Raw genomic sequence first — 323,365 nt, 5'->3', positions numbered from 1 at the left:
GAAATTTCTAATTGAGAACAGCCAGGCAGGCTGAAGGCCGTCCGGCTTCATTTATTGATATCCACCGATAATTTTGTGTTTGTTCCAGTGCTGACCCTCTCGTATGTGCTCTATATCTGAGATGACGTTTTTTTTCAGAGCGTCTTGGTCGTTCTTAAGCAAGGCCTCCTTCGCGACTTTGCGCAGGTTCTTCTGGGAAAAATGGGGCGAGGGGGGAATGCTTTCGGAAGTTTCCTGGGCTATGTCAGAGCCACGAGCTCCTGCAATAGAAGCTTCAGTTAGTGTCCCATGTGCACTATTGATGCTTGAGCCGCCGTTCGACGTTGTTCGCGTTGCGATTCTCGGGCTTGAGCTCGTGCTGCTAGCGGGCATAGCGGGATCAGGGGAGCGTTGAGGAGGCCGGATCTCTGGATCGTCGAACGTTCTATATCTCTTTAGGGGGTTGGGGGTTCGGGCTTTCAGAATCCAATTAGACGAAGCCGGTGCCTTCGGCACCTTCACCGTCGGCCCTTTCACCTTCGGCATCGCAATCAAACCGAGTCCCGCAGCGATCCATCCCAACGTTTCATTGGCCTGTTCATCCCGAACGAACATTCTCGCCGCCTCCGTCCCCGCGGCTGCCACCATCGAGCCCCAGGTCACGAAGTTCGCCACGGTATTGACCGTGGAGACCACCATCGTGGTTGTTGTGCCGACCGCCTCAGCCACGGCTGCTATAAGTGGCCCAGCGTTAGCCGTCAGAATGGAAAGCACGATACCAATGAATATCGAGGCCCCGAATAACCCTCCCTGGAATCCATAGTTATTAACGAGGCTTTGCGCGCGGTGCCCGCTCGGGTCGCTAAAAGCAATCGGGTTGCCCGCACAATACATATAGCAATTGAGGCCGCCGGCGCCGAAGGGGCTCATCGAGTCCGGGCTTTGAAAGCGCATCAGGCTCGGGTTATAGGCGCGGTAACCGTTACCCAACAAGTACCACCCCGTGCTCTCAACCGCTTCACCGTTAAAAGCCAGCAAGCTTTGCAGCCCATTGTTTTCGTCACGTTCGCCATAGGCTCCATAAACCACACTGCGCACATCGCTGCCCTGGTTCTCGCCGATCACCGACCGCTTGGCATCGGTCAGCAGCAACAGGGTCTGCCCGTCGTCGCTGGGGGTTTGTTGCCCCAGGGGTTGCCCCTCATGGTAGAGAAACTGAATGTGATGATCGTCGTGCAAGGTGTCGGTGACCCGTGTGCCCTGATAGAAGCGCAGGGTTTGGGTGTCGCCTTGTGGCTGGACGGCTTGCAAGTTGTCATGGGGGTCGTAGCGGTACGCCGTCACCGACTGCCCCGTCGGCGTCGTGACTTGTACCAGGCGCCCCTGGCTGTCATAGCGCAGCCGTAGACCGGTCTCGTCGTGCTCCAGGTTGCCGTCGGGGTCGTAGCTGAAGCGGCTTTCCAGCTGTTGGTAGTCAGGATGGCTATGGCTGGCGCCGACCAGTTGGCAAGGATCGTCTTCGGCAAAGGTGAAATGCGCGATGTCCAGGCGGCCATCGCTGAAAACCGTTCGCGTATAGATGATGTTGTCCAGCACATCGAATTCGAAATATTGGCTGACAATGGCATTGCCGTAACGGTCCTTGGGCAGGTCGGTGCCCGAGCACCGATAGCGCTCCAGGCGCCCGCGCAGGTCGTAGCTGTAGGTTTCCAGCAGGGCGCTGGCGCCGCCGACCCGCAAGTGCCGGGTTTTCACATTGCTGTCGGCCAGGTAAGTCAATTCGATGGAGCGTTCGGCTTCGATCGGTTGGTTTTGTGCATCCAGCAGCACCAGGGTGCGCAAGGTTTCGCGCCCCAATTCGTCGAATTCCAGGGTGGTGGTCAGGGTGTTGTTGGTCGCCTTGTCTTGACTGGTGGTGCGGTACACACGACCGATCACATCGTAGTCGAAGGCCGCGTGCAATTGACCTTGTTCAATACTGAGCAGGCGCCCGTTGCGGCGGTCGTAATCCATGAGTGTCTGATGGTTGCCGATGTCGGTGCGGCTCAGGCGTCGGCCTTTGAGCGAGGTCTTGTAGCGGGTGGTGTAGGTTTTGTTGTCGACGGCATCCTTCCAGCTTTCGGCGACCAAACGGCCGGCTTCATCATAGGAAAAATGATATTCGCCCTGGCTGTTCTTCGAGCTGTCGAGCCGGGCATCCAGCAGGTCGACTTCGAAAGTGGACTCATCGTCGGGGGCGGTGACAACGGTCGGTTTCTCGCTCAAGCCGTGTTTGTATTGATAGTCGATCTGGTTGCCGGCCGGGGTGATCCGATGCTTGGGTTGGAAATGGCCGGCTTCGTACACCAGTTGCTCGTCCCTTGGGCCTACCTTGAAACCTACCAGCCGATCCAGGCCATCGAACCGTTGCTCGCCGAGGCGGCGGGTGGGCAGGTGGGTATTGCCCGGTTCCACCTCGATCGAGGTGTGCAGTTCGGCCTGGCTGTGTTCGGCGTACGTGTAACGGACGGTGCTGAGGTCGGGCAGGGTGGTACTGAGCAAGCGTGCGAACGCATCGTAGCGATAGCGGGTGATCTGGCCGAGCGCGTCGATCGCTTGGGTGCAATTGCCCAGTCCGTCATATTTGAACGAGGTCTGGCTGATGCGCCGCCCATCCACCCCGATCTGTTCGACGCTGACGGTTTTTTCGAAACGATTGGTAATGGTCCGGGTGCGGGCAGTGCCGTCGATCCATTCTTCGGTGGTAAAGGCAATCGGATTGTTGAGGGTCCACTCCTTCACACCGTCGGGCCGGGTGACGCTGTCCTGCAGCCCCCACAAGTCGTAGGTGTAGGACGTCGTCAGGGGCAGGTCGGTGGCTTCCAGCCAGTCGATGTTCGTTTCCTCGATCAGAAAGCCCTTGGCGTTGTATTTCGCGGTGTAGATGTCCCGGTAGCTGCCGCCGGAATGGTCCACGTCTTGCATTTCTTCGCGTACCGCCCGGCTCATGCCGTCGAAGTGCGTGCGGACTTTGACGCCCTTGACGTCCTCCATTTGCTGGTAAGCCTGGGTGGTTATCGGGTCCTGTCCCGCATCGGCCGGACGGATCAGGCGGTAGCTGTAGCGACGTGTTGCCGGATAATCGGAATCGGGTGCCTGGATTTCTCTCTGTACCCTGTTCAACTCGTCATAAACATAACGGTGTTGTATGCCGTTTTCGGTGACCAGCAAAGGTTCGCCATTGAGCATCGAGCGTTCGTCGATCACCGTGCGCACGGCGTTGTCGACATCCGACGAAAACTGTTGCACGGTGCGCAAGGATTGGTTGCTGGGATTCTTCGTGTAGCTGTAATCGATGACCGAGGTCGGCCCGGAGTCATCGCCCAGGGTAATGGCTTGCCGCGCGCGCCGGCCGTGGGTCAACGGGGTTGCGGGGTCATTGATATAGTCAAAGACCGTGAGGGAAAGTTGTCGCTCCGTCTCGTCGATCAATTCATACAGGCGCTCTTCCACCACGCACAACCAGGGCTGTGGGATCGCACTGTCGCTGATGGCCGGCAATGTTTCATAGCGAAACCGGGCGCGCTTGACCGACGCGCCGGGCTCCAGGCCCGGGACGCGCTGGGGGTCGCTTGACGGCGTTACCGTCTTCTCCCGGACATGCCGCACGAAGCCGTACGGGTCTGCCGGGCAAAAGCCTTCGACACCGTCGTTGGGGTAGTAGGTAATCGTCTCGGTAAGGCCGGTGGGTTCGATGCGTAGTGTCTGGTTGCCATGGATGTCGTATTCGGTAATTTCCTTGTCCAGGCGCCAGAAACGCGGGTCATCGCTGAGGGCCCACAGCGTCGATGTTTGCCTGGGTAGTTGGCATTGCCGCGGCTGGTTGTCGAAGGACAGCTTGTCGTCATCATCGGCGTAGTAGCGCGTGCGCAGGGTTTTCTGGTGGTTGCCTTGGGCAACGACTTCCTCGGTCTGCAGGTGGAAGCGGTTGAAGGTGCGAGTGATGCTGCGCACGGTTTCACTTCCAATCGTCAGGCGTTCGGTGGAACTGTAGGTGTAACGATCGAGGACCCTGAACAGGTTGTCCAGTCCGCTATCATCCCAGTCGATCGAACTGCCGTAGCCCAGGAAGTTATGGCCGTCGGCACTGTAGCTGTACTTCACGGTAATGGGCGGGTCGCCGCTGCCAGGGTCGGTGATGTGATCGGTCACCCGGGGCAACTTGCGCGAGTTGTCCCCGCCCGGAAAACCGTGGCCCTCGTCGTTGTACCTGACGGTTTCATGAGCACCCAGGGGCGTCCACACTTCGCTGATGCAAGCCAGGTCTTTTTCGGTCCGGTATTCGAAGCGCCAGCCGGCGCCTTCGGTGGTCGGCAGCGTGATGCGGTCTACGCGGTCGTCCTTAAGGTTCATGACCACCCGCGCTGAAGGCGTCCCATTAACGATGCCCAGCGAGAACGTGACGGTATGCGCTGTCGTGTCGCGAGTGATTTGCAGCACCGCCCCCGTGTTATCCCGCATCGCACTGAGCATGGGCTTGCCGTTGACGGAAATGTACTCAAGGGTGACTTCATGTCCCTGTGGAGAATACAGTCTGATTGGCACGGCCACTTGCGGGCTGGCCCCCTTCAGTTCCAGTACTTCCACCAATCCCGACTTGTGCACAACCTTGAACTGTGCTGTGTCGGGCACGGTAAATAATTTGAAGTTTTCTATTTTCTGTTCTTTCATCCGCAAGCGATTGGCGAAGCCGGGGTAAGGGCCGGTCACCTTGAATGTTTCGCCTGAATGCAAGGAAATGATCTGGTTGCTGGGGGCATATTGCGTCAGGCCCATTTCCCAGCCCAGGCCAAAACCGGCGTTGACCGTGTTGAGGGGATTGAAGTTTAGCGTCAGGGGCACCACCGGGCCGCTGAGTTCGCAGGTTTTGACTTCGGGTAGAGATAAGGAAATGGTGTATTGACCCGTGCGCGCGTCGACTCCGGATTGAACGAAGCTGAGGAAGTTGAAGGCGTTGGAGTGGACGGCGGTGGTGGTGGCCATAATTAAGATTCCTTGAGTAATATTAGTATTCTCATGTGCCTGATTTGACCTCTATGCAGCTAAGGTGTCCACCGACCGTCCCGCCGCCGCTATGCCGGGTCTTCAATACACCGGGTTCAATGATCTGTCCCGCAGGTGCGTTGAACATTGTATCGAGAGACATCGGGTCAGTAGTGGTGGGGTTTTTTATCGTGCGAACTTCTATTTCCCAACCCGCACTCCATTTGCATGTTGAAGTCCACTTGTCATCCAAGAATGTGATGCGGAGCGCGGACGGTACGTTAATGAAACGAACGTTATAGGCTTGATCGTTTGTGCAGCCATGTTTTGAGACCACATATTCCCCATCCAACGCTGGAATGCTGCACTTGTGGATGCCATCACCTTCAATAACCTCAATTTGTCCTAAGGCATTGCTGGTATCCTTTGTGTTACTTATGTTTTCGTTTGCAGTGCCACTCGAGCTGATCAGGCTCAATAAAAGTATTGGTAGATAGTGTTTGAAGTTATTCATGTGTCACTCCTTCTTCCCTTTCTGCGTTGTGCGTCAATGACCGCTCTATAAAATCGTGCTTTCGTCGCGCATGGAAAGTACGGATTTCATAAGAAGCTAACAGAAAAAGCACCGTCGTAAACCTAACAGTTCTGATAGTTCCCAAGTCCTCGCTTCGAGCGTAAACCTGTAGGGGCACGCTCACTGCGACCGTTTTTTTGCGGCGCTGTCGGTGCTTAAAGAATGCTCAAGCATAAGGAACCCGGAACATGACGATTCGGACGCAGGCAAACCAAGCGCCGACCATTCCCACGCTGGGGCCGGACAACGCCATCGACCTGGACAGGCTTGGCACAGACGATCTGCAAACATTTGTCAAGTACGACGACATAGCCGACGGCGACAAGATCGTCATCAGTTGGTTCGGTTGTGGCGAGCACGGTGAAATCGTCGACAAGTTCAATGATGAAGCCGAGGTAGTCGACGACGCGCTGACTCCCGAGGGCATGCCGGTGATGATCGAGAACAGCGTCCTGCGTCAGCTTCTCAACGGCAGCGTTTTCTACTCGTATCGGGTGCGCAAACCCGGCGAAGCAACGGGCGACGAATCGTTGCGCTTGTTTTTCTTTGTCGGCAGGCGTCCCAGGGCCGCAGCAGCGTTGCCCGTGGTGCAGATCCGGGATTCCCATGACCTGCATGTGGACCTGGATACTGCAGAGGCGATCATTACACCCTGGGTGGTGCCTTATCAGGCGATGTCGGTGGGCGATACGGTCACCCTGCATTGCCGCAGGTTTTACCCGGACGGCAGCGAATACACCCCCGCCCTGGCCTATCCGACTGTTGTCGGGGAGGGTGAACCGGGCAAGCCGCTTGGCCTGTTTCTCAACCGCTCCGACCTGTTGCGGGTCGAAGACGGCTCGATGGAGTTGTACTACGGCATCCAATACGCCAGTGCCACGCAAGAAACTACGTTCTCCACCCGGCAAACCTTCCAACTCCTGGCGCCGAGCGCGGCGATGTTGCCGGCCTTGACGATCGTCGGCCATAGCGGTGGCACGATCAACCCCTTGCTTTTTTCCGATGGGCTGCCATTGCGCATCGAGGGTTATCCCGACATGAGCATCGGTGATGAAGTGCTCTGTCACGCTACTTCGTCGATCACCGGCATGGAACAGGTCGTGTTACGCGCCAATGTCGACGCTTCGACCTTGGACAAAGGGTTTTTCGAATTCATGTTGGATCCGGCATGGCTCAGCGCCAGCCAAGGGGCCAGCATCGATCTGCGGTATGAATACGCCTGGGCCGGTAAAGGCCTTTCGTCCACACCTTACCCAGCCAATGTACGTGCCCCTCTGAAGCTGCCGATGGTCATCGTCAAGAATGCCCGCCCCGACCCGGATGATCCCGTGTCAGGGGAAGGAGTATTGGATGTCCTGGGTTTGAGCGCCTCTGGTGTGACCATTGATATAGACCCGCAAGCCAACTATGGCGCCGATGATGAAGTCAAAGTGTATTGGGACGGTTATGGCACCAGCGGTAAATATACTGCGTTAGCACCCGTAACCCCGGGAAGCCGTACGTACAACGTCCCGCCAGAACATATTCCTGCGAATTTGGACAGGGCGGTCCCGGTGTATTACACCGTCTTGCAAGATGGCGATCCCGGACCGGTCAAGTCAGATGTTTTCGTTGTCCGTGTATTGCCGATCGACAAAACACATTACACGACCATTCAATCTGCCCAAGCTCAACTGACCAATGGAACCATTTATATCAGTCGAATTGAGTCCGGTGGTGAATTGTTCACTCTACCTCGCTGGCCGTATATGCGAGAAGGTCAAATTGTCAATGCCATCATTAATGGCAAAGGCAACGACGATTCGCCTCGGGCGGTACCCATTTTTGATAATTATCCTGTCGCCGAGAATGACGTCACGAACGGGTCAATAACAAAAACGGTCACGGCGTCCGATTTTCAGGTTTTCAAACTTGGAAGCATCAGCGTGCAAGTCATTATTACTTACGAACAGGGCGCGGAAACTTTCTATTTGCCCGCCAGCTTCACATTGGCGAGCTGAGAAGGCTTATTAAAGCTCATTATCGTTAGATAACTGAGGATACGAATCATGGCCGCGTCCCGGAAAACGTTTGCAGAATATTTGCAATGGGCCGCACTCAAACCAAGAACTAACGGTTGGAGTGCGCTGGTGGCTTATGACCGAAACAAATGTAACCAGTTACTGTTGCAGGAATACATCGAAAAATATGACCACCCTTCAATGATGCCTCCCGTCGATCTGGTTTATCGGACAGGCGAGAACACATGGAACTGGCTGCTGGGCTATATCATCGATGCGCCACGGTTGAGTTTCGATAACGACCCTGACGGGCAATCGGCCGAAGTCAATATGAGCATGGCCATTGTCGGGGGCAAGAAAATATCGCTGGCCGACACGGCTGGCCATGCTGAAGTCAAAACGATCAGTGTCTTTGACCCTTTGGATTTTCCGCGCCTGGAGGCCGAAGGAGTGCTGCTTAAGAATGTTCAGGGCAGCGTTGACCAAAATGGTGAAGTGTTGCTGGATCTAGGGGATCCGCTTTCTCAAGCCCATGCCTGGGAGCTGACAGGTGACCGGGAAGCGCGTGAGCGCCGGATGGCCGGGACATTGTTCAAGCGTCTGTTCCAGGAGGCCGATCCGGTCAGGCGAACGTTTTCCCTGGGGAAATTGGCATGGACCAGCCAAGGTTTCATGACGCCTCAGTCTTTCAGGCTGCGCACGCTTATGGAGAAGGGCGCGGATACGCGTGGGGTGGCTAACTATGGCAACGGCCTTATTGAAATGCGTGTTGCCATGGATGGCGAGGCGCCGGGTGGCTTGCCGGGTGAAGATTGGCTATACCCCTTGCCCAGCGACCGACCCGATCTGGATGCATTGATAGCATTCGGTTCACACTTTTTCATGCACAGCATCATTGGTAAGGGCACGGCCAGGGCATTCAACGCGCCCAACGCTCAATTTGACAGTAGGATCGATCACCGAGGTTTCATCGAATGGTTGGGCGTTAAGTCTGGTACCGAAGGGTATCTGGAAATTCCACCGTTCGAAGCTGGCATTGGCGACAGGAAAGTAACGTTCAGCCACTATAAATGCCCGATTTATATCAACCAGGATTATCGACTCACGATGACCCTTTATCGAGGGGCGGATGGATCGCTATCGTTGGGCGTGGGGATGGGAAGTGCCGATACAAAGCGCTGGATGATATGTACCGTAAATGGAGTTCCCTTCCACTGTCTAATGGGGCTTGGCTTCAGCGGCACTTATCGTTTTTCGCTGGATCGAGAGTCGCGCCGTCTGCAAGTAAGTTTGGAGTCGGCTCACGCGGCTGTAGAGTTTTATCCAAATGTGCTGCTGCCGTGGGACGTGGCAGCCTATATGCGTACAGCCGAGTTCAATATGGGGTTAGCGAGTCTCGTTGGCCTTGCAGTTAGGCAAATATTCAACGGGCTCGAGGCAATCGACGCGTTCATTCTCGATACGCTTCTTTTTAACGCCGAGAATGCCGTACAACTCAAGACCGCTGACCTGACGGGCGAAATGTTTCTTTTCGGTTCCATCGGCGCTCGCTTGGGTACGTTTGCCATCGATCCGGTAGAAGTTCTGTTGAGCCACGGTCAAGCCTATCGGTTCAAGACAATACCTGAAACACCGGGGGTCAAATGGAGCGTGGAGGGGCTTGAAGGTAATACGGCGGGCGTGGGGCAAATAAATGCAGATACCGGCGCCTATATCGCGCCTGCATTGGCGCAGATCAATGGGGCTTACCAACGAATCAAGATCGTTGCGACGGGCCCTGGTAATCGCCATGTCAGCAGGGCGTTGGTCACGGTAGTGGCCAGGGCTATGACACTCAATCCTCTGATCGAGATCTGTATCGCTTCCAAGGAAAATGAAGAAACAGAGACCCGTCAGCTTAGCGCTCATAGCCTGGACGGTGACTTGAGGTGGAGCGTCATCGGTGACGGCAGTATCGACCCGACAGCCAATGAATACGGGGAGAATATCTACCGCGCCCCGCTGAGAAAAGAGCCTGGGGCACCCACGTTCACCTTGGACGAAGTCGTTGTGGAAAACACAACGACTGGCCAAAAACAGAGTTCTTTTATGGTGGTCAAGCACTTCTCACAAGTGCTGTCGGTAACACTGGAATACCAGGGGCTTCCAGCAAATCAGGCAAAATTAATTGCCAAAAGGAACGGCTTGCCTATTACAGCGGGACTGACATGGTCCTGTATGCCTGAAGAGGCTGGATCAATTGATTCAGTTACTGGGGTCTTCACCGCAAGTGAAATAACCAATAGTCAATTTGTTTTGATAAAAGCCCGGCAGTATTCGGCTGACTTTGATATTGACGACGACGGATTTTCCCTCCAGCCGTTACCGCTCGTGCCGTTCCCTATTAAACCTGCCCCGGAAACGTTCAACGAAAACACAGGAAACGGTCGTACCCTTTACCCCCGCATACCATGTATCAACGCACTTGCCAGCTCACCCGTTGGGTACAGCGGCGATCCTGTCATTTAACGATACGAGGATAAATACCATGTCCGCACCAAAAAAAACGCTCGCCCAATATCTGCAATGGGCCGCGCTCAAGCCTCGTACGAGTGAATGGAGTGCGCTGGTGGCTTATGATAAAGGCAAATGCAACCAGTTACTGTTGCAGGAGTATATTGAAAAGCACGATAAACACTCGGTAATGCCCCCTATTAATGAAGCTTACTCGCCGGGAGAGACCGATTGGAGTTGGTTGATCGATTATGTCACCGATGCGCCACGCTTGAGTTTTGACAATAACCCGGACCCTAACTCCGCCGAAGTCAATATGAAGATGGCCATTATGGGGGGTAAAAATATTAAATTGGATGACGTGGCCGGGTTCGCTCAGGTCAATAGGATCAGCTCCTTCGACCCGTTGGACCATCCAGAGTTGAGCGCTGACCGGGTTCTGCTCAAGGATATTCAGGGTAGTGTCACTAGGGATGGGAAGGTGGTGCTGGACTTGGGCGATGCTGGTTCTCAGCGCTATATCTGGGAGGTGAAAGGCGATCGGATCGAGCATCAACGACGAATGGCCGGGGCTTTCTTCAAACGTAAGTTCAGAGAAGCTGATGAGGAACGGCGTACGTTTACCTTGGGTACCTTGGCGCGGACCACCCAAGAATTCATGAAACCCCAATCGTTCAAGCTGCGTACCATTATGGAGGAGGGGGCGGCTGCACGCGGGGCGGCAAACTTCGGCAATGGTGCCGTTGAAATGCGTATCAGGATGGATGATGAGTTAGAGGGCGGGATGCCCGGGGAGGATTGGTACTATCCTTTGCCCAGTGATCGGACCGACCTCGACACCTTGACAATATTTGGCAGTCGTTTCCTGATGCACGGAATTATTGGTAAAGGTACGGCTCGCGCGTTTAATGCGCCCAATGCTGAGTTTGAAGGTGAAACAAATACCAATGGCTTCACTTATCGAATAAAGGTTAAGGAGGGTACTCAAGGTGCGCTAGAAGTTCCGCGGTTTACCGCCACTGTAGGGGGGGGGAGACGCATTGATTATTACGGTTATCTGATTCCTATTTTTATCAATGCTGAAAATTTGTTGACGATGACATTTTACGACTCGACTATGGGTGAGCCCCATTTTGAAGTGGGTATGGGGAGTGAGCAAAATCTGACTCAGATGAAGTGTTATTTCAATAGCGCTGAAAGAGTCTTCAATATGGGGTTTGGATTTAGTGCCACCTATGCTTTTTCAATCGATCCAACTTCGCGTCGGCTTGTGGTTACCCTGCAAGACCGTGAAGGCTATCTGAAGGTGATTACCGAGGGGACCGAGGATTTTCCCGAAGATCTAAAAAATGATATGACCTCCGAGCGCTTCAAATGGGAGATACTTGGCCACGCCGCTGACGCGACATTGAAGGTGTTCAACGGGCTCGATGAAATCGATATTTTTCTCTTGCACACGCTTCTGTTCAACGCTGAAGACGCCGTACAACTCAAAACATTAGACCTGCCGGGTGAAATGATTCTATTCGGTTCTATCAATCCTCGTTTGACTACATTTGCCATCGACCCCGTTGAAATCATGCTGACTCACGGCCAGAACCACACATTCAAGACGGTGCCACCAATAACAGGGGTCAAGTGGAGGGTCGAGGACCTTGATGGTAACACTCCGGGCGCCGGGCAAATGAATGAAACCACGGGTGTTTATACTGCACCTTCGTTGGCCGATATCCAAGGCACTTACAAACGGGTCAAAGTCATTGCGACCGGACCCGGCAATGGTCCTCATATCAGCAGGGCTTTGGTCACGGTAGTGGCCAGGGCTATTACACTCAACCCTCTGATCGAGATTTGTAATGCTTCCAAGGAAAATGAAACAGAGACCCGTCAGCTTAGCGCTCATAGCATGGACGGTGTCTTGGGGTGGAGCGTCATCGGTGGCGGCAGTATCGACCCGACAGCCAATGAAAACGGGGAGAATATCTACCGCGCCCCGCTGAGAAAAGCGCCTGGGGCACCCACGTTCACCTTAGACGAAGTCGTTGTGGAAAACACCGCGACTGGCCAAAAACAGAGTTCTTTTATGGTGGTCAAGCACTTCTCACAAGTGCTGTCTGTAACACTGGAATACCAGGGGCTTCCAGCAAATCAGGCAAAATTAATTGCCAAAAGGAACGGCGTGCCTATCTCAGCGGGACTGACATGGTCCTGTATGCCTGAAGATGCTGGATCAATTGATTCAGTTACTGGGGTCTTCACCGCAAGTCAAACAACCAATAGTCAGTTTGTTTTGATAAAAGCCCGGCAGTATTCGGTTGACTTTGGTATTGACGACGACGGATTTTCTATCCAACCGTTACCGCTCGCTCCCTTGCCGCCGAAACCTCAAAAAGAAGACTCGCAAACGTCTGCTTTCGATGAGCTAAAAAACCTCTTGAGCGAGGCCTCTGAAAAACTGGAAGAACTCTGTCTGGACCCCACTACCCGGGAAAAGGCCAATGAGCTTTTGGATAACGTCACGTCAATCGTCGAGGACACTCAAAATGACCAGTAATTCTCTTGCCGATATCGTTGAAAAAATGAAAGCAGGCTCGATTACCCGTGGCTGGGGCGCAGTGTGTGCTTTCAATCGTGAGCGGCTTAATAGGGTGCTCCAGCAACAATGGTTGGAAAAGTACGATGGCGCCAGCTATTTGCCAGTATTTTCCGGCAGCATGGATCTTAATGATTCAGGAACCGAATATGGCGTGATGACGCAAGTCATGCTGGGTAAACCCTTACTATCGTTCGAGCCCGCACGGCTAGATACTTCCCGAGCAAAGTTGACATTAAGTATTTTGGGCGGGAACTTTAGTGTTCATGAAAAAAACCGTGGCTTGTTGTATGAATTCGATATTACCGAAGCTCACGGCTATACGCTGACCGTGGAACTGGACCTTTCCTTGGTGGTGGGTGTGGTCGACCGCCTGGGCAGGGTGACACTGGATTTATCCAAAGGGACTCGATTTTCCTGCAATCTCCCAGGGTCGGCGACGGGCCAAACCAAAATTGGCGCGTACTTCGATGAGCGTTTCAAGGCACTGCCGCCTGAACGGCAGGTTTATGTGCTGGGTATTCTCGACCTCAAAGGGCAAAGTGATTTGACCCCGACGGATTTTGTCGTACTGACCCAGCGGGCACCCGGGGCGGAGGTAGCGAGAGCGAAGAACGCGGCCGATGGCGCCGTGGTCGTCATGATAAAGCTCAGGGGGAGCGAATACGGCGGAGAAACTCCGTCTCCGGAGCGCTTTCCGTATCTGATTCCCGATGACGGTGACTATTCGGCAACCATGGTGCTGGCCGAAGAGTACGTCTCGAGATCCGACGATGACAAACTGGCGCTTATCCAGAGCCTGCTTTTTCCCGGCGAAAAAAACGTGTTCGTGGAGCATTCCCGTCATGTTCCCAAGGACTTGGTGATATTCGGCAGCCTGGATCCCTCCAGTACGTCATTGACCATCGAGCCCGGCGTTCACGTCATGAAGGCCGGTAGCGTGCCGTTTGAATACAAGGCTTACCTTAACGGCATCGCGACAAACGTTACGTGGAGCGTCAGGAGTCTTAATTCGAATACGTCGGCGGGTACGATCAATTCGACCTCCGGATTTTACCAGCCCGTCACCGGTGCCGAGTTAGGCCGGGATCTGGTGCGCAATATCGTTACGGCCTCCTACACAGATCCTCAGACGCAAATCGAGCACAAGGTTCAGGCCTTGTTGCTGGTCTCTACCCGATCGATGGCTATTTCCCCTGGGGTCGTGTCACGCATAGAGGGGCAGACAAGTACCGTGACCTTCGTCGCGACAGCGCTGAGGGGGGCGACACTGACCTGGAAACAACCCCTGTATGGAACGCTCTCCGTGTCGGGTCATACCGCCACTTATACTCCTCCATCGGCCGCCCAGTTGCTGGCGTTGCCCGAGTTCACCGTTGTCGACACCATCACCGTCGAGGATGACACCGGTGAGACGGTCGAGGCTTCGGTGGTGTTGACGCGGGTTGCGCCCACGCTGGATATAGAGCCGCGGTTTAGCGCGAGTGTGGAGCGCTTTGCGAGCGTGACGTTAAGGGAAAGGTCGGGTGCTCCGGACGCTCTTACGCGCACTTGGCAAGTGATTGGAGAGGGGACGGTCAGCAGCGATGGCATTTACACCGCTCCAGCGGCGCCTCGTCGACCCTACGATATCGTCAGGTGTGAAATATCTCATCCGGATTTTGGGCTTTTGTATGCGGGCTACAGCATCATAAAACTGGCCTCCCATATTGAGGAAGCGCGCTGGACAGGACTTAACAAATTTCAGTTGGTGGCAATGCGTTCCGAGAAGTTGTTCGCCAATGGTTTTCAACAATTGCAACTCCAGGCGATTATTCAAACAAACGGCGCACCGCTGAACCAGGAAGAAGAAGATTCATTGAGGATGTTCTACGTCCAATCGAACCAACAAGTACCCGAGGTGCCGGCTCTGCAAGAAGGTATCGAAGACGTTAGCGGGACGCAGGCACTGTGGGCGCAGACGAGGGATTCCAATCGCTTCAAACCGTACCCGGGCATGGCCTCTGGCGAAACACAAACGCAAAGCGGGGTTTCAGCGTCATCCGACAGAATTGACTTATTTATGGTGACTCGCTCCCCCCTGGCCACCCAATTTTATGCGGTGTTTGACGATGTATTAGGAAATCCCTGGCGCTCGGACATTTACCCGGGGACCGAAGACGGAATTATTTCACTTGTTCCCCAAGCCGTGCCAAGCCCCCAAAAAGATGATTATAAAATGGAACGCACACGTGTGGCTGGCGGCGGCGGAAATAACCCAGATCCGAACGATGACTACGATTTTGACAACTTTCTGGAGACGGTGGATTACTGGGCTTTAACCTATCGCCGTGATCAGCAGGTCGGTGTCGACTTCCTGACCGTGGAGGTGGAAGAGCCGTGGTCGATTGTGCAATGGGAAAGTGATGCGCCTAATGAAACCATGTTCAGTTATACCGGCTGGGCCTATAAAGATTCGACAAAACCAAGTAGTGGCAATGTCATGCAATACGATCCCGTATTGATCAAAAATCTTGGTACACGAATTAAATCCGAGATGCTGACTTCCTTGGCCCTAAATAAAATTCGAATTGGATTGTTTCGCGAATCACATAATGTTTCTCCTCCCCCCGATAAACCCAATATTCGACAGGATAAATATCCTGAGTTGCATCCTTTAAGGGGGGAAAAAATCAAGCTCGATTTGAGGGATGATGAGGGTAATTATCACAAGGTGGCTATTGGTTTTGTGGCCAATGATCGTAATCGATTGTTCGCGGATGTTCGCGGGGATTAGCAAGTTGCTCCAAGTAGTAAGATGCGCCTGCTAGCAAATTGAATCTGGTTGCCCGGGGTGCACTGGTGTTTTCAGTAAGTTTTTTACATGCAATGCGGCGGTCCGTCGCATTGCATGTATTAACCCTCCATTTTTATACGTTGGTGAGGCTGACCATGACTACGTCCACCGCTGTGCACTCCAATGCCTTTAACTTCATGAGCTTTATCCAGACAGGTGTAGACCCGCGAACCGGGTTGTATACCGTGTCGTTATCGTTACCGGATCTTTTCAGTAATGATTTGCGTGGCCCGTCCCTGCCATTAGCGCTCAATTACAACCCCCTGAATACAAATGACAGTGGCTTTGGCAAGGGCTGGAACCTTGCACTGAGTCAGTACACCCCAAGTAGTCAGATCGTCTCGGTGTATTCGGGGCAGACATTCAAGGTCACCGGCCCCTACGAAGGTGTTGCCAATCGAATGCGAATGAAGGAGCAAAAGATCGAGGAGTTTCAGTTCTACCAGTTGCCTGACGGCCAGTTCAAGATCGTTCATAAATCCGGGCTCGTCGAAGTGCTGGAGCTCAAGGGCGCCAGCCCGCAGGTGGCCGTGCCGGTGGCGATGTATTCTCCGCAAGGACACAAAATTACCTTGGAGTATGTGACTGTCGGTTCTGGCGCACCGATGCTCAGCGCCATAAGAGACAGCAATGGCCAATTGCTTAAAATCACCCGCAACCTCATCACCAACACCGTCACCCTGGGCTTCAATCCCGTCAATGGTGTGCCATTAGCCGAGGTGGTCCTGAGCATGAAGGAAGGGAATGTTGACAGAATTACCTTACCCACAACCGAGAATGCCGGTTGGCGCTTCAAATACCTTCCTGAAAAAGGCCTGGATTGCATCAGCGAGGTCTGGACACCTTTGGGCGCCCATGAAACGGTTCAATACAACGATGCGGGCCATGGCTTTCCCGGTGACGAACAACGCAAGTTGCCAAGAGTGACCGACCATATTACCGAGCCTGGCGCGGACCAGCGGCCTATCACAGTGAAATACACCTATAGCGCCAATGGCCATAATTTTCTCGGCTATCCGAACGCCGATTGGACGGATGACGGACTGGACAACCTCTATAAGGTCTTGAACCGTTATGAATATGAAACCACCGAACAGCTCATGGTCGGGAACGATGCAGTACGCAGCGTCACCCGCCGCTTCAATCGCTTCCATTTGCTGGTATCCGAAACCACCGTTCAGGGCATGCATCAACAGACGCAAGCAACCCGTTACTACGCAAACGACACCGATGGAATATCTTTCGATGCACAACCACGCCAATGCCAGTTGCCTAACGAGACGATCACCCGCTGGGAGCTGACGAACGACCCGCGTGAATGGCGTCAAGACGTGGAAACAAGCGAATACGACATTTACGGCAATCAGACCTTGAGCGTCCAAACCAGCGGCGTCACCGAGGCGACATCGTACTACCCGAGCGGCGGCGTCCCCGGCAAGTGCCCCGCGGACCCCTACGGGTTCGTCAAGCATGTCGAGCACACAACGGTCACGCCGACCACGGACTCGGAGCTGGTACCCGATGTGCAAACCGGGGCGCCGACACTGCGAACTCGGTACAGCTATGTCGAGCTGCGGCCGTTGGATCCGGATCCAGATGACGAGGAGGATGACAGCGAGTTTAGAAGGCCCTGGGCGGTCATATCCGAGGAAAGTTCGTATCACCTGCTGGGACAGACCGAAGTGTTGCTGGAAACCTCGAGCCTTGAACATTTCAATGCGACTGATGATCCGTTGAGGCATGGTTTGGAGAGACTGAAAACGCTGACGATGGTGGGGAGGGGCGATCAGTACGTCTCTACAACGGAATACGCGTACCGCATCAAAACGGACGAGGAGAAAGCCGAAAATAATAAAACCAACCAGGCCGGGGAAGTGTTGCTTGGCGAGCCCGTGCTCCTCACGACGGAAACCTTCACCGGCCATGACGGCCTGGTCAAAGTCGTCAGCGCCGAGCGGTCGCTGCTCAATGGCGAACCCCTTTTGACCCAGGACAAGGACATCAAGATTCGCAACACCTATGACGCCCTGATGCGGGTGTTGACGGAAACCGTGGCGCCCGACGATCCCGACTACGCCGCGACGCGTACCTATACCTACCGGCTCGTCCGTCCTACAGATGATGGGTCGATGGCCGGGCAGGCATTCCAGGAGGTTGAAAACGTCAAACAGATCAAGACCCGTACCTGGTTCGATGGTTTCAACCGGGCCATCAGGGAAGAACAGCAGGACGCCGATTTTTCCAATGGCGCCTACAGAGATATCTATCAGGCAACCTACAACGCCTTGGGCCAGCTGACTGAAGAACGAGAAATAGACTGGCTGGAACTTCAACCCCTTTCATTGACAACCACTTATACCTTTGACGATTGGGGGCAACAATCCAGCAGCACTGACCCTGCGGGCGTCAAGCAACACACCGTGGAAGATCCCATCGCCTTTACCACCACGGAGTGGACCGAAGGCATGGGCAAGACCGTCACGACCAACAACCGGCTTGAGAAACCGGTGAGCGTCCAGCGTTTCGATCTTGAGGAAAACTCCGTCAGCCTGCACACCTATCTCTATGACGGTCTGGGTCGCACCGTACAGGAGAAAAATGCAGCGAGATATGAGACGTCCTATACCTACGATGTGTTCGATCGCATGCTTGAAACCACATTACCGACAGGGCATAAGGTGGTTCGTGAATACGCAGGCCACAGCCGCAGCGATTTGCCGACATTGATCAAAGTGGGTGCAACAGAGTTGGGCACGCAGGCGTTCGACAGCCTGGAGCGCCTCACCCAGTCGACGACCGGAGGGCGAGTCACCCGGCATGAATACGACACCACCTACAGTAAGGCCAATCGCGTCATCCAGCCCAGCGGCGATGTGATTCATTATGAATATGCCTATGAACTGACGGATGAGCCGCTCACTCGCAACGCTGTGGCGGGTGAGCAAACCGTGAGCCGCCTGAAAGAAATGCCAAAGGCGATCCAGGCAACTTATGAATACGACCCTAAAGACGCGCGACTGACCCGCTCATCAGAGATCGATATTGAACTTGGGCGTACCTATGACGGCCAGGGAGAGTTGAAATCTGAAATGCGCACGGTGACGGATGGCGCTGGTCCCTATGAGATGACTTATGTACACAGTCGGCTCGGGCGGTTGATTCGTTACCAGGATGTAACGGGGCAGGTTCAGGTGTTTGACTACGATCGAACCAATGGCCGGCTGAACTATACCCAGTTGAGTGTTGTGGGCAACGAAAGTTACATCAGGAGTGACTTTACGTATAACGGCCAGGGTTTGATGGAACGTATCGAGACGGTGGATTACGGGAACACTACCGTCATCATCGACCTTGAATACGATGCACTGGGACGGGAAACGCTGCGCACGTTCAATCTCAACGGCAGCACGTCATGGTTGAAACAGGTCTGGAACGGCCTGGACCAGATAGAACGGCGCGAGTTGAGTGAAGGGGCGAGCCAGGGCGACACTTTGCTTCGCAAGGAGACCTATAGCTATGAACTTCGCGGGCGGCTCGAAGAATACCGCTGTGAAGGACCTCAGGCGCCAGTGGACCCTTTTGGCTACCCGATGACGCGGCAGCTGTTCTTCTTCGATGCGCTGGATAATCACGACCGAGTGCGCACCTTCTTCATCAAGGGCCAAACCACCGAAGACAATACGGCGATTTTCGTATACAACAACCCGGACCCGGCCCAACTGACGCGCGTCACCAACTCCCATGCCGACTACCCGGATATCGAACTTGAATACGATGCCAATGGCAACCTGATCAAGGACGAGGAAGGACGGACCTTGTCCTATGACCTGCTGTCCCGCTTGGTTGAGGTGAGTGGGCCTGGTTCCGACGGCAGTCGGTTCTATGGGTATGACGGTGGCGATCAATTGTCGGCCAGCGGCAGCGATGGCGACCGGGAGCAACAGTTTTACCGCAATGGCACCCCGGTTAATTCGGTTGGCGCCACGCAGAGCAGGACTTACGTATCGGCCGATGGGGTGATGCTTGCCGAGCACCAGGAAGGTGCGGGCCCAAAGTCTTTACTGTTGGCGGGTGATTACAGCGGCAGTGTGCTGAGGGAGGTTGACGGTGGTGAAGTGAGGGAAATCGCTTATGCCGCCTACGGCTACCGTGATGCGGAGCAGTCGGTTGCTTCACGCCCGGGCTACAACGGTGAAGTCAGGGATGAGACGGGGTGGTATTTGCTGGGTAATGGCTATCGGGCGTTCAATCCACGGTTGATGAGGTTTCATAGTCCGGACAGTTGGAGCCCGTTTGGGGAGGGGGGGGTGAATGCGTATGCGTATTGCCGGGATCCGGTTAATTTTACGGATCCTACGGGACATGGTGTTTTAAGTTCTCTAAGAAAGTTTTTTGGATTTAAATCAAAGTCTTCAGTTGCTAAGAGAGTAGATGTGGACTTTGGGGATCCTGGGTTGAAAAGTGCTATGCCGGATGCAAAGAGGGTAAAGTATAACCCCCTATATGAGGAAATCGGCGTACCTGAAAGGACACCTGCCCGCGTAAAACTGGTTACAGAGATCGACTCCGCTCCTCCGCCCAAACGTAGCGATATAACTCCTCTACAAGGGGGTGTCAAACAATCAAGGCAAGGGGCGATGCTTCCTTCTGCCCCATCAACGCGGCCATCTGATCGAGTGCGAATGCGATTAGAGCCAGTTCGGAATGCCGAACCCGAACAAGTTCAACTAACGCCCTCGTGGTCTCCTCGCACTCAGCGCCGAATAGACGAGTTAGAGTTGAAGCTTGATCGTGATTACAATCAACGCCATGACTATATGCAGGTAAGCTCCGAGCAACGACGGAATTGGCAAGCGGAATTATATCGCCTACGCCGGTCGTGAATTCATCTAGATAACCCACTCACCCGAGCAAACTCCACCAACCCACCGTCATGGCCAAGTCCCAACTTGTCCATGGCGGTGCGCTTTTGTCGGCTGATGGTTTTTTCACTGCGATTGAGCTGGGCCGCTATCTGTCTGCCCGACATCCCGCGCACGAACAACCTCACCACTTCCAACTCCCGCTCGGAAAGGCTCACCCGGCTGACGTCCGAGCCGGTGGCGGTCAAGGATTGCCCTTGTAGAAGATCGAGAAACGCCGGGCATGTATACCGCCGCCCTTGGGTGACCCCGAGAATGGCCTGTTTCAGCTCCGTCAAAGGACTGCGCTTATCGAACAAGCCGTTCACGCCGGCATTGAGCAAGGCCTGCAACACGGACGGATTGCGCAGCATGGTGATCACGATCAAGGGGCAGGCGCGGTAGTGGCGTTTTAAATAACCCATCAGGGCCAGGCCGTCCGGAAACTGCCCATCGGGCATCGAATAGTCGCTGATCACCAAGTCGCAGGGGGTGCGCTCCAAGTGCTGGAGCAGTTCATCGGCGTTGCGGGCCTTGGCAACCACTGAAAACCCAGCCCCCGCCAGGACCATTTCGATGCCCGTCAGCACGACGGGGTGATCGTCGGCAAGGATGATGCGTATGGGGTTATCCAGAGGGGGCCTGTGCGACACTCGCGTATCGTCACAGGCACTGAGGCCGATAATATCGCAGTGTGCAGGCGTGTGGTTCAGATTCATTGCTGCCTCTACAAGGTCCAAGCACATCCCGACCGTTGTAGAGATGCCATCGGAGCGCTTAGATCAAGCCGCGTTCGCGCGCGATTTTCCCCGCGAGATGCCGCGAACCGACGCCGAATTTTCGGCGGATGTTATTGAAGTGATAATTGACGTTGGCTTCGCTGCAATCAACGATCATGGAAATCTCCCAGGAAGATTTGCCGGCCTCGCTCCATTGCAGGAATTCCTTTTCACGTTTGGTGAGTCGAATCGCTTGGGGTTGGTTGCTCTCCGTAGAGGGGCAATGGTCTTGATATGGCGACGAGTGTCCAGAAATCGCGGTGCTGTGGTACATGACTGAAACTCCCATTCATCATCAGTGATGGCGTGGGGACGGCGGAATCTTCCTACTTCCTGATGGCATGGTTCGCACGACCCGTCTTCAGCCCCTTGAGCCAGGGCTGGAGGCACGGTTTCGTTTATAGCCCGATTCAAACCAGATGAAACCTGTCAGACATTACAGGTGGTGGACTCTAATGAGGATTGATCGAAAAGGATGTCAGCCAAAGCATTTGATATTGTGGGATTTATTCCCGTTCGGCGGCGGGTACCGCTTGTCCTGATGGGCGAAAACCAGGAGAACCCGCGTTGGGGTGGGCTATGACGCAAAGGTATCCTCCATTTAAATTTGCATTCCGCCAACCCCGGGTATATACACGCACCATGCTTCCTTCCCAATGTCTGTGCATCAACCTGCGTCGTGCCGCCCGTGGCGTCAGCAGGTACTACGACGGCGCCCTCGACGGCTTCGGGATCAACGTTGCCCAGTATTCTTTGCTCAATAACCTAGCGCGCCTGGACCAGCCGAGCATCTCATCCCTGGCCGAGGCCATGGGGTTGGACCGCAGCACCCTCGGGCGCAACCTGCGGGTGCTGGAAGGCGAGGGGCTGGTGAAGCTGGCTGAGGGCGACGACTTGCGTAACCGCATCGTCGTGCTCACCGAGGCGGGGCATGCCAGGTTGGCGGCGGCATTGCCGGCCTGGGAAGCGGCGCAACAGAAACTGATCGATAAGCTCGGTGCTGAAAAGCGCGCGACCTTGCTGGCCTTGCTGGATGAACTGGCGTGACGCCGGTTCTTCCGATGATAAGTGGGTATATACCCGCGACCGGAGAATAAGCATGACATCGATGTGGCGTACCTGTGGTTGGGTCCTGGTGGGCAGCGCGCTGATCCTGGCGTTGTCGCTGGGGGTGAGGCATGGCTTCGGGCTGTTCCTGGCGCCCATGAGTGCCGAATTCGGTTGGGGCCGTGAGGTGTTCGCCTTCGCCATTGCCTTGCAGAATCTGATCTGGGGCCTGGCGCAGCCTTTCACCGGCGCCTTGGCCGACCGCTTCGGTGCGGCGAAAGTGGTGCTCATCGGCGGAGTTCTTTATGCCGTCGGCTTGGTATTCATGGGCATGGCCGACTCGCCATGGTCGCTGTCGCTGAGTGCGGGGCTGTTGATTGGCATCGGCCTGTCGGGCACGTCGTTCTCGGTGATCCTGGGCGTGGTCGGACGGGCCGTGCCGCCGGAAAAACGCAGCATGGGCATGGGCATCGCCAGTGCTGCCGGTTCCTTTGGCCAGTTCGCCATGCTGCCGGGTACGCTGGGGCTGATCGGCTGGCTCGGTTGGTCGGCGGCGTTGTTGGCGTTGGGACTGCTGGTGGCGTTGATCGTGCCGTTGGTGAGCATGCTCAAGGACGCGCCGTTGCCGGTGGCCGGCCATGAACAAACCCTGGCCGAAGCCTTGCGCGAGGCGTGCAGCCATTCCGGGTTCTGGCTGCTGGCGGTGGGCTTTTTTGTCTGCGGTTTCCAGGTGGTGTTCATCGGCGTGCATCTGCCGGCGTACCTGGTGGACCAACACCTGCCCGCCAGCGTCGGCACCACTGTGTTGGCCCTGGTCGGTTTGTTCAATATTTTCGGCACCTATACCGCCGGCTGGCTGGGCGGGCGCATGTCCAAGCCACGCCTGTTGACCGGGTTGTACCTGATGCGGGCGGTGGTGATCGGTTTGTTCCTGTGGCTGCCGGTGACCACCACCACGGCGTACCTGTTCGGCATGGCGATGGGCTTTCTGTGGCTGTCGACGGTGCCGTTGACCAATGGCACGGTAGCGACGTTGTTTGGTGTACGAAATCTCTCGATGTTGGGTGGGATCGTGTTCCTGTTCCACCAGTTGGGCTCGTTCCTCGGTGGTTGGCTGGGCGGGGTGGTGTACGACCGCACCGGCAGCTACGACTTGATCTGGCAGGTGTCGATCCTGCTCAGCCTGTTGGCGGCGGCGTTGAACTGGCCGGTGCGTGAGCGGCCGGTAGCGCGCTTGCAAGTCCAGGTCGGTGCGGCATGAGTCGCGTCGGCCCGTGGTTGATCGCTGTCGGTGCCGGCCTGCTGCTGGCGTTTGCCTGGTGGGGTTGGCATCAGGGCGGCTTGGCGTTGATGCAACTGGGCATGGGCACGTGCTGAACAATGGACGGCATCGGACGCGGCGAGTAACGTCGTGGGTCTGACACGTTTTTAAGGATATACCGACATGTTGATGCGCTGGTTTGCTGTCCCCGCCCTGTTGCTGGCTGTGACCGGGCAAGTCTGGGCGGCCGACTGCCCGCCGTTGCTGGAGGGTTCGTTGCCCAAGCTGCGGGCCAAGGAAACCGTCGACTTATGCCAGCGCTTCGCCGGCAAGCCCCTGGTGGTGGTCAACACTGCCAGCTTCTGTGGGTTCGCCCCGCAATTCAAAGGCCTTGAGGCGCTCAACCAGCGCTACAAGGACCAAGGCTTGCAAGTGCTGGGCGTGCCGTCCAATGATTTCAAGCAGGAAGCCAAGGACGGGGCAGAAACCGCCAAGGTCTGCTACGTCAATTACGGCGTGACTTTCACCATGACCGAACCACAGCCGGTGCGGGGTGCCGACGCGATACCGCTGTTCAAGCACTTGGCTGAACAATCCGCCGCGCCGAAGTGGAATTTCTACAAGTACGTGGTGGACCGCCAGGGTAAAGTCGTTGGCAGTTTTTCCAGTCGGATCAAGCCTGACGATCCGGATTTCATCAAGGCTGTGGAGACGGCCATCGCCTCAAAACCCTGATTGCCCGTCACGAAAAAGCCCCGCTTCTTTGCAGAGAGCGGGGCTTTTTTTTGCTTCAGGTGGCGAGAGGTTCAGGTGCGCCGCGAAACATTAGAAGCGGTAGGTTGCACCCACGCCGAAACCGTTGGCGCTGTTTTCGTATTTGGCGCTGTAGGACTGGCCGAGGGCGTTGCTGCCGCTGACGTTGACTTTTTCTTCCTTGAGGTAGGAATAAGCGACGTCGATGGTCAGGTCTTCGGTCGGGCTCCAACCGGCGCCCAGGCTGAAGATGGTCCGGTCGCCGGTCGGGATGCGTGGCGAGCGATCGGTGTTGTTGGTCGGCGCCTGGTCGAAGGTCAGGCCGGTACGCAGTACCCACTGCTTGTTCAACTGGTAGGAGGTCCCGATGGCGTAGGCCCAGGTGTCGTGCCAGTTTTGTTCTTCGGTGATGGTGCCGAGGGCAGGGTTCAGTAAACCACCGCCAGTGCTGGTGCCTTCGTTTTCCACCGTGATTTCTTTCAGGCGGCTCCAGCGAGTCCAGGTGCTGCCGGCGTAGACGGTCCAGGCATCATTGATTTGCTGGGTGACCGAAAAGTCCACCGACTCAGGCGTGGTGATGTCCAGCGAAGCGTCGTAGCGACCATCGGTGAGCAGGGGGGGCGGTGTACCGGCGCCCGGGCTCACTTCAGTGTGGCCTTCAAGCTTGTACTTGACCTTGGAGTGATAGGTCAGGCCAACACGCGTGGTGTCCGTTGCCTGGACCAGTACGCCAATGTTGTAGCCGTAGCCGATATCGTCACCCTTGATCTCCACGCCGGCCTCAGGCAAGCCTGGCACGCCGAGCTGCGATTCCAGGGAGCCGGAAATACGGTTGATGGTCGGGCCGAAACCGATCGATACCTTGTCGTTGAAGGCATAGCTGACGGTTGGCTGGAACGTGACGACTTTGACTTCGCTCTTGCTGCCGAAACTCCGGCCCTGGAAACCATTTTCGTAGTCGGTGATCAAGCCGAACGGTGCGTAGACACCCAGGCCGAACGCCCATTGATCATCGATAGGCTTGACGTAGTAACCCATCGGAACGCCAGTGAGCGGAACCATGTCGCCCTTGTTGGTACCGGACTGGGTGCCGCTGGCATCGTCGATGTCGGTCGAGGCATCAATGGCGGCGAAACCACCGGTGACTTGCTGGCGCTTGAGGCGCGACATGCCGGCAGGGTTGCCGAACACGGTGCTGGCGTCATCGGCAGAGGAAGAACGACCTGCGAAACCAGTGCCCATGCCACTGATGCTTTGTTCGTTCAAGGCAAAGCCACTGGCGAAAAGTTGCGTGGATGCCAAGGTAACGGCAAGGCCAAGTGTGGTTTTGAGCATCATTTTTTTCATTGTTAGAACTCCTGGTGATCACCGGGGCGAAAATTACCAACATTTTCGTTCAAGCGCTATAGCCTGGATGGCTTGATTTAGAGCGGTTTTGTAGGACAATCCGACCAGATTCACGACCGTTGTAGGAACTTTCCAAATTTCCCGTCAGCAAGCGACCTGATTCAGCGGTGAAACACAGCTTCGCCAAGCGCAGGTGAAATCTCGCAGGCGCCCTTGGGGATGAAAGGTCTGGCGCCAGATGCGGGCCATGCCCAGCAGGTCATCGGCGTCGGGAAGCGTGGTGTTCTGTTCCTCCACCAACAGCCAGGCGATGGCGGTGGCGTAGCGCAGGTTGACGGTCAATTCCAGGTGCGGGCCGCTGAGAAAGGCGTGCTGGCTGGCCAGGCCGCGCACCAGGCTGGCCCGTTCCGGATCCCGCGCCAGGTAATGGTCCCAAAGTGCCTGGTGTCGGGGCTCTGTGATGCGATACAAGCCATGTCCGCGGCGATCATGCAGGGCTGAACCCAGGGCGGATTGGCTGGCGGCAATGCCCAGCAACAAGGATTCCGCGGTTGCGCTGTGACACTCCAGGTAGAGGAGCGTCGGGCGGATCACATATCGACACAGTTCGCTGGCAGCGATACCCATAAAATCCTCGTGATGTGAGGTGGGCGGAGCCTGAAGAGTGTGGGCTTGGCAGCAGTGGATCGGTCCAGGCCCCGCCAGAAGCGGATCATGCCGCTTGACTTGAAGTGTAGTGTCATATTCCCGCTGTAAAGGACTGTTTTTAAAACATCTTCGGCGAACGGTTATAACTGTTATATCCCTTGGTGCTTACGCCGTTTCGCTTTATCGAGAAATTTCAGGCAATAAAAAGCCCCGCTTTATGGGCGCAATGCTGTTCACTTATGGCAATCGACAAACCCGTGGCGAGGGAGCTTGCTCCCGCTGGGCCGCGAAGCGGCCCCAAAACTTGCCAACTGCGGCGTATCAGGCACACCGCACCCGCCGGTTTACGACTGCTTCGCAGCCGAGCGGGAGCAAGCTCCCTCGCCACAGGGTCATCATTTTTCTTAAGTGAACGGCATTACGCTTTATGGGCGGGGCCTTGGGGGTTTCAGCCTTGCTGGGTCTCAGGCAACCAGTGCCTGACGGGTACGCTCGATCACGGCCTGCAGCGGTTCGGCGCTGGAGTACTGGTCGGGGTACAGGCGTTCGCTGTGACGGGCGATGCCGTGTTCGTTGACCAGCGTGAAGCTGAAGCAGCCTTTGCGAGCGGCCATGATCAGGCAGTTCATTGGAGCAAAAGCGTTGGTTAGGGTGCGGATGGCATCCTGTGTCTGGATTTGAGTAGACATGTTATGGGTGTTCCTACAAATGACACGGTTAAGAACCGTGCAACGTTAAAACGTTCCAGTAACGTCGACCACCATTGGTCGAACGAAGAACCCGACTGGAACAAAGCAGCCAGTTTGAGCGCTATATAAAGTGCGCGCTTGGGCTGGCAGGTAGGTACTTAGGAGGGCAGGCAACACATCGAGGGCAAAGGTTCTGGGCCCGGGGTGAAGATCCTGATCAATTTTGCAGGTTGGTTCGGTCAGAGTAATGAGCCTGGCAACACCCTTCGCATTCGATCGAAGGCTGTGTTGGCGCAAGGTTTACCTGGAAACCATCGAGGGGGGCGGTCTCCTTTTTTCGGTGAGCGTCCTTTGGAGGATGGCTGACCGCGGAGATGTGTTCGACCCGGAATTGACTTTCAGCTTGGTACTAACGCCGCGGATACTAACGGATCGATCCCATGAAGGGAAGAGGGGTGGTTAAAAAATATTCAAATTAGCCCTGGCAGCAAGTCAGGCATGGCCTGTGGCGAGGGAGCTTGCTCCCGTTGGGCTGCGCAGCAGCCCCAAAAGAAAGGGCCGCTGCGCGCTGGAGCGCCAGCACGGCCCAGCGGGAGCAAGCTCCCTCGCCACGGGTTGGTTTTCAACCCGATCCAAGAACGAAGGCGTAGCACAGGATCCCAACGACTGCTGGTGTGGTCAGTTACCCACGCGTCGCCCATGGCCTCAGGTTATCCCCAGCTTCATACCGCCAGATGCGCCAAAAAATCGCAGCGTTATAACCCGTTCAGCTGTTACTTGTGCACACTCGCCGCACCACCTGTCACCTTACTGTCATGTCGAAACAATCCGGGGTGGGTGCCTGTATCCAAAATTTAAGTCAATGAAAAACATCGCTTTTTTTTACTGGTGAAAAAATCGTCAGTTTAAGCGCAGGCCCCGTTCCACAGGGCTTTGCGCGAGTTCAGGGTGGGTTGTCCACTGAGTTATCCACAGCTTCTGTGGATTGTCCCAAGCGCTTGCTCTAGCACGGGCGTGCCGGTTTTTTTTCGGCTTTACCCGTACGAAAAAAGGAGTAAAGTGGCGCGCCTTCCGATCTGTCCCACAGTGTTTTATGAAGTTTCGCTCAGTATCAAATCCTGTTACTTCAGCACCCTCTGGTGTTACCCCACCCAAGCGTATGTCGATGCGGGTGGCTGAGTGGCTGCTCGACAGCCCGCGGCTCGGGGACAGCCCCAGCGTCAAGCACTTGGCCGGTCGTTTGCTCAAGCAACCGGCCCGTGAAGGCGCGGTGGCTGCGCAAAGTCGCCTCGGGCAGTTGATGTGCCGTGAATGCGGCAACGCTCGGGATCGACGCATCGGCCACGACCTGCTGCGCCAGGCCGCCCGGGCCGGCGATGATCGTGCCCGCCGGGCCCTCGGTGAAATCGAAGGCTGAAATCGCAGACTGCGCTGGGCAACCCCCAGCCGCTTGGTTAACCTTCGGGCTTTATTTGATCGGCAGGAATTGTCATGGCTATGGATTTGACCAGCCTGTTGTTTGGCCTGGCAGGCGCCGCGGTGCCGTTGCTGGCACTGGCCTGGCACCTGCAACGCCAAGCCGCCACTGCCCAGACCGAATTGGCTCTGCTGGAAGAGCGCCTGGCCACGGCCCACATGGCCCACGATGGCCTCAACGCCCAGCTCGATGCCTGCCGCGACGAGATCAGCGACCTGAGCCAGGCCAACGCCGCCAAGCAAGCCGAGCTTGCCGCGGCCTGTCGCGAAGTCGATTTGCTGCAGGTCGAGCGCGACAATGCGCGGGATGCGGCCCACGCCTGGAACCTTGAACGCGCCAACAAGGAAGCCGAGCTGCGCCGGCTCGATGCCCAGGCGGCATCGTTGCAGGCCGAACTGCGCGAGCAACAGGACAGTCATCAGCAACGCCTGGATGACCTGCAAGGTTCGCGAGATGAGCTGCGGGCACAGTTCGCCGAACTTGCTGGAAAAATCTTCGATGAACGTGAGCAACGCTTCGCCGAAACCAGCCAGCAACGCCTGGGCCAGTTGCTCGATCCGCTGAAAGAGCGCATCCAGTCCTTCGAAAAACGCGTTGAAGAAAGTTATCAGGCCGAGGCCCGGGAGCGTTTCTCCCTAGGCAAGGAACTGGAGCGCCTGCAACAACTGAACCTGCGCCTGAGCGACGAGGCCACCAACCTCACCCGGGCGCTCAAGGGCCAGAAAACCCAGGGCAACTGGGGCGAACTGATCCTGGAGCGGGTGCTTGAACATGCCGGCCTGGAGAAGGGCCGCGAATACCAGACCCAGGTCAGCCTCAAGGGCCCGGACGGCGAGCGTTTCCAGCCGGACGTGTTGATTTACCTGCCGGGCGACAAGCAAGTGGTGGTCGATTCCAAGGTCAGCCTCACCGCCTACCAGCAGTACGTGGCGGCTGAAGATGACGCCATCGGCCAACTCGCCCTCAAACAACATGTGCTGTCGTTGCGAACTCACATCAAAGGCTTGGCCGGCAAGGACTACAAGCGCCTGGACGGTTTGCACAGCCTGGATTTCGTGTTGTTGTTCGTGCCGATCGAGGCGGCGTTCTCCGCCGCCTTGCAAGCCGAGCCGAACCTGTTCCAGGAAGCCTTCGACCGCAACATCGTGATCGTCAGCCCGACCACGCTGCTGGCGACACTACGGGTGATCGACAGCTTGTGGAAGCAGGAACGCCAGAGCCAGAACGCCCGGGAAATCGCCGAGCGGGCCGGGTGGCTGTATGACAAATTCGTTTTGTTTATCCAGGATCTGGACGAGATCGGCAGTCGCTTGCAGCAGTTGGACAAAGCCTACAGCGCAGCGCGCAACAAACTGACGGAAGGGCGCGGCAACCTGATCAGCCGCAGCGAACAGCTCAAGCTGCTCGGCGCCCGGGCCAGCAAGAGCTTGCCCAGCGAACTGCTCGAACGGGCGATGACCGATGCGGATGGGCTGCCGGAGTTGCCGGAAGAAGCCAGCGAGAGAACCCAGGGCTGAAGTGAACCCAAAGCTGAAGCCGCCCTCGGGCTGAATCAGATCTCAAGGCAAAAACAGCACCCTGTGGCGAGGGAGCTTGCTCCCGTTGGGCTGCGCAGCGGCCCTCTTTTTGTGAGTGCTGCGCACTCAAGCGGGAGCAAGCTCCCTCGCCACAGGAGCTATCATTTGCCGAAGTTACAACGGCAAATGCCGACTCAACAACGCCCGCAACGCCGCCGGCTTCACCGGCTTGGCCAGGTAATCCAGGCCCGCCGCATGCACCAGTGCCACCGTCTCGGGCCGACCATCGGCGCTGATCACCACGCCCGGCACCGGCTCTCCCATGCGCGTGCGCAACCAGGCCATCAGTTCGGTACCGGTCTCGCCGTCGTCCAGATGAAAGTCCACCAGCGCCAGTTGCGGTCGGCCGCCCTGGGCCAGCCAACGCTCGCATTCCTCGCGGTTGCGCGCCGTCCACACCTGGCAACCCCAGCGCGTCAGCAGGCTGTTCATGCCGATCAGGATGCTGTCTTCGTTATCGACGCACAGCACCTGCGCGCCGCTTGGCAAATGACCGTTGGGCTCGGTCACGGCGCTCGGTGCGACGGCTTGCGTCTGGGCCAAGGGAACGCTGACGCTGAATACGCTGCCACGCCCAGGCCAGGAGCGCACCTGCAGGCTATGGCCCAGCACGCGACAGAGCCCGTCGGCGATGGCCAGGCCCAGCCCCAGGCCTTTTTCGGCGCGAGTCTGGTGGCTGTCCAGGCGCTTGAACTCTTCGAATATGACCTGCAGCTTGTCCTCGGCGATGCCCGGCCCGCGATCCCAGACCTCCAGGCACAATTCGCCGTTGCGCCGGCGCACGCCCAGCAACACCGGGCCCTTGGCGTAGCGGAACGCATTGGTCAGGAAGTTCTGCAAAATACGTCGCAGCAGCTTGATATCGCTGTCCACGCGCAGGGATGAGCCGCGAACCCGGAACTTCAAGCCTTGTTCCTGGGCCAGCGCCGTGAACTCTGCACCGAGGGTATCGAACAGGTCGTTGAGGGCGAAGGGCTTGCGGTCGGGGTTGATCTTGCCGTTTTCCAGGCGGGAGATATCCAGCAGGTCGGTGATCAGGTCTTCCGCCGAGCGCAGCGAACTGTCCAGGTGGTGCACCAGTTGCCGGGCCTCGCTCGGCAACGCGTCGTGTTGATGGGACAGCGCGGCGGAGAACAAGCGCGCGGCGTTGAGCGGTTGCATCAGGTCATGGCTGACCGCGGCCAGGAACCGGGTCTTGGACTGATAAGCCGCTTCGGCGGTGCTCTTGGCGTCGGTCAGGGCCAGGTTCAGTTGGGACAATTCCCGCGTGCGTTCGGCCACCCGCTGCTCCAGCCCTTCGTTGGCTTCCGTCAACGCCTGGGCAGCTTCACGGAAGGCGGTGATGTCGGTGAAGCTCATGACGAAACCGCCACCGGGCATCGGGTTGCCGATCAGCTCGATGACCCGGCCGTTGGGGAACAGTCGCTCGGAGGTATGGGCGCGGCCCTGGCGCATCCAGTGCAGGCGCCTGGCGACGTGGACTTCCGCCTCGCCCGGCCCACAGAGGCCCCGTTCGGCGTTGTAGCGGATGATGTCGGCAATGGGCCGGCCGACACTGATCAAGCCATCCGGGTAGTTGAACAGTTCCAGGTAGCGACGATTCCACGCCACCAGCCTGAGGGACTGGTCGACCACGCTGATGCCCTGGCTGATGTTTTCGATGGCGCCTTGCAGCAGGGCGCGGTTGAACTGCAGCACTTCCGACGCTTCGTCCGCGATCCGGACCACGTCTTCAAGCTGCATTTCCCGACCTTCAATAGCGGCTTTTACCACGGCGCGCGTCGAAGAGGCGCCGAGTACACCGGCCAGCAGGCGTTCGGTGTGGGCGATCCATTCGCTGTCGGCGTTCTGGTTCGGGTTGAAGCCTTTGCCTTGGCGGTAGGCAAAGCGGATGAAACTCTGCCGCGCCCGTTCTTCGCCGACGAAACGCGCGGCCAGTTGCAACAGGTCTTCGATGTGCACCGCCAGCATCGAGCGGGGGTTGGGACGGGCGCTGATTTCCTGGCCGATGAAGCGTCCGGCCTGCCAGTGCTCCGAGACGCGTGTACGCGACAGCACGGACACCCAGGCAAACAGCGTGAAGTTGCCGGCCAGGGACAGGACCACCCCTTGGGTCAGTGGGGTAATCGGCAGGTTCAGCGGATTGCCGTGCAACCAGGCCAGGCCCGGGAAGGTGCTGAGCGACCAGCCGAGGCTGTGGGCGGCGATCGGCAACACCAAGGTGTAGAACCATAGGAAGATCCCCGTGGCGAGGCCGGCGAATACGCCGCGGCGGTTGGCCTGTTTCCAGTACAGCGCGCCGAGCATGGCTGGGGCCAGTTGGGTCACGGCGGCGAAAGCGATCTGGCCGATGGTCGCCAGGCTCGCCGTCGAACCCAGCAGACGGTAACTGACGTAGGCCAGCAACAGGATCACCACGATGCTCACCCGGCGCACCGAGAGCATCCACTGGCGGAACACCTCGAAAGGGCGTTCGGCGGCGTTGCGGCGCAGCAGCCACGGCAACAACATATCGTTGGAAACCATGGTCGACAGCGCCACGCTGGCGACGATCACCATGCCGGTGGCCGCCGAGGCGCCGCCGATGAACGCCAGCACGGCCAGGGCCGGATGGGCCTGGGCCAGCGGCAGGCTGATGACGAACGAGTCCGGCAGCACCGAGCTGGGCAGCATCATTTGCCCGGCGAGGGCGATGGGCACCACGAACAGCGCGGCCAGGGCCAGGTAGGCGGGGAACACCCATTTGGCCAGGCGCAGGTCCTGGGGCTCGATGTTTTCCACCACGGTCACGTGGAACTGCCGCGGCAAGCAGATGATCGCCATCATCGCCACCCCGGTCTGCACCACCATGGACGGCCAGTTGATGGTTTCTTTCCAGTATTGCTCCAGGCGTGGGGCGAGCATCGCCTGGTTGAACAGGTCGTCGAAACCGTCGTACAGGCCATACGTGACGAACGCACCGACCGCCAGGAAGGCAAACAATTTGACCAGGGATTCGAAGGCGATCGCCAACACCATGCCGCGGTGGTGTTCGGTGGCGTCCAGGTTGCGGGTACCGAACACGATGGTGAACAGTGCCAGGATCAGCGAGACGATCAGCGCGGTGTCCTGGGCGCGGGTGCCCATGGCATCGGCACCGGCGCCGATCAACAGGTTCACCCCGAGCACGATGCCCTTGAGCTGCAAGGCGATGTACGGCAGCACGCCGACCAGGCAGATCAACGCGACCACCACCGCCAGGGATTGGGATTTGCCGTAGCGGGCGGCGATGAAGTCGGCGATGGAGGTGATGTTCTCCTGCTTGCTGATCATCACCATTTTCTGCAGCACCCACGGCGCGAACACCAACAGCAGGATCGGCCCGAGGTAGATCGGCAGGAATGACCAGAGCTGTTCGGCGGCCTGGCCCACGGCGCCAAAGAACGTCCAACTGGTGCAATAGACCGCCAGCGACAGGCTGTAGACCCAGGCCCGCACCCGTGGCGGCAGCGGCGTGCTGCGCCGGTCGCCGTAGAAGGCGATGGCGAACATGATGGCCATATAGGCCAGGGCGACAACGGCGATCAGCCCGCTGGACAACGACATGGAAACTCCCCGACAAAGACACCGGGGCTTGAGCCCGGCAGGACAGTCTCGCATGCCCGCTCGGGTTCGTCAGTGTCGACCAAGGTCGAGGCGTGGTGGGGTGTCGCAGGTGGGGAGATTCTCGGGTTATGCAGGGGTTTTGCTGGCCTCATCGCGAGCAGGCTCGCTCCCACATTGGATCTGTGGTGGATACAAATCTTATGTCCACTGGAGAACCCATGTGGGAGCGAGCCTGCTCGCGAAAGCGCTGGGTCAGCTTGCATCGATGTTGAATGTGCCACCGCCTTCGCGAGCAAGCTCGCTCCCACAGGGTTTTGTGGTGAACGCAGATATTGCTGACACCGCAAACCCACTGTGGGAGCGGGCTTGCTCGCGAAGGCGGTGTACCTGTCACTGGGATGCTGGATGTACCGCCGCCATCGCGAGCAAGTTCGGCTCCCACAGGGTTTTGTGGTGAACGCAGATATGGCTGACACCACAAGTCCGCTGTGGGAGCTTGCTCGCGATGGCGGCCTTACTGCCCCAACGCAATATCCACCAGCCGATACAACTCCCCAACCTCCAGCGGCGCGTTAGCAAAGAGAATGCGGAACACCGTCGGCGCCACCACCCCATTGATCAGCCGCTCGACTGCGTCAGTCGGTGAAACCAGTCAGCGATGGCGTTCGGCCTTGAAGCCGGGCATGCGGGTGCCGCTGGCGGTAGGTTAGTCTTGGCACCTCAATCTTTTTACGGACGGATCCCTTGAAAATCATTCGCAGCAAGTCCTTCACCGGTGACCGTGCCTGGGCGGCGCTGGACATCGCCAACATGAACGGCATCACCACGCGCCTGCACTGGACCGACCAGCCGTACAAATGGCACATCAACGACGGTCAGGAAGTCTTTGTGGTGCTCGATGGGCAGGTGCGGATGTGCTATCGAGAAGAGGGTGTCGAAAAGGCGACCCTGCTGGACGTTGGGGACATTTTCTACGCCTCGGTGGGCACCGAACATGTCGCCAAGCCTTTGGGCGAAGCGAGAGTCCTGGTGATCGAAACCGAGGGCAGCGTCTGATGCTTATCTGTAAAACAGATTACATATAGAGAAATTACCCGTTATATAGATATTCGATCCCGCTCTAGCATGGCTCCACCTCATCCGAGGACAGGAGGTTCGCCATGACATGCTGTGCCGACAAAAACCGCTTGCGCCCGTTGAGCCATTTGCCCAGGCCATTGGAAGCCATTCGCCAATTCACACCTAACTGGTTCGCCGTGACCATGGGCACCGGTGTGCTGGCGCTGGCCCTGGCGCAATGGCCGGCGCAGATGCCGGGCCTGCGGGTCTTGGGCGAAGGGTTGTGGTTGTTCAACACGCTGTTGTTCGTGGTGTTCGCCCTCATGTACACGGCCCGTTGGGTGTTGTTCTTCGACGAAGCACGACGGATTTTCGGCCATTCGACGGTCTCGATGTTTTTCGGCACCATTCCCATGGGGCTGGCGACCCTCATCAATGGCTGCCTGGTCTTTGGGCTGCCGCGCTGGGGAGAGGGCGTGGTGGCGGTGGCCGAGGCGTTATGGTGGATAGACGTGGCCATGTCGCTGGCCTGTGGCGTGCTGATCCCTTTCCTGATGTTCACTCGCCAGGAACACCGGATCGACCAGATGACCGCCGTGTGGTTGTTGCCGGTGGTGGCCGCCGAAGTCGTGGCGGCCAGCGGCGGGCTGTTGGCGCCGCATCTGGCCGACGCTCATGCACAACTGGTCATGCTGGTGACCAGCTACGTGCTCTGGGCCTTTTCCCTGCCGGTGGCGTTCAGCATCCTGACGATTCTGCTGTTGCGCATGGCCCTGCACAAACTGCCTCACGGGAACATGGCCGCCTCGAGCTGGCTGGCCCTCGGCCCGATTGGCACCGGTGCCCTGGGCATGTTGCTGCTGGGCAACGATGCCCCGCTGATTTTTGCCGCCAATGGCCTGCCCGGCGTGGGCGACATCGCCGCCGGCTTGGGCCTGGTGGCCGGCATCACGCTGTGGGGCCTGGCGTTGTGGTGGATGTTGATGGCGCTGCTGATTACCGCGCGCTATTTGCGCGAAGGCATTCCCTTCAACCTAGGCTGGTGGGGCTTTACCTTTCCCCTGGGCGTGTACGCGCTGACGACGCTGAAGCTTTCCGAGCTGCTGGGCCTGGGTTTCTTCGGCGTGTTCGGTGCTGTGCTGGTGGCCTTGCTGGTGGTGATGTGGCTGATCGTTGGGCGGCGTACGGTGCTGGGCGCCTGGCACGGTGAGCTGTTTGTGTCGCCCTGCATTGCAGGGCTGGCGAAATAATCGCTAAAGACAGGTAATGTGTGGCCTGGATCGAAAAACGTTCATTCCAATAAGCGTCCACGCCACTCAGGAACATGGAAGATGAGTCACCCTTCGCAGTTCACCTTGCTTCGCACGCGGCGTTTTCTGCCGTTCTTCATCACGCAGTCCTTGGGCGCGTTCAACGACAACATTTTCAAGCAGTCGCTGATCCTCGCCATCCTCTACAAATTGACCATCGAGGGCGACCGCTCGATCTGGGTCAACCTCTGCGCGCTGCTGTTCATCCTGCCATTCTTTCTGTTCTCGGCATTAGCGGGGCAGTTCGGGGAAAAATTCGCCAAGGACGCGTTGATTCGCCTGATCAAGCTTGGCGAAATCGCCATCATGGCGGTGGGCGCGGTGGGTTTCCTGTTCGATCACTTGTGGCTGATGCTGCTGGCGCTGTTCGCCATGGGCACGCATTCGGCGCTGTTCGGTCCGGTGAAGTATTCGATCTTGCCGCAGGCCTTGCGTGAAGATGAGTTGGTCGGCGGCAACGGCTTGGTGGAGATGGGGACGTTCCTGGCGATCCTGGCCGGCACCATCGGCGCCGGGATCATGATGTCCTCGGCGCATTACGCCCCGGTGGTGGCTACCGCGATCATCGGCATCGCCGTGCTCGGTTACCTGGCCAGTCGCAGCATTCCGCGCGCGGCGGCGGCCTCGCCGCAAATGCGTCTGAACTGGAACATCTTCAGCCAATCCTGGGCTACCCTGAAATTGGGGTTGGGGCAAACCCCGGCGGTGTCCCGGTCGATTGTCGGCAACTCCTGGTTCTGGTTCGTCGGGGCGATTTACCTGACGCAGATTCCCGCTTATGCCAAGGAGTGGATGCACGGCGACGAGACCGTGGTGACCTTGATCCTCACGGTGTTCTCGGTGGGGATCGCGTTGGGTTCCATGCTGTGTGAAAAGCTTTCCGGGCGCAAAGTCGAGATCGGCCTGGTGCCGTTTGGTTCGTTCGGTTTGACCGTGTTTGGCCTGCTGTTGTGGTGGCATTCCGGTGGGATTCCCGCCAGCGTCGAGGGCCACGGTTGGCTTGAGGTGCTCGGTTTTGGCCATGCCTGGCTGGTATTGATCGACATCCTCGGATTGGGCGTCTTTGGCGGTTTCTACATCGTGCCGCTGTATGCGCTGATCCAGTCGCGCACCGTGGAGAACGAGCGGGCGCGGGTGATTGCCGCCAACAATATTCTCAACGCGTTGTTCATGGTGGTCTCGGCGATTGTCTCCATCGTGTTGCTGAGCCTGGCCAAGCTGTCGATCCCGCAGCTGTTCCTGGTGGTGTCGTTGCTCAACATCGGCGTCAACGCCTACATCTTCAAGATCGTCCCCGAGTTCAGCATGCGTTTCATGATCTGGCTGCTGAGCCATTCCATGTACCGCGTGGAGCATCGCAACCTGGAGGCGATACCGGATGAAGGCGCAGCGCTGCTGGTCTGCAATCACGTGTCCTTCGTCGATGCCTTGCTGATTGGCGGCGCGGTGCGTCGGCCGATTCGATTCGTGATGTACTACAAGATCTACAACCTGCCGGTGCTGAATTTCATCTTCCGCACCGCCGGCACCATCCCGATTGCCGGGCGCCAGGAAGATATCCATATCTATGAAAAAGCCTTCAAGCGAATTGCCCAATACTTGAAGGACGGCGAGCTGGTGTGCATTTTCCCTGAAGGAAAACTGACCGCTGACGGTGAGATCAATGAGTTCAAGAGTGGGCTGACGCGCATCCTCCAGGAAACCCCGGTGCCAGTGATTCCCCTGGCGCTGCAGGGGTTGTGGGGTAGTTTCTTCAGTCGCGACCCGGCCAAGGGGCTGTTTCGCCGGTTCTGGTCGCGGGTGACGTTGGTGGCGGGTTCGGCGGTGGAAGTCGAGTCGGCAACGCCTTCGAGTTTGCAGGCGTTGGTGGGGGATTTGCGTGGGGCTGTCAGGTAACTGCTGACTTTGAGGGCCCCTTCGCGAGCAAGCTCGCTCCCACATTGGACCGAATCGCCTAGGCTGCATGCGGTCAAAGTGTGGGAGCGAGCTTGCTCGCGATAGCGGCAGTGGCTAGGCGCTGACCTTGAGGCCGATCAATCCGGCGACAATCAACGCCACGCTGGCCAGGCGAACCAGCGCCATCGACTCACCAAACAAAATGATCCCGGCGATCACCGTGCCCACGGCACCGACCCCGGTCCAGATCGCATAGGCCGTCCCCAGCGGCAGTTCCTTCATCGCCAGGCCGAGCAGGCCGAGGCTGATCGCCATGGCGGCGATGGTCAGTGCAGTGGGGAGAGGGCGGCTGAAGCCGTCGGTGTACTTCAGGCCAACAGCCCAGCCGACTTCGAACAGGCCGGCAAAAAACAGAATGATCCAGGACATCACGCACCTCATCGATGGGTGGGGTCGTCCCCGGATAGTGAACTCTTTGGTGTTGCGGGGTCGTCCCCGCATTGGGCGCAAGAGTGCCCAATGCTGACTGTTTGGTCAAGTCACTCGGTCAGTCTGCCGCTTGACGGTCAAGTAGCTCGCGGTCCTGTTTTTCGCTCATGCGCCGGAAGTACGTCGAGAGCAGGGCTCCGGAAATATTGTGCCAGACGCTGAACAGCGCACTGGGCACCGCCGCCAGTGGCGAAAAGTGCGCGCTCGCCAGCGCCGCGCCGAGGCCGGAGTTCTGCATGCCGACTTCCAATGAGAGGGTTTTGCGCTGGGCCAACGGCAAGCCGAACAAACGCCCGGTGAAGTACCCCAGCAGATAACCGAAGCTGTTGTGCAGCATCACAATGGCCATGATCAGCAGGCCGGATTCGGCGATCTTCGCCTGACTGGCCGCGACCACCGCCGCCACAATGATCACGATGCTCACCACGGATATCAGCGGCAGCACGTCTATGGCATGACGAACCCGGGCACCCAACAGGCGTTGGGCGACGATGCCCAGCGCGATCGGCACCAGCACGATTTGCAGGATCGACCAGAACAGCGCCGAGAACGACACCGGCAACCAGGCCGAGGCCAGCAGCCAGATCAGCGCAGGGGTCAGCAGCGGAGCAAGCAGGGTGGTGATGGCGGAAATCGCCACGGCCAAGGCCAAATCACCGCGAGCCAGCCAGGTCATGACGTTGGACGATGTGCCGCTCGGGCAGCAACCCACCAGGATGACGCCGACGGCGATCTCCGGCGGCAGGCTGAACACTTGGCAAAGCAACCACGCCGTGCCGGGCATGATCACGAATTGGGCAACCACTCCCAGGGCTACGCGTCCCGGATGGCGGGCGACTTCGGCAAAGTCCTCCAACTTCAATGCCAGGCCCATGCCGAACATCACCAGGCCCAGTAGCGGCACGATGGCGACTTTCAGGCCAACGAACCATTGCGGTTGCAGGAAAGCCAGTACCGCGAAAAACAGTACCCAGTAAGCGAAGGTATTGCCGACGAAGCGACTCAATGCAGCCAATGCGCGCATGACCTGATCCTTATTATTAAGAACACCGAATACTAATGTGGGAGCGAGCCTGCTCGCGAAAGCGGATTATCAGTCAATATCTCTATGGCTGATACACCGCCTTCGCGAGCAGGCTCGCTCCCACAGTAGTTCCAAGTTGTCTTTTAGATCCCCTGCGGAATCTCTTCACCACCCAACGCTTCCACCAGCGCCGGCAAGAACTCGCCGAACGTCAGCATCATCAGCGTGAAGCTGGCGTCCAGTTGGCCGAGGGCTTCGTCGCCGCCGTCCTGCTCTGCCTGGTCCTGCAACAGGTCTTCGAACTTCAGGCGCTTGACCACCATCTTGTCGTCGAGCACGAAGGACAACTTGTCCTGCCAGGCCAGCGACAATTGTGTCACCACCTTGCCGGTGTTCAGGTGCAGCTGGATTTCGTCACTGGTCAGGTCCTGGCGCTTGCAACGCACGATACCGCCATCTTCGTGGGTGTCGCGCAGTTCGCATTCATCCAGCACGAAGAAATCGTCCGCGGCTTTCTGGGTCTTGACCCAGTCGGTCATGGTCGCGGTCGGGGCCATCTTGACCGTCAGCGGGCGTACCGGCAGCGAGCCGATGACTTCGCGTAGGGTCGACAGCAGGTCTTCGGCGCGTTTCGGGCTGGCCGAGTTCACCAGGATCAGGCCCTGTTTCGGCGCGATGGCGGCAAAGGTGGACGAGCGACGGATGAACGCACGGGGCAGGAACGCCTGGATGATTTCATCCTTGAGCTGGTCCCGTTCCTTTTTATAGACCTTGCGCATTTGCTCGGCTTCGATCTCTTCGACCTTTTCCTTCAGGGCATCGCGCACGACGCTGCCCGGCAAGATGCGTTCTTCCTTGCGCGCGGCGATCAGCAGGAAGTCCTGGCTGACGTGCACCAGCGGCGCGTCTTCGCCTTTGCCAAACGGCGCGACGAAACCGTAAGTGGTCAACTCCTGGCTTGCACATGGACGCGCCAGTTTGCTGGCCAGTGCAGTTTCCAACGCCTCGGCATCAAAAGGCAGATCTTGGGTCAGGCGATAGATAAGCAGGTTTTTGAACCACATGGGGTGAGTCTCTCCTTTATACAAAGGGGGGCATTATTCTCTTCGCGGCGCCATAGGCCAACCCTTCGCTAAGCCTTTGGAAGGCCTGAAAAAATTAATTTAAAAAGTGCTTGCCAGCTTAAAGAGTGCTCCGTAGAATGCGCGCCACACCGAAAGCGAAGGGTGATTAGCTCAGCTGGGAGAGCGTCTGCCTTACAAGCAGAATGTCGGCGGTTCGATCCCGTCATCACCCACCATTTCGCTCAACGTGTTACGCGCAGCGGTAGTTCAGTCGGTTAGAATACCGGCCTGTCACGCCGGGGGTCGCGGGTTCGAGTCCCGTCCGCTGCGCCATATTCGGTAACCTGGAACACTGAACGCCAGGTCACCACGGAAAGCCCGCTAACGCGGGCTTTTTGCTGTTTGCAGTTCCCGCGGTGTGTGTTGCTCATGTTTTTTTTGCTGAATTTGCTAATTAAATCAGCACGTTACAAAAAACTGTGAGAGAATGCGCCCCGCATCGAAAGTGAAGGGTGATTAGCTCAGCTGGGAGAGCGTCTGCCTTACAAGCAGAATGTCGGCGGTTCGATCCCGTCATCACCCACCAAACTTTCAATGTTACGCGCAGCGGTAGTTCAGTCGGTTAGAATACCGGCCTGTCACGCCGGGGGTCGCGGGTTCGAGTCCCGTCCGCTGCGCCATATTTGGTTACCTGGAATGCTGAACGCCAGGTGGCTACTAGAAACGACGCTTTTCCTTTACGAGGGAGAGCGTCGTTTTTTTTATTCTCTTTTTTTGTGTGTATCCGTTGCTGCAGTAACGGCGACTTAGGGTTCCGCCCTGGCGGCGGGGCACTTTGAAGAGCCCGGAAGCCGGCCCAGTCAAAAGTAACCAAAGCGCTCATGCCCACCACGGTTTCATAGTCGATGAAGGTGTTGGATGGGCTGACCTCATCGCGAGCAGGCTCGCTCCCACAATGGGTTCTGCGGTGTATATACGCTTTGTGGGCTGCTGAAGATCAGGTGCGGGAGCGAGCTTGCTCGCGATAGCGGAGCGGATATACACCCAACCCCCCGTCTACTGCTCAGCATTCCGCCGATGCCGATAATCGCTGACCGCCTCATACACCGCCTTACGCAACCGATTAATCCCCCCAATCGGCCGATGCGCCTCAATCCCAAACCAAGGATTGAACGACTGATTATCACAAGCCAGATTCAGCTTGGGCGTATCAAAATCCTGAGCCGGCACCTTAATGCGCGCCACGGTTTCGAACGGCGCATCACTTTCCTGCCATTCAATACTGGTGTCTTCGATCGGCATGTACTTGCTCGGATCCTGACGCTGGACCTGCAAGACAAAACACGCCGGCATCCGGTCTGTGGACAACTGCTGGTTCAGCGCGCTGCGCAAGAAATTCGGCAAATCCTGATTCTGCGGTGGCAGGGTATAGCTTGGACAGCTGTCCGGATCCGGCGCGACGCGAAACTTGGCGTTGGCCTCGCCAAACTTATAAGGCGATACCGAGAAATAAGTGGTCTGGGTCGGACTGGCCGGGGCCGGCGAGAGGGTCGCCAAAGCGATGAACAGATGCCGAATCTGCCAAGTGCGCGGGTCCAGGCTCGGAAAAAAAGCCATCGCCTTCTTCCCGTCAGCCTGAGCGGCCACATTCTGACGGTACTCGGCGACATCGCTGACAAAGAAGTTCGGATGATTGAACATCACGAAATCCTGCTCGCCGAATGATTGCCGGTCCGCCAGCAATTGCTTGCCGGGCACGTTCAGCAGTTTGATTGCCATCCCCCGGGCATCGCGCAGGCTGTCGAATTGCGGATAAGCGTTGCCGTTGGACAGGCGGATCGTGGCCTGCCAGGTCTTGCCCGGTTCGGCGAAAACCCCCTGGCGCAACGGGCTAGGCAGGCCGCTCTGCACCTGGACCTCGGCCATGACGCAGCCGTGCGCCTTGGCATGGGCATCACGCAGATAGCGTGTGCCTTCGCGGTGCTGATCGACGATGCGGATCGCAGTCTGGATGATGTCCTGGGTCATGGCGGCTTCGCCGGGTGCCACCTGTTCCTTGTCCGGGACAGGTCCCCTGTGTTGCCAGGCAAACCAGGCCGAGGACAGTGCCCAGCCGAGCAACCCGATGCCCAGCAGCCACAGGAGCGTCTTGCCCAAAAAGGCGCCGAGGCGCAGCCAGAGCGTGATCAACATGCCAACATCCTTTTACCGGTGGGGTTCATCATTACAGTTGCGACTCCAGTGGCCCGCCCAGCACTTTTAAATACTCCAGCAAGGCCCAGCGTTCCTGCGGTTGCAGCAGGCGGCCAATGACGCCGTTGCCGCGTTCGCCCGCGCGAAATTCATGGCCGCTGTTGTGATTGCCGGTAACCCGGGTATCGAAGTTAAAGCCGTTAGTGAAGGCTTCGGTGCGATAGCCCAAATGGCGTGGGTCGTATTCGAAGTTGCCTTTATAGAAGGTGGTCGCCCGCTCAGCCTGGGGGGACAACAGTTGATAGATCGTCGGCACCGAGCCGTTGTGCAGGAACGGTGGCGTGGCCCAGACACCCGCCAACGGCCGGGCCTTGTAGGCGCGCAATTCACGTACGCCGATGGGCAGGCCGAAACCGTCCAGGGCCGGGCGCTCGGCGGGGGTGACCCCGGCGTCACGGTAAGCACGGTTTTCGACGAAGGCAGTGACGTAGGCCAAGCCTTTGGCGACCGAGAGTTGGCTCAGGTCCAGCGGCTCCGTCGGGGTCGGGTGCAGTTGCACTTCCAGCTTCGCCAGTTCGGCCGGGTCCCATTGCAGGCTGGTCAGGTCGTAACGGTGATCAGCAATATTATTGGCAGTGCCCGGGTCGGTGCCGATCACTTTCACCGGCAGCATGTGCAACTGCTGTACCGGCCTGTCGGGCCCCTGGACCACTTTGGGCACATGGCAGCCGGCGCAGTTTTCGACGAACAGGGCCCGGCCCTTGGCGGCCAGCGGTTTATCGACCGCGCCCAGCAACGCTTCCGGCCACACGGGCGCCTTGAGCAGTTGCAAGGTCTCTTCGATCTTGTTCAAGTCGCGCACGCGCACGCTGGAGGGGTATCGCGCGTCGCCCTGCAGCGGTTTGCCCTGGGCGTCGAAGAAATTCAGTGTGGCGCCGACTCCCAGCGCTTCACCGACGTTTCGGGCCATCGGTTGCTGGGCCGATCCGTTCCACTGCACCCAGTCGAAGGTCCACATTTCCCACAACTGTGGATAGTCCACCGGCGCGTTGGCGACCCGGTAGTTTTCCGCCGAGATGGCGTCGCCGAAGCTGGCATTGGCAATGCGGCCGAAGGCGTCGGTACGGCCAGGGCCTTCTTCGGTGGGGTAGAGGCCGCGATGGGTATCGTTCCAGGCCACTCGCAGGAAGGTATCCAGGGAGTCCTTGAACGCCTTGCGCAGGTCCTCGTGGCGAGCATCGTAGTCCTTGCCCAGGACTTGGCGGGCGAAGCGTTCGAATTTCCAAGGGTTGTAGTACGTAGACGCCAGACTGGCGACTAATGCCTGTCCGAAACTGCCACCGCGTAGCGTAGGAACGCTGGAAGGCAGCACGTGCTGTGCCGAGCCGCCGTCGATCCGTATCGCCTGGCCCTTGAAGCGCAATTCGCCGGTGTGGCACGCAGCGCAGGTGATATCGAGGAATTGGTCGGCGCTGCCGGCGTTCTGGTGCCGGGTGAAACCCACCGGCAGATTGCCGGGATTCTCAGGCGTGGCTTTCTGGGCCGGATCGATCAGGAAGCCAAAGCGCGCCAGATACTCCGGCGATGCGAAGCGTTGTTGCGAAAACGGCAGTTCGAGGGCCGTGAACCAGTCGTAGCGCAGGCCTTTGACCTGGGTGCCCTGGGGCGTGAAGTAATAGGTCTGGCGTTCGGCGGCGCTCCATTGATCCAGGTAATGCACCTGTTGGATGGGCTCATAGAACGGCAGCCGGGGATTGGCGACGTAATAAAGCACCACGGCCACGACGACGATCAGCAGCGCGAGGAGCAGCAAGAGAATGCGAGAGAGGAGGCGCACGGTTACGTCCTTGTTTTTTTTGATATGCCCTTATGCCTCAGCGCTGCGCGGCGGGCAAGTGGCCAGTAGCCCCGTCCTGTGGGGGAGCGGCAAGGTGTCCCTGTACGTAACGGATGACAGATGCTTCATTTGCCTGGGATCAAAAAGCGTTTGCGGACCTGAACTTATCATCACTTTGCGGCTCACATGCCGGTAGCCATTGGTCGTGGCCGCCTGATAAGCTCGCGGCTTTACTCGATTGCCCTTTAGGCGCATGAACAAGGAAATAGCATGAAACAGCATCGGTTGGCGGCGGCGGTAGCCCTGGTTGGCCTGGTACTCGCGGGTTGCGACTCGCAGACCAGCGTAGAGCTGAAAACCCCGGCGCAGAAAGCTTCCTACGGTATCGGCCTGAACATGGGCAAAAGCCTGGCTCAGGAAGGTATGGATGACCTGGACTCCAAAGCAGTTGCCCAGGGCATCGAAGATGCCGTCGGCAAGAAAGAACAGAAGCTGAAAGACGAAGAACTGGTCGAAGCCTTTGCCGCGCTGCAAAAGCGTGCCGAAGAGCGCATGGCCAAGATGAGCGAAGAGTCGGCAGCCGCCGGCAAGAAATTCCTCGAAGAAAATGGCAAGAAAGCCGGTGTCACCACCACCGCTTCCGGCTTGCAGTACGAAGTGGTCAAGAAAGCCGATGGCGCGCAGCCTAAGCCGACCGACGTAGTGACCGTTCACTACACCGGCAAGCTGACCAATGGCACCGTGTTCGACAGCTCCGTCGAGCGTGGCAGCCCGATTGACCTGCCGGTCAGCGGCGTGATCCCAGGTTGGGTCGAAGGCCTGCAACTGATGCACGTCGGCGAGAAGTACAAGCTGTACATCCCGAGCGACCTGGCCTACGGCGCCCAGAGCCCGAGCCCGGCCATCCCGGCCAACTCGGTCCTGGTGTTCGACCTGGAGCTGCTGGCGATCAAGGATCCGGCAAAAGAAGACGCAGCCAAGTAATCGCGTCTGTTATAACGACAACGCCTCGCTTATGCGGGGCGTTGTTGCATCTGGGCGGCGGTAAGATGGCAAAAAAACGAACGCCCGGCGCACGCTATAGTCATAGGCATTACAGGCGCTGTGCTAGACGCAGTCGGCTGGTCAAGTCAATGAAATATTGGGTTTTTTTATGTGAGTAAAAAACGCCCGATCTAAGCCGGGCCCTTATGGAACGGGGGCTTCAGCGGTGAAATGCAGCTCTGTTCACAAGGTTATCCACAATTTGTGTGGATAACATTTCAGTGGGAGAAAAAATGAAGGCCCCGTGGAATTTTGCGCGATTTCTGCCCTTGGCAGGCCGCCTGCTGGCCCGCGGTCGATTGCCGACATTGCTCTTCGCCGTCGCCAGCAAAGGTGCCCGGGAGGGTGGGCGGCTGGGCAAGCTCAAGGAGGACCTGCGCCTGTTGCAGGCCTTGTGCCTGGCCTACTGGCGCGGCGAGTACCGCGCGGTCAGCGCCAAGTCGATGCTGTCGATAGTGGCGGGGCTCATGTACTTCCTCAGCCCCTTGGACGCCATTCCAGACCTCTTGCCCATGTTTGGCATGTTCGACGACATCGCGGTGCTGGCCTGGATCATGAAAACCCTCGACGTTGAGCTCGAGGCATTCCGCGCCTGGCGTTATCGACAGTCACCCGAGACGCTGGCCAAAGTCGAAAGGCTTCCCGACACCCCGGAACAACTCCAGCTCCAAGGTCAGAAAAAGCCCTGATCCCCTGAGAATGCATCACCCCGCGACCTTAGCCGGCATTTAGGATTACACTTCCAAGGAAAAAGGCTGACTTGCTAAGTGTTGTTGTCCTACGGGGTAGACATGGATATTCAAATAATCACACGTGACGGAGAACCCGAGTACGCGGTTTTGCCGTGGGATCAGTACCAAGCGTTGTTGAAAGCAGCAGGTGTCAATCAAGCTCCGCCGCGTGAAGCAACAGTCCGGCACGCGGCGGCACCCGACCAGGTTCTCCCTGGCCTGGATCAATTACGCAGTTTGCGCGAAGGGAAGGGCATCGCCATTGAGGCGTTGGCTCGCACGGTAGGTATCAGCCCGTCTTATCTGGCCTTGATCGAGAGCGGCGAGCGACAGCCCGATGCCGCGATTCGGCGCAGTCTGGCCTGGGAGTTGACGGTGCCGGGTTGGAGGGAAGAATCGTGAGTGTACGCATCAGTCGGCAGCATTGGGATGGGTTGTTGGGTGAATTGGACCAGGCGCGGCGCCAGCGCCATTTATTGACTTACCGCGCCTTGCTGGAGCGCTTGCAACTCCCCAGCCCGGCCATGCAGACCTTGACCGCGGCCCTTGAACATCTGGCGGCGCTGGACGCCCGGGCAGAACAGCCACTGCGCAGTTCCCTGGTGATCAGCCAGGGCGCGAGCCGGTTGCCGCGTACGGGGTTCTTCGAGTGCGTAGAACGCCTGGGCCGCTTTTCCGGGCCTTCCGATGGGGTGGCCGCCGCTTCCTGGCACGCTTCGGAAGTGGTCCGGGTGTTTGAATACGAATACCCCGAGTCGGCGGAGGCCTGAGTGCTCTGGCGACTCAAGGCGCGGCTCGGTTATTGGCTGGCGCGTCGGTTGTTTCACTGGCCCTGGTTCGTCCGCCAGCCGCGTGGCTGGGCCTGGCTCGAGGGCCAGTTCTCGCGCATGGCCAACCTGGGCGATGTCGGTGCGCAAAGTTTCTACGGGCACATCCTCACCTTTCGCGGCCAAGGGCTGGGCGCCCGTGAAGAAGGGATTCGCCTGCTGCGCCTGGCGGCACTGGCCGGTGATGGCAAGGCCGCCTACCAAGTCGGCGTGATCAGCCTGGCCGGTACCACCAACCAGGCGCCGGACCCGCTCGAAGCGGCACGCTGGTGGACCTTGGCGGCGAAAGCCGGGCATCCGTTGGCCGAGATCAAACTCAAGGCCCTCGAAGCCCGCGACCCTTAGCGTTATCCACAGGCTATTCGTGGTGCAGCGGGGCGAATTTAGCGAATCGCCCTACATCCTTTGTCCCGTTCCCCTGACTTAATTCCCCCGCCATCCCCGGCACAGTCTCGCGCTCCTTGAGTGCTGCGAGACATTGCCCATGTTCGACCGTTTTTTCCTGCCGGCCCTTGAGCGAGCCCTGTCCTGATGGAACAGGTGAACCGTATCGAGCAGGAACTCGACAGCTTCAAAGACACCTTGTCGGTCTACCGCGAGCAGCTTGAGCGCTGGTACAGCCGGGCGGCAGACCGGGCCAGCCACGCGGCCGACTTGCCCTCGCTGATGGGCATGGAGCGGCTGATCCGTTTCGGCGACAGCACCACTGTCGTCGGCGCCCGTGACGATGATTTTCTCTCCACGGTCGTCCAGTGCCCCCTGGGCGGCGTGATGACGATCGAGAGCAAGTTCGAGTCGGTGTACGACATCCCCTTGGGCCACATCGTGGTGGATGTGGTGGCGGTGGAGGGCGGCGAGGTTACGCCGGTCACTCTGGACGCCCGGGGCCTGGGGACCTTCAAGGGGGAGGCGGGCAAGTCCTATCGGGTTCACGTTCAGGGCGAGGTGTCCGCCAAGCAAATAGAGAACTTGTTTTCTTCCTACGATGGCTTGGCCGGTGATCTGACGGACTGGCTACGACACGAGTGGCAAGGGTTCAAGCCGCGATGGGCGCAGCAGTCCTTGGCGACGTCGGCGGCTGCGGTGGGGAACGGGTTGCTCGCCGGCAGTTGGGCGGCGATCGAGGGGGCGTGGGACAGCATCAGTCTGCTCTCGGACATCCTCAAGGACCCCGGTCAGTTTGTTGATCGGTTGGGTGAAAGCGCTGAGCAGTTGAAGAAGCTGGCGCAAGACACCCCGGCGGTGATGGCGAAGCTGCAACTGCTGGCCAGTGACGAAGCGGCGCTGTGCCTGTTGGTGCGCACTGCCAGTCTCTGGTTGGACATGTTGCCGCCCAGCGAAGTCGCCGGCGAAACGGCCGAAGCGCTCTCCACTGTGGTGGTGCAACTGGTGATCGACTTGCTGATCGGCGTGATCTTGACCTTTGCGGGGGCGGGGGCTGGGATCGCCTATCTATCGATGCGGTTGGCCAGGCATGGTGCAAGCCTGCTGAACGCCGTGCAGCGTTTCGTCAAGGCGATCTTCGCGGTGGTCAACGGCTTCATGACCTACGTGGACCGCTACAAAACCGTGGCGGCACGCGGCATCGCAGCGGGGATAAAAAAAGGCCGGATGCAACTGCGCTGGGATGCGCAGCGCAATACCACGCTGAAAAAACACGAACATCACGACGACGTCCCCGCCCAATCGAAAAACCCCAACGGCGACAGCGCCGATACCGCCGCCCAGACCCAGACCAGCGGCTGCCCGGTGTCAATGGTCACCGGCGAAGAACTACTGACCCTCGACGATGGCACCCTCGACGGCCGTTTGCCGTTCGTTTTCACCCGTTTATACCGCACCAGCGCCGCCGACCTGGACGTCGGCCTCGGGCGCGGCTGGAGCCATGCCCTGGCCCATCGCCTGGAGCTCGACGGCGAGCAGGTCACCTGGGTCGACCAGGAAAACCGTCGCACGCTTTTTCCATTGCCCACCACCCAGCGCCCGGCGATCCACAACAGCCTGGCCCGCGCAGCAATCTACCTGGGGGCCGAGCCGGACGAACTGATCGTCGCCCAACCGGGGGAAAACGCCCCGTTCCTGCACTTTCGCGACGGCCACCTGATCGCCCTCAGCGACCGCTACGACAACCGCCTGACCCTCCAGCGCAACATCCACGGCGACATTTGCCGCCTGGACAACGGTGCCGGGCGTTCCCTGCGCTTGCGCTACGAACAGCGCCACCTGATCGCCGTCGATTACCAGAGCTTCCACCCGGCCATCACCCTCGACGAGGCCTGGCGGACCGAGCAGACGCTGGTGTCCTACCGCTACGACGGACGTTTCCGACTGATCGAAGCGACCAATGCCGCCGGTGAAAGCGAACGCTACGACTACGACGACCAGCACGTCATCCTCCAGCGGCAACTGGCCGGCGGCGCGAGTTTTTATTGGGAGTGGCAAGGCGTCGGGCGGGCGTCCCGTTGCGTACGGCATTGGGCCTCGTTTGCGCAGATGGACAGCCGCTACACCTGGGGCGAGGACGGCAGCGTCACGGTCCGGCACCTGGATGGCAGCCAGGAAGTGTATGTCCACGACGACCGGGCGCGGCTGGTGCGCAAGGTCGAGCCCGACGGCGGCGAACACCTCAAGGCCTATGACGAACAGGGCCGGCTGATTGCCGAACAAGACCCGCTGGGGGCGGTCCGCGAATACCGCTACGACGACGTCGGACGGCTGCTGGCGTTGATTCCACCGGACGAGGCACCGACGTCCTACGAATACCGCAACGGTTTCCTGCACAGCCGTTCCCGTGGCAAGGCGGTGTGGACCTACCGCCGCAATGACCTTGGCGATGTGATCGCCAGCATCGACCCGGACGGCCAGCGTACGGAATATGCCTACGACGCCCACGGACAACTGCTGGCAAGGTACGACCCGGACGGCGGCGAACATCGCTTCACCTGGAGTCGCCTGGGCCAACTGACCGAAGAAATCCTGCCCGACGGCGGTCGGCGGTGTTTTTCCTACGATGCCCTGGGACGTTTGCTCAGCCGCCGGGACGAACACGGCGCCCTCACGCACTACCAATGGGACGCCGTCGGCCGACTGCTGCAAGTCACCCTGCCCACCGGCGCCATTCGGGCCTGGAGCTACAACGCCTACGGCAAGGTCATCGCCGAACGCGACGAGCAGGGCCGCACCACCCGCTACGAATACGCCGATGACCTGCACCTGGTCAGCCGTCGCCTGAACCCCGACGGTAGCGAGCTGAAGTACCGCTACGACTCGGCGCGGCTGTTGCTGACCGAGATCGAGAACGAATCCGGCGAACAATATCAGCTGGACTACACGCCCAACGGCTTGATCCGACAGCAAATCGGCTTCGACGGCCAACGCACCGCCTACGCCTACGACCTCAACGGCCACCTGCTGGAGAAAACCGAACACGGCGAGGACGGTTCGCAATGGGTCACCCGCTACCAGCGCGACGCGGCCGGACGGCTGCAACTCAAGACCTTGCCCGACGGCCAGGCCATCGAATACCGCTACGACGAACTGGGCCGGCTGGTCTACGTCGATGATGGCAGCGACCATCCGCTGGCCTTCGAATACGACGCTCAAGATCGGCTGATCACTGAGCACCAGGGCTGGGGCACCCTGCGTTATCGCTACGATGCCTGCGGACGCCTCAACCACCTGCGCCTGCCGGACGACAGCCAGCTCGACTACCACCACGCCCCGGGCGGCGCACTGACCGCCATCGACCTCAACGGCGCACGCCTGACCGAACACCGCTTTGACGGCAGCCGCGAACGGCAACGCCAGCAAGGCCAGTTGCTCAGTGACTACAGGTACGACGAACAGGGTCGCCTCAAGGCCCAGACCGCGTGGCAGAACCCACAGCAGCAACTGCTCTGGCGCGACTATACCTACAGCCCCAAGGGCAACCTGCAAACCCTTTCCGACCACCGAAACCGCCGCAGCTACCAGTACGATTCTCTAGATCGCCTGACCCGCATCGACTTTTCCCACAGCGAACCGCCGGAACACTTCAGCCACGACCCGGCCGGCAACCTGCTGATACAGGACCGCCCCGGCCCGACCACCCTCAAGGGCAACCGCCTGCTGAAGGAGGGCGACCGCCACTACGACTACGACGCCTTCGGCAACCTGATCCGCGAACGCCGCGGCGAGGCCCTGGTCAGCGCCTACCGCTACGACAGCCAACACCGCCTGATCGGCATCACCACGGCCGACGGCTGCGAAACCTCCTACCGCTACGACGCCTTCGGCCGACGCATCAGCAAGACCGTGGACGGCCTGACCACGGAGTTTTTCTGGCAAGGCGACCAGCTCGTCGCCGAAAACAGCCCGCGCCACCACCGCAGCTACGTCTACGAACCGGGCACCTTCCGTCCACTGGCGATGCTCAACGGCGAAGGCCCGGAAAACACCACGCCGTTCTACTACCACCTCGACCACCTGGGCACGCCCCAGGAACTGACCAACCCCGCCGGCCAGATCGTCTGGTCGGCGCGCTACAACGGCTACGGCAAAGTCACCGCACTCAGGCACGGCGACGGCGAGCAGCTTGAACAACCGCTGCGCTTCCAGGGCCAATACTTCGACCCCGAAAGCGGCCTGCACTACAACCGGCACCGCTACTACAATCCCGAGACTGGCCGCTATTTGACGCCTGACCCGAGCAAGTTGGTGGGTGGGCTCAATGGGTACCGGTACACCCTGAACCCGACGGGGTGGGTGGATCCGTTGGGGTTGGTGGATTGTCCGGGGAAGGGTGGGTGTAGGCCGGGGGTTGGGGATCAGGATCCGGCGGCGAAGGTTGGGGTGGATGAGGGGGAGCCGGCGCTGCCCAAGCCGACTGCCGCTGAGTTGGCCGAAAAAGAAGTCAGGCGTCTAGATCGGGAGCAAGGCATGCATATGGTGGGTAAGCATAGCCTTGCGGTTCCAGACCAGGTGTGGAAGCAGCGAGCCATTGATGGTACAGATCCCTTAACTGGTAGAACCCCTTCGCATAGGAAGGGGAATCCAAGTTCAAGGTTTAATAGTTGGGAGTTACAGCTAAAGGCCTATGAGTTAGCAATTGCAAAAAAAAATAGCGGGCATGAACTGCTGGTAGACAAAAGCGGAAGCAAATATCTACGGGCAGATCTACCGGGTGCGGGGAAAGGATACATTCCAAACTCCAAGGATCCAACCAATCCAAAACTGGTTGACATGAACCGTATAGAAATGAAATTTGATCGGGATACCGAAATTCCATTTACACTGTATCCAATAAAATAGGAAGTAATAAAGTGATCGATCCAAGCACCGGCCAGCCATATATACCCACGCCTGCATATTTTTTGGGTTGTTTTGATATATATGATCGAGAAGAAACGCTAGGGGAAGAGCTTGAAAAATATGACCCCAACAGCCCAGCGGACCGAGAGATATTAATCTTAAACTACTCGCTGTCTAAAAAATGGAAAATAACGTACAGGCAAAAATTTGCATTGTATAAAAGTTTAGAAGAAGCGTTGCAAGACAGTGATTATGATTTTCAGGCTTTACTAGAACACGATTGTCAGGAGTGCTCATCGCTACCCAACGGGTGGGACACAATGGACAATCCAAGAGTTTTTTTTGAAGATATATATAGACTGGCGAGTGAGCTGTGGGCGGATGATCTCCGTAAGGCGGAATCCGAGGATAGGTCTACTTGGTATTATGTATAGCTGAATTGACGAAAAGAGCTTTGGAGATTGGCGACACTTTCAATGATTTGTTTGAAGATATGGATACATATTTTGATCAAGAAATTCATGATCAGCGACACTTTATGGAAATATTGCTGAGCTGCCTCAAGCGCTATCAGTCATAGAATGCTCCAGAATCCTGAACTCATAGAGAAATTGCATTTGAGAAAGTCCAGAAGATACGGCTCGTATACACCTAATGGAAGTTCAACAGAAAGCCGTGCCGAAAACGTAAAGTCCCCCAAGCCGAGGCAGTGGTACGCTAACTGCAGCACCAAATTCAATAGTTTTCGAATACAGCATCAAGCCATAAATGAAGCACTGACCCGCGAAGCAAGAGGTCTTCCACGTTTTACCGGCGAAGACAAAAGAGGGAATCCAGTCGTGCGTATGTACATGCCAAAGGTTGGGCAAGGATACATACCAAACGTACATGACAGGGAAAACCCAATATTTCAAAGCGAAATTAATGTATTCGAAGTTAGGTTCGATTACGAAACGCTACGTCCGGTCACCGCTTATCCCGTAGGAGGTTTTGATGTTGATGCATCCGTTTCTTGATCGTCCCTATGATCCTCAGATCGGTCATTTTCTCGGCGGCTTCGAAATATATGATTGCGAAGAGACTCTGGGTGAGGAGTTATCGCAGTATGATCTCGAATGTGCCGAAGATCGGAAAAAGCTGATTTATAAGTACGTGGTTCATCGTTTTAGAAATCTAAGCTATCGTCACAAATTTTTATTTTTTTGTGTGCTCGCAATTGCACTCGACGATCCGGAGTATGATTTTGGTGAGGTGTTCGAACACGAAGTGGTTTCACATTCAGCCCTTCCGCCGGGATGGGATGAAATGGAGGATTGCAGAGTTTTCTTTGACGATGTCTATAAGTATTTAACAGAAGCGTGGGACGAGGATCTTCATAAGGCCAGCCAGGAAGATCCAGCAACCTGGTAGTTCCCGGAAGCGGAACGTCCCTTGCGACATTCCCACGCAGGAGCGTCGGAACGATCAACAAAATCCAATGGGGATTTTTTTGCTAACACGTTTCCCGGAAATATGAATAAAGAACTTCCTGAACTACATGATTTTTTTGGGGCCTATTTTCATCAGGATTGGTCAGCCGAGCATGAATCCGCTGAGCAAGTCCTTGAAGCCTTTCTAGCAGAGTCGGGCGTCGAGATACTGAAAACCGTTCAGCAAGAACTCGATGTCCTACTTGGCAAAAAGGAAAATGAATTGGAGTTGAGAGAGTATTTATTAAAAGAGTTAAGTTGCTATTACAGTTACTGGAATACATGGGAAGTCGGCAAGGTGTGGTTACGGCATATTGCTAGCAGGCTGAGCTCTAGAGTTGATAGTCTTTGCTGACCTATGGCTGATCAATACATCACCAAACCGCTTTCGTGGCGAGGGAGCTTGCTCCCGCTGGGCTGCGAAGCAGCCCTAAAAACAACCCACTCGGTCAGTCAGGCACACCGAGGCGTCGGTCAGAAGAGGGGGCTGCTGCGCAGCCCAGCGGGAGCAAGCTCCCTCGCCACAGGGGTAGCGCCAGGCGTTCGGGCCAATGCGGGACTCACTTACACCGACAACCCCAACTCCATCACAACCGCCCGCTCAGCCAACCCCTCCACCAAATACACACTCCCTCCCAAAATCTCCTTGGCATGGTGCTTGGCCTGCGAAGCCAGTTCCGCCAACTGGCTGGCATCCAACTCCCCACAAGCCTCGGCACGCAAGTGCACCACGCCAATCGACAATGACAACAACGCAAACTCCTGCCGAATCCCCTGCCGATTCAACGCCGTAAAGCATCCCGCCTCCAAATGCTCGGGGCGGTAGAAGCGCCGGCAGTGGGTTTGGAAGTCGCTGAGCAGCTGGTCGAGGCGCTTGCGCCAGTCGTCCGGGCCGAGGACCAGCAGGAAGTCGTCGCCGCCGATGTGGCCGACGAAGTCGCGGCTGGGGTCGATGCGTTCGTTCAGGCATTGGGCCAGGCACAGCAGGACTTCGTCGCCGCGGCCGTAGCCGTAGATGTCGTTGAAGGGTTTGAAACTGTCGATGTCCACGTAGCAGATCACCGATTCCTGCCGTTGTTGCAGCAGGCGCGTGAGGCATTGCTGGATCGGCACGTTGCCCGGCAGCAGGGTCAGTGGGTTGGCGTAGCGGGCCTGTTGGATTTTCAGTTCGGTGATGAGCTTGAGCACGTCGATCACCCGGCCCAGGCCCAGGTAGCCACCGTTGAGGGTGATGATGAAATCTTCTTCGATGCGTTGCCGGGCGCGGCTGGTGATCAGGCGGCTGACTTGTTGCAGCGACTGGTTCAACTCCACCGCCAGGAAGTCATCGCTCATCAGCCGACTGATGGGCTTGCGGGCGAACAGGTCGGTGGCAAAGGGCTTGAGCAAGGCGTCCGAGAGTGAATGGCGATGGACGATGCCACAGGGCTGGTTCTGATTGTCCAGCACCGCCAGGGAGTTGAGATTGGCCTGGCGCCGGAACGCTTCCAGCACGGAGGCTGTCGGCGTGTCGTGCGCCACCGCCGGCTGTTCGTTGAGCAGCGCACTGAGGTCGTTGACCTCATCATTCAGCGCCACCACGCCGCTGTCCTGCCGGGGCATCAGTGCCCTGGCATCGCGCGACGGTTGTTCCTGTGGCCGGGCCAGCAGATAGCCCTGGACCAGGTCGACGCCCATTTCGATCAGCACCGCCAGCTCTTCCGGCAGTTCGATGCCCTCGGCAATCACCTGGGCGCGGGAAGCCCGGGCGATTTTCAGGATCGAGCCGACGAACTCGCGCTTGAGGGCGTCCTGATGAATGCCGTCGATGAAGTGCCGGTCGATCTTCACATAGTCGGGGCGCAATTCGGACCACAGCCGCAGACTCGAATAACCGGCACCGAGGTCGTCCAAGGCAATCGAGAAACCCATCGCCCGGTAATGATGCAGGGCGGTTTGCAAGAGCTGGAAGTCATCGATGGGGGTCTGTTCGGTCAGTTCGATCACCACCTGGCTGGGGGCGATGCCGAAGTCTTGCAGCAATTGCAGCGTGCGTCCCGTCTGGTGCGCGGATTCCAGCAGGGATTCGGGCGAAACGTTGAGAAACAGCTTGCCCGGCAGCTTTTGCTCATTGAAGCGTTGGCAGGCGCTGCGGCGGCAGGCCAGTTCCAGCTCGCTAAGGCGTCCGGCTTGGCGCGCTACCGAAAGCAATGCGATAGGGGAGTGCAGCGGGCTGTTGGAAGGGCCGCGGGTCAAGGCTTCATAGCCCACGATGCGCCGTTCGGAAAGGCAGATGATCGGTTGGAACAGGCTGTGCAAACCGCTTTGAGCCAGGATCGAACTCAAGGCACTCAGCTGTTCTGTCGTGGTCATGGCAATCTCTGGCGATAAAAAAAGGACCGGGTGCGGGGCACCCAGTCCTGTATTTCACGACAGACTGATGTCAGTTTGATGACACTCCGACGAGCATCACCATTAAATGGCCATCATCTTAGTGCTTGGCGATCGCCGTGTTGAGTTTCAGGTAATCCAGCAGGATCCGCCCGGTCTCGCTCAGGTAGGCGTCGTCTTCCGGCTTGGTTTTCTCCGGCTCGGTGATCAGGTCTTCGTCCTCTTTCTTCAGCTCTTTGAGCGGTTCTTCGCCCTTGGCCTTGCGACGCAGGTTTTCCATGGCCAGTTGCTTGGCCTCGATGTCGGCATGCTGCGCCCGACGGTCGGCTTCGTTGAGGGTGACGGTTTTTTCCATCATCAATTTCTGCGCCAGGGCCAGCTTGTCGCGGATAAACACGAACTCCGCGTCCTGGGACGAACGTGCGTCATGGTCCGACTTGAGTTGGGCCAGGAACGGCTTGAACGGGTCCACGGCCGGTTTGATCGCCGGCCGGATGGTGTCCCATGGCATGGCTTCGGGCAGGGCGCTTTCACCGATTTCCTTGGTGTCGATGATCGACGGGTAATCGATGTCAGGCAGCACGCCCTGGTGCTGGGTGCTCTGGCCGGACACCCGGTAGAACTTCGCCAGGGTCAGCTTCAGTTCGCCGTGGTTGAGCGGCTGGATGGTCTGCACGGTGCCTTTGCCGAAGGTCTGGCCACCGATGATCAACGCACGGTGATAGTCCTGCATGGCGCCGGCGAAAATCTCCGAGGCCGACGCCGACAGGCGGTTGACCAGCAAGGCCATCGGCCCCTTGTAGAACGCGCCCGGATTTTCATCTTCCAGCACATCCACTCGGCCATCGGCGTTGCGCACGAGCACGGTCGGGCCCTTGTCGATGAACAGGCTGGTCAGTTCGGTGGCTTCCTGCAGGGAGCCGCCGCCGTTGTTGCGCAAGTCGATGACCACGCCGTCGACTTTTTCCTTTTGCAGTTCGGTCAGCAGTTTCTTGACGTCGCGGGTGGTGCTCTTGTAGTTCGGATCCCCGGCGCGGAAGGCCTTGAAGTCCAGGTAGAAAGCCGGGATCTCGATGATGCCGAGCTTGTAGTCCTTGCCGTCCTGCTTGAGGTTGAGGACCGATTTCTTCGCCGCCTGTTCTTCCAGCTTCACCGCTTCGCGGGTGATGGCCACGATCTTGCTGGTCTGGTCGTTCGGCGCATTGCTGGCCGGGATGACTTCCAGGCGCACCACCGAGCCTTTCGGGCCACGGATCAGCTTGACCACTTCGTCCAGGCGCCAGCCGACCACGTCGACCATTTCCTTGTTGCCTTGGGCGACGCCGATGATCTTGTCCGCCGGGCTGACCTGCTTGGTCTTGTCCGCCGGGCCTGCCGGAACAAGGCGCACGATTTTCACCTGGTCGTTGTCGCTCTGCAGCACCGCACCGATGCCTTCCAGGGACAGGCTCATGTTGATGTCGAAGTTTTCCGCGTTATCTGGCGACAGATAATTGGTGTGCGGGTCGTAGGACATGGCGAAGGTATTGATGTACGCCTGGAAAATATCCTCGGCGCGGGTCTGGTCCAGGCGCGCCAACTGGTTCTTGTAGCGCTTGGTCAGGGTTTCCTGGATCTGCTTGGAGTCCTTGCCGGCGATCTTCATGCGCAGCACTTCGTCCTTGACGCGCTTGCGCCACAGGTCATCGAGTTCGGCCGTGCTTTTGAGCCAAGGGGCGTCCTTGCGGTCGACCTGCAAGGTTTCCTTGGCATTGAAGTCGATTTTGTCGACGCCTTTGTTCAGTTCGGCCAGGGTGTAGTCCAGGCGCGCCTTCACGCGGTCCAGGTAACGCTTGTAGATGGTGAACCCGGCGTTCAGGTCGCCGCTCTTGAGGAAGTCGTCGAACTGGGTTTTCCACTTGTCGAATTCAGCGATGTCGCTGGCCAGGAAGTAACTGCGCGATGGATCGAGCAGCTTCAAGTAGCTGTCGTAGATGATGACCGAGCGCGCGTCATCGAGCGGTGGCTTGCTGTAGTGATGGCGCTTGAGCAATTCGACGACGTTAAGGCTGGCAATCACTTCGTCGCGATCGGGCTGAAGCTTGTCCCAGCTGTTGGCTGCGAACGTATCGTTCGACAACGGTAACAGGCCGAGGCCAATGACGAGCGCGAGGGCGGTGCTGGGGAACAGGTGCTTCATGCTGATTCGACGCAGGGACAATTGATAACGCATATTAGGCCGTCTTTGAAGTCGCCGGTTCCATGTGGCCCGGGCGCATAATGCAAGAAAGCCCGGCGTTGAAGCAGCGGGCCCAGTCGAGACTCACTATGGAGGCACCGTGAAAGCATTGCAAGGCGTTGAAGGCCAAGTGGTATGGGCTGATGAGCCAAGTCCGGCATGTGATGTCGGGCAAGTTCGCATCCGTGTGGCGGCCGCCGGCCTGAATCGGGCCGATTTGTTGCAAAAAGCCGGACTTTACCCGCCGCCACCCGGCGCCAGCCAAGTGTTGGGGTTGGAGTGTTCGGGGGTGATCAGCGAGGTGGGGCCGGGCTCGTCCTGGCAGGTGGGCGACCGCGTTTGCGCGTTGCTGGCCGGCGGCGGGATGGCCGAGGAGGTGGTGGTCGATGGCCGGCATGTGCTGCCGGTGCCGGAGGGCTTGTCACTGGCTGAAGCGGCCGCGCTGCCTGAGGTCTACAGCACCGCGTGGCTGAATCTGTTCCAGTTGGCAGCGCTCAAACCGGGCGAAAAAGTGCTGCTGCACGCCGGCGCCAGCGGCGTTGGTTCGGCCGCTATCCAGCTGTGCAAGGCCTTTGGCAACCCGTGCTGGGTCAGTGTCGGTTCGGCCGAACGGCTGGCCTATTGCGAGGCCCTGGGCGCCCAAGGCGGTGTAATCCGTACCGATGGCCTGGAGAGTCTGAACGACCTCGGTCCCTTCGATGTGATCCTCGATCCGGTGGGCGGCAGCTACGCCAAACTCAACGTGAAACTTTTGTCAGTTGACGGTCGCTGGGTGTTGATCGGCCTGATGGGCGGGCGCACGACCGAGCTTGATCTGGCCCAGGTGCTGGGCAAGCGTATCCAACTGCTCGGCTCGACCTTGCGCAGCCGCGACGAGCAGTTCAAGGCCGACCTGATCAGCGAACTGGGGCAACAGGTGTGGCCGCTGTTTGCCGACAAACGCCTGAGCCCGCAACTGGCCCGGACCTTTGCGATCAAGGATGCCGAGGCGGCGTTTGCCGAGCTGGCAACCAACAGGGTGTCCGGGAAATTGGTGCTGCTGATCGATGAAAGCCTGAGCTGATTCCCGAAGCTGGGTGCGAACTTGTGGGAGCAAAGCTTGCTCGCGAAAACGATGGATCAGTTTGCATTGATGCTGAATGTACGGCCGCCATCGCGGGCAAGCCTTGCTCCCACATGAGGCTTCGGGTGCTCATAGAGCCGGTGTTCACTCCAAATTCCTTGTGGGAGCTGAGCCAAGGCCTCCTATCGACGGTGGCTTGCAACGCTCACCCGCGATCACGGGCAAGCCGACCTTCGGTCGGCAGCCCGTATCCGATGCGCGCGTCCTGCTAGCGTTAACTAATGGGGATGGGGTAACCGCAGCTTTCATTTCACCCGTGAGGTGAAGAGGTTGATCATGGCCATCGCCGAATGGCGCATGCAGGGCGTCGAATTCATTGCCTGCAACTGCAATTGGGGCTGCCCCTGCCAATTCAATGCGCCACCGACCCACGGCCACTGCCAGGCGGTGGCGTCGATGCGAGTGGAACACGGGTATTTCAATCAGGTGGCGCTGGACGGCTTGTGCTGGGCCGCCACCTTCGCTTGGCCGGGCGCCATCCACGAGGGCAACGGCAGTTGTCAGGTGTTCATCGACGAACGTGCCGACGAGGCGCAACGCCAGGCCCTGCTGACCATTCTTTCTGGCTTGGAGAGCGACCCTGGGGCCAACGTGTTCCAGGTGTTCAGCAGCACCATGACTGAAGCGTTCGATCCGCTGTTCGTGCCCATCACCCTATCCATCGATGTCGACCAGCGCTTGGCGCACCTGGACATTCCAGGCGTGTTGCAGGCCAGCGGCGAGCCGATCCGCAGCCCGATCGACGGCTCACCGCATCGCGTCCGCCTGTCTCTGCCCGAGGGTTTCGAGTTCCATGAGGCCGAAGTCGCCAGCGGCAGCTATCAGACGCATTCAGCCCTCAAGCTGCAATCCCAGGGCAGTCATAGCCACCTCGCCCACGTGCACTTCACTGGTCACGGCATAGAGCCGTAGCGATGGCAGAACCTCAGGCGGCGGCCCCGGGCAAGCGGCTGACAGGCGAGCAGTGGCTCCTGCTGCTCTGTCTGCTCGGGCTGACCGCCCTGGCCTGGCTGACACTGCTGCGCATGGCCCGCGACATGAGTGCGCCGGGCGGCATGGCGGATGCAGCTATGGCTGGCATGATCATGCCCTGGAGCCCGGCCGATGCGCTGCTGATGTTCGCCATGTGGACGGTGATGATGATCGGCATGATGCTGCCCAGCGCCCTGCCCATGTTGCTGATCTACCAGCAGATGCTGCGCAAGCGCATGCCGACACCGCAGCGACACCTGGCCCTGCTGCTGTTCTGCAGTGCCTATGGCCTGGTCTGGGCCGGCTTCGCCCTCGGCGCCACGGCGTTGCAATGGGCGCTTGAGCAGCTCGCCTTGCTCAGCCCGGGAATGCGCACCACCAGTACCGCGCTGGGCGCCGGCCTGTTGCTGGTCGCTGGGGTTTATCAGTGGCTGCCAGGCAAGGCGGCCTGCCTTGAGCATTGTCGCGGGCCGCTGCATTTTCTTCTCGGCTACTGGCGCCCCGACGTGCTCGGCGGGTGGCGCATGGGCCTGGCCCATGGCGCTTACTGCCTGGGCTGCTGCTGGGCGCTGATGGGCCTGCTGTTCGTGGTCGGGGTGATGAACCTGCTTTGGGTGGCAGTGATCGGCGCCTTCATCTTGCTGGAAAAAAACTTGCCCCAGGGACGCAGGCTCAGTCGTCTCTGCGGTGTGTTGTTGATCGGCTGGAGTTTTTGGCTGCTGCTAGGTTGAACCTGTGGGCGAGCAAGCTCGCTGCCACAGGTCTTGTATTCGCAGGCATGGATCGCCCCCGTGGCGAGGGAGCTTGCTCCCGCTGGGTGGCGCAGCCGCCCCAATCGGGACGACGCAACTATCCAGGTAGACCGCGTCAGCCGGTTTACGACTGCTTCGCAGCCGAGCGGGAGCAAGCTCCCTCGCCACAGGGGCCGGAGTTTTTTCCCGTCCGGTGTTTATTTCCAGGTATGAATCGGCCAGCCGGCCGATTCGGCATGGGCCTTCAATACCGGGTCGGGGTTCACCACGTGCGGATGATCGACCTTGAGCAACAGCGGCAAGTCATTGCGCGAGTCGGAATAAAAACTCGCGCCTTCCAGGTTCTCTTCCTCGGCATCCAGCCAGTCCAGCAGCCGGGCGATCTTGCCTTCGCGGTAGGTCAGGGTGCCGACGGTCTGGCCGCTGTACACCCCATGGGCCACTTCCAGTTCGATGGCCAGGATTTCGTCGATGCCCAGGCGTTCGGCAATCGGCTTGACCAAGTGTGTGCCCGAGGCGGAAATCACCAGGATCCGGTCACCAGCCTTGCGGTGCTCAGCGATGGCCTTGGTGGCGTCGCTGAAGATGATCGGCTCGATGAAATCTTCCACCCATGGCGCCACCAGATGTTCGATCTCCTCGGGCGTGCGGCCGATCATCGGCTCCAGGCTGAAATCCATGTACGTTTCCATGCTCAACTTGCCGTGGCTGTAGGCGTCCATCAGCTCGTTGTTGCGCCGCATGAACGACTCGGGATCGACCCAGCCCAGGCGTCCCATCTGTTCGCTCCAGAGGGTGGCGCAGTCGCCGTGGATCAGGGTTTCGTCCAGATCAAAAATTGCCAGGGCCATCAGCGCGTTTCCTTTTCAAAATCAGTTTCAAAATCAACAAAGCCGTCAGGCTACCTCACACAGCGCCGACGGATCGATGGAAAGTGACAACCGTGCGCCATCGGGGTGCAGGTCGGCGGCCGAACGATTGAGCACATCCACCACCAATTCCACGCCACGGGCCTCGACCCGGTAGCGGATGACGTTGCCCAGCAGACTGTGACTGCGGATCAGCGCATCGGCCTCGCCATTGCGGCTCAGCTCGATGGCTTCCGGGCGGATGGCGATGCGGCCACTCACCGGCCGCTGCAGCAGTTTGCTCGCGCTGTCGGCGTCCAGCAGGTTGTAGTTGCCGATGAAGCCGGCGGCAAAGACATCGACTGGCGCCGTGTAAAGGGTTTCGGCATCGCCGCTTTGTACGATCTTTCCCTGGTTCATCAGGAAAATCCGGTCAGACATGGTCAGGGCTTCTTCCTGATCGTGTGTGACGAAGATCGTGGTCAGGCCCAACTCACGCTGGATCTGTCGGATCTGTTCGCGCAAGTGCTTGCGAATCCGCGCATCCAGGGCCGACAGCGGCTCGTCCAGCAGCAACAGGCGCGGCCGTGTGACCAGGGAGCGGGCCAGTGCGACGCGCTGGCATTGGCCGCCGGAGAGTTGATGGGGATAGCGTGCGGCAAAATCATGCAGCTCCACCAGGCGCAGGATCTCCAGTACGCGCTGGCGGCTATCCCCGGCATCGACCTTCTGCATGCGCAGGCCGAAGGCGACGTTCTGCTCCACGGTCATGTTGGGAAACAAGGCGTAGCTCTGGAAAACCATGCCGATGCCGCGTTTCTGTGGGCTCAGCGGGACGATGTCTTGTCCGTCGAGGATGATCTGGCCGGCATCCACCGCAGTCAGGCCGGCGATGCAGCGCAACAGCGTGGATTTGCCGCAACCGGAAGGGCCGAGGAGGGTGACGAATTCGCCCTTGCCGATCTCGCAGTTGATGTCGCTGAACACCGGCGTGCCGGCGTAGCTTTTTTGCAGGTGTTGGACGCTGACGTAGCTCATTGGCTTTTGTCCTTGCTCAAGATGTTGGCCGCCCAGGTCAGGACCAGTACGAAGAAGAAATAGGAAATCACCAGCGCACTGGTGAAGTGACCGCTGCTGTTGCGCATGTTGTTCAGGTACACCTGCAGGGTTTCATAGCGGGTGCCGACGAGAATGTTGGCAAACACGAACTCGCCGAACAGGAACGAAAAGGACAGCAGCAGCGCCACCATCAGGCCCTTGCGCAGGTTCGGCAGCACCACCAGGAACGCGGCCTGGAAGGTGCTGGCGCCGAGCAGTTGGGCAGCGTCCATCAAGTCGCGCAGGTTGATCGCTTGCAGGTTGTTGGTGATCGCCCGGTACATGAAGGGCAGGGCGACGGTGAAGTAGCAACCGATCAGGATCCACGGCGTACCGACCATCGCCAGCGGCCCGGAACCATAGAGTTGCAAAAGCCCCACCGACGACACCACCGGCGGCACCGCGAAGGGCAGCAGGATCAGGATGTTCATCAGCGCGTCGAGCTTGGGAAAGTGGTAATGCACCACGAACAGCAACGGCAGGATCAACACCACCGAGAGGACCAGCGCACCGACACAGACCAGCAGCGACTGACCGAAGGCGTGGAGAAAACGCGGATCGCTCCACAACTGCACATACCATTTGAAGGTGAAGCCGCTGGGCAGCACGGTGGCCGACCAACTGCTGGCGATGGAGTAGACGAGTGTGCCGGCCAGGGGCAGCAGCAGGATGGCGAACAGCAGGTACACCACCACCCGATGATAAAGCCCGACGGAGCCCGGTTCAGCGCGAGACATGGTAGCTCCTCTTGAGCAGCAACTGATGGACGACGGTCACCACGGTCATCAACGCCACCAGTATCACGGCCAGGGCACTGGCCATGTTCGGGTCGAGGGAAATGTCGCCGGAGACCATGGCGGCGATGCGGATCGGCAGCACGTTGAAGTTGCCGGTGGTCAGCGCGTAGACCGTGGCGTAGGCGCCGAGGGCGTTGGCCAGCAGGATCACGAAAGTGCCCAGCAGCGCCGGGGTCAGCACCGGCAAGCCGATGTGCCGCCAGAACTGCCAGCCGTTGGCGCCGAGCAACTCGGCGGACTCGCGCCAGTCTTCGCGCAGGGCGTCGAAGGCTGGATAGAGCAGCAGCACGCCCAGGGGAATCTGGAAGTAGGTGTAGAGAATGATCAGCCCGGTTTTCGAATACAGGTTGAAATCCTCGATGATCCCCGCCTGCTTGAGCATGAGCGTGATGCTGCCGTTGAACCCCAGCAAGATGATGAAAGCGAAGGCCAGGGGCACGCCGGCGAAGTTGCTGGTCATGTTGGCGAAGGCGTTGACGAAGTTGCGCAGCCGCGAATCCACCCGGCGCAGCGAATAGCTGCCGAGCACGGCAATGACGATGCCGAACACGCTGGACCAGAAGCTGATCTCCAGGCTGTGCTGGATTGCCTGCCGATAAAACTTCGAACTGAAGATTTTGCTGAAGTTGGCCAGGCCCCAGCCGAACTCCTCCGATTCCAGGCTGTTGACCAGCACCCAGAGCAGCGGGGCGATCTGGAACACGATGAAGAAAATCGCGAAGGGCACCAGGCACAACGCTGCCAGCCATTTGCCGCGCGTCATGGCGTTCACTTGAGTAGCTCCTGGCAATAGGGTTTGTCGTGGTCGACGCCGAGCAATTGGCAAATCGTGCCGCACAGTTCGGTCTGCTTGGGCGCGGCAGTGGGATCGAAACTGAAGCTGTCACCCAGGACGAACAGCGGTACTTCCCGTTCTTCAGCCAGCAGGCCGTTGTGGGAACGGTCATTGTTCATGCCGTGGTCGGCGGTCACCAGCACCTGGTAACCGGCGTCGAGCCAGCCTTGCAGGTAGACCGCCAGGTTGATATCGGCCGAGCGGGCGCTGTTGCGGTATTGCGGGGTGTCGAGGCCGTGCTTGTGGCCGGCGTCGTCGATGTTCATCGGGTGCACCAGCAGGAAGTTCGGCAAATAGCGCAGGCGCAGGTGTTCGGCGTCGGCGAACAGATGGGAATCGGGGTAGTGGTCATTCCAATAGAAATGCCCGTATTGGATCGGCAGGTCGGGGTTGTCGGTGTGCCGGTCGCGACCGGCGACGAAGGGGGACGCGTTGTAGAGTTCGCTGACCCAGTGATACGCCGCAGCCGCCGTGCTCAGGCCGGCCTGGGTGGCGTAGTGGAAAATGCTGCGCTGGTTCGACAGGCGCGAGACATTGTTGTGCACGATCCCGCTGTCGATGGGCACGACGCCGGTGAGGATGCATTCGTAGAGCGGGCGGGACAGGGCGGGCAACTCACATTCCAGTTTGTAGAGGGCCGCGCGTCCTGCGCCGACGTAAGCCTGCAAATGCCCCATGGCATGCCGGGCGACCTCATGGTTGAGACCGTCGAGCACCACCAGGATGACGTTGTGCTTCATGGGTACCGGGACTCCGGGCAGGTATCAATGAGGTCTCGGATTCACCTGGTTTCACTGTGGGAGCGAGCCTGCTCGCGATGGCGGCTGACCTTCAACAATGTTGACTGACATGCCGTTATCGCGAGCAGGCTCGCTCCCACAGTTGAATTTTCTCCAGATATCCGAATGGGGGGATTACCCCTTTATTGCATGTTGATGATCACTTCTTCCTGCCACTTCTGCGGCAGTGCCTTGGAAGTTTTCTCCCATGCATCCGCATCCTTGATCGGGGTCACGCCTTTGTACTGCTCGTTCGGCAGCAGTTTGGCCTGGACCTCTTCCGGCAGTTTCAGGTGCTCGGCGCGGATTGGACGGGCGTTGCCCTTGGCCAGGTTGATCTGGCCAGCGTCGCTGAAGATGTACTCACGGGCCAGCTTGGCGGCGTTCGGGTGCTTGGCATATTTGTTGATGATGGTGGTGTAGCCGGAGATCACCGAGCCGTCGGACGGAATCAGTACGACGTAGTCATCGGGGTTGGCCATCTTGGCCTTGTAGCTCAGGCCGTTGAAATCCCAGACCACGCCGACTTCGACTTCACCTTTTTCCATCGTGGCGATGGTCGGGTTGGCCATGGACAGGCGCCCTTGCTTGGCGATATCGGCAAACATCAACAGCGCCGGCTGGACGTTCTTCTCGTCGCCGCCGTTGGCCAGGGCCGCGGCCAGCACGCCGTTGGCGGCCTGGGCGGCGGTGCTCACGTCACCGATGGAGACTTTGTACTTGCCGGTCTTCAGGTCGGCCCATTTGGTCGGCACTTCGGAGCCGTGCAGCAGCTTCTTGTTGACGATGAAGGCGATGGTGCCGGTGTAGGCCAATGCCCAGTTACCGTCCTTGTCCTTGGCCCAGGCCGGTACTTGTTCCCAGGTGCTTGGCTTGTAGGGCTGGACCACGCCCTGCTTGACCGCGATCGGGCCGAAGGCCGCACCGACGTCGCCGATGTCGGCGCTGGCGTTGTCTTTTTCGGCGGCGAACTTGGCGATTTCCTGGGCCGAGCTCATGTCGGTGTCGATGTGTTTCAAGCCGTAGAGTTTGGCCAGGTCGTCCCAGGTGCCTTTCCAGTTTGCCCAGTCATCGGGCATGCCGACGCTGTTGACGGCGCCTTCCGCTTTCGCAGCGGCTTCCAACGTTTTCAGATCGGTGTCAGCGGCCATGGCGGCGGTGCACATGGCAATGGTCGAGCCTAACAGTGATGCCAGGAAAAGCTGTTTCATCCGAAGCTCCTATGGGCGTTTTCAACGCTGCGATTGCGGTTGTGTTGGTCTAGGTCAGCAATACCTGAGCCAATGTAGGCGAGCCCTGTGACATTTTGATGTCGGTGCCGCAGGCGGCCGGAAATGCCAGGCTCGTGGGGGTTGGCTGCGAATTAAGCGTAGACCATGGTTAAACGGCTGATCTGCAAGGACTTGGCCGTTAATTTGCACGCTGGCAAAACGACCGTTCGGCGGCTCTGTCATCTGCCAGTCATGTGCAGTGCCTAGGCTTGCTGGACTCAGAAGCGGATCGATGAGCCGTCGATCCTGCCCCGAAACAGTGCTGGTCTAGTCCAGATAGGTAACGTTGATGCGCATCGATGCAACCAAAGCGGTGACAGCCATTGGACAGGTGCTGCAAGAGCAACTCGACCACGGGTTGCTGGCGCCCGGCAGCAAGTTGCCGGCCGAGCGCAAGCTCAGTGAATTGTTCGGGACCACGCGGATCACCGTGCGCGAAGCGTTGTTGCAGCTCGAAGCCCAGGGGCAGATCTATCGGGAGGAGCGCCGGGGCTGGTTCGTCTCGCCGCCGCGCTTGGCCTACAACCTGATGCAGCGCAGCCATTTCCACGCCATGGTCGCGGCCCAGGGGCGTGTGCCTTCTACCCAAGTGATTTCTGCACGCCTGCAACCGGCTTCGGCGGCCGTGTGTGCCTGGTTGCAGTTGCCGGCGCTGTCCAGCGTGATCCAGATCTGTCGTGTGCGGCGTATCGATGAGCGGCTGGTGCTGTACGTCGAGCACTACCTGAACCCGCAGTATTTCCCGGACATCCTCGGGTTCGACCTCAACCAATCCATCACCGAGCTGTACGCTCGCCATTACGACCTGCACTACGGCCGGGTGAAGTTCGAAATCGTGCCCACCTCGTTACAGCCGGAAGCGGCGGCGGCGTTGAGGGTCTCGGTGGGCAGCCCCGGGCTGCGCATCGCACGGGTCAACTATGACCAGCACCAGCGGCTGATCGACTGCGACCTGGAGTTCTGGCGCCACGATGCGATCCATGTCGGCGTGGATGTGCCGGAGCAACCTGTGCCGGAATAATCGCCGGTGGCCGGCGCCAGGCTCAGAGCGATTCGTTGAGCTTGCTCAGGATCTTGATCACCACCGTGGCGAGGATCAGCAGCATGCCGATCCACATGGCGAAGACACCGACGTTCTTGTCACGGAAGTTGAAACCGATGGCCAGCAGGATCATGCCGGCGATGATGGGCACCAGCATGGCGTTGAGCGCAGACATCGAGGTCATGACGACGGCCTTGTCGAGGGGGATAAGGACAGTCTAGTTGGGGTTTGGTTGGGGTGGGCTGATGTGTGTCACAGCCTCCTCGAATCTTGAGGTGGACATCATTGTGGCGAGGGAGCTTGCTCCCGCTCCAGTGCGCAGCGCTGGCCGATCTGCATCCAGTTACAGATTAGGGGCGGCTGCGCCACCCAGCGGGAGCAAGCTCCCTCGCCACAGGGTTTAGCTGCAATTGCAACTATGGCAACTCGCGAGACGCGTAGAACGCGCTCAGCACCTTCACCAAATGCGCCAGGTCATGGCTGCCGCACAGTTCGCGGATCGAATGCATGGCGAAGGTCGGCAGGCCGATGTCCACGGTGCGCACGCCCAGCTGACTGGCGGTGATCGGGCCGATGGTCGAGCCGCAGCCCATGTCGCTGCGCACCACGAAGCTCTGCACCGGCACTTCTTCGGCCATGCACAAATGGCGGAAGAACCCGGCGGTTTCGCTGTTGGTGGCGTAGCGCTGGTTGCTGTTGACCTTGATCACCGGGCCGGCGTTGAGCTTGGGGCCGTGGTTGGCGTCATGTTTGTCGGCATAGTTGGGGTGCACACCGTGGGCGTTGTCCGCCGAAACCAGCAGGGATTTCTGAATGGTCCGTACGAACTCTTCACCTTCGGGCAGCAGGCGACGCAGGGTCTGTTCCAGCATCGGACCGTCGGCGCCACAGGCTGAACATGAGCCGACCTCCTCGTGATCGTTGCACACCAGCACGCAGGTTTCTTCAGTGTCGGCGTTCAGCAAGGCTTGCAGGCCGGCGTAGCATGACAGCAGGTTGTCCAGGCGCGCGCCGGCAATGAAATCACCATGCAGGCCAATGACCGCGGCGCTTTGGGTGTCGTAGAAGCTCAACTCGTAATCGAGCACCACGTCGGCATTCAGGCCGTGTTCTCGGGCCAGTTGATCGGTGAGCACGGCACGGAAGTCGACGCGCTCGTCACCGGCGAACTGAGCGAGGATCGGCGGCAGCTCGTTCTGCGGGTTGATGGCCCAGCCCTGGTTGGCTTCGCGATTGAGGTGGATGGCCAGGTTCGGAATCGTGGCGATCGGCGCCTTGAAATCGATCAGTTGGCTCTCGACCTTGCCATCGCGGCGGAAGGTCACGCGCCCGGCCAGGGACAGGTCACGGTCGAACCATGGCGCCAGCAGCGCGCCGCCGTAGACCTCCACCCCCAGTTGCCAGAACCCGTGGCGTTGCAGTTCCGGCTGCGGCTTGACCCGCAGGCAGGGGCTGTCGGTGTGGGCGCCGACCAGGCGGATGCCGTCGTGCAGCGGTGAGTGGCGGCCGAGCTTGAAGGCAATGATCGAAGAGTCGTTGCGCGTGACGTAATAACGACCGTTGGCCTCGGTGGCCCAAGTCTCGCGTTCGTCAAGACGCTGGTAACCGGCCGCCTCCAGGCGCTTGGCCAGGCTGGCGGTGGCATGAAACGGGGTAGGGGAGGCCTTGAGGAAGTCGATCAGGCCTTGGTTCAACTCTGCGCGCATAAGTCACTCCAGACAGCGATGGGCGGGAGTTTACCGTATTGGTGACGGATGGGGAGGGGTATGTATATGGCGAACTTGGGCTGTCGAACCTGTGGCGAGGGAGCTTGCTCCCGCTGGGCTGCGTCTGTAGGAGCTGTCGAGTGCAACGAGGCTGCGATCTTTCCCCAGCCACTTGAATCTCAAGCGAAAGATCAAAAGATCGCAGGCTTCGCCAGCTCCTACAGAGTCCAGCGGGAGCAAGCTCCCTCGCCACAGTGCCGGTGGTGTCCCTCAGAACGGTGCCGGGCACTCGAAGCGCAGGCGCTCGCCGCTTTGCGGGTGGGTGAAGCTCAACATGCTCGCGTGCAGGCACAGGCGCGGCCAGGCGGCGAGGGCCTGCGGGTGGGCGTAGAGCCCGTCGCCCAGCAGCGGGTGACCGATGGAGAGCATGTGCACGCGCAGTTGGTGCGAGCGTCCGGTGATGGGTGTCAGCTCGACCCGGCACCAGTCGCCGCAACGTTCCAGTACGCGCCAGAAGGTCAGGGCGTGTTTGCCCTGTTCATGGTCCACCACATGCCGGGGTTTGGTCGGCGGGTCGTAGCGCAGGGGCAGGTCGATGCTGCCGCTGTCCAGCTCCGGTTGGCCCCAGCACAGCGCGGTGTAGGCTTTTTCGGTTTCGCGGTCATGAAATTGCCGGGACAGTTCGCGATGGGTGTCCGGGTCACGGGCCAGCAGGATGATGCCAGAGGTTTCCCAGTCCAGTCGGTGCACGATTCGCGCTTCCGGATAGCCGTTTTCCTGCAGACGGGTGATCAGGCAGTCCTTGTTGTCGTCGGCCCGGCCGGGCACGGAAAGCAACAGGGTCGGCTTGTCGACCACCAGGACAGCGGCGTCCTGATGAATGATGCGGATGTTGGACAGGGGCATTAAAAACAGTCTCGCTACAAACGCCAACGGCGGCTCGGGCCCTTTTTCCTTCTCTCACAGGGGAAGGATTTGGGACCCGAGCCGCCGTGGCTCCCGCCGGTGCGATCAGCGATCCGGCAGGGTGATGTTGAGTTCCAGGATCGAGCAGCTGCCCTGGCTTTCCAGCGCCACATGCACGTCATCGCTACCGATGTTGACGTATTTGCGGATCACTTCCACCAGTTCCTTCTGCAAGGCTGGCAGGTAGTCAGGGGTACTGCGTTGGCCGCGTTCGTGCGCCACGATGATCTGTAGACGCTCTTTCGCGACCGAGGCGGTACTGGGCTTTTTGTTGGCACGAAAGAAGTCAAAAAGGTTCATTACCTACCTCCAAACAGGCGCTCGAAGAAACCTTTCTTCGTTACATCGAGGAAACGATGCTCCACGGTCTTGCCCAGCAGGCGGTCGACGGCATCGCTGTACGCCTGGCCGGCATCGCTCTGGTCGTCGAGAATCACCGGCACGCCGGAGTTGGAAGCCTTGAGTACCGCTTGGGATTCCGGAATGACACCCAGCAGGGTGACGGCGAGGATTTCCTTGACGTCTTCGACGCCCAGCATTTCGCCATCGCTGACTCGTTGCGGGTTGTAGCGGGTCAGCAGCAAGTGTTCCTTGATCGGCTCTTCGCCTTTCTCGGCGCGCCGGGACTTGCTCGCCAGCAGGCCCAGCATGCGGTCGGAGTCGCGGACCGACGACACTTCCGGGTTGGTCACGACAATCGCTTCGTCGGCGAAGTACATGGCCAGGTGGGCACCTTTCTCGATACCGGCCGGGGAGTCGCAGACCACGAACTCAAAGTCTTCCTTGAGCTGCATCAGCACTTTTTCCACGCCTTCCTGGGTCAGCGCGTCTTTGTCGCGGGTCTGGCTGGCAGCCAGCACGTAGAGGTTCTCAAGGCGCTTGTCCTTGATCAGGGCCTGCTGCAGGTTCGCTTCGCCGTTGACCACGTTGACGAAGTCGTAGACCACGCGACGCTCGCAACCCATGATCAGGTCCAGGTTACGCAGGCCGACGTCGAAGTCGACGATGACTGTCTTGTGGCCGCGCAGAGCGAGGCCGGTACCGATAGCGGCGCTGGTGGTGGTCTTACCCACACCACCCTTGCCGGATGTAACCACGAGAATCTTGGCCAAGGTGTTTCACCCCTAAGGAAAAAGGACTTTGTCAGCCCCTGAAAAACATCTCTGGAAAACCGCTGCAATTGGACAGGCTTGGCTGGAATCGGCTGTCGGGCGGGGTCTACCTCCGGTAAACACTGCCTGATCCTTTTTCCTACGTCGTTTAAGCCGTTTTCGCTCGTTTTAGAGATGCTTGGAAAATGCGGCAGTATCCGTTAAAGCCGAATGATGTTCAACACGTCGCCTGACAGGCTGATCTGGACGCCGGCCCCCCACAACGGGTCGCGGCGCAAATCCTCGGAAACCTTGTACTGCCCGGCGATGGAAACCAGCTCAGCGCTCAATTGCTGACAGAAGATCCTGGCTTTGGTATCACCCTTGACGCCGGCCAGTGCTCGACCGCGCATCGGGCCGTATACATGGATGTTGCCATCGGCCAGAAGTTCCGCCCCCGGGCTGACCGAGGAGACGATGACCAGATCGCCACCCTGGGCATAAATCTGTTGCCCGCCGCGCACGGGCGAGGTGATCACGCGTGTCGGCTTGACGCTGGGCTCCGGTGGTTTTTCCGGAATTTTCTTCGCTTCGACCGGATTCAGTTCCAGCACGCGTTCCCGGGCGCCGGACGGCGGCAGCACTGGGATGTCCACGGCGATGGCGGCGGCGATGTCTTCGATGCGGCTGGCGCGGATCGCCAGGGTGCGCAGGCCGTGCTGGCGGCAGACGCGCATCAGGCCTGGCAGGTCCACTGAGCCTTCGCCGGCGGGCAGCTTGTCCAGGGCCAGCACCAGGGGGGCATTGCTGAAGAAGTTCGGGGCCTGGGCGACTTTCGCCGCCAGTTGCCGGTCAAGGCTCTCCAGGTCGTTGCGGGCCAGTTCCAGCACCGTAATGGCGAGCATGCTGCCCTTCAGCTGGAACACGGGATCTTGGTCTAGCGGTTCGGTTTGGCTCATGGTCGGCGTACAACGGCTTGTCACTAAAAGTGCCGAGACTTATAACGAGATCGTCCGCCAGCCGCAACCCGGGTCGAACAATGTAGAATGCGCGGCCCATGTCTTAATGGAAGCTGTAATGGATCGCCCGCGTTTTCGAGCTGCATTTTTTCATCCGCGTTTCTGGCTGCTGTGGTGCGGCCTGGGGCTGTTGTGGCTGATCGTTCAATTGCCTTATCCGTTTTTGCTGCGGGTCGGTCGCGCATTGGGCGCACTGATGTATCGGGTGGCCGGCGACCGACGGCGCATCGCGCGGCGCAACCTGGAACTGTGCTTCCCGGAAAAATCCGCCGCCGAGCGCAAGCGTCTGCTCAAGGACAACTTTGCCTCCACCGGCATCGCCTTTTTCGAGATGGCCATGAGTTGGTGGTGGTCGCGTTCGCGTTTGGCGAAACTGGCCCATGTCGAAGGGCTGGAGCACCTCAAGCAGGCCCAGCGCGAGGGCAAGGGCGTGATCCTGATGGCGTTGCATTTCACCACGCTGGAAATCGGCGCGGCCTTGCTTGGCCAGCAGCACACCATCGATGGCATGTACCGCGAGCACAAGAACCCGCTGTTCGACTACATCCAGCGCCGGGGCCGCGAGCGGCACAACCTCGATTCCCTGGCGGTGGAACGTGACGACGTGCGTGGCATGCTCAAGCTGCTGCGGGCCGGGCGGGCGATCTGGTATGCGCCGGACCAGGACTACGGCGCCAAGCAAAGCGTGTTCGTGCCGCTGTTCGGCGTCCAGGCCGCGACGGTCACCGCCACCAGCAAGTTCGCCCGCCTGGGCAAGGCGCTGGTGGTGCCTTTCACCCAGGAGCGGCTGGCCGATGGCAGCGGTTATCGCCTGGTGATCCAGGCGCCGCTGACGGATTTTCCGGGCGAGACCGAGGAAGCCGATTGCATCCGCATCAACCAGTGGGTAGAGCGGTCGGTGAGCGATTGTCCCGAGCAGTACCTTTGGGCACACCGGCGCTTCAAGAGCCGTCCGCCGGGCGAGCCCAAGCTGTACGACAAACGCGGCTGAGTTTTTTTGATATCACCTTGAGCACGGAGCATTGCGATGACCCCAGCTGAACCGGTTACAGGTTTGATTCTTTCCGGCGGCGGGGCTCGAGCGGCGTATCAGGTAGGCGTACTGGCGGCCATCGCCGAATTGCTGCCGGATGGGGCGGATAACCCGTTTCCGGTGATTGTCGGCACCTCGGCCGGGGCGATCAACGCGGTCAGCCTGGCGAGCGGGGCGATGGACTTCAAGACGGCCATCGAGCGGCTGACCGCATTCTGGCAAGCGGTGCGCAGCCATCAAGTCATGCGCAGCGACTGGCGGGGCGTGCTGGCCCAATCGATGCGTTTCTTCTTCCACAGCCTGCTGGGCCTGGGGGCCAAGTTGCCAGTGGCGCTGATCGACAGTTCGCCGTTGCGCGAACTGCTCCAGGCCCAGTTCCACGCCTCGGGCATCGAGCAGGCCATCGCCGAGCAGCAGTTGCGGGCGGTGGCGGTGACGGCGTTCGGTTATGAATCCGGCCAGGCCGTTACGTTCTATCAGGGGCGCGGGACCATCGATGCCTGGTTGCGCCATCGGCGTATCGGTGTGCCGACGCAGTTGTCGGTGGAGCATTTACTGGCCAGTTCGGCGATTCCATTGTTGTTCGCGCCGGTCAGGATCGGCCCGCAATATTTCGGCGACGGCGCGGTGCGGCAATCGGCGCCCATCAGCCCAGCCCTGCACCTGGGGGCCAACCGTGTGCTGGTGATCGGTGTCAGCGGCAATCCCCGTGGCGCCGGCGGGCAAGATCCGCGCGAGCGCAGCTACACCGGCCTGCAACCGACCCTGGCGCAGATCGGCGGTCATATGCTCAACAGCACGTTCATCGACAGCCTGGAAAGCGACATCGAGTTGCTTGAGCGCCTGAACGGCTTCAGCCACTTGCTGCCCGATGACGTCCCGGCCCACGCCCTCGGCGCCGCACCGGTGGACGTGCTGGTGATTTCACCCAGCCAACCGATCGACGAAATCGCCGCCCGCCATCGCCAGGAGTTGCCCCGTGCGTTGCGCGTCTTCTTGCGCGGGCCGGGCGCGACCAAGACCAGTGGCGCAGGGGTGCTGAGCTACCTGTTGTTCGAGGCGGGGTATTGCAGCGAGCTGATCGAGCTGGGGCGCCAGGATGCGTTGGCGCAGCGTGAGGCGTTGAGTCGGTTTCTGGGGTTGGCTTAGAGCAGCTCCGCCGCGATCGCGAGCAGGCTCGCTCCTACAGAGGATCCGGGGTGGATGCTGAAACTGAACCCAATACACAAACCAGTGTGGGAGCGGGCTTGCTCGCGAAGGCGACTGAACATTCAACATTGATGTTGGCTGATAGTCCGCATTCGCGAGCAAGCCCGCTCCCACAAAAGCTGTGCGGTGACTTCTGGATCCCAATGAATCAGATCAGAAATGGTACTTCAGCAAAAAGCTGGTCGTGCTCTGGTTGGTCTTGAACCCGTCGCTGTCTTCGATCGCGTACTTGTTCTTCCAATAGTCGTATTCCACCCCGACGTATAGCTGCTTGGCGCCGAGCTTCAAGGCCTTGCCCAAGTCATATTTGACCTGCGGGACGATGTGCAGGTTGGCGTGGTAGGTGCCCTTGGAATTGGTGTCGTTGTCCACCACCCAGTCGATGAACCCGTCGAACAGGATATCGGATGAACCCACCGGAAGGGTGTAGGCCCAGACCGGAGTGATCTGCCAGACGTTGTCGCCGGCGCGTGGGCCTTCGGTCTGGCGGTTGTAGATGTTCAGCTGGAAGTAGTCGAAGCCGGGAATCGCCAGGTCGAAACCCGGGCCGATCAGGTACGACTCGTTGTCGCCTTCCCCGAACTCATAGGTCATGGCCAGCAGCACATCCTTGATCGGCCCCAGTTCCAGCTTCTGGTCGAAGATCTTGCCGAACGACAGGCGCGGGCTGAACTCACCGTAGTAGGTGTTCGGGCCGGACTGGCTGTCGTCCTGGCCGTTATAGAAAATCCGATCGAGGAAGAAGAAGTTGTCCCCGTATTTCCAGGCATCGGCGTGTTCGAAGGTCACGGTCTGCTGGATACGCGGGTTGATCTGGAAATCCTTGCCATACAGGTAGCTCAGGCTGTTGTTCTGCCACTGGAACAGGCCGTCGGCCATCGCCTGGCCGGCGGCCAGCAAGGATCCTGCGAGTATCAGGCTGGTGCACGTACGTTTCATTCGGTTTGCTCCCAAAGGTAAGTGGTACCGCTTTTTTTTCGAGTCAGCGCTCTGGTGTGGCGCCTTTTTTCCACGGATGAAAACATCCGTTCGGTCAGCTTTTTGAGCGTGGCGAATGCTGATAGCAAGCGCTGAGCCAAGTCCGGAAAAAACCGGAAATGGCTTGCCCTGCCGTTATGAAACAGTCGGAAAGTTGTGTTCAGGGGCGCGTTGATGTCCGCCAGTGCCGCAATAAGCTGGCAGTTCGGTCAGGATCGGAAGGGATTTTGTTGTCGGCCCGTTTCGAACGGCCGCGCAGGATACGGGCTTGTCTTGAAGGGCTCAAGTGCCCTGCAACGGCGCAGATGCGGCGAATTTGGGGCGTGATGGCGGGGCTGGATCATCGGGTGCTTTCCTCTTGTTTTTATTGTTGAGGCGCAGGCAGTCGCTGACGGGCGACCGGTCATTGCCTGTCAGCCTGTCAGCGGTAGGACATTTATTGAAAACAGTGGCTCAGTTGGTGTGCGCGCCCTGATTGATCCAGGCGCCGATCAGGTCGCGTTCCTGCTGGGTCATCTGGGTTATGTTGCCCAACGGCATGATCTGGGTGGTTACGGCCTGGGCCTGGATGCGCGCGGCTTCTTGCTGAATCTGCTGCGGCGTGTCGAACATCACCCCGCCCGGCGCGGCGCTGAACAACGGGCTGGTGGGCTTGGCCGAGTGGCAGACCGAGCAGCGTTCCTGGATCACGCTGTGGACCTTCTCGAACGAAGGGCCTTGGGCGCTGGCGGCCTGGGCCGGTTTTTCCGCTGGCGCTGCTGGGGCCGTTGCGGGCTTGGCGCCACCGCCCACGGCGGTTTCCGGCAGGGGCTGGTACTCGATGGCGGCCGGCGCCTTTGCCACTTCCGGTGCGCTGGAGATGGGTTTGGGCCCGGTGACGTAGGCCAGGCAAATCATCGCCAGGGCGCCGACCGGCAGCGTCCAGGCAAACCGGTTGCTGTCATGGCGCGTGTTGAAGTAATGCCGCACCAACACCGCCGCCACGGCGATACCGGCCAGGATCAGCCAGTTGTATTGGCTGCCGTAGGTGCTCGGGAAGTGGTTGCTGATCATGATGAACAGCACCGGCAGGGTGAAGTAGTTGTTGTGGCGCGAACGCAGCAAGCCCTTGGCCGGCAGCGCCGGGTCGGGGGTACGGTTCTCGGCGATGGCCGCGACCAGGGCCCGTTGTGCCGGCATGATGATGCGGAACACGTTGCCCACCATGATCGTGCCGATGACCGCCCCGACATGCAGGTAGGCCCCGCGACCGCTGAACACCTTGCTGAACCCGTAGGCCGCGGCGATCAGCAGCACGAACAGAATCAGGCCGAGCAGGGCGGGGCGCTTGCCCAGGGCCGAGTCGCAGAGAAAGGAATAGACGAACCAGCCGACGAGCAGCGAACCGATGCCCAGGGCCACGCCTTCAGCACCGCTCAGGCTGCTGCCGGGGGCCAGCAGGTAGACGGTCGGGTTCCAATAGAACACCACGCACAGCAGGGCGATGCCCGACATCCAGGTGAAGTAGGCTTCCCATTTGAACCAGTGCAGGTTGTCCGGCATGGACGGTGGCGCGAGTTTGTATTTTTCCAGGTGGTAGATGCCGCCACCATGGATGGCCCACAGGTCGCCGGCCAGGCCGCTCTTGGGGTTGACGCGATTGAGGTTGTTTTCCAGCCAGACGAAGTAGAACGACGCGCCGATCCAAGCCACGCCAGTGATCATGTGAACCCAGCGAATGCTCAGGTTCAGCCATTCCAGCATATGTGCTTCCACAGTCTTTACCTCTCGCCCGTCACGCTTGTTTTCGCGTGATCGGACCTTCTCTTATTGGTGGGGGGCGAGGATCAAACACTCATCCTCTTTGAAAAAATGCTCATCGCAGTTATTGCCTGTGCCACTGCGATCAACCACCAGGAAGTCATCCCGCTTTTCGATCGTCAGCACCGGGTGGTGCCAGACGCCGCGATGGTAATTAATGCCCTGCCTGCCGTTGGTGACGAAGGCGCGGACCAAGCCTGATACAGGTGCATCGCCAAGTGGCGCGACCACGATCAGAAAGGGGTTGCCGAGCAGCGGAATGAAGGCCTGGCTGCCCAGCGGATGGCGCTCCAGCATGCGCACGGTCAGCGGCATGTCCAGCGCGTCGGCGCGGAAGATGCTGATGATCGCCTTGTCGTCCGGCGTGGCGGTTTCCACCGTCGCCAGGCGATGGAAGCGCATGGTCGAACCGTTGTTGATCATGAAGTGATCGCTGCCGTCGGTTTCGATCACGTCACCGAATGGGGCGAAGGCTTCTTTGGTCAACGGTTCGATCTTGAGAGTGCGCATGCTGGTCTTCTTATCCAAAAATTCTGTGTTGTTTGTTCTGGCGCCTTCGCGAGCAAGCCCGCTCCCACATTTGGAATGCATTCCCCTGTGGGAGCGGGCTTGCTCGCGAAGGGCGCGCCGCTTACTTCGCTACCTTACCAAGCACCCGCAGGCGACTCACGCCACCGTCCGGGAACACGTTCAGGCGGATATGGGTGATCGGTCCCAGGGCCTTGATCTGCTCGGCGAAGGTGTGTTCGGCGTGCATTTCCAGCTTCTGGCTCGGCAGCAGTTCACGCCAGAACAGCGACTGGGTTTCGATCTGGCTGTCGGTGCCGCCCTTGACGAACGCGCCTTGGATCGAGCAGCTGTCGGGGTAGTTGCCCTTGAAGTGCAGGGTGTCGACGACGACCTGTTCAACGATGCCGGCATGGCCCAGGGCGACGATCACCCAGTCATTGCCCGGGGTGCGACGACGGGCGGTTTCCCAGCCATCGCCCATGTTCACGCCACGGCCCGGGTTGAGGATGTTGCTCATGCGCCCGAAGTGTTCGTCGGAGCAGGCCAGGGCGCGGCCACCGTTGAGGGCGGCAGCCAGGTCGATCTGTTCGTTGTCGCCCACGGCCGACCAGTCGCGGTACGGAATGCCGTAGACCCGCAGGCGAGCCACGCCGCCGTCTGGATAGATGTTGAAGCGCAGGTGGCTGAAGGCCTGGTCATTGCTGATTTCGTGGTAGTGGTGGCTGTTGCCTTGCAATTCGACGGCCGACAGTACTTCAGTCCACTGGGTGTTTTCGTCCGGTTCGCCTTCGCTCAGGAAGCAGGCTTCCAGGGAGGCCGACGGTGGGTAGTTGCCGGTGAAGAATGAGGTGTCGATGTCCACGCCCTTGATCGAGCCCGCCACGCCCAGGCGGATCACCGCGCTGTCGTAGCCTTCGAAGCGCTTGCGCCGCGATTCCCAGCCGTCCATCCACTTGCCATTGTCATCGAACACGCCCTCCTTCCACACGGCCGGGGTCGGCTGGAACAGGCGGTTGGCGTCGGCGAACCAGTCATCGGTGACCGAGATGATCTTGGTGCCCAGGCGGGCGTCGGCCAGGTTGACGAACTTCTCGAAAGGTACGGCGTAAGCTTTCATTCTTCTTGTCTGCCTTTAAATAGGTTGGCTGGGGATGCTTGCAGGGCCTCGGGTCGCAGGGCTGCTCGCTAAAGGGTTAGTAATCGGAACAACGCGATTTTGTTGATCTCTGCCAGCGCGCATTTGAATTCGGCGTCTGCCGAGTGATGGATGCGCGTTTCGAATGCCGCGAGGATCTGGTGCCGGTTGCTGCCTTTTACCGCCATGATGAAGGGAAACTTGAACTTGGCCTTGTAGGCGTCGTTCAGCTCGGTGAAGCGCTGGAACTCTTCGGCCGTGCATTGGTGAATACCGGCGCCGGCCTGTTCGTTCGTGCTGGCTTCGGTCAGTTGGCCCTGGACGGCGGCTTTACCGGCCAGGTCCGGGTGAGCGTTGATCAGCGCCAGTTGGCTGGCGTGATCGGCACTCAACAGGATGTCGCTCATGCGCTGGTGCAGGGTTTCGATTTCGTCGATCGAGGGATCCTGGCCCAGGTCGAAGGCCTTCTCGGCCACCCATGGCGAATGTTCGTAGATATCGGCAAAGGCTTTGACGAACGCTTCGCGACTCAAGGTGGAGGGCTTGAGGGTCTGGAAGGCGGTCATTTGGACGCTCCCTGATACGGATGGGTTTGCTGCCAGTGGCGAGCGATGTCGACACGACGGCTGAACCAGACGTGATCATGGCCTTTGACGTATTCGAGAAAGCGCTTGAGGGAGGCCAGTCGCGCAGGGCGGCCGATCAGCCGGCAATGCAGGCCGATGGAAAGCATCTTCGGCGCCTCGGCCCCTTCGGCGTACAACACGTCGAAAGCATCCTTGAGGTATTGGAAGAAATCATCGCCCTTGTTGAAACCCTGCACCTGGGTGAAGCGCATGTCGTTGGTGTCGAGGGTGTAGGGGATCACCAGGTGCGGCTTGCCGGTGGGGTTGTTCGGCTCCCAGTAGGGCAGGTCGTCGTCGTAGGTGTCGCTGTCGTAGAGGAAACCGCCTTCTTCCATCACCAGCCGACGGGTGTTCGGGCCGGTGCGGCCGGTGTACCAGCCCAGCGGACGTTCGCCAGCGATTTCGGTGAGGATGCGGATCGCTTCGAGCATGTGCTCGCGTTCCTGGGCCTCATCCATGTACTGGTAGTCGATCCAGCGATAGCCGTGGCTGCAGATCTCGTGGCCGGCGGCGACCATGGCGCGAATCACGTCTGGATGGCGCTGGGCGGCCATGGCTACGGCGAAAACGGTCAGCGGGATATCGAATTCCTTGAACAGCTTGAGGACACGCCAGACGCCGGCACGGCTGCCATACTCGTACAGCGACTCCATGCTCATGTTGCGCTCGCCCTGCAGCGGTTGCGCCGCGACCATCTCCGAAAGGAACGCTTCGGATTCCTTGTCGCCATGGAGGACGTTGCGCTCGCCGCCTTCTTCGTAATTGAGCACGAAGGACAGGGCGATGCGAGCATTGCCCGGCCAATGGGGATGGGGAGGGTTACTGCCGTAACCGATCAGGTCGCGTGGGTAGTCAGCGCTCACTGCAGTTTTCCTTCTTGTTCGAACCATGTAGGTGGCGCCCCGGTGATGAGTTTCAGGCTGGCGTCACGACGATGGAGTGATTGTATACAACTTTATGCGCGATTTGTAAGCCTGAATTTTTGCCTTTTTCACTGTGGCCCTGGCAGGGTCTACACTGCAAGAAACCTGCCCAGTCGGTCAATGAATCGTCGGGAGGGTCTTGTATTCATTGGTTTGACTTAAACCTGGAGTTGACGTGCCGTCGCGCAGTCGAAGGGCCAAATATCTGTTTTTTATTGTGTACAATTTTCTTTTAAAGTGTCTTAATTCGCTCATCGCCGTGGCGTTTCGTGCTCCGAAACGGTGCGGCCTGTCTTTCAACTGAATCAGGAGGCGTCGGGCCGGACTGCACTGCAGCGAGGCGCGCACAAGCAATGGGACGTTTGACTACTCACGTTTTGGATGCCGCACATGGCTGCCCGGGCAGCTCGATCAAGATCGAACTGTACCGCGTGGAAGATTCGCAACTACATCTGGTCGCCAGTGCACTGACCAACAGCGACGGCCGTTGCGATGCGCCCCTGTTGCAAGGAGATGACTACCGTTCGGGCGTTTATCAATTGCAATTCCACGCCGGTGATTACTACCGCGCCCGTGGCGTGCAAATGCCCGATCCAGCGTTCCTGAATGTGGTGGTGCTGCGCTTCGGTATTTCGGCCGAGCAGGACCATTACCACGTGCCCTTGTTGATTTCGCCCTACGCCTATTCAACGTATCGAGGCAGTTGATCCCCCAAGCAACTGCCTTGTCTTGGAAGCGACTGCGCATAAGCTTCTTTGGTTTTTAGCCCGCTCACACTGCGGGCTTTTTTTCGTCCATGAAAAATGGGGTGTCTGGGAGGGTGCCTTCGCGAGCAAGCCCGCTCCCACACTTGAAATGCATTCCAATTGTGGGAGCGGGCTTGCTCGCGAAGCTTTTGCCTTTCAGCGACTCAACAAAGAGGCCGCCCCCGCGCCACCAAACAACCCGGCACTGACCCGGTTGAACCAGCCCTGGCCTTTACCCGTACGCAGATACCGCGCCGCGCCGTGGGCACCGAGGCCATAAGCCAGCTTGCACAGCAGGTCGAGTACGGTCCAAGTGGCGATCATGATCAGCAGTTGCGGCAGGAATGGCTGTTCGGCGCTCAGGAATTGCGGCAGGAACGCAGCGAAGAACAGGATGTCTTTCGGGTTGCTTGCCCCCAGCACGAACGCGCGGCCGAAGAGGGTGCGAAAGCGCGGGACGGCGACAGCCTGGGGCACTTCGGCGCCTTGGGCCGGTTGGCGCGATTGCTGCCAGCTCTGCCAGGCCAGGTAGAACAGGTACAGGGCGCCGACGATCTTCAGGGCGCTGAACAACTGCTCCGAGGCCATCAACAATGCACCGAGCCCCAGCGCCGAAGCGCTCAGCAGGCAGATCGACGCGATCACGCCCCCCAGGAATGCCGGATAGGAGCGGCGCAGGCCGTAGTTCAGGCTATTGCCGATCATCAACAACGACAACGGGCCGGGGATGAGGATCACCACCAATGCGGCGCCACTGAACAACAGCCAGGTTTCCAGATTCATTACTTTGCTCCTGATGTACAAAAGCCTCACCCAAGGGGTGAGGCGAGTGAATACGGTTGCGCTTACAAGAAGATGAACTTGGCGATGAAGATCGCGCAAAGCACCCACAGGCTGACGGAAATTTCCTTGTGTTTACCGGTGCCGGCCTTGAGCACCACATAGGTGATGAAACCCAGGGCGATGCCGTCGGCGACCGAGAACGTCAGGGGCATCATGATGGCCGTGACGATGGCCGGAATGCTGTCGGTTGCTTCGTCCCATTCGATGTGGGCCATGCCGCCCATCATCAGCATGGCGACGTAGATCAAGGCCCCGGCCGTGGCGTAGGCCGGGATCATCCCGGCCAGCGGTGCGAAGAACATGGCGGCAATAAATAGCACACCGACGGTCACGGCGGTAAGCCCCGTGCGGCCACCTGCCGCCACACCAGCGGCGCTTTCCACGTAGCTGGTCACCGGCGGCACGCCGACCATGGCGCCAAATACGCTGGAGGCACTGTCGGCTTTCAAGGCGCGGGACAGGTTCTCGATCTTGCCATCGGCTTTCACCAGGCCGGCGCGCTGGGCAACGCCCATCAGGGTGCCGGCGGTGTCGAACATGTGCACGAAAAGGAAGGCCAGCACCACGCTGATCATGCTGATGTTGAACACGCCGGCCACGTCCATCGCCATCCAGGTCGGAGCCAGGCTCGGCGGCGTCGACATGACGCCGTTGTACTGCACCAACCCCAGGCCCCAACCGGCCAGGGTCACGGCGATGATGCTGATCAGGATCGCGCCGAACACACGGTGATAACTGAGCACGGCGATCATCAGGAAGCACACCGCGGCCAGCAACGGACCGGGTTCGCGCAACGAGCCGAGCTTGATCAGGGTGGCGGGGCTGTCGACGATGATCCCGGCGGTTTTCAGGCCGATCAGCCCGAGGAACAACCCGACCCCCGCGCCCATGGCGAAGCGCAGGCTCACCGGAATGCTGTTGAGCAGCCACTCGCGCACCCGTGACAAGGTCAGGAACATGAACAGCACACCGGAGATGAACACCGCGCCCAATGCGGTTTCCCAGTTGTAGCCCATGGTGCCGACCACGGTGTAGGTGAAGAAGGCGTTCAGACCCATGCCCGGTGCCAGGCCCACCGGCCAGTTGGCGTACAGGCCCATCAACAGACAGCCCAGGGCCGCGGCGATGCAGGTGGCGACGAAGGCGGCACCGTGATCGATGCCGGCGTCGGCCATGATGTTGGGGTTGACGAAGATGATGTAGGCCATGGTGATGAAGGTCGTCAGGCCAGCAATCAGCTCGGTCTTCACCGTGGTGCCATGCAAGCTGAGTTTGAAGAGGCGTTCAAGCCAGCCACTGCGTAGTGGCGGCGAGAGGTCCAGCGTCCGGGCTTCGGGTTTGCGGCTTTCCACAGCGAGTACTCCTCAAGAGTCTTATTGTTATTTCCAGCACCGCACACGCCCTGGGGGTGGTTGCGATGCGCTGAGGCAGGTAAGGCTGGCGAGGGTATGTTGACCTGTTGGTCAGGAACTCGCACGAAGCGAATTATGCTTTTGTATACAAATAATGCAAATAATGTTTTCTGTGTTGTCGACGAAATGTCTGGCGATAGGGATATATGGCCTATGCGGACGCTATCGCGAGCAGGCTCGCTCCCACAGGGTTCATGGGTGAACACAAATCTTGCATTCATCACAGCCCACTGTGGGAGCGAGCCTGCTCGCGATGGCGTCGGATCAGACGCCGTCAGTCACTGGATTTCCCCAGTGCCAGGTTCACCGCCAGCCACCCATCCACCGCCGCTTCCCCGGCGTCGGCAAACACCCGCTCCAGCAATTTCACCTGTTCACGCCGCAACGCCTGCTCGAACCGCCCGCCCTCGGCGGTCAGTTCCAGCAGCCGTTTGCGTTTGTCAGTCTCGGACGCGACGCTGTTCACCAAGTGCATTTCCATCAACTGCCGCAACGGCATGTTCAACGCCTGCTTGCTCACCCCAAGCAGGGCCAGCAATTCCTTTACGCTCAATGACGGATAGCGGGCGATGAAAAAGACGATGCGCTGGTGGACCCGGCTCAACCCCCGACGCTCGAGCATTTCATCGGCCTTGGCGGTGAACGCCTGGTAACCGAAGAAAAACGCTTCCATGGCCATTTGTTGGGAGGCAGGGTTTTTAAGGTCAAGCATATTGACGTATCCACAGAGGTCGGCGTAATTTCGGTCAACCAGTTTGACTCATTATTCCAGCGACCGGCTACAGGTGACCCATGGCTTTTTCCGAACGTGTCTCGCGCCTCAAAAGTTCTTTGATTCGAGAAATCCTCGCGGCGGCGCAGCGTCCTGAGGTGATGTCGTTCGCCGGCGGCCTGCCGGCCGAAGCCATGCTGCCGAAAGTGGAATGGGCGGCCATGCCATTGTCCATGGGCCAGTACGGCATGAGCGAAGGCGAACCGGCCCTGCGTGAGGCCCTGGCAGCCCAGGCGCGGGCGCTGGGCGTGGCCTGTGAGGCGAGCCAGGTGCTGGTGGTCAGCGGCTCCCAGCAAACCCTCGATTTGGCGGCCAAGCTGCACATCGACGTGGGCACCGAAGTGATGCTCGAAGCGCCGACCTATCTGGCAGCGTTGCAGATTTTCCAGCTGTTCGGCGCCGACTGCATCACCGTTCCTTTGGAGGCCGACGGCCCGGACCTGCAGCAGTTGCGGGCCCGGCTGGAGCAGCATCGCCCAGCGTTTATCTACCTGATCCCGACCTTCCAGAACCCTTCGGCGGTGCGCTACAGCGAGGCCAAGCGCGATGCGGTGGCGGCGCTGCTGGACGAGTTTGACGTCACCCTGATCGAGGACGAGCCCTACCGCGAGTTGACCTTCGATGGCGGCAGTGCCACGCCGATTGTCAGTCGCTTGAAGAAGGCCAGCTGGATCTACACCGGCACCGTGTCGAAAACCCTGTTGCCGGGGCTAAGGGTGGGCTACCTGATCGCCAGTCCGGATCTGTTCCCGCATCTGCTGCGGCTCAAGCAATCGGCGGACCTGCACACCAATCGTATCGGCCAGTGGCAGGCGCAGCAATGGATCGGCACCGAGCAGTACCGCAGCCATTTGAGTGAGTTGAGGGATTTCTATCGGGACCGTCGTGATCGGTTCCAGGCGGCGTTGCAAACGCATTTCGCTGATATCGCGGATTGGAACGTGCCCCAGGGCGGGTTGTTTTTCTGGCTGACCCTCAGGCAACCGCTGGACACCCGCACCTTGCTCGCCGCCGCCCTGGCGGCCGACGTGGCATTCATGCCGGGAGAGCCGTTCTTTCCTGAGCCGGACCAGCATCCGGGGCACTTGCGCTTGAACTTCAGCCACATCGACCCGGCGCGGCTGGATGAAGGGCTCAAGCGGCTGGCGGGGGTGGTGCGGGAGGCGTTGGCTGCAAAAGCAGCCTGATTTATGCGGTGGCTGGGCTGGCCCCATCGCGAGCAGGCTCGCTCCCACAGGGTTCGGAGTCGATCACAAAACCCAGTTAACCACAGCTCCATTGTGGGAGCGAGCCTGCTCGCGATGAGGCCCTTTAATTCACCACAAAACCATCAGGCCGCAGAAAACCGCTTATCCAGATAATCAATGATCACCTTGGACTCATACATCCAGGTGGTCTCGCCATTCTCTTCAATGCGCAGGCACGGCACTTTGATCCTGCCCCCTTGCTCCAGCAGCGTCTGACGATCCTGCTCGTTGTTTTTCGCATCGCGCAGGGCCACCGGTACGTTGAGGCGACGCAGGGTACGGCGAGTCTTCACGCAGAACGGGCAGGCATGGAATTGATACAGCGTCAGGCTGCGAGCGGCCTGGTCGACCTGCGCCTGGGCCTCGGCCGGGCGCTGTTTCTTGCCAGGGCGGGTGATGAAGTCGATGAAAATGATGAGCTGGCCCAAGCCAACTCGAAGCGCTTTGACGATCACGGTATTCAGCCTCGCGGCAGGGAAGAAGAGGGCGCGCAGCTTACCTGATTTTTCACGGGCGAAAAAAAACCGGCGATCAATGCCGGTTTTCTTCTTGCGACGCGTTACTTGATAAGGCTGAGGAATTCGCTGCGAGTGGCGGCGTTTTCACGGAACTCGCCGAGCATCACCGAAGTGATCATCGAGGAATTCTGCTTTTCCACACCGCGCATCATCATGCACATGTGCTTGGCCTCGATCACCACCGCCACGCCCAGGGCGCCGGTCACTTGCTGGACCGCGTCGGCGATCTGGCGGCTGAGGTTTTCCTGGATCTGCAGGCGACGGGCGTACATGTCGACGATACGCGCGACCTTCGACAGCCCCAGTACCTTGCCGCTCGGGATGTAGGCCACGTGGGCCTTGCCGATGAAAGGCAACAAGTGATGCTCGCACAACGAGTACAACTCGATGTCCTTGACCAGCACCATCTCGCTGTTATCGGAGCTGAACAAGGCACCGTTGGTGACTTCTTCCAGGGTCTGTTCATAACCGCGGCAGAGGTACTGCATGGCCTTGGCAGCGCGCTTGGGCGTGTCGAGCAGGCCCTCGCGGGAAACGTCCTCGCCCAGTTGGCCGAGAATCGCGGTGTAATTCTGTTCCAGAGACATGAAACTACCTGTGGGATTTTACGCAAAGGGCAAGGGTACGGTGGCGGACACGGCGCTGCAAGCTCGGCAAGCGAGGGCTATTCGTCGCGGCCTTCCATCATGGTGCGCTTGAGCATCACGTAGACCGCCCCGGCGCCGCCGTGTTTTGCCTGGCAGGAGGTGAAGCCCAGCACTTGCGGGTGCTGGCGCAGCCAGGTGTTGACGTGGCTCTTGATCATCGGCCGCTTGCCGTCCAGGCGCACGGCTTTGCCATGGGTGACGCGCACGCAGCGGATTTCGAACTTGGTGGCTTCGGCCAGGAACGCCCAAAGGGTTTCCCGGGCCTTTTCGACGGTCATGCCGTGCAGGTCGAGGCTGCCTTCGAAGGGAATCTGGCCGACCTTCAGCTTGCGCATCTGGCTTTCCTGGACACCGTCGCGGGCCCACATCAACTCGTCTTCCGGCCCGACGTCGATCACGAACTGATCGGACAAGCCGTCCACGGTGGTGGCGTCGGTGCGCACGGTGGCGGCTTGGCGCAGCTTGGCGATTTGCGCGCGATCGGCCTTGGGCTTGCCGGTCTCGGCACGGTCGTGTTTGATCGGTTTTACGCCCTGGATCGCACTCTTGAACAGGGAAAAGTCGTCGTCTTGCATGTCAGCCTCCGCGAAGCCGGCCAGTTTACCCAACTCTGGCGGGATCCGGCGCGACAAAACGTCGGGTGGCGAGTCAGTCGTGCTTTTTCATCAGGTGCGGAGCCATGGCCAGCTCCAGGGATTGGCGGGCGCGACGGCGGCAGCGGCGCCAGAGCCAGACGCCCAGCAACAGTACGAAAAGCCCGACTGCCAGGATGATCGTCGAACCCATTGGGGTGGCATTCAACTCGCCCAGTGCGGGAGGGCGGCCCAGCAGGCTGGCGGCACCGGCCATGGCCAGCAGTACACCGAGTGTTGCCAGCAGCGCAGCGATCGCCGCGCCGAAACGAAACCGCCAGTTGCTCGGGCCCTTGGGCCGCAAGCGACGTGCGTCAAAACCATCGGATAACTTCATTCCGACCTTCCTCAATGGGTATCGGCCCTTCGACCGGAAGATATTCGGGTTGTTCCTGAAGGTAAGGCAATTGCGGCAAATGAGAGGCTTTTGCGGATGAGCGGCGGGAGTGGCCGCTCATCAAGGCGCATCAGATGAAGTCGCGGGTCAGGGCCAGGGTGGCGAAGTTGTCGGCCATGATCGCCATTTCGGTCTGCTGCACGTGCTCGGCGCTGAGGACACCGCCCTTGTACGGCAAGTCGCGCGTGGCGCAGGCGTCTTCCACCAGGGTGCAGCGAAAGCCCAGGTTCTTGGCGGCGCGCACGGTGGTGCTGACACTGGAATGGCTCATGAACCCGCACACGATCAGGTCCAGGGGGCCGAAGTCTTCCAGGCGTTTTTTCAGCTCGGTGCCATGGAAGGCGCTGGGCAGCAGCTTTTCGACCACGGTTTCGTCGCCCTGGGGTTCGAGGCCGGGGATGAACTCCCCGCGTTCACCTTGTGGATCGAACAGCCCGCCATGGGTGCCCAGGTGGCGCACATGCACGATCGGGCGACCGGCTGCGCGGGCCGCGCCGAGCAATTGCTTGATGTTCGCGACGGCTGCATCCATGCCGCTCAGGGCCAGGGGCCCGGCGAGGTATTCTTTCTGGGCATCGATGATGATCAAGGTCGCTTGACTCAGGTTGGCCGCTGCATAACCACGGCCGCTGAGTTGAAACATCGTTTTTGGAACGGACATTCTGGGGCTCCTTCGAGTGGGGCTTTTGCGACATTCTCCTCTGGCTGAGCGGTTCTGTGAATCGCTTCCATCGCAAGGGCCGCCGTTGCTGGCCTACAGCCTTGTCAAGATGCTCGTCTCGTTCAATAGGCGATGCAAAAAACGGATGATTCCTACGGTTGGTCCGGCGCTTTTCGTTCGTCATCGGGGCGCGTTTGGGTGACGCCGCGTTTGACTGGTAGACTCGCCCGTCGATTTTTCTGGAGTTTGCCGCCGTGATCACTTCCCGTCTCCGTACCCTGCGCGACCATATCCGTTGGGCCGTCAGCCGTTTCCATGGAGAGGATCTGTTTTTCGGCCATGGCACCGATAATGCGTGGGACGAAGCCAGGCAACTGGTGTTGGGCGCGTTGCATCTGCCGTGGGAAATCGCCGACAGCTACCTGGACTGCCGTCTTGAAGACGAAGAACTGGTCCATGTGCAGCGTCTGCTGCGCCGACGCATTGCCGAGCGCATTCCGACGGCCTACCTGTTGGGTGAGGCCTGGTTCTGCGGGATGTCGTTCATTGTTGATGAGCGCGTGCTCATTCCGCGCTCGCCCATCGGTGAGCTGATCGAAAAGCGTTTCGAGCCTTGGTTGGGCCAAGCGCCGGCACGGATTCTCGATCTGTGCACCGGTTCCGGCTGCATCGGCATCGCCTGTGCCTATGAATTCCCGGAAGCCGAAGTGGTGCTGGCCGACCTGTCGTTCGAAGCGCTGGAAGTGGCCAACCAGAACATCGAGCGCCACGGTGTCGATGAGCGCGTGTTCACCGTCCAGGGTGATGGTTTTGAAGGGTTGCCAGGGCAACGTTTCGACCTGATCGTGTCGAACCCGCCCTACGTCGATGCGGAAGATTTCGCCGATATGCCCCAGGAATACCAGCACGAGCCGGAATTGGGCCTGGCCTGTGGCGATGACGGCCTGGACCTGGTTCGGCGGATGCTGGCCGAGGCGGCCGATCATCTGACCGAGAAGGGGCTGTTGATTGTCGAGGTGGGCAACAGCCAGGTGCACGTCGAGGCGCTGTACCCCGAAGTCGATTTCGCCTGGCTGGACTTCGAGCGCGGCGGGCATGGCGTGTTCATGCTCAGCGCCGAGCAGTGCCGCCAACACCAGGGGTTGTTTGCTTCGCGGGTTTGATCTCTGTGACCGCTTTTGTGGCGAGGGAGCTTGCTCCCGCTGGGCTGCGAAGCAGCCCCCGCTTTAATGGCTCAAAATGATATTTGCCAGATTTACGACTGCTGCGCAGCCGAGCGGGAGCAAGCTCCCTCGCCACGGGATTGTCCGCGTTGCGCCGCAACCCCACTGTGGGAGCGAGCTTGCTCGCGATGGCGTCGGGTCAGTGGCATTGAATTGACTGACCCACCGCTATCGCGAGCAAGCTCGCTCCCACAGGGGGGACATGCACGGTTGTGATCAGTGCCGCGTCGCAATCCAGATCAGCAACCCCGCCTGAAACATGGCGAAGGCCACCAGGCAGGTGATGGTGAAGCGCAAGCCGGTGTCTTCGCGCTTGAACTTGGTGACCTTCTCTTCCTGCTGCTTGAGTTTGACTTCCTGTTCCGCCAGGTTCTGCTCGGCTTGTTGCAGCATCTGCGCGGCTTCGAGGATGGTCACGAACTGCAGCTTCTCGGTGTTCCAGTCGCCGACCAGATCGCCAACCTGGGCCGACTTGATACTACCCTTGAGGTGCTGGGCGTCGGCGTAGGCCACCTCGAAACCCTGGGCCTTGAGGAAGCGATCGCGGCGCAGGCGCGTGTCTTCGTTCAGGGCGTCCTTGTTATCCAGGTCGGTGCCGTCTACCTGATAGGCCGACCAGCGTTTCTTGGCCCAGGTAATACCCTGGGCCGCGAGGAAACGGCCGATGCCACGGTTCAACGGCTCGACTTGCAGGTTGTCCGGGGAAAAAGTCAGGCGTTTCTCGACGTGATCGGCCCAGACGTCCAGATGATTCTGTTCCTTGCGCACCCGCTGGTTCGGCAGCTGGAGGGTCATGCGCAGCAAGCTGCGTTCCTTGCTGTGGCGCTCGACATAGCTGAACTCGACAAACCGCAACGGCCGAACACCGGTGGCGCGGTCGGTTTTGAGCGGCGCCAGCCGGAGCATTTTGTGATGCTCGGTATGTACGTCGGCCCACGGCAGCTCAGCCACGGACGAGGCGGGGGCTTCGGCAGCGGTGTCGGGGGAAGCTTGAGTTTCAGTCATAACGGCAAAATCCTGTCCAGGCCGGCGGGTCGGTAGCCATTGCGCTATCCGACACCGGGTTATCGGCCATTTTTGCCATTACTGAAATTAAATCGACTAAAACCGCCTAACGCGCGGCTAACGAGTCAATAAAACGCAGAATCCGCGCACCGAGTTCGGCCGCCAGGGGCAAGTTGGGGTCCTTATAGGAGGCCAGTTGCCGTTTCACGTCGTTGGGCACGATGCGCATCACGTGATTCATGCCCTCGATCAGCGCCAGTTCGGCGTCGGGCTTGGCGGCTTTCAACTGCCGGGCATCATCGACGCTGATCTGGATGTCGTTGCTGCCCTGGATGATCAAGGCCGGCATCTTCAACGCGGCGAAGGCCCGGGCCGGGTCCTGGCGGAACAACGAGATCAGGTAGGGTTGTACGCTGGGGCGGAAAATCACTCGCAGTTGCGTCGGCACGTTGTCGTCGAGTCGCCCGGCCTTGAGGCTGTCGAGCAGCTCATTGCTGCGCAACATCAGCGGCGGTGGCAGGCGGTTGCTCAATTGTTGGCGCAGTACCTGGTCGATTGGTCGGGCACTGCCGGACAGGGAAATGACCGCCGCCGCGTTGGCCTGGGGCGCGGCGAGGCTGGCGATCAACGCGCCTTCGCTGTGGCCCAGCAGGATCAACGGGCCCAGGCGTGGGTCGGCGGCGAGCTTGCGGCTCCAGGCCACGGTATCGGCGACATAGGCCTCGACGCTCAGGTTGCGCTCGTCCGGCGTCGCTGCGAGGCTGGCGGCCACGCCGCGTTTGTCATAGCGCACGCTGGCAATGTTGTGCCTGGCCAGGACCCAGGCCAGGCGCTTGAGGCTGTCGTTGCGCCCGCCCTCGGGGTTGTTACCGTCGCGGTCTGTAGGACCGGATCCGGAAATGATCAGGACAACCGGCACGGGCGTGTCGGACTTGGGCAGCAACAATGAGCCGAATAGTTCGCCATTGCCGGTGTCGAGGCTGATCGGGCGTTGCAGCACCGTGGCCTGGGCCAGGCAGGAAAACAGGCCGGTGAACAAGGTAAGGCTTAGGGCTAGCAGCTTTAACATCATCACGCCATTAGTTGCGAAGGTGCCGGTTGGACTGGTGGCCGCCGATAAGGTTCGAGGATGAACTACGCGGGGAGCCTGCGTATACTGGCGCCCACTACGAATCCAAGGTTGAGTCTCTCAGCGTTTTTCACGGAGCACCCTGCATGTCCGGCAATACCTACGGCAAGCTGTTCACTGTCACCACCGCGGGCGAAAGCCATGGCCCGGCGTTGGTCGCCATTGTCGACGGCTGCCCGCCGGGCCTGGAGATTTCCCTGGACGACCTGCAGCGTGACCTGGACCGCCGCAAGCCCGGCACCAGCCGCCACACCACCCAGCGCCAGGAAGCCGATGAAGTTGAGATCCTCTCCGGCGTGTTCGAAGGGCGCACCACCGGCTGCGCCATCGGCCTGTTGATTCGCAACACCGACCAGAAGTCCAAGGACTACTCGGCCATCAAGGACCTGTTCCGCCCGGCCCACGCCGACTACACCTACCACCACAAATACGGTGAGCGCGACTACCGTGGCGGCGGTCGCAGCTCGGCCCGGGAAACCGCCATGCGCGTGGCGGCCGGGGCGATTGCCAAGAAGTACCTGGCCAGCCAGGGCATCGTCATCCGTGGTTACATGAGTCAGTTGGGCCCCATCGAAATCCCGTTCAAGACCTGGGACTCGGTGGAGCAGAACGCCTTTTTCTGTCCCGATCCGGACAAGGTGCCAGAACTCGAGGCCTACATGGACCAACTGCGCCGGGACCAGGACTCGGTCGGCGCAAAGATCACCGTGGTCGCCGAAGGCGTGATGCCGGGCCTTGGCGAGCCGATCTTCGACCGCCTCGACGCCGAGCTGGCTCATGCGCTGATGAGTATCAACGCGGTGAAAGGCGTGGAAATCGGCGCCGGTTTTGCCTGCGTCGCCCAGCGTGGCACCGAGCACCGTGACGAACTGACGCCTGAGGGTTTCCTCAGCAATAATGCCGGTGGCATCCTCGGCGGCATTTCCTCGGGCCAGCCGATCGTGGCGCACCTGGCCTTGAAGCCGACGTCCAGCATCACCACGCCGGGGCGCTCCATCGATATCCATGGCAACCCGGTCGATGTGATCACCAAGGGCCGTCACGACCCCTGCGTCGGCATTCGTGCCACGCCCATCGCCGAGGCGATGATGGCCATCGTGCTGATGGATCACCTGCTGCGTCATCGCGGCCAGAACGCCGACGTGCGCGTCAGCACCCCGGTGCTGGGGCAGCTTTGATGGTCGGCCTGCCAGTCGCCGTGGCCTGACGACCGTGGCGGCACTGCCGTACTGGCGGCTTTCCAGCTTCTATCTGTTCTATTTCGCGCTGCTCGGTTCGACGGCGCCGTTCCTGGCGCTGTATTTCGATCACCTGGGGTTCAACGCGGCGCGCATCGGCGAGCTGGTGGCCATCCCCATGCTGATGCGTTGCGTGGCGCCGAACATCTGGGGTTGGCTGGGGGATTACACCGGCCGACGCCTGGCAATCGTGCGGTTTGGCGCGATCTGCACGCTGTTGGCCTTCTCGCTGATCTTCATCGACAAAAGCTACGCCTGGCTGGCGATGGTCATGGCGTTACACGCATTTTTCTGGCACGCGGTGTTGCCGCAGTTCGAAGTCATTACCTTGGCCCATCTGAGCGGGCAGGCCTCGCGCTACAGCCAGATCCGCCTGTGGGGCTCCATCGGTTTCATCATCACTGTGGTCGTGCTCGGCCGCTTGTTCGAATGGCTGAGCCTGGACATCTACCCGGTGGCCCTGGTGTTGATCATGGCCGGCATCGTCCTCGCCAGTTTCTGGGTGCCCAATGCCCAGCCATCGCAGGGGCCGCGAGTCGCGGGGGAGGGCTTCCTGCGGCAACTGCGCAACCCTGGCGTACTGGCGTTCTACACCTGCGTGGGCCTGATGCAGGTGAGTCACGGGCCGTATTACACCTTCCTGACGTTGCACCTCGAACGCCTGGGCTACAGCCGCGGTTTGATCGGCCTGCTCTGGGCGGTCGGCGTGGTGGCAGAGGTGTTGGTCTTCCTGCTGATGAGCCGGATCCTGGCGCGGTTTTCCGTGCGCCGGGTACTGCTGGCGAGTTTCCTGCTGGCGGCGTTGCGCTGGTTGTTGCTGGGTTCGCTGGCCGAATTTCTCTGGGTATTGTTGTTTGCCCAGGTGTTGCACGCGGCGACCTTCGGCAGCTTTCACGCCGCCGCCATCCATTTCGTGCAACGCAGCTTCGGCCCTCGCCAGCAAGGCCAGGGGCAGGCGTTGTATGCGGCGCTGGCCGGCACGGGCGGGGCCTTGGGCGCGTTGTATTCCGGCTACAGTTGGAATGCCCTGGGCGCCAGTTGGACGTTCAGCCTCGCCAGCCTCGCGGCCTTTGCGGCAGCCGTTATCATTGCGACACGTATGCAAGAGGACCGGCCATGAGCCTTCGAACCGTTAATTTGCTGGAGCCTTTGTCATGAGTAGCCTGTCCGTCTATCACGTTTCGAGCCCTGAGATTCCGAACAAGGTGTTGACCCACTTCGAGGACATTGTCGCGACGTTGGCTGAGCAAGGTGTTCGCTTTGATCGCTGGAACGTGGCGGCGAATATTCAGAGTGGGGCCAGTGAGGAAGAGATCATTGCGGCTTACCAGGTTCAGATCGATGGGGTGATGACCGAGCGGGGGTATGTTGCGGTCGATGTGGTTAGCGTTAGAAGCGATCACTCGGAACAGGCCGAGCCGCAGGCTGAGTGGCTTGATGAGTATCGCCATAGCCAGGACGAGGTACGGTTTTTCGTCAGTGGTCGAGGGTTGTTTAACCTGCACATTGGCGATTATGTCTTCGCTGTATTGTGTGAAAGGAACGATTTGATCACGGTGCCTGCTGGTATGCCGCATTGGTTTGATGGGGGGGAGCGGCCGTATTTCGTTTCGATTCGGTTGTCTGGTGATTTGCAGGGGTCGGTTGCTGAGCTTACTGGAAATGATATTGCTCGGCGGTTTCCTCGTTTGGAAGATTGACCGCGTTCTTAGGGTTGGTGTGTATATCCATTGCTGCGGTAACGGCGATGAGGCCGCCACATCCAGCATCACCGCAAACTGATCCACCGCCTTCGCGAGCAGGCTCGCTCCCACAATGGATCTGCGGTGAGCACAAGACTCATGAACACCCAAGATTCCCTGTGGGAGCGAGCCTGCTCGCGATGAGGCCGGCACATCCAACATCACCGCCAACTGACCCACCGCCTTCGCGAGCAAGCCCGCTCCCACAATGGGTCTGCGGTGAACACAAGACTCATGAACACCCAAGATCCCCTGTGGGAGCGAGCCTGCTCGCGATGAGGCCGGCACATCCAACATCACCGCCAACTGACCCACCGCCTTCGCGAGCAAGCCCGCTCCCACAATGGGTCTGCGGTGAACACAAGACTCATGAACACCCAAGATCCCCTGTGGGAGCGAGCCTGCTCGCGAAGAGGTCGGCACATCCAACATCACCGCCAACTGACCCACCGCCTTCGCGAGCAAGCTCGCTCCCACAATGGGTCTGCGGTGAACACAAGACTCTTGAACCCTAAGTGGCCGTTACCGCAGAAACGGATATACACACCGATCAATTGCCCTCAAAAGAAGGCGCAAAAAAACGACGCTTCTCATCTCTGAAAAAGCGCCGTTTCCAAGTAAACAGCAAAGCAAATTGACCAGCAGACTCAAGCGCTATGGTAAGTCGGCAGCGCAAACCGATGCTGGCTCTGCAGCAAGGTGATCTGTGGCAACTCGCTGGCCTGTTCAGCCAGGTCGCGACGGATCGCGCTGATCGCCCAGGACAACTGGTCCCCCGCATGCAACTGAGCATAGGAAATCGTGCGCTTGAACAGCTTGCCGTCGCTATTGCGCAAGGTCAGCAGAATGCCGCCATCCGGGCGGGGCTGAGTGGTCACTTCGTAGTTGGAAAACAGGGACGCAAACTTTTCTTGAATCATGTTCATAGTTGACTGCTCCATGGTGTGGCAAACCGTGGAGGGGTGGTTGCACTGTCTGTGCCAGCATCTCAGTTTTAAATAAATACTTTAAAAACAATAGATTACGTTTTTAGTGGGATTTTGCTTTCGTGCATCTTGCATGAATGGCCACCGTGCATCCTGCATTTTGCGTGGTCCGGCAATGATTTTTGGAACCAAATCGTTTTCCGGCGCTCACGCTTCGCCTGTCTCGGGCAGCGGATACAAAACATTGCAAAAACCGCGTGTACAGCCCCGCAAGTGCGAGCGTACTTTCGAGCCAAAATCACCGCCAGCCCGATAACAAGAACCGAGACCCACGAGGTCGAACGGGGAAGATCACCATGAGTCGTACACCCAACGACACCATTACCTGGGGCATGATGCTGCGCAAGTTGCCTGCCATCGCCAGGGCCGTCCCGCGCATCGTCAAAGGCATGAAGCTGGCCAATGTCCAGGACCTGACCCAGCCTTGTGGCCTGGGCTGGTGTTTCGAACAGGCCACGCAACGCAATCCCCAGGGCCCGGCACTGCTGTGTGGCGACACGGTGTTGAGTTATGCACAGGTCAACGCGCAAGCCAATCGCATCGCCCATTACCTGTTGGCCCAAGGCATCGGCAAGGGCGATTGCGTGGCGATCTTCATCGAGAATCGGCCGCAGCTGTTGATCAGTGTGCTGGCGATGGCCAAGGTTGGCGCGGTCAGCGCCATGCTCAACACCTCGCAAACCGGCGATGCGCTGGTGCACAGCCTGGCCCTGGTCAACCCGGTCGCGGTGGTGGTCGGGGACGAGCGGGTCGCGGCCTTCAACGACGTGCGATCGCGCACCGCGCTGTCGAGCGGCAGGACCTGGTGGGTAGCGGATCAGGACAGTGGCGATGTTCCGTCCGGCTTCGTCGACCTGATGGCTGATTGTGCGGATTACCCCGGCGATAACCCGGCGTGCAGCCAGCAGGTTTTTTGCAACGATCCATGTTTTTATCTCTACACCTCGGGCACTACCGGGCTGCCCAAGGCCGGAGTCTTTCGCCATGGTCGCTGGATGCGCACCTCCACCAGCTTCGGCCTGATCGCCTTGGACATGCAGCCCGACGATGTCGTCTATTGCACCTTGCCGCTGTACCACGCCACAGGCCTGTGCGTGTGTTGGGGCGCGGCGATCTGTGGCGCATCGGGGTTCGCGATTCGCCGCAAGTTCAGCGCCAGTCAGTTCTGGAGCGACGTACGCCGTTACCGGGCGACCACCCTGGGGTATGTCGGCGAGTTGTGCCGCTACCTGATCGACCAGCCTGTCGCAGCCGATGACCGCCACCACAGTGTGAATAAAATGATCGGCAACGGCCTGCGCCCCGGGGCCTGGTCGACCTTCAAGACGCGCTTCGGCGTCGACCACATCTGCGAGCTGTATGCGGCCAGCGACGGCAATATCGGGTTCACCAATATCCTGAATTTCGACAACACCGTCGGGTTTTCCCTGATGGGCTGGGAGCTGGTGCAGTACGACCAAGCCAGCGGCTTGCCGTTGCGCAACCTGCAAGGGCGCATGCAAAAAGTCCCCAGGGGCCAACCGGGCCTGCTGCTGGCGCGGATCGACGAGAAGGCACCACTGGACGGTTATACGGATCCCGCCAAGACCGAAAAAACCATCTGCCGGGATGTCTTCGTGCCGGGCGACCGTTACTTCAACACCGGGGACCTGCTGCGCAACATCGGCTTCGGGCATGGGCAGTTCGTCGATCGCCTCGGCGACACCTATCGCTGGAAAGGCGAAAACGTCTCCACCACGGAAGTCGAAAACGTTTTGCTGCAACACCCGCAGGTGGCCGAGGCGGTGGCTTACGGTGTGGAGATCAATGGCACCAATGGCCGCGCCGGCATGGCGGCGATCACCCCGTCCGAATCCCTGGCGACCCTGGATTTCAGCGAGCTGCTGCAATTTTTGCACTGCAAGTTGCCCGTATATGCCGTGCCGCTGTTCCTGCGCATCAAGGTGAAAATGGACACTACCGGCACCTTCAAGTACCAGAAGACGCGCCTCAAGACCGAAGGGTTCGATCCGTGTGGCACTGGCGATGAGCCGGTCTATGCCTGGCTGCCCGGCACCGACACGTACGTGCGGGTCGACCGGCAACTGGCGACCCGGATCCAGGGCGGCCAACTGCGTTATTGATTCTGGCTATGACGGGCACAGTGAAAAAAGGGATGACAGCGCCCAGGTCCCTCGGGAAACTAGCCGCTTTGCGAAGACCCGAGTGGAGTTCCCCATGTCCGATACAAGCCGCCAGATGACCCCGGAAGAGGCTGCCGAGTTTGCCGAGCAGGTGTTCAACGTCGCGCGCCAGGGCGACGCCGCCATGATGGCCGCGCTGTTGAGCAAGGGCCTGCCGCCCAACCTGCGCAACCACAAGGGTGACACCCTGTTGATGCTGGCCGCTTACCACGGGCATGTGGAAACGGTGAAAGTGCTGCTGGAGCACAAGGCCGATCCGGAAATCCGCAACGACAACGGCCAGAGCCCGATTGCCGGCGCGGCGTTCAAGGGCGACCTGGCCGTGGTCGCGGCGCTGGTGGACGGCGGCGCGCAGGTGGAAGGCGCTTCCTTCGATGGCCGTACCGCCTTGATGATGGCGGCGATGTTCAACCGGGTGGAAATCGTCGACTACCTGATCGGCAAAGGCGCCGACCCGAAAGCCAAGGACGCCAACGGCGTCTCGGCCCTCGATGCCGCGCGGACCATGGGCGCGGTGGACACCACGGCGCAGTTGGAAAAGTTGTTGGGTTGAACGACTAAACATAGACTCCGATAGCTTTTGTGGCGAGGGAGCTTGCTCCCGCTGGGCTGCGCAGCAGCCCCAAATCCAGCCACCGCAACCTGTCAGGTTTACCCTGCCCAGCGGATTTACGACTGCTTCGCAGCCGAGCGGGAGCAAGCTCCCTCGCCACAGGTTCCTGACTCGACCGGTGCGATGCGTTATCCTGCCCGCCCTCAAAACACCCTTCGCCACAGGATTCACCCCATGAAAGCCGCCCTCATCGAACTCATCGGTAAAATCAGCTCCGGCTGCCTCGGCGAGGCGGACATCGAGAAAATCGCTGATGAAGCGGCCCAGGCCTACGCAGACCCGACGGCTTTCCTGGCGGCCAATCCCGATATCAACTACGACGACACGTTCCCGATCCCGCTGGGGGAATGGGTGGTGGTGGGCAGCCTGCCGGACACCGTGCTGTTCCAGGCCGACACCTACGTGGACCTGTTCGAGCAGATCGTCGCCTCGTTCGGCCCCGGTGTGGCGTTCAACCTCAAGCCCAAGCAATTGGCGAAGACCGAAGCCCTGACCGCGCTCAACCGCATCCAGATCCAGATGGGCAGCCTGAACAAGGAAAACGGCGGCTACGTGCTGATGAACTTCAGCCAGTTGCTCGACGATGAATTGCAGATGGTGCTGGTGTACGGCAACGACGTGCCACGGGTGCTGGAGCTGTGTGCCGAAGTCGGTATCGCTGCCGCGCCGGCCCTGGAAGCCCTCAAGGTCGCGGTCCACGTCTGAAGCAATAAAACGGAACCCTTGCCGGAGGCCCGCTATCCTAAGGGTGCACACCACCATTTGGGAGCGACACCATGGGTTCCACCTTCAACGGCCTGGTCGGCCTGATTATCCTGGCGCTCGATATCTGGGCGATCATCAATGTCCTCAAGAGCGGCGCGGAAACCGGGATGAAAATCCTCTGGGTGCTGCTGATCCTGCTGCTGCCGGTCCTGGGCCTGATCATCTGGGCGATTGCCGGGCCGCGTGGCAACGTGCGGATTTGAATGCTCCATGAAAATGCCCGGGCGCCTTGAGCGACCGGGCATTTTTTGTGCCTGGGTAATCAGGCCGTGGCCAGGGACGCTTTTTGCGAGGCACTCAGGAAGCGCAGCAAGGCCAACAGCGGGAAGGCGCTGCCGACGATGACCACCCACAACCAGCCGCCGTGCTCGTACACCGCACTGGCAATCGATGAGCCGAAGGCACCGCCGACGAAGATGCTGGTCATGTACAACGCATTCAACCGGCTGCGGCTCTTGGCATCGAGGGCGTAAATGGTGCGCTGGCCCAGGACCATGTTCATTTGCACGCAGAAATCCAGGACCACGCCAGTCACCGCCAGGCCGATCACGCTGTAGAGCGGATGGATGAACGCCGGCAGGAAACTCACGCTGGCGAACAGCATCGCCAGCAGCGAGGCATTACGGGTATGGCCGGCATCGGCCAGGCGGCCGGCGATGGGCGCGGCGATGGCACCGATGGCGCCGACCAGGGCGAACAGGGCGATTTCAGTCTGGGACAGGCCGTGGTTGCGGGACAACTCCAGCGGCACGGCGGTCCAGAACAGGCTGAACGTGGCGAACATGCAGGCTTGGTAGAACGCCCGTTGCCGCAACAGCGGCTGTTGGCGCAGCAGGGTGCCGAGCGAACCCAGCAGTTGGCCATAGGAGGCGCTATGGTCGGGCTGGCGCTTGGGCACGGTCAGCGCCAAGACGATGCTGATCGCGGCCATCAACGCGGCGGCGATGATGAACATGGCGCGCCAGCCGAAGTGATCGGCCACGACGCTGGAGATGGGCCGCGCCAGCAGGATGCCCAGCAGCAGGCCGCCCATGATCCCACCGACAACCCGTCCCCGGGATTCTTCTGGCGTCAGGTGCGCGGCCAGCGGAATCAGGACTTGCACCGACACCGAACTGAAACCCACCAGCAGCGAGACCAGTAGGAACACGTTCGGCTGGTCAGTGAAGGCCGCCCCCAGCAGGCTGGCAATCGCCACCAGCGTGGTGAGGATCATCAGCCGGCGGTTCTCCAGCAAGTCCCCCAGCGGCACCAGGAAAAACAGGCCCAGGGCATAACCGATTTGGGTCAGCGAAACGATCAGGCTGGCCATGGTGCTGCTCAGGCCGACGTCAGGGGCGATCAGTTCGATGATGGGTTGGGCGTAGTAGATGTTGGCGACAATGGCGCCGCAGCAGAAGGCGAAGAGCAGGACCATGCCACGGGTCAGGGTGCTGCCGGGCGTGGTGGGGGGATGAGCACTCATGGCAATCTCGTCAGTGAACAGGAAAGATGGCGCGAGGCTAAAGCGTTACAGGGCTCTGGAACAGGGCTTGTGGTTGATAGCTGTCATGCCCGCGGTTAATGGTAGACACAGCACAGCAGATTAGACACAGCACAGCAGATCAGGCACAGCACAGCAGATCAGGCACAGCACAGCAGATCAGGCACAGCACAGCAGATCAGGAACAGCACAGCAGATCAGGAACAGCACAGCAGATAAGGGAGTGCCTTTGTGGCGAGGGAGCTTGCTCCCGCTGGGCTGCGTAGCGGCCCCCTTCTGGCGGTCGCCGCGCAACCGAGCGGGAGCAAGCTCCCTCGCCACAAAAGCTTGCATGCAATTCTGGTTGAACCAGTGTCTTACTGCCCGCTATAGATCTGGTCGAAAACCCCACCATCATTAAAGTGAGTCTTCTGCACCGTGCGCCAGTCACCAAAGGTTTTTTCCACCGACAGGAAGTCCACTTTCGGGAAACGGTCGGTGTATTTGGCCAGTACCGCCGGGTCCCGTGGGCGCAGGTAGTTGGCGGCGGCGATTTCCTGGCCTTCGGGCGACCACAGGTATTTGAGGTACGCTTCGGCGGCTTCGCGGGAGCCTTTTTTCTCGACCACTTTGTCGACCACGCTGACCGGTGGCTCAGCCTCGGCGGAAACGCTTGGGTAGACCACTTCGAACTGGTCGCGACCGAACTCGCGGGCGATCATTTCCGCTTCGTTTTCAAACGTCACCAGCACGTCGCCGATCTGATTGGTCATGAAGGTGGTTGTCGCGGCGCGACCACCGGTGTCCAATACCGGCGCCTGCTTGAACAGCTTGCCGACGAAGTCCTTGGCCTTGTTCTCGTCGCCGCCATTCTTCAGTACATAGCCCCAGGCCGACAGGTAGGTGTAGCGACCGTTGCCGGAGGTTTTCGGGTTGGGCACGATCACCTGCACGCCGTCCTTGAGCAGGTCGGGCCAGTCTTTCAAGGCTTTCGGGTTGCCTTTGCGCACGATGAACACCGTGGCGGAGGTGAACGGCGCGCTGTTGTTCGGCAGGCGGGTGACCCAGTCCTGGGGCACCAGTTTGCCGTTGTCGGCCAAGGCGTTGATGTCGGTGGCCATGTTCATGGTGATGACATCCGCCGGCAGCCCGTCGATCACCGAGCGCGCCTGCTTGCTGGAGCCGCCGAAGGACATCTGCACGGTGATGTTTTCGTTGTGCTCGGCCTGCCAGTGCTTCTGGAAGGCGGCGTTGTAGTCCTTGTAGAAATCGCGCATCACGTCGTAGGAAACGTTGAGCAGGGTCGGGGCGGCGTGGGCCAGGCCGCCGAAGGTCAGGCCGGCGGCGAGAAGGGAGGCGCCAAAGAAGTTCTTCACTGCGAATTCCTTTTTATTAACAGGGGTTCCGGGCAATTAGCCAGCAACACTAGCGGCAAGCCAATAGGCCATCAAGCATTAAAAAGTGCTTTGCTTATTCCAATTTCTTAAACAACGCATTGCCACAACGGGAGCAGAAAGCCGCGCCGTGTTCGTGGTTGTTTTTGCTGCACACCGGGCAATCGTGCTTGAGCTGGTCGCCGCGCATGGCCGTAGCCAGTTCAGCGGTGAAAATACCCGTCGGCACGGCGATGATCGAGTAACCGGTGATCATCACCAGGGATGACACCACTTGGCCCAGTGGCGTCTTGGGCACGATGTCGCCGAAGCCTACGGTGGTCAATGTCACGATAGCCCAATAGATGCCCTTGGGAATGCTGGTGAAACCGTGCTCGGGACCTTCGATGACATACATCAGCGTGCCGAAGACGGTCACCAGGGTCGAGACGCTGACCAGGAACACGATGATTTTCTGCTTGCTCCCGCGCAGCGCCGCCATCAGGTAGTTGGCTTGCTTGAGGTAAGGGCTGAGCTTGAGCACACGGAAAATCCGCAGCATGCGGATGATCCGAATGATCAGCAGGTACTGGGCATCGCTGTAGTACAGCGCCAGGATCCCCGGCACGATCGCCAGCAGATCCACCAATCCATAGAAACTGAAGGCATAGCGCAGCGGCTTGGGTGAGCAATACAGGCGCAGGCCGTACTCGACGATGAAGATGAAGGTGAAACCCCACTCGATACCGGCCAGCAGGGCGGCGTAGTTTTTGTGCACGCTGTCGATGCTGTCGAGCATCACGATCACCAGGCTGGCGAGGATGATCAACAGCAGGGTGCTGTCGAAGCGCCGGCCGGCCACGGTGTCGGTCTGGAAAATGATGACGTAGAGGCGTTCACGCCAATTGTTGCTGCTGTCCATACTCTTCGCCTGAACCCGGAATCAGCGAAGCCTAGGGCGATTGCCCCGCAGAGCGCAAGGCGCGCTGTCGAGGCTGGCCTGGTGCCACGCCCGGCCGCCGGCCTGGATCAGCCAGCAAGCAAGGATGAACGGTGCCGTCAGGGGCGGCAGGCCGAGGGCGGTAAACCCTGGGGTGAGCATGACCGCCAGGAGGATGCCCGTCAGCGGCAGCCACGGGCGACGCTGTGGGCTGAAGGCCAACGCCACCAACACAGGGTTGTAGCCGCCCAGCCCGGAAAGGGCGGTTGCGTTCCCCTGTTGCGACAAAGCGAAGGCCAGGCCGACGGCGGAAGCGAACAAGGCCCATGTCGCGGCGCGACGGTTGGCCAGCAACAAGCCCAGCGCAATCAGTGCACCGGCCGCAGGGTGGCCGAGAAACATGACTTGGCCCAGTCCGCTCAAATGCGCGGCCACCAGGTTGGGCATTGTCATTTCGATCGAGGTGGTTGGGGACGTCGGCGCGGTGACACTCATCAGCAGCCACGCCAGCCCTACAAACGGCGCGGTGTAGGCGGGCAGGCAACGAGGGCCGCGGGTGCGCTTGAGCCATTGCTGGGTCAGCATCGCACTGAGGCCGCCGGCGGCGATGATCAACGGCGGTAACAGCACCGACCAGGGCAACGCCTGGCTCAGCAGCAAGCCCAGCAGGATGCCGTTGTAGCTGAACAGTCCGGCTTGCCGATCGGCCTTGGCGTAACCACGTCGCTGGGCCGTCAGCAACCCGGCCACCCCGCCCAGCAGCGCGCCGCCGAACAAGGCCGGCGCCGTGAGCAGAATCGCCAGCAGGCACAGCAGGCCGCACAGCGGATGGCGCTGGAGGAAGATTTGGCTGAAGCCGTTGAGCAGGGCGGTGGCCCAGTCGGGGCAGTGGGGGTTGGAAGAATGGTTGGGCATGATGGGTCAGAGATAAGAGAACTGTGGCGAGGGAGCTTGCTCCCGCTGGGTCGCGTAGCGGCCCCTCTTTTTGCGGTTGCTACGCAACCGAGCGGGAGCAAGCTCCCTCGCCACAGAAAAACTCAGAGCAGCGTCTCAATGCGCAGCGAATTGGTCGACCCTGGCTGCCCGAACGGCACGCCCGCCGTAATCAGCAGGGTATCGCCACGCTGGGCCATGCCTTGGGCCTGGGCGATTTCCAGGGCGGTGGAACAGACTTCATCCACCTGTTTCAACCGGTCATTGACCACCGAGTGCACGCCCCAGGCCACCGTCAGGCGGCGGGCGGCCTGCAGGTTCGGCGTGAGGTTGAGGATTGGCACCGTCGGTCGTTCCCGCGCCGCGCGCAGGCTGGAACTGCCCGATTCGCTGTAGTTCACCAGCACCGCCACCGGCAGGATGCTGCTGATGCGCCGGATCGCGCAGCTGATGGCGTCCGACACCGTGGCCTCGGCCTTCGGCCGGCTGACGTCCAGTTGCGCCTGGTAGTCGGGGCCGTTTTCCACCTGGCGGATGATCTTGCTCATCATCTGCACGGCTTCGAGGGGGTAGTCGCCGGACGCGGTTTCCGCCGAGAGCATGACCGCATCGGCCCCCTCGGCCACGGCGTTGGCCACGTCAGTGACTTCGGCACGGGTGGGGGCCGGGGAGAAGCGCATCGACTCGAGCATCTGCGTCGCCACCACCACCGGTTTGCCGAGGGCACGGCAGGTGCCGATGATGTTTTTCTGGATCTGCGGCACGCTTTCGGCCGGGACTTCGACCCCCAGGTCGCCACGGGCGACCATGATCGCGTCGCTCAACTCGGCGATCTCGCGCAGTTGGCTCACCGCCGACGGCTTCTCGATCTTCGCCATCAGGAACGCCTTGTTGCCGATCAGCCCACGCGCCTCGCGAATGTCCTCGGGACGCTGCACGAACGACAGCGCCACCCAGTCCACGCCCAGCTCCAGGCCGAAACTCAAGTCGCGCCGGTCCTTGGCGGTCAACGGGCTCAGGTCGAGCACGGCCTGGGGCACGTTCACGCCCTTGCGGTCCGACAGCTCGCCGCCGTTGAGCACCTCGGTGTCGATGGCGTCGCTGTGCCTGGCGATCACGCGCAGGCGCAACTTGCCGTCGTCCAACAGCAGGTCCATGCCGGGCTCCAGGGCCGCGATGATTTCCGGGTGGGGCAGGTTGACCCGGCGTTGATCGCCCGGTGTCGGGTCCAGGTCCAAGCGCAGGGCCTGGCCTCGTTGCAGCAGGACCTTGCCATCGGCGAACCGGCCGACCCGCAGCTTCGGGCCTTGCAGGTCCATCAGGATGCCCAGGGGGTAGTTGAGTTGCTGCTCGACCTCACGAATCCACTGGTAGCGCTGGGCGTGGTCGGCGTGCTCGCCATGGCTGAAGTTCAGGCGGAAGATGTTCACCCCGGCCTGTACCAGCTCGCGGATGTCATCGATGCCGCGCGTCGCGGGGCCGAGGGTCGCGAGGATCTTGACCTTTTTATCAGGCGTCATGTTTGGGGTTCTCGAGGATCAGGATGGCGCGAAAGTCGTTGACGTTGGTGCGGGTCGGTTCGGTGACGATCAGCGCGTCAAGGGCGGCGAAGTAGCCGTAGCCATTGTTGTTGTCCAACTCGTCGCTGGCGCACAGGCCCAGCTCGGCGGCGCGGCGATAGCTGTCCGGGGTCATGAGGGCGCCGGCGTTGTCTTCGGAGCCGTCGATGCCGTCCGTGTCGCCGGCCAGCGCATAGATGCCGGGATGGCCCTTGAGGTTGTCGGTCAGGCTCAGCAGGAATTCGGCATTGCGTCCGCCACGGCCATCGCCGCGCACGGTGACGGTGGTTTCACCGCCGGAGAGAATCATGCACGGTGCTGCCAGCGGCTGGCCGTGCAGGGCGATTTGCCGGGCGATGCCGGCGTGGACTTTGGCCACCTCCCGGGATTCGCCTTCCAGGTCGCCGAGGATCAGTGGGCTGAAACCCGCCTGCCGGGCCTTCACCGCCGCGGCTTCCAATGACTGCTGGGGGCGGGCGATCAACTGGAAGTGGCTGCGGGCCAGGCTCGGGTCACCGGGCTTGACGGTTTCCGACGCCGGGCTGTGCAGCCAGGTGCGCACCGAGGCCGGCACCTCGATGTGGTAGCGCTGGAGAATCGCCAGGGCTTCGGCCGACGTGCTGGGGTCGGCCACGGTGGGGCCGGAAGCGATGACCGTGGCGAGATCGCCGGGTACATCGGAAATCGCGTAGGTGTACACCGTCGCCGGCCAGCAGGCCTTGCCCAGGCGCCCGCCCTTGATCGCCGAGAGGTGCTTGCGCACGCAATTCATCTCGCCGATGGTCGCGCCGGATTTGAGCAAGGCTTTGTTGATCGATTGCTTGTCGGCCAGGGTGATGCCTTCGGCCGGCAACGCGAGCAAGGCCGAACCGCCGCCGGACAACAGGAAGATCACCCGGTCGTCTTCGCTGAGATTGCTCACCAGCTCCAGCACCCGTTGGGCCACGGCCAGGCCAGCGGCGTCAGGCACCGGGTGGGCGGCTTCCACCACTTCGATTTTCTGACAAGGCGCGCCGTGACCGTAGCGGGTCACCACCAGGCCGGACACGTCGCCCTGCCAGCAGCGCTCGACCACTTGCGCCATGGCCGCCGCGGCCTTGCCGGCCCCGATGACGATCACCCGGCCGCTGCGGTCGCAGGGCAGGTAGTGTTCAAGGACTTGCTGCGGATGGGCCGCGTCGATGGCTGTGGCAAACAGCTCGCGCAGCAGTTGTTGCGGATCGACCGACATGGCGGGCTCCCGGTTTTCTTGTTATTTGAAGGGCAACGCAGACCCTGTGGGAGCGGGCTTGCTCGCGAAGGCGGTGTGTCAGTCAACACTTCATTGACAGGAAGATCGCCTTCGCGAGCAAGCCCGCTCCCACAAGGGGTGTGGTGTGTCAGTTATCGCGAATCGAGAAATTGGCCATATGCTCCAACCCCTTGATCAGCGCCGAGTGATCCCAGTTGCTGCCGCCGATGGCCGCGCAGGTGCTGAACACTTGTTGGGCGTTGGCGGTGTTGGGCAGGTTGATGTTCAGTTCCCTGGCGCCTTGCAGGGCCAGGTTCAGGTCCTTCTGGTGCAGGCTGATGCGGAAGCCCGGATCGAAGGTGCCCTTGATCATGCGTTCGCCGTGTACCTCGAGGATCTTCGACGAAGCGAAACCGCCCATCAGCGCTTCACGGACCTTGGCCGGGTCGGCACCGTTTTTCGAGGCGAACAACAAGGCCTCGGCCACGGCCTGGATGTTCAGGGCGACGATGATCTGGTTCGCCACTTTGGCGGTCTGGCCGTCACCGTTGCCGCCCACCAGGGTGATGTTCTTGCCCATGGCCTGGAACAGTGGCAGCGCGCGTTCGAAGGCGGCGCTGTCGCCACCGACCATGATGCTCAGGGTGGCGGCCTTGGCACCGACTTCACCACCGGAGACCGGGGCATCGAGGTACTGCGCGCCTTTTTCATTGATCTTCGCCGCGAACGCCTTGGTGGCGGTGGGGGAGATCGAACTCATGTCGATCACCACCTTGCCCGCGCCCACGCCCGCCGCGACGCCGTCGGCGCGGAACAGCACGTCGTCGACCTGCGGCGTGTCCGGAACCATGACGATGATGAACTCGGCTTCCTGGGCCACTTCCTTCGGGTTGGCCAAGGCCACTGCGCCGCCGGCCAGCAGGTCGGCCGGGGCCGGGTCGTGGTGCTGGGACAGGAACAGGCTGTGACCGGCCTTTTGCAGGTTCAGTGCCATGGGGTGGCCCATGATGCCGGTGCCGATGAATCCGATTTTAGCCATGGGAAAATCCTCTTGTTTTTATCGTTGCTTCAAACCGATGAAGAACTGCTTTTCTGTGGGAGCGGGCTTGCTCGCGAAGGCGGCGTGTCAGCTCTCGAAGATGCGGTCTGATACACCGCCTTCGCGAGCAAGCCCGCTCCCACATTAGGGAAGAGTTGGGTCAGATCGCGTTATGGGTTTTCAGCCAGCCCAGGCCCGCTTCGGTGGTGGTCAGCGGCTTGTATTCGCAGCCGATCCAACCCTGGTAGCCGATGCGGTCCAGATGTTCGAACAGGAAGCGGTAGTTGATTTCGCCCGTGCCCGGCTCGTTACGGCCCGGGTTGTCCGCCAGTTGCACATGGTTGATCTCGCCCAGGTGCGCCGACAGGGTCCGGGCCAGGTCACCTTCCATGATCTGCATGTGGTAGATGTCGTATTGCAGGAACAGGTTGGCGCTGCCCACCTGCTCGCGGATCGACAGGGCCTGGGCGGTGTTGTTCAAGTAGAAGCCGGGAATGTCGCGAGTGTTGATGGCTTCCATCACCAGCTTGATGCCTTTGGCCTGCAGCTTCTCGGCGGCGTATTTCAGGTTGGCGACAAAGGTTTTTTCCACCAGGGTTTCACTGCAGTTCTGCGGGCGAATCCCCGACAGGCAGTTGACCTGCGTGTTGCCCAATACTTGGGCGTAGGCGATTGCCAGGTCGACCCCGGCGCGGAACTCCTCGACCCGGTCCGGCAGGCAGGCAATGCCGCGCTCGCCCTTGGCCCAGTCGCCGGCCGGCAGGTTGAACAGCACCTGGGTCAGGCCGTTGGCGTCGAGCAAGGCCTTGAGTTCGGCGGAGCTGTAGTCATAGGGGAACAGGTATTCGACACCGCTGAAACCGGCCTTGGCGGCGGCTTCGAAACGGGCGAGGAAATCCTGCTCGGTGAACAGCATGGACAGGTTGGCGGCGAAACGCGGCATGGTGGTCTCCTGTAAATAGTTGGCGGCGCCCCTTGTGGGAGCGGGCTTGCTCGCGAAAGTGGTCTGTCAGCCGACATCTTTGTTGGATCTGAAACCGTCTTCGCGAGCAAGCCCGCTCCCACATTGGGATGTCAGTCGAGCAACGAAATGGCGGTCGGTGCATCGTTGCCCACCAGCGCCAGGTCTTCAAACTCATTGACGGCGTTGATCTCGGTGCCCATGGAGATGTTGGTCACCCGCTCCAGGATGATCTCGACGATCACCGGCACCTTGAACTCCTCGATCATCGCCTGGGCCTGGCGCAGCGCCGGTTGGATACCGGCCGGTTCGAACACCCGCAACGCCTTGCACCCCAGGCCTTCGGCCACGGCAACGTGGTCCACGCCATAACCGTTGAGTTCCGGGGCGTTCAGGTTGTCGAACGACAGCTGCACGCAGTAATCCATGTCGAAGCCGCGCTGGGCCTGGCGAATCAAGCCCAGGTAGGAGTTGTTCACCACAACGTGGATGTACGGCAATTTGAATTGTGCACCCACCGCCAGCTCTTCGATCATGAACTGGAAATCATAGTCGCCCGACAGCGCCACGACCTTGCGGCTCGGATCGGCCTTGACCACCCCCAGCGCCGCCGGAATGGTCCAGCCCAAGGGGCCGGCCTGGCCGCAGTTGATCCAATGGCGTGGCTTGTAGACGTGGAGGAACTGCGCGCCGGCGATCTGCGACAGGCCGATGGTGCTGACATAGCAGGTGTCCTTGCCGAACACCTGGTTCATTTCTTCGTACACCCGTTGTGGCTTGACCGGCACGTTGTCGAAGTGGGTCTTGCGTTGCAGGCTGGCCTTGCGTTGCTGGCAATCCTGCAACCAGGCGCTGCGGTTCTTCAGCTTGCCGGCGGCTTGCCACTCGCGGGCCACTTCAATGAACACCGTCAGGGCGGAGGCGGCATCGGAGACGATACCCAGGTCGGGCGTGAACACGCGGCCGATCTGGGTCGGCTCGATGTCCACGTGAATGAACGTGCGGCCTTCGGTGTAGACGTCCACCGAACCGGTGTGACGGTTGGCCCAGCGGTTGCCGACGCCCAGCACCACGTCCGACTTGAGCAAGGTGGCGTTGCCGTAGCGGTGGGAGGTTTGCAGACCGACCATACCGACCATCAACGGATGGTCATCCGGGATCGTGCCCCAGCCCATCAAGGTCGGAATGACCGGGATGCCAGTCAGCTCGGCGAACTCCACCAGCAGGTCGCTGGCATCAGCATTGATGATGCCGCCGCCAGCCACCAGCAAGGGGCGTTCAGCCTGATTGAGCATCGCCAGGGCTTTCTCGATCTGCACGCGGTTGGCCGCGGGTTTGGCCAGGGGCAGCGGTTGGTAGGCGTCGATGTCGAACTCGATCTCTGCCATCTGCACGTCGAACGGCAGGTCGATCAGCACCGGGCCCGGACGGCCGGAGCGCATCTCGAAGAACGCCTTCTGGAAGGCATACGGCACCTGGCCGGGCTCCAGCACGGTGGTCGCCCACTTGGTCACGGGTTTGACGATGCTGGTGATATCCACAGCCTGGAAGTCTTCCTTGTGCATACGGGCGCGGGGCGCTTGCCCGGTGATGCACAGAATCGGGATCGAGTCGGCCGATGCGCTGTAGAGCCCGGTCACCATGTCGGTGCCGGCCGGGCCCGAGGTGCCGATGCACACGCCGATGTTGCCGGCCTTGGTCCGGGTGTAGCCCTCGGCCATATGCGAGGCGCCTTCAACGTGGCGAGCGAGGACATGATCGATGCCACCCACCTTTTGCAGGGCGGAGTACAGCGGGTTGATCGCAGCACCCGGGATGCCGAAGGCGGTGTCCACGCCTTCACGGCGCATCACCAGAACGGCGGCTTCGATTGCTCTCATTTTGCTCATAGTTTTGTGCCTCTTACGTTTTGTAATTGTATACAAGTGGCTTTGCGCAGAGTGTATTCACGGCGAGCGATGCAGGTCAATCCATTTCCTCAAGCACCTGTTTCATTCGTCGGAACGCCTGGTTTTGCTGCGCCCTTTGGTCGTTAAGGGTTGTTTGTGAAAATTATTGTATACAAAAATAATCGTTGTTGTGTTCTATTTGTTAGGTTCGGTTTTGCTGAAAGTGAAGCCCGCAAGGCTTTCCCATAACAAAAGAAGGACAGCACCCATGAGCGTTCTAACCTTGAAAGTCGCCATCAACCTGGCCGGGCAAGTGCTTGCCGCAGGACGTGAAATCAGCGCCGCACCCTTGACCGTCGCGGTCCTGGACAGCGGCGGACACCTGGTCGCCTTGCAGCGCGAAGACGGCGCCAGCCTGCTTCGCCCGCAGATCGCCATCGGCAAGGCCTGGGGCGCCATCGCCCTGGGCAAAGGCTCGCGCCTGCTCGCCCAGGACGCCCAACAACGCCCGGCGTTCTTCGCCGCGTTGAATGGATTGGGCCAAGGCAACGTCGTACCGGCCCCGGGTGGGGTGTTGATCCGGGATCAGGAGGGGAAGGTGCTAGGAGCGATTGGGGTGAGTGGGGATGTTTCGGATGTGGATGAGCAGGTGGCGGTGAGGGCTGTGGAGGCGCTGCGGTTGAGGGCGGATGTGGGGGTGGTTGTTTGATTTTGCGGTGAGTTGACTGGCGCATTCGCGAGCAAGCCCGCTCCCACAGGTTTTCGGTGCTCGACACAACATGTATGAACACCGCAAATCCTTGTGGGAGCGGGCTTGCTCGCGAAAGCGATCGACCATACACATCCGGCAAAAAGACCAACCATGATGTTGCATCCCCGAAGCTAGTCTTTCAGAACTTCATCAGGAAAGGGGGGCGACGGAATGCCCGCACGCTCAGCTTCACACGCGCCTGCGTATCGGTCGCTATGCAGAAGAGAATCGCATCTATTTATTGACCGCCAATACGCTGGAGCGCGAACCGGTCTTTGAAAACTATGGCTTGGGAAGGGTCGTCATCCATCAATTCAGGGAGGTTCAGGAGCAAGGTATTGCGGACTCCCTGGCCTTTGTCGTCATGCCTGATCATGTCCATTGGCTGATTCGACTGCATCGAGGGTCTTTAGGGCAGTTGATGTGTCGGGTGAAATCCCTCAGCGCCAAAGAGATTAACGAGGCAGCAGGAAGGGTTGGCAGCCTTTGGCAGAAAGGATTTCATGACCGGGCACTGCGGCAGGAGGACGATTTGGTATTTATGGCTCGCTATGTCGTCGCCAACCCATTGCGGGCGGGCTTGGTGAAGCGGCTTGGCGACTATCCGCTGTGGGATGCCATTTGGCTTTGACTTGAAATCGAGTTGCCGCTTTCGCGAGCAAGCCCGCTCCCACAGGGGCCCGTATTGAGCACACAATATGTGTACATCACGAAGCTGTGGGAGCGGGCTCGCGAATGGGGGCGCTGCGGTATTTCAATCCACCTCACACCCCTTCAAAACCAACCGAATAATCGTCTGCGCCGCCGCTTCGTAATCCGCTTCATCCAGCTTGGCCTTGCCGGTCACGGCGCTGATTTGCCAGTCGAAATCGGCATAGGTCTGGGTGGCGGCCCAGATGCTGAACATCAGGTGGTTGGGGTCGATGGGGGCGATCTGGCCGCGGTCGATCCAGGTCTGGATGCAGTCGATGTTGTGCCGGGCCTGGGCGTTGAGTTGCTCCACCAGGTCGGGGCTCAGGTGCGGGGCGCCGTGCATGATTTCGCTGGCGAAGACTTTCGAGGCGAAGGGCAGTTCGCGGGAGATGCGGATCTTGGAGCGGATGTAGTGGCTCAGCACCTCACCGGGTACGCCGTCGGCATTGAACGGTGTCGAAGCCTGGAGAATCGGCTCGATGATGCTTTCCAGCACCTCGCGGTAGAGGTTCTCCTTGGATTTGAAGTAGTAGTAGACGTTCGGCTTGGGCAGGCCAGCCTTGGCCGCGATGTCGCTGGTCTTGGTCGCGGCGAAGCCCTTGTCGGCAAATTCTTCGCTGGCGGCACGCAGGATCAATTCTTTGTTGCGCTCGCGGATTGTGCTCATAAACCCAGGGGTTCCTTGCCTGTTCTGGCGGTGGCGCATGGTAGCACCGGCCTCGCGCGGCGCTCAAGAATGCCCCTGGTGGCCTGTGTGGCTAATTCGTGCACTCAACTTCGGCGCCAGTGCTTGCCAAGCTGCGTTACCATTCCTCGCCGTAGCGGGCTACGACTCGTCATGGCGCCTTGCCTGGCAAGCACTGGCACTCGAATTTGAGTACTCGAATTAACCGTACAGGCCCCAAGGCCCCGCGGCTCGCGGTATGCTGCGCAGCATTATTGTTCAAGGAGCCCCTCCATGGCTGGAAGCAGTTTGCTGGTACTGATCGACGATATCGCTACCGTACTCGACGATGTTGCGCTGATGACCAAGATGGCCGCCAAGAAAACCGCCGGCGTGCTCGGCGATGACCTGGCGCTCAACGCCCAGCAAGTGTCAGGTGTGCGCGCCGAGCGCGAGCTGCCGGTGGTGTGGGCGGTGGCCAAGGGATCGTTCATCAACAAATTGATCCTGGTGCCATCGGCGCTGGCGATCAGTGCCTTCGTCCCTTGGCTGGTGACGCCGTTGTTGATGGTGGGCGGCGCCTACCTGTGTTTCGAAGGGTTCGAGAAACTGGCCCACAAGTTCCTTCACAGCAAGGCCGAGGACCAGGCTGAACATGCGCAACTGGTCGAGGCGGTGGCGGATCCGGCGGTCGATCTGGTGGCCTTCGAAAAAGACAAGATCAAGGGTGCCGTGCGCACCGACTTCATCCTTTCGGCGGAAATCATTGCCATCACCCTCGGCACCGTCGCCGATGCGCCGCTGACTCAGCAGGTGATCGTGCTGTCGGGCATTGCGATTGTGATGACCGTCGGTGTGTACGGCCTGGTGGCGGGCATCGTCAAGCTCGATGACCTGGGGCTCTGGTTGACGCAGAAGCCAGGACAGGTCGCCAAAAGCATCGGCGGGGCCATCCTGCGCGCAGCGCCCTATATGATGAAAAGCTTGTCGGTGATCGGCACCGCAGCGATGTTCCTGGTGGGCGGGGGCATTCTTACCCACGGCGTGCCGGCGGTGCATCACTGGATCGAAGGCGTGACGGCCAGCGCCGGTGGCGCCGGGTTTATCGTGCCGATGTTGCTCAATGCGGTGGCGGGGATCGTGGCGGGGGCGGTGGTGTTGGCGGGTGTGCTGGTGGTGGGCAAGGTCTGGAAAGCGCTGAAAGGCTGAACCTGGCAACACAAAACAACTGTGGGAGCGGGCTTGCTCGCGAATGCGGTGTGTCAGTTGACGAACATGTCATCTGACACACCGCATTCGCGAGCAAGCCCGCTCCCACAGTGGGATTTGCGTCAGGCGTTGGGTTACTCGGCTATCTGCAATTTGCGCGACTCGGTGTACACGTAGCGCACCTTTTCATATTCGAACGGCGTGTTCAGTTGGCCGTAGCGGAAACTGGTCTGGTAGCGCTTGTCCACGCCGCGCAGGAGCAAGAGCTCCGGGTGGTTGGAGCTGACTTCCGAGACGTTCAGGAAGTTGATTGCCGATTCAGCGGTGTAGTCCACCAACAGTCCCGAGGTGTCGCGCAGGTTCGAGGGGCCGAAGATCGGCAACACGAAATACGCGCCGCCCGGCACGCCGTAGAAGCCCAAGGTCTGACCGAAATCTTCGCTCTGGCGCGGCAGGCCCATGGCGGTGGCCGGGTCCCACAGGCCGGCGATGCCGACGGTGGTGTTGAGCAACAGGCGCGCCGTGGTTTCCATCGAACGCTTGCCCTTGAATTGCAGCAGGCTGTTCATCAGGTTCGGCACGTCTCCCAGGTTATTGAAGAAATTGCTGACCCCGGTGCGCACGAAGCCGGGGGTGATGTAGCGATAACCATCGACCACGGGCAGGAAGACCCATTGGTCGAAGCGGTAGTTGAAGTGATAGACCCGACGGTTCCAGGATTCCAGCGGGTCATAGACGTTCAATGCGTTAAGGGTCGAACGCTCGAACTCGCGTTGGTCCAGCCCCGGGTTGAACTTGAGCTTGGTCAGCGGTTCCTTGAAACCGTCCGAATCCACCACCACAGGTGCATCGGCCTTGCTGTTGTCGGCCTGGACCATGCCCGCACTGATTAACGCAGCGATAAGCAGCAGATATTTAGCCACGGAAAAACTCCAGCATGGCGTCGCTGTTGACGCGGTAATTAAGGTTGCCGCAGTGGCCGCCCAGTGGATAAACCGTCAGGCGATCGCCAAAGGTCTTGCGCAGGAAGCCCAGGTCGCCCGGGCCGAGAATGACGTCGTCGGCGTTGTGCATGACCGAAATCTTCGGGCTGGCCTGCAAATAATCCTTCAGTGCGTACAGGCTGACCTGGTCGACCAGTTGCAGCAGGCTGCCGCCGTCGGTGCGCGCGCGCCACATCGGGATCACCTGCTCGGTGAGGTAGCAGTCGAAATCGCATTGCAGCGCGCGCTTGAGAAATGGCGTCAGGCTGGTGCTTTCGGTAATCGGGAACTTGGGTGGGATGATCAGGCCCCGGCGGTTGATCAGGTCCGAGGTGAAGGCGATGTCGGCCGCCGAAAAGCGGAACGAGGTGCCGATCAACATCGCCATTTGCTCGTTGCTCAGGTGTTGCTTGGACTGCTGGAAGTCATACAGCAACGCATCGTTGAGGTCGATGTAGCCTTTTTGCTGGAAGTAGCGGGTCAGCTTGTTCAACACCAGTTCATAAAAAGTCGTGGTGCTGTTGATGCCCTTGACCTCGGTCTGGACCAATTTGTCCAGGTTGGTGATCGAGGTGTAGAGGTTCACCGGCGGGTTCAGCAGCAGCACCTTCTTGAAATTGAAGCTGCGCCGGGTTTCGTCCAGGTGGGCGACGAAGGCCGCGTCCAGGGCGCCGAGGCTGTAGCCGGTGAGGTAGTACTCGGTGACGGGGACTTTCGGGTTCTGGGCGCGTACCGCCTGCATCACCCGGTACATGTCTTCGGCGTCTTCCTTCGTGATGCCCGGCGTGGCGAAGCGCGAAGCGGCACTCATGAAGTCGAAGCTGGTGGGCGAGGACAACTGCACCACGTGGTAGCCGGCCTTGTAGTAGAGGCGCTTGAGGTACTCGTTGAGGGTGCTGTCGTAGCGGGCACCGGTGCCGGCGATCAGGAAAATCAGCGGCGCGGGCTTGTCCTGGGTGGCCATGCGGTAGGTGAGGCTTTTTACCGGCCAGAAGTTGTCCGGCAGGATGAACTCGCGTTCCGGGCGCAGGGTCAGGCTGTGGTCCGCCTGATTAATGTCTTCGATCAGTGGCAGCTCCGGACGCAGGTCCGGCGGCGTGGTGGCGATGGTCGCCTCGAACGGGTTGGTCAAGGGGTAGCCATAGCTGGCGGCGTCAATATCTGCCGCCAGCGCGGACGCACTCAGGATAAGGCCGCCGAGGAGGGCAGCGAAGCGCAAGGAACGGAGCATGACTAGATCCCTTAGAGGAAGGTGCCGAATGAGGTTCGCAGCCTATGACCACCGAAGCGGAGCCAAGTGCCATGACAGGCACAAAACAGGCACGGACGGGGCGCGATAGTAGCGGGACGATACACGGTCACGCGCAGTGGCGGCTAGTTATCTGGTATTTACTGTATTTCGTCTGCAAACCTCACTGGGAGGGGCGCCAATTGCGCGAAATCATTAGCTGGCGTTCTGATGTCGTTTCTCGTTGCTTCGACGTCGCAGGCAGAGCAGGTTCCGGAGCGGCACAGGTTGATGATCGATCCTGTCAGTACTCCACTGGCGTTCAGACCGGTTTGAGGGCGAGCGTGATGGGGGCGCTGAGCATCATAACTATACGTTGACGCCGCCCGGCATCCGTCGGGCGCAGCACTTTCGGGGAAGTAACGATGAAGATGCGACGACTCTTGGGCGCAGGTGCCGCACTGGTACTGGCCATCAGTTCCACCTTGGCCAGCGCCGAAACCAAAACCCTGAGCATCGGTTACGTTGACGGCTGGTCCGACAGCGTCGCGACCACCCACGTGGCCGCCGAAGTGATCAAGCAGAAACTCGGTTATGACGTGAAGCTGCAAGCGGTCGCGACCGGGATCATGTGGCAAGGCGTGGCCACCGGCAAACTCGACGCGATGCTCTCGGCCTGGCTGCCGGTGACTCACGGCGACTATTGGACCAAGAACAAGGACAACGTGGTCGATTACGGCCCCAACTTCAAGGATGCCAAGATCGGCCTGATCGTGCCGGAGTACGTCAAGGCCAAGTCGCTCGAGGATCTCAAGACCGACGACTCGTTCAAGAAGCGCATCGTCGGCATCGACGCCGGTTCAGGCGTGATGATCAAGACCGAGCAGGCGATCAAGGATTACGACCTGACCGGTTATCAACTCAAGGCCAGTTCCGGCGCCGGCATGATCGCCGAGCTGACCCGTGCCGAGAAGAAAAACGAATCCATCGCCGTTACCGGTTGGGTGCCGCACTGGATGTTCGCCAAGTGGAAACTGCGTTTCCTGGAAGACCCGAAAGGCGTCTACGGCGCGGCTGAGACTGTAAACAGCATCGGCAGCAAGGAGCTGGGGACCAAGGCGCCAGAAGTGGCGGAATTCCTGAAGAAGTTCCAGTGGGCTTCGAAGGACGAGATCGGCGAGGTCATGCTGGCGATCCAGGAAGGCGCCAAGCCGGACGCTGCTGCCAAGGATTGGGTCGCCAAGCACCCGGACCGCGTGAAGGAGTGGACCGGCAAGTAATCGGCCTGGTTTGACTGTTCCGAAAACCGCATGGCTTTTGAGTCATGCGGTTTTTTTGTGCGTGCGATTCCTGACTCCTCCACAAAACCCTGTGGGAGCGGGCTTGCTCGCGAATGCGGTGTGTCAGTTGATCATGTGTTGACTGACACACCGCATTCGCGAGCAAGCCCGCTCCCACAAAGGGAACTGAGAAATGTGCGGAAAACCGGCAAAACCGTCATGTCGTTCTAATACTAAGGTCGTCTGGAACCTGGCCTGGAGCCGCATAGAGTAGAGCTGTTCCAAATAAATCTGTGCTGCGAGGATAAAAACAATGAACGACAGCATTTACCTCTCGATTCAAAACAGCCCGCGCTTCAAGGAGCTGGTGAAGAAACGAGAAAGGTTCGCCTGGATTCTCTCGGCGATCATGCTTGGGCTGTATTCCGGCTTCATTCTTCTGATCGCCTACGGGCCGCATATTCTCGGGGCCAAGATGAGCCCTGGGGCCACCATCACTTGGGGTATCCCCATCGGGGTCGGCCTGATTCTCTCGGCCTTCGTCCTGACCGGTATCTACGTACGGCGCGCCAACGGCGAGTTCGACGACCTGAACAATGCGATTCTCAAGGAGGCTCAGCAATGATCCGGCGTCTACTGGCTCTATTGAGCGTCGCAGCGTTCGCACCGGGCGCCTGGGCGGCTGATGCCCTGACCGGTGCCGTGCAGAAACAACCCCTCAACGTCGCCGCTATCCTGATGTTCGTGGCCTTTGTCGGCGCGACGCTATACATCACCTACTGGGCGTCCAAGAAAAACAATTCGGCGGCCGACTACTATGCGGCCGGCGGCAAGATCACCGGCTTCCAGAACGGCCTGGCAATCGCGGGCGACTACATGTCGGCGGCGTCCTTCCTGGGCATTTCCGCGCTGGTGTTCACCTCCGGCTACGATGGCCTGATCTACTCCATCGGCTTCCTGGTGGGCTGGCCGATCATTCTGTTCCTGATCGCCGAACGCCTGCGCAACCTGGGTAAATACACCTTTGCCGACGTGGCGTCCTATCGCCTCGGGCAAACCCAGATCCGCAGTCTGTCCGCCTGCGGCTCGCTGGTGGTGGTCGCGTTCTACCTGATCGCGCAAATGGTCGGTGCCGGCAAGCTGATTCAGCTGCTGTTCGGCCTGGACTACCACGTCGCGGTGATCCTGGTGGGTATCCTGATGTGCCTCTACGTGTTGTTCGGCGGCATGCTGGCCACCACCTGGGTGCAGATCATCAAGGCGGTGCTGTTGCTGTCGGGTGCTTCGTTCATGGCCCTGATGGTCATGAAACACGTCAACTTTGACTTCAACATGTTGTTTGCCGAAGCGGTCAAGGTTCACCCTAAAGGCGAGGCGATCATGAGCCCCGGCGGCCTGGTGAAGGATCCGATCTCGGCCTTCTCCCTCGGCCTGGCGCTGATGTTCGGCACCGCTGGCCTGCCACACATCCTGATGCGCTTCTTCACCGTGAGCGACGCCAAGGAAGCGCGCAAGAGCGTGCTGTATGCCACTGGCTTCATCGGCTACTTCTACATCCTGACCTTCATCATCGGCTTCGGCGCGATCCTGCTGGTCAGCACGAACCCGGCCTTCAAGGACGCGGCAGGTGCCTTGCTGGGCGGCAACAACATGGCGGCGGTGCATCTGTCCAACGCAGTTGGCGGCAGCATCTTCCTGGGCTTCATCTCGGCGGTGGCGTTCGCGACCATCCTGGCGGTAGTAGCAGGCCTGACCCTGGCCGGTGCCTCGGCGGTGTCCCATGACCTGTATGCCAGCGTGATCAAGAAAGGCAAGGCCAACGAGAAGGATGAGATTCGGGTTTCGAAAATCACCACCATCTGTCTGGCGGTGCTGGCGATCGGCCTGGGCATCCTGTTCGAGAAGCAGAACATCGCGTTCATGGTGGGCCTGGCGTTCTCCATCGCGGCGAGCTGCAACTTCCCGGTACTGCTGCTTTCGATGTACTGGAAGAAGCTGACTACCCGTGGCGCGATGATCGGCGGCTGGCTGGGCCTGGTCAGTGCCGTGGGCCTGATGGTCCTCGGCCCGACCATCTGGGTGCAGATCATGGGTCACGAGAAGGCGATCTTCCCGTACGAATACCCAGCGCTGTTCTCGATGGCCATTGCGTTCGTCGGTATCTGGTTCTTCTCCATCACCGACAAATCGGCTGAAGGCGTCAACGAGCGGGCGCTGTTCTTCCCGCAATTCGTGCGTTCGCAGACGGGTCTGGGGGCGAGTGGGGCGGTTAGCCACTGATGTAGCGATAAGTGCTTGAAGAAATACCCCGGTCGAGAGGCCGGGGTATTTTTTTGTGCCGGGTTCGTGGGTGGCAGGCCTGCCGCCATCGCGAGCAAGCTCGCTCCCACAGGGGATCTCCAGTGAGCACAAGTTTGGGGTTCACAACAGGCCAACTGTGGGAGCGAGCTTGCTCGCGATGGCGTCGGTTCTGCCAATGCAGTTTCTGGATCGGATAAAAGAGGCATAAACAAAACAGCCCCCGCTTATATAAGAAGCGGGGGCTGTTTCGGTGCAGTCAGGAACCTATCGCAAGGCAGGCCTTACTTGCGATCTTCCAGCTTGGTGATGTCACGCGACTCGTAGCCGGTGTACAGCTGGCGCGGGCGGCCGATCTTGTACGGGCTGGAGAGCATTTCCTTCCAGTGGGAGATCCAGCCGACGGTCCGCGCCAGGGCGAAGATCACGGTGAACATGCTGGTTGGAATGCCGATCGCCTTGAGGATGATCCCCGAGTAGAAGTCGACGTTCGGGTACAGCGAGCGCTCGATGAAGTACGGGTCGGTCAGGGCGATCTCTTCCAGGCGCATGGCCAGTTCGAGTTGCGGATCGTTCTTGATCCCCAGTTCCTTGAGCACTTCGTCGCAGGTCTGCTTCATCACGGTGGCGCGTGGGTCGCGGTTCTTGTAGACCCGGTGACCGAAGCCCATCAGCTTGAACGGATCGTTCTTGTCCTTGGCCTTGGCGATGAACTTGTCGATGTTCGAGACATCGCCGATTTCATCGAGCATGGTCAGTACCGCTTCGTTGGCACCGCCGTGGGCAGGGCCCCAGAGTGCGGCGATACCGGCGGCGATACAGGCGAACGGGTTGGCGCCCGAGGAGCCTGCCAGACGCACGGTGGACGTGGAGGCGTTCTGCTCGTGGTCGGCATGGAGGATGAAGATCCGGTCCATGGCCTTGGCGAGCACCGGGCTGATCGGTTTGATCTCGCACGGGGTGTTGAACATCATATGCAGGAAGTTCTCTGCATAGGTCAGGTCGTTGCGCGGGTACATCATGGGCTGGCCCATGGAGTACTTGTAGACCATGGCTGCCAGGGTCGGCATCTTCGCCACCAGGCGGATCGCGGAGATTTCGCGATGCTGGGGGTTATTGATGTCCAGGGAGTCGTGGTAGAAGGCGGAGAGGGCACCGACGACGCCGCACATGACGGCCATCGGGTGGGCATCGCGACGGAAACCGTTGAAGAAGGTCTTCAATTGTTCGTGAACCATGGTGTGGTTCTTCACCGTGCTGACGAACTGGGCCTTTTGCTCTGCGGTTGGCAGCTCGCCGTTGAGCAGTAGGTAGCAGGTTTCCAGGTAGTCCGATTTTTCAGCCAGTTGCTCGATCGGGTAGCCGCGGTGCAGCAGGATGCCGTTGTCGCCGTCGATGTAGGTGATTTTCGACTCGCACGAGGCGGTCGACATGAAACCTGGGTCAAAGGTGAAACGGCCCGTGGCCGTCAGGCCCCGTACGTCGATTACATCGGGACCAACGGTGCCGGTTAAAATGGGCAGCTCGACGGGGGCTGCGCCCTCGATGATCAACTGCGCTTTTTTGTCAGCCATGTGGCCTCCTATTAATGCTTGGAATCATCAGACAGACCCCCCACGCAGGGCCCGCACCACTATAGTGAGATAAATCCGAATGTCAATTTGCCTAAAGTCTTGCTCCAGAAGGCTTTAACCGGACTTTTTCCGCGAAATTGCCTGCCGTTTACGCCTTTTGCGCCATATGTGCAATGCGCTATTAGGGGAAGGTGAACGCGTTGTCATTAGTAGCCTAACTGTCTATACTCGGCCACCGACCGCCAGGGGCTTTTGGGCCTGCTTTCTTGGGGGTCGTCACTCCCTGGGTGGTGAGTACCTGACCAGTGCGCGCCCCAACAACTTTGCCCTGATTGTTAGGGGCTCTTCAGTGTGAAAAAAAAGCCGTGAAAAGCCAACGACCTGTAAACCTAGACCTAAGGACCATCAAACTCCCAGTCACTGCTTACACGTCCATTCTTCACCGTATTTCCGGTGTCATCCTCTTCGTCAGCCTGGCCATCATGCTTTATGCATTGGACAAGTCGCTCGATTCGGAAGAAGGCTTCGGTCAGGTGAAAGCGTGTCTGACCAGTCCGCTAGCCAAGCTAGTGATTTGGGGCATCCTGTCCGCCTTGCTGTATCACTTGGTTGCCGGTGTGCGCCACTTGATCATGGACATGGGCATCGGTGAGACGCTGGAAGGCGGCAAGCTGGGCTCGAAAATCATTATCGCCGTGTCTGCGGTGCTGATCGTTCTGGCAGGAGTCTGGATATGGTAACCAACGTCACGAACCTTTCGCGTTCGGGCCTCTACGACTGGATGGCCCAGCGTGTGTCTGCGGTCGTTCTCGCGGCTTACTTCATTTTCCTGATCGGATATGTCGTGGCAAACCCTGGCATTGGCTATGCCCAATGGCATGAACTGTTCGCAAACAACTGGATGCGTATCTTCAGTCTGCTGGCACTTGTCGCACTGGGCGCCCACGCCTGGGTCGGCATGTGGACCATCGCGACCGACTACCTGACGCAAATGGCGTTCGGCAAGTCGGCGACTGCCGTACGTTTCCTCTTCCAGGCGGTATGCGGCGTTGCGATGTTCGCTTACTTCGTCTGGGGTGTGCAGATTCTCTGGGGTATCTGATTCATGGCTAACATTCCAACGATTTCTTTCGACGCCATCATCATTGGTGGTGGCGGTGCCGGCATGCGCGCGGCGCTGCAACTGGCGCAGGGCGGTCACAAGACTGCCGTGATCACCAAGGTTTTCCCGACGCGCTCGCACACCGTTTCCGCCCAGGGTGGCATCACCTGCGCCATCGCTTCGGCCGACCCGAACGATGACTGGCGCTGGCACATGTACGATACCGTCAAGGGTTCCGACTACATCGGTGACCAGGACGCTATCGAATACATGTGTCAGGAAGGCCCGGCCGCGGTGTTCGAGCTGGACCACATGGGCATGCCGTTCTCCCGTACCGAGCAAGGTCGTATCTACCAGCGTCCGTTCGGCGGGCAGTCCAAGGACTACGGCAAGGGCGGCCAGGCTGCGCGTACTTGCGCGGCGTCCGACCGTACCGGTCACGCGCTGCTGCACACCCTGTACCAGGGCAACCTGAAGGCCGGTACCACGTTCCTGAACGAGTACTACGCGGTTGACCTGGTGAAGAACCAGGACGGCGCCTTCGTCGGTGTGATCGCGATCTGCATCGAAACCGGCGAAACCACCTACATCCGCGCCAAGGCCACCGTACTGGCGACCGGCGGTGCAGGCCGTATCTACGCATCCACCACCAATGCCCTGATCAACACCGGTGACGGCGTCGGCATGGCCCTGCGTGCTGGCGTGCCGGTACAAGACATCGAAATGTGGCAGTTCCACCCGACCGGCATCGCCGGCGCCGGTGTACTGGTGACCGAAGGTTGCCGTGGTGAAGGTGGTTACCTGATCAACAAGCACGGCGAGCGTTTCATGGAACGTTATGCGCCGAACGCCAAGGACCTTGCCGGTCGTGACGTCGTGGCTCGTTCGATGGTTAAAGAGATCATCGCCGGCAACGGCTGTGGCCCGAACGGCGACCACGTGATGCTCAAGCTCGATCACCTGGGCGAGGAAGTGCTGCACAGCCGCCTGCCAGGGATCTGCGAACTGTCCAAGACCTTCGCTCACGTCGATCCGGTCGTCGCGCCGGTTCCAGTGGTTCCAACCTGCCACTATATGATGGGCGGCGTTGCCACCAACATCCACGGCCAGGCGATCACCCAGAACGGCGAAGGCGTGGACGAAATCATCCCTGGCCTGTTCGCAGTGGGTGAAGTGGCTTGCGTATCGGTCCACGGTGCCAACCGCCTGGGCGGCAACTCGCTGCTCGACCTGGTGGTCTTCGGTCGTGCTGCCGGCCTGCACCTGGAGAAAGCGCTGTCCGACGGTATCGAGTATGACGATGCCACCGACGCCAACATCGAAGCCGCCCTGGCGCGTCTGTCCGCTCTGAACGAGCGTACCGAAGGCGAAGACGTGGCAACCCTGCGTCGCGAGCTGCAAAACTGCATGCAGAACTACTTCGGTGTGTTCCGTACCGGCGAATACATGCAGAAGGGTATCGCCCAGCTGGCGCAATTGCGTGAACGAATCGCCAACGTGAAGATCAACGATAAGTCGCAGGCGTTCAACACTGCCCGTATCGAAGCGCTGGAATTGCAGAACCTGCTGGAAGTGGCCGAAGCCACCGCCATCGCCGCAGAAGTGCGTAAAGAGTCCCGTGGCGCCCACGCCCGCGAAGACTTCGAAGACCGTGACGACGAAAACTGGCTGTGCCACACCTTGTACTTCCCGGGTGAAAAACGCGTCGCCAAGCGTGCCGTGAACTTCTCGCCGAAGACTGTTCCGACTTTCGAACCAAAAGTCCGGACTTATTAAGGGTGACCGCTATGTTGCAAGTCAGTGTTTATCGCTACAACCCTGATCAGGACGCTGCGCCGTTCATGCAGGACTTCCAGGTCGACACCGGTGGTAAAGACCTGATGGTGCTGGACGTGCTGGCCCTGATCAAAGAGCAGGACGAGGGTTTCTCCTATCGTCGCTCTTGCCGCGAGGGCGTTTGCGGCTCCGACGGCATGAACATCAACGGCAAGAACGGCCTGGCCTGCATCACGCCGTTGTCGGCCGTGGTCAAGGGCAACAAGCTGGTGGTGCGTCCGTTGCCAGGTTTGCCGGTTATCCGTGACCTGGTCGTCGATATGAGCATCTTCTACAAGCAATACGAGAAGGTGAAGCCATTCCTGCAGAACGACACGCCGGCTCCGGCCATCGAACGTCTGCAGTCTCCGGAAGAGCGTGAGAAGCTCGACGGTCTGTACGAGTGCATCCTGTGCGCTTGCTGCTCGACCTCGTGCCCATCGTTCTGGTGGAACCCGGACAAGTTCCTGGGCCCGGCCGCCCTGCTGCAAGCGTACCGCTTCCTGGCAGACAGCCGTGACACCAAGACGTCCGAGCGTCTGGCTTCGCTGGATGACCCGTTCAGCGTATTCCGCTGCCGCGGGATCATGAACTGCGTCAACGTCTGTCCGAAAGGCCTGAACCCGACTAAGGCCATCGGTCACATTCGTAACATGCTGCTGCAAAGCGGCGTGTGATTCAGCTGCTGTACCCGTAGGACCGTTGTACCCGTAAAGGCCAGGGCGCGGGCTTCAACCCGCGTCATGGCTATAACCAGAACAGCCGCTTACAAAGCGGCGGTTCTTATTTTGAAGAAATGAGACAAGCAGGGGCATCCGGGCTGGTACCCGGACTATCAGCGTGATCCTAAGTGGCTTGTTTTAGTCGCTGCACTCGGACTTCTGCAAGTTTGCTCGGTGTTTTCGCCGGTGGTGTTCCCCTAATCGAGGGTGACCAAGCATGCAAGAAAGCGTGATGCAGCGCATGTGGAACAGTGCCCACCTCTCCGGTGGTAACGCTGCCTATGTGGAAGAGCTCTACGAGCTCTACCTGCACGACCCTAACGCTGTGCCAGAAGAATGGCGCACCTACTTTCAGAAGTTGCCCGCTGACGGTAACTCTGCCACTGATGTTTCGCACTCGACGATTCGCGATCATTTCGTGCTGCTGGCAAAGAACCAGCGCCGCGCTCAACCGGTGTCTGCCGGCAGCGTGAGCTCCGAGCACGAGAAGAAGCAAGTTGAAGTGCTGCGACTGATCCAGGCCTACCGGATGCGTGGCCACCAGGCAGCCCAGCTTGACCCGCTGGGGCTGTGGCAGCGTCCTGCACCTGCAGACCTGTCGATCACTCACTACGGCTTGACCAATGCCGACCTTGATACGACCTTCCGTGCCGGCGACCTGTTCATCGGCAAAGAGGAAGCGAGCCTACGCGAAATTCACGAAGCGTTGCAGCAGACATATTGCCGCACCATCGGCGCTGAATTTACGCACATCACCGATTCCGAGCAGCGCCAGTGGTTCCAGCAGCGTCTGGAAAGCGTTCGTGGCCGTCCGACGTACTCCGCCGACATCAAGAGCCACTTGCTCGAGCGCGTCACCGCCGGTGAAGGCCTGGAAAAATACCTGGGTACCAAATACCCGGGCACCAAGCGTTTCGGCCTGGAAGGCGGCGAAAGCCTGATTCCGATGCTCGACGAGCTGATCCAGCGTTCCGGTTCCTACGGCACCAAGGAAGTCGTCATCGGCATGGCCCACCGTGGCCGCCTGAACGTTCTGGTCAACACCTTCGGCAAGAACCCGCGCGAGCTGTTCGACGAGTTCGAAGGCAAGAAGAAGGTCGAGCTGGGCTCCGGTGACGTGAAATACCACCAGGGCTTCTCGTCCAACGTGATGACCACCGGTGGCGAAGTCCACCTGGCCATGGCCTTCAACCCGTCCCACCTGGAAATCGTTTCCCCGGTGGTCGAGGGTTCGGTCCGTGCCCGCCAGGATCGTCGCAACGATCCGACCGGCGAGAAGGTGCTGCCGATCTCCATCCACGGTGACGCGGCATTCGCCGGTCAAGGCGTGGTCATGGAAACCTTCCAGATGTCGCAGACCCGCGGTTTCAAGACCGGCGGTACCGTGCACATCGTGATCAACAACCAGGTCGGTTTCACCATCAGCAACCCGCTGGACTCGCGCTCCACCGAGTACGCAACCGACGTCGCGAAAATGATCCAGGCGCCGATTCTCCATGTGAATGGCGATGACCCGGAAGCCGTGCTGTTCGTGACCCAGTTGGCCATCGACTACCGCATGCAATACAAGCGCGACGTGGTGATCGACCTGGTCTGCTACCGTCGTCGCGGTCACAACGAGGCCGACGAGCCAAGCGGCACCCAGCCGCTGATGTACCAGCAGATCGCCAAGCAGCGCACCACCCGTGAGCTGTATGCCGAGCGCCTGACCCAGAGCGGCGTGCTGGATGCCGGCCGCGTCCAGGAAAAAGTCGATGAATATCGCAACGCCCTGGATAACGGCCTACACGTGGTAAAAAGCCTGGTCAAGGAACCGAACAAGGAACTGTTCGTGGACTGGCGTCCGTACCTGGGCCACGCCTGGACCGCGCGTCACGACACGCGTTTCGACCTCAAGACCCTGCAGGAATTGTCCGCCAAGCTGCTGGAAATCCCGGAAGGCTTCGTGGTCCAGCGCCAGGTTGCGAAAATCTACGAAGACCGGCAGAAGATGCAAGCCGGTGGCCTGCCGATCAACTGGGGTTACGCCGAAACCATGGCGTACGCGACCCTGGCGTTCGAAGGTCACCCGATTCGCATCACCGGCCAGGACGTAGGCCGTGGCACTTTCTCGCACCGCCACGCGGCGCTGCACAACCAGAAAGACGCCAGCACCCACATCCCGCTGCAACACCTGTACAAAGGCCAGCCCCGTTTCGACCTGTACGATTCGCTGCTGTCCGAGGAAGCCGTCCTGGCGTTCGAATATGGCTATTCCACCACCGAGCCAAATGCCCTGGTGATCTGGGAAGCCCAGTTCGGCGACTTCGCCAACGGTGCCCAGGTGGTTGTCGACCAGTTCATCACCAGCGGCGAGCACAAGTGGGGCCGTCTCTGCGGTCTGACCATGCTGTTGCCACACGGTTATGAAGGGCAGGGGCCGGAGCACTCTTCGGCACGTCTGGAGCGTTACCTGCAGCTGTGCGCCGAGCACAACGTCCAGGTTTGCGTACCGACGACTCCAGCGCAGATCTACCACCTGCTGCGTCGCCAGGTCATCCGTCCGCTGCGCAAGCCGCTGATCGTGCTGACACCGAAGTCCCTGCTGCGTCACAAACTGGCGATTTCCACGCTCGAGGACCTGGCCGAAGGCTCGTTCCAGACGGTCATTTCGGAAATCGACACTCTGGACGCGGCGAAAGTGACTCGCCTGGTCCTGTGCAGCGGCAAGGTCTACTACGACCTGCTGGAAAAACGTCGTGCCGAAGGCCGCGAAGACATCGCCATCGTGCGTATCGAGCAGCTTTACCCGTTCCCGGAAGAAGACCTGATGGAGGCCATCGCGCCTTACACCAACCTCACCCATGTGGTGTGGTGTCAGGAAGAACCGATGAACCAAGGCGCGTGGTACAGCAGCCAGCATCACCTGCGTCGCAGCATCGGCAACCATAACAAGGCCCTGGGCCTGGAATATGCCGGCCGTGATGCTTCCGCTGCACCCGCGTGTGGTTATGCGTCGATGCACGCCGAGCAGCAGGAAAAACTGCTGCAAGATGCCTTCACTGTTTAACGCCTTCGCGCTGACTGAAACCGAATTTTAAGGACCCACAGATAATGGCTATCGAAATCAAAGCCCCGTCATTCCCGGAATCGGTTGCCGATGGCACCGTTGCCACCTGGCACAAAAAACCAGGCGAGGCCGTCAAGCGTGACGACCTGATCGTCGACATCGAGACCGACAAGGTCGTGCTGGAAGTATTGGCCGAAGCTGACGGCGTGCTGGGCGCAATCGTTGCCGAAGAGGGCGCTACCGTTCTGTCGAACCAGGTCCTGGGCTCGATCGAAGAGGGCGGCGCTGCTGCCGCCGCTCCAGCCGCCGCTGCTGCACCGGCTGCCGCTCAGGCCGCTGCGCCTGCTGCTTCGGGCGAAGACGATCCAGTCGCCGCGCCTGCTGCTCGCAAGTTGGCTGAAGAGAATGGCATCAACATCGCTTCCGTTGCCGGCACTGGCAAGGGCGGTCGTGTGACCAAGGAAGACGTGGTGGCAGCCGTTGCCGCCAAGAAAGCCGCGCCAGCCGCCGCGCCTGCCAAGCCTGCCGCACCTGCCGCCGCCGCTCCGGTGTTCGCTGCCGGTGATCGCGTTGAAAAACGCGTTCCGATGACCCGCGTTCGCGCCACCGTGGCCAAGCGTCTGGTTGAAGCCCAGTCGAACATGGCGATGCTGACCACTTTCAACGAAGTCGACATGACCGAAGTCATGGCGCTGCGTTCGAAGTACAAGGACCTGTTCGAGAAGTCCCACAACGGCGTACGCCTGGGCTTCATGTCGTTCTTCGTCAAGGCTGCCACCGAAGCGCTGAAACGCTTCCCGGCCGTCAACGCGTCGATCGACGGTTCCGACATCGTCTACCACGGCTACGCCGACATCGGTGTCGCGGTCTCCAGCGACCGTGGCCTGGTGGTTCCGGTACTGCGCAATGCCGAACTGATGAGCCTGGCCGAAATCGAAGGCGGCATCGCCACCTTCGGCAAGAAGGCCCGTGACGGCAAGCTGTCCATCGAAGAGATGACCGGCGGTACGTTCACCATCACCAACGGTGGTACATTCGGTTCGATGATGTCGACCCCGATCGTCAACCCGCCGCAAGCGGCTATCCTGGGCATGCACAACATCCTGCAGCGTCCGATGGCGATCAACGGTCAGGTCGTGATTCGTCCGATGATGTACCTGGCTCTGTCCTACGATCACCGCCTGATCGACGGCAAAGAAGCCGTGACGTTCCTGGTCACCATCAAGAACCTGCTTGAAGATCCGGCTCGTCTGCTGCTGGATATCTGATTTTCGCCGCGAGGGCCGGTCTGTCGACCGGCCTCTTGCTGAAACAACCGGTTTCGTCCCTCGACGGTCACCCCCAGTGATCGTCCGGTTTGATTCGAAAAGGAATGACTCATGACTCAGAAATTCGACGTGGTAGTGATTGGTGCGGGCCCTGGCGGCTACGTAGCGGCCATCAAGGCTGCGCAACTGGGCCTCTCCACTGCCTGCATCGAGAAATACACCGACAAGGAAGGCAAACAGGCCTTGGGCGGTACTTGCCTGAACGTCGGTTGCATTCCGTCCAAGGCGCTGCTGGACAGTTCCTGGAAATACAAGGAAGCGAAAGAAAGCTTCAACGTTCACGGTATCTCTACCGGTGAAGTGAAGATGGACGTCGCCGCGATGGTTGGCCGCAAGGCTGGCATCGTCAAGAACCTGACCAGCGGTGTCGCCACCCTGTTCAAGGCCAACGGCGTGACCTCCATCGAAGGCCACGGCAAGCTGCTGCTGGGCAAGAAAGTCGAAGTGACCAAGCCAGACGGCTCGGTTGAAGTGATCGAAGCCGAAAACGTCATCCTGGCACCCGGCTCGCGTCCAATCGACATTCCACCGGCTCCGGTCGACCAGAATGTGATCGTCGACTCCACCGGCGCCCTGGAATTCCAGACCGTGCCAAAACGCCTGGGCGTGATCGGCGCTGGCGTGATCGGCCTCGAGCTGGGTTCGGTATGGTCGCGCCTGGGCGCTGAAGTGACCGTGCTCGAAGCCCTCGACACCTTCCTGATGGCCGCTGACACCGCGGTATCCAAGGAAGCGCTGAAAACCCTGACCAAACAGGGCCTGGACATCAAGCTGGGCGCTCGCGTGACCGGTTCGAAGGTCAACGGCGAAGAAGTCGTGGTGACCTACACCGACGCCAAGGGCGAGCAGACCATCACCTTCGACAAGCTGATCGTTGCGGTCGGCCGTCGTCCGGTGACCACCGACCTGCTGGCTGCCGACAGCGGCGTGGAAATCGACGAGCGCGGCTTCATCGCGGTCGATGACCATTGCGCTACCGCCGTACCGGGCGTGTTCGCCATCGGTGACGTGGTTCGCGGCATGATGCTGGCCCACAAGGCATCCGAAGAAGGCATCATGGTCGTCGAGCGCATCAAGGGCCACAAAGCCCAGATGAACTACGACCTGATCCCATCGGTTATCTACACCCACCCGGAAATCGCATGGGTTGGCAAGACCGAGCAGGCCTTGAAAGCCGAAGGCGTTGAAGTTAACGTCGGCACCTTCCCGTTCGCCGCCAGTGGCCGTGCCATGGCAGCCAACGATACCGGTGGTTTCGTGAAAGTCATCGCCGACGCCAAGACGGATCGCGTATTGGGCGTTCACGTCATTGGCCCAAGCGCTGCCGAGCTGGTACAGCAAGGCGCGATCGGTATGGAATTCGGCACCAGCGCTGAGGATCTGGGCATGATGGTCTTCTCCCATCCGACCCTGTCCGAAGCCTTGCACGAAGCGGCCCTGGCCGTAAATGGCGGCGCCATCCACGTGGCCAACCGCAAGAAGCGTTAATAGACAATAAGAAACCACGGCGGTATGGCCCGTCGTGAGCCTTGCGAGCAAGACTCACCGCGGAATATCCGCTGGACGCAGCCTTGCGTAGCGACACTGGTTCACCGGAACGCTACGCAAGCAGCAGTCACAGGTGGTGCGGCACCACAACGGTGCAGCACCGAATGCGCAGTACCTAACGAAGACGGTAATAAGCATGAATCTTCACGAGTATCAGGGTAAGCAGCTGTTCGCTGAGTACGGCCTGCCAGTATCCACCGGCTACGCGGTAGACACCCCGGAAGCGGCAGCAGAAGCTTGCGACAAAATCGGCGGCAGCGAATGGGTTGTCAAAGCCCAGGTTCACGCCGGTGGTCGCGGTAAAGCGGGCGGCGTCAAGCTGGTTCGCAGCAAAGAAGACGCCAAAGCCTTCGCACAGCAGTGGCTGGGCAAGCGTCTGGTGACTTACCAGACTGACGCCAACGGCCAGCCAGTCACCAAGATCCTGGTTGAATCGTGCACTGATATCGCTAAAGAGCTGTACCTGGGCGCTGTCGTTGACCGTTCGAGCCGCCGCATCGTGTTCATGGCATCCACCGAAGGTGGCGTGGACATCGAGAAAATCGCTCACGATACCCCTGAGAAAATCCTCAAGGCCACCATCGATCCACTGGTTGGCGCACAGCCATTCCAGGGTCGCGAGCTGGCATTCCAGCTGGGTCTGGAAGGCAAGCAGGTCACTCAGTTCGCCAAGATCTTCGTAGGCCTGGCCAAGCTGTTCCAGGACCACGACCTGGCCCTGCTGGAAGTGAACCCGCTGGTGATCAAGGCCGACGGCGACCTGCACTGCCTCGATGCCAAGATCAACATCGACGCCAACGCCATGTACCGTCAGCCTAAGCTGAAGACTTTCCACGATCCGTCGCAAGACGATCCGCGCGAAGCGCACGCTGCCAAGTTCGAACTGAACTACGTAGCCCTGGAAGGCAACATCGGCTGCATGGTCAACGGTGCCGGCCTGGCCATGGGTACCATGGACATCGTCAACCTGCATGGCGGCAAGCCAGCCAACTTCCTCGACGTGGGCGGCGGTGCTACCAAGGAACGTGTTACCGAAGCGTTCAAGATCATCCTGTCCGACACCAACGTCGCTGCAGTACTGGTCAACATCTTCGGCGGCATCGTTCGCTGCGACATGATTGCCGAAGGCATCATCGGCGCCGTGAAAGAAGTCGGCGTGAAAATCCCGGTTGTTGTTCGCCTTGAAGGCAACAACGCTGAGCTGGGCGCTAAAGTACTGGCAGAAAGCGGTTTGAACATCATCGCTGCTACCAGCCTGACCGACGCTGCTCAACAAGTCGTTAAAGCTGCGGAGGGCAAATAATGAGCGTCCTGATCAACAAAGACACCAAGGTTATCTGCCAGGGCATTACCGGTTCGCAAGGTAGTTTCCACACCCAGCAAGCCCTGGAATACGGCACCAAGATGGTTGGCGGCGTAACTCCGGGCAAAGGCGGCACCGAGCACCTGGGCCTGCCCGTGTTCAACACCGTGAAAGACGCTGTAGCCGCCACTGGCGCCACCGCCAGCGTGATCTACGTTCCAGCACCTTTCTGCAAGGACTCCATCCTTGAAGCAGCGTTCGGCGGCATCAAGCTGATCGTCTGCATCACCGAAGGCATCCCGACCATCGACATGCTGGAAGCCAAGGTCAAGTGCGACGAGCTGGGTATCACCCTGATCGGCCCTAACTGCCCAGGCGTGATCACTCCGGGCGAATGCAAGATCGGCATCATGCCAGGTCACATTCACTTGCCAGGCAAGGTCGGTATCGTGTCCCGTTCCGGCACCCTGACCTACGAAGCCGTGAAGCAGACCACTGACGCCGGTTTCGGTCAGTCGACTTGCGTCGGCATCGGCGGTGACCCGATCCCAGGCTCGAACTTCATCGACATCCTGAAGCTGTTCCAGGAAGACCCGAAGACCGAAGCGATCGTCATGATCGGTGAGATCGGCGGTTCGGCTGAAGAAGAAGCGGCTGCCTACATCAAGGCCAACGTGACCAAGCCGGTTGTTTCCTACATTGCTGGTGTGACTGCTCCTCCGGGCAAGCGCATGGGCCATGCTGGCGCAATCATCTCTGGCGGCAAAGGCACTGCAGACGAGAAGTTCGCTGCGCTGCAAGACGCAGGCGTAAAAACCGTGCGTTCGCTGGCAGACATCGGCAAGGCCCTGGCCGAGCTGACTGGCTGGGAAATGAAGAAGTAAGCTTCGGCTGACCTTTTCGTTCCAGCAACAAAGGCCACCTCCGGGTGGCCTTTGTCGTTTCTGGCCGACTGTACAGCCGTTTTACTTGGGAAATGTAGGGAGGTCCTTGTGGCGAGGGAGCTTGCTCCCGCTCGGCTGCGAAGCAGTCGTAAACCAGGCTGCGCCGTCTTACCTGAATAGATCCGGTTTGCCTGTATTAGGGCTGCTGCGCAGCCCAGCGGGAGCAAGCTCCCTCGCCACAAAGGCATGAGCGCATTGCATTGTGGGAGCGAGCTTGCTCGCGATGACGGAATTACAGTCGTCAACCATTTAGATGCAAAAACGCGACACGGGAGCGTCGTGCATCGGATAGTTTGCCCCTTTACAGTGCGTTTTATCGCCAAATTCGTTAGGCTAGCAGCCATTTTTGCGATCGCTGCCCAAAAGGAAGCGCCGCGCTAAACGGGTCGGTCCCATACGGATCGGCAGCATTTCCCTCTACCCTCGGGGAAATCCCTCTCTAAATTCCGATTCAGTAGTGTGGTTTCCTTAATGAAAGTGTTGAAAGGCCAGGACATCCTGGCGCTTGGTTTCATGACATTTGCCCTGTTCGTCGGGGCTGGCAACATCATCTTCCCGCCTATCGTCGGTTTGCAGTCCGGGCCCCATGTCTGGATGGCGGCGCTGGGCTTCTTGATCACCGCGGTCGGGCTGCCGGTCATCACGGTCGTTGCGTTGGCCAAGGTCGGTGGCGCGATGGATGCCCTGAGCAGCCCCATCGGCAAAATCGCCGGTGGGTTGCTGGCGGCGGTGTGCTACCTGGCTGTCGGCCCGCTGTTCGCCACGCCACGTACCGCCACCGTTTCGTTCGAAGTCGGCTTGGCGCCTCTGACCGGTGAAAGCCCGCTGGCGCTGTTCCTCTACAGCGCGGTGTATTTCCTGCTGGTGTTTTTCATCTCGCTCTACCCGGGCCGCCTGCTGGACACCGTCGGACGTTTCCTTGCTCCCCTGAAGATCATCGCCCTGGCCGTGCTCGGCATCGCTGCGTTTGCCTTGCCGGCCGGCGATATCGGCGTGGCCACGCCTGAATACGTGGCGGCGCCGTTTTCCCAAGGCTTCATCAATGGCTACCTGACCATGGATACCCTGGGCGCCTTGGTGTTCGGCATTGTCATCGTCAATGCGATCCGCTCCCGGGGCGTCGAGTCACCGGCCCTGATCACCCGTTACGCGATCATCGCCGGGCTGATTGCCGGCGTGGGTCTGGCGCTGGTCTACGTCAGCCTGTTCCGCCTGGGTTCGGGCAGCCATGAAGTGGCCGCGGGCGCAACCAATGGCGCCGCCGTGCTGCACGCCTATGTGCAACACACCTTCGGCAGCCTGGGCAGCGGTTTCCTGGCGGTGCTGATTTCCCTGGCGTGCCTGGTGACCGCGGTCGGCCTGACCTGCGCCTGCGCCGAGTACTTCAGCCGCGTGTTGCCGCTGTCCTACAAGACCTTGGTGGTGATCCTGGCGGCCTTTTCGCTGTTGGTGTCCAACCTGGGCCTGACCAAGCTGATCGCGTTCTCGATTCCGGTCCTCACCGCGATCTACCCACCGTGCATCGCCCTGGTGGCCCTGAGCTTCTGCAAGGACTTCTGGCACGAGCAGGGGCGCATCGTTGGCCCGGTGATGCTGGTGTCGTTCCTGTTTGGCCTGATCGATGCGCTCAAGGGCGCGGGGCTGGCGGACTGGATGCCGACGCAACTGGCTCACTTGCCGCTGAGCGAGCAAGGCCTGGCCTGGCTGGTGCCTTCGGTGATGACCCTGGCGGTCGCGGTGGTGTGTGATCGCCTGCTGGGCAAGCGCAGCGAAGCGTTGGCGTAAGCGACAACAGGCAGATCCACCGGCAAGAACCGAAATGCCCCGTATCAATCGATACGGGGCATTTTTTTTGGGCGGCAGTGTCTTTTTCCGTGGGTAAACGTCGAAGCAGTGTCTTGAAAAACCTGCAGAACCCTGTGGGAGCGGGCTTGCTCGCGAATGCGGTGTACCAGCTACAAATATGCCGTTTGACACACCGCATTCGCGAGCAAGCCCGCTCCCACAGGGGTCCATTGCAAGTTGCCACAGCTTTGTTTTCGTCACAGGAAATCGAATGTCATTCATCCAAGCCAACCTGATCCATCTGCTTGCCGCCGCCTGGTTCATCATCTGCTGGGCGGGCTACACCCGTTATGCCTCCTGGAAGGCCCGCGACACGGCCTGCCTGGCCAGTGTCATGCACCTGTACCGCGAAGACTGGATGCGCCGCATGCTGTTGCGTGAGAACCGCATCGCCGATGCCAGCGTGATCGGCAACCTGGAGCGCAACGCCTCATTCTTCGCCTCCAGCACGCTGATCATCCTGGCGGGCATCCTGACGGTGCTTGGGGCCTCGGATCGGGCGGTGTCGTTGCTGGCGGACATCCCCTTGGTGCAACAGGCTTCCCAGGGCATGGCGGAGGTCAAGTTGCTGTGCCTGGCACTGGTGTTCGTGTATGCGTTCTTCACGTTCAGCTGGTGCATGCGCCAATACAACTTCGCGGCGGTGCTGATTGGTTCGGCACCGATGATCGGCGAGCGCCATGTCTCTGAGCAAGAGCGCAAAGCCTTCGCACTAAGGGCGGCGCGGGTGATTTCCATGGCGGCCAACCAGTTCAACTTCGGCCTGCGTGCCTATTACTTCGGCATGACCATGTTGGCGTGGTTTGTCAGCCCCTGGTTATTCATGTTGATGAGTGCTGGCGTGGTGTTCGTGTTGTATCAGCGTGAGTTTCACTCCGATGTGCTGGATGTGATGGTCTATACCCCCACCGAAGCACCAGCGCCCGAGGCCGGCAAGGAAGCGGCCTGACAGACGCCGCCTCCAAATCACAGGCAAAAGAAAACCCGCGCCAGGCGGGTTTTCTTTTACTGCTAAAACCGTATCAGTTGGTTTTAGGCGCTTCAGGAGCAGGAGCAGGAGCTTGTTCCTGCTGCGCGGCACTGTTCGATTCAGACTGAGCTTTGGCGGCTTCGGCGTTTTCTTTCGCCGCGTCGTTCACTTTATCCTGTGCTTTGTTCATGTCTTGCTGAGCTTGCTCAGCGTGTTGTTGGGCATCTTGAGCTTTGTCCTCGGATTTTTTATCGCAGGCAGCGAGGCCGAGGGAAGCGGCCAACATCAAGGCAATAGCAAAAGTCTTACGCATGGGGTGTTTCTCCTTATGGAAATAACTACTGGCCTTTTGAGCGCGCCCCTTCAGGTTAAGTTCCTCTTTTGCTACAGATATATAACTTTGGACGCTCGCGGAACTTTAGCGAACACGCCCGTTGCCGGGCCTCTGCACAAACGAGGGCATTGATGGACATGGCTGAAGATCCCATTTTTGAGCGTGCGACGCGCTTTTTATCGGCCCTGCGACATTGCCAGGTGCTGGGCTTGAAGTTGCACGGCGCCAATCGTGACGGGCTGACGCTCGTCCTGCCGTTCAGCCCGAAAATCGTCGGCAACCCTCTGACGGGCATCATCCACGGCGGCGCGCTGACCTCATTGATGGACACCGCGTGCGGCATGTCGACCCTATGCGTGCTGCCGCAATTCGAAGTTTGCCCCACCCTCGACCTGCGCATCGACTACATGCACGCCGCCGAGCCCCACAAGGACGTCTACGGCTTCGCTCAATGTTATCGGGTGACCCCGGACGTGATTTTCACCCGGGGGTTCGCCTATCAAGACGATCCCGAACAACCCATTGCCCATGTGGTGGGCACGTTCATGCGCCTGGGCCAGCATGCCAGGGGAATGGGCAAGGCCAGTCCGATAACCACCGTGGGCCAACCATGACCGATACCACCCAGGAACAACTGCGCCGCGCCTGCGAGCAGGGCGACTACGCGCTGCTGCTCGCCTCGATCCCCTATGCCCAACTGATCGGCGTCGAATGCACGCGCCAGGGCGACGACTTGGTGTTTCGCCTGCCGGCCAACAAAGACAACATTGGTAACCCTTTACTGCCGGCCATCCACGGCGGGGTCATCGCCGGCTTCATGGAGCTGGCAGCCGCCGTTCATCTGTTGATCGCCACCGGCACGCCAGGCATACCGAAAATCATCGACTTTTCCCTGGATTACCTGCGCACTGGACAGTTTCGCGACACCTACGCCAAATGCCAGGTCTGGCGCCAGGGCCGACGGGTCGCCAACGTCGCGATCACCGCCTGGCAAGACGTCGAGGCGCAACCCATCGCCACTGCCCGCGCCCATTTCAAGATCCAGGAACCCTCAAAACCCGATCGCCCTTGAAATCATCCGCGTCGCCCCCACCTTGAGGACATCCCGCCGCCAATCTCAGCGAGGCGGACACCACCATCCACTTGGAGTTTGATGACCATGAGCGTGGAAACTCAAAAGGAAACCCTGGGCTTCCAGACCGAGGTGAAGCAACTGCTGCACCTGATGATTCACTCGCTGTATTCGAATAAGGAAATTTTCCTTCGCGAGCTGATTTCGAACGCCTCTGACGCTGTCGACAAATTACGTTTCGAAGCCCTTTCCAAGCCTGAACTGCTGGAAGGCGGCGCCGAGCTGAAAATCCGTGTGAGCTTCGACAAGGACGCGAAAACCGTCACTCTCGAAGACAACGGCATCGGCATGAGCCGCGAAGAAGTGATCACGCACCTGGGCACCATCGCCAAGTCCGGCACCGCCGACTTCATGAAGAACCTGTCCGGCGACCAGAAGAAAGATTCCCACCTGATTGGTCAATTCGGCGTCGGGTTCTATTCGGCGTTCATCGTGGCCGACCAGGTCGAAGTGTTCAGCCGCCGTGCCGGCCTCGCTGCGAGCGAAGGCGTGCATTGGTCGTCCAAGGGCGAAGGCGAGTTTGAAGTCGCCACCGTCGACAAGGCTGATCGCGGTACCCGCATCGTGCTGCACCTCAAGTCCGGCGAAGACGAGTTCGCCGACGGTTGGCGCCTGCGCAACATCATCAAGAAGTACTCCGACCATATCGCGCTGCCCATCGAGCTGCCGAAGGAAGTCACCGCCGCCGAAGGCGAAGAAAAGCCTGAAGTGGAGTGGGAAACCGTCAACCGCGCCAGTGCCCTGTGGACCCGTCCACGCACCGAAGTGAAAGACGAGGAATACCAGGAGTTCTACAAGCACATCGCCCACGACTACGAGAACCCGCTGAGCTGGAGCCATAACAAGGTCGAAGGCAAGCTGGAGTACAACTCACTGCTGTACGTGCCGGCCCGTGCACCGTTCGACTTGTACCAGCGCGAAGCGCCACGGGGCTTGAAGCTGTACGTGCAGCGTGTGTTCGTGATGGACCAGGCCGAATCGTTCTTGCCGCTGTACCTGCGCTTCATCAAGGGCGTGGTGGATTCCAACGATTTGTCGCTGAACGTTTCGCGGGAAATCCTGCAGAAAGATCCGATCATCGACTCCATGAAGTCGGCACTGACCAAGCGCGTGCTGGACATGCTGGAAAAACTGGCGAAGAACGAGCCTGATCAGTACAAGAGCTTCTGGAAGAACTTCGGCCAAGTGATGAAGGAAGGTCCGGCCGAGGATTTCGCCAACAAAGAGAAAATCGCCGGCCTGCTGCGCTTTGCGTCGACCCAGGGTGACGATGGCGAGCAGATCGTTGGCCTGGCCGATTACCTGGCCCGCGCCAAGGAAGGCCAGGACAAGATCTACTACCTGACCGGTGAAACCTATGCGCAGGTCAAGAACAGCCCGCACCTGGAAGTCTTCCGCAAGAAAGGCATCGAAGTGCTGCTGCTGACCGACCGCATCGACGAGTGGCTGATGAGCTACCTCAACGAGTTCGACGGCAAGAGCTTCGTCGATGTGGCCCGTGGTGACCTGGACCTCGGCAACCTGGATTCGGAAGAAGACAAGAAAGCCGCCGAAGAAGTCGCCAAGAGCAAGGAAGGCCTGGTCGAGCGGATCAAGACCGCCCTGGGCGACGCTGTCAGCGAAGTGCGCGTCTCGCACCGCCTGACCGACTCCCCGGCGATCCTGGCCATCGGTGAGCAGGACCTGGGCCTGCAAATGCGCCAGATCCTCGAAGCCAGCGGCCAGAAAGTCCCGGACTCCAAGCCGATCTTCGAATTCAACCCGGCCCACCCGCTGGTGGAAAAACTCGACAACGAGCAGAGCGAAGAGCGTTTCGGCGATCTGTCGCACATCCTGTTCGACCAGGCGGCCCTGGCGGCCGGCGACAGCCTGAAGGACCCGGCGGCGTATGTGCGTCGCCTGAACAAGCTGTTGGTTGAACTGTCAGCTTAAACAAGTGCAGGAAAAACCCGCTTCGGCGGGTTTTTTCATTTCTGGTGTTCAGTCAAAGAGGAGTCCGTCATGAGTCAGGTTACGGTTCGTTCGCTGGTCTATCAGATCGATGGTCAAAGTTATGAAGGGCGCCTGGCCTTCGACATTAACCAGCAGGGCCCGCGCCCGGGTTTGCTGATGGCGCCGAACTGGATGGGTGTCGGGGCGGGTGCCGAGGACATTGCCAAGTCGGTGGCGGCCAACGGTTATGTGGTGCTGATCGCCGACTTGTATGGGCAAACGGTGCGCCCGACCAATGCCGATGAGGCGGGGGCGGCGATGATGCCCCTCAAGAACGACCGGGCATTGTTGCGCAAGCGCATGCAGGCTGCGTTCGAGCAGTTGCAAAGCCAAGGCGAAGCCGAGGTCGACACGACGAAGCTGGCCACGTTCGGCTTCTGCTTCGGCGGTTGCTGTTCACTGGAGTTGGCGCGCACCGGCGCACCGCTCAAGGCCGCGATTTCCTTCCACGGCACCCTGGATACACCGAACCCGGCCGATGCGCAGAACATCAAGGGCGCGGTGCTGGTGATGCATGGCGCTTGCGACCCGCTGGTGCCGAAAGAGCAGCTGCCGGCCTTTGAAGAGGAAATGAATGCCGCCGGGGTGGATTGGCAGTTGCTGAGCTACGGCGGTGCGGTGCACTCGTTCACTGATCCGCAGGCCAATGTGCCGGGCAAGATGATGTACGACGCCAAGGTTGCCGGGCGGGCGTTCCGCTCGATGCATAATTTGTTGGATGAAGTGTTCAAGGGCTGAGGTTGGGGCGGGTACTGAGCATTGTTGGTGTCAGGACTGGCCCCTTCGCGAGCAAGCCCGCTCCCACAGTGGATCTGCGATGCCCACAGTGCTGCGGGCGACTCGGTCCTTGTGGGAGCGGGCTTGCTCGCGAAGGGGCCCAGCCAGACAACCCTGAACTCAGGGCAGCTCGATCCGCTCGCTTTCCCCCGGCACCGTCGGCCAGTCCCCAGCCGCCCAGCGCCGGCGGGCTTCATCGATCCGGGCCGGGTCGCTGGAAACGAAATTCCAGTTCATCCGCCGCGGCCCGTCCAGGGGCGCGCCGCCGAACAGCACGGCATGGCAATCGCTGTCGGCAAACAGTGTCATTGCTTCCCCGGCTGGCAATATCACCAGGGAATGGGCTTCTACCGGCTCACCCTCCAATAACGCCTCGCCACTGAGCACATACAGGGCCCGTTCTTCATGCTCGGTGGGAATCAGCAAGGTCGTTGCGGTCTGCAGGTTCAACTCGGCGTACAGCGTTGGCGACAGCACCGGTACCGGTGATTCCAGGCAAAAGCCTCTCCCGGCGATCATGCGGATGCCGACCCCCAGGTTCTCACTGACCGGCAGGCTCTGCGCGGGGTGATGGCTGTAGTGCCCCGGGCCCTGTTCGTGGGACTTGGGCGAGGCCAGCCAGACTTGCAACCCGTGCATGACGAAAGGGCTGCCCAGCAATGACTCCGGGGTGCGCTCGACGTGGGCGATGGCGCTGCCGGCGGTCATCCAGCTGACATCGCCAGCGTCCACCACCTGGTCGGAGCCCAGGCTGTCCTTGTGCTGGAGTTTGCCTTCGAACAGGTAGGTGAGGGTGGACAGGCCAATGTGTGGATGCTGGCGGATGTTCATGCCTTTGCCGGCCGGGTAGGTGGTTGGCAGCATATGATCGAAAAACACGAAAGGCCCGACGCTGCGGCATTTGGCGGACGGCAGCGGGCGAAGGATCGGCTGGCCTTCGACGTCTTCGGCGCGGGGGCGAACGGTCAGGAGGGTGGTCATGTTGTCTTCCAGGTTGAACAACGGTTGGCCGAAGCATAACCCGCCGCCGGCAGACACTGCACATGCGCCTTGAACCCAGGCGGGACGGCGAGGGTCTACGCTGTTCATGGCTTCTGGAGACCGCCCGTGCCTTTGACCCGTTTGATCCTTGCCTGGCTGCTGGTCGTTTCGAGCGCCACCGCCATGGCCCGCGAATATGCCTACAGCGATGCGCACCTGCATTACGTCGATTTCTTCCAGGAAAGCGCCGGCATGCCCAAGCTGCTTCAGGCGATGGCGGACAATCGCATTGAGCATGTGATGATTTCCGGCGTGCCGGTGGCCAAGAAATGGCATGAGGACGAGCCCAAGCGTCCGCGTTATTACGCCGGTGATGACGCGGACGCCTATTGGTACAGCGCCACCGATGTGATCGTCGCCGCGGCAGTGAGCAAGCTGACCGACGAACAGCGCCAGCACTTCCATCCGTTCCTGTCGGGCTTCAATCCCAACGACAAGAACTCCGCCGCCCATATCCAGCGCATGCTCGATCTCTATCCGGGGTTGTGGCAGGGCATCGGTGAGGTCTTCACCCGCCATGACGACCTGACGGCGCTGACCTCGGGCGACACGCCACGGGCCAACAACGAAGCCATGACGCGGATCTATCACCTGGCGGCGGAAAACGACCTGCCAGTGATGCTGCATTCCAACATCACGTCCAAGCGTGAGAAAAATCCGCTGTACCTGGCGGAAATCGAGGAGCCGTTGCGCAATCACCCGCATACGCGCTTCATCTGGGCTCATGCAGGCACCAGCATGGAAATCCATCGTCACCAGACCTGCTTGGATTTTCTGCTGCCGACCCTGACCCGCCTGCTCGAGGCCTACCCCAATCTCTACGTCGACCTGTCCTGGAGCGTACTCACGCCGTACTTGCTGGATGAGGCGGGCAAGCCTCGGGTTGAGTGGGTAAAGCTGGTGGAGCGCTTTCCTGAGCGTTTCATGGTGGGGTCGGATGTGGTTGGGCGTTTCAACAAGTTGGGTGAGGAACTGCGCAGCTTCGATCCGTTCCTCGATGCCTTGCCGCAAGACGTGGCGAGGAGAGTGGCGCGGGATAACTTCCTGGCGGTGCTGCCCCGCTCAGTGGCCCGCTAAGCCCGCTTTTGTGGCGAGGGAGCTTGCTCCCGCTGGGCTACGCAGTAGCCCCAAAACCTGGCGACTGCTGCGCAGTCGAGCGGGAGCAAGCTCCCTCGCCACAGGGGCAACCCTATCCCCGGGCCATAGCTGGCATGGCCAACATCGCTTTGTCATCAGCCTGTCACTCCCGCGTCATACCCTCGCGCTCATCTCAATCAAGGAGCGCACTATGCACCTCACCCGTTCAAGCGCACTGGTCGCGCTGTTGTTGACCTGCGGCCTGGCCCAGGCGGAAGTTCGTGTCGAAGGCCCGGTGGAATATGGTGTCTTTGAAGGGCCCCAGGCTGAGTTGCAATCGGGCGAGCGGGTCCTGCGGCGCAGCAACGAGCAGATCCGCCAGACCGAGAGCGTACCGGCGAAGCTGGGCACCAAATTCGGCATGCGCTATCAGTTGGCTGGCAAGGTTGCTGACGACCAGCCGTTGACCCTGTTGTACTTCACTCCCGGTATCCGCACCCCCGATGGCGTGCGCCACGACAAGTTCGAGGTCATCCAGAAACTGGTACCTGGCGCACCCCAGGATGTCATGGCCTACGAATTCACCGAAAGCCACGAAGTGGTGCCGGGAGAGTGGCGATTCATGGTGTTCCAGGGTGATCGGCTGCTGACACAGCAGCGGTTTGTCGTGCGCTGAATTCCACCCACTGCAGATCTCATGTGGGAGCGGGCTTGCTCGCGAATGCGGAGTGTCAGCTAGCAATGTGCCGTCTGACCCGCCGCATTCGCGAGCAAGCCCGCTCCCACAAGGTATTCAGGCATATCCGTCAGGCAAAAAAAACGCCCCGAACCAGTCGGGGCGTTTTTTTGTGTGGCGTAGCAGCGGGGCTTACTTGCCCTGCCAGCGCTTCATCACCAGGGTGGCATTGGTGCCACCGAAGCCGAAGCTGTTGCTCATCACGGTATTGATGGTGGCGTTTTCGCGAGTCTTGGTCAGGATGGGCAGGTCGGCCACTTCCGGGTCCAGCTCGTCGATGTTGGCCGAACCGGCCATGAAGTTGCCTTCCATCATCAGCATGCAGTAGATCGCTTCGTGAACGCCGGCGGCGCCCAGGGAGTGACCCGACAGGCTCTTGGTGGAGCTGATGGCCGGGGCCTTGTCGCCGAACACTTCGCGCACACCCTTCATTTCCGCGACATCGCCGACCGGGGTCGAGGTGCCGTGGGTGTTCAGGTAGTCGATCGGTGCATCGACGGTGGACATGGCCATCTGCATGCAGCGCACCGCACCTTCGCCGCTTGGCGCGACCATGTCGTAGCCATCGGACGTGGCGCCGTAGCCGACGATTTCCGCGTAGATCTTCGCACCACGGGCCAGGGCGTGTTCCAGCTCCTCGACCACGACCATGCCGCCGCCGCCAGCGATGACGAAGCCGTCACGGTCGGCATCGTAGGCACGGGAAGCTTTTTCTGGCGTGTCGTTGCGCTTGCTGGACAGGGCACCCATGGCGTCGAACAGGAACGACTGGCTCCAATGTTCTTCTTCACCGCCGCCGGCGAACACGATGTCCTGCTTGCCCATCTGGATCTGTTCCATGGCGGTACCGATGCAATGGGCACTAGTGGCGCAGGCAGAAGCGATGGAGTAGTTCAGGCCCTTGATCTTGAACGGCGTGGCCAGGCAGGCCGAAACGGTGCTGCTCATGGTCCGCGTGACGCGGTATGGGCCGACACGCTTGACGCCTTTTTCGCGCAGGATGTCCAGCGCTTCCATCTGGTTCAAGGTGGAGGCACCGCCGGAGCCGGCGACCAGGCCGGTGCGCGGGTTGGAAACCTGCTCTTCGGTCAAGCCGGAGTCAGCGATGGCGTCCTTCATGGCCAGGTAGGCGTAGGCCGCCGCATGGCCGACGAAACGGTAGATCTTGCGATCGATCAGTTCTTCGAGGGGAAGGTCAATGGAGCCGGAAACCTGGCTACGCAGACCCATTTCGGCATATTCCGGGTTGAACCGGATGCCAGGGCGACTTGCACGCAGGTTAGCGGAGACGGTCTCTTTGTCATTGCCCAGGCACGAAACGATGCCCAGACCAGTGATAACGACGCGGCGCATGCGGATAACCCTTAGAAGTTGTCAGTGGAGGTGAAAACGCCGACCCGGAGGCCTTCGGCGGTGTAGATCTCGCGACCGTCCACGGCAACCGAACCATCGGCAATGGCCATGTTCAGCTTGCCCTTGAGGACGCGTTTGATATGAATGTTATAGGTGATTTTCTTGGCGGTCGGCAGGACCTGACCAAAGAACTTCACTTCGCCCGAACCCAGGGCGCGTCCGCGACCTGGCAGGCCTTGCCAGCCGAGGAAAAAACCGACCAGTTGCCACATGGCGTCCAGGCCCAGGCAGCCCGGCATCACCGGATCGCCTTCGAAGTGGCAGGCGAAGAACCACAGGTCCGGAGTGATATCCAGCTCGGCGACCAATTCACCTTTGCCGTACTTGCCACCCTCTTCGCTGATATGGGTGATGCGATCCACCATCAGCATGTTCGGGGCGGGCAGTTGCGCGTTACCTGGGCCGAACAGCTCACCGCGACTGCAGCGCAGCAGATCTTCCCGGGTAAAGGCGTTTTGTTTGGTCATGCGAGCTCCTCAATAGTCCCATGCGGCAGGGTGGGGCAAATCTTCCCGGCCGATCGAAGCGTTCATGCCTCGAATCGACAGCCTACTCATAGACTATTGCGTTGTAGTGAAAGTCACAGCACACGGGAAATGAATGTACACCTGTGCACTGAAATTTTTATTCAAGCCCCAATCGAGGCTCGTTCGGGTGCCTAAGACTGCCGCACTTTCGCCTTTCACGCCAGTCACAGATGGTCTGGCGAGCTGTTCTAATTCACCCAGCGCTGCAGAATCTGTTGCAGTTCGTTCCTTTTGAACGGCTTGGCCAGGTAATCGTTCATGCCCGCCGCGAGGCAGGCTTCGCGGTCGCCCTGCAAGGCGTTGGCCGTCAGGGCGATGATCGGCACCTGGTCGCAACCCGGCAACTGGCGGATCTGCCGCGTGGCTTCGTAGCCATCGATGATGGGCAACCGGCAATCCATGAGGATCGCTTCGAAAATCAGGCTTTCGGCGCTGCGTACGGCCTGGGCGCCATCGGTGGCGATGCTGACGGTGAAACCCAGGCTGCGCAGCATGGCTTCGACCACCGTCTGGTTGACCGGATTGTCTTCCACCAGCAACACGTTGCGGCCTTCGCCATCGCCGCTGCCGCTGCCGATAGGCAGGCGCGGCACCAGGGTCGCTGGTGTCTGGCGCGACAGGGCCAGCGGGATCTCGAGAGTGAACACCGAGCCTTGGCCTTCTTCGCTCTGGGCCCGCAGCGTCCCGCCCATGCGTTCGGCCAGGGTGCGGGCGATCGGCAGGCCCAGGCCTGTGCCGCCGTAGCGCCGGGAAATCGAATTGTCGGCCTGCTGGAAGGCATCGAACATGCGCTCCAGGCTCTCGGCGGGGATGCCGATGCCACTGTCGCGCACCGTGCAGGTGAACCACAGCAGTTCGTGGTCCAGGGCCTGCCACTGGCATTGCACGGTGACACGGCCTTGCTCGGTGAATTTCAGTGCGTTGCCGATCAGGTTCACCAGGATCTGCCGGATCCGCGTCGGATCGCCCTGGACCTGCAAGGCCTGCATGTCGTCCGGGACCAGCAGGTCCAGGCCCAGCTTGCGCTGCGCGGCGCTGTGCTGGAAAGACTGCGCGCAACTGCCCACCAGTTCGGCCAGGTTGAACGGGATGTGCTCCAGTTCCAGGGCCGAGCGCTCGATGCGCGAGAAGTCGAGGATGTCGTTGATCACTTTCAACAGGTGTTCGGTGGATTCCGAAGCCAGCGCCGTGTACTCGTGCTGCTCGTCGGTCATGCGGGTGGTTTCCAGCAGCTGCAACATGCCCAGTACGCCGTTCATGGGCGTGCGCAGTTCATGGCTCATCATCGCCAGGAACTCGGACTTGGCGCTGTTGGCTTTTTCCGCTTCTTCGCGGGTCTTGATCAGCTGTGCCATGGCCTGCTGCTGTTCGCGGCTGGCTTGTTCCAGGCCGTCGGCCAGGTTGTTGATGTGCCGCGACAAGGCCCCCAGTTCGGTGTCATCGACGATGGGCAGCGGGGTACTGTAGTCGCCTTGCTGGATAGCCTTGACCGCGTTGCCGATGTCGCGGATCGGCCGGGACAGGCTGGTCGCCAGCCGACGTGCCACCAGGAAGGTGAACAGCAGGGCGAACAACGCCAGGATCGCGGCCTTGAACAGGATTTCCTGTTGCCGCTGGCTGAAGGCGTCGCTGGACATGCCGACGATCACGCGGCCCAGGTAATCCTCGCCAGCCGCCTCCATGGCGCTGCTGTTGCCTTGCAGGAAATCATTGTTCAGGGCAATGCGCTGCAGGCGCACCGGGGCCTGGAAGACGTCGATCTGCTGGGCACGGCTGTGGACCTGCTCGGGTTGTTCGACATACACCAGGACCTTGTCGGCGCTGTCCTGGACTTCCAGGAAGCGCACGTGTGGGGTCGCCAGGGTTGCGGTGAGCAGGCTTTCGAGCACCTCTTTGTTGCCGGAAATCACGCCGTATTCCGTGGCGGGGGCCAGTTGGTTGGCGATCAGTTGCCCGGTGTGATTGAGCTCCTGGCGCAAGTCCTGGATCCGCACGAAGGTAAAGAAAGTGATCAGCAGCAAGGTCAGCAGCAACGCTGGGCCGAGGGCGATGAGCTGGGTGCGGGTGTTGATGTCCCAACGGCGACGCAAGGTCATGGGCGGTGTTCTCCTTCGGCCAACGTTGCCGCGACGGATTCGGCGTCAATCGGTTCGATCCCCAGCGAGCGGGAGACCTGCCGGTTGCCCAGGACTTTGAAGCGGTCCGGATACAGCGTGCGCGGCCAGGTCGTGGCGGGGCGGTCAAGCAGGTCGTCGAGAATCGCCAGCCAGTCTTGTTGGTCGCTGTAGGTGCTGGCCAGGCTGCCGGCCTTGACGAATGCGGCGCTGGGCCCGATCAGCGCGCGTTGCCGGGCATAGCTGCTGAGCAACAGGTTCTTCACGGTCTTGGGGTTGTACAAGTCGGGGTCATCCAGGCCCAGCAGCACATCGCTTTGGCCCAGCAGGTTTTGCAGGGGACGGCTGTCGCTGGTGTCGTCCCAACGTTCGCTGACGATGACCAGGCCCAGCGGTGCCGCGGCCTGTTGGAGATCCTTGAGCAGGAATTCACTGTGGGTGTCATACAGCACGCCGACCCGTCGCACTTGCGGCAGGATGGTGCGGATCAGCCGCAGTTGCCGCGCCATCGGTGGATCGCTCCACAGCAGGCTGAGGTGCGCGGGCGTCGCATCGCCCAGGCGGTCGCGGGCTTGCTGGCGGCTGATGCGCAGGACCAGGGTGGCCGGGCCCCGCGCGTCTTGCAGGCGCCACTCCAGGCTGGGCAAGTCAAGCAGGATCAGGCGCACAGTGTCCGGCAGCTTGTCCGGCGTCGGCAGGTTGGCCAGTGGTGTAAAGCGTACGCTGTCTTCGGGGCGCAGGGTTTTCAGGGCCTGGGTGAAAGACTGTACGCCGGGGCTGTCCTCGGCGCCGGTCAACAGGATTTCGGCGGCCCTGGCCTGGAGGGTTGCCAGCCAGCCGGCAAACACCAGGCACAGGGCCAGCGTCAGGCGGCCATGAAATGGCGTCTTGCGGGGGCGGCGCCGGGACATCTAGAACGATAGCTCCGCGCTGAAGTACACCACATGGCGGGAGTCGTAGCGGTTGTCGACGAAGGTCATGGGCTGGTTGTCCAGGCGCTGTTGCAGCACGCCCGCCAGTTCCAGGCTGGCCTTGCCCAGGGGAATGCGCCGGGCGAGGCGGGTGTCGACCCGTTCGAAGCGATAACCGTTGAGGTCGTCGGCGGCGTAGTAGAACAGCGCACTGTTCCAGCCCTGGCCCCAGTCCCGTAGCCAGCCGGCCGAACCGCTGTTGCGGGCGGTCAGTTGTTCGTCGAGGGGGTTGCTGGCCTGGGCGTCGACATAGGCATAGGTCAGGCGCAGACGGTCGGCGCTGGTCATGCGCCAGTCGAACTGGGTCTCGACCCCGGAGAACTGCGATTCATTGGCATTGCTGGCGATGTACTGATTGTTGCGCAGCGGTTCGCTGATCATGCCGGTGATTTCGTCATGGAACAGCTTCACGTCGACCGCCAGGCCCACGTCCACGAAATAACCGTTGTAGCCCAGTTCCCGAGAGCGCATGTGCTCTTGCTCCAGGTTGCCCGGGCCGCGGGTCCGGACGAAATAACGGGCACTGTTCTGGCCGAAGGCGGCAGGCTGCAGGTTGGTGACCTGGTAGCTCCAGTTGACGTTGTTCTCGAACATGTCCGGCGAGCGCACGGCTTCGGAGTACACCGCCCGCAGGCCGTGGCGCGGGGTGATCAGGTAGTTGACCGCGACCCGTGGGGTCAGCGAGCTGCCGGTCAGGCGGGTGTCCTCGAACATCGCGCCACCCTGCAATAGCCAATGCTCGGTAGCCCGCCATTCGAGCTGGCCGAACAGGCGCCAGGTGGTGTCGTCCAGGGTGCCGTTGAAGTACGTCTCCGAGTCGGCCCGGTCGTAGCGATAATTGGCGCCGGTGACCAGTCGCAGGCTGTCGGACAGGCTCAGGGTGTCCTGGATCTCCAGGTCGTAGCGCGATTCCCGGGCGCTCTGGTCGATATCGCCGCACAGGGTCCGCGAGGCGCCGTTGCGCCACTGATCGAGCACCTGGTTGGCCAACGCCTGTTCCTGTGGCGTGCCGGGTGGCGCGCCGATGCTGGTATAGCTGGGGATATTGCGCGCCAGCTTCTCGGCATAGTTGGGGTTGAGCTGCCACAGGTCGGTCAGTTGCGGGCTGAAAGACACCTCGGCGTCACAGGCGCGCCAGGTCTGTTGGCGATCCCAGTGCTGGATCGAGCCTTGTACATAAAGGCTGTGGTCGGGATCCAGGTCCAGGTTCCAACGCAGTGAGCCGGCATAGTCCTTGGCGATGACGTCGGAATTATCCCCAGCGGCGGTAATCCCGGCGAACACGGGACGGTAGGTATAAGGTCGCTGGTTGGTCCCGTCCTTGGCGTTCAATTGCCAGTCGATGCTCTGCCGTTCGTCCAGGGTCTGGCTGACGGACAGATTGAAGCGATTCAGGCGGCGGCTGTCGCGGTAGTCGGCACCGTTGCGGTCGCTGTCAAAGCCATCCTCCTCCTGGCCGGACAGCGACAACCGCAGGTCGCCGCCTTCCCAGCCGCTGCCCTGGCTGGCGTACCAGTCACTGATGCCACGCTGGCCCCGGGTGATTTTCAACCGGGTGCCATGGCTGTCGGCCGGGACGCGGGTGATGATGTTGACCACCGCCATCAGCGCGTTGGCGCCATAGCTGACGGTGTTGGGGCCGCGGAAGACTTCGATCCGCTCGATGTCTTCCATGGCCACCGGAATATCGCTCCAGTCCACGGTGGCCAGGCCGGCGCGGTACACCGAGCGGCCGTCGATCAGCACTTGCATGCGCCGCGCTTCGCTGGCGTTGGTGCCGTGGTAGTTCACGGCGGCCTGGTTGCCGGTGATGTTGCCGACCATCATGCCCGGTACCAGGCGCAGCAATTCGCTGATGTCCCGGGCGCCGCTGGCCTTGATCAGCTCGCTGTCGAGCACGGTCATGCTGCCTGGCACCGCCGCCGGCGATTGCTTCAGGCGCGTGGCCGTCAGTACCTGGGGCAGGGGCTGGCTGTCCACGAACAAGTCGTCGGCCAGCACTGGCGGGCTGATGATCAGCGCCAAGAGCAGGGACGAACCTGAACGGGAAGGGCCAACGGACACGGCACAGCCTATGAGAACGGACGGATGACGGGCATGTTAACTGAGCTGAACGACTTTTCCATTCACGTTGACAGCATTTTCCTGGGAATTGGTGGTCAGCTTCCTACAGCTGGCGGTAATTGTTGCCGGGGCTGGTCGCCATCCGGCCGCTCCGTATAATGCCCCGCATTGCCACTTGGTATGGATGAACGGATTGCATATGACTGAACAGCGCCCGATTGCGGTCCTGGGGGGCGGGAGTTTCGGTACCGCCGTGGCTAACCTGCTGGCCGAGAATGGCCACCCGGTGCGCCAGTGGATGCGTGACCCGGAACAGGCCGAGGCCATCCGGGTCAACCGCGAGAACCCACGTTACCTCAAGGGCATCAAGATCCGCCCGGAAGTGGTGCCGGTGACTGACTTGCAGGCCACCCTGGAGGGTAGCGACCTGTTCTTCGTCGCCTTGCCGTCCAGCGCCTTGCGTTCGGTGTTGGCACCCCATGCCGAGCGCCTGAGCGGCAAACTGTTGGTGAGCCTGACCAAGGGCATCGAAGCCCAGACCTTCAAGCTGATGAGCGAAATTCTCGAAGAAATCGCCCCCAAGGCGCGGATCGGTGTGATTTCCGGTCCGAACCTGGCGCGGGAAATCGCCGAGCACGCGCTGACGGCCACGGTGGTCGCCAGTGAGGATGAGCAATTGTGCCAACAGGTCCAGGCCGCACTCCATGGCCGCACCTTTCGGGTCTACGCCAGTGCTGACCGTTTTGGAGTGGAGTTGGGCGGTGCACTGAAGAACGTCTATGCCATCATCGCCGGCATGGCGGTGGCGCTGGACATGGGCGAGAACACCAAGAGCATGCTGATCACCCGCGCGCTGGCGGAAATGACCCGCTTCGCCGTCAGCCAAGGCGCCAACCCGATGACCTTCCTGGGATTGGCCGGAGTGGGCGATCTGATCGTCACCTGTTCCTCGCCCAAGAGTCGCAACTATCAGGTCGGCTTTGCCCTTGGCCAAGGCTTGAGCCTTGATGAGGCTGTGTCGCGCCTGGGTGAAGTGGCCGAAGGGGTCAATACCCTCAAGGTGCTCAAGGCCAAGTCCCAGGAGGCGGGGGTGTACATGCCGCTGGTCGCCGGGCTGCACGCGATCCTGTTCGAAGGGCGCACGCTGGAACAGGTGATCGAGCTGTTGATGCGTGGTGAACCGAAGACCGACGTTGATTTCATTTCCACCAGCGGTTTCAACTGAACCGCTATTGACGCAAGCAGGAGCGAGCCATGAACGATCCGCAAGGGCAACCCCAATACGAATCCATCCTGCTGCGTGTGCTGTGGATGGTGGTTTACCTGCTGGTCTGGCAGGTGGCGCAATTCATCCTCGGCGCCGTGGTGCTGGTGCAATTGATCTATCGGCTGATCTACGGCGCGCCCAGCGCGAGCCTGATGAATTTCGGTGACAGCCTGAGCCAGTTCCTGGCGCAGATCGGCCGTTTCGGCACCTTCCACAGCGACCAGAAGCCCTGGCCGTTCGCGGACTGGCCGACCCCACGCACGCCGGAAGGTGAAGCGCCTCACGCCGTGGCGCCGGCGCCGCATCCGGTCCGGGACGAGGAGCCGAAGCTATGAAACTGTGGGTATTGCGTCACGGAGAGGCAGAGCCCCATGGTGTGCGTCCCGATCCAGAGCGGGTCTTGACGGTGCATGGCCGCGAGGAAGTGTTGCTCAGTGCCGGCCGGTTGATGGGTGAGCCATTGCGAGCCATCTATGCCAGCCCTTATGTGCGTGCCCAACAGACCGCGCAACTGGTGCGCGAAGCACTGGGCTTTGAACCTGAACTGATCACCGTCGACTGGCTCACGCCGGAGACTCGGCCGGCCGATGTGTTGCGGCATCTGAAGGATCAGGACGACGTGCTGCTGGTCAGCCATAACCCGTTGGTGGGCAGCCTGCTGGGCCTCCTGCAGCACGGCCACCTGCAACAGCCCGAGCAAGTGCAAACGGCTGGGCTGGCCGAGCTGGAAGGCGATATGCCGCTGGCCGGGGCGATGAGCCTCAAGCGCCTGTAATACCTGATCCACCCCAGCGTCTGCATCGCGGGCAAGCCTTGCTCCCACCGTGCTGTGCAGGATTGAATGTAATAAAACCAAAAAGGAAGGGCAGCGATGAGTCTGTGGCGCACCACCCCCAACATCGAGCAACTGAACGCCGCCGGTAAAAACACCATCAGCGAAGTGCTGGATATCCGTTTCGAGTCGTTCGACGACGAGTCCCTGACCGCCAGCATGGTGGTCGATCAGCGTACCCACCAGCCGTTCGGCCTGTTGCATGGCGGTGCTTCGGTGGTCCTGGCCGAAACGGTCGGGTCCATGGCCGCCTACCTGTGTGTGGATGCCAGCAAGTTCTATTGCGTCGGCCTGGAGATCAATGCCAACCACCTGCGCGGCGTGCGCAGCGGACGGGTAACGGCCACGGCCCGGATGGTTCACCTGGGCCGTACCACCCAGGTCTGGGACATTCGCCTGGTCAATGACGAGGGCAAGCTCAATTGCGTGTCGCGCCTGACCATGGCCGTGGTGCCGCTGGGTGAGCAACCACCGGCGCGTTGAACCCCTTATGGCGGGTGAAACGCCCTTGTGGCGAGGGAGCTTGCTCCCGCTGGACTGCGCAGCAGGCCCAAGACCAGGCGCTGCGGTTTATCAGGCAGATGTTTTGGGGGCCGCTTCGCGGCCCAGCGGGAGCAAGCTCCCTCGCCACAGGTTTCATCGCTCATACAACCCCATAGCCCAAGCCCGACTGTCATCATTCCTGTCAGTTACGGTCATTGCCGCGCCGTCGGGTTCTGCGGACAATCTGCCGCAGTTCCCCAATGGATCGGCTGTCATGTCGCAACAGATTTTTTTCGCCCACGCCAATGGGTTTCCCTCGGCCACCTACGGCAAGTTGTTCGCCGCGCTGGCGCCGCAGTACCAGGTCGCGCATTTGGAATTGCACGGCCATGACCCGCGCTTTCCGGTCGACGACAACTGGCACAACCTGGTGGACGAACTGATCCATCACCTGGAACAGCAGCCGGCGCCAGTGTGGGGCGTCGGCCACTCCCTGGGCGGCGTGCTGCACCTGCACGCGGCGTTGCGCTGCCCTGAGCTGTACCGCGGCGTGGTCATGCTCGATTCGCCAGTGCTGACCCGTACCGACCAGTGGGTCATCCTGGCGGCCAAGCGCTTGGGGTTTATTGATCGCCTGACCCCGGCCGGCCGGACCCTGGGGCGGCGCGAGGAGTTTGCCGACCTGGCGTCGGCCCGGCAGTATTTTGCCGGCAAGACACTGTTTCGCGGTTTTGACCCGGATTGCTTCGACGCCTACCTGCAACACGGCCTGCAACAAGTCGGCGACCGGCTGCGGCTGCGCTTCGACCCGGCCACGGAAATCAGCATTTACCGCGGCGTGCCGCACACCAGCCCGGGTCGGCCCCGTAAGCTCAAGGTGCCATTGGCCGTGGTGCGCGGCCGGCAGAGTCGCGTGGTGATGCGCCATCACACCCGTTCGGTGGGACGCATGCTCCATGGCGAATCCCTGAGCATGCCCGGCGGTCACATGTTCCCCCTCGAACGTCCGCAAGACACGGCGAACCTGCTCAAGAACCTCTTCCAGCGTTGGGAAGGGCGCAGCGCATGAGCGTGGTCGAAGAGGTCCGCCTGAGCCTGCCTCACATCGAACTGGCGGCTCACTTGTCCGGTCCGGAAGACGGGCTGCCGGTGATTGCCCTGCACGGTTGGCTGGACAACGCCAACAGCTTCGTCCGCCTGGCGCCCAGGCTCGAAGGGCTGCGGGTGATCGCCCTGGACATGGCCGGCCACGGTCATTCCGGGCACCGGCCGCCGGGTGCCGGCTATGCCTTGTGGGACTACGCCCACGATGTGCTGCAAGTGGCCGAACAACTGGGCTTGAGGCGCTTCGCCCTGTTGGGGCATTCCATGGGCGCCATCGTGTCGCTGGTGCTGGCCGGTTCCCTGCCGGAACGGGTGACGCACCTGGGGTTGATCGACGGGGTGATTCCTCCGACCGCCAAAGGTGATAACGCGGCCGAACGCATGGGCATGGCCCTGCAAGCCCAGTTGGATTTGCAGCAAAAACGCAAGCCGGTCTACAAAACCCTCGACCGAGCCATCGAAGCGCGCATGAAGGGGCTGGTGGCGGTCAGCCGTGAGGCTGCCGAGTTGCTGGCCCAGCGCGGCCTGATGCCGGTGCCGGGGGGGTACACCTGGCGCACCGACAACCGCCTGACCCTGCCATCGCCCCTGCGCCTGACCGAAGAGCAGGCCATGGCGTTCGTTGCCCGGGTCGCTTGTCCGGCGCATCTGGTAGTGGCGGCCGACGGCATGCTTGGCCAACACCCGGAGCTGCTGGAGCGTCTACCCTTCAGTCATGAGCAGTTGCCCGGCGGCCATCATTTGCACCTGAACGACGAGGTCGGTGCCGGGCTTGTAGCAGACTGTTTCAATCGGTTCTTCACCGTTCCTTGACTTGCGCCGGGCAACTGTCGAGGCTGGGCGGGTTGAAAAGGAGACAACCATGACAGACCTCTGTTTGCCAGCTTCGCAGTGCATCGACGACGCCCGTTGCGTTCAAGCGTCCCAGGCCAAGCCGATCCGATGAAATTATCCGTTCACTCACTCGTCCTGCTGGCGCTGGCCTGCCTCAGCCCGGCGTCGTTCGCCGTCGATGTGCCGGGCAGTCGCGACTTGGAACGCGTGCCGCGCATGCCCGATGCCCAAATCGTCGATTACCGGCAAGGCAGCGATCTGGAACGCGTCTACCCCATGGGCTCGATCCGCAAGATCAGCGGCCAGTTGCGCTTTGACGGCCAGGTCGATGCCCGTGGGAATGTCACGTCGGTCACCTACGAACTGCCGCCGGAACATTCCGCCACCCAAGCCTTTACCGCGGCTCGCGAAGCGTTGCAGAAACAGGGCGCCGAGCTGTTGTTCTGGTGCCAGGCCCGCGATTGCGGCGAAAGCAGCCTGTGGGCCAACGACGTCTTCGGCAATGCCAAGCTCTATGGCGCCGACAACGGCCAGGCCTTCCTGCTGCTGCGCCTGGCGCCGCCGGCGGACAACACGCTGATCGCGCTTTATTCCATCACCCGCGGCAATCGCAAGGCCTACCTGCATGTCGAGCAGTTCGAGGCGAACGCAGCGCTGGGGGACTTGCTGCCGACATCGGCCACGCTGTTGCGCCAGCTCAAGGACACCGGTGTCCTGGACTTGCCGCGTCTTGCCGGTGAGCCGGACGACACCTGGTTGCGCCTGTTGTCCCGGGCGCTGAACCTGGACACGGGCCTGCGGGTCGGTATCGCCGGTCCCCGGGCCGAGGACTGGCGTGAGGCACTGGCGGGCCAGGGCGTCCGGGCGGCGCGCATGGAGGCCGCCAGCGGCGAAGCGACGGGATTGCGCCTGGAACTGCTGCGCTAAGCTGTGTCGGGGCAGCGGGTTTCACGCCGCTGTCTCGGTCCTGTTCATTTTTTCGAGACCCTACATGCTCAATAACGATCGGCTGTTGGTGCAGATCCTGCTCCTGGTGTTGTTCGGCGCAAGCCTCTGGGTCATGGCGCCGTTCTGGTCGGCGCTGTTCTGGGGCGCGGTGCTGGCGTTCGCCAGTTGGCCGTTGATGCGCCTGCTGACCCGCTGGGTCAATGGCCGCGAATCCCTGGCGGCGGCGTTGCTGACGGTGGGCTGGATGCTCTTGGTAGCGGTGCCGCTGGTGTGGCTGGGTTTCAACCTGGCCGACCATGTGCGCGATGCCACTGCGTTCATCAAGGACGCACAAGTCGATGGCTTGCCGGAAGCGCCCGACTGGCTGGCCGGCGTGCCGCTGGTGGGCGGGCGGCTGGTTGGCATCTGGAACAGCATCGACCAGCAGGGCGCGGCCATGATGGTGTCCATCAGGCCGTACCTGGGGCAGGTCGGCAACTGGCTGCTGGCACGTAGCGCGCAGATCGGCGGGGGGATCCTCGAACTGACCCTGAGCATCGTGTTCGTGTTCTTTTTCTATCGCGATGGCCCGCGTCTGGCGGTGTTTGTCCACGGCTTGCTGGAGCGCCTGATCGGCGACCGTGCCGGTTACTACATCGAACTGGTGGCCGGTACGGTGCAACGGGTGGTCAACGGCGTGATCGGCACCGCGGCGGCCCAGGCCGTGCTGGCGCTGATCGGCTTCCTGATCGCCGGGGTGCCAGGGGCGCTGGTGCTGGGGATCGTCACGTTCCTGCTGAGCCTGATTCCCATGGGCCCACCCCTGGTCTGGATCCCCGCCACGGCGTGGCTGGCGTGGAAGGGCGAATACGGGATGGCGGTGTTCCTCGGCATCTGGGGCACGTTCATCATCAGCGGCGTGGACAACGTGCTCAAACCCTACCTGATCAGCCGTGGCGGCAACCTGCCCTTGGTCATTGTGTTGCTGGGGGTGTTTGGCGGGTTGATCGCCTTCGGTTTCATCGGCCTGTTCATCGGCCCGACCCTGCTGGCGGTGGCGTACAGCCTGTTGACGGACTGGAGCAAAAGCCAGGCGCGGTAGGTTGAGTGTCGAGTACCTTGTGGCGAGGGAGCTTGCTCCCGCTGGGTTGCGAAGCGACCCCAAACCAATATCTCGGTCAGCCTGATACTCCGCAGTGCCTGGTTTCAGGGCTGCTGCGCAGCCCAGCGGGAGCAAGCTCCCTCGCCACAGGGTGATCGCCGACCCATCAGGCTCCACAAAGCCTCCAGATCAATGCTGGCCCATCAGGCTCCACAAGCCTCCAGATCAATGCTGGCCCAGGCTCCACAAAGCCTTCAGATCAACGCCGCCCCTGTGGGAGCGAGCTTGCTCGCGATAGCGGTATGTCAGTCAATGTCGATGTTGGCTGACGGGGCCTCATCGCGAGCAAGCTCGCTCCCACAGGGAAGATAAGCGGGCTTATGGGCGAGGCAAGCTGATCACCGCCGTCAAGCCACCTCCGGGCGTCTCCTCCAGGCTCAACTGCCCGCCCAGGCGTTCCGTGGCTTCCCGAGCGATGGTCATGCCCAGGCCAACACCGCCGGAGTTGCGATTGCGCGAACCTTCCAGGCGGAAAAAGGGTTCGAACACTGCCTCGCGCTTGTCCGCGGCAATACCGGGGCCGTGGTCGATGACTCGGATCAGCAGCAGATGTTTCTGGTCCTGCAAGGTAATCAAGGCATGGCCGGCGTAGCGCAGGGCATTGTCGATGAGGTTGTTGAGGCACGAGCGCAGTGCCATCGGTTGCACCTGCAGCGGCGCGCAGGTCCCGCTGACCTGCACATCCGAGCCCTGGTCCTGGGCGTTTTCGCTCAATGATTCGGCCAAGGCCTGCACGTCCATCCATTGCAGCGCTTCACTGGTGCGCTGTTCGTGCAAGTAGGTCAGGGTGGCATCGAGCATGCCGATCATGTCGTCCAGGTCCTGGCGCATCTGGCCTTGCAGCTTGACGTCATCGATCTGCTCCAGGCGCAGCTTGAGCCGCGAAAGCGGTGTGCGCAGGTCATGGGACACCGCGCCGAGCATGCGCGAGCGCTGCTGCACCTGCTCGCGGATCCGTTGCTGCATCAGATTGAACGTATGGGCCGCCTGCCGTGCCTCACGAGGGCCGTTTTCCTCCAGCGGCGGGCTGTCGAGGTTTTCGCTCAGGCGCTCGGCGGCATCGCTCAGGCGCTGGATGGGTCGGGTCAGAAGCTTGGCGCCGTACCAGGCCGCAATGATCAGGCACACGAATTGAAACGTCAGCGGCACCACCGGGCCGCCGAACCAGGGGCGTGGACGGCGGTTGGAGGGCGGACCGAAGCGCGGCGGACCGTCACCTTGCTGGTCCATTCCAGGCGGCCCGGGAGGTGGCGGTTGGTCGTAATGGAAAAACCAGGCAAAGGCCAGCAGATGCGCCAGGACAATCGCCAGCAGCAGCACGCCAAACAGGCGACCGAACAAGGAGTCCAGGCGCAATCGCATCAACCGATGTCCCTGGCGTCGAACAAATAACCCTCACCGCGTACGGTCTTGATCAGTTGCGGGGCCTTGGGGTCGTCGCCCAGCTTTTGGCGCAGGCGTGACACGAGCAAGTCGATGCTGCGGTCGAACGCTTCGATGGAGCGACCACGGGCCGCATCCAGCAGTTGCTCGCGGCTGAGCACCCGGCGCGGTCGTTCGATGAAGACCCACAACAGGCGGAACTCGGCATTGGACAGTGGCACCACCAACCCGTCGCCCGAGATCAGTTGGCGCAACACGCTATTGAGCCGCCAGTTGTCGAAACGAATATTGGCCCGTTGCTCGGTGCGGTCGTCGCGCACCCGGCGCAGGACGGTCTGGATGCGCGCCACCAGTTCCCTGGGCTCGAACGGCTTGGCCATGTAGTCATCGGCGCCCAGTTCCAGGCCGATGATGCGGTCGGTGGGCTCGCAACGGGCCGTGAGCATCAGGATCGGGATGTCCGATTCGGCGCGCAACCAGCGGCACAACTGCAAGCCGTCCTCTCCCGGCAGCATCAGGTCGAGCACGACCACGTCGAAGTGCTCAGCCTTCATCGCCTGGCGCATGGCCGCGCCATCGGTCACGCCGCTGGCCCGAATGCTGAAGCGGGCCAGGTAATCGATCAGCAGTTCGCGGATCGGCACGTCATCATCGACGATCAGCGCGCGGGTGCTCCAGCGCTTGTCATCTTGAGCGTCAGAATTTGCAACAGGGGTGTTCTGCATGGATGCATCATCTGCCAGGTTGGCTGCCAACCACAAAGAAGGCGGCGAGGTTGAGGCTTCAGCATAGGCGTCGTGCCGCGAGGCGTGAAGCGCCGAAAGAGCGGGTTGCGGCGGACGGTAGCGTGACGACGTGTTGTACGCATGTCATATATGTATCGGCTTCGACACAAAAGTCGGTATTGTCCGTATTGCCCGGGGAGGCGGTGAGATTTACCGATCATCGGGTCCCGCACGGGCGCTCGTTCCGCTACAATGCGCGCCGATTTCGACTTGCCTGAGAGCCCGCTCATGTCCGCCTGCCAGACGCCCATCATCGTCGCCCTGGATTTCCCCACCCGTGACGCCGCCCTGAAGCTGGCCGACCAGTTGGACCCCGCGCTTTGCCGGGTCAAAGTCGGCAAGGAACTGTTCACCAGTTGCGCGGCGGAAATTGTCGGGACCCTGCGTGACAAGGGTTTCGAAGTGTTCCTGGACCTGAAATTCCACGATATCCCCAACACCACCGCCATGGCCGTCAAGGCGGCGGCGGAGATGGGCGTGTGGATGGTCAACGTGCATTGCTCCGGTGGCCTGCGCATGATGGCGGCCTGCCGTGAAGTGCTGGATCAGCGCAACGGCCCGAAACCGTTGCTGATCGGCGTGACTGTGTTGACCAGCATGGAGCGCGAGGACCTGGCCGGGATCGGCCTGGACATCGAGCCCCAGGAGCAGGTGCTGCGCTTGGCGGCGCTGGCGCAGAAGGCCGGCCTGGACGGTCTGGTCTGTTCGGCTCTGGAAGCCGGCGCTTTGAAAGCAGCCCATCCGGCGCTGCAACTGGTGACCCCGGGGATTCGTCCGGCGGGCAGCGCCCAGGACGACCAACGTCGCATCCTGACCCCGCGCCAGGCGCTGGATGCCGGCTCCGACTACCTGGTGATCGGTCGCCCGATCAGCCAGGCCGCCGATCCGGCCAAGGCCTTGGCGGCGGTCGTGGCCGAACTGGCCTGAGCAAACACCGAGAGCCCTTGTGGGAGCGGGCTTGCTCGCGAATGCGGAGTGTCAGGCGCCCTTTAGGCCTGCTGACCCACCGCATTCGCGAGCAAGCCCGCTCCCACAGTTGTTTTGTATCAGACCTTGAGTACCAACTTCCCGAAGTTCTCCCCGCTGAACAACTTGGTCAGCGTCTCGGGAAAGGTCTCCAATCCTTCGACGATGTCTTCCTTGCTCTTGAGCTGCCCCTTGGCCATCCAGCCGGCCATTTCCTGCCCGGCGGCAGCGAACTGCGAGGCGTAGTCCATGACCACGAAACCTTCCATGCGTGCCCGGTTGACCAGCAGTGACAGGTAATTGGCGGGGCCTTTCACCGCTTCCTTGTTGTTGTACTGGCTGATGGCGCCGCAGATCACCACGCGGGCCTTGAGGTTCAGGCGGCTGAGCACGGCATCAAGGATGTCGCCCCCGACGTTATCGAAATACACGTCCACGCCTTTGGGGCACTCGCGCTTGAGGCCGGCATGGACGTCTTCGTTCTTGTAGTCGATGGCGCCGTCGAAGCCCAGTTCATCCACCAGGAATTTGCATTTGTCGGCGCCGCCGGCAATGCCCACCACGCGACAGCCCTTGAGCTTGGCAATCTGCCCGGCAATGCTGCCTACCGCACCGGCGGCCCCCGATAGCACCACGGTCTCGCCGGCCTTGGGCGCGCCGACATCCAGCAGGGCGAAGTAGGCGGTCATGCCGGTCATGCCCAAGGCGGACAGGTAGCGGGGCAGCGGTGCCAGTTTCGGATCGACTTTGTAGAAGCCTCTTGGCTCGCCGAGGAAATAATCCTGCACACCCAAGGCCCCGTTGACGTAGTCCCCGACCGCGAAACCTGGGTTGTTCGAGGCGATCACCTGGCCGACACCCAATGCCCGCATCACTTCACCGATGCCGACCGGCGGGATGTAGGATTTACCCTCGTTCATCCACCCGCGCATGGCCGGGTCCAGGGACAGGTATTCATTCTTCACCAGGATCTGGCTGGCTGCCGGTTCGCCCACCGGGACTTGCTGATAGGTGAACGTCTCGCGGGTCGCGGCGCCTACCGGGCGTTTGGCGAGCAGGAACTGGCGATTGGTCTGGGCGGTCATGGTTGGCACTCAAGATGAATGAAGTCTTGTTGATAGACCTTCGAAGCATTTGCCGCAAGCTTTGCCGATACAGCGAATGCAGTTCGATCCAACACAGTGATAGTTCGCCCAGTGGCCTTATCACTGGCGCCCATGAATGCTCAACCGTCAGTTGGATAGTGCTGCCGTGCTCTCGGGACCTGTGGCTAGACTGGCGTCATCTCCCGCATTCTTCGAGGAACTGACAATGAGCATGACGTTTTCCGGACAGGTCGCCGTGGTCACGGGCGCCGCCGCTGGCATTGGCCGCGCTACCGCTCAGGCGTTTGCGGCAGAGGGCCTGAAAGTCGTGGTGGCCGACCTGGACGTAGCGGGCGGCGAGGGCACCGTGCAGTCGATTCGTGATGCGGGCGGCGACGCGGTGTTCGTGCGCTGCAATGTCACGCTGGAAAATGAGGTGCGGCACCTGATGGATGAGGTGATCAGGACCTACGGTCGCCTTGACTATGCCTTCAACAACGCCGGGATCGAGATCGAGAAGGGCAAGTTGGCCGACGGTACCCTCGATGAGTTCGACGCGATCATGGGGGTCAATGTGAAGGGCGTCTGGTTGTGCATGAAGTATCAGTTGCCTTTGCTGCTGGCCCAGGGCGGCGGCGCTATCGTCAACACGGCCTCGGTGGCCGGCCTGGGCGCAGCGCCGAAAATGAGCATCTATGCCGCCTCCAAGCACGCCGTGATCGGCTTGACCAAATCGGCCGCCATCGAATACGCCAAGAAGAAGATCCGCGTGAACGCGGTCTGTCCGGCGGTGATCGACACCGACATGTTCCGTCGGGCCTATGAGGCAGACCCGAAAAAAGGCGAGTTCGCCAATGCCATGCACCCGGTGGGGCGTATCGGCAAGGTCGAGGAAATCGCCAGCGCCGTGCTGTACCTGTGCAGCGACGGCGCGGCGTTCACCACCGGCCACTCCCTGGCGGTGGACGGTGGGGTCACGGCGTTCTGAGGACGCTTCCCTTGGCTTGTAGGACGAAGCCCGCACTGGTTGCGGGCTTTTTCTTTGGGGGGGGAAACGGTCTATCAATGTGTTTCAAAGAGTGAGAATCAGCGGTTTTGGCGACTTTGTCGTACATCGCTCGGGGGTGGCCTGTGCTTAACTGTTTCCGGAAATAAAACAAACGCTTAGGAGCTTGGTTACTCATGGAGTTGAGAATCGACCGGCAGGCCTTGGTGCCTGTCGTGCAGCAAATCGTCGACGCGCTGACCGGATGGATCCGACAGGATGCGGTGCAACCAGGGACTCGCCTGCCGTCCGTGCGCCAACTGGCGCGGCAGAACCTGCTCAGCCAGTCCAGCGTCAATGAAGCCTGTGAGCGCCTGGTTGCCCAAGGCCTGCTGGCGTCCCGGCATGGTTCCAGCTTTTTTGTCGCACCATCCCCTGTGCCCGGGGTCGTGTCCACCGACCCGAGTCGCCAGCAGGACACGCTCGCTGGAGCCGGTGAAACCCCGCAATGGGCGTTGCAATTGGGGTGTGGCGGGTTGCCCGAGAGCTGGCGTGAAAGCGATGACCTGGGCTATGCGATCCGTCAGGTCACCCGCACCGATATGGCGGGGTTGTTCAACTACAGCACGCCGTTGGGGCTGCCCGCCTTGCGCGAGCAACTGTCCAGGCGCCTGAAGCACTTCAATATCGAGGCTGATAAAGACTCGATCCTGACCACCGCTGGGGCGACCCAGGGGCTGGACCTGATCGTGCGGACACTGTTGCAGCCAGGCGCTTGCGTGATAGTGGAGAGCCCAGGCTATTCAAACCTGTTTGACCTGCTCCGGTTGCACAAGATCGAAATGCTCGAACTGCCCAGGACCCCGCGCGGCCCGGACGTCGATGTGCTGCAAGACTTGTTGGCGAAACACCGGCCCAGTGCGCTGTTCGTCAACAGCGCCTGTCACAATCCGACCGGCACCAGCCTGGCCCCGGCCGTGGCCCAACGGTTGCTGCAATTGACGAAGCAACACGCCGTGCTGGTGATCGAAGACGATGCCTATGGTGACTTCCAGAACTCGGCGCGGACCCGGCTGGCGGCGCTGGATGCCGACGTGGTCTACGTGGGCAGTTTCTCGAAGACCCTGAGCAGTTCGTTACGCGTCGGTTTTGTGGTGGCCGCGCCGTCCATCATTGCGCGTCTGAGCGAGGTCAAGGGCATTACCAGCATGGGTGTGTCGCGGTTCTGTGAGTCGGTGCTCGCCAATCTCCTGGCCAACGGGGCCTATCGCAAGCTGGTCCAGCGCCAGCGGCAACGCCTGGGCGTCGATACGGCGGCGCTGTTGCAGGTATTGGAGGACGCCGACTGGGAGGTGTTTGGCAAACCCACCGGAGGGCTTTTCATCTGGGCGAAACCGCCAATCAGTGACTACGCTGGATTACAGCGTCTGGCCAGGCGCTTCGGTGTGCTGCTGTCTTCGCCTACGGCCTTCAGTCCTTCGGGCGCTGACAGCGACTGGCTACGGATCAACGTGGCCTATGCCCGTGATCCCCGGGCGCTGGTTTTTTTCCGGGCCGCAACGCTGGATCGACCTCAAGTGTCCTGAAAACGACGAAGCTGTAGCTTTTTGCCATTATTCCGACGCCAGCATCTTGTGTTGCAGGGCGTCTCGTTGCGAATCTGCAATCAACACACACTGGCAGAGGACTGGGCGCAATGATTTCGGCCGTGCAAGGACGTTTTGCCAACCTGGGTATGGCAAAAAAACTGGGTATCGGATTTGTCCTGGTGCTGCTGTTGACCGCTGTGGTCGCGGCCATCGGCGTCTGGTCCCTGCAGACCATCAGCCATCGTTTCGGTGGCCTGAAACAGATGTCGTCCCTCAACAGCGGGTTGCTCAAGGTCCGGCTGCTGGAGCAGGAGTACGCCTCGCGCTCCGACCCCAAGACGGCCGATGCCCTGCGCCAGGGGGTCGACGGGCTTGTGGCCCTGGCGAACGAGCTCAAGGCACAGTCGGCTGCCAATGTGCCGGTGATGAATGATGTCGAGCAGGCGCTGGGTGCGTACCGCAAGGCGTTCGACGAGTTTGTCGGGTTGAGCCAGAGCAAGGACCTGGCACTGGAAATGGCCAGTTGGTCGGTGTCCAGCGTGGCCAACAACCTTGATGTGTTGCAGGCCGGGCTGGCGGATGACGGTACCTATACCTTGAAAGACTCCGAAGGCAAGGAGGGTGCCGAATTCATCGAGCAGGCCAACCAGATCAGCGAAGTGTCGCGGTTGATGTTGCAGGCCATGAATGAAGCGCGGGTCCGCCTGGACCAGAGCCGCAAAGGCAATGTCGAGGGCGCCGGAGAAGGCAGCATTGAACAGGCCGAGCAGGCGATGAAACAGGCCGAAGCGCTCAAGACCACGGTCAAGGACCCGGGTTACCAGACCGTGCTGAACGAAGTGGCCGGGCACATCGCCGGCTTCAACCAGCAACTGGCCGAGTACACCGGGCTGCTGGCGAAGGAAAAAATCGTCTACCAGCAACTGCACGAGCGGGCCGACCAGGTGGTGGCGCGGGTCGACCAGGCCTTCAGTGCCGAAGACCAGGCCATGCAGGCAGAATTGAAGAAGAACTCGCTGCTGATCGTCGGTTCGTCGGCCTTGGCGTTGCTGGTGGGATTGATCGCGGCGTGGGTCATCACCCGGCTGATCGTGACGCCGCTGCGCAGCGTCATTCGCGTTGCCCAGCAGATTGCGGCGGGTGACTTGAGCGCCACGGTCGAAGTGACGCGCCGGGACGAGATTGGCCAGTTGATGCTGGCCATGCAACAGATGGGTGCAGGGCTGAGCAGTATCGTCAGCGGTTTGCAGGCCGGGATCGAGCAATTGGCCAATTCGGCGCAGTCACTGTCGGCGGTGACCGAGCAGACCAACCTGGAAGTCAGCAGCCAGAAAGAGGAAACCGAGCAGGTCGCCACGGCCATGAACCAGATGACCGCCACCGTGCACGATGTGGCGCGCAATGCCGAAGAAGCGGCGCAAGCGGCCCAGACGGCCGACGACAAGGTCGAAAGCGGCCAGCAGGTGGTGCGCCAGAGCATGGTGCGCATTGAACAACTGGCCGATTCGGCGACGTCGGCCAGTTCCAGCATCGAAAGCCTCAGCGCCGAGATCCAGAACATCGGCACGGTGCTGGAAGTCATCAAGAGCGTGGCCGAGCAAACCAACCTGCTGGCGCTCAATGCCGCTATCGAGGCGGCCCGCGCCGGGGAACAGGGCAGGGGCTTCGCGGTCGTGGCCGATGAAGTGCGGGCCCTGGCCAGGCGCACGCAACAGTCCACCGAGGAGATCGAACGGCTGGTGAGCGCCTTGCGTTCAGCGGCCCAGGCCTCCGTTCAGCAGATCCAGAGCAGCGGCGAGCTGGTGAAGATGGCGGTCAGCGACGCACTGCAGACCGAGAGCGCCTTGGGCAGCATTGCGGCGGCGGTGTCGTTGATCCAGCAGATGAACCAACAGATCGCCGCGGCGGCCGAGCAACAGAGCTCGGTGGCTGAAGAGATCAATCGCAGCGTGACCAGTATTCGCGCCAGCGCCGATCAATCCTCCCTGGCGATGCGCGGCAATGCCGCATCCAGCATCGAGCTGGCGCAGTTGGGAGTTGAGTTGAAGGGAATGGTGGGGCATTTCAGGTTGTAAGCCGGTGGCGGCTCGTCAGCGATACCTGTGGCGAGGGAGCTTGCTCCCGTTTGGGTGCGAAGCACCCACCGCTCAAGGACCGTTGCGCCCGAAATGTCGGGCCGGCCCAGCGGGAGCAAGCTCCCTCGCCACAAGGGAACTCGCTTCGGCCCTTAATCTCAGTCGTAGACCTTCTTCTTTTTCCACTCGTCGTTTATTTCGTCGTCCTTCAAGCCCTCAGTCAACTGGTTGACCTCGCCCTCGACCGGCTGGGTGCTGGCCAGGACCTGGGCATTGGCGCGGGCCAGGAGTTTCTCCAGGTAGGCCAGTTGTTCGGCGTAGACCTGGGGTTCCTGTTGCTTGCGCAAGTACTGCACGCCGCGCTCGAAGGCCAGGCGGGCTTGCCCGGGTTGTTCCTGCTGCAACGCCTGCTGGCCGAGATTGTTGAAGAACTCGATGTGCAGCAGCACCAGGATGTGCCGCACTTCGCGGATCCAGCGCTTGGCTTCGTTGGGCGGCAGGAAACCGTCCTGGGCGGCGCGGGTAATCTGGCCGTGCAACGCCTCGAGCAGAAAACGTACGTCCTTGGCCTTGGCTTCGGTCTGGATCGGTGCCGGCGGATTGTTCACCGGGATCGATTCACCTTGGGCGGCCAATGCGCTCAACTCGTCCAGGCGTGCCTTGACCGTGGAATTGGTTTTCTCCAGGTTCAGCAAGCGCTGGCAGACGTTCATCTCGAGGCGGGTCATCAACAGCTTCAGGGCAGGGGTCATCAACTGCCCGGGAAAGGTTTCGGTGAGCTCGCCACAGCGACGCATGCGGTCGTTGAGTTCTACCTTGGTGCGGGCCTTTTCCAGCTTGTTGTTTTCCACCACGTGGTTCATGTAGCCAATGGCGATCAACAGGGCGATCCCGGCTACGACGAGCAGGGTGATCATGAGTGGTGTCACCGGTAAGACCTCTTTATTAGGGTACGCATGTCATGAGTGTAGTGGCTTGGCTTTTAAGCGCATAGGCCCGAGCGACGCGATTAGACGGGCGTCGTGCTGTTTATAGGAAGCATAACCGGGTAGGAGCACATTGCCATCATTTGCCGGGCGCGACTATAGCGTCTCGGCGGGCGACAGAATATAGGCGTCAGAGACCGGACGAGGGAAATGCGCGGATCGCCCCCTCAAACCGGGCGAAGTCATTGATTTAAATAAATTTATATCTGGGGGTTGACGACCCTTCAATCCATCCATAGAATGCGCGCCACTTACAGCGTAAAGCACTCAGCCAAACGCTCTAAGCAGTGAATGTTGTACGTGTGTCCCCTTCGTCTAGTGGCCTAGGACACCGCCCTTTCACGGCGGTAACAGGGGTTCGAGTCCCCTAGGGGACGCCAATGCGGGAATAGCTCAGTTGGTAGAGCACGACCTTGCCAAGGTCGGGGTCGCGAGTTCGAGTCTCGTTTCCCGCTCCAATTTAAACAGCGTTGCTTTCGGGCAGGGCTGAGTGAAGCCAGAGCCGACATCTTCGGATGCGGATTTGGGCACTGAAATACACACCATGTGTTTCAGTTAGTGTGTCCCCTTCGTCTAGTGGCCTAGGACACCGCCCTTTCACGGCGGTAACAGGGGTTCGAGTCCCCTAGGGGACGCCATTTGCGGGAATAGCTCAGTTGGTAGAGCACGACCTTGCCAAGGTCGGGGTCGCGAGTTCGAGTCTCGTTTCCCGCTCCAAATTCAAAAAAACCGCCGCTCATATGAGCGGCGTTTTTTTATGCCCGTAAAAAGGCCGTCCAGCGCTCTTGTGCCTACAACGAGCGATTTTCGTTGGCTGAGGAGACGGGTGGCGTTTTACCTTAAAAATGAAGGTGAAACGAAATGACTTCATGCAAAACTTAAGGAAAAACCTTAAGGAAGATTAATAGCTCATTCCTAAAAAAAAGCACTTCTCCTAACCTTCCAGTACCCATTCTGGAGGTGCACTTATGCTGGTTTTTATTAAATCGATGGTCATTGGACTATGTATTGCAGCCCCGGTGGGACCCATTGGGTTGTTGTGCATACAAAGAAGCCTGATGCAGGGGTGGAGGGCTGGTTTCGCGACGGGATTGGGGGCGGCCACCGCCGATTCGATCTATGGATTCATCGGGGCCCTGGGGGTCACGGCCATCATCGCGACGCTCATCAGCTTTAAACCTTGGTTGTGCATCTTCGGCGGGCTATTCCTCGCCTATATCGGCTATCAGACAATACGGTCGAAAGGCGGCGCAACCGCCATGGCGGGTGAGCGGGCCGATATGTTCAAAGCCTACTCGACCACGCTGTTCCTGACCCTATCGAACCCCATGACCATCTTGTCGTTTATCGCGATATTTGCCGCATTGAGCGATGGCATGGCCAGCGGCCAAGGCGGCCAGCACGCCTTGTTGCCGATGGTGACCGGTATATTCCTGGGCTCGGCGGCCTGGTGGCTGGGGTTAAGCGGGTTCTCCTCCATTTTCAAGGCACGGATTGCCGAATCGAAGCTACGGCTGATCAACTACTTTTCAGGGGCGACTATCGCCGTTCTGGGGGCGTATCAGGTCGCCACGGGTGTCATGCTGGCGACGGCAACCTGATCGAAAATGATGCACAAAAAGAGGTCCTACTGCCTAATGCCTGTCAGTTAAGTGGATAGCACGGGCAAACACACAAACCGTGGCGAGGGAGCTTGCTCCCGCTGGGCCGGTCCGACGCCTCGGGCGTAGCAGCCCCAAAAACAGGGCCGCTTCGCGACCCAGCGGGAGCAAGCTCCCTCGCCACAGGGTTACTGCCTGGCTTTATTTCGCTTAACTGATCGGCATTGGTCCTACTGCCGCCTGGACTCAACATACGCCCTGAATCGACTTATGGCCTGGGTGACGTCTGAGGCGGTGGCATTGCTGAATGAAAGCCTGACTTGGTTAGCCGCCTCATTCGTCAGCGAAAATAAAGTGGTCGGGAAGACGATCACTTTGAACTGCTGGGCGCATTCGCGCATTTCAGCTTCGCCAAAGACGAAAGGCAGCTGCACGTTGATAAAGAAGCCGCCTGTCGGGTGATTCCAACTGACCGATCCTTGAACGCCGGCCTTGAGCGGAAATTCACGTTCAAGGCATTCAAGCATGTGGTTCCTTTTGTTCGTATAGGACAACACCCTGGGCCGGTTCAGCCCCTTCAGCGAGTAGTCGTTCTCGATCAGCACGCCGGCGACGACCGCTTGGCACAGGGCTGGAGTGTTAACGGTGATCAGGCTTTTGGCCTTGCACAACCTTGTGTTGAACGACATGACGCCTGGGCCCTGCGGAGCGACCACATAACCCATGCGCAAGCCCGGAAAAATCGATTTGGCAAAGGAACCGAGCAAGAACACCCGACTGCTGTCGATGGACTTCATGGATGCAATGGCAGCGCCTTCGTACCTGAAGTAGCGGTAGGCCGTGTCTTCAAGGATGAAAAAGTCCTTTTCCCTGGCCAAGGCAAGCATGGCTGTCCTGGCGTGATAGGAAAGGCTGTCGGCGGTCGGATTGCTGAAGTCTGGAACGGCATAAAGTGCTTTGATTTTTTCTCCTCTGGATTCAAGTGCTTCAACGATCTTGCGCAGGGCGATCGGGTCGAGAAAAGCCGCCATGGGGACTGGGACGATCTTTATGCCCAGCAGTTTTGCGATGCCGGTGATCCCGGAAAACACCGGGTCAGGCACCAACAACACCCCACCGCCTTCAAAGATGGACAGGAGCGTCAAGGTGCAGGCTTCCTGAAACCCCAGGCACACCACGATGCTTTCAGGATTGGAGACGGTTATCCCTTCATCCACCTGCAAATAGGTGGCGATCGTTTCATTGATGATCCCGGAGGTTTTTCCATATTGGCAAAGCAGCGTCGCCAGCGATTGCTCGGTGCCGGCGACATGATGTTTGTAGTGGGCCAGGCCCTTGTCGATGAGCGCCGGGTCGCACTGCTGATCATCGGGTCGACCGGAAGCCAGTGAAATGGCCTGGGGGTTTTCTTGGGCGATGGAATTTAGAAGGTGGATAACGTTCAGGATGGGGTCGTCGAATATCGTGTTTTCGAATGCGCCGGTCACTTTCTTTGCTCCATAAAAAAGCAACGAGCCATTGAAGGCTCGTTGCTCGTGATGACACCGCTACGCAGGATCTTTCTGATCGACCTTGCTTTCCATGGTTTCGAATGCCTGGAGCAGATCCTCCTTGAGATCGTCGAGATCCTCCAGGCCAAAGCACAATCGAACCAGGCCCTTCTCGATGCCCATGTCGGCTTTTTCCTGATCCGTCATCGAGGCATGGCTGCCACTGAAGGGCTGGGCGACCATTGACGTGACGCAGGCCATTCCAGTGCCCGTGCCAAACCATTTGAGCGCGCTGGTGAACGTTTTGTAAAAGGGCACCAGGTCCGGCCGAATATCAACAAACACAATGCCGCCATAACCGGTCAATTGCTTGCCATCGATGCGTGGGTAATAGACATGCTCGATAAAAGGCAACTCACGCAGATAATTGAGCATGCTTGCGGTCGTCTGGCTGTGTTTTTCCATGCGCAGGTTGAACGTCTGCATGCTCCTGCGCAGCAACCAGGCGCTATTGGGGGTCAGTATCGTGCCTGAATAAAAGCGGCCCTCAAGGAGGCGGTTATAGATCGTCTCATTGTTGACCAGCACCAGGCCGCCCATGACATCACTGTGTCCGGAGAAGTATTTGGTTGCGCTGTACAGGGAAATGTCGGCGCCAAAGTTCAACGGCTTCTGGAATATCGGCGTGGCCCAGGTATTGTCAACGACCACCAGGGCCTGCGGGTTGTTTTGCTTGACGGCCCTGCTGACCGCATGGATATCAATGTCTTTCAGGAACGGGTTGGTCGGTGTTTCGAATATCACCATGTCGACGTTCGCCGGCAAGGCCTTCAAACCCTCGGCCGTGGTGAGATCCAGAATCGTCAGGTGCGCGCCGATACGTGCCGCATAGCGCTGGAACAATTTATAAGAGCAGCCATAGATGTATTTGTTGATGACCAGTGAAGCCCCCGGTTTCAACAGTTCCAACACCATATAGATCGCGCTCATCCCGGTGCTGTAGGCCAAGGCATATTCGCTGCCCTCCAGGGACGCGACGACCTGTTCCAATTCAGTCACATTGGGGTTGGCTTTCCTTGAGTAGAAGAAGGCCGAGTCCGCGTTGAACGCGCTGCACTGATAAATAGGTGTTACCGAAGGGTGAGCGTCCCGGTCATCCACCTTGATATGAAGTATTTCAGTCGACACTTTCATGCTTGGCTGACCAGTTTGATGACCTGTTCATACATGTTCTGCTTGCCCTCGTAACCCACGGTCGGGGTGATGTCATTTTGCGAGATGCCGATCTCTTCAATCGACTCAGTCGGGAAGTGAGCCCGGTCGAAGACTTCATGAAGGTTCGAGTTCACGCCGTTGGGGAGCCAGACCTCAGGACCGGTTTCATCGATGCGTGCCTTGGCAATGATGAATCGATAGCTTTCATGGGCCCGCAAGGTCAGCGATTTCCACTCGCTGTTATGCCCGTCCGTATAGTTGCGTCGCAGGTAGACAGTCTGTTCGAAGCCCTCGGTATTCAGCACTTGGGCGTGCAGCGACACAATGTCTCCGTGCCATTCGAACTTGCGCTTCTCATAAGCGCTCAGCGCGTCCTCGCACAGCTCGACAGGGGCGTACGCCTGGTGCTCGCCGAGTAATTTGAAGTGCGCATCATGCCCGCATTGGGAGCAGCACCCGTTGCTGTCCAGTCCGATGATGTCCGCGTTCAAGCCATACCGGGTGACGAGCAGGGCGTTGCAGTGGTTGCAACTGGTATTGGTCCCTTCGACATCATTCACGTTCCCCAGGTAGACGTGCTCGACGCCCATGCTCCGAGCGACGTCCCGAGCCTTCAGCAGCCTGTCCACCGGTGTACGGATGCTGTTGCTCATTTTGTAGTCGGGGTGAAACCGGACGAAGTGCAGCGGTACGTTCGGACCCAGTTCATCCAATACCCACTGGCTGATTTTTCTGGCCGTTTCCTCGTCGTCGCTGATGTCGGTCACCATCAAGGTGCTGACCTCGACATATTTGCCGGCGTCATAGACTTTCTTGATACCCGCCAGGACGGGCTCTACCCAGCCCGTGGTGACCTTGCGGTAGTACTCCGGAGAGATGGATTTCAGCGAAATCGAGAAAATATCGATGACCGGCAACAACTCGTCGATGGCTTCTTCACTGATGAAAAACGCCGATTTATAAAGATTGATCAGGCCCGCTTCCTTGGCCAGCTTTGCTGTATCGAGGATGAATTCATGCCAGACAACCGGATCGTTATAGGTCCAGGAAATGACGCGTATACCGTGTTTGAGCGCGGTCTCCACCACCTGCTCGGGGGTGTAGTAGTAAACGTCCTTGTCGGTGACGTACTTGGCCTGTGACGTCTTCCAGTTGTGACAGTAACCACAGTTGAGCATGCAGCCGATATTGCCCAGGGACAGGATCCGCTCACCGGGGGCAAAGTGGAAAACGGCTTCGGTTTCGATTGTTTCTTCGGTGCTGTGGACGCCCTTGCCATAGTTCAATGTAACGAGCCTGCCCCCACGGTTTCCGCGCACCTTGCAGAACCCTACCTTGCCTTCCTGAATGACACAGTTGCGTGGGGAAAGATGACACTTCACGGCTCCCCCGGGGAGTATTTCTTCGAGTTTTGCCGGGCTGCTTTCCAAGGTCCAGTTTTTATTTTTTGTAGTGTCCATCTTTCACTCCTCATCACGGAAGTTGCCATCAATAGCATCGGTTTAAAAAGTCGAGGCGAAGCCATCCTGCCGCCCTAGAGGGCAGTCATGTTTCTTATTAGTAAGCGGATGAAGCGCTCATCAATCCATAGTTCTTAAGTGCAAAGCGCTTGGCATTCATGTTCATGAACGGTTGAATAAGCGGGCCAATTACCAGCAGGAATGCAATCGTACCTATACCGAACGGCCCGCCTAAAAGCCAACCGCTGGAAAAGATGCCGATTTCAATGATCATTTTGGCTTTGGTGAATGACCAGTTCCATTTGGATACCATGGTCAATACCACAAGATCCATGATCCTGATGCCAATACCGCTCATGATGATCAATGCGGATGAATAGGCACATAACATCAGCCCCGAGGCCAATAACGCGTACTCATTCATTCTGACGATCAAATACTCTCCGAGCCCCAGCCACGACCAGAGATCAATCAGCAGTCCGGTCAGCGTCGTGGTAATGAAGGGGCTTATTGGCGGGTATTTTTTGTTCCAGAGCATCCACCAGGTCAGGAAGAACAGCGACACGATAGCCGAACAAACACCCATGCCGAGCATAAGCATTTTATCGATCGAGATGATCAAGACGTCTAGAGGATCGGTACCCAGTTGACTGATGATGAAGCACTTGGCACCCAGCGAAAAGAAGCTGACGCCCATCAGGTACATCAGTATCTGGTCTTTCTTGAAGTGGCGGAGATTTAGGACTTGCGTGCCAATATGCTGAATCAACGGGTGAGGCTTTTTTCCACACTTTTTCTTTTCATCTTCCATGCGAACACCATCCCTGGAGAGAATATTTTATTATGAGTGCGTCACGCTAAAGAGCAGGGCTATTGATTACCCGGATTCTTTTTCAGGTTTTTCAGGCTGGAAATAGACTAGCGCCATGCTTTATTTTGGTGCATGCTTTTTTTAATGAAAAACGCAGGCTTTTCATTAAAATTTATACTTTTAACCGGGGAAAACGCACATGGATCGTATAGACGTCAAAATCCTGGGTAAGGTACAGGACTGTGGTCGCATCTCCATCACAGAGCTTTCCAAGCACGCGGGTCTTTCTATTCCTGCCACCAATGACAGGTTGCGCAAACTTGAAGACTCCGGGGTCATCAAGGGCTATTGCGCTCAGTTGGATCCTACCAAACTGGGCTACGGCATATCGGCCGTCGTCGGCATTACCACCCTCAAGCCGGCAAAAGCCAAATTGATCGCGACGCTCACCGACATACCCGAGGTCGTCGAGTGCCTGCACATCACGGGGAATGACTCCTATCTGATCCGGATCTACGCCAGGTCCATGGCTGAGATCGAGGACATCATCGCGAAAATCAACGCGTACGGAGAGACGCGGACCAGCATCGTGCTGTCCATTCCAATCGAGAGAAGAAAGCTCGCGCCATGAGTCTGAATATCAACCCTCAAGGCTGTGCACCAGGTTTTCAATCGCTTCCAGGGCCGCCTCATCCGCAGGCTCCGGTGCAGGACTCGCGCTGCGCATCTGGTACGCGAGACGGTACTCGCTGGGCGTGCAACTGGCGTATTGCTTGAAGGCGCGGGCAAAGTAGGACGGGTCCTTGAAGCCGGCCTCATAGCCGATGCTGGTGATGGGCATCTGGCTGTTGTCGAGCAGTTCCTTGGCGAAGCTCATGCGTTTGTTCAGTACGTAGTCGGTGAAGCCGAGCCCATTGGCTTCCTTGAACACCCGGCTGAAGCGAAACGTCGTCATGCCACAGCGCTTGGCCAGGTCGCGCTGATCGATGCTCTCACGAAAGTGCTGGTCGATGTACAGCATGATGTGGCTGAGGGCCTGGTGCTTCTGGTGCCCTGAAGTCAGGCGAATGCTGTCCGGCAGGGTCGGGGAGTGGTCGATCTGCGAGGTTCTTCCCCGGCCACCGGTATTGCGGCGCAGCTCACACAGCTGGGCCACGGCGGTGAGGTAGCGCTTTCGCTCGGCGACGGACAAGGGCAGCACCATGTATTCCCAGACGCTGGAGCGCATCGCCCACACCGCCAGTTCCTCGGAGTGCTGCACGGTGAACATGGTGATGGGGGTGCCGGGCACGGTCCGCTTGATCTCAAGCAAGCGTCGCAGGCCCGGCGTGTCCGGGCGGTCGAAATGGATGCAGATCATGTCGACCTGTTCCGCGCTGGGCAGCATGGCGTTTTTTGCCAGCGTGCAGTCGCAGGTGTCCCGGAACTGGGAGACGAGCTCCTGAGTGGACCGATCATGGGTCAGATCGAACCATAACAGCTTTGGCTTTCCAGTCGGATTGGGTGCCATAGGACGACTACTCACAGGTTCTTTCTGCCCTTTAGCTAGCAGTATTGTCACTGTGCTATCACTTCGCCGAATTATTTTTCATAAAAATCCTATTTCTTCCCGTCATCCTCTCGCGGGACGCCTGCCCAGGGCTGTCGCAGGGGCCAATTCCCCGCCCCGGCCTCTTTCCCAACCCGCGCAAAAAAATCCTAGCGATGTGCAAAATCCTCCTAACGGCAATGACCACCCGCTGACTAGGGTTGCATCAGGCAGTTCGCAATGTACTGCCTCTTGAGAAAACAACCCCAATGAGGTGTGCGAAATGACTCTTCAAACAATCAAGGCTTCGGTAGTGAAGTTCGCCAAAGATGAAGATGGCCTGACCATTGTGGAATACGCCGTGGCCGGTGGGTTGATCACCGTATTGGTGGCCGCCGCGTTTGTGCTTCTGGGCGGTGCGGTGAATACCAAGATCCGTGCACTGTGCCAGGCGGTCAACGGCAACGTTGCCTGCGCGTAAGCCAGTCATTGCCTGGGGACACGGTAACGCTCAAGGAATAACGCTTGCGACTCTTTTGCAGTGAGTACAACGCTTCAATCAAATGGACTTCACGCTGTCCCCTCCCATCAACTTCGTAGCCGTGACTTCTTATCAGCGTGAGGTATACGAAATGACTCTCCAGACAATCAGAACTTCGATCCGCAAGTTCGCCAAAGATGAAGACGGCCTGACCATCGTTGAATACGCGGTGGCGGGTGGCTTGATCACGGTGTTGGTCGCCGCGGCATTCGTCCTCCTGGGCGGCGTCGTGGATACCAAGATCCGGGCGCTGTGCCAAGCCGCCAATGGCAACGTCGCCTGCTAACGATAACCACCCCCTAGGGAGACGCATCATGTCCATGGAACTGCTGGTGTCGACGGTATTGCTGCTGGGATTGCTGGGTGTGGCGGTGGTGAGCGACCTGCGTCGCCATCGCATCCCCAACACGCTGGTCCTGGTGGGTATTGCCCTGGGATTGGCCGGCCAGGTCTATACCGGCGGGATCGGTGGCCTGGGCGACAGCCTGCTGGGCATGCTGATCTGTTTCGGGTTGTTCCTGCCCATGTACGCAGTGGGTGGCATGGCCGCCGGCGACGTCAAGCTGATGACCATGGTCGGCAGCTTCCTGCCTTTTCATTACGCACTGTGGGCGGCGCTGTTCAGCCTGATCGCCGGCGGTGTATGCGGTTTCCTGATCGTCCTGGCCCGCGGCCAACTGCTCCAGACCCTGGGACGCTACTGGTTGATGGTGCGAGCCCAGTCCTACCTGGCGCCGACGTCGGATGAAGTGGCCGGCAAACCCTTTCCTTATTCGATTGCGATCCTGATCGGTACTTTGAACAGCGTCTACTGGCAACTGGTTGCCGGCGGCTGGGGAGTCTAGTCATGCACGTCATCAACGATAGCGATGCCTACCCCAGCGAACGGGAAGCGGTGCAACGCCTGGCACCCCAGCCATGCACCATTCGCGACACCGGCCTGAGCGACAGTTTCCTCGGTGAGCTGGTGTGCAAGCACTTGCACGATGGCGGTGTGCTGGACATGTCGCGGCTGGTGGAGCGCCTGGCCCTGACCGGCGCGGTACTGGAAGAAGTCCTGGCGTTCCTGCGCAAGGACGGTCGCGTCGAAGTGTTGGGTCAGTTGGGCCAGACCGGCGGGCAGACGTTGCGTTATGGCCTGACCGAGCGCGGCCGCAGCTCCGCCCGTGATGCCCTGGCCCGCAGTGGCTACATCGGCGCTGCGCCGTTTCCGGTGAGCACCTATCGCTCGCTGATCAAGATCCAGACCATTCACCACGGCCGCATCACCGCCAAGGACATGAACCAGGCCTTGGCGGGGATGGTGCTGAGCCAGGGCATGCTCGACCAGTTGGGCGTCGCCCTGAATTCCGGGCGGGCGATCATGATCTACGGCCCGGCGGGCACCGGCAAAACCTACGTCAGCAGCCGGCTGATCCGGTTGTTCGCCGAAGCCATCTGGGTGCCCCACGCGATTGTCATCAACGAGTCGGTGATCGAAATCTACGACCCACAGGTGCACCAGCGCCTGGATGACAACAGCCAAACCAACAACCTGATGCTCAACGAAGGCATTGACCGCCGGCTGCTGTGCTGCAAACGCCCGATCGTCATCACCGGCGGCGAGTTGAGCATGGAGCAGTTGGACGTGCGCTACGACCCGTTCACCCGGCAATACCAGGCGGCGTTGCAGCTCAAGGCCAGCAACGGCCTGTTCATCATTGACGACATGGGTCGCCAGCGCATGGCCCCGGCCGAATTGCTCAATCGCTGGATCGTGCCCATGGAGGAGAAGCGCGACTTCATCAACCTGGGCGGCGGTCGGCATTGCGAGTTGCCGTTCGACCTGGTGCTGGTGTTTTCCACCAACCTCAATCCCCTCGAATTGGCCGACGAGGCCTTCCTGCGGCGCATTGGCTACAAGGTCCAGTTCGGCTACCTCAAGCCCGAGGAGTACGAACGCATCTGGCGCCAGGAATGCGAACGCCTGGGCATCCCCTATGACCCGTTGTTGGTGCGTTATGTCCTGCAGCGGTTGTATGGCGGCGAAGGCATGCCGCTGGTGCCTTGCCATCCCCGTGACCTGTTGAACATGGCGCTCGACCGCCAGCGTTACCTGGGCGGTTCCGGGCCCCTGTCGCCGCAAGAGCTGGATTGGGCCTGGCACAACTACTTCGTTCAGCTCGACTTCCTTTGATCTGGAGATACCGACATGAGCTCTCGTACGCTTCCGCTGATAGGCGTTTCCCTGGTAATGGGCCTTGGTGCCGCATGGATGGCTGACTCCTGGCTGAGCGCGCGACTCAACGCGACCCCCGATGATCACCTGCGAAGCGTGGTGGTCGCGACGGTGGAAATTCCCTTCGGGCAAATGGTCGAGGCCCAGCAGGTCACGACCGTGCGCATGCCCATGGACACGATCCCGGACGATGCCTTCGATGCCAGCGAACAGGCCGTGGGCAAGATCGCCACCTTTGACATCCTGCGCGGCGACATTGTGCGGGGCGCGCGCCTGAGCGAGCACCTGGGCGGCAGTACCCTGGCTTCGCTGATCGCACCGGACAAACGCGCCATTTCGGTACGCGTGGACGATGTGGTCGGCGTGGGCGGCTTCCTCTTGCCAGGTAACCGGGTCGATGTCTTGGCGACCAAGACCACCAACGCCGGCAGCAACAGCGCCACGTCCCGGACCATCCTGGAAAACCTGCGAGTGCTGGCGGTGGACCAGACGGCGGGCACCGACAAGACCCAGCCAGTGGTGGTGCGGGCCGTGACCCTGGAAATGTCCGCCACCGAAGCCGAAGCGCTGGTCACCGCGCAGACCGAAGGCAAGCTGCAACTGGCCTTGCGTAACCCGTTGAACCTGGAAAAAAAGGCCGTGGCCGTTGCGCCGCCAGCCCCTGCGCCGGTCATCGCCATGGCGGCCGCACCGGTGCCCAAACCAGTGGTGCAGCGCAGTGCCAAGCCGCAAGGCGGGGCTGTCACGCTGATCCGCGGGGTTGAAAGCAGCGTGATCAATGTCCGCTGAGTGATCCCTCCATGCCAGGCCTTTGCGGGCCGTGGCGATGCCGATCCTCAAATGTTGTAGGCGAGGGCTCGATGATGAATGCCAATATCCGGCGCCAGGGAGGGGCGGTGAGTGTACTGATGGTGATCGCGTTGGTGGCGATTTCCATGATGGCGGCCTTGGCCCTCGATGGCGGGCACATGCTGCTGAACAAGACGCGCCTGCAAAATGCGGTGGATGCCGCGGCCTTGGGCGGCGCCAAGACCCTGAGCCAGGTGAGTGGCGGCATCAACATGGCCAGCACCACCCGCGCGGCCGCCCTGGATACGCTGAACAGAAATGCCAGCGCCGTGGGCAACACCGAGCTGGCCACCGCGGTTGCCGGCAACCCGGGCACGTTCGCCGTGGTGGAACTGGCCAGCAGCGTCTATGGCCCGTTCTCCTACCCTGGGCCTAGCGATGCCAAATACGTGCGGGTGTCGGTGGCCAGCTATCAATTGGACGGTTTTTTCTGGAGCTTCGTGCAAACCATGGGCAGCGCCGGGCTCGGCAACAAGCGCGTGGCGGCGATTGCCACGGCGGGTCCCAGCCCCACCTCGCCGTGTGACCTGGCGCCGTTGATGGTCTGTGGCGAGCCCACTGAGTACAACCCGGCCGCCGGCAACTTCTGGGGGTATCAATTTGGCGATCTGGAAGTCTTGAAGACGGCGGCGGGGAACACCTCGCCCATCGGCCCGGGCAACTTCCAATTGCTGGATTTCGGCTCCGGCGGCAGTGCGGTCCGCGAGGACCTGGCCGGCGGGGGCTCGGTCTGCCGCAGCGTTGGCGACAACGTCCAGACGGCGCCGGGCAATAAAGCCGGCCCGACTTCCCAAGGCTTGAACACCCGTTTCGGTGTCTATAACGGCCCGGTCAGTTCTTCGGATTATCCACCGGACCTGGTCACGTCTTCAGGCAGCCCGGCGATCACCTACAACGATTCGGTCCCCCGGCCGGAATACAAAGGCCAGGCGATCACCTCGAGCAACGGCGATCTCTCGGCGGGCGGCGAGGCGATACAGGACTACAACGACTGGCGGGCCCAGGTCGCCGCCTGTGTGGCCGGGGGCGCCAGCGGCTGTGAAAGCAACGGGGTCTTCGAGCGCCGGATGTTGAAGATCGTGATTGGCGATTGCGCCGGGAAACTGAGCGGCTCGACGTCGATTCCCGTCCTGGGGTTTGGCTGCTATTTCGTCCTGCAACCGGTGAACGGTGGTGGTTCGGAGTCGATCATCTTCGGCCAGTTCGTCCAGGAGTGCGAGGGCGACAACGTGCCCGGCCCGACGCCATCCTCCGACTCTGGCCCACAGATCATCCAGCTCTACAAAACCTATCTCAACGGCAGCGGCACGCCGAGCACCGACTCGTAGGAGGCGTCATGGGACTTTCTCATTTCAAACCCGCAAGAGCCCAACAAGGCGTGGCGCTGGTGGAGTTCACCCTGGTGCTGCCGTTGCTGCTGTTGCTGCTGCTGGCCTTCGGCGAGTTCGGCCGGATGCTCTACCAGTACAACGTGCTGTTGCAGGCCAGCCGCGATGCCGATCGCTTCGTCGCCAGCCAGGCGTGGAACACCACCCTGGGGGGCATCACGCTGAACAACACGTTGCTGACCCAGACGAAAAACGTGGCGGTGTATGGCGTGCCCAGTGCTGCCGGCGACGCCGTGGTGTCCGGGTTGACCACGGCCGACGTGGAGGTCGTCACCGAGGGCATCGATCATGTGCGCGTCACCATCAAGCACACCTTCTCGCCGGTGATCGGCACGGTGATCCCTGGTTTTTTCGGTGCGTCCACCGTCTTGGGCATCGAACTGGTGGCGACCACCGTCATGAGGGCGCTGTGATGAATCGCAAACACATGGGCGGCACCTACATCGTGGAGTTCTCCTTCGTCGGCTTGCTGGTGTTCATCCTGCTGTTCGGCGTGGTGGAAATGGGCCGGCTGTACTTCACCGTCAACGCCCTGGATGAAGCCGCGCGACGTGGCGCGAGGCTGGCGGCGGTGTGCAATGTCAGCGACCCGGTGGTCCTGCGCCGGGCCATCTTCAACGCGGCGACGGACGCTGGCACCAGTCAGTTGATCAGCAACCTGGCGACCTCGAACCTGGCGCTGACCTACCTGGACGTCAACGGCGCCGTGGTGGCGAACCCCTCCAACACGTCCGGCACCACCGGCTTTCGTGCCATCCGCTATGTGCGGCTGAGCGTGCAGAACTTCGTTTTCAACCTGTTCATTCCCGGCTTGGGCGTGCCCATTACCTTGCCGACGTTCCAGGCAACCTTGCCACGCGAAAGCCTTGGGCGTCATTCCGATTCCGCGGAGATCACACCATGCTGAACACCAGGGAAAATCCGCTTTCAACCACCACTGGCAGAGCCGGGCTGCGGATACTGATCAGCAGTCGCGATGCCACGGCACTGCGCGACCTGCAATGCGTCTGCCAGCGCATGCCGGGCCTTGAGGTCAGCACGCGCCTGGTCAGCAATGGGCATGTCGATCCGCTCTATGGGCTGGATCGCATGCCCGATCTGTTGCTGCTGCGGGTCAGCCATTTGTGGCGAGAGGAACTGTCGGCGTTGCTGCAACGTCCTGCCCATGAACGGCCGCCGATGCTGGTGTGCGGTCCTTTGGGCGAGCAGGAAGGCATGCGCCTGGCGATGCAGGCCGGTGCCCGGGATGTGTTGCCCGAACCCATCGCCGATACGGAGCTGGTGGCGGCGCTCAATCGCCTGGTGGCGGACGTTCGTCTCGGCAACGGCAACGAAGGGAAGTTGGTCGCGGTGATCAGCGCCAAGGGCGGCTCCGGCGGCACCTTGGTGGCCTGCAACCTGGCCCAGCAGCTCAGCGCCCGGGCAGGCAATACCCTGTTGCTGGACATGGACCTGCAATTTGGCAGCGTGACCCATTACCTGGACGTGGCGCAGTCCCACAGTCACCTGGAAGTGCTGCAGCAGGTCGATGAGATGGACAGCGTCGCGCTGCGAGGCTTTTGCAGTCACTTCAGCCCGACCCTGCACGTATTGGGTGGTCGGGCCGGTGAATTGTGCCTGCCCCAGGACGCCCAGCCTGAACAGCTCGATGCCCTGTTGCAACTGGCCCGCGCCAGTTATGACTGGGTGGTGGTGGACCTGCCGCGGCAGATCGATCACCTCACCGGCTCGGTGCTGGAACAGGTGGACCGGGTGTACGTGGTGGTGCAACAGAGCGTCAGCCACCTGCGTGATGCCAGCGCCCTGGTGCGGATTCTTCGCGAAGACCTCGGTGTGCGCGGGGACCAGTTGCAGATCGTGATCAACCGCTATGACAAAAACGCCGCCGTCAGCCTCAAGGACATCGGCGAGGCCCTGCGTTGCGCGAACCTGTCGAAATTGCCCAATGACTTCAACCTGGTCAGCCAGAGTCAGAACACTGGCGTGCCGTTGGGGCTGCATGCGCCGAAGGCGGCCATCACCGCCGCCCTGCGCGATTTGACCGAAGACCTGGTCGGTCACCAGATGGCCACGAACAAGGGCCTGCTTAAACGCGCCTTCAACCGTTTCTTCGGGGGATGACCCATGATCAGCGACTTTCGTAACCGCTTGCGCAAACAGCCCGCCAAACCTGGCACCTCGGCGGGTGCCCAGCCCGGCGACAGCTTGCCGGACCCGACGGACGCCTTGATGGCCTGGGAACAGGCCATCCCGGATGTGCTGTATGAAACCCGCAGCCAGGTCACGCCGGTGGAAGCCGAGTGGCGGGAAAAGATCTACCAGCAACTGCTCAAGGTCATGGACCTGTCATTGCTCGATGCCCTCGAACAAGCCGAGGCCGCGCGGCAGATTCGCGATATCTGCCAGCGCCTGCTGGAAGAACATTCCGCGCCGGTGAGTACCGCCAGCCGGCAGTTGATCATCAAGCAGATCACTGACGAAGTGCTCGGCCTTGGGCCGCTGGAACCGCTGTTGGCCGACCATAGCGTGTCCGACATCCTGGTCAACGGCTTTGCTTCGGTCTACGTCGAACGCTTCGGCAAGCTGCAACGCACCGACGTGCGTTTTCGCGACGACCAGCATCTGTTGAACATCATCGACCGCATCGTCTCCAGCCTGGGGCGACGCATCGACGAGTCCTCGCCGTTGGTGGACGCTCGGCTCAAGGACGGTTCGCGGGTCAACGCGATCATTCCGCCGTTGGCCATCGACGGTCCGAGCATGTCGATCCGGCGCTTCGCCGTGGACCTGCTCAATACCGACAGCTTGATCCAGGTGGGCACCATGACACCGGCCATTGCCTTGCTGCTCAAGGCCATTGTTCGTGGGCGCTTGAACGTGCTGATTTCCGGTGGGACCGGCAGCGGCAAGACCACCATGCTCAACGTGCTTTCCAGTTTCATCCCCCACAACGAGCGCATCGTCACCATCGAGGATTCGGCCGAGCTGCAACTGCAGCAGCCCCACGTGGTACGCCTGGAAACCCGACCGTCGAACATTGAGGGGCGTGGCGAGGTGAGCCAGCGGGAATTGGTGCGCAACAGCCTGCGCATGCGCCCGGACCGCATTGTCATCGGCGAGGTGCGTGGCGCCGAGGCGATGGACATGCTCACGGCGATGAACACCGGCCACGACGGTTCGCTGACCACCGTTCACGCCAACACCGCACGGGATGCCCTGGGGCGAATCGAGAACATGGTGTCGATGACCGGGGCGACGTTTCCGATCAAGGCCATGCGTCAACAAATTGCCTCGGCCATCGATGTGGTCATCCAGCTGGAGCGTCAAGAAGACGGCAAGCGCCGCGTGGTGAGCATGCAAGAGATCAACGGCATGGAAGGCGAGATCATCACCATGACCGAAATTTTCTCCTTCGCGCGCCAGGGCATCGGTGAGCATGGCGAGGTGCTTGGGGAGTATCGGCCCAGTGGCATGATCCCGGCCTTCCGCGATGTGCTGGCCAAGCGCGGCATCGAGTTGCCGCTGACCTTGTTTCGCCCTGAGTGGATGGAGGGCCGGACGTCATGAGCAATATCCCCAGCGAGTTCATCCTGATGTTCCTGGGCATGGTGTTCATCGCCGTGTTCCTGCTGTCCCAGGGCGTGGTGGTGCCGGTGTTCGGCGAGGCCGGCAGGATGCGCAAGCGTATTCGTGGGCGCCTGCATGTGCTGGAGAAGGCCAACCACTTGCCCAACATGCAGACGGTGTTGCGGCAGAAATACCTGACGCGCCTGTCACCCTTGGAAGCGCGGCTGGAGCAGCTGCCATTCATGGCCAACCTGACGCAACTGATCGAACAGTCCGGCCATGAATACCGGGCTTATCGGGTCATGCTGCTCGGTCTGATCCTGGGCGCGGCGGCCGGGGCCTTGGTGCTGATGGTTTCGCCAGTCTGGTGGATGGCGCTGCTGGCGGCCTTTGCCGTGACCTGGGTGCCGGTGTTGAAAATCCTGCGGGACCGCAACAAGCGTTTCGCCGCGTTCGAGGAAGGTCTGCCGGATGCGCTGGACGCCATGTGCCGGGCCTTGCGCGCCGGGCACCCGTTCAACGAAACCCTGCGTCTGGTCGCCGAGGAGCACAAGGGCCCGGTCGCCCAGGAGTTCGGTATGACCTTTTCCGACATCAACTACGGCAACGACGTGCGCCGGGCCATGCTCGGCCTGCTGGAGCGGATGCCGAGCATGACGGTGATGATGCTGGTGACCTCGATCCTCATCCACCGCGAGACCGGTGGCAACCTGACCGAAGTGCTGGAGCGCCTGAGCCGTTTGATCCGCGGGCGTTTCCGGTTCCAGCGCAAGATCAGGACGCTGTCGGCGGAAGGGCGCATGTCGGCCTGGGTGCTGGTGGCGATCCCGTTCGTGCTGGCGATCGCCATCGTGCTCACCAGCCCCAGCTACATGCCGGTGCTGATCAATGACCCCATAGGGCACAAGCTGATCATCGGCGCGTTCTGCGCCATGTTGATCGGGATTTTCTGGATCAGAAAAATCATCCGGATCCAGGTTTAAGCGCTGTTGCGTCGAGAGGTTTCAGCCATGGACTTTCTGCTCGGATTGTTGAGTCGGTTCACCGGTAACGAAGAACTGGCCCGCCTGTTGTTCATCGCCGCGATTGGCCTCAGCACGGTGCTGACGGCCGTTGCGCTCCTGCTGTTGGTGCTGGGCTTGCAGGATCCGGTGCAGCGGCGCCTGGCGCTGATCAAGCGCGGTTACGCTGGCACCGGCGCAGGGCAGGAGGCGCCGGGTAATTTGCAGCTCTTGCTGGAGCGAATCGGCCAGCGCTTTGCCTCGACCGACCAGGCCCATACGTCCGCCACCCAGACTTTGCTGACCCACGCCGGTTACCGGTCTGCCTCGGCGGTGCAGATGTATTGGGCCGTGCGCCTGATGTTGCCGCTGTTGCTGGTTGGCGTTGCGTTGTTGCTGCTGCCGATGGTCAAGGTTTCATTGGCCATTGGCTTGCTGGGGGTGACCCTCATGGCGGGCATTGGCTGGTTGATCCCGGCGATCTACGTCGGCAAACGCAAGCAGGCCCGCCAAGGCCGGCTGCGCGCCGCGTTTCCGGATGCGCTGGACCTGATGGTGGTGTGCGTCGAGTCGGGCCTGGCCCTGCCGACGACGATTGAGCGGGTGGCTGAGGAAATGTCGGTCAGCCAGGTGGAACTGGCCGAGGAACTGGCGTTGGTCAATGCGCAGATCCGGGCGGGCATCACCAGCACCGAGGCGCTCAAGCAACTGGCCGTGCGCACCGGCCTGGAGGATATCCAGGGCCTGGTCAGCCTGCTGGCGCAAAGTATCCGTTTCGGCACCAGCGTGGCCGATACCCTGCGGATCTACGCCGACGAGTTTCGCGACCGGCGGACCCAGGCCGCGGAAGAGATGGGCGCCAAGATTGGCACCAAGCTGATCTTCCCGCTGATCTTCTGCCTGTGGCCGAGCTTCTTCCTGGTCGCCATTGGGCCGGCCATGATCGGGGTGTTCAGGGCTTTCGGGAATATGTAGGACGCGCCTATTTGTGGTGATGAGGCTTGTGTTCACCACAGCCCATTGTGGGCGATCTGTGGGAGCAAAGCTTGCTCGCGATAGCGGCGGGTCAGTCAGTCAAGGTAGTGACTGTCCGTCCGCTTTCGCGAGCAAGCTTTGCTCCCACAGGTTTTTCTGGCATCCGTCTACTGATCACTCCGGTCAACACACCGCACCTGTAGCGAGGGCGTCTGCTCCCACAGGTTTTTCTGACACCTACCTACTGATCATTCCAATCGAAATACCGCACCTGTGGCGAGGGAGCTTGCTCCCGCTGGGCTGCGCAGCGGCCCCGGCTTTTTGCGGCGGCTCTGCACCATTGTGTGCGAGCTTGCTCGCGATAGCGGTGGGGCAGTCAGTTAGGTGTTGAATGTAAGTCGGCCATCGCGAGCAGGCTCCCCGCAGATGATCTTGGGTGTTCATGAGGCTTGTGTTCACCACAGTCCCATTGTGGGGACATCTGTGGGAGCAAAGCTTGCTCGCGATAGCGGTGGGTCAGTCAGTGACGTGTTGAATGGCAGTCCGCCTTCGCGAGCAGGCTCGCTCCCACAGGTTTTTCTGACACCTACCTACTGATCATTCCAATCGAAACACCGCACCTGTGGCGAGGGAGCTTGCTCCCGCTGGGCTGCGCAGCGGCCCCGGCTTCTTGCGGCGGCTCTGCACCATTGTGTGAGCGAGCTTGCGCGCGATAGCGGTGGGTCAGTTTGGATTGATGTTGGATGTGCAGCCGCCTTCGCGAGCGAGCCCGCTCCCACAGGTTCAGGCCCGTGGTCTGCCGGCCGCTCAAGCTAAAAGACCGCAGCCCTCGGCAGTCCCTGCATCGGATCAAATGCAGGGACTGTCGAAGGCTGCGGTGTTTCGTTTCCAGCGTGCTTCATTTGCCGCTGGTAATTTCTCCTGCCGAGTCCTGGTCAAAGAACTCCGGGATCGGATAGTTGAAGCTGTTGAGCCAACGCTGCATGGCCATCTCGCGCTCGGCGGCCGAGGCGGTTTGCAGGTGGGTGGAGGCCGCCACGCCGCGAATCTGCAGTTGCATCCAGCTCTCGGTGCCTTGCTGAGCGGCCGAGGAGGGGCCTGGCTCAATGGCCCAGGCGGCGGTGGACAGGCCCACCATGCACACGATCATCAATTGTTTGGTCATCATTTCTTGAACTCCTCGTAACGCTCTACTTGACCGCGCCGGTTGAAGCATCGACAACTTCGGTCAGGCGGTTGGCGGGTGACGTCACTGCCTGAGGGGCCGAGCCCCTGATTTTTTCCGCACGGGCCTGGGCATCTGCTACTTCCCGGGGGCTGAGCTTGGCCATGTTGGCGAGCTCGGCGGCCTGCTTCCAGTTGTCCTGGTAAATCAGCAGGGTCACCATGTTGATCGCGGCCAGCGTGTCGGACTGCTGGAGCTCCATGGCGGTCATGAACTCGAAGCGGGCTTCTGAAATGCGCCGCTGGTTGAGGTAGACCACCCCCAGGTCATTGCGGATCTTGCCCTCGGTCGGGGCCATTTTCGCGGCGCGTTCGAGGTACTGTGTCGCGGCCGCATTGTCATGTTTGGCCGCCGCCAGCTGACCCAGGCCATGTTCACCGTCAGCGGCCAGGCACGTCCCCTGCAGGCTTTTATACAGCGGTTCGGCCTCGTTGCGGCCCATCAGCCGCAGCACCCGAGCCTTGCGCAGGCGGACCTGGACCAAGTCCTCGGGCAAGCGTTCGAGGTTCGCCAGGCTGGCGTATAGACGGCCCTCGTTGGCCATGTCTTCCGCCATGTTCAGGGCCAGCTCCTGGTCGGCCCCGGGCTTGGCACAATCGGCCGAGCGTGAAGCCACCACACCGTTGCTGGCGCAGCCGGCAAGCATCAAGGCCGCCGTTAAAGCGATCACTGTTTTCATGGAATACCCCTTGGCGAGCCGTTGGACATCGAACGCCTTGCACATCAGGCGCCGGCTCATTGGGAAAGCCCGCTGCGGTTGTCGAACTCGCCACTTTCAAGGAAGTACATGCGATAGAAGTTCGGGTCGTAATTGCGCAGTTGCTCGCCGGGCAAGCTCGGCAGTTGCGCGTTGGCTGCCAAGGGTTGGACCAGGTGTGGGGTGACGATCATCAACAGTTCGCGTTCTTCGCGGTTGATGGAATTGTCACGAAAGAACGCGCCGAGAATCGGCACGTCGCCCAGCCCTGGAAACTTGTTCACCTGGGAGCTGTTACGGGTGCTGATCAGGCCGCTGATGACAAAACTTTCGCCATCGGCCAGGGCGATGCTGGTATCGGTGCGGCGTACCGTGAGGGCGGGTACCAATGTCCCGGCGATGTTCACGGCGTTGGTGAAGTCCAGCTCACTGACTTCCGGCGCCACCTTCAAGACGATGCGATTCTTGCCGATGACGGTGGGGGTCAGGGTCAGGCGGATGCCGAACTCCTTGTACTCGATGGACACGTTGTCGCTGCCTGCGCTGGGCACCGGGATCGGCACTTCGCCGCCGGCCAGGAAACTCGCACTCTGCCCGCTGAGGGCCACCAGGCTCGGCCGCGCCAGTGTGTAGGCGAAACCGCTGCCTTCCAGGGCGTTGATCATCAAGAGGGTCTTACCGGTGGCGAACGACAGGTTGAACATGTCGTTATTGACCGGCAATGAAGGCCGGACCACACCGCCGATGGTGGGCAAGGTCCTTGGCGAACCGAACAGGAAATTGCCGCGGGTGCCGAAAATCGAGGTCGAGGCTTCCTTGAGCTTGGTCCGGCTGACTTCCACGAAACGGATGTCGGTCTGTACCTGGGCGAGCAGCATCGGGTCTTCGGAAGGCATGCTCGCAGCGCTCGTCAGCGCCTCAGTGGCCCGGCCTCTGACAAAGACCATGCTCTGGCGCGGTATTTTCGAACAGTCGGTCCAGACCATCAGGCTGGTGGCGCCGGGCGCCAGGCCCGTGAGAATGAAGGCATCGCTGCCACTGGGTTGCACATCGGCGATTTTCGGGTCGCCGACGGCCAGTTTCGTCACGGGGGCGAGGATGCGCAGTTCGCTCTGGAGCCCTTGGCCAACCTCGAAGGTCGCCGGCAAGCTGTCCAGTTGTGAACAGTTCGCCGCTGCGGCCTGCGCCGCTTCCAAGCCAAGACTCATCCAGAACAGGCCGTGAATGAAATGTTTTAAAACGGGTGCGGTGCGCTGGGTCATGAAGTGATCCTCGATGGAGAGGCCTTCCCTAGGCTTGCCTGATGCCTCGGATCACTTAAGAGGCCCGGGCTGCCCCTTTTCATCTCGCCAGATTGTTCATGAGTACCGGCTTCAGGCCTCATCGCTACCAGCGAACGGGCGCATTACACCGGCCCGACTGAACGACAGGCAGCTTGCGAACAACCTTTTTGGGTCCCGGGATCTCCGGGATTGTCGAGGGCAGTGACGGTATCGATCAGGGCGTATGAGGCACTTTTTACCGGCCCCGTCCTCGCTTGTGTTTGACGGTAGTTCACGCATGGCAAAGCGCCACGTCTCGGGACAAAAAAATGACTAAAAGCTGACGGGCGGAAAAGTTGGTGAAAATCCGCGTCAATAATCTGTCTTTTGTTGCGGTTTTCGGTTGACGTATTCACATGGAAAGGAAGGGGTTTAGCTACCCTGTGGTGGGTTCAGGAGAACATGTTGGTTTATCTGAAGAGCAGGACGCAGTGCCGATCGAGGTTCTCGACGGTAAGGATCTTAGGGCTGATCAATGTATAGGCCTGCGAACCGCTATCAGGCCGCAGGCTACGGTGGGTGTCAGTCCACGTGATAATGAACTGACAACATTCCTTTCTTCTGTGAAAGCGAGGCGATGGTGACCGCTCCCAATTCCTGCAGCCGCCGTATATGGGTGCCGCCGCAGCCGTAGGCGGTCAGCTCACCGAAGCCGACTTCCCGGGTGCCTTGGCGAAGTGCGACCAGGCGAGGCAGGTCCTCGGCGATCCAGGCATCGATGCCCTGCTGGATGATCGATGTATCCAGCTCCTTGGCATGTTCGCCAGGCTGGAACTGCACACGGCTTTCGCCGGGCCAGTGATGGGCCTTGATCGGTTTCCAGCCACGGCTTTCGGCGAAATGGCCGATCAGGTGTCCGGCCGAGTGCAGGCGTGAGTTCAGCAACCGCCGTTGCTCATCCACGCGGATCGTGGCCATGCCCGGGGCCACTGGGCGATCGACGTAATGAATGATCTGTTGCCCGTCCTGAACGACGCGCAGCACCTGGGCGTCGTCGATCCATCCGGTGTCGCAGGGCTGACCGCCGCCCTGGGGATGGAACAGGGTGGCGCGCAGCACCACGGCAAATTCATTTTCCTGAGGGCTGCAATCCAAGACTTCCGCGTTGGCCTTGAGGTCATCGCTATGGAAAAAAAGGCGAAGCGTCATATTCCATATCCTTATCAGAATTTCCTGTCGCGATTATAGAGTATGCTGAATTTGGTGATAATTCGTTCGAATTTCAAAGGACTGTTGCGCCATGAGCACAAATCTACCGTTGCCGTTGCTTGCCGAAATGGCCATCTTCGTCAAGGTCGTGGAGACCGGCAGCTTTTCCGAAGCGGCCCGTCAATCCGGCTCATCGCCGTCGGCCATCAGCCGCAGCATTTCCCGCCTGGAGAAAGCCCTGGCGACCCGATTGTTGCAGCGCACCACCCGCAAGTTGCGCTTGAGCGATGGCGGGGAAGAGGTGTTCAAGCGCTGCCAGGAAATGGTCGCCGCCGCTCGATCGGTGATGGAAATCAGCGGCCAGTTCACCCAGGAAGCGCAAGGGCGTATCCGCGTCAGTGTGCCCAAGGCGGTGGGGCGTTTCGTGATTCATCCCCACATGCCTGAATTCTTGCGCCGTTATCCCAAGGTCGATGTGGAGCTGTTCCTGGAAGATCGACAGGTTGACTTGATCGATGATCATGTCGACCTGGCCATCCGGATTACCGATCAACCGCCGGCCGGGCTGGTGGGGCGCCAATTGCTGACCATTGACCACTTGCTCTGCGCCACGCCGCAATACCTGGCGGAACACGGGGTTCCCACGCATCCCCACGATTTGCTGGAGCACAGCTGCATTTACCTGGGGGAAACCCCGAACGATGCGCGCTGGAAATTCAAGAAGGGCAGCAAGGCCGTCACCGTAGCCGTGCGCGGACGCTATGCGGCCAATCACACGGGCGTGCGGTTGGGGGCGGTTTTGCAGCACATCGGCATCGGTAGCCTGCCGTATTTTACCGCCCGACATGCTTTGGAACAGGGGTTGATCGTGCAGGTGCTGGCTGACTGGACGTTCCTGGCTTCCTACCACGGTGGCTTGTGGTTGCTGCATTCGCCGACCCGCTACCTGCCGCCGAAGCTGCGGGTGTTCATTGATTATCTGGTGGAGTGCCTGGCGAAGGAGCCGACCTTGAACAAAGTGGGCACGGGGAGTCGGTCCGGCAAGGTCGCGGCGCACTATGAATTGCCGGAGAGTGATGGGTTGTTCTGACGGGCGCCATCGCGAGCAAGAGGTCTGCTGTGCACATAAATCATGTGATCATTTACAAACCAGTGTGGGAGCGGGCTTGCTCGCGAAGACGGCAGTACAGATAACATCGTCGCAAGCTGACCCAGCGCTTTCGCGAGCAAGCCCGCTCCCACAGGGGAGCTGTGGCGCACATGAATTCCTATGATCAACCGCAACCTGTGTGGGAACGGGCTTGCTCGCGAAGACGGCAGTATAGGCAACATCGTCGCAAACTGACCCGACGCTTTCGCGAGCAGGCTCGCTTCCACAGGGGAGCTGTGGCGCACATGAACTCCTATGATCAACCGCAACCAGTGTGGGAGCGAGCCTGCTCGCGATGAGGCCCATCCAGGCAACACACTTTGCCCAGACAAAAAAAGGCCCGCAGGGTTAACCGTGCGGGCCTTTTGCATGACGGATCGTTATCAGTGCTTGCTGTCCTGGTCCGACATCGCCAGCAATTGCTTTTCCTGGTTCCAGTCGAAAGGCTCGTCGTTCTGCTCGGCTTCGAAACGACGCTCTTCCAGGGCTTGGTACAGGGCGATTTCTTCGTCGGGCATATAGTGCAGGCAGTCACCGGCGAAGTACCAGAGCAGGTCGCGAGGCACCAGGTGGGCGATCTGTGGATAACGGACGATTACCTGGCACAGCAGGTCCTGACCCAGGTACTGGCTTTCGATCGGGTCGACGGGCAGTTGCGCGCGCAGTTCGTCGAAGCGCTCCAGGAACAAGGCGTGGCTTTCTTCGGGCACCTGTTCGGCCTCACCTACGGCGACCAGGATGCTGCGCAAATGGTCAAGCAAGATAAGGTGGTCGGCAACGATGTTGGACACGAGATAAGTCCTCAAGAGCAAAACGGGCGCAGGAGTATAAAGCCCTTGCGCCCGCTTTTATAGTTGAAGAGCTATAGCTGGCGAGCGTACCTGGCCGTCAGCGTCAACGGACCTTGTCCTGCGCCAGTGTCAGCTCGTCCTTATCGAAATCATCCACATCGATGACCTTGCGCCGCGCCGCCTCGGCCGCGCGCAAGGTCTGCGCTTCGCCGGCTTGCAGCACACCGGCGTCCAGCGCCGCGTCGATGAGGGGTTCGCCTGGCGCCGGGTTGAGCTGGCCCTGCTTGAGCGCACCGTGCAGTTTCTTGTGCAGCGGATGGGCGGCCGCCAGCAGATCGGCGGCGTGTTGCAAGGCGCCCACCGGGTCGTCGGTCGATTGCGGACGATAGCAACCTTGCAGCAACTCTTCGAGGGTCGGGTCACCCTTGGGGCGGCCAATGACCGCGGCGACCTCGGCGTCGAGTCTGTCGCTCGGGCCTTTGTGACGACGACCGAAGGGGAACACCACCAGGCGCAACAGGCAACCCAGCACCCGGTTCGGAAAGTTGCCCAGCAGCTCATCCAGCGCGCGTTCCGCCTGGCCGAGGCTTTCCTCCATGGCCCAGTTGAACAGCGGCGCCATGTGCTCCGGCGAATCGAGGTCGTGATAACGCTTGAGCGCGGCGGACGCCAGGTACAGGTTGCTCAAGACATCGCCCAAGCGGGCCGACAGGCGTTCGCGGCGTTTGAGCTCGCCGCCCAGCAGCATCATGCTCAGGTCTGCCAGAAGGGCGAATGCCGCTGCCTGGCGGTTGAGGGCGCGAAAATACCCCTGGCTCAAGGCATTGCCGGGTGCTCTCTCGAAATGCCCCAGGCCCAAGTTGAGCACCAGGGTGCTGGCGGCGTTGCTGACCGCGAATCCGATGTGCTTGAGCAACAAGGCATCGAACTCGACCAGTGCCTGGTCCTTGTCTTCACGGGTCGCCAAGGCCATTTCCTTGAGCACGAACGGATGGCAGCGAATGGCGCCCTGGCCGAAGATCATCAGGTTGCGCGACAGAATGTTCGCGCCTTCGACCGTGATGAAGATCGGCGCACCTTGCCAACTGCGACCCAGGTAGTTGTTCGGGCCCATGATGATGCCCTTGCCGCCATGCACGTCCATGGCGTGGCTGATGCACTCGCGACCGCGTTCGGTCAGGTGGTACTTGAGAATGGCCGACAGCACCGAGGGTTTTTCCCCCAGGTCCACCGCGTTGGCGGTCAGCATGCGTGCCGCATCCATCATCCAGGCATTGCCGCCGATGCGCGCCATGGCTTCCTGGATGCCTTCGAATGCCGACAACGGTACGTTGAACTGCTCGCGCACCTGGGCGTACTGGCCCGTTACCAGGCTGGTGAACTTCGCTGCACCGGTGCCCACCGCCGGCAAGGAAATCGAGCGTCCGACCGACAGGCAGTTCATCAGCATCATCCAGCCCTTGCCGAGCATGGCCTGGCCACCAATCAGGAAGTCCAGCGGGATGAACACGTCCTTGCCCCAGTTCGGCCCGTTCATGAACGCGGCGCCGAGGGGCAGGTGACGGCGGCCGATGTGCACGCCAGGGATGTCGGTGGGAATCAACGCGAGGCTGATGCCCAGGTCCTCTTCGTCACCCAGCAGGTGGTCGGGGTCATACGCCTTGAACGCCAGGCCCAAGAGGGTGGCCACCGGGCCGAGGGTGATGTAGCGCTTTTCCCAGTTCAGGCGCAGGCCGAGGGTTTCCTGGCCCTCCCATTCACCCTTGCAGATGATGCCGGTGTCGGGCATGGCTCCGGCGTCGGAGCCGGCCAGCGGCCCGGTCAGGGCGAAGCAGGGGATATCGTCGCCACGGGCCAGTCGCGGCAGGTAGTGGTCGCGTTGTTCATCGGTGCCGTAGTGCAGCAGCAGTTCCGCCGGGCCGAGGGAGTTGGGGACCATGACGGTGGAGGCCAGGTCGCCGCTGCGGGTGGCCAGTTTCATCGCCACCTGGGAGTGGGCATAGGCGGAGAAGCCCTTGCCGCCATATTCCTTGGGGATGATCAGCGCGAAGAACCCGTGCCTCTTGATGTGCGCCCAGGCTTCAGGCGGCAGGTCCATGGCCTGGCCTATCTGCCAGTCGCTGACCATCGCGCAGAGTTCTTCGGTGGGGCCGTCGAGGAACGCTTGCTCCTCCTCCGTCAGTTGCACCTTGGGGTAAGACAGCAGCAGGTCCCAGTCCGGGCGGCCGCTGAACAGTTCGCCGTCCCACCACACCGTGCCGGCATCGATGGCGTCGCGCTCGGTCTCGGACATGGGCGGCAGGGTTTTCTGGAACCAGTCGAACATCGGCGCACTGAAATATTTGCGGCGCAGGTCCGGTAGCAGCAGCGGGGCCGCGACAGCCGCGAGCGCCACCCAGAGGATCAGCAGCAGCCAGCCGGGCGCATGGCTGAAAATGCCCATGGCGAACAGGTAGACCGCGACGATACCCAGCGCGGGCAGCGGGTCGGTGCGCCGATGCGCCAGCCAGGCGATCCCGACGACCAAGACCAGTATCCACAACAACAGCATATGTAATCCTCCGTGAACCAAGGCAAAACCGACCTTCAGAGCTTAGACGGCCTCTGCAAAACCGGCGGTCAGCGCGATGTGATTGATTTCGTGGGAAACCCTGGGTTCATTGCGCCAGTCTGGTTGGCAACAGCCGTGGGAAATCGTTCGTTATCGAAGTGAGAAAACGCCATTGTTTGGCAGGAATGCCGTTATCGCTGGGCTGGGGCTGTGGATAGACTCGTGTTTTCCCGATGCCCGTTCATAACCGCTGTTGTGGCGAGGGAGCTTGCTCCCGCTCGGTTGTGCAGCAACCGTAAAAGCCGGGGGGCCGCTACGCAGCCCAGCGGGAGCAAGCTCCCTCGCCACAAGGATGTGGTTCGGCATACCAGCGGTGGTGTTTTCCGAGAGGTCTTCCTTTAATGCAGCAATACCTGAACCCCAGCCGCTTCATCGACAGCGACCACCCCGCGGTCATCGACTTCGCCGACACCCACCGCGGCGCCGATCGCGACCCGCTGGCCCAGGCGGTCAGCCTGTATTACGCCGTGCGCGAGGCTGTGCGCTACAACCCCTACACCTTCAGCCGTGACCCGGCGACCCTGCGCGGCAGTTACGCGTTGATGGCGGGCGAAAGCTATTGCGTGCCCAAGGCCACCTTGCTGGCCGGATGCGCCCGGCATTGTGGCATCCCGGCGCGTATTGGCCTGGCGGATGTCCGTAATCACCTGTCTACGCCGCGCCTGCTGGCATTGCTCAGGAGCGACGTGTTTGCCATGCACGGTTATACCGAGCTGTACCTGGACGACCGCTGGGTCAAGGCCACGCCGGCTTTCAACCAGGGTTTGTGCGAGTTGTTCGATGTGGCCCCGCTGGAGTTCGACGGTCGCCACGACAGCGTCTTCCACCCGTTCAATCGGCAAGGGGCGAAGCTGATGGAGTACGTCACCGAGCACGGCCAGTTCGCCGATGTGCCCGAGGCCTTCTTCTTCGAACACCTGGAAAAATGCTATCCGCACCTGTTCGGCGAGCAGGTGCCGCGCTTGCTCGGCGACATGCAGGGCGATTTGAGTCGCGCCTGATCCGGCGTATGCTGCTGCGGCATTTATCCATCGAGGACGCCGTGATGCTGAAGATATGGGGCCGGAAAAATTCATCGAATGTGCGCAAGGCATTATGGTGCGCAGAAGAGTTGGGGCTGGCCTACGAGGCCATCGATGCCGGCGGGGCATTCGGTGTGGTGGACACGCCCGAGTACCGTGCGAAAAACCCCAACGGCCGCGTGCCGATGATCGAGGACGACGGCTTCGTACTTTGGGAATCCAACACCATCGTGCGTTACCTGGCGGCGCGCCATGCGTCGGGCTCGGCCTGGTATCCGGCTGACGTGCAGGCACGGGCCCAGGCTGAGAAGTGGATGGACTGGACCACATCCAGCTTTGCCGCACCGTTTCGCACGGTGTTCTGGGGCGTCTTGCGTACCCCGGCCGAACAACAGGACTGGGCGGCCATCGATGCGGCGATCCAGGAATGTGACGACTTGCTGGCGATGGTCGAGCAGACCTTGAGCGAGCAGCCTTACCTGTCGGGAGATGAAATCGGCATGGGCGACATTCCCCTGGGCAGTTTCATTTATGCCTGGTTCGAGATGCCCATCCAGCGCGCCGAGCGGCCTGGTGTACAGGCCTGGTACGGGCGGTTGCAGGAGCGTGCGGCCTACCACAAGGCCGTCATGACCGCGTTGACTTAATACTTACTATCGACACACTTGACTGTACTTGTGCGGCGACGCCAAGCACCATTGCCTTCGTGCGCCGTGGTTGTATTGCTCGCCGCCCGCCCTTATCTATTCTTTTCTTCCCTCCCTTCTTGGTGCGTAATCCGATATGAGTTCCGCTCTGTCCATCCGGCAGTTAACCAAAACCTACGGCAACGGTTTCCAGGCCCTGAGTGGTATCGATCTGGATGTCGCCGAAGGTGATTTCTTCGCCTTGCTCGGCCCTAACGGTGCCGGCAAATCCACCACCATCGGCATTCTTTCCACCCTGGTGAACAAGACCAGCGGCACGGTGAATGTCTTTGGTCATGACCTGGACCGCGAGCCCGCCGCCCTCAAGCGCTGCATCGGCGTGGTGCCCCAGGAGTTCAACTTCAACCAGTTCGAAAAGACCTTCGACATCGTCGTGACCCAGGCCGGGTACTACGGCATCCCGCCGAAGATCGCCAACGAGCGCGCCGAGCAATACCTGACCCAACTGGGCCTGTGGGACAAGCGTGACGTGCCGTCCCGCTCGCTGTCCGGCGGCATGAAACGTCGACTGATGATCGCCCGCGCGTTGGTGCATGAGCCGCGCCTGCTGATCCTCGACGAGCCGACCGCCGGCGTGGATATCGAGCTGCGTCGTTCGATGTGGAGCTTCCTGACCGAGCTGAACCAGAAAGGCATCACCATCATCCTCACCACCCATTACCTGGAAGAGGCTGAGCAGTTGTGCCGCAACATCGGCATCATCGACCACGGCACCATCGTCGAAAACACCAGCATGCGCCAGTTGCTCAGCCAACTGCATGTGGAGACCTTCCTGCTGGACCTTAAAGGCGACCTGGCGACCGCGCCCCAGCTCATCGGTTATCCGGCTCGCCTGGTGGACAGCCACACCCTGGAAGTGCAAGTGGACAAAGCCGCGGGCATCACCGGGCTGTTCACCCAACTGGCCCTGCAAAACATTGAAGTGCTGAGTTTGCGCAACAAAACCAATCGCCTCGAGGAGTTGTTCGTGTCCCTGGTGGAGAAAAATCTGGCGAAGGTGGCGGTATGAGCATGAGTTCCGAACTGCGCCCCAACCTCATCGCCCTCAATACCATCGTCTACCGTGAAGTCCGCCGCTTCATGCGGATCTGGCCACAGACGCTGCTGCCGCCGGCCATCACCATGGTCCTGTACTTCGTGATCTTCGGTAACCTGATCGGCCGGCAGATCGGCGACATGGGTGGCTTCACGTACATGGACTACATCGTGCCGGGGCTGATCATGATGTCGGTGATCACCAACTCCTACGGCAACGTGGTGTCGAGTTTCTTCGGCAGCAAGTTCCAGCGTTCGATCGAAGAGCTGATGGTCTCGCCGGTGTCGCCTCATACGATTCTCATCGGCTACACCCTGGGCGGTGTACTGCGCGGCCTGGCGGTGGGCCTGATCGTGACGCTGCTGTCGTTGTTCTTCACCGATCTGCAGGTGCATCACTTGGGGGTGACGGTCTTGGTGGTGGTGCTCACGGCCACGATCTTTTCGCTGCTGGGTTTCATCAATGCCGTGTTCGCGCGCAACTTCGATGACATCTCCATCATCCCGACGTTCGTGCTCACGCCGCTGACCTACCTGGGCGGGGTGTTCTACTCGATCTCCCTGCTCCCGCCGTTCTGGCAGACCGTGTCCCTGGCCAACCCGGTGCTGCACATGGTCAACGCCTTTCGCTACGGCATCCTCGGTGTGTCGGACATCAAGATCAGCATCGCCATCACCTTCATGCTGGTGGCGACCGTGGTGCTCTACATCGGCTGCGCGCGGTTGCTGGTCAGCGGGCGCGGGATGCGTACCTGACAAGACCGCGTCGCCTTCTTCGCGAGCAAGCCCGCTCCCACACTCGATACTCAGTGAACGCAAGATTAGCGTTCGACATGGATCAGTGTGGGAGCGGGCTTGCTCGCGAAGAGGCCAGTAAGAACACCACAAAAAAAGGCCTCCATTCCCAGGAGGCCTTTTTGTATTTCACATCCGGCTTTTCTTGCGCCGCCTCCACTGTCGAGCCACCCACCAGCGCCAGTAACTCATGGTGACGAAGTAGGCGAGGGCGCCGAGTACCAGGCCGGTTACAACCGAACCGAGCAGGAACGGCTGCCACAAGGTGGACAACTGGCCGCTGATCCATTCCCAGGTCAGTTCTTCGGGCAGTGTCCGGGCGGGCACGTCCATCAGCCAGGCGCCGGTCTGGTAGGTGCAGAAAAACACCGCCGGCATGGTGATCGGGTTGGTCAGCCACACCAGGCTCACCGCAATCGGCATATTGCCGCGCACCGTAACGGCCAGCGCCGCGGCCAGCAACATCTGCAACGGGATCGGCAGGAACGCGGCGAACAGGCCAACGGCCATCGCCCGGGCCACTGAGTGCCGATTGAGGTGCCAAAGATTGGGATCGTGCAGCAGGGTACCGAGAAAACGTAAGGACTTATGTTCCCGAATGCTCTCTGGGTCTGGCATGTAACGTTTGAATAGGCGCCGGGGCATAAGGCTTCTCGGTCGGTTCAACGCAATTAAAGCCGCAAGTATGTCTGGATTCTACGGCTGGCAGATTCAGACTTTGTGACAATTGATAACGCCAGCGGTGCCGCGAACCGTCTATGCCTGAAGAGGGCACTCTCAAGGACGGGTTATGCGCACAGGATTAGTCGCGCTTGCATTGGGGCTGGTGGCCCCGATTTTTTTACCGGCACTGCCGCCGTTGTGGCTGGTTGCAGCCATGCCGCTGCTGGCGTTGATGGTGTTGCCGTTTCGAACCTACCCGCTGGGTTTTTTCCTGTTCGGGCTGGCCTGGGCCTGCCTGTCGGCGCAGTGGGCGCTGGACGATCGGTTACCCGCTACCCTGGACGGAGAAACCCGCTGGGTCGAAGGGCGCGTCGTCGGTTTGCCGCAACAGGGCGACGGCGTGGTGCGCTTCGAACTGGCCGATGTCCAATCACGTCGTACCCGCTTACCGAAAACGCTGCGCCTCGCCTGGTTTGGTGGCCCGTCCGTCAACAGCGGCGAACGCTGGCGATTGGCCGTGAAGCTCAAGCGACCCGCCGGGTTGCTGAACCCGCACGGCTTCGATTATGCCGCCTGGTTGTTGAGCCGGGGTATCGGCGCGACCGGGACGATCAAGCAAGGGCATCTCCTGCAAGCGGCCCGGGGCGCCTGGCGTGACGAGGTGCGCCAGGCGCTGGCGCAGGTCGATGCCTACGGCCGCTCCGGTGCGCTGGCGGCATTGGTCCTGGGTGACGGTGGCGGGCTGAGTCGCGAGGATTGGCAGGTGTTACAAGACACCGGCACCGTTCATTTGCTGGTGATTTCCGGGCAACACATCGGCCTGCTTGCCGGCCTGGTGTACCTGCTGGTGGCCGGCGCGGCGCGTTATGGCCTTTGGCCGGCGGGGCTCGCGTGGTTGCCTTGGGCCTGTGCGCTGGCCTTTTGCGCCGCCCTGGGCTACGGCTTGCTCGCCGGGTTCGAGGTGCCGGTGCGACGGGCCTGCGCGATGATCGGCCTGGTGTTGTTGTGGCGCTTGCGCTTCAAGCAGCCTGATCCCTGGTGGGCCTGGCTGCTGGCCTTCGCCGGGGTGCTGGTGTTCGACCCGCTCGCCAGCCTGCGGCCGGGATTTTGGTTGTCGTTCGCGGCCGTCGCCATCTTGATGTTCACCTTTGGTGCTCGCCTGGGGCCCTGGCGCTGGTGGCAAACCTGGACCCGAGCCCAGTGGCTGGTTGCGCTCGGCCTGTGTCCGCTGCTGTTGATCGTGGGCTTGCCGGTCAGCCTCAGCGGACCGCTGGTGAACCTGTTCGCGGTGCCGTGGATCAGCCTGCTGGTCTTGCCACCGGCGCTGCTCGGCACGGCGTTGTTGCCAGTGCCGCTCATCGGCGAAGGGCTGCTGTGGATCGCCGGCGGTTTACTCGATCTGCTGTTCAGGGGGCTGGCGTTGGTGGCTGGGCGATTGCCCGCCTGGGTGCCGGTTGCGGTCCCGTCCTGGGCCTTGGGTATCGCCGCGCTGGGGGCTTTTTTGCTGCTATTGCCCAAAGGGGTGCCGCTGCGCTTGCTGGGGTGGCCGATGGTCTTGCTGATGGTGTTCCCGCCGCGAGAGAACCTGCCGCCAGGACACGCCGAGGTCTGGCAACTGGACGTCGGTCAAGGACTGGCGGTGCTGGTACGCACCCGGCATCACACCTTGCTTTACGACGCCGGGCCGCGTTTTGGCGAGGCCGATGTGGGCGAACGTGTCGTGCTGCCGACCTTGCGTAAACTCGGCGTGCATGGCTTGGACCTGATGCTTCTCAGCCATGCCGATGCCGATCACGCCGGCGGCGCCCGCGCCGTGCGCAAGGGACTGCCGACGATGGAAGTGATCAGTGGCGATCCCGACGCGCTGCCTGAGCAATTGCAGGCCGGGCCTTGCGACAGCGGCAGGCGTTGGGAGTGGGATGGCGTCGGGTTCGAACTGTGGCGGTGGGCCTCTGCCGTCGAAAGCAACCAGAAGTCCTGCGTCCTGCTGGTGGAGGCCGGCGGCGAACGCCTGCTGCTGACCGGCGATATCGACACCCCTGCCGAGCGCGCCCTGCTCGACGAAGCCTTGGCGCTGCCCATCCAGTGGCTGGCCGCGCCTCATCACGGCAGCCGCAGCTCGTCGTCGATGGCCTTGCTGTCGCGCCTCAAGCCGCATTCGGTGCTGATCTCCCGAGGGCAGGGCAACGCGTTCGGTCATCCCCATCCCCAAGTGATGGCCCGGTACCGCCGCTCGGGCCTGGCGATTTACGACAGCGCCGAGCAGGGTGCCATTCGTCTGCAACTGGGCGCGTTCGAGTTGCCGCGCACCGAGGCCGGGCACCGACGCTACTGGCGCGATCCGCCCGCCGTCGGGCCACCGCGGCAACATTGATCCAGGGCAATCGGCGGATGCGCTTATCGGCGGGACGGGTCTGCAAGGCGAGTCTGTGTGATAAAGTGGCGCACTTTTTCGAGGGGGCAGTCACTGTGTGGGAATTGGTCAAATCCGGCGGCTGGATGATGTTGCCGATCATTCTGAGTTCCATCGCGGCACTGGGTATCGTTGCCGAACGCCTGTGGACCCTGCGGGCCAGCCGCGTGACCCCGGAGCATCTGCTCGGGCAGGTCTGGGTCTGGATCAAGGACAAGCAGCTGAACAAGGACAAGCTCAAGGAGCTGCGGGCCAGTTCGCCGCTGGGGGAAGTCCTCGCGGCTGGCCTGGCGAACTCCAAGCATGGTCGCGAGATCATGAAGGAGTGCATCGAGGAGGCCGCCGCCCGGGTCATCCATGAACTGGAGCGCTACATCAATACCCTGGGCACCATCGCCGCCATGTCCCCGCTGCTGGGCCTGCTGGGTACGGTGCTGGGCATGATCGACATCTTCAGCGCATTTACCGGTTCCGGCATGACCACCAACGCCGCCGTACTGGCAGGGGGTATTTCCAAGGCCCTGATCACTACCGCCGCTGGCCTGATGGTCGGTATTCCGGCGGTGTTCTTCCATCGATTCCTGCAACGCCGCGTCGACGAGTTGGTGGTGGGCATGGAGCAGGAAGCCATCAAGCTGGTCGAGGTGGTGCAGGGTGATCGTGACGTGGACCTGGCTGGGGGCAAGAAGTGAAATTCCGCCGCAAGCCCCGGGAAAACATCGAGATCAACCTCGCGTCGCTGATCGACGTGGTGTTCATCCTGCTGCTGTTTTTCGTCGTGACCACCACGTTCACCCGGGAAACCCAGCTCAAGGTTGAGTTGCCGGAAGCCGTCAGCGGCTCGCCGGCCGAAGACCAGCAACTCAAGAACCTGGAAGTCACTATCAGCGCCGAAGGGGCGTTCTCGGTGAACAACCATTTGCTGCCCAAGAGCGACCTGGCGAGCCTGATCGAGGCCTTGCAGAAAGAGTCTGGCGGCGACACCAACCTGCCGCTGTCCATCAGCGCCGACGGCAAGACCCCGCATCAATCGGTGATCACCGCCATGGACGCGGCCGGCAAGCTCGGTTTCAGCCATCTGCGCATGACCACGGTCGAGGCGGCTCCGGCACCCTGATGGCCATGTCCGATCGATTGCTTGCCGCGTGGTACGAAGGCCACCCGGCCCTGACCTTGCTGCGCCCACTGGAGTGGTTGTACCGGCGGGTGGTGGTGGGCAAGCGGGAGCGTTTCCTGGCAGGTGAAGGTCAGATCTACCAGCCGCCCGTGCCGTTGGTGGTGGTGGGCAATATCACTGTTGGTGGCACCGGCAAGACGCCGTTGATCCTGTGGCTGATCCAGCACTGCCAGCGCAGTGGCCTGCGGGTCGGGGTGGTCAGCCGGGGCTATGGTGCCAAGCCGCCGCAACTGCCGTGGCGGGTCGCGGCCGAGCAGGGCGCCGATGTCGCGGGGGACGAGCCGCTGTTGATCGTCCAGCGCACGGGCGTGCCGCTGATGATCGACCCCGATCGCAGTCGCGCGGTCCAGGCGCTGCTGGAGAGCGAACCGCTGGACCTGATCCTGTCCGACGATGGCATGCAGCATTATCGGTTGGCCCGGGACCTTGAGCTGGTGCTGATCGACAGCGCCCGCGGCCTGGGCAACCGACGTTGCCTGCCCGCCGGGCCATTGCGCGAGCCGGTGGAGCGCCTGCAATCGGTCGACGCCGTGCTGTACAACGGTGCCAGTGCCGACCGCGAAGACGGCTTCGCCTTCGAACTGCGTCCCACCGAACTGGTGAACCTGGCCAGCGGCGAGCGCCGTCCCCTCGACCATTTTCCATCCGGCCAGGCCTTGCACGCCGTGGCCGGCATCGGCAATCCCCAGCGTTTCTTCAAGACCCTCGAAACGCTACACTGGCGGCCCATACCGCACGGGTTTGCCGACCATGCCGAATACAGCGCCCAGGCCTTGAATTTCACGCCATCCCTGCCGGTGGTCATGACGGAAAAAGACGCGGTCAAATGCCGTGCCTTCGCCGCGCCCGACTGGTGGTACCTGGCGGTGGACGCCGCGCCGTCGCCGGCCTTCGCGGCCTGGTTCGATACGCAGTTGATGCGCCTGTTGCCGGATCGGCTCTTGCCTTAACACCTTTTACCCAGGGGAATTCCATGGACACCAAACTGCTCGATATTCTGGCCTGCCCAGTCTGCAAAGGCCCGCTCAAGCTCAGCGCCGACAAGACCGAACTGATCAGCAAGGGCGCCGGCCTGGCTTACCCGATTCGCGACGGCATCCCGGTGATGCTCGAAAGCGAAGCCCGTACCCTGACCACCGACGAGCGCCTGGATAAATGACTACCGCCTTTACCGTTGTCATTCCGTCGCGCTTTGCCTCGACGCGCCTGCCCGGCAAGCCGCTGCTGTCGATTGCCGGCAAGCCGATGATCCAGCATGTCTGGGAACAAGCCTGCAAAAGCAACGCCCAGCGCGTCGTGGTGGCGACTGACGATGCGCGCATCGTCGAGGCCTGCAAAGGCTTTGGCGCCGAGGTCGTACTGACGCGCGAAGACCATAATTCCGGCACCGATCGCCTGGCGGAAGTCGCGGCGAAGCTTGGACTGGCCGCCGACGCGATCGTCGTCAATGTGCAAGGTGACGAGCCGTTGATCCCGCCGAGCGTGATCGATCAGGTCGCCGCCAACCTCGCGGCCCACACCGAAGCGCGCATGGCCACCCTGGCCGAGCCGATCGAGGATGTGCAGACCTTGTTCAACCCCAACGTGGTCAAGGTGGTCAGCGACCTCAATGGCCTGGCGTTGACCTTCAGCCGCGCGACGTTGCCCTGGGCGCGGGATGCCTTCGCCCAAGACCGCGACGTGCTGCCAGAAGGCGTGCCGTACCGCCGTCACATCGGCATCTACGCCTACCGCGCCGGTTTCCTCCAGGACTTCGTCACCTGGGGCCCGTGCTGGCTGGAAAACACTGAAGCGCTGGAACAACTGCGGGCCTTGTGGCATGGCGTGCGGATCCATGTCGCCGATGCGTTGATCGCCCCGCCGACCGGTGTCGACACCGCCGAAGACCTCGAGCGCGTTCGTCGCCTGCTGGAGGCTTGATGCGGGTCCTGTTCGTCTGCCTCGGCAATATCTGCCGCTCGCCCACCGCCGAAGGCATCTTGCGCCACAAGTTGCGCGAGGCCGGGCTGGCTGGACAGGTGGAAGTCGCTTCCGCCGGCACCGGTGACTGGCACGTCGGCAAGGCCCCGGACAAGCGCAGCCAGGCCGCGGCCCTGCGGCGTGGCTACGACTTGTCGGCCCAGCGCGCGCAACAAGTGACGCGCGCCGACTTTGCCGCCTACGACCTGATCCTGGCGATGGACAGCAGTAACTTGCGCAATCTCCAGGCCCTGCAACCGGCGAAGGGCAGGGCCGAGCTGGATCTGTTCCTGCGGCGCTACGAAGCCGAACTCGACGATGTGCCGGACCCGTATTACGACGGCGAGCAGGGTTTCGAGCAGGTGCTGGACTTGATCGAACGCGCCACGGATCGCCTGGTGATCGAATTGAAGGGGCGGTTATGACCTTGCAGGTGCGGGCGGGCGTCAGCCTCAAGCCCTTCAACAGTTTTGGCGTGGACGTCAGCGCCCGCTTGTTCGCCGAAGCCCACAGCGACGCCGATGTACGCCAGGCGCTGGCCTACGCCAGCGAACATGGCGTGCCGTTGCTGATGATCGGCGGCGGCAGCAACCTGCTGCTGACCGGCGACATCGATGCCTTGGTGGTGCGCATGGCCAGCCAGGGGATCCGCCTGGTCAGCGATGACGGCGAGCGGGTGGTGGTCGAGGCCGAAGCCGGGGAACCCTGGCATCCCTTCGTCCAGCACACGCTGGCACAAGGCTGGTCGGGCCTGGAAAACCTCAGCCTGATTCCCGGTACTGTAGGCGCGGCACCGATGCAAAACATCGGCGCCTACGGTGTGGAGATCAAGGATGTCTTCGCTGGCCTCACCGCGCTGGATCGCCAGACCGGCGAATTGCACGAGTTCACCCTCGAAGAATGCCGTTTCGCCTACCGCGACAGCCTGTTCAAGCAACAGGCCGGGCGCTGGTTGATCCTGCGGGTGCGTTTCGCCCTCAGTCGCGCTGCGCACTTGCACCTGGAATACGGTCCCGTCCGCCAGCGATTGACCGAGCAGGGTATCGATCAGCCGACGCCAACGGATGTGAGCCGGGCCATTTGCAGCATTCGCAGCGAAAAACTCCCCGACCCGGCCGTGCTGGGCAATGCCGGCAGTTTCTTCAAGAACCCGCTGGTGCCGGCCACGCACGTGACGCATCTCAAGCAGCAATACCCCGACCTGGTGGCTTATCCACAGCCTGGCGGGCAGATGAAAATCGCTGCTGGCTGGCTGATCGAACGGGCCGGCTGGAAGGGCTTTCGCGAGGGCGATGCCGGGGTGCATAAGTTGCAGGCGCTGGTGCTGGTCAATTACGGCAACGCTACCGGCCCGCAATTGTTGGACCTGGCCCTGCGCATCCAGAAAGACATTGCCGAACGTTTCCAGGTCGAGCTGGAAATGGAGCCGAATCGGTACTGAGCGGCCTTCTCGCAATCGCCTGAAAAAACGCCCTGCACACCCTGCACACGATCATTTGTGCAGGATTGTGCAGGGCGTTTTGCTTGATCCTGGGTTAATTTAGCCTCCTAACGATGCGACCATCGCATCCAAAAGGCCCGATGCAGACGCCTGCGTGCGCTTGCATAAGAGAGCCTGATCAGCCTGAGCCAGTCTGCGCGAACCGAACCGCTAACCCAGCGGCAGATTGCTCGACCCCATAATTCGATCACTGTGCGGGCGTGCCCATGATTACCCTGAAACTCAATGGAAAAGACCATCAACTGGATGTGACCGAGGACATGCCACTGCTGTGGGCTATCCGGGATGTGGCCGGTTACAACGGCACCAAATTCGGCTGCGGCATGGGCCTGTGCGGCGCCTGCACCATCCACATCGACGGCGCCCCGGCGCGCAGCTGCATCACGCCAATCGGTTCGGTGAAAGGGCAGGCCATCAGCACCATCGACGGGCTTCACGCCGACCCGGTCGGGCAAGTGGTCCAGAAGGCCTGGCTCGATACCGCCGTGGCCCAGTGCGGTTACTGCCAGGGCGGGCAGATCATGTCCGCCACGGCGCTGCTCAAGACCAACCCCAACCCGAGCGATGAGCAGATCGAGGAAGCCATGGTCGGCAATCTCTGCCGCTGCGGCACCTACAACCGGATCAAGACCGCGATCCGCCAGGCCTCCACTCACCTGAAGGAGGCCAAGGCATGAGCCGCTTGCCCGATGATTTCGTGCTGAGCAACCTCAGCCGTCGTGGTTTCCTCAAGGGCGCGAGTGCCACCGGTGTGCTGGTGCTGGCGGCCACATGGGGCCTGCCGGAGGCCTTTGCCGAAGAGAAGAAATTTGGCGCCGAGGGCATGCCCCATGGCGCGGTCGACGATCCCAAGGTCTATGTGAGCATTGCCGCCGATGGCAGCGTGACCGTGATCTGCAACCGTTCGGAAATGGGCCAGGGCGTGCGCACCAGCCTGAGCATGGTCGTGGCCGATGAGCTGGAAGCCGACTGGGCACTCGTCAAGGTCAAGCAAGCGCCGGCCGATGAAGCGCGTTTCGGCAACCAGGACACTGACGGCTCGCGCAGCATGCGTCACTGGTACGAGCCGATGCGCCGTTGCGGGGCCGCCGCCCGGACCATGCTGGAACTGGCCGCCGCTGCGCAGTGGAACGTGCCAGTAGGCGAATGCCGTGCGCAGATGCATAAGGTGGTGCACCAGCCTTCGGGGCGCGAACTCGGCTATGGCGAGTTGGCCGCTGCCGCGAGCGCCTTGCCAGTACCTGCCCGTGACAGCCTGCGCCTCAAGCAGCCGTCCGAGTTCCGCTATATCGGCAAGGAAGCGAGCCGGGCCATCGATGGCGCGGACATCGTCAACGGTCGCGCAGTCTTCGGGGCTGACGTGCATTTCGAGGGCATGCTCTATGCCGTCATCGCGCGTCCGCCGGTCTATGGCGGCAAGGTCAAGAGCGTGGACAGCAGCGCGGCGCTGAAGGTGCCGGGCGTGGTCAAGGTGGTGTCGATTGAAGGGCGACCGCTGCCCTCGGAGTTCCAGCCGTTGGGCGGCGTGGCGGTGGTGGCGAAAAACACCTGGGCGGCGATCAAGGGTCGCGAGGCCCTGAAGATCCAGTGGGACGACGGCCCGAATGCCGGCTACGACTCCATTGCCTATCGCAAGGAGTTGGAGGCGGCGGCCCTCAAGCCTGGAAAAGTCGTGCGCAGCAGCGGCGACCTCGACGATGCGCTGGCCAAGGCTGATTCGACATTGGAGGCATCGTATTACTTGCCGCACCTGTCGCAATCGCCTATGGAGCCGATGGTTGCCGTCGCTCGGTTCAAGGATGGCCAATGCGAGGCCTGGGCACCGAGCCAGGCGCCGCAGGTCACTCGTGAACGTGTCGCTGAGCGCCTGGGCATTCCTTTCGAGAAGGTTACGGTGAATATCACCTTGTTGGGCGGCGGTTTCGGACGCAAGTCGAAACCCGACTTCGTCGTCGAAGCGGCGGTGCTCGCCAAGGAATTTCCCGGCCAGGCCGTACGCGTGCAGTGGACCCGTGAGGACGATATTCACCACTCGTATTTCCACACCGTGTCGGCCGAGTACTTGAAGGCTGGCTTGAACAAGGACGGCATGCCTTCCGGTTGGCTGCATCGCACCGTGGCCCCGACCATCACCGCATTGTTTGCACCGGGCATGACCCACGAGGCGCCGTTCGAAGTGGGCATGGGCGTGACCAACATGGCCTACGCCATTCCCAACCTGCGCCTGGAAAACCCCGAGGCGGTGGCCCATACCCGGGTGGGCTGGTACCGCTCGGTGTCGAACATTCCCCATGGTTTTGCGATCCAGAGCTTCATTGACGAGTTGGCCCACAAGGCCGGCCAGGATCCGCTGAAGTACCACCTCAAGCTGCTGGGTCCGGACCGCAAGATCGATCCGAATAGCCTCAATGACAGTTGGAACTATGGCGAATCCCCCGAGCGTTATCCGATCGATACGGCGCGAATCCGCACGGTGCTGGAAACCGCAGCGAAGGCTGCCGGTTGGGGGCGGGAGTTGCCCAAGGGCCGAGGGTTGGGGCTGGCGGTGCATTACAGCTTCGTCACCTACGTGGCGGCGGCGATTGAAGTCGAGGTCAAGGACGACGGCACGGTGATCGTGCACAAGGCGGACATCGCCGTGGACTGCGGTCCGCAGATCAACCCCGAACGCATCCGCTCACAGTTCGAAGGCGCCTGTGTCATGGGCCTGGGCAATGCGATGGTGGGCGAGATCAGCTTCAAGGACGGCAAGGTGCAGCAGGACAACTTCCATATGTATGAAATCGCGCGCATGTCCCTGGCGCCCAAGGACGTGGCGGTGCATCTGGTCACGCCGCCGGGCGAGGTGCCGTTGGGCGGTGTCGGCGAGCCGGGCGTGCCGCCGATTGCGCCAGCCTTGTGCAACGCGATCTTCGCCGCCACGGGCAAGCGTATCCGTAACCTGCCTGTGCGCTATCAGCTGCAAGGCTGGCAACAGGCGAAGGCCTGATGGACAGCGTCGATCTGAATGTCTTGCGCAGCGTGCTTGAATGGCGCCGCGCCGGGCTGCGGGTGGTGTTGTTCACCGTGGTCCAGACCTGGGGCACCGCGCCCAGGCCGCCGGGGGCGATGCTGGCCCTGCGTGAAGATGGCGTGGTGATTGGTTCGGTGTCGGGCGGTTGTGTCGAGGATGACCTGATCGCCCGGTTGCACGACGGCCGCATTCCGGCGGACGGTCCGCCGGTGCAACTGATCACCTATGGCGTTACTCGCGAAGAGGCGGCGCGCTTCGGCCTGCCGTGCGGTGGCACCCTGCGCCTGACCGAAGAGCGGGTGGGCGATCCGCACTGGGTCGCCCAGTTGCTGGAGCGTTGCGAGGCCCATGAAATCGTTGCCCGTGAGCTGACCGTCGCCAGCGGCAACGTGGTCTTGACCCCGGCCAGCAAGACCGACGCTTTGATGTTCGATGGGCAGGTGTTGCGGGCCATTTACGGCCCGCGTTGGCGGCTGCTGCTGATCGGGGCCGGACAACTGTCGCGCTACGTGGCGGAAATGGCCCGGCTGCTGGATTTCGAGGTGCTGATCTGCGATCCGCGCAAGGAGTTCGTCTACGGTTGGGAGGAGCAGCATGGGCGCTTCGTCACCGGCATGCCCGATGAAGCGGTGCTGAGCATCCAGACCGACGAGCGCACGGCCATTGTGGCCCTGACCCATGACCCGCGTCTGGACGACATGGCGCTGCTCACGGCCTTGGACTCCAAGGCCTTTTATGTCGGCGCCCTGGGTTCGCGGGTCAACAGCCAGAAGCGCCGGGACAACCTGGCTCAGCTAGGCTTGTCAGCAGAGGCCATTGAACGCTTGCATGGACCGATTGGCTTGCACATCGGCAGTCACACCCCGGCGGAAATCGCCTTGTCGTTGCTGGCGGAAATCGTGGCCATCAAGAATGGCGTGGAGCTGCGGCAGAAAAAGCCGTTGTAAGCCGTGGGCAAGGAGGACGTATGGGCGAGTCGATTGGCGTGATCATCCTGGCAGCGGGAGCGGGCAGCCGTTTCCGCCGGATTGCAGGTCCCGACAAGGATAAATTGCTCGCCGATTGCACCGGGCGTGACGGCGCCGTGCGGTCGGTGATCGAGCAGGTGCTGGTGAATCTGCCGGCCTCCCTGGGAAAGCGTGTGTTGGTGACGAACAAGGACCGGCCACAAGCCATACGCATGGCCCAGGCGTATGGGTGCGATTTCCTGGAGCTGGACTCCCCCGGCCTGGGTGACAGCATCGCCGCGGGTGTCCAGGCTTGCCCTGATCTTGATGGCTGGCTGATAGTGCTGGGCGACATGCCCTTCATCTTGCCGTCGAGCATTGAGCAGGTGACGGCGGGGATTCATGAGGATGGGATCAGCGTGCCGGTCCTGGCTGGGGAGTACGGGCATCCGGTGGGATTTGGTCGTGGGTTTGGGCCGAAATTGATGGCGTTGACTGGAGATCGTGGCGCCAAGGCATTGTTTGCCGGGGCGCAGGTAGTCGAAGTACCGGTGGACGATCCGGGCGTGACGTGGGATGTCGATGTGCCAGAGGCACTGACCTTCAAATAACAGGCGACGCAAAACCCTTTGGGAGCAAGCTCGCGAGGGCGGAGGGTCGTCAATTTGCAGTGATGTTGGATACCACCAGGTTTCTCGGAACAGCACGGTCCTGTGGCGAGGGAGCTTGCTCCCGCTGGGTCGCGCAGCGGCCCCAAAAAGCGATGAGCGCTGCGCACTGGGAGCGCCAGCCCGGTCAAGCGGGAGCAAGCTCCCTCGCCACAAAAGCTTCCCAGCCATCACGGCACAGATTGATCAACGGTAAACATTGTGGGGGCGAGCTTGCTCGCGAAAGCGGTTTGGCATTCAACATTGATGCAGGCTGAGACGACGCTATCGCGAGCAAGCTCGGCTCCCACATTGGATCTCCAATGGATATAAGCCTTGTGCCGGGCGCCGGCCCCTTGTGTGCGAGCGATGGCGCAGGGTCAATTTGCAGTGATGTTGGATACCCCAAGGTTTATGGGAACAGCACGGTCCTGTGGCGAGGGAGCTTGCTCCCGCTGGGTCGCGCAGCGGCCCCCAGAAAGCGATGAGCGCTGCGCACTGGAGCGCCAGCCCGGTCAAGCGGGAGCAAGCTCCCTCGCCACAAAAGCTTCCCAGCCATCACGGCACAGATTGATCAACAGTAAACATTGTGGGAGCTTCGGCGGATATGAGTCTTGTGTCCGGCCCAGTTCCCCTGTGGATAAGTCTGCAGGCATAAAAAAGCCCCGCCTGGCGTTACCAGGCGGGGCTTTTTACTGGGCGGTGGAATCAGGCGTGAGGTTTAGGCTCGTGCTCTTTTTCCTGGGCTTCAGTGTGACGCGGTGCGATTTCTTCAGCGACGTGCTGAGGTTCGTCGAACGTCGGAGCTGATTCAGCCGGGGTTTCGGCGACCGGGGCAGGGGCTGCCTCGGCAACGTCTTCCACGACTGGAGCTGTCTCGGCGGCAGGCACTTGAGCGGCGGCAGCGGCAGCTTGTTCGGCTTCCTTCTGCAGACGCTCGGCTTCACGCTTGCGACGACGCACTTCACGTGGATCGTTCGGCGCGCGGCCATTCGCGGTCAGGGCACTGGCCGGTGCAGGCTCTTCCAGCGGGGCAGGGGCTTCGGCAACCACGGGCGCTTCGACCACTGGAGCAGGCTCGACCACTTCTGGCTCGACCGCTTTCACGGGCTCTGGTGCCGGCTCAGGCTCGACAACCGGTGCCGGTGCGGCAGGCTCGGCGGTCCAGTTGAACGCCGTCTGCTCTTCGCGGACAGGCTCGGGTGCCTTTTCTTCGGCCGGTGCTTCGACGACCGGTTCGGCAGCCACCACTGGTGTCTCGACGACCGATGCAGGCTCGGCGGCGACTTCAGCTTCAGGCTGGGCTTCAGGTGCCGGTGCGAGTTCCACTTCTGGCGAAGCGGTGGCTTCTACCGGGGTGGTGGCTTCGACCGCAGGCGCTTCAACCGGCGCGCTTTCCACCGCAGCGGTGGCACGTTCGGCTTGTTCGTGCGCCTGGGCTTCGGCCGGAGCGCTGATCGCGCTGCTGGCAACGGCCGCAGTCACGGCCAGGCCGGCGGCCAGATCCGCAGCGCTTGGCGCTTCGGCGTTTTCGCTGGACTCGGACTCTTCCGAACCTTCGATCACATTGCCGTTGGCGTCGCGTTGACGCTCACGACGGTTGCTGCGACGACGCTGGCCACGGGAGCGGCGGCGTGGACGATCACCTTCGGCGGTGTCCTGGCCGTCTTCCTGCAACTGCTCTTCGGCGTTCAGCACTTCTTCTTCGCTGGCAGCGGCGGCTGCCTGTTCAGCGCGAGGCTGGCGCTCCTCACGTGGCGGACGCGGCGCGCGTTCTTCACGAGGCGGGCGAGCCGGACGCTCTTCAGCAGTGGCAACAGCCACGGCCGGGGCGGCATCCAGTGGCTCGCGCAGTTCGCGAACACGCTCTTCACGCTCGCCACGTGGCTTGCGATCTTCACGCGGTGCGCGCGGCTGGCGTTCTTCACGCGGCGGACGCGGTGCGCGTTCTTCGCGGGCTACGACTGGCGCTTCCTCACGGGCCTCGCGCGGCTGGCGCTCTTCACGCGGCTCACGCGGCGCGCGTTCTTCACGCGGTGCACGTTCTTCGCGAGGCTTGCGCTCTTCGTCGCGACGACCGTTGCGGTTGCGGGTTTGCTGGCGACCGTTGCGGCGTTCTTCGTTGCGGGCCGGACGCTCGGTAGCGGCAGGCTTGGCGACGACGGCCGGGGCAGCTGGCTCTTCCTTGGTTGCAAACAGGCTGACCAGCGACTTCACCAGGCCTTTGAACAGGCTCGGCTCCGGGGCTGCGGCCGGGGCGGCAACCGGGGCAACCACTTCGGTAGGAACCGGAGCGTTGGCGCGGGCCGGTGCGGTCTTGACCGCGGCTTCCTGGCGAACCAGGGTGCGAGTGGCGGCGGCCGGCTGGACTTCTTCCACTTCGGCAGCGGCAGCAGCGATTTCGTAGCTGGACTGGTTGGTGTGGGCTTCCGGGCTGTCATCGCGCAGGCGCTGCACTTCGAAGTGCGGCGTCTCGAGGTGATCGTTCGGCAGGATGACGATACGGGCGCGGGTGCGCAGTTCGATCTTGGTGATCGAGTTGCGTTTTTCGTTGAGCAGGAACGCGGCCACCGGGATCGGCACTTGGGCGCGAACTTCGGCGGTGCGGTCCTTCAGGGCTTCTTCTTCGATCAGGCGCAGGATCGCCAGGGACAGCGACTCGACGTCACGGATGATGCCGGTGCCGTTGCAACGCGGGCAAACGATGCCGCTGCTTTCGCCCAAGGATGGACGCAGGCGCTGACGGGACATTTCCAGCAGGCCGAAGCGCGAGATACGACCGACCTGGACGCGGGCGCGGTCGGCTTCCAGGCATTCACGGACTTTTTCCTCCACGGCGCGCTGGTTCTTGGCCGGGGTCATGTCGATGAAGTCGATGACAATCAGGCCGCCAATGTCGCGCAGGCGCAACTGACGGGCGATTTCCTCGGCCGCTTCAAGGTTGGTCTGCAGGGCGGTTTCTTCGATGTCGCTGCCTTTGGTGGCGCGCGCCGAGTTGATGTCGATGGACACCAGGGCTTCGGTCGGGTCGATGACGATGGAGCCGCCGGACGGCAGTTCGACGACGCGCTGGAAGGCGGTCTCGATCTGGCTTTCGATCTGGAAACGGTTGAACAGCGGAACGCTGTCTTCGTAGAGCTTGATCTTGCTGGCGTACTGCGGCATCACCTGGCGAATGAAGGTCAGGGCTTCGTCCTGGGCTTCGACGCTGTCGATCAGCACTTCGCCGATGTCCTGGCGCAGGTAATCGCGGATGGCGCGGATGATCACGTTGCTTTCCTGGTAGATCAGGAACGGTGCGGAACGATCCAGCGAGGCTTCTTTGATGGCGGTCCACAGTTGCAGCAGGTAATCGAGGTCCCACTGCATTTCTTCGCTGCTGCGACCCAGGCCTGCAGTGCGCACGATCAGGCCCATGTCGGCCGGTGCGACCAAGCCATTGAGGGCTTCACGCAGTTCGTTGCGCTCTTCGCCTTCGATGCGACGGGAGATGCCGCCGGCACGCGGGTTGTTCGGCATCAGGACCAGGTAACGGCCGGCCAGGCTGATGAAGGTGGTCAGGGCGGCGCCCTTGTTGCCACGTTCTTCTTTTTCGACCTGGACGATGACTTCCTGGCCTTCGCTCAGGACGTCCTTGATGTTGACGCGGCCTTCAGGGGCCTTCTTGAAGTATTCGCGGGAGATTTCTTTGAGGGGCAGGAAGCCGTGGCGCTCGGAGCCGAAATCGACAAAGGCAGCCTCAAGGCTTGGTTCGATGCGAGTAATCCGGCCTTTATAGATGTTGGCCTTCTTCTGCTCGCGTGCACCGGATTCGATATCCAGGTCGTAGAGGCGCTGGCCGTCTACCAGTGCAACACGCAACTCTTCGGGTTGAGTTGCGTTAATCAGCATTCTTTTCATGTAGTACCGTCGGTTTCCGGGCTGCCGGAAACGGCGTTCGGCACACACGACTTCTCACGGTCGGTGTCAGGTGCGTCCTGGAGGTGGCAAGGCCATTCCAGTGTCCAGCGAGTTCGGCCCAATGATGGCGAAGTCGCGACGGACGCGTCCTGCTTGCTGGTACTCAAGCACTCAGTCAGGAGGAGGAATCAACCGGCGTCTGTGGACGAGATGAAGCGTCTAAATATAAGCCTAGTGCTACACAGTCCGACGGTTGTACGTCTCCACCCTACACGTATCCCTGATAATTCGGGTGCTGCCGCGCGCAGAATCCGCAGCGGGTTGGCATTTACCGTGAGCTCCGGAAGGGGAGGTCACGCATCATGGCTAATTTAGGCGTTGTTTCCGAAGCTCTCGCTCGGGGTCGTTCGCAGCTGACTGCACTTTGTGAACTGGCCGTGAATGTGGCGCGCAAGGCGAGTCAAAACTCTGCTTTGCGGCGTATCTCAGGCCTCATGTCACCTGCGCTCGTTACACCTGAAAACTCTACCGTTACGTAGCGAAAGCCCCGTAGGACGGCCTCTCGTCCTCGTGAATTGCGTTGGTCAGGGCCGGTTTTTGACCGCTGGTCCACTGTCCAGCCACTTTTGGCGGCGTTCGCGACTATAGCAGCAATGATTAAGTGCTTCAATTCCATAAAAAATTGTTATGATCGCCGCCATGACAACTACTGCCCCTTCGACCCCTGGCGTTCAACTGCTCGAGGTCTCGCCGGAATATGCCGGCCAACGAATCGATAATTTCCTGCTGGCCCGGCTCAAAGGCGTGCCCAAGACCTTGATCTACCGCATTTTGCGCAAAGGCGAAGTGCGAGTGAACAAAGGTCGGATCAAGCCTGAATACAAGCTCCAGGCCGGCGACATCGTGCGCGTGCCCCCGGTTCGCGTGCCCGAGCGCGATGAGCCGGTACCCCTGGCCCAGGGATTATTGCAACGCCTTGAAGCCTCGATCGTCTATGAAGACAAGGCCCTGATCGTGATCAACAAGCCCGCGGGCATTGCGGTCCACGGCGGCAGCGGCCTGAATTTCGGCGTGATCGAAGCCTTTCGTCAGTTGCGTCCGGACGCCAAGGAACTGGAGCTGGTCCATCGCCTCGACCGCGACACCTCCGGCCTGCTGATGATTGCCAAGAAACGCAGCATGTTGCGCCACCTGCACGAGCAGTTGCGCGGCGATGGTGTCGACAAGCGCTACATGGCGCTGGTGCGTGGGCGCTGGGAGACCTCCATCAAGCAGGTCCGTGCGCCGCTGCTCAAGAGCAACCTGCGTTCCGGCGAGCGCATGGTGGAAGTCAACGAGGAGGGCAAGGAGGCGCTGACGGTGTTCAAGGTATTGCGCCGTTTCGACGACTTCGCCACCTTGGTCGAGGCCAAACCGGTGACTGGGCGTACGCACCAGATCCGCGTCCATACCCTGCACGCCGGCCACTGCATTGCCGGTGACAGCAAATACGGCGACGACGATTTCACCAAGGAAATCCGCGACCTGGGCGGCAAGCGCCTGTTTCTCCATGCCTATATGCTCACCGTGCCGCTGCCCGATGGTGGCGAGCTGAAGTTGCAGGCCCCGGTGGATGATATGTGGGCCAAGACCGTGGAGCGGTTGAGTGCATCCTGACTACAAATTGCTGATCTTCGATTGGGACGGCACTCTGGCGAACTCTGTTGGTCGGATTGTCGAAGCGATGCATGTCGCATCGGATCGTTCGGGTTTGGCCCGGTGCGACGATTTTGCAGTGAAGGGCATCATCGGCCTGGGATTGCCGGAAGCGATTCGCAGCTTGTACCCGGATATCGATGACGATGCGCTGGTGGTTTTTCGCCAGCACTATGCCGATCACTACATCGCGCTGGAGGCTGAGCCTTCGCCGTTGTTCGAGGGCGTGGTTCATACCCTTGAAACCTTGAAAGGCGAGGGTTATCGCTTGGCGGTCGCGACCGGCAAGGCTCGTCGGGGGTTGGATCGGGTATTGAAGGCCCATGGGTGGGATGATTATTTCGACATCACTCGTGCCGCCGATGAGACGGCCAGCAAACCGCATCCTTTGATGCTCGAACAGATACTGGCCCATTGTGGGGTAGAGCCTGCGCAAGCGTTGATGGTGGGGGATTCCTCGTTCGACCTGCAGATGGCGCGTAACGCCGGCATGGGTTCGGTGGCTGTCAGCTATGGTGCGCAGTCCATCGAGGCGCTCAAGGCGTTCGAGCCGCGACTGGCGATCGACCATTTTCCTGAATTGCACGCCTGGCTGAGCCGGCGCGCTGATTAAAGTCTGTTGAGGATGCATGTATGACCGATGAATGGAAGGCACCGGCCAAAGCGAGCGCTGACAACGGTGACGAAAAAAGCTGGAAGCTGTTGGAAAAGACCCTGCTGGCCGGGGTGGAAGAGCAGCGTCGTGCGCGCCGGTGGGGGATCTTCTTCAAGTGCCTGGTCTTTATCTATCTGTTTTTCGGCTTGGCGCTGATCTACCAGGCGGTTGACGGGAAAACGAGTCCGGGAGGTGGTGCAGCCTATACGGCGGTCATCGATATTGAAGGCATGATCGCCGACAAGGAAGCGGCCAGCGCGGACAACATCATCGGTAGCCTGCGAGCTGCGTTCGAAGACTCGAAAGTCAAAGGGGTGGTGCTGCGCATCAATAGCCCGGGCGGCAGTCCGGTACAGGCCGGCTACGTCTATGACGAAATCGTTCGTTTGCGTGCGGCGCACCCGGACATCAAGCTCTACGCGGTGATTGCCGATCTCGGCGCCTCCGGTGCTTATTACATCGCCAGTGCCGCGGACCAGATCTATGCCGACAAGGCCAGCCTGGTGGGTTCCATTGGCGTGACGGCGGCCGGTTATGGCTTCGTCGAGACGCTGGGCAAGCTTGGGGTGGAGCGTCGGGTCTATACCGCGGGCGAGCACAAATCCTTCCTGGATCCGTTCCAGCCGCAAAAGCCTGAGGAGACGGCGTTCTGGCAGGGCGTGCTCGACACCACCCATAAACAGTTCATCGCCAGCGTCAAGAAAGGGCGGGGCGAGCGCCTGAAAGACAAAGAGCATCCAGAGTTGTTCTCCGGGCTGGTCTGGTCGGGCGAGCAGGCGTTGCCGCTGGGCTTGATCGATGGCCTGGGCAGCGCCAGTTCCGTGGCTCGGGATGTGATTGGTGAGAAAGAGTTGGTGGATTTCACCGTCGAAGAGTCACCGATCGACCGCTTCTCGAAGAAGTTGGGTGCCAGTGTCGCCCAGCACCTGGCGATGTGGATGGGGTTCCAGGGGCCTGCGTTGCGCTAGGCGTCTCGCGATATAGTGGGTGCAAGTTTCCCTGTGGCGAGGGAGCTTGCTCCCGCTGGGCTGCGAAGCGGCCCCAGATTTTGCGGTCGCTGCGCAACCGAACGGGAGCAAGCTCCCTCGCCACGGATTTTAGCGTTAGGGAACCTGCACGCCCTCGACCAGCAACATATCCACAAGACGAATCAACGGCAGCCCGATCAGGCTGGTGGCGTCCGGCCCTTCGGTGCTCTGGAACAGGCTTACGCCAAGCCCCTCGGCCTTGAAGCTGCCGGCGCAGTCGTAGGGTTGTTCGGTGCGCAGGTAGCGTTCGACGCGCCCAGGATCCAGGGTGCGCATGTTGACGGTAAATGGAACGCAATCGACCTGGCAGGCGCCGGTCTGGCTGTTGAATAGCGCCAGGCCGGTCAGGAACGTGACCCTGGTGCCGCTGGCGGCCAGCAGTTGCTCGCGAGCATTGTCGAAGGTGTGGGGTTTGCCCAGGATGCGCTCGCCGAGCACGGCGACCTGGTCTGAGCCGATGATCAGGTGGGCCGGATGGCTGTCGGCCAGCGCCAGGGCTTTTTCTTGGGCCAGGCGTTTGACCAGCTCGACGGCGGGCTCGCCGGGGCGATGGCTTTCGTCGATATCGGGTGAGCTGCAGACGAACGGCAGTCCCAGGCGGGCAAGCAATTCCCGGCGATAGACCGAGCTCGAGGCAAGTAATAAAGGCAGCATGGACGTCTCCAGGAGGCAGGGGTGAATTCTAGCGAGGCACGCAAGTGACGGACAGGGCTGAATTTCCTTTGACATGGCTGGGGGCATCCCTATAATGCTGCGCCTATGTTGAATGACCCGATTCCACCTCACGTTGACCCGCGCAAATTGGCTGACCGTGGCACCACCCTTCAAGGTGAACTGCTGCTGGCCGATTTGAAGAGACTCTGCGACCCGCTTTCCGACGATGTCGGTACGGTCCAGGCCAAATTCGTTTTTGAACGAGATGAACGTAAATCTGTGGTTATCCACAGCTTTATCGACACCGAAGTCAAAATGGTTTGCCAGCGTTGTCTTGAGCTGGTCACCCTGCCGATCCACAGCGAATGCAGTTACGCCGTGGTGAAGGAGGGTGCGAATACCCAGTCGTTGCCGAAAGGTTATGACGTGCTGGAACTGGGCGAAGATCCATTGGATCTGCAGTCACTGATCGAGGAGGAGCTTCTGCTCGCCTTGCCCATTGTGCCTGCTCATCATCCGGAAGAATGCCAGCAGCCGGCGGGAGCAGATGAGCCCGAACCGAGCGAGGACGAGGTAACGCGGTCCAACCCGTTCAGTGTATTGGCGCAGTTAAAGCGTGACCCAAACGTTTAGGAGTTAATCAATTATGGCTGTTCAGCAGAACAAAAAATCCCGCTCTGCCCGTGACATGCGCCGTTCGCACGACGCTCTCGAGGCTAGCACCCTGTCCGTAGAAAAGACCACCGGTGAAGTTCACCTGCGTCACCACGTATCGCCAGAAGGCGTATACCGTGGCCGTAAAGTGATCGACAAGGGCGCCGACGAGTAATCACTTGTCCGCTCAAGTCATCGCGATTGACGCAATGGGCGGGGACTTCGGTCCCCGCAGCATTGTTCAGGCCAGCCTTGCTTGCCTGAATGCTACTCCCTCGCTGCACCTGACCCTCGTCGGTCAATCCCCCCTCCTGGAAGACATGCTCAGCGGCCAATCGGCTGTGGATCGCGCGCGCCTGACGATTGTCCCGGCGTCTGAAATCATCGCCATGGACGAAAAGCCAGCCCAGGCCCTGCGCGGCAAGCCTGACGCCTCGATGCGGGTGGCCCTTGAGCTGCTGCGCGATGGCAAGGTCCAGGCCTGTGTCAGTGCCGGCAATACCGGTGCGCTGATGGCACTGTCGCGCTACGTACTCAAGACCTTGCCGGGTATCGACCGGCCGGCGATGGTGGCGGCGATCCCGACCCAGCGTGGGTTCTGTCAGTTGCTCGACCTGGGGGCAAACGTCGACTGCAGTGCCGAGCATTTGCTGCAATTTGCGGTGATGGGCTCGGTCGCGGCTGAAACCCTGGGCATCGTGCGTCCTCGCGTGGCGCTGTTGAATATCGGCACCGAAGACATCAAGGGTAACCAGCAGGTCAAGCTGGCGGCCACGTTGTTGCAGGCTGCGCGGGGTATTAACTACATCGGTTTCGTCGAAGGCGATGGCTTGTACCGTGGCGAGGCCGATGTGGTGGTCTGTGACGGCTTCGTGGGCAATATCCTGCTCAAATCCAGCGAGGGGCTGGCCACCATGATCGGCCAGCGCATCGAGACTTTATTCAGGCAAAGCCTCGCCTCGCGGGTGGTCGGCGCCTTGGCGCTGCCGTTGATGCGTCGGTTGCAGGCCGACCTGGCGCCGGCGCGGCACAACGGAGCGAGCTTCCTCGGGCTGCAAGGTATCGTGATCAAGAGTCACGGATCGGCGGGCGTGCTGGGGTTCCAAAGTGCGATCAACCGAGCGGTGATCGAGATCCAGGAGAACCTGCCGGAGCGCTTGCACGGTCGCCTCGAGGATTTGTTAACTTAGGCGTTTTCGTCCGACAATGCTTAAATGTGACCGGTCGGTTCAACCCGCCATCCAATTTGCAGTTTGCTAGCGCCCCCAGGGGCGTCAATTTTTGACGACAAGATCATTAGGGGCTTTGTTTTCATGTCTGCTTCCCTCGCATTCGTCTTTCCAGGGCAGGGCTCGCAGTCCCTCGGCATGCTGGCCGAGCTGGGCGCGCAATACCCGCTGGTCCTCGAAACATTCAAAGAAGCTTCCGATGCGCTCGGCTATGACCTGTGGGCATTGACCCAGCAAGGGCCGGAAGAGCAGCTCAATCAAACCGATAAAACCCAGCCAGCCATCCTCACCGCTTCGATCGCCTTGTGGCGCTTGTGGCTGGCTGAAGGCGGCGCGCGCCCGGCGTTCGTCGCCGGTCACAGCCTGGGCGAATACAGCGCCCTGGTGGCCGCTGGCAGCCTGAGCCTGGGCGCCGCGGTGAAACTGGTGGAGCGTCGTGGCCAGTTGATGCAAGAGGCCGTTCCGGCCGGGCAGGGCGGCATGGCCGCGATCCTGGGTCTGGAAGACGCTGATGTGCTCGCCGCCTGTGCCGAAGCGGCACAAGGCGATGTGGTCAGCGCGGTGAACTTCAACTCCCCGGGCCAGGTAGTCATCGCCGGTGCCAAGGCGGCCGTCGAGCGTGCCATCGAAGGCTGCAAGGCTCGTGGTGCCAAGCGTGCCATGCCGCTGCCGGTCAGCGTGCCGTCGCACTGTGAACTGATGCGTCCGGCCGCCGAGCGCTTTGCCGAATCCATCGCTGCCATCGACTGGCAGGCTCCGCAGATTCCCGTGGTGCAGAATGTCAGCGCCAATGTGGCGCCAGATCTCGAGACCCTCAAGCGTGATCTGCTGGAGCAACTCTACAAGCCGGTTCGCTGGGTCGAATCGGTGCAGGCCCTGGCAGCCAAGGGCGCGACCGAACTGGTCGAATGCGGTCCTGGCAAAGTGCTGGCAGGCCTGAACAAACGCTGCGCCGAAGGCGTGTCGACTTCCAATCTCAATACCCCAGATGCCTTCGCTGCCACCCGTGCAGCGCAGGCCTGAACAGGAGAAGCTTGCATGAGTCTGCAAGGTAAAGTTGCACTGGTGACCGGTGCAAGCCGTGGCATCGGCCAGGCCATCGCCCTGGAACTGGGTCGTCAAGGCGCCATCGTCATCGGCACCGCGACTTCCGCTTCGGGCGCCGAGCGCATCGCCGCGACCCTGAAGGAAAACGACATCCAAGGAACCGGCCTTGAACTGAACGTCACCAGCGACGAATCCGTTGCGGCGGTGCTGGCGAGCATTCAGGCGCAGTTCGGTGCGCCGGCGATCCTGGTCAATAATGCCGGTATCACCCGCGATAACCTGATGATGCGCATGAAAGATGACGAATGGTTCGACGTGGTCGACACCAACCTGAACAGTCTGTACCGGCTGTCCAAGGGCGTTCTGCGTGGCATGACCAAGGCGCGCTGGGGTCGAATTATCAGTATCGGCTCGGTTGTGGGTGCCATGGGCAACGCAGGCCAAGTAAACTATGCTGCGGCGAAGGCCGGTCTGGAAGGTTTCAGCCGTGCGCTGGCGCGTGAAGTGGGTTCGCGCTCGATTACGGTAAACTCGGTTGCACCGGGTTTCATCGACACCGACATGACCCGTGAACTGCCGGAAGCACAGCGTGAAGCCTTGTTGACGCAGATTCCGCTGGGTCGTCTGGGGCAAGCTCAAGAAATCGCGTCCGTGGTCGCTTTTCTTGCGTCGGACGGTGCGGCATACGTGACCGGGGCTACAATCCCGGTGAACGGCGGGATGTACATGAGTTAAATGTGACGGATTGCTTCAAAAAAATGTCATACGAGCTGTCTAAAATCCGTTATAAAGCTGCAATCAATTTATAGACAGCGGGCCGCTGGGTTTGAGGAGTGAAGCTTTCGGTTGAAAAACCGAAAAGTTCTTCTATACACTTACCCACCGGCCAGCTGCCTGAATTTGTCCATTAGGAGTGAAAACAAGGTATGAGCACCATCGAAGAGCGCGTCAAGAAAATCGTTGCCGAGCAACTGGGCGTTAAAGAAGAAGAAGTTGTGAACACCGCTTCCTTCGTAGAAGACCTGGGTGCCGACTCCCTTGACACCGTTGAGCTGGTGATGGCTCTGGAAGAGGAATTCGAGACCGAGATTCCTGACGAAGAAGCTGAGAAGATCACTACTGTACAAGCTGCTATCGACTACGTTACCAGCCACCAGGCGTAATCGTTTTTAGTCGTCGCTAGCTGTCATGGAAAAACCGCACTGCCATCACGGCGTGCGGTTTTTTCTTTAGGCCTGATGCAAAGTCGTCATTAGAAAAAGGAGAGTGCTGTGTCGCGTAGACGCGTCGTAGTCACCGGTATGGGTATGTTGTCGCCACTGGGCACGGATGTGCCGAGCAGTTGGCAGGGCATTCTGGCCGGCCGCAGTGGCATTGGTCTGATCGAACACACCGACCTTTCTGCCTATTCCACCCGTTTCGGCGGCTCGGTAAAGGGCTTCAATGTCGAGGAATACCTGTCGGTCAAGGAAGCCCGCAAGCTTGACCTGTTTATTCAATACGGCCTGGCAGCCGGTTTTCAGGCGGTGCGTAACGCCGGCCTGGAAGTCACCGACGCCAACCGTGAACGCATCGGCGTGGCCATGGGCTCGGGTATTGGCGGCTTGACCAATATCGAAGAAACCAGCCGCACGCTGCACGAATCGGGGCCGCGACGGATTTCTCCGTTCTTCGTGCCGGGCTCGATCATCAACATGATTTCCGGTTTCTTGTCCATCCACCTGGGTGCCCAGGGACCCAACTACGCCATCGCCACGGCGTGCACCACCGGTACCCACTGCATCGGCATGGCCGCGCGCAACATCATGTACGACGAAGCCGATGTGATGATTGCCGGAGGCGCCGAGATGGCCGCATGCGGCCTCGGCATGGGCGGTTTTGGCGCATCCCGCGCGCTGTCGACCCGCAACGACGAGCCCGCCCGCGCGAGCCGGCCGTGGGACAAGGGCCGTGATGGCTTCGTGTTGTCCGACGGTGCCGGTGCGTTGGTGCTCGAGGAACTGGAGCACGCCAAGGCGCGCGGCGCGACTATCTATGCCGAGCTGATCGGCTTTGGCACCAGTGGCGATGCGTACCACATGACCTCGCCACCGGCCGACGGCGCCGGTGCGGCCCGTTGCATCGCCAACGCCTTGCGTGACGCGAAGCTCAACGGCGAGCAGGTGCAGTACATCAACGCCCACGGCACGTCGACCCCGGCCGGCGACCTGGCCGAAGCCCAGGCGATCAAGACCGTGTTCGGCGAGCATGCCTACAAGCTGGCGGTCAGTTCGACCAAGTCCATGACCGGTCACCTGCTGGGTGCGGCAGGGGCGGTGGAAGCGATCTTCAGCGTATTGGCGATCAACAGCCAGACGGCGCCGCCGACCATCAACCTCGATGAGCCGGACGATGGCTGCGACCTGGACTTCGTGCCGCACACGGCCCGCAGCATGGATATCGATGTGGTGCTGTCCAACTCCTTCGGTTTTGGCGGGACCAACGGTTCGCTGGTGTTCCGCCGGTTCGCTGGGTGATGGAAAGCTGGGTCGACGGTCAGCCGGCCGACGTCCTGTCGCTGAAAGATCGCGGCCTGGCTTACGGCGATGGGTTATTCGAAACCATCGCCGTTCACGATGGCACCCCGGTGCTGTTGGAACGCCACCTGCAACGCCTGGAAGCCGGATGCCAGCGTTTGGCGCTCAACGTTGACATGGGCGCATTGAGTACAGAATTGAGCACCTACGCCGGTTGCCTGGGTGATGGCGTGCTGAAACTGATCGTGACCCGTGGCGACAGCCTGCGCGGTTATGCCGCTGATCCTTCGGTGCCGGCCAAGCGCATCCTGCAAGGGAACCCGCCGGCCACTTATCCCACTGCCCATGCCGAACAAGGCGTCCACCTGTTTCCCTGCACCGTGCGTTTGTCCGAGCAGCCCTTGCTTGCCGGCCTCAAGCACCTCAACCGCCTGGAACAAGTACTGGCCCGTGCCGAATGGCGCGATGGGCAGTACGCCGAAGGCTTGATGTTGGACGCGTCTGGGCGGGTAATCGAAGGCGTATTCAGCAACCTGTTCCTGGTGCGCGATGGCGTTTTGTTCACGGCGGACCTGAGCCGTTGCGGTGTGGCCGGCGTGATGCGCGCGGAATTATTGTTTCAAGCCGAGTCCCAGGGCATCGCCACGCAAATCACCGACATCGGCCTCGAACAACTGCACCAGGCCGATGAAGTCTTCGTCTGCAACAGCGTATATGGCGTGTGGCCGGTACGCGGATGCGGTTCGGCGTGCTGGTCGGTTGGCCCGCTCACCCGTAAACTGCAAACCCTTGCCCGTGCGCTATTGGATGCTTGATTCGTGAGACGTAAATTCTTGCTGCTGCTGGAGACCGGACTGGTCCTGGCAGGGCTGTTGTTGGGCGCTTCGGCCTGGAAAATTCATTCGGCGCTGCAACAGCCGCTGAACATTACCCAGGAAGAATTGCTGGACGTGCCCAACGGAACCACCCCGACCGGAACCCTCAAGCGCCTCGAGGCCGATGGCCTGATCAAGGACGCCTTCTGGCTGCGTGTCTATTGGCGCTTCAATCTTGCCGGCCAGCCGTTGCACTCCGGTGAATACCGGATGGTGCCAGGCATGACCATGGAGGGGCTGATCGGTGTCTGGAAGCGCGGTGAAGTGGTGCAGTACAGCGTGACGCTGGTGGAGGGCTGGAATTTCCGCCAGGTGCGCGCCGCACTGGCCAAGGATGAAAAACTCCAGCAGACCCTTGCCAACCTGAGCGACAGCGAGGTGATGGACCGTCTGGGTCATTCGGGAGTATTTCCCGAAGGCCGGTTCTTCCCGGACACCTACCGCTTCGTGCGCGGCACATCGGATGTCGACCTGCTGAAAAAAGCCTACGACCGTCTGGAAGACGTGCTCGCCAAGGAATGGGCACAGCGTGCCGCCGATGTGCCTTACACCATGCCGTACCAGGCGCTGATCATGGCGTCCCTGGTGGAGAAGGAAACCGGCGTACCCCAGGAGCGTGGGCAAATTGCCGGCGTCTTTGTCCGGCGCATGCGCCTGGGCATGCTGCTGCAGACCGATCCCACAGTGATCTACGGGTTGGGTGAGCGCTACACCGGCAAGCTCACCCGCGCCCATCTGAAAGAAGAGAACCCCTATAACACCTACCTGATCCCGGGCTTGCCACCGACGCCGATCGCGATGGTGGGGCGCGAAGCGATTCATGCCGCGTTGAACCCGGCACCGGGCAACAGTCTTTATTTTGTCGCCCGTGGCGATGGCAGCCATGTGTTTTCCGATGACCTGGAATCGCACAACAACGCGGTGCGCGAGTTCCAGCTCAAGCGCCGTGCCGATTACCGCTCCAGTCCGGCGCCGGTAACGCCGGACGAGCAGGCGCCGATCCCGGCGGCATCGCCCGACACGGCACCTGAAGCGGTGCCCCATGTGCCACCTCAGGTACCTGCCCCGGAACCGGACGCCAGCGAGCCACCGAGCCCGCAATGACTTTGATTAAGGATCGCCCCGTGACTGGCTTGTTTATAACGCTGGAAGGCCCGGAAGGCGCCGGCAAGAGCACCAACCGCGAATACCTGGCCGAACGCCTGCGGGCCGCCGGCATCGAGGTGGTATTGACCCGTGAACCGGGCGGTACGCCACTGGCCGAGCGAATTCGCGAGGTGCTGCTGGCGCCCCTCGAAGAAGTCATGAACCCTGACACTGAGCTGCTGCTGGTGTTCGCCGCCAGGGCGCAGCATCTGGCCGAGGTGATCCGCCCGGCGCTGGCCCGTGGCGCCGTGGTGCTCTGCGATCGTTTTACCGATTCAACCTATGCCTACCAGGGCGGCGGCCGGGGCTTGTCCGTGGAGCGCATCGCCGCGTTGGAAAGCTTCGTCCAAGGTGAGCTGCGCCCAGACCTGACCCTGGTGTTCGACCTGCCGGTGGAAATCGGCCTGGCCCGCGCCAGCGCCCGTGGCCGGCTGGATCGTTTCGAGCTTGAGGGCCAGGCTTTCTTCAATGCCGTGCGCAATGCCTTCCTGGGGCGCGCCAAGGCCGATCCGGTGCGTTACCTGCTGATCGATGCCGCGCAGCCGCTGACCCAGGTCCAGCAGTCCCTGGATAGCTTGCTGCCACGTTTGCTGGAGCGTGTCCGTGGCTGAAGCCTATCCCTGGCAAGACGGTCTCTGGCAGCAACTGGCCGGTCGTGCCCAGCATGCCCATGCTTATCTGCTACACGGCCCGGTCGGCATCGGCAAGCGGGCGCTGGCCGAGCGGCTGATGGCCAGCCTGTTGTGCCAACGCCCGGGGGTCTCCAACGCTTGCGGCGAATGCAAGTCCTGCCTGCTGCTCAAGGCCGGCAGCCATCCCGACAATTACGTGCTGGAGCCGGAAGAGGCGGACAAGGCGATCAAAGTCGACCAGGTTCGCGACCTGGTCAGCTTCGTGGTCCAGACCTCGCAGATGGGCGGGCGCAAAGTGGTGCTGATCGAGCCGGTCGAGTCGATGAACATCAACGCTGCCAACGCCTTGCTCAAGAGCCTCGAAGAGCCTTCTGGCGATACCGTGTTGCTGCTGGTCAGCCACCAGCCGAGTCGCTTGCTGCCGACCATCAAGAGTCGTTGTGTGCAACAGGCCTGCCCGCTGCCAAGCGAGGCGATGAGCTTGCAATGGTTGGCCCAGGCCCTGCCTGACAGCAGCGACGAAGAGCGTGTCGAGCTGCTGACCCTCGCGGCTGGCTCGCCCCTGGCGGCTGTCAGCCTTCAGGCCCAGGGCGTGCGTGAGCAGCGGGCCTTGGTGGTGGACGGGGTCAAGAAACTGCTCAAGCAGCAGCAGTCCCCCACGCAACTGGCCGAGGGCTGGAACGCCATCCCGCTACTGTTGCTGTTTGACTGGTTCTGCGACTGGTCGAGCCTGATCCTGCGTTACCAGTTGACCGAAGACGAGGCCGGCCTGGGGCTGGCCGACATGCGCAAAGTGATCCAGTACCTGGCGCAAAAAAGCAGCCAGGATAAAATCTTGAACATCCAGGACTGGATTCTTGCCCAACGTCAGAAGGTGCTGAGCAAGGCGAACCTCAATCGAGTGCTGTTGCTCGAGGCGCTGTTGGTGCAGTGGGCGAGTTTGCCTGGTCGAAGTTGACAGGTACCGCCTAGACTCAGCTCAATCGCAGCGGAGATCAGCATGAACGAACCTGTCAGTCCCGGTCCACGCAACGGCATCCTGTCCCTGACCATCAAGGACAAGTCGGTGCTTTATGCCGCCTACATGCCCTTCATCAAGAACGGCGGCCTGTTCATTCCGACCAACAAGAATTATCGCTTGGGCGACGAGGTGTTCATGCTCTTGAGCCTGATGGATGAGTCGGAGAAAATTCCGGTCGCCGGCAAGGTGATCTGGCTGACCCCCAAGGGCGCCCAGGGCAATCGGGCCGCCGGCGTGGGCGTGCAGTTCAGCGACGGCGACAATTCGGCCCGCAATCAGATCGAAACCCACTTGGCCGGCTCCCTGAAGTCCGACCGTCCCACCCATACGATGTAGCCTGGCCTTTTATGCTTGTAGATTCCCATTGTCACCTTGATCGTCTCGACCTCGCTGCCCATGGCGGCTCCCTGGATGCCGCGCTGGACGCGGCCCGGGAGCGGGGCGTCGGTCACTTCCTGTGCATCGGCGTCAGCGCCGACAACGCCGCCGATGTGAAGGCGCTGGCGGAGCGTTATGCCGACGTCGATTGTTCGGTCGGCATCCACCCATTGGACGTCCAGCCCGGTGCCGCGCCAGCGCTCGACTGGTTGTTGCGTGAGCTCGATCATCCACGGGTGGTCGCCATTGGCGAAACCGGCCTGGACTATCACTACGAGCCAGAAGCCGCCGACGTGCAACAGGCGTCGTTCCGGCTGCACCTGGAGGCCGCCCGGCAGACCGGCAAACCAGTGATCATCCACACCCGCGGCGCCCGGGCCGACACCCTGGCCTTGCTGCGTGACGCCGCGCTGCCCCAGGCCGGTGTGCTGCATTGCTTCACCGAAGACTGGGACATGGCCAAGGCTGCTTTGGACATGGGCTATTACATTTCCTTGTCCGGGATTGTCACGTTCCGCAATGCCGATGCCCTGCGCGACGTTGCCAGCAAAGTGCCGGCTGATCGGCTGCTGGTGGAAACCGACTCGCCTTACCTGGCGCCGATCCCCTATCGCGGCAAGCCTAACCTTCCGCAATACGTGCGGGAAGTGGCGGAGTTTCTGGCGATGCTGCGGGGCGAGTCCTACGAGCGATTTGCCGAGCAGACGACGGAAAATTTTAAGCAATTGTTTCCGCTGGCTCACGTTCGATCGGCGCACGCCTGAATTTCATGCAAAAAAAACCCGGGTTCTGGGGGGTGAATCCGGGTTAAGACCATTAGGAGTAAAACAAAGGCACGCGGTCCGTTGGCACCTTTATCAGCGCGTCACTTGGGGGAGATGTCGCGCCGACAGTTCAAGTATTGATCAGTATGCCCACCCGTCCAGTCTGGCCGGGGCGGTTTTTAAACAAATTTGGAATACGCTCGCTTCGGATAAGTTCTCACTGTCGTCAAAGCTCGCCAGTACGGCCCGTTGGCAAGGGAAACGACGAGCCGGGTGTGCACGGTTTTGTGAAGAACGGTGGCCGAGAATGGATGATCCGTGCATTTTTGCGTAAGTTAGGCATAATACCCGGCTTCGAATTTTGACCCTTCAGACCTTTTTCTTATGCACAAAGAACCCCGTAAGGTCCGTGAGTTTCGCCGCCGCGAGCAGGAAATTCTCGACACCGCGCTCAAGTTGTTCCTCGACCAGGGTGAAGACAGTGTCACCGTCGAGATGATTGCGGATGCCGTGGGTATCGGCAAAGGCACGATTTATAAACATTTCAAATCCAAGGCGGAGATCTACCTGCGCCTGATGCTCGACTACGAGCGCGATTTGAACGAGCTGCTGCATTCAGCCGATGTGGACAAGGACAAGGAGGCCCTGTCCCGGGCCTACTTCGAGTTCCGCATGCGCGACCCGCAGCGCTACCGCTTGTTCGACCGCTTGGAAGAGAAGGTGGTCAAGGGCAACCAGGTCCCGGAAATGGTCGAGGAGCTGCACAAGATCCGCGCCTCCAACTTCGAACGCCTGACCCTGTTGATCAAGGGCCGGATCAGCGAAGGCAAGCTCGAGGACGTGCCGCCTTATTTCCATTACTGCGCCGCCTGGGCGTTGGTGCACGGCGCGGTGGCGCTGTATCACTCGCCGTTCTGGAGCAACGTGCTGGAAGACCAGGAAGGTTTCTTCCAGTTCCTGATGGACATTGGCGTGCGCATGGGCAACAAGCGCAAGCGCGATACCGACCACCCGAGCACCTGACTGGCCACACGAGCCAAGACATTCAGCTGCCTTATTGCGCCATGTCCGCTTACATGGCGCAGTGCCCCAGTAATATACTCAGGTTTGGGTCTTGCGAAATCTTGATTTCTAGGTCAATTTTTGCGAGTCCGATTTTTCTCGTGCCGGAGTGATCCATGATCGTTGACCGTCAAGGCAGGCGTTTCCGTAATCTGCGGATCAGCCTGACCTCAGCCTGCAACTACGCCTGTACCTACTGCGTGCCTGACGGCAAGCGGTTGGTGGCTGCGCAGGATGAACTGTCAGCCGAAGCCATGGCGCGCGGCGTGGCGTATTTGATCGAGGCCGCCGGTATCGAGCGGCTGCGCATCACGGGCGGCGAGCCGCTGGTCAGCCCCAAGCTCGAGCGTTTCATGACGGCGGTGGGGCAGATGGGGCTGGAGGACATCAGCCTGACCACCAATGGCCAGTTGCTCGCGAAAAAACTGCCGTTGCTGGTGGATGCCGGTATCCGTCGCATCAACGTTTCCCTCGACACCCTGGACCCCGCCGCGTTTCGCAGTATCGCCCGTGGCGGCGACCTGGCGACCGTGCTCGATGGCATGGAGCAGGCCCGGGCCGCCGGGATGAAGATCAAGGTCAACATGGTGCCGTTGCGCGGGCAAAACCTCGACCAGGTGATGCCGTTGCTCGAGTACTGCCTGGAGCGTGGTTATGAGTTGCGTTTCATCGAGTTGATGCGCATGGGCCACCTGGCCAGCGATTCCAACGCCTTCCTGCAGCAGTTCGTCAGCCTTCAACAACTGCTTAGCCTGATCGGCGACCAGTACGAATACCTGCAGGCCGACGCGCCGGTAGACGCCACGGCGGTGCGTTATGAGATACCGGGGCTGGGGCACTTCGGTGTGATCGCCAACGAAAGCGTGCCTTTTTGCCGTACCTGTTCGCGACTGCGGTTGTCTTCCACGGGCTGGCTGCACGGCTGCCTGTCGTCGAGTAACCGTCACTTCGTCGGCGATCTTCTGGACAAGCCACGCCATCAGGCCTTGCCGGCGCTTCAGCGCTTGTTGGTCAAGGCGCTGGGGGACAAGCAGGAAGTGGCGTTCTCCGGCGGTGCGACCATCATGAAAATCATTGGCGGCTGATCGGACCTTTCCTGGCTTGAGTCTGTAGGAGCTGGCGAAGCCTGCGATCTTTTGACTTTTGATCTTTCGCTTGGGATTCAAGTGTCTGGGGAAAGATCGCAGCCTCGTTGCACTCGACAGCTCCTACGGGCGCAGCCCAGCGGGAGCAAGCTCCCTCGCCACAGGTATTCCAAGGCGCAACCCCAACCATCCTGCGAGCTGGCGCAAAAGCTGCATCCCACGACCATTCGCCGGTTTTCCGACACCGGTCTTTGGAGGAATAGGATGCGTAGCCTGGTTTTGCTGCTGGCCGTTTTGGTGCTTGGCGGTTGCATGAATGTCAGCGACATGGGGGAGGGCGTTCGTTATCACATGAGTGATGCCGGCCTGCTGGACCATAGCGACAGCCGTCGTGTGAACAACCTGCGAATCCAGCCCGACTCGTTCATCTACATCGCCCAGGGCGCCTTCGCTCCGCCGGGCAGTGCCTATCCACGTCCCAATGTCGTGGCCGAAGAAGCCTTCAATGGCTTCATCGAATATTTCCCCATGGTCCGTCGTGCCCGTGTTCCCGAAGGCCTCGATCAGGCGATGGGCGAAGCCCGTGCCGCCGGTGCCCATTACCTGTTGTACACCCGGTTCGCCAAGGCCGATAACCGCATCGGCAACTCCGACGAATGGCTGGATGAAGAGGCCGTGGATCGCCTGGGTGTCGATACCGGCGTGATTCAAATCATGTTGATCGAGACCAGCACGCAGTATTTGATTGATACTGCACGGATCAAGAGTCGTGGCGGTTTACTGACGTTCCACGACAAACAGCCCCAAGACCTCATCGCCGCGCCGCTGCGTGAATATGCCCGCAGCCTGTTGGGGATGAGCGACCAGTAACTCGAGGAGTCACCATGAGCGGACCGCAAAAAGCCAATGACTTGCTGGGGCAGATCCCCAAGACCAGAGGCCTGCCGCCGGTCCACTTGTGGAACCCCGGCTTCTGCGGCGACATCGACATGCGCATTGCCCGGGACGGTACCTGGTACTACCTGGGTACGCCCATCGGACGAAAACCGATGGTCAAGCTGTTCTCCACCATCATCCGCCGCGACGGCGATGATTATTTCCTGATCACCCCCGTGGAAAAGGTCGGCATCAAGGTCGATGACGCGCCGTTCGTGGCCGTGACCCTTGAGGTGGAAGGGCGGGGGGAAGGGCAGTTGCTGCGCTTCACCACCAACGTCGAGGAAACTACCGAGGCCGGCACCGAGCACCCGCTGCGGGTGGAGATCGATCCCCAGACCCAGGAACCGACGCCCTACGTGCATGTGCGCAGCAACCTCGAAGCACTGATCCACCGCAACGTGTTCTATCAACTGGTGGAGCTGGCGGTCAGTCGCGAGATCGATGGGCAGCGCTGGCTGGGTGTGTGGAGCGGCGGCGAGTTTTTCCCCATCGGCCTCGAGCCCTGATCCCTTGTGGAAGTGAGGGTTGATCCAACATCCGCGTCGGCTGAAGGATCGCTATCGCGAGCAAGCCCGCTCCCACAGTAAATTTGGAGCGCCTGCACTATCTGTGTGCACCACCAAACCTGTGGGAGCGAGCTGTGGTGAACGCTAATAATGTGAACGCCCGGAATCTACTGTGGGAGCGGGCTTGCTCGCGAAGGCGCCAGCACAGCCAACATCTTCTTAGCTGACCCACCGCTATCGCGAGCAGGCTCGCTCCCACAGGGTTATGCAAAATTCAAATTGACACCCAATCATATGATGATTAGCGTGGGCCACCAATAAGAGTGGCCCGCGGGGTTTTCATGTCCAGCAGTTTTCACGCATCGACCGTCGATTGGCTGGGGGGCTGGATCGCCGCTGGCCAGGTCAAGCCTGGGCAAACCATCAAGGTCGAAGCGGACTTGGGCGAGCAACTGGGCGTCAGTCGCACAGTGATTCGCGAGGCGATCAAGACCCTGGTGGCCAAAGGCATGCTGGAAGTCGGGCCGAAAGTCGGCACGCGGGTATTGCCGGTGCGCCGCTGGAACCTGTTCGACCCTCAAGTGGTGGGCTGGCTGTCACGCAGCGGCCTTCCGGAAAACTTCGTCGACGACTTGCTGGACCTGCGCCGTACCATCGAGCCGATGGCGGTGCGCTGGGCCTGTGAGCGGGCCACGGCCGATCAGGTGCAGGCGATCCGCCTGGCCTACCATGCCCTGGAACGGGCAGTGGACAGCGGCGCCGATTACAACCGCGCCGACCAGTTTTTCCATGAGTGCATCCTGGCCGCCAGCCATAATCAATTCATCGAACAAATGGTCCCGGCCCTCGGTGCATTGCTGGCGGTGTCGTTCGAGGTGTCGGCGGCCGACCCGGATGAACTGCGCCGCACCTTGCCCATCCACAAGGACATCGCCGACGCCATCGCCGCCCGTGACGCGGCCCGGGGTGTCTGGGCCTGCATGACCCTGATCGATAACGCTGACCTGGCGATCAAACGCTTTTACCCCAATGTCATGGCCGGTCGAACAGACGCCGCCGGGCAAGTCGGGAACGGGAGGTTTCAATGAAGTGGACGGCTGTGACGGAACACCGGGCGAAGTTGGGCGAGGGGCCCTTCTGGGATGCGCCGACCCAAGCGTTGTATTGGGTCGATATCGCTGGCAAGCAGGCACTGCGGCTGATCGGCGCCAACGTGGAGATCTGGCAGATGCCCGAGCATGTGTCCGCCTTCATACCGACCCAAAGTGGCGACGCACTGGTAACCCTGAGCAGTGGCGTCTATCGCCTCGATCTTGATTCGCCGGGCCTTGAGCCGCGCCTGACGCTGCTGTGCATGGCCGACCCCCAACTGGGTAATCGTGCCAATGAGGCCCGTTGCGACGCCCTGGGCCAACTCTGGCTCGGCACCATGCAGAACAACATCGGTGCCGACGGCGAGGACTTGCCGATCGAACAACGGTCCGGTGGCCTGTTTCGCGTCGGTGGCGACGGTCGGGTCATGCCCTTGTTGCGCGGGTTGGGCATCCCCAACACGTTGCTCTGGAGCCCCGATGGCACCACGGTGTATTTCGGCGACAGCCTGGACGGCACGGTGTATCGGCACTTTATCTATCCGGAAGGCAATCTCGCGCCGGCCGAGGTCTGGTTCGGCCCACACCCGCGTGGCGGCCCGGATGGCTCGGCGATGGATGCCCGGGGCTATATCTGGAACGCCCGCTGGGACGGCAGTTGCCTGCTGCGGCTGACGCCGGACGGGCAGGTCGACCGGGTGATCGAATTGCCCGTCAGCCGACCGACCAGTTGTGTGTTCGGCGGCGAAGACCTCAAGACGTTGTACATCACCAGCGCGGCGAGCCCCTTGGGTCATCCGCTGGACGGTGCGGTGCTGTCGATGCGTGTCGATGTGCCTGGCGTGGCTTGTACAAGATTCGCGGGATAAATCCCAAAATATGGGATGTAAATATATATATTGAGATTATTTGGCGGCCGGGTTTATAGTCGGCTCCATCGGCAATACGCACTCACACTAAAAAAACAAAACAGGTGAAGTGATGCAACGATCTTTCCCCGTACGCCCCGGCGGCGTACGCCGGCCACTGTTCTTCCAAGCGCCTTTGCGCCGGTCATCCGTGGATGCCCGGTTTTCGTCGTGCCCGCATGCAGGAGTCTTGAGCCATGGCTGAGCCCTTGGTCTTACCGCCCGTGCCGGAGCCACCGAAGGGCGAACGCCTGAAAGACAAGGTCGTGCTGTTGACCGGCGCCGCCCAAGGCATTGGCGAAGCCATCGTCGCGGCGTTCGCCTCGCAACAGGCCCGACTGGTGATCAGTGACATCCAGGCGCAGAAAGTCGAGGCGGTGGCCGCCCACTGGCGTGAGCGTGGGGCCGATGTGCAAGCGTTGCAGGCCGATGTGTCGAAGCAACAAGACTTGCAGGCCATGGCCCGTCGCGCCGTCGAGCTGCACGGTCGCATCGATGTGCTGGTCAACTGCGCCGGCGTCAACGTCTTCCGCGACCCGCTGGAAATGACCGAAGAGGACTGGCGCCGCTGCTTCGCCATCGACCTGGATGGCGCCTGGTACGGCTGCAAGGCGGTGCTGCCACAGATGATCGAGCAGGGCGTGGGCAGCATCATCAACATTGCCTCCGTCCATTCGTCCCACATCATTCCCGGCTGTTTCCCTTACCCGGTTGCCAAGCACGGCCTGCTCGGCCTGACTCGCGCCCTGGGCATCGAATACGCGCCCAAAGGGGTACGCGTCAATGCCATCGCTCCGGGTTACATCGAGACCCAGCTGAACGTCGACTACTGGAACGGCTTTGCCGATCCCCACGCCGAACGCCAACGTGCGCTGGATATGCACCCGCCACGGCGCGTCGGACAACCGATCGAAGTGGCGATGACGGCCGTGTTCCTGGCCAGTGACGAAGCACCCTTCATCAATGCCTCATGCATCACCATCGATGGAGGACGTTCAGTCATGTACCACGACTGAATATTCTTGGATTGCAGTGGGAAACTTCGCCTGTAATCCAATCATCATACGATATGACTATTTAGGCCTATGCTGTGTAGCAACTTGATGTAACCGCCCAGCCTGCGTATTTCCACCGACGGTGGAGCAGACCCTGGACGTTTGGCTTTCAATAAAAAAAACAAGGAGTCAACTATGAAACATCGTCGTGGGATCCGTTCCCTGTGTCGCGCCGCCCTGGCGGTTACCGCGTTCAGCCTCAGCAGCCACTTGCTGGCGGCCGATGCGGTAAAAATTGGTTTCCTGGTCAAGCAGGCCGAGGAGCCTTGGTTCCAGACCGAGTGGGCGTTTGCCGAGAAGGCGGCCAAGGATAAAGGCTTCCAACTGATCAAGATCGCCGTGCCTGACGGCGAGAAAACCCTCTCGGCCATCGACAGCCTGGCCGCCAACGGCGCCAAGGGCTTCGTGATCTGCCCGCCGGACGTGTCCCTCGGCCCAGCCATCATGGCCAAGGCCAAGCTCAACGATCTCAAGGTCATTGCCGTGGACGACCGTTTCGTCGACGCCAACGGCAAGTTCATGGAAGACGTGCCGTACCTGGGCATGGCCGCGTTCGAGGTGGGCCAGAAGCAGGGCGCCGCCATGGCCGCTGAAGCGAAGAAGCGTAATTGGGAGTGGAAAGATACCTACGCGGTGATCAACACCTTCAACGAGCTGGACACCGGCAAGAAGCGCACCGACGGTTCGGTCGATGCCCTGAAGAAGGCCGGGATGCCGGAAGACCATATCCTGTTTACGGCGCTCAAGACCCTCGACGTACCCGGCAGCATGGACTCCACCAACTCGGCGCTGGTGAAGCTGCCTAGCGCCGCGAAAAACCTGATCATCGGCGGCATGAACGACAACACCGTGCTGGGCGGCGTGCGCGCCACTGAAGCGGCCGGGTTCAAGGCAGCCAACGTGATCGGCGTCGGCATCAACGGTACCGACGCCATCGGTGAGCTGAAAAAGCCTGACAGCGGCTTCTTCGGTTCGATGCTGCCAAGCCCGCACATCGAAGGCTACAAGACCGCCGAAATGATGTACGAGTGGATCACCACCGGCAAGGAACCGCCGAAGTACACCGCCATGGACGAGGTGACGCTGATCACCCGGGAGAACTTCAAGCAGGAGCTGGAAAAGATCGGCCTGTGGAACTGACGGTCGGTTGATTCAAAAGCGGCCCTGGCCACATGAGTGGCGGGGTCGCTTGATCTCTGTAAGTTCGAGGTGGTTATGCAAGCGCAAACAGCGACACGGCAACACAACATCGGCGGCAGCTTGCGGTTCAACGGGATCGGCAAATCCTTTCCCGGCGTGCAGGCGCTGGCCAATATCAGTTTCGTCGCGCATCCGGGGCAGGTGCATGCCTTGATGGGTGAGAACGGCGCGGGCAAGTCCACGTTGCTGAAGATCCTCGGTGGCGCCTACATCCCAAGCAGTGGCGACCTGCAGATCGGCGAACAGACGATGGCCTTCAAAGGCACCGCCGACAGCATCGCCAGCGGGGTGGCGGTGATTCACCAGGAACTGCACCTGGTGCCGGAAATGACCGTCGCGGAAAACCTGTTTCTCGGCCATTTGCCGGCGCGTTTCGGCCTGGTCAACCGTGGCGTGCTGCGCCAGCAGGCCCTGGCGCTGCTCAAAGGCCTGGCCGACGAAATCGACCCGCAGGAAAAAGTCGGTCGCCTGTCCCTCGGCCAACGGCAATTGGTGGAAATCGCCAAGGCCTTGTCCCGTGGCGCCCATGTCATTGCCTTCGACGAACCCACCAGTAGCCTGTCGGCCCGGGAAATCGACCGCTTGATGGCGATCATCGCCCGCTTGCGAGATGAGGGCAAAGTGGTGCTGTACGTCAGCCACCGCATGGAAGAGGTGTTCCGTATCTGTAATGCGGTGACCGTGTTCAAGGACGGTCGTTACGTGCGGACCTTCGAGAACATGAGCGAGCTGACCCACGATCAGTTGGTCACCTGCATGGTCGGCCGCGATATCCAGGACATCTATGATTACCGTCCTCGGGAACGCGGCGATGTGGCGCTGCAAGTGAAGGGCCTGCTGGGGCCGGGCTTGCGCGAACCGGTGAGTTTCCAGGTGCACAAGGGCGAGATCCTCGGCTTGTTCGGGTTGGTCGGCGCCGGTCGTACCGAGCTGTTTCGCTTGCTCAGTGGCCTGGAGCGCCAGAGCGAGGGCAGCCTGGTCCTGCACGGCCAGGAACTGAAACTGCGTTCGCCACGGGATGCCATTGCCGCTGGCGTGCTGCTGTGCCCGGAAGATCGCAAGAAGGAAGGCATCATCCCGTTGGGCAGCGTGGGCGAGAACATCAACATCAGCGCCCGACCGTCCCACTCGACCCTCGGCTGCCTGTTGCGCGGTGATTGGGAACGGGGCAATGCCGACAAGCAAATCAAGTCGCTGAAGGTGAAGACGCCAGCGGCCAGCCAGAAAATCATGTACCTGTCCGGCGGCAATCAGCAGAAGGCGATTCTCGGTCGCTGGCTGTCGATGCCGATGAAAGTCCTGCTGCTGGACGAACCGACCCGTGGCATCGACATCGGCGCCAAGGCGGAGATCTATCAGATTATCCACAACCTGGCGGCGGACGGCATCGCGGTGATTGTGGTGTCCAGCGACCTGATGGAAGTGATGGGCATTTCCGACCGAATCCTGGTGCTCTGCGAAGGGGCCATGCGTGGCGAGCTGCCGCGCGACCAGGCCAACGAATCCAACCTGCTGCAACTGGCGCTGCCGCGCCAACGCGTTGCCGACGCGGCGAACTGAGAGGTAAATCATGACCATTCAAAACAATGCACTGCCAACGGCACGCAAACCCCTGGACCTGCGCCGTTTCCTCGACGACTGGGTCATGCTGTTGGCCGCCATCGGGATCTTCGTGCTCTGCACCCTGATGATCGATAACTTCCTGTCGCCGCTGAACATGCGCGGCCTGGGCCTGGCGATCTCCACCACCGGTATCGCGGCCTGCACCATGTTGTATTGCCTGGCGTCCGGGCACTTCGACTTGTCGGTCGGTTCGGTGATTGCCTGTGCCGGCGTCGTCGCGGCGGTGGTGATGCGCGACACCAACAGCGTGTTCCTCGGCGTCAGCGCGGCGCTGGCGATGGGGCTGATCGTCGGCCTGATCAACGGCATCGTCATCGCCAAGCTGCGGGTCAACGCGTTGATCACCACCCTGGCAACGATGCAGATCGTCCGCGGCCTGGCCTACATCTTTGCCAACGGCAAGGCGGTGGGTGTGTCCCAGGAATCGTTCTTCGTGTTCGGCAACGGCCAATTGTTCGGCGTACCGGTGCCGATCCTGATCACCATCGCCTGCTTCCTGTTTTTCGGCTGGCTGCTGAACTACACCACTTACGGGCGCAACACCATGGCCATCGGTGGCAACCAGGAAGCGGCGTTGCTGGCGGGGGTGAACGTTGATCGCACCAAGATCATTATCTTTGCCGTGCATGGCCTGATCGGCGCCTTGGCCGGGGTCATCCTGGCGTCGCGCATGACCTCGGGCCAGCCGATGATCGGCCAGGGCTTCGAGTTGACCGTGATCTCGGCCTGCGTGCTGGGCGGGGTGTCGTTGAGCGGCGGCATCGGCATGATTCGCCACGTCATCGCCGGCGTGCTGATTTTGGCGATCATTGAAAACGCGATGAACCTGAAGAACATCGACACCTTCTACCAATACGTCATCCGCGGCTCGATCCTGTTGCTGGCGGTGGTGATTGACCGGTTGAAGCAGCGCTAGAGCGCTAGGCAGTAGGGATTACTGACGACTGATCTGCCGCCATCGCGAGCAAGCTCGCTCCCAGGGTTTTGTGCCAGGCGCAAAGCTCAGGCATACCGAAGATTCAATGTGGGAGCGAGCCTGCTCGCGAAGGCGTCGACACATCCAACACTTCCTTAGCTGACCTACCGCTTTCGCGAGCAAGCCCGCTCCCACAGGTTTTTAGTGTCAGGCTCAGGACCTAGGCACAGCACAGACCCCATGTGGGAGCGGGCTTGCTCGCGAAGGCGTCGGCACATTCAACACTACCTTAGCTGACCCAACGCTTTCGCGAGCAGGCTCGCTCCCACAGGTTCTTGTGCCAGGCTCAGAACTTCGGCGCAGTGCAGAACCAGTATGGGAGCGAGCCTGCTCGCGAAACGGGTATCCCTGACGCCAACCATCACCCGGCCTTGCGCAACGCTTCGACCAGTTCCTGCTTGCGCATCTTCGAACGTCCGGGAATGTTTTTCGCCCGGGCTTCCTTCATCAAGCTGTCCACCGTCTGGGCCCCATGGGAGGCTTTGCTGGTGCGTGGGTGACCTTCGCGGGTCTTGGCGGCGCGGCGGGCTGATTCCTTGCGGTCGGTTTTCTTGGCCGCCGCCGGTTTTTCCTTGCCTGAGCCACCGGAGCGTTCGCCGCCACCGGACTGCTTGTTCACCGTCGCCCAGGCCCGAGCTTCGGCCTCGCCCTCCGACACACCTTTTTGCTCATAACTTTCTTCGATGTGCTCGGCCTTGCGTTTTTGCTTGTCGGTGTATTTGTCTTTGCTTCCACGAGGCATGGGATGTTCCTCCTCAAATGTCCGGGCAAAGGCTACTGGCTGGCGGCGCCACCTTCGGAACCCGAGCCACCGGTCGTGGTTTTCGAGCCCACTCCGGTCTCGGCGTTATCCGGTGCGGTGGAGTCCGGCGTATTCATGCCACCCTGGCGCCCGGTGTCATTGCCCTGCACGCGTGGATCGGTGCCGGTGGCCGGTGGCTGGCCATTGTTCAGGCTACCGCCACCGGTGCCGTCGGTGTTCAACTTGGGCAGGCCTTGCGTGGCAGGGGAGTTTGGCGCTTGCACGGGGTCGGTTGGCCCAGTGCCGTCGGTAGAGGCCGCGAAGGCCGTCGAGGACAGCAGCGCGGCGAAGGTGAATGCGGTCAGCCTTGAAGTGATCATGGGTGTCGCCTCCATTTTTCAGAATGCTTACCTGATCTTGGGCCTTGGCGGCTTGGCGTTGGTGCCTTGGGCGCGACGAATGGCAGTTTTGGGAAGAGCCGTGCGCCCGCGATCAAATAGTTGGATCGGTATGTGACGAGCGCCGCGCAGCGGCTTAGTATGGCGCTTTCAATTGGCTACAAGGCCTGTTCATGTCGATCGAGATCCGTCCTGCGCAACCCAGCGATGCGCCTCAAATCCTTGCCTTCATCACCGAGTTGGCCGATTACGAAAAAGCCCGCCACGAAGTCATCGCCAGTGTGGCCGACATCGAGCGCAGCCTCTTTAGCGAAGGCGCAACCGCCCACGGGCTGATCTGCCTGCGTGACGGCGTGCCGATCGGTTTCGCGGTGTTTTTCTTCAGCTATTCCACCTGGCTGGGCAGCAACTGTCTGTATCTGGAGGACCTGTACATCACGCCCGAGCAGCGCGGTGGCGGGGCGGGCAAGACATTGTTGCGCCACTTGGCGAAGATCGCCTGCGACAACGATTGCGGCCGCTTCGAATGGAGCGTGCTGGATTGGAACACGCCGGCCATCGATTTCTATAAATCCCTCGGCGCGCAACCCCAGGAAGAGTGGGTGCGCTACCGAATGGACGGCAAGGTGCTACGGGATTTCGCTAACGGCAATTGATGCTCATGAGTATGCGTTGGACGCGTATTCGGCGAATCCGGGGCGTTGTTCGAGCCGCTTGCAATAGGCGGCCACCGCTGGATAGTCCGGGCGTTCCATTGGTGTCTGGCGCCAGCGGTGTGCGGACAGACCGATAAGTACGTCCGCAAGGGAAAACGCCGTACCGGCCACGTAGGCGCCGGTGCGGTTCAACTGCTGTTCCAGCAAACCCATCTTCTCGTTCCAGCCTTTGACGCCCGCGGCGATAAGCTGTGGGTCCTGGAAATCCGGGTGTTTGCGCACCAGTCCGTAAAACGCATCGCCCCAGGAAGGATTGAGTTCCGTGGCCTGCCAGTCCATCCACTGCTCGATGCGTGCCCGTGCGGCAGGTTCGACGGCCAGCAGATCGCCGCGCCCATGCTTGCCCACCAGGTAGCGACAAATAGTGTTCGACTCCCAGAGCACACCGTTCTCATCAATGATCACCGGCACCTGGGCATTCGGATTCATGGCCAGGAACGCCGGGTCATGGGTCGAGGCAAAGCCGATGCCCCAGTCTTCGCGCTCGTAGGCGATGTCCAGTTCCTGGCAGGTCCACAGCACTTTTCTGACGTTGATCGAGGAAGTGCGACCGAGGATTTTCAGCAGTTGTCCCATTACTTTTTCCCTGAGTTGTTTAGCGTCCGACCAGAAAACTAGCAGGGTCTTGGACGGATGGCGATTGGCTTTGCGGTTGGCTTATCAAAATCCCAATATATGGGAGTGTTATTTATATATTGAGATTCTGTCGCCCCCAGGTTTATAGTCCGTTCCACTCACTGCCAAAAAACAAAACAGGTGAAGCGGATGCAGGCGCAATTGATCGCGCTCGATTGGGGGACCACCTCATTACGGGCTTACAAACTCGCAGCCGGTGGCGAGGTGCTCGAGCAGCGTTCGCTGTCGTCGGGGATCATGCAGTTGCCCTCCGGGCCACGAACCGTGGCCGGCCGGGTCTGCATCGACGGTTTCGAGCTGGCCTTCGACGAGGCCTGCGGCGACTGGCTCGATGCTCAACCGGGCTTGCCTGTGATTGCCTGCGGCATGGTGGGCAGTGCTCAGGGCTGGCGCGAAGCGCCTTACTGCGACACACCCGCCAACGTCGCCAATCTCGGACATTCCCTACAAACCGTTCGCAGCCTTCGCGGCGTCGATGTGCACATCGTGCCCGGCGTGATCCAGCGTTCACGTTTGCCCAATGTCATGCGCGGCGAAGAAACCCAAGTGCTCGGTGCCTTGCACAGCCTGCCGGATGAAGCGGTGCTGATCGGCCTGCCTGGCAGTCATTCGAAATGGGTGGAAGTGGCCGATGGCTGCATTGTGCATTTCGATACCTTCATGACCGGCGAGATCTTCGCCGTCCTCAGTGACCACAGCATTCTCGGCCGCACCCAGCAACGGGGGACGACCTTCGATGGCGTGGCGTTTGACCGTGGCGTGCAAGTGGCGCTGTCGGTGGACGGCCAGATCGGCCCGTTGTCCACCGTGTTCAGCGCCCGCAGCCTGGGCTTGACCGGCGAGCTGGTGGCCAGTGCCCAGGCGGATTACCTCTCGGGCCTGTTGATCGGCCATGAGCTGGCAGCGCTGGCCGAGGTGCAGCGCCGTCGTCGCGACAGCCTGCACCTGCCGACGGTGGTGCTGATCGGCAACTCCCAACTCTGTGTCCGTTATCAACGGGCCCTCGACGCCTGCGGCTTCGCCCGGGTGGTCCTGGCCGAACAGGCCACCGAACGCGGTTTGTGGCAACTGGCCGTGGCGGCCGGGTTGCTCGATTCCACCGCCCCCTGAACCTGACTGGAGGTCTGACATGCTCACACAAGCACTGGCGCACAACGGGTTGATCGCGATCCTGCGTGGCTTGCGTCCCGAAGAGGCGGCGGCCATCGGCGAGGTCCTGTACAACGCCGGATTTCGTGTCATCGAAGTGCCGCTCAATTCCCCCGAACCGTACGAAAGTATCCGCATCCTGCGCAGCACCTTGCCCGCCGATTGCCTGATCGGTGCCGGCACCGTGCTCACGCCGGAACAGGTCGAGCAGGTGAAAGCCGCTGGCGGCCAAGTGATCGTCATGCCCCACAGCGACCCGAAGGTGCTGCGTGCGGCGAAAGCGGCGGGCTTGTACCTGTCGCCCGGCGTCGCCACGCCCACCGAAGCCTTTGCCGCGCTGGCCGAAGGCGCCCATGTACTGAAGATGTTTCCCGCCGAGCAAATGGGCCCGGCGGTGGTCAAGGCCTGGCTCGCGGTGTTGCCGGCCGGGACCGTGCTGGTGCCGGTGGGCGGGATTACGCCGGACAACATGGCGGTGTTCGTCGAAGCCGGCGTCAAGGGTTTCGGCCTCGGTTCCGGGCTGTTCAAGCCGGGCCTGACAGCGGATGAAGTGGCGGTACGCGCCAAGGCCTACGTGGCCGCATGGAATGCCTTGAACTGAAGATTTTTCCAGCGCCCCGCGCGCTGCATCTGACAAGAGAGACAACAAGATGAAAATTACCAAGCTGACCACGTTTATCGTTCCGCCGCGCTGGTGCTTCCTCAAGGTCGAGACCGACGAGGGCGTGACCGGTTGGGGCGAGCCCGTGGTCGAGGGCCGTGCCCACACGGTGGCGGCGGCTGTCGAGGAATTGTCCGACTACCTGATCGGCAAGGACCCACGCAACATCGAAGACATCTGGACCGTGCTCTATCGCGGCGGCTTCTACCGCGGCGGCGCCATCCACATGAGCGCCCTGGCCGGCATCGACCAGGCGTTGTGGGACATCAAGGGCAAGGCCCTGGGCGTGTCGGTCAGCGATTTGCTGGGCGGCCAGGTGCGGGACAAGATCCGCGTGTATTCGTGGATCGGCGGCGACCGGCCAGCGGACACCGCCCGCGCGGCGAAAGAGGCTGTAGGGCGGGGCTTCACCGCGGTGAAAATGAATGGCACCGAAGAGTTGCAGTTTCTCGACACCTTCGAAAAAGTCGACCTGGCCCTGGCCAACGTGGCGGCGGTGCGTGATGCGGTCGGGCCGAACGTTGGCATTGGCGTGGACTTCCACGGCCGCGTGCACAAGCCGATGGCCAAGGTGCTGATGAAGGAGCTCGACCCTTACAAACTGATGTTTATCGAAGAGCCGGTACTCAGCGAAAACTACGAAGCCCTCAAGGAATTGGCGCCGCTGACCAGCACCCCGATTGCCCTCGGCGAGCGGTTGTTCTCGCGCTGGGACTTCAAGCGCGTACTCAGCGAAGGCTACGTGGACATCATCCAGCCGGATGCGTCCCACGCCGGCGGCATCACCGAAACCCGCAAGATCGCCAACATGGCCGAGGCCTACGACGTGGCGCTGGCGCTGCACTGCCCGCTGGGTCCCATCGCCCTGGCGGCGTGCCTGCAACTGGACGCGGTCTGCTACAACGCGTTCATCCAGGAGCAGAGCCTGGGCATCCACTACAACGAGAGCAACGACCTGCTGGATTACATCAAGGATCCGCAGGTGTTCGACTACGACAAGGGCTTCGTGAAGATTCCCAATGGCCCGGGCCTGGGCATCGAGATCAACGAGGAATACGTCATCGAACGCGCGGCCATCGGCCACCGCTGGCGCAACCCGATCTGGCGCCATGCCGATGGCAGTTTTGCCGAGTGGTGAGTGAGTACTGAGGCAACTCGGTTCCCTTGTGGGAGCGGGCTTGCTCGCGAAAGCGGTGTGTCTGCGATACATCCGCTAACTGATACAGTGCCTTCGCGAGCAAGCCCGCTCCCACCCTCAACCTCCTTATGCAGAGGGATTATCCCAACGCTCCCGAATTCCTCAATAAACATAAAAAGAGGCACCTCACATGCAAGCGCACACCCTGAGCGCGCAGGCGTCGTTGGTGACGCCTAGCCGCAAGCGTTTTTTCATCATGGTCCTGCTGTTCATCACCGTGGTGATCAACTACCTGGACCGCAGTAACCTCTCGATTGCCGCCCCCGCGCTAACCAGTGACCTGGGCATCGACCCGATTCATGTCGGACTTATTTTCTCCGCGTTCGGCTGGACCTACGCCGCGATGCAGATTCCCGGCGGCTGGCTGGTGGACCGGGTGCCGCCGCGCATCCTCTACAGCGTGGCGTTGCTGCTGTGGTCGGTGGCGACGGTGATGCTGGGGTTCGTCTCCAGTTTCATCGCGTTGTTCGTGCTGCGCATGGCGGTCGGAGCCCTGGAAGCGCCGGCCTATCCAATCAACAGCCGCGTGGTGACGACCTGGTTTCCCGAGCGTGAGCGGGCCACGGCCATCGGTTTCTACACCTCCGGGCAATTCGTCGGGCTGGCTTTCCTGACCCCGGTATTGGCCTGGCTGCAACACACCTTCGGTTGGCACATGGTGTTTGTCGCCACAGGCGCGGTGGGCATTCTCTGGGCAGTGATCTGGTACGCGGTGTATCGCGAGCCGCGGGATTTCAAAGGCGCCAACGCCGCCGAAATCGAGCTGATCCGCGAAGGCGGCGGGCTGGTGGACATCCAGGCCGAGACTGCCAAGGTCAAGGCCAAGTTCAGCTGGGCCGACCTGGGCATCGTCCTGACCCAACGCAAGTTGTGGGGCATTTACCTGGGGCAGTTCTGCCTCAACTCCACGCTGTGGTTTTTCCTGACGTGGTTTCCGACCTACCTGGTGAAATATCGCGGCATGGACTTCATCAAGTCTGGCTTGCTGGCGTCGTTGCCGTTCCTCGCGGCGTTTGTCGGCGTGCTGTGCTCCGGGTTCTTCTCCGACTGGCTGATTCGCCGCGGCGCCACGGTGGGCTTTGCCCGCAAACTGCCGATCATTGGTGGGCTGTTGATTTCCACGGCGATCATTGGTGCCAACTATGTCGAATCGACGCCGCTGGTGATCGCCTTCCTGGCCCTGGCGTTCTTCGGCAATGGCCTGGCGTCGATCACGTGGTCGCTGGTTTCCACCTTGGCACCGGCGCGATTGCTCGGGTTGACCGGCGGGGTGTTCAACTTCATCGGTAACCTGGCGGCCATCGCCACGCCGATTGTCATTGGCTTCCTCGCCAGCGGCGATTCGTTTGCCCCGGCCATTACCTATATCGCTGTCCTGGCATTGGCTGGCGCGCTGTCCTATATCCTGCTGGTCGGGAAGGTCGAGCGCATCGAGTTGTAGTCCGACGGGGCGGGCGACCATAATGCCGCCCGTTCCCCGCTCACTGTTGAAGGTCGGCTATGCAGCAAGACGATCCAAAAATCACCAAGGACGCCGCGCCTACCGGCACGCAGACATTGCTGCGTGGCCTGGGCGTGGTCCAGGCGGTCGCCAGTGGCGCCCGCGACTTGAAGGAAATCGCCCGGCTGATCGGCACCACCCGCAGCACCACCCATCGCCTGGCCAGTTGCCTGGTGGACGAACGTTACCTGCGCGTGGTGCCGCAAGTGGGTTACCTGCTGGGGCCGAAGTTGATCGAGCTGGGTTTCCAGGCCCGGGAAGAACTGCCCCTGGTGAGCCTGGCGGGGCCGTACCTGGACGAGCTGTCGGCGCTGACCGGGGACACCGTTCACCTGGCGATTCGCGAGGGCGACGAAGTCTTGTACCTGCTGAAGAATCCGGGGCGCAACGGCCCGGAAATGCGCTCGCGCGTAGGCCATCGCATGCCGTTGGCGCGCACCGGGATCGGCAAGGCGCTGATGCTCGATGATTCGCAGGAACAATGGAAGCGGCTGTATGAAATCAGCCTGCCGGCGGGAGGGAAAAATCAGTTCTGGCCCCAGCATCAGGAGCAATCCTGGGAACAGTTCCAGCAACGGATGGTGGAGTACGTGGCGGGGGGCTATGCCTTCGACCTGGAGGACAACGAACCATCGATTCGCTGTGTGGCGGCGCCGATTCGAGACGCGGGCAAGCGCATCGTCGCTGGTATCAGCATCGCCAGCACCGTGCCGTACATGCCGCTGGAGAAGATGGCCGAGCTGATTCCCCTGGTCAAAGGGGTCACAGCCCGGCTGTCGGCGGAGCTGGGCGCCAAGGTCTGACGAGCGTCAGGCCTTGAGCGTCGCCATGTCGATGACGAAGCGGTACTTCACGTCCCCGGCGATCATGCGGCTGTAGGCCTCGTTGATCTGGCGGATGTCGAGCATTTCAATGTCGCAACTGATGTTGTGCTCGGCGCAGAAATCCAGCATTTCCTGGGTTTCTGCGATACCGCCGATCAGCGAGCCGGCCAGCACTCGGCGACCCATGATCAGTTTTGCCGCGTGTACCGGTGGGTCGACCGGCTCGACCAGGCCCACGATGATGTGTACACCGTCGAAATGCAGCGTGTCGAGGTAGGGATTGAGGTCGTGCTGCACCGGAATGGTGTCCAGCAGGAAATTGAAACGTCCGGCGGCAGCCGCCATCTGTTCGGCGTCGGTGGACACGATCACATGGTCCGCGCCCTGACGACGGGCTTCTTCAGCCTTGCTCGCCGAGCGGGTGAACAACGTCACTTCTGCGCCCATGGCCTTGGCGAACTTGATGCCCATGTGGCCCAGGCCGCCCATGCCCAGTACGCCGACCTTGTCGCCAGCCTTCACGCCGTAGTGTTTGAGGGGCGAATAAGTGGTGATGCCGGCGCACAGCAGCGGTGCGGCGCTGGCCGGGTCGAGTGTTTGCGGGATGCGCAGCACAAAGTGCTCGCTGACCACGATGCTGTCGGAATAACCGCCCATGGTGTGGCCACCACTGACGCGGTCCGGGCTGGCGTAGGTCTGGGTCATGCCTTCGAAGCAGTATTGCTCCAAGTCCGCCCGGCACGCTTCGCACTCGCGGCAGGAGTCGACCATGCAGCCCACACCGACCAAGTCGCCGACTTTGTGAGCGGTAACATTCGCACCGACGGCGGTGACTTTTCCGATGATTTCATGGCCGGGCATCAGCGGGTAGACGGCAATGCCCCATTCATTGCGGGCCTGGTGGATGTCGGAGTGGCACACCCCGCAGTAGAGAATATCGATCGCCACATCATCGGCTCGCGGGCTGCGACGCTCGAACTTCATGGGGGCGAGGGGAGTGGTGGCTGATTGGGCGGCATAGCCGATGGCTGTGTACATGATGGACCTCGCTAAGCAGTGAACGGTGAGGGAATCCATTCTGGGAGTCATGGCGGCAGGCGGCGATGGCGATTCCTCCGCCTGTCATGCCTAATCCTCCGGCATTGGCCAGGATTTGATTCCATGTGACGCTAGACCTGCGATGATGGTTTCATCCCATTTTTCGTGAAGTTTTTGCCCATGTTGTTGACCCGCCATCTCGACGCCAATGCCACGCTGGTTTCACTGATAGGACCCTTGGCGACCCGCGACGGTTTCGTCCCAACGAGACTGCCTGGCGTGCACGCGCTGCGTGCCAGCCAGGATGTCGCTCGTGGCCCGCAGCTCTACGAACCGAGCCTGGTGATCATTGCCCAAGGCAGCAAACTGGCCTACCTGGGGCCACGTACAATGGAATATGGCGCCGGGCATTATCTGATTCAGGCCTTGCCGGTGCCGTTCGAATGCGAAACCTACGCCATGCCCAATGCTCCGCTGTATGGCGTTTCCGTTGCGATCGATCGAGCGATGTTGGGGGAGTTGGTGCTTTCCATGGGGTTGATGCCAGGTCGGAATCTACCGCCCCAGACACCGGAATCCATGACCTGCGCTGTGCTCGATGACGCCATGCGTGGGTGTGTCGAGCGCTTGTTGCGCTGCCTGCACGATCCGCTGGAATGCCAGGTCATGGGCCAGGCACGGTTGCGGGAGTTGCTGTTCGTCGCGTTGCGCGGTCCCCAGGCTGATGTGCTGCGGGCGCTGGTGGAGCAGCAAGGTCAGTTCGCCCGGATTGCCGCAGCCCTGAGCCATCTGCATGCGCATTTCACCGAACCGCTGAACGTCGAGACCTTGGCCAGTTGTGCGAACATGAGCGCTTCGACCTTCCATGAGCATTTCAAGCGCAGCACCTTGCTGTCGCCGGTGCAATACCTCAAGCGGTTGCGCCTGCTCAAGGCCCAGCGCCTGCTGATGTGCGAGGGCATGAGTGTGGCCCACGTCGCGCACCAGGTGGGGTATCAGAGCCCGTCGCAGTTCAGTCGCGAATACAAGCGCTACTTCGAGCGCAATCCCGGGGAAGAGCGCGCGGCCTGATCCACTCAGGATCCCTGTGGGAGCGGGCTTGCTCGCGAAAGCGGCGTATCTCCCAACATTTTTGTTGACTGATACACCGCTTTCGCGAGCAAGCCCGCTCCCACATTTTAAACTGCGGTGCTTGTTGGGTCACAGGCAACAAAAAGGCCCCCATTGCGGGAGCCTCGATGTTCGGCGTGTCGGCTTACATGTTCGGGTAAGTCGGCCCGCCAGCGCCTTCCGGCGATACCCAGGTGATGTTCTGCGCAGGGTCCTTGATGTCGCAGGTCTTGCAGTGGACGCAGTTCTGGGCGTTGATCTGGAAGCGCTTCTCGCCGTCTTCCTTGGTCACCACTTCGTACACGCCAGCCGGGCAGTAGCGCTGGGCCGGTTCGTCGTACAGTGGCAGGTTCTTGCTGATCGGGATGCTCGGGTCGGTCAGCTTCAGGTGGCAGGGTTGTTCTTCTTCGTGGTTGGTACCGGAGATGAACACCGAGCTGAGTTTGTCGAAGCTGATCTTGCCGTCTGGTTTCGGGTAGTCGATCTTCTTGCAATCGGCCGCCAGTTTCAGGCACGCGTAGTCGGGCTTGTTGTCATGCAGGGTGAACGGAATCTTGCCGCCGAAGATGTTCTGGTCGAGCCAGTTGAAGCCGCCACCGATGATCGCGCCGTATTTGTGAATCGCCGCACCGAAGTTGCGGCTGGCGAACAGCTCTTCGTACAGCCAGCTGTTCTTGAAGCTGTCGACGTAGGCGGTCAGTTCATCACCGCCTTCGGACTCGGCGAACAGGCGATCGGCCACGGCCTCGGCGGCGAGCATGCCGGATTTCATGGCGGTGTGGCTGCCCTTGATCTTGGCGAAGTTCAGGGTGCCGAGGTCGCAACCGATCAGCGCACCGCCCTTGAAGACCATTTTTGGCAGCGAGTTCAGGCCGCCCTTGCAGATGGCACGGGCGCCGTAGCTGACACGCTTGCCGCCTTCCAGGTACTGCTTGAGCACCGGGTGATGCTTGAGGCGCTGGAATTCGTCGAACGGCGACAGGAAGGTGTTGCTGTAGGACAGGTCGATAATCAGGCCGACCACCACCTGGTTGTTTTCCAGGTGATAGAGGAAGGATCCGCCGGTGTTCTCGGTGCCCATGATGTCCAGCGGCCAGCCAGCAGTGTGCACCACCAGGCCGGGTTGATGCTTGGCCGGGTCGATTTCCCAGATTTCCTTCAGGCCGATGCCGTAGTGCTGGGCGTCGGCCTCGCTGTCCAGGTTGAAGCGCTTGATCAGTTGCTTGCCGATGTGACCACGGCAGCCTTCGGCGAATAGCGTGTATTTGCCACGCAATTCCATGCCAGGGGTGTAGAGGCCTTCCTTTGGATTGCCTTCGCGGTCGACACCCAAGTCGCCGGTGATGATGCCGCGAACCACGCCGTTTTCGTCGAACAGCGCTTCCTGGGCGGCGAAGCCCGGGTAGATTTCCACGCCCAGGTTCTCGGCTTGCTGGGCCAGCCAGCGGCACAGGTTGCCCAGGGAAATAATATAGTTGCCTTCGTTGTGCATGGTCTTGGGCACAAAGAAGTCAGGGATTTTGCTCGCGGCCTCGGCGTTTCTCAGGACATAAATGTCATCGCGTACGACGGGCGTGTTCAACGGTGCGCCGAGTTCTTTCCAGTCCGGGAACAGCTCATTCAAGGCGCGGGGTTCGAACACCGCGCCGGAGAGGATGTGCGCGCCGACTTCGGAACCTTTTTCGACCACGCAAACGCTGATTTCCTTACCGGCTTCGGCGGCCTTCTGTTTCAGTCGGCAAGCGGCAGACAGGCCAGCGGGGCCGGCACCGACGATGACCACGTCGAATTCCATGTATTCGCGTTCCACAGGCTATCTCCTACTCAAGGCTCACAGTTTTTCTAATTGGAGGTTTGGCGTTGCATCCGTTGTTTCCTTCGCGAAAAGCGACGAAAGCGGCAATGGATGAAACGCGGGTCTCTCTTAAGCGGCGCATTATATCTACACCACTCTCAGGGTCCAATACAAACGTTTGTTTGAAATTGCCGCAGCCCAGATAAATCACTGACGTACGGCTTATGACTGACCATTTTGCCGTATTGACCGGAATAGGCGTTCCGGTCAAGATACGGGCGGTTTTGCGCTCGCCGTAGGCTGACTGTTGGTTCCAAGAGCACCTCTAAAGACAGGGCGAAGGCAGCACAAAGTGACGTATTGCGCGGTTCCGAGGCGCAGTTTACACGCCGCGATAATGAATGACTCATCGGTCATCACTGACGAATGGTCTTCACTCCCGTGAGCTGGGTCATGTGTGGTTCATGCCGGCGTTTTTAGAGGTGCCCTTGCGCCCATGAGCATCAACCGCCAGGTTCGCCTAGGCGACTTTTTTTCACCGGAGAGTAACGAGGAATCCATGAAGGTTCTTGTAGCTGTCAAACGAGTGGTCGACTATAACGTCAAGGTTCGCGTCAAGGCGGACAACTCCGGCGTCGACCTCGCCAACGTCAAGATGTCGATGAACCCCTTCTGCGAAATCGCCGTGGAAGAAGCCGTCCGCCTGAAAGAGAAAGGCGTGGCAACGGAAATCGTCGTCGTCTCCATCGGCCCGACCACCGCCCAGGAACAACTGCGCACTGCGCTGGCACTGGGTGCCGATCGCGCCATCCTCGTCGAATCCGCCGAAGACCTGACTTCCCTGGCCGTGGCCAAGCTGCTCAAGGCCGTTGTCGACAAGGAACAGCCATCGCTGGTGATCCTCGGCAAACAGGCCATCGACAGCGACAACAACCAGACCGGCCAGATGCTCGCGGCATTGAGCGGCTACGGTCAGGGCACCTTCGCGTCCAAAGTCGAAGTGTCCGGCGACAGCGTTGCCGTGACCCGCGAGATCGACGGCGGCGCGCAGACCGTTTCCCTGAAACTGCCGGCCATCGTCACCACCGACCTGCGTCTGAACGAGCCGCGTTATGCGTCGTTGCCAAACATCATGAAAGCCAAGAAGAAGCCGCTTGAAGTGCTGACTCCGGATGCTTTGGGTGTTTCCACCGCCTCCACCAACAAGACCGTCAAAGTCGAAGCGCCGGCTGCACGCAGCGCGGGCATCAAGGTCAAGTCGGTGGCTGAACTGGTCGAGAAACTGAAAAACGAAGCGAAGGTAATCTGACTATGACTATCTTGGTAATCGCCGAACACGATAACAAGGCGCTGGCTCCGGCCACGCTGAACACCGTTGCTGCCGCTGCCAAAATCGGTGGTGACGTGCACGTTCTGGTCGCCGGGCAGGGCGCAAGCGCCGTTGCCGAAGCCGCTGCGAAAATCGCTGGCGTGGCAAAAGTACTGTCGGCCGACAACGCCGCCTACGCTCACCAGTTGCCGGAAAACGTTGCTCCATTGGTTGCCGAGCTAGGCAAGGGCTACAGCCACATCCTGGCTGCCGCCACCTCGAACGGCAAAAACATCCTGCCGCGCGTTGCTGCCGCACTGGACGTCGACCAGATCTCCGAGATCATCTCGGTAGAAAGCGCTGACACCTTCAAGCGTCCGATCTACGCCGGCAACGCCATTGCCACCGTGCAATCGACCGCTGCGATCAAGGTCATCACCGTCCGTGCCACCGGTTTCGACCCGGTTGCCGCCGAAGGTGGCTCGGCTGCGGTTGAAGCCGTAGGCGCTGCTCACGACGCCGGCATCTCCAGCTTCGTCAACGAAGAACTGGCCAAGTCCGACCGTCCTGAACTGACCGCTGCCAAGATCGTCGTTTCCGGCGGTCGCGGCATGCAGAACGGTGACAACTTCAAGCACCTGTACGCCCTGGCCGACAAGCTGGGCGCCGCCGTCGGTGCTTCCCGCGCCGCGGTCGACGCCGGTTTCGTGCCGAACGACATGCAGGTCGGCCAGACCGGCAAGATCGTTGCGCCACAGCTGTACATCGCCGTCGGTATCTCTGGCGCGATCCAGCACCTGGCCGGCATGAAAGACTCCAAGGTGATCGTTGCGATCAACAAGGATGAAGAAGCGCCGATCTTCCAGGTGGCTGACTACGGCTTGGTAGCGGACTTGTTCGAAGCCATCCCTGAGCTGGAGAAGCTGGTCTAATCCGGCGTCTTCACTTATAAAGAGCCCGGCCCTTTGGCCGGGCTTTTTATTTTCCGCATCAGAGGAGCTTATCGCCATGGATCTGCGCCGCTTGACCGGCTGGTCGTTGCTGTGGGCGTTGGCGTTCGTGCCGGGCCTGTCTTTCGCCGCCGGCAAATGTGAACGACTGATCGCCACCGGCAGCCCGGACGCACCGCCTTACCTCTGGCAAGACCCTCAAGACCCCAAGCACCTGATCGGTGCCGGTGCCGATCTGCTGGCGCACGTCGCGGCGGAGCTGGGGATCAAGATCGAACTGCTGTATGCCGGCAAACGCGCCCAGGCGCTGGACGAAGTGCGCAGTGGGCGCATGGATCTGCTCACCGACGCTCCGCTGACCGCCACCGGGCTTGACGCGTTGGATTACGTTCATCCGCCCTTGCTGGAAAACGATTACCTGGTCTGGACACGCAAGGACTCGAGCCTGGTCATCAACCAGCCCGAAGATCTTCACGGTCACTCCGGCGCCTTGTCGGAAAAGTCTCGCATGACCCAAGGATTTGGCGTCTTTGCCGAGCAGAACTTATCCCTGGTGCGCACGCCCAACCTGACCCAGGCCTTTCAGAAATTGCTGCTGGGAGAGGTGGAATATGTCCTGGCAGGGCGCTATTCGGGCCTGGCGATGGCGCAGACACTGGGGATGGCCAGCGACCTGCAAGCCGTATCGCAACCGGTGGACAAGCCCGGGCTGTTCCTCGCGGTTTCCCATAACTCCGCCTGCAATGACCCATGGTTACGCGGACAGCTGGCGCAAAAGATGACAGAATTGGCCGCGTCCGGTCTGACAGAGGCTGTGTTGCAGCGCAATCTCGAGCGTTGGAACACACAGTTGCAGCCACCTGTCAGTGCCCCCAAACAGTAGGGAACATTAGTGACTATTCGACCTCTTTTCGCTGCCCTGGCCGTTCTGGCTCTGGCGGGCTGCGCAGCCGATCCGGCGCCGAATGAACAGATCCGCCTGACCGAACAGGCATTGAAGCAAGCCCGGGCCGTTGGCGCCACTGTCGACGAAGTGCCCGAATTGAAACTGGCTGAAGAGAAATTCGCCCGCGCCAAATCCAATATGGCAGACGAATCCTACAAGAAGGCGCGCATGCGGGCCGAACAGGCTGAGCTCGACGCCCGACTGGCCGAAGCGAAGGTGCTGACCCTCAAGAGCCAGGAGCAACTGAACGTGCTCGACACCCGCATCAAGCGCTTGCGCAAACAATTGAGGGAGGATGCCCAATGAAGCACTCCCACGTATTGGGCGGCCTGGTCCTCGCCAGCCTTGCCAGCTTGTATGGCTGTGCCGGCCAGCGCAGCGAAGCGGCGCTCGAACAGGCCAGCACCGATTTCCAGAAGGTCAAGGAAGACGCCAACGTATTGCGTGCCGCGCCCCGGGACGTGATCCGCGCTGGCGAGTCCCTGGCCCGTGCCGATCGCCTGTCCAGCTACTGGGGCAGCGGTCAGGACGTGCAGCATTACGCCTACCTGAGCCAGCGCTACAGTGCGATCGCCCGAGAGCACAGCAACCAGGTGCTCAACGAAGAGCGCGCGGCGAAGCTCGAGCTGGAGCGCCAGCGCCTGCAGTTGGCCTTGCGTGAGTCCAAATTGTTGAGCGTGCAGCAGCAGGGCAAATGGCTCGAAGAACAGATCATGGCGATGGCGACCACCCAGACCGATCGCGGCTTGGTGATGACCTTGGGTGACGTGCTGTTCGACACCGGCGAAGCGGAACTGAAAAACTCGGCCAACCGGGTCGTGCTCAAGATCGTGCAGTTCTTGCAGCTCAACCCCAAGCGCGTGGTGCGTATCGAGGGGTACACCGACAGCACCGGCGGCAAGCAGGAAAACCTCAAGCTGTCCCGCGACCGCGCACAGTCGGTGGCGGATGTGCTGGTGGACTTGGGGATTGATGAAAAACGCATCCAGGTCGAAGGCTACGGTGATGAGTATCCGGTGGACGTCAACGCTTCCGAGCGTGGCCGGGCACAGAACCGTCGCGTGGAAATTGTGTTCTCCGACGAAAAAGGCCAGCTCGGCGCCGCCCGCTAAGGGCTGCGTCACTGGAAAACCCGGCCCCTGTAAAAGGCGCCGGGTTTTTTTGGCCCTGCAATCGATGCAGGATGAGTACAGTTAGAGCTGTCACTCCACTGTACTGTCGAGTAATCTGGCAACTGTCCCAGTACACTTCTAAACTGTTCCGGTATCGTTTCCGACAAGAATAAAATGCCCGTGAAATCGAGTGCTGCGTCATGACCAACCTCCTGCTCTATCAACGTATTGCTCAACAGCTGGCTGAAGACATCCGGCGCGGTGTGTATCAGCCTGGTGAACGTGTGCCTTCGGTGCGCAAGATGAGCTCGCAGCTCAACGTCAGCCACGCCACGGTGCTGCAGGCCTATGCGAACCTTGAAGACCAGGGGCTGATTCGCGCACGGCCGCAATCGGGCTACTACGTTCACCAGACGCCGGCCCTGACCGCACCGACGCCGGACATCGCCCGGGTTGAGCGCCCGGGGCTGGTGACGCGCAGCAGCATCATCCAGCAGGTATTGGTCGAGTCGCGCCGCGAAGGGGTATTCCCCCTGGGCGCGGCCGTACCGAGCGTCGACTATCTGCCGGTTCGGGCTTTGCATCAGCAATTGGCCAAGGTCACGCGCTTCCACAGCCCGCGGGCGTTCAGCTACATGTTCAGCCCGGGCTTCGAGCCGTTGCGGCGCCAAGTGGCGATTCGCATGCGCGATGCCGGTGTCGTGGTGGACCCTTCCGAAGTGGTGATCACCCACGGTTGCGTCGATGCGCTGCAGATGTCCTTGCGGGTGCTGACGCGGCCGGGGGACTTGATCGCCGCCGAGTCGCCGACCTACTACGGCTTGCTGCAACTGGCGGATCTGTTGGGTCTCAAGGTCATCGAGATTCCCAGCGACCCGGTTACCGGGATGAGCCTGGAGGCCTTGCAGTTGGCGGCCAACCAGTGGTCGATCAAGGCGTTGGTGCTGACCACGCGCCTGAGCAATCCCCTCGGCGGCACCATGCCCGAAGAGCGGCAAAAGCAGTTGCTGCGCCTGGCGTCGGACTTCGATATCCAGATCGTCGAGGACGATATCTATGGCGAGCTGATGTTCGAGCAAGGGCGCACCAAGGCCCTCAAGGCCTACGACCGGCTGGATCGGGTCATCTACTGTTCGAGTTTTTCCAAGACATTGTCACCGGGCGTGCGCATCGGCTGGATGATCGCGGGGAAATTCCAGCAGGAAATACAGCGGCTCCAGACCTTCAGCACGCACTCGGCATGCAGCGTCACGCAAATGGGCATCGCCGCGTACCTGGAAAACGGCGGCTATGACCGACATTTGCGCTATATCCGCCAGGAGTACCGCAAGAACCTCAGCGCTTTCCAGCTGGCGGTGCAACAGTATTTCCCCGAAGGCACGCAAATGAGCCGTCCCACTGGCGGGTTCATCCTGTGGGTCAGTCTACCGGGGCGGGTCAATACCCAGGAATTGCATGTGCGGGCGTTGCAACAAGGCATCAGCATCGCGCCAGGGCTTATCTTCAGCAACACCGAGCAGTTCAACCACTGCATTCGCTTGAACTGCGGCACACCCTGGAACCGCGAGGCAGAGCGGGCCCTGATGACGCTGGGATTGTTGGCGACACAATTGTGCCAAGAGACGGCCAACGGGTTCCTATAGAAATCAGCGGCTTAGCTTGATGTGCTTGTCAGCGCCTGATTATCAGGCGAGCATGGGGATCTCTGCCGTCAGTGCCGTTGTGTCTATGAAAGCCATTGTTCCTGTTGCCTGGGTTTTGATCGGCCTGTTGAGTGCCTTCCAAATGGGAGGCGTTGCCGTGGCGGCTCCAACGCAGGAAAAACCGGCCGACAGTGCCACGAAGAACGCGCCGAAAAAAACCGCAGCGGCCAAGAAGCCTTCCCCTAAAAAGGCGACTGCGGCGAAGAAAAAGCGCGCGCCCGTCGCTTCCAAGAGCAAATCCGCCCATGAAGTCGCCAAGACCCCATTGCCGCCGGCCAAGCTGGACTTGAGCCTGCCCCGTGACATGGTCGAGGAACTTCAGCCACCCGGTAAGGTGCAGCCGCCCAAGCGTGAACCGCTCTTGCCGTCAATGTTTGGAGATAAGCCCGGACCGTTCCAGCTCAACGGCCGGTTGTTGAGCAATGAAATGCAGCTGCCACTGCGCAATCAGGAGCGCAATGAGGTGGAAGGTGCGGCGCTGGAGTTTGAATTCAAGCAGTAGGCCTCTCACAGGCGTGCCGCTCGTCACTGACCGTTCGGTCATCTCGCCAAGGGCAAAAAAACACGCAGGCGGTAATTTAAAACGAGTGTTTTAGCCGTTACTCTGTGTTCTGTTACTCATCATTACCTGTCGCGAGGATGTGGTTGTCGTGAAATGCCGTGAAGGCTGTGGTGCCTGTTGCATCGCCCCCTCTATCAGTTCGCCTATCCCCGGGATGCCCCAAGGCAAGCCTGCGGGAGAACGGTGCGTGCAATTGTCCGTCGATAACCTGTGCCAGATCTTCGGCCAGTCGGAGCGCCCGGCGGTATGCTCGGCGTTCGAAGCCGACATCGAGGTGTGCGGCGACAGCAGTGAAGAGGCCATCCGCTTGATCGGTTGGTGGGAGCAAGTCACGGCAGCGTGATGGGTCAATGAACGGATCCGAAATGAACGAACTTGGACAATAAGGAAAACACTATGGGTTCGCTGCATCGTATGGCTGTGTTGTGTGGGTTGACCGTGTTGCTGGCAACGGCCACCGCTCAGGCAGAAGACTGGCAGGTTGCCAAGGAGAAGGACGGCATCAAGGTTTCCCTCAGTGAAGTAGCGGGCTCCGAGTACAAGGCTTATCGCGGCGTGACAGTGATGAAAACCTCCATGGCCAAGCTGCGCAGCTTGCAAGAGGACGTTGCGGGCGCCTGCGCTTGGATTCATGAGTGCAAGAGCCAGAAACTGCTCAAGCACGAAGGCAGTCAGAGCTGGACGTACACCCAGTTCAATACGCCATGGCCGGTAACGCCCCGGGACTCGGTGCTGGAAGTCACGACCGAGGAGGGCGCCGATGGCAGCCTCACCCGTAAGCTCAAGGGCTTACCTAAGTACTTGCCTGAGGAGAAGGGTTTTGTGCGTGTGACCAAGGTCGACGGTTTCTGGACGTTCACCCCCAAGGGCGCGGACCAGGTCGAAGTGATCTATCAGGTCCATACCGAGCCGGGTGGTAGCGTACCGTCCATGGTGGCCAACAAGTTCGTGGTGGATGCGCCGTTCAATACATTAAAAGCGTTGAAAGAGCGCGCTGAAAAATAAACAGTATTCGCTGATGAAAAGACCGCCCCCGAGGCGGTCTTTTCATGTGTGCCGTCCGAGCATCCAGCGGAACGATTGTCCCATCGCCAATGTCGAGATAGAGGTAAGCCAGGTCCTGAATTGATCAAGGAGACACTGATGCAAAAGTGGGAAATCACTTTCATTGACGATCACGGTGAAACCATCGTCGAGCAGTTCGACTATGACCAGAAGCCCACCATGGAGCAGGCTGCCCAACTGATTCGCGAAAGGTTGCTTCCAGTGCTCAACAAGCTGGATATGAACGACTTGGAGAACCGCACCGAAGACCCGACGGTCAAGAATCTCAAGTCCCAGAACAGTATCGAAATCGTCAGCATTACACCAATTTCATGAAACCTTGCCTGGTCTCGCTTGGCAGTGGCCATCACTTGCGGCTACTCTGCAATTGAGATCAGCGAAAGGATCGCCAAGGTCCGGTCTTGTCAGCTACATGCTTGTGTCCCGACGGTCATTTGATGCCGTATCGCTTGCAGCCTACGGGCTTCACGCACGGGAAGACGGAAAGTCTATCCATCGGTTTTAGGAGGACGTTTCATGAGCACAGCCTATCAAGAAGACATCAGCACCAGCGTATTGCGCCGCATGAAAGAAGGCGGTTTCGATTTTTCCCGATTCCATCCCATTGAGTTCTACGCCATTTTCCCGGACGAGGAGCGGGCGCGCAGGGCGGCAGGTCATTTTCGGGGAGAATCGTTGAACGCGCAGATCAGTGCACGGGACGACGGGGCTTGGTCATTGGAACTGAGCCGGGTGATGTACGCCACTTACGATGATATTGGCGACTTCGAGCAAGACTTCGAGGCCGTCGTCGAACCTTTGGGTGGTGTGATCGAAGGGTGGGGCGTCAAGCAAGAGATCCGGCGCCTGCAGGCCTGACAATCACTTACCGCAACCACAGCAACGGCTGACCTTTGTGTCGGCCGTTTTCATGTCTGCTAGCCGCCAATAAACTCCCACAGGGGTGCTCACCGATAATTCATTGTGGGAGCGAGCTTGCTCGCGATGGCGGCCGCAAACCAACATCATTTTCCCGCTGACTCACCACCATCCTCTCCTCCAGGTTTTGTACCTAACTGTATCCAGACCAAGCCGCGTCGTTTTTCCGTGACTATGCTCATGAAAGCGACGCCCCTGCGTCGCAATGAAGCGGGGGGCAGCGGGTTGGGGGGATTTGCCGCACCATAAAAGTGCGCGACCTGTAAGTGGAGAATCCAACCCGTTGATCATAAAGCGTTTATGCCGATGGCACGGGGCTTGCGAAGCTTGCTGCCAGGGTGACAAGGAGTACGGCATGATCCGCAGCGGTTTTGATGAAATGTATGACGCCGACGGCCAGGTCCGGCCGCACTACCAGGCGTTTGCCCGCTGGTTGGCCGACACGCCTGACGAGCTGCTGGCGCAACGCAGGCGCGAAGCCGACCTGTTGTTTCATCGTGCCGGCATTACGTTCACGCTGTACGGCGACGAGCAGGGGACCGAGCGCCTGATTCCGTTCGACACGATCCCGCGTAGCATTCCGGCCAGCGAATGGCGGGTGGTGGAGCGCGGCTGCATCCAGCGGGTCAAGGCGCTGAACATGTTCCTGGCCGACCTCTACCACGAACAACGGATCATCCGCGCCGGCATCATTCCCGCCGAGCAGGTGCTGGCCAACGAGCAATACCAACTGGCGATGCAGGGGCTGGACCTGCACCGTGACATCTATGCGCACATTTGCGGTGTTGACCTGGTGCGCGACGGTGACGGTACGTACTACGTGCTCGAAGACAATCTTCGTACGCCCAGCGGTGTCAGCTACATGCTCGAAGACCGCAAGATGATGATGCGCCTGTTCCCCGAACTGTTCGCCGCCCAGCGCATCGCTCCCATTGACCATTATCCGAACCTGCTGCTCGACACCCTGAAAAGCTCCAGCCCATTGGACGACCCCAGCGTCGTGGTGTTGACGCCGGGGCGTTTCAACAGCGCGTTCTTCGAGCACGCGTTCCTCGCCCGGGAAATGGGCGTGGAATTGGTGGAAGGCGCCGACCTGTTCGTCCGGGATGACAAAGTGTTCATGCGCACCACCGACGGCCCGAAGGCGGTGGATGTAATCTACCGTCGCCTCGACGATGCGTTCCTCGATCCCCTGGCCTTCAATCCGGATTCGATGCTCGGCGTACCGGGTCTGTTGTCCTCCTACCGTTCCGGCAACGTGGTGCTGGCCAATGCCATCGGCACAGGTGTAGCAGACGACAAATCGGTGTACCCGTTCGTCACCGACATGATCCGTTTTTACCTGGACGAAGAGCCGATCCTGAAGAACGTTCCTACCTGGCAGTGCCGTAATCCCGCTGAACTTTCCCACGTACTGGCAAACCTTCCCGACCTGGTGGTCAAGGAAACCCAGGGTTCCGGCGGTTATGGGATGCTGGTGGGGCCAGCCGCGACCACGGCGCAGATCGATGCCTTTCGCGAGCGGATCAAGGCCAAGCCGCACGCCTACATCGCCCAGCCGACGTTGTCGCTCTCGACCTGCCCGACCTTTGTCGAAAATGGCATCGCCCCGCGCCACATCGACTTGCGTCCGTTCGTGCTGGCCGGCCGCGAGACCCGCGTGGTCCCTGGCGGGCTGACACGGGTGGCGCTGCGCGAGGGCTCCCTGGTGGTGAACTCATCCCAGGGCGGTGGTACCAAGGACACTTGGGTGGTCGAGGATTGAGGAGCTGCCATGCTGAGTAGAACCGCCTCGGACCTGTACTGGATGTCGCGCTACCTGGAGCGGGCGGAAAACCTCGCGCGGATGCTCGACGTGAGCTATTCGTTGTCGTTGATGCCCCAGGACGGGCGTGGCGACGGCCTGCACGAACTGGCCATGCCATTGCTGATCACCGGCACGCTGGACGATTACCGGGAGCGACACGGCGATCTGCACGCCGAGCGCCTGCTGCATTTCTTTGCCCTGGAAGCGGCCAACCCGGCCAGCATCTACAGTTGCCTGGGCTCCGCGCGAGCCAGTGCCCACGCGGTACGTGGGCGAATCACCGCCGACATGTGGGAAAACATCAATGCCACTTGGCTGGAAATTCGCGGTATCGCCGAGCAAGGCTTGAATCGCTACGGCATGAGCCGTTTCTGCGAGTGGATCAAGGAGCGCTCGCACCTGTTTCGCGGCGCAACCTACGGCACCATCATGCGGAACGACGCGTTCCGGTTCATTCGCCTGGGGACCTTTATCGAACGGGCCGACAACACCCTGCGCTTGCTCGATGCGCGCTACGAAATGGCCGGTGACCAGGCCGACGCGGTCAGCGATGGCACGGCCCACGCGTACTACCAATGGAGCGCCTTGTTGCGGGCCTTGTCGTCCTTCGAGGCCTACACCGAGATCTACCGTGAGGCCCCGGGCGCTCGCCATGTGGCGGAGTTGCTGCTGTTGCGCGCCGACGTGCCGCGCTCGCTGCGCGCCTGCACTGAAGAAATCAACCAGATCCTCGCCAGCCTGCCGGGCACCAACGGCCGGCAGGCACAACGGCTGGCGGCGGAAATGGACGCACGCCTGCGCTACACCGGCATCAACGAAATCCTCGACGGGGGCCTGCATGCCTGGCTCACCGAATTCATCCCACTGGTCCGTGAACTGGGCAATGCCATTCACAGTTCCTACCTGGAGGTCATATGAGACTCTCGATCAGCCACGAAACGGCCTACCACTACGAAGACCAGGTTCGCGCCAGCATCCAATATCTGCGCCTGACGCCCCACGACAGCGAACGCCAGCACGTGCTGAGCTGGCAGCTTGATTTGCCACGGCCAGTGCGGGCGCAACTGGATCCGTTCGGAAACATCCTGCACGTACTGACCCTGGATGAGCCCCACGAAACGGTGATCATCGGCGCCCGCGGGCAGGTGGATATCGATCCGTCGCGCGAAGCCGAACATGAAAGCCAGTCGGCGCTGCCGTTCCTGCGTTTCACCCGGCTGACCGAGGCGGACGAGGCTCTCCGAACCTTCGCCGCGCAGCAATGCCAGCAGCGTCGCGATCGCACGGCGCTGATCGACCTGATGCTGGGGCTGAACCAGCACATGATCTATACCCCTGGCACGACGGCAATCGAGACCAGCGCGGCCCAGGCTTTTGCCGGTCGTAGCGGGGTGTGCCAGGACCATACCCACGCCTTCCTGGCCTGCGCGCGTAGCCTGGGCGTGCCGGCGCGTTATGTGTCGGGGTATCTGTTCAGCGAAGAAAGCGAACACCTGGCGAGCCATGCCTGGGCAGAAGCCTGGCTGGACGACGCCTGGTACAGCTTTGACGTGACCAACCAACTGGCCCGTCCGGAGCGGCACCTGAAACTGGCCGTGGGCCTGGATTACCTGGACGCCTGCCCGGTGCGAGGCATGCGACGCGGCGGCGGTTGCGAGCAGATGCACGCCAAGCTGGTGGTGACAGCGGCGCCGGTGATCACGGTGCAACAACAATGATCATCTAATGAGCGAGCTTCTGTGGCGAGGGAGCTTGCTCCCGCTCGAGTGCGAAGCGCTCGCAAGCTTTATAAGGGGCTGCTACGCAGCCCAGCGGGAGCAAGCTCCCTCGCCACAAAAAAGCGATCTCACGGGGCCGATGGCTGCTTGCGTCCCGCCATATGCTTCAAATAACCCACCAGCAAATCCAGCTCTGAGTCCGGCAGCACCGCTGTGGAGAACCCGGGCATTTTTCCCTGTGGCCAGCGTCGCAGGCCTTGCGGGTCGCGGATGTAGCGCTTGAGGAAATCCCCGGAGAAGTATTCGGTGGGGTTGAACGGAACGTTCAGGTCAGGACCGAACTGCGCATCGCCGGCGCCATTGAGCCGATGACACGCCAGGCAGTTTTTCTGGAACAGCTCGAAACCTTTATTGACCGGGTCGTCCTTGGCCAGGTTGGGCGCTGGCAGCAGGGCCGGGAAGCGCTCAGCCACGGCCGACAGGCGCTTGATGCTCGCCACCGCGTAGGGCCATTGCTCCGGGCTGATGTGACCCGCCTGCGGATCGGTCCAGACCAGATAAAAAGGCCCGGCGCTGGACTTGCCTTCCCCCAGCGACGGCCAAGGCTTGGCCGGGTCCTCGATCGCCAGCCAGGCACGGGCTCCGCTCTTGCCGAGGAGTGGCGCCGCGGGCATTTCGGCAGCGAAGCCGTCCAGGGCAACGGCTTGCAGATGGTCGTCCGGCTGGATACCCGTCAGGAGTGAAGTCAGTGGCACGGCTCGATAACTCATGGGTTTCTTGTAGGAAACGTCCTCGGCAATCTGGACCGTCCGCGCATCCGGGTGCTTGAGCAGTTCTTCGGTTTGCCAGGTGCGCGTGCTCGCGCCCAACTCCAGCACCAGTTGCGCGGCATAAAGGGGCGAGCTGAGCAGCAACGCCCCGAACACAATGAGAGCTTTCAAATCGGTCGCCTTCCATGTCGAGGGGAGCCGCGAAGGTTGGCACAGCCATCGCAGCTCGAACAGTGAACCCATCACATTTTTTGGCGATACAACGCATTGGATGATGCAGGTGCCCACGCGCAGGGTTTCAGCCAATCACCTTGGTGATATTCGGCAAAATCAACAGCAGCGTCGTGGCAAAGAGAATGAGTCCGGCTTGGCGAACTTTCGATTGTTTGAACATGGCTGACCCGCCTTTTTTGTTATTTCCTAAAAACCAGCCTGCATATCCATGACGGCTGGTGGTGCACTTCCTGTTCCGACAAGCGCCTCGGCAAAACCCGACGACTTACTTGTACAAGGATTACATTAGGGGCCGCGGCCGCCTTGGCTTAGATCCAATTCGTATCAGCTTTTAGTTCGTGGCTATAAAAATGATATGAGGCGGATTGCCACCTTCCTGCTGGCCCTTTTGCTAGACAGCTCGCCCTCCTGAAACGGTTAACCCGATAGCTCGCTACCGTTCGTCTGAGCGTGGTCGTCAATGTCATTGAGCGCTGTGGTCATTGAATCCGGCGCCGCTGGGCTTATGGTTGAGGCATCGCATTACGCCCGTGGTTTCGAGGATGGTCATGACCCAAGCTTTGATTTTCGACGCATTACGCACCCCTCGCGGCAAGGGCAAGGCCGATGGTGCCTTGCACAGCGTCAAGCCGGTGAACCTGATGGGCGGCCTGCTCAGTGCCTTGCAGCAGCGTATGGATCTGGACACCAGCCAGGTTGACGACATCGTGCTCGGGTGCGTGACGCCGGTGGGCGAGCAGGGCGCCGATATCGCCAAGACGGCTGCGCTGGTGGCCGATTGGGATGTCAGTGTGGCCGGCGTGCAACTTAATCGGTTTTGCGCCTCGGGCCTGGAAGCGGTGAACCTGGCGGCCATGAAAGTGCGTTCCGGGTTCGAAGACCTGGTGGTGGCCGGCGGCGTCGAGTCCATGTCCCGGGTGCCCATGGGCAGCGATGGCGGTGCGTGGGCGCTGGACCCACAGTCAAACCTGCACGGCCACTTCATTCCCCAGGGCATCGGTGCGGACTTGATCGCCACCTTGGAAGGCTTCAGCCGCGAGGATGTCGACGGTTACGCACTGCATTCCCAGCAAAAAGCCGCGCGCGCCCGGGCTGACGGTTCGTTCGATAAATCCCTGGTTGCCGTGCGGGACCAGAATGGCATCGTGCTGCTGGACCACGACGAATTCATCCGCGCCGACTCCACGCTCGACGGCCTGGGCAAGCTCAAGCCGAGTTTCGAAGCCATGGGCCAGATGGGCTTCGATGGCACGGCGCTGCGGGTGTATAGCCATGTCGAGCGAATCAATCATGTGCACACGCCGGGCAACAGTTCCGGCATCGTCGACGGTGCGGCGCTGATGTTGATTGGTTCCGAAGCCAAGGGGCGCGCCATGGGCCTGCAACCCCGGGCGCGAATCGTCGCCACGGCCGTCACCAGCACCGACCCGACCATCATGCTCACCGGCCCGGCACCGGCCACCCGCAAGGCCCTGGCCAAGGCTGGGCTGCGGGTGGAGGACATCGACCTGTTCGAAGTCAACGAAGCTTTCGCCTCGGTGGTGCTCAAATTCATCCGGGACATGGCCATCGATCCCGCCAAGGTCAACGTCAACGGTGGCTCCATCGCCCTGGGACATCCCTTGGGAGCCACCGGCTGCGCAATCCTGGGCACGTTGCTCGACGAGTTGGAAGCGCGTCGCCTGCGCTATGGCCTGGCGACCCTCTGTGTCGGCGGCGGCATGGGCATTGCCACCGTCATCGAACGCCTCTGAGCCCGACTTCAAGGAACACCTTTCATGACCGATGCCATCCGTTACGAAACCGGCCAGGACCGGATCGTCGTCCTGACCCTGGACATGCCGGGCCAGAGCGCCAACACCATGAACGCGCGCTACCGCGAGGCCATGGCCGCTTGCGTCGCCCGTTTGAAGGCTGAAAAGGACTCGATTGCCGGTGTGATCATCACCTCGGCCAAGCACACGTTTTTTGCCGGTGGTGACCTCAACGAGCTGGTCAAGGTCGGCAAGCCCGAGGCCAAGGCTTTTTATGAAATGGTCCTGCTGCTCAAGGCGCAGCTGCGTGCCTTGGAAACCCTGGGCAAGCCCGTGGTGGCGGCCATCAACGGCGCGGCCCTTGGCGGTGGCTGGGAGATCTGCCTGGCCTGCCATCATCGTGTGGCGCTGGACCTGCCATCGGTGCAGCTCGGTTTGCCGGAGGTCACCCTCGGCCTGTTGCCGGGCGGCGGCGGGGTGGTGCGGATGGTGCGCCTGCTCGGCTTGGAAAAGGCCTTGCCCTACCTGCTCGAGGGCAAGAAGGTCAATGCGCAACAAGCGCTCCAGGCAGGTTTGATCGATGAGCTGGCGAAGGATCGTGACGAACTGCTGGCCAAGGCCCGGGCCTGGATTCTCGCCAACCCCAGCGTCGTGCAACCCTGGGACGCAAAGGGCTATCGGCTGCCGGGCGGCACGCCGTCCGACCCGAAAGTCGCGCAAATGTTGGCAATCGCCCCCTCGATCCTGCGCAACAAGACCCAGGGCTGCCTGCCGGCACCGGAGAAGATCCTCTGCGCCGCAGTGGAGGGCGCCCAGGTGGATTTCGACACGGCCCACCTGATCGAAACCCGCTACTTCACCGAACTGACCACCAGCCAGGTGGCAAAGAACCTGATCGGCACCTTCTGGTTCCAGCTCAACGAGATCAAGGCCGGCGGCTCTCGCCCACAAGGTTTGGCGCCATATCTGACGAAAAAAGTCGGCGTGCTCGGTGCGGGCATGATGGGGGCAGGTATTGCTTACGTTAGCGCCGCGGCCGGCATTGCGGTGGTGCTGAAAGATGTCGATCTGGCGGCAGCCGAGAAGGGCAAGGCCCGTTCGGCGGCGTTGCTGGATAAAAAGGTCGCCCGCGGACAACTCACTGCCGAGCAGCGCGAAGCCACACTGGCGCGGATTCACGCTACCGACAGCAACGCGGACCTGGCCGGTTGCGACCTGATCATCGAAGCGGTATTTGAAGATCGAGCCCTGAAAGCCAGCGTGTCGGCCGCCGCCCAGGCAGTGGCGGGAGATGATGCGGTGATCGCTTCCAACACCTCGACCTTGCCTATCACCGGCCTGGCCATGGCCGTGCCGGACCCGACGAAGTTCATCGGCCTGCACTTCTTCAGCCCAGTGGAAAAAATGCCCCTGGTGGAGATCATCAGGGGCGCTCATACCAGTGACGCGACCCTGGCCCGGGGTTTCGATTTTGTCCTGCAGATCAACAAGACGCCGATTGTGGTCAACGACAGTCGCGGTTTCTTCACGTCGCGGGTATTCGGCACCTTTACCAGTGAAGGCATCGCCATGCTCGGCGAGGGCGTGAGCGCGCCGATGATCGAGACCGAAGCGCGCAAGGCCGGAATGCCGGTCGGACCTCTGGCGATCTCTGACGAAGTTTCCCTCGGCCTGATGAGCCATATCCGCACGCAAACCGCCAAGGACCTGCGTGCAGAAGGGAAAACGCCGACTGAGCACCCGGCGTTCGCCGTGATTGACTTGCTGCTCAACGAATACAAGCGCCCGGGCAAGGCCGCTGGCGCCGGCTTCTACGAATACCCGGCCACTGGACAAAAGTATCTGTGGCCACAGTTAAAGAGCCGCTTCGAGAAAGTCGACGGGCAGATTTCCCCGCAGGATATCCGGGATCGCCTGCTGTTCATCCAGGCCCTGGAAACCGTGCGCTGCGTGGAGGAGGGCGTACTGACCTCGACGGCCGACGCCAACGTCGGCTCGATCCTTGGCATCGGCTTTGCGGCCTGGACCGGTGGTGCGCTGCAATTCATCAACCAATACGGCCTGCCGGACTTTATCGGTCGTGCCCAGTACCTGGCCGAGCAATACGGCGAACGCTTCTCACCGCCGGCCTTGTTGTTGGAGAAAGCCGCCCGGCACGAACTGTTCTGACAAACCAGGGAAGGGGCTTGCCTTGGGACCGTGTTTCAAGGCAGGCTCTGGGGTGTGCAATATTCCCATCACGTGTCAGGTATTTTTTATGTCGCTACGCATCTGCATTCTGGAAACCGATATCCTGCGTCCTGAACTGGTCGACCAATATCAGGGTTACGGGCAGATGTTCCAGCGGCTTTTTTCACAGCAGCCCATCGCGGCCGAATTCATCGTGTACAACGTGATGGAGGGGCATTACCCCAGCGATGACGAGGCGTTCGATGCTTACCTGGTGACCGGCAGCAAGGCGGACTCCTTTGGCACCGACCCTTGGATTCAAACCCTCAAGACCTACCTGCTGGAGCGCTACCAGCGCGGCGACAAATTGCTCGGTGTGTGCTTCGGTCATCAACTGTTGGCGTTGTTGCTGGGCGGCAAGACCGAGCGCGCTACCCAAGGCTGGGGCGTTGGCACCCATCGCTACAAACTCGCGGCCAAGGCGCCGTGGATGAGCCCGGTGATGGAAGAACTGACCTTGCTGATCAGCCATCAGGACCAGGTCACCGAACTGCCCGAAAGCGCGACCGTCATCGCCTCCAGCGATTTCTGCCCCTTCGCCGCCTACCACATCAACGACCAGGTGCTGTGCTTCCAGGGCCACCCGGAGTTCATCCACGATTACTCCCGGGCCTTGCTGGAGATTCGCCAGCAACACCTCGGCGAGCAGATTTACAGCCAGGGCGTGGCAAGCCTGGCCCATGAGCACCACGGCACCACAGTGGCGGAGTGGATGATGCGGTTTGTGGCGCACAAGCCGCAGGTTGAAACCAGCCAAGCCTAAAGGTCACACGCCGAGCAGGACTTAATGTGGGAGCGAGCCTGCTCGCGATGGACGCCACACAAATCCCACCGGATGATGCTCGCCTACAACCACCCCGACCGCTTGAAACTTGCCCACAAAGCGGTGCACCCCACTCCGATGAATCCAAGCACCAGAAAATACCCATAGTGCCAGGCCAACTCCGGCATATTTTCGAAGTTCATCCCATAGATCCCGGCCACGGCCGTGGGAAACGCCAGGATCGCCGCCCAAGCGGCGAACTTGCGTTGCACCACGCTCTGGCGCGACGCTTCGAGCAGCACGCCGACTTCAATGGTCTGGCTGGCGATGTCGGCCAGGGTCGCCAGGTCTTCCATTTGCCGCGTCACGTGAATCTGCACATCGCGAAAGTACGGGCCCATGTTCTTGTCGATGAAGGGGAAGTCGAGTCGCTGCAGCTCTTCGCTGATTTCCACCATGGGGGCTGCATAGCGACGCAGGCGCAACACGTCGCGGCGCAAGCTGTGCAGGTTTTGGATATCCCGCTCGTTCAGGGAGCTGCACAACACGTTACGTTCCAGCTCATCGATTTCGGCGTGAATGGCCTCACCCACCGGCTGGTAGTTTTCAATCACGAAATCAAGGATGGCGTAGAGGACAAAATCTTCCCCATGCTTCAGCAAGAGGGGACGTGCCTCACAACGCTGTCGGACGTGGGCGTAGGACGCTGAATGGCCATTGCGAGCGGTGATGACGTAGCCCTTGCCGGCAAAGATATGGGTCTCGATGAACTCCAGCTTGCCGTCCTTGCGTATCGGCGAATACGTGACGATGAACAGCGCATCGCCAAAGGTCTCCAGCTTGGGGCGGCTGTGTTTCTCCATGGCGTCTTCGATCGCCAGTTCGTGCAGGTTGAATTGACGCTGCAGGTTGGTCAGCTCCAGCGTGCTGGGCTCTTCGAGACCGATCCATACAAAGTGACCCGGTTTGGCAGCCCAGGCGCTGCCTTCGTCGAGGGTGATATTGGTGACTTTCTTACCGGCGCTGTAAACCGCAGCGGCAACGACTCTACCCATAATGGTGGTTCACTTCTTATTGGAGAATGGCAGTGGCAGGCAGCGTTCAGCTTAACGCGCCCTGTTGCTTGAGAGTCAGTGAAATCTGCAGAGTTCGGCAGTTAAAGAAAACCCGCCGTAGGGCGGGTTTTCCATTCACGCGGCTTGCAACTGCCGGTCCATGGTCGCGATGCATTCGCGCATCTGCTCGCGGCATTCGGCGATGAGCCGGGGCATGTCATCCATGCTCAATCCGGCCGTAGGAATCGCCGGCAACGAGCGTATGAGAATGTCGCCACTGCGCCAGCGATTGAGGCGCATGTGCTTGATGTAGCTGCTGACGCACACCGGAATAATCGGGACCCCAGCGGCGATTGCCATCTGGAATGCACCTTTCTTGAAGGGCAGCAGGTCCTCGCCCAGGTTGCGCGTGCCTTCCGGGAAGACCCAGATCGACGTGTCCTCATGCTGCAACGTATGAGTGGTGGTCAGCATCGATTGTCGCGCCTTGATCGCGTTGCCGCGGTCGATCAACACATTGCCCGCCAGCCAGAACAACTGCCCGAACAGCGGCACCCATTTCAGGCTCTTCTTGCCAATGCACACGGTACGGCGCGGCACCACGTTGCCGAACATGAACAGGTCATAGTTGGATTGGTGATTGGCGATGATCACGCAGCCGTTGGGTTTATTCACCAGCGTGTCGACCTGCGTCCGGACCCGCAGGCGCAAAATGCACATGGCCGGCAACGCGTACAGCCTGGCGCATAAACGACTGTTGTCCGGATTGAACGGCCGGCACAGGCCCAGAATCACCCCAAGCACACCCGCCAGGACAAAGTGCAGGCCCATCAACAACATACGCAATACAAACAGCATCTACAGGGCCCCATCGGGACAAAAGGTGGCGCAGTGTACGGACGTGCACTGTTTTCAGCAATTGCCCCTATAGAGGTAGGAAATGGACGATGTTTAAGCGCATGTTTCTAAGTAGTGCGCAAGAAGCGTCCTAGAGCGGTTGGAGATTTTTAAGCGGCCCATGTAGGAAAAAGCCCAACGCTAGGGGAGGGGCTTAAATCCGTGGCGAGGGAGCTTGCTCCCGCTGGGCTGCGCAGCAGCCCCAAACCATTCCACACGGTGTATCAGGAAAAACGGCTGGCAGTTTTTTACGACTGCTGCGCAGCCGAGCGGGAGCAAGCTCCCTCGCCACAATGATGTTTGAGTGATTTGTGAGCGTCAGCCCATATGCTCCTGATCCAGCAGAATCGCACTGTCCAGCGTTTCCAGCAGCGCCTTGCGAACTTTCAGCTTGGTGTTCTTGTGGGCTGACATATTGATTTTTTTCAGCTGACGCGCTGCTTCCAGGGCTGCGCCCCGCAGTTCTTCGGCCGACACCACCTTGTCGAGGAAACCGGCATCCACGGCGCCTTGGGGATTGAACATCTCGGCATTGATCACCGAACGGTGGAACGCCGACTTGCGCAGGCGATCACGGGCCAGTTCGATACCGGCATGGTGCATGGTCATGCCAATCTGCACTTCGTTCAGGCCAATGCTGAACGGGCCTTCAACACCAATGCGGTAATCCGCCGACAGCAGCAGGAACGCACCCTTGGCCACCGCATGCCCAGGGCAAGCGACAACGACAGGGAAGGGGTGCGACAGCAGTCGACGGGCCAGTGTCGAGCCGGCCGTGACCAGGCTCACCGCTTCCTTGGGACCGGCAGTCATCACTTTCAAGTCGTAACCACCCGACAAAATCCCCGGCTGCCCGGTAATGATCACCACCGCCCGATCCGCCGTCGCCTGGTCCAGCGCTGCGTTGAACGCGGCAATCACATCCGGCGAGATGGCGTTGACCTTGCCGTTGTTCAAGGTCAGGGTCGCGATACCGTCTTCGAGATGGTAGGCAATCAAGTCGCTCATGACGCTATTCCTTGTAAGAGAAGTGTCGCAGACGTTACCCACCGCCGAAGGCCAGGTAAAGCGCCGTGACTGACTCACCGGTCAGCCCCCAACCTCGCAAACAGCCTGGCCCGCCCATCCCGCCACGCCTTCATCTATAGGGCAGTACCCACGCAACCCCGAAGATTGGCCGGTTTGCCCTGCCCAGGCGCGTTTGAATACCCGACGAAGCTTAACCGCATGAAAATTCTGAAAAAAACCTTTGCCATCGGAAAAGCTTTCGACTACATTAGCGCGCCTCGACAGACTGAACAGTTTAGCGAGATACGGTGAAGTGTCCGAGTGGCTTAAGGAGCACGCCTGGAAAGTGTGTATACAGGAAACTGTATCGAGAGTTCGAATCTCTCCTTCACCGCCAAATTCGATACACACAAAACCCCTGGTTTTCCAAGAAAGCCAGGGGTTTTGTGGTTTCTGCCGTCTTAAAAAAATGACGATGGGGGCAATGGCACCCAGGTGATACGCCGTCAGCGCAAAGTTGCAAACTTCCTAACCTTGACTCCGCCACCCAAACGACTATCCCCGCCTGTAGCCGTGCTACAAAAAGACCTGTTCAGCGCGTGGAAAAACACCGATGTCACCGCTCTCCAACGGCAAGCCCTCCAATCGCTTCGGCCTGTTTTGCGTAGCCAGTTTCCTACTGTCCATTTCTTATGGCGCCACTTTCCTGGTCTCGCTGCTGGTGTCCTCCCTGGGGGGAAATGAGCGCGATGCGGGGCAAGTCTTTGCCGTTGCCATGACGAGTACCCTGGTCGCGGTGGTCGCCTCGGGGCATTTGATGCAGCGCATAGGTGCAGCACTGTGCATGGCCCTTGGCGCTGGTTTTCTGATCATTGCGTCCATGGGGTTTGCGCTGCTATCGGGCCTTGGCCTCGGTTTGTTGGCCTGTGGTTTGATGCTGGGGATTGGGTGGGGGCTGTTTTACACGGTTGGGCCCATTATGGTCGCAGCGATGGTCGAGCCAGCCAGGCGGACTCATTGCTTCGCGCTTTTGTCGGGCAGCATGTTGACGGGGATCGGTAGTGGCCCTCTTTCAGGCAAGCTGGCCAGTTCCTTCGGGCTACCCATCCAGACGGCTTTCTTCTTTGCCGCCGCCGCGGCATTGCTGGGTGGGGTGTATTTTTGGTGGCTGAGAACGGGCTTTGCCGAAGTGGAGCGCCGGTCTGGCGATAAGGCACGGATGGGGCTGAGGTCGGCGACGGATGTGCTGCGCTCACGTTCAGCGTTGTCCATTTTGATGGTGGGGCTGGGGGGCGCGATCTTCGGCGGCCTGGGCAGTTTCCAGACCAGTTATGCAGCCAGTCAGGGGCTTGATTACTCCCTGTTTTTCGTCGGTTTCATGGGGGCGGCTATCGCTTGTCGGTTGTTGATTGCCGGGTGGGTGGTCCGCCGTGACCCCTTTGCGACTTCTTGCCTGTTGACCACGCTGACGTTGGTCGCCGTGACGGGGTTCGGTGTGTGGGTTCATGACAGCCTGAGTTACGGGTTGACGGCGGCATTGCTTGGGGTCGGTTATGGTCTCAACTATTCGGTCATTAATGGCTTGGCTGCCAACGAGGCGCCATCTGGACTGACCGCCCAGGCACTGCTGCTTTTCAGCCTGTCCTACTTCATTGGCGTATTCGGGTTTCCCTTTATCGCCGGCAAGCTCATCAGCAGCACGGGCGTGAATGGGATGCTGCTTAGTGTCGGATTGATCGCTATGTTGGCCTGGGCCTTGAGTGTCGGTCGCTGGCTGGCCGGGCGATTCTGGAAACCAGCCTCTCTCATGGAATGAAACATTTTCCTCTAGCGTGCGGTGGTTTTCCGGCGACCTAGAAGTCTGAGCATAAGGGCATGAAGGTAGTTACGCTGAAGGAAAAAATTGCTTGATGAGCGGCTGGTCGTTGCACCTCGCCAGTGAACAGCATCGGGCAACCTCACAGCAGTATCGGGCAAAGGTTTCTGGGCACACGCCGTTAAGGTTCTCTTGGAAGAGCGTCCTATCAACTGCATTGCTGTGAGAGAACATCATGACCATATGGATGAATTTGGCTTGGCGCGTCCAGGCTCTTGCACTGTCTTTAGTGTTTTCCACGAGTAACGTCTGGGCTTCGGAACCTATTCAAAACGCCAATACGGATCTGGTCCGCCAGGCCTTCGCGAATTGGCAACAAGGCAAAGGCACGGTATTCGATCTGCTGGCGCCCAATGCGAAATGGACCGTGGCCGGGACGAGTCCTGTTTCTGGTGTCTATAACAACAAGGCTGAGCTGGCCCATGTCGTGCGGTCGATTACCGCTCGGCTGGCAACACCGATTGTCCCCACGGTGCAGAACATCGTTGCTCAGGATGATGTCGTGGTTGTGATGTGGGACGGAACAGCCACGGCGCTTGATCATAAACCCTACAACAACACCTACCTGTGGCACATGACCTTCAAGAATGGTCAGATCATTGAAGTCACAGCCTTTCTGGACACCTACGTGCTGGACGACCTTATTCGGCGCGTAAAACCTGCACAGTAGCGGTTCGGCCGAAACAATTGCGTTGGGCTATCTTGTTGGCTGTGAAGCAGTTCGCTTTTCCGTCGTGTGCTTTTCAAAAGGTTCACTCGACTCAGAACAAAAACCGGAAAGGCATGGTCTTTGTCAGTACCCCAAGTTCGTCTCTTCCTGAGGTCACGCAATGAGTCTGATCGATTGCCCTGAATGCGCATCCCGAATTTCCGACAAGGCCTACGCCTGTCCACATTGCGGCAATCCTTTCCGGGAGCCGAGTTTCCGCCTGACCGAGAAGAACGTGGGGCAGATTGCCGGGGTAACCGGCGTCTGGCTCACCGCGCCGTGGGTCGCGCGGATGGTCTTTGGCGTGGTGGCCGTGATTGCGGTGGCGGCGGTGTTGATCTTACGGTGATCGGTCTCCGTGATCGCTGGCTTATGTCCTGGCTCATCTGGCCCAATGCTTCCGGCCAAATCGCCGGCTCGCCACAGCATGAGTCCCGCCATCGCCAATAAAATGGAGTTGTGAAAAAACACAACCAGAGTACCATCGGCTCAAAGACAAGGAAGCCCATGGATATACTCACGCCATCACGTTTTGACGACGCTGCGATTTTGTACCCCAACGACAAGGCCGGGCTTGATCGATGCCTGCGCATTCTGACGATGGCGCGCCCCAAGGCGTTCGCCGACCTGCAAAAGCTATTCGGTACGCACGGTGTCGACTTGTTCAAGCCCAGGGCCGCAATGAACTGGGTGGTGATCGACGTAGGCGGCAATAATCTCAGGGTGATAGGCGGCGTCAACTATGCCCGGCAGAAGTTCTACGTCAAACACATCTACACGCATGCCGATTACGACGTTGCCAACAGCTGGTATGCAAGAAATAAAGGGGTAAGACGATGAGCGCAGCCCGGAACGACTTTCAAACCGTGATCGCGACGCTTGGCGAGCTGCACGCCGTACTGGATCGCCTGCGCGGTGAGTTTGTGCATGGCATCAAGACCCCTGCCGACTATGCGCGTGCGACGGCCCTGCTCGATGCGCTTACCGACGGGCGAGAGCTGAGCAGGACCGAGGAGAGGATTCTCGTTGAGCTCGAGGACGAAATCCTGGCCTATCAGCGCGACTCCCACCAATTTCGCGAATCGAATGCCGCCTTTGAGGCGAGCTGCACGCCTGTGCAGTTGATCAAGGACTTGATGGAGACGCTCGGGCTCACCGGTTCAGACCTCCCTGAAATCGGTGATAAAACGGCGGTGTCCAAGGTGCTCAATGGAGATCGGCCGATCAGTCACAAGATGGCGTACGCGCTGGCAGAGCGGTTTGCGCTGGAGCCGAGTGCTTTCTTGCCAGCGGCCTCTGCAAAGGTGGCCGCTCATATCGAAACTGTCCCTCTTCCTGTCAGTAAAACTTCCACCCATTACGTTTTGCACGAGGACGCCCTGACCGCATATTCAGTGGAAGAGGCCGGTTCCGGTGAATACAAAGTGGTGACTTCGAAGGGTCGCAGAAAGACAGCCAAAGGGCTGGACAAGGGGTAGGGCAATCATCTGCTGATCAAGGGGCGGCGTTGGTTGTCGATCCACGCGAGTTGAGGATGATCCGCACCCCCATGACCACCCCAACCAGCACAGCCGCAAGACCTGACATCTCCAGAAGTGTCGGCAGCCGATGATGAAACCACAAGCCCAGCTCAGCGTCGCGACCACGGCGAGGGCCAATCCGGTGATGAGGTTTGAGTGGGCCTGGATCATCAGGCGTGCGCCCCGGTACGTCGACTATTGCAGCCAATCCCTGAACCCTCTATAAAATCTCGCGCTGACATCGCGTTCCTCTTGACCGTTGTTGGCCCTGGATATCTGACCCGCATGGAGCATCATCGTGAGCCAATCGCCACACCCCCTCATCTCCCAGGCTGATATTTGCCCGGGCACTACCTCCCGCGTCCTGCGACATGCCTTGAACTTCATCTTATTGACGCTGCTCACCGGCTGCGGAGCGCTGTCGGATGTCCGCTCTTTCTCCACCCCTTATTCCACGCCTGACGGTGGCGAGACCGCACGCTTGCGGGTGATCAGCGATGGCATGGTCAGGGCCGTACCCAAGTCCGATTGTGTGGACTTCCGCCTGCCGGGCGCGGGCGTCATGGTGGCGTTCCGGGATGGCTACGCCAATCGCAACGGCGAACGACTGGGCATGCCAGACGACGACAAACATTCATCTTCCACGGTAATGACTGAGCTGCTGGTGCCTGCCGGACAGCCCATCGCTTTTCATTACATCGGTGCTCAATGCTACAACATGTTCCGCTTTGTCCCTAAAGCAGGGGCGGATTACCAACTGGAGGCTGCGGGGCGCTTCAAGTGCACGGTCACCCTCAAGCAACTGTCCGTGAAAACGACCGAGCTTCCCCCTTTATCCTTGGAGGACAGCAAGCTGTGCAGGATCACGGATAACTTGTAGCGTGAAAACTTTTCAAGGACGCCATAACGTTTGAAAAGGAATCTTCATCATGGACCCTATCCCCACGTTCCAAACCTGCCGCCTCATCCTCACCCCCCTTGAACTGGCGGATGCACCGGCGATTCAACGATTATTCCCATACTGGGAAGTGGTCCGTTACCTGGACAGCCGCGTGCCCTGGCCGTACCCGGATGACGGCGCGTTGACCTACGTGCGCGACCATGCGCTCCCCGCTGTCGCCGCCGGGCGCGAGTGGCACTGGATGATCCGTATTGCCGAGGACCCGGCACAGCGTATCGGCAGCATCAGCCTCTACGATCAGCCAGGCAACAACCGCGGTTTCTGGCTGGCGCCGCAATGGCAGGGGAAAGGCTATATGCGCGAGGCGTGCGAAGCGATCAATGCCTATTGGTTCGAAACCCTGGAACGCCCCGTCATGCAGGTGCCCAAGGCCGTGGGCAACCTGGCTTCGCGCAGGGTGTCGGAGCGCGAAGGCATGCGCATGATCGGGACGCAGCAGGGGGAATTTGTCTGTGGGCCGTTGCTTAAAGACGTCTGGGAAATGACGCGTGAGGCGTGGCTTAAAGCGAAAGCTTCATCGAACATCTGATTCCCGCGCCGGCCAGAGCCACCCATCGAGACAGTTACTGACTCGCCAACGGACGCCACGCGGTGGTCTGCAGATAAGGCCACTGTTTAAACAGTAGACCCCGCGTTGTTTCTACGCCCTGCAAGGTTTCTGTGCAATTGACCATCGCGGTAAAGCTGCGCTCGGTCAGCATGAAACTCTCCGACCCCAGCGCCTGGCACTGTTCGCTGGTACCGATTGGCTGGCAAAACATCGGTTGCATTTTCACGTCGTAGCCTTGGGACCGAGTGAATGCCTGGAACTCCGGCATAGCGAGCCGAGCGGGTGTGCCGCTCAGTGCCGGGCCTTGCCAGACGGCGGTGATGAGGCCCCTTGATGGATAGTCGCTCAGCCCCTGGACTTGTCTGGCCTCGAACAGGGCAAAACAGAACGAAGTATTGGCCGCGCTATTGCTTGCTGGCGATGTAACGGGAGCGGCGAGGGGGCGCGTCGGCGCGGCGGCTGCCGCAGGTGCAAGCGCTACCGAGGGTGCCAAGCCCGATGAGTCGCCTATTTCCACCAACGCGTCGATGGGTGCCCGGTTGCGCCACACCTTCAACGGCGCCGCGAAGCCAGGTCGAATACGACTGGCGACAGCGGTCAGCTCGGCAGGGCTGTTGACCGGAGTCCCGGCAATTTGCAAAACGATATCGCCGGCCAACATGCCGGCTTTTTCCGCGCCTGTTCCTGGCACTGGCCTCACGACCAATACGCCGCTGGTTGCGGCTAAGCCAAATTGCTGAGCCATCGCCGGTGTAACGCTGGTGATGTGCAGGCCCAAGCCCCCAGACTGATTAGGTTCCGATGCGGGCATTGCCGCGGACATCCCGGGCGTCGGTGACACCGCAGCGGCAACTGGTGCTGGAGCGCTACCGGCTGAACAATCGCGTTGTCTGGCGACTTGTTGGATCACCAGGTTAACGGGGTCGCCCGCCATGCTCGGATGCTTTTCCCAGCCCTGTTTGGTCGCCAGGAACGTTTCACAATCCATGGCGTAGTAGGTCGCCGGATCTTTGATCTTGCGCAGGTATTCCGCCGTTTCGGCTCGCTCGGCGGAGCTGTACATCGGGTTGACGCAAGACGCCAGGAGAGGGGAGAGCACCAGTAGTGCGGCAAGGCATTTTGTCGACATGGGCTTCTCTGAGGTCGTGGCGTTTAGGCAGGTCCAGGCAAGGTACTATTTGGCCATCATCCTGTCCAACCTCAACCAGGCACTTCGCTGCCGTGGTGATTGAGACGGGTGGCATCTGGGCAAATGTGCATTCGATATACAACTGAAAGGCACTTTGCCATGATGCGGCACGATCCACTCGAATCAATCACTGAGTAGCGAAATGTCCGCATCTGCCTTGAAATCAAGCACCAGGCTTGCCGTTGCACTTTCGCTCACTGCCTTGGCTGGCTGTGCCTCTGATGGCGGTCTCGGTGAGGCGGCGGTAGTCGGTGCGATGCTGCTGCCCATGGGAGGCGTCGATACCAGCATGATGACCAGTGCAGCAGGCCTTGCGGCCGGTGCCTACGTGGTCTCATCGGTTGCCAGTGCGGACTCTGCCAGCGTCTCCCCCGCAACCTCCACCGTTGCCGCCCCCCAAGGCTTGCCACCCATTGACTTGCAAAAGCTGGTGACCCGGGAAACGCCTGACCGGTATCGCTCCAAATCTTGCGAATACATCGAAATGTCCCTCAGCGAGGTGCCGATGTACCAGGCGAGCGCTGAGCCCATCCTGAAGCAGGTCGCCACGGCTCGAAAAGAAGCGGCCAGCCAGGTCTGGCTTGAAAAAGGCTGCCAGCCGGCCAATTTACCTCGCGGCAGGATCGGCGCCAGCATCGAGACCATCGATCCGAAGCGGGCGATGGCGCTGTCAGCGCCTCCCGCCGGAGTTGTGGTGCAGGGGACTGTTCCGGGCAGCGGTGCGCAACAGGCCGGGATCTTGCCTCAAGACGTGATCGTGGCCGTGGATAACGGGCTTATCGCCGATTCAATCGATTTCAGGGTGGCCGTTGCCAAAGCGCCAATCGGCTCGCGGGTGAACCTGAAGGTCTGGCGAAACAACGCGTTTAGCATCGTTCCGGTTCTGGTGGGGCCTGGTGGGACGCAAGTCGCGATGACACCTACGGTGATGGCCAACGGTGCCACGGCGGTGGTCCCGGCCGCAGCCATGTATTGCACCGCCGTACTGTCCACCCAGCATACGTACGGCGCTGCGGTCAGCCCGGTCAAATTGATTGCCGGTGCCGCGAGCGACATGCAACCCTCGCTCAAAAGCTACATCGCCAAGGTGAAGCAGGAACAGCCCGGCGTTTGGGGTGATTTCAAACTCAACAGCGCCGTTTGCACACCGGGCGCCGTGGTGTGCATGGCCGAAGCCAAGGGGCCGACCGGCAAGACCCAGAACGCCTTCGAGTTCTGCCACGCGACGCAAGCCAAGGCGGATGCTGAACTGGCCCAGATGCGTCAGGGGGATCCGAAAGCGGTGCTTGTTGATTGGCCGTGAGCTGTGATTGTCCGTTGCGGTGCATGAGTTGAGGAACTGGCTAATCATGAGTACCTGTCAGCGACGGTTGGTGTCCAAATCCGTTGACGACGATGTACAACAGCGGACCGACCGATACGAAGATGGCCGTGATCAGGAAGTAAGGCAGCAGCGATGTGAGCGACCGGCCTTTCGAACGTGCGTCCCGGTACATCCAGACGCACGCCATGCAAGCGAGCAGATACAGGTCGATGACAACCTGCGCGGTGTCTGGGCGCGACATGAGCCCGAGGCCGAACGCCAGGAGCGATTGCTCGGCGAGAAACAAAGTACTCGCCGTGTACACGGAAAAAAGCAGCAACGTCACCAGTGCGATGTAAGGTTTCTTCAAGTTGCCTCCCTGGACAAGTTCGTTGATCAGGGAGGTAGGCTAGTGATTTGACCGTCATGGTTTCAATGACCTCTGAGGTCATCGACGCCGTTCACCCGCAATGCCAGAGTCAACGATGACCAGTCGACCTTTCTCTCGAACAACGCCGCCAACCTCGGCCGGTGCCCAACTGCGTCACTTGCGCCAACAGGCCGGACTCAGTCAGTTGGACTGCGCGCTGATAACAGGGCTATCTCAGCGTCACCTTAGTTGCATCGAGACGGGACGCGCGAAGCCAAGTCCCGGCACCTTGCACAACTTATTGACTGCCCTGGATGTACCTTTGGAACGATGCAATGACATCTTCCTCGCCAGCGGCTACGCCCCTCGCTACGAAACGACGCCGCTCACATCATCGACAATGGAGGTGGTGCGTGCTGCCATTGATCACATCCTTCACGCCAATAACCCCGCCCCAGCAATTGTCTTGGATGCTCAATGGGACATCCTTGCCGCCAACGCCAGCGCGGGAGTCTTGTTCGATCTGGTGGGGCTTGCCAGAGAAGCGGCAGAGGGGCTTAACCTGTTGGTGACACTGCTGCAACCCGGCGGCTTGGGCGATCATTTGAGTAACGCCGAGGAAATAAGGTTAGTGGCTTGGCAGCGCGCATCCAGGGAAGCCTTGAGTAATCCGGCGCTGGCTGAGATCCTGAAGAGCCTGCCGGCCCCACACAGCGCTGCGCTGGCTAACGAACTGCCTCCGCTGCTGCTGACGCGAGTCGACTCTTCCCAGGGGGAGCTGAGGTTCATGTCGACGTTCACCACCTTCGGTATGCCGCTCGATATCACGATGAGCTCATTGCGTATCGAGCATCTGATTCCTGCCGACACTAGAACTTGGGAGGTCATGACGACGGCATATAAGAAGACGCAACACTCACACTGATCAAGGATGAATACATGCAACCGTCACTCAATCGAATCATGTTGTATGTCCGGAACGCTCAGGCAACCTGCAATTTTTACTACGGTAATTCCATCTCCAGCAGAGCGTTTGCATGCCACTGAGCTTTCATAAGATGCATGCCAATGGCGACGACTTCATTATTGTCGACTCGCGCAATGCAGCCAGCCCAGTGACAAGTGCCCTGGCCCGGCGTATGGGCGATAGGAACCGGGGCGTGGGCTTCAACCAGCTCGCGGTGTTGCTCGATTGCGACGATGCCGATGCGCGTGTGATGTTCTGGAACGCAGATGGCTCCCCGCTGGATGTTTGCGGCAGCGCGACGCGAGGAGCGGCGGATCTGCTGATGCGCGAAGCAAATGCTACTTCGCTGGTACTGCGCACCAACCGCGGTCTGCTGACTTGCGAGCGTACTCCAACCGGCGACATTTCCGTCGCCATGGGCGTGCCGCTTTTCGGCTGGTCGGACATTCCTTTAGCGCAAGAACTGGACACCGCCGCCTTGCCACTGGCCGGCAGTCCCGCCGCGTGCAGCATGGGTAATCCGCACTGCACTTATTTTGTCGATGATCTGGCCAGCGTTGATATCGCGACGATCGGCCCGGCCATCGAAACCAACGCCCTGTTTTCGCTCAAGACCAACGTTCATTTCGTCCAGATCATTGATCGCAACCATATACGGCTGCGGATCTGGGAACGTGGGGCGGGTATTGCGCTAGGTTCGGGATCCTGCTCGTGCGGTGCGGTTGTTAACGGCATTCGTCGTGGTTTGTTGGACAGCACCGTCGAGGTTGAATGTGATGGCGGAAGCGTAACGGTTCAGTGGAATGGCGTGGGTGCGGTCGTTCTTATCGGGCCGGTGGAGGCAAGTTTTTCGGGGGCGATGAGTCAAGGTTGAGGCCCACAGAACGGGTTCCCACCGCCGACCTCCTGTGGGAGATTCTATGGTTGAGGGGAAGCCCTCAAGCCGCTTTTGGTTGGTATTCGCTTTGTCCTTTCAGCAAAGCGAATACGATCCGAGCAAGCTTGCGAGCCAGTATTACTAGCGCCTGCGTGGTAGCGAAGCCCCGAGCTCTTAGTTTTTCATAAAAGCCTTTCCAGGCAGACGTACGGCTGGCCGACATGGCTGCGTTGTGTAAAAGCCGACGAACTTCCGGGTCGCCGCGTTTGCTCAAGCTTCGCCGGTCATCTTTTTGTCCTGATTGGGACACTCGCAAATCCATTCCCAAGAAAGCGATAAAAGCGTCTGCATTCTTGAAGTCGCCCCGCTGAAATGCCGTAAGCAAACGAGCTCCGGTCAAAAATCCGATGCCCTCGACTTTCAGGCAACGGTTCAGTTGACCTAGCAAACCGGCATTTTTCAGATGATCCTTGATCGTCTTCTCGATCAATGTCTCAAGCCTCTGCATGGCGGCGATTTGCTCGGCGAAAGCTGTCTTCAGTAGTGGCTCGTTCGCCCAGCTTTGTACCAGGGCGACTCGAGCCTGAACCAAGGCAGCGCGACGGCGGAAAAGGCTTAGAAGCTGGCGATACAACGGAGATGGCGGTGCCCATGGATGAAGCTCGTGCCCTTCGTTCTTGAGGTAACGAGCCAGCAGCTTGGCGTCCAGCGCGTCGGTTTTGGCGCGTATTTTTACGCCTTTGCGGTAATGATGAAGTTCATAACCGCCCACCATATAGATCGTGCAACCGGCCTCATAGGCCAGATCAGCAAAATCCAAGTGATAGATATTGGTCGACTCAATGGCAACATCGACGGGTCCCGGCAATACTTTCAACCACCTTTTGATGGCCGCCTTGTCGTTAGGAATCGCTTCCAACACATCAAGCTCTGCGTGATAGATCACCAGCTCGTTCTTGGCGACATCCACGCCCACGATTGGCTTTGTGACAGAAACCGGCATTGCCATTGGAAATCCTCCGGGCTAAGGTTTGAACACTTGAAGGGGTCACCCAGAGGCGCAGGCTTGTCTCTATCGTCGATCCAGGCCGAAGCATTCTTTATCGGCGCTTGGGTGAAAGGAGGAGGGGCGAAATCTCCCACGGTCTGTACTGCGCGAACAGTCAGAATCGAGCCTTGTCCCTCCTCCTCCCTTCAAGTCCTACCATACAAGCGAGCTTGCTCGCGAAGGCGGCAGCAAATTCCATACATGGTTCTAAAAGGTACTCCGTGGCGAGGGAGCTTGCTCCCGCTCGGCGGCGTAGCCGTCGTAGACCATTGTCCCCGTTTTTTCTGAAAAAAGTACTTTGGGGCGGCTTCGCCACCCAGCGGGAGCAAGCTCCCTCGCCACGGGATTATCGAGATTGGCATCATTTCTCCACAATCCTGAGCCACGGCCAGCGAGCCTGATAACTCTTCGCCTTCTCATCGAATAAATCCGGCTGAGGATTATTTGGATTGATACGCAGAAAGCCTTGCTCGATATCGTCCAGGCCAAAGGGCGCATAGACCTCGCCGGTTTCAACATCCAGCCCAACACACGTGCCCGCAATCAGGTAACGATCAATGCCATCCTTGGCCGACTGAAGCTGAGGATAAGGCTTGCCAAACCGCTGACCGTACCAAAGGTGGACGCGGGCCTGATTCTTGACCTCGATGTTGACGCCGAGGTCCTGGAAGAGTCGCTGGGCGGCGTTGATCACTTCGTTCTCGGCTTCCCAAGACAGGTCCGGGTCAAAGTAAAAAACATCGTAATCCTTAACGCCCCAAGAGGACGGTTGCTGCGTTTGATGATTCCAGACGGCTTGGAACAGGCAGCCAGCCGTGAGCATGCATTGATTTAAACCGAGTGCAGGCAAGCGCGGAGTGATTTGTGCGTTGATTGGATTAGTCATTGCTATCCTGACCAAACTTTCGACCGTCAATGTCATGTTCATCCTTTGGAAATCGGTCCAGGCGCAGTAACTGAACGATACATCAACTGCAGTTTTCGAATAGGAACGCCCATGAATTTCTTCAAGAAGCTCTTCGGTTCATCAAAAGCCCCTGAAACCCAACACGACCAGCCCGCGCCGCAATCCCCTGAGCTTGTCGACCTGACTGAGGCTGAAGCCGCCAGTCTGGCCGTCCGGGAAGCCGGCGCAGCGTGCCTGGATCGTCATTGGAGTGCTGTCGGCACGGTCGAGCGGGATGTCCTTGCCTACTTGATCAGCCCGACCTTTTCCGGCGGCCCGTACTGGCCTTCGACTCGCCAGGCCTATCGCGTGGTTCGCCGTGGCGACACGATCATCCTCGCCACCGAAGGCCTGTCCGATCCATTCGATGATACGGAAGGCATGGGCAACGGTTTCGAAATGGAGTTGTTCGTCGAAACCGCGGACATCCCCGAACACGCCCATGGCCCCGTGGGCGAGGTCGATCCTTTCAAGGGTAGTTGGGCATTCGAACTGGTGGAACACGTCGCCAAGACGGTGGCCGACGCGGGCGGCATTACCCACCAACTCGACCAGTATGGGGCGCTGTCCCTTGAACTTCCCGGGCTCAGCCAATCGCACCACATGAGCGACCAATTGCCCAAACACTTCGTGACCGATGACGACTCCACCGGCGTTCTGCTCGGTGCCCCGGCGCCGGATTTCCCGACCCTACTGGATGACATGCCGTTGTCGCCGGTCAGATTGGTGCCGGTGGTATTGATCACCGCGGCGGAGCTGGAGTACGTGCGTTCGGGTGGGCGAGCGGCGCGGGAGGATCTGGTGAGTCGTTTGCAGGCGGCGGGGGTTGGGCATTTGAGCAGTCTGCATCGGGCGAGCGTGGTGTGATGGCGCAGGGGTACCTTCTTGGACGCTGCAGTGCTACAGGTCCAAGGTTTTCGTCATGATGATCGTGCGCTCTGATTTGTGGAACTCATCCCGGACTTTTTCAAAGCCAAGCGAAGCATAAAAGCCTTCTGCGGTGATTGAAGAGGGAACCCGCAGCAGCTTCAGGCCTGCGTTGATGGCGATCGATTGAATCCTCGCCATCAGGTGTCTTCCGAGACCCTTCCCTTGATAGCTCGGGTCGACAAACACGCTTCGGACCACGTCCTGATCGAGACTCGCCGTTGCAACGATATGATTGTCGACTGTTGCTACGAGTATCTGGCGTTGAGCCAACAATTGAAGAATTGCCGGCGGGGAAAAATTTTGCACCACTTGATCGATAATTTCGGGTGAGTAGTCTTGGGCATTGGACTGGCGCAAGGCATTGATGATCGTTTGACTGATGGCCGGGGCATCGGTGGCCATAGCGTTTCGGATCAGGTAGTCCATTAGGTGGCTCCTTGCGCATAGTCGCTTGAGCATAGAAGGATTCGGCTTCACTGAGCAAAACGGAAGGCGCAATGACTGATTACCGCGGACTCATTCTCGAAGACACCCGTGAAGCCGCCACCGACCGTGCCATCGCACAATTGGAAGCCAGCCTGGGTGCCCGCCTGCCGGACGACTATCGCCAGTTTCTCAAGACCTGCAACGGCGCTTACGTGGAATACGATGTGTTGGCCACGCTCGCCAATGGCGATGAGGAATTGCTCAGCTTTTCGCTGTACGGGCTGGATCTGGACGAAAAGTATGAATCCAACCCCTTTGAACTGGAGCAATTGCGGGCCCAGCCAGGTTTCCCCGAAACGGGATTGTTGCCGATAGGTCGCGACGGCGGCGCGAGTATCTTGCTGCTGGATGTGCGGGAAGGGCGCCAGGACGTGGCGGCGCTGGTGGCGGGTTTACCGGCCTGGACCGGGCGTCGTCAGCAGGGCGATGAGTACGTGGTGTTGGCGGATTCTTTCAATGGTTATCTGGACTTGCTGCATCTATCGGAAGAGCGGATCGAGGAGCATATCAATCACTTCATGATCAGCCCTGAGAGTGTTGAGGCAACGTTGGAGTGGTTGGATAAGGGGAGCCCGGGGTGGCGGGAGCGGTATCGGGAGTTGTGGAATGCGCGGGTTTTGGATCGGTTGATTTGATGACTTGCCGGTGAGTGACATCCTTGGATGTATACAGGCTCCTTTGGGTCGACTATGCCTGAAGGGGCTGCAGCCGACTCTTTATGGACTCTCAGCGTTATCCATATCGGTCTGTCCCCGATGCTTCGGGGTCTTGGCTCGATAGCTGCGTCGTAGCAGGCAGCAGACGGCAAATAACGGTCGGTCGACTGATTGGACTGGGACAGTTACGCTGGGGTTTCTTATCTGTACGGAAAGGCCTATGACACAGCTATACCAAGGAAGCTGCTTATGCGCTGCCGTCAGTTACGAGCTACTCGTCTCACCAAAAGCAGTGAGTCATTGTCATTGTAGCCAGTGTCGCAAGGGGCACGGGGCAGCATTCGCATCGTACGGCAGCATTCCCCGTAGCGCGCTTCGAGTACTTCGCGGTTCCACCAACATCAAAAGCTATGCTTCGTCAGAGGCCGTATTACGTGAGTTCTGCATCGATTGCGGTTCGACTCTGTTTTGGTCTCGATCTGAAGGTAAATTCTCCGACTGGGTCTCGATAGCGTTGGGCACGCTTGATACACCCTTCCTGCCTCAAAAGCAGAAGCATGTTCATGTCGACTCCGCAGTCCTCTGGTTCAAGTCATCTAACCTGTGTTCTCAGGTCGACTGACGGCTCTGATCGCTTTCTGCCGGTCTCAGTCACCCAGCGTGTTGGTTAAGTCCGATGCAAACGATAGGTCAAGTCGAATTCAAAGGGTGGACAAGCCTGTGCAATACCCAGTTGAGAACAACATGAAAGTTCGAAAAGCCTTACTAACCGATGCAGAATCTGTGTCCAGGCTCTTGGGCCAGTTAGGCTACCAAGCCTCGCCGAAGCTAATCCGAGATAAGCTTGAAGCATTAGAACTTAGCGCTCGCGATACCGTGCTGCTGGCACAAGGCGGTAAAAATATTATCGGTGTCATAAGCTTACATGTACTTGAGCTGTTTCATCAGCCGGGTAGGCTCGGACGCATTACCTCGCTTGTCATCGATGAAGACTCCCGAGGACAAGGAGTAGGGGCAATGCTAGTTTCTGCTGCTGATGCATTTTTTATAGAACAACTTTGCGTCCGGGCTGAGGTGACTAGCAGCGACCACCGAATGCAGGCTCACATTTTTTATCAGCAGCAAGGTTACGCGGTCGACGAGCGTCGGTTTGTCAAACGGTATGATTCTTCCGGGGCATAGTAAGTTTAAATTCGACGAGCACGTCACCTTGATCAAGATTCGCAGCTTGATTAGATGGCTGAGTCCCGATTTCCCGAACGACGACGGTCACCGTGATCGAGCGCCAGCGAATTTGAATATCCCTCCGCCGCTTGAATCCAGCCTTCAGTCGAGACGCTCGATGGCTCGTGCAAGATTGGCGCGCGCCTGCTGCTCAAATGCATCGAAGTACGCTGCGGTCGTATAGATCCGTCCACGCGCCAGGAAGCCTTCAAGGACCTGGCGCCGTTTCTGGCGGTACACAGGCAGAGGCACAAACTGATACTCGCGGCGAATTTGTTGGTCGTATTCCTCGAACCGCTCGAACGATGCTCCAAGGATCGCCAGGTCCGTGTCCACCAAGACCGCTTCGTCTGCCGTTGCCGGGGCACCGTCGTGTCGCGTCACCATCACCAAGTCGTAAAGCCTGCGTCGCGTTTCATCGTCCAGGCCGCTATCGCGTGCCACGTCGTCCAACCATTGCGCACTGCGCAACTCGTTGTCGCTGCGAAGGGGGTCGTAGATCGCGTCATGGAACCATAACGCGAGGTCGACTTCAGCGGAGGCCTGGCAGGCCGCGTTGACGTATCGGCGCACCTGAAGGCATTCTTTCAGATGTTGGAGATTGTGGTAGGCGCGGTGCGGCTCGCCGTAGTGTCGAAGGAGTTCTTCGTACGTTTCTCGTGACGCGTCTCTGACGCCAAGCGCCTCCCAGACGCGAGCCCAGGCGGCGAAACCGATGCCATCAGCCACATTGTCGTGTGTAGTGGCCGGGAATAGACCGTTCCCGTCTGGTGGACTCGTCATCGTTTCTTCTCCCCTTTATTGAGCATCACTCGCTGGCGCGTCGTCGGTATCGTCTGCTGGCGCTCCGTAAGGTGCGCCAATCTCGACCCGATCAGCCTTTACCCAACCGGTAAAGTCGTCGCCGCTCTTGGCGATGAAGTTCACTTCCAGCCATGATTCGTCTTCAAGGCTGGAGTAAACGGTGAGGGAGTCGCCGGGTATGACAAAAATCTTCTTATTGGCACAGGCTTCATCGGGCGCTTCGTGGAAATGCAGGCGTCCGGTGCCAATGACTTTGCCTTGCGCCGACGGATGAAACTCCGGCACCGTCCCGGAGATCTTTTCCGCCAGGGCCGAACAGTTAACAGCGGCCTGGCTCAGGCTGCTGAAAAGGCACAGGCACAACAAGATGCTTGAACGCAGATACATCGTGGCGAATCCGTTTGGGGTGGAGGCGTAGGATAGTTAAGTCAGAAACTATTGGGAAAGAGACATGAACCCAAGGGATTGGAAAAAGTGCAAAAGGGGCTCCACTTGCCAACACTCCACTATCCAAACCACCCACTCAGCAACGCCGCGCCCAACGCGACTAACGCGGTATTGAGACAGACCAGCGTGAAGCCAAACCTTACCAGTTCGCCTTCTTCCTTGGCCTGGGTCTTGGCAAGTCCCAGGATCAGCATGACAACCGACAGCGAGCCCAGCGCAGCATGCCCTGCCGAGCTGTTCTGGACGGCAGCCAGCAACAGGCGAGAGGATTCCGGCAACATCGCGATGGCCGGCATGAAAATCGCGTTGCCGCCAACATTCGACCCGGTCATGTAGCCTGACAGCGCGCCAAACAGGGCCACCAGCGACGTCGCGGCGGCGGGTGACAGGCCCGCCAGCAGTTGCATCAAACCCGCGAGGAAGCCGGCCTTCACCATCATCTGCGACATCGCCAGGAAGAAGAAAATGGTCAACAGTGGCCGCTTCGCCCGCGCCACCAGCGCAGCAGGCAGGTTGACGTCGAGTGCTGTCTGGCGTTGTGTGTGGCGCGTGTGAAACCCTATCCCGATCAGCACCAGAACCAGTGCCAGGCCGGGTGAGGCGAGTGGTTTCCAGGTGACCTGGGCGCCCTGTACAACCCAGTGATCTGGCCAAGCGGTGATCGTCCACACCGTCTTCAACGCGACAATGCAGACGATCAGTACCAGATATGGCCATGCCTGACGCGGCCATTGCACCGCACCGCGCTCGCTGTCGTTGCGGCGCAGGCGCCACAGCCCAGCAGAGAGTACCGCAGCAGCCGTCACCAGGCCTGCTGCCACGCCGGCCACTTCCGGCCCCAGCCACCGACTGGCACCGTAAAGCACGCCCACGAACAGCAGCCAGAAAGCGCCCAACGCCCTCCATTCCCGCGAATCACGAACGCCTGCAAGCGATAGCGCGATTGCACTGAGGACCAAAAAAACCGGTGCGCTGGTCAATGCCGAGGTCGCTGCCAGCGCGGTTGCGTCCAGGTGAACCAACGAAGCACCAATGACCGATGCCAGGCCCAGCGTTCCCCAAGGCATGATTGCCATGCCGGTCAGTGCTATCCGTAGCGCGACCCGACGTTCGAAGAGACTGAGCAGCAGGGGCACCGTGGCGATCAACGACACGCCGAAGCCGGTCATCGCTTCGAGCAACGGTGCCAGTCCAAGAACGATAAACACGACTTGATCGCCGCGCCCAAGCCCCAGTGACCGCACCCATTGGCTAAGCGCCAGGTTGACACCCATGCGCTCGATAAAAATCACAAAAACCAGGCCTGGAACGATCACGAAAGCCGTACTTGCAAACAGCACGGCCGTATCTTGAGCAGCGGCCACCATGCTGCCCAGGCGCCACGCGTCGGCAGCGCCGGCGAGCCAGAGCACCATGACCCATACAGTACCTGCAATGGCGGCGTGCACGGGTGGCCGGCGCAGCACGACGAGCATGGCTGTCACCAACAGGACAGGGGAGAGATGGAACAGTGCGAGCATGCCAATAATATCCTGTGTGTGTTGCGACCAAGGCTGCGTACGCAGACTGCTGGCAAGATAATATTTCTCCAGGGTAGATAAAGGGGCGCAGTTTTCTGTTAGTTTTCGAGAAAATTTCTCACAGGTTTACCATGGCAAAAAGCGACGCCGCACTTGAATCGTTGGACAAATTCGACCGTGCCATCCTGGACCTCGTCCAGCGCGACAACACGATGCCGCTGCGCCTCATGGCCGAGCAGGTCAATCTTTCCACGGCCGCCGTTCAGCGCCGTATCAAGCGGATGGAAGCGGGGGGCGTCATCACGGGCAACGTCGCCATCGTGGATCCCACCGCCGTAGGGCGGCCGATCACGATCATTGTGGAAGTGATGGCAGAGCGCACTAGCATCGAGGCGCTGGAGGCGATGAAGGCGCACTTCGCGGTGCCCGAAGTTCAGCAGTGTTATTACGTCACCGGCGAAGTGGATTTCGTCCTGGTGTTAACCGTTGCCAGCATGAACGAATACCAGGCTTTGGCGCGGCGATTGTTTGCCGAAAATTCCAACGTGACCTGGTTCAAGACAATCGTGGCGCTGGACCGGGTGAAAGTCGGGCTTGATGTGCCGAGCACGCCGGTGGGAAAAGGGATGGAATAGGGGGGGATTTATTCTTGCTTCCATAAAACGACGTTGTCGTTTTTTTCGACTTTTTGCGGCGGTTCTACGCTAGGTGCCTCCTCTCCGATATTCGACAGAAACAGTTGGATCTGGCGGTTGGACCGCAGACAGATAACGCGACATGTCGATGGGGCCGTTGCTACAAGTTGCTTCATCTTTGCACGCGCCGATTTACGGGTCGCCCACATAAATCTGAAAAACTCCGGAAGGTTCCCTAGCTGCTCTGGGCAATTCTCTGGAAGATCGGGGCGTGGGCGGCCTCGCTGGGTTAACGTTCTGAGAAGCACACGCCAGAACCGAAGTACCGATGAGCGATCAATCCATATCAAAAGATCGGCTCGCGCAATTCGGTTGTCCCAAGTGGCAGAATGACCGCCTTCAAAAATCCATTGTTCGCGTGCCTCGACCTCGTGACAAAGCCGCGTCTTCTCGTCCGGGTTTCGCTCGATCCAACCGGGCTGCCAATGAATAGTGTCAATATGAATGACTGGCAATCCGGTATGTTTGCCCATTTCCCGAGCCAGCGTGCTTTTTCCTGAGCCAGGCTGACCGATAATCATGACGCGCTGCATTAGGCGCCCCTACTCGTTAAATATCCCGATAATCCTGGACGTGTGATCTTCATCTAGCCTCCTTCTCAAGCTCTCCAGTGGATTGCGCCAGAAACTCCGCGATCAGCGACACAACCTGCTGCTGAACCACCCCCCGAGCACGACCGCCATCCCCATCCTGACAAATAATGCCATCCCCCGGCACGTGCTCTTCGAGGATCTTCTGCGCACCAGGCTTGCACATCGACATGAAGCTGAAATGGCTCGCGTCGCTGATCCCGACGTAACGGCTTGTCGCTGGGGGTAGGCGTTTCGCCAGGTTGGCGGACTCCAACTCGGCGGGAAGCTCTCGCGACGGTACGCCAGCCGCAATCACCAGGGCGGGTACAGGCAGGGCGGCCAGGCTCTCATCGGTCAGGCCCCGCGAAAGCCCCAGGTCCAATGTCACCACCGCAGTGACGCGTTTGTCGAGCCAATCAGCGGCCAGCTCGGCCTTCGCTTCAGCGGTACTGGCGGGGTTCATCTGTTCGTAAACGGTGCAACTGGATAACTGCGAATGGGCTTTGCAGTCTTGGGCGAAGCGCTCTGGGTCGAAGCGAGCGCCGGCGATTTCCAGGGCAGTCCAGCCGCCGAGTGAATGGCCCACGGCTGCAATTCGGCCGTTGGCGACCCGACCAAATTTTTCCGGTTGAGCCGTGACCGCATCGATGGCCCGACGCAGATCAACGGGGCGCTGCCATAGCTGCGCCGCTGCTTGCGGGCTGCGGTCATGGGTGGTGCTGCCGGGGTGGTTGATGGCGGCGACGATGTAACCCTTCTGGGCCAAGGCGCTGGCCAGCCAGATCTGGTTGCTCCAGTTGCCCCTGTAGCCGTGGGAGAGCACCACCAGTGGATGTTCGCCGTCCGTTGGCTGCGCGTTACGCACGGCGGAGGCGCCGACAAATACCGCGTTATCGGCGATCAGTTGCGCGGTTGCGGTGGTTGCGCTGGGGTACCAAACGACCATCTCCAGAGCGCGGCCATTGTGCGGATCCGGCAGGGTGGAGGATTGGAAGCCGATGGGGTTTTCGTCAGCGAATGCGGTGGTTGTCAGGCAGGCCAACAGCAGAGCGCCGAGAGCTGTTTTCAATGTCGTTTCTTCCTTGATTAGACGAGGGGGGCTGTTGATAACCCCCGGCATTAAAGCTCAGATTCGAACCGCAGTGCATAACTTTTATCGACCCGGAAATCTAATCCCCAAAAGCAAAATCCGAGGGAGCGAATCGGTCGCGGGTGTCCATCCGAATATTGCGCAGCGCCACGGTTTCCAGGTGTGAGGCGTAGAGCGATTCCGAGAAATAGCTGATCAGGGTGGAGCGACGGCGTGCGCCGATCACGTTCAGGCTGCCCGCGTGCACCAGATCGACATCGAACACCAGGATGTCACCGGCGCTGCCTGAAAGCTGCACGGCGCGTGACTCGTCATTGAAGTCGAAAGGTGGGGCGCCCGGCTCGGGGCGGTGGCTGCCGGGGACGATCCGTGTCGCGCCGTTCTCAGGGCCGTAATCGTCGAAGAAAGCCAAGGCGACAGCGATGTCGCCTGGTCGTTGGGCTGACAAGTCGCGGTGCAATTGTTGGTGGCCGTTACCGGCAAGGGGTTCACGTCCTTCCACTTGGGAGAGGAAGAACCGCTCGCCGATCAATTCTCCTGCCACCGCCAGTAGCTGGGGTAGGCGGCACACGGCTTGAATTGTTGCATCGTCGTCCAGCATCGAATAGCGCCAGTCCATGCCGCGGGGCACTGGCCATTGGTCCGACGGTTTCACGCCGGCATCGAACACGCTGCGCAAGTCAGCCAGCCACTCGGCCGGGATCGCTTGGCGTAGCAGGGCGTAACCGTCCTGATGGAGTTGTTTGCGGTCAGGCATGGTTTTCTCGACGTTCTTGTGTAGATATCTGGAAGGCTAGTCCCGAGCGATTGACGGGCAACGAATCAGCACGAAGAGCCGTACCTTGTAAGCGCCCCCTGAATTGTGCAAGGATCGGCTATGACTCAATTTATTCCAAGCAATCACCATCATCACGGACCTCACCCAGAGTGCCGCGGTTGCTCATACTCATCGATTGATCAGAATTCGAAACATCCATTCTGACCCATCAATGAAACAAACCAAGGCGCCGACGGCGCCTTTTTTATTGGTTGTAAAAAGTGAGATCGGAAAAATGACTATGCTTCGCGGAACCCGAATAGTGACTGGAAAAGAAGCTGTACTCATGCGAGAGCTGGAGGGGCGCTTTCGGAGCTATCTTCATCGATGCAGGGGCTGAGGAGGCCATAGTTCCTGCGTTGTGGGGCCAGGACACGTTTATAGAGAAAGCCGGCGGGAGTGAAATAATCGGGCAAATGTGGGCTTTTGACGACAAGGCCGGACGTTCTTGTTGCCTCATCCCAGAGGCCACCGCGCTTTTTCAGGAGCGCAATGATTTACTTCTCGGATCACGAGAAGAAGCGATGTTTTTTTACGTGGCGCGTTGTTACCGGTATGAGCGACCTCAAGCGGGTCGGTATCGCGAGTTCACTCAACTGGGACTGGAAATTCTTAGCCCCACGCCGAATCTGGCATTACAGCGTAGCCAAGCAATTTGCATCGGTTTTCTTGACTCGCTGGGGCTCGAATACGAACTCAATCTATCAGTGAAGCGTGGATTAAGTTATTACCTTGAAGGGAATGGGTTTGAGGTGCGTTGTCCGGTGTTAGGGGCACAGCAGCAGGTTGTCGGCGGTGGAGCCTATCGAGAGGGGGCAGGATTCGGCATCGGTCTTGAGCGGTTAGTGCTTGCTTCTGAGATGACTCGGAGTTCTTGACTCAAGGCGCCTCCGTCAGGAGGCGTTTTTCAAACCAACTAGTAAATTTTGAAGATAACCTGCGGTTTCGGAATCACTGAGCGGATCAACACTCATGCGCTACGTTTCTTGGCGCGTCTTCTTTCTTGAAGGTACTCACCTTGGAGCGTCAGGATCTCAGACTTGCTCAGAATGCCTTTTCTCTTGAGATTGACGAGCAACTGTTCGACGTTATCCAGTTCGACGACGTCGCCGGTCAGACGGGTAATGGTCGCGGCCATACGACTGATGGCGTCAAGCTCAGCAGTAACATTGTGGGTTTCAGCAAGCCTGCGGACCTGAGTTGCGACACTGTCGGTAGCGGTGTGCGTCATTGGGGAGTCCTCTACTACAGCCAAACCATGACATGGAGCTGTTTTCTTTTGTGGCGAGGGAGCTTGCTCCCGCTTGAGTGCGCAGCGCTCACAAAAGGGGCCGCTGCGCAGCCCAGCGGGAGCAAGCTCCCTCGCCACAGGTTGTCGGATAGCAGGTTTATTCGGCGGGCAGACTTATAGAGTGGAACCGGCCGGTGCTGCATCCAATCGTCGGGCAATCACATCCATCACGTCACACCCATCACGCAGTGGGATGCAGCACAGTTGTGCCAGGTCCTGAAGGGTTGCGGGGTCGATGGTCAGTTCATCACGCATCGCCAAGTTCTCCAGGAACTGGGTGGCGGCACGGATTCGGTAGGCGGCTGAGTCGAGCAGGATGTGTAGTGGGGCGGTGGTATCGACGTAGAGGGGTTGGTCGTCGGCGTTGCTGGTGAGGCCCATATATCGGTTCATATCAATTCCTTGTGTCATGAATGAACTGCCACACTTTGTCGCCAAACAAAGGGTGACAGCTGTACGCAGGTTGGCGAACCGGTGACACAAGGAGCCGGCAGACCCGAAGGTCTCCCGCGCACAGCTGCCATAAAGCAGTTTCTGTGAGCACGAGTGTGCTTCTGCCACAGCAGAAAGCACCGTTGCACTTGTGTCAATCGAGTCGCCAAACCCGGCCGCCATTTGGGCGACGCCAAGACTATAGTCGCCACCGCAAAAAATACGCAAGGGATTGATAGGGAAGGGGATTCCCAATCATATGTAGGACGTTGCCATAGCCCTGAGTATCTGAGCTGTATGTCTTACAACCAGGCAAGCCCCTCACGTACATCCGGCCAAAACACAACGATTTGTAGGATATTTCTGTAGCCTCATCGCCCATATCTGCCCGTTACCCCCCATTTACCCCCCGACGCATCCCACATTCCAATCGCGCATTCCCACCCCGCGCGGGATAATACGGCCCTGCCTGGGGTCACAAGCTTTCCCCTCGTTGGTATTGGCGTCTCAGAAGGATCGAACGCATGACAGATTGGCTCCAGAGCTACGGAGAAATGGCTGAACGGGTCCGCCGCCATCCTTGGGAGGGCACGTCGTTGGGGCCGCCAGGCCAGTGGCCCGATGTGTTGAAGACCACCGTGGCGCTGAGCCTGGCCTCGCATTTTCCCCAGGCCATCGTCTGGGGCCCGGACCTGATCACGCTGTACAACGATGCGTTCCTGCCGATCCTTGGCAGCAAGCCCGAGGCGCTGGGGCGAGGGTTCGATGAGGTGTGGCAGGAGGTCTGGCGCGATATCGGGCCAATCGTGCAGGCCGCCTTCGAGGGGCAAGCCACTTATATAGAGAACTTCCCCCTGATCATCGAGCGCGGCGGCGGTCCTGAGCAGGCCTATTTCACGTTCTGCTACAGCCCCATCCGTGACCAGTTCGGCACGGTGGTGGGCATGCTGGATACGGTCACCGAGACCACTTCCACGGTGTTCATGACCCAGCGGCTGGCGGTGTTGGATGCCATCGGCACCGCCGTGGCGAACGCCACCGACCCGCAGGCCATCATGGCGACCACCACGCGGATCCTGGCGGCGCACTTGAACCTGTCCAATTGTGCCTACGCCGACATGGATGAGGACGAGGACGGTTTCACCATTCGCGGCGATTGGGCCCGGGTGGGCTCGCCGCATATTCTTGGGCACTATCGGCTGGCTGATTTTGGCCGACTGGCGGTCACGAATCTGCGGGCCGGCAAGCCGCTGGTGCTCAACGATAATCTCAAGGAGCTGCCGCCGGAGGAAGCGGCGGCGTTCCAGGCCCTTGGCATCGCGGCGACCATTTGCGTGCCGTTGATCAAGGGCGGGCGATTGACCGCGCTGATGGCGATTCACGACAAGACGCCGCGGATCTGGTCGTCCAACGATCTGGCGCTGCTGATGGAAGTTACCGAGCGCTCCTGGGCCCACATTGAGCGCGCCCGTGCCGACGCCGCTGTGCGCGAAGGCCTGGCGGCCCTGGCCGAGTTGAACGCGACGTTGGAGGAACGGGTCGAGGAACGCACCACGCGGTTGAAACAGACCGAAGCGGCGCTGCGCCAGTCGCAAAAGCTCGAAGCCATCGGCCAGCTCACCGGCGGCGTGGCCCATGACTTCAACAATTTGCTGACAATCATCCGTTCTTCGGTCGATTTCCTGCGCATGCCCAACCTGTCCGACGATCGCCGGCAACGCTACATGACGGCGGTGTCCGAAACGGTGGAGCGCGCCTCCAAGTTGACCAGCCAGTTGCTTGCGTTTGCCCGGCGCCAGCCCTTGAAGCCGCAAGTCATTGACGTGGGCAAGCTAGTGCAGAGCCTGGGGGACATGCTGCAAACCGTCACGGGGGCGCGGATCCAGGTCAACGTCGAGCTGTGCGATCGGCCCTGTTACATCCGTGCGGATTTGAGCCAGTTCGAGACGGCGCTGATCAACATGGCCCTCAACGCCCGGGATGCCATGAATGGCCAGGGCACGCTGTGGCTGCGGCTCAGCTGTGGCGGTGGCATGCCGCCGATCCGTGGTCATGCCGGGGCCGGGCAATCCTTTGCCGCCATCGCCTTGGCCGATACGGGTACGGGTATAGACGCGCAAGTGCTCGAGCACATCTTCGAACCCTTCTTCACCACCAAGGAAGTGGGCAAGGGCACGGGGTTGGGCTTGTCCCAGGTGTTTGGCTTCGCCAAGCAGTCCGGTGGCAACGTCGATGTTTCCACCGTGGTGGGCGAAGGGACGGTGTTTACCTTGTACCTTCCGGAAGTGGAGCCCGAGAAAAACCACGAGCCGGTCAAGGAAGAACACACGCCCCTGGTGCTGGAAAAGGGCAAGCGTCGGGTGTTGGTCGTGGAAGACAATTTGGAGGTGGGGCGTTTTGCCAACCAGATCCTCCAGGACCTGGGCTACGAAACCGCCTGGGCGACCAACGCCGAAGAAGCGCTGGAGATGGTCGGCCCGGATGCGATGGCGTTCGACGCGATATTTTCTGACGTGGTGATGCCCGGCATCAGCGGGATTGCCCTGGCGAGAGAACTGCGCCAGCGTCGCCCGGACCTGCCGGTGGTGCTGACTTCTGGTTACAGCGAAGAGTTGGCCCACAGCGGTCATGAGGGCTTCGAGTTCTTGTCCAAACCCTATTCCGCCGATCAGGTTTCCCGGGTTTTGAACCGGACGATGCTGGGCGCTGAATGAGTGTTTCCTTTTTGAAACAGTGAGTTCCATTCGTCGGCGAAGGGTGTTGTTGAATCAACAGTCTGTTGATGACCGACTAGTCTCACTGTCGTGAAGGTCGATATTGTCAGGCAACCGGTTGTTGCCGGTATGGACCTCAATGAAAGGGGAAAGGCAATGGGAACACCGTACAGCGAGGAGCACGGAGCCGCATATCCGATCAATGAAGGGTTGCAGTGTGGCCAGTCGACCTACCATGCAGACTTTGGCGATGAGCCGATCAAGTCCATCAGGACGAAGGTGGCCAAGGTGGAGCGAGGGGAGAAGGCCAAGTTTTTGCCCAGGGTTCCGGTCAAGAAGTGACGACGAGTTGTGGGCAGAGATCGTTCCCGCCGGGGCTGCGCAGGAGCTGTGTAGGAGCTGTCGAGTGCAACGAGGCTGCGATCTTTCCTCTGACAATTGAGTCTCAAGCGAAAGATCAAAAGATCGCAGCCTTCGGCAGCTCCTACAGGGATATCCCGGTCTTTACATAAATATTTTTCATCTTTTCTCAAACCGCGGTTTCTTTCACGTTTCTTTCACAAGCAGGTACGTACTCTGAGCTCATCCGTTAGAAAGCAGTACCTGCCCGTTTCCCCAGCGGGCTTTTTTTTGCCTGTCATAAAATAATCCGCCGTTTCGTTGTCCAACCGTCATGGCTGACGTTGTGTGGCGTAAAATCGCGCCCGCACGCATCGGCCATTTCTCCCCGATGCGGCATTCTTGAGGTTTCTATCATGCGTTTGACTTTGTCCACCTTGTTACTGGGGTTAGTGGTTGCCCAGGGCGCGATGGCTGCCGGCGACGGTACCGCCGCGGTCGGCGGTGGTCTGGGCGGTGTGTTGGGCAACGTGGTCGGCCAGCAGATGGGCGGCAGCACAGGCGCCGCGATTGGCGCCGGTGTCGGCGGCGCAGCCGGTAGCGCCGTGGGCGCGCGCAAAGGCAGCCGCACGGAAGCCGCCATCGGCGGTGGCCTGGGCTCGGCCGGTGGCTCGATTGTCGGTAACCGCCTGGGCGGCTCCACCGGCTCCACTATCGGCGCAGGCATCGGCGGCGCGGCGGGCGGCGCGTTGGGCAGCAACCTGTCCAATGACAACGACGGTCACTCCGGTGGCAAGAAGCACAAGCACAAGAGAAAGCACCGCTAAGCGGAGGCTTGGATGAATGGATCCGGCCTCATGCCGTGATGCTGTTCAACTGGAAAAAACGGCGCTTCTTTCAGAAATGAAAAGCGCCGTTTTTTTTGGGGCTTCTTTTGATGCCTAAAGCAAGGGCAACAAACAGCGCCAGCCGCTATGTAACAGCGGCACCGCCATCGCGAGCAGGCTCGCTCCCACAGGGGATTTGGGGTGTTCGTAACATCTGCGTACGACACAAAAAAACTGTGGGAGCGAGCTTGCTCGCGAAGAGGCCAGCACATCCAACATCGTCATCGACTGTGACACCGCCTTCGCGAGCAAGCCCGCTCCCACACAGGGGAACGATTGCCGCCCCCCCGCCTCAAATTCATACATCCATCAGCAATCGCGAGGTGTGTCATGACGCCGGAAACTGAAGGCAAGGAAGAAAAAGGCCCGACGGGCGTTCCCTTCATCAATGACCCAGGCCCCAACGACCCAGGCAATGAAGACCCCGGTTCGCTGATGGACGACGCACAAGTGCCCTTGCTCGACGATGAGGACGCTGAACTTGAGGACGAATCCTACAAGTGAAAGCGCTCAAACGGATCGCCTGGTTCTTTAAGCTGCAGAACAGGTGCGTTCACCTGCCAGGAGGTTATATATGACTGTCCATTCGCCCGCCCGCGACGACGAAGAAACCCCGGAATACCCACTTCCGTCGCCCACCAACCCGCTGAGCCGCGACCAGCTGCCGCCCGATGACGAAGCGGGCGTCGAGCAAGTGCCCAGCGACGACGAGGATGTCGAGGCGACCCCGGATGATCCGGACATCGCCGGTGAAGACGCCTCCGGCAAGCCGAGCTGATCGACAGCCCCGCCCGTCGATCCAGTGGCACCATCGACCCTTCACGCATGCCACACATCAGGTAAGTACCTTGAAAAGGAGACTCACCATGATGAAGTCCAACATGACAGCGCTGACACTCGCCGGGATTCTTTCGGTCAGTTCGTTGGCCGCTTTCGCACAATCTTCCAGCGGCACGCCTCCCGTGGACAAGGGCGGGATGCCACCTTCTTCGGAAATGGAGGCTGGCTCAACGTCCGGTGCCAGCGGTAACGCCTTGCCCCCAGGCTCCGTCGGTGGTGGCAATGGCGGCGATGCCAGCGGCAGCAGCACCAGCCCCGGCACCGGCAGCGGTTCGATGAGTGGCGGCAGCACGATGGGCGGCGCCGACGCCGGCGGTGGCACCAGCGGAGGAACCGGTACCAGCGACAGCGGTGGCAGCTCGGGCGGCAGCGGCTCGGGATCGGGCGGCTCCGGCAGCTCGGGTCAATAACCGCTGCATCGTCATCCAAACCGATCCGCTTTTGTGGCGAGGGAGCTTGCTCCCGCTGGGGTGCGAAGCAGCCCCACGATATTACGGTCGCTGCGCAACCGAGCGGGAGCAAGCGCCCTCGCCACAAAACCCGTCCATGGATTTCCCATTGCCGGTTCCAAGCCCCCTTCGTTATCCTGCTGAATCCTTTAAGGCGAACACGCTACCCTGGCGCACCTGAGCCATCCCTGGAATGTTGTGTTGATAACGGATCAGATGCGATGAATGCACCGCTGAAAGAGTTTGGCCCGATCAAGGCTGTGATTTTCGACATGGACGGGCTGTTGTTGGACACCGAGGGGATCTACACCGAGGTGACTTCCATCATCGCCGAGCGCTATGGGCGCACGTTCGATTGGAGCGTCAAACAGAACATCATCGGACGCGGGGCTGTGGACTTGGCCAATTACGTCGTCCAGGCGCTGGAATTACCGATCACGCCCCAGGAATTCCTGGCCATTCGCGAGCCCTTGATGCGCGAGCGTTTTCCTCACGCCCTGGGCATGCCTGGCGCCGAGGAACTGGTGCGGCATCTGAAGGCCCACAACATTCCGATAGCGGTGGGGACCAGTTCGTCGAGCCCTACGTTCGAGCTGAAAACCACCTTGCACCGGGACTGGTTCGCGCTGTTCGATTGCATCGTGACGGCGGATGACCCCGAAGTCGGCGCGGCAAAACCGGCACCGGATATCTTCCTCACCGCCGCCCGGCGCCTGGGTGTCGAGCCGCGCGATTGCCTGGTGTTCGAGGATTCCCCGTTCGGCGTGACGGCCGCGAAAGCGGCTGGCATGACCGCCATTGCCATTCCGGATTCGGCCATGGCGGACGAAAAATACGCCCATGCCGACGGGATCATCCGCTCCTTGAGGATGTTCCAGCCAAGCCTTTGTGGTTTGCCGGAGTTGGAATGGGCCTGAAAAAGAGGGCCGCTGCGCGGCCCAGCGGGAGCAAGCTCCCTCGCCCCATGGGATGAAGCCATGACCGGCGTTTTTCCATGCCTGGATCAGGCGCCGAAACCACCGTCTATGGTCAGGCTGGCACCGGTGATGTAACCGGCTTCCGGCCCGGCCAGGTAGGCGACGAAACTGGCAATTTCATCGACGTTGCCGTAGCGACCGACGGCCATCAGCGACATCAGGCTCGAGGCGAAGTCGCTGTCGGCCGGGTTCATGTCGGTGTCCACCGGGCCGGGCTGCACGTTATTGACGGTGATGCCGCGCGGGCCCAGGTCACGGGCCAGGCCTTTGGTCAGGCCGACCAGCGCCGATTTACTCATGGCGTACGTGGCGCCTCCGGCGAAGGGCATGCGGTCGGCATTGGTACTGCCGATGTTGATGACGCGACCGCCTTCGGTCATGTGCCGCGCCGCCGCCTGGGTGGCGACGAACACGCTGCGCACGTTGATGGCCAGGGTCTGGTCGAAATCTTCGAGTGTGAATTCCTCCAGCGGTCCCATGGCCAGCACGCCCGCATTGTTGACCAGGATGTCCAACCGACCAAACGCCTCGACCGTGGCGGCGACGGCGTTACGCACGGCGTCGGCGTCGGCGCTGTCGGCCTTGATTGCCAGGGCCTTGCCGCCCGCTGCGGTGATGCTGTTCTGCAGTTCTTCAGATTTCGCGCCGGAGCTGACATAGGTGAAGGCCACGGCGGCGCCTTCTGCCGCGAGGCGTTTGACGATGGCGGCGCCGATGCCGCGCGAACCGCCTTGGACCAAGGCGACTTTACCGTTCAGTGCTGGGTTACTCATGATGTTCTCCAAAGTGTGCCGGGGCGAGATGCCGCGGTGATGGAGCGAGTATCAAGAAGCGGTCATGGGCTGTGTAGACCGTCGTTGCTATAGTCTGTCTAAACCAAAAGTTTAGAGTGGCGCCCATGGAGACCTTTAACAGTATCGAATGCTTTGTGCGCAGCGCCGAAGTCGGCAGCTTTGCCGAGGCGGCGCGACGCTTGAGCGTGACCCCGGCGGCGGTGGGTAAAAGCGTCGCCAAGCTGGAGGCGCGAATGGGCGTACGCCTGTTCCAGCGCAGCACCCGCAGCCTGCGGCTGACCGAAGCCGGCCAGTTGTTCTTGACGGAGGTCGGCAGCAGCTTCAACACCATCCAGAACGCTGTCGCCAACCTGGCCAGCGCTGGTGGGCAACCGGCGGGGACGCTGAAGGTGAGCATGGGCACGGCGTTCGGTCGATTGTATGTCGTGCCATTGCTGGGGGCGTTTCTGCGACGCTACCCGGCGATCAACCCGGATTGGCATTTCGATAATCGCCAAGTGGACCTGATCGGCCAAGGCTTCGATGCCGCCATCGGCGGTGGTTTCGAGCTGCCCCAAGGCGTGGTGGCGCGCAAGTTGACGGTGGCCCATCGGGTGCTGGTGGCCTCTACGGACTACCTGCAAACCCATGCCGTGGTGAAAGAGCCGGACGATCTGTCACAGCACCAGGGCATCCTGATTCGCTCGCCACAAACCGGGCGCGTGCGTTCCTGGCAGTTGACCAGCCGCAGCCGCGAACACAGCCCGCTGACGCTCAAGACGCGCATGACCATGAGCGATTCGGAAGCCGACTGCGCGGCCGCGGCCCAAGGCCTTGGTATCGGCCTGGTGAGCATGCCGATCGCCATGCCTTTTCTGGAATCCGGGGCGCTGCAGCGGGTATTGCCGGACTGGTACGTCGATGATGGCAACATCTCCATCTACTACGCCGAGCACAAGTTGCTGCCGGGCAAGACCCGGGCGTTCGTGGATTTCATCATCGAGCAGTTTGCCGAGCAGGGGTTGGCGCGGCGGTTTAGTGCGGTTTGAGCCAGGCTTCGGACCGAGTCGCCCCCTTCGCGAGCAAGCCCGCTCCCACATTTGATTGTATTGATCAAAAGATTTGTGTACGACACAGATCTTCTGTGGGAGCGGGCTTGCTCGCGAAGGGGGCGCCTCGGTCTAAAGTCATGCACTCACCGCCCAAACCGCCCCGGCCAGCCAATAATGGTCTTGGGCCGCGGCGTGGCATAGGTGCGCACTTTCGACGTCGACAACCCCAACCGCACCAGCGATTCGGCAATGGTCACCGCCGCCGTCACCCCATCGACCACCGGCACCCCGGTGCGCTGGCGGATCTGCTCATCAAGCCCGGCCATGCCGCCACAGCCCAGGCAGATCACCTCGGCCTTGTCCTGGCTGACTGCCAGCTCGGCCTGCCGGACGATGGCTTCAACCGCCCGCTGCGGATCCTGCTCAAGCTCCAGCACCGCCAGGCCACTGGCCCTTACCGAAGCGCAGCGGTCGAAAAGGCCGGACAGCTTGAGCCGGTCTTCGATCAGCGGCACGGTGCGGTCCAGGGTGGTGACCACCGAATAGGCATGGCCGAGGAACATGGCCGTGCTGGCGCCCGCATCGGTGATGTCCACCACCGGCACGTTCAGCAGTTCCTGCAGGCCTTCACGACCGTGTTCGCCATAGCCGGCCTGGATCACCGCATCGAACGGCTGGTCGTAGGACATCACCCGGTCCATCACCGCGATGGCCGCCAGGTAGCTTTCAAAATTGCCTTCGATGGAATCGGCGCCGAAATGTGGCGTGAGCCCGACGATCTCGGTGCCCGGCGCGGCGACGGCCTGGGCCTGGCGGGCGATGGCTTGGGTGATGGATTCGGTGGTGTTGACGTTGACCACGAGAATTCGCATGAGCTGTCCTCCTTAACACACAAAAGTAAGCGGCCCGAACCGGGCGGGCCGTTCGGGCGATCAATGATGAACGTTATCCACAGCGATGGACTCACCGCTGACGTCCTCGTAATACGGCTGGCGCTTGGCGATGATCAGGTACAACAACCCTGCAATCGAAGCGCCAATCAGCCAGGAAAACGGTGATACTGCGTCAAAACCGGGCACCAGGGCCAGGATGATGGCGATCAGCGCGGCCGGAATGAATGCCGCCACGGCACGCAGGTTGACCCCGTTGCTGTAGAAATACGCACCGTTTGGGTCCTCGCTGTACAGTTGCGGCACGTTGATGCGGCCTTTTCGCAGCAGCCAGTAGTCGACCATGATCACCCCGTACAACGGCCCGAGCAGGGCGCCGAGGCCGGACAGGAAGTACACGATCACCAGCGGGCTGTTGTAGAGGTTCCACGGCAGGATCAGCACGGCGATCGCGGCGCTGATCAGCCCGGCGCGGCGGAAGGTCAGGTACTTGGGCGCCAGGTTGCTGAGGACAAAGGCCGGGGCGACGAAGTTGGCCATGATGTTCACCGCCACGGTGACGATCAGGAAGGCCAGGCAGCCAAGCACGAGGAAGAACGTGTTGGGAATCGAGGCAATGACCTGGGTCGGGCTTTCGATGATTTGCCCGTTGATTTGGAACTGCGCGCCGCAGAGCAGGATGGTGATCCCGGCAAACACCAGGATGTTCACCGGCAGGCCCCAGAAATTGCCGACGATGATGGTCCGACGGCACGGCGAGGAGCGGGCGAAATCGCAGAAATTGAGAATCAAGGTGCCGTAGATCGACAGCCACAGCGCGCCACCGGCAAAAATATTGCGCCACATTTCGCCTCCGGTCAGCGGCTCGCGAATTGACCAGGCAATGGTGGCGTCGGCCTGGGTGTACATCCACCCGGCGAGGGCCGCGACGGTCACCAGGATCACCGGGCCAGCAAAGCCTTCATAGCGGCGCACCATCTCCATGCCGTAGGCCAGGATCACCAGTTGCACGAACCAGATCGCCACGAAACACACCCAGCCCAGGCTCGACAGGCCTAGGATCGAGTCGCGGTCGTAGTCGGCGAATCCCGGGTGGATCGCCACCAGCAACACGCGGAACACCACGGACGCCAGGTAGGTCTGGATCCCGAACCAGGCGATGGCGATGACCGCGCGGATCAGCGCAGGAATCTGCGCGCCGTGGATGCCAAAGCTGATCCGGCTGATCACCGGGAACGGCACCCCGGTTTTCTGGCCCATGTAGCCGGACAGGTTCATGAAGCCATACACCAGCGCCGCGCCGATCCCCAGGGACAGCAAGATCTGCCAGCCGCCCAGGCCCAAGGCATAGAGGCCGATGGCGAAGGAGTAATTGGCGATGTTGTGCACGTCGTTGGTCCATAGGGCAAAGATGCTGTAGCGGCCCCAGCGGCGGCCTTCGGCCTTGGTCGGCGCCAGGTCCTTGTTGTGCAGCCTCGGGCTCAGTGCCAGGGACGCGGTGTGGTCTTCGAGGGCGGGGGTGGAGGAGGACAGATCCAGCGCGATGTTATTGGAGAGACTTGTACGCATTCCGGCAGGCTCCTGATTCTCGGCGCTGCGATGACTGTGCATGAGCGCGAGGCTCGACAAATCTTCGTCGCGGCGGGCGAGCATCATTGGTTACGGGGCATCTGCAGCCTGTACGGGATAGGGCGCTTCAGGCTTGCGGATCTAAAGTGTGTGTATGTTTTATAGATGTTGTATACAAAACACTTATCGACTCAAGCCATATTTATGCCACTTACGGATCTATCCGTTGCAGCACTAATTTCGTTTTGTTATGGGTTTTAAATAACTAGCTGAAATACCGTGATTTAAAACTGACCGTTTAAACAGGTATTTATTTTTTTGCGAACGCCAGTGAAGAAGGGAGAACAGATAACGCGGGAGGGAAGGTGTAACCTTTCGGGGCAGTTACGAAGTAAGTGCACACAAAAATGGCACTTGTGGTGACATTTTTGTGTACAGAGTCTGGCGCTCGCTTAGACGCTCTTGGATTTGGCAATGATGTTGCCGGCGTGCAGCCCGCATTCTTTCTGCGTGGCTTCTTCCCACCACCAGCGGCCTTCGCGCTCGTGTTGGTTCGGCAGCACCGGGCGGGTGCAAGGTTCGCAGCCAATGCTGATGAAGCCGCGTTCATGCAGGCTGTTGTAAGGCAGTTCGAGCATGCGGATGTAGCCCCAGACTTCTTCGCTGGTCATCTGCGACAGGGGGTTGAATTTGTACAGGGTGCGCTCGGGGGTAGAGAACGCCGTGTCGATTTCCAGCACCGCCACCTGGCTGCGGGTGCCGGGGCTCTGGTCGCGGCGCTGGCCGGTGGCCCAGGCGCGGACATCGGTCAGTTTGCGCCGCAGCGGCTCGATCTTGCGGATGCCGCAGCACTCGCCATGACCGTCCTTGTAGAAGCTGAACAAGCCTTTTTCCTTCACGAAGGGTTCAAGTTTCGTGTGGTCCGGCGACACCAGTTCGATGTCGATCTTGTAGTGCTCGCGCACTTGGTCGATGAACCGATAGGTCTCCGGGTGCAGGCGACCGGTGTCGAGGCTGAACACCTTGACGTTCTTGTTCAGTTTCCAGGCCATGTCCACCAGCACCACGTCTTCGGCGCCGCTGAAGGACAACCACAGGTCATCGCCGAATTCGGCGAAAGCCAGCTTGAGGATGTCCTGCGGGGACTTGTTGGCATAGGTCGTGGCGAGTTCCACGACGTCAAACGATGGGCTCATCAGGGCGGTTTCCTACAGGTCGGTGGCGCTGGGCGCTCTATATGGGGCTGATGGTAACAAAAGCTGTCGGGGCTGGCGCGTCCCTGTGCGTTGCGCGGGCTTCGACGAATGGCTAGAGTCGGCAGGCCTTTTGTTCGCTCAACCGATAAACATCAAAAAAATGGGAGTGTCTTGTGGAAATTGCCTGTCTCGACCTGGAAGGTGTGCTGGTCCCGGAGATCTGGATCGCCTTCGCTGAAAAAACCGGGATTGAATCCCTCAGGGCAACCACTCGGGACATTCCCGACTACGATGTGCTGATGAAGCAACGGTTGCGCATCCTCGACGAACATGGCCTCAAGCTCTCCGATATCCAGGAAGTCATCGCCACCCTCAAGCCGCTGGACGGTGCCATCGAGTTCGTCGACTGGCTGCGCGAGCGCTTCCAGGTGGTGATTCTGTCCGACACGTTCTATGAGTTTTCCCAACCGCTGATGCGCCAGCTGGGCTTCCCGACCTTGCTCTGCCATCGCCTGATTACCGATGACGGCGGGCGGGTGACCGGCTACCAGTTGCGTCAGAAAGATCCCAAGCGTCAGTCGGTCCTGGCCTTCAAGAGCCTGTACTACCGGGTGATTGCGGCGGGGGATTCCTACAACGACACCACGATGCTGGGCGAAGCCGATGCCGGGATTCTGTTCCATGCGCCTGAGAATGTGATCCGTGAATTCCCGCAATTCCCGGCGGTGCATACGTTTGCCGAGTTGAAGCAGGAGTTCATCAAGGCTTCGAACCGCAATCTCAGTTTGTAAACCCAACCCCCTGTGGGAGCGGGCTTGCTCGCGAAAGCGATGGCCCAGCCGGCAGTAATGTTGACTGACACACCGTCATCGCGGGCAAGCCTTGCTCCCACAGGTGGCACCACACCAGCCTGTGGGAGCAAGGCTTGCCCGCGATGCTTTAGAGGTTCTGCAAGGTTTCGAGCAACACCCGAACCTTGGTAATCGACTCCTGATACTCGGCCTCCCAATCCGAGTCCGCGACAATCCCGCCACCGCCCCAGCAGCACACTTGTCCATCCTTGACCAACAGGCTGCGGATGGCGATGGAACTGTCCATTTCCCCGCGCACGTCCAGGTACAGCAACGAGCCGCAATACAGCCCGCGCCGGGTCGGTTCGAGTTCGTCGATGATTTGCATGGCGCGGATTTTCGGCGCGCCGGTGATCGAACCTCCGGGGAAGCTGCCCGCGATCAGGTCCAGGGCGTCTTTATCCACAGCCAGTTCGCCCGTCACGCTGCTGACCAGGTGATGCACGTTGGGGTAGCTTTCCAGGCTGAACAACTCCGGCACCCGCACCGAGCCGATGCGGCAGGTGCGGCCCAGATCGTTGCGCAGCAAGTCGACGATCATCAGGTTTTCCGCCCGGTCCTTGGGGCTGGCCAGCAGCTCGGCGGCGTGGGCCGCGTCGTCCTCGGGCGTTGTGCCACGGGGGCGGGTGCCCTTGATCGGACGGGTTTCGACCTGGCCTTCGCTGACCTTGACGAAGCGCTCCGGGGACAGGCTCAGCACCGCGTCGCCCTCCGGCAGGCTCTGGAAACCGGAAAACGGCGTTGGGCACGCCGCCCGCAGCGCCTGGTAAGCGGCCCAGGCGTCACCCTGGCAAGGCGCGCGAAAGCGTTGGGCAAAGTTGACCTGGTAGCAGTCGCCGGCCTGGATATACGCCTGGATGCGTTCGAACGCCTGTCGATAGGCGTCGGCGCTGAGGTCCGGCGTCATCGGTCCTTCAAGGCTGAACGGCAGAACGGGCGCCGGGGTCGGCTGGCTGAACAGTGTAATCAGGCGCTGGCGTTCGCCTTCGCCGCAATGGGGGTGGAACACCAGTTGGCTGGTACCCGCCTGATGGTCGCTGACCAGCGCCCAGTCGTACACGCCGAAACGTGCGTCGGGCAGTTGCAAGTCGTCCTGGGCGTGGGACGGCAGGGTTTCGAGGTGCCGGCCGAAGTCGTAGCTCAAGTAGCCGATCAGGCCGCCGGCGAAGGGCAATTGCACCGTGGCCGGCAGTACCGCGTCGCCCAGTTGCGTCAGATGAGTACGCAGGCGTTGCAGGAAATCGCCGCCGCTCTCGTTCGGCAACACCGCCAGTTGTGCCAGCGGCCAGGCGCTGAGCAGGTCGTAACGCCCACGCTCGGCGCTTGGCCGGCCACTGTCGAGCAGCACGCTGCCGGGAGCATGACGAATCGCCGCGAAGTATTCGGCGGGGTTGGCGCGGTAGGGCAACGGGTGTACGGAGCAGGTTGGCATGGGCGGGGTGGGTCGGCCGTTCAGGCGGGGGAGCGATTGTAATCCCCTGTAGGATTTGCTCCTAGGGGGATGTCGGTATTGAACAGGTCTGAAGCTTCAATGAGACCCGTGGCGAGGGAGCTTGCTCCCGCTGGGCTGCGAAGCGGCCCCCTGGGCAGTTGAGCGCATCATTCTGATACACCGAGGTGCTGGGCTTTGGGGTTGCTGCGCAACCCAGCGGGAGCAAGCTCCCTCGCCACAGGGTTCAACCTTCAGCTTCGGTTTTCATCCTCAGCTTCACCCCTCAACAGGCGGAATATGCCCAAACAACTCCTGGGCAAACGCCACGCGCTCTTGCGCGGTTTCGATAACGCCGCGGGCCTGGAGTTCTTCCAGGCGGGCTTCCACCGCGTGGGTGCGCAAGGTCAGGCCGCAATCGTTGGCGATCTGGATGTTCAGGCCCGGGCGGGCGTTCAGCTCCAGGATCAACGGCCCTTTCTCCTGGTCCAGCACCATGTCGACGCCGATGTAGCCCAGCCCGCACAGTTCATAGCAACCGGCGGCCAGTTTCATGAAGCCGTCCCAGTAGGGCAGTTGCACGCCGTCCACCGCGTTGGTGGTGTCGGGGTGTTTGGTGATGATGTTGTTCAGCCAGGTGCCGCGCAGGGTCAGGCCGGTGGCGAGGTCGACGCCGACGCCGATGGCGCCCTGGTGCAGGTTGGCCTTGCCGCCGGACTGACGGGTCGGCAAGCGCAGCATGGCCATCACCGGATAGCCCATCAGCACGATGATGCGGATGTCCGGCACGCCTTCGTAGCTGATGCTCTTGAAGATCTGGTCCGGCGTCACGCGGTACTCGATCAGCGCCCGGTCACGGTGCCCGCCCAAGGAATACAGGCCAGTGAGGATGCTGGAGACATGGTGCTCGATCTCCTCATGGCTGATGATCTTGCCGGACACCGTGCGGTAGCGGCCTTCGAAGCGGTCGGCGATGACGATGATGCCGTCGCCGCCCGCGCCCTGGGCCGGCTTGATGACGAAGTCGGTGCGCCCGCCGATGATCTCGTCGAGCTTGTCGATTTCCTTCTCGGTGGAGATCACCCCGTACAGCTCCGGCACATGGATGCCGGCGGCGATGGCCCGTTCCTTGGTGATGATCTTGTCATCGACGATGGGGTACAGGCTGCGCTTGTTGTACTTGAGCACGTAGTCGGCATTACGCCGGTTGATGCCCATGATGCCCCGGGCTTCCAGGGCCTTCCAGGTCTTCCAGAAGCCGAACATCAGGAGTCTGCCTTGAGGAAGGCCTTGAACCGCACCAACTCGGTCAGGCGGTAGCCGCGATAACGACCCATGGCCAGCATGAAGCCCACCAGGATCAGCAGGATCGCCGGGAAGGTGAACACGAAGTAGACCAGTTCCGGCACGCTCATGATCAGGTGCGCCAGGGACGCGGCGAACAGGGTGCCAATGGCGACTTTCATCGCGTGGCCGGCGCCGCGCTCTTCCCAGGTGATGGACAGGCGTTCGATGGTCATGGTCAGGATCACCATTGGGAACAGCGCCACCGACAAGCCGCGCTCCAGGCCCAGCTTATGGCTGAACAGGCTGATGGCGGCGATCAGCACCACCACGAACGTCAGCACCACCGAGAGCCTCGGCAGCATTTGCAGCTTGAGGTGCTCCAGGTACGAACGCAGCGACAGGCCCAGGGTGGTGATCACCGTGAACAGGATGATGCCGAAGCCCAGTTGGGTTTCGCGGAAGGCCAGGGCGATCAGCACCGGGGTGAAGGTCCCCAGGGTTTGCAGGCCGATCAGGTTGCGCAGCACCAGGATCACCAGCACGCCAATCGGGATCATCACCATGATCATGAAGGTTTGCTGGGTCTGTAGCGGCAGGCCGTAGAGGGAATATTCGAGGAAGTTGGCGTCGGTGTTCTCGTCCGTCAGCTTGGCCAGGCGAATGGCGTTCATTTCGCTGTTGTTCATGCTGAAGGTGACGGTGGCTTTCTTGCCGCCATCGACGGTGATCAGGTTTTCATCGCCGGTCCACCACAGCAGGCGGTCGGTGGGCAGGCCTTGTTCGCCGGAGTCCGGGTTGAAATACAGCCAGTCGGTGCCGTTGAAACTGCGCAGCCACAACTCAGGTGTCTGCGGTTGGTCGGCCACCAGGCGGATGGTGTGGACCTTTTCCACCGGCACGTGGGCGATGGATAGCACCAATTCGACGATGCGCGCCTTGTTGGCCGACGAAGGGTCACCGGCCAGCAACAGCTTGACGTTGTCGTCGTTGAGGTTGTTGACCCGCTTAATCGCTTCGCTGATGAACGTCTCGACGTCGGCCGAGTGCTGGCGGATCGGTGCGAGCAGGGCTTCGGCGGCGAGTTTTTCCGGGCCTTCGACGGCGATGCTGTCGCGGAAGGTCGGGCCCTTGACCTTGGTTTTCTCGGCGCTGTAGCGCTTGGTCAGCACCAGGCGGTAATACAGGGTCTGGTTGCCCTTGGCGCGACGGGCCGACCAGGTCACCTTGCGGTTGCCGTCGACCCGGTTCACCGCCACACCGTAGTTATTGGAAATGAAACTCTCGTTGAGGCTCACGTAGTCGCGGCTCAGGGGCGGCACGAACATCTGGATCTTCACCGGATCCTTGGCGTTGGGCACGAACTCGACCTTGGCGTCGATGTTCCACAAGTCGTCGGTGGCGTCTTCGGTGACCGGGATGCCGAGCACGAAAATCTGATAGGCCGTTACCGACAGGCCCAGCACCACCAGGATGGCGATCAGCATTTTCAGATGGAGGGTAAGGGAGCGCATTGGAATTACTCTGCGGTTTGAGCGGCATTGGCGCAGGCGGGTTTGCCGGCAGCGTATTTAAGACTGGGGTCGACCAGCGCGTCGAAGCGCTTGAGCGCCTCGGAACCGATCAGCAACGGGTATTGGAAGGCACTGCGGTCGGTCAGGTTCACTTCGATGCTGCGCAGGGCCGAGCCCATGCAGATGTCCAGTTCGATGACCGGCCGGGCCGTGTATTTCTTGCCTTCTTCCGGGTCGTAGTCACCGGCGCGGCGCTTGATCTTGCTGACCCGGGCCAGCGGACGTTCGATGGGGTGCGAGTGGGCCGCGTCGATGGCCAGGTAAAAGCGCACCCAGGATTCGCCATTGCGCTTGAAGCGCTTGATGTCCCGGGCACTGAGTGAGGCGGTCTTGGCGCCGGTGTCCAGCTTGGCGGCGACCTCCAGGTCGATGCCCTGCAGGGCGGCATATTCGTTGAGGCCGTACACGGTTTTTTCACCCGCCACGGCAAGCCCCGGCAGGCACATGAAATAGAAAGCAGCAGATAAGGGCTTGAGTGTCATAGATCCTGGTGCGCAGCGTTCCGTTTATCGGTTCAGGCCCTGGCATTACTGCACAAGCTCCCTAGGCAGCCTTTCTCTATAAAAGGAGAGCGGCGAATAACCGCGGCATTCTAGCACGGTGGTTTTCTGACGCCACCGCTGGCCGGACGCTACGAGTCTCTTCATGCAGCAGGGTTATCGGCAAGGCGTTTATTAGACGATTGTCGACAATGTTGATTTTTGTTTTGACGTTAAGGGCGCTATTGGTTAGTTTTTGCCGTATTGATTTTAAAGGTGTCGACAATATGCTCGATCAGCTCGAAACCCCGGTGGTCGCCCAGGATGACCCGGAGACCCTTTCCGAGAACGTCTTCCGGCGTATCCAGGCCGCTATCGTCAAGGGCGAGATCGCGCCTGGCAGCAAGATCTCCGAGCCCGAGCTGGCGCGCACCTACGGCATCAGCCGCGGCCCGCTGCGCGAGGCGATCCACCGCCTGGAAGGCCAGCGCCTGCTGGTGCGGGTGCCCCACGTCGGTGCCCGGGTGGTGTCGCTGAGTCATGCCGAGCTGCTGGAACTCTATGAAATCCGTGAGTCCCTCGAAGGCATGGCCTGCCGCCTGGCGGCCGAACGCATGACCCTGGAAGAAATCGACGAACTGCGCCGGGTCCTCGAGACCCACGAGCGCGATGCGGCGTTCCAGGCCGGGGTCGGTTACTACCAGCAGGAAGGCGATTTCGACTTTCATTACCGGATCATCCAGGGCAGCGGCAACCGCACCCTGACGCAGATGCTCTGCGGCGAGCTATACCAATTGGTGCGCATGTACCGCATCCAGTTCTCCACCACGCCCAACCGTCCGCGCCAGGCCTTTGCCGAGCACCATCGGATTCTCGACGCCATCGCCGACCGTGACGGCGAATTGGCTGAATTATTGATGCGCCGGCACATCGGCGCCTCCAAACGCAACATTGCGCGTCATTTCCAGGACAGCGCCGCCACTGAACGAGGTGAGTCATGAGCAACAGCACTCCAGGCCAGCGTTTCCGCGATGCGGTCGCCAGCGAGCATCCGCTGCAAGTGGTCGGCACGATCAACGCCAACCACGCGCTGCTGGCCAAGCGCGCCGGTTTCAAGGCGATCTACCTGTCGGGTGGCGGCGTCGCGGCCGGTTCCCTCGGCGTGCCGGACCTGGGCATCACCGGCCTGGATGACGTGCTGACCGATGTGCGTCGCATCACCGACGTGTGCGACCTGCCGCTGCTGGTGGACGTGGACACCGGTTTCGGCTCCTCGGCGTTCAACGTGGCGCGCACGGTCAAGTCGATGATCAAGTTCGGCGCCGCGGCGATCCATATCGAGGACCAGGTTGGCGCCAAGCGTTGCGGCCACCGTCCGAACAAGGAAATCGTCTCCCAGCAGGAGATGGTCGACCGCATCAAGGCCGCCGTCGACGCCCGTACCGATGACAGTTTCGTGATCATGGCCCGTACCGATGCCCTGGCGGTGGAAGGCTTGGAATCGGCCCTGGACCGCGCCGCCGCGTGCATCGAGGCCGGTGCCGACATGATTTTCCCCGAAGCCATCACCGAACTTGAAATGTACAAGCTGTTCGCCAGCCGCGTGAAAGCGCCGATCCTGGCCAACATCACCGAATTCGGCGCGACCCCGCTGTACACCACCGAACAGCTGGGCGGAGCCGACGTGTCCCTGGTGCTGTACCCGTTGTCGGCCTTCCGGGCCATGAACAAGGCGGCCGAGAACGTCTACACCGCGATTCGCCGCGACGGCACGCAACAGAATGTCATCGACACCATGCAGACCCGCATGGAGCTTTACGATCGCATCGACTACCACACCTTCGAGCAGAAGCTCGATGCGTTGTTCGCGGCGAAAAAATGAACAGATCGCAGCCTCGCTTCGCTCGACAGCTCCTCGTAGGAGCTGTGTAGGAGCTGTCGAGTGCAACGAGGCTGCGATCTTTCCCCCCAATCTCTACAAATCTAAAAAAATGGAGACAGCAAATGGCCGAAGCAAAAGTACTCAGTGGCGCCGGGCTCCGTGGCCAGGTGGCCGGGCAAACCGCCTTGTCCACTGTGGGCCAATCGGGCGCCGGCCTGACCTATCGCGGCTACGACGTTCGCGACCTGGCGGCAGATGCGCAATTTGAAGAAGTCGCCTACCTGCTGCTGTACGGCGAGCTGCCGACCCAGGCCCAGTTGGACGCCTACACCGGTAAACTGCGCCAGTTGCGCGATTTGCCCCAAGCCTTGAAAGAAGTGCTGGAGCGCATTCCCGCCGACGCCCACCCGATGGACGTGATGCGCACCGGTTGCTCGTTCCTGGGTAACCTGGAACCCGAGCAGGATTTCTCCCAGCAGCACGACAAGACCGATCGCCTGCTGGCCGCGTTCCCGGCGATCATGTGCTATTGGTATCGCTTCAGCCACCAAGGCCAGCGCATCGACTGCGTGACCGACGAAGTGTCCATCGGCGGGCACTTCCTGCACCTGCTGCACGGCAAGAAGCCGAGCGAGCTGCACGTCAAGGTGATGAATGTCTCGCTGATCCTCTACGCCGAGCACGAATTCAACGCTTCGACCTTCACCGCTCGGGTCTGCGCTTCCACGCTGTCGGACCTGTTCTCTTGCATCACCGCCGCCATCGGCTCGCTGCGGGGCCCGTTGCATGGCGGGGCCAACGAAGCGGCGATGGAAATGATCGAGCGCTTCAGCTCGCCGCAGGATGCTATCGAAGGCACCCTCGGCATGCTGGCGCGCAAGGACAAGATCATGGGCTTCGGCCACGCGATCTATAAGGACAACGACCCGCGCAACGAGGTGATCAAGGGCTGGTCGAAAAAACTCGCTGACGAAGTGGGCGATACGGTGCTATTCCCGGTTTCCGAAGCCATCGACAAGACCATGTGGGAGCAGAAAAAACTGTTCCCCAACGCCGATTTCTACCATGCCTCGGCGTACCACTTCATGGGCATCCCGACCAAGTTGTTTACGCCGATCTTCGTTTGCTCGCGCCTGACCGGCTGGGCCGCCCACGTGTTCGAACAACGCGCCAACAATCGCATCATCCGACCGAGCGCCGAATACACCGGCGTCGAACAGCGCAAGTTCGTGCCAATCGAACGACGCTGAGCTGGAGGGTTCTAGCCGCCGGAACTGAAGGAACCGAAAACCCCTTGTGGGAGCGGGCTTGCTCGCGAAGACGGACTGACATTCAACATTGATGTCGGCTGATACACCGCATTCGCGAGCAAGCCCGCTCCCACAGGGGAATGTGTTGACTTCAATGGTTGCGCCAACCCTTCTGAAACCACCGTGACCCGAGTCCTGACGATGAACACAGAATTTCGCAAACCGCTGCCCGGCACTTCGCTGGATTATTTCGACGTTCGCGGGGCAGTGGAGGCCATCCGCCCCGGCGCCTATGACGGCCTGCCGTATACCTCCCGCGTGCTGGCGGAAAACCTGGTGCGGCGCTGCGACCCGGCCACGCTGCGCGAGTCGCTGCTGCAACTGATCGAGCGCAAGCGCGACCTGGACTTCCCGTGGTTCCCGGCGCGCGTGGTGTGCCATGACATCCTCGGCCAGACCGCCCTGGTGGACCTCGCCGGTTTGCGTGACGCCATCGCCTTGCAGGGTGGCGACCCGGCGCAGGTCAACCCGGTGGTGCCGACGCAACTGATCGTCGACCATTCCCTGGCGGTGGAAAGCGGTGGTTCCGACCCGCAAGCCTTCGCCAAGAACCGCGCCATCGAAGACCGCCGCAACGAAGACCGCTTCCACTTCATCAACTGGACCAAGAAAGCCTTCAAGAACGTCGATGTGATTCCGCCGGGCAACGGGATCATGCACCAGATCAACCTGGAAAAAATGTCGCCAGTGATCCAGCAGCGTGACGGCGTGGCCTTTCCCGACACCTGCGTCGGCACCGACAGCCACACGCCCCACGTCGATGCCCTGGGCGTGATCGCCATCGGCGTCGGTGGCCTGGAAGCCGAAAGCGTCATGCTCGGTCGCGCCTCATGGATGCGCCTGCCGGAAATCGTCGGCGTCGAGCTGACCGGCAAGCTGCAACCGGGCATTACCGCCACCGACATGGTGCTGGCGCTGACCGAGTTCCTGCGCAAGCAGAAAGTCGTCGGGGCGTGGCTGGAGTTCTTCGGCGAAGGCGCCAGCGCCCTGACCTTGGGCGACCGCGCGACCATCTCCAACATGGCCCCGGAATACGGCGCCACGGCGGCGATGTTCCATATCGATCAACAGACGATCGATTACCTGAAGCTCACCGGCCGCGAAGACACCCAGGTGCAATTGGTGGAAACCTATGCCAAGCACGTGGGCCTGTGGGCCGATAGCCTCAAGGGCGCGCAATACGAGCGTGGCCTGACCTTCGACCTGTCGTCGGTGGTGCGCAACATGGCAGGTCCCAGCAACCCCCACGCCCGTGTCGCGGTGTCGGACCTGGCCGTCAAAGGCATTTCCGGCCAGTGGGACGATGTGCCCGGACAAATGCCTGACGGTGCGGTGATCATCGCCGCGATCACCAGTTGCACCAACACCAGCAATCCGCGCAACGTGATCGCCGCCGGCCTGCTGGCGCGCAACGCCAACCGCCTGGGCCTGGCCCGCAAGCCGTGGGTCAAGTCGTCCCTGGCGCCGGGTTCGAAAACCGTGGCGTTGTACCTGGATGAAGCCGGCCTGACGTCCGAACTCGAGAAGCTGGGCTTCGGCGTGGTGGCGTTCGCCTGCACCACCTGTAACGGCATGTCGGGTGCGTTGGACCCGGTGATCCAGCAGGAAATCATCGATCGCGACCTGTACGCCACCGCCGTGTTGTCGGGCAACCGCAACTTTGACGGGCGTATCCACCCGTACGCCAAGCAGGCGTTCCTGGCCTCGCCGCCGCTGGTGGTCGCGTATGCCATCGCCGGGACCATTCGTTTCGACATCGAGAAGGATGTGCTGGGCGTGGTGGACGGTCGGGAAATCCGCCTCAAGGACATCTGGCCGAGCGATGAAGAAATCGACGCCGTGGTCAAGGCGTCGGTGAAACCCGAGCAGTTCCGCCAGGTGTACATCCCGATGTTCGCTATCCAGGAAGACACCGGGCCGAAAGTGACGCCGCTGTACGAATGGCGTCCACAAAGCACCTACATCCGTCGCCCACCGTATTGGGAAGGCGCGCTGGCCGGTGCGCGACCGCTCAAGGGCATGCGTCCGCTGGCGGTGCTGCCGGACAACATCACCACTGATCACCTGTCGCCGTCCAACGCCATCATGCTGGACAGCGCCGCCGGTGAATACCTGGCGAAAATGGGCTTGCCGGAAGAGGACTTCAACTCCTACGCGACCCACCGCGGCGACCACCTGACCGCGCAGCGCGCCACTTTCGCCAACCCGAAACTGTTCAACGAAATGGTCGTTGAGGACGGTAAGGTCAAGCAGGGTTCCCTGGCCCGGGTCGAGCCGGAAGGCAAAGTCATGCGCATGTGGGAGGCCATCGAAACCTACATGGAGCGCAAGCAGCCGCTGATCATCATCGCCGGTGCCGACTATGGCCAGGGTTCGTCCCGGGACTGGGCGGCCAAGGGCGTGCGCCTGGCGGGTGTCGAGGCGATCGCGGCCGAAGGGTTCGAGCGCATCCACCGCACCAACCTGGTGGGCATGGGCGTGTTGCCGCTGGAGTTCAAACCCGGTACCGATCGCAAGACCCTGGGCATCGACGGCAGTGAAATCTATGACGTGATCGGCGAGCGCACCCCGCGGGCGACACTGACCCTGGTCATCACTCGCAAGGATGGCGAGCGCGTCGAGGTGCCTGTGACCTGCCGCCTCGATACCGCCGAAGAAGTGTCGATCTACGAAGCCGGGGGCGTGCTGCAACGTTTTGCCCAGGACTTCCTTGAGTCGGCGGTGGCCGTTTAAATCGCTTGGGTGGCCCTTTTCCGGCCACCCGTTTTTTCAGGAGTTGGAGCACCATGGCTCACTCGCCTCAAATCAAGATCCCCGCGACCTACATGCGTGGCGGCACCAGCAAAGGCGTGTTCTTCAGCCTGCAAGACCTGCCCGAAGCGGCCCGCGTCCCTGGCCCGGCCCGGGACGCACTGCTGCTGCGGGTGATCGGCAGCCCTGACCCGTACGAGAAGCAGATCGATGGCATGGGTGGCGCGACGTCCAGCACCAGCAAGACGGTGATCCTGTCCAAGAGCACCCGGGCCGACCACGATGTCGATTACCTGTTCGGCCAGGTGTCCATCGACAAGCCGTTCGTGGACTGGAGCGGCAACTGCGGCAACCTGTCGGCGGCGGTGGGGGCGTTTGCCATCGGCAGCGGTTTGGTGGATGCCAGCCGTATTCCGCACAACGGCGTGGCCGTGGTGCGGATCTGGCAGGCCAACATCGGCAAGACCATCATCGCCCATGTGCCGATCACCGAGGGCGCGGTGCAGGAAACCGGTGACTTCGAACTCGACGGCGTGACCTTTCCGGCGGCCGAAGTGCAGTTGGAATTCATGGACCCGGCGGCCGAGGAAGAGGGCGGTGGCGGCTCGATGTTCCCGACCGGCCATTTGGTGGATGATTTGGAAGTGCCCGGTGTCGGCACTTTGAAGGCGACGCTGATCAACGCCGGGATCCCGACGATTTTCATCAATGCTCGCGATGTGGGCTACGCCGGCACCGAGTTGCAAGGTGCTATCAATGGCGATCCCAAGGCGTTGGCGATGTTCGAAACCATCCGCGCCCACGGTGCCTTGCGCATGGGCTTGATCAAGCACCTGGACGAAGCCGCCCAGCGCCAGCACACACCGAAAGTGGCATTCGTCGCACCGCCGGCGGATTACCTTTCTTCCAGCGGCAAAGGCGTGGCGGCGGGTGAAGTTGATCTATTGGTACGGGCGCTGTCCATGGGCAAGCTGCACCACGCCATGATGGGCACGGCAGCGGTGGCCATCGGCACGGCCGCGGCGATTTCCGGCACTCTGGTGAATCTCGCGGCGGGGGGCATCGAGCGCAACGCCGTGCGCTTCGGTCATCCGTCCGGCACCTTGCGCGTCGGCGCCGAGGCCAGCCAGGTCAACGGCGAATGGACCGTGAAAAAAGCCATCATGAGCCGCAGTGCGCGGGTGTTGATGGAAGGGTTCGTGCGGGTGCCGGGGGATGCTTTCTAACTCAATACTTCAGGAATAACCAAAACCTGTGGGAGCGAGCCTGCTCGCGATGGCGGTGTATCAGTCGACGCCAATGTTGAATGTGCCGATCCTTTCGCGAGCAAGCCCGCTCCCACAGTGGATTTGTGGTGGACACAGAATCTTCGAACATCCACGATCAAACCTGTGGGAGCGAGCCTGCTCGCGAAAGCGGTGTATCAGTCGACGCCAATGTTGAATGTGCCGATCCTTTCGCGAGCAAGCCCGCTCCCACAGTGGATTTGTGGTGAACACAGAATCTTCGAACATCCACGATCAAACCTGTGGGAGCGAGCCTGCTCGCGAAAGCGGTGTATCAGTCGACGCCAATGTTGAATGTGCCGATCCTTTCGCGAGCAAGCCCGCTCCCACAGTGGATTTGTGGTGAACACAGAATCTTCGAACATCCACGATCAAACCTGTGGGAGCGAGCTTGCTCGCGAAAGCGGTGTGTCAGTCCACGCCAATGTTGAATGTGTCGACCTCATCGCGAGCAGGCTCGCTCCCACAGTGGATTTGTGGTGAACACAGAGTCTTCGAACATCCACGATCAAACCTGTGGGAGCGAGCCTGCTCGCGATGGCGGTGTATCAGTCGACGCCAATGTTGAATGTGCCGTCCCTTTCGCGAGCAAGCCCGCTCCCACAGTGGATTGGTGGTGAACACAGAATCTTCGAACATCCACGACAAACCTGTGGGAGCGGGCTTGCTCGCGAAAGCGGTGTGTCAGTCCACATCAATGTTGAATGCGCCGACCCCATCGCGAGCAGGCTCGCTCCCACAGGTTGATCGTATTTCTTCCGTCAGTTCGCCGTCAGTGCGGTGACCACCAGCCCAACATTGCTTTCCAGCTCGGCCACCGGATCGGGCCCGTCGGTGCTCAACACCAGCAGTTGGCTACCTCCTTCGGTAATGGCTGCCTTCAGCGCATCCGAGGGCTGGCGGTGATGCAGCACCAGCGCCACGTCGTTGTCTTTCAATGTCGCACTCAACTGCTTGAGGGCTTCGGCTGTCCACTCGGCGTCGGGCCGGGTGTCGGTGCTGATGGCGTCCAGGTTGAGTCCGCTGATCAGGTAGCCGAAATGCTCGCTCAGGCTGACCACGCTCAAGTTATCGGCGCTGGCGAGGCGTTTTTCGCTGTCGGCGCTGAGTTTGAGCAGGCGCTGCTTGAGGGCCGCCAGGTTGGCGTCGATTTTCGATTTGTCCGCCGGGGCCAGGCGCACCAGGTCGGCGGCGATCACGTCGGCCATGCGCCCCAGGTTATGGCTGGCCATCCATGGTTGGCTTGCCAGGCCGTCAGCCATGTCCGGTTGCACGGCGATACCGGGCAGGGCGCCGTCCACCGGGCGCGCGGCATCGACTTCGACGATGCGGATATTGCTGCGTCGGGCCATGGGGTACAGCGGATCGTCCGGCCACAGCGAGCGCAGGCCGATCACCCCGTCGGCATTGCTGGCCAGTTTGCTCAAGGCCGGTGCGCCCCGGCCGCTGAAGTAGGCGCTCTGGCGGGTGCCGGGCAGATTGTCGGGCGCGGCCCGCTCCAGGCTGACCTCGGTGCCCTTGAGCAAGGCCTCGCTCAACCCATAGGTGACCGGCAGCGATGCCAGCAGACGGACCTTTTCGTCGGCGAATGACGAGGTGACGGCCACGCCGCACAACGCGACGGCCAGGGTCAGTTGTCGCAATGAGAAAACCATTTATCCAAGATTCCCTTTGAGGCTGGGGACGACACCACGGGCGATGGCGCTCAGGGCGAAGGCGATGCCGGCCACCAGGATGATCGCGGCACCGGACGGGATCGGCAGGTCGAACACAATCGGCGCGAGGATCCCGCACAAGGTACTGACGGTGGCGATCAGCACCGAACACCAGAAAAAGCCTTTCAATGATTGGCTGAGCAAGCGCGCCGCCGCAGCGGGAATCACCAGCAACGCGCCCACCAGGATGGCGCCGATGACTTTCACCGCCGCCACGGTAATCAACGTCACCAGGACCACGAACAGGTAGTCCAGGGTCTTGACCGCCACCCCGCGTACCGCCGCCAATTGCGGGTTGAAGCTGGCGAGCATGATGCGGTTGTACAGCGGCAAGGCCAGGGCCATCACCAACGAGCCGACCACGGCCAGTACCAGCAGGTCGTTGCCATTGACCGTCAGCACCGAGCCGAACAGCACGTTTTCCAGGATGTGCACGTTGATCTTGCCCGCCAGGATCAGCAGCAGGCTGGCCCCCAGGGCCAGGGACACCGACAGGAACACGCCGATCAGCGTATCGGGCGCCAGGCCGGTGCGGTTGCGCAGGTAATTGAGCAGGATGCCGAACAACAGGCAGTAGCCGAACAGGCTACCGTAAGGCCCGGTGTAGGGTTCACCGAGCAGGATACCAATGGCCACGCCAGTCAGCGCCGCATGGCCCACCGCCTCGGAGAAAAACGCGAAGCGCTTGACCACCACCAGCGTGCCGAGGCCGCCCAGTACCGGGCCGATCAACAGCCCGGCCAGCAATGCATTGACCACGAAACCGTAGGCCAGCGCTTCAGGCAAGTAACCGGCCGATGCCCAGCCCTGGACCATCAAACGAAAGGCTTCATAACTCATCAGGCCGCGCTCCCGTTCGTGCGTGGATGGGTGGAAAACAGCGTCAGCAGCCGCTCCGGGGTCAGGGTCTGGCGTGGCGGGCCGTCGAACAGCACCCGGCGATTCAGTCCCGTGACGCGGTCGGCCAGGCGCCCGACGGCTTCCAGGTCATGTTCGATCCACAGCACGGTAATCCCGGCCTGGCGCCAGTCCTGCAGCAACCGTTCGAACACCTGGATGCCAGCTTCGTCCAGGGCTGACATCGGTTCATCCAGCACCAGCAGTTGTGGCGAGGGAATCAGCCCTTGGGCCAGCAATACCCGTTGCCGCTCGCCGCCGGACAGCGCGCCCATGCGCCGCTTGCGCTTGTCTTGCATGCCGACCCGCTCCAGGGCCTGGCCAATGGCGCCAGCGTAGTGCTTGCTCAAGCCAAGAAAAGCGGGGCGCCGCTGACACATGGCCGCCATGAAATCGTCCACCGTCATCGGCAGGCCCCGGTCGAATTCCAGCGCCTGGGGCACGTAGCCGATCACCCCGGGTTCGCCCGGCCATTGCAGACTCAAGCGGCCCTGGTGCGGCATCTGCCCCAACAAGGTCTTGATCAGCGAGCTCTTGCCGCCGCCATTAGGGCCGACCAGGGCATGAATGCTGCCGGGCTCCACCTGGAAGGCGACGTTGTCGAGAATGGTGGTGCGGCCCAGGTTCAGGCTGACCTCGGCGAACGCAATCAAGGGACCCGCGCGGTGCAGGGTGAGGGGTTCCTGGATAGTCATGCGCCGGACTCCTGGATCGCCCGGACCACGGTGTCGAGGTTGCCGGCCATTTCCTTTTCGTACTTCTCGGCACTGTAGTCGCCGTAGGAAATGTGCGAGAGCGGGTACAGCTTCACGCCCGATTCCCGCTGGATGGTGTCGACGTAGGTGGAAGGGAAATCCATCTCCGAGAAGATCACCTTCACGTCCAGCTCGCGCAATTGATCGATGGTTTTCTTCAATTGGCTGGGGCTCGGCTCGATGCCATGGGCCGGCTCGACCACGGCGGTCACTTCCAGGCCGAATTCGCGCAGCAGATAATCGTAGGCGGCATGCACCGTGGCGACCCGCAATTCGGCATTGGGGGCCTGGGTCAGTTTCGCCAGGGCGGCGGCGCGCATCTGCCGCAGGCGCTTGCCGTAGGCGCGGGCGTTCTGGATGTACGCCTTGGCATTGTCCGGGTCGAGCTTGCCCAACTCCCGGGCAATGTTATTGACCTGGGCGATAGAGGCGCTGATGGACAGGAAGGTGTGCGGGTTCACCACCTTGCCCGCGCCTCGGGCGGCGGTGCCGGTGGCGGCCAGCAGGGGCACGTTCTCGTTGGC

300 protein-coding genes, 9 tRNA genes and 3 pseudogenes (1 of these 312 cut by a window edge) are annotated in these 323,365 nt (G+C 60.5%); 194 read left to right on the top strand and 118 right to left on the bottom strand.

All coding sequences use genetic code 11. The features are described 5' to 3' along the window. Window positions 1-51: 51 nt before the first annotated feature. Entirely contained in the window at window positions 52-5,001 is a 4,950-nt protein-coding gene (locus HU715_RS15800; protein ID WP_186709912.1) for an RHS repeat domain-containing protein, read from the bottom strand. Between the two features lie 31 nt (window positions 5,002-5,032). Continuing rightward, window positions 5,033-5,515, bottom strand: coding sequence for a hypothetical protein (locus tag HU715_RS15795; RefSeq protein WP_186709911.1), 483 nt, complete (start codon window positions 5,513-5,515; stop codon window positions 5,033-5,035). Between the two features lie 248 nt (window positions 5,516-5,763). On the opposite strand from HU715_RS15795, the gene HU715_RS15790 reads away from it, so the two are divergent. The 5 genes from HU715_RS15790 (at window position 5,764) to HU715_RS15770 (ending at window position 20,380) form a co-directional block, all read left to right on the top strand. Then, window positions 5,764-7,575 carry a hypothetical protein gene (locus HU715_RS15790; protein WP_186709909.1) on the top strand — a complete coding sequence of 604 codons (1,812 nt, stop codon included), beginning with the start codon at window positions 5,764-5,766 and terminating at the stop codon, window positions 7,573-7,575. 48 nt (window positions 7,576-7,623) lie between these two features. Continuing rightward, window positions 7,624-10,083: a hypothetical protein gene (locus HU715_RS15785; protein WP_186709907.1), complete on the top strand. Its 2,460-nt coding sequence runs from the start codon at window positions 7,624-7,626 to the stop codon at window positions 10,081-10,083. Window positions 10,084-10,102: 19 nt separating this feature from the next. Continuing rightward, entirely contained in the window at window positions 10,103-12,622 is a 2,520-nt protein-coding gene (locus HU715_RS15780) for a hypothetical protein (RefSeq protein WP_186709905.1), read from the top strand. Further along, window positions 12,612-15,437 (top strand): hypothetical protein, encoded by a 2,826-nt coding sequence (locus HU715_RS15775; protein ID WP_186709903.1) that lies wholly within the window; start codon window positions 12,612-12,614, stop codon window positions 15,435-15,437. The genes HU715_RS15780 and HU715_RS15775 overlap by 11 nt, the downstream gene beginning before the upstream one ends. A 155-nt stretch (window positions 15,438-15,592) precedes the next feature. Beyond that, entirely contained in the window at window positions 15,593-20,380 is a 4,788-nt protein-coding gene (locus HU715_RS15770) for an RHS repeat-associated core domain-containing protein (protein WP_186709901.1), read from the top strand. A 2-nt stretch (window positions 20,381-20,382) separates the two neighbouring features. Here HU715_RS15770 and HU715_RS15765 read toward each other — a convergent pair whose 3' ends face one another. Both HU715_RS15765 and HU715_RS15760 read right to left on the bottom strand, forming a co-directional pair. Then, entirely contained in the window at window positions 20,383-21,117 is a 735-nt protein-coding gene (locus HU715_RS15765; RefSeq protein ID WP_189656352.1) for a response regulator, read from the bottom strand. Between the two features lie 58 nt (window positions 21,118-21,175). Then, complete coding sequence (locus tag HU715_RS15760) at window positions 21,176-21,451, bottom strand: LuxR family transcriptional regulator (RefSeq protein ID WP_186709899.1); 276 nt, start codon at window positions 21,449-21,451, stop codon at window positions 21,176-21,178. Window positions 21,452-21,819: 368 nt separating this feature from the next. Here HU715_RS15760 and HU715_RS15755 point away from each other — a divergent pair, with 368 nt between their 5' ends. The 3 genes from HU715_RS15755 to HU715_RS15745 all read left to right on the top strand — a co-directional run bounded on the left by HU715_RS15755 (window position 21,820) and on the right by HU715_RS15745 (window position 24,220). Further along, the gene (locus tag HU715_RS15755; RefSeq protein ID WP_186709897.1) at window positions 21,820-22,224 is read left to right on the top strand and encodes a MarR family winged helix-turn-helix transcriptional regulator; all 405 of its coding nucleotides are present in this window, start codon (window positions 21,820-21,822) and stop codon (window positions 22,222-22,224) included. A 52-nt stretch (window positions 22,225-22,276) separates the two neighbouring features. After that, complete coding sequence (locus HU715_RS15750; protein WP_186709895.1) at window positions 22,277-23,485, top strand: MFS transporter; 1,209 nt, start codon at window positions 22,277-22,279, stop codon at window positions 23,483-23,485. Window positions 23,486-23,668: 183 nt separating this feature from the next. Beyond that, window positions 23,669-24,220, top strand: a complete 552-nt coding sequence (locus HU715_RS15745) for a glutathione peroxidase (protein ID WP_186709893.1) — start codon at window positions 23,669-23,671, stop codon at window positions 24,218-24,220. A gap of 90 nt (window positions 24,221-24,310) precedes the next feature. Here the strand turns inward: HU715_RS15745 and HU715_RS15740 are convergent, their stop codons facing one another. From HU715_RS15740 to HU715_RS15730, 3 genes are all read right to left on the bottom strand, one after another. Continuing rightward, window positions 24,311-25,585: an OmpP1/FadL family transporter gene (locus HU715_RS15740; protein ID WP_186709891.1), complete on the bottom strand. Its 1,275-nt coding sequence runs from the start codon at window positions 25,583-25,585 to the stop codon at window positions 24,311-24,313. Between the two features lie 144 nt (window positions 25,586-25,729). Further along, window positions 25,730-26,212, bottom strand: a complete 483-nt coding sequence (locus HU715_RS15735) for a hypothetical protein (protein ID WP_186709886.1) — start codon at window positions 26,210-26,212, stop codon at window positions 25,730-25,732. A 485-nt stretch (window positions 26,213-26,697) separates the two neighbouring features. Further along, a complete protein-coding gene (locus HU715_RS15730) occupies window positions 26,698-26,922 on the bottom strand; it encodes a hypothetical protein (protein WP_008051046.1) in 225 nt (74 codons plus the stop codon). 1,093 nt (window positions 26,923-28,015) lie between these two features. Between HU715_RS15730 and HU715_RS15725 the strand changes: the two genes are divergently transcribed. Then, window positions 28,016-28,339, top strand: a complete 324-nt coding sequence (locus HU715_RS15725) for an SEL1-like repeat protein (protein ID WP_186709885.1) — start codon at window positions 28,016-28,018, stop codon at window positions 28,337-28,339. Between the two features lie 188 nt (window positions 28,340-28,527). Continuing rightward, window positions 28,528-29,916: a DNA recombination protein RmuC gene (locus HU715_RS15720; protein WP_186709913.1), complete on the top strand. Its 1,389-nt coding sequence runs from the start codon at window positions 28,528-28,530 to the stop codon at window positions 29,914-29,916. Window positions 29,917-30,090: 174 nt separating this feature from the next. Here HU715_RS15720 and HU715_RS15715 read toward each other — a convergent pair whose 3' ends face one another. Further along, a complete protein-coding gene (locus tag HU715_RS15715) occupies window positions 30,091-33,561 on the bottom strand; it encodes a hybrid sensor histidine kinase/response regulator (RefSeq protein ID WP_186709884.1) in 3,471 nt (1,156 codons plus the stop codon). Window positions 33,562-34,075: 514 nt separating this feature from the next. Further along, window positions 34,076-34,204, bottom strand: a pseudogene (locus HU715_RS27320) (TetR family transcriptional regulator); the annotation flags it as partial. Between the two features lie 101 nt (window positions 34,205-34,305). On the opposite strand from HU715_RS27320, the gene HU715_RS15710 reads away from it, so the two are divergent. From HU715_RS15710 to HU715_RS15700, 3 genes are all read left to right on the top strand, one after another. Then, the gene (locus HU715_RS15710) at window positions 34,306-34,617 is read left to right on the top strand and encodes a cupin domain-containing protein (RefSeq protein WP_186709880.1); all 312 of its coding nucleotides are present in this window, start codon (window positions 34,306-34,308) and stop codon (window positions 34,615-34,617) included. Window positions 34,618-34,721: 104 nt separating this feature from the next. Next, entirely contained in the window at window positions 34,722-35,870 is a 1,149-nt protein-coding gene (locus tag HU715_RS15705; protein WP_186709879.1) for a TDT family transporter, read from the top strand. Window positions 35,871-35,951: 81 nt separating this feature from the next. Further along, window positions 35,952-37,826, top strand: a complete 1,875-nt coding sequence (locus HU715_RS15700) for an MFS transporter (protein ID WP_186709878.1) — start codon at window positions 35,952-35,954, stop codon at window positions 37,824-37,826. Window positions 37,827-37,940: 114 nt separating this feature from the next. Here the strand turns inward: HU715_RS15700 and sugE are convergent, their stop codons facing one another. The 3 genes from sugE to rdgC all read right to left on the bottom strand — a co-directional run bounded on the left by sugE (window position 37,941) and on the right by rdgC (window position 40,403). After that, a complete protein-coding gene (sugE, locus tag HU715_RS15695) occupies window positions 37,941-38,255 on the bottom strand; it encodes a quaternary ammonium compound efflux SMR transporter SugE (RefSeq protein ID WP_003204587.1) in 315 nt (104 codons plus the stop codon). Between the two features lie 118 nt (window positions 38,256-38,373). Beyond that, the gene (locus HU715_RS15690; RefSeq protein WP_186709877.1) at window positions 38,374-39,339 is read right to left on the bottom strand and encodes a bile acid:sodium symporter family protein; all 966 of its coding nucleotides are present in this window, start codon (window positions 39,337-39,339) and stop codon (window positions 38,374-38,376) included. A 143-nt stretch (window positions 39,340-39,482) separates the two neighbouring features. After that, window positions 39,483-40,403 carry a recombination-associated protein RdgC gene (gene rdgC / locus HU715_RS15685; protein WP_014339706.1) on the bottom strand — a complete coding sequence of 307 codons (921 nt, stop codon included), beginning with the start codon at window positions 40,401-40,403 and terminating at the stop codon, window positions 39,483-39,485. A gap of 160 nt (window positions 40,404-40,563) precedes the next feature. Here rdgC and HU715_RS15680 point away from each other — a divergent pair. The 4 genes from HU715_RS15680 to HU715_RS15665 all read left to right on the top strand — a co-directional run bounded on the left by HU715_RS15680 (window position 40,564) and on the right by HU715_RS15665 (window position 41,083). Further along, window positions 40,564-40,639 (top strand) — tRNA-Val (locus HU715_RS15680). Window positions 40,640-40,659: 20 nt separating this feature from the next. Beyond that, window positions 40,660-40,736 (top strand) — tRNA-Asp (locus tag HU715_RS15675). Between the two features lie 177 nt (window positions 40,737-40,913). Further along, a tRNA-Val gene (locus HU715_RS15670) sits at window positions 40,914-40,989 on the top strand. Window positions 40,990-41,006: 17 nt separating this feature from the next. Continuing rightward, a tRNA-Asp gene (locus HU715_RS15665) sits at window positions 41,007-41,083 on the top strand. Window positions 41,084-41,459: 376 nt separating this feature from the next. On the opposite strand, the gene HU715_RS15660 is transcribed toward HU715_RS15665, so the two are convergent. Together HU715_RS15660 and HU715_RS15655 are read right to left on the bottom strand one after the other, a co-directional pair. After that, complete coding sequence (locus HU715_RS15660) at window positions 41,460-42,596, bottom strand: catalase family protein (RefSeq protein WP_186709875.1); 1,137 nt, start codon at window positions 42,594-42,596, stop codon at window positions 41,460-41,462. A gap of 31 nt (window positions 42,597-42,627) precedes the next feature. Continuing rightward, window positions 42,628-44,433 (bottom strand): di-heme-cytochrome C peroxidase, encoded by a 1,806-nt coding sequence (locus HU715_RS15655; RefSeq protein ID WP_186709873.1) that lies wholly within the window; start codon window positions 44,431-44,433, stop codon window positions 42,628-42,630. 270 nt (window positions 44,434-44,703) lie between these two features. Here HU715_RS15655 and bamJ point away from each other — a divergent pair, with 270 nt between their 5' ends. The 9 genes from bamJ to HU715_RS15610 all read left to right on the top strand — a co-directional run bounded on the left by bamJ (window position 44,704) and on the right by HU715_RS15610 (window position 54,148). Next, entirely contained in the window at window positions 44,704-45,417 is a 714-nt protein-coding gene (bamJ, locus tag HU715_RS15650) for a BamJ family beta-barrel-assembly machinery protein (RefSeq protein WP_030142016.1), read from the top strand. 293 nt (window positions 45,418-45,710) lie between these two features. Further along, window positions 45,711-46,166 carry a YkvA family protein gene (locus tag HU715_RS15645; protein WP_186709871.1) on the top strand — a complete coding sequence of 152 codons (456 nt, stop codon included), beginning with the start codon at window positions 45,711-45,713 and terminating at the stop codon, window positions 46,164-46,166. Window positions 46,167-46,268: 102 nt separating this feature from the next. Next, the gene (locus HU715_RS15640) at window positions 46,269-46,610 is read left to right on the top strand and encodes a helix-turn-helix domain-containing protein (protein ID WP_186709869.1); all 342 of its coding nucleotides are present in this window, start codon (window positions 46,269-46,271) and stop codon (window positions 46,608-46,610) included. Further along, window positions 46,607-46,978: a hypothetical protein gene (locus HU715_RS15635; RefSeq protein WP_003179080.1), complete on the top strand. Its 372-nt coding sequence runs from the start codon at window positions 46,607-46,609 to the stop codon at window positions 46,976-46,978. The genes HU715_RS15640 and HU715_RS15635 overlap by 4 nt, the downstream gene beginning before the upstream one ends. After that, on the top strand, window positions 46,979-47,380 hold the full coding sequence (locus tag HU715_RS15630) for an SEL1-like repeat protein (RefSeq protein WP_186709867.1): 402 nt from the start codon (window positions 46,979-46,981) through the stop codon (window positions 47,378-47,380). Window positions 47,381-47,566: 186 nt separating this feature from the next. Continuing rightward, the gene (locus HU715_RS15625; protein ID WP_217884316.1) at window positions 47,567-52,324 is read left to right on the top strand and encodes an RHS repeat-associated core domain-containing protein; all 4,758 of its coding nucleotides are present in this window, start codon (window positions 47,567-47,569) and stop codon (window positions 52,322-52,324) included. 11 nt (window positions 52,325-52,335) lie between these two features. After that, window positions 52,336-52,758 carry a hypothetical protein gene (locus HU715_RS15620; RefSeq protein ID WP_186710142.1) on the top strand — a complete coding sequence of 141 codons (423 nt, stop codon included), beginning with the start codon at window positions 52,336-52,338 and terminating at the stop codon, window positions 52,756-52,758. A gap of 559 nt (window positions 52,759-53,317) precedes the next feature. Beyond that, window positions 53,318-53,734, top strand: coding sequence for a hypothetical protein (locus tag HU715_RS15615; protein WP_186710141.1), 417 nt, complete (start codon window positions 53,318-53,320; stop codon window positions 53,732-53,734). A 102-nt stretch (window positions 53,735-53,836) separates the two neighbouring features. After that, window positions 53,837-54,148, top strand: a complete 312-nt coding sequence (locus tag HU715_RS15610; RefSeq protein WP_186710140.1) for a contact-dependent growth inhibition system immunity protein — start codon at window positions 53,837-53,839, stop codon at window positions 54,146-54,148. Between the two features lie 209 nt (window positions 54,149-54,357). Here HU715_RS15610 and HU715_RS15605 read toward each other — a convergent pair whose 3' ends face one another. Then, on the bottom strand, window positions 54,358-56,145 hold the full coding sequence (locus tag HU715_RS15605; RefSeq protein ID WP_186710139.1) for a bifunctional diguanylate cyclase/phosphodiesterase: 1,788 nt from the start codon (window positions 56,143-56,145) through the stop codon (window positions 54,358-54,360). 118 nt (window positions 56,146-56,263) lie between these two features. Next, window positions 56,264-58,342 carry a carboxy terminal-processing peptidase gene (locus HU715_RS15600; RefSeq protein ID WP_186710148.1) on the bottom strand — a complete coding sequence of 693 codons (2,079 nt, stop codon included), beginning with the start codon at window positions 58,340-58,342 and terminating at the stop codon, window positions 56,264-56,266. 139 nt (window positions 58,343-58,481) lie between these two features. Between HU715_RS15600 and HU715_RS15595 the strand changes: the two genes are divergently transcribed. The 3 genes from HU715_RS15595 (at window position 58,482) to HU715_RS15585 (ending at window position 61,207) form a co-directional block, all read left to right on the top strand. Then, window positions 58,482-59,444, top strand: coding sequence for a zinc-binding dehydrogenase (locus HU715_RS15595; RefSeq protein ID WP_186710138.1), 963 nt, complete (start codon window positions 58,482-58,484; stop codon window positions 59,442-59,444). A 336-nt stretch (window positions 59,445-59,780) separates the two neighbouring features. Next, window positions 59,781-60,416 carry a DUF1326 domain-containing protein gene (locus tag HU715_RS15590; protein ID WP_186710137.1) on the top strand — a complete coding sequence of 212 codons (636 nt, stop codon included), beginning with the start codon at window positions 59,781-59,783 and terminating at the stop codon, window positions 60,414-60,416. A gap of 2 nt (window positions 60,417-60,418) precedes the next feature. Continuing rightward, window positions 60,419-61,207 carry a DUF2182 domain-containing protein gene (locus HU715_RS15585; RefSeq protein ID WP_186710135.1) on the top strand — a complete coding sequence of 263 codons (789 nt, stop codon included), beginning with the start codon at window positions 60,419-60,421 and terminating at the stop codon, window positions 61,205-61,207. A gap of 218 nt (window positions 61,208-61,425) precedes the next feature. Here the strand turns inward: HU715_RS15585 and HU715_RS15580 are convergent, their stop codons facing one another. The 6 genes from HU715_RS15580 to HU715_RS15555 all read right to left on the bottom strand — a co-directional run bounded on the left by HU715_RS15580 (window position 61,426) and on the right by HU715_RS15555 (window position 66,796). Beyond that, window positions 61,426-62,079, bottom strand: coding sequence for an HAD family hydrolase (locus tag HU715_RS15580; RefSeq protein WP_186710133.1), 654 nt, complete (start codon window positions 62,077-62,079; stop codon window positions 61,426-61,428). 45 nt (window positions 62,080-62,124) lie between these two features. After that, window positions 62,125-63,114 carry an ABC transporter ATP-binding protein gene (locus HU715_RS15575; protein ID WP_186710131.1) on the bottom strand — a complete coding sequence of 330 codons (990 nt, stop codon included), beginning with the start codon at window positions 63,112-63,114 and terminating at the stop codon, window positions 62,125-62,127. After that, a complete protein-coding gene (locus HU715_RS15570) occupies window positions 63,111-63,911 on the bottom strand; it encodes an ABC transporter permease (RefSeq protein WP_186710129.1) in 801 nt (266 codons plus the stop codon). Before HU715_RS15570 ends, HU715_RS15575 begins: the two co-directional genes overlap by 4 nt. Further along, complete coding sequence (locus HU715_RS15565; protein WP_186710146.1) at window positions 63,898-64,734, bottom strand: ABC transporter permease; 837 nt, start codon at window positions 64,732-64,734, stop codon at window positions 63,898-63,900. The genes HU715_RS15570 and HU715_RS15565 overlap by 14 nt, the downstream gene beginning before the upstream one ends. Before the next feature lie 5 nt (window positions 64,735-64,739). After that, window positions 64,740-65,546 (bottom strand): alkaline phosphatase family protein, encoded by an 807-nt coding sequence (locus HU715_RS15560; protein ID WP_186710126.1) that lies wholly within the window; start codon window positions 65,544-65,546, stop codon window positions 64,740-64,742. Window positions 65,547-65,728: 182 nt separating this feature from the next. Beyond that, entirely contained in the window at window positions 65,729-66,796 is a 1,068-nt protein-coding gene (locus HU715_RS15555) for an ABC transporter substrate-binding protein (RefSeq protein ID WP_186710124.1), read from the bottom strand. Window positions 66,797-67,145: 349 nt separating this feature from the next. Here HU715_RS15555 and HU715_RS15550 point away from each other — a divergent pair, with 349 nt between their 5' ends. Next, entirely contained in the window at window positions 67,146-67,877 is a 732-nt protein-coding gene (locus tag HU715_RS15550; RefSeq protein WP_186710122.1) for a UTRA domain-containing protein, read from the top strand. A gap of 22 nt (window positions 67,878-67,899) precedes the next feature. Here HU715_RS15550 and HU715_RS15545 read toward each other — a convergent pair whose 3' ends face one another. From HU715_RS15545 to minC, 6 genes are all read right to left on the bottom strand, one after another. After that, the gene (locus HU715_RS15545; RefSeq protein ID WP_186710120.1) at window positions 67,900-68,082 is read right to left on the bottom strand and encodes a hypothetical protein; all 183 of its coding nucleotides are present in this window, start codon (window positions 68,080-68,082) and stop codon (window positions 67,900-67,902) included. A 232-nt stretch (window positions 68,083-68,314) separates the two neighbouring features. Then, entirely contained in the window at window positions 68,315-69,604 is a 1,290-nt protein-coding gene (locus tag HU715_RS15540; protein WP_072406529.1) for a M18 family aminopeptidase, read from the bottom strand. A gap of 270 nt (window positions 69,605-69,874) precedes the next feature. Beyond that, complete coding sequence (locus HU715_RS15535; RefSeq protein ID WP_018612476.1) at window positions 69,875-70,510, bottom strand: RluA family pseudouridine synthase; 636 nt, start codon at window positions 70,508-70,510, stop codon at window positions 69,875-69,877. A 105-nt stretch (window positions 70,511-70,615) separates the two neighbouring features. Further along, window positions 70,616-70,870, bottom strand: coding sequence for a cell division topological specificity factor MinE (gene minE / locus HU715_RS15530; protein WP_003179111.1), 255 nt, complete (start codon window positions 70,868-70,870; stop codon window positions 70,616-70,618). Further along, window positions 70,870-71,682: a septum site-determining protein MinD gene (gene minD, locus HU715_RS15525; protein ID WP_003179114.1), complete on the bottom strand. Its 813-nt coding sequence runs from the start codon at window positions 71,680-71,682 to the stop codon at window positions 70,870-70,872. The genes minE and minD overlap by 1 nt, the downstream gene beginning before the upstream one ends. 200 nt (window positions 71,683-71,882) lie before the next feature. Continuing rightward, on the bottom strand, window positions 71,883-72,620 hold the full coding sequence (minC, locus tag HU715_RS15520; protein ID WP_186710118.1) for a septum site-determining protein MinC: 738 nt from the start codon (window positions 72,618-72,620) through the stop codon (window positions 71,883-71,885). A 118-nt stretch (window positions 72,621-72,738) separates the two neighbouring features. Between minC and HU715_RS15515 the strand changes: the two genes are divergently transcribed. Beyond that, window positions 72,739-73,671: a lipid A biosynthesis lauroyl acyltransferase gene (locus HU715_RS15515; RefSeq protein WP_186710116.1), complete on the top strand. Its 933-nt coding sequence runs from the start codon at window positions 72,739-72,741 to the stop codon at window positions 73,669-73,671. Between the two features lie 36 nt (window positions 73,672-73,707). Next, window positions 73,708-74,862, top strand: coding sequence for a patatin-like phospholipase family protein (locus tag HU715_RS15510; protein ID WP_186710114.1), 1,155 nt, complete (start codon window positions 73,708-73,710; stop codon window positions 74,860-74,862). A 213-nt stretch (window positions 74,863-75,075) separates the two neighbouring features. Here the strand turns inward: HU715_RS15510 and HU715_RS15505 are convergent, their stop codons facing one another. The 6 genes from HU715_RS15505 to puuE form a co-directional block, all read right to left on the bottom strand. Continuing rightward, window positions 75,076-75,861 carry an outer membrane protein OmpK gene (locus tag HU715_RS15505; protein WP_186710111.1) on the bottom strand — a complete coding sequence of 262 codons (786 nt, stop codon included), beginning with the start codon at window positions 75,859-75,861 and terminating at the stop codon, window positions 75,076-75,078. Between the two features lie 492 nt (window positions 75,862-76,353). Next, a complete protein-coding gene (locus tag HU715_RS15500) occupies window positions 76,354-77,655 on the bottom strand; it encodes a urate hydroxylase PuuD (RefSeq protein ID WP_186710109.1) in 1,302 nt (433 codons plus the stop codon). 51 nt (window positions 77,656-77,706) lie between these two features. Then, window positions 77,707-78,210 carry an ureidoglycolate lyase gene (locus tag HU715_RS15495; RefSeq protein ID WP_039594514.1) on the bottom strand — a complete coding sequence of 168 codons (504 nt, stop codon included), beginning with the start codon at window positions 78,208-78,210 and terminating at the stop codon, window positions 77,707-77,709. Between the two features lie 121 nt (window positions 78,211-78,331). Beyond that, window positions 78,332-79,327 carry an allantoicase gene (gene alc / locus HU715_RS15490; RefSeq protein ID WP_186710107.1) on the bottom strand — a complete coding sequence of 332 codons (996 nt, stop codon included), beginning with the start codon at window positions 79,325-79,327 and terminating at the stop codon, window positions 78,332-78,334. Between the two features lie 68 nt (window positions 79,328-79,395). Beyond that, a complete protein-coding gene (gene uraD, locus HU715_RS15485; RefSeq protein WP_039594512.1) occupies window positions 79,396-79,911 on the bottom strand; it encodes a 2-oxo-4-hydroxy-4-carboxy-5-ureidoimidazoline decarboxylase in 516 nt (171 codons plus the stop codon). Then, a complete protein-coding gene (gene puuE / locus HU715_RS15480) occupies window positions 79,908-80,834 on the bottom strand; it encodes an allantoinase PuuE (RefSeq protein ID WP_186710100.1) in 927 nt (308 codons plus the stop codon). The genes uraD and puuE overlap by 4 nt, the downstream gene beginning before the upstream one ends. A 413-nt stretch (window positions 80,835-81,247) precedes the next feature. Between puuE and uraH the strand changes: the two genes are divergently transcribed. Continuing rightward, window positions 81,248-81,601: a hydroxyisourate hydrolase gene (gene uraH, locus HU715_RS15475; RefSeq protein WP_186710092.1), complete on the top strand. Its 354-nt coding sequence runs from the start codon at window positions 81,248-81,250 to the stop codon at window positions 81,599-81,601. 195 nt (window positions 81,602-81,796) lie between these two features. Here uraH and HU715_RS15470 read toward each other — a convergent pair whose 3' ends face one another. The 3 genes from HU715_RS15470 to HU715_RS15460 form a co-directional block, all read right to left on the bottom strand. Continuing rightward, window positions 81,797-82,423, bottom strand: coding sequence for a LysE family translocator (locus HU715_RS15470; RefSeq protein WP_186710089.1), 627 nt, complete (start codon window positions 82,421-82,423; stop codon window positions 81,797-81,799). 62 nt (window positions 82,424-82,485) lie between these two features. Further along, a complete protein-coding gene (locus HU715_RS15465; protein WP_186710088.1) occupies window positions 82,486-83,835 on the bottom strand; it encodes an NCS2 family permease in 1,350 nt (449 codons plus the stop codon). A 334-nt stretch (window positions 83,836-84,169) separates the two neighbouring features. Further along, window positions 84,170-84,607 (bottom strand): MarR family winged helix-turn-helix transcriptional regulator, encoded by a 438-nt coding sequence (locus tag HU715_RS15460; protein WP_186710087.1) that lies wholly within the window; start codon window positions 84,605-84,607, stop codon window positions 84,170-84,172. A gap of 80 nt (window positions 84,608-84,687) precedes the next feature. Here HU715_RS15460 and HU715_RS15455 point away from each other — a divergent pair, with 80 nt between their 5' ends. Further along, the gene (locus HU715_RS15455) at window positions 84,688-85,854 is read left to right on the top strand and encodes an aminotransferase-like domain-containing protein (protein WP_186710080.1); all 1,167 of its coding nucleotides are present in this window, start codon (window positions 84,688-84,690) and stop codon (window positions 85,852-85,854) included. 143 nt (window positions 85,855-85,997) lie between these two features. Here the strand turns inward: HU715_RS15455 and HU715_RS15450 are convergent, their stop codons facing one another. From HU715_RS15450 to HU715_RS15430, 5 genes are all read right to left on the bottom strand, one after another. After that, window positions 85,998-86,369, bottom strand: a complete 372-nt coding sequence (locus HU715_RS15450; protein WP_186710078.1) for a glutathione S-transferase N-terminal domain-containing protein — start codon at window positions 86,367-86,369, stop codon at window positions 85,998-86,000. Between the two features lie 104 nt (window positions 86,370-86,473). Then, on the bottom strand, window positions 86,474-87,019 hold the full coding sequence (folE, locus tag HU715_RS15445; RefSeq protein WP_003204506.1) for a GTP cyclohydrolase I FolE: 546 nt from the start codon (window positions 87,017-87,019) through the stop codon (window positions 86,474-86,476). Between the two features lie 77 nt (window positions 87,020-87,096). After that, a complete protein-coding gene (locus tag HU715_RS15440) occupies window positions 87,097-87,654 on the bottom strand; it encodes a Smr/MutS family protein (RefSeq protein ID WP_025214971.1) in 558 nt (185 codons plus the stop codon). A 73-nt stretch (window positions 87,655-87,727) separates the two neighbouring features. Further along, on the bottom strand, window positions 87,728-88,048 hold the full coding sequence (locus HU715_RS15435) for a hypothetical protein (protein WP_186710076.1): 321 nt from the start codon (window positions 88,046-88,048) through the stop codon (window positions 87,728-87,730). Window positions 88,049-88,178: 130 nt separating this feature from the next. After that, a complete protein-coding gene (locus HU715_RS15430; protein ID WP_014339619.1) occupies window positions 88,179-88,769 on the bottom strand; it encodes a cysteine hydrolase family protein in 591 nt (196 codons plus the stop codon). Window positions 88,770-89,023: 254 nt separating this feature from the next. Here HU715_RS15430 and prmB point away from each other — a divergent pair, with 254 nt between their 5' ends. Beyond that, window positions 89,024-89,932 carry a 50S ribosomal protein L3 N(5)-glutamine methyltransferase gene (gene prmB, locus HU715_RS15425; RefSeq protein ID WP_186710074.1) on the top strand — a complete coding sequence of 303 codons (909 nt, stop codon included), beginning with the start codon at window positions 89,024-89,026 and terminating at the stop codon, window positions 89,930-89,932. A gap of 276 nt (window positions 89,933-90,208) precedes the next feature. Here the strand turns inward: prmB and HU715_RS15420 are convergent, their stop codons facing one another. Together HU715_RS15420 and HU715_RS15415 are read right to left on the bottom strand one after the other, a co-directional pair. Continuing rightward, the gene (locus HU715_RS15420; protein ID WP_186710072.1) at window positions 90,209-90,997 is read right to left on the bottom strand and encodes a hypothetical protein; all 789 of its coding nucleotides are present in this window, start codon (window positions 90,995-90,997) and stop codon (window positions 90,209-90,211) included. A 106-nt stretch (window positions 90,998-91,103) separates the two neighbouring features. Then, window positions 91,104-92,069 carry an alpha/beta hydrolase gene (locus tag HU715_RS15415; RefSeq protein WP_186710144.1) on the bottom strand — a complete coding sequence of 322 codons (966 nt, stop codon included), beginning with the start codon at window positions 92,067-92,069 and terminating at the stop codon, window positions 91,104-91,106. A gap of 143 nt (window positions 92,070-92,212) precedes the next feature. Between HU715_RS15415 and aroC the strand changes: the two genes are divergently transcribed. From aroC to HU715_RS15400, 3 genes are read left to right on the top strand one after another with little or no spacing between them, the layout of a single operon-like run. After that, window positions 92,213-93,304: a chorismate synthase gene (gene aroC / locus HU715_RS15410; protein WP_186710070.1), complete on the top strand. Its 1,092-nt coding sequence runs from the start codon at window positions 92,213-92,215 to the stop codon at window positions 93,302-93,304. 34 nt (window positions 93,305-93,338) lie between these two features. Further along, entirely contained in the window at window positions 93,339-94,484 is a 1,146-nt protein-coding gene (locus tag HU715_RS15405) for an MFS transporter (protein WP_186710066.1), read from the top strand. 34 nt (window positions 94,485-94,518) lie between these two features. Further along, window positions 94,519-95,064, top strand: coding sequence for a 1,2-dihydroxy-3-keto-5-methylthiopentene dioxygenase (locus HU715_RS15400; protein WP_186710065.1), 546 nt, complete (start codon window positions 94,519-94,521; stop codon window positions 95,062-95,064). Between the two features lie 689 nt (window positions 95,065-95,753). On the opposite strand, the gene HU715_RS15395 is transcribed toward HU715_RS15400, so the two are convergent. Beyond that, window positions 95,754-96,032 (bottom strand): DUF3509 domain-containing protein, encoded by a 279-nt coding sequence (locus HU715_RS15395; RefSeq protein ID WP_003204481.1) that lies wholly within the window; start codon window positions 96,030-96,032, stop codon window positions 95,754-95,756. A gap of 356 nt (window positions 96,033-96,388) precedes the next feature. Here HU715_RS15395 and HU715_RS15390 point away from each other — a divergent pair, with 356 nt between their 5' ends. From HU715_RS15390 to HU715_RS15375, 4 genes are all read left to right on the top strand, one after another. Continuing rightward, on the top strand, window positions 96,389-98,215 hold the full coding sequence (locus HU715_RS15390) for a long-chain-acyl-CoA synthetase (protein WP_186708180.1): 1,827 nt from the start codon (window positions 96,389-96,391) through the stop codon (window positions 98,213-98,215). Between the two features lie 94 nt (window positions 98,216-98,309). Continuing rightward, entirely contained in the window at window positions 98,310-98,828 is a 519-nt protein-coding gene (locus HU715_RS15385; RefSeq protein WP_186708178.1) for an ankyrin repeat domain-containing protein, read from the top strand. 234 nt (window positions 98,829-99,062) lie between these two features. Beyond that, the gene (locus tag HU715_RS15380) at window positions 99,063-99,593 is read left to right on the top strand and encodes a hypothetical protein (protein ID WP_186708176.1); all 531 of its coding nucleotides are present in this window, start codon (window positions 99,063-99,065) and stop codon (window positions 99,591-99,593) included. 71 nt (window positions 99,594-99,664) lie between these two features. Continuing rightward, window positions 99,665-99,856 (top strand): PLDc N-terminal domain-containing protein, encoded by a 192-nt coding sequence (locus tag HU715_RS15375; RefSeq protein WP_003204476.1) that lies wholly within the window; start codon window positions 99,665-99,667, stop codon window positions 99,854-99,856. Window positions 99,857-99,915: 59 nt separating this feature from the next. Here the strand turns inward: HU715_RS15375 and HU715_RS15370 are convergent, their stop codons facing one another. The 9 genes from HU715_RS15370 to gcl form a co-directional block, all read right to left on the bottom strand. Continuing rightward, window positions 99,916-101,118 (bottom strand): MFS transporter, encoded by a 1,203-nt coding sequence (locus HU715_RS15370; protein ID WP_186708174.1) that lies wholly within the window; start codon window positions 101,116-101,118, stop codon window positions 99,916-99,918. A 374-nt stretch (window positions 101,119-101,492) separates the two neighbouring features. Further along, window positions 101,493-102,491 carry a sulfate ABC transporter substrate-binding protein gene (locus tag HU715_RS15365; protein ID WP_186708172.1) on the bottom strand — a complete coding sequence of 333 codons (999 nt, stop codon included), beginning with the start codon at window positions 102,489-102,491 and terminating at the stop codon, window positions 101,493-101,495. Between the two features lie 94 nt (window positions 102,492-102,585). After that, window positions 102,586-103,410: an ion transporter gene (locus tag HU715_RS15360; protein WP_186708170.1), complete on the bottom strand. Its 825-nt coding sequence runs from the start codon at window positions 103,408-103,410 to the stop codon at window positions 102,586-102,588. A 21-nt stretch (window positions 103,411-103,431) separates the two neighbouring features. Next, the gene (locus tag HU715_RS15355) at window positions 103,432-104,343 is read right to left on the bottom strand and encodes an urea transporter (RefSeq protein ID WP_186708168.1); all 912 of its coding nucleotides are present in this window, start codon (window positions 104,341-104,343) and stop codon (window positions 103,432-103,434) included. A gap of 122 nt (window positions 104,344-104,465) precedes the next feature. Continuing rightward, entirely contained in the window at window positions 104,466-105,881 is a 1,416-nt protein-coding gene (pyk, locus tag HU715_RS15350; protein ID WP_186708166.1) for a pyruvate kinase, read from the bottom strand. Continuing rightward, window positions 105,871-107,151: a glycerate kinase type-2 family protein gene (locus HU715_RS15345; RefSeq protein ID WP_186708164.1), complete on the bottom strand. Its 1,281-nt coding sequence runs from the start codon at window positions 107,149-107,151 to the stop codon at window positions 105,871-105,873. Before HU715_RS15345 ends, pyk begins: the two co-directional genes overlap by 11 nt. A 148-nt stretch (window positions 107,152-107,299) precedes the next feature. Continuing rightward, window positions 107,300-108,190: a 2-hydroxy-3-oxopropionate reductase gene (locus HU715_RS15340; RefSeq protein ID WP_186708162.1), complete on the bottom strand. Its 891-nt coding sequence runs from the start codon at window positions 108,188-108,190 to the stop codon at window positions 107,300-107,302. A gap of 160 nt (window positions 108,191-108,350) precedes the next feature. Beyond that, window positions 108,351-109,133 (bottom strand): hydroxypyruvate isomerase, encoded by a 783-nt coding sequence (gene hyi, locus HU715_RS15335; protein WP_053123988.1) that lies wholly within the window; start codon window positions 109,131-109,133, stop codon window positions 108,351-108,353. A 131-nt stretch (window positions 109,134-109,264) separates the two neighbouring features. Continuing rightward, window positions 109,265-111,040, bottom strand: coding sequence for a glyoxylate carboligase (gene gcl / locus HU715_RS15330; protein WP_186708160.1), 1,776 nt, complete (start codon window positions 111,038-111,040; stop codon window positions 109,265-109,267). A gap of 268 nt (window positions 111,041-111,308) precedes the next feature. Here gcl and HU715_RS15325 point away from each other — a divergent pair, with 268 nt between their 5' ends. Then, entirely contained in the window at window positions 111,309-111,749 is a 441-nt protein-coding gene (locus HU715_RS15325) for a GlcG/HbpS family heme-binding protein (protein WP_186708158.1), read from the top strand. A gap of 283 nt (window positions 111,750-112,032) precedes the next feature. Then, window positions 112,033-112,422, top strand: coding sequence for an REP-associated tyrosine transposase (locus HU715_RS15320; protein WP_225917601.1), 390 nt, complete (start codon window positions 112,033-112,035; stop codon window positions 112,420-112,422). 123 nt (window positions 112,423-112,545) lie between these two features. On the opposite strand, the gene HU715_RS15315 is transcribed toward HU715_RS15320, so the two are convergent. Beyond that, window positions 112,546-113,151 (bottom strand): TetR/AcrR family transcriptional regulator, encoded by a 606-nt coding sequence (locus HU715_RS15315; RefSeq protein ID WP_186708156.1) that lies wholly within the window; start codon window positions 113,149-113,151, stop codon window positions 112,546-112,548. A 291-nt stretch (window positions 113,152-113,442) separates the two neighbouring features. Here HU715_RS15315 and HU715_RS15310 point away from each other — a divergent pair, with 291 nt between their 5' ends. After that, entirely contained in the window at window positions 113,443-114,357 is a 915-nt protein-coding gene (locus HU715_RS15310; protein WP_186708154.1) for a DUF808 domain-containing protein, read from the top strand. 134 nt (window positions 114,358-114,491) lie between these two features. Here HU715_RS15310 and HU715_RS15305 read toward each other — a convergent pair whose 3' ends face one another. Then, window positions 114,492-115,280: an MlaA family lipoprotein gene (locus HU715_RS15305; RefSeq protein ID WP_186708152.1), complete on the bottom strand. Its 789-nt coding sequence runs from the start codon at window positions 115,278-115,280 to the stop codon at window positions 114,492-114,494. After that, the gene (locus tag HU715_RS15300; RefSeq protein WP_186708150.1) at window positions 115,273-116,571 is read right to left on the bottom strand and encodes a serine/threonine protein kinase; all 1,299 of its coding nucleotides are present in this window, start codon (window positions 116,569-116,571) and stop codon (window positions 115,273-115,275) included. Before HU715_RS15300 ends, HU715_RS15305 begins: the two co-directional genes overlap by 8 nt. A gap of 422 nt (window positions 116,572-116,993) precedes the next feature. Between HU715_RS15300 and HU715_RS15295 the strand changes: the two genes are divergently transcribed. The 3 genes from HU715_RS15295 (at window position 116,994) to HU715_RS15285 (ending at window position 120,128) form a co-directional block, all read left to right on the top strand. Beyond that, window positions 116,994-117,848: a glycine betaine ABC transporter substrate-binding protein gene (locus HU715_RS15295; protein ID WP_186708148.1), complete on the top strand. Its 855-nt coding sequence runs from the start codon at window positions 116,994-116,996 to the stop codon at window positions 117,846-117,848. A gap of 313 nt (window positions 117,849-118,161) precedes the next feature. After that, on the top strand, window positions 118,162-118,473 hold the full coding sequence (locus tag HU715_RS15290; protein WP_186708146.1) for a DUF485 domain-containing protein: 312 nt from the start codon (window positions 118,162-118,164) through the stop codon (window positions 118,471-118,473). Continuing rightward, entirely contained in the window at window positions 118,470-120,128 is a 1,659-nt protein-coding gene (locus tag HU715_RS15285) for a cation acetate symporter (protein ID WP_186708144.1), read from the top strand. The genes HU715_RS15290 and HU715_RS15285 overlap by 4 nt, the downstream gene beginning before the upstream one ends. A 302-nt stretch (window positions 120,129-120,430) precedes the next feature. On the opposite strand, the gene gltA is transcribed toward HU715_RS15285, so the two are convergent. Beyond that, on the bottom strand, window positions 120,431-121,720 hold the full coding sequence (gltA, locus tag HU715_RS15280; protein WP_003172803.1) for a citrate synthase: 1,290 nt from the start codon (window positions 121,718-121,720) through the stop codon (window positions 120,431-120,433). 365 nt (window positions 121,721-122,085) lie between these two features. Here gltA and sdhC point away from each other — a divergent pair, with 365 nt between their 5' ends. The 11 genes from sdhC (at window position 122,086) to HU715_RS15225 (ending at window position 136,325) form a co-directional block, all read left to right on the top strand. Further along, complete coding sequence (sdhC, locus tag HU715_RS15275) at window positions 122,086-122,460, top strand: succinate dehydrogenase, cytochrome b556 subunit (RefSeq protein WP_003179220.1); 375 nt, start codon at window positions 122,086-122,088, stop codon at window positions 122,458-122,460. Further along, complete coding sequence (gene sdhD, locus HU715_RS15270) at window positions 122,454-122,822, top strand: succinate dehydrogenase, hydrophobic membrane anchor protein (RefSeq protein WP_030138327.1); 369 nt, start codon at window positions 122,454-122,456, stop codon at window positions 122,820-122,822. The genes sdhC and sdhD overlap by 7 nt, the downstream gene beginning before the upstream one ends. 3 nt (window positions 122,823-122,825) lie before the next feature. Further along, on the top strand, window positions 122,826-124,598 hold the full coding sequence (gene sdhA / locus HU715_RS15265; RefSeq protein ID WP_053123969.1) for a succinate dehydrogenase flavoprotein subunit: 1,773 nt from the start codon (window positions 122,826-122,828) through the stop codon (window positions 124,596-124,598). Window positions 124,599-124,609: 11 nt separating this feature from the next. Then, the gene (locus tag HU715_RS15260) at window positions 124,610-125,314 is read left to right on the top strand and encodes a succinate dehydrogenase iron-sulfur subunit (RefSeq protein ID WP_053123967.1); all 705 of its coding nucleotides are present in this window, start codon (window positions 124,610-124,612) and stop codon (window positions 125,312-125,314) included. 262 nt (window positions 125,315-125,576) lie between these two features. Beyond that, entirely contained in the window at window positions 125,577-128,408 is a 2,832-nt protein-coding gene (locus HU715_RS15255) for a 2-oxoglutarate dehydrogenase E1 component (protein WP_186708142.1), read from the top strand. Between the two features lie 44 nt (window positions 128,409-128,452). Further along, a complete protein-coding gene (gene odhB / locus HU715_RS15250; RefSeq protein WP_186708140.1) occupies window positions 128,453-129,676 on the top strand; it encodes a 2-oxoglutarate dehydrogenase complex dihydrolipoyllysine-residue succinyltransferase in 1,224 nt (407 codons plus the stop codon). A 111-nt stretch (window positions 129,677-129,787) separates the two neighbouring features. After that, window positions 129,788-131,224, top strand: a complete 1,437-nt coding sequence (lpdA, locus tag HU715_RS15245; protein ID WP_186708138.1) for a dihydrolipoyl dehydrogenase — start codon at window positions 129,788-129,790, stop codon at window positions 131,222-131,224. Window positions 131,225-131,420: 196 nt separating this feature from the next. Continuing rightward, a complete protein-coding gene (gene sucC, locus HU715_RS15240; RefSeq protein WP_003179235.1) occupies window positions 131,421-132,587 on the top strand; it encodes an ADP-forming succinate--CoA ligase subunit beta in 1,167 nt (388 codons plus the stop codon). Next, on the top strand, window positions 132,587-133,471 hold the full coding sequence (gene sucD / locus HU715_RS15235; RefSeq protein ID WP_014339581.1) for a succinate--CoA ligase subunit alpha: 885 nt from the start codon (window positions 132,587-132,589) through the stop codon (window positions 133,469-133,471). Before sucC ends, sucD begins: the two co-directional genes overlap by 1 nt. Before the next feature lie 531 nt (window positions 133,472-134,002). After that, window positions 134,003-135,316, top strand: a complete 1,314-nt coding sequence (gene brnQ, locus HU715_RS15230; RefSeq protein ID WP_053123957.1) for a branched-chain amino acid transport system II carrier protein — start codon at window positions 134,003-134,005, stop codon at window positions 135,314-135,316. Window positions 135,317-135,587: 271 nt separating this feature from the next. Further along, window positions 135,588-136,325 carry a DUF599 domain-containing protein gene (locus HU715_RS15225; RefSeq protein WP_186708136.1) on the top strand — a complete coding sequence of 246 codons (738 nt, stop codon included), beginning with the start codon at window positions 135,588-135,590 and terminating at the stop codon, window positions 136,323-136,325. Between the two features lie 73 nt (window positions 136,326-136,398). Here HU715_RS15225 and HU715_RS15220 read toward each other — a convergent pair whose 3' ends face one another. Beyond that, entirely contained in the window at window positions 136,399-136,659 is a 261-nt protein-coding gene (locus HU715_RS15220) for a hypothetical protein (protein WP_186708134.1), read from the bottom strand. 158 nt (window positions 136,660-136,817) lie between these two features. Between HU715_RS15220 and HU715_RS15215 the strand changes: the two genes are divergently transcribed. From HU715_RS15215 to HU715_RS15200, 4 genes are all read left to right on the top strand, one after another. Next, window positions 136,818-137,294 (top strand): PaaI family thioesterase, encoded by a 477-nt coding sequence (locus tag HU715_RS15215; protein WP_186708132.1) that lies wholly within the window; start codon window positions 136,818-136,820, stop codon window positions 137,292-137,294. Continuing rightward, window positions 137,291-137,752: a PaaI family thioesterase gene (locus HU715_RS15210; RefSeq protein ID WP_053189657.1), complete on the top strand. Its 462-nt coding sequence runs from the start codon at window positions 137,291-137,293 to the stop codon at window positions 137,750-137,752. The genes HU715_RS15215 and HU715_RS15210 overlap by 4 nt, the downstream gene beginning before the upstream one ends. 87 nt (window positions 137,753-137,839) lie before the next feature. Next, a complete protein-coding gene (htpG, locus tag HU715_RS15205) occupies window positions 137,840-139,744 on the top strand; it encodes a molecular chaperone HtpG (protein WP_186708130.1) in 1,905 nt (634 codons plus the stop codon). 69 nt (window positions 139,745-139,813) lie between these two features. After that, the gene (locus tag HU715_RS15200) at window positions 139,814-140,542 is read left to right on the top strand and encodes a dienelactone hydrolase family protein (RefSeq protein WP_186708128.1); all 729 of its coding nucleotides are present in this window, start codon (window positions 139,814-139,816) and stop codon (window positions 140,540-140,542) included. 159 nt (window positions 140,543-140,701) lie between these two features. Here the strand turns inward: HU715_RS15200 and HU715_RS15195 are convergent, their stop codons facing one another. After that, the gene (locus tag HU715_RS15195) at window positions 140,702-141,562 is read right to left on the bottom strand and encodes a pirin family protein (RefSeq protein WP_186708126.1); all 861 of its coding nucleotides are present in this window, start codon (window positions 141,560-141,562) and stop codon (window positions 140,702-140,704) included. A gap of 183 nt (window positions 141,563-141,745) precedes the next feature. On the opposite strand from HU715_RS15195, the gene HU715_RS15190 reads away from it, so the two are divergent. Next, a complete protein-coding gene (locus tag HU715_RS15190; RefSeq protein WP_225917647.1) occupies window positions 141,746-142,699 on the top strand; it encodes an amidohydrolase family protein in 954 nt (317 codons plus the stop codon). Between the two features lie 211 nt (window positions 142,700-142,910). Continuing rightward, entirely contained in the window at window positions 142,911-143,375 is a 465-nt protein-coding gene (locus HU715_RS15185) for a DUF3859 domain-containing protein (RefSeq protein WP_018610122.1), read from the top strand. Between the two features lie 192 nt (window positions 143,376-143,567). On the opposite strand, the gene fabB is transcribed toward HU715_RS15185, so the two are convergent. The 5 genes from fabB to HU715_RS15160 form a co-directional block, all read right to left on the bottom strand. Next, window positions 143,568-144,788 (bottom strand): beta-ketoacyl-ACP synthase I, encoded by a 1,221-nt coding sequence (fabB, locus tag HU715_RS15180; protein WP_186708122.1) that lies wholly within the window; start codon window positions 144,786-144,788, stop codon window positions 143,568-143,570. 11 nt (window positions 144,789-144,799) lie between these two features. Beyond that, a complete protein-coding gene (fabA, locus tag HU715_RS15175; protein ID WP_003204400.1) occupies window positions 144,800-145,315 on the bottom strand; it encodes a 3-hydroxyacyl-[acyl-carrier-protein] dehydratase FabA in 516 nt (171 codons plus the stop codon). A 248-nt stretch (window positions 145,316-145,563) separates the two neighbouring features. Next, complete coding sequence (locus tag HU715_RS15170; RefSeq protein ID WP_186708120.1) at window positions 145,564-147,471, bottom strand: ATP-binding protein; 1,908 nt, start codon at window positions 147,469-147,471, stop codon at window positions 145,564-145,566. Next, window positions 147,468-148,400, bottom strand: a complete 933-nt coding sequence (locus tag HU715_RS15165; RefSeq protein ID WP_186708118.1) for an ABC transporter substrate-binding protein — start codon at window positions 148,398-148,400, stop codon at window positions 147,468-147,470. The genes HU715_RS15170 and HU715_RS15165 overlap by 4 nt, the downstream gene beginning before the upstream one ends. Then, a complete protein-coding gene (locus tag HU715_RS15160; protein ID WP_186708116.1) occupies window positions 148,401-150,524 on the bottom strand; it encodes a TonB-dependent receptor plug domain-containing protein in 2,124 nt (707 codons plus the stop codon). Between the two features lie 199 nt (window positions 150,525-150,723). On the opposite strand from HU715_RS15160, the gene HU715_RS15155 reads away from it, so the two are divergent. From HU715_RS15155 to HU715_RS15120, 8 genes are all read left to right on the top strand, one after another. Then, complete coding sequence (locus HU715_RS15155; protein ID WP_186708114.1) at window positions 150,724-151,749, top strand: NAD(P)H-dependent glycerol-3-phosphate dehydrogenase; 1,026 nt, start codon at window positions 150,724-150,726, stop codon at window positions 151,747-151,749. A 29-nt stretch (window positions 151,750-151,778) separates the two neighbouring features. Beyond that, entirely contained in the window at window positions 151,779-152,126 is a 348-nt protein-coding gene (locus HU715_RS15150) for a DUF4389 domain-containing protein (protein WP_053123936.1), read from the top strand. Further along, window positions 152,123-152,566, top strand: coding sequence for a phosphohistidine phosphatase SixA (gene sixA, locus HU715_RS15145; protein ID WP_186708112.1), 444 nt, complete (start codon window positions 152,123-152,125; stop codon window positions 152,564-152,566). The genes HU715_RS15150 and sixA overlap by 4 nt, the downstream gene beginning before the upstream one ends. A 96-nt stretch (window positions 152,567-152,662) precedes the next feature. Continuing rightward, entirely contained in the window at window positions 152,663-153,106 is a 444-nt protein-coding gene (locus tag HU715_RS15140; protein WP_186708110.1) for a hotdog fold thioesterase, read from the top strand. 274 nt (window positions 153,107-153,380) lie between these two features. After that, window positions 153,381-154,175 carry an alpha/beta fold hydrolase gene (locus tag HU715_RS15135; RefSeq protein WP_057451981.1) on the top strand — a complete coding sequence of 265 codons (795 nt, stop codon included), beginning with the start codon at window positions 153,381-153,383 and terminating at the stop codon, window positions 154,173-154,175. Then, a complete protein-coding gene (locus HU715_RS15130) occupies window positions 154,172-155,023 on the top strand; it encodes an alpha/beta hydrolase (protein WP_186708108.1) in 852 nt (283 codons plus the stop codon). The genes HU715_RS15135 and HU715_RS15130 overlap by 4 nt, the downstream gene beginning before the upstream one ends. A 129-nt stretch (window positions 155,024-155,152) precedes the next feature. Further along, window positions 155,153-155,971: a DUF4892 domain-containing protein gene (locus HU715_RS15125; RefSeq protein ID WP_186708106.1), complete on the top strand. Its 819-nt coding sequence runs from the start codon at window positions 155,153-155,155 to the stop codon at window positions 155,969-155,971. A gap of 64 nt (window positions 155,972-156,035) precedes the next feature. Further along, window positions 156,036-157,073 (top strand): AI-2E family transporter, encoded by a 1,038-nt coding sequence (locus HU715_RS15120; RefSeq protein ID WP_186708104.1) that lies wholly within the window; start codon window positions 156,036-156,038, stop codon window positions 157,071-157,073. 378 nt (window positions 157,074-157,451) lie between these two features. Here the strand turns inward: HU715_RS15120 and HU715_RS15115 are convergent, their stop codons facing one another. Together HU715_RS15115 and HU715_RS15110 are read right to left on the bottom strand one after the other, a co-directional pair. Beyond that, window positions 157,452-158,495, bottom strand: a complete 1,044-nt coding sequence (locus HU715_RS15115; protein ID WP_186708102.1) for a sensor histidine kinase — start codon at window positions 158,493-158,495, stop codon at window positions 157,452-157,454. Continuing rightward, complete coding sequence (locus HU715_RS15110) at window positions 158,495-159,241, bottom strand: response regulator (RefSeq protein WP_186708100.1); 747 nt, start codon at window positions 159,239-159,241, stop codon at window positions 158,495-158,497. The genes HU715_RS15115 and HU715_RS15110 overlap by 1 nt, the downstream gene beginning before the upstream one ends. A gap of 288 nt (window positions 159,242-159,529) precedes the next feature. On the opposite strand from HU715_RS15110, the gene pyrF reads away from it, so the two are divergent. Beyond that, window positions 159,530-160,228, top strand: a complete 699-nt coding sequence (gene pyrF / locus HU715_RS15105; protein WP_186708098.1) for an orotidine-5'-phosphate decarboxylase — start codon at window positions 159,530-159,532, stop codon at window positions 160,226-160,228. Between the two features lie 119 nt (window positions 160,229-160,347). On the opposite strand, the gene HU715_RS15100 is transcribed toward pyrF, so the two are convergent. Further along, entirely contained in the window at window positions 160,348-161,352 is a 1,005-nt protein-coding gene (locus HU715_RS15100) for an NADP-dependent oxidoreductase (protein ID WP_186708096.1), read from the bottom strand. Between the two features lie 226 nt (window positions 161,353-161,578). Here HU715_RS15100 and HU715_RS15095 point away from each other — a divergent pair, with 226 nt between their 5' ends. From HU715_RS15095 to HU715_RS27690, 4 genes and pseudogenes are all read left to right on the top strand, one after another. Then, window positions 161,579-162,340, top strand: coding sequence for an SDR family oxidoreductase (locus tag HU715_RS15095; RefSeq protein WP_186708094.1), 762 nt, complete (start codon window positions 161,579-161,581; stop codon window positions 162,338-162,340). A gap of 194 nt (window positions 162,341-162,534) precedes the next feature. After that, window positions 162,535-163,923, top strand: a complete 1,389-nt coding sequence (locus HU715_RS15090) for an aminotransferase-like domain-containing protein (protein ID WP_186708092.1) — start codon at window positions 162,535-162,537, stop codon at window positions 163,921-163,923. 110 nt (window positions 163,924-164,033) lie between these two features. Next, window positions 164,034-165,140, top strand: a pseudogene (locus HU715_RS27695) (HAMP domain-containing protein); the annotation flags it as partial. After that, entirely contained in the window at window positions 165,120-166,001 is an 882-nt protein-coding gene (locus tag HU715_RS27690) for a methyl-accepting chemotaxis protein (protein WP_411387543.1), read from the top strand. The pseudogene HU715_RS27695 and the gene HU715_RS27690, both read left to right, overlap by 21 nt. 158 nt (window positions 166,002-166,159) lie before the next feature. Here HU715_RS27690 and HU715_RS15080 read toward each other — a convergent pair whose 3' ends face one another. After that, entirely contained in the window at window positions 166,160-166,918 is a 759-nt protein-coding gene (locus HU715_RS15080) for a hypothetical protein (protein ID WP_186708088.1), read from the bottom strand. 373 nt (window positions 166,919-167,291) lie between these two features. On the opposite strand from HU715_RS15080, the gene HU715_RS15075 reads away from it, so the two are divergent. The 5 genes from HU715_RS15075 (at window position 167,292) to HU715_RS15055 (ending at window position 168,588) form a co-directional block, all read left to right on the top strand. Next, window positions 167,292-167,367: transfer RNA gene (locus HU715_RS15075), tRNA-Glu, on the top strand. Window positions 167,368-167,369: 2 nt separating this feature from the next. Continuing rightward, window positions 167,370-167,445 (top strand) — tRNA-Gly (locus tag HU715_RS15070). A 104-nt stretch (window positions 167,446-167,549) separates the two neighbouring features. Further along, window positions 167,550-167,625 (top strand) — tRNA-Glu (locus HU715_RS15065). 3 nt (window positions 167,626-167,628) lie between these two features. Next, window positions 167,629-167,704, top strand: a tRNA-Gly gene (locus tag HU715_RS15060). Between the two features lie 251 nt (window positions 167,705-167,955). Further along, the gene (locus HU715_RS15055; protein ID WP_186708086.1) at window positions 167,956-168,588 is read left to right on the top strand and encodes a LysE family translocator; all 633 of its coding nucleotides are present in this window, start codon (window positions 167,956-167,958) and stop codon (window positions 168,586-168,588) included. 230 nt (window positions 168,589-168,818) lie between these two features. Here HU715_RS15055 and HU715_RS15050 read toward each other — a convergent pair whose 3' ends face one another. The 4 genes from HU715_RS15050 to HU715_RS15035 form a co-directional block, all read right to left on the bottom strand. Continuing rightward, window positions 168,819-170,075, bottom strand: coding sequence for an aminotransferase-like domain-containing protein (locus tag HU715_RS15050; protein WP_186707152.1), 1,257 nt, complete (start codon window positions 170,073-170,075; stop codon window positions 168,819-168,821). Window positions 170,076-170,135: 60 nt separating this feature from the next. Further along, window positions 170,136-171,272 carry a PLP-dependent transferase gene (locus HU715_RS15045; protein WP_186707153.1) on the bottom strand — a complete coding sequence of 379 codons (1,137 nt, stop codon included), beginning with the start codon at window positions 171,270-171,272 and terminating at the stop codon, window positions 170,136-170,138. Then, window positions 171,269-172,753 (bottom strand): AmmeMemoRadiSam system radical SAM enzyme, encoded by a 1,485-nt coding sequence (gene amrS, locus HU715_RS15040; RefSeq protein ID WP_186707154.1) that lies wholly within the window; start codon window positions 172,751-172,753, stop codon window positions 171,269-171,271. Before amrS ends, HU715_RS15045 begins: the two co-directional genes overlap by 4 nt. 97 nt (window positions 172,754-172,850) lie before the next feature. Next, window positions 172,851-173,564, bottom strand: coding sequence for a YczE/YyaS/YitT family protein (locus HU715_RS15035; protein ID WP_186707155.1), 714 nt, complete (start codon window positions 173,562-173,564; stop codon window positions 172,851-172,853). 199 nt (window positions 173,565-173,763) lie between these two features. On the opposite strand from HU715_RS15035, the gene HU715_RS15030 reads away from it, so the two are divergent. Then, window positions 173,764-174,195 carry an Lrp/AsnC family transcriptional regulator gene (locus HU715_RS15030; RefSeq protein ID WP_060741195.1) on the top strand — a complete coding sequence of 144 codons (432 nt, stop codon included), beginning with the start codon at window positions 173,764-173,766 and terminating at the stop codon, window positions 174,193-174,195. 9 nt (window positions 174,196-174,204) lie between these two features. Here the strand turns inward: HU715_RS15030 and HU715_RS15025 are convergent, their stop codons facing one another. Further along, window positions 174,205-175,074 (bottom strand): response regulator transcription factor, encoded by an 870-nt coding sequence (locus HU715_RS15025; protein WP_186707156.1) that lies wholly within the window; start codon window positions 175,072-175,074, stop codon window positions 174,205-174,207. Between the two features lie 301 nt (window positions 175,075-175,375). On the opposite strand from HU715_RS15025, the gene HU715_RS15020 reads away from it, so the two are divergent. From HU715_RS15020 to HU715_RS14965, 12 genes are all read left to right on the top strand, one after another. Next, the gene (locus HU715_RS15020) at window positions 175,376-175,573 is read left to right on the top strand and encodes a Flp family type IVb pilin (protein ID WP_186707157.1); all 198 of its coding nucleotides are present in this window, start codon (window positions 175,376-175,378) and stop codon (window positions 175,571-175,573) included. A 151-nt stretch (window positions 175,574-175,724) separates the two neighbouring features. Next, window positions 175,725-175,919 carry a Flp family type IVb pilin gene (locus tag HU715_RS15015; protein WP_186707158.1) on the top strand — a complete coding sequence of 65 codons (195 nt, stop codon included), beginning with the start codon at window positions 175,725-175,727 and terminating at the stop codon, window positions 175,917-175,919. A 28-nt stretch (window positions 175,920-175,947) separates the two neighbouring features. Next, complete coding sequence (locus tag HU715_RS15010; protein ID WP_186707159.1) at window positions 175,948-176,478, top strand: A24 family peptidase; 531 nt, start codon at window positions 175,948-175,950, stop codon at window positions 176,476-176,478. A gap of 2 nt (window positions 176,479-176,480) precedes the next feature. Next, entirely contained in the window at window positions 176,481-177,809 is a 1,329-nt protein-coding gene (locus HU715_RS15005; protein WP_186707160.1) for a DUF8689 domain-containing protein, read from the top strand. A 15-nt stretch (window positions 177,810-177,824) separates the two neighbouring features. Next, window positions 177,825-178,640, top strand: a complete 816-nt coding sequence (gene cpaB / locus HU715_RS15000; protein WP_186707161.1) for a Flp pilus assembly protein CpaB — start codon at window positions 177,825-177,827, stop codon at window positions 178,638-178,640. Between the two features lie 71 nt (window positions 178,641-178,711). Then, on the top strand, window positions 178,712-180,028 hold the full coding sequence (locus HU715_RS14995; RefSeq protein WP_186707162.1) for a TadE/TadG family type IV pilus assembly protein: 1,317 nt from the start codon (window positions 178,712-178,714) through the stop codon (window positions 180,026-180,028). 8 nt (window positions 180,029-180,036) lie between these two features. Beyond that, the gene (locus tag HU715_RS14990; protein ID WP_186707163.1) at window positions 180,037-180,501 is read left to right on the top strand and encodes a TadE/TadG family type IV pilus assembly protein; all 465 of its coding nucleotides are present in this window, start codon (window positions 180,037-180,039) and stop codon (window positions 180,499-180,501) included. Continuing rightward, window positions 180,501-180,995, top strand: coding sequence for a TadE family protein (locus HU715_RS14985; protein WP_186707164.1), 495 nt, complete (start codon window positions 180,501-180,503; stop codon window positions 180,993-180,995). The genes HU715_RS14990 and HU715_RS14985 overlap by 1 nt, the downstream gene beginning before the upstream one ends. Then, window positions 180,989-182,209 carry an AAA family ATPase gene (locus tag HU715_RS14980; protein WP_186707165.1) on the top strand — a complete coding sequence of 407 codons (1,221 nt, stop codon included), beginning with the start codon at window positions 180,989-180,991 and terminating at the stop codon, window positions 182,207-182,209. The genes HU715_RS14985 and HU715_RS14980 overlap by 7 nt, the downstream gene beginning before the upstream one ends. 3 nt (window positions 182,210-182,212) lie before the next feature. Then, the gene (locus HU715_RS14975) at window positions 182,213-183,655 is read left to right on the top strand and encodes a TadA family conjugal transfer-associated ATPase (RefSeq protein ID WP_186707166.1); all 1,443 of its coding nucleotides are present in this window, start codon (window positions 182,213-182,215) and stop codon (window positions 183,653-183,655) included. Continuing rightward, complete coding sequence (locus tag HU715_RS14970) at window positions 183,652-184,638, top strand: type II secretion system F family protein (RefSeq protein WP_186707167.1); 987 nt, start codon at window positions 183,652-183,654, stop codon at window positions 184,636-184,638. Before HU715_RS14975 ends, HU715_RS14970 begins: the two co-directional genes overlap by 4 nt. Window positions 184,639-184,665: 27 nt before the next feature. Further along, window positions 184,666-185,631: a type II secretion system F family protein gene (locus HU715_RS14965; RefSeq protein ID WP_186707168.1), complete on the top strand. Its 966-nt coding sequence runs from the start codon at window positions 184,666-184,668 to the stop codon at window positions 185,629-185,631. An 898-nt stretch (window positions 185,632-186,529) separates the two neighbouring features. Here HU715_RS14965 and HU715_RS14960 read toward each other — a convergent pair. The 4 genes from HU715_RS14960 to HU715_RS14945 form a co-directional block, all read right to left on the bottom strand. Beyond that, the gene (locus tag HU715_RS14960; RefSeq protein WP_186707169.1) at window positions 186,530-186,799 is read right to left on the bottom strand and encodes a DUF3613 domain-containing protein; all 270 of its coding nucleotides are present in this window, start codon (window positions 186,797-186,799) and stop codon (window positions 186,530-186,532) included. 22 nt (window positions 186,800-186,821) lie between these two features. After that, window positions 186,822-187,535 (bottom strand): tetratricopeptide repeat protein, encoded by a 714-nt coding sequence (locus tag HU715_RS14955; RefSeq protein ID WP_186707170.1) that lies wholly within the window; start codon window positions 187,533-187,535, stop codon window positions 186,822-186,824. Between the two features lie 56 nt (window positions 187,536-187,591). After that, the gene (locus HU715_RS14950) at window positions 187,592-188,815 is read right to left on the bottom strand and encodes a type II and III secretion system protein family protein (RefSeq protein ID WP_186707171.1); all 1,224 of its coding nucleotides are present in this window, start codon (window positions 188,813-188,815) and stop codon (window positions 187,592-187,594) included. Between the two features lie 582 nt (window positions 188,816-189,397). Further along, entirely contained in the window at window positions 189,398-190,024 is a 627-nt protein-coding gene (locus HU715_RS14945) for an alanyl-tRNA editing protein (RefSeq protein WP_186707172.1), read from the bottom strand. 91 nt (window positions 190,025-190,115) lie between these two features. Here HU715_RS14945 and HU715_RS14940 point away from each other — a divergent pair, with 91 nt between their 5' ends. Beyond that, complete coding sequence (locus tag HU715_RS14940) at window positions 190,116-191,114, top strand: LysR family transcriptional regulator (RefSeq protein ID WP_186707173.1); 999 nt, start codon at window positions 190,116-190,118, stop codon at window positions 191,112-191,114. A gap of 443 nt (window positions 191,115-191,557) precedes the next feature. Here HU715_RS14940 and HU715_RS14935 read toward each other — a convergent pair whose 3' ends face one another. Both HU715_RS14935 and HU715_RS14930 read right to left on the bottom strand, forming a co-directional pair. Then, window positions 191,558-191,965, bottom strand: coding sequence for a PA2817 family protein (locus HU715_RS14935; protein WP_186707174.1), 408 nt, complete (start codon window positions 191,963-191,965; stop codon window positions 191,558-191,560). A gap of 103 nt (window positions 191,966-192,068) precedes the next feature. Then, window positions 192,069-194,516 carry an acyl-CoA dehydrogenase gene (locus HU715_RS14930; protein WP_186707175.1) on the bottom strand — a complete coding sequence of 816 codons (2,448 nt, stop codon included), beginning with the start codon at window positions 194,514-194,516 and terminating at the stop codon, window positions 192,069-192,071. Window positions 194,517-194,917: 401 nt separating this feature from the next. Here HU715_RS14930 and HU715_RS14925 point away from each other — a divergent pair, with 401 nt between their 5' ends. The 4 genes from HU715_RS14925 to HU715_RS14910 all read left to right on the top strand — a co-directional run bounded on the left by HU715_RS14925 (window position 194,918) and on the right by HU715_RS14910 (window position 198,096). Continuing rightward, window positions 194,918-195,577 carry a transglutaminase-like domain-containing protein gene (locus HU715_RS14925; RefSeq protein ID WP_186707176.1) on the top strand — a complete coding sequence of 220 codons (660 nt, stop codon included), beginning with the start codon at window positions 194,918-194,920 and terminating at the stop codon, window positions 195,575-195,577. 44 nt (window positions 195,578-195,621) lie between these two features. Further along, complete coding sequence (locus HU715_RS14920) at window positions 195,622-196,245, top strand: glutathione S-transferase family protein (RefSeq protein WP_186707177.1); 624 nt, start codon at window positions 195,622-195,624, stop codon at window positions 196,243-196,245. 136 nt (window positions 196,246-196,381) lie between these two features. After that, entirely contained in the window at window positions 196,382-197,314 is a 933-nt protein-coding gene (locus HU715_RS14915; RefSeq protein ID WP_186707178.1) for an ABC transporter ATP-binding protein, read from the top strand. A 2-nt stretch (window positions 197,315-197,316) separates the two neighbouring features. Then, complete coding sequence (locus HU715_RS14910) at window positions 197,317-198,096, top strand: ABC transporter permease (RefSeq protein WP_053124195.1); 780 nt, start codon at window positions 197,317-197,319, stop codon at window positions 198,094-198,096. Window positions 198,097-198,264: 168 nt separating this feature from the next. Here HU715_RS14910 and HU715_RS14905 read toward each other — a convergent pair whose 3' ends face one another. After that, window positions 198,265-198,780 carry a DUF2062 domain-containing protein gene (locus HU715_RS14905; protein ID WP_046063671.1) on the bottom strand — a complete coding sequence of 172 codons (516 nt, stop codon included), beginning with the start codon at window positions 198,778-198,780 and terminating at the stop codon, window positions 198,265-198,267. Between the two features lie 145 nt (window positions 198,781-198,925). Between HU715_RS14905 and HU715_RS14900 the strand changes: the two genes are divergently transcribed. The 12 genes from HU715_RS14900 (at window position 198,926) to HU715_RS14845 (ending at window position 210,419) form a co-directional block, all read left to right on the top strand. Further along, a complete protein-coding gene (locus tag HU715_RS14900; protein WP_186707179.1) occupies window positions 198,926-201,172 on the top strand; it encodes a DNA internalization-related competence protein ComEC/Rec2 in 2,247 nt (748 codons plus the stop codon). Between the two features lie 95 nt (window positions 201,173-201,267). Then, window positions 201,268-201,903 (top strand): MotA/TolQ/ExbB proton channel family protein, encoded by a 636-nt coding sequence (locus HU715_RS14895; protein ID WP_024616893.1) that lies wholly within the window; start codon window positions 201,268-201,270, stop codon window positions 201,901-201,903. Then, window positions 201,900-202,328 carry a biopolymer transporter ExbD gene (locus HU715_RS14890; protein WP_186707180.1) on the top strand — a complete coding sequence of 143 codons (429 nt, stop codon included), beginning with the start codon at window positions 201,900-201,902 and terminating at the stop codon, window positions 202,326-202,328. Before HU715_RS14895 ends, HU715_RS14890 begins: the two co-directional genes overlap by 4 nt. Continuing rightward, the gene (lpxK, locus tag HU715_RS14885) at window positions 202,328-203,338 is read left to right on the top strand and encodes a tetraacyldisaccharide 4'-kinase (RefSeq protein ID WP_186707181.1); all 1,011 of its coding nucleotides are present in this window, start codon (window positions 202,328-202,330) and stop codon (window positions 203,336-203,338) included. Before HU715_RS14890 ends, lpxK begins: the two co-directional genes overlap by 1 nt. 23 nt (window positions 203,339-203,361) lie before the next feature. Further along, window positions 203,362-203,547, top strand: coding sequence for a Trm112 family protein (locus HU715_RS14880; protein ID WP_003179363.1), 186 nt, complete (start codon window positions 203,362-203,364; stop codon window positions 203,545-203,547). Further along, window positions 203,544-204,308, top strand: coding sequence for a 3-deoxy-manno-octulosonate cytidylyltransferase (gene kdsB / locus HU715_RS14875; RefSeq protein WP_186707182.1), 765 nt, complete (start codon window positions 203,544-203,546; stop codon window positions 204,306-204,308). Before HU715_RS14880 ends, kdsB begins: the two co-directional genes overlap by 4 nt. Further along, a complete protein-coding gene (locus HU715_RS14870; RefSeq protein ID WP_186707183.1) occupies window positions 204,308-204,772 on the top strand; it encodes a low molecular weight protein-tyrosine-phosphatase in 465 nt (154 codons plus the stop codon). Before kdsB ends, HU715_RS14870 begins: the two co-directional genes overlap by 1 nt. Then, window positions 204,769-205,788: a UDP-N-acetylmuramate dehydrogenase gene (gene murB / locus HU715_RS14865; protein ID WP_186707184.1), complete on the top strand. Its 1,020-nt coding sequence runs from the start codon at window positions 204,769-204,771 to the stop codon at window positions 205,786-205,788. The genes HU715_RS14870 and murB overlap by 4 nt, the downstream gene beginning before the upstream one ends. 266 nt (window positions 205,789-206,054) lie before the next feature. Beyond that, window positions 206,055-206,525: a (2Fe-2S)-binding protein gene (locus HU715_RS14860; RefSeq protein ID WP_053123841.1), complete on the top strand. Its 471-nt coding sequence runs from the start codon at window positions 206,055-206,057 to the stop codon at window positions 206,523-206,525. Beyond that, a complete protein-coding gene (locus HU715_RS14855; RefSeq protein WP_186707185.1) occupies window positions 206,522-208,837 on the top strand; it encodes a xanthine dehydrogenase family protein molybdopterin-binding subunit in 2,316 nt (771 codons plus the stop codon). Before HU715_RS14860 ends, HU715_RS14855 begins: the two co-directional genes overlap by 4 nt. Beyond that, window positions 208,837-209,808, top strand: a complete 972-nt coding sequence (locus HU715_RS14850; protein WP_186707186.1) for an XdhC family protein — start codon at window positions 208,837-208,839, stop codon at window positions 209,806-209,808. The genes HU715_RS14855 and HU715_RS14850 overlap by 1 nt, the downstream gene beginning before the upstream one ends. A gap of 20 nt (window positions 209,809-209,828) precedes the next feature. Then, the gene (locus HU715_RS14845; protein WP_186707187.1) at window positions 209,829-210,419 is read left to right on the top strand and encodes a nucleotidyltransferase family protein; all 591 of its coding nucleotides are present in this window, start codon (window positions 209,829-209,831) and stop codon (window positions 210,417-210,419) included. A 744-nt stretch (window positions 210,420-211,163) separates the two neighbouring features. Here HU715_RS14845 and rne read toward each other — a convergent pair. Continuing rightward, the gene (gene rne / locus HU715_RS14840; protein ID WP_186707188.1) at window positions 211,164-214,355 is read right to left on the bottom strand and encodes a ribonuclease E; all 3,192 of its coding nucleotides are present in this window, start codon (window positions 214,353-214,355) and stop codon (window positions 211,164-211,166) included. Between the two features lie 699 nt (window positions 214,356-215,054). Here rne and rluC point away from each other — a divergent pair. Genes rluC through HU715_RS14825 form a run of 3 tightly spaced genes read left to right on the top strand, consistent with a single transcriptional unit; the run spans window position 215,055 to window position 217,673 of the window. Further along, window positions 215,055-216,011 (top strand): 23S rRNA pseudouridine(955/2504/2580) synthase RluC, encoded by a 957-nt coding sequence (rluC, locus tag HU715_RS14835; RefSeq protein WP_060743156.1) that lies wholly within the window; start codon window positions 215,055-215,057, stop codon window positions 216,009-216,011. Beyond that, window positions 216,001-216,663 carry an HAD-IA family hydrolase gene (locus HU715_RS14830; protein ID WP_186707189.1) on the top strand — a complete coding sequence of 221 codons (663 nt, stop codon included), beginning with the start codon at window positions 216,001-216,003 and terminating at the stop codon, window positions 216,661-216,663. Before rluC ends, HU715_RS14830 begins: the two co-directional genes overlap by 11 nt. 20 nt (window positions 216,664-216,683) lie before the next feature. Beyond that, window positions 216,684-217,673, top strand: coding sequence for a S49 family peptidase (locus tag HU715_RS14825; RefSeq protein WP_186707190.1), 990 nt, complete (start codon window positions 216,684-216,686; stop codon window positions 217,671-217,673). Between the two features lie 135 nt (window positions 217,674-217,808). On the opposite strand, the gene HU715_RS14820 is transcribed toward HU715_RS14825, so the two are convergent. Continuing rightward, window positions 217,809-218,387: a Maf family protein gene (locus HU715_RS14820; protein ID WP_186707191.1), complete on the bottom strand. Its 579-nt coding sequence runs from the start codon at window positions 218,385-218,387 to the stop codon at window positions 217,809-217,811. A gap of 105 nt (window positions 218,388-218,492) precedes the next feature. On the opposite strand from HU715_RS14820, the gene HU715_RS14815 reads away from it, so the two are divergent. From HU715_RS14815 to araH, 23 genes are all read left to right on the top strand, one after another. Further along, entirely contained in the window at window positions 218,493-219,020 is a 528-nt protein-coding gene (locus tag HU715_RS14815; protein ID WP_003204262.1) for a YceD family protein, read from the top strand. A 13-nt stretch (window positions 219,021-219,033) separates the two neighbouring features. After that, the gene (gene rpmF, locus HU715_RS14810; RefSeq protein WP_003179396.1) at window positions 219,034-219,216 is read left to right on the top strand and encodes a 50S ribosomal protein L32; all 183 of its coding nucleotides are present in this window, start codon (window positions 219,034-219,036) and stop codon (window positions 219,214-219,216) included. Window positions 219,217-219,220: 4 nt separating this feature from the next. Next, window positions 219,221-220,231: a phosphate acyltransferase PlsX gene (plsX, locus tag HU715_RS14805; RefSeq protein WP_186707192.1), complete on the top strand. Its 1,011-nt coding sequence runs from the start codon at window positions 219,221-219,223 to the stop codon at window positions 220,229-220,231. 123 nt (window positions 220,232-220,354) lie between these two features. Next, window positions 220,355-221,293, top strand: a complete 939-nt coding sequence (gene fabD / locus HU715_RS14800) for an ACP S-malonyltransferase (protein ID WP_186707193.1) — start codon at window positions 220,355-220,357, stop codon at window positions 221,291-221,293. A 15-nt stretch (window positions 221,294-221,308) separates the two neighbouring features. Beyond that, entirely contained in the window at window positions 221,309-222,052 is a 744-nt protein-coding gene (fabG, locus tag HU715_RS14795; protein ID WP_186707194.1) for a 3-oxoacyl-ACP reductase FabG, read from the top strand. A gap of 191 nt (window positions 222,053-222,243) precedes the next feature. Then, window positions 222,244-222,480, top strand: a complete 237-nt coding sequence (acpP, locus tag HU715_RS14790; protein WP_003175607.1) for an acyl carrier protein — start codon at window positions 222,244-222,246, stop codon at window positions 222,478-222,480. 108 nt (window positions 222,481-222,588) lie between these two features. Further along, window positions 222,589-223,833, top strand: coding sequence for a beta-ketoacyl-ACP synthase II (gene fabF, locus HU715_RS14785; protein WP_186707195.1), 1,245 nt, complete (start codon window positions 222,589-222,591; stop codon window positions 223,831-223,833). Then, window positions 223,833-224,648 carry an aminodeoxychorismate lyase gene (gene pabC / locus HU715_RS14780; protein ID WP_186707196.1) on the top strand — a complete coding sequence of 272 codons (816 nt, stop codon included), beginning with the start codon at window positions 223,833-223,835 and terminating at the stop codon, window positions 224,646-224,648. The genes fabF and pabC overlap by 1 nt, the downstream gene beginning before the upstream one ends. 3 nt (window positions 224,649-224,651) lie before the next feature. Next, a complete protein-coding gene (mltG, locus tag HU715_RS14775) occupies window positions 224,652-225,812 on the top strand; it encodes an endolytic transglycosylase MltG (RefSeq protein WP_186707197.1) in 1,161 nt (386 codons plus the stop codon). Between the two features lie 20 nt (window positions 225,813-225,832). After that, entirely contained in the window at window positions 225,833-226,465 is a 633-nt protein-coding gene (gene tmk, locus HU715_RS14770; RefSeq protein ID WP_186707245.1) for a dTMP kinase, read from the top strand. Continuing rightward, window positions 226,458-227,444, top strand: a complete 987-nt coding sequence (locus tag HU715_RS14765) for a DNA polymerase III subunit delta' (RefSeq protein ID WP_186707198.1) — start codon at window positions 226,458-226,460, stop codon at window positions 227,442-227,444. Before tmk ends, HU715_RS14765 begins: the two co-directional genes overlap by 8 nt. A 42-nt stretch (window positions 227,445-227,486) precedes the next feature. Further along, on the top strand, window positions 227,487-227,843 hold the full coding sequence (locus HU715_RS14760; RefSeq protein WP_186707199.1) for a PilZ domain-containing protein: 357 nt from the start codon (window positions 227,487-227,489) through the stop codon (window positions 227,841-227,843). An 11-nt stretch (window positions 227,844-227,854) separates the two neighbouring features. Next, a complete protein-coding gene (locus HU715_RS14755; protein WP_186707200.1) occupies window positions 227,855-228,649 on the top strand; it encodes a TatD family hydrolase in 795 nt (264 codons plus the stop codon). Window positions 228,650-229,033: 384 nt separating this feature from the next. Beyond that, on the top strand, window positions 229,034-229,672 hold the full coding sequence (locus tag HU715_RS14750) for a TetR/AcrR family transcriptional regulator (RefSeq protein WP_186707201.1): 639 nt from the start codon (window positions 229,034-229,036) through the stop codon (window positions 229,670-229,672). Window positions 229,673-229,827: 155 nt separating this feature from the next. Next, window positions 229,828-230,796, top strand: coding sequence for a GTP 3',8-cyclase MoaA (locus HU715_RS14745; RefSeq protein WP_003204238.1), 969 nt, complete (start codon window positions 229,828-229,830; stop codon window positions 230,794-230,796). 264 nt (window positions 230,797-231,060) lie between these two features. Beyond that, complete coding sequence (locus HU715_RS14740; RefSeq protein ID WP_186707202.1) at window positions 231,061-231,666, top strand: DUF4823 domain-containing protein; 606 nt, start codon at window positions 231,061-231,063, stop codon at window positions 231,664-231,666. Window positions 231,667-231,680: 14 nt separating this feature from the next. Continuing rightward, window positions 231,681-232,241, top strand: a complete 561-nt coding sequence (locus HU715_RS14735; RefSeq protein ID WP_186707203.1) for a DUF1285 domain-containing protein — start codon at window positions 231,681-231,683, stop codon at window positions 232,239-232,241. A gap of 341 nt (window positions 232,242-232,582) precedes the next feature. Continuing rightward, a complete protein-coding gene (locus HU715_RS14730) occupies window positions 232,583-233,329 on the top strand; it encodes a FadR/GntR family transcriptional regulator (RefSeq protein WP_060741242.1) in 747 nt (248 codons plus the stop codon). After that, entirely contained in the window at window positions 233,326-234,201 is an 876-nt protein-coding gene (locus HU715_RS14725; RefSeq protein ID WP_186707204.1) for an SMP-30/gluconolactonase/LRE family protein, read from the top strand. Before HU715_RS14730 ends, HU715_RS14725 begins: the two co-directional genes overlap by 4 nt. Window positions 234,202-234,437: 236 nt before the next feature. Next, complete coding sequence (locus tag HU715_RS14720) at window positions 234,438-235,256, top strand: SDR family oxidoreductase (protein WP_186707205.1); 819 nt, start codon at window positions 234,438-234,440, stop codon at window positions 235,254-235,256. A 174-nt stretch (window positions 235,257-235,430) separates the two neighbouring features. Further along, window positions 235,431-236,435 (top strand): substrate-binding domain-containing protein, encoded by a 1,005-nt coding sequence (locus HU715_RS14715; protein ID WP_186707206.1) that lies wholly within the window; start codon window positions 235,431-235,433, stop codon window positions 236,433-236,435. Between the two features lie 75 nt (window positions 236,436-236,510). Further along, on the top strand, window positions 236,511-238,055 hold the full coding sequence (araG, locus tag HU715_RS14710) for an L-arabinose ABC transporter ATP-binding protein AraG (RefSeq protein WP_186707207.1): 1,545 nt from the start codon (window positions 236,511-236,513) through the stop codon (window positions 238,053-238,055). A gap of 10 nt (window positions 238,056-238,065) precedes the next feature. After that, window positions 238,066-239,034 carry an L-arabinose ABC transporter permease AraH gene (gene araH, locus HU715_RS14705; protein ID WP_060741247.1) on the top strand — a complete coding sequence of 323 codons (969 nt, stop codon included), beginning with the start codon at window positions 238,066-238,068 and terminating at the stop codon, window positions 239,032-239,034. A gap of 421 nt (window positions 239,035-239,455) precedes the next feature. Here the strand turns inward: araH and HU715_RS14700 are convergent, their stop codons facing one another. After that, on the bottom strand, window positions 239,456-239,836 hold the full coding sequence (locus tag HU715_RS14700) for a Rho termination factor N-terminal domain-containing protein (protein WP_186707208.1): 381 nt from the start codon (window positions 239,834-239,836) through the stop codon (window positions 239,456-239,458). A gap of 32 nt (window positions 239,837-239,868) precedes the next feature. After that, a complete protein-coding gene (locus HU715_RS14695) occupies window positions 239,869-240,216 on the bottom strand; it encodes a hypothetical protein (protein ID WP_186707209.1) in 348 nt (115 codons plus the stop codon). Between the two features lie 191 nt (window positions 240,217-240,407). Here HU715_RS14695 and HU715_RS14690 point away from each other — a divergent pair, with 191 nt between their 5' ends. Then, window positions 240,408-240,890 (top strand): GNAT family N-acetyltransferase, encoded by a 483-nt coding sequence (locus tag HU715_RS14690; RefSeq protein ID WP_030137727.1) that lies wholly within the window; start codon window positions 240,408-240,410, stop codon window positions 240,888-240,890. A 3-nt stretch (window positions 240,891-240,893) separates the two neighbouring features. Here the strand turns inward: HU715_RS14690 and HU715_RS14685 are convergent, their stop codons facing one another. Next, a complete protein-coding gene (locus HU715_RS14685; RefSeq protein ID WP_186707210.1) occupies window positions 240,894-241,526 on the bottom strand; it encodes a glutathione S-transferase family protein in 633 nt (210 codons plus the stop codon). Between the two features lie 189 nt (window positions 241,527-241,715). On the opposite strand from HU715_RS14685, the gene HU715_RS14680 reads away from it, so the two are divergent. The 5 genes from HU715_RS14680 (at window position 241,716) to HU715_RS14660 (ending at window position 246,898) form a co-directional block, all read left to right on the top strand. After that, the gene (locus tag HU715_RS14680) at window positions 241,716-242,696 is read left to right on the top strand and encodes a 2-dehydro-3-deoxygalactonokinase (RefSeq protein WP_186707211.1); all 981 of its coding nucleotides are present in this window, start codon (window positions 241,716-241,718) and stop codon (window positions 242,694-242,696) included. Window positions 242,697-242,715: 19 nt separating this feature from the next. Next, window positions 242,716-243,336, top strand: a complete 621-nt coding sequence (locus tag HU715_RS14675) for a 2-dehydro-3-deoxy-6-phosphogalactonate aldolase (protein WP_186707212.1) — start codon at window positions 242,716-242,718, stop codon at window positions 243,334-243,336. A gap of 49 nt (window positions 243,337-243,385) precedes the next feature. Then, window positions 243,386-244,534: a galactonate dehydratase gene (dgoD, locus tag HU715_RS14670; RefSeq protein WP_186707213.1), complete on the top strand. Its 1,149-nt coding sequence runs from the start codon at window positions 243,386-243,388 to the stop codon at window positions 244,532-244,534. A gap of 190 nt (window positions 244,535-244,724) precedes the next feature. Next, window positions 244,725-246,035 carry an MFS transporter gene (locus HU715_RS14665; RefSeq protein WP_186707214.1) on the top strand — a complete coding sequence of 437 codons (1,311 nt, stop codon included), beginning with the start codon at window positions 244,725-244,727 and terminating at the stop codon, window positions 246,033-246,035. A 59-nt stretch (window positions 246,036-246,094) separates the two neighbouring features. Then, entirely contained in the window at window positions 246,095-246,898 is an 804-nt protein-coding gene (locus HU715_RS14660; protein WP_013693986.1) for an IclR family transcriptional regulator, read from the top strand. A gap of 6 nt (window positions 246,899-246,904) precedes the next feature. Here HU715_RS14660 and HU715_RS14655 read toward each other — a convergent pair whose 3' ends face one another. Next, the gene (locus HU715_RS14655) at window positions 246,905-247,957 is read right to left on the bottom strand and encodes an NAD(P)-dependent alcohol dehydrogenase (protein ID WP_186707215.1); all 1,053 of its coding nucleotides are present in this window, start codon (window positions 247,955-247,957) and stop codon (window positions 246,905-246,907) included. Window positions 247,958-248,137: 180 nt separating this feature from the next. On the opposite strand from HU715_RS14655, the gene HU715_RS14650 reads away from it, so the two are divergent. Continuing rightward, complete coding sequence (locus tag HU715_RS14650; RefSeq protein WP_186707216.1) at window positions 248,138-249,028, top strand: AraC family transcriptional regulator; 891 nt, start codon at window positions 248,138-248,140, stop codon at window positions 249,026-249,028. Window positions 249,029-249,212: 184 nt separating this feature from the next. On the opposite strand, the gene HU715_RS14645 is transcribed toward HU715_RS14650, so the two are convergent. After that, window positions 249,213-250,877, bottom strand: coding sequence for a 4Fe-4S dicluster domain-containing protein (locus HU715_RS14645; RefSeq protein ID WP_186707217.1), 1,665 nt, complete (start codon window positions 250,875-250,877; stop codon window positions 249,213-249,215). Between the two features lie 544 nt (window positions 250,878-251,421). Between HU715_RS14645 and HU715_RS14640 the strand changes: the two genes are divergently transcribed. From HU715_RS14640 to HU715_RS14575, 14 genes are all read left to right on the top strand, one after another. Next, entirely contained in the window at window positions 251,422-252,171 is a 750-nt protein-coding gene (locus HU715_RS14640) for an electron transfer flavoprotein subunit beta/FixA family protein (protein WP_003179445.1), read from the top strand. 2 nt (window positions 252,172-252,173) lie between these two features. Continuing rightward, window positions 252,174-253,103, top strand: a complete 930-nt coding sequence (locus tag HU715_RS14635; RefSeq protein WP_053123770.1) for an electron transfer flavoprotein subunit alpha/FixB family protein — start codon at window positions 252,174-252,176, stop codon at window positions 253,101-253,103. Between the two features lie 76 nt (window positions 253,104-253,179). Beyond that, window positions 253,180-254,004, top strand: a complete 825-nt coding sequence (locus HU715_RS14630) for a substrate-binding periplasmic protein (RefSeq protein WP_186707218.1) — start codon at window positions 253,180-253,182, stop codon at window positions 254,002-254,004. A 9-nt stretch (window positions 254,005-254,013) separates the two neighbouring features. After that, window positions 254,014-254,373, top strand: coding sequence for a DUF4398 domain-containing protein (locus HU715_RS14625; protein ID WP_186707219.1), 360 nt, complete (start codon window positions 254,014-254,016; stop codon window positions 254,371-254,373). Continuing rightward, window positions 254,370-255,179, top strand: a complete 810-nt coding sequence (locus HU715_RS14620) for an OmpA family protein (RefSeq protein ID WP_186707220.1) — start codon at window positions 254,370-254,372, stop codon at window positions 255,177-255,179. The genes HU715_RS14625 and HU715_RS14620 overlap by 4 nt, the downstream gene beginning before the upstream one ends. Before the next feature lie 200 nt (window positions 255,180-255,379). Next, a complete protein-coding gene (locus HU715_RS14615) occupies window positions 255,380-256,822 on the top strand; it encodes an aminotransferase-like domain-containing protein (RefSeq protein ID WP_014339472.1) in 1,443 nt (480 codons plus the stop codon). Between the two features lie 85 nt (window positions 256,823-256,907). Then, window positions 256,908-257,384: a translation initiation factor 2 gene (locus HU715_RS14610; RefSeq protein WP_186707221.1), complete on the top strand. Its 477-nt coding sequence runs from the start codon at window positions 256,908-256,910 to the stop codon at window positions 257,382-257,384. A 148-nt stretch (window positions 257,385-257,532) separates the two neighbouring features. Further along, the gene (locus tag HU715_RS14605; RefSeq protein WP_186707222.1) at window positions 257,533-257,787 is read left to right on the top strand and encodes a YkgJ family cysteine cluster protein; all 255 of its coding nucleotides are present in this window, start codon (window positions 257,533-257,535) and stop codon (window positions 257,785-257,787) included. 53 nt (window positions 257,788-257,840) lie between these two features. After that, window positions 257,841-258,449, top strand: coding sequence for an START domain-containing protein (locus tag HU715_RS14600; RefSeq protein WP_186707223.1), 609 nt, complete (start codon window positions 257,841-257,843; stop codon window positions 258,447-258,449). A gap of 138 nt (window positions 258,450-258,587) precedes the next feature. Then, window positions 258,588-258,824: a hypothetical protein gene (locus HU715_RS14595; protein WP_186707224.1), complete on the top strand. Its 237-nt coding sequence runs from the start codon at window positions 258,588-258,590 to the stop codon at window positions 258,822-258,824. 201 nt (window positions 258,825-259,025) lie between these two features. After that, entirely contained in the window at window positions 259,026-259,367 is a 342-nt protein-coding gene (locus HU715_RS14590) for a ribonuclease E inhibitor RraB (RefSeq protein WP_003179463.1), read from the top strand. Between the two features lie 415 nt (window positions 259,368-259,782). Continuing rightward, window positions 259,783-261,192: a circularly permuted type 2 ATP-grasp protein gene (locus HU715_RS14585; protein ID WP_060741264.1), complete on the top strand. Its 1,410-nt coding sequence runs from the start codon at window positions 259,783-259,785 to the stop codon at window positions 261,190-261,192. Window positions 261,193-261,201: 9 nt separating this feature from the next. Beyond that, window positions 261,202-262,152, top strand: coding sequence for an alpha-E domain-containing protein (locus HU715_RS14580; RefSeq protein ID WP_186707225.1), 951 nt, complete (start codon window positions 261,202-261,204; stop codon window positions 262,150-262,152). Further along, window positions 262,149-262,952: a transglutaminase family protein gene (locus HU715_RS14575; RefSeq protein WP_186707226.1), complete on the top strand. Its 804-nt coding sequence runs from the start codon at window positions 262,149-262,151 to the stop codon at window positions 262,950-262,952. The genes HU715_RS14580 and HU715_RS14575 overlap by 4 nt, the downstream gene beginning before the upstream one ends. A gap of 128 nt (window positions 262,953-263,080) precedes the next feature. On the opposite strand, the gene HU715_RS14570 is transcribed toward HU715_RS14575, so the two are convergent. Continuing rightward, complete coding sequence (locus HU715_RS14570; protein ID WP_186707227.1) at window positions 263,081-263,893, bottom strand: c-type cytochrome; 813 nt, start codon at window positions 263,891-263,893, stop codon at window positions 263,081-263,083. Between the two features lie 611 nt (window positions 263,894-264,504). On the opposite strand from HU715_RS14570, the gene HU715_RS14565 reads away from it, so the two are divergent. The 3 genes from HU715_RS14565 to HU715_RS14555 all read left to right on the top strand — a co-directional run bounded on the left by HU715_RS14565 (window position 264,505) and on the right by HU715_RS14555 (window position 268,702). Beyond that, window positions 264,505-265,710 (top strand): acetyl-CoA C-acetyltransferase, encoded by a 1,206-nt coding sequence (locus HU715_RS14565; protein ID WP_186707228.1) that lies wholly within the window; start codon window positions 264,505-264,507, stop codon window positions 265,708-265,710. A gap of 24 nt (window positions 265,711-265,734) precedes the next feature. Next, on the top strand, window positions 265,735-267,879 hold the full coding sequence (locus HU715_RS14560) for a 3-hydroxyacyl-CoA dehydrogenase NAD-binding domain-containing protein (protein ID WP_186707229.1): 2,145 nt from the start codon (window positions 265,735-265,737) through the stop codon (window positions 267,877-267,879). A gap of 88 nt (window positions 267,880-267,967) precedes the next feature. Next, window positions 267,968-268,702, top strand: coding sequence for an amidotransferase (locus HU715_RS14555; protein WP_186707230.1), 735 nt, complete (start codon window positions 267,968-267,970; stop codon window positions 268,700-268,702). Between the two features lie 83 nt (window positions 268,703-268,785). Here the strand turns inward: HU715_RS14555 and HU715_RS14550 are convergent, their stop codons facing one another. The 3 genes from HU715_RS14550 to HU715_RS14540 all read right to left on the bottom strand — a co-directional run bounded on the left by HU715_RS14550 (window position 268,786) and on the right by HU715_RS14540 (window position 271,662). Next, window positions 268,786-269,757 carry a magnesium and cobalt transport protein CorA gene (locus tag HU715_RS14550; protein WP_186707231.1) on the bottom strand — a complete coding sequence of 324 codons (972 nt, stop codon included), beginning with the start codon at window positions 269,755-269,757 and terminating at the stop codon, window positions 268,786-268,788. 135 nt (window positions 269,758-269,892) lie between these two features. Further along, window positions 269,893-270,615: a 1-acylglycerol-3-phosphate O-acyltransferase gene (locus tag HU715_RS14545; RefSeq protein WP_186707232.1), complete on the bottom strand. Its 723-nt coding sequence runs from the start codon at window positions 270,613-270,615 to the stop codon at window positions 269,893-269,895. Between the two features lie 357 nt (window positions 270,616-270,972). After that, the gene (locus HU715_RS14540) at window positions 270,973-271,662 is read right to left on the bottom strand and encodes a crotonase/enoyl-CoA hydratase family protein (protein WP_186707233.1); all 690 of its coding nucleotides are present in this window, start codon (window positions 271,660-271,662) and stop codon (window positions 270,973-270,975) included. Between the two features lie 307 nt (window positions 271,663-271,969). Here HU715_RS14540 and HU715_RS14535 point away from each other — a divergent pair. The 6 genes from HU715_RS14535 to HU715_RS14510 all read left to right on the top strand — a co-directional run bounded on the left by HU715_RS14535 (window position 271,970) and on the right by HU715_RS14510 (window position 275,725). Further along, window positions 271,970-272,059, top strand: a tRNA-Ser gene (locus HU715_RS14535). 216 nt (window positions 272,060-272,275) lie between these two features. Further along, the gene (locus HU715_RS14530; protein ID WP_186707234.1) at window positions 272,276-273,478 is read left to right on the top strand and encodes an MFS transporter; all 1,203 of its coding nucleotides are present in this window, start codon (window positions 272,276-272,278) and stop codon (window positions 273,476-273,478) included. Window positions 273,479-273,725: 247 nt separating this feature from the next. Beyond that, a complete protein-coding gene (locus tag HU715_RS14525) occupies window positions 273,726-274,208 on the top strand; it encodes a nuclear transport factor 2 family protein (RefSeq protein WP_186707246.1) in 483 nt (160 codons plus the stop codon). A gap of 160 nt (window positions 274,209-274,368) precedes the next feature. Next, the gene (locus HU715_RS14520) at window positions 274,369-274,596 is read left to right on the top strand and encodes a zinc ribbon domain-containing protein (protein WP_186707235.1); all 228 of its coding nucleotides are present in this window, start codon (window positions 274,369-274,371) and stop codon (window positions 274,594-274,596) included. Between the two features lie 158 nt (window positions 274,597-274,754). Then, a complete protein-coding gene (locus HU715_RS14515; RefSeq protein ID WP_186707236.1) occupies window positions 274,755-275,087 on the top strand; it encodes a type II toxin-antitoxin system HigB family toxin in 333 nt (110 codons plus the stop codon). Then, window positions 275,084-275,725, top strand: a complete 642-nt coding sequence (locus tag HU715_RS14510) for a helix-turn-helix domain-containing protein (RefSeq protein ID WP_186707237.1) — start codon at window positions 275,084-275,086, stop codon at window positions 275,723-275,725. The genes HU715_RS14515 and HU715_RS14510 overlap by 4 nt, the downstream gene beginning before the upstream one ends. A 16-nt stretch (window positions 275,726-275,741) precedes the next feature. On the opposite strand, the pseudogene HU715_RS27315 reads toward HU715_RS14510, so the two are convergent. Continuing rightward, a pseudogene (locus HU715_RS27315) lies at window positions 275,742-275,876 on the bottom strand (DMT family transporter); the annotation flags it as partial. Window positions 275,877-276,065: 189 nt separating this feature from the next. Between HU715_RS27315 and HU715_RS14505 the strand changes: the two are divergent. After that, a complete protein-coding gene (locus tag HU715_RS14505) occupies window positions 276,066-276,647 on the top strand; it encodes a hypothetical protein (protein WP_186707238.1) in 582 nt (193 codons plus the stop codon). Between the two features lie 49 nt (window positions 276,648-276,696). After that, window positions 276,697-277,257: a GNAT family N-acetyltransferase gene (locus tag HU715_RS14500; protein ID WP_186707239.1), complete on the top strand. Its 561-nt coding sequence runs from the start codon at window positions 276,697-276,699 to the stop codon at window positions 277,255-277,257. Between the two features lie 34 nt (window positions 277,258-277,291). On the opposite strand, the gene HU715_RS14495 is transcribed toward HU715_RS14500, so the two are convergent. Next, window positions 277,292-278,407, bottom strand: a complete 1,116-nt coding sequence (locus tag HU715_RS14495) for a S1C family serine protease (RefSeq protein WP_186707240.1) — start codon at window positions 278,405-278,407, stop codon at window positions 277,292-277,294. A 202-nt stretch (window positions 278,408-278,609) separates the two neighbouring features. On the opposite strand from HU715_RS14495, the gene HU715_RS14490 reads away from it, so the two are divergent. Beyond that, entirely contained in the window at window positions 278,610-279,770 is a 1,161-nt protein-coding gene (locus HU715_RS14490; RefSeq protein WP_186707241.1) for a PDZ domain-containing protein, read from the top strand. Between the two features lie 40 nt (window positions 279,771-279,810). On the opposite strand, the gene HU715_RS14485 is transcribed toward HU715_RS14490, so the two are convergent. Further along, on the bottom strand, window positions 279,811-280,140 hold the full coding sequence (locus HU715_RS14485) for a DUF2834 domain-containing protein (protein ID WP_186707242.1): 330 nt from the start codon (window positions 280,138-280,140) through the stop codon (window positions 279,811-279,813). Between the two features lie 115 nt (window positions 280,141-280,255). On the opposite strand from HU715_RS14485, the gene HU715_RS14480 reads away from it, so the two are divergent. Both HU715_RS14480 and dapF read left to right on the top strand, forming a co-directional pair. Then, entirely contained in the window at window positions 280,256-281,065 is an 810-nt protein-coding gene (locus tag HU715_RS14480; RefSeq protein ID WP_186707243.1) for a helix-turn-helix domain-containing protein, read from the top strand. 112 nt (window positions 281,066-281,177) lie between these two features. Further along, a complete protein-coding gene (dapF, locus tag HU715_RS14475) occupies window positions 281,178-281,981 on the top strand; it encodes a diaminopimelate epimerase (RefSeq protein WP_186707244.1) in 804 nt (267 codons plus the stop codon). 64 nt (window positions 281,982-282,045) lie between these two features. On the opposite strand, the gene HU715_RS14470 is transcribed toward dapF, so the two are convergent. Together HU715_RS14470 and HU715_RS14465 are read right to left on the bottom strand one after the other, a co-directional pair. Further along, window positions 282,046-282,993 carry an IS110 family transposase gene (locus HU715_RS14470; RefSeq protein ID WP_186710884.1) on the bottom strand — a complete coding sequence of 316 codons (948 nt, stop codon included), beginning with the start codon at window positions 282,991-282,993 and terminating at the stop codon, window positions 282,046-282,048. Window positions 282,994-283,393: 400 nt separating this feature from the next. After that, the gene (locus tag HU715_RS14465; RefSeq protein ID WP_186709719.1) at window positions 283,394-283,954 is read right to left on the bottom strand and encodes a nucleotidyltransferase family protein; all 561 of its coding nucleotides are present in this window, start codon (window positions 283,952-283,954) and stop codon (window positions 283,394-283,396) included. A 75-nt stretch (window positions 283,955-284,029) separates the two neighbouring features. Between HU715_RS14465 and HU715_RS14460 the strand changes: the two genes are divergently transcribed. After that, window positions 284,030-284,845, top strand: a complete 816-nt coding sequence (locus tag HU715_RS14460) for a suppressor of fused domain protein (protein ID WP_186709717.1) — start codon at window positions 284,030-284,032, stop codon at window positions 284,843-284,845. A 33-nt stretch (window positions 284,846-284,878) separates the two neighbouring features. On the opposite strand, the gene HU715_RS14455 is transcribed toward HU715_RS14460, so the two are convergent. Then, window positions 284,879-285,334, bottom strand: coding sequence for a GNAT family N-acetyltransferase (locus HU715_RS14455; protein WP_186709714.1), 456 nt, complete (start codon window positions 285,332-285,334; stop codon window positions 284,879-284,881). 71 nt (window positions 285,335-285,405) lie between these two features. Between HU715_RS14455 and HU715_RS14450 the strand changes: the two genes are divergently transcribed. From HU715_RS14450 to HU715_RS14440, 3 genes are all read left to right on the top strand, one after another. Then, entirely contained in the window at window positions 285,406-286,029 is a 624-nt protein-coding gene (locus tag HU715_RS14450; protein ID WP_186709713.1) for an SMI1/KNR4 family protein, read from the top strand. A 241-nt stretch (window positions 286,030-286,270) separates the two neighbouring features. Further along, entirely contained in the window at window positions 286,271-286,672 is a 402-nt protein-coding gene (locus HU715_RS14445; RefSeq protein WP_186709712.1) for a GFA family protein, read from the top strand. Window positions 286,673-286,794: 122 nt separating this feature from the next. Next, a complete protein-coding gene (locus HU715_RS14440; protein WP_186709711.1) occupies window positions 286,795-287,232 on the top strand; it encodes a GNAT family N-acetyltransferase in 438 nt (145 codons plus the stop codon). Between the two features lie 144 nt (window positions 287,233-287,376). On the opposite strand, the gene HU715_RS14435 is transcribed toward HU715_RS14440, so the two are convergent. From HU715_RS14435 to HU715_RS14425, 3 genes are all read right to left on the bottom strand, one after another. Further along, window positions 287,377-288,057, bottom strand: a complete 681-nt coding sequence (locus HU715_RS14435; protein ID WP_186709710.1) for an HD domain-containing protein — start codon at window positions 288,055-288,057, stop codon at window positions 287,377-287,379. 15 nt (window positions 288,058-288,072) lie between these two features. After that, the gene (locus HU715_RS14430; protein ID WP_186709709.1) at window positions 288,073-288,465 is read right to left on the bottom strand and encodes a hypothetical protein; all 393 of its coding nucleotides are present in this window, start codon (window positions 288,463-288,465) and stop codon (window positions 288,073-288,075) included. A gap of 119 nt (window positions 288,466-288,584) precedes the next feature. After that, window positions 288,585-290,045 carry an L-lactate permease gene (locus tag HU715_RS14425; RefSeq protein ID WP_186709708.1) on the bottom strand — a complete coding sequence of 487 codons (1,461 nt, stop codon included), beginning with the start codon at window positions 290,043-290,045 and terminating at the stop codon, window positions 288,585-288,587. A 131-nt stretch (window positions 290,046-290,176) separates the two neighbouring features. On the opposite strand from HU715_RS14425, the gene HU715_RS14420 reads away from it, so the two are divergent. Further along, window positions 290,177-290,680, top strand: a complete 504-nt coding sequence (locus HU715_RS14420; protein WP_186709707.1) for an Lrp/AsnC family transcriptional regulator — start codon at window positions 290,177-290,179, stop codon at window positions 290,678-290,680. Window positions 290,681-290,688: 8 nt separating this feature from the next. Here the strand turns inward: HU715_RS14420 and HU715_RS14415 are convergent, their stop codons facing one another. From HU715_RS14415 to HU715_RS14405, 3 genes are all read right to left on the bottom strand, one after another. Then, window positions 290,689-291,273, bottom strand: coding sequence for a P-loop NTPase family protein (locus HU715_RS14415; RefSeq protein WP_186709705.1), 585 nt, complete (start codon window positions 291,271-291,273; stop codon window positions 290,689-290,691). 49 nt (window positions 291,274-291,322) lie between these two features. Continuing rightward, window positions 291,323-292,381, bottom strand: coding sequence for an alpha/beta hydrolase family protein (locus HU715_RS14410; protein WP_186709703.1), 1,059 nt, complete (start codon window positions 292,379-292,381; stop codon window positions 291,323-291,325). 100 nt (window positions 292,382-292,481) lie between these two features. Beyond that, window positions 292,482-293,159 carry a phytanoyl-CoA dioxygenase family protein gene (locus HU715_RS14405; protein ID WP_186709701.1) on the bottom strand — a complete coding sequence of 226 codons (678 nt, stop codon included), beginning with the start codon at window positions 293,157-293,159 and terminating at the stop codon, window positions 292,482-292,484. A 338-nt stretch (window positions 293,160-293,497) separates the two neighbouring features. Here HU715_RS14405 and HU715_RS14400 point away from each other — a divergent pair, with 338 nt between their 5' ends. Then, entirely contained in the window at window positions 293,498-294,097 is a 600-nt protein-coding gene (locus HU715_RS14400) for a HisS family protein (protein WP_186709723.1), read from the top strand. Between the two features lie 92 nt (window positions 294,098-294,189). On the opposite strand, the gene HU715_RS14395 is transcribed toward HU715_RS14400, so the two are convergent. Both HU715_RS14395 and HU715_RS14390 read right to left on the bottom strand, forming a co-directional pair. Continuing rightward, the gene (locus HU715_RS14395; RefSeq protein WP_186709699.1) at window positions 294,190-294,450 is read right to left on the bottom strand and encodes a hypothetical protein; all 261 of its coding nucleotides are present in this window, start codon (window positions 294,448-294,450) and stop codon (window positions 294,190-294,192) included. A gap of 174 nt (window positions 294,451-294,624) precedes the next feature. Further along, complete coding sequence (locus HU715_RS14390; RefSeq protein ID WP_186709697.1) at window positions 294,625-294,903, bottom strand: short-chain dehydrogenase; 279 nt, start codon at window positions 294,901-294,903, stop codon at window positions 294,625-294,627. A 563-nt stretch (window positions 294,904-295,466) separates the two neighbouring features. On the opposite strand from HU715_RS14390, the gene HU715_RS14385 reads away from it, so the two are divergent. From HU715_RS14385 to HU715_RS14355, 7 genes are all read left to right on the top strand, one after another. Further along, a complete protein-coding gene (locus HU715_RS14385) occupies window positions 295,467-297,656 on the top strand; it encodes a GAF domain-containing hybrid sensor histidine kinase/response regulator (RefSeq protein ID WP_186709695.1) in 2,190 nt (729 codons plus the stop codon). Between the two features lie 90 nt (window positions 297,657-297,746). Next, a complete protein-coding gene (locus HU715_RS14380; RefSeq protein WP_225917600.1) occupies window positions 297,747-297,998 on the top strand; it encodes a hypothetical protein in 252 nt (83 codons plus the stop codon). A 413-nt stretch (window positions 297,999-298,411) separates the two neighbouring features. Further along, complete coding sequence (locus tag HU715_RS14375; protein WP_186709693.1) at window positions 298,412-298,822, top strand: glycine zipper domain-containing protein; 411 nt, start codon at window positions 298,412-298,414, stop codon at window positions 298,820-298,822. Window positions 298,823-299,212: 390 nt separating this feature from the next. Further along, on the top strand, window positions 299,213-299,386 hold the full coding sequence (locus HU715_RS14370) for a hypothetical protein (RefSeq protein WP_162893857.1): 174 nt from the start codon (window positions 299,213-299,215) through the stop codon (window positions 299,384-299,386). Between the two features lie 70 nt (window positions 299,387-299,456). Continuing rightward, complete coding sequence (locus HU715_RS14365; protein WP_186709691.1) at window positions 299,457-299,660, top strand: hypothetical protein; 204 nt, start codon at window positions 299,457-299,459, stop codon at window positions 299,658-299,660. An 88-nt stretch (window positions 299,661-299,748) separates the two neighbouring features. Further along, complete coding sequence (locus HU715_RS14360) at window positions 299,749-300,132, top strand: hypothetical protein (protein ID WP_186709690.1); 384 nt, start codon at window positions 299,749-299,751, stop codon at window positions 300,130-300,132. Between the two features lie 260 nt (window positions 300,133-300,392). Continuing rightward, window positions 300,393-301,088 (top strand): HAD-IA family hydrolase, encoded by a 696-nt coding sequence (locus HU715_RS14355; RefSeq protein ID WP_186709688.1) that lies wholly within the window; start codon window positions 300,393-300,395, stop codon window positions 301,086-301,088. An 86-nt stretch (window positions 301,089-301,174) separates the two neighbouring features. On the opposite strand, the gene HU715_RS14350 is transcribed toward HU715_RS14355, so the two are convergent. Next, window positions 301,175-301,921 carry a 3-oxoacyl-ACP reductase family protein gene (locus HU715_RS14350; protein ID WP_186709686.1) on the bottom strand — a complete coding sequence of 249 codons (747 nt, stop codon included), beginning with the start codon at window positions 301,919-301,921 and terminating at the stop codon, window positions 301,175-301,177. Between the two features lie 125 nt (window positions 301,922-302,046). On the opposite strand from HU715_RS14350, the gene HU715_RS14345 reads away from it, so the two are divergent. Continuing rightward, window positions 302,047-302,970 (top strand): LysR family transcriptional regulator, encoded by a 924-nt coding sequence (locus HU715_RS14345; RefSeq protein WP_186709684.1) that lies wholly within the window; start codon window positions 302,047-302,049, stop codon window positions 302,968-302,970. A 146-nt stretch (window positions 302,971-303,116) separates the two neighbouring features. On the opposite strand, the gene HU715_RS14340 is transcribed toward HU715_RS14345, so the two are convergent. The 3 genes from HU715_RS14340 to HU715_RS14330 all read right to left on the bottom strand — a co-directional run bounded on the left by HU715_RS14340 (window position 303,117) and on the right by HU715_RS14330 (window position 306,628). Then, window positions 303,117-303,845 carry an aspartate/glutamate racemase family protein gene (locus HU715_RS14340; RefSeq protein WP_060741345.1) on the bottom strand — a complete coding sequence of 243 codons (729 nt, stop codon included), beginning with the start codon at window positions 303,843-303,845 and terminating at the stop codon, window positions 303,117-303,119. A 60-nt stretch (window positions 303,846-303,905) separates the two neighbouring features. Next, a complete protein-coding gene (locus tag HU715_RS14335) occupies window positions 303,906-305,432 on the bottom strand; it encodes an NCS1 family nucleobase:cation symporter-1 (RefSeq protein ID WP_186709682.1) in 1,527 nt (508 codons plus the stop codon). A gap of 452 nt (window positions 305,433-305,884) precedes the next feature. Further along, window positions 305,885-306,628, bottom strand: a complete 744-nt coding sequence (locus tag HU715_RS14330; protein WP_186709680.1) for a phosphoadenylyl-sulfate reductase — start codon at window positions 306,626-306,628, stop codon at window positions 305,885-305,887. A gap of 173 nt (window positions 306,629-306,801) precedes the next feature. On the opposite strand from HU715_RS14330, the gene thrH reads away from it, so the two are divergent. Further along, a complete protein-coding gene (gene thrH, locus HU715_RS14325; RefSeq protein WP_186709679.1) occupies window positions 306,802-307,419 on the top strand; it encodes a bifunctional phosphoserine phosphatase/homoserine phosphotransferase ThrH in 618 nt (205 codons plus the stop codon). Window positions 307,420-307,567: 148 nt separating this feature from the next. On the opposite strand, the gene pabB is transcribed toward thrH, so the two are convergent. The 4 genes from pabB to rloA all read right to left on the bottom strand — a co-directional run bounded on the left by pabB (window position 307,568) and on the right by rloA (window position 312,248). Next, a complete protein-coding gene (gene pabB, locus HU715_RS14320) occupies window positions 307,568-308,911 on the bottom strand; it encodes an aminodeoxychorismate synthase component I (protein WP_186709678.1) in 1,344 nt (447 codons plus the stop codon). A 276-nt stretch (window positions 308,912-309,187) separates the two neighbouring features. Next, a complete protein-coding gene (locus tag HU715_RS14315; protein WP_186709677.1) occupies window positions 309,188-310,174 on the bottom strand; it encodes an alpha-L-glutamate ligase-like protein in 987 nt (328 codons plus the stop codon). After that, entirely contained in the window at window positions 310,174-311,706 is a 1,533-nt protein-coding gene (gene rloB, locus HU715_RS14310) for an osmotic stress tolerance membrane protein RloB (protein WP_186709676.1), read from the bottom strand. The genes HU715_RS14315 and rloB overlap by 1 nt, the downstream gene beginning before the upstream one ends. A 5-nt stretch (window positions 311,707-311,711) precedes the next feature. After that, window positions 311,712-312,248: a retropepsin-like aspartic peptidase RloA gene (gene rloA / locus HU715_RS14305; protein ID WP_053186065.1), complete on the bottom strand. Its 537-nt coding sequence runs from the start codon at window positions 312,246-312,248 to the stop codon at window positions 311,712-311,714. Window positions 312,249-312,532: 284 nt separating this feature from the next. Between rloA and HU715_RS14300 the strand changes: the two genes are divergently transcribed. The 5 genes from HU715_RS14300 to prpF all read left to right on the top strand — a co-directional run bounded on the left by HU715_RS14300 (window position 312,533) and on the right by prpF (window position 319,414). Next, window positions 312,533-313,246, top strand: a complete 714-nt coding sequence (locus HU715_RS14300) for a GntR family transcriptional regulator (RefSeq protein ID WP_186709670.1) — start codon at window positions 312,533-312,535, stop codon at window positions 313,244-313,246. After that, entirely contained in the window at window positions 313,243-314,127 is an 885-nt protein-coding gene (gene prpB / locus HU715_RS14295) for a methylisocitrate lyase (protein ID WP_186709668.1), read from the top strand. The genes HU715_RS14300 and prpB overlap by 4 nt, the downstream gene beginning before the upstream one ends. Before the next feature lie 122 nt (window positions 314,128-314,249). Then, entirely contained in the window at window positions 314,250-315,377 is a 1,128-nt protein-coding gene (gene prpC, locus HU715_RS14290; RefSeq protein ID WP_186709666.1) for a bifunctional 2-methylcitrate synthase/citrate synthase, read from the top strand. A 201-nt stretch (window positions 315,378-315,578) separates the two neighbouring features. Beyond that, entirely contained in the window at window positions 315,579-318,170 is a 2,592-nt protein-coding gene (acnD, locus tag HU715_RS14285) for a Fe/S-dependent 2-methylisocitrate dehydratase AcnD (RefSeq protein WP_186709664.1), read from the top strand. Between the two features lie 53 nt (window positions 318,171-318,223). After that, complete coding sequence (gene prpF, locus HU715_RS14280) at window positions 318,224-319,414, top strand: 2-methylaconitate cis-trans isomerase PrpF (protein WP_186709662.1); 1,191 nt, start codon at window positions 318,224-318,226, stop codon at window positions 319,412-319,414. 821 nt (window positions 319,415-320,235) lie between these two features. Here prpF and HU715_RS14275 read toward each other — a convergent pair. The 4 genes in view from HU715_RS14275 to HU715_RS14260 are tightly spaced (each overlapping or abutting the next) and all read right to left on the bottom strand, a layout consistent with a single transcriptional unit that may run on beyond the window. Next, window positions 320,236-321,129, bottom strand: a complete 894-nt coding sequence (locus tag HU715_RS14275; protein ID WP_186709660.1) for a metal ABC transporter substrate-binding protein — start codon at window positions 321,127-321,129, stop codon at window positions 320,236-320,238. Then, entirely contained in the window at window positions 321,130-322,029 is a 900-nt protein-coding gene (locus tag HU715_RS14270) for a metal ABC transporter permease (protein ID WP_014339414.1), read from the bottom strand. Further along, window positions 322,029-322,781 (bottom strand): metal ABC transporter ATP-binding protein, encoded by a 753-nt coding sequence (locus tag HU715_RS14265; protein WP_186709655.1) that lies wholly within the window; start codon window positions 322,779-322,781, stop codon window positions 322,029-322,031. The genes HU715_RS14270 and HU715_RS14265 overlap by 1 nt, the downstream gene beginning before the upstream one ends. Continuing rightward, window positions 322,778-323,365, bottom strand: the 3' portion of a protein-coding gene (locus HU715_RS14260) for a metal ABC transporter solute-binding protein, Zn/Mn family (RefSeq protein WP_186709654.1). Its footprint extends 342 nt past the window's final position; 588 of the gene's 930 nt are visible here — the last part of the coding sequence; its start codon lies beyond the right edge, outside the window; the stop codon is at window positions 322,778-322,780. The genes HU715_RS14265 and HU715_RS14260 overlap by 4 nt, the downstream gene beginning before the upstream one ends.

This window comes from Pseudomonas zanjanensis, assembly GCF_014268745.2.
GTDB classification, from domain to species: domain Bacteria; phylum Pseudomonadota; class Gammaproteobacteria; order Pseudomonadales; family Pseudomonadaceae; genus Aquipseudomonas; species Aquipseudomonas zanjanensis.
The sequence above is the reverse complement of the archived record's forward strand: the minus strand, read 5'-3'. Positions and strand labels throughout refer to the sequence as shown.

What these genes read in the sequence shown, in the direction of transcription:
- HU715_RS15415 (WP_186710144.1), bottom strand. Translation starts at nt 92,069, where the DNA reads ATGATGTTAAAGCTGCTAGCCCTAAGCCTTACCTTGTTCACCGGCCTG.
- HU715_RS15125 (WP_186708106.1), top strand. Translation starts at nt 155,153, where the DNA reads ATGAAATTATCCGTTCACTCACTCGTCCTGCTGGCGCTGGCCTGCCTC.
- HU715_RS15585 (WP_186710135.1), top strand. Translation starts at nt 60,419, where the DNA reads ATGGCAGAACCTCAGGCGGCGGCCCCGGGCAAGCGGCTGACAGGCGAG.
- HU715_RS15610 (WP_186710140.1), top strand. Translation starts at nt 53,837, where the DNA reads ATGAATAAAGAACTTCCTGAACTACATGATTTTTTTGGGGCCTATTTT.
- HU715_RS14925 (WP_186707176.1), top strand. Translation starts at nt 194,918, where the DNA reads ATGCAGCAATACCTGAACCCCAGCCGCTTCATCGACAGCGACCACCCC.
- rne (WP_186707188.1), bottom strand. Translation starts at nt 214,355, where the DNA reads ATGAAAAGAATGCTGATTAACGCAACTCAACCCGAAGAGTTGCGTGTT.
- HU715_RS14445 (WP_186709712.1), top strand. Translation starts at nt 286,271, where the DNA reads ATGACACAGCTATACCAAGGAAGCTGCTTATGCGCTGCCGTCAGTTAC.
- HU715_RS15135 (WP_057451981.1), top strand. Translation starts at nt 153,381, where the DNA reads ATGTCGCAACAGATTTTTTTCGCCCACGCCAATGGGTTTCCCTCGGCC.
- HU715_RS14575 (WP_186707226.1), top strand. Translation starts at nt 262,149, where the DNA reads ATGAGACTCTCGATCAGCCACGAAACGGCCTACCACTACGAAGACCAG.
- HU715_RS14745 (WP_003204238.1), top strand. Translation starts at nt 229,828, where the DNA reads ATGATCGTTGACCGTCAAGGCAGGCGTTTCCGTAATCTGCGGATCAGC.
- HU715_RS15690 (WP_186709877.1), bottom strand. Translation starts at nt 39,339, where the DNA reads ATGCGCGCATTGGCTGCATTGAGTCGCTTCGTCGGCAATACCTTCGCT.
- araH (WP_060741247.1), top strand. Translation starts at nt 238,066, where the DNA reads ATGACCATTCAAAACAATGCACTGCCAACGGCACGCAAACCCCTGGAC.
- HU715_RS14725 (WP_186707204.1), top strand. Translation starts at nt 233,326, where the DNA reads ATGAAGTGGACGGCTGTGACGGAACACCGGGCGAAGTTGGGCGAGGGG.
- HU715_RS14300 (WP_186709670.1), top strand. Translation starts at nt 312,533, where the DNA reads ATGCTCGATCAGCTCGAAACCCCGGTGGTCGCCCAGGATGACCCGGAG.
- HU715_RS14355 (WP_186709688.1), top strand. Translation starts at nt 300,393, where the DNA reads ATGAATGCACCGCTGAAAGAGTTTGGCCCGATCAAGGCTGTGATTTTC.
- HU715_RS15295 (WP_186708148.1), top strand. Translation starts at nt 116,994, where the DNA reads ATGAAGATGCGACGACTCTTGGGCGCAGGTGCCGCACTGGTACTGGCC.
- HU715_RS15380 (WP_186708176.1), top strand. Translation starts at nt 99,063, where the DNA reads ATGAAAGCCGCCCTCATCGAACTCATCGGTAAAATCAGCTCCGGCTGC.
- HU715_RS14540 (WP_186707233.1), bottom strand. Translation starts at nt 271,662, where the DNA reads ATGAGCGACTTGATTGCCTACCATCTCGAAGACGGTATCGCGACCCTG.
- HU715_RS15580 (WP_186710133.1), bottom strand. Translation starts at nt 62,079, where the DNA reads ATGGCCCTGGCAATTTTTGATCTGGACGAAACCCTGATCCACGGCGAC.
- HU715_RS15700 (WP_186709878.1), top strand. Translation starts at nt 35,952, where the DNA reads ATGAGTCACCCTTCGCAGTTCACCTTGCTTCGCACGCGGCGTTTTCTG.
- HU715_RS15045 (WP_186707153.1), bottom strand. Translation starts at nt 171,272, where the DNA reads ATGAAAGTGTCGACTGAAATACTTCATATCAAGGTGGATGACCGGGAC.
- HU715_RS14520 (WP_186707235.1), top strand. Translation starts at nt 274,369, where the DNA reads ATGAGTCTGATCGATTGCCCTGAATGCGCATCCCGAATTTCCGACAAG.
- HU715_RS15735 (WP_186709886.1), bottom strand. Translation starts at nt 26,212, where the DNA reads ATGGGTATCGCTGCCAGCGAACTGTGTCGATATGTGATCCGCCCGACG.
- sdhA (WP_053123969.1), top strand. Translation starts at nt 122,826, where the DNA reads ATGGCTAACATTCCAACGATTTCTTTCGACGCCATCATCATTGGTGGT.
- HU715_RS15150 (WP_053123936.1), top strand. Translation starts at nt 151,779, where the DNA reads ATGAACGATCCGCAAGGGCAACCCCAATACGAATCCATCCTGCTGCGT.
- lpxK (WP_186707181.1), top strand. Translation starts at nt 202,328, where the DNA reads ATGGCCATGTCCGATCGATTGCTTGCCGCGTGGTACGAAGGCCACCCG.
- fabD (WP_186707193.1), top strand. Translation starts at nt 220,355, where the DNA reads ATGTCTGCTTCCCTCGCATTCGTCTTTCCAGGGCAGGGCTCGCAGTCC.
- HU715_RS14755 (WP_186707200.1), top strand. Translation starts at nt 227,855, where the DNA reads ATGCTTGTAGATTCCCATTGTCACCTTGATCGTCTCGACCTCGCTGCC.
- HU715_RS14655 (WP_186707215.1), bottom strand. Translation starts at nt 247,957, where the DNA reads ATGTACACAGCCATCGGCTATGCCGCCCAATCAGCCACCACTCCCCTC.
- HU715_RS15165 (WP_186708118.1), bottom strand. Translation starts at nt 148,400, where the DNA reads ATGTCCCGGCGCCGCCCCCGCAAGACGCCATTTCATGGCCGCCTGACG.
- sucC (WP_003179235.1), top strand. Translation starts at nt 131,421, where the DNA reads ATGAATCTTCACGAGTATCAGGGTAAGCAGCTGTTCGCTGAGTACGGC.
- HU715_RS14760 (WP_186707199.1), top strand. Translation starts at nt 227,487, where the DNA reads ATGAACGAACCTGTCAGTCCCGGTCCACGCAACGGCATCCTGTCCCTG.
- HU715_RS14425 (WP_186709708.1), bottom strand. Translation starts at nt 290,045, where the DNA reads ATGCTCGCACTGTTCCATCTCTCCCCTGTCCTGTTGGTGACAGCCATG.
- HU715_RS15315 (WP_186708156.1), bottom strand. Translation starts at nt 113,151, where the DNA reads ATGAGCACAATCCGCGAGCGCAACAAAGAATTGATCCTGCGTGCCGCC.
- HU715_RS14815 (WP_003204262.1), top strand. Translation starts at nt 218,493, where the DNA reads ATGTTGAATGACCCGATTCCACCTCACGTTGACCCGCGCAAATTGGCT.
- acpP (WP_003175607.1), top strand. Translation starts at nt 222,244, where the DNA reads ATGAGCACCATCGAAGAGCGCGTCAAGAAAATCGTTGCCGAGCAACTG.
- HU715_RS14620 (WP_186707220.1), top strand. Translation starts at nt 254,370, where the DNA reads ATGAAGCACTCCCACGTATTGGGCGGCCTGGTCCTCGCCAGCCTTGCC.
- HU715_RS14555 (WP_186707230.1), top strand. Translation starts at nt 267,968, where the DNA reads ATGTCGCTACGCATCTGCATTCTGGAAACCGATATCCTGCGTCCTGAA.
- HU715_RS15775 (WP_186709903.1), top strand. Translation starts at nt 12,612, where the DNA reads ATGACCAGTAATTCTCTTGCCGATATCGTTGAAAAAATGAAAGCAGGC.
- HU715_RS15430 (WP_014339619.1), bottom strand. Translation starts at nt 88,769, where the DNA reads ATGTCCGTTCCAAAAACGATGTTTCAACTCAGCGGCCGTGGTTATGCA.
- HU715_RS14315 (WP_186709677.1), bottom strand. Translation starts at nt 310,174, where the DNA reads ATGTTCGGCTTCTGGAAGACCTGGAAGGCCCTGGAAGCCCGGGGCATC.
- HU715_RS14665 (WP_186707214.1), top strand. Translation starts at nt 244,725, where the DNA reads ATGCAAGCGCACACCCTGAGCGCGCAGGCGTCGTTGGTGACGCCTAGC.
- HU715_RS14970 (WP_186707167.1), top strand. Translation starts at nt 183,652, where the DNA reads ATGAGCAATATCCCCAGCGAGTTCATCCTGATGTTCCTGGGCATGGTG.
- folE (WP_003204506.1), bottom strand. Translation starts at nt 87,019, where the DNA reads ATGTCTCTGGAACAGAATTACACCGCGATTCTCGGCCAACTGGGCGAG.
- HU715_RS14340 (WP_060741345.1), bottom strand. Translation starts at nt 303,845, where the DNA reads ATGCGAATTCTCGTGGTCAACGTCAACACCACCGAATCCATCACCCAA.
- HU715_RS14845 (WP_186707187.1), top strand. Translation starts at nt 209,829, where the DNA reads ATGGGCGAGTCGATTGGCGTGATCATCCTGGCAGCGGGAGCGGGCAGC.
- HU715_RS14730 (WP_060741242.1), top strand. Translation starts at nt 232,583, where the DNA reads ATGTCCAGCAGTTTTCACGCATCGACCGTCGATTGGCTGGGGGGCTGG.
- HU715_RS15360 (WP_186708170.1), bottom strand. Translation starts at nt 103,410, where the DNA reads ATGGACAGCAGCAACAATTGGCGTGAACGCCTCTACGTCATCATTTTC.
- bamJ (WP_030142016.1), top strand. Translation starts at nt 44,704, where the DNA reads ATGAAACAGCATCGGTTGGCGGCGGCGGTAGCCCTGGTTGGCCTGGTA.
- HU715_RS15645 (WP_186709871.1), top strand. Translation starts at nt 45,711, where the DNA reads ATGAAGGCCCCGTGGAATTTTGCGCGATTTCTGCCCTTGGCAGGCCGC.
- HU715_RS14560 (WP_186707229.1), top strand. Translation starts at nt 265,735, where the DNA reads ATGACCGATGCCATCCGTTACGAAACCGGCCAGGACCGGATCGTCGTC.
- HU715_RS15575 (WP_186710131.1), bottom strand. Translation starts at nt 63,114, where the DNA reads ATGAGCTACGTCAGCGTCCAACACCTGCAAAAAAGCTACGCCGGCACG.
- HU715_RS15395 (WP_003204481.1), bottom strand. Translation starts at nt 96,032, where the DNA reads ATGAACATGATTCAAGAAAAGTTTGCGTCCCTGTTTTCCAACTACGAA.
- HU715_RS15225 (WP_186708136.1), top strand. Translation starts at nt 135,588, where the DNA reads ATGTCATTCATCCAAGCCAACCTGATCCATCTGCTTGCCGCCGCCTGG.
- HU715_RS14585 (WP_060741264.1), top strand. Translation starts at nt 259,783, where the DNA reads ATGATCCGCAGCGGTTTTGATGAAATGTATGACGCCGACGGCCAGGTC.
- sdhD (WP_030138327.1), top strand. Translation starts at nt 122,454, where the DNA reads ATGGTAACCAACGTCACGAACCTTTCGCGTTCGGGCCTCTACGACTGG.
- HU715_RS15615 (WP_186710141.1), top strand. Translation starts at nt 53,318, where the DNA reads ATGTTGATGCATCCGTTTCTTGATCGTCCCTATGATCCTCAGATCGGT.
- HU715_RS14435 (WP_186709710.1), bottom strand. Translation starts at nt 288,057, where the DNA reads ATGACGAGTCCACCAGACGGGAACGGTCTATTCCCGGCCACTACACAC.
- HU715_RS14920 (WP_186707177.1), top strand. Translation starts at nt 195,622, where the DNA reads ATGCTGAAGATATGGGGCCGGAAAAATTCATCGAATGTGCGCAAGGCA.
- prpB (WP_186709668.1), top strand. Translation starts at nt 313,243, where the DNA reads ATGAGCAACAGCACTCCAGGCCAGCGTTTCCGCGATGCGGTCGCCAGC.
- rluC (WP_060743156.1), top strand. Translation starts at nt 215,055, where the DNA reads ATGACAACTACTGCCCCTTCGACCCCTGGCGTTCAACTGCTCGAGGTC.
- HU715_RS14660 (WP_013693986.1), top strand. Translation starts at nt 246,095, where the DNA reads ATGCAGCAAGACGATCCAAAAATCACCAAGGACGCCGCGCCTACCGGC.
- HU715_RS14690 (WP_030137727.1), top strand. Translation starts at nt 240,408, where the DNA reads ATGTCGATCGAGATCCGTCCTGCGCAACCCAGCGATGCGCCTCAAATC.
- HU715_RS15110 (WP_186708100.1), bottom strand. Translation starts at nt 159,241, where the DNA reads ATGCAGAACACCCCTGTTGCAAATTCTGACGCTCAAGATGACAAGCGC.
- HU715_RS14430 (WP_186709709.1), bottom strand. Translation starts at nt 288,465, where the DNA reads ATGTATCTGCGTTCAAGCATCTTGTTGTGCCTGTGCCTTTTCAGCAGC.
- brnQ (WP_053123957.1), top strand. Translation starts at nt 134,003, where the DNA reads ATGAAAGTGTTGAAAGGCCAGGACATCCTGGCGCTTGGTTTCATGACA.
- HU715_RS15745 (WP_186709893.1), top strand. Translation starts at nt 23,669, where the DNA reads ATGTTGATGCGCTGGTTTGCTGTCCCCGCCCTGTTGCTGGCTGTGACC.
- rloB (WP_186709676.1), bottom strand. Translation starts at nt 311,706, where the DNA reads ATGCGCTCCCTTACCCTCCATCTGAAAATGCTGATCGCCATCCTGGTG.
- HU715_RS15120 (WP_186708104.1), top strand. Translation starts at nt 156,036, where the DNA reads ATGCTCAATAACGATCGGCTGTTGGTGCAGATCCTGCTCCTGGTGTTG.
- murB (WP_186707184.1), top strand. Translation starts at nt 204,769, where the DNA reads ATGACCTTGCAGGTGCGGGCGGGCGTCAGCCTCAAGCCCTTCAACAGT.
- HU715_RS14580 (WP_186707225.1), top strand. Translation starts at nt 261,202, where the DNA reads ATGCTGAGTAGAACCGCCTCGGACCTGTACTGGATGTCGCGCTACCTG.
- kdsB (WP_186707182.1), top strand. Translation starts at nt 203,544, where the DNA reads ATGACTACCGCCTTTACCGTTGTCATTCCGTCGCGCTTTGCCTCGACG.
- HU715_RS14955 (WP_186707170.1), bottom strand. Translation starts at nt 187,535, where the DNA reads ATGAAAACAGTGATCGCTTTAACGGCGGCCTTGATGCTTGCCGGCTGC.
- HU715_RS15545 (WP_186710120.1), bottom strand. Translation starts at nt 68,082, where the DNA reads ATGACCTCGATGTCTGCGCTCAACGCCATGCTGGTGCCCATCATCGCC.
- HU715_RS14590 (WP_003179463.1), top strand. Translation starts at nt 259,026, where the DNA reads ATGAGCACAGCCTATCAAGAAGACATCAGCACCAGCGTATTGCGCCGC.
- HU715_RS14640 (WP_003179445.1), top strand. Translation starts at nt 251,422, where the DNA reads ATGAAGGTTCTTGTAGCTGTCAAACGAGTGGTCGACTATAACGTCAAG.
- HU715_RS15375 (WP_003204476.1), top strand. Translation starts at nt 99,665, where the DNA reads ATGGGTTCCACCTTCAACGGCCTGGTCGGCCTGATTATCCTGGCGCTC.
- HU715_RS14860 (WP_053123841.1), top strand. Translation starts at nt 206,055, where the DNA reads ATGATTACCCTGAAACTCAATGGAAAAGACCATCAACTGGATGTGACC.
- HU715_RS14980 (WP_186707165.1), top strand. Translation starts at nt 180,989, where the DNA reads ATGCTGAACACCAGGGAAAATCCGCTTTCAACCACCACTGGCAGAGCC.
- HU715_RS15780 (WP_186709905.1), top strand. Translation starts at nt 10,103, where the DNA reads ATGTCCGCACCAAAAAAAACGCTCGCCCAATATCTGCAATGGGCCGCG.
- HU715_RS14405 (WP_186709701.1), bottom strand. Translation starts at nt 293,159, where the DNA reads ATGCCTGACCGCAAACAACTCCATCAGGACGGTTACGCCCTGCTACGC.
- HU715_RS15340 (WP_186708162.1), bottom strand. Translation starts at nt 108,190, where the DNA reads ATGGCTAAAATCGGATTCATCGGCACCGGCATCATGGGCCACCCCATG.
- HU715_RS15785 (WP_186709907.1), top strand. Translation starts at nt 7,624, where the DNA reads ATGGCCGCGTCCCGGAAAACGTTTGCAGAATATTTGCAATGGGCCGCA.
- HU715_RS15625 (WP_217884316.1), top strand. Translation starts at nt 47,567, where the DNA reads ATGGAACAGGTGAACCGTATCGAGCAGGAACTCGACAGCTTCAAAGAC.
- HU715_RS14525 (WP_186707246.1), top strand. Translation starts at nt 273,726, where the DNA reads ATGAATTTGGCTTGGCGCGTCCAGGCTCTTGCACTGTCTTTAGTGTTT.
- HU715_RS14995 (WP_186707162.1), top strand. Translation starts at nt 178,712, where the DNA reads ATGATGAATGCCAATATCCGGCGCCAGGGAGGGGCGGTGAGTGTACTG.
- prpF (WP_186709662.1), top strand. Translation starts at nt 318,224, where the DNA reads ATGGCTCACTCGCCTCAAATCAAGATCCCCGCGACCTACATGCGTGGC.
- HU715_RS15325 (WP_186708158.1), top strand. Translation starts at nt 111,309, where the DNA reads ATGAGCGTTCTAACCTTGAAAGTCGCCATCAACCTGGCCGGGCAAGTG.
- HU715_RS15030 (WP_060741195.1), top strand. Translation starts at nt 173,764, where the DNA reads ATGGATCGTATAGACGTCAAAATCCTGGGTAAGGTACAGGACTGTGGT.
- HU715_RS14675 (WP_186707212.1), top strand. Translation starts at nt 242,716, where the DNA reads ATGCTCACACAAGCACTGGCGCACAACGGGTTGATCGCGATCCTGCGT.
- HU715_RS15570 (WP_186710129.1), bottom strand. Translation starts at nt 63,911, where the DNA reads ATGTCTCGCGCTGAACCGGGCTCCGTCGGGCTTTATCATCGGGTGGTG.
- HU715_RS15190 (WP_225917647.1), top strand. Translation starts at nt 141,746, where the DNA reads ATGGCCCGCGAATATGCCTACAGCGATGCGCACCTGCATTACGTCGAT.
- HU715_RS14495 (WP_186707240.1), bottom strand. Translation starts at nt 278,407, where the DNA reads ATGTCGACAAAATGCCTTGCCGCACTACTGGTGCTCTCCCCTCTCCTG.
- HU715_RS14960 (WP_186707169.1), bottom strand. Translation starts at nt 186,799, where the DNA reads ATGATGACCAAACAATTGATGATCGTGTGCATGGTGGGCCTGTCCACC.
- HU715_RS14450 (WP_186709713.1), top strand. Translation starts at nt 285,406, where the DNA reads ATGACTGATTACCGCGGACTCATTCTCGAAGACACCCGTGAAGCCGCC.
- HU715_RS15715 (WP_186709884.1), bottom strand. Translation starts at nt 33,561, where the DNA reads ATGTCGTTGTCCAGCGGGCTGATCGCCGTTGTCGCCCTGGCCTATATG.
- pabB (WP_186709678.1), bottom strand. Translation starts at nt 308,911, where the DNA reads ATGCCAACCTGCTCCGTACACCCGTTGCCCTACCGCGCCAACCCCGCC.
- HU715_RS14530 (WP_186707234.1), top strand. Translation starts at nt 272,276, where the DNA reads ATGTCACCGCTCTCCAACGGCAAGCCCTCCAATCGCTTCGGCCTGTTT.
- HU715_RS15010 (WP_186707159.1), top strand. Translation starts at nt 175,948, where the DNA reads ATGTCCATGGAACTGCTGGTGTCGACGGTATTGCTGCTGGGATTGCTG.
- HU715_RS15140 (WP_186708110.1), top strand. Translation starts at nt 152,663, where the DNA reads ATGAGTCTGTGGCGCACCACCCCCAACATCGAGCAACTGAACGCCGCC.
- HU715_RS15495 (WP_039594514.1), bottom strand. Translation starts at nt 78,210, where the DNA reads ATGCGCACTCTCAAGATCGAACCGTTGACCAAAGAAGCCTTCGCCCCA.
- HU715_RS15730 (WP_008051046.1), bottom strand. Translation starts at nt 26,922, where the DNA reads ATGTCTACTCAAATCCAGACACAGGATGCCATCCGCACCCTAACCAAC.
- HU715_RS15115 (WP_186708102.1), bottom strand. Translation starts at nt 158,495, where the DNA reads ATGCGATTGCGCCTGGACTCCTTGTTCGGTCGCCTGTTTGGCGTGCTG.
- HU715_RS15400 (WP_186710065.1), top strand. Translation starts at nt 94,519, where the DNA reads ATGAGTAGCCTGTCCGTCTATCACGTTTCGAGCCCTGAGATTCCGAAC.
- HU715_RS14465 (WP_186709719.1), bottom strand. Translation starts at nt 283,954, where the DNA reads ATGACATTGACGGTCGAAAGTTTGGTCAGGATAGCAATGACTAATCCA.
- HU715_RS15455 (WP_186710080.1), top strand. Translation starts at nt 84,688, where the DNA reads ATGGCTTTTTCCGAACGTGTCTCGCGCCTCAAAAGTTCTTTGATTCGA.
- dapF (WP_186707244.1), top strand. Translation starts at nt 281,178, where the DNA reads ATGCCACTGAGCTTTCATAAGATGCATGCCAATGGCGACGACTTCATT.
- HU715_RS15765 (WP_189656352.1), bottom strand. Translation starts at nt 21,117, where the DNA reads ATGAATCTGAACCACACGCCTGCACACTGCGATATTATCGGCCTCAGT.
- sucD (WP_014339581.1), top strand. Translation starts at nt 132,587, where the DNA reads ATGAGCGTCCTGATCAACAAAGACACCAAGGTTATCTGCCAGGGCATT.
- HU715_RS15155 (WP_186708114.1), top strand. Translation starts at nt 150,724, where the DNA reads ATGACTGAACAGCGCCCGATTGCGGTCCTGGGGGGCGGGAGTTTCGGT.
- HU715_RS14930 (WP_186707175.1), bottom strand. Translation starts at nt 194,516, where the DNA reads ATGCTGTTGTTGTGGATACTGGTCTTGGTCGTCGGGATCGCCTGGCTG.
- HU715_RS14870 (WP_186707183.1), top strand. Translation starts at nt 204,308, where the DNA reads ATGCGGGTCCTGTTCGTCTGCCTCGGCAATATCTGCCGCTCGCCCACC.
- HU715_RS15210 (WP_053189657.1), top strand. Translation starts at nt 137,291, where the DNA reads ATGACCGATACCACCCAGGAACAACTGCGCCGCGCCTGCGAGCAGGGC.
- HU715_RS15420 (WP_186710072.1), bottom strand. Translation starts at nt 90,997, where the DNA reads ATGACTGAAACTCAAGCTTCCCCCGACACCGCTGCCGAAGCCCCCGCC.
- HU715_RS15460 (WP_186710087.1), bottom strand. Translation starts at nt 84,607, where the DNA reads ATGCTTGACCTTAAAAACCCTGCCTCCCAACAAATGGCCATGGAAGCG.
- amrS (WP_186707154.1), bottom strand. Translation starts at nt 172,753, where the DNA reads ATGGACACTACAAAAAATAAAAACTGGACCTTGGAAAGCAGCCCGGCA.
- HU715_RS14715 (WP_186707206.1), top strand. Translation starts at nt 235,431, where the DNA reads ATGAAACATCGTCGTGGGATCCGTTCCCTGTGTCGCGCCGCCCTGGCG.
- HU715_RS14880 (WP_003179363.1), top strand. Translation starts at nt 203,362, where the DNA reads ATGGACACCAAACTGCTCGATATTCTGGCCTGCCCAGTCTGCAAAGGC.
- HU715_RS14825 (WP_186707190.1), top strand. Translation starts at nt 216,684, where the DNA reads ATGACCGATGAATGGAAGGCACCGGCCAAAGCGAGCGCTGACAACGGT.
- HU715_RS15540 (WP_072406529.1), bottom strand. Translation starts at nt 69,604, where the DNA reads ATGCGCGCAGAGTTGAACCAAGGCCTGATCGACTTCCTCAAGGCCTCC.
- HU715_RS15590 (WP_186710137.1), top strand. Translation starts at nt 59,781, where the DNA reads ATGGCCATCGCCGAATGGCGCATGCAGGGCGTCGAATTCATTGCCTGC.
- HU715_RS14855 (WP_186707185.1), top strand. Translation starts at nt 206,522, where the DNA reads ATGAGCCGCTTGCCCGATGATTTCGTGCTGAGCAACCTCAGCCGTCGT.
- HU715_RS15345 (WP_186708164.1), bottom strand. Translation starts at nt 107,151, where the DNA reads ATGTCGGTCGATCCGCAACAACTGCTGCGCGAGCTGTTTGCCACAGCC.
- HU715_RS14480 (WP_186707243.1), top strand. Translation starts at nt 280,256, where the DNA reads ATGACCAGTCGACCTTTCTCTCGAACAACGCCGCCAACCTCGGCCGGT.
- HU715_RS15185 (WP_018610122.1), top strand. Translation starts at nt 142,911, where the DNA reads ATGCACCTCACCCGTTCAAGCGCACTGGTCGCGCTGTTGTTGACCTGC.
- HU715_RS14965 (WP_186707168.1), top strand. Translation starts at nt 184,666, where the DNA reads ATGGACTTTCTGCTCGGATTGTTGAGTCGGTTCACCGGTAACGAAGAA.
- htpG (WP_186708130.1), top strand. Translation starts at nt 137,840, where the DNA reads ATGAGCGTGGAAACTCAAAAGGAAACCCTGGGCTTCCAGACCGAGGTG.
- HU715_RS14910 (WP_053124195.1), top strand. Translation starts at nt 197,317, where the DNA reads ATGAGTTCCGAACTGCGCCCCAACCTCATCGCCCTCAATACCATCGTC.
- HU715_RS15015 (WP_186707158.1), top strand. Translation starts at nt 175,725, where the DNA reads ATGACTCTCCAGACAATCAGAACTTCGATCCGCAAGTTCGCCAAAGAT.
- HU715_RS14740 (WP_186707202.1), top strand. Translation starts at nt 231,061, where the DNA reads ATGCGTAGCCTGGTTTTGCTGCTGGCCGTTTTGGTGCTTGGCGGTTGC.
- HU715_RS15440 (WP_025214971.1), bottom strand. Translation starts at nt 87,654, where the DNA reads ATGCAAGACGACGACTTTTCCCTGTTCAAGAGTGCGATCCAGGGCGTA.
- gcl (WP_186708160.1), bottom strand. Translation starts at nt 111,040, where the DNA reads ATGAGCAAAATGAGAGCAATCGAAGCCGCCGTTCTGGTGATGCGCCGT.
- rdgC (WP_014339706.1), bottom strand. Translation starts at nt 40,403, where the DNA reads ATGTGGTTCAAAAACCTGCTTATCTATCGCCTGACCCAAGATCTGCCT.
- HU715_RS15300 (WP_186708150.1), bottom strand. Translation starts at nt 116,571, where the DNA reads ATGCTCCGTTCCTTGCGCTTCGCTGCCCTCCTCGGCGGCCTTATCCTG.
- HU715_RS15510 (WP_186710114.1), top strand. Translation starts at nt 73,708, where the DNA reads ATGACCCCAGCTGAACCGGTTACAGGTTTGATTCTTTCCGGCGGCGGG.
- HU715_RS15705 (WP_186709879.1), top strand. Translation starts at nt 34,722, where the DNA reads ATGACATGCTGTGCCGACAAAAACCGCTTGCGCCCGTTGAGCCATTTG.
- HU715_RS15370 (WP_186708174.1), bottom strand. Translation starts at nt 101,118, where the DNA reads ATGAGTGCTCATCCCCCCACCACGCCCGGCAGCACCCTGACCCGTGGC.
- HU715_RS15020 (WP_186707157.1), top strand. Translation starts at nt 175,376, where the DNA reads ATGACTCTTCAAACAATCAAGGCTTCGGTAGTGAAGTTCGCCAAAGAT.
- fabA (WP_003204400.1), bottom strand. Translation starts at nt 145,315, where the DNA reads ATGACCAAACAAAACGCCTTTACCCGGGAAGATCTGCTGCGCTGCAGT.
- HU715_RS15800 (WP_186709912.1), bottom strand. Translation starts at nt 5,001, where the DNA reads ATGGCCACCACCACCGCCGTCCACTCCAACGCCTTCAACTTCCTCAGC.
- HU715_RS14975 (WP_186707166.1), top strand. Translation starts at nt 182,213, where the DNA reads ATGATCAGCGACTTTCGTAACCGCTTGCGCAAACAGCCCGCCAAACCT.
- HU715_RS15560 (WP_186710126.1), bottom strand. Translation starts at nt 65,546, where the DNA reads ATGAAGCACAACGTCATCCTGGTGGTGCTCGACGGTCTCAACCATGAG.
- HU715_RS15170 (WP_186708120.1), bottom strand. Translation starts at nt 147,471, where the DNA reads ATGACCTTGCGTCGCCGTTGGGACATCAACACCCGCACCCAGCTCATC.
- HU715_RS14750 (WP_186707201.1), top strand. Translation starts at nt 229,034, where the DNA reads ATGCACAAAGAACCCCGTAAGGTCCGTGAGTTTCGCCGCCGCGAGCAG.
- HU715_RS15555 (WP_186710124.1), bottom strand. Translation starts at nt 66,796, where the DNA reads ATGAAACAGCTTTTCCTGGCATCACTGTTAGGCTCGACCATTGCCATG.
- HU715_RS15605 (WP_186710139.1), bottom strand. Translation starts at nt 56,145, where the DNA reads ATGACCACGACAGAACAGCTGAGTGCCTTGAGTTCGATCCTGGCTCAA.
- HU715_RS14905 (WP_046063671.1), bottom strand. Translation starts at nt 198,780, where the DNA reads ATGCCCCGGCGCCTATTCAAACGTTACATGCCAGACCCAGAGAGCATT.
- HU715_RS15130 (WP_186708108.1), top strand. Translation starts at nt 154,172, where the DNA reads ATGAGCGTGGTCGAAGAGGTCCGCCTGAGCCTGCCTCACATCGAACTG.
- HU715_RS15740 (WP_186709891.1), bottom strand. Translation starts at nt 25,585, where the DNA reads ATGAAAAAAATGATGCTCAAAACCACACTTGGCCTTGCCGTTACCTTG.
- HU715_RS14940 (WP_186707173.1), top strand. Translation starts at nt 190,116, where the DNA reads ATGAGCACAAATCTACCGTTGCCGTTGCTTGCCGAAATGGCCATCTTC.
- HU715_RS15255 (WP_186708142.1), top strand. Translation starts at nt 125,577, where the DNA reads ATGCAAGAAAGCGTGATGCAGCGCATGTGGAACAGTGCCCACCTCTCC.
- HU715_RS15195 (WP_186708126.1), bottom strand. Translation starts at nt 141,562, where the DNA reads ATGACCACCCTCCTGACCGTTCGCCCCCGCGCCGAAGACGTCGAAGGC.
- HU715_RS14900 (WP_186707179.1), top strand. Translation starts at nt 198,926, where the DNA reads ATGCGCACAGGATTAGTCGCGCTTGCATTGGGGCTGGTGGCCCCGATT.
- HU715_RS14360 (WP_186709690.1), top strand. Translation starts at nt 299,749, where the DNA reads ATGATGAAGTCCAACATGACAGCGCTGACACTCGCCGGGATTCTTTCG.
- HU715_RS15080 (WP_186708088.1), bottom strand. Translation starts at nt 166,918, where the DNA reads ATGATCACCCTGCTCGTCGTAGCCGGGATCGCCCTGTTGATCGCCATT.
- araG (WP_186707207.1), top strand. Translation starts at nt 236,511, where the DNA reads ATGCAAGCGCAAACAGCGACACGGCAACACAACATCGGCGGCAGCTTG.
- HU715_RS14345 (WP_186709684.1), top strand. Translation starts at nt 302,047, where the DNA reads ATGGAGACCTTTAACAGTATCGAATGCTTTGTGCGCAGCGCCGAAGTC.
- HU715_RS14595 (WP_186707224.1), top strand. Translation starts at nt 258,588, where the DNA reads ATGCAAAAGTGGGAAATCACTTTCATTGACGATCACGGTGAAACCATC.
- HU715_RS14395 (WP_186709699.1), bottom strand. Translation starts at nt 294,450, where the DNA reads ATGACGCACACCGCTACCGACAGTGTCGCAACTCAGGTCCGCAGGCTT.
- alc (WP_186710107.1), bottom strand. Translation starts at nt 79,327, where the DNA reads ATGAAAGCTTACGCCGTACCTTTCGAGAAGTTCGTCAACCTGGCCGAC.
- HU715_RS15790 (WP_186709909.1), top strand. Translation starts at nt 5,764, where the DNA reads ATGACGATTCGGACGCAGGCAAACCAAGCGCCGACCATTCCCACGCTG.
- HU715_RS15310 (WP_186708154.1), top strand. Translation starts at nt 113,443, where the DNA reads ATGGCTGGAAGCAGTTTGCTGGTACTGATCGACGATATCGCTACCGTA.
- HU715_RS15290 (WP_186708146.1), top strand. Translation starts at nt 118,162, where the DNA reads ATGAACGACAGCATTTACCTCTCGATTCAAAACAGCCCGCGCTTCAAG.
- HU715_RS14630 (WP_186707218.1), top strand. Translation starts at nt 253,180, where the DNA reads ATGGATCTGCGCCGCTTGACCGGCTGGTCGTTGCTGTGGGCGTTGGCG.
- HU715_RS15660 (WP_186709875.1), bottom strand. Translation starts at nt 42,596, where the DNA reads ATGTTGATCACGCTCTGGCTGCGCCTCGGCGCCTTTTTGGGCAAGACG.
- fabG (WP_186707194.1), top strand. Translation starts at nt 221,309, where the DNA reads ATGAGTCTGCAAGGTAAAGTTGCACTGGTGACCGGTGCAAGCCGTGGC.
- HU715_RS14545 (WP_186707232.1), bottom strand. Translation starts at nt 270,615, where the DNA reads ATGCTGTTTGTATTGCGTATGTTGTTGATGGGCCTGCACTTTGTCCTG.
- HU715_RS15390 (WP_186708180.1), top strand. Translation starts at nt 96,389, where the DNA reads ATGAGTCGTACACCCAACGACACCATTACCTGGGGCATGATGCTGCGC.
- HU715_RS15515 (WP_186710116.1), top strand. Translation starts at nt 72,739, where the DNA reads ATGGATCGCCCGCGTTTTCGAGCTGCATTTTTTCATCCGCGTTTCTGG.
- HU715_RS14460 (WP_186709717.1), top strand. Translation starts at nt 284,030, where the DNA reads ATGAATTTCTTCAAGAAGCTCTTCGGTTCATCAAAAGCCCCTGAAACC.
- HU715_RS14500 (WP_186707239.1), top strand. Translation starts at nt 276,697, where the DNA reads ATGGACCCTATCCCCACGTTCCAAACCTGCCGCCTCATCCTCACCCCC.
- HU715_RS15755 (WP_186709897.1), top strand. Translation starts at nt 21,820, where the DNA reads ATGCTTCCTTCCCAATGTCTGTGCATCAACCTGCGTCGTGCCGCCCGT.
- HU715_RS15550 (WP_186710122.1), top strand. Translation starts at nt 67,146, where the DNA reads ATGCGCATCGATGCAACCAAAGCGGTGACAGCCATTGGACAGGTGCTG.
- HU715_RS15005 (WP_186707160.1), top strand. Translation starts at nt 176,481, where the DNA reads ATGCACGTCATCAACGATAGCGATGCCTACCCCAGCGAACGGGAAGCG.
- HU715_RS15285 (WP_186708144.1), top strand. Translation starts at nt 118,470, where the DNA reads ATGATCCGGCGTCTACTGGCTCTATTGAGCGTCGCAGCGTTCGCACCG.
- HU715_RS15200 (WP_186708128.1), top strand. Translation starts at nt 139,814, where the DNA reads ATGAGTCAGGTTACGGTTCGTTCGCTGGTCTATCAGATCGATGGTCAA.
- HU715_RS15795 (WP_186709911.1), bottom strand. Translation starts at nt 5,515, where the DNA reads ATGAATAACTTCAAACACTATCTACCAATACTTTTATTGAGCCTGATC.
- rloA (WP_053186065.1), bottom strand. Translation starts at nt 312,248, where the DNA reads ATGACACTCAAGCCCTTATCTGCTGCTTTCTATTTCATGTGCCTGCCG.
- HU715_RS14275 (WP_186709660.1), bottom strand. Translation starts at nt 321,129, where the DNA reads ATGGTTTTCTCATTGCGACAACTGACCCTGGCCGTCGCGTTGTGCGGC.
- HU715_RS14440 (WP_186709711.1), top strand. Translation starts at nt 286,795, where the DNA reads ATGAAAGTTCGAAAAGCCTTACTAACCGATGCAGAATCTGTGTCCAGG.
- HU715_RS15260 (WP_053123967.1), top strand. Translation starts at nt 124,610, where the DNA reads ATGTTGCAAGTCAGTGTTTATCGCTACAACCCTGATCAGGACGCTGCG.
- HU715_RS14685 (WP_186707210.1), bottom strand. Translation starts at nt 241,526, where the DNA reads ATGGGACAACTGCTGAAAATCCTCGGTCGCACTTCCTCGATCAACGTC.
- uraH (WP_186710092.1), top strand. Translation starts at nt 81,248, where the DNA reads ATGGGACGTTTGACTACTCACGTTTTGGATGCCGCACATGGCTGCCCG.
- aroC (WP_186710070.1), top strand. Translation starts at nt 92,213, where the DNA reads ATGTCCGGCAATACCTACGGCAAGCTGTTCACTGTCACCACCGCGGGC.
- HU715_RS14735 (WP_186707203.1), top strand. Translation starts at nt 231,681, where the DNA reads ATGAGCGGACCGCAAAAAGCCAATGACTTGCTGGGGCAGATCCCCAAG.
- HU715_RS14635 (WP_053123770.1), top strand. Translation starts at nt 252,174, where the DNA reads ATGACTATCTTGGTAATCGCCGAACACGATAACAAGGCGCTGGCTCCG.
- sixA (WP_186708112.1), top strand. Translation starts at nt 152,123, where the DNA reads ATGAAACTGTGGGTATTGCGTCACGGAGAGGCAGAGCCCCATGGTGTG.
- HU715_RS15025 (WP_186707156.1), bottom strand. Translation starts at nt 175,074, where the DNA reads ATGGCACCCAATCCGACTGGAAAGCCAAAGCTGTTATGGTTCGATCTG.
- HU715_RS14490 (WP_186707241.1), top strand. Translation starts at nt 278,610, where the DNA reads ATGTCCGCATCTGCCTTGAAATCAAGCACCAGGCTTGCCGTTGCACTT.
- fabB (WP_186708122.1), bottom strand. Translation starts at nt 144,788, where the DNA reads ATGCGCCGCGTCGTTATCACTGGTCTGGGCATCGTTTCGTGCCTGGGC.
- HU715_RS14335 (WP_186709682.1), bottom strand. Translation starts at nt 305,432, where the DNA reads ATGCGTACAAGTCTCTCCAATAACATCGCGCTGGATCTGTCCTCCTCC.
- HU715_RS15535 (WP_018612476.1), bottom strand. Translation starts at nt 70,510, where the DNA reads ATGCCCCTGTCCAACATCCGCATCATTCATCAGGACGCCGCTGTCCTG.
- gltA (WP_003172803.1), bottom strand. Translation starts at nt 121,720, where the DNA reads ATGGCTGACAAAAAAGCGCAGTTGATCATCGAGGGCGCAGCCCCCGTC.
- HU715_RS15090 (WP_186708092.1), top strand. Translation starts at nt 162,535, where the DNA reads ATGGAGTTGAGAATCGACCGGCAGGCCTTGGTGCCTGTCGTGCAGCAA.
- HU715_RS15035 (WP_186707155.1), bottom strand. Translation starts at nt 173,564, where the DNA reads ATGGAAGATGAAAAGAAAAAGTGTGGAAAAAAGCCTCACCCGTTGATT.
- HU715_RS14265 (WP_186709655.1), bottom strand. Translation starts at nt 322,781, where the DNA reads ATGACTATCCAGGAACCCCTCACCCTGCACCGCGCGGGTCCCTTGATT.
- HU715_RS15385 (WP_186708178.1), top strand. Translation starts at nt 98,310, where the DNA reads ATGTCCGATACAAGCCGCCAGATGACCCCGGAAGAGGCTGCCGAGTTT.
- pyrF (WP_186708098.1), top strand. Translation starts at nt 159,530, where the DNA reads ATGTCCGCCTGCCAGACGCCCATCATCGTCGCCCTGGATTTCCCCACC.
- HU715_RS14820 (WP_186707191.1), bottom strand. Translation starts at nt 218,387, where the DNA reads ATGCTGCCTTTATTACTTGCCTCGAGCTCGGTCTATCGCCGGGAATTG.
- HU715_RS14385 (WP_186709695.1), top strand. Translation starts at nt 295,467, where the DNA reads ATGACAGATTGGCTCCAGAGCTACGGAGAAATGGCTGAACGGGTCCGC.
- HU715_RS14915 (WP_186707178.1), top strand. Translation starts at nt 196,382, where the DNA reads ATGAGTTCCGCTCTGTCCATCCGGCAGTTAACCAAAACCTACGGCAAC.
- HU715_RS14270 (WP_014339414.1), bottom strand. Translation starts at nt 322,029, where the DNA reads ATGAGTTATGAAGCCTTTCGTTTGATGGTCCAGGGCTGGGCATCGGCC.
- prpC (WP_186709666.1), top strand. Translation starts at nt 314,250, where the DNA reads ATGGCCGAAGCAAAAGTACTCAGTGGCGCCGGGCTCCGTGGCCAGGTG.
- rpmF (WP_003179396.1), top strand. Translation starts at nt 219,034, where the DNA reads ATGGCTGTTCAGCAGAACAAAAAATCCCGCTCTGCCCGTGACATGCGC.
- HU715_RS14455 (WP_186709714.1), bottom strand. Translation starts at nt 285,334, where the DNA reads ATGGACTACCTGATCCGAAACGCTATGGCCACCGATGCCCCGGCCATC.
- HU715_RS14550 (WP_186707231.1), bottom strand. Translation starts at nt 269,757, where the DNA reads ATGGGTAGAGTCGTTGCCGCTGCGGTTTACAGCGCCGGTAAGAAAGTC.
- HU715_RS14420 (WP_186709707.1), top strand. Translation starts at nt 290,177, where the DNA reads ATGGCAAAAAGCGACGCCGCACTTGAATCGTTGGACAAATTCGACCGT.
- HU715_RS15725 (WP_186709885.1), top strand. Translation starts at nt 28,016, where the DNA reads ATGAAGTTTCGCTCAGTATCAAATCCTGTTACTTCAGCACCCTCTGGT.
- dgoD (WP_186707213.1), top strand. Translation starts at nt 243,386, where the DNA reads ATGAAAATTACCAAGCTGACCACGTTTATCGTTCCGCCGCGCTGGTGC.
- HU715_RS14390 (WP_186709697.1), bottom strand. Translation starts at nt 294,903, where the DNA reads ATGAACCGATATATGGGCCTCACCAGCAACGCCGACGACCAACCCCTC.
- HU715_RS14695 (WP_186707209.1), bottom strand. Translation starts at nt 240,216, where the DNA reads ATGATCACTTCAAGGCTGACCGCATTCACCTTCGCCGCGCTGCTGTCC.
- HU715_RS14470 (WP_186710884.1), bottom strand. Translation starts at nt 282,993, where the DNA reads ATGGCAATGCCGGTTTCTGTCACAAAGCCAATCGTGGGCGTGGATGTC.
- HU715_RS15760 (WP_186709899.1), bottom strand. Translation starts at nt 21,451, where the DNA reads ATGTACCACAGCACCGCGATTTCTGGACACTCGTCGCCATATCAAGAC.
- HU715_RS15565 (WP_186710146.1), bottom strand. Translation starts at nt 64,734, where the DNA reads ATGACGCGCGGCAAATGGCTGGCAGCGTTGTGCCTGGTGCCCTTCGCG.
- HU715_RS14950 (WP_186707171.1), bottom strand. Translation starts at nt 188,815, where the DNA reads ATGACCCAGCGCACCGCACCCGTTTTAAAACATTTCATTCACGGCCTG.
- HU715_RS14510 (WP_186707237.1), top strand. Translation starts at nt 275,084, where the DNA reads ATGAGCGCAGCCCGGAACGACTTTCAAACCGTGATCGCGACGCTTGGC.
- cpaB (WP_186707161.1), top strand. Translation starts at nt 177,825, where the DNA reads ATGAGCTCTCGTACGCTTCCGCTGATAGGCGTTTCCCTGGTAATGGGC.
- HU715_RS14600 (WP_186707223.1), top strand. Translation starts at nt 257,841, where the DNA reads ATGGGTTCGCTGCATCGTATGGCTGTGTTGTGTGGGTTGACCGTGTTG.
- minE (WP_003179111.1), bottom strand. Translation starts at nt 70,870, where the DNA reads ATGAACCTTTTTGACTTCTTTCGTGCCAACAAAAAGCCCAGTACCGCC.
- sugE (WP_003204587.1), bottom strand. Translation starts at nt 38,255, where the DNA reads ATGTCCTGGATCATTCTGTTTTTTGCCGGCCTGTTCGAAGTCGGCTGG.
- HU715_RS15100 (WP_186708096.1), bottom strand. Translation starts at nt 161,352, where the DNA reads ATGACCGCCCAGACCAATCGCCAGTTCCTGCTCGCCAAACGCCCGGTA.
- HU715_RS14850 (WP_186707186.1), top strand. Translation starts at nt 208,837, where the DNA reads ATGGACAGCGTCGATCTGAATGTCTTGCGCAGCGTGCTTGAATGGCGC.
- HU715_RS14415 (WP_186709705.1), bottom strand. Translation starts at nt 291,273, where the DNA reads ATGCAGCGCGTCATGATTATCGGTCAGCCTGGCTCAGGAAAAAGCACG.
- HU715_RS14565 (WP_186707228.1), top strand. Translation starts at nt 264,505, where the DNA reads ATGACCCAAGCTTTGATTTTCGACGCATTACGCACCCCTCGCGGCAAG.
- uraD (WP_039594512.1), bottom strand. Translation starts at nt 79,911, where the DNA reads ATGACCGCCTTCCAGACCCTCAAGCCCTCCACCTTGAGTCGCGAAGCG.
- hyi (WP_053123988.1), bottom strand. Translation starts at nt 109,133, where the DNA reads ATGCCGCGTTTCGCCGCCAACCTGTCCATGCTGTTCACCGAGCAGGAT.
- pyk (WP_186708166.1), bottom strand. Translation starts at nt 105,881, where the DNA reads ATGACGCCTGATAAAAAGGTCAAGATCCTCGCGACCCTCGGCCCCGCG.
- HU715_RS15215 (WP_186708132.1), top strand. Translation starts at nt 136,818, where the DNA reads ATGGCTGAAGATCCCATTTTTGAGCGTGCGACGCGCTTTTTATCGGCC.
- minC (WP_186710118.1), bottom strand. Translation starts at nt 72,620, where the DNA reads ATGAGCCAAACCGAACCGCTAGACCAAGATCCCGTGTTCCAGCTGAAG.
- HU715_RS14615 (WP_014339472.1), top strand. Translation starts at nt 255,380, where the DNA reads ATGACCAACCTCCTGCTCTATCAACGTATTGCTCAACAGCTGGCTGAA.
- HU715_RS14610 (WP_186707221.1), top strand. Translation starts at nt 256,908, where the DNA reads ATGAAAGCCATTGTTCCTGTTGCCTGGGTTTTGATCGGCCTGTTGAGT.
- HU715_RS14515 (WP_186707236.1), top strand. Translation starts at nt 274,755, where the DNA reads ATGGATATACTCACGCCATCACGTTTTGACGACGCTGCGATTTTGTAC.
- HU715_RS15355 (WP_186708168.1), bottom strand. Translation starts at nt 104,343, where the DNA reads ATGCCCAACCATTCTTCCAACCCCCACTGCCCCGACTGGGCCACCGCC.
- HU715_RS15095 (WP_186708094.1), top strand. Translation starts at nt 161,579, where the DNA reads ATGAGCATGACGTTTTCCGGACAGGTCGCCGTGGTCACGGGCGCCGCC.
- HU715_RS14990 (WP_186707163.1), top strand. Translation starts at nt 180,037, where the DNA reads ATGGGACTTTCTCATTTCAAACCCGCAAGAGCCCAACAAGGCGTGGCG.
- HU715_RS15220 (WP_186708134.1), bottom strand. Translation starts at nt 136,659, where the DNA reads ATGCGTAAGACTTTTGCTATTGCCTTGATGTTGGCCGCTTCCCTCGGC.
- HU715_RS15640 (WP_186709869.1), top strand. Translation starts at nt 46,269, where the DNA reads ATGGATATTCAAATAATCACACGTGACGGAGAACCCGAGTACGCGGTT.
- HU715_RS14650 (WP_186707216.1), top strand. Translation starts at nt 248,138, where the DNA reads ATGTTGTTGACCCGCCATCTCGACGCCAATGCCACGCTGGTTTCACTG.
- HU715_RS14945 (WP_186707172.1), bottom strand. Translation starts at nt 190,024, where the DNA reads ATGACGCTTCGCCTTTTTTTCCATAGCGATGACCTCAAGGCCAACGCG.
- HU715_RS14680 (WP_186707211.1), top strand. Translation starts at nt 241,716, where the DNA reads ATGCAGGCGCAATTGATCGCGCTCGATTGGGGGACCACCTCATTACGG.
- HU715_RS15770 (WP_186709901.1), top strand. Translation starts at nt 15,593, where the DNA reads ATGACTACGTCCACCGCTGTGCACTCCAATGCCTTTAACTTCATGAGC.
- HU715_RS15505 (WP_186710111.1), bottom strand. Translation starts at nt 75,861, where the DNA reads ATGAAACGTACGTGCACCAGCCTGATACTCGCAGGATCCTTGCTGGCC.
- HU715_RS14700 (WP_186707208.1), bottom strand. Translation starts at nt 239,836, where the DNA reads ATGCCTCGTGGAAGCAAAGACAAATACACCGACAAGCAAAAACGCAAG.
- HU715_RS14365 (WP_186709691.1), top strand. Translation starts at nt 299,457, where the DNA reads ATGACTGTCCATTCGCCCGCCCGCGACGACGAAGAAACCCCGGAATAC.
- acnD (WP_186709664.1), top strand. Translation starts at nt 315,579, where the DNA reads ATGAACACAGAATTTCGCAAACCGCTGCCCGGCACTTCGCTGGATTAT.
- odhB (WP_186708140.1), top strand. Translation starts at nt 128,453, where the DNA reads ATGGCTATCGAAATCAAAGCCCCGTCATTCCCGGAATCGGTTGCCGAT.
- HU715_RS15435 (WP_186710076.1), bottom strand. Translation starts at nt 88,048, where the DNA reads ATGAAGTTATCCGATGGTTTTGACGCACGTCGCTTGCGGCCCAAGGGC.
- HU715_RS14375 (WP_186709693.1), top strand. Translation starts at nt 298,412, where the DNA reads ATGCGTTTGACTTTGTCCACCTTGTTACTGGGGTTAGTGGTTGCCCAG.
- HU715_RS15600 (WP_186710148.1), bottom strand. Translation starts at nt 58,342, where the DNA reads ATGAAGCACCTGTTCCCCAGCACCGCCCTCGCGCTCGTCATTGGCCTC.
- pabC (WP_186707196.1), top strand. Translation starts at nt 223,833, where the DNA reads ATGGAAAGCTGGGTCGACGGTCAGCCGGCCGACGTCCTGTCGCTGAAA.
- HU715_RS14985 (WP_186707164.1), top strand. Translation starts at nt 180,501, where the DNA reads ATGAATCGCAAACACATGGGCGGCACCTACATCGTGGAGTTCTCCTTC.
- lpdA (WP_186708138.1), top strand. Translation starts at nt 129,788, where the DNA reads ATGACTCAGAAATTCGACGTGGTAGTGATTGGTGCGGGCCCTGGCGGC.
- HU715_RS27690 (WP_411387543.1), top strand. Translation starts at nt 165,120, where the DNA reads ATGCTGGCCATGCAACAGATGGGTGCAGGGCTGAGCAGTATCGTCAGC.
- HU715_RS15055 (WP_186708086.1), top strand. Translation starts at nt 167,956, where the DNA reads ATGCTGGTTTTTATTAAATCGATGGTCATTGGACTATGTATTGCAGCC.
- HU715_RS14370 (WP_162893857.1), top strand. Translation starts at nt 299,213, where the DNA reads ATGACGCCGGAAACTGAAGGCAAGGAAGAAAAAGGCCCGACGGGCGTT.
- HU715_RS14330 (WP_186709680.1), bottom strand. Translation starts at nt 306,628, where the DNA reads ATGAGCCCATCGTTTGACGTCGTGGAACTCGCCACGACCTATGCCAAC.
- HU715_RS15750 (WP_186709895.1), top strand. Translation starts at nt 22,277, where the DNA reads ATGACATCGATGTGGCGTACCTGTGGTTGGGTCCTGGTGGGCAGCGCG.
- HU715_RS15470 (WP_186710089.1), bottom strand. Translation starts at nt 82,423, where the DNA reads ATGAATCTGGAAACCTGGCTGTTGTTCAGTGGCGCCGCATTGGTGGTG.
- HU715_RS14720 (WP_186707205.1), top strand. Translation starts at nt 234,438, where the DNA reads ATGGCTGAGCCCTTGGTCTTACCGCCCGTGCCGGAGCCACCGAAGGGC.
- HU715_RS14350 (WP_186709686.1), bottom strand. Translation starts at nt 301,921, where the DNA reads ATGAGTAACCCAGCACTGAACGGTAAAGTCGCCTTGGTCCAAGGCGGT.